Source organism: Mesorhizobium sp. L-2-11, assembly GCF_016756595.1.
Classification (GTDB): Bacteria; Pseudomonadota; Alphaproteobacteria; order Rhizobiales; family Rhizobiaceae; genus Mesorhizobium.
In genome coordinates this window covers 1-461373 of sequence record NZ_AP023257.1, presented here as the reverse complement: position 1 = coordinate 461373, position 461373 = coordinate 1, and the positions used below count along the sequence as shown (strand labels likewise).

Below are 461373 nucleotides of genomic sequence, written 5' to 3'. Positions count from 1 at the left end.
AAGAGGCTCCGCATACTCGGCCGCGACGCCGCGCAGCGGCTGCGTGATCTGGACCACTCCACTGCGAAACGGAGGGCCGGCGCGCTGGCGCAGCGTTCCGCAGCCGTCTGGTCGCGGCTGGTGCGCCCGCGCGCGCCCATGCCCGAGATAAGATCCGCGGAAGGTAACAAACGGCGCCGGCGGAAGCTCGTCCTGCGAAGTCTTGCGGCAACAGGTGCAGCATCCCTGATTTTTTTCGTTGGCGTCTTTGCCTGGGCGCTAGGCGATGTGCCGTGGGACGAAATCGCGGAAGGCACGCTCAGACCGGTGGTGGTGCTCGAGACCTCCGATGGAAAGCCATTGGTGAGGCAGGGGCCGATCCAAGGACCCTACGCGACACACGAGGATTTTCCGCGCCATTTGATCGACGCGGTGCTCACTGCCGAGGATCGGCGCTTCTACGACCATTCGGGCATCGACCTGCGGGGTATTTCTCGGGCTCTGTACCGCAACGTGGGAGCCGGCGAGGTCGTTCAGGGCGGCAGCACCATCACCCAGCAGCTGATCAAGATCCTCTATCTGGAGCGGGACCGCACCTGGAAGCGGAAAATTCAAGAAGCGGTGATCGCTTTCTGGCTGGAGCGGAAACTCGGCAAGGACGAAGTCCTGACGCGATATCTCAACAACATCTACCTCGGGGCGGGTGCAACCGGCGTTCCCGCGGCCGCTCGCATCTATTTCGACAAAGAGGTGCGCGAACTGGATCTCGGCGAATCCGCGATGCTTGCCGGCATCATCCGTGCGCCTTCGCAACTCAACCCGGTGACGAACCCGGAGCGCGCCCGCCGACAGGCAGAAATCGTGCTCGACGCCATGCTGAAAGGCGGCAGGATCACCGCTGGGCAAGCGAAGTCCGCGACCGCCGAGTTCGCCGATCTCCGCCCGACGAGCCCGGCGGCGCGTTCCGGCAGCTGGTTCGCCGACTGGGTGATGCAGGAGGCGCGCGAGCTTGCCGGACCTTACCGTGGCACGATCAAGGTCAAGACCACGATGGTGCCGCAGCTGCAGGCGATCGCCGAGAAGGTCGTGGCCGAAGCGCTCGACCGCGAAGGCCGGCAGGCGGGCGCATCGCAGGCCGCGCTCGTGGCGATGGCGCCGGACGGCGCCGTGGTCGCCATGGTCGGCGGGCGCGACTACGGCAAGAGCACGTTCAACCGCGCCGCGATGGCCATGCGCCAGCCCGGCTCGGCGTTCAAGCTGTTTGTCTACTATGCGGCGATGAAGGCAGGCGTCACACCATTCGACCGGATCGAGGATGCGCCGATCGAAATCAATGGCTGGTCCCCGGAAAACTATGGCGGCGGCTATAGCGGCCGGGTCAGCATAGCCGAGGCGTTTGCGCGGTCATTGAACGCGGCGACCGTGGCACTAGCCATGGAAATCGGGATCGACAAGGTTATCGCCGCAGCGCGGGAACTGGGTATCAACGCACCATTGGCTGAAACACCCAGCCTGGCGCTCGGCACGTTTGAGGTGACCCTGCTCGACCTTACCGGCGCCTATGCCTCGGTCCGGGCAGGCGTCGCGCCGATTGAGCCATGGGGGATCGTTTCCTTCCATGCCGACGGTCAGCCGCGCGCCTTCCGCGTTGGACCGTCCGGACAGCCCACATCCGATCTGCGCCACCATCAGCGGGACTTGGTCGGCCTACTGAGGTTGGTCGTCGAGAAGGGGACGGGCCGAGAAGCCGATTTCGGAGCCTTCGCGGCGGGCAAGACCGGCACTAGTCAAAACCATCGCGACGCCTGGTTTGTCGGCTTCACCGAGCCGTTGGTAGTGGGGGTCTGGGTCGGCAACGATGACGAGACGCCGATGTCGCAGGTGACGGGCGGCAAGCTGCCGGCGCGGATCTGGCGGAATTTCATGAGCGCTGCTCTTGCCGCACCCGAAGACAGTGCACCTGGTCCCGACGCGGTCGCGGCTAGCTCGGCCGCGGACGGGGAAGCTCCCGCCTGCAATTTCCGGGCATGCGCGCGCACCTATCGCTCGTTCCGCGCGACCGATTGCACGTTTCAGCCTTACAGCGGCCCACGCAGGCTATGCGAGAAGTAGGCTTGGCCGTATCCCGGTTATCCCGAGCGCTGCTGCGGTGCAGGACCTTTGATCGTGGAGGGACAGAGGGGGGCGCGAAGGATCGCTTACAGAGCGCTTTTATTCTGGGCCGCCGCATTCTTCGGCGGATGCCGCGGCCCCAATGGATCTCGATGGGACTGCATTGCCTCAACCCGAGAAGCGGAGCGCATCGACGAGCAGGGCGAAAGCCGGCGACGCTTGACGGCGGCTTGGATAGTAGAGGTGATATCCCGGCCAGGGCGGTGACCACTCATCCAGCACCCGCATCAGGCGGCCGCTTTCCAGATGATGCTCCGCGACATCCTCCGGCACATAGGCGAGGCCGCAACCAGCCAGCGCGGCCTCAAGAATCTCGAGGGTGCCATTGAGGACGATCTGGCCGTCCACCCGCACCTTCAGTTCGCGACCGTCGCGCTCGAAATCCCAGGCCCAAAGCCCGCCATTGATGGAAAAGCGCTGGTTGATGCAAACGTGGCCGGTCAGATCCTGCGGCGTCGTTGGCGGCGGCCGCTTGGCGAAATACGACTTTGTCCCGACGACGGCGAAGCGGATGTCCGGTCCGACGCGCACCGCGATCATGTCTTTTGCAACACGCTCTCCCATGCGCACACCCGCGTCGAACCGTTCGGCAGCAATATCCGTCAGTGCGTTGTCGAGGAAGACCTCGACGGTGACGTCGGGATAGTCCGGCAGGAGCTTCGCCAGTTTCGGCCAGATGACGGCGTTGAACGCGTGATCGCTTGCCGTGAGCCGAATGGTGCCGGCGGGCTTCTCCCGCAATTCGCTCAAGGCTTCGACTTCGGCCTCGATCTCCTCAAAGCGCGGACCGATATTGCGCAGCAGCCGCTCGCCGGCTTCTGTAGGTGAAACGCTGCGGGTCGTTCTCGTCAGCAGCCGAATGCCCAGGCGCTCTTCCAGATCGCGGATCGTGTGGCTGAGCGTGGACTGCGAAATTCCGAGCTGCGCAGCGGCGCGCGTGAAGCTGCCCTCGCGCGCAACCACCAGAAAGGCCAGAAGCATATCGAGTCGTCCGCGCTGCATTTATAGCTCCCTCCCATAAGTTTGTGCGGATTATACGGAATGATCGAGCGAACAGCACACGCTCAATCGATCGTGATTGCCGAGAGCAGCGCAAATTTCCCGAACGGCGGCGCGAATCCGGCTGAGCAATAACGAAGGAAGAACCGGCGGCAGTTCATTCGCGTCGCTGCCATTCATGGCCCCGACCGATAGGTCCTATCGGGGAGCGGGCGCTAATCAAGGCGCCTCAAGCGCCCTAAGCTTTAGCGTCGCACGCACGCAGTGTGCCTTCGGGTCGGGGGGGCATCCATATCTTGGGCCGCGAATTGGCGGATCATCACGAAAGCGACAATCGACATGTCTGATAGCCAAGGAACTTCGACAGCCAGTTCAGACATAACGCGCCGGGAGCTCATGCAAGCGGCTGCTGTGATTGGCGGTGCTGTTTTGGGAGAACAACTCGTGCCCGGAGCTATATCGCCGGCGCTGGCACAGGCTGCCGGCGCCGCGACGGCGCCGCTCGATGTATCGCTGCGCATCAACGGGACGGAGCACCGGCTTTCGCTCGATCCGCGCACGACGCTGCTGGATGCGCTGCGCGAGCACCTGCATCTGACAGGCTCGAAGAAGGGCTGCGGCCTCGGCCAGTGCGGCGCCTGCACGGTGTTGATGGATGGCATGCGCGTGAAGGCGTGCCTCTCGCTCGCAGCGCTCGCTCAGGGCCGCGACATCAAAACCATCGAAGGACTGGCGCAGGGCGAGGAGCTCCACCCGCTGCAGGCGTCCTTCATCGAGCGCGATGCCTTCCAGTGCGGCTATTGCACGTCGGGGCAGATCATGGCCGGCGTCGCCTGCATCAGCGAAGGCCATGCCGGGTCGCCGCAGGAGATCCGCGAATGGATGAGCGGCAATCTCTGCCGCTGCGGCGCCTACGACCATATCGTCGCGGCCATCCAGGACGCGGCTGCCGTGTCCAGCTCGACGCAGGAGGGCTGAGCCATGCATCCCTTTGTGCTCGAACGTCCGCGTGATCTCTCCGCCGCACTTAGCTTTGGCGCCCAGGCCGGCCGCAATGATGCGCCGGTCGAATACATCGCCGGCGGCACCGACATGGTGCAGCTTCTGCAGGAGTATGTCCGCCGACCGGATCGGCTTGTGAGCCTGGCGGGAGTTCTCGACGACGGCATCGAGATCGGTCCGCAAGGCCTGAGGCTTGGCGCCGCCGCCACGATGGCGGAGGTGGCCGCCCATCAAGCTGTGGTCGAGCATTTCCCTCTCATATCCCAGGCGCTGCTGAATTCGGCGAGCCCGCAGGTCCGCAACCAGGCGACGATGGGCGGCAATCTGCTTCAGCGCACACGCTGTCCCTACTTTCGCGATGTCGGCTACGAGGCATGCAACAAGCGCGTGCCTGGCTCCGGTTGCGCCGCCCTGGATGGCGAGAACCGCTGGCACGCAGTGCTCGGCACGAGCGACGACTGTATCGCCGTTCACCCGTCGGACCTCGCGGTTGCCCTGGTGGCGCTCGATGCATCGGTCGAGCTGCGAGGAACTGGCGGTGATCGTTCCGTGCCGCTCTCCGATCTCCATCGCCTTCCCCGCGATACGCCGCACCTCGAAGCCGTCCTCGAGCCGGGCGAAGTGATCACCGCGATCACGGTCCCGGCCACTGCGGCAGGACTGCGATCTCACTATCTCAAGGTACGCGATCGCGCCTCCTTCGAGTTCGCCGTCGTCTCGGCCGCGGTCGCAATCGAGACGGACGGCGCTCGCATCCGGCAGGCCCGGGTAGCGCTCGGTGGCGTTGGGACGAAACCCTGGCGCCTGCCGAACGTCGAGACCGCTCTCGCGGGCGCCGACTTCGAGCCAGCGGTGCTCCGCCAGGCGGCGGCGCTCGCAGCAGAAGGCACACGGGGTCGCGGCCACAACGACTTCAAGATCGAACTCATGCAACGCGCCATCGTGCGTGCGGTCGAAATCGCGGGAGCACGCGCATGACTGCTGCCTTGATCGGAAAATCCGTCAGCCGCGTCGATGGCCGCCTGAAAGTTACCGGCGCTGCGACCTATGCCGCCGAGTTCGAGGTGGCGAACCTCGCTTATGCCGCCGTCGTCAGGAGCATTGTCGCGAACGGCCGCATTGCTATCGACACGGCGGAGGCCGAACGCGCGCCCGGCGTAATCGCAGTTGTGACACACCGAAACGCGCCCAGGCTCGCCTACCAGCCGCATAAAGGCCTCCCCGACGCAGCCGTTGGCGAGCGCCTGCATGTGCTGCAGGACGACGGGGTGAATCACCAGGGCCAGCCGATCGCGCTGGTGGTCGCCGACACACTTGAACAGGCGGTTCACGCGGCCGAGGTCGTGCGGGTTACTTACCGGAATGAAGCGGCGGCCACCGACATGGAAAGCGTCGATCCAGTTCTGCCTTCCGGGAAACCGGCCGAGTGGGAGATACGGCGAGGCGAACCCGACAGCGCATTCGAACAAGCGGAATTCCGGGTCGACCAGACCTATGTGATCCCGCGCGAGAACCACAATCCGATCGAGATGTTCGCCACCATTGCCGCATGGGAGGGCAACAGCCTGACACTGTGGGACAAGACACAGTGGGTGCACAACGTTGCCGAGGAGATCGCCGCCGTGTTCGACATCGCTGCCGAGAACGTGCGTGTCATCTCGCCCTTCGTCGGCGGCGCGTTCGGCTCGGGGCTGCGTTGCTGGCCGCATGTCACGCTGGCGGCACTGGGCGCCCGTGTGGCTGGCCGGCCAGTCAAGCTGGTGCTGTCACGGCGGGAAATGTATTATGGCGTCGGCTACCGTCCGCACACGGTGCAGCGGACCGCGCTTGGCGCCTCCCGTGACGGCCAGCTCCAGGCCATCCGGCACGAGGGCTACCAGGAGACGTCGACCTACGAGGAGTTCACCGAGGCGCTGCTCAGCGCGACCCGGTTCCTGCACTCCTGCCCGAACGTCCACACGCGCCATCGCATCGCGCCGATGAACGTCCACACGCCGACCTACATGCGCGCGCCCGGCGAGGCGAGCGGCATGTATGCGCTCGAATCGGCCATGGACGAGTTGGCGGTCGCGCTGCGCATGGATCCCGTCGAACTGCGGCTGCGCAACGAGCCGGACCGGGACGAATTCAAGGACCTCCCGTTCTCGAGCCGATCGACCAGGGAATGCTACCGGGCCGCCGCCGAGCGGTTCGGGTGGAGCCAAAGAACGGCTGAGCCACGCTCCATGCGCGACGGGCGGATGCTGATCGGCTGGGGCATGGCGAGCGCCACCTATCCGATGAACTATGCACCCGCCTCGGCCCTGGCCCGACTCTTGCCGGACGGCACTGCCGAAGTGATGAGCGCGGCGAGCGACATGGGACCCGGCACATGGACATCGATGACGCAGGTCGCGGCGGACACGCTGGGCATGCCGATCGAGCGGGTCAAGTTCACGCTTGGCGACACCCGCCTGCCGCGCGCGCCTATCCACGGCGGTTCCATGACCATGGCGAGCGTCGGCAGTGCGGTGCAGGCGGCTTGCCGCAAGGCGCGCGCCGACGCGCTGGCACGCGCCGGCGCCAACGATATTGAAGACGCCATGAAGCGTCTCGGCCAAGTCATCGAGGCAACGGCTGACGTCGCTCCCGGAGATGGGTCAAAGCGGTTTTCCATGCACGCCTTTGGCGCCGTGTTCGTGGAGGTTGCCGTCGATCCCGATCTCGGCGAGACGCGCGTGCGGCGCATCGTCGGCGCCTATGGCGCCGGCCGCGTCGTCAACCCGAAGATCGCGCGCAGCCAGTGCATCGGCGGCATGATCGGCGGCATCGGCATGGCTCTCATGGAGCACTCGGTTGTCGACCCCCGCAACGGACGCGTCACCAATGCCAATCTCGCCGAATACGCCGTGCCGGTGCACGCCGACGCGCCGCCTGTCATGGACGTGATCTTCGTCGACGAGCACGACCCGCACGTGAACCCGCTCGGCGTGAAAGGCCTCGGCGAGATCGCGCTGGTCGGCGTCGCGCCAGCGATCGCCAATGCCATTTTCCACGCTACCGGAAAGCGCGTCCGCGAGCTGCCCATCACGCCGGACAAGCTGCTCTGACCGTCGAAAGCAAAGGGGCTTGAGACATGATCCTCACCCGCAGAGACGTCCTTGCCGCGACAAGTGGTTTCGCTGCTTTGGCTGCAGCAGGCCAGGTTGGCGCAGCTTCTGTTCAAGGAAGGAATGAGACAATGAAGATCACTCGAGTTGGGTCGCAGCCGTCCGGCCCCGGGCCGGCCGATTACTTTACCGGAGCCGTGCGCATCGATCCGCTCTTCCAGGCGCCCGAGCCGGCCCGCGTCGGTGGCGCCAGTGTCACGTTCGAGCCTGGCGCCCGCACCGCCTGGCACACGCACCCACTCGGCCAGACACTGATCGTCACGGCCGGTCTCGGCCGGGTCCAGCGCGAAGGCGCGCCAGTCGAAGAAATCCGGCCGGGTGACGTCGTCTGGATTCCGCCTGGCGTGAAGCATTGGCACGGCGCGTCCGCGACAACGGCGATGACGCATCTCGCTGTCCAGGAATCCCTTGATGGCAAGCCGGTCGAATGGCTGGAGAAAGTCAGCGAAGAAGAATACCGCAGCTGAACCTTGCCGGCCCCGGCGTCTCGTTGATGGCAGGGTCTCGCTTCTGGTATCCAGAACATCAAGAAGATCGCACTGGCGCCAAGTCGCTTGCCAAGCCCGCCTGAGGCCCAGCACCTCCTGACAAACATCCCTGACGCCCGACAACCAAAACGCCGCCGTCGGATAAGAAAAACCCGCCGAAAATCGACGGGGTTTGTCAGCGATCTGAGGCGGGGCCGAAAGGGGCGCCGCCTGCCTGTATCATCCGCTGTTGCGGCTGGCCGGCATCAGCGTGCAGCGGCCGCAGCGCCTTGCGCGGCCTGATCGATGACGTCGGCCACCACCTTCGGCTGGGTCATGAAGACAGCATGGCTGGCCTCGACTTCCGTGATCGTCGCGCCGATGCGCTCCGCCATGCTGAACAGCATCTTCTGGTCGAACGCCTTGTCCTTCGTGGCGATGACCGCCCAGCTCGGCCTGGTCCGCCAGGCGGCGTTACTGAGCTTGGTCGCAAACACGGACATGTTGATCGGCACCTGCGAGTCGCGCAGGAACGCTGCATCCGCGTCGCTGGCGTCCGCCGCGAAGCCCGCCTTGAACTTCTCGAGATTCAGGAAGCCGAAACCGTCCTCCTGCGTGTCGATGACGAACTCCGGAGGCGTGGTGAACCCGTCATACTGTTGAGCCGTCGTCTCGCCGGCGTCGGGCGACAGCGCTGAGACATAAACGAGGCCAGCCACCTTGGGGTGGACGCCTGCCTCGGTAATGACGGTGCCGCCCCAGGAATGACCGACGAGGATGCTCGGACCGTCCTGGCGATCCAGGGCCCGCCTGGTTGCTGCGGCGTCGTCCGCAAGCGTGGTGAGGGGATTCTGGGCGATGGTGACGCGATAGCCGCGCGCGGTGAGCTGATCATAGACCCCGCGCCATCCCGAGCCGTCGGCGAAGGCGCCGTGCACCAGCACGACGTTCCTGATGGGCTGGGTGTCGGGAATCCGGTTGGCGGAATGCGCGAGCGTGGTGGCGGCAATGCCTGCCGCGGCGGCCGTTATGGCCAGGATGTTTCTCGTCTTGGTGTTCATGTGCCATCCTTGTTCAGCGCGACGTTAATTATCGCGATAATTGTTATTACGATAACAACTGAATGTTGTCCAGCGTAATTTTTATCGCGATATTTATTTTCGCGATGGAAGCGGCTATATGAAACGCAAGGAGCCCAATGACCGACGAAAAGACAAGCAGTCCCGTGCCGCTGGACGACCAGCTTTGCTACGCCGTCTACTCGGCGGGCATCGCCATCCAACGGCTCTACAAGCCCTTGCTTGATGCGCTGGGCCTGACCTACCCGCAATATCTCGTGCTCAACGTGCTCTGGAGCGGTGATCAGCAGACGGTGGGCGGCATCGCCGAAAGGCTGGCGCTAGACTCGAGTACGCTGACGCCCGTGCTCAAGCGGCTGGAAGCCGCCGGGCTGGTGCGCCGCACGCGGAATCCGGACAATGAACGACAGGTCGTGGTCGCCCTGACCGACCAGGGGCGCGCCATCAGATCTCGGGCCGGATGCCTTGGCGATGCGCTCCTCTCCGCATCCGGCCAGACCCCGGCGCATCTGGGCGAACTCAACCGCAACGTCAGGGGACTTCGCGACATGATCTATTCCCATGTCGGCGGCTGGAACTCGCCGGCCTGAACCGTCGTACGTCCGAAAGGGTATAGGACCCGGCTGGTGGAGCCAGGCGACGCTCGACAAGGAACTTCGGCGCATGCCCGGGAGCGGCGGTGCCGTCCAAACAGACACTCGAGCCGCCTGCTTCCCAGGGGCAGCCGAGAAGCCGGCACTGTCGAAATAGTCGCGCCAATATGCGCCACCTGTTCCGCAGCTTCTAGTTCCCCGATCTGAAATGCCATCTGGAAGTCGTGCGTGGCCGCCGGGATCGCGGCTGCGCCTGCCGTGCGGCGTGCATATGGTCGGCATCGATCCACGCAATGAATGCTTGACCTCAAGTTAACTTGAGCTTGTAGCTTTGGCTTGCAAGGATCGAAGGAGCATCGGAAATGCTGACCAATATAGATTTTCACGGACTTCGCGTAGCGGTCACGGGTGGCACGTCCGGCCTTGGACTGGCGCTTGTGCGGCAGCTCGCCGCGCAGGGTGCGAGCGTCGCCTTCGTCGCACGCACTGCCGCAAACGTCGAGCGCATCGCTGACGAGACGGGCGCACACGGCATTGTCGGCGACCTCGGCAAAAAGCATGACATCTACCCGATCGCGTTGCAGGTCACCGCGAGGCTCGGCGGGCTCGACGTTCTGGTCAACAATGCATCTAGCCTCGGGCCGGTGCCGCCTGCGCTGCTTGCCGACACCGAGTGCGAGGATCTGGAGACAGCGCTTGCGGTCAATCTCGTCGGCGCGTTTCGGCTGACCAAAGCGCTGTTCGGTGCGCTTGCCACGTCGGCGCGCGAGGGCCGTGGCGCGCTGGTGATCAACATCTCCAGCGACGCGGCGGTGAACGCCTATCCCGGCTGGGGCGCGTATGGTGCGAGCAAGGCCGCTCTTGCCCATCTGACGGCGATCTGGGACGAGGAGGCGAAAGACGATGGCATAAGGTTCCTCGCGCTCGACCCCGGCGATATGGACACCCCGTTGCACGCGCTGGCGCTTCCTGATGCCGATCCGGCCACCTTGAAGCATCCCGATCTGGCAGCTGCCGAGATCATCGAAAAGCTGCTTGACGCGTTGCCGGCCGGCGCAGCACTTCGCGCTGGGGCACCTGGATGATCGCCGCCGACCGTCCGGATCGGCGCCCCGCCAGGCTGTTGGTGGTCATGGCGGACGGCGCGATGACCGACCTGCCGCGCGCTGACCTTGCGAAGCTGTTCGGGCCCGGCGACCTGGTCGTCGCCAATGACGCCGCGACCTTGCCTGCCAGCTTGCACGGCACGCATGTCCCCAGCAGTGAAGCGATCGAGATCCGCCTGGCGGGCTGGCTGTCACTTGCCGATCCAAGGCGTTTCGTGGCGATTGCCTTCGGTGCGGGCGATCACCGCACGCGCACCGAAGATCGGCTGCATCCGCCGCCACTGTCACCGGGCAATCGCCTCCGGCTCGGCCCGCTTGAAGCCGTTGTGGATCGCCTTCTCGACCATCCTCGCCTTCTCGAGCTGCGCTTCTTAGGCAACCGCGCAACTGTGCTTGCAGGACTGGCGCAGCACGGCCGGCCGATCCAATACGCGCATGTTCCCGAGCCGTTGGCACTTTGGGATGTTTGGACGAAGATTGCCGCCCGGCCGGTCGCGTTCGAGGCGCCATCGGCAGGCTTTGCGCTCGACTGGCGCACGCTTCAAAGCTGGCGCCGGCACGACGTCGGCTTCGCGACACTCACGCATGCCACCGGCATTTCCTCGACCGGGGATCGCGCGCTCGACTCGCGCCTTCCCTTCGACGAGCCATACCGCATCCCCGAGCACACCGCGGCTGAGGTCGCGCGGGCGAAGCTGCGCGGCAGCCGCATCATCGCGGTCGGCACGAGCGTGGTGCGCGCGCTTGAGGCGGCCGCCAATCCCGATGGCAGCGTGCGTGCAGGAAATAGCATTGCCACGGGCCGCGTCGCGCGGGACACACCGCTTCGCGTGGTCGATGCGATTCTCACAGGCGTCCACCAGCCGGGCGAAAGCCATTTCGAGCTCCTGCGCGCCTTTGCCGACGATGCTCTGCTCGTCAGGGCCTCCGCGGCCTTAGCCGCGCACCGATACCGCACGCATGAATTCGGCGATTCCATGCTGCTCAATCGGCAACCGCTGGATCGATCTGCCGTCGCAACGCCCGGCGATGTCCGATGGAATCCACCATTTGCTCAGCTTACCCGCAAAGCGAGCTTGCCGACGTAGTGGGTGGCAAGCGCTCGGTGCGCGTCAATAACCCTGTCGAACGGGAATGTCCGGGCGACATGGACGTCGAACGGGCCAGAGTCGATCAGGCGGTTAAGCTTGTCGGTCGCGGCCTGGCTGCGGGCGCCGTTGTAGCGAATGAGCTCCACGCCGGGCCGGACAGTTGGATCGGGCATCACGCCGTGCGGGCAGGCGACCCGACCGCCGTCGCGCACTGACGTCAGCGCGCGGTCGGCCGCCTCACCGCTTGCGGTGACAAGGGCAGCGTCGAGGCCGCCGGCGGCGAATTCACGAGCGGCCGCCAGCACGTCCTCTTTGCGCCCGTTGACGATGGCGTCGGCGCCCAGCCGCTGCGATAGCGCCACGCCGTCATCGCCCGAAGCCACCGCCAATACGCGGGCGCCCAATCGTTTTGCGAGTTGGATGGCCATGTGCCCGATACCGCCGCTGGCGCCGAAGATCATTATCGTATCGCCCTGCTTCAGGCCGACCTCTTCCAGGCCGCTGAGCGCGGTCAACGCATCCCAGCCCATGACGCCCGCTTGCTCGACCGTGAGCTTGGCGGGGATGAGCGACACGTTGTCCGCATCCGTTACTGCGTAGGTGGCGTAGGTTCCACCCTTGGGAAGTGGCATGGATGCAGCGTACACCCGGTCGCCTTCCTTGAAGCGGCTAACTTCGCCGCCAACGGCGACGACTGCGCCCGCGCAGTCCCAGCCGAGCACATAGGGGAATCTCGACGGCATTCCGAAAGCCCCGTCGTAGCGACCCTCACGCTCGAGCGCGTCCCACGAGGCCACGCCCGCCACTTCGACCCGGATTAGGACATCGTTCGGCCCGACCTCGGGCACGGGCACGGCTCGCAGGGTAACCAACTCGGCTCCACCGAACCGGTCGATGGCGGCGGCCTGCATTGTATCCGGTTTTGCATTCGTCATGCTTTTTCTCCTAGGAATATGTTGGTGATGAAACGGCCGCCGCTTCTAACGGTCGTGAATCGAGCCTCGCCGACGTGATTTCTTGTTTCGCGCCGGCGAAGCAGGAGTTCGCTTTTCGTAGGCATTCCATGATTGGTTGATGATGATGAAGGTTTGGATCGCCTCCTGGCTCTTTTGCTGTCCTGTCGCAGACGGTCGTGCGATATCCTGCTTGAAGCAGCGCGCGAGCGAGCGCCGATCCATAAGTGGAGTCTCCAGGGCACTGATTGTTCCGACACCCCATATTTGATTTGCGCAACGCTCGGCTCGCTTGCTGTCCGAGGGAGAGCTATGATCTGGGAAGCGCGACGCCAATACGCACGGATGCGTAAGTGGTTACCTGCCGGTAAGGAGGGCAAGGTGCACAGACCCACCGAAAATGGTTTTGCAACCGCGATAAAGATGGTCTCCGGCAAGTGGAAATTAGACATCATCTGCGAACTCGGCGCGTCACCACGCAGGTTCGGCCGGCTGCGGCAGTCAATTCCGGCGATCAGCGAAAAGATGCTGACGCAGCAGTTGCGAGAACTAGAGGCAGACGGGCTTGTGAACCGAAAAGTCCATCCGGGTTCTCCCGCGAAGGTCGTCTATTCGTTGACGGAAAGCGGATCGACGCTCTGTGCTGGGGCAGAGGGCTTATGCCGCTGGGGTGAACAGTTCCGTTGCTCGGGTCAGCCGGCATGATCTTCCCCTTGACGCGTGACCCCGGGTAGGTCCGATTTTGGCTGTTCGGCCGAGGGGGCAAGGGCAGTTTTTGGGCCGCAAGGCGGATCTTCGCTTCGAGCGGTGATCTCAGATAGGAGCACAACGAGTTCCCAGGTTCATCCTGTCCGGCGCGCCAAGCCACACTTTGGGCTAGACTGCAGTGCACGCTCGGCATGCCCAGCCGTTGCTTGTGAGTCGACTTGGCTTTGAGCTGCGCTATCTAGCCCAAAATGGAGGCAGCCGTGCGTATGACGTTCCTACTGGTGACATCAGCGACAATGATGGCGACAGTCGTTGCCCACGCCGACAGTCAGTCCTCGAACAGAAGCTCGAATAGCTCGTCGAACAACGGCGTTGTGCGTGAGCGGATTGTCGAGACCTACTGTGAGGACGACTATTGTGAGACCTACGTCAAACGCAGGGTTTACCAGGACGATCGATCCTCCCGTCGTTACCAGGACTATGATCGTCGCCGCTATCGCGACCGCTACACGGATGATGACGACGACGACTAAGGAAAAGCCGGGCGCTGACGCACGCCAAGGCCCGTTTTGGGATCGGATCGGCGGCCAGCTTCTCGCATCTTGGACGCCTTTTGGCGCCACCAAGGGCGGCGATGACGCTAACGGCTTCACGACCCTTGCGGCGACGAGGATTATTTTCGCCAGAAGGGCTTGGCGATCTCGGCCTCGACCTGCCGTTTCGTCAGGCCGATGTCGTCGATCAAATGGGGATTGTCCTTCGCCATCTGCTCGAGCTCCCAGCGAAAGCGTTTGCGCTCGTCCCAGGCCGCGACAATGCTGCGCAGGGTCGCCAGGCTGTAGTGCCGACGCGACGTTCCCGCCGGCCGCACGTGCGTTCCCCGCGGCGCGGCCGGATGCGGGGCCGCTGCAAGAGTATCGTTCATAGCAACCTCCATCGGTTTGAAGGTCCAGGGACCCTCGACCTGAAAGAGGCTGAATTCTGCAGGATACGAACAGCGTCGTAATTAAGCTCTGCCAAATAGTTCTCAAAACTTCCAAACGGGCTATAGATTCGCTGCATGCAGGGATCGCGCTTTGCCTTTGGTCCGTTCGTCCTTGATTCCGGTGCGGGTACGCTGCTTCGCAACGATGTCCCCGTTGCCGTTGGCTACCGCGGGATAAAGCTGCTTGCGGCGCTCGTTGGACGAGCCGGCGAAATCCTTGGCAAGGCCGAGTTGATGGACGCGGCGTGGCCGGGCACGGCTGTCGAGGAAGGCAACCTCACCGTGCAGATCGCGCTGCTGCGAAGCTGCTTGGCCCGGCTGCAGATGGCGGCGAATGGATCGCCACGGTTCCGCGCGTCGGCTACCGCTTCACGGGGGCCGTCGAACAGCTCGGCGCGAAGCGAAAACCTTTACCGCTGCCCGGCAAGCCATCGATAGCGGTGCTGCCCTTCGTCGATGTCAGCAACGATCCCGAGCAGGAATCCTTCGCGGATGGGTTGACCGAGGACCTGATTACCGACCTGTCGAGGATCTCCGGACTGTTCGTCATCGCGCGCAACTCGGCCTTTGCCTACAAAGGAAAGACGATGGACGTGCGCGACATCGCGCAGGACCTCGGCGTGCGCTACCTGCTGGAGGGGAGCGCACGGCGCGCCGCGGGGCGCGTGCGCATCAACGCCCAGCTGGTCGACGCAGTGAGCGGCGACCATCTATGGGCAGAGCGCTTCGATCGCAGCCTGGAAGACATTTTTGCCGTTCAGGACGAGGTCACCGGCAAGATCGTCGAGGCGTTGCTCGGCAGGCTGCGCGAACCGCCGCCGCGCAATCGGCCCAAAAGTCTCGAGGCTTACGATCTCTGCGTGCGGGCACGCAAGCTGATGGATGACACGCCGCAGGCGGCGCGCGAAGCGCATCTGATGCTCACCCGCGCGGTTTCGCTCGATCCGGAATATGCCGAGGCCTATCGCTGGCTTGCCATGAATCACTGGATGGGATGGGTGCATTCTGGCGGACCTACCGAAACGTCCCGTAGCGTTGCGTTGGAGCTGGCGCGCAAAGCCGTGGCGATCGATCCGAACGATGCCGGCTGTCGCTGGGTTCTGGCTTACCTGCTTGCCTATGAGCGCAGCTTCGCCGAGGCGGATGCGGAATTCGCCAGGGCGATCGAGCTCGATCCGAACGAGGCCGATGCCTGGGCGGCATTATCCGACATTGCGGTGTTGGCCGGACGGGTCGACGAGGGCCTCGAGCACATTCGCAAGGCGTTCCGGCTGAACCCGTTTCCGGCAAGTTGGTACTATCTGACGCTCGGCCAGGCGCAATATGCGGCCGGCGAATACGAAGCCGCTGTCGAGACACTGCGCAGGGACGAGACCTATCGTACAAGCTCACGCCGCTTTCTGGCGGCAAGCCTTGCCCAACTGGGCCGGGTCGACGAGGCGCGCGCAGAGGCCGAACTGTTCCTCGTCGGCAACCCGCATTTCACAACCCGCCATTGGGCCGCGACGGAGCCATTCCGCGACGCCGCGACGCTCGAGCATTTCGTCGACGGCTTCCGCAAGGCCGGCCTTCCGGAGTGACGTTGCCGGCGTGACCTGCCAAACGCCTTCGCACCGTTCGTGCGATCTACGCCTCGAAGCGACTCGTGGCGTCACGATCGCGCTCGTACCGTCTGGTGAGCGGAAACGGCGGCAACCAGGACTCGCGACGGATGATCCAGCTTTCGTAGGTTGGCATCAGTTGGTCAGGGGCGTCGAGGGATCCCAGGTTCACTTCGATTTCGTCTGCGGTGCGTCCGAAAATTGTCGAGCCGCAACGGGGACAAAAAAACCGCCCGGCGTAGTCGCGCGTCTCGCCTTCGATCGTCACCGCATCCTGGGGGAACACCGCGGAAGCGTGAAAAAGGGCGCCATGGTGCTTGCGGCAGTCGAGACAATGACAAATGCCGACCCGGTATGGGAGTCCCGACGCCACAATCCGGACGTTGCCGCACAGGCAACCGCCAGTGAATCGGTCCACGCTGCGTCTCCTTCAAATCAAGCGGTCGCAATGGCTACAACGAACGGCGCTGCCATTGCAATTGCCGATTCGGGCGGGACGCGTCGACTCCATAGTGGGCGATAGCTAGGTCGCTTGCTGCAGCACCCGTGCCATCTGGAAAGTTCGGCCTGTGGGACGAAGCGGTCCTTTCGCTCTTGACAACTACACTCGTCAACGGGCATTGACAGGAAAACTTGTCAATGTGAGGGCTGCATGCTTGATATCGAAGTCATAGATCGGCCGAGCGCGGCCGCCGCCGCATTGGAGCCGGTTCGGAGCCAGCTCCTCTCAGAACTGCGGGAGCCTGCCTCGGCCGCTACCCTCGCCGCACGCCTCGGCCTCAAACGGCAGAAGATCAATTACCACCTGCATGCTCTGGAGGAGCACGGGCTTGTCCAGGTTGCAGACACGCGCAAGTGGGGTGGCCTGACGGAGCGGCTGATGGTGGCGAGCGCCACAAGTTATGTCGTCTCGACGAGCGCGCTGGGTCCGGTCGGCGCCGATCCGAACCGCACCCCGGACCGCCTGTCGGCAAGCTACCTCATCGCGCTCGGTGCCCGGCTGGTGCGGGAGATCGGGGCTCTCCAGCGCGCCGCCACCGATGCCGGCAAGCGCCTGGCGACCTTGGCGATCGACACCGAAATCCGCTTCCGCTCCGCCGCCGACCGCGCATCGTTCACGCGTGAATTGACCGAGGCCATCACCACGCTGGCGGCACGCTATCACGACGAAACCGCGCCGCAGGGACGATCGCACCGCCTTGTCGTGACGGCGCATCCCTCACCAGCCAATCCGCAGGGAAAGGACGATCAATGCCAGTAAGAAAAGATGCGGCCGGCAATCGCTCGGTCGAGGCGCAAGTGGATGTCCCCGGTACGCCGCAGGACGTCTGGAACGCGATCGCAACGGGACCTGGAATATCTCAATGGTTCGTGCCGAGCGAACTCGAAGGCCGCATCGGAGGAACCGCCGTTTCGCATTTCGCTTCCGATGGAAGCATGGATGCCATCGCCACCATTACAGCTTGGGAGCCGCCCAGGCGGTTTGTCGCAGAAGCACCGGGCGGGCCGGGAACTGTAGCGACGGAATGGATTGTCGAGGCAAAGTCCGGCGGGCTATGCAGCGTTCGCGTTGTCCATCGCTGGTTCTCGACTTCCGATGATTGGGATGATCAGTTCGACGCCCACAGCTATGGATGGATTTCCTTCTTTCGCCTGCTCCGCCTCTACCTCACGCATTTTCCCGGGCAGCACGGCTCGGCTTTTCAGCTCTTGGTCCCGTCCTCTGAACCTTTAGCCGATGCATGGCGAAAGCTGGTTGAACCCTTGGGCCTGGCGAATGCGACTGAACAACAGCCCGTCGTCACCCCTTCCGACACGCAGGCATTCGAAGGCGTCGTCGAGCGAACAGGGCCGCAGGACCATCCCGAGTTGGCGGTCCGACTGGACCAGCCCGCGCCGGGCTTCGCGCACTTCCTCGCCTTGCCGATGGGCGCGATGACATACCTGTCCATGCGGTTTTTCCTTTTTGGCGACGATGCAGCGCGCATTGCAAAACGGGAGGAGCCAAAGTGGCGAACCTGGCTTGAAAAGCATTTCCCATCGCCCGCGGAGTAGAACCGCCAGCGTGGATGAAACTGACAATTGCGTTTCCCCCGCAGCGCCGACGATGCTTTCCGAGCTATGATTGCCGTCTTCGTGCGGGCAGGCCGCTGTGGTGCGCAGTCTGCTCCACTCCTGCAAGCAGATCGAAGAGCCATGCCACGCCAGAATCCATCATCGCGACCTTGGGAGCGACGGCGTTGAGCCGGAAGCCGGGCAACGGCAACGGGGCATCGAGGCTCAGCACGCCGAAACGCGCCGCATGCATGGCAACGAACCGCCGCGGCAGGGCCGAGATCAGGTCGGTCTCGGCGATGACCGCGAGCGCGAACATGAAGTTCGGAACCGTCAACGCGACCCGTCGCGCCCGGCCTTGCTTGGCCAGTTGTTCATCCACGAAGCCGTAGGGATCGCCGCTGTCCGAGACCACCAGATGCTGCATGCTGCAGTATCGCTCCAAGGTCGGATCACGCGCGAACGGATGTCCAAGGCGCATGGCAATGACAAAGTCTTCTTCGTAGATGCAGCGCTTTTCGAAGCGAGACGGGATGTCATCGGACGGAATGATCGCGATATCGATTGCGTGCGCCTCGAGATCGACAATCGCGCTCCGCCAGACGCGCGCTGGCGAGGGCAGGATCTGACGCACGCTGACGTCGATGCGTGGCGCAATCCGGGTGAGTTCGGCGAGAAGCGGGCGCAGGATCACGGCTGAGGCACCGTCCGGTGCGCCGATTGCGAACCGGCGCATGGCCGTGGCGGGATCGAAGGGCGCGGCAGTCGCCATCACGCTGCGCACGCGCGCCAGAACGTCGGCGATCGGCGCGGCCAATTCCGTTGCACGGGCCGTCGGCACCACGCCCTTGGGCGTTCTTAGGAACAGCGGATCGTTGAGGAGCCGGCGCAATCGGCCGAGCCCGTGACTGACGGCCGATGGCGTCAGGTTAAGCCGGTCCGCCGCCCGGCCCACGTGGCCCTCTCCGAGCACGGCCTCGAAGAGGACGAGGAGATTGAGATCGGTGCGCGAAAGATCAATTTCGTTCAGCATATTCCTGAAACAATATCATTGGCTTCATCAACATCAACATGCAATTTTACCGGTTGAGCGGTGCATCGCTCTCATGAACGCGAATGGCGGCTTGCGCACCGGCTTGCAGACCCGCATCAGCCTGGAGCAGGCGGCCGCGCTGGCCCGCCGCTGCCGCCTGTGCCGGCATCAACGACGAAATTGCCGCTCTGACCTCCCAAGGTTCAGCGTCGCTGCCGTCCTTGCCGGTCGCCAAGGTGATTGCCGCCGACTGATCATCGGCTGCACGGCAACGAGGTGATGCGAACGAGGTGATGCGAGAGACGGTCTGGTTGGCGCATGATCCCTGAAAATCGCAATCGATTTTCGGAAAGGATCATGCGCCAGATCAAAGTGCCGCTACCCAAAAGATGGCCGCGTCTTTCGTTGTGTCACAACGCCTGTTGCGCCGGCGGCTCCTTCGCCACTGCGGCTTCCTCATGGCTGAGGGCGCCCGGCCGGAGCTTGAACAGGATCAGCAGTGGCCCGGCGACGAAGATGGAGGAATAGGTGCCGGCGAGGATGCCGAAGATCATTGCGACCGTGAAGGACTGGATCACCTCGCCGCCCCAGATCGAAAGCGCCGCCAGCGCAAACAGCGTGGTCACTCCGGTCAGGACCGTTCGCGCCAGAGTCTGGTTCATCGACAGGTCGAGCAGCTCGGCGATCGGCATCCTTTTATAGCGGCGCAGATTCTCGCGGACCCGGTCATAGACGACAACCGTATCGTTGATGGAATAGCCGACAATAGTCAGGATCGCGGCAATCGAGGTCAGATTGAACTCGATGCCGGCGACGACGTAGAAGCCGACCATCAGGATCACGTCGTGGAAAGTCGAAATGATGGCGCCGAGCCCGAACTGCCACTCGAACCTGATCCAGATGTAGACGAGCATCGCCAGCAGCGAGGCGAGCACGCCCATTGTGCCGTTGAACGCGAGTTCGGAGGACACTGTCGGACCGACGACCTCGATGCGGCGGAACTCGTAGTCGGTTTCCAGCGCGCTTCTTACCTTCTCGACGGCGGACTGTTCGGCAACGTCGCCGCCCCCCTGGGTGCCGATGCGGATCAGCACATCCCGGGCCGAGCCGAACTCCTGCACCTGCACCTCACCCAGTTCGAGACCGGTCAGCCGCTCACGGATGTCGCCGATGTCGGCCTGCTGGCCCTTTGCCTGCACTTCGATGCTCGAACCACCGCGGAAGTCGATGCCGTAGTTCATGCCGACGGTGAAGAACAGCACCGCCGAAGCGATCGACAACAGCACGGACAGCGTGAAGGCGTATTTTCGGAATGCCATGAATGGCACGCGCGTGTCGTCGGGCACCAGCCGCATGACACCGGCAGGCATGGTTTTCGGCCGCTGCCGGCGAAGCCAGAACGCGACCAGCCAGCGCGTCAGCGTGAAAGCCGTGAACACGGTGGTGACGATGCCGATGGCGAGGGTGACGGCAAACCCCTTGATCGGCCCCGAGCCGAGAAAGAACAGGATGACGGCGGCAATCAGCGTCGTCACATTGGCGTCGACGACGGTCGCCAGCGCCTGTCTGAACCCGGAATCCATCGACTGCACCATCGAGCGCCCTTGGCGGTTCTCTTCGCGGACGCGCTCGAAGATGATGACGTTGGAATCGACCGCCATGCCCATCGTCAGCACGATGCCGGCGATGCCAGGCAGCGTCAGCGTCGCCCCGAGCACCGACAGGATGGCGATGATCAGTGCGACGTTGGCCAGCAGCGCGATATTAGCGATCAGCCCCAGTCGCCCATAGGCGAACAGCATGAAGCCGACGACCAGAACCCCGGCGATGATTGACGCGAACTGGCCCGCCTCGATCGAATCGCTGCCGAGGCTCGGACCGACGGTGCGCTCCTCGACGATAGTGAGGTCGGCAGGCAGCGCGCCAGCGCGCAGCAGGACGGCAAGATCGTTCGCGCTCTCCACCGTGAAACTGCCGGATATCTGTCCGGTGCCGCCGAGGATAGGTTCGCGGATCTGAGGCGCGGAGATCACCTCGTTGTCGAGGATGATCGCGAACAGGCGCCCGACATTGGCCTGGGTAGCCTGACCGAAGCGGGTGGCGCCGCGGCTGTCGAAGCGAAACGAGACCACCGGCTCGTTGGTGCGCTGGTCGAAGGTCGCCTGCGCATCGACGAGGTTTTCGCCGGAAACGATGATCCGGTTCTCGATCAGATAGGGGACCCGCGGCTCTTCCGTAGAATACAACACCGTCGAGCCCGCCGGTGGACGGCCGGAGATCGCTTCCTCGACCGGCACCGACTGGTCGACCATCTGGAAGGTCAGCTTGGCCGTCTGTCCGAGGATATCCTTCAGCCGCTGCGGATCCTGCAGGCCCGGCACCTGGACCATGATGCGGTCCGATCCCTGGCGCTGGATGATCGGCTCGGTCGTGCCGAGTTCATTGACGCGCCGGCTCACCACCTCGATCGATTGAGTCAGCGCCGCGGCGATTCGGTAGTCGATCCCGGCTTCGGTCAGCGTGAAGCGCAGCAGGCCCGGTTCCGGCTCGGCCATCTCCATCTCGGTCACCGAGCCGCTCATGAAAAGCCCCGTCGAGATCGGCTGCGTCAATCTTTCGAGCGCGCTCTTCGCCGCTTCGATCTGGCCTTGGTCGCGAATGCGGACCTGGATGGAATTGGCGGTGCCGGCAAGCCCGGTATAGCCGATCTGGGCATCGCGCAGCGAAGTGCGGACCTCGTCGCGTGCCGATTCGAGGCGTTCGTTGGCGAGGTCCTGCCGATCGATCTGGAGCAGGATGTGCGAGCCGCCCTGCAGGTCGAGCCCCATCGTCAGCTGCTGCTTTGGCAGCCAATTCGGCAGCGATGCCAGAGTGGAGGCGGGAACCAGATTGGGAGCTGCGTAGAGGATGCCGGCCAGAACCGTCAGCCAGATGAGAATGGTCTTCCAGCGCGAAAAATGCAGCATGTTCTTGTCCGTTCAGCCCATATCGGGCGCAAACCGCCTCCGACAAGAGCTTTGTCGTTCCGACCGGCGAGCAACTCGACGAACGGAACGCGATGTGAAAGTTTTGGGAGTCTAGAGCCGCGGTCGCGCGGCCAGGTTCACGCCGTGAGAAGCGGAGGCGCGCGCGCATCAAAGGCGCGGATCGGCGACAGTTCCGGCCGGTCTTCAGTCCATATGCCAAATGGCGCGGCTGACGCGGTTTCGGGCGGCAGCCGCAAAACCGCGATAATGCAAAACGGTTTGCCGTCTCTCGCAATGACAGGTGTCTTGAAACGGGAAGTCTCAGCGCCGACGTGGCGCGCAATGCTGCGGGCAAGGACAGTCGGGTATGTGACTGGCTCGGTCGCGCCGATTTGGCTCTTGGCAAGGTCGTGCGCGACCCGGTCGGCCGTTGCCGCAGGAATGGTCCAGATCAGAAAGAGCAGCGAAGCCAGCAGCCGCAGACCAGCACCCAGGCTGAGCATAACGCCGGCCCGTCCTCGGCCGCCTCGTCTCATCCCATCACTACGGCTTTCGTACACTGCGACCAATACGCTTTCGCCTTCATTGCCTCTGTAAGCGGCGAGCCGCGTCCTTGGTCTAACTATAGCACTTATGCTGCGAATTGAAGCGCAGCTTTCACGGGACGAGAAGGGTTGGCTGCAGAACCTGTTCTCAGATCCGAACCGGATATTCGTATACTCGTATACCAGTATCCGCGAGGCTGCCTCCGCGGGGAGCCTTGTCTGCATAGCTTTGGCCACCATCGTCCGGGACGTTTGCGTTGCAGGGCAACGCTCCACAAATCACGAAATATCAGACAAATCGGACTATTTACGAGCAGCCAATGAGTCTTTAGAGTTCAGATCGCGGCTGGGATGGCGCCGTTCTTTCGCTGCCAGCACCCTTGAGGAGGAGGGCGTTCAAGCTGCATTCGACAAAGTCCAGATCAGCGAAAATGAAATCAATTGGGAGGTTGAACATGAAATCTGCGATACGAATTGCGTCCGTCGCCGCAGCGGCCCTGGCTCTCGGCCTGTCCTTCACGGCGATTGCCCGTGCCCAGGACAAGCCGACGCTGGCCTTCGTCGTCAACGGCGCTTCCGATTTCTGGAAGGCCGCCGAAGCCGGCGTCAAGAAGGCCCAGGCCGAATTGCCCAACTACAATCTCGAGCTCAAATATCCGGAACAGTCGTCGGTCGCCATCCAGCAGCGGCTGATGGACGATCTGGTGACGGCCGGCGTCAAGGCGATCATGGTTTCGGCAGTCGACCCCAAGACCTCGACCGACGGGCTCAACAAGATCGCCTCGGAGACGGCGCTGTTCACCACCGACAGCGACGCGCCGCAGACCAAGCGTATCGCCTATATCGGCTCGTCCAACATCGATGCCGGCAAGCAGGCGGCCGAGATCGCCAAGAAGGCGATGCCCGACGGCGGTAAATGCCTCGGCTTCGTCGGCCTGCTCGGCGCCGACAATGCCAAAGAGCGCATCCAAGGCATGAAGGAAGGGCTCGCCGGCACCAAGATCGAGCTGATCGACGTGCGTGGCGACGACATCGACCAGGCCCGCGCCAAGAAGAACGTCGAGGACGCGCTGGTCGCCAGCCCCGACGTCACCTGCATGGTCGGCTTCTATTCCTACAACACGCCGCGCATCTATGAAGCGCTGCGTGACGCCGGCAAGCTCGGCCAGATCACCGTCGTCGGCTTCGACGACGATCCAATCACGCTGGGCGGCGTCAAGGAAGGCACCGTTGCCGCCACCGTCGTGCAGCAGCCCTTCGAATGGGCCTACCAGGGCATGAAGCTGATGGGGGCCTATCTCGAGGGCGACAAGTCGGGCATTCCGGAGAACGGCCTGATCATCATCCCGACCAAGATCATCGGCAAGGACGACGTCAACGCCTATGCCGCCAATCTGAAGGCTATGTCCGGCAACTGATGGAGGCAGGCCGCAACCGCTTGTCGGCGTTTGCGCTGCCCCTCATCCGCCTGCCGGCACCTTCTCCCCATTATCGCGGGGAGAAGGGACTTGGCCGCAGCGCTGGCGACCCCCTCTCCCCGTTTTTAACGGGGAGAGGGTAAGGGTGAGGGGCAGCGCCAAACCTTCAGCGGATTGTCCTGTTTATCGTTGACGTGCCCGCGCAGGCCCGTCAGTTTTCAGCCCGCCAACTGCTGTCAGGCATTATGAACTATTCCGACGCATCTATCGGCGCATCCACGATTGCCCCGTTCCTCAGCCTCGAGGACGTACGCAAGACCTATCCCGGCGTGGTCGCGCTGGACGGGTTTTCGCTGGAGGTCAGGCCTGGCGAGGTTATCGGCCTCGTCGGCGAAAACGGCGCTGGCAAGTCGACGCTGATGAAGATCCTCGGCGGCGTGACCACACCCGACACCGGCACGATCACGGTCGACGGCGTCGCCCATGACGGGCTGACCGTCGAGGCCAGCATCGGTTCCGGCATCGCCTTCGTCCACCAGGAACTCAACCTGTTCGAAAACCTCGACGTTGCCGCCAACATCTTTTTCGGCCGCGAGCCGTTGCGTGCCGGTCCGCTCAGGCTTGTCGACCGCACCAGACTGCGCACGCTGGCGGCGCCGCTGCTCAAACGCGTGGGCGCCAATTTCTCGGCCGACACCCCGGTATCGGCGCTGTCGCTTGCCCAGCAGCAGATGGTCGAAATCGCCAAGGCGCTGTCGATCGAGGCGCGGCTGGTCATCCTCGACGAGCCGACGTCGAGCCTGCCCCTTGCCGAAACCGACAAGCTGCTCGATGTCATCAAGGCGCTGAAGGCCGACGGCATCAGCGTCATCTTCATCTCGCATCGCCTTCACGAGGTCGAGCGGGTTGCCGATCGCGTCGTCGTGCTGAGGGACGGCATGCTTGCCGGCACGCTGCCGAAGAACGCCATCAACCACGACTCTATGGTCAAGCTGATGATCGGCCGCATGCTGAAGGAGCGGGAGAAGGCCGCAGAATCGGCCCGCCCGCCTGGCGCCGTCGCCCTGTCGGCCAAGGCCGTTCGCACCAGCGCCTATCCCGACCGGCCGGTCGATCTCGGCGTCAGGCGCGGCGAAATCCTTGGCCTGGCGGGTCTTGTCGGCTCGGGCCGCACCGAACTGGCGCGCGTGCTTTTCGGTATCGAGACGAGCCTTGGCGGCGCGCTCCAGCTTGATGGAAAAGATCTGGTACTTGGTTCGGCGGCCGACGCTGTGGCCAACGGGATCTTCCTCGTCCCCGAGGATCGCAAGCTGACCGGCATCCTGCTCGACCTGTCGATTGCCCAGAATATCTCGCTCCCCAATCTGCCGGCGCATGCCCGGCGATCCCTGGTCTCTGCCCGCGCCGAAGCTGTCACCGCCGAGACGCAGAAACGCAATCTCGGCATCAAGGCGCCTTCGGTGACGACGCGCACCGGCACGCTGTCAGGCGGCAACCAGCAAAAGGTGGTGCTGGCCAAGTGGCTGGCCATGAGCCCGAAGGTGATGATCCTCGATGAGCCAACGCGCGGCATCGACATCGGCGCCAAGGCCGAAATCTATGGGCTGATGCGGGCGCTGGCCGATGCCGGCGTCGCAGTCCTGATGATATCGAGCGACATGGAGGAGGTGATCGGCGTCTCCGACCGCATCGCCGTCATGCATGAGGGCCAGATCTCAGGCATTCTCGACAAGGAACAGTTCAGCCAGGAAAACGTGCTGCTGCTGGCCGTCGGCAAACAGCCGAGATAGTTTTTGTTTTTGACGCACGTTCTGCTCGCAAATAGCGGACACTGTGCGGAGCCTGCCTAGGCAGGCATTGGGGAGAAGACGATGAGCAAGAAAGATCTCGGCCTGCTGATCCTGATCCTTGTGGTGGGAGCGGTGGTGGCGATCATCAACCCGCGCTTCCTGCTGCCGATCAACCTCGCCAACACATCGAACCTGATCGGGCTGTTCGGCATCCTGGCGATCGGCCAGGCCTTCGTCATCATCACCGGCGGCATCGAATTGTCGGTCGGCTCGGTGGTCGCGCTGCTCGGTGTCCTGTTCATCGATTTCATCGCCACGCGCGGCATGGCATGGCCGGTCGCGCTGCCGCTGATCCTCGTGCTCGGCGGCATCATCGGGCTGGCACATGGCTGGCTGATCACGCGGCTCAAATTGCAGCCTTTTGTGGTGACACTGTGCGGCCTGTTGATCTATCGCGGCGTGGCGCGGTTCTACACGGCCGACGGCACGGCGGGCTTTGCCTTCGGACAGAACTTTCCGGAGCTCGAATTCCTGACCGCGGGGCGTTCCTATGGCGTGCCGAACAGTTTCATCGCGTTGATCGTCATCGCCATCGTGATGTGGGTAGTGCTGCACCGTTCGGTGTTCGGCCGCTACCTCTACGCCATCGGCAAGAATGAGGAGGCGGCGAAATATTCGGGCATCCGCACCGGCCGCGTCGTCATGGCGGCCTACGTCATCTGCGGTGTGCTGACGGCGCTGTCGGCGATCTATTTCGCCATGTACACGCGCTCGATCTCACCGGCCAGCCACGGCCAGTTCTACGAACTCTACGCCATTGCTGCAGCCGTGCTCGGCGGCTTCTCGCTGCGTGGCGGCGAAGGCTCGCTGATCGGCGTGATCCTGGGCACGGTTCTGCTGCAGGAACTGCAAAACCTCGTCAACCTGCTCGGCATCCCGTCCTCGCTCAATTTCGCCGTGATGGGCGGGGTGATTTTGATCGGCGTGCTGGTCGACCAGCAATGGGGCGTGTACCGGGAGCGGCGGCTGATGCTGGAGGCAACCCGCAAGGGCGCGGCTGGCGCAGCCGCGGAGTAGCGGCTCCGCCTCTTCCTTCTCCCCTTGTGGGAGAAGGTGGCCGAGCGAAGCTCGGCCGGATGAGACACATCGCCCGGCACCGGGCGCCATCGCAGATGAAAGGTGCGCGGGCCGCTTTCTCTGGTATGTCGGCTCTAAAATCGAGTCCTTGGCCCAAGCCGCTATCTCTTTGAAATGAAACAGGGTTTGAAATTACTTTCATGGCAGGGGTGTTCCAGAGAACGCCGACGCCTCATTTCTCCCAACACCCCTCAACCGTCTCGGCGCTGCGCGCCGATCCACCTTCTCCCACAAGGGGAGAAGGCAAAAGGCGGCTCGGATTACGCCCCGTCGGAGAACGTCATCGCCCTGCGCAGCACTTCGACAAAACGCTCGCCAGCCGCCTCGCGCTGTCCGCTATTGTCGATCGAGGTGACATCTGGCCCGGACAGCGCCACATTGGCGCTGCGCGCCAGCCGCGCCAGCACCTCGCCACGCGACTCGCGGCCGCGCATCGCCAGTCGCTCGGCCAGGATCTGCGGCGACGCGGAGATCTCGACGACAGCCAGATTGGCATAGCGATCACGCAGCGCCGGGATAATGGCGCGGGAGACATTGGCGATGGCGACGCGGCCATTGGCGACCGACCGGTCGACTTCAGCCGGGATGCCGTAGCGCAAGCCATGCGCCTCCCAGGAGATGGCGAAGGCGCCGTCCGCTTCGGCCCCGACGAAAGCCGCATCGGCCAGCGTGTCGTGATCCTCGCTCGTCGTGTCGCTCGGCCGGGTGATGACCCGGCGCACGAACTCCAGCCGGCTTTCGTCGGCAAACAGCACCCGGGCATAGCCGATCACCGTGTCCTTGCCGGCGCCGCTCGGCCCGACGACGGCGACGAACACGCCGTCGCGGATCGGAAACGCCGCGGCGGACAATTCACGCTCGATCGACGCCGACACCATCACGCGACCCGACGTCCCTGCCGCCAGACGGTGCGGACAACCGGGACATGATCGTCAAGACGGACGCGAACCAGATCGGCGCGCCGGCCCTGCTCGATGACACCACGGTCGGCGAGGCCGACTGCCTCGGCCGGGTTCTTCGAAACCATCGCCACCGCCTGCGGCAGGGAGATGCCGTCGACAACGTCGCCAAGGAAAAAGGCCGACTGGATCAGGCTGAAGGGGATGTAGTCGGACGACAATATGTCGAGCAAGCCTTCGCCGGCGAGTGTCCGGGCCGAAACGTTGCCCGAATGCGAGGCGCCGCGCATGACGTTAGGGGCGCCCATCAGCACCCCGAGCCCTGCCGCTTTCGAAGCTTTTGCGGCCTCTTTGGTGGTCGGGAATTCGGCGACGCGGACGCCTTGTTCGATCGCCTCGTCGACATGGCCGGTCGTGGCGTCGTCATGGCTGGCCAGCACGATGCCGCGCTGATGGCAGGCAGCAGCGATGAAGGCGCGGTTCGACCCCGAATTCGTCGCCGACTCCGCCATCCGCTTCTCACAGAATTGCTGGAATTCGCGATCCGTCAGCTTCAGCTTGCGCTGGTAGTAATAGGCATAGGTTTGCAAATCGACGAACTGGCGCTGTCCCGGCGCATGGTCCATCAGTGACGCCAGCTTGATCCTGTCGTCGCCGTCGAAATGCGCGAAGGCGGCGAGGCAATCCGGCGCCGAAACCTCGCAGCGCAGATGGATGAAATGGTCGGCCCGCAGCCGGTCCTGCTGGACGCTGTCCTCGATCGCGTCGGCCAGCTTGCGCATGTCGGCCGAATTCATGTCGGCGTCGTCGTCCATGCCGACGCGCAAGGCATCGAGCACGGTGGTGATGCCGGCGGTCGCCACCTGCGCGTCGTGGGCGAGAACGGCGGCGATCGGGTTCCAGCGCACTTTCGGCCGCGGCGCGTAGTGACCCTCCAGGTGGTCGGTATGAAGCTCGACCAGCCCGGGAATGATGAAATCGCCGGCCATGTCCTCGCCCTTCCGGCCGGCGCCGGCATCGATCCCGGCGATCAAGCCGTCGCGCAGCACGATCGAGCCTTCGACGATCTCGTCGGCAAGCACGATGCGGGCATTGTTGAGAACGGTCTCGACGGTCATTTCAGGCAGTCCTTGGAACTTTTGCAGCCAATTGAATCACCGATTGGGATGAGTTGGCGTCGCACAAAAGCGGTTAAACAAATAGTTTCTCAGGCAGTTTTTCTCGCCGGGCGGCGCCCAAGCGCATGATGGGAAAGCACCATGAACGGGGCGCCAGGTTCGGTTTCGACAAACAGGGTCACTGCGTCCACCGTCACCGGCCGTTGCAGGACCTGCGCAAACAGGCTGTCGATTGCTGCGCGAAGACGAGGGCTTTCCTGTGACGAGACACGGCCGGACAGCGTCATGTGGAATCGAAAGGTCTCGAAGACATAGGGGTAACCCCACTGGCAGAGATTGCGGAATTCAGCCGGCTTCAGCGAGTCAGGGCTGCGCCGTTCGATCTCAGCCTCGCTCAGCGGCGCGCGAAAACGGTCGAAGTCGCGCACAACGTCGTCGGCGAAGCGGTTGAGCGCCGGCAGCGGTCCTTCCGGCACCAGGGCGAAGAAGCCGTCGATCTGGCTGACGACCAGCCGCGGGATCGTCACCACCGGCGTCGTCTCGGCGAAATCGTCCAGTGCCGCGCGAAGCGCGGCTTCCGTTTCGTTCGAAGCCAGCCGGAAGGGCGCTTTCAGTGTCGCATGAAAGCCGTAGCGGCGTGCCGAAGCGGTGTGGAAGGCGACTTCCGCCGCCGACAGCTCGCCCACGGCCTCTACCGGCCGCGTGGCGGCGCCGAACGGGTCGCGGGCAAGCCAATTGGCGGCGATCCGCGCCAGCGGTTCGTCCTGCCGGGGGGTGAAATAGATAGCGTAGCGCATCGAGAGTCCTCGTCAACTCCCGCTGCCATAGGCGATTTGCATGACGAAATGACGAAGCTGATGATCGCTCCTGATAACAAACTTGTTCAGGCGGGTCATTAGCCGACGATTTTTCGCTTTGGGCCAGTTTGCCAACCCGGACGGGCGGCGCCTCAGGCCTTCATCAGCCATTCGTGCTCGGGCGCGTTGTGGAATTTCCACGTCCGCTTCGGCCCGGCCATGACGTTGAGGTAGTAGAGATCGTAGCCATGGCACGCGGCGCAAGGGTGATAACCCTTGGGCACGAGCACGACGTCGCCGTCCTCGATCGCCATCGCCTCGTCGACCGAACGAGCGCCATTCCGGTCGGCATCGGTGTAGACGCGCTGGAAAGCAAAGCCCTGCGGCGGATTGAGGCGGTGGTAATAGGTCTCCTCGAGATAGGATTCGGCCGGCAGATTGTCCTGGTCGTGCTTGTGCGGCGGATAGCTCGACGTGTGGCCGCCAGGCGTGATGACCTCGACCACCAGCAATGAATCGGCCGGCTTGCCTTCCGGCAGGATGTTGGTGACATAGCGCGTGTTGGTGCCCTTGCCGCGAACCTCCTGGCCGAGATCCTTCGGCGCAATGACCCGGACCGGCAGGCCGCCGCCAAGCCCCGGCGCCGAGCAGACCGCGAGTTCGAGATCGGTGTCGGCAGTCACCGACCAGTCAGAGCCCTGCGGCACATAGACCGACCACGGCTTGCCTTCGAAGGGCGACATCCGTTCGCCGAGCAGGCCAAGATCGTTGCTGCCGGCCGTGGCCTTGCCCTTGCCGGTGACGAACACCAGGCAGACTTCACGGCTCGCGGTTTGTCCGGAGACGGTCTCGCCGGGCCGCAATCGATGCAGATCGAAACCGACATAGGTCCAGCCGGCATTTTGCGGCGTCACATGGGCGACGCGGCCATGGCCCTTATCGGCTTTAACGAGCAGTTTCGACATCGCGATTCATTCCTTTGGTTCGGTGTCGGCCGAACCCTTGCTGCCGTCGGCCGGCTTGTAGAGATAGAAGAACTGCCAGACGGCATAGAAGGCGAAGCCGAGCGCGATCGTGCCCCAGAACGGCGCGCCGGTGGCAAACTCGACCACGGACCAGACCAGACAGACGGCGACGATGGCAACGCGCCGCCACAGAGGCCGGAAGAACGGATGCTCGGAGTCCTTCATCGGATCAGCCCGTCGCCCAAAATACTGCGTTCATGCATTGGGGAAGCCCTGCGTTTCAACCGTGTAGCCGACAGCCGTCATCACCCGCATCAATTCCTTGTAACCGACTTGCGCCATCCTGAGCGGCGGATTCTTCTTGGGATCCTGTTCGGCCTCGACCACGAACCAGCCTTCATAGCCATAGTTTGCCAGTCTTTCCACAATGGCACCAAAATCCAGCGAGCCATCTCCCGGCACCGTGAAGGCGCCGAGCGCCACGGCATCGAGGAAGGATTGCTTCTGGCGATCGAGTTTTTCGATCACCTCCATGCGCACGTCCTTCACATGGACATGATTGATGCGCCGGTGATGATTGTCGATGGCGCGCAGCACGTCACCGCCAGCAAAAGCCAGATGGCCGGCATCGAGCAGCAGTGGAATGCCTTCTCCAGAATGGCGCATGAAGGCATCGAGCTCCGGCTCGGTCTCGACGACCGCCGCCATATGATGGTGGTAGGAGAGCGGCATGCCTTGCTCGGCGCACCATTCGCCGAACTGCGTGAGGCGCCTCGCATAGGTCTTCATCTCGTCTTCCGAAAGCCTCGGCTTGGTGGCGAGCGGCTTTGAGCGGTCACCCTGGATGGAGCGGCCGACCTCGCCATAGACGATGCAGGGCGCGTCCACCGCCTTGAACAGATCGATCATCGGCTGGATGCGATCCTTATTCCTGGCCATGTCTTCGTCGACCAGTGTGCCGGAGAACCAGCCGCCGCAGAGCGTCACGTCGGCCTCCTTCAGGATCGGCAGCATGATTCTCGGATCACTGGGAAAACGGCGGCCCATTTCCATGCCGGTGAAGCCCGCCGAGCGCGATTGCGCCAGGCATTCCTCCAGCGACACGTCATCGCTGAGTTCCGCAAGATCGTCGTTCCACCATGCAATGGGGGACATGCCCAGTTTGGCTTTCACGTCGTCACTCCAATGTCAGATCGTTCAATTTTCATTCGCCGACATCAATCACCAACACTCTGCGTCCGCCGCTTTTCTTCATAGGCTTTGCGTGCGGCGTTGACCTGCGGCCGTGAAGAAACTTCCGGCACGGCGACATCCCACCAATGGCCGCCGACATCGGTCGACACCAGCGGGTCGGTGTCGATGACCAGTACCGTCGTCTTGCTATTGTCTTTCGCCTTTGCCAGCGCCGTTTCCAACCCGGCGATCGACGAAACCTTCTCGGCGATGGCGCCGAGGCTTGCCGCATGCGCGGCGAAGTCGATGTCGGGCAAAATCTCGTGGCGGGCGTCCTTCAGCAGATTGTTGAAGTTGGCGCCGCCGGTTGCCATCTGCAGCCTATTGATGCAGCCATAGCCTCTGTTGTCGAGCAGCACGATGATCAGCTTGAGGCCGAGCATGACCGAGGTTGCGATCTCGGAATTGAGCATCAGATAGGAACCGTCGCCGATCATGACGACGACCTCTTCGTCGGGCTTGGCCATCTTGACGCCAAGCCCGCCAGCGATCTCGTAGCCCATGGTCGAGAAGCCGTATTCGGCGTGGTAGGAGCCGGGCGCGCCCGCCTGCCAGAGCTTGTGCAACTCGCCGGGCAGGCCACCGGCAGCATGAAGCAATATCACGTCGGAGCCCATGGCGCGCTGCACGGCGCCGATCACCTGCGCGTCGGACGGGTAGGCGGCATTGGTCGAGGCCGTCACCTTGCCGGCTTCGGCCTGCCATTCTTTCTTGCCCCTGGCCGCATTGTCGGTCCACGCGGCCGGCGCCTGCCAGCCGTCCAGCGCCGCGCCGAGCTCGGCGAGCCCTTCCGCAGCATCGGCGACCAGCGGCAGCGCCTGGTGCTTGCCCGCATCGAAAGGCTGGACGTTCAGCCCGATGATGGTCTTGCCGGAATTCTTGAACAGCGCCCACGAGCCGGTGGTGAAATCCTGCAGCCTGGTGCCGACGGCGAGCACGACGTCGGCTTCTTCTGCCAGCCGGTTGGCCGCCGAAGTGCCGGTGACGCCGACCGCCGCCATGTTGAGCGGATGATCGTCCGGCAGCGAGGATTTGCCGCCCTGCGTCTCGCAGACCGGGATGCCGGCGCCTTGCACCAGCTTCGCCAGTTCACTGGTCGCCTGCGAATAGAGCACGCCGCCGCCGGCGATCACCAAGGGCTTCTTCGCGTCCTTCAGTGCTGCCACCGCGGTCGCGAGCTCCTGGCGGTCCGGACGCGGCCGGCGCTGATGCCAGACCCGTTCGGCAAAGAAGCTCTCAGGGTAATCAAAGGCCTCGGCCTGCACGTCCTGGCAGAGCGCCAAGGTCACTGGTCCGCATTCGGCCGGATCGGTCAGCACCTGCATGGCACGGTTGAGCGCCGGGATGATCTGCTCGGGCCGGGTGATGCGGTCGAAATAGCGCGACACGGCCTTAAAGCAGTCGTTGACCGTCGTCGTACCGTCGGAAAAGTCCTCGGCCTGCTGCAGCACGGGATCGGGGATACGATTGGCGAAGACGTCGCCGGGGAGAAACAGGACGGGCAACCGGTTTACATGCGCAAGTGCCGCCGCCGTCACCATGTTGAGCGCGCCGGGGCCGATCGAGCTGGTTGCCGCCATGAACCGGCGTCGGAAATTGGCCTTGGCATAGGCGATCGCCGCATGCGCCATCGCCTGTTCGTTGTGGGCGCGGAAGGTCGGCAATTCGTCGCGCACCTGATAAAGCGCCTCGCCGATGCCGGCGACATTGCCATGGCCGAATATCGCCCAGACGCCGCCGAAGATCGGCATTTTTGTGCCGTCGATCTCGGTCATTTGGCAGCCGAGAAAGCGGGTCAGCGCCTGCGCCATCGTCAGGCGGACTGTCTTGGTCATGTTGTTTTCCTCCGCAGTGCTTATGCCGCGCCTTGTTATGCTGCTTTGCGGCCGCGCGCGGCAAGCCACGCCTCGGTCAGTTTTTCGAAGCGCGACGCCATGTCGGCCACTGCCTCGTCGTCCGACATCTTGCCGGAAAGCCATTGTTCGGCCGCGTTGATGAAGATGGTGCGGCCGACGGCGAAGCCCTTGACGATGGGTGCCTTGGCGGTGGCGGCAAAGGCCGCTTCCAGTTCGTCCTGTGGCGCTTCGAGGCCGAGCAGCACAACGCCGCGGCACCACGGATCGTTCTTCAGGATAACCGCTTCGATCTTTGCCCAGGCCCCGGCCGAGGCCTGCGGTTCAAGCTTCCACCAGTCGGGCTTGATATCGAGCGCATAGAGTTCCTCCAGCGCCCGCGGGATGGTGGTATCGTCGAGCGTACCGTGCTTGCCGGCGATGATCTCGATGAGAAGTTCCCTGCCTACTTTCCGCGCGGCCTCGAACAGGCTTTTGAGCTTCTGCTGCTGCTCGGTCTTCAGCGCCTCCGGGTCGTCGGGGTGGTAGAAGCACAGGCATTTGATGCAATGGTCGACCGGCCACTCGATCAGTTGCGAGCCGATATCCTGCGAGAATTCGAAACGAAGCGGCCGCGATCCCGGCAGTTCGACCGGCCGGCCAAGCCAGGCGAAAGGATGGCGGGCGAATTCGAACATCGCCTCGCGGCCGTATTTTTCGTCGAGCAGCATGCCGTAACCGGCACGGCCGGCGGCAACCTTTGCCGCCGCCTTGACCGTCAGCACCTTGAAATCATGGATGCGCGACGGGTCGGCGCCGGCTTTCGCGGCGACATCATCCAGCTGGATGCGATGATCGCAGGCCAGCGCCATCAGCGAGGGAATATCGCGCCGGCGCGTCGTCGCCCAATGGATATGATTGATCGCCTCGTCCTTGCGCAGCGCCAGATGCTTGCTGCCGTTCTTCAGGAAGAACTGCAATTCCTCGAAGGTCGGGTATTCCGGCGCGCAGAGCAGCCGTGACACGGCGAAGGCGCCGCAGGCATTGGCCCAGGTCGCCGCCGTCTCCAGGCTTTCGCCGCCGAGCCAGCCGCGCAGGAACCCGGACATGAAGGCATCGCCGGCGCCGAGCACATTGTAGACCTCGATCGGAAAGCCCCTGCCGACAATGCCGTCCTCGAGGTCGTCGCTGATCGGCCCGTCATAGACGATGCAGCCCATGGCGCCGCGCTTCAAGACGATGGTGGCCTTGGACAGCGAGCGGATCGTCTTCAACGCGCTGAGGCAATCGTCGGTGCCGGAGGCGATCATGATCTCTTCTTCGGTGCCGACGATCAGGTCGCAATCAGGCAGTACCGACTTCAGCTGGGCGGAGACCCGGTCGGATTTCACGTAGCGTTCGAAGCCTTCGGCATGGCCGGCAAGACCCCAGAGATTGGGGCGGTAGTCGATGTCGAACACCACCTTGCCGCCCTTGGCCTTGATAGTGCGGATCGCCTTGCGCTGCGCGGCGTCGCTGTTGGGCCGCGAAAAATGCGTTCCGGTAACGACGATGGCGCGTGCCGAAGCGATGAACGCTTCGTCGATATCGTCTTCCGAAAGCGCCATGTCAGCGCAGTCGGAGCGGTAGAAGATCATCGGCGAGACGCCTTCGTCCTCGACCGACAGCAGCACCAGCGCGGTCAGCCGGTCCGGGTCCGTCCTGAGGCCAGCGACGGAGACGCCCTCGCGTGTCAGCTGCTCGCGGATGAAGCGACCCATCTGCTCGTTGCCGACGCGGGTGAGCAGAGCCGAGCGCAGACCGAGCCTCGCCGTACCGACCGAAATGTTGGCCGGACAGCCGCCGACCGACTTGGCAAAGGAGGTGATGTCCTCCAGGCGCGAGCCGATCTGCTGGCCGTAGAGATCGACCGAGGCGCGGCCGATGGTGATAACGTCGAGCGGCGCATGTTTCGCGTCCACAGCTTCGCTCATTCGAACCTCCCATCAGCCTTGTTGTCTTGGTAACACATTGTTTTGGGTAACACGCACGAGCGGCACCGTGGCCGGCAATATGAAATAATAATTCCAATCGTTAGTCAATATGGAACGTGCGTTCCTTTGCCGAAAAGGTGCCTGTCAGGCCCTGCGCTTGCCGGCGGTGTCACGCCGCTTTTCGCCAACCGCAACGGTCAGCGCCATGGCCAGCGCCATCGTCGCTGACAGCGAGCGGAAGCCGGCGAAATCGGCCTCGGCGACCTCGAACCAGACTTTGGCGAACTGGGCGAGCGGGGAAAAGGAACTGTCGGTGATCGCCACGATCGGAACGCCTTGCTCCGAGATGAGGCGCGCCTCCTCGATGCTCGCTGGAGCATAAGGCGAGAAACTGATGGCGATGACGGCATCCCTGGGCGAGGCAAAGCTGATCATCTCGGCGTTGAGGCCGGCAGCCGATTCGATCAGCTGGTTGCGGATCTTGAGCTTGCCCAGCGCATAAGCGATGTAGGAGGCGACCGGATAGGAGCGGCGCTTGGCCAGCACATAAATGGTCTCCGCCTTCGCCAGCAAGGCGATTGCAGCTTCGAAATGGTCTTCGTTCAACCTGCCTGAAATATCGTTGAGCGAGGTGCTCGCCGCGGCGACGAAGCCGTCGAAAATTGCTCGGTGACCGGCGCCTTCCTCGGCCTTGGCGCGCAATGCCGCCAGCCTTTCATCATAGGACGAATTGCGCTCGCGCAGGCGTTCGCGAAACACCAGCTGCAGGCTGGTGAAGCCGTCGAAGCCGAGCTGCTGGGCGAAACGGATCAAGGTCGAAGGCTGGACGCCGGCGGAGGCGGCGATGCTGGCGGCGGTGCCGAAGGCAATATCGTCGGGATTGTCGAGCGCATAGGCGGCGATCTGCGCGATGCGCTTGGGCAGGCTCTGGCGCCGTTCCAGGATCGTCGTACGCAGCGTCTCGAAATCGCGGGGCACCCGTTCGTCCATAGTCGCTCCGCCCAGGTTCATCAGTCGATGCCGTGTGATGCCCCATCATAGCGAGCCTGTGCAAGAAGACCATAAAAAATGAGCCATGCGTTCCATTTCTGGCAAAAATGGACTAATTCATCCACACAACCTTTCTGGCAGCGGAGACAAGGAAATGGTCGGAGTCGGTCTTATCGGCACGGGGTTCATGGGCAAGTGCCACGCCATCGCCTGGAACGCGGTCGGCACCGTCTTTCCCGACGTGGCCAAGCCAAGGCTGGTCCATCTTGGCGAGGTCGATGACGACCTCGCCAAGCGCCGGGCGACCGAGTTCGGCTTCGCCAAGGGCTCCGGCGACTGGCGCGCCATCGTCGACGATCCGGACGTCGATATCGTATCGCTGACCACGCCGAACCAGTTCCACCCGGAAATGGCCGTCGCCATCCTCGAAGCCGGCAAGCATCTGTGGTGCGAAAAGCCGATGGCGCCGAGCTTTGCCGAGGCGCAGGCCATGGCGGCGGCGGCCAAGAAATCTGGCAGGGTGGCGGCGCTCGGCTACAACTATATTCAGAATCCGGCGATCCGCCATATCGGTGCCCTGCTCGACGAGAAGATCATCGGCGACGTCAATCATCTGCGCATCGAGATGGACGAGGATTTCATGGCCGACCCGGAGGCGCTGTTCTTCTGGAAACACGAGGCGGCGTCCGGTTACGGCGCGCTCGACGATTTCGCCGTGCATCCGCTGTCGCTGCTCTCTGTGCTGTTCGGCCGCGTCGCTCGCGTCATGTGCGACATGACAAAACCCTATTCCGATCGCCGCGTCGCATCGGGCGGGCGTCGCGCGGTCGAGACCTACGACATCGCCAGCGTGCTGATGCATCTCGAAAACGGCATTGCCGGTACTCTCCTAGTCAACCGTTCGGCCTGGGGCCGCAAGGGCCGGATCGCCATTCAGATCTTCGGCTCGAAGGGCTCGATCCTGTACGACCAGGAGCGGATGAACGAGTTCCAGCTCTACCTGACATCCGACCGTCCGACCGAGCAAGGCTTTCGCACCATCCTGGTGGCGCCGCACCACAAGCCCTACGACGCCTTCCTGCCGGCGCCCGGCCACGGTCTCGGCTTCAACGACCTCAAGATCATCGAATGCCGCGAGCTTTTGATCCGGCTGGCCGGCAAGCCGGCGCGCATCATCGATTTCGACGAAGGCCTTGAGATCGAGCGCACCGTGCATGCGATGGCGCGTTCCTTCGAGGAGCAGCGCTGGGTGGATGTGAGGTGACGCCGGCGTTGGCTCCCCTTCTCCCCCTGTGGGAGAAGGTGGCCGAGCGAAGCTCGGTCGGATGAGGGGTGTTGGCCGGATCGCTGCCTTGAAGTCATAAGAGCTTAAAATCATTCGACATTTTAAACGCAGTGTTCCGTTCAGCACCCCTCATCCGTCTCGGCGCTACGCGCCGATCCACCTTCTCCCACAAGGGGAGAAGGGGGCAACGCGCCAGCTGTCTCAGGCGGCTCCCGGACGGCTGGCGATCAGGGCGCGTCGCGCTGACCGGCGTTGCTCGACGGCGTCGGCAAGGCCGTGCAGCACCGTTTCGGTGGTTGTCCAGTCGATGCAGCCATCAGTGATGCTTTGGCCATAGGCGAGCGGCTTGCCAGGCATGACCTCCTGCCGGCCAGCGACGAGGTTGCTCTCGATCATGACGCCGATGATGCGTTTTTCGCCTGCCGCGACCTGGCCTGCGACGTCGGCCGCCACCATCGGCTGGTTCTCCGGCTTCTTGTTGCTGTTGGCGTGGCTGACGTCGATCATCAGCCGTGGTGCTATGCCGATCCGGCCGAGTTCCGCGCAGGCGGCAGCGATGCTCGCTGCGTCATAGTTCGGCACAATGCCGCCGCGCAGGATGACGTGGCAATCCTCGTTGCCGGTGGTCGTTGCGATTGCGCTGCGCCCGCCCTTTGTCACCGCCATGAAATGATGCGGCTGGGCGGCGGATTTCACCGCCTCGGCGGCGATCCGCAAATTGCCGTCGGTGCCGTTCTTGAAGCCGACCGGGCAGGACAGGCCGGATGCAAGTTCGCGATGAATCTGGCTTTCTGTCGTGCGCGCGCCGATCGCGCCCCAGGCGACGAGGTCGGCAATGTATTGCGGGGTTGCCATGTCGAGGAATTCGGTCGCCGCCGGAAGGCCAAGGTTGTTGACCGCGGAGAGCACGTTGCGAGCCATCCGCAGACCCTTGTCGATGTTGAAGCTGCCATCCAGGTCGGGATCGTTGATCAGGCCCTTCCAGCCAACCGTCGTGCGCGGCTTCTCGAAATACACGCGCATCACGATCTCCAGCCGGTCCGACAGGCTCTCGCGCAGCGCCACCAGCCGGCTGGCATAGTCGACGGCAGCGATCGGGTCGTGGATCGAACAGGGTCCGACGACGACGACCAGCCGATCGTCGGCGCCGGTCAGCACGGCGTGGATAGCGTTGCGTGACGCGGCAACGGTGCGCGTCGCCGTCAGCGTGCGCGGTATCTCCCGCATCACGTCGTCCGGCGTACTCAGCTCTCGGATTTCCTTGACCCGAAGATCATCTGTGGTGGTCAACACGGCTTTCTGCTCCTGGTTGGGAGACCTGCCGGCTGAAACAAAAAAGCCGCCAGGTCTGGCGGCTGTTCGGATGTTGTTGCTGCAATCTTCAGATCGAGCGCAATCCTCCCGCCGCCAGCGAGCTGCCGTAGCTAAAATACCAGAACGAGGCGGTCAGGTGGATCATGCCAGCCCTATAGCCGAAGCCGAGGCGCTTGTCACGTCTCTGATGAAGCTGCGTAGTAGCGCTGCGCAGGCAATCTGAGGGGTTAGAGGCCTGTTGTCCAGCCAATTCGGGATTCCCCACCTTCGTCATCCCAGGGCGAAGCAGGAGCGAAGCTCCGTCGCGAAGACCCTGGGATCCATGTCGTGGCCTTGGCCGAGGAGTGCAGCGGAGCAGAATTCTGCACCGGAGCAATGCTCTGAAATCGCGGCATGGATACTGCGCCGCGTCGCTTCGCTCCTTGCTCCGCCCCAGCATGACGAAGCGATGGGCGTTCCGCTAGGCTACTCGGCTGAACTTATTCCGGCGAGGACCCTGCAATGGTCTGGTCGTAGTCGACCAGCGAGCCGGTCATGACGCCCGACTGCGGGCTGATCATATAGCTGATCAGCCGGGCAAGCTGTGCCGGCTTCACCAACTGGCCCATCGGTTGCGCGGCCTCGGCCTTTTCCAGCCAGTCGTCTGGCGCGTCGTGCCATTTCTTCTGCACGATCGCCTCGCCCTCGGTGTCCATCCAGCCGGGCAGCACGGCGTTGCAGCGAATGCGATTGCCGCGATAGGCATTGGCGACATTCTTGGTTAGCGTCGCCAGTGCGCCCTTGCTCGACGAATAGGGCGCCAGGAATGACTGGCCGCAATGCGCCGACATCGACAGCACGTTGACGATCGAGCCGGGCGCCTTGCGGTCGAGCAGATGCGCCACCACACCCTGCATCAGGAAGAAGGGGCCGCGCACATTGGTCTGGAAGATCTGGTCAAAAAGATCCTCGGAGGTCTCGACCAGTGAGCCGCGGGCCGAGGTGGCGGCGGCGTTGACCAGCGCATTGACGGTGCCGAAATGAGCGATCGCGGTTTCGACGACCCGCTTGCAGTCGGCCACCACTGAGACGTCGGCGCTGATGAAGATGGCGTCGACGCCGTTTTTCGCAAGAGCGGCGACCGCCTTGTCGCCCTTCTCCCTGGAACGGCCGACCAGCGCCAGGGCGCGGCAGCCCTCGTCGGCCAGCGTCTCGGCGACGGCGAAGCCGATGCCTTGCGCGCCGCCGGTGACGATGGCGCGTGTCTCTGAATTGCGACCGGCGGAACCGTTCATCGCCTTGCTCCTGTGATTGATGTTGCTCAGTTGTCGAGGCGGACGGTCTTGCCTTCTCTGGCCGATTTCAGCGCCGCGTCCGCCAGCCTCAGCGCGACGAGCCCGTCTTTGCCGCTGGGCGCCGCCTTCTCGCCCGACGTCGCCGCCGCGATGAAGGCGGCGATCTCGTTGGCATAGGCGTCGAGGTAGCGGGTCATGAAGAAGTCGTGCAGCGGCGGGCGCGTATAGCCTTTCTCATTGGCCAGTTCGATCGACACCGGCCGCTGGTTCTCGGCCGCAACCATGCCTTTCGAGCCATGCACCTCGATCCGCTGGTCGTAGCCATAAGTGGCGCGCCGCGAATTGGAGATGACGCACTGCTTGCCGGAGGCGGTTTCGAGGATGACGCTGACGCTGTCGAAGTCGCCGGCCTCGCCGATCTTTTTGTCGACCAGCACCGAGGCATGGGCGCTGACCGCCACCGGCTCCTCGCCGAGCAGGAAGCGCGCCATATCGAAATCATGGATGGTCATGTCGCGGAAGATGCCGCCCGAGCGGCCGATATAGTCGAGCGGCGGCGGGCCGGGATCGCGCGACGTGATGGTCACCATCTCGACGGTGCCGATGGCGCCGTCGTCGATCGCCTTGCGCACGGCGGCGAAATGCGGATCGAAGCGGCGGTTGAAGCCGACCATCAAAGTGGCGCCGGCCTTGTCGACCACGGCCAGGCATTCTTCCACTCGGCCGGCGTCGAGATCGATCGGCTTCTCGCAGAAGATCGCCTTGCCTGCCTTGGCGAACCGCTCGATCAGATCGGCATGGGTGTCGGTCGGCGTGCAGATGATGACCGCGTCGATATCCCCGGCTTTTTCGATGGCCTCGATGCTGCGTACTTCCGCGCCGTAGGCCGACGCCAGATCGGTCGCCGCCTTCTCGAATGCATCGGCAACTGCCACCAGCCTGGCCTGTGGATTGGAGCCGACGGCACGGGCGTGGACCTTGCCGATGCGGCCGGCACCGAGAAGAGCGAAGCGGAGAGGCATGGGAATTTCCTTTGAGGATTGTTTGAAATGGTAGTGCGTCTTTACTGCACCGTTGAGGGCGAGGCGCAGTAGATTTTATTATCGCGGCTGATCGGCGACGGGCCGATGACCCGCCGCGCATCCGCCCTAAGCTGCAAGTTCCGCCTCCCCGGTCTTGGCGCCGGTGATGTATGAGACGATGTCGTTGCCGTCGGTGTCCTGCTTGCGCAAATTGGCGACGATGCGGCCGCGCCGGAAGACGACGATGCGGTCGCAAAGATCGAACACCTGGCGCATGTTGTGACTGATCAGGATCAGCGGCTCGCCATTGGCCTTCAGCGTGCGGATGATGTTTTCGACCTGCGTCGTCTCCTGCACACCAAGTGCTGCCGTCGGCTCATCCATGATGATGAGCTTGGACGCGAAAGTCGCGGTTCTGGCGATTGCCACGCACTGGCGCTGGCCGCCCGACATGTGGCGGATGGTGTTGGAAAGATTGGGAATCTTCACGGCCGTGCGGATCAACGCTGCCTCGGTCGCCTTGCGCATGAACTTGCGATCGAGGATCGAGAAAGGCCCGAGATTGAACAGCACCTTTTCGCGGCCGAGAAACAGGTTCGACGGCACGTCGAGATCGTCGGCGAGCGCCAGGTTCTGGAACACCGTCTCGATGCCCGCCTCGCGCGCCGCGATCGGGCCGGCGAAGTTGACTTCCTTGCCGTCGAACCAGATCTTGCCGCTGGTGCGCTGCTCGACGGCGGTGATCTGGCGCACGAAGGTCGATTTGCCGGCGCCGTTGTCGCCCATGATGGCGACATGCTCGCCCTTGCGCAGTTCGAAATTCGCGCCTTCGAGCGCATGCACGCCGCCATAGTATTTGGTCAGGTTTTCGGTCTTCAGGACGATGTCTGACATGGTCAAGCCCTCATTGCCCGCAGGCGTTGGCGCCACTGGTCGAGTACGACTGCGCCGATGATGATCACGCCCTTGACCATCTCCTGGTAATAGGCGTCGAGGCGCAGGAAGGTGAAGCCGGAGATGATGACGCCGAAGATCAGCGCACCGATCACCGTGCCGACGATCGAGCCGCGGCCGCCCGACAGCGAGACGCCGCCGATGACCGCCATGGCGATCGCGTCCAGTTCGTACATCACGCCCATGCCGGCCTGAGCAGTGAGGTTCTTGGAGCTCAGCACCACGGCCGCCAGCGAAGCGAGGACGCCGGCAATGACGAAGACGAGGACCTTGTGGCCCTTGATATTTATGCCGGACATACGCGCGGCGTCCTCGTTGGAGCCGATGGCATAACAGTGCTTGCCGTACCTGGTGTATGACAGGATCAGCTGGAACAGAATCGCCAGCGATATGAAGATGATGACCGGCATCAGCCCCTTGCCGATGGCGGCGAAACTTTCGGTGGGAAACGAGATCGGCTGCCCTTTTGACCACCATTTGGCGACGCCGCGTGCGGTGACCATCATGCCGAGCGTGGCGATGAACGGCGGAATGCGGGTATAGGCGACCAGCGTGCCGTTGATCAGGCCCGCCAGCAGGCCGCAGCCGATCGCGACGAGCACCGGCACGATCACCGGCAGGTCGGTCCAGCCCTGCTCGATGAACATCGCCTTGGGGTTCGGGTTGCCGTTGACCGTCGCCACCTGGGCGAAGCTCATGGCGATCATCGCCGTGGCGCCGACGACCGAACCGGAGGAAAGGTCGATGCCGCCGGAAATGATGACCTGCGTCACGCCGATGGCGATGATGCCGACGATCGACACCTGCAGGATGATGATCTGCAGGCGCGCTTCGTTGAAGATCGTATCGACATTTGCGCGGGTGTTGAACAGGAAGCTGTCGCCAAGAAAGACCCGGCCGATCAGCTCAAAGGCGCCGACGAGGATGATGAGCGCCAGGAAAACGTTGAATTCGGCAGGCCATGTCCGCTTTTTCGCATCATAGCTCAGTCCGCCGACGCCATGGGTTGTCTGTGTCAACTCTTGCTTCCTCCATCAGCCGCAGTCGCCCTCTCGCCGGCTGTCCGCGGCGATGAGGGAAAAAGGGAGCGGCGCTGTTTTTTTGTTCTTAAAACATCGGATTCCAAAACCGGTCCGATGCACTGCCGCGCCGCTCCTATCGAAAACGCTCCTCTGCCTCAGTTCTTCTGCAGGAACTTGTCCATGTTTGCCGGCGTGACCAGCTGGAACGGGATGTAGACCTTCTGCTCGACTGCCTCGCCCTTGGAAAGCTTGAGCGCCGCGTCCAGCGCCCCGGCGCCTTGGCCGGCCGCGTCCTGGAACACGGTCACGTCGAGATCGCCCGCCTGCATCGCGGCAAGCGCGTCCTGGGTGGCGTCCACGCCACCGACGACAACCGACTTCATGTCGATGTTGGCAGCCTTCATGGCCTGGATCGCACCGATGGCGCTTTCGTCATTGTTGGCGATCACGCCATCGAATGGCGCGCCGGTCGAAAGCCAGTTGGTCATCAGGTTCTGTGCTTCCTCGCGTTTCCAGTTCGACGTCTGCTTGTCGATGATCTTGATGAAGCTGCATTCGGGAGTGGCGATCACATCCTCGATGTCCTTGGTGCGCTGCACCGCGGCCTGGTTCGACAGTTCGCCCATGATCACGTAGACATTGGCCTCGGTCTTGCCGGCTTCCTTGAACAGGCGGCAGACTTCCTGGGTCTCGAGAGTGCCTGACTCAACCTCGTTCGAGGCAACGAAAGCCTGGTTGTCCGGCAGCGTGTCGACATTGACCGGCTCGCGGTTGACATAGACCAGCGGAACGTTGGCCGCAGCCGCGGCATCCGACATCGCCTGGGTGGCCGAGGTGTCGACTGGATTGACGATAATCGCATCGACACCCGAGGCGACGAAGTTCTTGATCTGGTCGAGCTGCTTGGCCACGTCGTTCTGCGCGTCCTCGACCTGCAGTTCCACGCCTTCCATGCCTTTGGCCTGCTCGATCATGCCGTTGCGCAGCACGGTGAGAAAATTGTCGTCGAACAGCGCCATCGAGACGCCGATTTTGGCAGCGAGGGCGGACGAGCTCATCAGCGCCAGGAATGCGGCGCCCAACAGCAGTTTTTTCATTCTATTTCTCCTCCACAGAATTGGTGTCCGGCTGCACCGATCTACCCGGAATCCCCGATCTCCCAGGGAATCTCTCCCGATTGCTTCTCCGTTTCCGATGGCGATTTCCGCGTTGGCTGGAACGCCAAGTCCTCCGTTGAAACAGATGTTCCGGAACGAAAGAACCAAAATACCTAGTTAGTGAAATATTTATTCCATTCTACGGGCGGACGTCAAGGAGATTCCGAAAGCGGCTGCCATATTTTTCGGACAACGCGGCTGAGGGTCGGCAAATCTTTTGCAAGAAACTATCAGGCTGATGGTTCACATCATTGCCGACGCCCCGATCTAATCAGGATGTTGGCTGAGCCCAGATGTTCTGCCCGAACCTAGATGTTTTCCGGCAGATAGATGTCGAACGGCAGGAAGGTCTGGCCCGGCGCATTGGCAGCGCCTGCCTCGATGGCATGCGCCATCAGCCCGACAAGCTCGCGGCATAGTGCTGCCAGCGGCGTCGAAATCACCATGGTCAGGATGTTGTCGGCGAGCGCCGCGCGCGATTCGGCGTTGATCTCGTTGCAGACGACCACCGGCATGTTTGCCGGCCTGGCCGCCCGCAGCGCGGAAACGGCGCCTTCCATGCCGCCGCCAGCGACGTAGCAGCCGGCCAGATCCGGGTACCGCGCCAGAAGATCGATCATTGCATCATGGGTCACCTGGTTGGCTTCCAGGTTGACCAGCGTCTCCATCACCGTGAATTCCGGCGCATGCTCGCGGAAAAACGATCTGAAGCCGATCTCGCGCAGCTCATGGCCATGGAAGCGATGGCTGCCGACGAAAAGGGCGACCTTGCCGGGCTTCCTCGCCGCTCTGGCGATCATCCAGGCCGCGGTGCGGCCGACCTTGCGGTTGTCGAGGCCGACATAGCCCTCGCGGATGCCGGCTGCAAAGTCGGATAGCAGGGAGAAGACGGGTTGGCCCCTCGCCTTCAGGGTCTCGACGGCTGCCGTCAGCGTTGGATGGTCCGGACCGACAACGGCGACTGCCCTGGATTTCGCCGCCAGCTTGCGCATCTGGGCGGCGATCTCGTCGGGGGCCAGCGAACTGGCGAAATCGATGGTTGCGACGCCGCGGAAGCGCTGCGATTGCGAAACAGCCAGTTCGATCTCGCGGGCGAAATCGCTGTAGAAAACATCATTGCCCCTCAGCAGCAGAAAGCCGAGCCGGTATTCCGGCAGTTCCTGGCGCATCCGCTGCTTGATCAGCCCGGCGGCGTGATAGCCGATGCTGGTGGCGGCCTCATAGACGCGTCGCGCGGTTTCCTCGCGCACCGGCAGGCGATTGTTCAGCACCCGATCGACGGTGGCGACGCTGACCCCCGAAATACGCGCCAGATCGGTGATAGTTGGCCGTTTTGCCATACGCTTCCTGCCTGATTGCCCGCATAGGCTATACATCATTCTGATGGGAAATGATAGAAACTTTCTTCGTGATGTTGAGCCTATCACGGCTTGGCGTTATTTTAGGGCATAAGCACCTGTGGCAGAGGCGCCGTTCCGACGGATGCCGACGGAGGCAGCCTCAATGGAAGCGACACTATCTGCAATGCCGTCCCGGCGAGACTACAGCCTGCTCGGCCGCGACGCGAAACGCGCCGTCGAGACCGGGCTGGCGGCGGCCGAATGGTATCATACCGACGTGCCCCGCAAGCAGATGAAGGAGCTGATGCAGCGCTCCGACGGGCCGGCGATGCGCGACACCATCCTCTGGCTCTCCGCCCTGATCCTGAGCGGCGCCGGCGGCGCCTGGTTCTGGGGCACATGGTGGTGCGTGCCGTTCTTCTTCGTCTATGGCGTGCTCTACGGCTCTTCCACCGATTCACGCTGGCACGAATGCGGCCACGGCACCGCCTTCAGGACGCAGTGGATGAATGATGTGGTCTATCAGATCGCCTGCTTCATGATCATGCGCAACCCGGTGACCTGGCGCTGGAGCCATACGCGGCATCACACTGACACGATCATCGTCGGCCGCGATCCGGAGATCGCGGTGATGCGCCCGCCAGACCTGTTGCGCGTCGTGCTCAATTTCTTCGGCATTGTCGATGCCTGGCATGCCATGAGCGACATGGTGCGCAATGCGGCCGGGATTATCAGCCCGGCGGAAAAGACCTTCATTCCCGAGCAGGAGCAGCCAAAGGCGATCCGCATTGCCCGCATCTGGACCGCGATCTATGCCGCGACCATCGCGCTGGCGCTCTACAGCGGCTCGTTCCTGCCCTTGATGCTGGTCGGTCTGCCCAGGCTTTACGGCGCCTGGCATCACGTCATGACCGGCCTGCTGCAGCATGGCGGCCTTGCCGAAAATGTCATCGACCATCGCCTCAACAGCCGCACGGTCTACATGAACCCGATCAGCCGCTTCATCTACTGGAACATGAACTATCATGTCGAGCATCACATGTTCCCGATGGTGCCATATCACGCGCTGCCGAGGCTGCATGAGCTGATCAAGCACGATCTGCCGGCGCCGACGCCATCGATCCTGGCCGGCTATCGCGAGATGGTGCCTGCCTTCCTGCGCCAGCTGCGCAATGAAGACTATTTCCTCAAGCGCGAACTGCCGCCGACTGCCAAGCCTTATCGCGACGAATTCCACAACGTTAATGCTGCCGTCGCGACAGCAGCCGAATGATATGCGCCCGTGCCGGGCACGTTGACCAAGCATAATTCTGCCGGGAGGACCAATGAGCGACTGGGTCGAGGCCTGTGGTGCCGATGACATCGACGAGGAGGACGTGATGCGGTTCGACCATGACGGCCGCACCTTCGCCATCTATCGCAGTCCAGACGACGAATATTTCGCGACGGACGGCCTTTGCACGCATGAGAAGGTGCATCTGGCCGACGGGCTGGTGATGGACGACATCATCGAATGCCCGAAGCACAATGGCCGCTTCAACTACAAGACCGGTGCAGCCAGGGGCGCACCGGTCTGCGTCAATCTCCGGACCTATCCGGTCAAGCTCGACGCCGGCAAAATCCTCATTCGGATCGGCTGACGGTGATGGCGAAAGGAATGCTCATCATCGGCGCCGGCGAATGCGGCGGGCGGGCTGCTTTGGCGCTGCGCGATCTCGGCCATGATGGCCCGGTGACGCTGGTCGGCGACGAGCCGCATCTGCCTTACGAGCGGCCGCCGCTGTCGAAGGACGCGATGACCGGTGATGCGCCGGTGATCAAGGCGATCGCCAGCGATGCGATCCTGACCGAGAGATCGATCCGGCATATCCATTCGGTTCAGGCGGTGGCGATCGACCGCGCTGCGCGTGTCGTACGCCTGTCGGACGGCTCGATCCTGCCTTACGACAAGCTGTTGCTGGCAACTGGATCGGTGCCGCGCAGACTGCCAATACCGGGCCTCGGGCCGCGTTGTGCTTATCTCCGGACCTTCAGCGACGCGCTGGCCATTCGCGCTCATCTCCGCCCCGCAAACCGCATCGCCATCGTTGGCGGCGGCTTCATCGGTCTTGAGCTCGCCGCCGCGGCACGCAGACTGGGCGCAGTGGTCACCGTCATCGAGGCGCAGCCGCGCATCCTGATGCGCGGCGTGCCGGCCGAGATCGCCAAAATTATCCACGAGGCGCATGAAGCCGAAGGCGTCAAAATCCTGTGCGGCGATGCCATCGCGGCGATCGCGGACGACGGCGCCGAAGTGCGCATCGCGCTTGCCGGCGGGCAGGACATCGTCGCCGACCTGGCGGTGATCGGCATCGGCGCTTTGCCGGTGACCGGACTTGCCGCGGAAGCGGGGCTGACGATCGACAACGGCATAGCCGTCGATGCCGAGCTTCGCACCAGCGATCGGGACATCTTTGCCGCCGGCGATTGCTGCTCGTTTCCGCTTGCCGTCTATGGCGGCCGGCGCGTTCGGCTGGAGGCCTGGCGCAACGCGCAGGAGCACGGCGCGCTTGCGGCCAGCAACATGCTTGGCGCCGGCGAGGCCCACGCGGCGGTGCCCTGGTTCTGGTCGGATCAGTACGGCCTGACGTTGCAGATCGCTGGGCTGTCGGACGAGGGCAGCAAGATCGTGCGCCGCGATCTCGACGACGGCGCCTTGATCCTGTTTCATCTAGCCGAAGACGGCAGGCTGGTTGCGGCGAGCGGCATTGGTCCAGGCAATTCGGTCGCCCGCGACATCAGGCTGGCCGAGATGCTGATCGCCAGGCGCGCAAAACCGGCGCCTGAGGCGCTCGGTTCGCAAACGGTCAAGCTGAAGTCGTTGCTGGCGGCATGAGCTGAAGGCGCGGCTGTCGTGGAGATCCAGTGACGGCGGTGCTTTCAACCTGTCAGCTATCGCCCTCGTAAAAGATGGCCTCGATGTCGCGGGCGCCATGCAAGATTCGCTCGATGCGTATGGCAGAGCCTTCAACAGTGTAGAAAATCACATAACGCTGGAAGGCAACGGAGCGCAGACCGGACCACAGGGCAGGGCGGGGAACGCCGCCGTGCGGTGCGTCGACAATCCGGCGACAGCGCGCCCTGAGAGCCGTTACAAAGCGCATCGCGGCTGCGGGGTTTTCAGCGTGAATATAGTCGCCAATTTCCTCAATGTCCTGCGCGGCAGCAGGGGCGAATAGAACCGCCATTATTTGCGGGTTCCGTCGCTGTACTTGGCTTCCAACCTGTCAAAAATCTCGTCGGCTGGAATGCCGGGGCCGCTCTCAATACCGGCTCGGATATCATCACGAAGCGCGGCAAGCTTGGCTTTCCGCTGCGCCTCGCGTTCCTCGAGCAGGCGCAAGCTATCGCGCAGAACTTCGCTGGCGCTGGCATAGCGGCCGCTCCCCACCAGTTCGCGCACCAGCGTCTCATAGCGAGCGCCAATATTGTAACTTGAAGGCATAGGTCAGACCCTTTCGATTATCGGATCTTATCAATTTTTGATAAATTCACCAAGCCAAATCTGCCGGTTGGCATGGGTACCATACCCAGTTTCTCGGCGACGGATTGCAAGTGGCAATGCATCACAGCCGCGGGCGGAGCGGCGCGAACTCGGAAAGGCTCGTAGCGTTTCTAAAACAGCGCCTTCAGCTCCGGCAATTTGTCGTTGACCAGCCAGCCATAGTAGTTTTCCTCGGGCAGCTTCTCCGGTTCGCCCGCGGCGCGGCGCCTGTCGTTTTCGGCCTTCAGCGCATGCGCGCGCTGTTGCGGATTGCCGACATTGTAGAGCGTCGATGTGATGCCGGGATTGCCCGATATGTCGAAGCCGGCAATGCTCTGATAGGCATCGATCGATTTCCGGATCGTTGCCGCGACATAATCCAAGGTCAGGTCCGGATCCATGATGGTCTTGTAGACCGCGTTCGGGTCGCCAACGTCGAGCTTTGGCAGGCCGGACACCTGGTGCACGAGATCGCTCATCTGCAAGGCGGTCAGCGGATTGAGCTGGCCCAGGCCAAAAGTCTGGCCGGCATAAAAGGGCTGGAAGAAAGTCGCGCCGAAGCGGTCGTCGGGGAAACTCTCACCGCCGACAGTCTTGCCGCGAAAGGAAAGGTTCCACACCTGCTCGCGACATTCCCAGAGCTCGTAACTATCCGATTTGCCGACGCATTCCCGGAATTGCGGCCGTTGCACGAAATCGGTGATGTCCTCACCTTCATAGGCGAAGGACAGCTTGCTCGACAGATAGGAGATCGCCTTGACGTAGTAGGTCTGCAGCCGGTCGTAGGCGTCGACATTGTAGGTGTGCTCGCCGACGATGGCGCCGACGATATGCATAGGATCGATGCCATAGGTCGCTGCTGCCTGCTCGATCTTGCCGCGAAGACCGGCGTCGTGCTGCAGCAGCGCATAGATCTTGCGGTATTTCGCCTGGAAGGTGCTGTTGGTGGCCTGGGTGCGCCGGCTCGAGGCGCCCGGTATGTTGGGCTGCTCGACATGACTGTTGCCCGGCGGCACCATCGTCGCCGCTTCGGCGGCGAACATGGCTGTCGCAAGCGTCAGCCCGAGAGTGACGAGGATCGTTTTTGTCATGCGCCGCCGCCTGCAACTGCGCATGACCCCGGAATGACTTTCGGGGGTCTTGCGCAGAACCAACTGTTAAAGCGCCCTTTGCACGTCCAACGGATGCGCGGCGCTGATGTTGCCGGCAAACTAGGTAAAGCTGCAAGGAGAGTCGAGAGCTCCCTGGCCCGGCAAGACAAAATCTGGCCGGATGCTTCCATTTGGCCACACGTCTCAGAACCTGCCGGCTCGCCGGCCTTGAAGGGTGGATCGCCTGCTACAGGATGAATCGCGACAGATCCGTGTTTCTCGACAGGTCGCCGACATGCTTCTCCACATAGGCGGCGTCGACTGTCACCGACGTGCCGTGGCGGTCCGGCGCGTCATAGGAGATCTCGTCCAGCACCCGCTCCATCACCGTCTGCAGCCGCCTGGCGCCGATGTTCTCGACGCTGGCGTTGAGATCGACGGCGATGCCGGCCAGTGAATCGATGGCGTCGTCGGTGAAGACGAGATCGACGCCCTCGGTCTTCATCAGCGCGATGTACTGCTTGATCAGGCTGGCCTCGGTCTCGGTCAGGATGCGGACGAAATCGTCCTTCTCCAGCGCACGCAGCTCGACGCGGATCGGCAGACGGCCCTGCAATTCCGGCAGCAGATCGGATGGCTTGGCAACGTGGAACGCGCCCGATGCGATGAACAGGATGTGATCCGTCTTCACCGGTCCGTATTTGGTCGCGACCGTGGTGCCTTCGACAAGCGGCAGCAGGTCGCGCTGCACGCCTTCGCGGGAAACACCGGCGCCCATGCCGCCTTCGCGCGAGGCGATCTTGTCGATCTCGTCGAGGAAGACAATGCCGTCGTTCTCGGTCGATTCGAGCGCCCTGCGCACCACCTCATCCTGGTCGAGCAGCTTGTCGGATTCGTCGCCGACCAGCACCGCGTAGGATTCCTTCACCGTCGTCTTGCGCGTCTTGGTCTTCTGGCCGCCCATCGCTTTCGTCAGCATGTCGTTGATGTTCAACACGCCGATATTGGCGCCCGGCATGCCGGGGATCTCGAAGCCCGGCATGCCGCCGGTGCCGGTGTCGCTCACTTCGATCTCGATCTCCTTGTCGTCGAGCTCGCCGTCACGCAGCTTCTTGCGGAAACTGTCGCGCGTCGCCGGGCTCGCCGTCTTGCCGACGAGCGCTTCCAGAACGCGTTCCTCGGCATTGATATGGGCGCGCGCCTTGACATCCTCGCGCATCTTCTCGCGCACCAGGCCGATGGCGATCTCGACCAGGTCGCGGATGATCTGCTCGACGTCGCGGCCGACATAGCCGACCTCGGTGAACTTGGTCGCCTCGACCTTGACGAACGGCGCACCGGCAAGGCGTGCCAGGCGGCGCGAGATCTCGGTCTTGCCAACGCCGGTCGGGCCGATCATCAGGATGTTCTTCGGCATTACCTCTTCGCGCATCTGGCCTTCGAGCTGCTGGCGGCGCCAGCGGTTGCGCAAGGCGATGGCCACGGCGCGCTTGGCGTCCTTCTGGCCGATGATGAAGCGATCGAGTTCCGAAACGATTTCGCGGGGCGAGAATGTGGTCATATCGCTAAATTCCACTTTGCCACTGCCGGATGGACTCGAACGGATGCAGCAGCATGATCACGTTGAGTGTCAGATTGTCCCTGATGATGTAGCCGACACCGAATTCGAATATCAGGGCGAGGGTCACGATCACCCATATAGGAAGCCTGCGCGCCATCACAAATCCCAGCACCATCGCCAGCGTGTCGGCCACCGAATTGATGATGCTGTCGCCGTAGTAATCCAGGGAAATTGTGCCGGCGCGGTAGCGCTCGATGATCAACGGGCTGTTCTCGAGAAGCTCCCAGCCGCCCTCGATGACGACGGCAAATGCCAGCCTGAGCCCGATCGGCGAGCGCGGGAACAGAGCCCACGCCAGCGCATAGAACAGAAAGCCGTGGATGATGTGCGAGAATGTGTACCAGTCGGAAATATGCTGGGAATTCTCCGAGCTCTGCACGATGCCGTGCCACAGCTTGACATAGCCGCATTCGCAGATCGGCGTTCGGCCCATGCCGTAAAGGGCTCCAGCCTGGAATATGATCAGGCCGAGGACGAGCAGAAGTCCCATCCGCCAGCTGTCTTCATAGGCCGAGACGGTCTTGTCGGCGCCGCTTGTGCTCATGCTGTTACTGCCCCTCTTCGGCGTCGCCCTATCCGGCGTCACCCTCTTTGACATCGCCCTCTTCGGCGTCAATTGCCATCAGCACGGCGTCGCCATATTCCGATTGCCTGCGATCGATAGCTCTGAATCCGGCCTTTTGATAGGCGCGGATCGCTCGTCCGTTGGATGGATCCGGGTCGATGATGACACGCGGTGCCCCTTCTTCGAACAGCTGTTCCACGAACTGCCGGACAATTGCCGAGCCGTGGCCGCGTCCGACAAGCTCGGGCCTGCCGATCGACAGATCGATGCCGAGCGTGCCGAACGGCTGGTCGCTGTAGGGGTGGCCGTCCTCCAGATGCGGGTCGTAGCTCTGCATGTAGCCGATCGGCTCGCCGTCGAGCTCGATGATCAGCGGTTCGACGGAAATGCTGTCGATGTGTTCACGGATCTGGGCGATCTCCGTCTCGGGATCGTCCCACCACTCGGCGACATGCGGCTCGGCCAGCCATGCCGCGATCATCGGCAGGTCCGCCTCCGTCACCGGTCGAAAATCATATCTATTTTTTTGGTTGGCCATGATCTCCTGCAAACCGAAGGTCGGCGAAGCAAAAACCGGTTCCCACTTTTCGGGATGATGGCCAGCGGCCGGCTCAGCCGGCATCGAGAGTTTCGATGACAAAATTGTTGTTGGTGTAGACGCAAATGTCGGATGCGATCTGCATCGCCTTGCGGGCGATTTCTTCGGCATCCTTGTCGGTGTCCATCAGCGCGCGCGCCGCGGCCAGCGCAAAATTGCCGCCCGAACCGATCGCCATGACGCCATGTTCGGGTTCGAGCACGTCGCCGGTGCCGGTCAGCGCCAGCGAGACCGACTTGTCGGCGACCAGCATCATCGCTTCCAGCCGGCGCAGATAGCGGTCGGTGCGCCAGTCCTTGGCGAGTTCCACGCAGGCCCGCGTCAATTGCTCCGGATATTGTTCGAGCTTGGCCTCCAGCCGCTCCAGAAGCGTGAAGGCGTCAGCGGTGGCGCCGGCGAAGCCGGCAATGACATTGCCGCTTTTGCCGATTCGGCGCACCTTCTTGGCATTGCCTTTCATGATCGTCTGGCCAAGGCTGACCTGGCCATCACCGGCGATCACCACCTTGCCGCCCCTGCGCACGGTCAGGATCGTCGTGGCGTGCATGGTCAGTTCGTTCGACATCTCTGCTCCGATCAGCACCGGTCCCGACAAGGCGATTGGCGCATTACGAGTGACTATTATCGACCCTATGTATGCATAGGTCCGATGATTGCCAACCGGTCATCGGCCAGGCTCGATACTGCTTGGCACGGCAACTGGCAATCACCGGATCATGCTGCTAGAAGGCTCTCATTTTCAAGCATGTGGATGCTTTCAAGCATGTGGACGCTTGGAACGCCTGAACTTTGGACAAGGATGAGCATGCCGCCCCGTTCCGCCAACGCAAGCCGCAAGACCAAGGAAACCGACATCTCCGTATCGGTCCAGGTCGACGGCTCGGGAAAATCCGATATTTCGACGGGCGTCGGCTTCTTCGATCACATGCTGGACCAGTTGTCGCGCCATTCGCTGATCGACATGACGGTCAAGGCCAAGGGCGACCTGCATATAGACGACCACCACACGGTCGAGGACACCGGCATCGCGCTCGGTCAGGCGCTGGCCAAGGCACTGGGCGAGCGGCGCGGCATCATGCGCTATGCCTCGATCGATCTCGCCATGGACGAGACGCTGACGCGCGCGGCGATCGACGTTTCCGGCCGTCCTTTCCTTGTCTGGAACGTTGTGTTCTCGTCGCCGAAGATCGGCTCGTTCGACACCGAACTGGTGCGCGAATTCTTCCAGGCCCTGGCGCAAAATGCCGGCATCACGCTGCATGTCACCAACCACTATGGCGCCAACAATCACCACATCGCCGAGACCTGCTTCAAGGCGGTGGCGCGTGCGCTGCGTTTCGCGCTTGAAAGCGACCCGCGCCAGCCTGACGCGGTTCCTTCCACCAAGGGATCTCTGAAGGGATAGGCCATGGCCGTCTATGTCGTGATGGAACCGCCGGGCCGCGGCGAAAAGCCTGACAGAACGGCCTTTGTCCGTGATGGGTTTTCCTGGCTTGGCTTCCTGGTGCCGCCACTATGGCTGCTCTGGCACCGGTTGTGGATCGAGGCAGCACTGGCGTTTGTCGGCATGGCTCTGCTTTCGATGCTCGCCGAAGGGCTGAGCCTTGGGCTGGCCGGCCCGCTGCTGTCGCTGCTGGTATCGCTCTTTGTCGGGCTGGAAGGGCAGGCCTTGCGGATCGCCGCACTGCGCCGTCGCGGCTGGCACGAATGGGGCGTCGTCGAGGCCGACAGGCTCGACGACGCCGATACGCGCTATGTGCTGGAAGCCGAAGCGCATACGGATGAGCAAGCGCCAGTGCCGCGCATCGTTCCGGACGCTGCCCATGCCCGGCCGGCGGAGACAGGAATGGTGCTTGGACTGACGCACACGCCGGGAAGACCCTGACATGCGGGTCGCGATCATTGATTATGGCTCGGGCAACCTGCGCTCGGCCACCAAGGCCTTCGAGCGCGCCGCGCACGAGGCCGGCATCGCCGCCGCCATCGAGCTGACCGCCGATGCCGAGCGTGTCAGAACCGCCGACCGCATCGTCCTGCCCGGCGTCGGCGCCTATGCCGATTGCGCGGCCGGGCTGCGCGCTGTGGCCGGCATGTGGGAGGCGGTCGAGGAGGTCGCGATCGTCAAGCGGCGGCCGTTCCTCGGCATCTGCGTCGGCATGCAGCTGATGTCGGAGCGGGGCCTGGAAAAGACTGTTACGACAGGCTTTGGCTGGATCGCCGGCGACGTCAAGGAGATCACCCCGGCCGATCCTGCGCTAAAAATCCCGCAGATCGGCTGGAACACGATCGAGCTCACGCGCAAGCATCCGCTGTTTTCCGGCATTCCGACCGGCAGCAAGGGGCTGCACGCCTATTTCGTTCATTCCTACCATCTCGACGCGCAGAAGCCGGACGAGGTGCTGGCAATTGCCGACTATGGTGGTCCGGTTACAGCTGCTGTTATCAGCGACAATCTCGCCGGCACGCAGTTTCATCCCGAAAAGAGCCAGGCGCTTGGCCTGGCGCTGATCACCAATTTCCTGCGCTGGAGGCCCTAGGAACATGAGCAAGAAAGGCTACTGGATGGCGATGGTCGATGTCCGCGATCCCGAGGGCTACAAGCAGTATATCGAGGCGAACGCGGCGGCTTTTGCGAAATATGGCGCGAAGTTTCCCGTGCGGGCGGGGCGTTATGCGAACCCGGAAGGGCCGACAGGCAACCGCCACGTCCTGGTTGAGTTCGAGTCCTACGACAAGGCGATAGAATGCTACGAATCGCCTGAATACCGGGAGGCATTGAAGTACAGGCTTGCCGCCTCGACCGGTCATTTCGTCATTGTTGAAGGCGCCTGAACGGTGATCCTGTTCCCGGCCATCGACCTCAAGGACGGCAAGTGCGTGCGCCTGAAGCACGGCGATATGGCGACCGCGACGATTTACAATGACGACCCGGCAGCGCAGGCCAGGGCTTTCGAGCAACAAGGCTTTGAATGGCTGCATGTCGTCGACCTCAACGGCGCCTTCAAGGGCCAGAGCGTCAACGGCGCGGCGGTCGGCGCCATTCTCAAGGCAACGAAAAACCCGGTGCAGCTCGGCGGCGGCATTCGCACCCTGGCGCAGGTCGAGGACTGGCTCGATCGCGGGCTGGCCCGCATCATTCTCGGCACGGTGGCCGTGCGCGATCCGGATCTGGTCAGGCAGGCCTGCAAGGCATTCCCGGGCAAGATCGCCGTCGGCATCGACGCCAAGGGCGGCAAGGTGGCGGTCGAGGGCTGGGCCGAGGCCTCTAGTCTCGGCGTCATCGAACTGGCCAAGAAGTTTGAGGGCGCCGGCGTTGCCGCCATCATCTACACCGACATCGACCGCGACGGTGTGCTGACCGGCATCAACTGGGACGCCACCATCGATCTTGCCGACGCCGTGTCGATCCCGGTCATCGCCTCCGGCGGGCTGGCCTCGATCGCCGACATCGTGCGCATGACGATGCCCGATGCGCAAAAGCTCGAAGGCGCCATCTCAGGGCGTGCGCTGTATGACGGGCGTATCGACCCGGCCGAGGCATTGGCGATCCTGGCGGCCGGACCGCAGAAGGCGAGGGCGCGATGAAACTCTCGATCATCCTCGCACCCTATGACAGCGGCCTTTACCACGCCGGCTTTGGCCAGGGTCCCGACGCCATCATTGCCGGCGGCCTTGTCGATGAACTTGCCTTGCGCGGCCATGATGTAATCGTCGAGGACATCGGCGAGGTCGGTGATGCCCAAAGACGCGAAATCGCGACAGGTTTCGCGGTTTGTCGGGCAGTCGCCACCAAGGTCGACATGGCGCGCGACGATGAGCGTTTTCCCATCGTGCTCGCCGGAAACTGCCTGACCGCCGCCGGTGCGGTGGCTGGCGACGCCGCGGATTCGATCATCTGGATCGATCAGCATGGCGATCTCAACACGCCCGAGACTTCGGCCCATGGCTTTCTCGACGGCATGGCGCTGGCGACGACGCTGGGGCTCTGCTGGCGGCCGATGACGTCAGCCATTCCCGGCTTCCGGGCGATCGACCCGTCGCGCTGCATGCTGGTCGACGCGCGCGACCTCGATCCAGATGAAAGGCGGCTTCTGGAGACGTTGCCGATCATTCGCGCCCAGTGGACCGATGCACTCGACAATGTCGGAAAGCTCAAGGCGGCCGGCGCCGCCCAAGCGCATTTGCATCTTGATCTGGATGTTCACGATCCGGATGTGCTGCAAGTGAACCGCTATGCGCTGCCGGGAGGTCCAAATCCGGAACAGCTGCGGCAACTGGTTTGCGGGCTGGCCAAGTCGATCCCGATCGTCGGCATCACCCTGTCCGCCTACGATCCTGCCTTTGACGCCAAAGGCGAGGTTCCGCCTGTCGTTGGGCAATTGCTTGGCGATTTTCTTGCCGCGCATGCGAGGATCTGATGCTGAAGGCCCGCGTCATCCCCTGTCTCGACGTCAAGAACGGCCGCGTCGTCAAAGGCGTCAATTTCGTCGACCTGATCGATGCCGGCGATCCGGTCGAAGCGGCCAAGGCCTATGATGCGGCCGGCGCCGACGAGCTCTGCTTCCTCGACATCACCGCCTCGTCCGAAAATCGCGAGACCATCTTCGATATCGTCGCCCGCACCGCCGAGCAATGCTTCATGCCGCTGACCGTCGGCGGCGGGGTGCGCCAGGTCGCCGATATAAGAAAGCTGCTTTTGGCCGGCGCCGACAAAGTGTCGATCAACACGGCGGCGGTGAGGAATCCCGATTTCATCGCCGAGGCGGCCGACAAGTTCGGCAACCAGTGCATTGTCGTCGCCATCGATGCCAAGATGGTGTCAGGCGAAGACGAGGCCGACCGCTGGGAGATTTTCACCCATGGCGGCCGCGAGAAGACCGGCATCGACGCGGTCGAATTCGCTCAGCAGATGGTCGATCGCGGCGCCGGCGAGATCCTGCTGACGTCGATGGACCGCGACGGCACCAAGGCCGGCTACGACATCGCGCTCACCCGCGCGGTCGCCGACGCCGTGCGGGCGCCGGTCATCGCCTCCGGCGGCGTCGGCACGCTCGATCACCTGGTCGAGGGCATTCGCGACGGCCATGCCGGCGCGGTGCTGGCGGCATCGATTTTCCATTTCGGCACGTACAGCATTGCCAAAGCCAAGTCGCACATGGCCCGCGCCGGCCTGCCGATGCGACTGGACTCGTCAGGGGATCGGCTCTAAAGCATGATCCCGAACCGAAGGTCCGCGCCAGCCAAAAGAGGGAACCGGGTTCGGAAAAGATCATGCTTAAACAAGCAGATAGATGGCGCCATGGCTGAGTTTTCGCTCTCCGATCTGGAGACAATCATCAGGGAACGCGCGCATTCCGGCGATCCGGATTCGTGGACGGCAAAGCTGTTCGCGCGCGGCATCGACAAGGCGGCGCAGAAGCTCGGCGAAGAGGCGGTCGAAACGGTGATCGCGGCCGTTGGCGGTGACAGACAAGCGCTCGTTTCGGAAAGCGCCGATCTCATTTATCATTGGCTCGTCGTTCTTGGCGTCGCCGGCGTCCCGCTTGCCGATGTCCTGACCGAACTCGAGCGCCGCACCGGTCGTTCGGGCATCGCCGAAAAGGCGTCTCGGCAGGACCGGGGCTGATCGCTGCGGAGGGCAGGAAACTCGATGGACCAGCTCGCCCCCACCGAGAAATATTCGCCCTTCCGTTTTTTTTCGGCGGAGCAATGGTCGCAGTTCCGCGCCGATACGCCGATGACGCTCGGCGCGGACGAGATCCGTCGCCTGCGTTCGCTCAACGACCCGGTCGACCTCGAAGAGGTCAAGCGCATTTATCTTTCGCTATCGCGGCTGTTGTCGGCCCATGTCGAGGCCAGCCAACTGCTGTTCAGGCAGCGCCAGGCCTTCTTCAACGCGGGAGATGTCGTCAAGACGCCCTTCATCATCGGCATTGCCGGCTCCGTCGCGGTCGGCAAATCGACCACGGCGCGCGTCCTCAAGGAATTGCTGGCGCGCTGGCCGTCGAGCCCGAAGGTCGATCTGATCACCACCGACGGCTTCCTGCTTCCCAACGAAATCCTGCGCCGCAACAATTTGATGGAGCGCAAGGGCTTTCCCGACAGCTACGATGTCGGCGCCCTGCTGCGTTTCCTGTCGGGCATCAAATCGGGGCAGCGCAATGTCCGCGCGCCAGTCTATTCGCACCTGACCTACGACGTCGTTCCCGGCGAGTTCCAGACCATCGACCGGCCGGACATATTGATCTTCGAAGGCATCAACGTGCTGCAGCCGGGCAAGCTGCCAAAGGACGGCAAGATCGTGCCTTTCCTGTCGGATTTCTTCGACTTCGCCATCTATATCGATGCCGAAGAGGAGCTGATCCATCAATGGTACATCGCCCGCTTCATGCGGCTGCGCGAGACCGCCTTCCGCGATCCGGACTCCTTCTTCCACCGCTATTCGCAACTTTCGCTGGCAGCGGCCCGCGCCATCGCCGAAGGCCTGTGGGCCAACATCAACCTGAAGAATCTGCGCGAAAACATCCTGCCGACGAGAGCCCGCGCCGATCTCATCCTGCGCAAGGGCGCCAATCACCTGGTCGAGGAAGTGGCGCTCAGGAAGCTGTAACGAATGGGTTAACGGCGCTTTAGGCAGTGCCCGCTATCGTTCGATTGCAAAATCCAGAGCATTTGTCGGGAGCAGCCGGTGATCAATATGCCTGCATTGCGTCGGCCCGACATTTCCGCCTGGCGCGGAACGCTTGCTGCGCGCCGGCTTATCAAATTCGCCTCGGTGGGAATTGCGGCCACAGTCCTTTATGCGCTTTGTGCCTGCCTCTTCAGCAGTGCCGGGTCGCGATACCTGTCGCCCGCCACAGCCTCCGTCGCCGCCTATGCGGTCGCGGCGATATTCTCCTATCTCGGCCACAAGTTCTTCACCTTCATGTCCGCCGGCTCGCATCAATTTGAAGCGCCGCGTTTCGCCGCTCTCACCGGTTCCGGTCTTGCCGCCGCCTATCTCCTGCCGCTGCTCCTTGTCGGGCAGCTCGGCCTGCCGGTTGCAATTCCGATCCTGCTCACTTGTATTCTCATTCCCGTCGTCAACTTTGTCGTTCTCGAACGCTGGATCTTTTCCGGTCGTGCAGTGGCGAGCCTGGCCCATGACACGAAGCGGGTGCCGGTTTTGGGAAAGTCCGACGCTTGAATAAAGTGATAGAGCGGCGATACGGCCCGACTTGAAAGTCCGCCGCTTTGCGCGACATGCATTAGCCAGGACAGGTCACCCGCCGCAGCGTCAGATTGATCCGCCCGCCATTCCTGAGCAGTGCCGAGGTCGACGGATAGATACGATCGACGCCGTGGAAACAGAGGCGGCCTTCGCCGCCAAGCACGACGACGTCGCCGCTTTTCAGCCTGAACGATTTGGTGCCGCCTTCGCGCGTGCTCTGGCCGACCCTGAACAGGCAATCGTCGCCCAGTGAAACGGAGACGACCGGCGCGGAGAAATCGATCTCGTCGCGGTCCTGATGAAGGCCCATCTTCGCGTCGGGCGAATAGAAATTGACCAGGCAAGCCTCCGGCGGATGGGGATAAGCCGACACCTCGCACCACAGCTCCAGCAGCACGTCCGGGATCGGTGGCCAGGGCGTTCCGGTTACCGGGTGCGTCGGCTGGTAGCGATAGCCGTGCTCCCTGTCGGTGACCCAGCCAAGCGGACCGCAATTGGTCATGCGGACGCTCATCTCCTTGCCGGTGCGCGGCATCGCCGGCACGAACAGCGGCGCTTCCTGCACGACCTGCCTCACCTCCTCGACCAGCGCTTCCTGCACGGCGCGGGACAGATAGCCGGGCATGTGGCGGACGCCTATGGGCAGGACGAGCATTAGCTTGATCCGTTGGTCTGCAAACAAGCAGAATGCCACCATCGAATGAAAACGGCGACCCGAAAGCCGCCGTTCTTGTCCGTGGATGGCAATCGCCAGCTTGAGGTGGTGAGGTTCAGGACAGGTCCGGGATGCGCAGAACCTGCCCGGATAGATCTTGTCCGGGTCGGTCAGCATCGGCTTGTTGGCCTCGAAAATGATCGTGTGCTTCGCACCCTTGCCTTTGCCATAGCTCTTTTCGGCGATCTTCCAGAGGTTGTCGCCTTTCTTGACCGTGTAGAAGGTCGGTTGCTTGGCCGGGGCTGCGGGCGTGCCGGCCTCGGGTGCGGCGACCTGCAATTCATCCGCCTGCACCTTGGACACGCCGAGTGTGTTGCCGACGGCAATGACCGCCTTTTCGAAGATCGACTGGTCCTTGACCACGCCTTTCAGCACAGCCGTATCGCCCTTGACGTCGACTTCCACCTTGTCGGTGCCGAGCCCGTGCGAATCGAGTTCCTTCTTCAGCGTATCGGCGGTCGGCTCCGGCTCATCGTCGCCGAAGCCGAGCTTCTTGCCGACGCCCTTGACGAAATCAAACATGCCCATTTGCGGTCTCCTTGCTGTGACGAACACCGAACTTGCCACCTGCAACCTCGAATTGGAAGCGGTCTCGACCGCGGTCGACGTCGCGCCTCCCGCATCGGCCCAAAACTCGGGATGTATTTTTCGAAAAGTGCCAGAGCGCAGCTGTGCGTCCAGCTGGACGCGCGTCAATCGTCGTCCACCCGTCCGCGCAGCTTCTTGATCGTGCCGCGCCCAGCCTTGGTCTTCAGCCGCCTTTCGACCGCGCCTTTCGACGGCCTCGTCTTCTTGCGCGGCGGCGGCGGCGGTTCGGCGGCCCTGGCGACCAGTTCGGCAAGCCGCGCCCGGGCGTCCGCCCGGTTCTGCTCTTGCGTGCGGAAGCGTCCGGCCTCGATGACGATGACGCCGTCCTTGGTGGCGCGCTGGCCGGCCAGCTTTATGGTTCGCTCGCGGACGCGCTCCGACAGGCCCGGCGCATTCGCCGCATCGAAGCGCAATTGCACCGCCGTCGCCACCTTGTTGACGTTCTGGCCGCCGGGGCCGGACGAGCGGATGAAGTCCTCGTGCAGGTCATCCGGATGGATCACCGCATCGTCGGCTATGATGATCTTGTCGTCGGCGTTCATGCCGCAGTCATGGCGTGGCGGACGAAAAAAGAAAAGGCCCGATCCCCCGGGGTCGGGTTTTCCCGATCCCGGTCCGGGCCTCGAGACGCAGCGGCGACTATTCCGCGGCTTCGCGCATGCGCGGCGCGGCGCCGAGCACGATGGCGTCGACATGAGGTTCGAATTTTTCGAAATTGACGGCGAACATGCCGACCAGCCTCGCCGCCTGCAGGTCATAGGCTGAGGTATCGGCCCAAGTCGATCTTGGATCGAGAATGGCACGGTCGACGCCCGCGACCGCCACCGGCACCTCGAAACCAAAATTGGCGTCGGTCCGGTAATCGGCCCCTTTCAGCGAGCCGTCGAGCGCCGCGGCGAGCAGCGCCCGCGTCGCCTTGATCGGCATCCGCTTGCCGGTGCCGTAGGCGCCGCCGGTCCAACCGGTGTTGACCAGCCAGCAATCGACACAGTGATGGGCGATCAGCTCGCGTAGCAGATTGCCGTATTCCGACGGATGGCGCGGCATGAACGGTGCGCCGAAACAGGTCGAAAACGTCGCTTCGGGTTCGGTGACGCCCTTTTCGGTCCCCGCCACCTTGGCGGTGTAGCCGGAGAGGAAATGATACATCGCCTGCGCCGGGGTCAGCCGGGCGATCGGCGGCATCACGCCGAATGCGTCGGCGGTCAGCATGATGATGTTTTTCGGGTGACCGGCGCGGCCTGTCTTGCTGGCGTTGGGGATGAAGTGGAGCGGATAGGCGCAGCGCGTGTTTTCCGTGAGATTGCCGTCGTTGAAATCCGGCACGCGGCCGGCGTCGAGCACCACATTCTCCAGCACCGTGCCGAAGCGCTGGGTGGTGGCGAAGATCTCCGGCTCGGCTTCGGCCGAGAGCTTTATCGTCTTGGCATAGCAGCCGCCTTCGAAGTTGAAGATACCATGCGGACCCCAGCCGTGCTCGTCGTCGCCGACCAGCGTGCGCGACGGATCGGCCGACAGCGTCGTCTTGCCGGTTCCCGAGAGGCCGAAGAAGATGGCCGCGTCTCCGCCGGCGCCTTCATTGGCCGAGCAATGCATCGGCATCACGCCCTTCGCCGGCAACAGATAGTTGAGCACGGTGAACACCGATTTCTTCATTTCGCCGGCATAGGAGGTGCCGCCGATCAGCACGATCATGCGCGTCAGATCGACGGCGATCACCGTTCCGGTCCGGGTACCGTGGCGGACGGGATCGGCACGGAACGACGGCAGGTCGATGATCGTCAAGTCGGGCAAAAAATGCTCGAGCTCGGCGGCTTCCGGACGAATGAGCAGATTGCGGATGAACAAGGAGTGCCAGGCGAACTCCGTGACGACCCGGGTCGTCAGCTTCAAGTCCTTATCGGCGCCGCCGACCAGGTCCTGCACATAAAGATCCTTGTCCGCCGCATGGGCGCGAAAATCGGCGAGCAGCGTGTCGAACTGGGCCGGCGAAATCGACTTGTTGTTGTCCCACCATACATGCGGCCCGGTGGTCTCGTCGCGCACGACGAATTTGTCCTTGGGCGAGCGGCCGGTGTGCTGTCCGGTCTCGGCGACCAGCGCGCCATGCGCGGTAAGCCGGGCCTCGCCGCGGCGGATCGCTTCCTCGTAAAGGACGGCCTCGCCGAAATTATAGCGCACCGCGCCGGTGGTTTTCAGGCCGATCCGGTCGATCGGCCATGCGGGATTGCGTTTGCCGGCTTCCGACATGAGGGGTTCCTTCTTCGATTGCAGCATCCTGGCCGGCGAACTTCCGGAGCCCCCAACGATGGAGACTGTAACGGTCAGAACCAGAAAAGCCAAATGATATCAAATATTTAATCGATTTAAATATTTTGAAAGTTGTTTAAATCGTTTATATGTGCGAAAAATCAGGCGGGTGCCCAAAGGATTGGCGGTCTGTATCGGTCAATCCATGTTGAGGTGAGATTGTGGCCGCCGGCATGCCGCTCGTGACAGCGGACGAAGCCTGTGCCACATTTTGTACCTAATTTGTCCTGCAAAAGCCCCTTCTCGACCAAAGAAGGGACAGCTCATGAGGGAGCCACTTGAAATGGCAACAATCGCGCTTGTCGACGACGACCGCAACATTCTGACTTCGGTGTCGATCGCCCTCGAATCGGAGGGATATCGCGTCGAAACCTATACGGATGGGGCGTCGGCGCTGGAAGGTCTGGCGGCGCGCCCGCCGAATCTCGCCATCCTCGACATCAAGATGCCGCGCATGGACGGCATGGAGCTGCTGCGCCGGATGCGCCAGAAATCCGACCTGCCGGTGATCTTCCTGACGTCCAAGGACGACGAGATCGATGAGCTTTTCGGCCTCAAGATGGGTGCCGACGACTTTATCCGTAAGCCCTTCTCGCAGCGTCTTCTGGTCGAGCGGGTTCGGGCCGTGCTGCGCCGTGCCAGCGCCCGCGAGGCGTCGGCCAAGACGCCCAACCAGCAGGCCCGTTCGCTTGAGCGCGGCCAGCTTGTCATGGACCAGGAGCGCCACACCTGCACCTGGAAGGGCGAGCCGGTGACGCTTACCGTCACCGAATTCCTGATCCTGCATTCTCTGGCCCAACGCCCCGGTGTGGTAAAAAGCCGTGATGCGCTGATGGATTCGGCCTATGATGAGCAGGTCTATGTCGATGACCGCACCATCGACAGTCACATCAAGCGGCTTCGCAAGAAGTTCAAGGCCGTCGATGATGACTTCGAGATGATCGAAACCCTTTACGGAGTCGGATATCGGTTCCGCGAAGCATGAATAGGCAGTAGGCAGTAGGGAATAGTCGGTAGTCAGTTTTGAATGGTGCGAGCGGCCTCATGCATCGCCGCGATCTCCGCCAACCATTTCTCTATTCCCTACTGCCTACTCACTAATCACTGATGACCGGGGGCTGCTATTCGATGGCAGTGGACGTAGAGCGAGTGAGACGGACGGGCGCCCGGCGCCCGTCGCGGATTCTGCCCGCATTCCTGTCGAGGATCACGGTGCCGATGCGCCGCTTCCTCGGCCACCATATCTTTTCCAGCCTGACGCGGCGCATTCTCTTCCTCAACCTCGCCGGCCTGGCCGTCCTGGTCACCGGCATCCTCTACCTCAACACGTTTCGCGACGGACTGATCGATGCCCGCGTCGAGAGCCTGATGACCCAGGGCGAGATCATCGCCGGCGCGATCGCGGCGTCGGCGACGGTCGAGACCGATTCGATCAGCATCGATCCGGAAAAGCTGCTTGAACTGCAGGCCGGCGAAAGCCTGGGCCCCGGCTCCGATCAGCTCGACAATCTGGACTTTCCGATCAATCCGGAGCGCGTCGCGCCGGTGCTCAGGCGCTTGATCTCGCCGACGCGGACGCGCGCCCGGATCTATGACCGCGACGCCAATCTGCTGCTCGATTCGCGCCACCTCTATTCGCGCGGCCAGATCCTTCGCTACGATCTGCCGCCGACCGACAAGGAAGAGCCCGATCTTCTCGAGCGAATCCAGAAATTCGTCTTCGACTTCTTCCGCAACACCGCGCTGCCGGTCTACCATGAGCAGCCGGGCGGCAACGGCGCTGCATTTCCGGAGGTGGTCAAGGCGCTTACCGGCAGCCCGTCGACCATCGTGCGGATCTCCGAACAGGGCGAGCAGATTGTTTCGGTCGCCGTGCCGATCCAGCGCTTCCGCGCCGTCCTCGGCGTGCTGATGCTGTCGACGGAAGGCGGCGACATCGACAAGATCGTCGCGGCCGAGCGCAAGGCGATCCTGCGCGTCTTCGGCATCGCCGCCCTTGTCACCGCCATCCTGTCGATGCTGCTCGCTTCGACCATCGCCAACCCGCTGCGCCGGCTGTCGGCGGCGGCGGTCAGGGTCCGGCGCGGCGTCAAGAATCGCGAGGAAATCCCAGACTTCTCCGATCGGCAGGACGAGATCGGCAATCTGTCGATCGCCGTGCGCGACATGACCAATGCGCTCTACGCCCGCATCGAGGCGATCGAGAGTTTCGCGGCTGACGTCTCGCACGAATTGAAGAACCCGCTGACCTCGCTGCGCAGCGCGGTAGAGACCCTGCCTCTGGCTAAGAACGAGGCGTCGCGCGCCCGGTTGATGGAGATCATCCAGCACGACGTCAGGCGGCTGGACCGTCTCATCACCGACATTTCCGATGCCTCCCGTCTTGACGCCGAGCTCGCGCGCGAAGACGCAGGAACCGTGGATCTCAAGAAATTCATCACGGATCTGGTCGACGTTTCGCGCACAGCCACGCGCAACAAGAAGACGGTCGAAATCGAGTTCAAGGTCGCCAAACTGCCGCAGGGCGTCAAAGGCTACTTCGTCGCCGGCCATGATCTGAGGATCGGCCAGGTCATCACCAACCTGATCGAGAATGCCCGCTCCTTCGTTCCTGAGGAGCGCGGCCACATCGCCATATCGCTGGCGCGTGCCGGCAAGGTCAACATCATCACCGTCGACGACAATGGTCCCGGTATAAGGGCCGACAACATCGACCGCATCTTCGAACGCTTCTACACCGACCGGCCGGCCGGCGAGGCGTTCGGCCAGAACTCGGGTCTTGGCCTGTCGATCAGCAGGCAGATCGTCGAAGCTCATGGCGGCACCCTGACTGCCGAGAATATCCCGGGCACCAAGCCCGGCGAGATCAAGGGCGCGCGCTTCGTCGTGACACTGCCGGCGGAAGGCTGACGCATGATCCCGAACCGAAGGTCCGCGCAGCGAAAAGTGGGAACCGGTTTTCGGACGAGATCATGCGTAAACCAAAAAGCATGATCCCGAACCGAAGGTCCGCGCAGCGAAAAGTGGGAACCGGTTTTCGGACGAGATCATGCGTAAACCAAAAAGCATGATCCCGAACCGAAGGTCCGCGCAGCGAAAAGTGGGAAGCGGTTTTTTCGGGCACGACAATGCCTGATCCGACTGTGCAGGCCGAGAACATTCACGGCACGGCGATCTTGATCGGCGAGCGTGGTGTCCTCATCACGGGACCGTCCGGCTCGGGCAAGACGACGCTGGCGCTCGCCCTCATCGATCATTGCCGTCAACGCGGATTGTTTTCGCGGCTGATCGGTGACGACAGGCTCCTCGCCGCCGATCACGCGGGGCGGCTGGTCTGCCGGGTGCCCGCTCCCATCGCCGGCCTCGTCGAGGTGCCCGGATTCGGCCCGCGGCCATTGTCGTTCGAGCCCGGCGGCGTGATCGACCTTTGCGTCCGGCTGGTCCCGGCAAGCGAGATGGCCCGCTTCCAGGAAGATGCCAGCGAACCCATCGCGGGCTGCCCGCTGCCGCGTATCGATCTTGCCGAACGCAATGTTCCGGCGGCCTTGCCGGCCGTGATGGCGCGGCTGGCAATTGCGCCTTTCGTATAATGCGATTTCGAATTGTTGCTGCAATGCGTCAAAATGGCCTGTGCCTCTGCAATTTTGGGCTTGTCAACGCGCCTCGCGTCGACAAGATAGCGCTCCCGCCGCCTGAAAAGGCCGGCGAGCATGAAACGCCTATGAAGCGGCGATGACGGGAGCCACCAAAGAATGATCGGACTCGTGCTTGTAACGCACGGTCAACTGGCCGCCGAATTCCGCCATGCCGTGGAACATGTCGTCGGGCCACAAGACAGTTTCGAGACCGTGGCGATCGGCGCCGACGACGATATGGAGCAGCGCCGCAGCGACATCATCGACGCCGTTGCCCGTGTCGACACGGGGGCGGGCGTCATCGTCTTGACAGACATGTTCGGCGGCACGCCTTCCAATCTTGCCATTTCGGTGATGGAATCCGGTCGTACCGAGGTCATTGCCGGCATGAACCTGCCGATGCTGATCAAGCTGTCCAGCATTCGCAAGGGCGACAATATGAGCGTAGCGCTGGACGAGGCGCAGGCGGCCGGCCGCAAATACATCAATGTCGCCAGCCAGCTTCTGAGCAGCAAATGAGTGCGCTGTCGGCCAACAAGGGTGACATCGTCCGGGAATTTCCAATCGTCAACCAGCGTGGCCTGCATGCCCGCGCCTCGGCCAAGTTCGTTCAGGTCGCCAGCGGCTTCGACGCCTCCGTCCAGGTCGAGAAGGACGGCGTCACGGTTGGCGGCACCTCGATCATGGGCCTCATGATGCTGGCGGCAAGCCCCGGCTATTCGATCCGCGTCACCGCCAGCGGCCCGGAGGCCGAGCAGGTGATCGACGCGCTGGAGCAGCTGGTCGCCTCCCGCTTCGGCGAAGAGTCCTGACGCCTGGAGCGCCTCGCGGCTGAACCCGATTTCGCGCCGGTGCGTCTGCGAAGACATGCACGGATAAAGATTTCTTTATATCCCATTGTCGTCCGACCGACGATCTGCTAGTCAGGCCGGCAATTCGCGCCCTTCGACACGCCTTCCGGCGCGGGCGCATCCCGAAGACAATTCTTGATCGGAGCACTGCCATGACGGGTAGCAATGACTATGTGGTCGCCGACATCTCGCTTGCCGGCTGGGGCCGCAAGGAGATCGAGATCGCCGAAACCGAAATGCCGGGCCTGATGGCCTGCCGCGAAGAATTCGGCAAGGCGCAGCCGCTCAAGGGCGCGCGCATCACCGGCTCGCTGCACATGACCATCCAGACGGCGGTGCTGATCGAAACGCTGAAGGCGCTCGGCGCCGAGATCCGCTGGGCCTCCTGCAACATCTTCTCGACCCAGGACCATGCGGCCGCGGCCATCGCCGAGGCCGGCATTCCGGTCTTCGCCGTCAAGGGCGAGTCGCTCGAGGACTACTGGGTCTACACCGACAAGATATTCCAGTGGGCCGATGGCGGCACCTCCAACATGATCCTCGACGATGGCGGCGACGCCACCATGTACATCCTGATCGGCGCGCGCGCCGAAGCCGGCGAGGATGTGCTCTCCGATCCGGGCAGCGAGGAGGAAGAAATCCTGTTTGCCCAGATCAAGAAGCGGATGGCGGCATCGCCCGGTTTCTTCACCAAGCAGAAGGAAGCGATCCGCGGCGTCACCGAAGAGACCACCACCGGCGTCAACCGGCTCTATCAGTTGCAGAAGAAGGGGCTGCTGCCGTTCCCGGCGATCAACGTCAACGACAGCGTGACCAAGTCGAAATTCGACAATAAGTATGGCTGCAAGGAATCGCTGGTCGACGGCATTCGCCGCGGCACCGACACGATGATGGCCGGCAAGGTTGCGGTCGTCTGCGGCTATGGCGACGTCGGCAAGGGCTCTTCGGCGTCGCTCAAGGGCGCCGGCGCCCGTGTCAAGGTCACCGAGGTCGATCCGATCTGCGCCTTGCAGGCGGCGATGGACGGCTTCGAAGTCGTCACCCTCGAAGATGCCGCCCCGACCGCCGACATCATCATCACCACCACCGGCAACAAGGATGTCGTCACCATCGACCACATGCGGGCGATGAAGGACATGGTGATCGTCGGCAATATCGGCCACTTCGACAACGAGATCCAGGTGGCGTCGCTGCGCAATCTGAAGTGGACCAACATCAAGCCGCAGGTCGACATGATCACCTTCCCGGACGGCAAGCGGATGATCCTTTTGTCGGAAGGCCGCCTGCTCAATCTCGGCAACGCCACCGGCCACCCGAGCTTTGTCATGTCGGCGTCCTTCACCAACCAGGTGCTGGCCCAGATCGAGTTGTACACCAAGCCTGGCCAGTATCAGAACCAGGTCTATGTCCTGCCGAAGCATCTCGATGAAAAAGTCGCGCGCCTGCATCTCGACAAGCTCGGCGCCCGGCTCACCGAATTGTCCAGCGAACAGGCAGCTTATATCGGCGTGACCCCGCAGGGACCGTTCAAGCCGGAACACTACCGCTATTAACCATAGCTGAGATTACCACTAGATATTGAGGCCGGGCGATTGACTTTTCGCCCGGCTTTATTTTTGCGCTGATTGATTCTTCACGCCGATTCGCGCAAGCGCTATGGTGCTGATTCGCGGGGTTCGGGGACGAGGGCCGACATCCGCATCAGGGCGGTCTTGCATTCAGGCGGCGAAGAGGACCAGGACATGCCGGGGGATTACCCGCCTTGCGCGGGACAGGCCGTTTCCGGCGGCCACAACGATTCGGTGGGTTCCGCTGCCAGAGGCGGAAGCCTCTTATGGCGCGCCGGCGCCCGCGTCGGAAAATTGCTTGCCTCTTCCGCGCTCGCCGGTCCGTTGCTTGGTCTATCGGCACATGCTGGACCCGCTGCTGCGTCCCCCGCGGCCGCCTCCAAAGCCGGGCTCTCGGTCAGCACCGTCGAGGTCATGCAACTCGCCGTGTTTGTCGGCGTCATGGGCGCGGCACTTGTCTCGGCCATTTTCCTGATCCGCGAACGGGCGCGGACCTCGGCGCAGAATGGCGAACTCAGAGCCCGCTTGGCCGACGTCAGCGCTGCGCTGCAACGCTCCGAGGCGCTGCTCAACCTGCGCGACCAGCGTGTCGTCGTATGGGCCGCGGAAAACAAGAAGCCCGAGCTCGTAGGGACATTGCCAGTTGAAAGCGGCGCTCCGGAAGACCGGGCCGCCTTCCTCGCCTTCGGCCGTTGGCTGATGCCGCGCTCGGCGGCGGCGCTCGAGAATGCCGTGGCGGGACTGCGGGAAAAGGCGAAGCCGTTCGACCTCGTCATCGAATCGCAGGCCGGTGCGCCGCTCGAAGTGCACGGCCGCAAGAGCGCAGCACACGTGCTCGTCCGCTTCGTCTCGCTTTCTGAAACGCAGCGAAGCGAGGCTAGGCTAAAAATCGAGAACCAGCGCCTTGCCGCCGACTATGACACCATGCTCGGTCTTTTCAACGCACTCAGCATGCCAGCCTGGCTACGCTCGGCGGACGGGCGGCTGAAATGGGTCAACCGCGCCTATGCCAGGGCGGTCGAGGCGGAAAATGCCGAAGCCGCGGTTCGCGACGCGAAGGAATTCCTGGGCGGCCAGGCGCGCGAAGCAATCGCTGCGCAGCACAAGTCGCATCCCGTTTTCGAGCAGGCGCTTTCCACCGTGATCGAGGGCGACCGCCGCATGTTCGCCGTGACCGACTTCGCCGGCGCGGACGGCTCGGCGGGTCTCGCCTGCGACACCAGCGCCATCGAAACGATCCGTAGCGAATATGAGCGGACCGTGCGCAGCCATGCCGACACGCTCGACCAGCTCAACACCGCCGTGGCGATTTTCGATACCGACGAAAAACTGCGGTTTTTCAACCAGGCGTTCCAGAAACTATGGGGCCTCGACAGCGGCTTCCTGCACAGCGCTCCGGACAACGCCTTGTTGCTCGACCGGCTGCGCAGCGAAGGCAAGATCGCCGAGCAGCCCGAATGGCGGCGCTGGAAGGAAAGCCTGCTTGGCGCCTATCGCGCGGTCGAGTCGCAGGAACATTGGTGGCATTTGCCGGATGGCAAGACTATCCGCGTCGTCGCCAATCCGCAGCCCAAAGGTGGCGTCACCTGGGTGTTCGAGAACCTGACCGAGAAGATGGACCTTGAAAGCCGCTACCAGACCGCGGTGCGGGTCCAGGGCGAGACGCTCGACAATCTTGCCGAAGGCGTGGCCGTGTTCGGCCCCGACGGCAGGCTCAGATTTTCGAACCCTGCATTCGCAGCTCTTTGGGGGCTCGACACCGACGTCGCCAAGCCCAACGTTCACGTCTCCACGATCCGCGATCTGTGCGACCGGCGCGCCGCCGACAGTCCCTGGCGCTGGTTCGTCGCCGCCGTCACCGGTTTCGACGACGAGCGCCGCGACCGCCACGGCCAGACCGAGCTGAACAACGGCACCGTCCTGCGCTACGCGATGATCCCGCTGCCCAACGGTCAGGTGATGATGACCTTCGTCGACGTCACCGACAGCGTCAATGTCGAGCGGGCGCTGAAGGACAAGAACGAGGCGCTGGAAAAATCCGACCAGCTCAAGAACGAGTTTGTGCAGCACGTCTCCTACGAGCTGCGCTCGCCGCTGACCAACATCATCGGCTTCACTGAGCTGCTTTCGCTGCCCTCGACCGGGCCATTGAACCAGAAGCAGCGCGAATATGTCGAGCATGTCAGCTCGTCTTCCTCGGTCCTGCTCACCATCGTCAACGACATCCTCGACCTGGCGACCGTGGATGCCGGCATCATGGAACTCGATATCTCCGAAGTTCACGTCGACCGGACCATCGCTGCCGCTGCCGAGCTTGTGGCCGACCGGCTGGAGGAGCATGCGATCAGGCTGAAGATTGATGCGGCCACTGCGCCAAAGACGTTCCACGGCGACGAAACCCGCATCCGCCAGATCCTCTATAACCTGCTGAGCAATGCCGCGAACTACGCTCCGGAGGCAAGCACCGTCACGCTCGCCTGCCGCTCGCTTGCCGAGGGCGTGGAATTCTCCGTTCACGACGATGGTCCCGGCATGCCGCCGGACCTGCTCGATTCGGTGTTCCGCCGTTTCGAACCGCGCACCAATAGCGGCCGCCGGCGCGGCCCCGGCCTCGGCCTGTCGATCGTCAAGAGCTTTGTCGAGCTGCATGGCGGCAGTGTCCGCATCGAAACCGGCAAGGGCATCGGCACCACCGTCATTTGTGCCTTTCCCGACACGCCGTCCGGCATCCGCGCGGCGGCCGAGTAGCGCGTTCGATGGCAGGCATGGTGCTGGAGCGCTTTCTCGCCGACGAGGCTGCGACCGCAAGGCTGGGCGAGGATCTGGCCATGTCGCTGCGCCCCGGCGACGTGCTGGCTCTCAGAGGCGATCTCGGCGCCGGCAAGTCGAGTTTGGCGCGGGCGCTGATAAGGGCAATGACCGACGATGCCGGTCTCGACGTGCCGAGCCCGACCTTCACGCTGGTCCAGAGCTATGAGGCGCGCGTCCCAATCCATCATTTCGACCTCTATCGCCTGTCCGCGGCGTCCGAACTGGACGAGCTCGGTTTCGACGAGGCGCTGGCGCAAGGCGCTGCCCTGGTCGAATGGCCGGAGCGGGCAGAGGCCTTTTTGCCAAAGACTTCGGTGCTGATCGAACTCGTCCATCTAGACGACGGACGCCTGGCGAGATTGTCGGGACAAGGCGCTGCCTTCGAGCGCGCGGCGCGCTCGCTGGCCTTGCGCGATTTTCTGGAAAGAGCCGGCTGGGGTGAAGCGCAGAGACGCTATTTTACCGGCGACGCCTCGGCCCGCTCCTATGAGGTCGTCTCGCTGGCCGGCCTGCCGCCGCGCGTGTTGATGAACTCGCCGCGGCTGGTGCTCGGGCCGCCGGTCCGCGATGGCAAGCCCTATGCGGTGATCGCCCACACCGCACAATCCGTCGCTGCCTTCGTTGCCATCGATCGGGCATTGCGGGCCGGCGGTGTCAGCGCGCCGGAAATCCACGCACAGGACCTGGATCAGGGCTTTCTTCTCATGGAGCATCTCGGCTCGGAGGGATTTCTCGGCCAGCACGGTCAGCCGCTGGCGGAACGTTACGCGGCGGCGGCCGAACTGCTTGCCATGATGCACGGCAAGACGTGGCCCGATCGCATCGAGGCCGCGCCCGGCGCCTTTCACGACGTGCCGCCTTTCGACCGCGACGCCATGATGATCGAAGCCGAATTGCTGCTCGACTGGTATGTGCCAGCGATCACAGGGAGCCCGGCAAGCGATGCCTTGCGCACCGGCTATAGCAAGGAATGGAACGCGGCCCTCGACCGGCTGGAAGGACGCGAATACACGCTCATGCTGCGCGACTTTCATTCGCCCAACATCATCTGGCGCGGCGAGCGTTCCGGTCACGATCGCCTCGGCATCGTCGATTTCCAGGACGCGCTGATCGGCCCTTCCGCCTATGATCTCGCCTCGCTCGCCATGGATGCGCGCGTCACGCTTTCGCCTGAGATCGAGCGGCGGACGCTCGACGCCTACATCGCTGCGCGCCATAAGGCCGGCGCTTTTGACGAAGACGAATTCGTCGAGACCTATGCGATCATGGCGGCGCAGCGCAATTCGAAGATCCTTGGCATTTTCGTCCGGCTCGAAAAGCGGGACAGCAAGCCCTATTATCTGAAACACCTGCCGCGCATTCGCGATTATCTCCGGCGGGCGCTGGCGCATTCGGCACTGGCCGGCCTGCGGGATTTCTATACAGCCCACGGGCTGCTGGACGAGCGGCCGCTGTGACGACACGCCCCAAAACCGCAATGGTGCTTGCCGCCGGGCTGGGAAAGCGCATGCGGCCAATCACCGACACAATGCCGAAACCACTGGTCAGGATATCCGGCAAGACGTTGCTCGACTGGAGCCTGGACAGCCTGGCTCGTGCCGGCGTCGACAAGGTCATCGTCAACGTCCATTACTTTCCCGAGCAGATCGTCGCCCACGTCGCCGCGCGCCGCGCGCCGCGGGTCGTTATTTCCGACGAAAGCGAAACACTGCTCGATTCCGCCGGCGGTATCGTCCATGCCTTGCCGGAACTGGGAGGGGCTCCCTTTTACATCGTCAACGCCGACACTTTCTGGATCGACAGCGGCGTGCCCAACCTTGCCCGTCTCGCCCTTGCGTGGGACGCGGCGAAAATGGATATTCTGCTGATGCTCGCGGATCCCCAGTCAGCAACCGGACACAGCGGCGGCACGGATTTCCTGATGGCGCCGGACGGCGCTTTGCGGCGTTCGAAAGGCGACCCGAAAGGCCTGATCTATGCCGGCGCGGCGATAGTCCACCCCAGGCTTTTCAAGAATGCGCCGGCCGGGCCGCATTCGCTCAACGCCTATTTCGATGCGGCCATCGCTGCCGGTCGCCTGTTCGGCATGCCGATGCACGGCCGCTGGATCACCGTCGGCACGCCCGACGCCATTCCGCTTGCGGAAGCGGCCGTCGCTGCTGCTCTTGCTGCGTCGCCCGGCGCTCTTGCCGAGTTGACCAGCTCCTTCACCGAGTTCAAATGAGCGGCTCCCGCCGCGTTTTCTCGATCCCGCCCGGAGCGCCATTTCTGCCGACGCTGGCCGAGGCCTTACTGTCAGGGCGGCTCGTTCCTGGTTTCCGCTTCGACGGCGACCCGCTGGCGCTGGCCGACGTCACCATTTACGTGCCGACCCGCCGCGCCGCGCGTGCGCTGCGCGGCGTCTTAGTCGACCGTCTGGGTGGCCGCGCGGCGATACTGCCGGTCATCCGCCCGCTCGGCGAGTTCGACGAGGACGAAGCCGTGTTCGAGGCCGACGCATCGGCCGCCATCGAGCTCGCGCCGCCGATCGCCGCAATCGAGCGCCTGCTGCTGCTGGCGCCGCTGGTGCGCGCCTGGAAACGCCGCCTGCCGGCGCATGTCGCGGCACTTTTCGACGAGGAGATCGTCGTGCCGGCGTCGGCCGCCGATGCCATTTGGCTGGCGCGCGACCTTGCCCGGCTGATGGACGAGATCGAGACGGAAGGCACGGACTGGACCAGGCTTGCCGATCTGGTGACCGGCAACCTCGCCGGCTGGTGGCAAGTGACGCTCGACTTCCTCAGCATCGTCACCGAAAACTGGCCGAATCTCCTCGAGGAACGCAATCGCTCCAACCCGGCCGCGCATCGCAATGCGCTGATAAGGCTGGAAGCGGCGCGGCTGAAGCGCAATCCGCCGACCGGACCGGTGATCGCCGCCGGCTCCACCGGCTCCATTCCCGCCACCGCCGAATTGCTTGCGGTGATCGCCGGCCTGCCCAGCGGCGCGGTCGTGCTGCCCGGCCTCGACCTGATGCTGGATGAGCCGTCATTCCAGGCAATCGCGGTGCCTGGCGCACGGCCGGCCTTGCTTGGCCACCCGCAATACGGCCTGACAAATCTGATCGGCAAGATCGGTGTGCTGCGCGGCGATGTCGAGGAGATCGCCGTTGCCGAAAGGCCGCTCGCGCTGCGCGCCGCACTTGTCGGCGAGGCGCTGCGGCCGGCGGAAACCACCGAGCTGTGGGTCGAGACGCGCGCCCGCTTTACATCAGGCGATATCACCGAGGCCTTCGCCGATGTGACGCTACTCGAAGCCGCCGGCGAGCGCGACGAAGCAGTGGCGATCGCCATCGCGCTCAAACGCGCAGTCGAACAGTCCGGCCAACGCGCCGCGCTCGTCACCGGTGACCGCGCCCTGGCGCGGCGCGTTTCGGTCGAGCTGTTGCGGTTTGGTGTCGTCGCCGACGATTCGGGCGGCACACCGCTCATCAACACGCCAGCCGCCGGCCTGCTCAGACTGGCGCTTCAGGCGGCGTTCCGCCCCGGCGATCCCGTGGCCCTGCTGTCGCTGCTCAAGCACCCGCTGCTTGGCCTCGGTCTGGAACGCACAAGCGTCCGTCACGCGGCGGAGATCGTCGAACTGGTGGCGCTGCGCGGCGGCACCGGCCGCCCTGACATCGCATTGCTGCCGGACCTCTTCGAGGCCCGCCTCACCGGTGTGGGCAACAGCACCCGGCCGCCGTTCTGGTTTTCCCGCCTGACCGTGCGAAACATCGAGGGCGCCCGCGAATTGCTCGTCCGCGTTGCCGCCGCGCTGGCCCCGCTGATTGCCTTTCGCAGTCAAGCCGAAGCCGATTTTGCCGAATTGACCCGGGCCAGCGTCGTCGCGCTCGAAGGTCTCGGCCGCGCCGCGGATGGCAGTCTGAGCGAACTCTATGCCGGCGACGCCGGTGAAAAGCTCGCCGAGCTCTTGCGCGGGCTGGTCGCTGCCTCGGCGTCGTTCTCCTTCGCGGCCGACGAATGGCCCGAAATCATGGAGGCGCTGATCGCACCCGAGACGGTCAAGCCGGCACAAGGCACCGACAGGAACATCGCCATCTGGGGTGCTCTGGAAGCGCGGTTGCAGAACGTCGACACGCTGGTCGTCGGCGGTCTCAACGAAGGCGTGTGGCCGCGCAAGCCGGAAAGCGACCGCTTCATGTCCCGGCTGATGAAGACCGGCATCGACCTCGAGCCGCCCGAACGGCGGATCGGCCTGGCCGCCCATGATTTCCAGATGGCGATGGGGGCGAAGAAAGTGGTGCTGGCGCGCTCCGCCCGCTCCGGCGACGCGCCGGCGGTGCCGTCGCGCTGGCTGCAGCGCCTCCTGACCTTCATCGGCAAGGACCATGCGGCGGTGCTTCGCCGGCGTGGTGATGAATTCCTGTCCTGGGCCCGTGCGCTCGATGCCGGCGAAAGAAGAGACTTCGCGCCGCGGCCGCAGCCGAAGCCGCCGCTGGCTGTGCGGCCGCAACATTTCTCGGTCACCGAGATCGAGACGCTGCGCCGCGACCCTTACGCGATCTATGCCAGAAGAATCCTCCGCCTGATGCCGCTCGACCCGGTCATCCGCGACCCGGGCGCTGCCGAACGCGGCACGCTGTTTCACGCCATCCTGCATCTTTTTTCGCGGACCGTGGCCGATCCGCTTGTGCCGGAGGCGCTGGACGGCCTCATTGCCGCCGGCCGCGCATGCTTTGCCGAGGCGGCCCTTCCCCCCGATGTCGAGGCGGTGTGGTGGCCGCGCTTCGAAAAGCTCGCCGCCGGCATCATCGAATGGGAGCGCGGCCGCGCCTTCGCCGTGACAATGCGGCATGCCGAGGAGCACGCCGAGAAAACCGGCGTCGGCCAGTCCGGCGTGACGCTGTCCGGCTATGCTGATCGTGTCGATCTCCTGGCCGGCGGCATGGCCGACATCCTGGATTACAAGACCGGCTCCTCGCCGTCGAAGGCGCAGGCCCATACGCTGCTTTCGCCGCAACTGGCGCTCGAGGGTGCGCTGCTCAGGCGCGGCGCCTTCAAGGGGCTTGGCGCGCGCGAGCCGTCGCAGCTGGCCTTCATCAGGCTGAAGCCGAATGGCGAGGTGTTCGAGGAATCCATCCTCGAATACAACCGCAAGCCGCGAACGGCCGCAGACCTCGCCGAGGAGGCCTGGGCGCGGCTCGAAAAACTGCTGATCCACTATGCCAACCCGACGACCGGCTATTTGTCGCGCGCGTTGCCGTTCCGCGAGGGCGAGACCGACGGTGACTACGACCATCTCGCCCGCGTGCTCGAATGGTCCGCCGGTGGCGACGGCGACGACGAGGGAGGGGAGGCGTGAAGAAGGCCTATCCTATCCCGACCGACACCGCCGTCAGCCAGGCAAGCGCGTCTGACCCGCAGAATTCCGCCTGGGTGTCGGCCAATGCCGGATCGGGCAAAACCCATGTGCTGGCCCAGCGCGTCATCCGGCTTTTGCTGCGCGGCACCGATCCATCGAAGATCCTGTGCCTGACCTACACCCGCGCCGCCGCCGCCAACATGTCGAACCGGGTGTTTTCGACGCTGTCGGAATGGACAGCGCTTGGCGACGTCGAACTGGCGACAAGGATAGAGGCGCTGGACGGCCGCCAGCCCGATCGCGAAGCCATGCGCCGCGCCCGCCGGCTGTTCGCCGAGGCGCTGGAGACGCCCGGCGGGCTGAAGATCCAGACCATCCATGCCTTCTGCGAATCGGTGCTGCACCAGTTCCCGCTGGAGGCCAACATACCGGCCCATTTCGAAATGCTCGATCCACAGATGGAGGCGTCGCTCTTCGCCGCCGCCCGCCGCGACATGATCTCGGGCACGGCCGCCGGCAATGCGGGGCTGACTGATGCTTTCGCCACCATTCTGGAGCGCGGCGGCGAGCATGGGCTTGACGCTTTGCTGGCCGAGACCGTGCGCAAGCGCGACGGTCTGCGTGCCTTCATAAGCTCGGCTGGCGGCGATGGTTTCCGGGCGCTGTTCGACGAGTTCAGGTTTCGCGCCGGCCAGACCGCCGAAGGCCTGGCCGCCTCCGTCTGGCCGCTGCCGGGCTTCCTGCCGGACTATCTCATCACCTTTGCCCGCGCTGCTGAAGCCGCCGACGCCCGTCTCGTGCTGAACAATTTGCTGCCCTACGCCCATCTTGCCTTCGCCGAGAATGATCCGGTTCGCCGGCTGCATCTGCTGGCAAAAGCCTTCCTGCGAGCCGATGGCGAGCCTTATGAGCCGGCAAAGACGTTCAAGAAGGCCTTGCTCGACCGGCTGCCGGATCTTGCCGAGCGCTATCAGGTCGCGGTCGATGCCATCCTCGAAATCTCCGATCGATTGGCCTTGTTCAGGATGCTGGAGGGCACACGTGCGGCGCTGACCATCGCGGACTGGCTGATCGCTCGCTACGAGCACCTGAAGCGCGCCCGCGGCTTTCTCGATTTCAACGACCTCATCACTCGAACGGTCAATCTTCTGGCGCGGCCCGACGCCGGCCCCTGGGTGCAATACAAGCTCGACCAGGGTATTGATCACATCCTGCTCGACGAGGCGCAGGACACCAGTCCCGACCAGTGGGAGGTGGTGAAGCGGCTGGCGGAAGAGTTCTTTGCCGGGCTCGGCGCGCGTGACATGGTTCACCGCACGGTGTTTGCCGTCGGCGACGAAAAACAGTCAATCTATTCCTTTCAAGGAGCAGCGCCCGACTCCTTCGCCGACTCAAGGCTGCTGTTTGCCGGAAAGGTGCGCGACGCCAACGCCGCTTTCGCCGACCTCAAGCTGACCTGGTCGTTCCGCTCGACCGAGGACGTGCTTGCGGCGGTCGACCGTGTCTTTGCCGACCCAGTCGTGCGACGTGGCATCAGCCACGATCCCGACCCGCTGACCCACAAGGCGATCCGCAGCGATGCGCCGGGCTATGTCGAGGTCTGGCCGTCGATCGGCGCCGAAATCGTCGACGAGCCCGACGATTGGACGCAAGCCGTCGACCACGCCCATGCGCCGGCGGTGCGTGTTGCCGAAAACGTGGCGGCAACAATTGCCGGCTGGATCGGCACCGGCGAGGTCATCGAAGGCCGCGGCAAGAAACTTCGGCCCGGCGATATCCTGGTGCTGGTGCGCAAGCGCGATCGTTTCGTCCATGCGCTGACACGCGCGCTGAAGCGCCGCGACATACCGGTCGCCGGCGCCGACCGGCTCAGCCTGCCCGGCCATATCGCGGTAAAGGACCTGATCGCGCTCGGCCACTTTCTTGTCCAGCCCGAAGACGATCTGTCGCTTGCCGCCGTGCTGCGCAGTCCGATTTTCGATGTTGCGGAAGAGATGCTTTTCGCGCTTGCCGGCGAGCGACAACCCGGCCTCTCGTTGATCGCATCGCTCAGGCAGCGTGCCGGCGAAAGCGCTGCCTTGGCCGCAATCGCTGCCCAGCTCGACACATGGTCTGTCGAAGCCGCATTCAAGCCGGTGTTCGAATTCTATGCCGGAGCTCTCGCGCGGGACGGCTTGCGCGAGAAGATGATCGCGCGGCTCGGGCCGGAAGCCGGCGACATCCTCGACGAATTCCTGAGCTTCTGCCTGGCCGAGGAGCGGACCGGCCTGCCGGGGCTGGAATCCTTCCTGTCGACGCTGGAAAATGCCGGCCCCGAGATCAAGCGCGAAATGGACCAGACCCGCGACGAGGTTCGCGTCATGACCGTGCATGCCGCCAAGGGCCTGGAGGCGCCTGTCGTGTTTCTGGTCGATGGCGGTTCCGCCCCGTTCAGCGATCAGCATCTGCCGCGACTGATGCCGTTCGATGGCTCGGGCGACCATTGGGACGGCAAGGGTTACCTCTGGCGCTCGGCCAGCGATGTCGCCAATGGATTTTCGCGGGCCGCTTCGGTCCGCGCCCGCGAATTGGCCGACGACGAATACCGTCGGCTGCTCTATGTCGGCATGACCCGCGCCGAGGACCGGCTGATCGTTTGCGGCTATCACGGCAAGCGGGCGCCGAATACCGGGACCTGGCATTCGATCGTCAGCCGCGCGCTGGTCGGCGCTCCCGAAAGTATCGAGCGGCAGCACCCCGCCACCGGCGAAACCGTGCATCGCTTTCACGTGACGAAATTGCCGCCGGTCGCGCAAGTGGCCACCGAAGAGGCGCGGCAGGCGCAACAGTTCGAGCCGTTGCCAAAGACCCTGTTCCAGCCCTTGCCGCCGTTCGAGGACCTGCCGCGGCCGCTGTCGCCGTCCGGCGCCTCGGCGCTGATCGACGAGGCCAAGCAGGCTGTGATCGACACCGGTTCGCCGGTGCTGGACGCTGAGAAGGAGCCCGGCTTTGCGGTGATGCGGGGGCTGGCGCTGCACAAATTGCTGCAGATGCTGCCCGGCATTGCCGAGGCTGAACGCCGCGATGCCGCGGAACGCTACCTGAAGCGCGCCGGCGCGCAATGGCCTGAAGCCGAACGCGACAAGGCCTTGGCCTCGGTGGCGGCGATCCTTGCCGACAGCCGCTTCGATCAGCTGTTTGCGCCGAATTCACGCGCTGAGGTCGCGGTCATGGGCAGCCTGGAGGTGAAGGGCAAGCTGCGCTCGATCTCCGGCAAGATCGACCGGCTGGCGGCCACATCAGGCAGGGTGTCGATCGTCGACTACAAGACCAACCGGCCGGCGCCTGCGACCCTGTCGGACGTTCCACCGGCCTATGTCCTGCAGCTCGCGCTCTATCGCGCGCTGCTCCAGCCGCTTTATCCCGGGCATGAGATCTCGGCGGCGCTGCTGTTCACTGAAGCGCCACGCTTGATCGAGCTGCCGCCGGCGGCGATGGACGACGCCCTTGCCCGACTCACGGGAGCGTGACACAACAGCTGCTTGAAGAACGGCGCGATCACCACCACTTTTGGTGCGACAATAACTCTCGAAAGGATGTTCGCATGGCCACCGTCAAGGTCGACAAGAGCAATTTCCAGACCGATGTGCTTGACGCCAAGGAGCCGGTCGTCGTCGATTTCTGGGCGGAATGGTGCGGCCCTTGCAAGATGATCGCGCCGGCGCTGGAAGACATCGCCATCGAACTCGGCAGCAAGGTCAAGATCGCCAAGCTCAACATCGACGAGAATCCCGAGCTGGCCGCGCAGTTCGGCGTGCGCTCGATCCCGACGCTGATGATCTTCAAGGGCGGCGAAATGGCCGACATGAAGGTCGGCGCCGCGCCGAAGACGGCGCTGTCGCACTGGATCAACGGCAATCTCGCCTGATCCGGCGGAAATCCGCAGACAAGCCCGGCATCGCGCCGGGCTTTTTGTTGGCGTCACCGATCTGCCGATCTGGCACTCGCCACTTGCCGGCCCATGTTCTTGTTTGGCTTAAAGCAGGAGAACGACATGACCGGATCCGCCAGGGCCACCGTCTTCATCGACAATGAGCGTGTCATCGTCACCGAATATCGCTTCGCCCCGGGCGACAACACCGGCTGGCACCGTCATGGCCATGATTATGTCATCGTGCCGCTGATGGACGGCACGCTCAAGCTCCTGACCAAGGACGGCGAATCCTTCGCCGAAATGAAGAAGGGGGTGCCCTATTTCCGCAAGGAGGGCGTCGAGCATGACGTCATCAATGCCAATGAGGGCGAGTATGCCTTCATCGAGATCGAGCTGAAGTAGTCCACCGAGGCCGTCTCCGCCGTAGGCGTGAGGCGCGATCACCAATCCGCGATACGATCGCCTCCGACGAACTGCGCACTTTTCTCAGTGTATTCAAACAGTTCTATCTTCACGTCGTTAGGATCGCGAATCCACGCCTGGTAGGTATCATCGCACGCGTGCTTCTTTGACGTGACGTCAACACCTTTCGCTCTTACGTGGGCGATCGCGGCGTCAATGTCTTCCACTTCGAGGCAGAAGTGGTTGATCTGGTTCAAGTCGCTATAGCTGGCCCCGTCTTTCTGGAACACCTCGACGTGGCTGCGGCTGCCGCAATTGAGGTAGAAACCGAAAATCTTGCCGTCGCGCAGGAAGTTGAACTGGGTGTCCATTCCGAGGACGTCCCGATAGAAGCTTCGCGTCACTTCGAGATCATCCGCGAAGATGCAAACGTGAGCGAGCTGCTTTACCTTGATCATGACTGGCTCCTGGTGATTTGGCGAAGTCCGTCATCATGGCCTGGTGAACCAGCGCCTCAAACCGGCGGCGTGCCGTTTTCGGCCAGGACCGCGCCGGCCAGATAGAGCGAGCCGCTGATCAGGATGCGCGGCGGCGGTCCGTCCCAGGTGTCGCGCAGCAGCATCAGCGCATTGGCGACGGAACTCACCGGTTCGGCCGACAGGCCGGCTTCGACGGCGCGGACCGCCAGTTCGTCATTCGGCACGCTGGCCTCGCTGAGGCTCACCGGTACCGTGTAGACATGCCGCGCCAAACCCTTGAAGGCGCGAAAATAACCGCTCTGGTCCTTGGTGTTGATCATGCCGCAAATCAGGAACAGCGGCCGAGGGTTCTTTTCCTCCTGCTCGGCCAGCGCTTCGGCGACGACCACGCCGGCGCCCGGATTGTGGCCGCCGTCCAGCCAGATGTCGGCGCCCTTCGGCGCCAGTTCCGTCAGCCTGCCTTGCGGCAATTTCTGCATCCGCCCCGGCCAGGTGACGTTGGCCATCGCCTTGTCGGCTACGCGATGGCTGATCTCGAAGCCTGCCGCCTTGACCGCCGCAATCGCCGCCGCCGCATTGGCGAACTGGTGGCGCCCGGGCAGCCGCGGTGGCGACAGGTCCATCAGCCCGTCTTCGTCCTGATAGACCATCCGGCCGTTTTCCTCGAAGGCGAGGAAATCCTGGCCATAGACGAAGGCGGGACAATCGAGCCGCTCGGCGGTATCGACAAGAACCTGAAGCGCCGTCTCGCTCTCTTGCGCGGCGATGACCACCGGGCAACCGCTCTTGATGATGCCGGCCTTTTCGGCTGCGATCAGTTCGACACGGTCGCCGAGAAAGGATTCGTGGTCGAGCGAGACCGGCATGATCACCGACACTGCCGGTTCTTTGATGACATTGGTGGCATCAAAGCGGCCGCCAAGGCCGACCTCGATGATGACGGCATCTGCCGGATGTTCGGAAAACAGCAGGAAGGTGACGGCGGTGAGAATCTCGAAGACGGTGATCTTCTGGCCTTCATTGGCCTTGGCGACGCGGGCGATGGCTTCGGCGAAGACCTCGTCCTCGACCAGCCTGCCGCCGCCGTCGGCGGCCAGCCGATAGCGCTCATGCCAGTTCACCAGATGTGGCGATGTGTGGACATGGACGCGGTGGCCGGCAGCTTCGAGGAGCGCCCGCGAAAACGCGGCGCAGGAGCCCTTGCCGTTGGTGCCGGCGATGTGGATGACCGGCGGCAGATGGTCCTGCGGATTGCCAAGCCGCTCCAGCAGCCGCGAAATGCGGTCGAGCGAAAGATCGAAGCCCTTCGGATGAAGCGACATCAGGCTTTCGATTTCGCGGTTGGCGGCAAGCGTGTTCATGGCAGAATCCTAGCGCATGACCCCGAAAATCGAAAATTCGCAAAGGAATCATGCGTGAAATCAAGATGCTACAGCGCCACGGATGGCGCGCAATTCGCGGTTCGCGACGACGGATGTCGCGTCAGGCTTGCGGGCGCGCTTCCGCCGGGAGCGCCAACGGCGGCAGGATTTCCGGTTCCAGCGGCTTTTCCTCTTCCGGCAGCTTGAGCAGCATTTTCAGGAGTCTGGCGATGGTCTGGCGCATCTCCAGCCGCGACACCACCATGTCGACCATGCCGTGCTCCATCAGATACTCGGCCCGCTGAAAGCCGTCGGGCAGCTTTTCCCTGATCGTCTGCTCGATGACGCGCGGCCCGGCAAAGCCGATCAGCGCGCCAGGCTCGGCGATGTGCACGTCGCCCAGCATGGCGTAGGAGGCAGTGACGCCGCCGGTGGTCGGGTTGGTCAGAACGACGATATAGGGAAGACCGGCTTCCTTCAGCCGATCGACGCCGACCGTGGTTCTCGGCAATTGCATGAGCGACAGGATGCCTTCCTGCATGCGGGCGCCGCCGGAGGCCGCGAACAGGATCAGCGGCCGCTTGCGTTGCACTGCGACCTCGAAGCCACGAACGATGGCGTCGCCGGCGGCCATGCCGAGCGAGCCGCCCATGAAGGCGAAGTCCTGTACGGTCACCACCACCGGCAGGCCTTCGACGGTGCCCAGCGCATTGATGATCGCGTCCTCCAGCCCGGTCTTGGCCTTGGCGTCCTTCAGCCGGTCGGTGTAGCGCTTCTCGTCACGGAATTTCAGCGGATCCTGCACCACCTTGGGGTTTTCGAGCATCTCGTACTTGCCGTCGTCGAAGAAGAATCTCAGCCGCTCCTTGGCCGAGATCTTCATATGATGGCCGGAGGACGGGATGACGAACTGGTTCTGCTCCAGATCCTTGTGGAAGACCATCTCGCCGGTCTCCGGATCCTTGATCCAGAGATTTTCAGGCATGTCGGTGCGCCGGCCGAGCATCGAATTGATCTTCGGTCGAACGTAGTTGGTGATCCAGTTCATCGCTTCGGCTCCTGTCCTGACGAAGAGGTAGGACTGCTATTCGGCGGCAGCAAGGCGGGCAGCGCGCACGCCTTGCGAAAGCCCGCTGACCAGCGTGGCGACCGCCTCGGCCGGGTCGGCGGTCTTTTCACCCTTCGGCCCCAGAACATTGGCGACCGCATTGACGATCGCAGTGCCGACGACGACGCCGTCGGCCGACGCTCCGATGATGCGCGCCTGCTCGGCGGTCTTGACGCCGAAGCCGACGCAGACCGGCAGGTCGGTATGGCCCTTGATGCGCCCGACCGCCGCCGCCACCTTGCCGGTGTCGGCAAGTGCTGAGCCGGTGATACCGGTCATCGACACGTAATAGACGAAGCCGGAGGTGTTCTGCAGCACCTTGGGCAGGCGCTTGTCGTCGGTGGTCGGCGTCGCCAGCCGGATGAAATTGATGCCGGCCCTCAGCGCCGGAATGCACAGCTCCTCATCCATTTCCGGCGGCAGGTCGACGACGATCAGCCCGTCTATGCCGCTGGCCAGCGCGTCGCTGAGGAAGCGGTCGACGCCGTGGATGTAGATCGGATTGTAGTAGCCCATCAAAACGATCGGGGTTTCATTGTCGCCAGCGCGGAATTCCGACGCCATCTGCAGCGTCTTGACCAGCGTCTGGCCGCCTTTCAGCGCGCGCAGGCCGGCCGCCTGGATCGCCGGGCCGTCGGCCATCGGATCGGAAAACGGCATGCCCATTTCGATGATGTCGGCGCCTGCCTTGGGTAGCGCCTTCATGATCGACAAAGCGGTGTCGTAGTCCGGGTCGCCGCTCATGAAATAGGTGACGAGTGCCGGGCGGCCCTCGGCCTTCAGCTTGGCCATGCGACGGTCGATGCGGGTGGTCATGATCAGATCTCCATGCCCAGCATATTGGCCACCGTATGCACGTCCTTGTCGCCGCGACCGGACAGGTTGACGATGACGATCTGGTCCTTGTCCATGGCCGGCACGATTTTCACCGCATGCGCGATAGCATGGGCAGATTCGAGCGCCGGAATGATGCCTTCGACGCGTGTCGTCAACTGGAACGCCTCCAGCGCCTCGTCGTCGAGAATAGGCACATAGTCGACGCGGCCACTGTCGCGCAGCCAGGAATGCTCCGGCCCGACGCCGGGATAGTCGAGGCCGGCCGAGATCGAATGCCCGTCCATGATCTGCCCGTCGGCATTCTGCAGGAGATAGGTGCGGTTGCCGTGCAGCACGCCGGGCGCGCCGGCGTTCATCGAGGCGCAATGCTCGATGCCGTCGAGGCCGCGGCCACCGGCCTCGATGCCGATGATCTTTACGCTGCGGTCGTCGAGGAACGGGTGAAAAAGGCCGATGGCGTTGGAGCCGCCGCCGACGGCGGCGATGATCGTGTCCGGCAGCCGGCCTTCCTGCTCGAGGATCTGGGCGCGCGCCTCGATGCCGATCACCGACTGGAAGTCGCGCACCAGCTCCGGATAGGGGTGCGGGCCGGCGGCCGTGCCGATCAGGTAATAGGTATCCTCGACATTGGTCACCCAATCCCGAAGAGCTTCGTTCATGGCGTCCTTCAACGTGCCGTGGCCGGCGGTCACCGGCCGCACCTCGGCGCCGAGCAGCTTCATGCGGAAGACGTTCGGGCTTTGCCGGGCGACGTCGGTGGCGCCCATATAGACGACGCAGGGAAAGCCGAAACGCGCCGCCACGGTGGCCGACGCCACGCCGTGCTGGCCGGCGCCGGTCTCGGCGATGATGCGCTTCTTGCCCATGCGCTTGGCCAGCAGGATCTGGCCGAGGCAGTTGTTGATCTTGTGCGAGCCGGTGTGGTTCAAATCCTCGCGCTTGAAATAGACCTTCGCGCCGCCCCCGAGGCCCTTGGCCGAGGAAATTTCGCGAAGATGCCTGGTCAGGCCTTCGGCGAAATAAAGCTTCGACGGCCGCCCGGCATAGTGGGTCGAAAGGTCAGTCAGTTCGGCCTTGAAATCCGGATCGTCCTTGACCTCGTTCCAGTGCCGCTCGAGGTCGAGGATCAGCGGCATCAGTGTTTCGGCAACGAAACGACCGCCGAAGATGCCGAACATGCCCTGCTCGTCGGGTCCGGTGCGGAAGGAATTGGGTATCGCCGGCTTGTTCATCGCCGATCTCCTAGCTTGTGGTTTGAAGCACGGTCAGGCGGCGCGGCTGTCGCGCGCTGCCTTGACGGCCCGGAAAAACTGTTCGATCAGCGCCGGATCCTTGACACCCGGCGCGCTTTCCACGCCTGAGGAAACGTCTAATCCGGGCGGGTTGGCAAGCCGAAAGGCATCGCCGATATTGGCGGCGTTGAGCCCACCGGAAAGCATGTAATCGACGCCTGCGTCAAGGCCGGCCAGAACGCGCCAGTCGAAAGCAATGCCGTTGCCGCCCGGCAGCTCCGAACCCTTCGGCGGCTTGGCGTCGAACAGGAAACGGTCGGCAATGCCGACGAAGGGTCTTGTCAGCTCCAGATCGGCAACCTCGCTGACCGGCAGCGCCTTCATCACCGGCAGGCCATAGCGGGCCTTGATCTCGGCGACCCGCTCGGGCGTTTCCGAACCATGCAGCTGCAGCATGTCAGGCAGCATTTTTTCGACGATTTCGTCCAGCAACGCGTCGCCGGCGTCGACGGTAACCGCAACCGCCCTGGCCTTGCCAGTCGCCGCTTCGCGCAAGCGGCCGGCTTCCGCCGGCTCGACATAGCGCGGGCTTTTGGCAAAGAAAATGAAGCCGACATGGCTGGCGCCGCCGGCCAATGCCGCGGCCAACGCCTTGTCGGTTTTCAATCCGCATATCTTGATGTCGAGCGCCATGGCGCGGGGATTGGCACGAAACGGCAAAAGAGTCGAGAAAAAGCATCCTGTTTGCCGGCGTTGGGAATAGCCCTAGTTTCTATGGATGGATGAAGGCGGGAGCAAACCATGACGGACAAGACGGTTGCAGAACTCAGGCAGAAGGTCGCGCAAGCCCGCGAGGTCATCGCTCATCTGATGGATAAGGCCGCCTTTAACGGCGCCGAGGCACACCGCGCGCTCGACTATTTCAGCAACGACGCATTCAAGAAGGACTTCCTGCCATGGCCGCGCCAAACCGACGAAGGCTTGCGGCCGGAGGAGTTGAACGCGGCGAATGACGATTGAGTGAATAGTGAAATAGTGAAATAGTGAAATAGTGAAATAGTGGACGGTGGTGCTCTCACTACTCACTATCTTACTCGAACATGATCGCTTGCAGCGCGCCGCCATTGCGCTTGAGCCAGTCCTTGCAGCGCTCGGTGTCGGGGCAGAGTTGCTCGCACAGTTTCCAGAATTTCGGGCCGTGGTTCATCTCCTTGAGATGTGCCACCTCATGCGCGACGAGGTAGTTTATGACCGGTCGCGGCGCCATCAGGATGCGCCAGGAGAACGACAGGTTGCCGTCCGACGTGCATGAGCCCCAGCGGCTCGACGTATCCTTGAAGCGGATTGCCTTGGCGCGCTTGCCGACCGCCCCGGTATGCTTGACCACCAGCGCCTCGATCTCACGCTTGGCTTCGCGCTTGAGGAAATCGGCGATGCGGCGCGGCAGGTGCACGCGATCGCCATGCACGATCATCAGCGGACCGCGCTCGTCGCGCGACAGCGTGACCGTCCCGCGTTTCGAAGGCTCATGAACGATGCGATGCGGCACGCCGCGCACCGGTATCTTGATGCCGGGCCGCACCTGCGGCCGGTTGGGCACCTTGGCCAGCCGCTGCTCCAGCCAGTCCTGATGGCGGTCAAGGAATTTTTCCACCTCGCCTCGCCGCAGGCCCGGTGGCACGGTGATGCGCAGGCCCCGGCCGCCGGAATCGATGCGCAGCGTCAATCGCCGCGCCCGGTCGCTCTCGACGATCTTGAGCGGCAGCGTGCGGCCGGCAACACAATGCTCCCGCTCCACGACGGGGGCGGGCCTGGGTTTGGTCAGGTTGCGGAAGAAGCCGAATGACATGGCCGGGACGATACGTGATTCGAGGAAAACGAATAGAACAAAAAAGAAACGGCGCCGCTGACGCGACGCCGTTTTGATTATCTATGTCACGGCAAGCGCCTTACTCGTCAAGCAGGCCTGGCGTGGAATTGCTACCTCCAGTTGTGTGACCGCCGGTTGTGGGCGACGTCGACTTGTTGCGGTTCGCCATGAAGCGGTCGAACTCTTCCTGGTCCTTGGCGCGACGCAATTCCCTGGCGTATTCGTCGAACTCGCTCAGCATCTCGTCGAGCTTGCGGCGCTCTTCATTGAGCCGCTCGAGTTCTTTTTCGCGCCAGTCGTCGAAAGCGACGTTGCCAGTGCGGGCGGAGCCGTGGCCCCAGCGCGCCGCTTTGTCGGAACCGCGGCGGCAGCCGGCGAAGATGCCGTCGGTCGCGCGGTTGACGTCGCGCTTGAAGCCGTCAAGCCGGTCGCCCCAGATGATGTAGGCGAGCATGGCGAGGCCGAGCGGCCAGAACACCATGAAGCCGATCACCATCAGAGCGATGGTCGCCGGCGTCCAGGCCGGACGGATCAATGCAGATGTGTTCATTTTCTCCCAATCCTTCAGTTGGAGACAGCCAATCCCGGCTGCGTGGAATCGAAATGGGATGAGAAAAACGGCGATTCAAGACAGTGTCGGCCAAAACCGGACAAGCGTTTGAAATGATTATCGCTTTTTGAGCGTTTCGAGGAAAAGTACGACCAGGCCAGCAATCAGCCCCCAGAACGCCGCACCGACGCCGAACAGCGTCAGCCCCGAAGCGGTGACGGCAAAGGTGACGGTAGCGGCCATGCGTTCGCCGTCTTCCTTCAAGGCGATCGACAGCGCGTTGGCGAGCGGCGCCATCAGCGCCAGTCCGGCGACCAGCACGATCAGGCTTTGCGGCAGCACGGCAAAGATCGCCACCAGCGAGGCGCCGAAAATGGCGAAGACGAGATAGGCAAGCGCGTAGAAGGGACCGGTCTTCCAGCGCTCGCCCGGATCGGGATGCACGTCGGGGCCGGTGCAGATCGCCGCCGAGATCGCCGCCAGATTGGTGGTCGAGGCCCCGAATGGCGCCGACATCAGCGAAAGCAGACCGGTGACGCCGATCAGCGGGCCGGGTTCCGGGTGGTAGCCCGCCGCCCTCAGCACGGCGAGGCCGGACAGGTTCTGCGACGCCATAGTGACGAGATAAAGCGGTAGCGCCAGGCCGACGATCGCCGTGACGGTGAACTGCGGCGCAATCAGCGTCAATGTCGAAAGTTCCGGGGTCGGCAGACCACCGACCCGGCCGGTTAGGAAGGCGGCAGCGCCGCCGCCGATCAGCACCGCCAGCACCGAGAGCGCCGGATTGAACAGGCGGATGACAAAGAAGGCGGCGATCAGCGGCAGGATCAGCCACGGGTCGACGGGAATGGCCTTCACCGCATTGATGGCGAAGGTGACGACGATGCCGGCGAGCATGCCCGACGCGACCGAGGCCGGTATCCTGGCGATCAGCTTGGTCAAGGGCCTGAACAGGCCGGTGGCAATCAGCAAAGTCCCGGTGACGATGAAGGCGCCGACGGCCTCGTTGATCGAAAAGCCGCTCGATGCCGCGATCAGCGCCACCCCCGGCGTCGACCATGCGGCGATGACCGGCATCCTGGTGCGCCACGACAGCCACAGGCTCTCGATCGCCATGGCGAGGCAGATCGCGGTCACCCAACTTGCGGTTTCGACCTGCGTCGCGCCGACCGCCTTGGCGGCGGCGATGACGATGGCCAACGTGCCGCCGAAGCCGACGATCGCTGCGACGAAGGCGGATACCGGAATGGAAATGCGCATGTCCTAGCCTGCCTGCCGCACCATGGCGTCGACCGCCCGCACCAGCATGTCGAGGTCCTGAAGCCGCGACAGGCGGTGGTCGCCGTCGGGGATCAGCGACAGCGTAACGTCGTCGGCCGGCAGCAGGCCGACCAGTTTCAGCGCATGGCTCGGCGGCACGTCGGCATCGGCCAGCCCCTGCAATATGTGGACCGGGCAGTGGGTGTCGATCGGGCCGGTCAGCACCCGGTTGTTGCGACCGTCCTCGATCAGCGCTCGGGTGTAGATGTAAGGCTCGGCCGAATACTCCGACGGCTCCTCGAAAAAGCCTTTTTTGGCAAGATCGCGCTTCTGCGCTTTGGTCAGCGCCGGCTCGACCAACTCGGCGGTGAAATCCGGCGCCGGCGCCAGAAGCACCAGCCCGGCGATGCGGTTCTCGCCTGGGTTGTGCAATTCCTGGCGCAATTCCTGGACCATGCGCAGCGCGATCCATGCGCCCATCGAGGAGCCGACCAGGATTTGCCTGCCTTGGGTGAAATGGCGGAAGACGGCGAGGCTTTGCGAAAGCCAGTTCGAGACCGTGCCGTCGGCAAAGGCGCCGCCTGATTCGCCATGACCGGAATAGTCGTGGCGCAGGAAAGCCCGGCCTTGCCCGCTCGCCCATTCCGCCAGCTTCTCGGCCTTGGTGCCCAGCATGTCCGACTTGTAGCCGCCGAGCCAGACAATGCCTGGCGCGGCACCCGCAGCGCACCTGACAGCGATGCTGGTTCCGTCGACGTCGAGAAAAACCGGTGCGGTCATGGCTCACTCCTCACACAGGTCTTTTGACACAGCGGACGGTTCAACGAAAAGTGCTCGGCAACTTTCTTCGTTTGGTGCAGGCAGAAGTCGCAGGCAGAAGTCAGGGAACAGGTGATTTCCTGTGAGCGCTGTGCTATTGACTCCGGCCGCGCGCTAACCACATTGGCGCGTTCGCAATTCTAAATTGAAAACCCCGAACGAAACGGCTCAAGGAGACCACGACCATTCGCAGACCTTTCAAAGCAACGGCGCCCACCAAGGAGGGCCCGCGCTCCAACCGTGACATCCGGGTTCCCCGGGTCCAGCTTATCGACGCCGAAGGCCACAACCACGGCGATGTCTCCATCAACGACGCATTGCTGCTCGCCGAAGAGGCTGGGCTCGATCTGGTCGAGATATCGCCCAACGCAGTGCCGCCCGTCGTAAAAATTCTCGATCTCGGCAAGCTGAAATACGCCAACCAGAAGAAGGCGGCCGAGGCGCGCAAGAACCAGAAGGTCATCGAGATCAAAGAGATCAAGATGCGCCCGAACATCGACAGCCATGACTATGAGACCAAGATGAAAGCGGTCCGGCGGTTTTTCGAGGAAGGTGACAAGGTCAAGCTGACATTGCGCTTTCGCGGCCGCGAGATGGCGCATATGGAACTCGGCATGCAGCTTCTGAACAAGGTTCGCGAGGAAGTTGCACCCATCGCCAAAGTCGAAGCTGAACCGAAGCTCGAAGGCCGCCAGATGATGATGGTGCTGGCGCCCCGCTAAAGCGATTCCGCTAAAGCGGTCCCGTCAAAGCAAAGGCCGCTTCGGCGGCCTTTTGTTTGTTTTGTCTTCGCCATGATTTCTCCGCAAGTTGCATCGACAAGGTTGCCGGTTGCCGGTCCTCGCGGCGAAAGGATTGTCCATGGCCGCTGCGGCACGTTCTCCGATTGAAAGATCGTTCGACGAAATGGGCCGCTATCAGCGGCGCCGGCGCGTCCTGCTGGCGCTGCTGATCGGTGCTTTTTGCGCTTTGCTGATCTTCGGCGGCTCCACGCACGATGAACTGGGCCACGAACGCATAGAGGGGCAGTACGGCATCGCCCTGATACTGATCGGGATCGGCGGCCGGCTCTGGTCGATCCTCTATATCGGCGGCCGCAAATCGGCCGAACTGGTTGCTACCGGCCCATATTCGGTGATGCGCAACCCGCTGTATTTTTTCTCCACCGTAGCGGCCGGCGGCATCGGCGCCCAGACCGGCAGCGTGATCGTCTCGGTGGCGTCGGCGGTCTTGTGCGCGGCCGCGTTCCACATCGTCACGTTGCGCGAGGAACGGCATTTGACGACCGTGCTCGGGGCGCCGTACCAGGACTACATTGCCCGGGTGCCGCGGTTTTTTCCCAATCCCCGGCTTTATCGCGATCAGGCCGAAGTCACCTTCACGCCGCGCATTTTCAATCACACGCTGCGCGACGGCTTGATGTTCGTGGCTTCCATACCGTTTTTCGAACTCATCGAGTCCGGACAGGAACACGGTGTAATTCCCATCCTTTTCTGGCTGTATTGAGCTGCGGATGCCGGCAAAGAGGCGACATGCATTAAATACGCCTCAATCAACTTGCAGAGGCGTCCCGGCGACCGGCGGGCCTGATTTCTTGGCCAGACGCTGCGGTCGCTGGCAAGTTCCTCGACAATCGGATTCCCGAAATGCTCAATGAAGTTAAATCGGCGCGGGCCGAACAAGCGCAGGCCAGGCGTGCGCTGGGCAGATATCAGCACGCGCGCAGGATGGTGCTTGCCGCCCTCGTGGTCGTCATGTTCGCAGCGCTGCTGTTTGGCCAGTCTGCTTTTCCTCCCGAAAGCGTGCCGCACGAAACAATCGAAATGGTCGGCGTCCTGCTGATCTTTCTCGGCATTGTCGGGCGCTTGTGGTCGACGCTCTATATCGGCGGACGCAAATCCTCCGAGGTGGTTACCGGCGGACCCTATTCGATCACCCGCAATCCGCTCTATCTCTTCTCCTCGATAGCTGCCGCCGGCGTCGGCGCGCAGATGGGCTCGATCACTGCGGCGATCGGCTTCGCGGTGATTTGCGCCGCCGCCTTTCATGTCGTCATCCTGCGCGAAGAGACGTTCCTGAAGGAGGCCTTCGGAACGCCATTCCAGGCCTATATGGCGCGAGTGCCGCGCTTCTTCCCGAAGCTTTCGCTGTATCAGGAAGGCGACACCGGCAGCTTCAAGCCGCGCCTGCTGTGGACGACCCTGCTGGACGGACTGGTGTTCCTCGTCGCTATGCCGTTTTTCGAATCGATCGACGGCGCCCAGCAATCGGGCCTACTGCCGGTGCTGTTCCGTTTCCCATAGGCACAAGATGTTGCTGAGCACTGGGTGTTGCGCGCCGCCCCGCTTTGACGTATAGCACCGCCGTTCCCAAAAACCGCCCGGCAGGGCATGCCGTGGCGGTTTCATTTGCTTTTCGGGCTTTGGTCGGCCTGAAGCGAACAAAAAGCGCGATGATGCGCACATAAACGGAGTAGCAAAATGCCCAAGATGAAGACCAAGTCAGCCGCCAAGAAGCGGTTCAAGATCACAGGTACGGGTAAAGTCCTGTCGGCTGCGGCCGGCAAGCGTCACGGCATGATCAAGCGTTCCAACAAGTTCATTCGAAATGCCCGCGGCACGATGGTTCTGGCTGAACCGGATGGCAAGAAGGTCATCAAGAATTTTCTGCCGAACGGCCTCTAAGGCATTCGGTCTGGACACGCATTTGTTTTACGCAATTCCGAACGGAAAACCGCTGAGCACTTTTCCTGGAATTGCTTTTAAGGAGATCATGACATGGCACGCGTAAAAAGAGGCGTCACCTCGCACGCCAAGCACAAAAAGGTCCTGAAAGCCGCCAAGGGTTTCTACGGCCGCCGCAAGAACACCATTCGCATCGCCAAGCAGGCGGTGGAAAAGTCGCTGCAGTATGCCTACCGCGACCGCAAGAACCGCAAGCGTTCGTTCCGCGCTCTATGGATCCAGCGCATCAATGCCGCGACCCACGAGCATGGCCTGACCTATGGCCGGTTCATCGACGGTCTTAACAAGGCCGGCATCGAGATCGATCGCAAGGTCCTGTCGGACATGGCCATCCACGAGCCGCAGGCATTTGCCGCCCTTGTGGCCAAGGCCAAGGTCGCGCTCGAGTACCTCAAGAACACCACGCCGAACGCTTTTGAAAGCGCTGTAGCCTAACCAGCGCCTTCCCAAGCACATCGACACTTGATTTGGGAAACCCGCGCTGGCACGGCTGGCGCGGGTTTTTCTTTGCCTTCAATCGAGTCTGAAACATGAGTGACATGGAAACTCTCGAAAATTCCCTGATGAGCGACATTGCGTCGGCCGCCGACGAGCAGGCGATCGAAGCCGTGCGCGTTTCAGCGCTCGGCAAGAAGGGCTCGGTCTCCGAAATGCTGAAGATGCTCGGCTCGATGAGTGCAGAAGAGCGCCAGATAAAAGGCCCGGCGATCAACGGTCTCAAGAACCGCATCACCGAGGCGCTTACCGCGCGCCGGGCCGAGCTCAAGGACGCAGCGATCGCGGCACGGCTCGCGGCGGAAAAGGTCGACGTCACGCTGCCGGTGCGGCAATCGCCGGCTGAGCGCGGCCGCATCCATCCGATCAGCCAGGTCAGCGACGAGATTGCCGCGATCTTCGGCGACCTCGGCTTTGCCATCGCCGAAGGTCCTGATATCGAGACCGATTACTACAATTTCACCGCGCTGAACTTCCCGGAAGGCCATCCGGCGCGCGAGATGCATGACACCTTCTTTTTCCAGCCGGACGAGAAGGGCGAGCGCAAGCTTTTGCGCACCCACACCTCGCCGGTGCAGATCCGCACCATGGAGGTGCAGAAGCCGCCGATCCGCATCGTCATTCCCGGAAAAACCTACCGCCAGGATTCCGATGCCACGCACTCGCCGATGTTCCATCAGGTCGAAGGGCTGGTGATCGACAGATCAGCCAACGTCGCCAACATGAAATGGGTGCTGGAGGAGTTCTGCAAGGCCTTCTTCGAGGTACGCCAAGTCAAGATGCGCTTCCGGCCGAGCTTCTTCCCGTTCACCGAACCCAGCATGGAGGTCGACATCCAGTGCGACCGTTCGCGGCCGGGCGAGGTGCGCTTCGGCGAAGGCTCCGACTGGATGGAGATCCTCGGCTGCGGCATGGTCCACCCCAATGTGCTGAGATATGGCGGGCTCGATCCCGACGAATGCCAGGGCTTTGCCTGGGGCATGGGCATAGATCGCATCGCCATGCTGAAATACGGCATGCCGGATCTGCGCGCCTTCTTCGACGCCGATGTGCGCTGGCTGTCGCATTACGGTTTCCGGCCGCTCGACATGCCTACGCTGTTCGCAGGCTTGAGCGCATGACAGCGGCCCATACCGGCGGCTGCCGCTGCGGCGCCGTGCGGTTCGAGGCTTCGGCCGAACCGCACCATATCAGCTATTGCCATTGCGGCGATTGCCGGCGGGCCAGCGGCGCGCCGGTATCGGCATTCGTCGGCTTCATCACCGAGCAGGTCGCCTTCACCGGCAAGGCGCTGAAAATGTTCCAGAACGGGCCGGTGACGCGCTCCTTTTGCGGCATCTGCGGCTCGCCGATCGCCTATGTCGACGAGCGGCTGGCCGACCACATCTATATCATGCTCGGCGCCATGGACATGCCGGCCTATTTCAAGCCGACGCACCACGCCCATGTGCGCGAGCAACTGCCCTTCCTGCACATGCCGGACGACTTGCCACGCCATTTGAAGACCAGCGTGCCCAGACCATCAGACGGAACACAGTCATGAAATTCACCCTCTCCTGGCTCAAGGACCACCTCGAGACCGACGCCTCGCTCAACGAGATCGTCGAGCGGCTGACCTCGATCGGCCTCGAAGTCGAGCATGTCGACGACAGATCGAGCCTAAAACCCTTCGTCATCGCCAGGGTGCTGACGGCGGAGCAGCATCCCGATGCCGACCGGCTGCGCGTGCTGACGGTCGATACCGGCGACGGCAAGGCCCCCGTGCAGGTAGTATGTGGAGCGCCGAACGCCCGCGCGGGCCTGGTCGGCGCCTTTGCAGCACCCGGCACTTATATTCCGGGCATCGATGTGACGCTGACGGTCGGCAAGATCAGGGGCGTCGAAAGCCTCGGCATGATGTGCTCCGAACGCGAGCTCGAGCTTTCCGAAGAGCATGACGGCATAATCGATCTGCCGGCCGATGCCCCGGTCGGCACCAGCTTCGCCGCTTACGCCCATCTCGACGATCCGGTCATAGAGATCAATTTGACGCCGAACCGTCCGGACGCGACCAGCGTCTACGGCATTGCCCGCGATCTGGCGGCGAGCGGGCTCGGCCGCCTCGTCGGCGGCGCGATCATGCCGCATGCCGGCAGTGGCATGTGCCCGGTGAAGGTGACGATCGAAGCCCCTGAGCTCTGCCCCGGCTTCGCCCTGAGACTGGTGAAAGGCGTGAACAACGGGCCATCGCCGAAATGGCTGCAGCAGCGGCTGATCGCCATTGGGCTTCGGCCGATCAGCGCGCTGGTCGACATCACCAATTTCGTCACCTTCGATCGCGGCCGCCCCTTGCATGTGTTCGATGCGAACAAGGTCGCCGGCAACCTTACCGTGCGCCGGGCGCGCGACGGTGAAAAGGTGCTGGCGCTTGACGGCCGCGAATACACGCTGACGCCTGACATGTGCGTGATAGCAGACCAGGACGGCGTCGAATCGATCGCCGGCATCATGGGCGGCGAGCATTCGGGCTGCGACGAGAACACCACCGACGTGCTGATCGAATCCGCGCTGTGGGATCCGATCACCACTGCCCGCACCGGCAGGACGCTCGGCATCATCAGTGATGCGCGCTACCGCTTCGAGCGCGGCGTCGATCCTGAATTCATGGTGCCCGGCGTGGAACTGGCGACCAAGCTGGTGCTGGATTTCTGCGGCGGCACGCCGACCGAAACCGAAGTCGTCGGCTATGCCGGTCACACGCCGAAGATCGTTTCCTTCCCGCTGTCGGAAGTGAGGCGGCTGATCGGCATCGAGGTGCCCAGGGACGAGAGTCTCGCCATTCTTGTCCGTCTCGGCTTCAAGCCGGAAGGCGCGGGCGATGTCGTCAATGTGGCGGTTCCGTCCTGGCGGCCGGATGTCGACGGCAAGGCCGATCTGGTCGAGGAGGTCATGCGCATCCATGGCGTCGACAACATCGCCCCGCAGCCGCTCGGCGCGCATGATGCCGTCAACGCCAAGATCCTGACTGTGCTGCAGGTCCGCACCCGCGCCGCCAAACGGGCGCTGGCGGTGCGCGGCATGATGGAGGCAGTCACCTGGTCGTTCATTCCGGCAAAACATGCCGAACTGTTCGGCGGCGGCCGGACCGCACTCAAGCTCGCCAATCCGATCGCCGCCGACATGTCCGACATGCGGCCGTCGCTGCTGCCGGGCCTGATCGCCGCCGCGCAGCGCAATGCCGACAAGGGCATCGGCGATGTCGCGCTGTTCGAAGTGTCCGGCACCTACGAGGGCGATGCGGCCGACCAGCAGCGGCGCGTCGCCGCCGGCGTGCGGCGCGGCACGGCCAAGCTCGAAGGCTCCGGCCGCCACTGGGGCGGCAATGCCGGTCCGGTCGGCGTGTTCGACGCCAAGGCCGATGCGATCGCAGCACTTGAAGCCTGCGGCGCGCCGGTCGAGCGGCTGCAGATCGAGGCCGGCGGCCCGGCCTGGTATCATCCCGGCCGCTCCGGCACGATCAAGCTCGGGCCGAAGGTCGTTCTCGGCACGTTCGGCGAATTCCATCCGAAGACGCTGGAGGAACTGGACGTCTCCGGGCCGCTCTGCGGCTTCGAAGTGTTCATCGATGCCGTGCCCGAGCCGAAGGCAAAGCCGACGCGGACAAAACCGAGACTGGAACTGTCCGCCTTCCAGGCGGTCAAGCGCGATTTTGCCTTCGTCGTCGACAAGACGGTCGAAGCTGGCACGCTGACCCGCGCAGCCCTTGCCGCCGACAGGAAGCTGATCACCAACGTCTCGGTATTCGATGTGTTCGAAGGGGCTGCGCTGGGTGCTGCCAAGAAATCGATCGCCATCGAAGTGTCGATCCAGCCGGTCGAAAAGACGCTGACCGACGAAGATTTCGAGGCGCTGGCAAAGCGCATCGTCGAGAATGTGCATAAGCAGACCGGTGGTGTGCTGAGAGCGTAAGGGGTTGCGGGCACTTGGCGATCACTGTTGTGCCGTGTGAACTGAATGTTCTCCGCAGAAGTTGGCGGGACAGCGCCCCCCTCTGTCCTGCCGGACATCTCCCCCTCAAGGGGGGAGATCGGCTCTCCTCCACCTTCGACCACTAAAAGTCCTGCGACTGAGCACAACTATGGAGCTGCCAATCTCCCCACTTGAGGGGGAGATGTCCGGCAGGACAGAGGGGGGCGTTTCGCGCCAACGTCTCGTAATCATTCTGCATTGCTGCGCTTGAAAGGGGTAGCGCCCCTTTTCAACTGTTTCTTAGCCCGCTGTTATCCATTGACCAGCGCCAGCAGCTCTTCAGTGTAGCGCTTGACGATCACCTTGTCCGGCGCTGCGAGCCTTTATCGATTTCTTCAAGACGGCGGGATAGACTGTCGGCAGTGGAAGAAAGCCGGGGCCGCGATCGTTTGCTGGCCATGCCCGTATTGATCACAAACGACTCGACCCGCTATGGCTGGGCGGCAATCGTCCTTCATTGGCTGATCGCCGCGATCTTCATTGGCCAGTTCGTGCTCGGCTTCGTCATGGTGCGGCTGTCCAGCCAGCGCACCGCCTTCGAACTGATCCAGCTGCACAAATCCTTCGGCTTTCTGCTGCTCGGGCTGGTGATCCTGCGCATCGCCTGGCGTCTCGGCAACGCAGCGCCGGCGCTGCCGCGCTCGGTCGGGCCTTTAGAGCGCCGCGTGGCGCCGCTCGTCCATTTTGCGCTCTACGTGTTTCAGCTTGCGCTGCCTCTGTCGGGCTGGGCGCTGGTGTCGGTGTCGATGCTGGAGATCCCGAGCGTGCCGTTCAACCTGTTCGTCATGCCGGACCTGCCACTCGCGGAATCGGACCCGGCGGAAAGCTTCTGGACCTCGGCGCATTGGTATCTTGCCTATGCCGGCATTGGGCTTGTCGCCTTGCATTTCGCCGCGGCGCTGCGCCATCATTTCTGGCTGAAGGACGCGGTGCTGACGCGCATGATCACGCCTTCGTCGGATCACAAAGCGGAATAGAGCAGGCGGCTCGTTCGTTGATGGGGTGAGGGCGCTAATAAAGCGTTGCCTCCAACAAGGGTCACACCCATGGTTGCACGCATCTTCGGATTTGTGGCGGTCGTCGCTTGCCTTGCCATGCCTGCTTTCGCGGCGATAGCGCTCAGCGACGCCGCCGGCAGCTACACGATCAGCCCGGCCGGCTCCAGCATCCGTTTCTCCGTCGGCAAGGCCGGCGGCGGCGGGCTCGCCGGCGCCTTCGCCCGCTTCAAGGGCAGCATCCGCATCGACAACAGCAATGTCGGGCGCTCCCAGGTCAATATAACCATCTTTCCCGAAAGCGTCGGCACCGGCCAGGGTCGCGTCGACGCCTTCCTTCGCTCCGACGCGGTGTTCGACGCCGCCAACAACCCGGAAATCCAGTTCCGCTCGACCAGCGTGAGACGCATCGGCGAGACGTCAGCCGTCGTCACCGGTCGGCTGACTGCGCGCGGCAAGACTTTTTCGGAAAAGTTCACGGCTGAGCTCGCCGGCCTCAAGGCGGGCACGATCAGATTCCATGTCACCGGCAAGGTGCTGCGGTCGCGCTACGGCATGGATGTTGGCACGCCGATCTATTCGAACGTCGTCGACTTCGACATGACGCTTACAGGTAGAAGGGGCTAGCCTTTGCAGGACCTGGGTTCCTCGCCCCCGCAAAGCGGGGGAGAGGGTGGCCCGGCGAAGCCGGGACGGAGAGGGGGACGACGGTCGCCAAGCCAGAATCCTGCAAGGGCAGGGCGCGAGACTGATCGTAATGCAAACTCAAAAGGCGCGCTCAAACAGCGAATTCCAGCCGTCGCGAAGGCCCCTCTCCGTCCCGGCTTCGCCGGGCCACCTCTCCCCACTTCGTGGGGCGAGGAACCCAGGTTCCGCAGGGGCAGCGCCGGCGTCCCGACAAACCCCAGTTGATCGCCTTGTTCACCGCCACGCTCCCGCATTGGCTTTTTCGCCGATTTCGGGCAAACCTCCATTCCTGCAATCGTGAGGGAGAAGCCTGATGTTCCGATGGGGTGTTTTGTCGACGGCCAAGATCGGCCGCGAGCATCTTTTGCCTGCAATGGTCGAGGCGGAGAACGGCGTGTTGTCGGCGATCGCCAGCCGCGACCTGTCGAAAGCCCGTGCCCTGGCCGATCGTTTCGGCGCCCCCCATGCCTTCGGATCCTACGACGAGCTGCTTGCATCCCGGGACGTCGACGGCGTCTACATCCCGCTGCCGACGGCGCAGCATGTCGAATGGACCGCCAAGGCGATCGAGGCTGGCAAGCATGTTCTGGTCGAAAAGCCGCTGGCGCTCGACGCCAGGAACATTCCGCCGCTGATCAAGCTGCGCGACGCCAAAAACGTGCTGGTCTGCGAAGCCTTCATGGTCGTCTACCACCCGCAATGGATCAAGGTGCGCGAGTTGATCGCCAACGGCGCCATCGGCCGGCTGCGCCATGTCCAGGGCGCGTTCTCCTACTACAATGTCGACCCCAAGAACATGCGCAACCAGCTCGACCTCGGCGGCGGCGCGCTGCCCGACATCGGCGTCTATCCGACGGTGTCGACGCGCTTTTCGACCAGCAAGGAGCCGCTGCGCGTCCAGGCGACGATCGAGCGCGACAAGAAATTTGGCACCGACATCTACTCCTCGATCCGCGCCGATTTCGGCGACTTCGAATTGTCGTTCTATCTGTCGACGCAGATGGCGGCGCGGCAAGTGATGGTGTTCCACGGCGAGAAGGGCTTCATCGAGGTGCTTTCGCCGTTCAACGCCGGGATCTACGACCACCATCGCATCGAGCTGCACAACCAGAACCACTCAGAGGCGCAAGTGTTCCGCTTCCCCGGCATGCAGCAGTACCGGCTGGAGGTCGAGGCCTTCGCGCGGGCGGCACAGGGCGGCACCGACCGCGTCTTCACGCTGGAAGAGTCCGTGCTCAACCAGAAGGTCATCGACGCCATCTTCCGCGCCGGCGAGAAGGAAGGCTGGGAGACGGTCTGACAAGTCGTGGAGCCGGCGGGAGGGGCCGGGGGGAGAGAATGGCTGATAATGCGGATGTGATCATTGTCGGCGCCGGCCTTGCCGGGCTCGTCGCCGCGGCCGAACTGGCCGAGGCCGGCAAGAAGACCATCCTTGTCGACCAGGAGCCTGAACAGTCGCTCGGCGGCCAGGCGTTCTGGTCGCTTGACGGCATCTTCCTCGTCGATTCGCCCGAACAGCGGCGCATGCGCATCCGCGATTCGTACGACCTGGCGCTCGAGGACTGGCTGGGCACCGCCGCCTTCGACCGTGCGGAAGATTTTTGGCCGCGCCGCTGGGCCGAAGCCTATGTCGGTTTCGCCGCCGGCGAGAAGCGCTCCTGGCTGATGCAGCGCGGCCTAAAGTTCTTTCCCGTGGTCGGCTGGGCCGAGCGCGGCGGCGGTAACGCCGTCGGCCACGGCAATTCGGTGCCGCGCTTTCACGTCACCTGGGGCACCGGGCCGGGCGTGCTCGACCCATTCGTACGGCGCGTGCGCGAGGCCGAGAATAGCGGGCTGATCCGCTTCAAATTCCGCCACCGGGTCAACGAGTTGACGCGGACAGGCGCCGTCGTGAATGGCGTGCGCGGCGACATGCTTGAGCCGAGCGATGTCGAGCGCGGCCGCAGGAGTTCGCGTGACATCGCCGGCGACTTCGAACTCAAGGCGCAAGCGGTCATCGTCGCCTCCGGCGGCATCGGCGGCAATCCCGAGCTTGTCCGCAAAAACTGGCCGCAGCGGCTCGGCACGCCGCCCAGGCGCATGATCACCGGCGTTCCCGATCATGTCGACGGCCGCATGCTGGCGATCACCGAACAGGCCGGCGGCAGCATCATCAACCGTGACCGCATGTGGCACTATGTCGAAGGCATCAGGAACTGGGCGCCGCTCTGGACCGACCATGCAATCCGCATCCTGCCCGGCCCGTCGTCGCTGTGGCTCGATGCCCGCGGCAAGCGCCTGCCCGTGCCGCTCTATCCCGGCTTCGACACGCTAGGCACGCTCAGCCACATCATGAGCACCGGCTTCGACTATTCCTGGTTCGTCTTGACCAAAAAGATCATCCAGAAGGAGTTCGCGTTGTCGGGCTCCGAGCAGAACCCCGACCTCACCGGAAAAAGCTGGCGCCAGGTGCTTGGCCGCGCCACATCGGGCGTTCCCGGTCCGGTGAAGGCGTTCATGGAGAAGGGCGAGGATTTCATCGTCGAACCTGATCTGCCGGCGTTGGTCGCCCGCATGAACGCGCTTGTCGGCGGCGAGCCGCTGCTCGAACTGGGGCAGGTCGAGCGCGAGATCCGCGCCCGCGACCGGCAGCTCGACAATCCGTTCTCCAAGGATATGCAGATCACCGCCTTGCGCGGCGCCCGCGCCTATCTCGGCGACCGGCTGATCCGCACGGCTAAGCCGCACAAGATGCTCGATCCTGCCAATGGGCCGCTGATCGCGGTCAGGCTCAACATCCTGACCCGCAAGACGCTGGGCGGCTTGCAGACCGATCTCGACAGCCGCGTCCTGGGTACCAATGGCCAGCCGGTTGAGGGATTGTACGCGGTCGGCGAAGCCGCCGGTTTCGGCGGCGGCGGCATGCATGGCTATGCGGCGCTGGAAGGGACGTTTCTTGGCGGCTGCATTTTTTCAGGCCGCAGCGCCGGCCGGGCGGCGTCGCGGGCAGTGGGGTAGGACCCTCACCAGATCCATTCGCCCCGCCCCAGAGCCGACACCGCATCGACAATCCGGGTAAAGCTCGAGCGCGCACGACCGACCGTGTGCCGGGCTCTGAGATAACCATGCACCAACCCCGGCTCTTCGAACCAGTAGGCGTGGCCGTCTGCCGCGACGACGCGGTCGCGATAGGCCTCGCCGTCCGACGACAGCGGGTCGCATTGGGCGGTGATCAGCACCGTCGGCGGCAGATTGGCAAAATCGGCATCGGCCAGCGGCGACAGCGTGAGATCGCCGGTGCGGTCTTCGCCACCGGTCCTGATATTCGTGTAGAAATCGAGGTCGCGGACCGTCAGCATCGGCGCCTCGGCATGGGTCACATAAGAGCCTTGCGAGCGGTCGCCGCCGAGGCCGGGATAGATCAGCACCTGGCCGATCGGCCTTCGTGCATGGCCGCGCGTCGCATGGCTGACCGCGGCGGCAAGATTGCCGCCGGCGCTGTCGCCGCAAAGCAGGATCGGGCGCTTGTAGGTCGTCGCCGCCCATTCGAAGGCGCTGATGGCATCGTCGAATCCGGCCGGATGCAGATGTTCCGGCGCAAGCCGGTAGTCGACCGAAACCACCTCATAGCCGGTGCGGCTGCAAAGCTCGGCACAAAGGTCGTCATGGCTGTCGAGCCCGCCGAGGATAAAACCGCCGCCATGGAAATAAAGCACCATCGCCGCAGCTTCCGGCGCGGGTGTGCGGTAGATGCGAATCGGGATTGGGTGCGAAGGCGTGGCAATGGCGGTGGTTTCCGCCGTAACGTTGTCTGGGTGGCCGGCAGAGAACTCACGGCACATGCGGTCGTAGATGTCGCGCTGCTGGTCGATCGTGTAGTGGATCGCATCAGGCGGATAGTAGGAATTGGTCCGTTCGATGAAGGCCCAGGTCTCGGCGTCGATGAGTTTTTTGTAGTCGGTCATGGGCGCTGGATGGGCTGCCAAGGTTGAGCCTGAGCACCCCCCTCTGTCCTGCCGGACATCTCCCCCGCAAGGGGGGAGATCGGATGTCGCTTCGGTTTTCGCCAATCTTCAACGCTGCAAGATGGGCTGCAAGGCCGAAGCTGCCAATCTCCCCCCTTGCGGGGGAGATGCCCGGCAGGGCAGAGGGGGGTGGGCCGGATCGCCATCATCTCCACAGTATCACTTCCCCTTCCACACCGGGTCGCGCTTTTCGGCAAAGGCGCGAAAGCCCTCGAGATTGTCCTCCGAGCCGTACAGAGCGTCAACTGTCGCCAATTGGCGGCGCGTCACCCGGTTCATCGCGTCCTGGAAGGTGAGCGCTTCGGCGACCCGCGCCGTCTCCTTGATCGCGGCAAAGACCAGCGGTGGGCCGCTGGCCAGCAGCCGGGCGATCTCCCAGACGCGGTCCTCGAGCTTCTCCTTGGGCAGCACCTCGTTGACCAGGCCCCAGCGATGCGCCTCGGCGACATCCATCCAGCGGCCGGTGAGCAAAAGGTCCATGGCGACATGATAGGGAATGCGCTTCGGCAGCTTGATCGTCGCTGCGTCGGCCAGCGTGCCGGCGCGGATTTCCGGCAGCGCAAAGGAGGAGTGATCCGACGCGTAGATGAGGTCGCAGGACAGCGCCAGCTCGAAGCCGCCGCCGACCGCCATGCCGTTGACGCAGGCGATGACCGGCTTGTTGAGATCGCGCAGTTCCTGCAGCCCGCCGAAACCGCCGACGCCGTAGTCGCCGTCGACCGCATCGCCGTCGGCCGCGGCCTTCAGGTCCCAGCCGGCGCAGAAGAACTTGTCGCCGGCGGTCTTGACGATGGCGACTCGCAGATCCGGATCGTCGCGGAACGCCTTGAACGTCTCGCCCATCAGCCGCGACGTTGTCAGGTCGATGGCATTGGCCTTGGGCCGATCGAGCACGACTTCGAGGATCGTGCCCTCGCGGCGGGTGGTGATGACGTCAGACATTCTTGTTTTCTCCAAGCACCAGCAGCGCGTCGGCGATCCAGGCGCCTTTGCCTTGCGCGCAGACGATCAGCGGATTGATGTCGAGCTCCTCGATCTCGCCGGCATTTTGCTGCACGAAGGCGGCGATGCCTGATATCGCGTCGATGGCCGCCGCGAGATCGGCCTTGGGCCGGCCACGATAGCCTTCGAGCAGCGGGAACAGTTTGAGCCCGCGCAATGCCGCCTCGATGTCGTCGCGGGTCGCCGGCAGCATCAGCGTGACGCTGTCGCGCAGCAGCTCGACCAGCACGCCGCCGGTGCCCAGCGTCATCACCGCGCCGAACATCGGATCACGGGTGAAGCCGACGAGCAGTTCGGCGACACCGTCGCGCACCATGCGCTCGACATAGAGGCCGGTGCCGAGCGCCTCGAGATCATGGGCGGCGGTGCTGACGGATTCGGCATCCCTGAGGTTGAGCCGCACCGCGCCGAGCTCGGATTTGTGGGTGACTCCCAGAGCCTTCAGCGCCACCGGAAAACCGAGCGCCATCGAGGAGATCACCGCCTCGACAGCATTGCCGGCGCTTTCGCCCCTCGGCACGGGGAGCCCGGCCTCGATCAGCCGCGCTTTCGCTTCGGCCTCATCAGGCGTGAAATGACCGCCGGCCGGCGCCCCGGAAGCGGAGGTGTCGATCGGCTGCGCCTGCGGCTCGCGCCATGCCCAGCCGATGAAGGCGGCCGCCTGGGCGGCGTCCATGGCCTCGGCAATGCCGAACAACGGCACCATGCCGCGTGCCATCAGCCCGGCGGTGTATTCCTCGGGCAGGTTCTCCGGCAGCGAGGAGACGATCGCGCCCTGCGCGTTGTTGGTCTTCAGCGCCGATTCGAAGGCGCGCAGCGTCGTCCACCAGTCGGTGTCGGAGCAGCGGTCGGGGCGCGGGAAATCGAGCACCAGCATGTTGAGGTCGAAGCCGCCCGACACCATGGCGGTGAAGGTGGCGGTCATCGCCGGCTCGTTGTTCCAGATGAAGGTGTGGTAGTCGAGCGGGTTGGCCACCGCGACCAGCGGCCCGAGCGTCGATTTGACGTGGGCGCGGTGGGTGTCGGTCAGCGCCGGGAAATTGACCCAGCGGCCTTCGGCGCTGTCGGCCATGACAGACGCTTCGCCGCCCGAACAGCTCATCGACGACAGCCGATAGCCGGGCAGGGGACCGGTCACGTGCAGCAGCTTGAGCGCCTCGATGAAGGCAGGGATGGAATCGACGCGGGCGATGCCGAGCCGCTTCAGGAAGGCGCCAGAGGCAGCGTCCGAGCCGGCCAGCGACGCGGTATGCGACACCGTCGCTTGCCGCGCCTGCTCGGAGCGGCCAACCTTCATGGCGATGATCGGTTTCTTCAGTTCTCGCGCCCGGGCGGCCAGCCTTTCGAAGCCGGCTACCGAATCGAAGGCCTCGATATGCAGGCCGAGCGAAGTGACCCGATCGTCTTCGATCAGGCCGAGTGCCATTTCGGAAAGGCCGGTCTGTGCCTGGTTGCCGGCAGTCATCAGAAAGGCGATCGGCAGGCCGCGCTTCTGCATGGTCATGTTGATGGCGATGTTCGACGACTGCGTGATGATGGCGACGCCGCGGCCACCCTCGGCCAGCCTGATGCCGCCATGCTGGTCGGGCCATAAAAGCGCGCCGTCGGCATAATTGATCAGGCCGTAGCAGTTCGGCCCGATGATCGGCATCTGGCCCGCCGCGGCGACCAGTTCCGCCTGCAATCGCTCGCCATGCTCGTCATAAGCCTCGGTCTCGAGAAAGCCGGCGGCAAAGCAGACGGCACCGCCAGCGCCGCGTTCGGCCAGCGCCCTGACCACTTCTATGGTCAAATGCCGGTTGACGCCGACAAAGGCAGCGTCCGGCGCTGCAGGCAGGTCGGCCACCGAGCGATAGGCCTTGCGGCCGGCGACCTCCTCCTTGGTCGGGTGCACCGGCCAGATCTCGCCGGCAAAGCCCATCTTGATCGACTGCGCGACGACGGCAGCCGCCTGCGCGCCGCCGAAGACGGCGATCGATTTCGGGCGCAGAAGACGTTCAAGCCTGTGCATTATCATCTTTTCGTTTGAGCATGATCTTTACCCGAAAACCGGATTCCACTTTTCGGGATCATGCTCTAGCCTCCGAACGAGCGCAGCAGCGCCCGTGAAATAATGTGGCGCTGGATTTCCGACGTGCCTTCCCAGATGCGCTCGACGCGGGCGTCGCGCCAGATGCGCTCCAGCGGCAGATCGTCCATCAGCCCCATGCCGCCATGGATCTGGATCGCCTCGTCGGCGACGAAGGCAAGCATTTCGGTGGCCTTCAACTTGGCCATGGCCATGTCCTGGTCGGTGACGGTGCCCTGATCGTACTTCCAGCCGGCTTCGAACACCATCAGGTCGGCCGCCTTCAGTTCGGTCGCCATATCGGCAAGCTTGAATGAAACGCCCTGGAACTTGCCGATCTGCTGGCCGAACTGCTGACGCTGCGCGGCGTATTCGACGGCATGGCCAAGCGCCCGCTCGGCCCGGCCGAGACAGGTGGCGCCGACCTGCAGGCGGGTTGCGCCAAGCCATGAATTGGCGACCTCGAAACCCTTGTGGACCTCGCCGAGAACCTGGGCTCCGGGCAGCCGGCAATCGTCGAATTCGAGGATGGCATTGGTGTAGCCGCGGTGCGAGACGTTGCGGTAGCCGTCACGCACCGTAAAACCCTTGGTGCCCTTGTCGACGAAGAAGGCGGTGATCTTCTTGCGTTTTCCACGCGAAGTCTCTTCCTCTCCCGAGGCCATGAAGACGATGGCGAAATCGGCGAGGTCAGCATGGCTGATGAAGTGCTTGGTGCCGTTCAGCACCCAGTCGTCGCCGTCCTGCACTGCGGTCGCCTTCATGCCCCGCAGATCGGAGCCGGCACCAGGCTCGGTCATCGCCAGGCAATCCCACTTCTCGCCGCGAATGCAGGGATAAAGATATTTTTCGCGCTGCTCCGGGGTGCCGGCCAAGAGGATGTTGGAAGGCCGCGCCACGCAGGTCCAGTGCAGCGCGTAATTGGCGCGGCCGAGCTCTTTCTCGTAAAGCAGCCAGGTCACCGTATCGAGCCCGGCGCCGCCGACTTCCGCAGGCATGTTGGCGGCATAGAGCCCGGCTTCGATCGCCTTGGCCTTGATCTCCTCGATCAGTTCGCGGCGCAGCACGCCGGTGCGCTCGACCTCGCGCTCATGCGGGTAAAGCTCGTTCTCGACGAAGGCGCGCGTCGTCTCGACGATCAGTTTCTGTTCCTCGGAGAGGCCAAAATCCATGGTCTCAGCCTTTCTTCTTTTTCTTCGGCTTTTCGGCCTTGGCCTTCTCGGCCGCCTTGGAGGCGGTGGGCTTCTTCGCCGCAAGCCTGGCGAGCTGTTTGGTATAGTCCTTGTGCAAGGCTCCGGCGCCCCAGCCCTTGCCTTTGTTCTGCTTCGACAGTGCATCCATGATGGCGACCAGATTGTCGTCGCGGATCTTTTCGAGCTCGCGGATCGACAAGCCATCCGCCTGGTCGTCCGACTGCGTGGCGATCAGGTCGACCAGTTCGTCGTTGAACTCCGGCACATCCATCAGCTTGGTCCACGGCCATTTCAGGCACGGCCCGAACTGCGCCATGAAATGGCGCATGCCGGCCTCGCCGCCGGCGACGCGGTAGACCTGGAACATGCCCATCTGCGCCCAGCGCAGGCCGAAGCCATAGCGCATGATGTCGTCGAGTTCCTCGACCGTGCAGATGCCGTCCTTGATCAGCCACAGCGCCTCGCGCCATGCCGCTTCCAGCAGGCGGTCGCCGACGAACGCCTCAATCTCCTTGCGGATGACCACCGGCTTCATGCCGATCGAGGCGTACATCTCCTTGGCGACCTCGATCGCCTCGGGAAAGGTCTGCTCGCCGCCGACGATCTCGACCAGCGGCAGCAAATAGACCGGGTTGAACGGATGGCCGACGACCAGCCGCTCCGGATGCTTCTTCATCGCCACCTGCATGTCGGTCGGCTTGATGCCGGAGGTCGAGGAGCCGACGATGGCATTGGCCGGGGCATAGAGGTCGATCTCGGCCAGCACGCGGTGTTTCAGGTCGAGCCGTTCCGGCACGCTTTCCTGGATGAAATCGGCCTCGGCGACGGCGTCGGCAATGGTCTTGGCAAAGGTCAATTTGCCTTCTTTTGGCAGGCCGTCGGGCAGCATCTGCTTGTAGGCGCGGCGCGCGCCTTTCATCACTTCGCCGACCTTGCGCGCGGCTTCGGGGTCGGGATCGAAAATCGACACGTCGATGCCGTTCAAGAGCAGCCGCGCCACCCAGCCGGCGCCGATGACGCCGCCGCCGATTGCAGCTGCCTTGGTGATGATGCTCATGCGGAGGCTCCGGTTCTTGTCCTGGCTGTTGCTGGGTCGGTGACGTAATTGTCGCGTTCGCCGTCCTTCATTGCGGTGAATTTCACGGTCTTCATCGGCGGCTCCCCCCTGCCGAACCCCTTGTCAAAGCGGCGCGCGCTTCGTCAAATTGAGCTTCTTGCGCACTTCATCGGGGCCGATGACCCTAGCGCCCATGTTCGAAACGATGCTGACCGCCCGCTCGACCAGCTGCGCATTGGTTGCCAGCACGCCCTTGTCGAGCCAGAGATTGTCCTCGAGCCCGACGCGGACATTGCCGCCGGCCAGCACCGCGGCGGCGGCGTAGGCCATCTGGTTGCGGCCGATAGAAAACGCCGACCAATTCCAGCTCGACGGCACGTTGTTGACCATCGCCATGAAAGTGTTGAGATCGTCCGGCGCGCCCCATGGCACGCCCATGCACAATTGCACGAGAGCATCCGGGTCCAGCACCTTTTCCTCGACCAGTTGCTTGGCAAACCAGAGATGGCCGGTGTCGAAGGCCTCGATCTCCGGCTTGACGCCAAGCGCCGTCATCATGCCGCCCATGGCGCGCAGCATGCCCGGCGTGTTGGTCATGACATAGTCGGCTTCGGCGAAATTCATGGTGCCGCAGTCGAGCGTGCATATCTCCGGCAGGCACTGGCGCACATGCTCCACGCGGTTGCTGGCGCCACCCATATCGGTGGCTTTCTCGTTCAGCGGCAGCGGGTTTTCCGGCGAGCCGAACACCATGTCGCCGCCCATGCCGGCGGTCAGGTTCAGCACCACATCGACGTCTGCCGCGCGGATGCGCTCGGTCACTTCGCGATAAAGCTGCACGTCGCGGCGCGGCTTGCCGGTTTCGGGGTCGCGCACATGGCAGTGGACGATCGCCGCACCCGCCTTTGCCGCGTCGATGGCCGAATCGGCGATCTGCTTGGGCGAACGCGGCACATGCGGGCTGCGGTCTTGCGAACTGCCGGACCCGGTTATGGCACAGGTAATGAAAACCTCACGGTTCATCGCAAGCGGCATCGGCTCTCTCCCAATCAGCACAGACGGTCCCGATCAAACAAACATAAGGCCAATCAAACATGGGCCAAATCGACCAGACGGCTACAATGCCTGACTTGCCGGAAACTGTTTTGCACTTTACGAAGCGCGTATGATGAAAAACGAAAAGCCGTCGATCTTTCGCGCCGAACGATTGCCGCTCAAGGTGACGCTGCTGGTGTTTTCCGGGTCGTCGATCATGTGTGTGGCCTCGGCCGTCGATCCGCTGCGCGCCGCCAACCGTATTGCCGGCGAGACGCTGTTCGATTTCAGGCTGGTTTCGGTGACCGGCGAAGCGCCGGTCACCACATGCGGCCTGCCGGTTGCTGTCAGCGGCCGCTTCGATGCGGCGGATACGACAGATGTGCTTGTCGTCGTCGCCGGTTTCGGCACGCAGAACTATGCCACATCGGCCCTGCTTGCCGGCCTGCGCCGCGCGGCGCGCGCTGCACGCGCCTGCGGCGGTGTCGAAGCCGGCACATGGCTGGTTGCCCGCGCCGGCTTGCTGGAAGGGCGCAGCGCCACCACCCATTGGGAGGACATGGAGGATTTTTCGTCGGCCTTTCCCGGCGTCGATGTCCGCCCCGACCGCTACGTCATCGACGGGCCGGTCTTCACGTCCGGTGGCGCTTCGCCGACCTTCGACCTGATGCTGCATCTGATCCGCACGCGGCTCGGCATGGCCGTCGCGCTCGATGTGGCAAGCGTCTTCATCTACGACCAGACACGCGCCGCGACCGACGCGCAGCCTTTGGTCTCGCTTGGCCGCCTCGACGGCTACGATCCGCGGCTGGCGCAAGCCATCCGGCTGATGGAAACCCATGTCGACCAGCCCTTGACCATTGCCGCGGTGGCAAAGCGCGCCGGGGTGACGGCACGAACGCTGGAAAGCATCTTTCGCAAGTCGATCGGCGAGACGCCGGGCGCCTATTATCTCAGGCTGCGGCTGGGTGCCGCGCGCCGGCTGGTGGTCGACACGCGCGTGGCCATGGCCGATATCGCCGGGCGAACGGGGTTCTCGTCCGCCGCGGCATTTTCCAGGGCCTTTTCAAGAGCGTTCGGCGAAGCGCCGGTCAGGCTGCGCAGGAGATAATGCATGTCGCCCAAAAGTGCGTAGCGGTTTTGGGGTAACGACATGCATGGACCAAGGTGGTTCAGGCAGCGTCCCGGCGGTCGCTTTTGCCGTCGATCTGCGAGCGCATCTGTCTCGCAAGGTGGGTCTCGAAGCGGCTGGCGACCGCGCGATCCCATTCATTTGCACTGCGCGCGCCATCCTTCGGATGCGGCAGCGCCATAAGCCGGTCGATGATCGATCCGGCCTCGCCAGATGAGAGCAGGGCGTCGATTTCGCGTTCGTGCTGCATATCGTTTCGCCTCCTTCTTTCTGTTTCCGCCACAAAACACATATACGAGATTCGTGACGGCTGTTTGAAGGCAAGAGCGAGGCGATTGAGGGGCGGTGCGAGGCAAAACCTTGTCGTCGGTTCCGCCCTCGCGCAAAGCTGTTCCGGGCCGGCGGGTCGGTCAACAGACCCGCCGGTGCGGCACCTCAGACATACCGGTTGACGATATTCTCGAGCAGTTCCTGGCGGCCGGATCTCGGCTGCGGCTCGATCTTCTCCTTGACGACGCGCTCGGTGATCTCCTCCAGCGTACGCTTGCCGGCAAGCATCGCCTTGGCCTCGGCCGAATTCCAGCCGGCATAGCGCTCGGCCAGCGGTTCCGACAACGCCTTGTCCTCCACCATTTTGGCGGCGGCCTTGAGGCCGCGCGCGCAGCAATCCATGCCGCCGATATGGCCAATCAAAAGGTCCTGCGGATCGAGCGACTGGCGCCTAAGCTTGGCGTCGAAATTGGTGCCGCCGGACTTGAAGCCACCGGCCTGCAGCACCTGATAGTAGGCCAGCGCCATCTCCGGCACATTGTTGGGGAACTGGTCGGTGTCCCAGCCCGACTGGTAGTCGTTGCGGTTCATGTCGATCGAGCCGAAAATGCCGAGCGCATTGGCCAGCGCCAGTTCATGCTCGAAGGAATGGCCGGCCAGGATCGCGTGGCCCTGCTCGATGTTGAGCTTGACCTCCTTCTCCAGCCCAAAGCGTTTCAGGAAGCCGTACACGGTGGCGACGTCATAGTCGTACTGGTGCTTGGTCGGCTCCTGCGGCTTCGGCTCGATCAGGATGGTGCCCGTGAAGCCAATCCGGTGCTTGTAGTCGACGACCAGGCTGAGGAAACGGCCGGCCTGTTCCTGTTCGCGGGCAAGGTCGGTGTTGAGCAGCGTCTCGTAGCCCTCGCGGCCGCCCCACAGCACATAGTTCTCGCCGTTCAGCCGCTTGGTGACGTCGATGCAGTGCTTCACCGTCGCCGCCGCATAGGCAAAGACATCCGGGTCGGGATTGGTGGCGGCTCCCGCCATGAAGCGGCGATTGGAGAACAGGTTGGCCGTGCCCCAAAGCAGCTTGACGCCGGTCTGCTTCATCTTCGCCGCAAAATAATCTGATATCTCGTCGAGGCGCGCTGCACTTTCGGAAAAATCTTTTCCTTCCGGCCGCACATCGGCATCGTGGAAGCAGAAGTAGGGTGCGCCGAGCAGCGCAAACATGTCGAAGGCGACATCGGCCTTGAGCTTGGCCAGTGCCATCGTGTCGACCCCGCCAGCCTTGGCAAACCACGGCCGCTCGAAAGTCTGGCCGCCGAACGGATCGCCGCCCGGCCAGGCGAACGAATGCCAGTAGGCGACGGCAAAGCGCAGATGGTCTTCCAGCCGCTTGCCGGCAACAATTTCATCGGGATTGTAGAACCGGTAGGCCAGCGGATTGGTCGAATCCGGCCCCTCATATTTGATCTTCTGGATGTCGCCGAAAAATCCGCTGGTCATGATTGTCTCTCCTCTCGCATGGATCGGTCCTGATTACCTCAGGCGTAATTGGTTTCGCGCTGGCGCTGGATGAAAAGGGTCATGTCAAAGCCAATCAACAACGGAGACAGACCATGACCGACCTCAACACGATCGCCGAAAACTACATCACCGCCTGGAACGAAAGCGACGCCGCGCGCCGGCAAGCCTTGCTCAAGGCGGCGTTCACCGAGGATGTCAGCTACCGCGATCCGATCATGCAGGGCGACGGCCATGACGGCGTCGCCGCGCTCATCGATGGTGTCCAAAAACGTTTTGCCGGCTTCCGGTTCTCGCTGAAGGGCAAGCCGGACGGGTTTGGCGACACGATCCGCTTCTCGTGGAATCTCGGGCCGGACGGCACTGATTCTGTCATCGAAGGCACCGACATCGGCGTCATCGAGAATGGCCGCCTGAAAAGCGTCATCGGCTTTCTTGACAAAGTCCCGGCACAGTGAGGAAACATCGGCAGAGTGGGAGCCAAGCACCCCCCTCTGCCCTGCCGGGCATCTCCCCCTCAAGGGGGGAGATTGGCTGGCTTTACCGCCTTCGCCAATCACCACCCCTGCAAGATCGGCATAGCCGTCGACGCTGCCGATCTCCTCCTTTGCGGGGGAGATGCCAAGTTTTGGCCAAGAGGGCAGGCCAGAGGGGGGTAAGCCTTGGCTCATGCGGTCGCCGCCTTGATAGCCGGGTATAGCAAGCGGTAGCGCTGATAGGCATCCGCATAGGCGTCGCTTAGCGCGGCGACCGGTTCGATGGTGGCATCGGTGGCCGGCGCCGTGCACACCCTGAGCGGATCGGCACCCGTCGCCGCGATCAGGCCAAGTCTGGCTGCACCGAAGGCGGCGCCGAAATCGCCGTCGGCGGGAATGTCGACGGGCAGGCCGAGCGCGGTGGCGATTGCCTTCAGCCAGTAATGCGAGCGCGAGCCGCCGCCGATCGCCGTCGCCCGCGTCAGCGTCGTGCCGGCCTTGGCCAGGGCTTCGAGACCGTCACGGAAGGCGAAAGCCACGCCCTCCAGCACTGCCTGGGTCAACACGGCGCGGCTCGATTCATGCGCAAGCCCGGTAAACGAGCCGCGAATGGCCGAATCATTGTGCGGCGTGCGCTCGCCGGAGAGATAGGGCAGGAACGACACGCCGGTCGGCGCCTTCAGCGTATCGCCGAGTTCGGCGGTCAGCTCGCCGGCGCCTTTCCCAGAAATCTCCGACAGCCAGTTGAGCGAATCGGTTGCCGACAGGATGACGCCCATCTGGTGCCAGGTGTCGGGCAGCGCGTGGCAGAATGTGTGCACCGCACTTTCCGGGTTGGGCAGATAGGACGCATTGGCGGCAAACAGCACGCCTGACGTGCCAAGCGAGACAAAGGCCTGGCCGGCGGCAACGGTGCCCATGCCGCAAGCCGATGCCGCATTGTCGCCGGCGCCACCGGCGATCGGGATGCCCGCCTGCATCCCCCATTTCGAGGCCAGTTCGCTGCGCAAGGCGCCGGCCTTCTCGGTTCCTTCGACCAGTGACGGCATCTGCCCTTCATCGAGCGACGTCGCGGAAAGCAGGTCGTTTGACCAGTCTCGCTTGCCGACATCCAGCCACGACGTGCCTGCCGAGTCCGACATCTCAGAAATATGCTCGCCGGAAAGCCAGAGCCGCAGGAAATCCTTCGGCAGCAGGACTTTTGCCACCTTGGCGAAAATATCCGGCTCGTTGTTTTTCACCCAGACGAGTTTTGGCGCGGTGAAACCGGGGAAGACGATGTTGCCGGTCAGCTTGCGAAAACGCGGATCGGCGTCGAGCTTGGCCGCTTCGGCATGGCTGCGCGTGTCGTTCCACAGGATGCAGGGGCGTAGCACCTGGTCGCCGGCATCGAGCAATGTAGCGCCATGCATCTGGCCGGAGAGGCCGATGCCTTTGACGGCGGCGAGCTGTTCTGGATGAGAACCCTTGAGCTCGGCGATCGCTTCCTCGCAGGCGCGGATCCAGTCGGCGGGGTTCTGCTCCGACCAGCCGGGGTGCGGCCGCGACACGTCGAGTGACGCGTGGCCGGAGCCGATGATGCTCTGCCCAGCATCGATCAACAGCGCCTTGACGCCCGACGTGCCCAGATCGAGGCCGAGATACATGGTGTCCTCCCATTGCCATTAATTTTTTCGGATCTCGAAAAAATATGATTTGGCAGTTTTTAAGACAAGATCCGTCTTCGGTCAATTCTCCGACAAATCGGCAGCCCGCCGCGAGTTACCGTGGCAATTACGAGATAGACAGCGTGGCTCGAGTCCCATTGCTACGCCGCCGACATCCTCAATTGCCCGAGCGCATCGCTACCGTGGCGATGCCGGCGCCGACCAGCAGCGTGCCGCCGGTGCGGTTGAAGATGCGGATCGCCTTCGGGTTGCGAACGACGTTGCTTGCCCTTGCGGCGATCAGCGCGTAACCGAAGGCATTGGCGAAGGCGAGCGCCAGGAAGGTCACCTCGAAGATCAGCATCTGCGTCCAGAAATCGGCGTGCCGGTCGAGGAACTGCGGCAGGAAGGCGACGAAGAAGGTGATGCTTTTCGGGTTGAGCGCGGTGACCAGCCAGGCATGCGCCATCATCTTGGCTGAGGACACGGCGTCTAGGCGCGGCTCGGCCTTGAGCGTGCCGCCGGCGCGAAACAGCTTTATGCCGAGATAGATCAAATAGCCGGCGCCGATCACCTTCAGCACCGAGAACACGGTGGCCGACGCCGCCAGCAGCGCGCCGATGCCCAGCATCGACAGCGTCATCGCCGTAAAATCGCCAAACGCCACGCCGACCGCCATTGGCAGCGCCGTGCGCCAGCCCTGGCCGAGCGCATAGGACACGACCAGAAGGATTGTCGGGCCGGGAATGACAAGAAGGATCGTCGAGGCGGCGGCAAAAGCGGCCCAGTTTTCGAAGGACATGTTCGTCTCCTTGAGCTCAAAGAAGAGGATAAATCCTTGGGCTCGCAAAGATGTAAAGGGGCAAAAATCGAAAATGCCCCTGGTTAACATTGGGCAACGGTTCTTCACGCTTTTTCAACCATGATTGGTGAAAATGCGCTCTATCCGGCCGGACCGTGTTTCCCGCCGACAGCGTAGGGTTTGGGTAGATGCGTGAGTTGCCGCAAGGTCTGACGCCGCCGTGCGACGGCGACGAAATCGAAATTTCCGAAATCCAGCTTTCCCGCCGCACGGTGTTGTCCGGCGCCGGTGCGCTGGCGCTGCTCGGCGTCGCCGGCTGCAGCCAGACGCTCGACCTGTCGGCGCTGCAACTCGACGGGGTCACAACCGGCGCGATCACACCTGTCCGCCCGAGCATCAGCGTCGACAAGAACATCACCAGCCCTGGCGTGATGTATGCCTCCGTTACCGACGGCGGCTTCACGCTGCCGGAAGTGCCCTACCTCAAGATCAAGCCGGAGTTCCGCCGCCAGATCGTCGTCGACCCGACCGGCGAGCAGCCGGGCACCATCGTCGTCCATTCGCAGGAGCGGCTGCTCTACCTGGTGCAGCCCGGCGGTGACGCGATCCGCTACGGCGTCGGCATCGGCAAGGAGGGCTTCCGCTGGTCCGGCCGCGCCAACATCCAGTACGGCAAGGAATGGCCGACGTGGAGGCCGCCGGCCGAGATGATCGCCCGCAAGCCGGAACTGGTGAAATGGCAGGCCGGGCAGCCCGGCGGCCTCGACAACCCGCTCGGCGCGCGTGCGCTGTACATCTACCAGAACGGCCAGGACACCGGCTACCGCATCCACGGTTCGCCCGAATGGTGGAGCATCGGCCAGGCGATGTCGTCGGGCTGCGTTCGCCTGATCAATCAGGACATCATCGACCTCTACAGCCGCGTCTCCAGGAAGAACCCGGTCGTCGTCGTCTGACCCTCCCGGTCATCGTCTGATCTCGAGGCGGTTGGCGCGGCCGCTCGACTCTTCCGTTGCGCGATCTCGCAAGACAGGCGAATGTGCCTTGCAAAGCCACTGCTCGGGAGACGTGAAGCATGTCCGGAACTTTTGTCATCGCGCAAGGCGGCGGTCCGACCGCCGTCATCAACCAGACGGTGGTCGGCGCCACGCTCGAGATCCGCAGGCGGCATCCCGGCGCCAAGGTTTTGGGCTCCATCCATGGCGTGCGCGGCATCCGCGACGGCAACTATGTCGATCTTTCGGCTATCCCCGAGGACCGGTTGCGGTTGATTGCGGCGACGCCGAGCGCCGCGCTTGGCTCGACGCGCGACAAGCCGGACGAGGCCTATTGCGAGGTCATCCTCAACGGACTTAAGAAGGCGAGCGCCGATGCCTTCATCTACATCGGCGGCAACGACACGTCCGGCACGCAGCAGATCCTGACCGACGCCGCCGGTGGCAAGATGGCTTTCGTCCATGCGCCGAAAACCATCGACAACGATCTCGAGGAGAACGACCACACGCCGGGCTTCATTTCGGCAGCCGAGTTCGTCGCCGGCGCCTTTCTCTCGGTCGACCTCGACTTCCGTGCTCTGCCGGGCATCTATGTCGGTATCGTCATGGGCCGGCACGCCGGTTTCCTCACCGCCGCCGCCGCCGCATGGCAGCTTGATCCCGACAGCGGCCCGCATCTCCTCTATGTGCCGGAGCGTCCGTTCTCGGCTGCGGCCTTCATCGACGACGTGCGCGCCAGGCTCGATCGTCACAAGCGCTGCATCGTCGCAGTCTCCGAAGGCGTCAGCACCGCCGACGGCAAGGCGCTGGTCGAAAGTCTCGTGCCGCCGGACAAGCTGGAGCGCGATGCGCATGGCAACGTCAAGCTGTCGGGCAGCGACCTGCCGGCCGCCCTCGAACGCGCGCTGGCCGAAGGATTGCCGGGCAAGCGGGCGCGGGTCGACGCGCTCGGCTACATGCCGCGCGGTTATGTCGGCGCCATCAACCCCGTCGATGCGCAGGAAGCTTTCGATGCCGGCGTCTTTGCGGTCGCTGTCGCCGAACAAGGCGGCGGCTCGGTGGCGCTGCAATATGACGGTGAGAAAACCGTGCTGAACAAGGTGCCGCTGAAAAACGTCGCAGGCAAGACCCGCCACATGCCCGACGATTTCATGCTGCCGGATGCCAACCAGCTCTCCGACGCAGGAATGGCCTATCTGAAGCGGCTGGTTCCCGAAAAGTACAAGGTCGGAAAGCCGTTCGTCTGAGCCGGCTTTCTGGCGGTGCTTGGTTGGTTCAGCAAAACTGCGGTCGACGGTGAGATTAGTCAAAGTTGCAAGATGATCGCTTCAGGTCGGCGTCGCCCTGCCGGGCACTTCTCCCCGTATAGGGACCGTACCTATACGGGGAGAAGGTGCCGGCAGGCGGATGAGGGGCAGCGTCGGCATCGACAATTGGCCAGTTGACCGATTGGCGCGCACGAAATCAGCACGAACGGCTCGGTCAGCATCGTCCTTGACAGGTGATATCTGGGCGGCCGCCACCCTCTCTGAACTGAATCTTCGTAAGCTTCCCCAACGCTCCCTCGTCTTGTGGACTCTGCGGTTGCCAAGATTCTGGTTGCCCGCGCGGGCGTCTTCGAGAAAACTGACAACGGTCGATTGGACCTTTGCTCAAAACGGATTGTCCCGATGGTCACCCGCGGCTTCTCCGGGCGAAAGCCCCCCACCGACACGGATGCGCGTATCCCGCCGGGGCAGTATCTCGAGCAAGGGTTTCCGGTGCTGTCGGCCGGGCCGACGCCGCGTGTGCGCACCGAGGACTGGTCGTTCACGCTCAAGCACGGACCGCGGCCGATCAAGACGTGGAACTGGACAGAGTTCAACGCGCTGCCTTTGACCAAGATGACGCGCGACATCCATTGTGTCACCGCGTGGACCAAGTTCGACACGGCGTGGCAAGGTGTGCTGGTCGACGATATTCTGGCGGATGCCGGCATCGAGCCACCGACGGCCTTCACACTTGCGCTGTCCTTCGACGGCTATACCACCAACGTGCCGACGCAGGATCTCACTGCCGGCAAGGCGATGGTGGCGCTGCTTTACGAGGGCAAGCCGATCACGCCGGACCATGGCGGCCCGGCGCGGCTGCTGGTTCCGCATCTCTATTTTTGGAAGTCGGCCAAATGGCTGAATGGGCTGCAGTTCACCGAGCGCGACGAGCCGGGCTTCTGGGAACTGCGCGGCTATCACATCTATGGCGACCCGTGGCGCGAGCAGCGCTATACGGGCGATCCATGAGCGACGGGCCGGCGGCGCAGTCGCCCTGGCAGACGGTGACCATCGCCCGCATCGAAAAGCGCACGCCGCGCGTCACCAGCTTTTTCCTCCAGCCGTCGCGGCCCTTCGCCTATCGTGCCGGGCAGCATGTCGATGTCAGGCTGACGGCGCCGGACGGCTATCAGGCGCGCCGCTCCTACTCAATCGCCTCGGCGCCGGAAGCCGGCGAGACGATCGAACTGGCAATCGAAAGGCTCGATGACGGCGAGGTCTCACCGTTCTTTCACGATATCGCGGCGGTTGGCGACGAGGTCGAGTTGCGCGGACCGCTTGGCGGCCACTTCGTCTGGTCCGACAGCGACGGCGGCCCGCTTCTGCTGGTCGGCGGCGGGTCCGGCGTGGTGCCGCTGATGGCGATGATCCGCCATCGTGCCGCGCGCAGATCGGCGGTGCCCGCGGCACTGGTGTTTTCCGCGCGGGTCTGGGACGAGGTGATCTTTCGCGACGAGCTGATCGACCTCCACAATCGCCGGGACGGCTTCGATCTGGTGTTGGCGCTGACCCGCGAGCCGGCCCGGCGCCCGGCGGACTATTCGCGGCGGGTCGATGCCGCGATGATGGAGCAATCGATGTTGCGGCTGCCCGCGCCGCCAAGGTTCGCCTTTGTCTGCGGCTCGAATGCCTTCGTGTCGGCCGCCGCCCAGGCGCTGATCGATGCCGGCGTTCCGGCAGGCCTCATCCGCACCGAACGTTACGGGGTTTAAGCGCCCCCACCTGTCAGACCTCAATTTCGAGCGCCGACAGCGGCCTTGAACAGCAGGCGAGAATAAAACCGTCGTCGATCTCGTGATCGAGGATGCCGCCATTGTGGCTCATCTCGACTGTGCCCGAGATCTTTTTCACCTTGCAGGTTCCGCACAGGCCGAACTCGCAGGCTGCAGGAATTCGTACGCCCGAAGCGCGCGCCGTCTGCAGCACGGTCTGGCCGGCAACGCAGTCGGCATCGACATCCGAAAGCGAAAAGCGGATCGGCGTTGCGGCCTCGACAGGTACCTCGATCCCGCCCCCTGCCGGCCCACCTTCTGCCGGCGAACCGAACGGGGCCGGTATTTCCTCCACCCTTGGGGCCGCAAAGCTTTCCTGATGATAGTTGGCCATGTCGAAGCCGGCCCCCTCCAGCATCTGCCGCACGGCGCGCATGAACGGGTCGGGGCCGCAGCAGAAAATTTCGCGCTCGCGAAAATCGGGTGCCAGCAGCGGCAGCCGTATCGCGTCGATCCGGCCCATATGGCCGAACCAGCCCTCACGGCTGGACCGCTCCTCGATCATGAAACCGAGCGTCAGGCCAGGCATGCGGCTGCCGAGCAGCTCGAGCTCCTTGCGGAAGATGATCTCCTCGGGCTTTCGTGCACAGTTGACGAAGCCGACATCGGTCCATGGCGCGCAGTCGTTTAGCCAGCGCAGCATCGACATCATCGGCGTCACGCCGGAACCGGCCGAAATGAACAGATACTTGGCGGCGGGATGGCTGTGCAGCGAAAAGTCGCCCGCCGGCCCATAGGCCTTCACGTGAACGCCGGGCTTCAGATTGTCGAACATCCAGCGTGTGCCGAAGCTGCCGGCCTGCGCTTTCACCGTCACCGCGATCGAGAACGGCCGCGACGGTGAGGACGACAGCGTATAGGTCCGCATCAACGGGCCATCGGTGGTCGGCAGTTCCAGCGTCACGAACTGCCCCGGTCTGTAACGGAACCATGTCTGGTTGTCAGAGCGGAAGGTGAAGGTCTTCACCTCAGGCGCCTCGTCGCTGACGCCGATGACTTCCAGCACCTGGAGCCTGTCGTTCCAGGGCGCCATGTCGTCGAGATGTCGGTAGAGCCCAAGGTCCGTCATCGCATTCATCCCGTTGATCCCGCTCAGGCGACGCTGCGCAACGCCGGACGGCCGTCCTCGGCAAGGCGCGGCCCGATGAAGGAGGCGTACCATTCGACGAACTGGATGACGCCGCCCTCATGCAGTTCCGAATAGGGGCCGGGCTCGTAGGCCGGCGACAGTATGCCGAAGGCGTTTTCCTCGACGATGCGACGGTCCTGGTCGTTGGTCTCGGTCCAGACATGGGTAAGCTCGGCGAGGTCGTAATCGACGCCCTCGACCGCGTCCTTGTGGACGAGCCATTTGGTGGTGACGGCCGTTTCCGTGGCGCTGATCGGCAGCACGCGGAAGGTGACGGCATGATCGCCGAGGACATGGTTCCAGGTCGTCGGATAGTGATAGAGCAGCAGCGAGCCGATACGGTCGGTCGAAACGCTGTCGGAAAGGTGCTTCTTCACCGCGCGTCTTCCCGTCATCGTATAGCTGACGGCGTCGCGCAGCAGCGGTGCGCGGGTGGCGCGATACTGCCCGGCCGGATCGATGCGGAACTTGCTCGGCAGGCCTGCCGCCTCGCATTTCGCCCAGTGCGCGAGCATTTCCGGATCGCTGTCGGCACCCTGCACCCCGGTCACGGTCGGCGCTTCCGGGAATGTCTTGCAGAGTTCCGGATGGTTGCCGGCGCAATGGTAGCACTCGCGGTTGTTCTCCCAGACGAGCTTCCAGTTGCCCTTCTCGACGATGGTCGATTCGAAGGCGATTTTTGCCTCGCGCAGCCGGTGGGGCAGGAGGTAAGGCTCGATCATGGCGCGCATTGGCGCGAAGTCCGCCGGCTCGTTGGCCAGGCAGATGAAGATATAGCCGCCGACGCTTTCGCAAGCCACCGGCTTCAGACTGAACTGGCTCTTGTCGAAGCCGTCTGCCATCTGGCGAGCAAACAAGAGACGGCCGTCCAGCTCGTAGGTCCACTGGTGATACGGGCAGACGAGCTTCGCCGCAGTGCCCTTGTCGGCATTGCAGACACGGCTGCCGCGATGCCGGCAGGAATTGTGGAAGGCATTGACCTTGCCTTGCTGGTCGCGGACCAGCACGAGCGGATAGTCGCCGATCTGGGCGGTGATGTAGCTGCCAGGTTTCGGCAACTCGCAATCGTGGCCGATGAACAGCCAGTCGCGATACCAGATCAGCTCCATGTCGAGCTTGAAGAAATCTGGATCGGTGTAGAAGGGCTGCTCAAGCGAATAGCCTTGCCTGCGGCCGTGCAAGAGCCTCAGCATGTCGTTGCGCGCGTCCATGTCCTGTCCTCGTGTAAGGACTGAACTGGTGGTGATGGAGGGAGGACCGCTTGCACGCCGGCGACAGGGCCGGACATGCATCATCCACCTCTTGACCGCCCACCGCGATCAGTCGAGTCTAAAAATCTCGGGCTGGTTTCCGGGCTCTGGAGTGTCCTTGCGGACCCATCGCGACACCTTCCCAGGCTTGTGGCCCAGTGGTCTCCCGTTGCGACTTGAACTCCACCACCGTTGCGGGGGCAGCGCCGGGTTCTGACCGGCTTCCCAATTCTCCGCTTCGTCGTCACCAAGCGGCACCTGAGATGGCGCGATCTAATCATGCCGGCCGGCTGACTGTCGGCATGAAAGCGACATCGTATCCATGCGGCGCGACACCGCCGGCGAAACCTACAGGTTTATACCTGCAGGGCTGAAACCTCACTTTTGTCGGCAGCCATTGTCGGCTGCCGTGACATCCAATCCGAGCCGCGGCGGAAACCAGGAAGGTTAACAGTTTATAAAAGTGACTGTTAGCCGCTTCTAAAATCGAACCGAACGGTTCGTTTCTGTTGACAATGCGTGCAGCACGCCGTGAACGCAGGTCCGCCAATCCGTCAAATCATGAACGGCTAATTTGGCATAAGCGATTGAAAATAAGATATAAAATCAATTCGGGGATGTCTCTGGTACAATTTCAAGGTGTAGATTCTTGGTCCACACGGAACAACTTCGTGATTGGAATCCGCCGAATGGCCTTCCCACGTTGGGGCTGTCCGAACAACGCGCGTCCTCCCAAGACACGCCGCTAGACGGACGGAAAACTAAGATACTGGAGTACCAAAAAATGAAAAAGATCGCTCTCGCTGCCGTCGCCGCTCTGGCCATCACCGGCAGCGCCTTTGCCGGCAGCGACCATTATGGGTCAGACGGCCTCAACCAGCCGGCCGCTGCGGTCGACAGCGACTCGTATACGGCTTCGACTCGGAATTCGGCTTCGGCGCAGAACCCGGTTCCGGCTGACGAGAAGCCCGTTCACGGCAGCGACCGTAACCTGTTCGGCAACAACTAACAGTTCGTCCAGGCAATGATCCCGAAAATGGAACGCGGTTTTCGAACAAAGAGCATGGTCAAACAAACAGCTGCGGCGGCATTTGCCCGCCGCGCTGGTGGAATCAAGAAAATCCAGGAGTTTTGAAATGAAGAAGATCGTTCTTGTCGCCGCCGCTTTTTTGATTGCTGCCGGCAGCGCCTATGCCCGCAACGACAACGTTGGCGGAACCGACATCAACAAGCAGGCGACCGTCAACGTCGACAACACGCAGACGTCTTCGGTGCGCAATACCGGCTCGCCGGTCTACAAGCTGCTCAACTCGTCGGGCGACGTACAGAAGTCCGCCCCGCAGGGCGGCGACCGGAACCTGTTCGGCCGCTGACAGCGACCGGAACGAACAAGAGCGGCGGGCTTGCCCGCTGCTCTTGTTTGAGGGCTCGCCAAAAAAACTTTCATCAGTTCGGCCGCCGCTCTCAGGCTGCCTTTGCTTCCGCTTTGTGGAGCGTGAATGAATGTCCGTCGGCGTCGAAAATATGCAGGTCGCCGGCATCGGCATTCAACCGCAGCGCGGCACCCCGCTTGACCTCGACATTGCCTGGCAGCTTGGTCACCAGCGGCAGGTCGGCGCGGCCGATGTCGACATAGACGAGCTGGACCTCGCCGAGCTGCTCGACATAGTCCACCGTTCCCTCGAAAAGATAATCTGCGCCGGTGGCGATCATCAGATCCTCCGGCCGCACGCCGAAGCTCACCGAAGCGCCCGTCGCCGAGGCTGGCGTGGCGATCGGCACCGTCGCCTTGCGGCCGCCGACATGGCTGACGATGGTCGGGTCGCCTGATTTGTCGATCGTCGCCGGCAGGATGTTCATGGCCGGCGAGCCGATGAATTGGGCGACGAACAGATTGCCGGGTCTCTTGTAGAGCTCCATCGGCGTGCCGACCTGCTCGATATGGCCCTCCTTGAGCACCACGATGCGGTCGGCCAGCGTCATCGCCTCGACCTGGTCGTGGGTGACGTAGATCATCGTCGTAGCAGGCATCGATTCCTTGAGCTTGGCGATCTCGATGCGGGTGGCGACGCGCAGGGCCGCGTCGAGATTCGACAGCGGCTCGTCGAACAGGAAAACTTTCGGGTTGCGTACGATTGCGCGGCCGATGGCGACGCGCTGGCGCTGGCCGCCCGACATCGCCTTGGGCAGGCGGTCGAGATATTTGGTCAGCTGCAGGATTTCCGCCGCCTGGCGCACCCGCTTGTCGATCTCGGCCTTGCTCTCCTTGCCGATTTTCATCGAGAAAGCCATGTTGTCGTAGACGGTCATGTGAGGATAGAGCGCATAGGACTGGAACACCATGGCGATGCCGCGCTTCGACGGCGGCACGTCGTTGACCACCTCGCCATCGATCTTGAGCTCGCCGGAGGTGATTTCCTCAAGCCCGGCGATCGACCGCAGCAAGGTCGACTTGCCACAGCCAGAAGGGCCGACGAAGACGATGAACTCGCCCGACTTTATGTCGAGGTCGATGCCGTGGAGAATGTTGAGATTGCCGTATGATTTCTTCACTTGCCTTAGCGTGACATCGGCCATGGGTTCCCTCCAGTGAATTGCCAATTCAATCGATACGACCGAACCAGGCGCCGTAGCCGCCGAGGCGGATAGAGCCGGCGTCAGTCTGTCCCGAAAACCCGTGCCCCGGCAAGGGCTGCAGCGAGCGTCCGCCGAGATTGACTTTGGCCGGTCGGCTGCCGAGATTGAAGGCGCAGACGATCTGCTCATTGCCCTCGCGGCGCGTGAAGGCGACCGTATCGCCCTGGCTTTCGATGAACTCGATGTCGCCCTTGGCCAGCGCCGGATGCAGACGGCGGAAAGCGAGAAAGCGCCGGTAGTGTTCGAGCAGCGAGCTGTCGTCGCCCTGCTGCACATCGACCGCCTGCGAAAGGTGCTTGGCGGGCACGGGAAGCCAGGGCTTTGCCGTGGAGAAGCCGCCATTGCTGTCGGCGCCATTCCAGACCATCGGCGTGCGGCAGCCGTCGCGGCCCTTGAATTCCGGCCAGAACCGGATGCCGTAGGGGTCCTGCAGGTCCTCGAATTGCAATTCCGCTTCGCCAAGACCGAGCTCCTCGCCCTGATAGATGCAGACCGAGCCGCGCAGCGACATCAGCAGCGCCGAGATCACCTTGAGATAAGCGGTCTGGTCGGCCTCGCCGGCTGCCCAGCGCGAGGCAGTGCGCATCACGTCGTGGTTGCAGAAGGCCCAGCACGACCAGCCGTCGCTGGCGACCTCGCCAAAGGCTTCCAGCACCGAACGCACCTTTGCCGCGCTGATCTTTTCGGGCGCCAGGAAGTCGAATGAATAGCACATGTGGACGCGCTTGCTGCCGGCGGTATAGGCCGCCACCACCTCCAGTCCGCGCTGCGAATCGCCGACTTCGCCGACCGCCGCCGTCGCCGGATATTCGTCGAGCAGAGCGCGGAAGCGTTCGAGGAAGCCGAGGTTCTCGGGGCGGCTCTTGTCGTAGAGATGGTCCTGGTAGTTGTAGGGGTTGACGGAAGGAGCGGTCTGGTCGTTGCGCTGTTCGGGCGGCAGCGGCGGATTGTCCTCGAGGCCCTGGCTGTGGAAGTAGAAATTGATGGTGTCGAGGCGGAAACCGTCGACGCCGCGCTCCAGCCAGAAGCGGGTGACATCGAGCAGCGCGTCCTGGACCGCGCGGCTATGGAAGTTGAGATCGGGCTGCTCGGCCAGGAAATTATGCAGGTAATATTGCTGGCGGCTGGTGTCCCACTGCCAGGCCGAGCCGCCGAAGATCGACAGCCAGTTGTTGGGCGGCGTGCCGTCGGGCTTGGCGTCGGCCCAGACATACCAGTCCGACTTGGGATTGGTGCGGCTCGAGCGGCTTTCCCTGAACCACGGATGGACATCGGCGGTATGCGACAGCACCTCGTCGATCATCACCTTGAGCCCGAGCCTGTGCGCCTCGGCGGTCAGGGCGTCGAAATCGGCAAGCGTCCCGAACATCGGATCGACGTCGCAATAGTCGGACACGTCGTAGCCGAAATCCTTCATCGGCGACTTGAAGAACGGCGAGATCCAGATGGCATCGACCCCGAGCGCCGCGATATAGGGCAGCCTGCCGATGATGCCCCTGAGGTCGCCGATGCCGTCGCCATCCGAGTCCTGATAGCTGCGCGGATAGATCTGGTAGATCACGGCACCTCGCCACCAGTCGCGGTTGACGGCGGTGTCGGGGCTCAACGTCGCTTTCACAGCGGATTGCATGATCTCAACCTCCCTTCACCGAGCCGGCGAGCAGCCCGCGGACGAAATAGCGCTGCAGCGAGAAGAACACGATCAGCGGCACGACAATGGTGATGAAGGCCGATGTCGTCAGGATCTCCCAGTCGCCGCCGCGCGAGCCGAGCAGCGCGTTGAGCTTGGCGGTCAGCACGATCTGGTCGCCCTCGGTGCCGAGGAAAACCATCGCGACCAAAAGGTCGTTCCACACCCACAGGAACTGGAAGATGGCGAAGGAGGCAAGCACCGGGAACGACAGCGGCAGCACGATCTTGACGAAGATCTCGAAATCGCTGGCGCCGTCGATGCGCGCCGATTCCATGATTTCGCGCGGCAGGCCGGCAATGTAGCTTCTCAGCAGATAGATGGCGAAGGGCAGGCCGAAGCCGGTATGTGCCAGCCAGATGCCGAGATAGGTTTTCGACGGCACGCCGAAGAAGCTGCCGACGCCGTTGTAGAGTTTCAGCAGCGGGATCAGCGACATCTGCAGCGGCACGACCAAGAGCCCGATGATCACCGCGATGAGCAACGCCCGGCCGGGAAAGCGCATCCAGGCCAGCGCATAGGCGGCGAACGCCGCGATCAGGATCGGGATGACCGTCGCCGGAATGGTGACGGTCAGCGAATTCATGAAGGAGCGGCCGATGCCCTCCGAAAACAGCACCGTATTGTAATTGTCCGTGGTGAATTTCGGTGGTGCCGACGAGGCGTAGTAGACGCGCTGCCCACGCTCGCCCTCGAACGGCTTGGTCGAGGTCATGATGAAGCTGCCATCGGCGTTGAGCTGCAAGGTTTCGCCGTCGCCGAGATCGGCCGTCGTGCCGGCGGGGTATTGCGTCGGCGCCGACGACTTGACGCCAAAGGCGCTGATGTCGCGGGCCGGATCGTCGCCGAAGATGTTGCCCTCGAGGACGAACTTACCGTCCTTCTCGACTTGCGCCGAGGCGGGTGGCAGCCGGCCCGCTTCCGTCTGGGTGGAACTGGCGAACGAGTTCCACCAGCCCGAGGCGATGATCTGGTCCTTGTCGCGCAGCGACGAGACGAGAATGCCGAGCGTCGGGATCGTCCAGATCGCGACGAAGATGAAGACCGCGATATGGACGCCGAAACGGCTGGCAAAGGACTTTCCGGTCGCCACAGCCATCTCAATGTCCTCCCGTCTCTTTGTTGGCCTGGCGGATGTTCCAGATCATGATCGGAATGACCGCGATCATGATGATGATGGCGATGGTGGCGCCGCGGCCAAAATCGCCGCCGCCGCGGAACATCCAGTCGAACATCAGATTGGCCAGCACCTGGCTGTTCCATTGGCCGTTGGTCATCGTCAGCACGATGTCGAACACCTTCAGCACCAGGATGGTGATGGTGGTCCAGACGACGGCAATCGTGCCCCAGATCTGCGGCACCATGATCTTCCAGAAGATCTGGAACGGATTGGCGCCGTCGATGACGGCCGCCTCTAACGTCTCCTCGGGAATACCTCGCAAGGCAGAGGACAGGATGACCATGGCAAAGCCGGTCTGGATCCAGATCAGGATGATCATCAGGAAGAAATTGTTCCAGAACGGCAGCGATATCCAGACCTGCGGCTGGCCGCCGAAATACTGGATGATGGCGTTGAGCAGGCCGATCTGCGTCTGGCCGGCGCCCCGATACTCGTAGATGAATTTCCAGATGACGCTGGCGCCGACGAAGGAGATGGCCAGCGGCAGGAAGATCAGGCTCTTGGCGATGGTGCCCCACCAGATCTTGTCGGTGAGGACGGCGATGATCAGCCCGAGGAATGTGCAAGCGGCCGGCACCACCGCCAGCCAGATGATGTTGTTGAAGATGGCGTTGCGGAACTCGCGATCACCGAACGCCCATTCATAGTTGGCGAGGCCGACGAAATTGTTGCCGCCGCGATCGAGGAACGACAGCCTGAGCGTCTCCACCACCGGGTAGATCAGGTAGATGGTGAGGATGATCATGGCCGGGCCGACGAACAGCCACGGCCGGATCATCCCCTGCCGGCGCAGATTGTCGATGGCCGCAGCACCAGCGACGCCGCGCGACGGAAAGATGATGTCCACCAGTTTGTTGGCGCCCCAGAAATAGGCGACGCAGCCGCCGACGCCGACGACGATGACAAATATGGCCGAGAAAATTTGAGCCGCCACGGGTCCCTCCCTCTGCGCATGTTTCTCCCGTCGAGCATGCTTTTGGCGACGCGAACATGGGCCGATTCAGTTATTTGGAACGCGACCGGATGCAGGGCAGGGTTTGCTCTTGCTGGTCGCGCGTCATGCCGGAATGTGCTCATAAAAAATTGCTGCGGCGTGGGCCACCGGTCGGATCCGGGCCTGGAATCCCATCCCGGTAGAGTCGGGATGGGATTCCATTTTCTTGTTTGACCATGATCTTTTCCGAAAACCGGTCTCCACTTTTCGGGATCATGGTCCAAGTTCCGGATCCATGCAGGATCGGACGTTCGTCGGGACGCCTACTTGATCGCGTCCCAGCTCTTCTGGATGTCGGTGGCGACATCCTGGGCGGACTTGCCGCCGACGAGATCGATCATGCCGGTCCAGAAGGCGCCGGCGCCGATCTTGCCCGGCATCAGGTCTGACCCGTCGAAGCGGAAGGTCGAGGCTTCGGCAAGGATTTCGCCCTGCTTCTTCAGCGCGTCGCTGGCATAGGCGTCCTTGTTGACCGACTTGAACGGCGTCACGAAGCCGCCCTGGGCCATCCAGATCTCATGGGCGAGTGGCATCTTCAGGAATTCGATGAACGCGCGGGCACTCTTGCTATCCTTGGTGATCATGGCCAGCGTGCCGGCGCCGAGCACCGGGGTGCCGAGGTCGGGCTTGGCAGCGTAAGGTGGGTAGTAGAAGAAGTCGGCGTCCTGGCCGATCTCGGTGCCTTCCGGGAAGAAGGTCGGGATGAACGACGCCTGGTGGTGCAAATAGCATTTCGGCGGCACCGAGAACAGGCCCTTCGGGCTATCGCGAAAATCGGTCGCCGCCACCGCCTTGGCACCGCCGTCGACCATCTTGTCATCGGTCGCGATCTTGCCGAAAATGTCGATGGCGTTGACCACCGCGGGGTCGTTGAACGGAATCTCGTTCTTCACCCATTTGTCGTAGGTCTCGGGCGTCTGGGTGCGCAGCATGATGTCCTCGACCCAGTCGGTCGCCGGCCAGCCGGTGGCGCCGCCCGAACCGAGCCCGATGCACCATGGCGTGCCGCCGTCGGCGATGATCTGCTTTTCGAGCTCGGCGAGCTCTTCCTGCGTCTTCGGCACTTCGTAGTCGGCTTCTTCGAAATTGTCCGGCGAGTACCAGACCAGCGATTTCACGTCGGCCTTGTAGGGGAAGGCGAAGAAGCCCGGCTTGCCGTCCTTGTCGTTGAAGGTGCCGAGATCGACCCACGACTGGCCGGCGCCGTAGTTGTCCTTGATCCAGTTGGCGGTGTCGTCGCCGAGCGGCGTCAGCAGGCCCTTGGACGCCAGATCCTGGATCAGGCCCGGCTGCGGCAGCACGGCGATATTGGGCGGGCTGCCGGCTTGCGTATCGATGACGATCTGCTGTTCGTAATTTTCCGACGATGAGTATTTGACCTCGGCGCCGGTGGCTTCCGAGAAATAGTCGAGAACGGTGCGGATGAGGCCCTCGTCCTCGCCGCGCCATGGCCCGAAGATCGACAGCGTCTCGCCCTTGAGGTCGACTTTTTTGAGCTCTTCGTAGTTCGCCCAGTTGAAGCGGGGGTCTTCGCCCGGCTTGAACTTCAGTTCGGCCTGCGCCGGTGCGCCCAAGGCGAGCGCGACAGAAGTGGCGCCCAGCAGAAGCATTTTCCTCATCGGTATTCCCTCCCAGTGGTGACAAACATGGGACGGAACCTCCATTCCGTCCGCCGACGCCGCAGGACTGTGACTCACTCGGAAAGGAACCGCAACCTTTCGAAGAGTCTTCCAAAGCGCTTTGGAGGACTCGATCACGCCATCGAATCGATCGCAAGTCAAGAGGGTGGAGGATCAATCGATTTAATGCGCTGACACAGAGAGCGAGAAACTGCGCTGCAGCATGCTTTTTTGGGCTGCAGCAGCATATTTTTCTTCAAACTGCTCGGAAACGGTGCTTATGGTCTTTGTCTTGACGAGTGCTGCCGGTTGCGGGCCGGGTCACCCGTAGTTAAAGCGCTTTGAGGCTTGGAGGCCTCCGGTGAACCTCAAACAGCTTTCCCACATGCTGGCGCTTTCGCAGACGACGGTAAGCCGCGCTCTGAACGGCTACCCGGAAGTCAACGAGGAAACGCGCCGGCGGGTGATCGACGCCGCCAAGCGCCACGGCTATCGCCCCAACCCGAGCGCGCGTCGGCTGGCTACCGGCAAGACCGGGATGATCGGTTATGTCTTGCCGACCGGGGCGGCCGCCGACATCGACCCGCATTTCGTCGAATTCCTGTCCGGTCTCGGCGACTATGCCCGTTCGCACGAACTCGACCTGGTGCTGTCCCCCGCCGATGCCGACGACCAGGAGACGACCTACCGGCGTATCGTCGCCAACCGGCAGGTCGACGCCGTCTATATCTCGTCGCCGAGGCCGGCCGACCGGCGGGTGGCGCTGGTCAGCAAGCTCGGCATTCCCTTTATCGTTCATGGCCGCAGCGAAGGGCTCGATTTCGACTACCCTTTCACCGACATCGACAATGAGGGCGCCTTCCACGAGGCGGCACGGCTGCTCGTCCAGCTCGGTCACCGGCGGCTGGCGCTGATCAACGGCGACGGCCGCGAGACCTTCGCCATCCACCGCGAGCGCGGCGTGCGCCGGGCGCTGGCGGCGAGCGGCCTGGTGCTTGACGATGGCGATGTCTGTTCGCTCGCCATGACCGAGGAGAACGGCTACCGCGCCGCCAGACGGCTGCTCGAGCGCAGCGATGCGCCGACCGCGATCGCCTGCTCCAGCCTGATCATGGCGCTCGGCGTCGTGCGCGCGGTGCGCGATCTCGGCCTGACCATTCCGGGCGACCTGTCGCTGATCGCCCACGACGACGTTTTTCCATGGCTGAAGCCGGAGAATTTTTCGGTGCCGTTGTCGACGACGCGTTCGTCGATCCGCCTGGCCGGCGCGCGCATCGCCGAGCGGCTGGCAGCGCGGATTTCCGGATTGGAAGAGGGCGCCCGCGGCGAGGTCTGGCCGGTCGACCTGGTGGTCAGGGGATCGGTCGCCGGAGCGCCTGCGTAAGGCTTGGCGGGTACTGGGAAATGCGTCGTCGCGGTTCGCCCCCGTGACTTATTCCTTCGCCGTCGCGGCCGCCTTGATGTTGAGCAGCCCATAGCCGAAATCACTGTCCCTGCCCTTGGGGCCAAGATCCCTTGCCGTGGCGGCCAGCACCTTCTCGACCCAGTCGGCGGAGCGGTCGGGCGCCGCATTCAGCAGATTGGCGATCGCGCCGGTGACGATCGCTGCGGCAAACGAGGTGCCGGTGACGACATCCGAACCGGCGCCGCTCGGCGCTACCATCTCGACGCCGGGTGCGGAGAGGAAGACGTAGGCGCCGCGATTGGCCTGCTGCATCAGCCCGTCCCTGGCATCGGTGGCGGTCACCGCGATGACGCCGTCGAAGGCGGCCGGGTAGCCGTAGGGCGCCTTCGGCCCGTTGTTGCCGGCGGCGGCGACCAGCACGATGCCCAAAGCCCGAGCATTGCGGCAGGCGACGCCGAGCAGGTCGTTCTTCGGGCCGACGAAGCTCATATTGATGATGCGGACATCCTGCTCCGCCGCCCAGTCGAGCGCCGCCAGGATGACGTCCATGGTCGACTTGCCGCCCTCGAAGGCGCGGGCGTGGTAGATCCTGGCGCCCGGCGCCATGCCTTTGAGCGCGCCGACGCCGGCGATCAGGCCGTCGATCGAGGTGCCGTGATCGCGCGCCTCGATCGGCACGTCGGGCATGGCGTTGAACTGATCGGCGATGACGCCGGAGAGTGCCGGATTGGTGTCGTCGATGGCAGTGTCGACGACGGCGATGCGCACGTTCTCGCCGCTCGCCTCTTTCGCATCGAGCGCGATGCGCTCGAAGGCATAGTTGACGATGGTGGCTGCCTGCTGCAGCGAGTAGATATGGTTGGCCTCGCGCCGCAAAGTGCGGCCGTCGGCGGCAAGCTGCGCCAGCACGACGCCGACCGGGCGGCCGTCGGGAATGCCGAAGCGCACCAGTGTCGAGCCGAGCAACTGAGACTGGCGCTGCGAGCGCACCGCGAGGCCAAAGGAGGCGGCGATCTGCTGGACGGCGCCGCCCTCCACCGTCACCAGTACCTCGTCCGGCACGAAATCACCGACGATGGCGCGCGGCGGCTCGGCCGCGACGAGATCGCTGGGCGAAACGATCGGGCCGCCCGCCGCAGCGGCCTGTATCGCTGCCGCACCGGCAGGCGGTACCGGCGGCGGCAACGCACCGCTGGCCGGATCGCGGCGCGGATCGGGCGTCGGCAGCGGCGCCTGGCCGCCGCCGACAGGATTAGGGAACAGGTCGACGATCAGCGCGGGAAGAAACACCGCATTTGTCACGGCAGGGCCTGCGCCGGGCTTTTCGCCGTTGTTATCCCCTGGCCTTTCGCCGCTGGCATCCTGTGTGTCGTCCTCGAAGCAGTCGGCCGCCGTCGCTCCTCGGTTGAGGCAGTCGATTTCCGACTGCGTAAGGTTCGGATCATTGGTCTGCGCCAAGGCCGGCGCAGCAGTGATCATCATCGCCGCTACAAGCAGCGCCGCAAAGCGGATGACCGCCCTAGCCGCCATCGACCGGTTTCCTTCCCTCGACCACAGCCTCGGCAAACGGCTGGGCGGCAATCAGGCCGAGCAGTTTGTCATAGTCGGCTGCGGTCGTCGCCGGAATGCCAAGGCGGAAGACGCCGTCGGCGGTCGGGCCGCCGGCAATCTTCAGCTGGTGTTCGCCAAGAAAAGCGACAATGTCGGCCATCTTTGCGTCCGGCTTGAACGTGACCAGCGCGAACGGCATTTTCGCCAGATCGCCTTGCTCGCCGGCAATTTCGAAATCGCTGTCCATGCCGCCGGGCTGCTCAAACGACTGTACGACCACAAGCGCCAGCAGAGCCGCGGCCGCAGCCCAGGCGACGCCGGCAGGCACCGCCGTGAAGCGGCCCCACGCTTGCGCCAGCCAGGACGACGCCGCCGGCGCGCGCGCTGGACCGGCCTCGGCGTCGAGCGCCCGGGCGAAGCGGCTGAGCGCGTCGGCCGGCGGACGGATCGCTTCGTTGGATGCAGCGGTGCTGGAGAATTCGGCTTCGGCCTCGCCGAGTGCGGCAAGCGCTGCCGGGTCTGTCGCCAGCCATTCCTCGACGGCTTCGAGCTCCGCGCCTTCCAGCGAGCCATTCAGATAGAACGGCAGCAGCGTTTCCATTTCATCGCGGCGCGACATCTTTTCAGCGGCGCTCATGGCCACCCCCTGTCGTAACCGGCGGCCTTGAGAGCCTCGCCGAGTTTCTTGCGGGCGTAGAACATTCGGGTCTTGACGGTGGCGACCGGGATGCCGAGCACCTCGCCGATCTCGGTCACCGACTGTCCGTGGTAGTAGGCTAGGTCGATCACCGTTCGGTGTTCTTCCGGCAAGGCATCGACGAAGCGTCGCAATGCTGCGCCCTTGTCTTCCTTCATGGTGACGACTTCCGGAGAGTCGGCGCCGTCGGCGACCTGGGCCGCGTCATCGTCGTCGATCCAGTCTTCCCTTTTCTTGCGCAGCGACGACAGCGCCTTGAAGCGGGCGATGCCGAGCAGCCACGTCAAGACTTCCGAGCGCCCCTCGAAGCCGGGCGCCTGGCGCCAGAGTTCGAGAAACACCTCGTTGGCGATATCGTCGGCCATCATTTCCGATCCCGTCTGGCGCACCACGAAGCGGTAGACTCGAGCGTGGTGGCGCATGAACAGGAGCCGCACGGCGGCACGGTCGCCTTTGGCGACCCGGCCGACAAGCGCGCGATCGGTTTCCGTGGCCGCCATCATGGCCGGTCGAGCCGCCTGGCTCCTGTCTGCTCTGTCGCTGATCGGCCCAAAAAGGTTCACCGCTATCCGCCCGGAATTCTCTGAAAGCTAGCCGAAGAGCGACGGTGTTGCCAGAGATCTCCTTCTCCCTGTCCCTATACGGGAAGAAGGTCCGGGCAGCGGGATGAGGGGCGGCGCCAGCGCTCGCTGTTCACGCCGAGCGTTCGCGCTGCCCTCGGCAAGCCGAGGCGCCACCGGGGTGTCTAATTGCCGGCGCTGGCCATGCGCCGTCCCTTGATCGCCTTTTCCAGCCAGCCGATCTCCATTTCGGGGACCGAGGACAAGAGAAGGTCGGTATAGGCATCGAACGGCGGCGCCAGCACCTGGCTCTTGGCGCCGTAGCGCACCACCTCGCCGCGATACATCACCGCGATCGAATCGGCGATCGACTTCACCGTCGCGAGGTCGTGGGTGATGAACAGATAGGCGACGTTCTCCTCCTTCTGCAGCTCGAGCAGCAGCTTCAGGATGCCGTTGGCCACCAGCGGGTCGAGCGCCGAGGTAACCTCGTCGCAGATGATCAGCTTCGGCTTGGCGGCAAGCGAACGGGCGATGCAGACGCGCTGCTTCTGGCCCCCGGAAAGCTCGGCCGGGTAGCGGTCGACAAAGCCCTTGCCCATTTCGATCTTGTCGAGCAACTCGGCGACGCGCCTGTCGCGCTCGCGGCCGCGCAGACCAAAATAGAATTCGAGCGGCCGGCCGACGATGGTGCCGACGGTCTGGCGCGGGTTCATCGCCACGTCGGCCATCTGGTAGATCATCTGCAACTGGCGCAGATCCTCCTTGGGCCGGTCGGCAAGCCGGTTGGCGAGCGGCCGCCCGTCGAAGGTGACTGTGCCTTGTTCGGGCGGCAACAGGCCGGTGATGGCGCGGGCCAGCGTCGACTTGCCCGAGCCGGACTCGCCGACCACCGCCAGCGTCTGGCCCGGATAGATGTCGACCGAGACGTTCTTCAGCACCTTGATATGGCTGCGGCCATAGGCGGCGGTGATGTTCTTGACCGACAGGAACGGCGTCGTGCCAGGCTTCTGCTCCTGGTGCTCGATCTCATGCACCGAGACCAGCGCATTGGTGTATTCCTGGCGCGGTTCCTTGATGATCTGGCGGGTGCCGCCCCATTCGACCAGCCGGCCGTGGCGCAGCACCATGATTTCGTCCGACACCTGGGCGACGACGGCAAGGTCGTGCGTGATGTACAGCGCCGCGACATGCGTGTCGCGGATGGCGTCCTTGATCGCCGCCAGCACGTCGATCTGCGTCGTCACGTCGAGTGCCGTGGTCGGCTCGTCGAAGACGATCAGGTCGGGCTCGGAGCACAGCGCCATTGCCGTCATCACACGCTGCAGCTGGCCGCCTGACACTTGGTGCGGAAAGCGCTCGCCGATGCTTTCGGGGTTCGGCAGGCTGAGCTTCTTGAACAGCGCGATGGCGCGTTTTTCGGCCGCACCCCGTGTCGCCGTCCCATGCAGCAGCGTCGCCTCGACCACTTGGTCCATCAGCCTGTGCGCCGGGTTGAAGGCGGCGGCAGCCGATTGCGCGACATAGCAGACCTCGCGGCCACGCAGCTTGCGAAAGCCCTCCTTGCCGCCCTTCAGGATGTCGCGGCCGTTGAGGATGACTTCGCCGCCGGTGATGCGCACGCCGCCGCGGCCATAGCCCATCGACGCCAGGCCGATGGTCGACTTGCCGGCGCCGGACTCGCCGATCAGGCCGAGCACTTTGCCTTTCTCGAGCGTCAGCGAGACGTCGTGGACCAGCACGATGTTTTTCGGCGCCTCGCCCGGCGGAAACACTGTCGCCTCGATGCGCAGATTACGGATATCGAGCAGCACCGACTTTGCTCGCTGGTCAGCCATCACCCGCGCCCTCCCTTCAGGCTTGTCGTGCGGTTGAGCACCCAGTCGGCGACAAGGTTGACGGAAATCGCCAGCATGGCTATCGCCGCCGCGGGGATGAGCGCCGCCGCGATGCCGAAGACGATGCCGTCCTTGTTTTCCTTGACCATGCCGCCCCAGTCGGCGCTAGGCGGCTGCACGCCGAGACCAAGGAACGACAGCGTCGACAGGAACAGCACGGCATAGATGAAGCGCAGGCCGAGTTCCGAAACCAGCGGCGACAATGCATTGGGCAGGATCTCGCGGAAGATGATCCACACGCTGCCTTCGCCGCGCAGCTTGGCCGCCTCGACGAAATCCATGACGTTGATGTCGACGGCGACCGCTCGCGACAGGCGGTAGACGCGGGTCGAGTCGAGGATGCCCATGACCAGGATCAGCGTCACCAGATTGGTCGGCAGCACCGAGAGCACGACGAGGCCCATGATCAGCGTCGGGATCGACATCAGGAGGTCGACGAGACGTGACAGCAGCGTGTCGAACCAGCCGCCGAAGACCGCCGCCGAGAAGCCGAGGATGGCGCCGAGCGAGAACGACAGCGCGGTGGCCAGCACGGCGATGAACAGCGTGACGCGGGCGCCGTAAATCATCCGCGAAAGAAGGTCGCGGCCGAGATTATCGGTGCCCAGCCAATGTGTCGCCGACATCGGTCCCCAGACATCGCCGACGATCTCCCCATTGCCGTACGGCGCGATCCAGGGCGCGAAGATCGCTGCCAGCACGAACAGCGCCGTCAGCAGCAGGCCGATCAGCGCAGGGATGGGGATGCGTTTTATGTCGAGCATGCCCGCTCCCCTATTTCGGATGTCTGAGACGCGGATTGGCGACGATCGCCGCTATGTCCGCAATGATGTTCAAGCTGATGTAGACGGCGGCGAAGATCAGGCCGACCGCCTGCACCACCGGCACGTCGCGCTTGGTGACGTGGTCGACGAGATATTGGCCCATGCCCGGATAGACGAAGATCACTTCGACCACGACGACGCCGACGATGAGATAGGCGAGGTTGAGCATGACGACGTTGATGATCGGCGCAATCGCATTGGGAAAGGCATGCCTGCGGATGACGGCGAATGCCGAAAGCCCCTTGAGCTCGGCGGTTTCCACATACGCCGATTGCATAACATTGAGGATCGCGGCGCGCGTCATCCGCATCATGTGGGCGAGCACCACCAGCGTCAGTGCCGCCGCCGGCAGCATGATCGCCTGCACGCGCTCGCCGAAAGGCATTCCGTCATAGACTGTCGAGATGCCGGGGAAGATCTGGTATTTCACGGCGAAGAAATAGACCAGAACGTAGCCGATGAAGAATTCGGGAAACGAGGTCGAGGCAAGCGCCAGTCCGGAGATCAGCTTGTCGACCCAGCCATTGCGGTAACGCACTGCGATCAGGCCGAGGACGATCGCCAGCGGCACGGCCACGACCGCCGCCCAGAAAGCGAGGAACAGCGTGTTCCACAACCGCCCCTTGATCGACGCCGCAATATCCTGCCCGCTCGACATGGCGGTGCCGAGATCGCCGGTCACGACGCCGCCGAGCCAGCGGAAATAGCGGATAAAGGCCGGATCGTTGAGGCCGAGCTGCTCGCGCAGATTGGCGAGCGACTCCGGTGTCGCCGACTGCCCGAGAATAGCTTGGGCGACGTCGCCGGGCAGAATCTGGGTGCCGGCGAAGATCAGGACCGATACGGCCAACAGCAGGAGGATGCCCAGCGCAATGCGCTGGGCCACCAGTTTCATGATGGGTGAGGACATATCCGCAAGGCCAGGCTCAGGCTTCGAGCCAGCACTTTGCCAGAGCGTACCCGTTCATCAGTTCCTGATGCGGATCGTCGACCCAGCCGGCGACCTTGGCGCCCGTCGCGTCGATGAACTGGTTGAACATCGGCAGGATCAGGCCGCCCTCGTCGCGCACAAGGACAGCCATGTCGTGGTACATCGCCTTGCGCTTGGTCTCGTCGAGCTCGGCGCGGGCCGCCAGCACCATCTTGTCGAAATCCGGACGCTTGAAACGCGTGTCGTTCCAGTCGGCGCTCGACAGGTAAGCGGTCGAATACATCTGGTCCTGGGTCGAGCGGCCACCCCAGTAGGAGGCGCAGAAGGGCTGCTTGTTCCAGACTTCGTTCCAGTAGCCGTCGCCCGGTTCACGCTTGAGCTCGATCTGAATACCGGCCTTGGCGGCGCTCTGCTGGAAGAGCTGGGAGGCGTCGACGGCGCCGGGGAAGGCAACGTCCGAGGTCCTGAGCAGGACGGCGCCGTCGTGGCCCGACTTCTTGTAATGGAACTTGGCCTTGTCGGGATCATACTTGCGCTGTTCGATCTCAGTGAACAGCGGATAGGACGCATTGATCGGGAAGTCGTTGCCGAGCGAACCATAGCCTCTGAGAACCTTGTCGAGCATCTCCTCGCGGTCGATCGCCAGCTTCAGCGCCATCCTGAGATCGTTGTTGTCGAACGGCGCCGTGTTGCAGTGCATGATGAAGACGTAGTGGCCAGGGCCGGCATGGTTGCGGATGGTGACGCCGGGCAGACGCTTGATCAGGTCGACGATCTTCGGCTCGACGCGGTTGATCATGTTGACCTGACCGCCTTGCAGGGCCGAGGTGCGCGCCGTGGCGTCGTTGATGACAATGATCTCGATCTGGTCGGCATGGCCCATCTTGTCGCCCTGCCAGTAATTGGCGAAGCGCTCGCCGCCATGGCGCACGCCGGGCTCGTTGGTGGTGACCTTGTAGGGCCCGGCGCCGATGCCGGCATCGGCCTTGTCCTTGCCGCCGTTCGGCTGGACGATCAGATGGTAGTCGCTGAGCAGATAGGGCAGGTCGGCATTGGCCTCCTTCAGCGTCAGCACGACTTCCTTGCCGCTGGCCTTGATGCTCTCGATGCCCTTCATGTAGCCGAGCGCGCCCGACTTCGACTTCTCGTCCGAATGCCGTTCGAGGGTGGCAGCCACGTCCTCGGCGGTCACCGTCTTGCCATTGTGGAATTCGACGCCGTCGCGGATCTTCAGCGTCCACACCTTGGCGTCGTCCGACGAGCCGATCTCCTCGGCGATGCGGTTCTCGAGGGTGCCTTCCGGCGAAAGCTCGACGATCAGTTCGCCCCACATCTTGCCGAAGGCGAACGGCACCTGGGTCATGAACAGGGCCGGATCGAGGCTGTTGGTGGACTCGCCGCCGACCAGGCCGGCCTTCAGCGTGCCGCCCTTGACCGGACCCGCGGCGCGCGTCGCGCTTGAAAGCAGCGAGTTGGCGAAGGTCGCGGTGACACCGAGCGCTGCCGCCCGGCCGAGAAAATCACGACGGCTCAGTTTGCCGGATGCGACGCGCCGGCTAAGAAATTCCAGTTCGTTCGACATGTTGAGTTCCTCACTCTGTTGGTTCGACCTTGTGGTCGTTTTTTATGGTTTCTTGTGAGGAGAATAATGACCGCAAGGGAACCCCGTAAGCAAGACCGAATGCGACATGCCGTGGCGTAAATCGTACGTCGCAATTGGACCAATCCGAATAAGCGCTCAAAGCAGATTGCGCGGAATGCTCTCCTCGAAATTACGCTCGAAAACCAGTTTCTCGCCTTCATAGGCTTCGATTCTGGCGTGGACCATGAAGCTTTGCGCGTCGGACCGCATTTCGGCTGACGATTCGGTGCGCACCGACCATCCATTTCGCGACAGCGTCTGGGTCCAATGCGTCTTGCCCGAGGCCGATAACGGATCGTCGGGGTGGATCGTCCATGTCTCTCGCGCGATGCTGCCATTGGCGAGGCCATGCTCCAGATCACGCACCTCGCCGAAATCGTCGACAATGGAAAGCGTGATCATTCCGGTCTTTTCATCGCAATTGACATGACGCTCGGAATTGGCGGCGCGGATCGTCTCCGTCGCCCACGGCGCGGCTGCCTCCGGCCTGGGGAATGTGACTTCGTCAGCTTGCGCCAGCGGCCGCAGCGGCAGCTTCAGCGTTGCCGCCGACAGGTCGAGCCGGACCGGCTCAGGCGAGGGCCAGATCATCGGCCAGTAGGCGTTCGAAACGGCAATACGCAGCCGGTGGCCTGATGGTACGCGATAGGCACATTGGTCGAGCACGACCCGGGCGTTGACGGCTTCACCCGGCACCAGCGCTTCGGGAAATTCGTGCGAATTGCGGTGCGTCAGGTTGAGCACGCCGTAGGAGATCAACTCGGACGCTCCGTCGGGATGCACGTCGCACAGCCGGATGGCAATGTTCGCTTGCGGCCGGTCCGACGAAACCCTGACCGACACCTCCGGTGCACCGACAATGTCGATCGCCTCGGTCAGCACCGGCTGGTCGAAGCAAACCGACAGCGCATCGTCGGGGCGCTGGTCGCCGGGCAATTCCGGTCCGAAGGTGAAGGGAAAATATTCGCCACCGGCAAGGCCGCAGCTTTGCGGCGAAGCGACCATAGCAGGCTTGCTGCCTTCTGCGATCAGTTCGACTTCCTGTGTCTTGATATCAGGCGATGGCCACACCGGTTCGGCGACCCAGCGGCCCGGCCGTTCGGAATGCCAGCGCGCGGGGCGCACGCTGTCCATGACATAGGCGCGGTAGGCGGGGTCGGCCTCGACGCCGGTGTCGACGCCCTTCAGCCAGCGGTCCCACCAGCGCAACGCCTCCTGCAGGAAGCCGACGCGCGGTTCGGGTGCGGCATAGTGCGGGTATTTGTGGATCCACGGGCCGACGATGCCTTTGACCGGCGCCTCGATATTGGCGACGAGATGGGAAATGGTGTTGCGATAGCCGTCATGCCAGCCGCCGATCGACAGCACGGCGGCTTGGATGGCGGAATAGTTCTCGCAGATCGAGCCGCGTTTCCAATAGGCATCGCGGTGCTGATGCTTCAGCCACAGCGGCGCCAGGAAGGGCTGGTTCTCCAGCCGGGTCAGCCACAGGTCGCGCCATCTGTTGTCGCCGGCCAGCAGCGGATCCGGCGGCCGCGACGAATAGGACAGCATGGTCGAAGCCCAGCCGAAATTCTCGATAAGCAGGCAGCCGCCCTTGTAGTGAATGTCGTCGGCATAGCGGTCGACGGTCGAGCACAGGCTGATCACCGCCTTCAGCGCCGGCGGCCGCTTGGATGCTGTCTGCAGGCAGTTGAAGCCGCCCCAGGAGATGCCCATCATGCCGACATTGCCGTTGCACCAGGGCTGGTCAGCCGCCCAGGCGATCACGTCGCAAGCGTCCTGCAGTTCCTGCTCGGAATATTCGTCGTCCATCAGCCCTTCGGAATCGCCATTGCCGCGCATGTCGACGCGGATCGAGGCGTAGCCGTGACCGGCGAAATAGGGATGCGTCAGCTGGTCGCGAAAGATGGTGCCGTCGCGCTTGCGGTAGGGTAGATGCTCGAGGATCGCCGGCACTGGATCGTCGGCAGCATCAGCCGGCATCCATACCCGCGCCGACAGCCGGCAGCCATCCGGCATGACGATCCCCATGTCCGGAAATTCGATGACTTTGCGGGGAAATTCAGTGATGGTCTTCATGCGGCCACATGATGGAGCCGCTGCCGATGCGTCATGGGCCAGCCACCGAAATCGGCTGGTCAATCCGCGTCAGCTCAGCGGAATGTCGTTTTCGTCCTTGCTCGACTGATAGGCGCTGGACAATTCGTCATAGCGTGCGGCGATCTCGCCGATCCGCGTTTCCAGTCGCAGGCGCTCGGTCTCGGCCAGCGACGATACCAGTCTGCGGATCGAAAAACTCTTCCAGTAGGCGTTCTCGGCATTGTAGCCGCCGGGGTCGAGGGCGAAAACCTCTTTCAGGATCTTCAGATCGTGCGGGATGGCAAAGCTGTCGCGCGAATCCTCGTGGCTGAACAAATAGTAGAAATTGTCGAAGCCGGTCCAGGTGATCGCCGACAGGCAGAGCGAGCAGGGTTCATGCGTGGCGAGAAAAATCGCGTCCTTGGTGTCGACGCGCTCAGCCTTCGGCATTTCATAAAACCGCTTCAGGCAGTGCACTTCACCATGCCAGAGTGGATTTTCCGTCTCGTTGTTGGTTTCGGCGAGCACCAGCGAGCGGTCTTCCTTCCGCAGGATCGCTGCGCCGAACAGCTTGTTGCCGTGGGCGACGCCTTCGGCCGTCTTCGGCACGATGTCGTGCTCAATGACGTCGAGCAGGCGGTCGATCAGCGAGACGTCGGCCATCATGCGGTCCCATCGGGGAGATAGATCTCGTAAGCGTGCGAGAAATGGCACTCTTCGAGGTTGGCGCCGTCGCCACCGCGGTCGACGACGAGGAAATCCTGGGCCTCGCCGATCGGCGTTAGCACACCGTGCCAGCGATTGCGCGGATAGTTGACGCCCTGCCCGGGCGCGGTGAGGAAGGCGTGCGGCTCGCCCGGGCCGTCGTCGCCATCATGGCAGACGACGACCAGGAATGGCCGTGGCGACAGCGGGATGAAAGCCTGGCTGCCGAACGGATGACGCTCGACCATGGTCAGCTTCAGCGGAAAATCGTAAGGCGTGCCGCGTACCATGGAGATCAGCACACGCGCATTCGGTCCCAGCGCTTGCGCCGAGGCGAGGTCGTGATAGCGCTCGGCCTTGCCGCCATTGATCGGGTAGTGATTGTCGCCGCCCATATCGATGACGTCGCCGAACTCGGCAAAATTTTCGCGGGTCAGCGGCCGTGCCACGATGCGGGTCATGGCGCGCGCCTCGCAACGCCGGCGCCACCAAGCTTGGCGTGCCGGTTGACATCCTTGTAGAGCAGGTAGCGGAATTTTCCGGGACCGCCGGCATAGCAGGCCTGGGGGCAGAAGGCGCGCAGCCACATATAGTCGCCGGCCTCGACCTCGACCCAGTCCTGGTTGAGGCGGTAGACCGCCTTGCCCTCCAGCACATAGAGGCCGTGCTCCATGACATGCGTCTCGGCGAAGGGGATGACCGCGCCCGGTTCGAGCGTGACGATGGTGACATGCATGTCGTGGCGCATGTCTTCAGGGTCGACGAAGCGCGTCGTCGCCCAACGGCCCTCGGTGCCGGGCATCGGCGTCGGCGCAATGTCCTGTTCGTTGGCAAAGAAGGCTTGCGGGACATCAATGCCTTCGACGGCCTCGTAAGTCTTGCGGATCCAGTGGAAGCGGACAGCAGCGCCGCTCTCGTTGAGAACGCTCCATCCGCTGGCCGGCGGCAGGAAAGCAAAGCCGCCCGGCTGCAGGACATGCTTCTCGCCAGCCAGCAAAACGCTCAGCTCGCCATCGACGACGAACAGGGCGCCCTCGGCGCCGGCATCCGGTTCCGGCCGGTTGCTGCCGCCGCCGGGCGCGACCTCGACGATGTATTGCGAAAACGTCTCGGCAAAACCCGACAGCGGGCGCGACAGCACCCAGACGCGGGTCTTGTCCCAGAACGGCAGGGCGCTGGTGACGATGTCCTGCATCACCCCCCTTGGAATGACGGCGTAGGCCTCGGTGAAGACGGCGCGGCCGGTCAGCAGCTCGCTCTGGCCGGGGTGGCCGCCACGCGGGGCATAATAGGTTCGGTCGGCCATTTTCACATCCATCGGTTCAGAGCCTATTGCGGAGCCAAAGCGTATTGCGCCAAAGTGTATTGCCGAGCCAAGGCCTGTCGCGGAAGCCAAGCCTATCGCGGAAGCATGTCCTTGAGGCGGAGCAGCGCGATGCGCTCGACCTGTTTGCAGGCGGTTTCGAACTCAGCGGCGCGGCTGTTGCCGATGCGCGCCTCGAACTCCGCCAGGATTTCCTGCCTGGTCTTGCCTTTCACCGCGATGATGAACGGGAAGCCGAAACGGGTGACGTAGGCGGCATTGAGCTTTGAGAACAGCTCGCGCTCTTTGTCGGTCAACGCGTCGAGCCCGGCGGAAGCCTGTTCCCTGGCCGATTCCGTCGTCAGCCGCTTGGCCTGCGCCAGTTTGCCGGCAAGGTCGGGATGGGCATTGAGCACGGAGAGCCGCTCGGTCTCGCTGGCGCCGCGATAGACTCGGCACAGCGCATTGTGCAGGCCGCCGGCACTATCATGCGCCGGGCCGAGTTCCAGTTGGTAGGCGCGCTCGGCGATCCACGCCGAATGCTCGAATACGCCGCCGAAAGCCTGAACGAAGGCCTCGAATTCCATTTTCGACGGGCGCAGCGCCGGCGGCCGGAACTGGTGGGTTGTTTGCCAGTGCCTCGCAATGTCGATGCGCCGCGCCAGCCAGACCCTGTCGTGCGATTTGACGTAGTCGACAAAGCGCTTCAACGCCGCGACCCGGCCGGGCCGGCCGACGAGGCGGCAGTGCAGGCCGATATTCATCATGCGCGGTCGTCCCGCCTTGCCCTCGGCGTAGAGCGTGTCGAATCCGTCCCTGAGGTAGGCGAAGAACTGGTCGCCCGAGTTGAAGCCCTGCGGCGTGGCGAAACGCATATCGTTGGCATCGAGCGTATAGGGGATGATGAGCTGCGGCTTTGTCGACCCGTCCGGCCCATCATGCTCGAACCAGTAGGGCAGTTCGTCGTCATAAGTGTCCGACACATAGTCGAAGCCGCCCTCTTCCGCCGCCAGCCGCACGCTGTTGATCGATGTGCGGCCGGTGCACCAGCCGGTCGGCCGTGCCCCGGTCACCTCGTAGTGCAACTGAATCGCCTCTTCCATGTCGCGGCGCTCGTCCTCCGGCGCATGGTCGCGATAGTCAATCCATTTCAGCCCGTGCGAGGCGATTTCCCAGCCGGCCTCCTGCATCGCTGCGACCTGGTCGGGCGAGCGCGCCAGCGCTGTGGCGACGCCGTAGCAGGTGACCGGCACCTCAGCCTCGGTGAACAGGCGCAGCAATCGCCAGAAGCCGGCGCGCGCGCCATATTCGTAGATCGATTCCATGTTCCGGTGGCGCTGCCCGAGCCAGGGTGCAGCGCCGACGATCTCGGACAGGAAGGCTTCCGAAGCCTTGTCGCCATGCAGGACGCAGTTCTCGCCGCCTTCCTCGTAGTTGACGACGAACTGCACCGCGACATGCGCCCCGCCAGGCCATTTCGGATCCGGCGGATTGGCGCCGTAGCCGCGCATGTCTCGTTCGTAACGCATCGTCGCTCCTGCCGGATGATGGTATCAGGATAGTCGAAAGCGCCGCTTGCGCATTCCCCCGAAAATTTTGAAAGTGTTTTTGCAGCGCTTCACTCGACCGGGACTTATGCATCGCCTTTAATTGGCGCACAATTCGTCAAATATGTTCGATTGTACCGGGCATGTTCGATTTTGCCGGAAATGGGAGCAGCCAGTGGCGGAAACGTCGAAAGCCGAAGGCGGACGTCTGACGACCCATGTCCTCGACACCGCGACCGGCAGGCCTGCGGCAGGTCTGTCGATCGAGCTTTACCGTATCAACGACGACATGCGGACGCATCTGAAGACGGCGGTCACCAATGCCGACGGCCGCTGTGACGCGCCGCTGCTTGCCGACGCGGAATTCCGCACCGGCGAATACGAACTGGTCTTCGCGGCCGGCGACTATCTGCGCCGGCAGGGATTGAGGCTGCCGGAACCGGCTTTCCTCGACAGCGTGCCGATCCGCTTCGGCATGGCAGAGCCGGTGCACTATCATGTGCCGCTGCTCATATCGCCCTACGGCTATTCGACCTATCGCGGGAGCTGACACATGACCGGGCTCAACATACGCAGCGAGATACGCTTCATCCTCAATGGCGAGAACGTTGCGTTGACCAGGGTTGCGCCCGACGCGACCTTGCTCGACTGGCTGCGGCTCGAGCGCTCGCTGCGCGGCACCAAGGAAGGCTGCGCCGAGGGCGATTGTGGCGCCTGCACCGTGCTGGTCGGAAGGCTGTCAGGCGGCCGGCTGGTCTATGAAAGCGTCAATGCCTGCATCCGCTTTCTCGGTTCGCTCGATGGCACGCATGTGGTGACTGTCGAGCATTTGCGCGGCGACGGCGAAAAACTGCATCCGGTGCAGCAGGCGATGGTCGATTTCCATGGCTCGCAATGCGGCTTCTGCACGCCGGGCTTCGTCATGGCGCTTTATGCCCTGTGGATGCGGTCGCCTGAGCCTTCGGATGCAGCCATCGAAAAGGCGCTGCAGGGCAATCTCTGCCGCTGCACCGGCTATGAGGCGATCGTCCGCGCCGCGCGTGCCATCTCCAGCTATGGTAAGGCGGCAAAGGACCCGCTGGCGACGGAGCGCGAGGCCGTCACGGCCAGGCTTGCGGCTATTAAAGACGGTTCGCGCATCGAGATCGGCGCCGGCAAGCAGCGCCTGGTCGTGCCGGCCGATGCCGACGACCTCGCGGCCGTGCTCGATGCGGAGCCGGGCGCCACCATCGTTGCCGGTTCGACCGATGTCGGCCTTTGGGTGACGAAGCACATGCGCGATATTGCGCCGGCGATTTTCATCGGCAATCTCGACGGGCTCTGCGGGATTTCCGAAGACAAGGGCGTCATCTCGATCGGCGCAGGGGTCACCTACACCGAGGCTTTCTCGACGCTGGCGAAGCGCATACCGGCGCTCGGGCCGCTGTTCGATCGCATCGGCGGCGACCAGGTGCGCAATATGGGCACGATCGGCGGCAACATCGCCAACGGCTCGCCGATCGGCGACACGCCGCCGCCATTGATTGCACTCGATGCGAGGCTGACGCTGCGCCGCGGCAACAAGCGGCGGACGATCCCGCTCGAAGACTTCTTCATCGCCTATGGCAAGCAGGACCGGCAGCCGGGCGAATTCGTCGAGGCCGTGCATGTCCCGGTACCCGCGAAAGGCACGAAGTTTGCCGTCTACAAGATCACCAAGCGTCGCGACGAGGACATCACCGCAGCACTTGGCGCATTCCTGCTGACCCTGGCCAAGGACGGCACGGTGGTGGAGGTGCGCATCGCATATGGCGGCATGGCGGCAACGCCGCAGCGGGCTCTTGGCGTGGAAAAGGCGCTGCTCGGCAAGCCCTGGACAGAGGCGACGGTCGAGACCGCCATGGCCGAGTACGCCAAAGACTTTACCCCGCTGACCGATATGCGGGCGAGCGCCGAATACCGGGCGCTGGCGGCGAAGAACCTGCTGCTGCGTTTCTTCGCCGAGACCAGCGGCACCAAGGCGCCGATCCAGGTTTCAAGATACGAGGCGGCGTGATGTATACCAACGCCAGTGAACAAACAGCCGAACGGTCGCGAATAGCGTCCTTCTCCCCGTTCACGGGAAGACGATGCCGGCAGGCAGATGAGGGGCGGCCCCGTCGTCGATCGATGTTCGCAAGCTCATCAACGTCAACGCTGCCCCTCATCCGGCCCTTCGGGCCACCTTCTCCCCGTGAACGGGGAGAAGGGAGGAGAGGCGCGCCATGACCACGCACGCTCCCAACCTCAGGGCACAGAAAATCGCTGGTGGCGTTGCCACCGACCAGCGCCATGATTCCGCGCACAAGCATGTCCGCGGCACCGCCGTCTATATCGATGACATGCCGGAGCCATCCGGCACGCTGCATGGCTGCCTCGGGCTTTCGACGGCCACGCATGCCACCATCACCAGCATGGATCTGTCGGCGGTGCGCGCAGCACCCGGCGTGGTCGACGTTCTGACGGCGAGCGACGTGCCGGGCGAAAACGACATTTCGCCGACCGGCCGTCACGACGAACCGGTGCTGGCCGACGGCAAGGTGCAGTTCTTCGGCCAGCCGATCTTCTGCGTCATCGCCGAAACCCGCGAGCAGGCCCGCCGCGCCACAAGGCTGGCCAAGGTCGAATACAAGGAATTGCCTTTCGTCACCGATATCGGCGCGCTCGATCCCCGCAAGGACAAGCTGGTCACGCCGCCGCTGATTCTGAGGCGCGGCGATGCAGTGGCTGCGATCAAGGCGGCGCCGCGCCGGTTGAAGGGAAAAATGCGCATCGGCGGCCAGGACCATTTTTATCTCGAAGGCCAGATCGCCATGGCCATTCCCGGCGAGGATCAGGACGTCACGATTTATGCCTCGACCCAGCATCCGAGCGAAATCCAGCACATGGTCAGCCATGCGCTCGGCGTGCCGAGCCATGCCGTCACGGTCGAGATCCGCCGGATGGGCGGCGCTTTCGGCGGCAAGGAAACGCAGGGCAACCAGTTTGCCGCGCTCGCGGCGATTGCTGCGAAAAAACACCATCTCGCCGTTAAAATCCGGCCCGACCGTGACGACGACATGATCGCCACCGGCAAGCGCCACGACTTTCTGGTCGATTACGAGGTCGGCTTTGACGACGAGGGCAATATTCTTGGCGTCGATTTCATGTTCGCCGCGCGCTGCGGTTTCTCGGCGGACCTCTCAGGCCCAGTGACCGATCGCGCGCTGTTCCACTGCGACAACACCTATTTCTGGCCGGCGGTCCATGCGCAATCGGCGCCGCTCTACACCAACACCGTGTCGAACACCGCCTTCCGCGGCTTCGGCGGGCCGCAAGGCATGGTCGGGGCCGAGCGCGTCATCGAGGAGGTCGCCTTTGCCGTCGGCAAGGATCCGCTCGAAATCCGTAAGAAGAACTTTTATGGCACCAGCGACCGCAACGTCACGCCTTATCATCAGACGGTCGGAGACAACATCATCCACCGCATCGTCGCCGAGCTGGAGGCGAGTTGCGACTATGCGAGGCGCCGCCGCACCATCGAAGCCTTCAACGCCAACAGTCGCTTCATCAAGCGTGGATTGGCGCTGACGCCGGTCAAGTTCGGCATCTCGTTCACCGCCACCCACTACAACCAGGCCGGCGCGCTGGTGCATGTCTATACCGACGGTTCGGTGCATCTGAACCATGGCGGCACCGAAATGGGGCAGGGCCTCTACGTCAAGGTTGCGCAGGTGGTGGCGGAAGAGTTCCAGATCGACCTCGACCAGGTAAAGATCACCGCGACGACGACCGGCAAGGTCCCGAACACCTCGGCGACCGCCGCATCGTCCGGTTCCGACCTCAATGGTATGGCGGCGCAGAACGCGGCCCGCCAGATCAAGGAGCGGTTGACCAATTTCGCCGCCGAAAAATACCAGGTGCCGCGCGATCAGGTGGTGTTCCTGCCCAACCGGGTGCGCATCGGCAACCAGGAGATCGCCTTCGCCGATCTCGTCAGGCAGGCTTATATGGCGCGCATCCAGCTTTCGGCGGCGGGCTTTTACAAGACGCCGAAAATCCATTGGGATCGCGACAAGGGCGAGGGCCGTCCCTTCTACTATTTCGCCTATGGCGCCGCGTGCTCGGAAGTGTCGATCGACACGCTGACCGGCGAATATGTCGTCGAGCGCACCGACATCCTGCACGAGACCGGACGCTCGCTGAACCGCGCCATCGACCTAGGCCAGGTCGAAGGCGGCTTCATCCAGGGTATGGGATGGCTGACGACGGAGGAGCTTTGGTGGGACGAAAAGGGTCGGCTGCGAACCCATGCGCCATCGACCTACAAGATTCCTCTCGCCTCGGACCGACCGAAGATCCTCAACGTGACGCTGGCCGATTGGCCGGAAGCGAGCGAGCCGACGGTGCACCGCTCCAAGGCGGTCGGCGAGCCGCCGCTGCCGCTCGGCATCTCGGTGCTGCATGCGCTGTCGGATGCGGTGGCAAGCGTTGCCGACCACCGGATCTGCCCGCGCCTCGACCCACCGGCGACGCCGGAGCGGGTGCTGATGGCGATCGAACGGCTGAAGGAGGAGGCCAGGACCGGTGCTTGAACTCGGTCCCGGGTTCGTACAAGGCGTGCAATCCGGGCCAAAAAAACCTATGTTTCCCGATAGGGAAAGCAAAAACATGACCTCGAAAGTGCAAAGCCTGAAAGCATTTCTTGGCGGCGCCGGCCGGGTTGCCCTGGTCGAGGTGGCCGAGACCAAAGGCTCGACGCCGCGCGAGAAGGGCGCCTTCATGCTCGTCTCGGGCGCGGCGATTTTTGGCACGATCGGCGGCGGCCAGCTCGAATATATGGCGATCGACAAAGCCCGGCAGCTGCTTATCTCCCCCCTTGAGCGGGAGATGGCCGCGGAGCGGCCAGAGGGGGTCGTCTCAGAAGGCACCGCCAGAGCGTCGAGCACGGCCGCGGCGACCCCACCCGACGGCTTCGCCGCCACCCTCACCCCAAGGGGGAGGGATGTCAGCGCCACGCTCGACATCCCGCTCGGGCCCGAGATCGGCCAGTGCTGCGGCGGCAGGGTCGAGGTGCTGATCCGGCTGATCGACGCAGCGCTGGCACAGGAACTGGTCGCGGCGGCGGATGCCGAGGAAGCGCAGCTGCCGCATGTCTACATCTTCGGCGGCGGACATGTCGGGCGGGCGCTGGCCTCGGCGGTGGCCTTGCTGCCGGTGCGTGTTGTCATTGTCGAGACGCGGGCCGAGGCGCTGGAGGGCATGCCGGATGCTGTCGAAACAAGCCTGACGCCGATGCCAGAGGCGATGGTCCGCGAGGCCCCGGCCGGAGCTGCCTTTGTCGTCCTCACCCACGACCACGCGCTGGATTTCCTGATCGTCGCCGAGGCGCTGAAACGCCGCGATGCCGCCTATGTCGGCATGATCGGCTCGAAGACCAAGAAGGCGACGTTCAGGAACTGGTTCCTGAAGTCGGCGGACGGTAGCGAGGCGGAATTTGCCCGCCTCGTCTCGCCGATCGGCGGCGATGCGGTCGAGGACAAGCGTCCGCAAGTGATCGCAGCCTTGGCGGCGGCCGAGATCATGACGGCGCTGGCCGCCCATGCTGGCGCACGAGCCGCGCCGCACCCCGTCTCTCGTGGCAAGGCAATCGCCGGCTGACGGCCAGAATTCGGGCCACGCTCATTTGCCGGCCAGAATATCCTTGATCAGCCGCTGGCAGCGCTCGGCCATAAAATCGAGCAGCAGCCGCACCTTCGGGTCCTGCAGCTTCTTGTGCGGGTAGACGGCGGCGAACTGGACCGGCGTCGGTGGCGTGTCGGGCAGGATCACCTTCAGCCGGCGGTCGCGGATGAACGGCTCGACCTCGAAGCGCGGCTTGTTGATGATGCCGCGGCCCGACAGCGCCCAGCCGGTCAGCACGTCGCCATCGTCGGTATCATAGGGTCCGTGCACTTCGAATTTCCGCGGACCGTCGGCCATCTGCAGCGTCCAGACATATTCGCGTGCGCCGGAATAGCGCAGCATCAGGCAGTCGTGCTTCTTTTCGATCAGTTCCTGCGGCTCGGTCGGTTCGCCGCGCGTTTCCAGATATTTCGGCGCTGCCACCAGCACCCGCTCGCACTCCATGATACCGCGCATTCTCAGGCTGGAATCCTCTATGATGCCCAGTCTGAACGCGACGTCGATGCCTTCCTTCATGATGTCGACATTGTGGTCGGAAAGTCTCAGCCGCACCTCGATGTCAGGATACTTGTCGTGGAAGTCGGGGATTCCCGACGCTACCAGCCGCCGGCCAAGTCCGAGCGGCGCTGTCACCTTGATGGTGCCGCGCGGCTGGCCGGACAATGCGGTGACAGCGGCTTCGGCCTCGGTGATCGCCTCCAGTACCTGCTTGGCGCCGGAGTAGAACACGGTGCCGTGCTCGGTCGGCATCAGCTGCCGCGTGGTGCGATTGAACAGCCTGACACCAAGATGTTTCTCGAGCTCCTTGATGCGGTTGGAAGCGACCGCCGGCGAGATGCGCATGTCGCGGCCCGCCGCCGACAGATTGCCGAGCTCGACGACGCGAACGAAGACGGCGATGTTGTCGAGATAGGCCATGCGGATTCGTGGCTCTCATGTGATCAGCCTAGTGCATGACCACGAAAAATCGGAATCGATTTTCGTAAGGATCATTCACCAGATAAAAGTTCTACAGCGTCCTTTGTGCGTCCAAGCGACGCGCTGCGCTGTAGTATTTTCCATTTTTTTTTGAAAGTCATCGTGCAGCTCAGCCCTTTCCGTTTGCGCTGCAGTCCGTAAAGTCGCCCGATCGGCAGGGACGACTTTTCAATGTTGGATTTCGCGATTTTCTGGGACTGGCTGAGTTTCGCCGTGCGCTGGCTGCATGTCGTCACCAGCATAGCCTGGATCGGTTCGTCCTTCTATTTCGTCGCGCTCGATCTCGGCTTGCGCCAGCGCCCGGGCATGCCCGCCGGCGCCTTCGGCGAGGAATGGCAGGTGCATGGTGGCGGCTTCTACCACATCCAGAAATATCTGGTGGCGCCGGCGGAAATGCCTGAGCACCTGACCTGGTTCAAATGGGAATCCTACGCTACCTGGCTGTCGGGCTTTGCCATGCTGTGCGTCGTTTACTATGCCGGCGCGGACCTCTTCCTGATCGATCCCAACGTGCTGGCCATGTCGGCGCCTACAGGCATCTTGCTGTCACTGGCGACAATCGGCGTCGGCTGGGTCGTTTATGATCTCTTATGCCGTTCGCCGCTTGGCAGGAGCGATACCGGCCTGATGCTTGTGCTCTATGCCGTGTTGGTGTTCATCGCCTGGGGTCTTACCCATCTGTTCACCGGCCGCGCCGCTTTCCTACATCTCGGCGCCATCACCGCGACGATCATGTCGGCCAATGTCTTCATGGTCATCATCCCGAACCAGAAGATCGTCGTCGCCGACCTGATCGCCGGCAGGAAGCCAGATCCGAAATACGGCAAGATCGCCAAGCAGCGCTCGCTGCACAACAATTACCTGACGCTGCCCGTTCTGTTCCTGATGCTGTCGAACCACTATCCGCTGGCGTTTGCTACCCAGTTCAACTGGGTGATCGCCTCGCTAATGTTCATCATCGGCGTTTTGATCCGGCACTATTTCAACACCAGGCACGCGCGCAAGGGCAACCCGAGCTGGACCTGGCTGGCGGCCGCCGTCCTGTTCGTCGTCATCATCTGGTTGTCGACGGCGCCGAAAGTGCTGACCGGCGACGTCAAGGCGTCCTCGGCGGCACAGATTTATGTCGCTTCGGCGCATTTTCCCGCAGTGCGCGACACGGTGCTTGGCCGTTGCTCGATGTGCCACGCGCAAGAGCCGTCCTACGAGGGTATCTATCACGCGCCGAAAGGTGTGATGCTTGACACGGACGCCGGTATCGCCGCGCAGGCCCGCGAGATCTACCTGCAGGCCGGCCGCAGCCACGCGATGCCGCCGGGCAATGTCACCCATATCACCGACAAGGAACGGGCGCTGCTGGTGGCATGGTTCGAGGAGGCAGGGAAATAGGCATGACCAGCACGCTCCTGCGCGGCCGCACGCTGTCCTTCCGGCGCTGGCCCGAGACCGTCGACGACCATTCCGCCTGGCGCTACGAGGAGGACGGCGGCCTGTTGCTCCGCGACGGCAGGATCGTTGCCGCAGGCGCCTATGCCGACGTCGAGAAAAAGGCTGATGAAGGCGCAAAAAAGATCGACCACCGCCCGCATTTGCTGCTGCCTGGCTTCATCGACGCGCATGCGCATTTTCCGCAGATGCAGGTCATCGCTTCCTACGGCGCCGAGCTACTCGACTGGTTGAACACCTACACTTTCCCCGTGGAAACAAAATTCCACAACGCGCAGCATGGCCGCCGCATCGCCAGGTTATTCCTCGACGAGATGCTGCGTCATGGCACGACGACCGTTGCCGCTTATTGCTCGGTCCACAAGGGATCTGCCGAGGCGTTCTTCGCCGAGTCCCATGACCGCAACATGCTCAACATCGCCGGCAAGGTGATGATGGATCGCAACGCGCCGGAGGGTGTGCTCGACACGCCGCAATCGGCCTATGACGACAGCAAGGCGCTGATCGCAGAGTGGCACGGCAAGGGGCGCCAGCATTATGCCATCACACCGCGCTTCGCCATCACCTCCTCACCCGAGCAATTGGAGATGGCGGGCGCGCTGTGCCGCGAACATCCTGATTTGCACATGCAGACGCATCTGTCGGAAAACCACGCCGAGATCGCCTTTACGCTGCAACTTTATCCAAAGGCCAGCGACTATACCGCTGTCTACGAGCACCATGGGCTGCTCGGGCGCAAAAGCCTGTTCGGCCACTGCATCCATCTGTCGGAACGCGAGGCGGACGCGCTATCGGAGACGGGCTCGGTCGCGGTGTTCTGTCCGACCTCGAACCTGTTCCTCGGATCGGGCCTGTTCGACTATCAGCGTTACCGCCGCCGCGAAAAACCACTCCGCATCGCAACCGCCACCGATGTCGGCGGCGGTACCAATTACTCGATGCTGCGCACCATGGACGAGGGATACAAGGTGATCGCGCTGAACGGCGAGAAGCTCAATCCGTTCCAGTCGTTCTGGCAGCTCACCCGCGGCAATGCCGAGGCGCTGTCGATCGTGGAAAAAGTCGGCACGCTCGACCAAGGCAGCGATGCCGACATCGTCGTCCTCGACGCGCGCGCTACGCCGGCGATGCGGCTGCGGATGGAGACGGTGGACACGCTGGCGGAGGAGCTGTTTCTGCTGCAGACGCTGGGCGATGATCGCGCCGTGCGCGAGGTCTATGTCGCCGGACGGGCGGTCAAGACGGATATGGCGGTTTAGCTATCCCACACGTCCCGCTTGACCCGGCGGCAGCCATCGGTCAAAGCGTGCCGCGACGTTTGATAGGGGAACGACATGGCCGTTGCGGATGATATCGCTCTGATCCAGAAACAGGAAACTACCCTTGTCTTCACGGTCTTCGACGAGGCTGTCGCCTTCAAGATCGGCTCGGCGATCCGCGACCGGGCACTGGCCCAAGGCTTGCCGATCATCGTCGACATCAGGACCTTCGATCGGCCGCTGTTCTACGCGGCAATGCCGGGCTCGAACGCCTCCAATCCGGATTGGGCGCGGCGCAAGATCAATGTGGTGCAGCGGTTCCTGAAAAGCACTTACCGCATGGTGCTGGAGCAGCAGCGTCCCGACCGCAGCTTCAAGCCAGGCGAGGGGCTCGAAATATCAGACTATGTGCTGGCCGGCGGCGGCTTTCCCATAACGGTCAAAGGTGCCGGGGTGATCGGTGTGATCGCGGTCTCGGGCCTGCCGGAGCGTGAGGATCACGGCGTCGTCGTCGATGCGCTCTGCGGCCATCTCGGCGTCGACGGGCGCGAACTGGCACTGCCGCCGGAAGCAAAATGACAGAGATCGATCCCAAGACCTTCCTCGCCACCATCTTCAATGCTGCCGTTGCCGCCGCCGATCCCCTGAGGACGATCAGCGAGCATCTGCCGGCAAGGCCGAAGGGGCGCACCATCGTCATTGGTGCAGGAAAAGGCTCGGCGCAGATGGCGGCGGCTTTCGAAAAAGTGTGGGACGGTCCGATCGAAGGCCTGGTCGTCACCCGTTACGGTTATGGCGCGACCTGTCAGCGCATCGAGATCGTCGAGGCGGCGCATCCGGTGCCGGATTCCGCCGGTCTCGAAGCCTCGCGCCGGCTGCTCGAAAAGGTGCAGGGGTTGACCGCGGACGATCTGGTCGTGGCGCTCATCTCAGGCGGCGGCTCGGCGCTGCTGCCGGCGCCTGCCGAAGGTCTGACGCTGGCCGACGAGATCGCCGTCAACGAGGCGCTGCTCGCCTCCGGCGCGCCGATCGCCGCCATGAACACCGTCCGCAAGCATGTTTCCACCATCAAGGGCGGCAGGCTGGCGGCAGCTGCCTATCCGGCAAAGGTGGTGTCGCTGGTCGTCTCCGACATTCCCGGCGACAATCCGGCGCTTGTCGCTTCCGGCCCGACCGTTCCCGATTCCGGCAACCGCCAGGAGGCGCTGGCATCGATCGCCGCCTATGGCATGATCCTGCCGGCCTCTGTCATGGCGCATATCAATTCGCCGGCCGCAGATGCGCCGCGCGCCGACGATCCGCGTTTTTCGCGCAACAAGGTGCATCTGATCGCCTCGGCCGGCGTATCGCTGGAAGAGACCGCAGCCGAAGCCAGGCGCCATGGCATCGAGGCGGTCATCCTCTCCGATTGCATCGAGGGCGAGGCGCGTGAGGTCGGCGGTGTCCATGCGGCAATCGCCCGTGAAGTCGCCACGCGCAACCGGCCGTTCACGAAGCCCGTGCTGATCCTGTCAGGCGGCGAGACGACGGTGACCGTGCGGGCGAAGGGCAAGGGCGGTCGTAACACCGAGTTTCTGCTTGCCTTCGCCATCGGCATCAGCGGTATTGAGGGCGTCCATGCACTGGCCGCCGACACCGACGGCATCGACGGTTCGGAGGACAATGCCGGCGCCTTTGCTGACGGCTCGACGGTGTCGCGGATGCGGGCCGTGGGCGTCGATGCCAAGGCAATGCTTGCCGGCAACAATGCCTGGACGGCATTCAACGCCGTCGGCGATCTCTTCGTGCCTGGCCCGACCGGAACGAACGTCAATGATTTGAGAGCGATCCTGATCAGATAGGCTCAGGCGGCCATCAGCTTTTTCACCGCCTTCATGTCCTGCAGGAACCGCTCGCGTTCGGCCTGTTTGTCCGCCGGCTCACGAATGCGCAGGATGAAGGATGGGTGGATGGTGACGAACACAGGCAAGCCATCGTCCCGATCCACGATCGTGCCGCGTATCTTCATGATCGGTACGACCTTGCCGAGCAGCGCCTGCGCCGCCGTTGCGCCGAGCGCCACCGCCAGATTGGGCTTGATCAGATCGAGCTCCTTGTCGAGCCACCAGCGGCAGGCCTGCACCTCGCCGGCATTCGGCTTCGAGTGGATGCGCCGCTTGCCGCGCGGCTCGAACTTGAAATGCTTGACCGCATTGGTGACATAGACTTTCAGCCGGTCGACACCGGCATCGTCCAGAATGGCGTCGAAGACCTTTCCCGCCGGACCGACGAAAGGTTTACCGGCCAAATCCTCCTGGTCGCCTGGCTGTTCACCGACGAAAACCACCTTGGCCCTGTCAGGCCCTTCGCCGAACACGGTCTGCGTTGCGTTGCGCCACAGCGGGCAGCGGCGACAGGCCTTCGCCACTTCGCTGAGTTCGGGAATGGTGCTTGCGCCGTCGTCTTCCGCCGTCTCAGGCAATTCAGGCTTGGGCCAGCGTCTTGCCTGCACCTTGGCGTGGCGTGTAGAATTTGTCTGCATCCTGGCGATCATGGCTGATGCGGCCTTGTCCGCTGCTGCGATCAGATGCGGAATGAGCGAAGTCCCGGAAAGGTTCCTTCAAATAGCCCGGACCAGCTTTCGCCGGGCGAATGACAGAGCGATGCGATCGCCTCACACCTCGTGCAGATAGAGGTGATAATCCAGTTCGCTGACCGTGCGCGCCACCCGCAGATATTCGGATTGCTTGATCGCCACGAAGGTCCGGTGCAGGTCTTCCCCCAGCGCCCCTTTGAGGAATGTCGAGGCCCTTGCCGCCTCGATCGCGGCGCGCCAGTCCACCGGCATGGTGGTGCGCGTGATTGCTGATTCGTAGCCATTGCCGGTGGTTTCGGGGCCTGGATCGAGGCCCTCATCGAGACCTTTGACGATGCCGGCCAGCACGGTTGCCGCCACCAGATAAGGGTTGGCGTCGACGCCCGACGGCCGATGCTCGATGCGCCGGTTTTTCGCATCGCCTGCCGGCACGCGCAATGCCACCGAGCGGTTGTTGACACCCCAGGTCGGCGCCACCGGCGCATAGGATTGCGAAACAAAACGCCGCCATGAATTGGCGTGCGGTGCAAACACCAGCATCGATTCGGCCATGGTCTGGATCAGGCCGCCCAATCCGCGCAGCAGCGGCAAGGACCAGGTCTCGCCGCTGGCTTCGGCAAAGACGTTGTCGCCGGCCTTGTCCTGCAGCGAGACATGGAAATGCATGCCGGAGCCGGCGTATTTCTCGATTGGCTTGGCCATGAAGCAGGCAGTGACGCCGTGGCGGCGCGCCTGCGCCCGCACCAGCCGCTTCAGCATGACGAGGTCATCGGCCGCCCGCATCACGTCCTTGCGATAGTTCAGCGTCAGTTCGTACTGGCCGGGCGCATATTCGGAAATGACCGTCTCGGCCGGGATGCCTTGCACCTTGGCCGCAGCATAGATGTCGGAAAACAGCGGCTCCATGCCGTGCAGATGGTCGACTGAATAGACCTCTGTCTTGGCCGAGCGTCGGCCGTCGAGCACCGCGTGCGCCGGCTGCACCTTGCCGTCGGCGTCGCGCTCGTTGGCGAGCAGGAAGAATTCGAGCTCGAAGGCGCCGGCCGGATGCAGGCCCTTTGCCGCCAGTATCTCCACCTGCCGGCCCAATGCCAGGCGCGGATCGGAGGACATGGGCTGACCATCGAGATGGTACATCGCCATCAGCACCTGGCCGCGCGGCGGCTGTGTGCCGAACAGCGGCACCAGCGTGCCGGGGATCGGCCAAGCCCGCAGGTCGCCGTCGCCGGTCGTCCAGATCAGTCCGGTTTCGTGCACGTCCTCGCCGGTGATGTCGAGGCCGAGGATCGAGATCGGCATATGCCTGCCGCCCTCGAAGATGCTCATCAACTCGTGCCGGCGCACGATCTTGCCACGCCCGACTCCATTGGCGTCGGTCAGCACGATGTCGAACGCTTCGATCTCGGGATGGGCGTCGAGAAAGGTTTGCGCCTCGGCGGGCGTCGAGCCCGAAGGCGAGGCGATAATGGCGTTCAAAGTTTGCTTGTGCGCTTCTCTCATGTGCAAGCTTGTCTCATGCCGCGAGCCTTGCCGCAACCGCGCCGAAGGCGGTGATCAGGCGGTTCACCTGGGCAGCGCTGGTCGCCGGCGAGATCAGCATCATGTTGTGGAACGGCGCGATCAGCACGCCGCGATTGACCAGCGCGATATGGATAGCCGCTTCGAGCGCCGGTGCGTGCGCTGTTTCCGCCTCGCCGCCATTCCTCAGCCGGCCGGGTGCGCAGATGAACTCGACGCGGGCGCCGACTCGGGCAACATGCCAAGGGAGGCGGTAACGGTCGATGACGGCGGTCAGCCCGGCGTCGAGCCGCCGCGCCAGATGGTCCATATGGCTATAGTTCTCGTCGGTCATCACCTCTTCGAGCGTGGCGCGCATCGCCGCGAATTGCAGCGGATTGGCTGACAGCGTCGTGCCCATGCCGGAATAGCCTGGTTCCTTGGTCCTGACATAGTCGGCATAGCGGGTGGCGACGCCGTCGCTCATTCCCCAGACGCTGGCCGGCACGCCGCCGGCGATCGGCTTGCCGAGCACGAACAGGTCCGGCTCCAGGCCGTGTTTCCTGGTGTAGCCGCCGGGATCGGTCGAGATCGTGTGCGTCTCGTCGATCAAAAGCAGGGTGCCGGCGGCGCGGGTGAGACGCCGCAGCGCGTCGTGGAAGCCGGGATCGGGCAGCACCATACAGGAATTGGTCAGCACCGGCTCGGTGACGACACAGGCGATTTGCTGGTCCCGCAGTGCTGTCTCAAGCGCCGGCACATCGTTGAACTCGACGACGTCGGTCGCCCGGGTCAGGTCGCGGAATTCGCCGGCCAGTCCCGGCCGGTTGGCCGGTCTGCCGTCGACCAGCCGCACCATCGTCTCGTCGACCGAGCCGTGATAGCAGCCGTTGAAGACCAGGATCTTTTCCCGGCCGGTGATGGCGCGGGCGACGCGCAGCGCAAAGCGGTTGGCATCGGTCGCCGTCGTCGCGATTTGCCAGAACGGCAGGCCGAAGCGCTGTTGTAGCAGCGGGCCGATGGCGAGTGCTTCTTCCGAAGGCAGCATGTAAGTCAGGCCGCGTCCGGCCTGCCGACGGATGGCGCGGGCGACCGGCGGCGGCGAGTGGCCGAACATCGAGCCGGTGTCGCCGAGGCAGAAATCGTCGAGCCGATTGCCGTCGATGTCGGTGATGGTGGCACCTCTGGCGCTGTCGACCAGGATCGGGAACGGCGTCGGCCAGTCGTTCATCCAGTGCATCGGCACGCCGCCGAAGAAGCCCGGCAGGCCATTGCTGATCTTGGCTGCCGATCTCGGTCGCGCCTTGCGGAATGCTTCGGCCTCGGTCTCGCGCAGATCGGCAATCCGAGCCGTGCTGATGCCACCGATGGCAGTCTTTGAATGGTCGATTGGATGCATGAAGAACCCTCGAATAGGGGGAATGGGGAATAGCTGCCTTACTGCCCTACTCCCCTAGGCCGAAATATCGATGACGCCGCAGTCGCCGGCGGCGCTGCCGAAGGCGACACGGCGTTCTTGCCTGTCCCACATCATCGAGGTGATGGCGCCCTTGCCCGGCCGGCGCAGAAGCACCTCCTTGGCGTCGGCGAAACGCACCGCCATCACCATGCCGTCGTCATAGCCGACGGCGACGACATCCTGGCTTGGGTGGCAGGCGACCGAAGTCACCATGGCGTTGCCGCGCGTGCCGAGTTCCAGCGGCGCCTTGCCCATCGGCCCGTCCTTGCCCGAAAACGGCCAGACGATCGCCGCCGGCGCACCGGAACTGGCCAGCCATTTTCCCTTGGGCGCCCAAGACAGGCTTTTGACTTTGCCGGGATAGCCGCTCATCCGCATGTGCTTGCCATCGGCGAGCTTCCAGCCATGCAGGGCGTTCTCCTGCATGGTGGTGACGAGGAAGGCGCCATCGGGCGAGAAGGTGATACCGGTATGCGCGCCGGCCCATTCCAGTTCGACCGGCTTGCCGTTCGTCGCCGGGAAATGCAGCGTCGCGCCATTGTAGCGGGCGACGCCGAAGCGCATGCCCTTGGGCGAGAACGCCAGCCCCTCGACCGAACGCGGATGCAAGAATTCCTTGGTCTTGCCGTCGGCAAAACGCACAAAGGCGATCTTGCCCGCGGCATAGGCGACGACGCCTTGTGGTCCGGCCGCGACGCTGGTGATCCATTTTTTTCCCGCACTTGCCAGTTCTGCCGCATTGCCGCCGGCGGTAACGGAAAAAATCTTGCCGTCCTCGCCGCCGGTGATCAGCCGGTCGTTGGCCGCATCGTGGAAGGCGGCGAGCAGCCCGTCATTGGCCTGCGCCGACTTGTGGCCATGGTCCAGCCGATGGATTGTGCCGTCGGCCAGCGCGAAATGCGGCACGTCGCCAAGGAAAACGGCGGCGATGCAATGTCCCTGGAGATCAAGCGGGGCGACTGTCGGCATGGCTATCGTGGTTCACAGCTGGGCGAGATTGCAGGGGCGGCTCAGGCGGCTTACTCGACGTTCGCAGTTCCGGCAACCATCAGGGTTTGCATCTCACCACAATTGGCGACAGGCGATCGTCAAAGCAGTCCCTTGGCCCGCAGACCAGTTGCGAAGGTCGCCAATGGCATCGCCAGGGTCAAAACCTGGCCTTGGAGGCTCTCGGCTCCATAGCTGGCATACCACCGTGCTGCCCGCTCGTTCTTGGCGTCGATGATGAGCAGAATGCCGCCGCCCTCACCTGCAAGCCGCAGGCACCGCAACGCTGCGGCGGCTAGCAGCTGACCTCCGAGCCCTTGCCCGGCGACGGCGCGGTCGGTCGCAAGACGGGCAAGCTTGTAGCCGGAAACCTCGTGTCGCGCCAAGCCTCTCGTCATGGCGTCGGGCACTGTTTCATGAGCTACAGCGGAAGGGGCGATTGTATAGAAACCGAGCACCCGATCCGAAGCCGCGTTGTCGATTGCACAGAAGGTCTTGGCCGCGTTCTGATCGTGGGCCTGCCGTGCGAACCGCCGCAGAAAATCGTTCATCTGAGCATCACCGCAATCGAAAGAAGCCCTATCGTGCCGTTTCGCAATCGACTCCTCGTGCCAGAACGGAAGCGTCACAGACTATCGGGCAAGGCAGCGATCGCCGCTCGCAGCCTGGCATTGGGTTTCGGCGGGTTCTCAAGGAGTTCAAGGATGCGTGCGAAGTCGCGGTTGGACACCCTCATCACCTCGGCAGATTCGATCACGGCCTGCGCTTCGGGTACGATCTTGTCGAGGATGAAGTCGGCCATGTCCTTATGCGACAGCGCCGCTGCACGGGCGATCATCGCCTTCTGCGCCGGCGGAATGCGTATCTGATAACGTTCGGTTTTATTGTCGGCGGATCTGGACATAGCCTGTCCTCTTTATGTGTCTTTTGTACACATGATATGTGTACAAAAGACAAGAATCAACCCCTGTCCAGCCCGTTACGCCTGGCAGGCATCAAAACTCTTCTTCAGCCGCTCGGCATCGAGCTCGCGGCCGATGAACACCAGCCGGCTCTCGTGCTTCTCGCCGTCCTTCCAGGCGCGCTGGTGGTCGCCCTCAATGATCATGTGCACGCCCTGAATGACGTAGCGCTCGTCATCGCCTTTAAGCGCAATGATGCCTTTCAGTCGCAGGATGTTCGGGCCTTCCATCTGGGTGATCTTCTCGATCCACGGGAAGAATTTCTTCGGGTCCATCTCGCCGCCCCGCAGAGACACCGACTGCACCGTCACGTCATGTATATCGGACGGGTGCGAATGATGGTGGTCATGCCCGTCATGGTGATGATGCCCGTCATGATCGTGATGATCATGGTCATGATGGTCATGATGGTCGTGGTCGTCACGCGCCTCGAGGAAATGCGGATCGTTCTCCAGCGCTCGGGAAAGGTCGAATGCGCCGCGGTCGAGCACCTCGGACAGCGCCAAGCCGGCGCGCGTGGTGCGATGGATCCGCGCCGCCGGGTTGATCGCGCGGATCGTCGCCTCGACATTGCTCAGTTCCTCCGGCGTGACGAGATCGGTCTTGTTGAGCACGACGACATCGGCAAAGGCGATCTGGTCCTCGGCTTCGCGGGAATCCTTCAGCCGCAGCGGCAGGTGCTTGGCGTCGACCAGCGCCACCACCGCGTCGAGCCTGGTCTTGGAGCGCACGTCGTCGTCCATGAAGAAGGTCTGCGCCACCGGCACCGGATCGGCGAGGCCGGTCGTCTCGATCACGATGGCGTCGAAGCGGCCTGGCCGGCGCATCAAGCCTTCGACGACGCGGATCAGGTCGCCGCGCACCGTGCAGCAGACGCAGCCATTGTTCATCTCGTAGATTTCCTCGTCCGATTCCACGATCAGCTCGTTGTCGATGCCGATCTCGCCGAACTCATTGACGATGACGGCGTAGCGCTTGCCGTGGTTTTCCGAAAGGATGCGGTTTAGCAGCGTCGTCTTGCCGGCGCCGAGATAGCCGGTGAGAACGGTTACGGGAATCTGCGTCGTCTGTGCATCGCTCATGTTGGGCCTCGAAAAGGATTGTTGGCCCCATATAGGATGTGCGCCGTGCTTTTGCACGTGGCAACCGATGGGCCAAACAGGTCGCCAGCAATGCCCGGCATTCCCGGCTTTTCATTGGCCTTGGCTGGTCTCACTGACTAGATAAGCCAAAGCCAGATTACTCGAAACCAAAAAGAGGCGCCGGATGTCCGATAAACCGTCCTCCTTGCCATTGAGCCGGCGCCAGGCGCTGGGCCTCATTGCCGTCAGCGCGGGCGGGCGGTGTCTTCCTGCCGGGCATCGCGCTGGCGCAGCAGGCCTCGCCTTATGCCGGGCTTGCCCTGTTCGATAGCGGCGCCGGCGTCTGCGCGATCACACCGGAAGCGACCGAGGGCCCGTTCTATTTCGATCCGAAGCTGGAACGCGCCGATATCACCGAAGGCAAAGCGGGCATTGCCCTCAATGTGCGGCTGCAGGTCGTCGACGCAGGCTGCCGGCCGCTTGCCGGCGCGCGGGTCGATATCTGGCATTGTGACGCGCAAGGCCATTATTCGGGCTATCCCGGACAAGGCGACGGCCAGGATGTCGACACCTCAGGCCAGAGTTTTCTGCGCGGTTGGCAAAAGACCGATGACAGCGGCATCGTCTCGTTCGCCACCATCTATCCCGGCTGGTATCGCGGCCGCACCCCCCACATCCATTTCAAAGTCTTCCCCAACGACAACTCGGCGATGACCGGCCAGCTGTTTTTCCCCGACAGCCTGAGCGAACAGATATTCACCACTGCCGCGCCCTACACCGACCGGTCCGGCAAGCGGGACACTTCGAACGCCAGGGATGGTATCGCGCGGCGCGCCGGGCCGCTGTCGCAGGCGGCGCTGCGCGAGGTGGCGGACGCCTACCAGGCCTTGATGATCGTCGCGGTGAAAGCTGATTGAGTCCCGCATCCTCCTGCCGAACGCATCCACCTGCGCTGAAAAGTCGTTTGTCATCTAACTGAAATAATCATCTGGCATTAGCCACGGCGGACACTGCATTGCTTGCCGGCAAAGCTGTTTTGCAAAGCCGGATCTTTTGATCGTCGATTGCCAACCGGGCGGCTGCCGCTATGCTGTCTACACCGGTTCGGCCGAAGAGGGATAGCCATGGCCAAGGCGGACAAGACTGCGACAATGAGCCGGCTGCATTCGGCGGCGCGGCTGGCGCGTACGGCACTCGCCGCGCGGCTTTTGGCGCACGGCTTCTATGCCGGCCAGGACCAGATCATGCTGGCGCTCGACCGTGAGGATGGGCAGACGCCCGGCAATCTTGCCGGTCGCCTCGGTGTTCGGCCGCCGACCATCACCAAGACGATCAACCGGCTGCAGGCGCAGGGCTTTCTGGAAAAACGCGCTTCTTCCGCCGATGCCCGCCAAGCGCATATCTTTTTGACAGACACCGGCCGCGAAATCATCCACGCTATCGAGAAATCGGTGAAGAAGACCGAGAAACAGGCGCTGAAGGGGCTCGATAAAAAGGACCAGAAGGCGCTGTTCAAGCTGCTCGCTCGCGTTGAGGCGAACCTCTCGAACGGAGAGATGGTGCTCGTCGATGATGAAATCGACGCCGACGAATGATCCGCGGCTGACGCCATCAGGCAGCGGCTGCTGACGATGCATTGACCAAGGCCGACCAGCGGCCCGGCGTGACGCCGAACGCCTTCTTGAACTGCCTGCTGAAATGACTTTGGTCGCTGAAACCGGCCGCTATTGCGATCTCAGCCAATGGCTCGCTCGCCTCTATCATGCGGCGTGCTCGTTGAAGCCGGCGCATCAACAGGAAGCGGTGCGGACTGGTGGAGAAAGCGGCACGGAAATGCCGCGATAGGGCGTAGCGATCGAGCCCGGTGATCGCCTCCAGCTCCTCGGAACGGACGGTACGGAAGACATTTCCTTCGAGATAGTCGCGTGCCAGGCCGGCAGCCCGCCAAGCTGTTCTTGGGATCGGTTTCGCCGGCAGGTCCGCATGCCGTGCCAGGCTTTGCATCAATTGCGCAACGAAGTCGGCGACAAACAGATCGTCCAGCTTCTGGTCCAACGGCCCGAGCGCCGAAAGCAGCCGCGTGCGGAAAACAGGATCCGTCACCACGGCATTCCTGACGAAAGGCAGCGACGCGCCTGTCTGATCAAGGCAGTCCAGCACGATGGACGGCTCCAGATAAAGCATCCTGTAACGCAAACCGTCTTCAGTGCCGGCGCCGCCATCGTGCAATTCGTCGGGATGGAGCACGATAATCTGGCCGGGCAGGCTGTGATGCGTCGCGCCGCGATACCGGAAGGTCTGTACGCCATGCAGCGTCACGCCAATGGCGTAGGTATCGTGACGATGGAGATCGAAGGCGCTGCCGTGGAGCCGGGCCTCGATACGCTCCATTCCGACGCAATCGGGCGCCGGGATGACGCAGTTCTCAGCCCTGTCGACGCACAAACGTCCAAGACCCTGAAAGGCCTCGCCATCTAGACCATGTGACATTCGCTTCATTCACAAACCTCGAATGGAAATGTCTCATGTTCGACACGAAATTTGCAATCGTGCTGCAGGACGACCTTCCCGTCTGGCAAAAGCTCAACGTCACCGCGTTCCTGACCAGCGGCATCGTCGCGCAGTATAGCGACATCATCGGCGAACCCTATCGCGACCGCGCCGGCAATATCTACAATCCGCTCTCGATCCAGCCGATCATCGTGCTTTCGGCCGATCGCTCGACGCTCAGTGCGATCCACCGACGGGCGCTGGAGCGCGGTGTGACGACCTCGCTCTACATCGACGAAATGTTTTCGACCGGTCACGACGCGGCGAACCGCGCCGTCTTTGCCGAATTCGCACCCGACGATGCCAAGGTCGTCGGCATCGCGCTGCGCGCCGAAAAGAAGCTTGTCGACAAGATCACCAAGGGTGCCCGCATGCATCCCTGATGCATATCGACACCGGTTCATCCTGTTGATGCTGGGTGTCATCGGCGCTGCCGTCATCGTCGCCAGCGGCTTTTGTATCGTTCATCGCGAGCACCGGCTTCGCGTGCGCAGCCGCGCTGCCTTCGACGTCGAGGTGGAGGCACTTGGCAAAAAAACTTTGATTTGTTTCGGAAGGGTGGCATAAGGCCGCGTTTAAACTGTTTAGACCATGATCCCGAATACGGGCATCCGGTTTTCGCTGGAGATCATGGATCAGCTCTAGATCGTCGGGGGAGCGCAAGGCGCTGGCACAGAAGATCAAGCTTTCGACGATCGCGGATGCGCTCGGTGTGTCCACGGCCACGGTCTCGCTGGCCCTGCGCGACAGCCCGCTGGTTGCTGGAATCACCCGCGACCGCATCAAGGAACATGCCCGCGCCATCGGCTATATCTACAATCGCCGCGCCGCCAGCCTGCGCACCTCGCGTTCGGGCATCGTCGGCGTCGTCGTCCACGACATCATGAATCCCTTCTTCGCCGAGATCCTGCGCTCGATCGAAAGCGAGCTCGACCGCAGCCGGCAGACCTTCATCCTGTCGAACCATTACGATCAGCTGGAAAAGCAGCGCACCTTCATAGACACGCTTCTGCAGCTTGGCGCCGACGGCGTCATCATGTCGCCGGCCATCGGCACGCCGCCCGAAGACATCTTCATGGCCGAGGAAAACGGCCTGCCGGCGGTGCTGATCGCACGCACCGTCGAAGGCGCCGACGTGCCGGTGTTTCGCGGCGACGATGCCTATGGCACCGGGCTAGCCACCAACCATCTGATCTCGCTCGGCCACAAACGCATCGCTATGATCGGCGGCACCGACCAGACCTCCACCGGCCGCGACCGCTACCAGGGCTATCTCAACGCCATGGAGGCGGCAGGGCTGGAGGTCAGGCCGTCGTGGCGCATCCCCGGCCCGCGCACCAAACAGGCTGGCTTCGAGGCCGCCGGACAGTTCCTGGCGCTGAAGGACAAGCCGACCGCCGCCTGCTGCTGGAACGACCTCGTCGCTATCGGCCTGATGAACGGCATTGCACGCGCCGGGCTGGTGCCAGGCATTGACATATCCGTGACCGGCTATGACGATCTCGAGGAAGCAGCGATCGCGACGCCGGCGCTGACCACCGTGTGGAATGGCCAGCGTGAAGTCGGCCGCCGCGCCGCCAGCGCGCTGCTCGACAAGCTCAATGGGCAAATGGTGCGGCCGTCGCAGGAACTGATCAAGCCGGAACTGCATGTGCGGCAGTCGACCGGCAAACCAGTGGAACGTGCATGACAAAAGCCGAACAGCAGCAAGCAGTCGCCATTCTGGTGCCTGGCCAGTTCAACGACCACGCGGTCGGCCGCATCGACCGGACGTTCAGCCGCGTCTGGATCGAACGGCCTGATGCGTCGCTGGTCACCGACGAGATGCGCCGGACGGTGCGCGGCATTGCCGCCTTTGGCGGGATCAACGCAGCCCTCATCGACGCGCTGCCGAATCTCGAGATCATCGCCAATTTCGGCGTCGGTTATGATTCGGTCGATGCCCGTCACGCAGCACAGCGCGGCGTCATGGTCACCAACACGCCGGATGTGCTGACCGAGGAGGTCGCCGATACGGCGATCGGGCTTTTGATCAACACCGTCCGCGAGTTGCCGCGCGCCGAGACCTGGCTGCGCGACGGTAGTTGGGCACGCAACGGCAACTATCCGCTAAGCCGGCTGACCTTGCGCGGCCGTCGTGCCGGCATTTTCGGCATGGGCCGCATCGGCCTTGCCATTGCGCGCCGGCTGGAGGCCTTCGGGCTGCCGATCGCCTATCACAACCGGCGCCAGGTCGAAGGCTTGCCCTACGATTACCACGGCACGCTGAAAGGCCTTGCCGAGGCGGTCGATACGCTGATCTCGGTGGCGCCCGGCGGCGCCTCGACGGAAAAGGCGGTCAACGCCGAGATCCTGTCGGCGCTCGGCCCGAATGGCGTCTTCGTCAACATCGGCCGCGGCAGCACGGTCGACGAGGCAGCACTTGCCGCGGCGCTTGCCGGCGGCACCATCGCCGCTGCCGGGCTCGATGTCTTCGCCGACGAGCCGAACGTGCCGCGGGCGCTGCTCGGCGCCCCCAACACCTCACTTTTGCCGCATGTCGGCTCGGCTTCGGAACATACCCGCCGCGCCATGGCCGATCTGTGCGTCGACAATCTGATTTCCTGGTTTTCGCAAGGGAGGGCGCTGACGCCGGTGCCGGAAACGGAAAAGGTCAAGGCGCGCAGCTGAGCGGCATGCTTTCCTATTTGTTAACGATTAACGACGGCTTAACACTTTGACATCATTCTTCATCTATCGCCAAACATGCGGAGAAAGCAGATGAAAGCACTTGCTGCATTGATAGCGGTGGCCGCGCTGCTCGGCAGCGTTCAGCTGTTTCACAGCGGCGGAGGCGAAGGCCGCACAGCCGATGAGTCAGCGCAGTCGCCCGGCGACTACCGCCTGGTAGCCAATGGCGACGAGGCGTCCTGCGCGGTCAAGCGCGGCACTGAGGTTGCGCATGGCCTGTCGCTGTTGACGGTCACTGCGAATTGCCACCGGGTGTTGCCCGGCATCGAGCGCGCGAAATTCTGGCGTGAGCAGGATGACGGCACGGTCACCTTCAGCGCGAACGGCATCGACCCGATCGTCACTTTCGGCGTCGCCGACGGCCACGGTTATGAATCCTACGAACCAGCCCTGCCGCTGCTGTCGCTGGCGGCCAGCAGCGATTGACGTCGACGTCCGACGGCTGAACTATTCCGCGGCGGCCCGTGCGCCGGATTTCGCCACGGCGTGCAGGCGCACCGCGTCGCCAAAGGCGCGGAATATCCTTGCTGAGACGCTGTCCGACTTGACCCAGTATTCGGGATGCCACTGGACGCCGACGGCGAACGCGCGGGCGTCGCGCACCGAAACCGCCTCGACCGTGCCGTCAGTGGCGACCGCCTCTATCTGCAGCTTCGGGCCGGGCCGGTCGATGGCCTGGCGGTGCACCGAATTGACCATGATGTCGCCTGCCCCGAACTCGCCGGCGAGGCAGCTTCCGGGCTTGATCGAAATGGTCTGGCGGATGGCGAAGCGTTCGTCCTGATTGTCGCTCGCCGGTGCGCGATGGTCCAGCGACCCATCGCGCTCCTGGATTTCTGTGGCCAGCGTCCCGCCCAGCGCCACATTCATCTCCTGGATGCCGCGGCAGATGGCAAGCAGCGGCACGCCGCGCTCCACTGCCTTGCGGATCAGTGGCAGCGTCGTGGCGTCGCGGGCCGGATCGTAGGGGCCGTTGGCCTCGCTGGCATCGCCGCCATAGAGCGAGGGATGCACATTGGACTTCGAGCCGGTGATCATGACGCCGTCGACCGATGACAGGAGTTCATCGAAATCGAGCCGGTCGCCGAAGGATGGCACCAGCACCGGGAACACGCCAGCGGCCGAAAGCGCCGCCTCCAGATATTGCTGCGGAGCGGCATGCCAGGTGTAGTTGTCGAACTGGCGGACGTCGGTCGATATGGCGACTAGCGGCTGCTGCATTTTTGATCCGGGTCCATTCAGAGCAAGGGTTGTTCTGCCTTTAAAATAGGCGATCCGACGACGCTTTGCCATGACAAGTTCGGCATGTCGCATGGGCCACGGAAGGGGCGTTAGACTTAAGTTGCAGGAGGTGCGTTCGCGCCGCGTATTTCGCCAAAACGCCGCCGGCAAAACCGGCTCGCATGGCTGGACTCGACTTCTTGCCCGTGTATTGTTTGCCGCGAAGCCGATCCGGGGCACAAAGCATCTCCCGAACGTCGGTCTGTTGATCCAATAGGGAGGACTTCATGGATCGTCGATCATTCATCCGCAAGGCCGGTGTGACCGGTGTCGGCGCTGCGGCGGCTACGGCGGCGCTTGCCGCGCCGGCTATCGCCCAGGCCAATCCGAAAGTGACATGGCGCCTGGCGTCGTCCTTCCCGAAATCCCTCGACACTATCTACGGCGGCGCCGAGGTCTTTTCCAAGATGCTCTCGGAGGCAACCGACGGCAACTTCCAGGTCCAGGTCTTCGCCGCCGGTGAACTCGTGCCCGGCCTGCAGGCCGCGGACGCCACCACCGCCGGCACCGTCGAGGCCTGCCATACGGTGGCATATTATTATTGGGGCAAGGACCCGACATGGGCGCTGGGTGCCGCGGTTCCGTTCTCGCTCAACGCGCGCGGCATCAATGCCTGGCATTACCACGGCGGCGGCATCGACCTGTTCAACGAGTTTCTTGCCACGCAGGGCCTATTTGGCTTGCCGGGTGGCAATACCGGCGTGCAGATGGGCGGCTGGTTCCGCAAGGAGATCAACACCGTCGCCGACCTTTCGGGCCTCAAGATGCGCATCGGTGGCTTTGCCGGCAAAGTGGTGGAAAGGCTCGGCGTCGTGCCGCAGCAGATCGCCGGCGGCGATATCTATCCAGCGCTGGAAAAAGGCACCATCGACGCCGCCGAATGGGTCGGCCCTTATGACGATGAGAAGCTCGGCTTCTACAAGGTCGCGCCCAACTATTATTATCCCGGCTGGTGGGAAGGCGGGCCGACCGTCCATCTGATGTTCAACAAGGCGAAATACGAGGAGCTTTCGCCGGCCTACAAGGCGCTGGTGCACACCGCTGCGCAGGCTGCCGACGCCAACATGCTGCAGAAATACGACTTTCTGAATCCGGCGGCCGTGAGGCGGCTGGTGTCCGCGGGCGCCAAATTGCGACCGTTTAGCCAGGAAATCCTGGCAGCCTGCTCCGAGAAGGCAAACGAGGTCTATGGCGAGATGGAAGCCTCGAACGCGCCGTTCAAGAAGATATGGGACTCGATCAAGGCGTTCCGCAAGGAGCACTATCTCTGGGCGCAGGTGGCCGAGTACAATTACGACACCTTCATGATGGTCCAGCAGCGCTCCGGCAAACTCTGACAACAGTTTTAGCGCCACGCGTTCTTCGGACGCGTGGCGCCGAAGCGCTTCGATTGCCGATCAGCCCGGTACGACCAGCACCTTGACCTCGCCTGGCGCAGGCGGATTGGCGATCACCGCAGCCGCCTCCTCAAGCGTCACCTGCCGGGAGATGAGCTTGTCGATCTCGATCGCACCGAGGCGATGAGATCGGCAGCCCGGCGATGCGTAAACGGATTGAGGAACGAGCCCAGCACCCTCAATTCCCGGAACAACAGGTCGAAAGGCTCGAATTCGGCCTTCATGCCTTGAGGCATCACGCCGACGGCGATAACTACGCCACCGGCCCTGGCGAGCCGCATCGATTGCTCGACCGTCTCTCTTACGCCAGCACATTCGAACACCACATCGACGCCGCCTGGCATGAGGCCCGACGGACCGACGACCGTGTCGATGATATCGCAAGCGGTTGGGTCGACCGTTGCCGTCGCGCCCAGTTCTTTGGCAAGGGCACGCCGCGAGGCCTGGCGCGTCGACAGGATGATTGTCGTCGCGCCGGCAAGCCTCGCCAGTTGCACCGTGAGCAGGCCGATCACGCCGCCGCCAAGCACGGCGACCGCGGAGCCGGGTCGGATCTGCGCCAGGTCGACGCCATGCAGGCAGCAGCCAAGCGGCTCGCAGAACGCGCCATGCTTCGGCTTCAGGTCTTTCGGGAGGAGAATGGCCTGCTTGTTAGGCAGCACGACATATTCGGCGAAGCCGCCGTCGCGGCGGATGCCGATGGCAACCAGATTATGGCAAAGATTGACGCGACCGGCGTGGCAGTGCGGACAGCGCCCGCAGGCGATGTTGGGGTCGCCGGTGACGCGATCGCCGTCCGAAAAGCCGGACACGGCGGTTCCAATCGCCTCGACGATCCCGGAGAATTCATGTCCGAGCGTCACCGGCGGCGTACAGGGAAATTCACCATGGAAAAGATGCCGGTCGGTGCCGCAGACCCCGCATGCCTCGATCCGCACCAGGAGATCGTCCGGCCCGGCCACGGGCTTGTCGACCTCCCGAAGAATGATGCTGCCGACGCCCTCCAGCCGCACCGCTTTCATGTCTGTGGAGCCTCCGACGTCAATTGAAAGTTGGTGGTTGGGACAGATCGGGCGCTGGCGCTGCCGGCTTGGCAGCCGGCGTTTCACCGAAATTCGGCGGCTGCGACAGATCTGGTGCAGGCGCAGTCGGCGCCGTACCGCCATCCGCTGGCGGAACGCCGAGCGGCGACAGGCTCGGCGTTTCCGGCACCTGGTAGTCGATCGTGCCCGGGTCCGCTGCCGTGCCCTTGTAGTGCATCACCATTTGCGGGAAGGCGATGGTCAAGCCGATCATGATGACCTGGATGCAAACGAATGGCACCGCCCCCCAATAGATCTGGCCGGTGGTTACCGGCGCGATCTTTTTGCCGGTGAGGCGATCGAGATAGGGTACGCGGGCGGCGACCGAACGCAGGTAGAACAGCGCGAAGCCGAAGGGTGGATGCATGAAGCTGGTCTGCATGTTGACGCCGAGCAGCACGCCGAACCAGATCAGGTCGATACCGAGCTTGTCGGCGGCCGGCGCCAAAAGCGGCACGATGATGAAGGCGAGTTCGAAGAAATCGAGGAAGAAGGCGAGCAGGAAGACGAGGATGTTGACGCCGATCAGGAAGCCGATCTCGCCGCCCGGCAGCGATGTCAGGAGGTGCTCGACCCAGACATGGCCGTTGACGCCGTAGAAAGTGAGCGAGAACACTCGCGCGCCGATCAGGATGAACAGCACGAACGACGATAGCCGCGTCGTCGACGCCAGCGCCTGCTTGATCACGTCCAGCGACAGCCGCCCCTTCATCGCCGCCATGATCAGTGCGCCGACAGCGCCCATGGCGCCGCCTTCGGTCGGCGTGGCGATGCCGAGGAAGATGGTGCCCAGCACCAGGAAGATCAGCGCCAGTGGCGGGATCAGCACGATGATCACCTGCTGCGCCAGCCGCGACATCATGTTGATCTTCAGGCGCTGGTCGGCGATCGCCACAACGTATATGGAGATCACGCCGATGGTGGCGCCGAGGATGTCGGCGTTCTGGCCCTGCGAGGACGCAAGATAGCGATAGGCCGCGTAGGAAACCACCATCGCCGCCAGCACCGCGACCAGCAGTGACAGGACACCGTGGCCGAGGGTGCGGGCCTCCAGCGGCAGGGCCGGCATCGAGTTCGGCCTGACGATCGACATGATCACGATATACATCGTGTAAAGGCTGGTCAGAACCAGCCCCGGGATCAGCGCACCCGCATACATGTCGCCAACCGAGCGACCGAGCTGGTCGGCCAGAACGATCAGCACCAGCGACGGCGGGATGATCTGGGCGAGCGTGCCCGATGCGGCAATGACGCCGGATGCCACACGGCGGTCATAGCCGTAGCGCAGCATGATCGGCAGCGAGATCAGCCCCATGGCGATGACGGAAGCAGCCACCACGCCCGTGGTTGCGGCAAGCAGCGCGCCGACGAAGATCACGGCATAGGCGAGGCCGCCGCGGATCGGCCCGAACAATTGGCCGATCGTGTCGAGCAGGTCCTCGGCCATGCCCGATCGCTCGAGCACGATGCCCATGAAGGTGAAGAACGGGATGGCCAGCAGCGTGTCGTTTGACATTACCCGGCTGCCGTAGAAATTGTCCGGCAGCGCATGCAGCAGCGGCCAGGCGAGATTGATCGATCCGCCCGAATAGGGTGACAGCACAACACCGATGAAGAAGAACAGCAGGCCGTTGGCGGCGAGCGAGAAGGCGACCGGGTAGCCGATCAGCAGGAAGATGACCAGCGAGGCGAACATGATCGGCGCCATGTTCTGGGCGATGAACTCGATCACGAGCGCACCTCTTCGGCAAGCGCCTTCGCTTCGAGCTCGGCCTGTTCATGCACCGATATGAACGGGGTGGGATCGTCCATGTCGCCGCGCATGATGGCGATCTTCTTGATGATCTCGGAGATGCCCTGGAGCGCGAGCAGGAAAAAGCCGGCCAGCAGGATCGCCTTTGCCGGCCAGATGATCAGCCCGCCGGAATTGTTCGACATTTCGCCGCTGCGAAACGACAGCGACACATAGGGGACGAAATAGATCACCATCAGCGTCACGAATGGCATCAGGAAAAAGAGATGGCCGAAAAGGTCGATCCAGTGCTGCACGCGGCGCGAGAACATGCCGTAGACGACGTCGATGCGGATATGGTCGTTCTGCTTGAGCGTGTAGGCGGCGGCCAGCATGAAGGCTGCGCCGAACAAATACCACTGCAGTTCCAGCCATGCGTTCGACGACATGTCGAACGTCTTGCGGATGACCGCATTGGCGGCACTGACCAGGATTGCCAGCAGGATCAGCCACGACACCCATTTGCCGATGAACTCGTTCACACGGTCAATGGTTCTGGATAAAGTGAGAAGTCCTGCCATACATTCCTCCCTTTACGCATCGGCCCGAAAATCGGTGTCGATTTTCGGAAAGCACGGTGCGTGACTCAAAGAGTTAGCGGCGCGCCGATTCCCGCTTGTTTTCCGCCGCTGCGATGTGGCCCAACGGTATGCCGTGCGTGGCCCGGCGGGTCAACACAGGGCAGACCGAGTAAAACAATCTTGTGGGATGGGGAAGGGGCGAAACAGCCGCGGAAGTGATCATGCGCAAAAATCAAAGTGACGTCTGCAGCCAACGCTGCCGAGGTTGGCGCCCTCAGACGATCTTGCTTTGGTCTCGCCCGGCGCCGATCAGCACCAGCATAGCGACGAGGAACAGATACATCCAGGCATCGCGCCATTCGACCGGGAAGTAGCCGGCCCACAGCGATTCGGCCATGCCGAAAGCGGCAGCGCCAAGTGCTGCCCGCAACGGCGAGAGATAGCCGCCCACCGCCGTCACGAACAGGATTTTCAGCCCGTAGACCAGGCCGGAGCCGAAGCTGATGTTGCCATAGTAAAGGCCGGCGAGGACACCGGCCAGCGCCGCGCAAAGACCTCCGGCGAGCACCGCGTGCCGAAACACCGCGCGCACATCGACGCCGCACATGGCGGCGGCTTTGGCGTCGTCGGACACGGCGCGCCAGCGCCGGCCGAAACTCGAGCGGGCGAACGCCCAGGAGGCGAGCGCAATGATTGCCACGACGATCCCGCAGTCGAGCAACTGGATAAGCGTCAGCGTGGCATTGAAATTTGCCCCCTTCGCAAAAATGATGGGCTGGGCCAGCATTGGCGGCAGCCACAGATCATGGGTGTCGGCGGCGATGCGGCTTGCCTCCGACAGCAGCAACAATATGCCCAGCGTCGTCACCACGATTGCATTGGGCGTGCGGTCGGCCAGCGGCTCGAAGATGCTGCGCGACAGGACATGGCTGATCAGCCCCGCATACAGGAACGCCGCGACGATGCCGAGCGCGACGGCCGCAAACAGGGTCAGCCACAGGGCCTGATAGCCGAAGGCCGCGGTGAGGATCATCGTTTGTCCGCAAAAGGCGAACAGCGCGCCATAGGCGAGGTTCGTCCGGTGCAGGATGCCGTTGGTCAGCACATAGCCGAAGGCGAGCAGGGCATAGAGCGCGCCGGAATGCAGCCCGTTCAGGACCTGCTGGAAGAAATAAAGCATGCGATGTCCTTGGATCGCGGAGAACCGCGTCCGTGCGGAGCAGAGTTGCATCGGCAATCTAACTTGTCAAATGCGACTTATCGGTTAGAAATGGCGACCATGACGGTTTCCTGGACCCCGCACCGCTTCACCGGCGGCCTTCTTGCACTCGACACGGCGAACACCGTCGTGCTGCGCGGCGATCCCCAGAAAATCTTCGACCGGTTCAAAGATCCGGCGGAGATCGCCCGTTTCGCCGACGCGGCAAGCGTCTTTCGCGCCGCCGAGCTTGGCGGCAGGCGGCTCGAAGCGCCGTTCCCGGACAAAATCGCGCCGGTCGTGCTGGCGATCCGCGAGACGACCGACCGGCTGTTTCGTCGTGCGGTGTCGAAGGGCGCGGTTACCACAGGCGATCTGCCTGGCTTCCTGAAGGCCTGCGCCGAGGGTCTCGCGGACAGCCGCACCGAGATCGGTGCGCCGGGACGGCCGTTCGGCGATCCGGCGACGCCCATCGCGTTCGAGGCGGCACTGGCGGTTTCCGCACTGTCGCTGCTGCAGGCTGACACAGTCGCAAGGCTGAGGATCTGCCCCAATTGCAGTTGGTTGTTTCTCGACCGAAGCCGCAATTCCAGCCGTCGTTGGTGCGACATGGCGGTGTGCGGCAACCGCCAGAAGGCAAGTCGCCATTATCGCCGCCGAACGGCAGCCAGAGGGACCGCCAATGTCTAGGAAAATCTTGCGCCTGGCCGTTGTCGGCGCCATGCTCGTGGCCGCGGCAACGCTCGGCGCCTGCCGCGATACCGGCAACGACGGCGAAGGCAGATTGTTTGAGATTTCCGGCAAGCTGGTCGTCTTCAATTATCGGCTCGCAAGGGCGACCTTTGTCGTCACGCTGAAACCGCTGCAGCCGATGGAGGAAGGACAGGTTGCGGTCGCCAGCTTCCAGAATCCGGCAGGCGGCGAGCCGCTGATCGTCGAACAGAAGGTCTGGCCAAAGCTCGGCAAGGTGTCACTGGAGAGTCCGGCGCTTTCCTGCATCGCCAGGGACAGGCCCTATGCGATATCGATCAGCATCACGGATACTCACGGTGCAATCCTCCAGAAGATCGACACCACGGTGATGTCGACGCAGGACCAATCGGTCCTGCCCGACCGGCCGCTGGTCATCGATCAACTCTATACGCCCAATCCAGAGCTTGCCGGCCATCCGGACGGCAAGCTGCCGGGCGCGCCCAAGCCCGACTGCTCGAACGCCGGCTGACGCAACATCGCCGGTATCGATCGCGGCCGGAATTTTCCTGGCGCCGAATTTTCTTGGCGCTGACGGACCAATTGGTGAGCGTTTCTTACAGCATCGGGCGTGGAACGGATCGTTTGTTGCGCTTCGCCTGGCATCTTCGATTTTGTTTGACCTGCCCGGCAAGGGGAGAAACACTGCAGCTTCCAACTCCGACGTTGGCTGCGCTCGAACTGCGGCCTCCGCAGAGGAAATGCCTGATGACGCTGCATGATGTCGCGCTCGACGACAAGTTCGATCTGGGAAAGGAGCGCATCTTCCTTTCCGGCGCGCAGGCGGTCATCCGCATGCTTTTAATGCAGCGCGAGCGCGACCGCCGGGCCGGCCTGAACACCGCCGGCTTCGTCTCCGGCTATCGCGGCTCGCCGCTCGGCGGCCTCGACATGCAGCTCTGGAAGGCCAGGAAGCAGCTCGCCCAGTCGGACATCATCTTCCAGCCCGGCCTCAACGAGGAACTCGCAGCCACCGCCTGCTGGGGATCGCAGCAGGCCGAATTGCTGGGTGAGGGAACGCATGACGGCGTCTTTTCGATCTGGTACGGCAAGGGACCGGGCGTCGACCGCTCCGGCGACGTCTTCCGCCATGCCAATCTCGCCGGCTCGTCAAGACATGGCGGCGTGCTCGCCCTGATGGGCGACGACCACATGGCCGAATCCTCGACCAACGCGCACGCGACCGAGTTCCTGTTTGTCGATACCATGGTGCCGATCCTCAATCCGGCCGGGGTCCAGGAGATCATCGACTATGGGCTCTACGGCTTTGCCATGTCGCGCTTTGCCGGCACCTGGGCGGCGATCAAATGCGTCAAGGACAACATCGAATCGACGGCTTCGGTCGATGCCGCGCTCGAACGGCTTGATATCGTCAACCCGGACTTCGACATGCCGCCCGGCGGCCTCAACATCCGCAACGAGATCGACATGCTCGGCCAGGAGGAGCGACTGCATGAATACAAACGCGCCGCCGCATCGGCGTTTATCCACGCCAACGGCCTGAACCGGATTGTCTATTCCGGCGGCAGTGGCCCGAAGCTTGGCATCGTCACCATCGGCAAGAGCTACCTCGACGTCCGCCAGGCGCTGGAAGATATCGGTGTCGACGAGGCCGCCGCCAACCGCATCGGGATCAGGCTGTTCAAAGTCGGCTGCCCGTGGCCGCTCGACCTGCAGCACATCGCCGACTTCGCTCGCGGCCTCGACACCATTGTCGTCGTCGAGGAGAAACGCTCGCTGATCGAGGTGCAGCTGCGCGAAAATCTCTATGGCACGGCCATGCAGCCGGTTATCGTCGGCAAGAGGGACGAGCGCGGCGATGGGCTGTTCCCGGCCAAGGGCGCGCTCGATCCTAACGACATCGCCATAGCACTCGGCGAGAGAATCTTGCGAACGATCGGTCCGTCGGACGAGATCGGCGCGCGGGTGGCGAAACTTCGCCAGTTCCAGGCGATGCTCGCCGACACAACAGACATCGCCTCGCGCACGCCCTTCTTCTGCTCCGGCTGCCCGCACAATTCCTCGACCAAGGTGCCCGACGGCTCGCTCGCCGCCGCTGGCATCGGCTGCCATTTCATGGCGCTGTGGATGGATCGCAACACCGTTGGTTTCACCGCCATGGGCGGCGAGGGCGCGCAATGGGTCGGCCAGGCGCCGTTCTCGAAACGCGACCACATCTTCCAGAATCTCGGCGACGGCACCTACAACCACTCCGGCGCGCTGGCGATCCGCTTCGCGCTGTCGACCGACGCCAACATCACCTACAAGATCCTCTACAACGACGCCGTCGCGATGACCGGCGGCCAGCCGCACGAGGGGGGCCTGACCGTGGACATGATCGCCAGGCAGGTGCGGGCCGAGGGCGTCGGGCGGATCGCCATCGTCACCGACGAACCGGCCAAATATACCGGCAAGGTCGAATTCCCCGCCGGCGCCACCATCCATCACCGCGACGACCTTGACCTCGTGCAGCGCGAATTGCGCGCGGTCAGGGGCACATCCGTGCTGATCTACGACCAGACCTGCGCCGCCGAAAAGCGCCGCCGCCGCAAGCGCGGCACCTTCCCCGATCCCGACAGGCGCGTCTTCATCAACGAACTGGTCTGCGAAGGCTGCGGCGATTGTGGGGTGCAGTCGAATTGTGTGTCGATCCAGCCGGTCGAGACCGAATTCGGCCGCAAGCGCAGGATCGATCAGTCGAGCTGCAACAAAGATTTCTCCTGCATCAACGGCTTCTGTCCGTCCTTCGTCACCGTGCATGGCGCCAGGATCAGGAAGGCCGAGGGTATGGCCGGCACCACCGATCCGCTCGACGGCGTGCCCGCGCCCGCGGAATTTCCGCTCGGCGACCAAGGCTGGGCGGCGATCATCGACGGCGTCGGCGGCACCGGCGTCGTCACCATCGGCGCGGTGCTTGGCATGGCGGCTCATCTTGAAGACAAGGGCTGCGGCATGATCGACATGGCCGGCCTTGCCCAGAAGGGCGGCTCGGTGTTTACCCATGTCCGCATCGCACGCAGCCCGGCCGATATCCATGCCATCCGCGTTTCGGCCGGCAAGGCAGACCTTGTGCTTGGCTGCGACCTCGTCGTGTCGGGCGCCCAAAAGGTGCTCGCCGCGGTGCGCGAAGGCCACACGATTTTCCTCGCCAACACCGCCGAGATCATGCCCGGCGAGTTTACCCGGTCGGCGGATTTCTCACTGCCCGTCGAGCGGCTGAAAAAGGCGATCCGCATTGCCGCCGGCGACGACAAGGCGCATTTTTTCGACGCCACCCGCACCGCCACGGCGCTGTTCGGCAGTTCGCTCGGCGCCAACATGTTCATGCTCGGCTTCGCCTTTCAGCATGGCGGCCTGCCGCTGTCTGCCGAGGCAGTCGAAAAGGCGATCGAGCTCAACGGTCAGTCGGTGGCGATGAACGTCTCAGCCTTCCGCTGGGGCCGCCGCGCCGCCCACCAGCCGGATTTCGTGCGCGGCCTCGTCGTCCAGCCGGGCACGGCTGCACAGAACAGCGCTATCGCTGAAACGCTCGATGACCTCATCGCCCGCCGCGTCGCCTTCCTCACTGCTTATCAGAACGCCGCCTATGGCAAGCGCTATGCCGACAGAGTGGCCGCGCTGCGCAAGGCCGAAGCCAGCGCGGTGCCCGGTTCGACTGATGTGACCGAGGCCGCTGCGAGGAACCTGTTCAAGCTGATGGCGATCAAGGACGAATATGAGGTGGCGAGGCTCTATACCGACGGCTCCTTCGCCACCGAGCTGGGCAAGCAGTTCCAGAGCTACGACAAACTCGAATTCCATCTCGCGCCGCCGATGATGGGCAGGCGCGGCAAGGACGGCAAGCCGAGGAAGTCGAGCTTCGGTCCGTGGATGATGAAGGGGTTCCGCCTGCTGGCAGCGATGAAAGGCTTGCGCGGCACGGTATTCGATGTGTTCGGCCACAGCTCCGAAAGGCGTATGGAACGGCAGCTTCTTGCCCAGTACGAGGCCGATCTGGAGCTTGTCGCCCGCGCGCTGGCGCCAGGCAAGATCGAGGCCGCGGCAGCGCTTGCCTCGGTGCCGGCGCTCATTCGCGGCTATGGTCACGTCAGGCAGGCCAGCGCCGAAAAGGCGGCTGGCGAGCGCCTGAGGCTGCTCGATCGCCTGACGAAGACACCTGCCCGGCCGGAACTCCAGGCCGCCGAGTGATCGACATGTCTTGTTTACCTGAAGGGTGGCTTCCCCTGGCGTCAGCCGACCTGACGGTGAGGCCTGGAACCGCCTCTCTAAATCTTTCTTAAGCCTGATGTGACACAGCTTGGCTCCCCAGGGTGGGACTCAGGCGTGAATCTGAAAAGAAAAAACGACATCCCGGTCGACGTCTATATTCCGTTCGTGGAAACTCTGTTCCGCGACAGCCTGACGCTTTCGATCGGATTCTTTGCCCAAACCCTGCTGGTCGTGCTCGTCTACTGGAAGACCAGGGATCCGATCTACATTGCGGTGGCCGCCGGATTTCTGATCGTCGCATTTCTGCGCCTGCGCAACATCAGAAAATACCGCCACGCCCCGTCACCCAAGAATTGGGAGGAGGCGCGCCGCCGCGAAAATGACTACATTTTCTACGGCTCCATGCATGGTTTCATGCTGGGCGCCTTCTGTTTCGCCGGCATCTACTTGGCGCATGACAACTATGCCGAAATAGCCGCTGTCTGCGTTACGCTGGCGTCCGCCACGGCGATCGCGGGCCGCAATTACGGCTCTCCGAGGATGGTCATGATCTTCATCATGACCATGACGTGGTCGATCTCGCTGGGCTTTATCCTGCGTGGCGATGTCTACCACGTGATACTTGGTCTGATGTCGGCTCCCTTTCTATTCGCGATCAAACGCTTCGCCGATGTGGTTAGGGAGGTGCTTTTCGCCGCTTTGTCCGAAGAGAAGAAGGCGAACCGCCTCGCCGAGCGCTTCAATCGGGCGCTAAACACCATGTCGCACGGGCTTGTCATGCTCGGCCCTGACGGCTTGGTGGCGGTGGCCAATGCCGAAGCCGCGCATCTGATGTCGCTCAAGTCGCCCGACGCGTTGCTCGGGCGATCGATCCACGGCCTGCTGATGCGTGGCGTTGCCGGCGGCATGCTGGCGCCGAAGGACTGCCGCTACATCGAAGCCCAGCTTACGCGCGCCCTGCGCGAAGGCCGCGACCGCAAGATTCTCGTCTCGCTCGCGAACGGGCAGCACTATGAGTTCTCTGCGCGTGAGGGCAGCCAGGACCTGGGCGTCATCACCTTCGAGGATGTGACGGCCCGCGTCGAGGCAGAAGGCAAGATCCGCTTCATGGCGCGCTACGACAGCCTCACCGGCCTGCCCAACCGCGCCTATTTCCACGAGCTGATCGGAGAGGCCATGGCATCCGGTGACCTCGAGCGCCTCTGCGGGCTCGCCGTGCTCGACCTCGACGACTTCAAGAGCGTTAACGACACGCTTGGCCACCCGGTCGGCGACGGATTGATCTACGCCGTCGCGGAGCGGCTGGCAGCGATCGCCGGACCAGGTGTCACCATCAGCCGTTTCGGCGGCGACGAGTTCATGATCTTCTTCGACCGCGTTGAGGACGAGAGCCATCTGACCAGCCAAATCGACGGGATTTTCATCGAACTGCAGGGCGAGGTCGACGTCGCCGGCCACGGACTGCGCATCCAGGCCAGCGGTGGCGCGGTGCTGTCGCGGGTCAGGGATACCGATGTGGACGCCATGATCGTCAAGGCGGACCTGGCGCTATACAAGGCCAAGGAACTCGGCAAGAATACCTGGCGGTTGTTCGAGTCATCGATGGATGCCGCTTTCCGCAACCGTCTGCTGATGAAGGCGGATCTGCGCACTGCGGTGGAAAGCACGGGGCTGCGGGTGGTCTACCAGCCGATCGTGGCGATGAGCACGATGCGCATAGCCAGCTGCGAGGCACTGTGCCGTTGGGACCACCCCGATCTCGGACCGATCTCGCCCAGCATCTTCATTCCGCTGGCGGAAGAAATGGGCATCATTTCCGAAATCAGCACCTTCGTCCTGCATGCGGCGTGCACCGAATGCGCCAAATGGCCCGCACAGACCAGTGTCTCGGTCAATCTCTCGGCCAAGGATTTTCGCAACCGCGACGTTGTGCAAAAGGTTCGCGATGCGCTCGCCAGCTCCGGCCTCGCCGCCGGCCGCCTGGAGATCGAGGTCACCGAGACGGCGCTGCTCGACGACAAATCGCTGACGCGCCAGTATATCGAGGAATTGAAACGGCTTGGCGTGCGCATCGCGCTCGACGATTTCGGCACCGGCTATTCGAGCCTGAGCTATCTCCACAAACTGCCGCTCGACAAGATCAAGATCGACCGTTCGTTCCTGATGGACGTCACCCAGGACAGCCGTTCGCTCGAATTGCTCAAGGGCATCGTCAATCTGTCACGGCCGCTGGGGCTTTCAGTGACCGTCGAGGGCGTCGAGACTTTCGAGCAGCTCAAGATCCTGGCTTTGCAGGTCAAGCCGGACCTGGTCCAGGGATTCCTGTTCGGCTCGGCGCTCAGCGCATCCGGCATCGAGACGATGTCAAGCACGGTCTGGCCCTTCGCCAGGGACATCAAGACGGCCAGCAAGGCGACGCATCGGTGATTTCGCCGGAAGACCTGGTACTTTAATACAATTCTGCCGATTATTAACCTTAATAGCCGGTAAACGATTTCTATCTTGTTTTCATCTTTACATCATAAGGCTCTGCCGTAGTGTTGATCGCGGCGGCAGTTGCGGGGAACGAGTATATGATTGTCGAGTTGAATTCGCCTCGCCAATCGGCGGGTGCGAACGCGACTAATGCGTCTGACGATATGTCAGGCTTTGCCAGGAATGTCTCGGCGATGCTCGAGCGGACGGAATATCGCCGCTGCGACAAGGGCGAAGATCTCGAAGACATTTACAGGTTGCGCTACAAATCTTACCGTCTGAGCGATATGGTCCCGAAGAATCCCGACCATATTGTGCACGACGAGCTCGACGAAGCGGCCAATTGCTCCAAGTTCGGAATCTATATCGACGGCGTTCTAGTCAGCACGCTGCGTATTCACCATGCCTGCAGCGCCACGCCGCAGTCGCCTTCCACGACGGTTTACGGCGACATATTGCGCCCCATGCTGGCGTCTGGTGTGCATTTTGCCGATCCCAGCCGCTTTGCCGCCGATCCGGACTGGTCGCGGGTCTATCCGCAAATTCCGTACCTGACGCTGCGCCTCGCTGGCATGGCATGCTTCTACTTTGACGCGCCTTATTGTCTCTCCACCATCCGCCCCGAACATGCAGGCTTCTATCGTCGCATTTACTGTTCCGAGCAAATCGGCGAGTTGCGCAATTATCCGGGCCTGAATTACAAGGTCGTGCTCTACCGCGCCGACGTCAGTGCCATTCGCGAACGGTCTTTCTCCCGTTTCCCATTCTTTCGGTCGACGCCAATGGAGCAGCGCATGCTGTTTGAGGCACCTGGTGCCGGCGAACTCGCGCCACTGACCATCCTGCCGACCGCCAAATACTACCGCGAAGCCGCCTGAGATCGGCAAATTCAGAGCGCGGCTGGAGCTTTCAGGCCGCTTCGGCGTTCTGGGAGGCGCGCCGATGGCGCGCGGACGGTGTCAATCTGCATCGCTTCGGCGGAAATTCTATCGAGAGGAACCCGACATGACCATTTCCACGCTCGCACTCACTCCACTGATCTCGCTGATTGCCGGCGTGTTGATCCTGGTGATGCCGCGACTGCTCAACTACATCGTCGCGCTCTATCTGATCGTCGTCGGCCTGCTTGGGCTGTTTCCGCAGCTCGCCAGCTGAAGTGCGGGCAGGCGCGGCGCGTTAGCCGGCAGGCAGGCACGAGGCGGCAGTCGCGAGCGCCTCCGAAATGTCGTCCTGCATCTGGTGGCTCCAATTTTCCTTTAAGGCTGTTGTCTCCAGCGATGCGGCAATAGCGCCATTGCTCTCGGCCTGGCTTTTCGCTATGTGCCTGAAAGATGTCTTCGAAGGGGTATTCCTATGGCTGATCACTCGCCGACCGGTCCTGTCGAACTAGGCGCGAAGATGGACTATGCCGAGCACGACCGCACCTATGCCGGCTTTGTCATGCTCGCCAAATACGGATCGCTGTTTTGCGCCGCCGTGCTTCTGGCGATGGCTTTCGGTTTCTTTGCGGGCGGCTTCTTCTCGGCGTTTGTCCTGTTCGTTCTGATCCTCGCCCTCGGCGCTTTCATTCTCCGGTAAATTCTTCAAAACCCTTGCCCGCGACATCGCCGGAAATCCGGCCGGCGTCCTGCGCAGACAGGTTCCAGCCGAAAGGATTGTGCGGTGGGACAGACGGTTTTCATCCCTCGTGAGCTCGAAGCGAACGAGTCTCGCGTTGCTGCTTCGCCCGACACCGTTAAGCGGCTGGCGGGGCTGGGATTTGAGGTCATCGTCGAAAGCGGCGCCGGCACGGCATCGCGCATTCCCGACGAGGAGTTCGCCAAGGCCGGCGCTGCGGTCGGCAAGGCCGGCGATGTCGCCAAAGCCGATGTGGTGCTGAAGGTGCGCCGGCCTGATCAGATGGAACTGAAGGCCTATCGCCCAGGCACCGCCGTCATCGCCATCATGGAGCCCTATGGCAACGATGCTGCCGTCGATGCTCTGGCAAGGGCCGGCGTCACCGCCTTCTCGATGGAGTTCATGCCGCGCATCACGCGCGCCCAATCGATGGATGTCCTGTCCAGCCAGGCCAACCTCGCCGGCTACCAGGCGGTGATCGACGCGGCTGCCGAATATGACCGGGCGCTGCCGATGATGATGACGGCGGCCGGCACGGTGCCGGCGGCGAAAGCTTTCGTCATGGGCGTCGGCGTCGCCGGCCTGCAGGCGATCGCTACTGCGCGTCGTCTCGGCGCCGTCGTCACCGCCACCGACGTGCGTCCCGCCGCCAAGGAACAGGTTGCCTCGCTGGGGGCAAAGTTCCTGGCGGTCGAGGATGAGGAGTTCAAGGCGGCCGAGACGGCTGGCGGCTACGCCAAGGAAATGTCTAGCGAATACCAGGCCAAGCAAGCGGCGCTGACTGCCGAGCACATCGCCAAGCAGGACATCGTCATCACCACGGCGCTGATTCCCGGCCGCCCGGCGCCGAAGCTGGTCTCGGCCGCGATGGTCGCCTCGATGAAGCCGGGCTCGGTGATCGTCGATCTCGCGGTCGAGCGCGGCGGCAATGTCGAGGGCGCTGTGCCGGGGCAGGTGGTGACCACGGCCAACGGGGTGAAAATCGTCGGCCATCTCAATGTGCCGGGCCGCGTCGCGGCCTCCGCCTCGCTGCTCTATGCCAGGAACCTCTTTGCGTTCATCGAGACGCTGGTCGACAAGACAACCAAGACGCTTGCCATCAACCGCGACGACGAACTGGTCAAGGCGACGATGCTGACCGATGGTGGCCAGGTCGTTCATCCGGCCTTCGCCGGCAAGCCGGCGGTGATGATCGCCTCGGCTGAGCCTGCGAAGCCCGCCGCTGCAGAAAAACTGGCCGCGCCAAAGAAAGCTGCCGCATCCAGGAAACCTGCCGCACCCAAATCGCCCGCCAACAAGTCGAAAGGGATCGCGTGATGGACCAGACCCTGCAAAAAGCCCTCGACCAGCTCGACCAGGCGACCGCTGCCGTCCGGCTCGCGGTGCAGGATCTGGCCACCGCTCCAGGCGGCACCGATGCGGCAGCCGACGCCGCGCACGCGCTGTCCGGCGGGGCGATCGATCCGTTCGTCTTCCGCTTCGCTATTTTCGTGCTGGCGATCTTTGTCGGCTATTACGTCGTCTGGTCGGTCACACCGGCTCTGCACACGCCGCTGATGGCCGTCACCAACGCCATTTCCTCGGTCATCGTCGTCGGCGCGCTGCTTGCCGTCGGCATCTCGGCGTCCGGCATCGCCACCGGCTTCGGTTTCGTTGCGCTGATGCTGGTCTCGGTCAACATCTTCGGCGGCTTTCTCGTCACCCAGCGCATGCTGGCGATGTACAAGAAGAAGGACAAGTAGAGCGCCATGAACGCCAACTTCGCCTCCTTCCTCTATCTGGTCTCCGGCATCCTGTTCATCCTGGCATTGCGCGGCCTGTCGCACCCGACCACCAGCCGTCAGGGCAACATGTACGGCATGATCGGCATGGGCATCGCCATTGTCACTACGCTGGCGCTGGCGACCCCTTCGGCCGGAGGCTTCGGCCTCATCGTGCTCGGTCTTTTGATCGGCGGCTCGGTCGGCGCGGTCACTGCACGGCGCATCGCCATGACCTCGATGCCGCAGCTGGTCGCCGCCTTCCATTCGCTGGTTGGCCTTGCCGCCGTCATGGTGGCGGCTGCCGCCGTCTATGCGCCGGAAAGTTTTGGCATCGGCACGGTCGCCGACATCCACGCCCAGGCGCTGATCGAGATGAGCCTCGGCGTCGCCATCGGCGCCATCACCTTCACCGGCTCGGTCATCGCCTTTCTCAAACTCGACGGCCGCATGTCGGGCAAGCCGATCATGATCGGCGGCCGCCATTTCATCAACGCCGCCCTCGGCATCGGGCTGATCGTGCTGATCGTGCTGCTGGTCACCACCGAGTCCAAACTGGTGTTCTGGCTGATCGTGGCGGCATCGCTTGTCCTTGGCGTCCTCCTCATCATCCCGATCGGCGGCGCCGACATGCCGGTGGTCGTCTCGATGCTGAATTCCTATTCGGGCTGGGCGGCTGCGGCACTCGGCTTCACGCTCGGCAATCTGGCGCTGATCATCACCGGCGCACTGGTCGGCTCGTCCGGCGCGATCCTGTCCTACATCATGTGCAAGGGCATGAACCGGTCGTTCATCTCGGTCATCCTCGGCGGCTTCGGCGGCGAGACTTCCGCCACTGCCGACGACGGCATCGAGCGGACGGTCAAGCAGGGTTCGGCCGACGATGCCGCCTATCTGATGATGAACGCGCAGAAGGTCATCATCGTGCCTGGTTACGGCATGGCGGTCGCCCAGGCGCAGCATGCGCTGCGCGAGATGGCCGACAAGCTCAAGGCCAATGGCGTCGACGTGAAGTACGCCATTCATCCGGTCGCCGGCCGCATGCCCGGCCATATGAACGTGCTGCTGGCCGAAGCCAACGTGCCTTACGACGAAGTGTTCGAACTCGAGGATATCAACTCCGAATTCGCGCAGGCCGACGTCGCCTATGTCATCGGCGCCAACGACGTCACCAACCCGTCCGCCCGCGACGACAAGTCGTCGCCGATCTACGGCATGCCGATCCTCGACGTCGACAAGGCCCGCACCTGTCTGTTCGTCAAGCGCTCGCTCGGCTCCGGCTATGCCGGCATCGACAACACGCTGTTCTACAAGGATGGCACCATGATGCTCTTGGGCGACGCCAAGAAGATGACCGAAGAGATCGTCAAGGCCATGGATCACTGATCCCCGATACATCGCTAGTTGCTCGAAACAGAAACCCGGTTCCGCGCAAGAGGCCGAAGCTTTCCGAGCGGCAACAAAGGAACTCCGCCGCAGGTACGATGCCGGCGAGCATTCGATCAGCGATCTTGCAGAGCTGTTTTCGATTTCACGCCCGACCGTCTACCGACCGGCAGGCGGCCAAAGCCGTCGGGCAGACGGTGTGAGCTTCCGGAATTGTCTCGCTGCGAGGCTTTCAGCGGAGTGCCACCGTTCCATAGCCTGAAGCGGCAATTGAACTGCAAAGGTCAAACCACTCGCACCCGCCGCAAGCACCCCGGGTGCGGCCCGAAGAGAACGCATCGCGCATAGTTCGTAGAAGCGAGGGATGGAGCTGAAGTTCCATGTCCTCGGCAATCGAGTACCCCAGAAGCGTACCAACACTGGCCGCCGCCTGACGATCGCGCTCCGTCACGCTGTCGCGAAGGCAGTGCGGCTCCGCCTCACCAAGCAGAGGCGCGCAAATATCGTCAGGCCCGGAGACGATCAGGATGTGTTCGCCTGCGGAGAGCCGGGCCGCGATCGCGTCGTAATTGGCGACGAACGCAGCACTGTAACCTTTGCCTGCGTAAGTCAGCAGGCAAAGGAGATGGTGCGGCCGCAGCCGGACGGTCATTTTTGCGCGCGTGTCATGAGCTTGAGCGTGGTCGCGGCCAATGCCGACTTGAGCGCCCCGCCGATCAGGAACGGCGTGACTCCGTGGACAATAGCCTGTTCGATGCCAATGGCGACGGAAAGCCATGCTGCGCCCAGCACGAGGCAAAGCGCGTTGCCCAGGAGCATGGAGACGAACGCCAGCCAGGGGCGGTTGCCGTTCCAGCCGCGCTCCGCCAGCCATCCCGTGAGCGCGCCGACCACGGGGAAGGCAAAGAGGTATCCGGCGGTCGGGCCGACAAAGTGATGCGCACCGGCAGCACCCCCAGCTAGAACCGGCAACCCGATCGCGCCTTCGACCAACCACGCAACGATGGTGGCCGCGCCGAGTCTCCAGCCATAGACCGCGCCGATCAGGGTGACCGCAAAGGTCTGCATGGTCACCGGCACCGGAACCATAGGCACTTCGATGTAAGACGCCAGCGCCAGAAATACGGTTCCCAGGACGACCGCCCCGATCTGCCAGGACAGCGACCAGTCGCGGATGCGCGGCGCGCTTGAAGCCGCGTGGCTGACCGGGTTGGGGTTATGAGGCATATGTGTTCTCTTTCGTACTGGCTGTGAAGCAGGCGCTATGCCTGAGCTGCGGGATTGAACGACGTGCCGCCCGAAAGGACGGAGTAGCGGATCAGGCGGCTGTCGGCAACGGCGGCTTGCCGATGCTTCATGGCGGCGCGATAAACGGGTCGCGCAGCATTTCGGCAAAAGCTGCCGGGCTGGGATATTCCGCGATGAAACTGATGTCCCAGTGCTCGGCCTGCGTGGATTCAGCACTACGATGGGCAAGTTCTGTTCCGACGGACGGGATTTGTCACAAATGGAGGCACTGTGTCCGGCCCTCATCCTGTCGCTTCGCCGACCAAGACCAGCTCGCCCGCGACGGCCAGCCTGCCGGCCCCCGGAAAGGCGTCGCGCAAGCTCAGCCAGGCAGTGGTCATCGTGCATGGCATGGGCGAACAACGGCCGATGGACACGCTGCGGGGATTTGTTCAGGCTGTTTGGAGTCACGATCCCGCCCGCGCGCCGTTTTATGCCCAGGTCGCCGATCCGGCCAACCCCGGCGGCGAGAAGATCAACCGGAGCTGGATCACGCCTGACAGCCGGACGAATTCGCACGAGCTTCGCCGGATCACCACCCCTTACGATGTCGATGGCCGCCGCACTGATTTCTACGAGCTTTACTGGGCCGACATCACGCAAGGCACGACGCGGGGCCGGCTTGCGGCCTGGGTGACAAATCTGCTCTGGCGCAAGCCCGCCGACATTCCGCGCGACGCCCGCGGGCTCTATGTTGTCACGCTTCTGGCCGTCATAGCAGTCTTGGGCGCGGCGTTCGTGCTCGCGACGTCGGCCATGCAAGGGCATATTTCCTGGACCACGGGCATGCTCGTCACGATCCTGGCCTCGTTCGTCGTCTGGTCGGTGGACCGCTTCGGTCTTCCTTATTTCGGTGATGTGGCCGCCTATGTGCGGGCTGAAGCGGCAACGGTCGAGAAGCGCGCGCTTGTCCGCGACCGTGGCCTGACGCTGTTGAGGCGCCTCATGATGGACGATGGCTACGACCGCATCGTGCTGGTCTCGCACAGCCTGGGATCGATTATCGCCTATGATCTGCTGCAGATATTGTGGGCCGATTTCAGGCCCCGAAATCTGGAAGCCCTCCGCGACAAGGCGAGACTGAAAGCGATCCGCGCCATCGACAAGGCTACGCTCAAGTCAGATGGTTCTGCGTGGCCCGACAAATTGGATGATTTTTCCGGATTCCGGCGCGCCCAATGGGAGCTCTACCGCCACCTCCGCGCCAGCCACGCCGATCATCCATTGCCTTGGAAGATCAGCGATTTCGTCACGCTCGGCAGTCCGCTGACCCACAGCGAATTTCTGGTGACCTACGATCTCGCCGAATTCAGGCGCGGCATTGCTGAGCGGCTGTTCTCGGCATGTCCGCCGATCGCCGACACGGCGGCCGGTGGGACCGTCCTCTATCAGGAAGGGCGCGGCCGTTCGGGCAAGCCGCAGCGGGCGGTGCATCACGGTGCGGTGTTTGCCGCGACGCGCTGGACCAACATCTTCGACAGGGGCAATGGCTGGCTGACCGGGGACCCGATCTCAGGACCGGTGGCGGAAAATTTCGGCCCAGGTGTGGAGAACATTCAGGTCGAGCTGCGCGGTTCGCTTGGCCGCATCTTCACCCACAGGCTCTACTGGTCGCTGAAGGCGACCGGCGTCGAGGTCGCGGCAACCGCCGGCACGCCGCGCTCGCATATCGGCGTGCTGCGTGACGCCGTCGATCTCGGCCGCAAACTGGAGCCAAGCCAGGCGGCGCCGACGACTCCTGCCAGAAGATAGGGCCTGCTCGTTCGGCGAACCGGCGTGCAGTCCATGGCGATTACGGCGTCGAAACAACCGGTCGATGCCGGGGCGGCATCGATAGAACCCCTCAAGCACCGATTCAACGGTTGGTTAGGAAGACCTCCTCCTCGTCGTCGCGCTGCCTGCCGCCAAGCGCTGCCGCGGCGCTTGCAATGAAAGCGCCGACCACCAGCGACAGCGCGCCAAGCAGCGCGAAGGTGGCACCGGCTTTCCTGGCGGTATCGGCGGCCTGCTGGGCCTGGACCTTCGCCTCTTCGACCCTGGCAAGCACGGCATCGACACGGGCCCTGGCATCGGGTTCTGACAGTCCGGTGCGGGCGGCTACCAACTGCGACAGGTAGGTCCTGTCGTCGCCTGAGACTTCGCCTGCTGCTGCGCTCGCGATCAAAATGCGCGAGGCCTGCGCCGTCGCCGCCGCATCGTTCTCCGGGCTGGCGGCAGCAACCCTGGCCGCATCGGCCGGGCGGAACAATGCATCGACGAAGTACGACGTTGCGTTGTCGGTCGCGGCGCCTCCGGCGTTTGCAGTAGCACCTGCCGAAGCGCCCATTGCCGCGCCCGACGCGATTGTCGAAGCGGCCTGGACGCCGGTTCCGACAGCTGCCGAAAGCGCCGAGCCGAGCACACCGGCGACGAGCAACGTTGCAAGCGCCCAGGCGAGGAAGCCGTGTGCGGTATCGCGGAAAAAGACCTCATCGGTGTGGACGCCGACCCATTTGGTGCGTAGGCGCCCGGCAAGATAACCGCCGACGCCCGACGACAGCCACTGCACGATGATCAGCCACGCAGCCGTGGAGGCCGCGAAAGTTGTGACTGAGGTGCTCAAGCCAGACCACGGCGAAACCATCGTCAGCCCGAGCCCGGAGCCGAGCAGCATCAGGATCAATGTTAGCGTCGAGGCAGCAAAGGCGCCGGCCACGATTGGCCCCCAGCTGACAGCGGTAGAGGAGGATTCCGTGGGTGCGGAAACGTCGACAGCCGTTAGGGTTGACTTCATGTCAGCCCCCTAACGTGCGAAAAGCATGATGAGAATAATGATCGGAATCGGGACTCCGAGAAGCCAGAGCAAAATGCCACGTCCCATGAGTGCCTCCTGCGGCGATTGTGATCGGTTACAATGCCTTGGATGCTCTTCCGTTCCGACCGGCCCTTATGATCCTTTTGTTGCGACGCAGCAGGGATCGTTGGTGGGCCTGGGCCTACCAATATCTTAAGTGTCCGAAGCTGAGCAGCTGCTTGGGCTCTAGATGTCCAGATTGGCCACCGACAGCGCATTGTCCTGGATGAACTCGCGCCTGGGCTCGACCTCGTCGCCCATCAGCCGCGAGAACAGACTGTCCGCATCGGTGGCGTCAGTGACCTTGACCTGCAGCAGCGAGCGCACATTCGGGTCGAGCGTGGTCTCCCAGAGTTGCTCGGCATTCATCTCGCCGAGGCCCTTGTAGCGCTGCATGGTCAGGCCCTTGCGGCCGGTGGCAAACACGGCATTGAGCAGCGCCAGTGGTCCCGAGATGGTTTCGGATACATCCCTGCGGCGCAGCACCGGCGGCTCGCCATAGACTTCTGCGAGACGCGGCGCATAGCGGTCGAGTTGGCGGGCGTCGGCCGAATTGATCAGCGCGAGATCGAGATGCGCGAACTCCTTGACGCTGCGCACCGTGCGCTCGAACACATAGCCGCCGACCCCTTCGTTTGAGGTCGACATGCGGCCGGTCCAGCCGCGTTCGGTGTCCTCGGCGATGATGTCGAGGCGCCGGGCGACACGCTCGGCCATGGCGTTGGCCCGGCCGAGATCGGCGAAGACGTCCGGATTGAGCGCGCCGGCGATCGCCGCCTGCTCGACCACGCCTCTGTTATAGCGGGTGTGCAGCCCGTTGATGAGCTGGCGCACCGCCAGCGCATCGTCGATGGCGCTGCGCAGGTCCTGTCCGGCCCGCACCTCGCCGGTGCTGAGCGCAAGCGACGCCTCTTCCAGCCCTGAGCCGATCAGGAATTCCTCGAAGGCGCTTTCGTCCTTGATGTATTGCGAGCTCTTGCCGCGCGTCACTTTGTAGAGCGGCGGCTGGGCGATGTAGAGATGGCCGCGTTCGATCAGCTCCGGCATCTGCCGGAAGAAGAAGGTCAGCAGCAAGGTGCGGATGTGGGCGCCGTCGACGTCGGCGTCGGTCATCAGGATAATCTTGTGGTAGCGCAATTTATCTGCGTTGAACTCGTCCTTGCCGATCGAGGTGCCGAGCGCGGTGATCAGCGTGCCGATCATGTCGGAGCCGAGCATACGGTCGAACCGGGCCCGCTCGACATTCAGGATCTTGCCGCGCAGCGGAAGAATGGCCTGGTTCTGGCGCGAACGGCCGCCCTTGGCCGATCCGCCGGCGCTGTCGCCCTCGACGATGAAGATTTCGGACTTCGCCGGGTCGCGCTCCTGGCAGTCGGCCAGCTTGCCGGGCAGCGAAGTGACGCCGAGCGAGCTCTTGCGGGTGATGTCGCGCGCCTTGCGCGCGGCTTCGCGCGCCGCTGCCGCCTGGATGACCTTGTCGATGACCACCTTGCCCTCGGTCGGGTGCTCTTCGAGCCAGGTGCCGAGCGCCTCGTTGACGAGCCCTTCCACAACCGGGCGGACTTCGGACGAGACCAGTTTGTCCTTGGTCTGCGAGGAGAATTTCGGGTCGGGAACCTTGACCGAAAGCACCGCCGTCAGCCCTTCGCGGCAATCGTCGCCGATCAGCGCCACCTTCTCCTTTTTGGTCAGGCCGGTGGATTCGCCATAGCCGGTGATCTGGCGCGTCAGCGCGCCGCGGAAGCCGGCAAGATGCGTGCCGCCGTCGCGCTGCGGAATGTTGTTGGTGAAGGCCAGCACATTCTCGTGGTAGCTGTCGTTCCACCACATGGCGACTTCGACGGTGATACCGTCGCGCTCGGCCTTGATGGCAATCGGCTTGTCGATCAGCGGCTTCTTGACGCGGTCGAGATATCTGACGAACTCCTCGAGCCCGCCATCATAGTGCAGCTCATGGCGCACGACGTCGGCATGGCGGGCATCGGTCAAAATGATGCGCACGCCGGAATTCAGGAAGGCGAGTTCGCGCAGCCGGTGCTCCAGCGTGCCGAAGTCGAACTCGACCATGGTGAAGGTCTCGGTCGACGGAAAGAAAGTGATCTCGCTGCCGCTGCGCCCCTCATAGGTGCCGGCAACCTTGCGCTGCTCATAGCTGCCGGTGACCCTCAGCGGTCCGTCGGCATTGCCGTGCGAGAAGCTCATCTCGTAGATCTGGCCGTTGCGGCGGATCTTCAGCTTCAGCCAGGCCGACAGCGCGTTGACCACCGAGACGCCGACGCCGTGCAGGCCGCCGGACACCTTGTAGGAGTTCTGGTCGAATTTGCCGCCGGCATGCAGCTGCGTCATGATCACTTCGGCCGCCGAAATGCCTTCGCCGGTGTGGATATCGGTCGGAATGCCGCGGCCATTGTCGATGACCGTCACCGAACCGTCGGGATTGAGCGTCACCGTGACGAGGTCGGCGTGTCCGGCCAGCGCCTCGTCGATAGCGTTGTCGACGACCTCATAGACCATGTGATGCAGGCCCGAGCCGTCGTCGGTATCGCCGATATACATGCCGGGCCGCTTGCGGACGGCATCCAAGCCCTTCAAAACCTTGATGGAATCGGCGCCGTACTCGGCCTCAGCGCCGTTGGCGTTGTCGATCTGATCGCTCATGAAAACCTGTCTGATTGATGCCGCACATCCAGCGCAAAAAATCGGCTCCGAATCGCGCGTCCTTGATGTTCAAGATATAGGCGCAAAAGGCGGTTTTTCCAAGGTTTGCAAGCATTTCCGAATGGAAGAAGAGCACGCTCGGCCGGCCAGAACGTCGGACCCAAATGTGGGCCCCGGTTTGAGAACTGAGTGGCGGCTACAAGAGCAGGCCGGCCTGCTTCGACGATCATCTACTCTCCGCTGCCTCGGTCACAGTTCCGCAGAGCGGGCGCTTCGCCCTTGCCGTTCGGCGACATGGACGCTTGGCTTGCCAGCCACTACATTGGGATGACCAGCGGAGCACGCCATGGACAGTCAGCCCGCCCCCTTTGTCCCGCCGGCGCCGAAGCCGCGCACGTCGCCGCCTTCGACGCTGGAGATGATCCGCATCGTCTATCGCAATCCGCTCGAACTGTGGGGCGAGCCGACTTATAACGAGCCCTGGATTTCGGTCACCGGCATCGGCGGGCCTCTGGTCATCGCCAACGACCCCGGCCTCATTCGCCATGTGCTGGTCGACAATGCCAAAAACTACAAGATGGCGACGGTGCGCCAGATGATCCTGCGGCCGATCCTGCGCGACGGCCTGCTGACCGCTGAGGGTGAGGTCTGGCGGCGTTCACGCAAGGCGATGGCGCCGGTGTTCACGCCGCGCCACATCTTCGGTTTTGCCGAGCCGATGCTGAGGCGTACGCGGGAGTTCGTCACCCGCTACGAGGGCGGCGGCACGTCGGACGTCGCCCACGACATGACGCTGCTTACCTTTGACATCCTGGCCGAGACACTGTTTTCCGGTGAGATATCAGGTGAGCCGGGCAGTTTCGCCAAGGAGATCGACCGGCTGTTCGAGACCATGGGCCGCGTCGATCCGCTCGATCTGTTGCGGGCGCCAGACTGGCTGCCGCGCCTGACCCGCATCCGCGGCCGCAAGACCATGGCCTACTTCCGCAAGATCGTCACCGACACCGTCAAGATGCGCGAAGAGCGGCTCAAGCACGATCCGGACAACGTGCCACAGGATTTCCTCACGCTTTTGCTCAAGGCGGAGGGACCGGACGGGCTGACGCGCGCCGAGGTCGAGGACAACATCATCACCTTCATCGGCGCCGGCCATGAAACCACGGCGCGTGCGCTTGGCTGGACGCTCTATTGCCTGGCCGAAGCGCCTTGGGAGCGCGACAAGGTCGAGCGCGAGATCGACGCCGTGCTGGCGCGCGAGCCCGACCCGACAAAATGGCTCGACGCCATGCCGTTCACCCGCGCCGCCTTCGAGGAGGGGCTCAGGCTCTACCCGCCGGCGCCGTCGACCAACCGCGAGCCGATCGAGCCCGAGACCTGGAACGGCCTCTACATACCGAGGCGTGCTGCGGTGCTGGTCATGCCCTGGGTGGTCCACCGCCATCGCAAGCTGTGGGACCGGCCCGACGCCTTCATGCCCGAACGCTTCCATCCGGGAAATCGCGAGAAGATCGACCGTTTTCAGTATTTGCCGTTCGGCGCCGGTCCTCGCGTCTGCATCGGCGCCGGCTTTGCCATGCAGGAGGCGATCATCGCTCTGGCGATCATGCTGTCGCGCTTCCGCTTCGATACCACCGCCGAGACCAAACCGTGGCCGGTGCAGAAACTGACGACGCAACCGCAGGGCGGCCTGCCGATGCAGGTCACGCGGCGGCTTTAGTGCATGTCGCGCAAAAGCATGCCCTCGGGCCCTGACCCGAGGGTGTTCAGCGGTTTTGCGATAACGACATGCATAAACAACCAGCTAAAGCGCGTCGCATGAGGCCGGTCAAACGCGACGCGCGCTTTAGCAAGCTGCTTGATTGGCTATTCCGCTGTCTTGCGCTGGAACTGGCCGGCGGGCCGGTAGCGCCAGAGATAGCTCGGCAGGATGCTGCCGATCGACTGTGGCTGGATATTGAGGCCGGCGAGCGTCCGGTTTTCCCTGATTGCCGCGTCCGACACGATGTTGTCCTCGCGCAACTGCAGGACCTGATCCTTGGTCAGCAGCGGATTGGGCAAAAGCCCGAGGATCGATGCCTGCATGTTCGCCACCCACCACGGCACCGACACCAGGAACCGCTTGCGGTCGATCATCGCAAGCATTTCCTGCATGCATTGCTTGAAGGTGAGCACCTGAGGGCCACCAAGCTCGTAGATCCGGCCGCCTTGGACCTTTCCGTCAACCGAGCGCGCCACCGCTTCGGCGACATCGCCGACATAGACCGGCTGGAATTTGGTCCGCCCGCCGCCGATCAGTGGCAGGACCGGCGAATAGCGTGCCATGCTGGAGAAGCGGTTGAAGAAACTGTCCTCGGGGCCGAAATTGATCGAGGGCCGCAAGATGACCGCATTCTCGATCGTTTCCAGGACCGCTTTTTCACCGAGCGCCTTGGTGCGCGCATACTCGGATTGCGCGTTCAGATCGGTGCCCAGCGCCGAGATATGGGTGAGCCCGGCGCCGACGGCGCGCGCCGCTTCGGCGACCGCGCGTGCGCCGAACTCATGGACGGGCGTGAACTTCTGCCGACCGCTCTCATGCAGGATGGCTACCAAATTGACGACATGGTCGGCGCCCTGCACGGCGCGGTCCACCGACCAGCGCACGCGAACATTGGCCTGCACCGGCTGGATCTGGCCGACATTGCCGAGCGGCTGCAGATGGCCGGCGAGATCGGGCCGGCGGCAGGCGACCCTGATGCGGTAGCCGCGCCTGGCCAGCGCCCGCACCACATGGCGGCCGACAAAGCCGGAGCCGCCGAACACGACGACGAGCTTTGGGGTCTGCAGGATTTCGGTCATTGCTGGCTCCGGCGCGCTTTCCAGATTTACTGGGCTTGGCTGAAGCCGTTCATAATCGGTTTCGCGCCGAAGGCAAAGGGCGATCCTTTGTCGCCGTTTGCCGCGCTGTCGGCTGGTTCAGAACGCCTTGCCGATCCGCGCGTCGACCGATTGGCGGTTGCCGCCGCGAATGACGAAGAAGAACAGGATCGCCGCCCATAGCAGCGATTTTTCAGCGCCCGAAAACCCCTCGCCCATGGTGACCCAGTGGAACCACACGGTGACCAGAAGCACGAACATTCCGGCGAAGGCGGCCGGGCGGGTCAAGAGACCGATGGCGATGAAGATGCCGCCGAAGAACTCGGTGCAGGCCAGCAGCACCGTAAGCGGTCAGCCGATAACGTCAGGCCTAAAGTTCCAAGGCATGAGCATTTCGATTTCGGATGCCGGCCAGCCTTGAGCGATGCGGGTCAAGGTCTGCGAGAGCCAGTCGAGCGGATCGACGCTGTTCATTTTGCAGGTTTGCAGCAAGGTGGCTACCGTCGCCCAGGTTCGTCCACCGCCGTGGCTGCCGGCGAATAGACTATTCTTTCGCGTGATCGTCTGGGGCCTGATTGCACGCTCGACGATATTGGAGTCGATTTCGATGCGACCGTCCATCAGAAAGCGTTCCAGCGCCTCCCGCCGGGTGAGCGCGTAGCGGATCGCCTCGGCGGTCTTGGATTTTCCGGAGACCTTGCCCAGTTCCGCTTCCCATAGATCGAAGAGGCTCGCGACAATGGCCACGGACTTTTCCTGACGTAGCGCGGCGCGGCTTCCGGCATCCTTGCCGCGGACCTCGTCCTCGACCTTCCACAATTCGGTCATGGCGATGATCGAATCCGTCGCGGCCTGCGAGACCCCGCTGATGTGCAGGTCGTAGAATTTGCGCCGCAGGTGAGCCCAGCACCCGGCGAGCCGGATTGTTTCATTGCTGCCGGCTTTGGCCCGTGCCTTGACCAGGTTGGTATAGGCCGAGTAGCCATCCACTTGCAGGATACCGCTGAATCCGGCGAGGTGGCGCGCCACGCAATCCGCACCTCTGCTGTCTTCAAAACGATAGGCAACCATTGGCGGACTGGTTCCGCCATAGGGTCGGTCATCCCGTGCGTAGGCCCACAACCAGGCTTTCGTGGTTTTCCCGGAACCAGGGGCAAGGGTGGGCAAGGTCGTCTCGTCGGCGAAGACCCTTTCGCCCTCCTTGATGCGCTCCAGTATGTAATCAGCAAGCATCTGCAGCTCGAAGCCCAGATGCCCCATCCACTGCGCCATCAACGACCGGCTGATCTCGACGCCGTCGCGCAGATAGATCGCCTCCTGCCGATAAAGCGGGAGGCCGTCGGCGTATTTGGAGACGGCGATATAGGCGAGCAGCCGCTCCGTCGGCAGCCCGCTTTCGATGATGTGCGCCGGCGCCAGAGCCTGGACCACGCCGTCACGGCCCCGGAAGGCGTATTTGGGACGGCGCGTGACGATGACCTGGAACTTCGGCGGCACGACGTCCAGCCGCTCGGATCGATCCTCGCCGATCAGAACCTTTTCAAGCCCCTCGCAGTCGGCCGGGATTTCCGGCTCGACGACCTCCTCGATGCGTTCGAGGTGGGCAGCAAAGCCCTTGCGCGGACGCGGGGCGCGCTTCGGCTTGTTCCCGACCGCGCGGTCGAGTTCGCTCCGGATTTCCGAAAGGCCGGTCTCGACCTCTTCGAAGGCAAAGGAGGCCTGCTCGTCGTCGATGGCCAGGCGTAGCCGCTCGGAACGCGTGCCATGTTGCGTGCGCTGTAAAACTTTCAGGATTGACGTGAGATTGGCGATCCGCTCGCTGGCGCTTTTCTCGACAGCTTTCAGCCGGGCGACCTCCGCCTCAGATGCTGCGATCCGAGCGTCGGCGACTGCGATCCGGGCCTCGCTTGCAGCCTGCTCGCGAGCCATGGAAAGGATCATCGCCTTCAGCGCATCAACGTCGTCGGGAAGGGCAAGACCCGGTAGAACCATGGCAAGCAACAGAGCACAAAAACAGCCGCTTTCCCAACCGTTCCAGCCGCATGATTCATCTTGCCGCAGGCCGGTTTCAGCCCGTCGATAACGGCCGCCTGACCCTGGCCGGACGAATCTTTTTCCAGTCCAGTCCGGCCAGAAGCGCCATCAACTGGGCGTGGTCGAGACGCATGCGCGCGGCCGATATCCCCGGCCAGCAGAAGCTGTGATCTTCCAGAGTCTTCGAATAAAGACAAACCCCGCTGCCGTCCCACCACACGATGCGAACCCGGTCCGCACGCTTCGAACGGAATACGTGAAGTGCCCCCGAGAATGGGTCCAGGCCGCCATCCCTGACCAGCGCCATCAAAGATGCCGCGCCCTTGCGGAAGTCGACCGGCTGGCACGACACGTAAACCACCACACCGGAAGCGATCATGCCTTACGAACCGCGCGGATGATCCTCGCCAGGCGATCGGGATCGACATCGCCGCCGGCGCGCACCACTGCGTCGCCAATGACGATTTCCACCGTGTCGCTGCCCACCGCTTCAAAGCGCGTGAACTTCGCCGGCTTGCTCGCTCCCTCCGTCAGTGGCGCAACCATGCCCGACGAAAGCGCCTTGCGGCGCCACGCATAGAGCTGCGAGGGGTCCAGCCCCTCGGAACGCGCAACCGCCGAGCGCGGCTTGCGTCGGGACGGCACAGGCTCCGCCGTCAAAATCTCGAATGTTCGATGATGGCTCATACTGTCGCTCATAGGATTCTCCGCATGATTCATGCTGAAAATGAGCGATCAACCGCCTGCACGCTACGTGGGGACGCCTACGCGCTTACGCAGCACCGACCAGAACGCGCCAGGATAGAAGCCGAGACCTTCGACCATCGCGGCGGCGCCGAGCGGGTCGATGATCTTGCCAGAGCCATGGATGGTGAGGAAGATGCCGGCCACGGCACGCAGGATAGTTTCAGAGGTGGTGTGCAGCGCCGCATAGAGGCTGCCAAGGGCGGGGACGAAAAGGCTTCTGCTGGAATTGTCGGTGCTTGCGGACATCTGGGCTCCTCTTTTGCTGCTTCGCGCAAACAGCCGCCACCCCAGTCAAAGTCAAATGAACAAAAGTTGTGTGCGTCAAGTTCTGCAAAAATGGCGTGGCATTCAGCGGTGACGTTGGCGTGTCCGCCGCGCAGCCCCCGTGTTTAGCGGAGCGGCGGACATGGCGGCCGCGTCAGGCGGCCAGTGCCCTCAGGTTCTCCTTCTTGTGCTCGCGCAGATGATCCATGTTGAGGTAGCGGGTCGCCTCGAGCCAGTTCTCGTGGATCTCCACCGCCAATGCCCGAACCAGCCGCAAACAGCTCTGCGGGTTGGGGAAGATGCGAACGACCAGGGTGCGCCGCTTGATCTCCTGGTTCAGCCGCTCCAGCATGTTCGTCGACTTCATGTGCTTGTGATGCGGCAGCGGCAGCCGATAGAAGCTCAGCGTCTCCTCGATGTTGTTCTCCACCCAATCCACCAGCTTCGGGTATTTGGCCTGCCATTTGGCGATCCACTGCGCCAGGTCGCGCTTGACCTCGGCGAGGTCGCGCCGGTCATAGAACCATCTGAGCTCCATCAGGCAGTCGTCATCGACCTTGCGCGGCACATAATCGAGCGCGTTTCTGAGGAAGTGCACGTAACAGCGCTGCCAGACTGCCTCGGGCAGGACTTCGCGGATCGCTGCCCTGAGCCCCGGATGGTCGTCGGAGACGACAAACTCGACGCCGGCGAGCCCGCGCTGCTTGAGCCCTGCCACGAACGCGCGCCAGCTCGAATGGCTTTCACGGTTGGCCAGCTCGACACCGAGCACCTGGCGCCGGCCTTCCCAGTCGACGCCGATCGCCACCAAGACGGCCTGGCTGGCGATCACGCCGGCCTCGCGCGCCCGCTCGTAGCGCGCGTCCAGAATGAGGTACGGGTAAGGTTCGGCAAGCCGCTGCTCAAAGAACGCCTTCAGCGCCTCATCCAGCCGCGCCGTCGCCTGGCTTACCGTCGAGGCCGAGAAGGAATGGCCGCACAGATCCTCGGTGATCGCCTTCACCTTGCGCGTCGACACGCCTTGCACGTACATCTCGACCAGCGCCGATACCAGTGCCTTCTCCGAGCGCTGGTAACGCTCAAACAACTCCGTCGAGAACCGGCCGGCCCGATCTTGCGGAACCCGAAGTTCCAGCACGCCAACCCGCGTCACAAGCTTGCGTTCGTAATAGCCGGACCGGTAACCAACCCGCTCCGTCGTCCGCTCGCCTTTCTCGGCCCCGATCGCCTCCGTCATCTCGGCTTCCAAAGCCTCCTGCACCACAGTCTGCAAAACTCTGCGGAAGCCGTCCTCATCCGACAACAGCAACGCTTTCAACTCGCCTCTGCTCAGTCTAACCTCTCGCTTGGTCATGGCACTTACCCTTCCACGGGAATCGGTGATCGCAACGTCACCAGCGTGCCATGGCCGCCCCTCGCCTCAGAGTAAGGGCTGTTCTCTCTCCAGAGCTTTTTGCAGAACCTTCAGAACACTATCGGAACAAAAGTTGACCGGGAAATGCATGTTACTGGTCAGATGCGGGAGAGCCCGGAAAACCAGCCGACGCGAGGGTTATCTGGGTGACCTCTGTTTCCGGAACCTGGTTCGACGAGGCCGCCTGGGCGTAACGGCAAGTACGCCCATAGTCGCGCGATCAGCTATCCGACAGGTGTGGACGTCTTCTGTCTGTTTCGTTCGACGAGTGCGTAACGGCAAGTACGCCCGCTGTCGCGCGATCAGTATCCGACAGGTGTGGACGTCTTCAGGAAGAATACCGAGCGGCGAATTCGGAGATCCGCTGCACCACGGCTTTCGGAGCACTTATGCCCCGTGCCGCTGCCTTCTCCGCCGCTTCGGCCCGGGCACGGCCGGGCACATGCACGCCGTAGCGGCGGCGCAACCGGTCGAGTTGATCCTTCATCCGCTTCTCGAAATTCGGATCGAGCAGCTTGGGCTCGACGGCCAGCACGAAGAGGCCGGTTCCGGGACTGTCCGGGCCGTCGGTGAACCATGGCGCATCGAGCGACCAGTTGGCGCCCGACAGGCCCGCCGCCAGCACTTCGACCATAAGTGCGATGTTGGCGCCGCGCTGGCCGCCGAAGGCTAGCATCGCGCCTTTCATGGCGGCGGCAGGATCGGTGGTCGGGTTGCCGCTCGCGTCCAGTGCCCAGCCTTCTGGAATTCTCTTGCCGTCCTCGGCCGCCTTGCGGATGTTCACAAAGGCGGTGGCGCTCGACGACTGGTCGATCACCAGCGGCGCTCCGTCGGCGGCGGGCGCGGCGAAGGACATCGGGTTGGTGCAATAGACCGGCTTGACCGAGCCGGAGCCGGCAAGCACGGCCGGTCCATTGGTCGCGGCGAAGGACACCAGCCCCTGCGCGGCCAGCCGTCCGGTGAAATAGCCGAGCGCGCCGCATGTATAGGCGTTTTTCTGCGAAAAGATGGCGACGCCGAACAGGCGCGCAGCCTTGGCAAGATCGTCGATGGTGCGATCGAAGCCGGTATGCGCCAGACCGCCGCGTGCGTCGGAGAGATAGATCGCCAAAGCCGGCCTGGTGATGACCGGCTCGGCCTTGCCGTCGATGCGGCCGGCCTCCAGCGCTTCGAGATAGTCGATGAAATGCGACAGTCCGACCGTCGACAGACCTTCCGCCTCGGCCGCTACGATGGAGGCTGCAAGCGACTGCGCCGCTTCCTCATTGGCGCCGGCGCCGAGCGCCGCCATCCGGCACAGCCCTGTCGCCTGGTCGAGACTAAGTTGCATTTCGTAAGTCCTGAATTCGTGAAACTGTCTCGATGTCAGCCGAGCCGGTTCGGAATCCGCGCCTCGAGCCGGCGGAAGCCGAAGACCAGGATACCCGTGATGGCCATATAGACCAACGCCAGAAGCAGCAAGGGTTCGTAGGTGACGAACAGATCCTGGCGCACCCTCGAGGCTACGGCATAGATGTCGACCATGGTTATGGTTGCCACCAGTGGTGTTGCCTTCAGCTGTAGAACGGTTTCGCCGGCCAGCGTCGGCAGCGCCCGGTGGATCGCCTGCGGAAGCCATACTCGCCTGAACATTTTCCAACGGCTCATGCCGAAAGCTCGGGCCGCCTCGAGTTGACCTTTTGGTACGGCTGCGAAGGCGCCACGCATTATTTCGCCTTCGTAGCCAGCATAGGAAATCGTCAGCGAAAGAACCGCGTAAGGCCATGCCTGCCTAAGAATGGGCCAGAGGAACGACTCGCGGATCCACGGAAATTGTGGGAACAGCGAACCGAGCCCGAAGTAGAGCAGCCAGAGTTGGAGCAGCAGCGGCGTACCACGAATAACCGTGCAGAACACCTTGGCCGGAACACTCAGAATCGGCGGGCCGATCACCTGCGCGAGGCCGAGGGGGATAGCGAGGGTGATGCCCAGAGCCGACGTCACCACCAGCAGCCATATGGTCCGCCATATGCCCTGCAAAGCCAGCGGCAGGTAGGTGGGCAGCCAATCCCAGCGCATGAGGAAAATCGACGCCAATATGACAACCAGCGCGATCAGGATCAGCGCTATCCGATGTGGGCGCATCCAGAGCGAAGCTCGGGCGGCGGCGTTAATGACCGGGGTTTGGGCAGCCGCCATCAGTGAGTTCCCACGATCGAAGGCATGCCGCGTCGCGCCCAGCGCTCAACACGCCCGATGACGACGTTGGAGACGAGGGTGAGAACGAGATAGAGCGCGCCCGCCGCCATGAAGAAGGTGAAATAAGCCTTCGTCGCGCCGGCTGCCGTCCGTGTGGTTTGCGTCAGTTCATTGACGCCGACTATCGCGAGAAGCGCGGTGTCCTTGGTGGCGATCAGCCACAGATTTGCTAGCCCTGGGATGGCGAAGGGCAGCATCGCAGGTAGCGTGATACGCCTCAGAAGCAGGCCGGGGGGCATTCCAAACGCCCGCGCGGCTTCGATCTGGCCTTGCGGAATGCCGAGAATCGCGCCGCGCAAGACTTCGGTAGAGTAGGCGCCCTGCACGACCCCGAGCACGCCTATCCCGGCGACAACACCGTTGATATCAATTGCGGCATGGCCGAGCGCGGTGAGCAACTGGTTGATGAGGTCGGTACCAGCGAAATAAAGCAGCAGGATCAGCACCAGTTCGGGCACGGCTCGGACCACAGTGGTATAGACTTCCAACAGGTCACGGACCACTGGCCCGCCATAGAGCTTGCCATAAGCGCCGCCGACGCCGATCACGAGGCCGATTCCAAAGGAGCCGAAAGCAATTCCGACGGAGTTTGCCAACCCTTGTAGAAGGCTGAGACCCCTGCCGTTCGGCGGCTGGAAGGAGAGCAATTCCAGCGAACTGGCTCCGAAGATGGTGGCGAGAACGTCGCTCAGCTTATGTCCCCTGGACTTCCGGGTTGAGGCGCCGATGATGTATCAAGCCGGACGTGCCATCGCGACGATGGCGGCTAGGCATGCCCGGCTTGATGCCGCTGCCGTCAGTTGGACTGAGACTCTTCGCCGTAGATGTCGAAGTCGAAGTACTTCTTGGTGATTTCGGCATACTTGCCATTGGCGCGGATGGCCTTGATTGCGGCATTGAGCTTGTCCTTGAGCTCGGTGTCGCCTTGGCGTACGCCGGCGCCGACGCCAGGCCCGAGCACTTCAAGGTCCGGTGCGACATAACCTTTGAGGTCGCAGCACGCTTTGCCTTGATCCGACTTCAAAAATGCGTCGAGCGCGATCGAATCGGCCTGAGTGGCATCGATCCGGCCGGCGGCGAGATCCTGATTTGCCTCGTCCTGCGTCTGGTATTCTTTGATCTCGGCAGCATCGGTGAAGTGCTTCTTGGCGTAAGCAGCGTGCACCGTGGACGCCTGAACGCCGACTATCTTGGCGTTCAGCCCCTCTGGCGTCGCATCGAATTTCTGATCCTTGGCGCCGATCACCGCAGTCGGCGTATTGTAGTATTTCTCCGAAAAATCGATTTCCTTCTTGCGTTCGTCGGTAATGGACATCGAATTCATGATCGCGTCGATCTTCTTGGTTTTAAGCGACGGGATAAGGCCGTCCCACGGGATTGGCGTCAATACGCAATCCAGCTTGGCTTCGCTGCAGATGGCGTTGACGATGTCCACTTCCCAGCCACCCCAGTTGCCGGAAGCATCCTGCGAGTAAAACGGGGGATAGGCTTCAGGCGAAAAACCCACCTTAATCTGTTCGGCGCTTGCCGAAAATGCGCCCGACAACGCGATCAGCGTGGCCGCGAGCGCTGTTTTGAGAAAAGGTTTCATTTATTCAGTTCTCCCGTTTTCTTGGTTTTGACGTTCCCGTCTGCTTTCTCGCAAGTCATCCAACATTGCGCAGAAACTGCTTCAGCCTTTCGGATTTCGGCGCGCCGAAGATCTGCTCCGGCGGCCCTTCCTCCTCGACCTGTCCGTTGTAGAGGTAGACGACATGCGTCGCGACCTCGCGGGCGAACTTCATCTCGTGGGTGACCAGCACCATGGTGCGGCCCTCGCGCGCCAGATCGCCGATCACCTTCAGCACCTCGCCGATCAGTTCCGGGTCGAGCGCTGAGGTCGGCTCGTCGAACAGCATGACCCGCGGATTGATGGCCAGCGCCCGGGCGATGGCCGCACGCTGCTGCTGGCCGCCCGACAGATAGGCTGGATAGACGTCGCGCTTTTCGGCCAGGCCGACGCGGGCGAGCAGCTTTTCCGCCTCGGCGATGGCCACGTCGCGCCTGACGCCCAGAACATGCACCGGAACCTCGATGACGTTCTCGATCAGCGTCATGTGGCTCCACAAATTGAAATTCTGAAAGACCATGCCGAGCCTGGAGCGGATGCGCTCGATCTGCTTGCGGTCGGCGGGAACGGTGTGGCCGTGACTGTCGGCCTTCATCCGGATCTCCTCGCCATTGACGCGAACGATCCCGCTGGTCGGGTTCTCCAGGCAATTGATGCAGCGCAGCAGCGTCGACTTGCCCGAGCCGCTGCCGCCGATGATGGCGATGACCTCGCCGTCACGCGCCGACAGCGAAACGCCTTTCAGCACATGCAGTTCGCCGAATCTTTTATGCAGGTTCTCGACATGGATGGCTTCGGCGGCGTCGTTCTGCGCCGTGTAGTTCAGGGCGGGGGCCGTGCCTTGCGCGATCACCTTTGCGGTGCCTCACGAAGTGGCTGGAGCCGTCGCTGCTGGAATTTTTTACCCATTACCATCACTGGACAGATTTTTCATTCTCAAGATGGACCGTTCCGCTTGTCTCCGTCAACCATGCTTTTTGGACCATTGATCGCGGCTCGCCGAGTGGCTATTGGCTGGATGGGATGTAAAGGGAGCACTTGGTGGGTAAAGCATACGGGTCGCAGTCCATGGCCGGGCCCCTGCAGCGTGTGCTGATGCGGTCCGCCGCAAGCGCCATGGCCCGCGCCAAAGCATCGGAATGGCACTACGGTGCGGGCTTCGATCCGCAAAAGGCCGCCGCCCAGCATGAGGCGCTGACGACGCTGGTTCTGGCATCCGGCGCCGCGATCGAATGGCTGACCGACGCCGATGACGGGCTCGCCGATTCGGTCTTCACGCATGATCCTTCGTTGATGACCGACCACGGCGCCGTCATCCTTGCCATGGGCAAGGCGTTGCGCCGGGCCGAGCCCGGCCTGCACGAGGCGGCCTACAAGCGCATGGGCGTGCCTATCCTCGGCCGCATCGAGCCTCCCGGACAGGTCGAGGGCGGCGATTGCGTCTGGGTGGATTTACGGACCCTGGCCGTCGGCCGCGGCGTGCGCACCAACCAGGACGGCATCCAGCAACTCGCCAACCTGCTCACCCCAAAGGGTATCCAGGTCTATGGCTACGACCTGCCGCTCTGGCATGGCGAGGACGCCTGCCTGCATCTGATGTCGGTGATCAGTCCGCTCGCCGACGATCTGGCGCTGGTCTATGCACCGCTTTTGCCGGCTGCCTTCTACCAGATGCTGCGGGCGCGAGGCATTCGCCTGGTCGAAGGCGACGCCGGGGAGTTCTTCGCCTCCAACGGCCTCAGCCTCAATGTGCTGCCGACCGCGCCGCGCGAGGTGATCGCCGTTGCCGGCTTCCCGAAGACGGCGGCGGCCATGGCGGCAGCCGGCTGCAGGGTTTCAGCCTTCGAGGCGGACGCGCTGTGCATCGCCTGCGAGGGCGGACCTACCTGCCTCACACGTCCGGTGCTCAGACAATGACGACAGTCGGCGAAGCGCTCATCACTTTGCTCGAAGCCCATGATGTCGACACGGTTTTCGGCATTCCGGGGGTGCATACGGTCGAACTCTATCGCGGCTTGGCGCGCTCGAAGATCCGCCACGTCACCCCGCGTCACGAGCAGGGCGCCGGGTTCATGGCCGACGGCTATGCGCGCGCCGGCGGCAGGCCCGGCGTCGCCTTCGTCATCACCGGACCGGGGCTGACCAACACCATCACCGCCATGGGCCAGGCCCGTGCCGATTCGGTTCCGATGCTGGTGATCTCGGGCGTCAACGCCACGCCGACACTGGGCAAGGGACTTGGCCATCTGCACGAACTGCCCGACCAGCGCGGTATGATGGAGAAGGTCGCGCTGTTTTCGCACCGTGTCACCGACGCCGACCAACTGCCGGGCGTTCTTGCCCGCGCCTTCGCCCTGTTTTCGTCGTCGCGTCCGGGTCCGGTCCATATCGAGATCCCGACCGATATCATGGTCAAGCCGGCCGACAGCATCGCTGCTTTGCTGACGAATGTCGCGCCGCCCGCGCCGGATCCGGCGGCGATAGCAGAGACGGCAAAACTTTGCGCGGCTGCCGGCCGCCCTCTGATCCTTGCCGGCGGCGGCGCCAAGAGAGCCGAAGCGCCGTTGCAGCGCCTTGCCGAAAGGCTGGGAGCGCCGGTTGTCCAGACGGCCAATGCCCGCGGCCTGCTGCATCGCCATCCGCTCGGCGTGCCGGCCAGCCCCAGTCTCAAGGCGGTGCGTGCATTGATGGCCGACGCCGATCTGGTCATTGCCGCCGGCACCGAATTCGGTCCGACCGACTACGACGGATACAGTGACGGCGGCTTTGTCCTGCCGTCCAATCTGATCCGCATCGACATTGGCGCCGACCAGCTTGCCCGCCGGCCCGCCCGGATTTCGATCCATGCCGATTGCGGCGCAGCACTCGAGGCGCTGCTTGTCGAGATTGGTACGGACCAGCCGCCATCGGGCGACGGTCCGGCTCGCGCCGCTGCGACAAGGCAAGCGGCCTTTGCCGAAATGGCCCCGGCCCTCCAGGCGCAAACCCGCGCCGTCGAGATGATCCGTGATGCATTGCCGGGCTCGATCATCGTCGGCGATTCGACCCAGCCGGTCTACGCCGCCAACCTCTATTACGATCACGACCGTCCGGGCGGCTGGTTCAACGCCGCAACCGGCTTCGGCGCGCTGGGCTATGGTGCGCCGGCGGCGATCGGCGCGGCGCTTGCCGTGCCTGATGCGCCGGTCGTTTGTCTCACCGGCGACGGTGGTTTCCAGTTCACGCTGCCGGAGCTTGGCGCCGCGCTCGACGCTGCGGCACCGGTGATCTTCGTCGTCTGGAACAATCTCGGCTATCGCGAAATCGAAACCTCGATGCTCGATGTCGGCGTCGAGCCGGTCGGCGTCTCGCCGGCGCCGCCTGATTTCTGCAAGCTGGCCGAGGCCTATGGCATCGCCGCCGAGCGGCTCGCCGGCATCGGTCATCTGGCAGACGCACTCAAGCGCGCGCGGGCGACCGGACTGCCGTATGTCATCGAGATCACTGTCGATTGAGTGCTGTGGCAGCGTCTGCCTGGGGATGGATCCGCGTCGGATGGCCGCCGGCTTGACGAGCGCAAACGACGCTGCGTTATCGAGATTTCGGTTGAGTGATCGCGCGAAAGGCGCGACCTTCGGCGGCGGCGAGCAGCGGCATATGAGTGACTGGAGCGGTCGAAGATGACGGATACACTGGACGGCAGGCATGTTGTGGTGACCGGCGGCACCGGGGCGCTCGGTGGCGCGGTTGTCGGCAAACTGCTGGAGCAGGGCGCGATCTGCCATGTGCCCAATGCCCATGCCGCCGCGCCCGCGCATTTTCCCTTCCCGGCACATGAGCGCGTCAGACTGGCGCACAATGTTGATCTCGCCGACCCCGCCAAGGTCGATGCGTTCTACGCCAGTGTAACGGATTTGTGGGCATCCATCCATCTGGCCGGCGGCTTCACCGCCGCGCCGGTCGAGAAGATCGAGCCCGCGTCCTTTGCCGAAATGATGGACACCAACGCCCGCACCACTTTCCTGTGCTGCCGCGCGGCGATCCGCTCGATGCTGGGATCTTCCGTGTCGGGCCGCATCGTCAATGTCACGGCGCGCGCCGGGCTCGATCTGCGGCGCGGTTCCGGCATAGTCGCCTATGCCGCCAGCAAGGCGGCGGTCGCGGCAATGACGGTGGCGATGGCGGAAGAACTCAAGGGCAAGGGCATCCTGGTCAACGCGGTCGCGCCCTCGATCCTCGACACGCCGGCCACCCGGGCGGACATGCCGGATGCCGATTTCAGCAAATGGGTCAGCCTCGAAGCGGCGGCGGAGGCCATTGCCTACCTCGCTTCGCCGGCCAATCTGGCGATGAGCGGCACTCTGGTGCCGCTTTACGGCAGAGCCTGATCTCTCTTTTTGTTGAACTCGGATTTCCCAAAATCGGCTTTGCCACGCTTTGTCCGATGCTCTGACCATGGTCAAACAAAAAACCCCGCCGGATCGCTCCGGCGGGGTTTGTTTACAGGCCGCGCGAGGCGCGGCGTTTGCAGATTTAGCTGCCCTGCTTCTTCAGCGCGGCACCCAGGATGTCGCCCAGCGAAGCGCCGGAGTCGGTCGAGCCGTACTGGGCGACCGCTTCCTTCTCTTCGGCGATTTCCAGCGCCTTGATCGAGACCTGCAGCTTGCGGGTCTTCTTGTCGAAGGCGATGACGCGGGCGTCGACCTTCTGGCCGACCGTGAAGCGCTCGGGGCGCTGCTCGTCGCGGTCACGGCTGAGGTCGGAGCGCTTGATGAAGGTCTCGATGCCGCTGTCGACCAGCCGAACTTCCAGACCGCCATCCTTGACGCCGGTGACCTCGCAGGTGACGACCGCGTTCTTGCGCAGTTCGCCTGATGTCGCCGCCTCGCCGGCCGTGTCCCTGGCCAGCTGCTTGATGCCGAGCGAGATGCGCTCCTTGTCGATGTCGACGTCGAGCACCTGCGCCTTGACGATGTCGCCGCGATTGTACTCCTCGATCACCTGCTCGCCCGGACGGGTCCAGTCGAGGTCGGAAAGATGGACCATGCCGTCGACATCGCCTTCGAGGCCGATGAACAGGCCGAACTCGGTCTTGTTCTTGACCTCGCCCTCGACCTGGCTGCCGACCGGATGGCTGCTGGCGAAAGCCTGCCACGGGTTCTCGAGCGTCTGCTTGAGGCCGAGCGAGATGCGGCGCTTGGCCGGATCGACCTCGAGCACCACCACGTCGACTTCCTGCGTCGTCGACAGGATCTTGCCGGGATGCACGTTCTTCTTCGTCCACGACATTTCCGAAACGTGGATGAGGCCCTCGATGCCCGGCTCCAGCTCGACGAACGCGCCGTAGTCGGTGATGTTGGTGACGGTGCCCTTGATCTTCTTGCCGATCGGGAATTTCGTTCCGATCTCGGACCACGGATCGCTCTCGAGCTGCTTCATGCCGAGCGAGATGCGGTGGGTTTCCTGGTTGATGCGGATGATCTGCACCTTGACCGTCTGGCCGATGTTGAGGATTTCGGTCGGATGGTTGACGCGGCGCCATGCCATGTCGGTGACATGCAGCAGGCCGTCGATGCCGCCGAGGTCGACGAACGCACCATAGTCGGTGATGTTCTTGACGACGCCTTCGACCACCTGGCCCTCTTCGAGGTTCTGCACGATTTCCGAACGCTGTTCGGCACGGCTTTCTTCGAGCACGGTGCGGCGCGACACCACGATGTTGCCGCGACGGCGATCCATCTTGAGGATCTCGAAAGGCTGCGGATTGTGCATCAGCGGCGAGACGTCGCGGATCGGGCGGATGTCGACCTGGCTGCGCGGCAGGAAGGCAACGGCGCCGTCGAGATCGACGGTGAAGCCGCCCTTGACCTGGTTGAAGATGACACCTTCGACGCGCTCGCCCTTGGTGAACTTCTCTTCGAGACGGACCCAGCTCTCTTCGCGGCGGGCCTTCTCACGCGACAGCATCGCTTCGCCAAGCGCGTTCTCGATGCGCTCGACATAGACTTCGACGGTGTCGCCGACCTTGAGCGTCGAATCCTTGCCCTTGACGCCGAATTCCTTCAGCGGCACGCGACCTTCGACCTTGAGGCCGACGTCGATGATTGCCATGTCCTTTTCGATCGCAGTAATCGTGCCCTTGACGACTTGGCCTTCGCCGGAATGGCCGGCGGAAAAAGATTCTTCGAGCAGGCTCGCGAAATCATCGCGAGTGGGATTTGCAACTGACATAGTTTCTCCTGGAATGCCCCGCATCTCAAGCGGGGGCGGGCGCCGTGGGTTAGCGTTGCGTTGGCCTGCCGGCGTTCCGGGCTTCAAAAAAGCCCTTGGCCGCCTAAGCGGCAATTCCGGCGCATGAAGAATGCTGGCAGGCTGGTTCGTGCCCGATATGGGTATCTTTTCGCCGCCGGCAATCGGCAACGGCAGGAAACCCGGCTCAGGCCTTGTTTCTCTTGGCCAGAACGTCGTCGATGATCGCCTTGGCCGCCAGGAACGCGGCTTCTATAGCCATTTCCGACGTGTCGAGCAAGTGCGCGTCGGCGGCCGGCTTCAGCGGCGAGTCGGCGCGACCCATGTCGCGCTCGTCGCGGCGCAGGATATCGGCGAGGATATCGTTGAAATCGGCGGTGCCGCCGATGCTGTCGATCTCGGCCAGCCTGCGTTGTGCCCGCACCTCGGCGCTCGCCGTCACATAGAGTTTTATGTCCGCGTCGGGACAGACGACGGTGCCGATGTCGCGGCCGTCGAGCACGGCGCCCGGCGGCGCCTTGGCGAATTCGCGCTGCTTTTCGACCAGTATGCGCCGCACCGACGGGATGACAGCCACTTTCGAAGCCGCTTCGCCGACCGCATGCGCCGACAGCACCGACCGGTCGAGCTTGGCCAGGTCGACCTGGCGGGCAGCGGTTTCGGCAGCCGAGACATTGTCGAGCGGCAGGCCGAGCCGAAGCAGCGCATGCGCCACCGCGCGATAGGTGAGGCCGGTGTCGAGCAGGTTCAGCCGGTAGTGGTCGGCCAGTCGGCGCGCCAGGGTACCTTTGCCCGCGCCGGCGGGACCGTCGATTGCGATGGTGAAGGTCGAAATCATTCGTCGCCCACCGTAACCGAAAATTGCAATGATCCAGACAGGCGTGGTGATCCTTCGCGCCCCCCTCTGTCCTGCCGGACATCTCCCCCACTTGGGGGGAGATCCGCTGTCATCGCGGCTTTCGCCAATTGTCTAAGTTGCAGGATTGAGCGGAGCGGCCAAGCCGCCGATCTCCCCCCTAGTGGGGGAGATGCCAAGTTTTGGCATAGAGGGCAGGACAGAGGGGGGCGCTGTCCCGCCGGCGCTCCAATTTGGTCCCAATCTCCAAGGTTTGCGACTGCCATGTCACTCGATCTCCGCCCCCAGCCCCTTCATAAGTCCCATGAACTCCGGAAAGCTGGTCGCGATCATCGCCTGGTCGTCGATGGTGACCGGCTTTTCCGTTGCCAGTCCCATGACCAGAAAGCTCATGGCAATGCGGTGGTCGAGTTGGGTCTGGACGACTGTGTTGGGTCCATTGGGGTGCTGGCCGAGCCCCTTGCCGCCTGGTTTTCCACGCACCGCCAGCGAGGCCTCGCCCTCAGTGCAGTCGACGCCGTTGAGCTTCAGCCCTTCGGCCACTGCCGACAGGCGATCGGATTCCTTCACCCGCAGCTCTTCCAGCCCCTCCATCAGCGTCTCGCCCTCGGCAAAGCTGGCGGCGACGGCAAGCACCGGGTATTCGTCGATCATCGTCGGCGCCCGCTCGGGCGGCACGGCGACGCCCTTCAGCTCGGAGTAGCGCACCCGCAGATCGGCGACGTCTTCGCCGCCTTCATTGCGCGGGTCGACAATGTCGATCCTGGCGCCCATTTCCTGCAGCGTCAAAAGAAGACCGGTGCGGGTCGGGTTCATCAGCACGTTTTCGATTGTAATGTCCGAGCCCGGCACGATCAGCGCCGCCACCAGCGGGAAGCCGGCCGAGGACGGGTCGCCCGGCACAGCGATCGTCTGGCCGGTGAGCTTGCCCTGGCCCTCGATGAAGATGTGACGCACGCCGCGCTCGTCGGACTCGACCGACAGATTGGCGCCGAATCCCTTCAGCATCTTTTCGGTGTGGTCGCGCGTCATCACCGGCTCAATGACGGTGGTGATGCCGGGCGTGTTCAGCCCGGCGAGCAGCACCGCCGACTTCACCTGGGCCGAGGCCATCGGCACGCGGTAGGTGATGGGCGCGGCGTGTTTGGAGCCGCGCAGCGTGATCGGCATGCGGTCACCCGGCGTCGCTTTCAGCACCTGCACGCCCATCTGGCGTAGCGGCTCCAGCACGCGGCCCATCGGCCGGCCGGACAGCGAAGCGTCGCCGATAAAGGTCGTCTCCATGTCGTAGGTGCCGACCAGGCCCATGGTGAGGCGCGAGCCGGTGCCGGCGTTGCCGAAATCGAGCGGGCCTTCCGGCTGCAGCAGCGCACCGTTGCCGGTGCCGCGGATCACCCATTCAGTGCCGCGCTTCTCTATATGCGCGCCCATCGCCTTCATCGCGGCGCCCGTCCGCATCACGTCCTCGCCCTCCAGCAGGCCGGTGATGCGGGTTTCGCCGGAGGCGAGGCCGCCGAACATGAACGAGCGGTGCGAGATCGATTTGTCGCCGGGCACCCGTGCTGTGCCTGAAAGCGCGGGCGATTTGCGGGCGGTGGCCGGTTTCGGGGCGGCAGGATGCGACATGGATTTTCCTTGGGTGAAAAACGCCGGTGGGCGGCCTTTTTCTTGTGGTTTGCGCGGTCTCGTATCACGGCGGACGGAAATGGTCATCCCCTTGCAAGAGGTCGCTCAACGCGCGGATTTGTGACCTTGGCTTTAGGCTTTGACAGCGCCGTAAACTCTGGTTATGGGGACCAAACTTTCATCGACGAGGCTTGCTGTGGCAAAACCCGAACTTGGCACCAAACGCATCGACCCCGAGACGGGTCAAAAATTCTACGACCTGAACAAGGATCCGATCGTCTCTCCCTATACCGGCAAGAGCTATCCCCGCACTTATTTCGAGGAAGGCAAGATTGCCGCCCTTGAGGAGGAAGAGGAAGTTGCCGAGAAGGAAGTCGACGCCGAGGAGGAAGAGGGCGTCGAGGTCGTCTCGCTCGAAGAGGCGGACGAGGATGCGAAGCCCGACGATCTTCCCGATCTCGGCGATGACGAGGACGATGTGGACCTCGGCGACGACGACGATACCTTCCTTGCCGACGAAGAAGAAGAGGACGACGATGTCGCCGACATGATCGGCGTCGGCGACGACGACGACGAAGTCTGATCCGGCCCCTCACACAGTGCCCGCCGACTTTCGCGGGGTCTTGAATAAAAAGCGGCTCTTAAAGGCTTGATATTGACGGAAGGCGGGGTTAGAAGCCGCCTGCACTAACGGCGCGGTCTCAACCCGCGCCGGATCTCTTCGCCGGCAACGGCGCCGGTAGACTGCCGGAGTGGGGCCATAGCTCAGTTGGGAGAGCGCTTGAATGGCATTCAAGAGGTCGTCGGTTCGATTCCGATTGGCTCCACCAGTTTTCTCCTAGGAAATCAGTCGTGATAGGCCTGCCGGTCACTGGCAGGCCTTACAAAACCAGTTGGGGCAGCCCGCGAAAATGAGTTCCGCTGTATTTCTGCCAGTCGGCACCTTGCGGCAACGCCCGTCGCGAGAGTCCTAGCCATCGCCGGAAACTGAAAACCCGGCAACCACCGGGTTTTCAGCACACTAACTGCTAATAATACCAGGCCCAGACCCAAACACGCCTGCGAAAGCACCGTCTGCGCAGACGGCCATATCGCCAGGCACGACGACAGACCCTTCTCCAAGCCCGCCGCCGGCGCCGCCGCCTGCGGTGCCAGCGCCGATGTCGGATCGGCTCCGCCTGAGTATCTTCATCTTCGAAGGGCTCTGTCTCCAGCGCGTCGAGTTCATCGAGGATGCCACTTCTGGCGCTCGGGACGCCGGCCACCGCGTTGATTGGCCGAACTGCGCTCGCAAGGGCTGCTGCCCCAGCAACGCCAAACACTCCTGTCAAAAATAATCGCCGATCCATGGAAACCTCCAATTTCAAGCCAGCGAGACAAGGTCGCAATTGGAAAATAGCGCGGCGGATACAAAAGCAAAGTCAGCCCTTACGAGCAGGATTTAAGTTAAACGGTAGGCTCCGCGAGCATGTGACAAGTCCGCGAAGCGAATGACTGCGTCAATTCTCACTATGCCGCATTGCACAATCACGCTGTGTGCGCAAAATGCAGCATGATCCGGAAATCCCTCACTGTCCTGGTGATCGATGAAAACCACATCCGCGCCTCCATCATCGAGGCGGGATTGCGGGAGGCCGGGCATGAGCAGGTCACGGTCGTTCACGATGTTGCGGGAATAGCGCGGCGCATTGCCGAGATCGAACCGGACGTAATCGTCATCGATCTCGAAAATCCCAACCGCGATATGCTTGAAAACATGTTCCAGCTTTCGCGCGTGGTGAAGCGGCCGATCGCCATGTTCGTGGACCGGTCGGATCAGGCTTCAATCGAAGCTGCGGTGGAAGCGGGGGTCTCTGCCTATGTCGTCGACGGGCTGCGCCAGGAGCGCGTCAAGCCGATCCTCGACATGGCGATCAGTCGCTTCAACGCGTTCTCGCGGATGGCGCGCGAACTGGAGGAGGCCCGCAGTGAATTGGAGGACCGCAAGGTCATCGATCGCGCCAAGGGCATCCTGATGCGATCACGCGGCCTGTCGGAGGACGCGGCCTATGCGCTTTTGCGCAAGACCGCCATGAACCAGAACCGCAAGATAAGCGAAATCGCGCAGAGCCTGGTGACGGCGGCAGGCCTTCTGGATCCCGGAGAGAGTTGAGCATGGCGGCCGAACACCAGATCAATGCCGGTTTCATGCCGCTCTTCGATAGTGCCGTCCTTGTCGCAGCGAAGGAGATCGGCTTTGCCGCGCGCGAAGGCGTCGACCTGACGCTCAGTCGCGAAACCTCTTGGGCCAACATCCGCGACCGCATCGCGATCGGACATTTCGACCTGGCGCATATGCTGGGGCCGATGCCGATCGCCTGCAATCTGGGGCTCACCCCACTCGCCTCCGACACGATCGTGCCGTTCTCGCTGGGGCTGGGCGGCAACTGCGTAACGGTTTCGAACACGCTCTGGGCAGGCATGGCCGCGCACGGCGCCTTGCCCGATCTCAATCCGGCGCGGGCCGGCAAGGCCTTGGGAGCGCTGATCCGTGAACGGGCAAATGCCGGTCGCGACCCACTGCGCTTTGCGGTCGTGCATCCGCACTCCGGACACAATTACGAACTGCGCTACTGGCTCGCCGCCTGCGGCATCGATCCGTCGCGCGAAATAGAAATCGTCATCGTGCCGCCGCCGTTCATGGCCGACGCACTCGCCGCCGGCAGGATCGACGGCTACTGCGCCGGCGAACCGTGGAACAGCGCCTCGGTCGTCGCCGGCACCGGCCATATCGCCACGGTCAAGGCCACCATCTGGAAGACCAGCCCGGAGAAAGTCGTCGGCGTACGCAACGCCTGGGCCGAAAGGCACCCGGAAGCCCTTTCGGCGCTGCTGCGCGCGCTCCATCACGCCGCGCGCTGGTGCCAGGATCCGGCAAACCGCGGCGAACTGGCCGCCCTGATGGCGCAGCCTTCCTTCCTCGGCCTTTCGCCGGCGCTGCAGATGCCGATCCTGAGCGGACATCTCCAACTCGGCGGTGGCGCGGAACGAACGGTCGAGGATTTCTTCCTGCCCTTCGACAAGGCCGCCAACTTTCCCTGGAAGAGCCATGCGCTGTGGTTCTACACGCAGATGGTGCGCTGGGGACATGTGGCGCACACGCCGGAGAATCTGGCCATCGCCCTCGACTGCTACCGCCCCGATCTTTACCGGTCGGCGCTGAAGCCGCTCGGTGTCGCACTTCCCGGCGCCAATTCTAAGGTGGAGGGCGCGCTGGCGTCTGCCACACCTGTCGGCTCCGCCGGCGCCAGTCTGGTGCTCGGCCCCGATGGTTTCTTCGATGGCCAGATATTCGATCCCGACGAGGTCGACGCCTACATTGCCATGCAGAAATTGGCGCGCGCCGAAGCCTGATCATTTTCACGCCATTCTTGTGCATTGCACAAAAATTATGCATGCAACTGCGCTAATGAACAATCTTTGGCTTGCTCGCCCAGCAGGCCAGCGCGCCGATGATTGTGGCATGCCGTTGATCTCATTGATGTTTGTCGTCCATTCCGAAACTGGCACGGTTCCTGCTTCGCCATAAGAAGACTCTTCTTGGGGTCACGGAACAGGCGTCCAATGGCGGGCGCTACAGGCAAAGCTGCCGCTCAGGTCAACACGCGATCCCCGGATGGACGGACGCGCGCGGCCTGGCCGGCGGCTTTTTTGTTTTGACCGAGCACGGCAATCGACGGCGCTGATCCCAAGCAGTGCCCAACGGGAGACGACAATGACGAAACGCATCAAGACTGAAGCCCCTTTCCAGGGCATGACCCGCCGCAATTTTCTGATGGCAAGTGCTGCTACCGCGGCAACGCTGGCGGCGGCGCGCGCGCTGCTGCCGTCCGGCGCCTATGCGGCGACGGCAACTCCGGAAGTCACTGGCGCCAAGCTCGGCTTCATCGCGCTGACCGATGCAGCGCCGCTGATGATCGCCAAGGAGAAGGGCCTGTTCGAAAAATTCGGCATGCCCGATGTCGAGGTGCTCAAGCAGGCCTCCTGGGGCGCGACACGCGACAATCTGATGCTCGGCGGCGAAGCCAACGGCATCGACGGCGCCCATATCCTGACGCCGATGCCTTACCTGATGCACACCGGCAAGGTGACGCAGAACAACCAGCCGATGCCGATGGCTATTGTGGCGCGGCTCAACTACGACTGCCAGGCGATTTCCGTGGCGCAGGAATATGCCGGCACCGGCGTCGGCCTCGATGCCTCCAAGCTGAAGGACGCGTTTGCGGCCAGGAAGGCAGAAGGCAAGGAGGTGAAAGCCGCCATGACCTTCCCGGGCGGCACCCATGATCTCTGGTTGCGCTACTGGCTGGCTGCCGGCGGCATCGATCCCGACAAGGATGTCTCGACCATCGTTGTGCCGCCGCCGCAGATGGTCGCCAACATGAAGGTCGGCAACATGGACGTGTTCTGCGTCGGCGAGCCATGGAACGAGCAACTCGTCCATCAGGGCGTCGGCTTCACCGCCGCCACAACGGGCGAGTTGTGGAAAGGCCATCCGGAAAAGGCGCTCGGCCTGCGCGCCGCTTTCATCGACAAGAACCCGAACGCCACCAAGGCAATCCTGATGGCCGTCATGGAAGCCCAGCAATGGTGCGAAGCCATGGAAAACAAGGACGAGATGGCGGCCATTATCGGCAAGCGGCAATGGATGAACGTGCCGACCGCCGACATCATCGGCCGCCTCAAGGGCGACATCAATTACGGCAACGACCGCGTCGCCGCCGGCACCGACCTCTACATGAAGTTCTGGAAGGGCGGTGTGTCCTATCCGTTCAAGAGCCACGACAGCTGGTTCCTCGCCGAAAACATCCGCTGGGGCAAATTCGCGGCGACCACCGACATCAAGGCGCTGGTCGATCAGGTCAACCGCGAGGATCTGTGGCGCGAGGCGGCGAAGGATCTCGGCGTCGCGGCAGCCGACATCCCGGCGTCTTCATCGCGCGGCGTCGAGACCTTCTTCGACGGCAAGATCTTCGATCCGGCCAATCCGTCCGCCTATCTCGACAGCCTGAAGATCAAGGCATCGGCCTGACGTCGCCGGCAAGCGGTGCCAGTGGCGCCGCCTATCACGCCAATGCTCAAGGAGCTTTTTGCGAAAAATGTCTATCCAAGCCATCGAGGACACCAAGGTCAAGGCGTTCCCCACGCCTGCCAAGCCCGCAGAGGTCATAGCTTTCACCGCCAAGGTGAGACGCCGCTTCGATCCCGCCGCGATCGCCGGCAAGCTGGCGAGCACGCTGGTGCCGCCGGCAATCGTCATCGTCGTCATGCTCGTCATCTGGCAGATCGCCTGCTCGTCGCCCAACGCCAGCTTGCCGCCACCTAGCCAGGTATGGAACGAGGCCTACGATCTGATCGCCCATCCGTTCTTCGACTATGGTCCGCAGGATATCGGATTGGCCTGGCGGGTGCTGATCTCGCTGCAGCGCGTCGCCATCGGCTTCGGCCTGGCTGCCATCGTTGGCGTCGCGCTCGGCGCACTGGTCGGCCAGTCGATCTGGGCGATGCGCGGCCTCGATCCTGTGTTCCAGATTCTGCGCACCGTGCCGCCGCTCGCCTGGCTGCCGCTGTCGCTGGCTGCCTTCCGCGATTCCAGCCCGTCGGCGATCTTCGTCATCTTCATCACCTCGATCTGGCCGGTGATCATCAACACCGCCGTCGGCGTCCGCAACATTCCAGAGGACTACCGGAACGTCTCCCGCATCCTCCGGCTCAACCAGCTCGAATTCTTCGTGAAGATCATGGTGCCGGCCGCGGCACCTTACATCTTTACCGGCCTGCGCATCGGAATCGGCCTGTCCTGGCTCGCGATCGTCGCCGCCGAAATGCTGACAGGCGGCGTCGGCATCGGCTTCTTCATCTGGGACGCCTGGAACTCGTCGCGGCTGCCCGACATCATCGTTGCGCTCGCCTATATCGGCGTCACCGGCTTCTGCCTCGACCGCCTGGTCGCGGCGGTCGGCGCCTTCGTCACCCGCGGCACAACGGCAAAGTGAGGAGAGGGGCGATGACGGCCTACCTGAAACTCGACCATATCGACAAATCCTTTGCCCGCGGCGGCCAGGTCAGCGAGGTGCTGAAAGACATCCGGCTGACCATCGACAAAGGCGAATTCGTCTCCATCATCGGCCATTCCGGCTGCGGCAAGTCGACCTTGCTCAACCTGATCGCCGGACTGACGAAAGTGACCGCCGGCGCGGTCCTGCTCGAAAACAAGGAGGTCGACAGCCCCGGACCCGAGCGCGCCGTGGTGTTCCAGAACCACAGCCTTTTGCCGTGGCTCACCGTCTACGAGAACATCAATCTGGCGGTGTCGAAGGTGTTCGGTTCGACCAGGACCAAGGCCGAGCGGCATGACTGGATCATGCGCAATCTCGACCTCGTACAGATGGCGCATGCCAGGGACAAGCGGCCCGCCGAGATATCGGGCGGCATGAAGCAGCGCGTCGGCATCGCCCGCGCGCTGGCGATGGAGCCGAAGATCCTGCTGCTCGACGAGCCCTTCGGTGCGCTCGACGCGCTGACGCGCGCCCATCTGCAGGATGCGGTGATGGATATCCATTCGAGGCTTGGCTCGACGACGATCATGATCACGCACGATGTCGACGAGGCGGTGCTGTTGTCCGATCGCATCGTCATGATGACCAACGGTCCAGCGGCGACCATCGGCGAGGTGCTTGCCGTGCCGCTGGCCCGGCCGCGCCGGCGCATCGAGCTTTCCTCCGACCGGACCTTCCTGCGCTGCCGTGAGGCAGTGCTGAAGTTCCTCTACGAACGCCACCGCTTCGTCGAAGCCGCGGAGTAAGGCCATGACCGAAAAGCGTCATCATCTACAATTGGCAATCTGCATCGGCAATGGGCAATCTACCGCATTGCACAAATATTATGCTGCTGTGCAAGGCATTCTGACTAATCTTTGATCCGCCGCCGGGCTTGGTCAAAAATCGCGCGGCTGCGGTTCACATTGATTTCATTCGATAATCTGAAGCGCTGTCGAATTGGCACGCTTCCTGCTTTTCAGAATGTAGGTCCGCAAGGGCCAAGTGACACGGTGTCCAATGGCGGGCGCCACAGGCAAAGCTGCCGCTCAGGTCAATACGCGATCCCCGATGGACGGACGCGCAAAGACCTGACCGGCGGCTTTTTTTGTTTTTACGCGATCGACGGCGCTGGTCCCAAGCGGCGCCCAACCGGAGACGAAGATGATGAAACGGATCGGAACTGGCGCGTCCCTCGCGGACTTCACGCGCCGCGATTTTCTGGCCAGCAACGCGCTGACGGCGGCGCTGTTCACCGCCGCGCTCCTGCTGTTTCCCGTCGGCGCCAAGACGGAAAGCAAGGACCTGACCGTGGCGAGCGCGGTCTCGTTGCTCGCACCGATGCCGCGCCGCTGATCATTCACCCACAAACATCCGCGGTGCCTCCCACGCCGCAAACCGGAGCCAGACGTTGACCGCAAATCTCCCAGCCGCGCCCAGCCAGGACAATGCTCCCCGGCAGGCGCTTGTGATGTCCACCATCGCCTTCACCGTCTGCTTCGCGGTGTGGACGATATTTTCAATCATCGGCGTGCGCATAAAGCAGGACCTTGGGCTGAACGAGACGGAGTTCGGCCTGCTGGTCGGCACGCCGATCCTCACCGGTTCGCTCGTGCGCATGGTGCTCGGTGTCTGGACCGACCGTTTTGGCGGACGGCTGGTATACACCGCGACCATGCTTGCGGCGGCGGTCGCGACCTTCCTGCTCGCTTTTGCGCAAACCTACGGACAGATGCTGGTCGCCGCGTTAGGCGTTGGGCTCGCCGGTGGTTCCTTCGCCGTCGGTGTCGCCTATGTCTCGCGCTTCTTCCCGGCCGGCAAGCAGGGCACGGCGCTTGGCATTTTCGGTGTCGGCAATGTCGGCGCCGCGGTCACCAAGTTCCTGGCACCGTTCATGCTTCTCTCCTGGGGCTGGCAGTCGGTCGCGCTGATCTGGGCGGCAGCACTCGTCGTCATGGCCGCCGTCTTCTGGTTCACGACCGACGACGATCCGGTCATTCGCGAGCGCCGCGCCGGCAAGGCAGCGCCCGCGAGAAGCTTCTTGCAGGAATTCGCCCCGCTTAAGAACCTGCAGGTCTGGCGCTTCGCCTTCTATTATTTCTTCGCCTTCGGTGCATTCGTGGCGCTATCGCTGTGGTTGCCGCGCTACCTGATCGGCGTCTACGGCTTCGGCATCGCGACCGCTGGCATGATCGGCGCGGCCTATTCGATCCCTGCAAGCATCTTCCGCGCCTATGGCGGCGTGCTTTCCGACCGGATCGGCGCCCGCACCGTGCTCTACTGGACCTTCGCGGTCAGTGCCGTTGCTACTCTCGTTCTGTCTCTCCCTTCGGCAGACTTCGTCGTGCGCGGCATCAGCGGGCCGATCGCCTTCCATTTCGAGATCGGCCCGGTCGCCTTCATAGCCGTTGCCTGCGTGCTCGGCTTCTTCATGAGCCTTGGCAAGGCCGCCGTCTACAAGCACATCCCGGCTTACTACCCGCAGAGTGTCGGCGCGGTCGGCGGCGTTGTCGGCATGATTGGCGGGCTCGGCGGCTTTATCCTGCCAATCGCCTTCGGCGCACTCAACGACCTCACCGGCGTCTGGTCGAGCTGCTTCATGCTGCTCTTCGTCATCGTCGCCACCTGCTTTGCCTGGATGCACTTCAGCATCCGGCGGATGGAGCGCGCGGCCGCCGCCGAAGCTTCAGGCCTTTCCTTCGCGGCTGAGTGAGACCGGAGTGGATCAGCACATGACCGAAAAACTCGTCATCATCGGCAACGGCATGGCCCCCGGGCGCATGCTGGAGCACCTGCTGGAAAAGGCGCCGGACCTCTACCAGGTCACCATCTTCAACGCCGAGCCGCGCGTGAACTACGACCGCATCATGCTGTCGCCGGTTCTGTCAGGCGAAAAGGATTATGAGGAGATCATCATCCATGGCGATGGCTGGTACATCAAGCACGGGATCACCCTCTACAAGGGCCACAAGATCGTCGCCATCGACCGGCAGGCAAAGACCGTCACCTCCGACCACGGCGTCACCGAGCCCTACGACAAGCTCGTCATCGCCACCGGCTCGGTGCCGTTCATCATCCCGGTGCCCGGCCATGATCTGCCCGGCGTGCTGACCTATCGCGATCTCGACGACGTTCGGGCGATGATGCTGGCAGCGCAGTCACGGGCCAAGGCCGTGGTTATCGGCGGCGGCCTGCTAGGGCTGGAGGCGGCTGCGGGCCTGAACGCGCAGGGCATGGACGTCACCGTGCTGCATGTCATGCCGACGCTGATGGAACGACAGCTCGATCCGGCCGCTGGCTATCTGCTGCAGCGCGCGGTCGAACAGCGCGGCATCAAGGTCATCACCAAGGCCAACACCCAGGCGATCACCGGCAAGGGTAAGGTCGAGCAGGTGGAACTCGCCGACGGAACCATCATCCCGGCGACGCTGGTGGTGATGGCGGTCGGCATAAGGCCGAATGCGACGCTGGCGAAAGACGCCGGCATTGCCGTCAATCGCGGCATCGTCGTCGATGCCGGCATGCGCAGCAACGACCCCGACATCTTCGCGCTCGGCGAGTGCGCCGAGGTCAACGGCATGGTCTACGGCCTGGTCGCACCGCTCTATGAGATGGCGCGTGTCGCTGCCAGCCAGTTGGCCGGCGACGAGGCCGCCGCCTTCGTCCATTCGGACACGCCGACCAAGCTCAAAGTTACCGGCATCGAGCTGTTCTCGCTCGGCGACTTTGCCGAGGGCGAGGACCGCCAGGAGATCGTGCTGCGCGATGCCGCTGCCGGCGTCTACAAACGGCTGGTGCTCAGGGATGACCGCATCATCGGCACCGTGCTTTACGGCGAGACGGCGGACGGCGCCTGGTTCAACGACCTCAAGAAGAAGCAGACCGACATATCGGAAATGCGCGACACGCTTATCTTCGGCCAGTCATACCAGGGGGGCGCCTCCCTGGACCCTATGGCGGCCGTTGCAGCCTTGCCGGATGATGCGGAAATCTGCGGCTGCAACGGCGTTTGCAAGGGAAAGATCACTGGCGCGATCACGGCCAAAAGCCTGACCTCGCTCGATGACGTGCGCGCACACACCAAGGCGTCCGCCTCCTGCGGCTCCTGCACCGGGCTGGTCGAAAAGCTGATGGTGCTGACCATCGGCGACAAATACAATCCCGCGGCGGTGCAACCGATGTGCGGCTGCACCACGCTCGGCCATGATGAGGTCCGCCGGCTGATCAGGGCCAAGGGTCTGAAGACCATTCCCGCCGTCATGCAGGAGCTGGAATGGACCACCTCCTGCGGCTGCGCCAAATGCCGGCCGGCGCTCAATTACTATCTCGTCTGCGACTGGCCGGACGAGTATGCCGACGACTACCAGTCGCGCTTCATCAACGAGCGCGTCCACGCCAACATCCAGAAGGACGGCACCTATTCGGTGGTGCCGCGCATGTGGGGCGGCGTCACCAATGCCGCCGAACTGCGCGCCATTGCCGATGTCGTCGACAAATTCGAAATCCCAATGGTCAAGGTCACCGGTGGCCAGCGCATCGACATGCTCGGCATCCGCAAGGAGGATCTGCCGGCGGTGTGGGCCGATCTCGGCCAGGCCGGCTTCGTCTCCGGCCACGCCTATGCCAAGGGACTGCGCACGGTGAAAACCTGCGTCGGTTCGGACTGGTGCCGCTTCGGCACGCAGGATTCGACGGGGTTCGGCGTCCGCATCGAGAAATTCATGTGGGGTTCGTGGACGCCGGCCAAGGTCAAGATGGCGGTGTCGGGCTGCCCGAGGAACTGCGCCGAGGCAACCTGCAAGGATGTCGGCGTGATCTGCGTCGATTCAGGCTACGAGATCCATTTCGCCGGGGCAGCCGGCCTCGACATCAAGGGAACCGAGGTGCTCGGCCTGGTCAAGACCGAGGACGAGGCACTGGAGCATATCGTGGCGCTGACGCAAATGTATCGCGAGCAGGGCCGCTATCTCGAGCGCATCTACAAATGGGCCAAGCGCATCGGCATCGCCGAGATCAAGCGCCAGATCATGGACGATGGCGAGAAGCGCAAGGCCTATTTCGACCGCTTCGTCTTTTCGCAGAAATTCGCCCAGGTCGACCCGTGGTCGGAACGCGTTTCCGGCAAGGACAAACACGAATTCCGGCCGATGGCTTCGGTCGGTTTCGCGCAGGCGGCGGAGTGATGATGATGAATTGGATTGCTGTCGGCACGCTCTCGGACATCCCGCGCCGCGGCGCGCGCTGCGTCGCCACGCCTCAAGGCAAGATCGCCGTCTTCCGCACGGCAGAGGACCAGGTATTTGCCATCGAGGACCATTGCCCGCACAAGGGCGGACCGCTCTCGCAGGGCATCGTCCATGGCGCAGCGGTGACCTGTCCCCTGCACAATTGGGTGATCTCGCTGGAAACCGGCAAGGCGCTTGGCGCCGACGACGGTGCGGTGCGCACCATCCCGGTGCGGATCGAGGGCGAGCGTCTATTCATTGCGCTGGAAGCGCTGGCCAGTCGCGCGGCTTGAGCATGGAGATCGACGAAGCGCGCGAGGTGAGGACCACCTGCCCCTATTGTGGGGTGGGCTGCGGCGTGCTGGCGAAGGTCGCCGCGAACGGTGAGATAACCGTTCGCGGCGACCCTGACCATCCGGCGAATTTCGGCCGGCTCTGTTCCAAGGGCTCGGCGCTGGCCGAGACGATCGACCTCGACGGACGGCTGCTCTATCCGCAGATCCACGGTCGCCGCACCGACTGGGACGAAGCACTCGACCTCGTCGCCTCGACCTTCTCGCGGACCATCGCCGAGCACGGTCCCGACGCGGTCGCCTTCTACGTCTCCGGTCAATTGCTGACCGAGGACTATTATGTCGCCAACAAGCTGATGAAAGGCTTCATCGGCTCGGCCAATATCGACACCAATTCGCGCCTGTGCATGGCCTCGTCGGTTGCCGGCCACCGCCGCGCTTTCGGCTCTGACACGGTGCCGGGCAGCTACGAGGATCTGGAACTCGCCGACCTGATCGTGCTGGTCGGCTCCAATCTCGCCTGGTGCCATCCGGTGCTCTACCAGCGCATTGCCGCTGCCCGGGAAAAACGGCCCGAAATGAAGGTGGTGCTGGTCGACCCACGCCGCACGATGACATCAGATATTGCCGACATGCATCTGGCGATCGCGCCGGATGGTGACGTCGCGCTGTTCACAGGGCTGCTCGCCTATCTCGGCCAGCACAACACGCTGGACCGCACCTATATCACGGCGCACACAACCGGCTTCGGGCAAGCCTTTTTTGCCGCCTCCGCGCTCGATCTTGCCGGCGTTGCCGCGGCCACGGGCCTCGGCGAGGACGAGCTTGTCCGCTTCTACAGCCTGTTCGCCGCGACGGCGAAGACGGTGACCGTCTACAGCCAGGGCGTGAACCAGTCTTCCTCGGGCACCGACAAGGTCAACGCCATCATCAACTGTCACCTCGCCACCGGCCGCATCGGCAAGCCCGGCGCCGGCCCGTTTTCAGTGACCGGCCAGCCCAACGCCATGGGCGGTCGGGAGGTTGGCGGCCTGGCCAACATGCTGGCCGCCCATATGGAGATCGAAAACCCCGAGCACCGCGACCGCGTGCAGCGTTTCTGGAGTGCGCCTGATATCCCCGAAGAGCCCGGCCTAAAGGCGGTCGAGATGTTTCAGGCGGTAGCCGACGGGCGCATCAAGGCGCTGTGGATCGTGGCGACCAACCCGGTCGACTCGATGCCGGACGCCGATGCCGTCGAGGCGGCGATCAAGGCCTGCCCGTTTGTCGTGGTGTCGGACATATTGGCCAAGACCGACACGGTCCGCCACGCCCATGTCCGCCTGCCCGCCGCCGCATGGGGCGAGAAGGACGGCACCGTCACCAATTCGGAGCGCCGCATCTCGCGCCAGCGCGCTTTTTTGGCCACGCCCGGCGAGGCAAGGGCCGACTGGTGGATCATCGCCGAAGTCGCCAAGCGGATGGGTTTTGGCGAAGCGTTTTCGCATCCGTCGCCAGCCGATATCTTCGCCGAGCACGCCGCGCTGTCGGCATTCGAGAATGACGGCGCCCGCGACTTCGACATCGGTGCGTATGGCGGGGTCGATGCGGAGGGATATGATGCGCTGGCGCCATTCCAATGGCCAGCGCCGAGCCCAGGCACCCCCCTCTGGCCTGCCGGCCATCTCCCCCTCAAGGGGGGAGATCGGATGTCACCGTCGTTTTCGCCAATCGCTACCATTGCAGAAGAGGCAACGTCGGCAAAACTGCCAATCTCCCCCTTTGAGGGGGAGATGGCCGGCAGGCTAGAGGGGGGTGCCTGGCGCCGACCGGAGGTTAGAAGCACCCGCTTCTTCGCCAACGGCGGCTTCTACACGCCCGACCGCAAGGCGCGCTTCATCCCGATCCGTCCAGTTCCCCAAACCCGCACGAACGAAAAATTCCCGCTGGTGCTCAACACCGGGCGCGTTCGCGACCACTGGCACACTATGACGCGGACGGGAAAAAGCCCACGGCTGTCGCAGCACCTGGCCGAGCCGTTCGCCGAAATCCACCCGGCGGACGCGCAGCACTTCGGCATCGGCGATGCCGACATCTTGCGCGTCTCGACCGAGCATGGCGAGGTGCTGCTTCGTGCGCTGGTGACGGTGCGGCAGCGGCCAGGCTCGGTCTTCGTGCCGATGCATTGGACGGACCAGTTTTCCGCGCGGGCTCGTGTCGATGCGCTGGTGGCCCCCATCACCGATCCGATTTCAGGGCAGCCGGCCTCGAAGAATGTTGCCGCCCGGGTGGAACGCTTCGCTGCCGTCGCGTTCGGCTTCGCGGTGCTTGCCGAACGGCCAGCCTCGATTGACGCCGACTATTGGAGCCTCGCCCGCTGCGCTGCCGGCTGGCGTCTCGAGCTTGCGCTGGAAGCCGACCGGGACTGGCCGGATTTCGCGGCTTCGCTTTTCGGGGCGGACGCGCCAGGCGAGACACTCGCCTATCATGATGTCGCCGGCGGGCACTATCGCTTCGCCCGCTTTACCGGCAGTCGGCTGACTGGCGCGCTCTATCTTGCCCCCAGGCCGGTCGCGGTGTCGCGCGGCTGGGCGGTCGAGCAGTTGAGCGCTGACCATGCCGATCGGCGCGGGCGACTGGCGATCGTGGCGGGGCGACCGGGCGGCAACAGCGTCGATCGTGGCGCCGTTGTCTGCTCATGTTTCGGGGTCGGCGCCAATCAGATCGCCGAAGCGGTGCGCGGAGGCTGCGTTAGCGTCGAAGCGATCGGCGCCACCTTGCATGCCGGCACCAATTGCGGCTCCTGCCGTGCCGAGATCAGGACCATCATCGAGGCGCGACGCCTTCACGCGGCGGAGTGAGGGCGTCTAAAGCGCGTTGCGTTTGACCGGCCTCATGCGACGCGCTTTGGGTCACGCCGGGCCTCGGCGCTTACCAGCAATTTACAATCCCTGGGCTACCAACGTCCTTATTCGATTCGTTCCGAGCAGGACCCTTATGAGCAAAGCCCTTACTTCATTCGCATTGGTGGCCATATTGACGGCCTTGCTGATGGCTCTCAGCCTGGCGGTGGCCAGGCATGGCTATCCCTTTGGTGCGATCGGCGCAGAACGCCTGGACGACGTCGCCGATGCCGGGACGTTCATCCCGCTCGCGGCCGTGTACTTCTTCAGCGCGCTGCTGATGATGATCCTGCCGATCAGGGTCGCCGGCATCGTCCTGACACATGCTGCGGATGCGATCTTCTGGACAGTCATCGTGTTGTTCGCGGCCATCGTTGGCGGCCTCGCCGCCAGATGGGCTTTCGATCGAAGCAATGTCCTGCCGGCACTGCTGAATTGGCGGTTCCTGTTTGTCGTAGCCGTCGTCGGCTGCCATCTCGTCATGAACGAGTTGCGTCGCAATATCCTGCTGAGAAGCCTGTTCTTTGTCGTCTTCGCCGCAGCGACGCTCGCCTGCCTGTTCTGGTCGTTCACCATCTGAGAAACGTCGCAGCCGCTGCACCTGACGGCTCAGTTCTTGTCGACCGGCTTCGAGCGCATGCGCGAAACGGTCTCGCGTTCGGCGCGCTTCGAACGCATTGGCGGCAGGCCGCGGTCGATCAGGTCCATGTCTTCCAGCACCATGTCGCCCATGCGCTTGAAAGCGATGTCGAGCGCGCCGGCCCGGTGGGCGGAGCGCAGGAAGCCGGGCAGCGTGCGGACAGGATGGTCCTGCGCCAGCGGCTCTTGCGGGAACACATCGCTGGCGGCGACGATGTGGCCGCTGCGAACTGCATCCATCAGCGCCGGAAAATCGACCACGCCGGCGCGGCTGAGCAGGATGAAGGCGGCTCCTTTGCGCATCCTGGCATAGGCCTCGGCGCCGAGAAAACCCTGGTTTTCGCTGGTCACCGAAGCGACGACGAAGACGAAATCGCTGCTCGACAAAACCGTGTCGAGGGAAGCCGGCTCGACGCCGTTCTCGATCAGGATCGATGGCGGCAGCCACGGATCGAAGACCTTGGTCCGCGTGCGAAAGCCCGACAGCAGCCGGTTGAGCGCACGGCCGAGATCGCCGAAGCCGATGATCCCGACATCGGCGCCGGAGAGAAGCCGCGCCGCCTGGTTGCCCTCGCCACCCCACAGCTCCTTGCCCTGACGAAACGCAAGATCGGCGTCGACGATGTCGCGAGCGAGGTTGAGCGCCATAGCAAGACCGAGCTCGGCCACCGGCTCGGCAAACACCATGCCCGTGGTGACGACATGGATGCCGCGCGAAAACAGCGTTTCATACGGCATGTTGTTGATGAGGTTGCTCTCGACATTGAAGACACAGCGCAGCGCCGTCATCCTTTCCAGCGTCTCCGGCGCGATCGGCGGCTGCCCTACGATGTAGCGCGTCTCGGCGAGCACATCGTGTGGCAGGCCCGCGACGCCTTCTGGCGACGTTTCGACGATACGGTATCTGGCGCGGAATCTCGCCAGTGCCTCGGGCGTGAAAATCAGGTCGAGCGTGCGTGGCTCGGGCGCGCTGATCACCAGCGGCAACGCGCGGTCGGACATGGCAGCTTCCTCCTGGCGCGATCCGCGTCGCACCGCACTAGAATCATGGTTTACCACCTCGACACCCAAGCAGGCTTGCACGGCCTCGCCTGCTGGGTTTTTGTTTGTCGCAGGTTTTTATCGGAAAACCATCGAACACTTTTCCGAAACCTGCTTAGCACATGCCTGTCGAGGAGCAGAACTTTGCCGCCGGCGGCCTTGCGGTGTAGCGGCCAGTGGTCCAGATAGACGGCAATCGAAGGACAAGGAAGACAGCGACATGATCCCGTTTCGAAAGAACCTCATCGATGGCGAGTGGGTGGGCGATGCCGGCTCCCGCAACATCAACCCTTCCAATCTCGACGACGTGGTCGGCGAATATGCGTCGGGCGACGCCGAGCAGGCGCGGCAAGCCATCGCGGCGGCGAAAGCGGCATTTCCGGCGTGGTCCCGATCGGGCTTGCTTGCACGCCATGCGGTGCTGAGGAAGGCGTCGGACGAGATCTCCGCGCGGAAAGATGAAATCGGCCGGGCGTTGGCGCGCGAGGAGGGCAAGACGCTGGTCGAGGGTATTGGCGAAACCGTGCGGGCCGCCCAGATCTTCGATTTCTTTGCTGGTGAGACGCTGCGCCTGTCGGGCGAGCTGGTTCCAAGCGTGCGGCCCGGCGTCGGTGTCGAGATCACACGCGAAGCGGTCGGCGTCGTCGGCATCATCACACCCTGGAATTTCCCGATCGCCATCCCGGCGTGGAAGATCGCTCCTGCCCTGGCCTACGGCAACACCATCGTCTTCAAGCCGGCCGAGCTGGTTCCGGAGTGCGCCTGGACCATTGTCGACATATTGCACCGTGCCGGCCTGCCTAAGGGTGTGCTCAATCTCGTCATGGGCAAGGGTTCGGTAGTCGGTCAGGCCATGCTCGACAGCCCTGACCTCAATGCCATCACCTTCACCGGCTCGGTCGGCACTGGCAAGCGCGTGGCTGCCGCCAGCGTCGAGCACATGCGCAAGTACCAGCTCGAGATGGGCGGCAAGAACCCGCTGGTCGTGCTCGACGATGCAGATCTAGCCGTCGCCGTCGACTGCGCGATCAATGGCGCATACTTCTCGACCGGCCAGCGCTGTACGGCGTCGTCCCGCCTTGTCGTGACCGACGGCATCCATGACCGCTTCGTCGATGCGATGAAAGATCGCCTCGCCAAGCTGGTCGTCGGCGACGCCCTCGATGCGAAAACCCAGATCGGACCCGTCGTCGACCAGAGCCAGCTGAAGCAGGACGAAGACTATATCGCCATCGGTCGCCAGGAAGGCGCCGATCTCGCCTTCGGCGGCGAGCGGCTCGATCGCGAAACCCGCGGCTTCTACCTGCAACCGGCGCTGTTCACGCAAGCCACCAACGCCATGCGCATTTCACGCGAGGAGATTTTTGGGCCGGTCGCCAACGTCATCCGCGTCAAGGACTATGACGAGGCGCTGGCGGTAGCCAACGACACGCCGTTCGGACTGACGTCGGGCATCTGCACCTCGAGCCTCAAGCACGCCACGCATTTCAAGCGCAACTCGGAGGCCGGCATGGTGATGGTCAATCTGCCGACGGCGGGCGTCGACTTCCACGTGCCTTTCGGCGGACGCAAGGGATCGAGCTATGGCCCGCGCGAGCAAGGCCGCTACGCAGCGGAATTCTACACTACGGTGAAGACCGCCTACACGTTCGCCGGCTAAGTAACTCAGGCCAGGCGAAATCGAACGGCCTTCCCAGCAATCACGAGTTGCTGGGAAGGGCGAACGTCTTCGTGCCCGAGACGACAGCGACAGCTGTCATTCAGCAGCCCTCCTCGCGAAGAGGGCTCGCCGGCTGCGACAGCCAGCCGCCGCTGAACCCGGCCTTGCACAGGCCGCGACGGATATGCGGGCTCGACCGCATTAGGTCCCAGATCAGGCGCGAGCGGTGGTTTTCGATCATCAGCACGACGATGCCCTGGTCCAGTCCATAATGCGCATCCGATATCCAGCCGTTCGGCCCGAACTTCCGCCGGTTCGCCAGCGTCGGGTTGAAGCCGCTCGGCATCCTGAAACCGTCGACCACCTCAGGGTGGCGTTCTCTGAGGTGGCGCAGCGCCGGCAGGCAGATTTCAGGCGCGAACGGCAGCGATGCGAGATACGACCACGGCGCGATCGTTCCGTCATCTGGGCCGAACGGTGCGCCGCGCGCCGCATAGCCGGAAAATTTGCGCGGCCGCCGCTCGATCCGCGCGCGGAATTTGCCGGGTCCGTCACCCGCCGAAAGTCCCCAAAGTGCTTCGCCGTAGCCGTCATAGCCAGAGGGATTGTGCCGCGCATAGTCCCGGTGAAGGTAGGTCGCGCGGCGGCTGTTTTCGAAATAGTCCGAGTTCTTCTCCCGCATGAACGCATCCCGGATGCCGTCGAAGTCGATCCAGGCATGCGAGAATTGGTGCATGAACAGCGGGCCGCCATAGAGCACGTCGTAGCCGTAGATGTTTTCCCACCGATATGTCGCCGTCCAGCCGGCATAGCTGTCGTCCGAGGCTGGCTTGTCGGGGGCGGCCATTGCCAGGACGTAAAGGATCGCCGCTTCGTTGTAGCCTTCCCAACCATAACGCAGAAAGCCGCTCTTCGGCTTCCAGCCCTGTCGCAAGGTCGGTCTGCTGCCTTGCATCCATCGCCAGTCGACGCGCCGGTAAAGCATTTCCGCCAAGTCGCGGATTTCGGTTTCGTCCTCAGTGTCGCCGGTGAAATAGGCGCCAGCCGCGAGCACCCCGGCCATCAGCAGCGCCGTGTCAACCACCGACAACTCGCATCGCCAGGCGCGCAGGCCGGTCCGCATGTCGAGGAAATGGTAGTAAAAGCCGTTGTGGCCGGTGACGTCGTCGCCATTGCCTTGCCGGCTGTTCCAGAAGAAGCGCAGTGCGGCAAGCGTCAGCTTCACGGCTGCGTCGCGCGTCACCCAGCCGCGCTCGACCCCGACCGGATAGCAGGACAGGGCGAAGCCGACGACCGCGATGCTTGCCGGCCAATTTGGCCGCGACGTGTCGGCGACCAGCCCGTTTTCCGGATTCACGGTTTCCAGAAAATAGCCGAAGGCGGCGCGCTGGAAGCGGTCGAGCAGTTCTTCGTCGGACAGTGGAGGTTCGACCCTAAGCAAACGACGGGAGCTCCAGTCTGGCGGCCCTGGCGGTAAATTGCCCGACTTGCTTCAATAGGTCGCCCGGCCGCCGGAAACGTCGAAGACTGCGGCCGTCGTGAAGGAGCATTCCTCGGAAGCGATCCACGAGATCAGCGCCGCCACCTCCTCGACCTCGCCGAACCGCGCCATTGGTATCTTCGACAGCATGAAATCGATATGCTGCTGGCTCATCTGCTGGAAGATCGCGGTGCGCACCGCCGCCGGGGTGACGCAGTTCACCGTCACCTTGGTCTTGGCCAGTTCCTTGCCCAGCGACTTGGTCAGGCCGATCACCGCCGCCTTGGAGGTGCTGTAGGCCGAGGCATTCGGGTTTCCCTCCTTGCCGGCGATCGAAGCGATGTTGACGATCCTGCCGTAATTGCGCTCGAGCATGTGCGGAACCAGCGCCTTGTTGCAGTAGAAGACGCCGTTGATGTTGATGTCGATGACCCGGTGCCAATCCTCCACCGAATAATCCCAGGTCGTCATGTTCGGTCCGGTGACGGCCGCGCTGGTGACCAGGATATCGACCGCGCCAAGGGTTTTGATCGTCTGCCGGGCGGCCTGTGCGACCGCTACGGGATCGGCGACGTCGACGGTCACGCCGTGCAAGTCGGCGATGACAGCCTTGGCCTGCTCGATCTGGGTCGAGTCGCGATCCCAGACGCAAACGCGCCCGCCCTCTTCAACGATTCTTTGCGCGACGGCCAGGCCGATGCCTGAGGCACCACCGGTGATCACGGCCGACCGCCCGGCAAACCGTCCCGCAAAACGCATCGTCATGTGCTCGTCCTCCCAATCGGCGGCGAATGTGAAGTCTATGGCGGACAAGTTCAAGCGGGGGACTGGAGCCTCGGACAGCTTCGTGGTGGGCCAGCAGCAGGCGGTTAGGCCCTCTTGGCTACGATCTGTCCATTCGATGATGGGCCGCCGGAGATTGGCGAAAGCCCGGGATGATGGTCGATCTCCCCGCGAGAGTTCGCGAGGGCGGCCGCGACGCTTGATCCTTGCCGCACACGAGCCCTCGTGTCTTTATCGCTCTCCTCAGGCCGCCCAAGGCTGTTTTTGCCTCATTTGGGTGACAGGCTGCGGGGGATGGGTTATATTGCACTGCACAATGAGAGCATTCGCGCATGGCGGCGCGGCAGCGAATCGGCATTGAACTGCGTGGACGGGAATTCGCTACCGAGATGAAGATCCCAAAATCTCTGTTGGTCGACCCGGAGAAGAGCACGGTCTACGGCAGCTTTGCAGTTGCCATCTCCGTTTGGGCGTTCTCCTATTCCTCGGTTTTCGGCCCGATCCTGATCCTGGCCTATTATGCGGTCTGGCTTCCCTTGATCCTGGTAGACTACCGGCGGCTGTTGCGACATGCCTCCAGCGCGTGGCTGCCGCTGGCGTTTGCATTCTATGTCTGCCTATCGGTGTTCTGGTCGGATGCCCCCGGCATCACGTTGAGGACGGCAATCCAGTATTGCTCCCATATTGCCTGCGCCTACATCGCCGCGCGCACCGTCAGCGTCCGGACGTTGACGATTGGCTCGCTGATCGGGATTTTTGTCGTCCTGCTTTATTCGCTCAAGGTCGGGGGTTATTCCTATGATATGCTCGACGGCACGTACAATTTCGTCGGCGCATTCAGCTCCAAGAACCAGATCGGCTTTGTCGCCTCCCTTGGCATTTATTTTTGCATCGTCTTCCTGGTCTTTCTCAGGCGCGGCCGGATAAGCTTTATCCTGACGGCGCCCATCTTGGTCCTATCGGCCTATCTTCTGATGATGGCGCATTCGGCCACCTCGACGGCTTCGATACCGGCAGTTCTCGCTCTGGTGGCTCTGCTTGCCATGGCCAAGAAGCTTCCACTCCGCTACCGACGGGTGATTTTCGTGGTTGGCGCAGGCGGGCTGGTCGTGGTCACCGCGGTTGCCTTTGCAGGACTTCTGGATTTCGTCCTTGGCACCTTCGGAAAGGATTCCACGCTCACTGGACGGACTTATCTCTGGGAGCAGGGCTGGGAAGCGGCGCAGCAGGCGCCGATCCTCGGCGTCGGCTACGCGGCCTATTGGGTGCAGGGGTTCGCCGAGGCCGAGCGGCTTTGGAACGAATTCTACATCACCACCCGAAGCGGTTTCCACTTCCACAACACCTATATCGAAGCCCTCGTCGAGCTAGGTTATGTCGGGGCGACGCTGATATCGCTGATCATCGTGCGCGCGCTATGGGGCCATATATCGGCCCTGATATTCAGGACATGGCAAGCCGAGTCGGTGATTCTTGGCGGCGTGATGGTGCTTCTGCTCATCCGGTCCTTCGTTGAGATCGACACCTTCAACCCCTACATCATGGGCTCCTTCCTCCTGTATTATAGCTACTTCAAGCTGGTCAGGGTGCATGTCGCCCGTCCCCGATGGACCGCGGCCGACTTCGCGGAACCAGAAACTGCGGGGCGCTAAGCAAAGGGCTAAAATATTACCTTGATTTTTGGTGGCGCGCACAAAAACGCCGCCTGACAGCGCCAAGGCCAAGCAATCATTTCATCGCACAGGCAGCAGGCGAGCCTTTGCTGCCTATTGATCAGGCCCTAAGGGTCAGGAGCGCATACCATGCGAACCGCTTCACAAAGGGAAGCGTCAAAACCACTGAATCGACAGCTTTGCCAACTGTGTAGACGGTCTCCGAGATGGTTCGCGGCATCAGCGCGCTTCCTACGGAGCACAGGCCGAAATAGTCCACCTGGACATTGCTGAAATAGCGGCGGGCCAAAGCGAAGTCCGAAACTAGCAAGGGATGTTCATCAGCGGCGCGGATGAGGGGTGTCCGCTTTCTGTAGGCATTCAGGAGCGGATTGTGTCCCATCGGCTCGTAGAAGGACGCCACGCCGTTCGGCTTCAGGACACGGACGACGTCGGAAAAACATCGGTCCAGGTCCAGATGGTGGATGATCCCGCGTCCATACACCAGGTCGAACTTGTTGTCCTCGAACGACATGGCTTCCGCATTCATCGCCAGGAATGTCGCGTTCGTGCTTCCAAGCGCGCTCGCGCGTTCGTTCGCCTTGTTTACTGCTACATCCGAAATGTCGATCCCCGTCAGAGATCGGCAATGATCGGGCAGGTGCAAGGAATGCAGGGACCACCCGCCATCGGAGCAGCCGTACTCGAGCACGTCTGCGTTTTTCGAAAGCCGTTTTATCTGTTCGTCTTGACGTTCAGCGCCGTGACGAATTGTTCGATACCACTTGTCCAGGCTTCCCCTTGGATCCTCCTCCTGACTAAATCTGAGATTGTGAAATTCTCTTTCACGACTGACGATTTCGTCCCTTTCACTGTGCACGACGACGTCCTCCTCGGATTTAACTAGCAACTAAAGCACAACATCTCCTTGCGCTGTAATTACTCACGTCCCGAGTTGGCGGTAGGCTGGCCTGTCGGGCAGCGAGCACAGTGTCGACGAGTTCAAGGTCGAACTCGTCCGGGTGGAACTCTTTGCCGATCGAATCTGTTCGGCGTGATCGGATCGGCCGATCGCTCGAAGGCCTATTGGCTAGCCATCGGTGCCAGCTTTACCTTGATCACGTCCCCGGGCAGTACGGGCGTGTCTTCGCTGGCAGCGATTTCGCTGGTCTTGCCGTCGACCATCCGGACCAGGCCAAACGTCATTGTTGGTTCTTCGCCGTCGCGATAGCGTTGTAGCGCCGGGTTCCCCGACATGGCTTCGGCCATCAGGCCGGTGTGCATGTTCATCTTGAGCATTGTTTCGGCCAGATCGGCTTCTGCCTGTTGCCGGCCGGTGGCGAGGTCGGCATTCTGGGTGTTCTCCAGGTCGATGGCGTCCTGGTTGGCCTTGCTGATCGACTGCTTGGCGGTGAGGATAGCCGTTTCGTAATCCAGGATCTGTCCTTCCAGATCGGCGATCGTTTGCTGCGAATTCAGAACCCGAGTGTTGACCACAAGGCCCTTTTGCGCCAGCGAACCGATGCCGCTGAGCTGTTCCTTTGCCAGGTCGACCTGCCGCTGCTGGTTGACGATCTTTTTCTGCAGCGAATCGATCTCGCTCTGCAGCAACTTCTTCAAATCGTCGAGCGCCTGAAGGCGCAGTTTGAGATTCTTTTGATCGGCCGTCAGGATCGCCATCTCGTCGGCAACGATGCTTGCCAGCTTCGGATCATCGGCCACCTCCTTCGGCACGTCGAATGTCGGCTTGTCGGCGATCTGCGCTTCGATGCGCGCGCGCCGAACGATCAGGCGGACCCGTTGGTCCTGGAGAACGTCAAACTCGCCCTTGGCATTGATCATGTCGCGGGCGTACCGCTGTCCATCGGCCCGCCGGACGCCGCCGGCGATGCTCATCGCCCGCAGGACGGTCAGGTCCGGCACGTAGGGGTACTGGCCAGGCGTCTGGACCTCCCCGGAAATGTAGAACGGCCTGTACTGCGCCATTTCGACGGAGGCTTCCGGCCGGTCCGCCAGAGCGAGCTTGCGCTGGAGCGCCTGGCTGATCGCTGCCGCGATCTCGGATGTGGTCTTGCCGGATGCCGGCATTTCTCCGACGAACGGCACCGACAACGTTCCAGACGGGCCAACCGTGTATTCTCCGTTGACGGCCGTCCAGTCGCGGAACGTGCCTTCAACGGTCTGCCATTCGGCCACGCGGATGGTCAGCTTGTCCTGCGATCCAAGCCGGTACTCGTCGGCCGCGGCGAGTTGGGGAACGGCGAGCGCCAGCGCGAGGCAAGTGGTCATAAGCCGCATCCGTCGCATGCGGTTGCTAACCGTGCCGGCCCAGGAGATTTCGAAGATGTCTGTTTTCAACTGTACGTTTTCCGATTCGCTTTAGCCCGGTCCGATGAAGCTTGCTGCAGAATGCCTGGCGTCGGGACAGTCACTGCTGCGCATAACCGGCTCCCGGCCGGTCAATAGCAGCCCCGCGACATCCAGACGGCAGGCACGGTCTTGATGATGATGCGAATGTCCTCGAACAGCGACCAGTTCTCGACATAGTGGCGATCGAATGCGACGCGGCTGTCATAGGAAACGTCATTGCGGCCGCTGACCTGCCAGAGTCCGGTCAGGCCAGGGCGCGATTTCAGGTAATAGACGGCCGAACTGCCATAGATTTCGAGTTCGTCGCGCACCACCGGGCGAGGACCGACAAGGCTCATGTCACCCTGAAGGATGTTGATGATCTGCGGCAGTTCATCAAGGCTGAGCTTCCTCAGCACGGCCCCGACACGCGTGACGCGTGGATCGTTCTTGAGCTTGCGGGTAGCTATCCATTCGGCCTTGGCGTCCGGGTTGGCGGCAAGGTATGCCGCCAGCACCTGTTCGCCATTCTGTACCATAGTGCGAAACTTGAGGCACGGGAAAATCCGTCCTCCCCGCCCGATCCGGCTGTGACCGTAGAAAATCGGCCCGCCGTCGGAAAACTTGACAAGCAGCGCGACCATCACAAACAGCGGACTGAGAGCAACCAGGCCAATCAGTGAACCGGCGATATCGAAGCTGCGTTTAAGCAGGCCGCCGATTGGTGGAAAGTCGATACCGGCGTGCGGAAAATCCGCGTCGGCCGGCTTGGCTACGTCCCTCATGCGTAAACTCCATACGTTGAACGGATGGTTTGCCGCACGATATCAAAAAAATGCTGCATCGCAACACACAATTCCTTGAGCGCCTGAAATAATCACGTCATGCATTGATTAAATAATAAACCGATCCTGCGCAAATTTTGGCCTTTTATGGCGCATTCGTGACAAATTATGGGCAACCTTGAAAAATGTAGTGCCATTTTGAGGCTGATTTTGGGCGTATCGCTCTTTGTGCCGCGTGGTTGAGAAATATCGTGCTGCAGCGTTGTAAAATGTAGAGCGCGCTTGAAGTAAAATACTGGTTAATATTTTGGCTCTTACTGAAGTGAGTCCATACCGGGTGATTGGTTGTGATGCGGAAATGTGCAACGCAACATGGCAGAGTCGATCCCCCGAACTTAGCCAAAATAATTTGCAGTTGGCCTTGCCCGCTATTGCACACCTTAATAGAGTTGCAAATTGTTTCTGTCAGAGTATGGACAGCGTGGGAAGGCCGGAAGCAACCGGCCAAGAAGCGGGTAGCCTCAACAAGCTCGCATGGCGAAGGGAGGCTCGGGGTGAATCATTCATCGATTCTTGCCTGAGCAGGTTGACGGGCTGTCGGGTATGTCGCTACCAAAATTCATTGTTGGCATGATTTTCGCGGTGGCGATCGTGGTCGCCTGGTCTTATCTCGACGGCGCTTCGCTAGGCACAACGCTTTTTCGCGCTATAGCCTGCGCCATTGTCATTCAACTGGGCTACTTCCTGCTCGTCTTCGCCATGGTTGCCAGTAATACCCCGACGTCGGCCGACAAGATTCGCGAAGCCGAACGAAAGCTGAGTTCGACCGAAGCGGCCGCTGGCGAGAAGTTCAGCGCCAGGAGAAGCCTCCACTGACCTGACGGCGGCTGGCGTTCGGACGGGTCCCTGGCGGACTGCCCGCCCGACAGCATCCTGGGCAACTGACTTGCGGATTTCCCCTTCAGCCTCGGATCCTCTGACTCAGCCACCACTGCCTAAACTCTGTCGATCGACCTGGTGATCAGCGATTCGAATGCGCTGACGCCCCATCCAGAATGCGCAGGGACGGTGTGCGAAGCGGCCCGCCTATCCGCTGGCATTTCACCGCCCATCGATCTGCGCCATGACGACACCGAAAGGAAAGACTGGACGCAGCGGATGATTTTAACGATGCTTTGCTTCGCAATTGCAGCATAAACGCCGGCTGATGTTTTCGTACAGCCGGGCAGTCAGTGAGACGAGAGCTGCATTGGACATCAAAGGGGGAAATTCGGAGCTACCTGTGCAGTCGAGAGGCGAATTGATGACAGAACCGGAAGTCTGCGTGATCATCGCCGCCCGCAACGCGGCGCGGACAATTGCGGTTGCCATCGCATCGGCCTTGCGCGAGCCGGAGGTGGCCGAAGTCGTCGTCGTTGATGACGCCTCCACTGACGATACCGCGAAAGTCGCTCGGGCGGCCGACGATGGCAGCGGCAGGCTTTCCGTCATCCGGCTCGACGTCAACGGCGGTCCTTCCTTCGCCCGCAACGTCGCGATCGCCAGCTCCAAATCGCCGTTCATCAGCATTCTGGACGCCGACGATTTTTTTCTCGTGGGCAGATTTCGCGAGTTGTTCGCCAACGCTGATTGGGATTTCGCTGCCGACAACATCATGATGATCAGGGACGATGCGGCGACCGACGTTTCAAAAATCACCGCTCCGCGGTTTTCGGCCGACCCGGAATTTCTCGATTTCGAGCGCTTCATCGAAGGCAACATTTCCAGTCGTCGTGTGCAGAGAGGGGAGTTGGGTTTCCTCAAGCCGGTGATTAGCCGCGCTTTTCTGGACCGGCATGGGCTGCGCTATGACGAAAACCTGCGGCTGGGCGAAGACTATGAACTTTACGCGCGCGCGGTTGCCTGCGGGGCGCGTTTCAAGGTCATCAGGTCCTGCGGTTACGGCGCAATCGTTCGCGCGGATTCGCTGAGCGGCCAGCACAAGACGCAGGATCTCAAGCGTCTGGCCGACGCCGATCTGGCGCTGCTGGCGATCGACAGTCTGCCGGAAGGCTCCAAGGCCGTGCTCAGAAAGCACGAACGGCAGGTGCGCGACAAATATCGGTTGCGAAACTTCCTCGACCTGAAGAACGAGAAAGGGCTGACAGCGGCTGCGGCCTACGCCCTGGCCAGCCAATCCAATCTCATCCCCATCGTTCGCGGCGTGGCCGCCGACAAGCTGGATGCGCTGTTTCGCCGCGCCGGCTTTGGCTCGAATCAGCCTGTGCCGCCGCGGCGCTTTCTCATGGCCGCAACCAGCCCGGTCGGCGAGGCTTGAGCTGGTCCGCCGGCGCCATGCCGATCATGTCAACAGGTCCTTAACCTGCCTCAAAGCGATGCGAATTTCCGATTCGCCGCACTAGATGGTTGCCTACTCGCTTCGGGAATGGCATGTATGTTGCGGTGCAGCAATTTTCATTGCTGTTTGAATCGGCCGAAAATGTCCGCCTGTCAGAGGAGCTGGACGATGCGACAAGAACTTTTTTGGCCCGTTCGGGCTTAGGCCGGCTATGACAGGAAACTGAGCGCATGGCCCCGATATTTGGCTTCAGATCAAGGGATCCGGCTCGAGACAGGCAGACCGATGTCTCGCGCCTTGACCGCCTGGCAAAGCTGCTTGACCAGATCGCAGCCGAGATCGAGGCGGAGAAAAACGGGCTTGAGAATCGCTACCGGACAAAGGCCACCAACGCAGCCTTCCTGGTCGAGGCGATGGAAAATGGCGCGGCCTCCTCCAGCAGATCCTCCGAGGTCAGCGAACTGACCAAGTCGATCCTGAATTACGAGCGGCGCATCGCGGCGCTCGCGCGCCAGAACGAATTGATGAAGGGTCTGCGGCATTCGCTGGATGCTATCTTCGACGAAGGCGCCCATCGTAGCTCGCCCACCAAGGCTGATTTCGCCAATCCGGCCGCCGGCGCGGGGTGAAATTTCAAAGATCTTGGGTGGCGCCACTGGCAACAACCAGGCCACCGGGGAAGCTACCGGCAGAAGGTCAAAGATCAGCTCGTTTCGTCATGGTTTTGAACATCGACTTTGGGTTGGGGGGGCGCACAGCACAAGGTGAGTTTGGTATGAACGCGGATTCGAAAAGCACGTCCACCCCAGCAACCGGCGACCGGCCGTTCACGCACTTGATGAGGCAAGGGAAACTGCGGCAGCTATGTTCGGGCGGCGCGTTTGTGCTGGTCGCACTCGGCAGCCTGCTTGCGGGCCCGACCCCTTCCCGTTCGCAGGACATCCCGACTGCGCCATCGTTCGTCGATGATTTCACCAGCTTCGACCGGGCGCGTTGGTACATTGCCGACGGCTGGGCGAACGGCAAGTATCAGAACTGCATCTGGTCCAAAAAACAGGTCAAGCTTTCCAATGGCATGCTGACGCTCGGTTTCGAAAAGCAGAAGGTGAAGGATCGCGACTTTGCCTGCGGCGAGATCCAATCCAAGCAGCGCTTCGGCTATGGCACCTATGAGGCGCGGATGAAAACCGATTCGGGCTCTGGCATCAACGCCTCCTTCTTCACCTACATCGGCCCCCGAGATAAGCAGCCGTGGGATGAAATCGACTTCGAGGTGCTGACCAAGGACACCTCCAAAGTGCAGGTCAACGCCTACATATCTGGCAAGGGCAATAATGAGAAAGTGGTGGATGTTGCTGGCGGCACCGACAAGGCTTTCAACGATTACGCCTTCGTCTGGGAGAAGGACCGGCTGCGCTGGTACGTCAATGGCGATCTGGTGAACACGATCACCGATCCGGCAAAGCTGCCCAGCCATGCGCAAAAGATATTTTTTAGCCTTTGGGGCAGCGACACGATGAGAGAATGGCTGGGGCCGTTTTCGGATCCGGGTCGCAAGCTTACCTTGCAAGTGGATCGCGTCGCATTCACGGCGCTCGGCCAGCCATGCCAGTTTCCGGAATCGCTGGCATGCAGCATTAAGCAAAGACCAATCTGAACCGGCCGGGCCGAAAGCGCTCCGAAGCCTTGAACAGGAATGAAATCACATGAATTTGACGGTCTTTGGAATCGGCTATGTCGGTCTGGTGCAGGCGGCGGTGCTTGCCGAAGTCGGCCATCAGGTAGTATGCGTCGACATCGACGCGAAAAAGGTGGAGCGGCTCAATCAGGGCCTCATCCCGATTTTCGAGCCCGGGCTCGAAAACCTAGTCAAGGAGAACCATGCGGCCGGCCGCATCAAGTTCACCACCGACGCCGCGGCCGCCGTCAAGCATGGCCAGATCCAGATGATCGCAGTCGGCACCCCTCCGGGCGAGGATGGTTCGGCCGACCTCAAATATGTGCTGGCCGTTGCCGAGGCCATCGGCCGGGAGATGGCCGGGCCCAAGATCGTCGTCGGCAAGTCGACCGTGCCGGTCGGCACCTGCGAAAAGATAAAGGCCAGGATCGCTGCGACGCTGAAGGCGCGGGGCCGCGAGGATCTTACTTTCGACGTCGCCTCCAATCCGGAATTCCTCAAGGAAGGCTCCGCGGTGGCCGACTGCATGAAGCCCGACCGCATTATCGTCGGCACCGGCAGCGAGGACACCGAGGCGGTGATGCGTGAGCTTTACGCTCCATTCAACCGCAACCACGAGAAGATGATCGTGATGGATGTGCGCAGCGCCGAGTTCACCAAATACGCGGCCAATTGCATGCTGGCGACCAAGATCAGCTTCATGAACGAAATGGCCAATTTGGCCGAGGAACTCGGCGCCGACATCGAGGAGGTCCGCAAGGGCATCGGCAGCGATCCGCGCATCGGCTACCACTTCATCTATCCGGGCCTCGGTTATGGCGGCTCGTGCTTCCCCAAGGATGTGCGCGCCCTGATCAAGACCGCCGAAGGCGTCAAATTCGACGCCAAGCTGCTGCGCGCCGTCGAGGAACGCAACAACGAACAGAAATCGGTCCTGTTCGATAAGGTGAACCGCTATTTCAAGGGGAATCTGAAGGGCAAGACTTTTGCGCTGTGGGGCCTGGCCTTCAAGCCCAATACCGACGATATGCGCGAGGCGCCGGCTCGGGTTCTCATGGAAGCGCTCTGGAAGGCCGGCGCCAAAGTGCAGGCTTACGATCCTGAGGCGATGCAGGAATGCCAGGCCATCTACGGACTGCGCGAGGATCTGCTCTTGTGCGGGACCAAGGAGGCGGCACTGCGTGGCGCCGATGCGCTCATGATCGCCACCGACTGGAAGACCTTCCAGGCGCCGTCGTTCGACGCGATCAAGGATGCGCTGTCCACGCCGATCATCTTCGACGGCCGAAACCTCTACGATCCCAAGATCATCACTCGCTACGGCATCGAATACCACTCGATCGGCAGGATGGCGGCGTGAGACCATGCGGTACAGGCCGGCCGGCTAGGACATCAAGGATGGTCGCGAAGGCTTCCATGAACGCGCCCGTGTCAACAAGGGGTCTTCTCTGATGGTGCTGGGCATCAGGCCGGAACAGATCGCCAACGAGCATTTCGATCTTGTCGCCGTCGGTTCCGGTTTCGGCTCGGCCTTCTTCCTGCATGCGTTCGCCAAGCAGAGAAAGGCACGCATTCTGGTTCTGGAATGGGGCCGGCACAACACGCATGATTGGCAGCTCGAGCAGAACGTCAACACCGACATCGAGGACGAGACCACCTACAAGACCAACTCAGACAAGCCGTGGAACTATACCATCGGATTGGGTGGCGGAACGAACTGCTGGTTCGCGCAGACGCCGCGCTTTCATCCGAACGACTTCAGGCTGAAAAGCCTCTACGGCGTCGGTAACGATTGGCCGATCAGCTATGACGAGCTCGAGCCGTTCTACTGCGATGCAGAGGATGTCATGTCGATTTCAGGCGACCCCGACATGGCGGCGATGATGCCGCGTTCCAGGCCATTTCCCCAGCCACCGCATCACATGTCGACGCCGGACCGGATGATGAAAGCGGCGCAGCCGGACCAGCATTTTGTCATGCCGACAGCCCGGGCGCGCGTGCCGACCGCGCAGCGGTCTTCGTGCTGCGCCAATTTGCGATGCGGATTATGCCCGGTCGATGCCAAATTCACCGCCAACAATGGCCTGATGCACGTCTTCGAGCATCCTGACGTTTCGGTCTGCCTTGGCGCTGAAGTGCGCCGGCTCGACCATGTCGGCGGTTCGGTCCGTTCGGTCGCATTCGTGCATGAGGGCAAGGAATATTCGGTCAGCGGCGATCTTTTCATTCTGGGTGCCAATGCCATCCAGAGCCCGGCGATCATGTTGCGGTCCGGCCTGTCGGGCGAATTCGTCGGGCGCGGCCTGCACGAATCCTACGGATGGAATTTCGAAGCCTATCTCGACGGTGTCGACAATTTCGACGGAAGCACCATCACCACCGGCTTGAATTTCGGCCTTTATGACGGCGCTCACAGATCAGACCATGCGGCGGCGCTGGTCTATTTCGAAAACCGCTGGCAGCACGGGATGCGCCCCGAAAAGGGACGTGTCCGTCAGACGCTTCCCCTCATCATTGTTACCGAAGACCTGCTCGACCCGGAAAATCTCGTGATTCTCGACGAGGATGAAAACGCCTTCGTCAGTTTCGCGGGAGCATCCGACTATGCCGTCAAGGGCATGGCGCAGGCAAAGCAGAAATTGGCAGCGCTTCTGGCGCCGCTGCCGGTCGAAGAGATCTTCGATCGCGGCATCCGGCGCACCGAGTCGCATGTCCAGGGGACGTTGCGGATGGGCTCGAGCCCGGCGGATTCGGTCGTTGATCGCGACATGATCCACCATCAGCTCAGGAACCTGGTTATCGTCGGCTCGAGCACATATCCAAGCTGTTCCTGCGCCAACCCGAGCCTGACGGCGGCGGCCCTCTCCCTGCGGGCGGCGAGCCGGATAGCAGGAAAGGAAATGGCCGGATGATCAAGGTTTCGCGACGCGCGGCACTAGCCATCATGGCTGGCGGAGTTGCTTCGACCGGCATCGCCTACGCCACAGTTTCCTCGCTTTCGGACGAGGACCTGGTGCGTGTCACGCTCGAAAGATATTTCGGCAGGCTGAACATGCGCATCGAGCATTTGCAGCAGTTCGTCCTGGAATTCCAGAAGCGGAACCCCTGGATATTTCCAAACACAAAGCTGGGCGATGCTGTCACTCTGCTTGAGGCGCTGAAATTGGGCGCCGCCCGCCGGTTGTTGCCCGAACAGAAAAAACAGGATCTGAGACATTTCGACCGCTGGGTCATTGCCGAGTTCCATATGCTGACCGACTACGCCCGGCGCAGTTCGCCAGCCGACCCGGTCCGGTTCACCGGATGGCAGCCATGCACCAATCCGTTCGCCAATTTAGAGACGCAGCAGGATGCGTGAAGCGGGTCGCAAGCCAGCATCCGTAAATAAGCCGTGCGTCATTGCCAGTAAACTTGAGAATGCGACAAGGAGCCGAAACCATGAAAGTGCTTTTTGCAGGCGGTAACGGTTACACGCCCCAGTTCAGCGGCGGTGTCCAGTCCAGCACCCATCATCTTGCCGAACAGCTGCTCGAGCGCGGGCATGAGGCTTCGGTGCTCGCCGCCCTGTTCGGCCAGGGCGTCTTCGGTTACAAGGCGCGCGCCAAGATGAAGCTTTTGAGGCAGCGCGCTGTCATCGACAGCTTTCCGGGCTATCCGGTCGTGCGCGCCTGGTTTCCCTGGGAGGCGGCGGGTTTTGCCGTCGAAAAGCTGAGGCCGGATGTCGCCGTGGTCCAGTGCCACAAGTCGGTCCCGATCGGCAAGGCGCTGCAGGCCGAAGGCGTGCCGCTGGTCGTCTATCTCAGGAATGTCGAGTTCCACGAATTGGGCGGCGATCTGCGCGAGCTGCATTCGGCGCTCTACATCGCCAATTCCGAGTTCACGGCGCGCACCTACAAGGCAAAATTCGATATCGATTCGACGGTTATACCGCCGACCATCAATCCCGCGCTCTACCGCACGCCGACGACAGGCGAGTTTGTCACGCTGATCAACCCCTATGAGGAAAAAGGTTTCGAGCTTGCGGTGCGCATCGCCGCCGCCTGCTCTGAAATCCCATTCCTGTTCGTCGAAAGCTGGAAGCTTGATGATGATCATCGGGCCCGGATCGAGCAGACGATCGCGCCGCTCGGCAACGTCACGCTGGAGAGCCGGACCAACGACATGAAAACGGTCTACGGCCGCACGAAAATCTTGCTGGCTCCCAGCAAATGGGAAGAGGCTTGGGGCCGGGTGGCATCGGAAGCCCATTGCAGCGGCATTCCAGTCGTCGGCTCGCGTCGTGGCGGCCTGCCCGAAGCGATCGGCTCCGGTGGCGTGGTGCTGGATTACGATGCGCCACTCGCCGACTGGGTGGCGGTGGTCAGGCGACTATGGACCGACAGCCAGGAATATGGGCGGCTTTCAGCGGCGGCGCGAGCATTCTCCGAGCGCCCGGAACTCGATCCGGCGGGTCAGTTCGCGACCTTCTTCTCGATGCTGGAGAGGGCGACACGGCAGCCTTCGCGGCAAGCCGCCTAAACGCATGTCGCCCAAAAGCATGCCCTCGGGCCTGACCCGAGGGTGCGCAGCGGTTTTGCGACAACGACTGCATAAAACAAAACTTTAAAGCGCGCGTCGCGTGACGCGCTTTAAGTCGTCGTCCGTGAAAAACTCGGAATGCTTTGATTCCGTTTAACAATTTCCCCTGATTTCGGTTTTCAGATTGCCGAATTTCGTGGCTTTGGGCTGCGGTTTCCGGCAAATTGGATGCGCTTGTTCTGCGTGATTCGAGACGATGACGAAGCAGCGAGGGAAGCGAGCGATGCGACCGAAGGAACGGCGCGAGAGCGGCCAGACGGACCTGTTGCGATCCCGGCTCGACCACATTCTCAATATGGATCATGCGCTGGTGAAGCTGGCCAAGACGATCGACTGGCGTTTCCTCGAAGAACGGCTGGGCGAGGTCTATGACGACGATCCTGGCCGGCCGCCTTTGCCGACCCGGCTGATGGCGGGATTGGCCATCCTCAAGTCGATGCACAACCTGTCCGACGAAAGCCTGTGCGAACGCTGGCTGGAGAACCCCTACTACCAGCTGTTCTGCGGCGAGGAGTTCTTCCAGCACCGCTTGCCCTTCGACCGCACGTCATTGACGCGCTGGCGCCTGCGCATGGGCGAAGAACGGCTCACGGCTCTGCTCCAGGAGAGCCTTGCGGCGGCGACCAGGTTGGGGGCGGCCAAGCCGTCGGACTTCCGCGCGGTAATCGTCGACACTACCGTGCAGGAAAAGGCCATCACCTTCCCGACCGACGCCAAGCTGATGCATCGCGCCCGCGAGCGGCTGGTCAAGCTGGCCAGGAAGCATGGCATTGCCCTGCGCCAGTCCTATGCGCGGGTCGGCAAGATCGCGCTGATCAAGCATCAGCGCTATGCCCATGCCAAGCAATTCAAGCGGGCCAACCGGCAACTCAAGCGCCTGCGCACCATGCTGGGAGCGGTGATCCGCGACATCGTCCGCAAGCTCGCCATGCGGCCAGAGCTGATGCAGGTCTTTGCCCTGCCGCTGTCGCTGGCCCGGCGCGTCAGGGACCAGCGCCAGCGCGAGCGGGGCAAGAAGGTGTATTCCCTGCACGCTCCGGAGATCGAGTGCATTGGCAAGGGCAAGGCCCACAAGCCCTACGAGTTCGGCGTCAAGGTCTCCGTCGCCACCCCGCTGCAGCGCAGCCGCGGCGGCCAGTTCGTCGCCCATGTCAAGGCGCTGCCCGGCAATCCGTATGACGGCCACACGCTGGCGACCATCATCCCGGCGATCGAGGACACCATCGGCGTCAGCCTCGGCAAGATCGTCACCGATGCCGGCTACCGCGGCCACAACGCGCCGAAGGACAAGATGTTCAAGGTCCATGTCGCCGGCTACAAGCGCGGCCTCACCCAGGCCGTCAAACGGGCGCTGCGACGCCGGGCCGCCGTAGAACCCGTCATCGGCCATCTCAAGAACGACCACCGCATGGGCCGCAACTTCCTGGCCTTCTCCGAGGGCGATGCCAACAACGCTGTCCTTGCAGCCGTCGGCTATAACTTCAGCCTCCTGCTCAACTGGCTGAGGCTTTTGTGTGCCTTCTTCCTGGTACTGCTCACGTCCGCTGCAGTGCCACCAATCCGGCCGCGATCAGCCTGACGCCATATCAGCTCTGATATGGCGGGTGGGAATGCTCCCGCTTCGCCTCCGATCCCGAAATCAACCTTCTTCACAGACGACTAAGTCCCGAAGCCAGGGTTCAAGCCAGTCGTTTGACCCGGCTTTTCAGCGTCTCGTAACCGCGTTCGCCAAGCAGCGTGCGCGCGACGGTCTTGATTGCCGTCTTGCGCCCGTCAGGCGAACTGATCTGCCTTAACCTGCCCGGAAGGTTGCGCGCCGCCTGTCCAAGTGCCGGAAGTGACAGCGTGTCGGGATAAATCACCAGATGCGTTTCCACGCACAGCACCGGCTTGCCGGAAAGCTCGGCGATCTTAAGGGCCTGCTGGTGCTCGCTTTCGATGAACAGGATGGCACCGGATTTGCGGTAGAAATCGGCTTTGAAACTGCCATGCACGCCAAGCCGTTGCCGTTCTGCCTTGCTCGGCAGGTCAAGCATGATCAGCTGGTCGTATTCTATGCCGTGCTTTGCCAGCCATGCTTCGGTAAGCGAGCGGTATTTCTCGAGCCGGCTGGTGACGAGCCAGCCGATCTTGCGGGTCGGGCCAAACAGAGGCAGCGCTTCGCCCAGGAATTTCTCATAGGCGGGGCCGTCGTCGTTCTCTGCCTCGGTTGGGTCCAGGCAAAGCACGCCGTCAATGTCGACGCAGCATTGGGCGAGGAATTTGTGGTGCATGAAGTTCCACTGGAACATCCTTGGATGCGGCACCACCTCGAGGACGATGTCGGTTTCCTCGTGTTGGGGCAGCAGGCCGAACACCGCGGCAAAGGTGAAGTCCGCCTCGATGCCTGCGGCCTCTACCCGGCTGCGCGCCTCTCTCATGGCAGCGCCGCCGCTGACGCTGTCGTCAATCACCAGGACCTTGCGCATATCGGTCGCCTGGCGGTCGAGCGCGGCGCGGCGTTTGGTGACGCCCGAAGTATAGATCTTTCCGGCCAGGAAACTGTCCAGGTCGGTCATCGGAATGTTAGCCGTCAGGCTGAGCAGGGTGGCGGCGAGAATGCCGCTTCGCGGGACCCCGACCACCAGGTCGATGTCGCGCGGCAACCGGTGAAGGTTCCTGACAATCGCATCATTCATGTCGGAGATCGATCGGTAGTGCATGGGGTCAGACCTGGTCCTCGTATGGATGTCCGCGCAAGTTACTTCGCCTCGCTTGGTGCTGTCTTAGGCGCCCGTGCCGGCAGCAGTCTTAGGGCCTGCCGCAACGTCTCACGGCCGGAAGCAAACGCCAGCGCGGTCATGATCGTGATCATGTAGGACAGCACCACCGCGCTCGCCATCCCGACGATGTGCTGTTGCGGCAGCACCGGCTTGGCGAACCAGATCGCAGCAAGCGCCAGATGCGCGCCAAGCACGAAGGGCGTTGCCGCGCGAAGTATATGGCTTGCCCGCAGCGGCCCGGTCTTGCCGATATACAGCCACAGAAAAGGCGTTCTGAGATACTCGCTGACCGCATAGGCGATCGCCACGCCCAGCGCGCCATAGGGCAGGCCGACCAGGAAGGCCAGCACCGACGTCAAGGCTGTGATGATGCCCCAGCGCATGAAATCACCCGAGCGGCCCTGGCTGATGAAAAGCCATCCCGCCGGGTTGTTGAGCGGCTGCAGCAGCCCGGCAAAACCGAGCGCCAGGAAGATGCTGGAACTCTGCCGCCACTGCTCGCCGAGCACGAACGGTATCAGCACGTCGGCCATGGCGATGGCGAAGGCGACACCTGGAAGTGCGACCAGCAATATCAGCGGCATCACGCGAAGATAGGCGCTGCGGTAGCGATCCGGCTCGTCCTTCAGCCTGGAAAGAGCCGGCACCATGACCTTCGACAGCGGATTGGTGATCTGGCTCAACGGAAAAAGAAGCAGCTTGTAGGCACGGTCATAGAGTCCAAGCTGCGCTTCGCCCCAGTATTTTCCGATCAGCACATTGTCGAGGTTTCGGGCAAAGAAGTTGGCGAAGTTGAACCCGGTGATGCCGGCGCCGAAATTGATCAGCTCGCTAATGCCGTTGACCTTGCGCGGCAGGCTGGGGCGCCATCGTGAGTTTGCCCAGTAGCAAAGCGTGGGCAGTACGGCCGCTGTCAAGGTGCCGGCAAAAAGTGCCCAATAGGAACGGTCGATGAAGGTCCAGGCGATAGATACGGCAAGGCCGGCAATGGCACTTGCGACGTCGATGATGGCCAGGCGGGCAAACTGCATTCGGCGTGTCAGCAGCGCCAGATGCTGGGCGCCCAGCCCATAGGCTATGATCTGCAGCCCGAGTGCCGCCACCAGGCCTGACACCCGCGGTTCGCCGTAGAAGGCGGCGACCAGAGGCGCCGCGCCGGCAAGCACGCAGGCGAGCAATGCGCTAACCGCGACATTGACCCAGAAGAGGTAATTGACCTCCTCATGCTTGATTCCGCTTTTCTGAACCGTCGCCTGGGTCAGGCCGAAATCCTGGAACAGCGCGATGAAAGCCAGCACAGGCGCGCACATCGCCACGACGCCGAAATCCTGCGGCGAGAGCAGGCGCGACAGCACGATGACGGAGACAATCTGCGTCGCAACCCGCACCGATTGCGCCAAAGCCGTAATGATAGCGCCACGTCCGACCGATGTGCGGAGAGAGCCCTCTGGCGGGTCGAATGCATTGGCTTGCAAATTCAGGGTCCCTGATTCTCGTGCCGGTCCCGGAGTCCCGACCCATGCCCGATGCCACCATCAAACTACGGCAATAATATTGCAGCGCAACAAAAAACATTGATTTTTTGCTACGTTGCACCAAAAATGTTGCGATGCAGCACGAGCTGTACTAGGATTCTTTTGGGTGGGCCAACAGCGGTCGAGTTTTCATGCTGCATGTCTTGTACTTGGTGCACGACGTCTCCGACCCGGCCGTGCGCCGGCGGATTATAATGCTCAAGGCAGGCGGCGCCCAGGTCACACTGGCAGGCTTTCGCCGGTCAGCAAGCCCGATCGCCGAGGTCGAGGGCTTGCGTCCGATCGATCTTGGCGCAACGCGCGATGGGCGATTCGCCCAGCGGCTGGCAGCGGTTACCAAGGCGGCGGCCTCGATCGGGTCGAAACTCGGTTCGATGCCCAGACCCGACCTCATCGTCGCGCGCAATCTGGAAATGCTGGCGCTTGCCCGGCGTGCCAGATCGGCGTTCCAGGCAACGGTGCCGATCGTCTATGAGTGTCTCGACATCCATCGTCTGATGCTGCGCGACGATTTTCTGGGCAAGGCGATGCGCGGCGCGGAGCGCTATCTGGCCAGGGATGTGAAGCTGCTAGTCACCAGTTCGCCGGCCTTCATCGCCAACTATTTCAAGCCGTTCGGGCAGATTGCTGCGCCGGTCGAACTGCTCGAAAACAAATATTTCGAGCCTGCCGCGGTTTCGCTGAATGATTGCACGGCGGCGGAGCCCGTCACTTCACCTTGGCGGATCGGCTGGTTCGGCGCGCTCCGATGCCGCCGCTCCCTGGAGCTGCTGGCCGAATTTTCCCGACGACTCGAGGGCCGCTTCGAAATCATCCTGAGGGGCCGTCCGGCGCTTTCCGAATTTCCGGATTTCCACGGTTTCGTCGAATCTGAGCCCTGGCTCTCGTTTGGCGGGCCCTATCGGAATCCCGAAGATATGGCGACGATCTACCGTGAGGTTCATTTTTCGTGGGCGATCGATTTTTTCGAGCAAGGGCTGAATTCTGAATGGCTGCTGCCCAACCGCCTCTACGAGGGCTGCCGCTTCGGCGCCGTGCCGATTTCGATGGGCCACACCGAAACCGGCCGGTTCCTCGACCAGCACGGAATCGGTGTTCTCTTGCCGCAAGCGACTCCCGAGGCACTCGAGGCCGCCTTGGGCGAGTTGGACGAGCATCGTTTCGGGAAATTGCGGGCGCGTGTTCTTGCCCGCAATCCGCGAACTTGGAGCCACGATCGCGGCGATTGCCGGGCGCTCGTCGAGAAGCTTCGCGGGTCGACGGTCGCGCCCGGCTCATATGCCGAGGCACTGGCTTAGGATGGCTAGCGAAGGACATGGGCCGATGATGCAGACCGAAATGCCGTCCAACCTGATCGTGATTCCGTGCCTGAACGAAGCGGCTCACATCGGTGCGCTTGTTCATGAGCTTCGACCGGCCGCCGAGAGGCTCGGCGCCCGGATCATCGTTGCCGATGGCGGTAGCACGGACGGAACCAGGGCGATCGTCAAGGAGATCGCCCGAAAGGATCCGAAGGTCATCCTTCTTAACAATGAAAAGCGCCTCCAGAGCGCGGCGATCAATCTCGCCATCGCCAGGTACGGCGATGGGGCGGAATATTTCATTCGCATCGACGCGCATGGCGGCTACCCACCGGATTATTGCGACCGGCTGATCGAAGAGGCGCTGGCCACCGGCGCCGATTCGGTCGTCGTCTCGATGCTGACCAGTGGCAGCGGCACAGTGCAGAACGCGGTGGCGGCAGCACAGAATTCCAAGCTCGGCACGGGCGGCTCCAAGCACCGGCATCTCTCGGCGGGAGAGTGGGTCGACCACGGTCACCATGCGCTGATGCGGATATCGGCGTTCAAGGCGGTGGGTGGCTATGACGAGACGTTCAGCCACAACGAGGATGCGGAGCTCGACTACCGGCTACGCAAGGCCGGCTACCGGATCTGGATGAGCGGCAAGACGCAAATGATCTATTACCCGCGCTCGTCGCTCGCCGGCCTCTATTTCCAGTATCTCGGCTATGGCCGCGGCCGGGCAAAGAACGTCCTCAAGCACCGCATGATACCGAAGGTCCGGCAGATGGTGCCGCTCCTGGTGTTCCCTGTCGTCCTTCTCTCTGCCTTTTTCTTCGTGCATTGGCTGGCAGTCATGCCGATTCTGGTGTGGGCGTCGGTTTGTCTCGGCTATGGCGTGTGGATGGCCATCAGCCAGCGCAATCCGGACAGCGCCCTTGCCGGGATTTCGGCAATGGTCATGCATTTCGGCTGGTCCGTCGGTTTCTGGCTGCAACTGCTTGGACCGCGATCGCAGAGTAGGAGGGCGGCATAGTGGGTGTGGCCGAAAAAAACCGCAGCGTCGACGTCTGCGTCTGCACGTTTCGGCGGCCGGAGCTTGCCGACACGCTTCGCTCGGTAGCCGCCCTGGACGTGCCTTCGGGATTCGACATCCGCGTCATCGTCGCCGACAATGATGACGGGCCGACGGCCGAACTGCTGGTGACGACACTGGCGGAGACGCTGAAGCTGCCGATCAGCTATCGTCATTGCCCGGCACGCAACATCTCGATCGCCCGCAATGCCTGCCTCGACGCCAGCACTGCGGATTTCGTCGCCTTCCTCGACGATGACGAAACGGCATCATCCAGATGGCTCGTCGAACTGGTTGCGACGGCGGACTTGAGTGGCGCTGCCGCCGTGCTCGGGCCAGTGCGGGCGCGCTATCGGCCGGATGCGCCCAACTGGATGCGCCGCGGCGATTTTCACTCAACCTTGCCCGTCTGGGTTGGCGGCGAGATCCGCACCGGCTACACCTGCAACGTCCTGCTCAGGATGGGCGCCGACAGCCTCCGCGGCCGGCGATTCAGCCTGGCGCGTGGCCAGACCGGCGGCGAGGACACCGAATTCTTCGACCATATGGTCAAGGCCGGCGGTCGCATCGCCTTTTCGCCGCAGGCCTGGGTCGATGAAGTGGTGCCGCGCGCCAGGGCGGCTTTCGACTGGCTCCGTCGCCGCCGGTTCCGCGTCGGGCAGACGCATGGACACCTGCTGGGGCGCGACGCGCATGGCCTCGCGCTGGTCAGGCAAGTCGGCCTCGCCTCGGCAAAGGCGGTTTTTTGTTTCGCATCGGCAATCCCGGTCGCCATCAGTCCCGTGCGCAGGAACCGCAGCGTGCTTCGCGGCATCATGCATGTCGGCGTCGTGAGCGGTCTTGTCGGCGTGCGTGAAATCCGCCAATACGGCCTGCCCTCGCCGCAGGAAGGGGGCAAGCGTGCAGCCTGACGTCACCTTTGTCATTGCCGCCTACAATTCGGAGCTGACCATCGAGCGGGCGATCGCCAGCGCCATCGCCCAGCGCGATGTCAGCGTGGAGGTGATCGTCGTCGACGACCAGTCGCGCGACCGGACGCTCGATCTGGCGCGATCCTACCCCGAAGACATCGTGCGCGTCGTCGCACTTGAGCAAAACCGCGGTCCAGGCGGCGCCAGGAATGTCGGCCTTGAGCTTGCCCGCGGCAGGTGGGTGGCGGTCCTCGATTCCGACGACGCAGTCTATCCCGGGCGGATCTGCGCCATGATTGACCGCGCCGAGAAAGCGGGCGCCGCGATCGCAGTCGACAATCTCCAGGTCGTTCGCGAGGACGGTGTTGCCGAAGAGACGATGTTCCCGGCCGACTATCTCGAGGGTTTGAGTGAAATCTCGCTGGCGGACTATATTGCTGGCAATGTGCTCTTCGAATCCAGGTTCAATCTCGGCTATCTCAAACCGATCTTCCAGCGCCGGTTTCTGAACGAAAACGGGCTTCGCTATGACGAAAGCCTGATCATCGGCGAGGACTACATCCTGCTGGCCAGTGCTCTGGCCAACGGCGGCAAGTGCGTGGTCGAGCCGACGACCGGCTATGTCTACCATATCCGGACCGGCTCCATTTCCCGCGTGCTCGAACTTCATCACGTCGAGGCGATGCGTAAGGCCGACCTCGTTTTCGCCAGAACCCATTCGATGGACGCAAAGGCCGAGGCCGCCTTCGCAAGGCGCACGCGCAGCCTGCGTAAGGCGGCGTCGTTCCTTTCTTTGGTCCAGCACATCAAGGCGCGATCTCCACTCAAGGCGGTGTGGACGGCGCTCAGCGATCCGGCGGCGGTTTGGCATATGGGCATGCCGATCGCCGTTCGGCTGCGAAGGGTGGCGGCGCAATTTGCCGTGGGTGCGGGGGAGGTGAAGGGTGCAGGCAGCTGAAAGATAGTTTTCGCGGCCTGCGACAGGTTGAAGTCGATCTCCTCAGAAGGAATATGCAATGAAGAAAGTCAGGAAGGCAGTCATACCGGTAGCGGGGCTTGGAACGCGATTCCTGCCGGCGACCAAGTCGATGCCGAAGGAAATGCTGCCGGTCGTCGACAGGCCTGTCGTGCAATATGCGGTGGACGAGGCGTTCGAAGCCGGCATCGAGCACATTGTCTTCGTGACGGGCCGCAACAAGGCGGTCATCGAGGATTATTTCGACCTGCATCCAGAATTGATCGGAACTTTGGAGCAGACCGGCAAGACGGCGCAGCTTCAGGCGCTGGAAAGCCTGCTTCCCGTGGCTGGTGCGACGAGCTTCATCCGGCAGCAGTCGCCGCAAGGTCTCGGCCATGCGGTATGGTGCGCCCGGGAAGTCATCGGCGATGAGCCCTTCGCATTGCTGTTACCGGACATGGTTTCCTTTGGCGGCCGCGGATGTCTCGCTGAAATTGCGGACCTCTATGCGCAGACCGGCGGAAACGTCATCGCCGTCGAGCGCTGCGACCCGACTGAGACCAGCAAATACGGCATCGTCGGTTGCGGCGCCGATGTCGGCTCGGGCTTCGAGGTCACCGCCATGGTCGAAAAGCCGGCTCCGGCGAATGCGCCGTCGAACTACTACATCAACGGCCGCTATATCCTGCAGCCCGAGATATTCGGGCTGCTCGGCAATCAGCAGCGCGGCGCCGGCAATGAGATCCAACTGACCGACGCCATGGTCCGCCTTGCGCAAAGCCAGGCTTTCTTCGCCCAGCCGTTCAACGGCCGGATGTTCGATTGTGGCTCGAAAGAAGGGTTCATCCAGGCCAATGTCGCCTTCGCGCTGGCGCGCGACGACATGAAGGGACCGATCTTCGAGATGCTTCAGGAGTTCGTCCGGTTGCATGAGCGCCGGGTGGAAGCCGCATAAAGCCCATTTTTGGGAGCAAGCATATGAATGGTGACGCAAGACATGCCGATATGTTTGGCTGCCTGGGTTCCGCGGTGGCTGGCATGAAGCTTGCTTTGGGCATATGCTGATGCTCCCGATCTGCTTTAGCGCCTGCAAACGAGAGCAGCGGACCCGAGTGGAGACAGGGTTTGGGAAAATCCGAGGCTCAAACAAAGATAGAGCGGCGGCGCGTTCGACTTGAGAGACCGCCGCTCTAAATGCAAACTTGAATTGGACCGAAGATGAATTATGCCAATTTTCCTCTCGATAAGAGGAAACCATTGCCGAGTTCGGACCCAGTCAGCGCCGACGATTTCATCGATGTCGAGCGCCTGCTCGGCATGGCAGCAAGGCAGGCAAAGGTGGTTGCGGCATGCGCTGCCATCGGTCTTTTTCTGGGCGTGCTCTATTTGCAGACCACGCCTCCCACCTACATGGCCACGAGCCGTGTGCTGATCGACGAAGGATTGAACAAGGTCGTTGACGAGGTCTCGGCGGCGTCGGTCAGCATGCAGACCGACTCCGCCATCCTGAGCCAGATCGAAATACTCCACTCGGCGAGACTGGCTACGGTGGTCGTCGACAAGCAGAAGCTCGATCAAAATGACGCTTTCATGGACCCTCCGACGTCGGCTGTGTCGAAGGCTGCCGGTTTTGTGCGCGGCGTGGTCCGGTATTTCCGTCCCAATCCTGCCGTGGGTACGGCCGACGTTACTCAGCTTGATCCGGCGACGCGTGACGCGATGATTGCCTCGTCACGCCGCGATTACGCAATCCTCAAACTGCAGGACGAGGTGCAAGCCGAGCGCATCGGTCGAAGCTATGTGATCTCCATCGCCTACCAGGCGACGGACCCCGCACTTGCGACCGCGGTCACCAAAGCCTATGCCGACGCCTATCTCGCCGATCAGCTCGATGCGAGCTTCGATGCGACCGAGCGAGCGGCGGTCTGGCTGCAAGGCAGGCTGACGGAGCTTCGCGAAAGTTCCCAGGCAGCGGCGCTCGCCGTCGAGAAGTTCAGGGCCGAACATGGGCTGGCCGTCGATGACGGCCAGTTGATCAGTGACAAGCAACTGTCGGACCTCAATGGCCAGCTCATTGAGGCGCAGGCCGACACCGCCCGCGCCAGCGCCCGCTACCAGCAATACAAGTCGATCGTCGAAAGCGGTTCGGACAACGCATTCAGGGACGCCGCAATATCCGCCGACCAGCCGAGCAACTCGATCATTTCAACACTCAAGACCCGCTATCTCACTGTCGCCAAGCGGCAGCAGGATATCGAAGCCAATTTCGGGGCTGAGCATCCCCAGGCGGTCGCACTTGCCAAGGAAAAGGCCGACATATCGGCGCAGATATTTGGCGAGCTGAAGCAATTGACCGAAAGCTACCGCAACGAATACGAAGTCGCTCTCGCGCGCGAGACGGCGCTCCGCGCAAATGTCGCGTTAGCGGCTGGCAAGAGTTCCATCGACAACCAGTCGCAGGTCAAGCTGCGCGAACTGGAGCAGAAGGCAACGGCGCTCTCGACGCTCTATCAAACGTTCCTTGGGCGCTACGAGGAAGCCTCCCAGCAGCAATCCTTCCCGGTCGGCAAGATCCGCGTCATCTCGGACGCGACGCTGCCGAAGTCCGCGGCAACCCCGCGCACGTCCATAGTGCTGGGACTTTCGCTCGTGCTTGGCGTGATGTTGGGAGCCGGAGTTGGTGGCCTGAATGAGTTCAGGGAGCGGTTCTTCAGGACCGGCGAAGACGTTCGCGATCGCGTCGGCCTCAAATTTCTCGGCTACCTGCCGATCATTGGCAGCAAGGTCGCCAAGGATGATAAGCGCGATGACGGTCAGGCGGATATCAAGTCCGCCCAATCGCCGTCGGCGGCTGAAAGACGCGCGCGCATGCGGGTGAGCATCGACGCCCCGGCATCGATGTTTTCCGAGACTCTGCGCAGCGCCAAGATTGCCTTCGACGTGGTGATGGAAGGGCAAGGCAGCCGGGTCATTGGCGTGATCTCGGTCCTTCCCGGCGAGGGCAAGTCGACCGTGGCGGCGAATCTGGCCGGATTGCTTGCCGCCAACGGGTCGAAAACGCTGCTGGTGGACGGCGACCTGCGTAACCCCGGCCTCAGCCGCAGCCTTGGCATGGAGGCCGAGCAAGGCCTGATGGAAGCGGTAGTGAGCGGGCAGGCCTGGCAATCCGTCGGCAAGATTGACCGGCAGACCAAGCTGGCGATCGTCCCCGCCGTGCCGCGCGGTCATTTCTCGCACACAAGCGAGCTTCTGTCGTCGGCCGGGATGCGACGTTTCATCGACAATGCCAAGGAGACCTTCCAGTACATCATCGTCGATCTGCCGCCGCTCGGCCCCGTGGTCGATGCCAAGGCCTTTGCTCCGCTTGCCGATGGCTTCGTGCTCGTGACCGAGTGGGGGCGCACGCCGCGTGCGATGGTGCAGTCCATATTGAGTTCGGAATCCTATATCGCCAACAAGATCGTCGGCGTGGTCCTCAACAAGGTCGATTTGAAGAAGCTGGCGAAGTATGGATCGATCGGCGGCTCGGAAAAATTCTTCGATAGATATTCGTCATACTATCTGGAGAAGTCGGCAGCGCGGACCAAGGTGAACAGCTGAGGCCGGTCTGTCGGACCGATATTGAGCAGATCGTTGTCTTCCGCCGCCAGGCCGATACCGGGCCCGAGGCCGTCGTGAGCGAAGACCAATGCCCCTCGAACAGACCATGACCGGCAGCCTGTGCACGAGCCGGTAGGGTCGGTGAGGAAAGACGTTCCTTAGTCGTCTGTGAAGAAGGTTGATTTCGGGATCGGAGGCGAAGCGGGAGCATTCCCACCCGCCATATCAGAGCTGATATGGCGTCAGGCTGATCGCGGCCGGATTGGTGGCACTGCAGCGGACGTGAGCAGTACCAGGAAGAAGGCACACAAAAGCCTCAGCCAGTTGAGCAGGAGGCTGAAGTTATAGCCGACGGCTGCAAGGACAGCGTTGTTGGCATCGCCCTCGGAGAAGGCCAGGAAGTTGCGGCCCATGCGGTGGTCGTTCTTGAGATGGCCGATGACGGGTTCTACGGCGGCCCGGCGTCGCAGCGCCCGTTTGACGGCCTGGGTGAGGCCGCGCTTGTAGCCGGCGACATGGACCTTGAACATCTTGTCCTTCGGCGCGTTGTGGCCGCGGTAGCCGGCATCGGTGACGATCTTGCCGAGGCTGACGCCGATGGTGTCCTCGATCGCCGGGATGATGGTCGCCAGCGTGTGGCCGTCATACGGATTGCCGGGCAGCGCCTTGACATGGGCGACGAACTGGCCGCCGCGGCTGCGCTGCAGCGGGGTGGCGACGGAGACCTTGACGCCGAACTCGTAGGGCTTGTGGGCCTTGCCCTTGCCAATGCACTCGATCTCCGGAGCGTGCAGGGAATACACCTTCTTGCCCCGCTCGCGCTGGCGCTGGTCCCTGACGCGCCGGGCCAGCGACAGCGGCAGGGCAAAGACCTGCATCAGCTCTGGCCGCATGGCGAGCTTGCGGACGATGTCGCGGATCACCGCTCCCAGCATGGTGCGCAGGCGCTTGAGTTGCCGGTTGGCCCGCTTGAATTGCTTGGCATGGGCATAGCGCTGATGCTTGATCAGCGCGATCTTGCCGACCCGCGCATAGGACTGGCGCAGGGCAATGCCATGCTTCCTGGCCAGCTTGACCAGCCGCTCGCGGGCGCGATGCATCAGCTTGGCGTCGGTCGGGAAGGTGATGGCCTTTTCCTGCACGGTAGTGTCGACGATTACCGCGCGGAAGTCCGACGGCTTGGCCGCCCCCAACCTGGTCGCCGCCGCAAGGCTCTCCTGGAGCAGAGCCGTGAGCCGTTCTTCGCCCATGCGCAGGCGCCAGCGCGTCAATGACGTGCGGTCGAAGGGCAAGCGGTGCTGGAAGAACTCCTCGCCGCAGAACAGCTGGTAGTAGGGGTTCTCCAGCCAGCGTTCGCACAGGCTTTCGTCGGACAGGTTGTGCATCGACTTGAGGATGGCCAATCCCGCCATCAGCCGGGTCGGCAAAGGCGGCCGGCCAGGATCGTCGTCATAGACCTCGCCCAGCCGTTCTTCGAGGAAACGCCAGTCGATCGTCTTGGCCAGCTTCACCAGCGCATGATCCATATTGAGAATGTGGTCGAGCCGGGATCGCAACAGGTCCGTCTGGCCGCTCTCGCGCCGTTCCTTCGGTCGCATCGCTCGCTTCCCTCGCTGCTTCGTCATCGTCTCGAATCACGCAGAACAAGCGCATCCAATTTGCCGGAAACCGCAGCCCAAAGCCACGAAATTCGGCAATCTGAAAACCGAAATCAGGGGAAATTGTTAAACGGAATCAAAGCATTCCGAGTTTTTCACGGACGACTCCTTAGTGCATGTCGCGCAAAAGCACGCCCTCGGGCCTGACCCGAGGGTGTGCAGCGGTTTGGCGATAACGACATGCATAAAACAACAACCTAAAGCGCGTCGCGTGAGGTCGGCCAAACGCGACGCGTTGGGGGTGCCGGTCGATTTCCTCGCTTGATCAGCAGAGGTCGCCGAGCCGCGACGGGTCGCGCAAAAGCGTGCGTACCCTGCTTTGTGCCGGACTTTCCACCATAGACGTTTTCAGCCTGGAACCGGCGTGACAACGCCGGCGCGTTACGCCGCCTTGAGACGGTAGCGGAAGATGGTGTGGTCGAGCAGAAGCCGGATGCGCGGTTCGGCCTCGATCGCAATTAGCCAGCTCGCAGCGATCATGGTCGCCCCGACGATGACCACCGATAGCACGTATGGCACTCCCGCACGCATCAACGCGCCGATAATGGCTGCGCCGACGACATCATGGATCAGATAGAGAGGGTAGGTCATCAGGCCGATCCGGCGCCAGCCGCGCCAGGTCAGATCGAGCCGCAATGACCACGCCATCAGCGCCATGGCAGCGAGGAACAGGATGATCGGCGGCCCGTAGGGCATCGCGGATTCGACCTTGATGCTGCGGACGTCGACAGCACTTATGATCTGCAGCACGCTGCCGGCCAGGAACAAGGCGCAGAAGGCAAGGCGGGCAGGCGTCACCGCCTTGAAACGCATCAGCCAGAACAGCACGCCTGTCGCGAAAAAACATCCGTGATGCACCAGGAGCAGGTCGAGCCAGCGCGCCTCGGCAAGGTCCGACCAGTCGAATGGATAGTACAGGCACCAGAAAAGCGTGCTGATTGCGCCGAGCGAAACTGCCACCGCTTCAATCAGATCGAAGCGGCCGAGCCTCAGCAGGATCCAGACGACGGCATAAAAGGCGATCTCGATGCCGAGCGTCCAATAGACGCTGTCGACCCAAGGGTTGAACGGAACGAACAGGGCGGTGCGTATGAGCCTGCTGACGGCGTCCGTCGGCCAACTGAGATCGACGAGAAGCAGCACCATCGCGGTGACCGGCGCACAGATCCAGACGGCCGGCGCCAATCGTTTCACCCTTGCCTCGAAAAACCGCAGTGGTGTCGAATGCTCGGCGCTGAAGGCGATGACGAAGCCGCTGATGACGAAGAATATCTGGACGCCGACCCATCCGAATTGGACCAGTCCGCCTATTTCCGGATGCGGCGGGATGCCGCCAGTCGCGCGCGCCGAAACGCCCTCGGGGAACGCCCACACCCAGAAGCCGTAGTGGTAGAACATCACGAGGACAGCGGCGACAAAACGCAGGATGTCGACGCCGCCGAATGTGGTTTTTTGCTGAGCCATGCCGTGCCTTCGGAATGGCCCCCCACGCAGAGGTTTTAAGGGCTATTGCTGCATTGCACAACAGGCGATTGCAGTGCAGGATGAATTCGTGGATTCGTCCACAGCCGCGATCCGCCTGCCGCGCTCCGAAAGCAACTAAAGCCCGATTCCGCGTCCCTTCAGCGCCGCGGTGATTTCGTCGAGAATGACCGGGTCGTCGATGGTCGCCGGCATTGTCCAGTCTTCCTTGTCGGCGATCTTCTGCATAGTGCCGCGCAGGATTTTGCCGGAGCGCGTCTTGGGCAGGCGCTTGATCGTCACCACCGTCTTGAAGGCGGCGACCGGGCCGATCCGCTCGCGCACCAGCGTGACCACCTCGTTCTCAATAGTGCCGCTGTCGCGCGTGACACCGGCATTCAGCACGACGAAGCCGAGCGGCACCTGGCCCTTCATCGCATCTGCGATGCCGACGACGGCGCATTCGGCAACGTCGGGATGCGCGGCCAGCACCTCCTCCATGGCGCCGGTCGACAGCCGGTGGCCGGCGACATTGATGATGTCGTCGGTCCGGGCCATCACGAACAAATAGCCGTCCTCGTCCATCATGCCGGCATCCGCCGTCTTGTAGAACCCGGGGAATTCCTCGAGATAGGCTTGGCGAAACCGGTCATCGGCATTCCATAGCGTCGGCAGGCAGCCGGCCGGCAGCGGCAGTTTGACCACGACATTGCCCAACGTGCCGCGCGGCACTTCGTGGCCGGCATCGTCGAGCACACGGATGTCGTAGCCGGGCATCGGCACCCCGGGCGAGCCGTATTTCACCGGCAGTAACCCTAATCCGGCTGGGTTGATCGTCATCGGCGAGCCGGTCTCGGTCTGCCACCAATGGTCGATTACCGGCACGTTCAATTTCTGCTCCGCCCATTTGATGGTTTCCGGATCGGCGCGCTCGCCGGCGAGGAACAGCGTGCGGAATTTCGACAGGTCGTATTTCGGGACGAATTCGCCCTTTGGGTCCTGTCCCTTGATGGCGCGGAATGCGGTCGGCGCGGTGAACAGCGCGACGACGCCATGCTCTGATATCACCCGCCAGTAGGTTCCGGCGTTGGGCGTGCCGACCGGCTTGCCCTCGAACAGGACGGTCGTGCAGCCATGCAGCAGCGGGCCGTATACGATGTAGGAATGGCCGACCACTCAGCCGACGTCGGAGGCCGCCCAGAATACCTCGCCCGGCTTGACGCCGAACTCGTTCTCCATCGACCATTTCAGTGCAACCATGTGGCCGCCATTGTCGCGCACGATGCCCTTGGGCTGGCCGGTCGTTCCGGACGTGTAAATGATGTAGACCGGGTCGGTGGCGAGCACCGGAACGCAGTCGACATTGGCGCCCGCGGCCCGCTCGCGGGCGACGGCGTCGGCATAGTCGATGTCGTGGTTCTCCTTCAGCTCGCAGCGCAGCTGATCGCGCTGCAGGATGAGGCAGGCTTCGGGCTTGTGCCGCGACATCTGGATCGCCTTGTCGAGCAGTGGCTTGTAGGCGACGAGGCGCCCGGGCTCCAGGCCGCAAGAGGCGGAAATGATCAGCTTCGGCCTGGCGTCGTCGATGCGCGTGGCGAGCTCGTGCGAGGCAAAGCCGCCGAAGACGACCGAATGCACGGCGCCGATCCGGGCGCAGGCAAGCATGGCAAACGCAGCTTCCGGCACCATCGGCATGTAGATGATGACCCGATCGCCTTTTTGGACGCCGCGGTTCTTCAGCACCGAGGTCAGCGCCACCACCTCGCGTTTCAATTCGGCATAGGTGAATTTCCTGATCGTGCCGGAAATCGCGCTGTCATGGATCAGCGCGATCTGATCGGCGCGGCCACCCGCCACGTGGCGATCGACGGCGTTGAAGCAGGTGTTGCAGGAGGCGCCGCCAAACCAGCGTCCATAGACGCCGGCATTCGGATCGAAGACCGTGTCGAACGGCGAGAACCAGTCGATGGCCTTGGCCGCATCCGCCCAAAATTCCTCCGGATCGCGTTTCCAGCCGTCATAGACCTCGTGGTAGCGTGACGCCATCCAGCTTACTCCCAAGAATGTTTCTGCCCTTGGAAATAGCGTATGCTGTTTTTGCAAGCACGTGCAAATTCGTCCTGGCGACCTCGCTTTTGTCGAAATGGACGAGATCGCCGCTTTATCGCCGCAACCGGCCAGGTGCGTATAAAGCGCCTACATCCCCCAACGCAGGGCAGCCGTATGCACCGGTGCGTCCCACAATGCGGTCGTCTCGTCGTCGAGCATGGTCAGCGTGATCGAGCAGCCGGCCATGTCGAGCGATGTCACATAGGACCCGACCAGTGAGCGAGTGACCGTCACGCCGTTTTTCCCGAAGATTTTCCGGGCGCTGTTGTACATCAGGTAGAGCTCCATCAGCGGCGTGCCGCCGAAGCCGTTGACGAAAAGCAGCGCCGGACCTTTTGCCTGGTCACCCAGATCGCCCGATATAGCCGCGCAAATCTCCTCGGCGATGGCGTCGGCGCTCTTCAATGTGTCGCGGCGGCGCCCGGGTTCGCCGTGGATGCCGACGCCGAACTCCATCTCCCCGTCGCCGATATCGAAAGTTGGCTTGCCGGCGGCCGGTACGGTGCAACTGGTCAGCGCAACGCCCATAGAACGCGTCGCGCCATTGACGCGCTCGCCGAGCGCCTTCAACGCCTTCAATGCCATGCCTTGCTGGGCTGCAGCACCGAGGATCTTCTCGACCACCAGCGTGCCGGCAACACCGCGTCTGCCCGTGGTGTAGGAGGAGTTCTCGACTGCGACGTCGTCATTGGTCACCACTTGCATCACGCCCTCCGACATTTCGGCAGCCATGTCGAAATTCATCACGTCGCCCTCGTAGTTCTTGACGATGAACAGGCAGCCGGCACCGGTGTTGACCGCCTCCGCGGCCGCCATCATCTGGTCCGGCGTCGGCGAGGTGAACACCTGGCCGGGGCAGGCGGCATCCAGCATGCCATGCCCGACCAGCCCGCCATGCAACGGCTCGTGGCCAGAGCCGCCCCCGGAAATCAGCGCCACCTTGCCGGGCTTGAGTGTCCTGCGGCGCACGAATTTATGCTCGTCGCCAAGCACAAGGATGTCGGCATGGGCGGCAACGAAGCCGTCGAGGCTTTCGCTCAGCACCGTGTCCACAGAATTCAGAAACTTCTTCATGGCCGTCTCTCCCGAAATAGCTGAAATTGGCGCGACTATGTCCCGCCCTTGCCGGCGATGCTGGTGATCTTCTGGATGAAATCGTTGACCGCCCTGTCGAGCGCCGCGTTCTGTTTGTCGTCGCCGAAATCGGGAACGATGAGCGAAACATGCCGCGTCTTGCGCATGCCGGATGCCAGCGACATTTTTCCCGGATGCGCCTGATGGTAGGCGGCAAGAAAATGGTCGCGTTCGGCCGGGCTGAAATGGCAGACGGCGAAAATAGCCGGCAAATGTTTTGACGGGATCGGGATCGAATAGGCCGGGCTGGAAATCTGGGTGACGAAACTGCGATGCTTGCCCAACGCGTCGGCGAGGCGCTGGCGCATGCCGGACGGGCGCTGGTCGAGGACCTGCGACAGGATCGTCTTATAGGCGCGGATTGCCTCTTCGGAGCCGGCTTCCGGTGTCTTATCGGCCATGCCGGTGCCTAGATCGAGACGTCCGCAATGGCCGCCTTGGCCATTGCGAGCTGGGCGGGAACCACGGAAAGGTCGCGCAGGCCGGCTTCAATCAGCGCCGGGATCGCCGCCGGATCGCCGCCGGCGTCACCGCACAGGCTAACCGGAATCTTTTGCGCGCGGCCGAACGCCGCAACCGAGGCGATCAGCCGAAGCACGGCGGGATGCTTGATTGAATTGAGATGCGCAACCGACGCGTTGTCGCGCGCCGCCGCCATCACATACTGGGTCAGGTCGTTCGAGCCGATCGAGAAGAAGGCGACCTCGGAAAATGCCTCCGGTGCGATCGCCACCGACGGCACCTCGACCATGATGCCGAGCGGCGGCATTTTTTGCGCGACGCCGCGCGCGGCAAGCGCGGCCTGCTCTTCGGCGAAGAGCACGGCGGCCCGCTGATACTCGTCCCACACGGCGATCATCGGGAACATCACCTTGAGATTGCCATGCAAGGCGGCACGCAGCAGCGCCCTGATTTGCACCCGAAAAACCGCCGGCCTCGCCAGCGATAGCCTGATGCCGCGCAGGCCGAGAAACGGATTGCCGTCCTCGACGGTGAAGCCCGGCACCGGCTTGTCGCCGCCGGCATCCACGGTGCGAATGGTCACCGGTTTGTCCCCGGCCCATTCCAGCACCTTGCGGTAGGCGCGATACTGCGTTTCCTCGTCCGGCAGCGTCTTGCCAAACAGAAATTCGGTTCGCATCAGCCCGACGCCGTCGCAGGTCGAGACATCGATACCGTCGACATCGGATGGATCGGCGATGTTGACCTGCACCCGCACCGCGGTGCCGGCTTTCGTCACCGCCGGCCGGGCCAAGAAAGTTTCCGCCCTGTCGCGACGCGCCGCGAACGACGACGACGATTGCCGGAACGCCTCGATCTCTGCCCTTGTTGGCCCCAACACGATGCCGCCATGCTCGGCATCGAGCAGGGCGACGCCGGCAAGATGAGCCGGCGAAGCCCCAAGCCCAACTGGCCCAAGCCCCACGATCATGGGCACGCCGCGCGAGCGCGCTAGCATGGCGACGTGGCTGGCGGCGCTGCCCGCCTTCAGCGCAATGCCGCCGCCGGCGCTCCAGTCGGTTTCGAGAAAGCGCGTCGGCGCGATGTCCTCGCCGTAGAAGATGGCGCCTGCCGGCGCGGCAGCCGCGCAGTCGTCGGTCAGCGCGCGCAGCACCTGGTCTCTGATGTCGCGCATGTCGACGGCGCGCGCCCGGAAATAATCCTGATCTGACGTTTCGTAGCCGACAATTTCGGCGTCGAGCGCCTGCCGCCATGCCGCATCGGCCGGCTGGCCGGCGGCAATCGCTGCAAAGGCCGGGCCGGTGAGCGCATCGTCCTCCAGCATGGCGAGCTGGAATTCGAGAATGTCGGCGGCATCGCCCTCGGTCGCCTGGATCAGCTTGGCAAGCCGGCCTGTCGCTGTGCCGATTGCCGTTTGGAGCGCGAGCCTCTCGTCAACTGCGGTCGCTTTACGTCTATAGCGCGCGACAACCGGGTCGAGGTTGAACAGCGGCCCTTCGGCATAGCCGGCCGAAGCCGGGATTCCCTTCAGCTTAAGCGGTTCGGGCATGGTCCACGCCCTCGTCGAAGTCGCGCCGCACCAGCTCGACGAGCGCGCCGACCGCCTCGCCGGCACTGTCGCCCTTGGCTCTGATATGCAGCACCGTGCCTTTCGGCGCCTTGGCCGCCATCACCTTGACGATGCTCTTGGCGTCGAACCAAGGCCCGTTGGCGGCGAGCGCCACTTCGACTTCGGCCGAAAACGTCTTGGCAAGCTTGGTGAATTTCACTGAAGGGCGCGCATGCAGGCCGACCTCATGGGTGATCAGAACGGTGGCTTCTGCGGATGCGGACATTGAGTCAAAATTCCTGTTCATTCACGATGGCGACAATTCGTGTGCCGTCGCCACCACTTCCCTGAGCGAAGCGCCGCCGGACGCCTCTGTCGCCGCCATCACCGCACCCTCGACGATCGGCGCATTGCAGACGATGATCTTGTGCGCGCGCGGCTCGCCGATCATCTCGACCGCCATCTCGCTGTTGGTTTCGGCGCCGCCAAGATCGACAAGTATGGCGACGCCTGCCTCCGACCAGGCCTTGTCGATCGCTGCCATGATCGCTTCGACATTGGTTCCCAGCCCGCCATGGCCGTTTCCGCCGCACCATGCAAGCGGCACTTCGTCGCCGACCATCTGGCGCACCATGTCGGCCGTGCCTTCGGCGACCAGCGGTGAGTGCGATACGATGACGATGCCGACATTGCTCATGCTTGCCCCTCGATGGTCTCAGTGACAGCCCGCACCAGAAGCGCGGTCGAGCGTGCCCCGGCATCCATGTGGCCGATGGAGCGGTCGCCGAGAAACGAGGCGCGCCCGCGCAAGGCCTTCATCGGCACGGTGGCATCGGCAGCACTGTCCGCGGCGTCAGTGATTTCCGATCCGGTTTTTCCCTGCAGCAGGGCGTCATGCACCGGCTGCAGCACGTCGAGCATGGTCTTCTGCCCGACCTGCGACTTGCCCCTGGCTGCCACCGCCTCGATCGCCTTGCCGAACGCTGCCATCAGATTGGCGCGATCCGGCTCTGCGGAAATTTCCTTGCCGAGCGCCATGAACAGCGTCCCGAACAAGGGGCCCGAAGCCCCGCCGACAGTCATCACCAGCTTGGTGCCGATCGCCTTCAGAGCGTCCGGCAGCGGCTTTGCCGCGAACGTGTCGGCCTCGGCGCGCACCGCCTCGAAGCCGCGCTTCATGTTGAGCCCATGGTCGCCGTCGCCGATCGCCTGGTCGAGTGCGGTCAGCTCTTCGGCGTGAGCGGCAATCGTGTCGGCGGCGACTGATATCAGCGTCTTCAGGTCGAGCTTGTCCATCGTCCCGATCTTGTCCAGTGTCCCAATCTTGTCCAGTGTCCCAATCTTTTCCGGTGACCCAAGGCTCATCGGTTTGCAATCCTGTTTCCGGCCTGGTCGAAGAACAGCGGCGCCCGGTAGCGGATAATCACCCTGTCGCCCTTTTCCAATTGGGTGTCGGGGTCGGTCAGCGTCACCAGCTTTGTGCTTCCCACCGTCACATGCAGGTGGTTCTGGTCACCCAGATGTTCGACCCAGTTGACAACGCCGTCAGCCGGTCCACTCGATGCCTTGCCGATCGACAGATGTTCTGTGCGCGCGCCGATCGTTTTGGTTTCCGCCGGCATGTCGCCATCCGGCAGCAGGCCAGTCGGCAGCAGATTGATCGCCGGCTGGCCGAGCCTTGCGGCGACATGAAGGTTTGCCGGCTCCGAGTAGATGGTGCGTGGCGTGCCGATCTGCACCAGCGCGCCGTCGGCGAGAATGCCGATGCGATCGGCCATCGTCATCGCTTCGATCTGGTCGTGCGTGACATAAAGCATGGTGGCGCCGACCTCGGCCTGGATGCGCTTCAGCTCGAGCCGGAGGTCGGCGCGCAGCTTGGCATCGAGCGACGAAAGCGGCTCGTCCATCAGGTAGATCGAAGGCTTGCGCACCAAAGCGCGACCGATGGCTACGCGCTGCATCTCGCCGCCGGAAAGTTTGGTGGAGCGGTTGTTCAGCTTGTGATGGATGCGCACCATCCTGGCGACATCCTCGACGCGGCGGCGCACCGCGTCCTCGCTCAGCCGCCGCGCCGGCGAGCGCAGCGGAAAGGCCAAATTGTCGTAGACCGACAGATGCGGATAGAGCGAATATTGCTGGAAGACGAAGGCGGTGTCGCGCTCGGCCGGCGACAGCGTCGTCGCATCGCGGCCGCCGATATGGATCGAGCCCGTGTCGGGCCGTTCCAATCCGGCGATCAGCCGCAGCGTCGTCGTCTTGCCGGCGCCAGTCGGGCCGAGCAGCACGACGAATTCGCCGTCGGCGACGTGCAGATCGAGAGTGTCCACCGCGACATGCTCGCCAAAGCTCTTGGTCACCCCTTTGATGTGCACGTCAGCCATGGCGGACCTCCGTGGTTGCGTCATGGATTGCGGTTCGCACGGCGCGGCCGGAGCCCTTCTCGAACAGCGACAGCCGCGTGCTGCTCAGCGCAAGGCCGACCTGGTCGCCCGGATTGAGCCGGATTTCGGCCGGCACCCGCGCCTTGATGATGCCGCCGGACGTCTCCACCGCGACGATCTGCGTGGTGCCGAGATATTCGGTGCCATAGATGGAGCCGCGCAGCTTCGAGCCGTCGTCGAAGCGGATGTGCTCGGGCCGGATGCCGAGCGCCATGTCGGCCGGTGCGATATCCTCGCGCACCTCCGGCACCGCCACCTTGGCGCCCTGCACCAAAATCTCGCTGGCGCCCTTTGAAAGCCCGCCGCCAAAGCTGAGAAAATTCATCGGCGGCGAGCCAATGAAATCGGCGACGAACATGGTCGCCGGCCGGTCGTAGATTTCGCGTGGGGTACCGAACTGCTCGATGATGCCGTGGTTCATCACCGCGATCTTGTCGGCCATCGACATCGCTTCCATCTGGTCATGCGTAACGTAGACCGTGGTGGCGTGGATGCGGTTGTGCAGTTCACGCAGCTCATGGACCATGAGATCGCGGAATTCGGTGTCGAGCGTGCCGAGCGGCTCGTCCATCAGGAAGCATTTTGGCCGCCGCACGATGGCGCGGCCGAGCGCCACACGCTGGCGATCGCCGCCGGCAAGACCGGAGACCGATTTGTTGAGCAGATGGTCGATGCGCAACAGCTTCGCCGTCTCTTCGACGCGCCGGCGGATTTCGATGCCTGGCGTGCCTTGCGCCAGCAGCGGGAAGCCGATGTTCTTGCGCACATTCATATGCGGATAGAGCGCGAACAGCTGGAAGACGAAGGCGATGTCGCGCTCGCGGGCACGCCGCATGGTGACGTCCTCGCCACCAAGCAGGATCTTGCCGCCTGTCGGCAATTCCAGGCCGGCGATCATGCGCAGCGTCGTCGTCTTGCCGCAACCCGACGGCCCCAGCATGACGAAGAACTCACCGTCTCTAACGACAAAGTTGGAATCCTGCACGGCGACGAAATCGCCGAATGCCTTCCTCAGATGCTCGACCCTGATCTCCGCCATCGTCTACTCCGGAAACTTCGAGACGATGATGAACATCGCCGTGCCGGCCAGCATGGTGATGAAGGAATAGGTGTAGAGCGGCAGCGCGAACGGCTGGAACAGCATCAGGAAGCCAATGGCAATGATCGCTGTGGCGACGTTCTCCATCAGGCCGCGCCGGAGCGCACGCGGCCAGCGCGACTTGCGTTTTGCGGGTTGGGTCAGGCTCATTTGCGCACCGCGCCGAAGGTGATGCCACGCAGCAACTGCTTGCGAAGCAGGATGGTGAACACCAGGATCGGCACCAGGAAGATCGTCGTTCCTGCGGCGACCGCAGGCCAGTCCTGGCCGCCTTCGCCGATGATGGTCGGGATGAAGGGCGGTGCGGTCTGCGCGGTGCCCGAGGTCAAAAGGGCGGCGAAGGCATATTCGTTCCAGGCGAAGATCAGGCAGAAGATGGCGGTCGCGGCAATGCCGGTGGTCGCCTGCGGCAGAACGGTCCGCCAGAAGGCCTGCAGCCGCGTATATCCGTCGATCATCGCTGCTTCTTCGTACTCGCGCGGGATCTCGTCGATGAAGCCCTTCAGCAGCCACACGGCGAGCGACACATTGACCGCCGTATAGAGCAGGATCATGCCGAGCGCGGTGTCCGACAGGCCAAGCTCGCGATACATCAGGTAGATGGGAATTGCGACCGCGATCGGCGGCATCATCCGCGTCGACAGGATGAAGAACAAAAGGTCGTCGGCCAGCGGCACCTTGAAGCGCGAGAAGCCATAGGCCGACAATGTGCCGAGGAACACCGCGCAAAAGGTCGAGCCGAAGGCGATGATCAGCGAATTGACGAAGCGCGGCATGAAATTGGACGCGCCGGCGATCACCATGTTGCGCTTGCGCACTGTCTCATCGCAGATGCCCGTCGCCGGTCCCAGCGCGTTGATGTATTCCGGTGTCTGCCTTGTGCGGGTCGAGAACAGATTGCAGTAGCCCTCGAGGCTCGGCTGGAACAGGATCTTGGGCGGATAGGCAATCGAATCCGGCGGCGTCTTGAAGCTGGTGGCGAAGATCCACAACAGCGGCACGATCGAGATCAGCGCGTAAAGCACGATGATCGTGCCGGCGACGCGTTTCGACGTGACCGAGGGTGCGACGACAGAATGGGCTGACGTCAGGCTCATCTCTGCTTCACCTTGTTGAGCGCCTTGACATAGATGTTGGCCAGCCCGAACACCGCAACGAATAGGATGATGGCGAAGGCCGAGGAATAGCCGGTCCGCCAGCTTTCGAAGGCCTGCCGCTTCAGCGTGATCGAAGCGACCTCGGTGGTCGATCCCGGTCCGCCGCCGGTCAGCAGGTTGACCATGTCGAACATCTTAAAATTCTCGATGCCGCGGAACAGCACCGCCAGCATGATGAACGGCAGCGCCATCGGCAGCGTGATCGACCAGAACTGCCGCCAATTGGAGGCGCGGTCGACCTCGGCTGCCTCGTAGATGTATTCGGGGATCGAGCGCAGGCCGGCGAGACAGATCAGCATCACGTAAGGCGTCCACATCCAGGTGTCGACGATGACGATCGACCACGGCGCCAGCGACACGTTGGAGAGCATGCCGATCTGCGTTGCCGGGATGCCGGTGACGAACGAGATGGCGTAGGCGAACAGCCCGATCTGTGGCTCGTAGAGGAAGCGCCAGAAATTGCCAACCACTGCCGGCGACAGCATCATCGGCACCAGAATGATGGTCGTCCAGAAGGCGTGGCCGCGAAATTTTCGGTCGATCAGCCAGGCCAGCGTGAAGCCGATCAGGGTCTGCAGCAGGATGGTCCAGAACACGAAATGCGCCGTCGTCTGCATGGCGATCCAGATGTCCTGGTCGCCGAGGATGCGCTTGTAATTGGCCAGGCCGACATTCCTGACCACCTCGTTGGGACGATTGGCGCGGTAGTTGGTGAAGGACAGATAGATCGCCCAGAACAGCGGGAAGATGTTGATGGCGAGCAGCAACAGGATCGTCGGTGAGATGAACAGCCAGGCGAGGCCCTTGTCGCTGATGCCTCGGACCTTGCGGGCCAACGGCTCAGGCGTAGCCCGGGCAACGCTGTCCGCAGTCCGATTGAGCATGGTCAGTCCCGCTTCGGTCACTTGGGTGTCTCGACAATGGAATTTATCTGAGCTGTGTCCCGTGCCAAGGGTGGCACGGGACACGCGGTCGTGGCTCGGGAGGAGCCGGTTAGGTCTTGCCCCAATTACATCTTGCCATCGTCCTGGAACACCTCGGTCCAGTCCTTGACCAGGCCATCAAGTGCATCCTTGGCCGACCCCTGGCCGGCGACAACATAGTCATGGAAGCGCTTCTGCGACGCCTGCAGCAGCGGCGCATAGCTGGGCTCTGCCCAAAAATCCTTCACGATGGCCATGGAGTCGAGGAAGGTCTGCGCGTAAGGCTGGCTGGCCGGGAAGCCTGGATCCTTGACGACCGCGTTGAGGCAGGAAAAGCCGCCGAGCGACCACCATTTGGCCTGCACGTCCTTGTTGGCGAACCATTTTATGTATTTGAGCGCGGCCTCCTGCTTGTCCGAATAGGAGACCACCGAGATGCCCTGGCCGCCAAGCTGGGCGAACTGATTGCCGTCAGGACCCTTGGGATTGGCGAAATAACCAATCCTGTCGCCACCGACATTTTCGTCCTTCTGCAGGCCTGGCCAGGTAAAGGCGAAGTTCATGTGCATCGCCACCTGGCCGGATTTGAAGGCATCGACGCCTTCGCCCATGTAGCTGTTCGAAGCCCCGGGAGGCGTGCAGCAGTCATAGAGCGCCTTATAGAACTCCAGGCCGTTCGCCGATTTGTCGGAGTTGACGAAGCCGTCCATCTCGTAGGGCTTGTCGGGATTTTCATAATTGAAGCCGAAGCTGTAGAGCACGTCCATGGCGCCCATGGTGATGCCTTCGGAGCCGCGCTCGGTGTAGATCGACGCGCCATAGACTGTCTTGCCGTCGACCTCGCGCTTCTGGAAGAACTCGGCGATCTGCTTCAACTGGTCGAAGGTCGTCGGCGCTGCGAGATCCCAGCCGTACTTTTCCTTGAACTCCTTCTGCAGTTCCGGCTTGGAGAACCAGTCCTTGCGATAGGTCCAGCCGACGACATCGCCCATGGCCGGCAACGCCCAGTAATTCGGCGAGTTCTTCGGCCATTCGGAGTAGCCGACGACGGTCGCCGGCACGAAGTCGTCCATGCTGATCTTCTCCTTGTCGAAGAAGTCGTTCAGCTTGACGTAGTGGCCGTTCTCGGCCGAGCCGCCGATCCACTGGCTGTCACCGATGATCAGGTCGCACAGCTTGCCCTTGGAATTAAGTTCGTTGAGGAAACGATCAGCATAATTGGTCCACGGCACGAATTCGAATTTCATGCCGATGCCGGTTTCCTTGGTAAAATCCTTGGACAATTCGACGAGCGCGTTGGCCGGGTCCCAAGCTGCCCAGCAAAGCGTCAGATCTTCCGCCTGCGCGACGTTCGAAACGGCGGTCGACGCAAACATCGCCGAGGTCAGTCCCAACGTCAGTTTCAAGGTCGATTTCATGCCTTCCTCCCATTTGCGAAACGCGCCCGGATGACGGTTCCAAAAACCTCAACCCCCTCCTCAGGGGTCTAAACATGACGACGCGCGGTAGAGCGTCCGATGTTTAGTAATTTGTTTAGTGATGCAATTTTTACTAAACAACGCAAGCGAATTCGTCGCTGCGCTGCAGCATAATTTGCATGCATCTGAGCGGTGGTCCCGGCCGCGCCGTTCTCTCAGGAAATATCCAGACCTCCTGTCGCTCCTTGGCCGCGCCATCGTCGGTGGCTCCCGCCTTTGACTATGGCGAGGAGGTGGCCCCGCCTTGAGTTGTGCCGTTGATGTTGCGCGGCGACCGCCGCCGCTGATATGCGGGGCGCGACCGACCTGCCGCGATTGGATGGATACATCCCTGAAACAATGACCAGAAAATCCTTGCCAGAGCTTCCGGTCTCCGCCGTGCTGCCGGCGCTCGCTGAAGCGCTCGGCCATGGCAACAGTGCCGTGCTGGTGGCGCCGCCCGGCGCCGGCAAGACGACGCTGGTGCCGCTGGCGTTGCTCGATGCAGCATGGCTCGGCAAGGGGAAGATTATTGTGCTCGAGCCGCGCCGGCTCGCTGCCCGCGCTGCCGCCCGCCGCATGGCTGAACTGCTCGGCGAGCAGCCCGGCGAAACGGTCGGCTATGCCATGCGGATGGAGAACCGCACTTCTGCGAGGACCAGGATCCTCGTCGTCACCGAAGGCGTGCTGTCGCGGATGATCCTCGACGATCCGGAGTTGCACGATGTCTCGGCGGTCTTCTTCGACGAGTTCCACGAGCGCTCGCTCGACGGCGATTTTGGTCTGGCGCTGGCGCTCGATGTGCAAGGTGCGCTGAGGCCCGATCTGCGATTGCTGGTCATGTCGGCGACGCTCGACGGCGCGCGCGTCGCGCGGCTGCTTTCCAGCGCCCCCGTGGTCGAGAGCGAGGGCCGCGCCTTTCCTGTCGACATCCGCTACGACGAGCGGCCGGCCGGCATCGCCATCGAGGACGCCATGGCCAAGGCGATCCGCGCGGCCCTTGCCGAGGAGAGCGGCAGCGTGCTCGCCTTCCTGCCCGGCCAACGCGAGATCGAACGCACTGCCGAGCGGCTGCAAGGCCGCGTCAGCGCCGACACCGACATCGTGCCGCTCTATGGCATGCTCGATAACAAGGCGCAGGACGCCGCCATCAAGCCGGCGCCGTCCGGCCGCCGCAAGGTGGTGCTGGCGACCTCGATCGCCGAGACCTCGATTACCATCGACGGCGTGCGCGTCGTCATCGATTCCGGCTTGTCGCGCCTGCCGCGCTACGAGCCGGCCAGCGGCCTGACGCGGCTGGAGACGGTGCGGGTCAGCAAAGCCTCCGCCGACCAGCGCGCCGGCCGCGCTGGCCGCACGCAGCCGGGCGTCGCCGTCCGGCTGTGGCGGGCCGAGCAGACTGCGGCACTTCCCGCCTTCACGCCGCCGGAAATCCTCGAGGCTGACCTTTCCGGACTTCTGCTCGATTGCGCCGCCTTCGGTGTCGCCGACCCGTCGAGCCTCTCCTTTCTCGACCCGCCGCCGGCCCCGGCACTCAGTGAGGCAAGGGCGCTGCTTCGTGCGCTCGACGCCATTGACGAGGCAGGGCGCCTGACGCAATCGGGTGCTGCGATGCGCTGGCTGGCACTGCCGGTACGGCTGGCTCACATGGTCGCCGAGGCGGCAAGCACCGGCCAGGCGTTCGAGGCGGCCATGCTTGCCGTGCTGCTCACCGAGCGTGGCCTGGGCGGCGAAGGCGCCGACCTCGAACGGCGGCTGATGCGGTTCCGATCCGAAAGATCGCCGCGCGCCACCGCCGCGCGGCAACTCGCCGAACGGCTGGCCTTACCCTCCCCCTCGAGGGGAGGGTCGGCGAGCGAGCCGAGCGCAGCGAAGCGAGGGAGACGGGGTGGGGTCGCCGATGGCGTGCCCGACATGACCCCACCCCGCTCCGCTTCGCGGATGGACGTGCCGGGGCGAGCCACGGGTCTCGCCCGTCCTTCGGACCCCCTCAAGGGGGAGGGTAGCGCCGCCGGCGCTCTCCTCATTCATGCCTGGCCGGACCGCGTCGCCAAGGCGCGCGGCGAGCGCGGCCGTTTCGTGCTGGCCAACGGTTCGGGCGCCATACTCGACGCCGCCGACCCGTTGGCGGGCCAAACCTGGCTCGTCGTCGCCGATCTGCAGGGCAAGGCGCAGAACGCCCGCATTACCGCAGCGGCGGCGATAGACGAGGCCGACATTCGCGCTTCGCTTGCGCAAAAAATCGAGACAAACCGCGAAACCAGTTTCGACCGCGACCGGCGCGCGGTGCGCGTGCGTGAAACCGTTCGCCTCGGCGCCATCACCCTGTCCGAACGCATGCTGCCGGCGCCGGCCGGCGCCGCCGCCGATCGCGCCATCCTCGACGCCTTGCGCCAACACGGGCTGTCGCTGTTGCCATGGGGCAAAGAGGCGGAAACGCTGCGCCAACGGCTCGGCTGGCTGTATCGCGGTCTTGGCGTGCCCTGGCCAGATGTTTCCGACGCGGCGCTCATCGACCGCCTCGACGACTGGCTGCTGCCCTTCCTTTCCGGCGCGGCGTCCTTTGCCGCGATCGATCCGGGCGTGCTTTCGACGGGCCTGATGGCATTGGTGCCGCACGATCTGCAGCGCCGGATCGAGGCGCTGGCGCCGACCCATTTCGACGCTCCGTCCGGCAGCCGGGTGCCGATCCGCTATGACGGTGAATGGCCGGTGCTGGCGATCCGCGTCCAGGAGCTGTTCGGTCTCGACCGGCATCCGGCAATCGCCAACGGCAGCGTGCCGCTGACGCTCGAGCTATTGTCGCCGGCGCACCGGCCGATCCAGACGACGCGTGACCTGCCCGGTTTCTGGCGCGGCTCCTGGGCCGATGTGCGGGCCGAGATGCGTGGTCGCTATCCCCGGCATGTCTGGCCGGAGAACCCGCTTCTCGCCACCGCCACCAGCCGCGCCAAACCGCGGGGGAGCTAGCCTTTATCCTTTTCCGGCTATAATCCTTGGCCATGATAAACATCCTGCGGGCGCCCGACTTCCAGCAAAGCCAGCGGCTGCGCCTCAACACGCTGATCAGGCTGCGCTGGCTTGCCATTGTCGGCCAGAGCCTGGCGGTTCTTGTCGTTGCCTACGGGCTGAAATTCCCGCTGCCGGTGAGTCTCTGTTTCGCGCTGATCGCCTGTTCGGCCTGGATGAACCTGTTGCTGACCTTCCGGTATCCGGCGGCGCATCGGCTGACCCCGTTGCAGGCTTTCGCCATCCTGACCATCGACAGCCTGCAGCTTGCCGGTCTGCTCTACCTGACCGGCGGCCTCACCAACCCATTTTCGGTGCTGGTCACCGTGCCCGTGGTCATCTCGGCGACGTCGCTGCCGCTGCGCCTGACCGCCATCCTCGGCGCGCTGGTGATGGTGGCGGCGAGCCTGCTGGTGTTCTTCCATCTGCCGCTGCCCTGGTACGAGGGCGCGCCGCTGGAGATGCCGTTCATTTACGTCGCCGGCATGTGGATGGCGGTGTTTTCCTCGGTCGCCTTCACCGCGATCTACGCCTTCCGCGTCGCCGAGGAAGCCCGGCTGCTCGCCAACGCGCTTGCCGCCACCGAACTGGTGCTGCAGCGCGAGCAGCATTTGTCGGCGCTGGACGGCCTTGCCGCCGCCGCCGCGCATGAGCTCGGCACGCCGCTCGCCACCATCACGCTGGTTGCCAAGGAGATGGAGAAGGCGCTCCGCAACGATCCGAAATACGGCGAGGACGTGACGCTGCTACGCTCGCAGAGCGAGCGTTGCCGCGAGATCCTCAAACGCCTCACCAGCCTGTCCTCCGAGGGCGAGGCGCATCTCTCCCGCCTGCCGCTGACCTCGCTGGTCGAGGAGATGACGGCCCCGCACCGTGATTTCGGCATCTCGATCAAGCTTCGCCCCGGCGAGCGCATCGGCCCCGAGCCGGTGGGACGGCGCAATCCCGGCGTCATCTACGGCCTCGGCAATCTGGTCGAGAACGCCGTCGATTTTGCCCGCAAGAGCGTCACCGTGCGCTGGAGCTGGAACGAGGCCACGGTCACCTTCTCGATCACCGACGATGGGCCGGGCTTTCCTCCCGAGATCATCGATCGCATCGGCGAGCCCTATATGTCGACGCGCCAGGGCACCGAGGCCGGCGGCGGGCTGGGACTGGGGCTGTTCATCGCCAAAACCCTGCTTGAGCGCTCGGGCGCCACGCTCGATTTCCGCAATTCAAACGAGCCGGGCGAGGGCGCCGTCGTGCGGATATCGTGGCCGCGCAGCGTCTTCCTCAATCCTGAATCGGCTTCGGCCACCATGTTTGACACGGCTTGAATTGGACAATAGCGCTGCCAAACTATATCTGCGTAAAAATCGGGCAGCAGGAATTTAGAAGACGATGAACGGCGACGAAACGATTGGCGCAATGGTTGAGGGCGAGGACACCTCGCTGCTGATCGTCGACGACGACAGGCCGTTCCTCACGCGCCTTGCCCGCGCCATGGAAAGCAGGGGTTTCGTGGTCGAGACGGCCGAGAGTGTCGAGGAGGCGGTAGCCAAGGCGCGCGCCAATCCGCCAGCCTACGCGGTGGTCGACATGCGGCTCGCCGACGGCAACGGCCTCGACGTCGTCGCCGCCATCCGCGAGAAGCGCGACGACGCCCGCGCCGTCATCCTCACCGGCTATGGCAACATCGCCACCGCGGTTACGGCGGTGAAGCTGGGAGCCATCGACTATCTGTCGAAACCGGCCGATGCCGACGAGGTTTTCGCGGCTCTTACCCGCACTGCGGGCGAACGCGCCGCACCGCCTGAAAACCCGATGTCGGCCGACCGCGTGCGCTGGGAACACATCCAGCGCGTCTACGAAATGTGCGACCGCAACGTCTCCGAGACGGCGCGCCGGCTCAACATGCATCGCCGCACGCTGCAGCGGATACTCGCCAAACGCGCGCCGCGCTAACACCTGACCGAACCGAAGGGTCGCGTCGGCGAATAGCGGGCATCACGCGCAAATCAAGGTGCTACAGCGTCCTTTGCGCGCCCAAAAGATACGCCGCGCTGTAGAGGCTTGCCCTGCCATCGGCGGTTGCGCATCATCGCACGATGCGACACCGGCCCTTTCGGCCGACACGACGGAGACGACATGCAGGACCAGAAGCCGCGGCCGATCTCCATTTTTCGCGAATTCGTCGCCAGCGAGGCGGCAGGCGGCATCGTCCTGATGGCAGCCGCGGCATTGGCGCTGGTCGTCGCCAATTCGCCGCTGGCCGAAACCTATTTCGACGCCCTTCACGCCTATCTGGGACCGCTCAGCGTATCGCACTGGATCAATGACGGCCTGATGGCCGTGTTCTTCCTGCTGGTCGGCCTCGAGATCAAGCGCGAGATGCTGGACGGCCAGCTCTCGACCTGGCCCCGCCGCGCCCTGCCCGGCATCGCCGCTGCCGGCGGCATGCTGGTGCCGGCGCTTGTCTATGTCGCCATCAACCGCGACAATCCAGCCGCCCTGTCCGGTTGGGCGATCCCGACCGCCACCGACATCGCCTTTGCGCTTGGCGTGCTGTCACTGCTCGGCAGCCGCGTGCCGGGGTCGCTGAAGGTCTTCCTCACCGCGCTCGCCATCATCGACGACCTTGGCGCCGTCATCATCATTGCGGTGTTCTACACGAGCGGCCTGTCGCTCGCCTATCTCGGCGCTGCCTTCGCGGTCATCGCTCTGCTAATCGGGCTCAACCGCATGAAGGTGCTGACGCTGCTGCCCTATCTCCTGCTTGGTGTCGTCCTATGGGTCCTGGTGCTGAAATCGGGCGTCCATGCCACGCTCGCCGGCGTGGCGCTGGCCCTGACCATACCTTTGAAAATCACCCCGGGCATCAGCCGGGATTCAGAGGATTCCCCGCTGCACCAGCTCGAGCACGGCTTGCACAGAATAGTGGCCTTCGTCGTCGTCCCGATCTTCGGCTTTGCCAATGCCGGCGTCCCGTTCGCCGGCCTCAGCGCAGCCACCCTGGTCGAGCCGCTGACACTGGGCGTCGCCGCCGGCCTCGTCGCCGGCAAGCTGGTCGGCGTGTTCGGTTCTTCCGCGCTGGCCATCCGGCTCGGCCTCGCCGATCTGCCCGTCAATGCCGGCTGGCTGCATATGGTCGGCATTTCGCTGCTCTGCGGCATCGGTTTCACCATGAGCCTGTTCATCGGCCTGCTCGCCTTCGCCAGCAATGTCGAGCTGCAGGACGCTGTGAAAGTCGGCATCCTCGCCGGCTCCTTCATCGCCGCCATCCTCGGCGCCGCCGTGCTGCTGATGGCGCCGGCGGCGAATGGGGCGGACGAGGACGAAGAGTAGCCGAACGTCGCGCGCCCCTCATTGCCCTGCCCGTTCTCCGCAGCAGCTGCGGAGGGTCATTTCTCCCCGTATTGAGACGGGGAGAAAGACGCCTTCGCAAAGGATTTCGCCAATCTCCAGCGTTGCAGAACGGGTGCCGAGGTCGCGGCCAGCGTCCCTTCTCCCCGTTCACGGGGAGAAGATGCCGGCAGGCAGATGAGGGGCAGCGCAAACGTTACAGGGGAATCCGAAACCCTCTATTCGCTCTCGCCCTCCAGCGCCGGCACCGCCACACCGGCGAGTTCAGCCGCCAGCAGCCGCGCTGCGCCGGCCCGTGCGATCCTCAGCATCAGCGCCTTGCGCGTCGCCGCCGCCATGCGGTGCTCGGGCGCATCGCGCAGGATTTCGGCACCGTAGCCGTCGGAAAGGATAAAACCGCATTCCTGCGGAAAAATTTCCGAGGGTACGCCGGGATGAGTGGCAAAGAAGAACCGGTCGGAGTGCAGGCGATAATCCGGCCATTTGCGGTCGATCCTGAAATCCTCGATCGAGGACTTGATCTCGATGATCCAGATGTCGCCCTGGCGGGTCAGCGCGACGAGGTCGGCGCGGCGCCCGGTCGCCAGTGACAGTTCCGGCAGCACATGCGCGCCCATCTCCCTGAGCAGCCGCTGCACGCCGCGCCTGACCAGCATGGCGCGCTCAGACTGGCGGCCGTCGATCAGCGGATTGAGAGGAATCGGTGAGATGATTGGCATGGCGGCATCATGCCAGACTTTGTTCACGGTTTGAACCCGTTTTCTGGGAGGCACCCAAGCGCGCTGAAATGTGGTTTTTACGTGAAATCTTGCTACTCAAATGGACACCGCAAGTTCCACACATTAGCAATATGAGATACGGTGCGAATGCGGGTGGCTCTAGGGAGTGTGGATGATGAACGCGGAGGAGATGCAGGCGGTAGCCGACACCCTGATGCGGGTCGTGACGCCTGACATGGCACCCAAGCAATTGATCAAAGCGGCCAGGAAGGAACACCCGAATGCGTCAAAGAAGGACATCGCACGTGCGGCGTTCTTCTCGATTATCGCCAACGCCGAAGCAGACCACGGCAAGGCAAGGAACCTGCAGGCATTCGCTATAGCCGAGCGTGTCGACGGTACCTCTTGATCGCCGGAAAACCCAACGTGCAAAACGGCTAGCGCTAGCCGCGCAACCTTCACATCTGTGCGGGAACGACTTCATCACCTGGCGAGGACGCCCCTGCAATATCGTCAAGGATCGGGCAGTCCGGCCTGTCGTCACCGTGGCAGGCATGGATCAGCTTCTGCAGGGTCGAGCGCATCGACTGTAATTCGCGCACCTTCTCCTCGATTGCCGTCACATGCGCGGCGGCGATCTCGCGCACGTCATGGCTGGCGCGGCTGCGATCCTGGTACAGCGCCATCAACTGGCGGCAGTCGTCGATGGAAAAGCCGAGATTGCGCGCGCGGCGCAGAAAAGTCAGCCGGTGGATATCGTCGCCCGAATAGTCGCGGTAGCCATTGCCGGCGCGTGCGGGACGGATCAGGCCGATCTCCTCATAGTAGCGAATGGTCTTGGCCGGCAGGCCGGAACGCTGAGCGGCATCTCCGACATTCATGATTGGTTCCCTAACTTCCGGCGGCTTGGCGGACCGCCCCATTGAATTTCCTACATAATCTTATGAGAGCCGTTGCCGAAAAGCCACAGTTACCGACCTACCGGCATGTAAGCCCCTCCATATAGGCATCGCCCGCTTGGCAAGCAAAGCAAATGCCAGCATGAATGATGGCGACAAGGCGGCCGTCTCGTGCCGCTATCTTTTCGGGCGGGGCATCGGACCTTTTCATGCGCATGAAGTCATTCGCAATCGTCGCCGCACTAGCGCTGTCGACGGCAATTGCTGGTTGCAGCACCATCGGCTCGCAGATCTTCACCAACAACTATGGCCCGATGACCGATGCAGGTTATAAACTGCCGCGCATTCCGATCGAAAAGGTGCCATTCAAGTACCGCCGGCAGGTGGTGAGCTACGACACCGGTGAAAAGCCGGGCACCATCGTCGTCGATACCCAGAACAAGTTTCTCTACTACGTCATGGGCGGCGGCGAGGCGATGCGTTACGGCATCGGCGTCGGTCGCGAGGGTTTTGAATGGCGCGGCACCGCCCGCATCGCGGCGAAGCGCGAATGGCCGACCTGGACGCCGCCTTCGGCGATGATCAAGCGCCAGCCGGAACTCGCCAAATTTGCTGGCGGAATGGATCCCGGATTGACCAACCCACTCGGCGCGCGCGCCCTGTATCTGTTCAACAAGGGCGGCGATTCAGGCTACCGCCTGCATGGCAGCCCGGAGTGGAACTCGATCGGCAAGGCGATGTCGTCGGGCTGCATCCGGCTGATGAACCAGGACATCATCGACCTTTACGACCGCACCTCCGTCGGCGCCAAGGTCATCGTTCTCTAAAGCTCATACGCGGACCGTCTAGGCAACAACTGACGTCCCAAAACAGAAAACCGGGCAATTTGGCCCGGTTTTTTGTTTTTGCTCGAGTGCGGATTGTTCCTGGACGTTTGTCTCTCAAGAGACCTGTTCGACCTGTTGCACCTCGGGCACAAAATGCCGGAGCAGGTTCTGGATGCCGTGCTTCAACGTCGCCGTCGATGACGGGCAGCCAGCGCAGGCGCCCTTCATGTGCAGGAACACGGTGCCGTTCTCGAAGCCGCGGAAGGTGATGTCGCCACCGTCCTGGGCGACGGCCGGGCGCACCCGTGTGTCGAGCAGTTCCTTGATGGTGATGACCAGTTCCTCGTCGGCCTTGTCGTAGAATTCGCCGGTCTGGCTGGTTTCGGCGGCGGGGCCGGCCCTGGCCATGACAGGAGCGCCGGACATGAAATGTTCCATGATGGCGCCGAGGATCGCCGGCTTCAGATGCTGCCAGTCGGGGCCGTCCTTGGTCACGGTGACGAAATCATAGCCGAAGAAGACGCCGGTGACGCCGGGGATCTCGAACAGCCGGCCGGCCAGCGGCGAAGCCGCGGCAGCGCTGTCGGCATCGCGGAAATCGGCAGTGCCTTCTACGAGCACTTCCTTGCCGGGCAGGAACTTCAATGTCGCCGGATTTGGCGTCGATTCGGTCTGGATGAACATGGACGTCTCCGAGCCCGTTCGGGCAGATAGTTTGGAATAATTCTAAATAGGCCCTATCGGCAGGACATTCAAGCGAAACGCAGCGCCGGAACTGCCACCCGAGAGAATGTTTTTTCTTCTACCGCGCCGCACCGGAAGCGCAGGAAGCCGCCGTTCGCAGGCCGGCCTCACTCGAATATCAGCACACCTCAGGCCAGGCTGTCGATTTCTTCGTCCGACAGGTTCTGCGGCACCACTGTCACCGGGATCGGGAAGGCGGCGCCCTTGCCGGCGACCGCGCCGACCAGCGGCCCCGGCCCCTCCTTGCCGGCGCCGGCGGCCAGCACGAGGATGGCGATATCCTGGTCCTCCTCGATCAATTTGTGGATCTCTTCCGTCGGCTTGCCTTCGCGCACCACGAGTTCCGGCTCGATGCCGAGCTTCTGGCGCACCTTGTTGGCATAGCTGTCCAGTGCGGCGCGCGCGGTGGCGGTAGCCTCCTCGCGCATGATCTTCTCGACACCCAGCCAATGCTGGAAATCGTCCGGCTCGATCACATAGAGCAGCACCAGCACGCCACTGGTGCTCTGCGCGCGCTTCGAGGCGTAGACGACGGCCCGTTCGCATTCGGGCGTGTCGTCGATGATCGCCAAAAACTTGCGGCGATGGCCGGCTTCGCGGCTGAGGCGTTTGGAGACCATTTTCTACCTTCGATGGTTTCGGTCGCAATCTGCCACCGCCACAGCCCGGCCGCAAGCGACCGGCGGATGTAGCAATATTGGCTGCAGATTAATCCTGCAGCAGGCCGATGATGTCGCGCACGGTCTTCATCGTCGCCTCGGCCAGCAGGCCGGCCCGCTCGCCGCCGTCGCTCAGCACTGCATCGACATAGGCGCGATCGCCGGAAATGCGGCGCATTTCGCCGGCGACCGGCGCCAGCTTTTCCACGGCAAGGTCGGCCAGCGCCGGCTTGAACACCGAAAACTGCTGGCCGCCGAACTCCTTCAGCACCGCCTCTTTCGAGATCTCGGCGAGACCCGCATAGATACCGACCAGGTTTTCGGCTTCCGGCCGGCCGGCCAGGCCGTCCAATTCGCCAGGCAAAGCCTCCGGGTCGGTCTTGGCCTTGCGGATTTTCTTCGAGATGCTGTCGGCATCGTCGGTCAGATTGATGCGCGACAGGTCCGACGGATCCGACTTCGACATCTTCTTCGAGCCGTCGCGCAGCGACATGATGCGCGCCGCGGGTCCGCCGATGATCGGTTCGGTAAGCGGGAAAAAGCCGTTCACCGTCTCCTCGCCGACCTTCATTTCGACGCCGACGCCAAGGCCGGCGATGCGGTCGGAAAAGTCGTTGTTGAATTTTTGCGCAATGTCGCGTGTCAGCTCCAGATGCTGCTTCTGGTCGTCGCCGACCGGCACATGGGTGGCGCGGTAGACGAGGATGTCGGCCGCCATCAGGCTCGGATAGGCAAGCAGCCCGAGCGAGGCGTTCTCGCGATCCTTGCCGGCCTTGTCCTTGAACTGCGTCATCCGGTTCATCCAGCCGATGCGGGCCACGCAGTTGAAGATCCAGGCAAGCTCGGCGTGCTGCATGACCCGCGACTGGTTGAAGACGATGTGCTTCTTCGGGTCGATGCCGGAGGCGAGAAACGCCGCGGTGATCGCACGCGTCTGGTCCTTGAGATCCTCATGGACAAGCTGCGCGGTCAGCGAATGCAGGTCGACGACGCAATAGATGCAGTCGGAGGTGTCCTGCAGGGCGACGAATTTCTTGATGGCGCCGAGATAGTTGCCGAGGTGCAGATTGCCGGTCGGCTGGACGCCGGAAAAGACGAGTGGCTTGAAAGCGGGCTGATTGGCGTCAGTCATGGTGTTCCCTGGCTTGTGGAGGGCCGTTTCGCGCGCGGCGAAAGTCTTGCGACGGCGCGCTTATGGACGAGAGCGAGGAGACGATCAAGGGGCCGACAGCGATCGCGGCGCTTCATGTCGGATTGCTTGTTCAATATTGTTCGGGGCATCGCACTTTCGTTTGGCTCGACAGGCCGATGCCGCCCCTCATTGTCCTGCCGGACATTTCTCCCCGTATAGAGACGGGGAGAAAACGCCGTCATCACCGGTTTCGCCAATCGCCAACTTGCAGGAGGGGCGCCGACATTGCGGCCAGCTACTTTCTCCCCGTTTACGGGGAGAAATGCCCGGCAGGGCAATGAGGGGCGGCGCCGACATCGATATGCGTGATAGGGTGGACCATATTCTTCAAACGACCTGATGAGAAATGGATGACCATCACCAACGAGAAAGCTTTGGAGCGCCGACATGGCCGCGAGACGCCACTGGAGACAGCGGCACGGCTCCGGGCCGAGTTCGGTATTGAGCTGAGCGAGCAGGCCCGCAACCCGCTGCCGCGCTCGGTCTACGACGAATTGTCCGGCGAAGACTGATGCTCGTCGACGGGTTCGCTACGGTCAGGTTTACGGATCTGGAGTCTATTCCCTAGTCGGCGCAGGCCCCTTCCGCCTGATACTGCGCCGGATCATGCCGAAATCCGCCCCCCCGGTGACGAAGGCGGTAACGAAATAAAGCAGCGCCCCGCCGGCGACGAGCCCAAGCAGCGTTGCAGTCTTGACCACCAGCGGCGAGCCGGAAGCCAGTTGGGCGGCAAACCAGTGCTCGGCAAAATACAGCGCCGCCGCCATCACCGCCGCCGACAGCACCAGCCGTGGGATGCGTCTCATGAGCTGTACGTCGCGGCCCCAATGGCCGCGCCGGATCAGCACGCCGAGCAGCATCAGCGCATTGACCCAGCCGGCGACGGCCGAGGCGACGGCGATACCCGGCGCGCCCATCTGCGGAAACAGCGTCAGCGCGGTGGTGATGTTCACCGCCACCGAGATGGCGGCGAAGATCATCGGCGTGCGCGTGTCCTCGCGGGCGAAATAGCCGGGGGTGAACGCCTTGATCAGCACGAAGCCCGGCAGCCCCAAGCCGAAGATCGCCAGGATCGCCGCCACGATCGGCGTCGAGTTGTTGGCGGCAAACGCGCCGCGTTCGTAGACCAGCCCGACGATCGGCTCCGCCATGACCAGCAGTGCCGCCGCCGCCGGCAAGGTCAGGAACAGCGTGAACTCCACCGACCGGTTCTGCAGATTGGCCGCCTCGATCAGGTTGCCTGACTTCAGCGCTCGCGACAGTTCGGGCAGAAGCACGATGGCGACGGCGATGCCGACGACGCCGAGCGGCAGCTGGTAGATGCGATCGGCATAGGCGAGCGACGACACCGCGCTGTCCTGCGCCGAGGCGATTGCGGTGCCGATCAACTGGTTGATCTGGGTGATGCCGCCGGTGATCGCCGCCGGCAGCGCCAGGATCAGCAGCCGCTTGACATTGGGCGTCATCCTAGGCCGGCGAAAGCCGATCGAGATGCCGGCATGTCGCACCGCGACCCAGACGATCGCCAGTTGCACCAGCCCCGCGGCCAGCACCCCCCAGGCCAGTGCGAAGCCAACGCTGCGCGCGTCCGATCCCTTGTGCCAGGCATAGGCGAGCACGCCGATCAGGATAATGTTGAGGAACACCGGCGCCACAGCGGCGGCGAAATAGCGGCGCAGCGAATTCAGCATGCCGGCCATCATGGCGCCGAGCGACATGCAGATCAGATAGGGAAACATGATGGTCGCAAGCCCGACCGTCATCTCGAACTTTCCCGGCGAATCGGCAAAGCCCGGCGCCACCAGGTAGCGCACGATCAGCGGCATCGCCAGTTCCATGGCGATGGTCAGCGCCAGCAGCGCCGTGAACAGCACGCCGAACACCTCTTCGGAAAAGCGCTTGGCGCCATCGGTGCCGTGGGTCTCGATCTCCTTGGCGAAGAGCGGCACGAAGGCGGCGTTGAAGGCGCCTTCGGCAAACAGCCGGCGGAAGGTGTTGGGAAACTGGAAGGCGGCGTTGAAGGCGTCGGCGATCGGCCCGGTGCCGAGCGCGGCCGCCATCAGCATCTCGCGGCCGAAGCCGAGAGCACGGCTCATCAGCGTGCCGGAAGCGACCGTCGCGAACTTTTTGACAAGGCTCATGCGTCTGGAGACTGCCTGCAGGATTGGGACAAATGAATGGTGGCTGTCACTCGGCGGCGGCCTTGGCCTTGCCGCCGCGCTCGGGCACGGTGCCTTCGAGGACCACAATCAGCCTGTTTTGGATGGTAGCCATGCGCGTCGGGCTGTCGATCTTCTGGCCGGTGAGATCGGTGACATAGAAGGTGTCGATGACCTTTTCGCCGAAGGTGGTGATGTGGGCCGAGGCGATGTCGAGCGACAGGTCGGACAACGCCCCGGTGATCTCGGACAGCAGGCCCGGCCGATCCAGCCCCTCGACCTCGATCACCGAGAACCGGTTCGACAGCGTGTTGCGGATTTCGGCCCGCGGCTGGATGCGGAAGACCTTGGCGCCGCGCCGCGGCTTGGTGCGCTTCTCGATCATCTCCGGCAGCCAGCTCTTGCCCGACAGCACGTCCTCGATCAGACGGCCGACGCGTTCGGCGCGTCGGCGTTCGTCCTCGTCGCGGTCGAATTCCCTCGAGATCAGGATGGTGTCCAGCGCGCGGCCGTCGGAGGTGGTGAAGATCTGCGCGTCGACAATGTTGCCGCCGGCTGCCACACAGGCGCCGGCAATCACCGACAGCAGGCGGGGATGGTCCTGCGCCAGCACGGTGATCTCGGTCACCGCCTCGAACTGATGGGTCTTGATCATGGTGGCGAGCTTCTTGCCCGCCGCATCCGCCTCGCGGATGAATTCGGCGTGGCGAATCTGGTCGGCGAGATCGACCGCCAGCAGATAATTCTCATAGTGCTTGGCGACATAGCGCTTGCGGGCCTTTTCCGGCCAATCGGCGAGCGCCTCGGCCAGATTTTCGCGGGCGGCTGCGGTGCGCATCGCACGCGACACCTCCGAAAACCCGCCGGTCAACAGCAATTCGGTTTCGTAGTAGAGCGTGCGCAGCAACTGCCCTTTCCAGCCGTTCCAGACGCCAGGCCCGACGCCTCTGATATCGCAGACGGTTAGCACTAGCAGCAGCTTCAACCGTTCGACCGACTGCACGATCGCGGAAAAGTCCTCGATCGTCTTGCGGTCGTTGAGGTCGCGGGTCTGCGCCGTCATCGACATGGCCAGATGGTTCTCGACCAGCCAGGCAACCGTTTCGGTGTCGGCCGCCGACAGCCCCATATGCGGGCAGATGCGCCGCGCGATCCGGGCGCCCGCTTCGGAATGGTCCTCCGGCCGGCCCTTGGCGATATCGTGCAGCAGCACTGCGACATAGAGCGCCTCGCGGCTTTTCTTCAGCCCAGGCATCAGCGAGTGGGCAAGCGGGTGGATCTTTTCACCGTCGCCACGCTCGATCTCGGCCAGCACGCCGATACAGCGGATCAGGTGCTCGTCCACCGTATAGTGGTGGTACATCGAGAACTGCATCATGGCGACGATCTTGCCGAAATCCGGGATCAGCTTTGCCAGCAGTCCCGCCTCGTTCATGCGCCTGAGATTGAGTTCGGCATTGCGGTCCGACGTCAGTATGTCGAGGAACAGCCGGTTGGCTTCCTCGTCGCGCCTGAGCGCCTTGCCGACGAGGCCGAGCGATCGGGTCAGCAGCTTCAGCGCATCGGGGTGAAATTCCAGCCCGTGCCTGTCGGCGAACCAGAACAGCCGCAAGAGATTGACCGGATCGCGCTCGAACACCAGGTCGTCGGCGATGTTGATGCGATGGTTGTCGACAATGAAATCTGACGTGCCGGCAAGCTTGCGCTTGCGGCGCGAGAAGGTGAGGAAGATGCGGTTGAAGCCCGGCACATGCTTGGCCTGCTCTTCCTCGAGCGCCGCGCAGAAGATGCGGGTCAGATCGCCGACGTCCTTGGCGACGAGGAAGTAATGCTTCATGAAGCGTTCGACCGCCGACAGGCCCGGATGTGTGGTGTAGCCCAGCCGCTCGGCGATCTCGCGCTGGATGTCGAAATGCAGCCGTTCTTCGGCCTTGCCGGTGAGGAAATGCATGTGGCAGCGCACCGCCCACAGGAAGTCCTCGGCCTTCTGGAATTCCCGGTATTCGGTGCCGGTGAAGACGCCCTTGTCGACCAGTTGCTCGCCGGTGCGGACCCGGTAGAAATACTTGCCGATCCAGAACAGCGTCTGCAGGTCGCGCAGGCCGCCCTTGCCGTCCTTGACGTTGGGTTCGACCAGATAGCGGCTTTCGCCGGCCTTGGCATGACGCTCGTCGCGTTCGGCAAGCTTGGCCTGGACATATTCAGGTCCGGTCGTGCGCACCACCTCGCGGTCGAAGCGCTGCAAGAGCTCGTCATAGAGCTTCTGCTCGCCCCACAGGAAACGCGCCTCCAGGATCGAGGTGCGGATGGTGATGTCGGTGCGCGACTGCCGCAGGCATTCATCGATGTTGCGGGTGGCGTGGCCGACCTTCAGTCCCAGGTCCCACAGCACGTAGAGCATGTATTCGACGATCTGCTCGCCCCATGGCGTCTGCTTGTAGGGCAGCAGGAAGAGCAGATCGATATCGGATCCCGGCGCCAGCGTGCCGCGGCCATAGCCGCCGACCGCGACGACGGCCATGCGTTCGGCCGATGACGGATTTTTGACGCGATAGACGTGGGTGGCGGCGAACTCGTAGAGCGCGCGGATGGTTTCGTCCATGAGATGCGACAGCCGGGCGGCGCAGGCAGTGCCGCTGCCGTCGTCCATCAGCATGCGTTCGGCGATGCTGCGGCCGGCGGCTAGCCTGCCCTTGAGAAGCTGGAGAACACCGGCACGCGCTGCCTTGCCGGAGCCGTCGCCTGCCGTAGCCGCTGTCAGCGCGCTCATCTCGCGGCGCAAGGCTTCGCCGTCGATCAGTTCATCGAGCTTAAGAGAGATTCTTGCCATAAGTGCCGTTCGGCCTCGCCGTTTTGGCGGCGTCTATAGCGCGTTTTCGTGGCGCTGGGTATGGGGCGGACGGACACGCTCTTCCCGGGAGTCGAAACCGTATCATCGTCTCCTGCCGCAGCTGATAGATGGTCTTGCTGGACGAGGTTGCCAAGCCCAAGAGCGGTTTGGTTGCGGGATTTTCCGCCCTGGCCGTGCGGCATGCGCCACAGCCCAATATGCCGAAATTGGGCCTTGACCTTCCAGTCACTGGAAGCACTACCTCCGTTGCAAGTTCGAGACAGAGAGGCCTTTTCCGCATGACCCATCCCGGCCACGACCATCACCCGCATAGCGGCTGCTGTGCGCCGAAAGCGGCTCCATCCGTCGCCGACGCTGTGATTCGCGATCCGGTCTGCGGCATGACCGTCGATCCGGCCGCCGGCAAGCCGACAGCCGAGCATGGCGGCCATCGCTATCATTTCTGCAGCGAGCGCTGCCGTTCGAAATTCACCGCCGAGCCGGAAAACTATATCGCCGCCACCGACCCGGTCTGCGGCATGCGTGTCGAGCGTGCCGCCGCGAAGCACTTTTCCCGGCATCAAGGCCAGGGCTTCTATTTCTGCTCGGCCGGTTGCAAGGTGAAATTCGAGGCGGAGCCGGCAAAGTATCTTGGCGACAGGCCGGAGCCGCAGGCGATGCCGAAAGGCACGCAATACACTTGCCCGATGCACCCCGAAATCGTCCGCGACAAGCCAGGCGCCTGCCCGATTTGCGGCATGGCGCTGGAGCCGATGGGCGTGCCGACCGGCGACGAGGGCCCGAACCCGGAACTGGTCGATTTCACCAGGCGCTTTTGGGTGAGCGCCGCGCTGTCGGTGCCATTGCTGATCTTCGCCATGGCGCCGATGCTCGGCCTGACGTTTAGCGCCTTCATCGACGATTCCACCAAGATCTTGGTGGAATTGGCGCTGGCCAGCCCGGTTGTATTGTGGGCGGCTTTTCCTTTCTTCCATCGCGGCTGGGATTCGGTTCTCAACCGCAGCCCCAACATGTGGACGCTGATTTCGCTCGGCGTTGGTGCCGCCTATCTCTACAGCGTCGCCGCCGCGCTATTCCCGGATCTGTTTCCGCACCAGTTCCGCGGTCATGGGGGCACGGTCCCGGTCTATTTCGAGGCGGCCGCCGTCATCGTGGCGCTGGTTTTCCTCGGCCAGGTGCTGGAATTGCGCGCCCGTGAAAAAACCGGCTCGGCGATCCGCGCGCTGCTCGACCTCGCGCCGAAGACCGCGCGGCTGATCGGCGAGGACGGTTCCGAAAACGACGTGCCGCTCGACACGGTCAAGGCCGGCGACCGCCTGCGCATCCGCCCAGGTGACGCCGTGCCGGTCGACGGCATCGTGCTGGAAGGCCGCTCTTCGATCGACGAATCGATGCTGTCAGGCGAGCCGCTGCCGGTCGAAAAGACGCAAGGCGATTCCGTTACCGGCGGCACGCTCAACAAGAACGGCTCGCTGATCATGCGCGCCGAGAGGATCGGCGCTGAAACCACGCTGGCGCGGATCGTCGCGCTTGTCGCCAAGGCGCAGCGTTCGCGCGCGCCGATTCAGGGTCTGGCCGACCGCGTCTCCTTCTATTTCGTCCCCGCCGTCGTCGTGGTTGCGATCGTTGCGTTCATCGCCTGGGCGATCTTCGGGCCGCAACCCAGCCTGATCTTTGCCATCGTCTCGGCGGTCTCGGTGCTGATCATCGCCTGTCCTTGCGCACTGGGGCTTGCCACGCCGATGTCGATCATGACCGCCACAGGGCGCGGCGCGCATGCCGGCGTGCTGATCAAGGACGCCGAGGCGATCGAGCGCTTTGCCTCGGTCGACACGCTGATCGTCGACAAGACCGGCACTTTGACAGAAGGCCGGCCGAGATTGACCGACGTCGTCGCTGCCGAGGGTATGGCGGACGATGATCTGCTGGCCCTTGTCGCCGGCCTCGAAAAAGGCTCCGAGCATTCGCTGGCCGAGGCGATAGTCGAAGGCGCCCGGGAACGCGGGGTAAAGATTCCCGACGCCGGCGGTTTCGAAGCGGTCACCGGCAAGGGCGTTTCCGGCACGGTCTCGGGACAGAAGGTGGCGCTCGGCAACGCCGCGATGATGGCCGCTCTCGGCATCGATATCGCAGCCATCTCGACCAGCGCCGAAGCGTTGCAGGCAGAGGGCAAGACCGCGATGTTCGTCGCCGTCGGCAACAAGCTGGCCGGCATCGTCGCCGTCGCCGACCCGATCAAGACGACGACATCGGAGGCGATCAAAGCGCTGCACGAGCGCGGCCTGAAGATCATCATGGCGACCGGCGACAACGAACGCACGGCGAAAGCCATCGCCAGCAAACTCGGCATCGACGAGGTGCGTGCCGGCCTGCTGCCGGAACAGAAGAGCGCGCTGGTCGAGGAGTTGCGCGCCAAAGGTGCCGGCGTCGCCATGGCCGGCGATGGCGTCAACGACGCGCCGGCGCTGGCCGCCGCCGATGTCGGCATCGCCATGGGAACCGGCGCCGATGTCGCGGTCGAAAGCGCCGGGATCACGCTGGTCAAGGGCGATCTCAACGGCATCGTCCGCGCCCACACGCTCGCCCAGGCGACGATCCGCAACATCCGCCAGAACCTGTTCTTCGCCTTCCTCTACAATTTGCTTGGTGTGCCGGTCGCCGCCGGCGTGCTCTATCCGCTCACCGGCACGCTGTTGTCGCCGATGATTGCGGCAGCGGCGATGAGCCTGTCCTCGGTTTCGGTGATCACCAACGCGTTGCGGCTCAGGACGTTGAAACTCTGAGCCAAGTCCCCAGATAGGAATTCGTTTAAAAGGAGAATCATGAATGACGCTGGCCAAGAAGATCGTGCTGCTGCTGATGGCGGCGGGAATGCTGCTTGCCGTTTTCCTCGAAAGCATTCCGTCGCAAGCCCAGGAGACGAAACACGACATGGGGGCGCACGACATGGGGGCGCACGACATGGGTGCGATGGGCGCGCAGGGTGCTTCGACCGATAGCTACAAGGCGGCGATGGACAAGATGCATAGCGCGATGATGGCGATCGGATATTCCGGCAATGCCGATGTCGATTTCGCCCGCGGCATGATCCCGCATCACCAGGCGGCTATCGACATGGCCAAGGTTGAGCTTGCCAATGGCAAGGATCCGGAAATGCGCAAGCTGGCCGAAGCGGTGATCGCGGCGCAGGAAGCCGAGATCAAGCAGATGCAGGATTGGCTGGCCGCTCATCCGGTGAAGTAGCATCAGGCAGCTCGCGGGACGGACTTTGATCTGGATTTCTCCGCGGGGGTGTGCTGCCATCGGGCCTCGACTGGAGCGCGCCATGCCGTCAACGATAAGAACCACAACACTGCCCTCGGGCGAAGCCGTTCCCGTGCTTGGTCAGGGCACCTGGAGAATGGGCGAGGACGCATGCAGCCATGCCGAAGATGTCAACGCGCTGAAGCTCGGGCTTGATCTCGGCATGACGCTGATCGACACCGCCGAAATGTATGCCAGCGGCGGCGCCGAGGAAGTGGTGGCCGACGCCATTGCCGGGCGCCGCGACGAGGTGTTCCTGGTCTCCAAGGTGCTGCCATCCAACGCCTCGCGCACCGGCGTGCCGGCGGCCTGCGAGGCAAGCCTCAGGCATCTGCGCACCGACCGCATCGATCTCTATTTGCTGCACTGGCCCGGCAGCGTGCCGCTGGCGGAAACGGTCGAGGCCTTCGAAGCGTTGAAAAAAGCCGGCAAGATCCGCCACTGGGGCGTCAGCAATTTCGACACCCATGAAATGGAGGAACTGGTCAGTCTGCCGGCCGGCGACGGCGTCCAGACCAACCAGATCCTCTACAATCTGTCCCAGCGTGGCCCCGAATTCGACCTTGCGCCCTGGAGCCGGCAACGCGGCATTCCGCTGATGGCCTATTCGCCGGTCGACCAGGGCGTATTGGCGCGCAACGCCAGCCTCGAAGCCATCGCCGCCCGCCACGATGTGACAGCGGCGCAAATCGCACTTGCCTGGGTGATGGCACAGGACGGGGTAATCGCCATTCCAAAGGCCAGCAAACAGGAGCATATCCGCCAGAATGCTGCGGCGCTCGACATCGAGCTTACGCGTGAAGATTTCGCCGACATCGACCGCGCCTTCCCGCCGCCGAGGCGCAAGTCGGGCTTGGCGATGATTTGAGGGATTGAGAGCGGGGAAATGAAACTAAGGCCGCGTTCCTTCGCGCCCCCATGAAGCTGCCAATCTCCCCCCTCGTGGCAGGGCTGTCCGGGGAAAGTTATTCATAAATGAAGGCCATCTGATTGGGAGAGGCTCGGTCCCTTGGTCGGCTTGGATTGACCGGTGGCGGCTTATCGATGGTGTGCAGTTTCCGCCGCCCGAACAAGTATTGAGCGACCAGTTCTGTGAACCTCAAGATAGGAATAGTGACGCGGCGGGTGCGCGCGACAATGCGCAGCAGCGCAAAGGCGATCATTGCGGCAAAGAGTTGCAGGCGGATTGCATTGCCGTTGTTGCCGAGGAACTTGCGGATCTTGAGGTGCTGCTTGATCCATCGGAACAGAAGCTCGATGTGCCAGCGGCCTTTGTAAAGCCGTCCAATCTCGACGGCAGAGCGCTCCAGATCGTTGGTCAAAAGCGTGATGGTGTCGCCCGTTTCGCGCTGAACGCGCAGGCGACGCAGCCGCATCGGCAGCTTGCAAGCAGCCTTGCTGACCAAGCTTACCTCACTGTCTTCCACAACCAGGAAGCCGTCGCCCTGCGGCTCGGCTATAGGGCGATCACGCAGCAGCGCCAGCCTCATGTTGGATTTGGGCCGCGTCACGAAGATCGATCCGGCTTCGGCGATCGCCGTCCACCAGCCATAATGGCAGTAGCCCTTGTCGAACACGTAGGTCGCTCCAGCTTCGATCGTGATCTGGCGACCGACCTGGGCGTCGTTGACGTTGGCGTCGGTGATGTCGAGGACGCGCGGACAGTCGGTCTTCGGGTCATAGACGACATGCACCTTCATGCCGCGAATGCGCCCGTTCGACTTGGCCCAATCGCACAGTTTGCCGAGCGGAATGGGGGTCGAGTCGATCAGCCGCAGCATTGCTTCGCCCTCGCGCCGCATTTGCCTGTCGAGCAGGTTCGCCACCAGACCGAACGCCTCGGCAAAGATGGCGACCGGACGCCGTCTGTTGGCATCCGACAAGGTCGAACGCATCAACGGACCGCTGCCCAGGTGATAATGATGCTGGCTGTTGGCGTTCCAGCCGGCTTCCAGGCCACGCAAGCTGCTGCTGCCGCAGAACTGGGCATAGATCAGCGCCACCAGATGATCCCAGCTTCTGAACGATTTGTCGTACGCATCCCCGTCGTGGCGATCCACAATTGCTTGGAATTGACGCCGATCGATGGGTTCAAGAAGCTGCCCGAAGATGCTAGGTGCAAAGCGCATGCCCCGTTCCTTTTCTGAGTCTCGACAACCAGAGAAAAGACGGACAAACCCCGTTTTACGGGGCATGCACATGTGGCATTTCGATTCACTCAAAACTTTCCCCGGACAGCCCTGCCCTCGTGGGGGAGATGTCCGGCAGGACAGAGGGGGGCGCCGTAGAGCGCTATCTTACAAAGGCTGACTACTTCCCCGCCATCCCCTTCAATCTGTACAGCGCCTCCAGCGCCTCCCGCGGCGTCATCTCGTCGGGATTGATCTCCGCCAGCGCCGCGCTCAGCCCATCGCTCTTCACCGGCTTTGGCGCTTCCCGCCTCATTGCCACCGAAAACAGCGGCAGATCGTCGACCAGCCGGTTGGCCTTGCCCGAAACCTCGCCCGCTTCCAGCTGGTGCAGCACTTCCCTGGCCCGCCCGACCACCGCTTCCGGCAGCCCGGCCAGGCGCGCCACCTGCACGCCGTAGGAGCGGTCGGCGGCACCCTTGCCGACCTCGTGCAGGAAGACCACGTCGCCTTCCCATTCCTTGACCCGCATAGTGACATTGTGCAGTCGAGCGAGCTTGCTGGCCAACGCAGTCATTTCGTGGAAATGGGTGGCGAAGATCGCCCGGCAGCGGTTCTTCTCGTGCAGATACTCGACCGCTGCCCAGGCGATCGACAGTCCGTCGAAGGTGGCGGTGCCGCGGCCGATCTCGTCGAGGATCACCAGCGCGCGCTCGCCGGCCTGGTTGAGGATCGCCGCCGTTTCGACCATCTCGACCATGAAGGTCGAGCGGCCGCGCGCCAGATCGTCCGAGGCGCCGACACGTGAAAACAGCCGGTCGACAACGCCGATATGGGCTGATGTCGCCGGCACGAAGGAGCCGGTCTGGGCGAGGATGGCGATCAGCGCGTTCTGCCTGAGGAAGGTCGATTTGCCGCCCATATTAGGGCCGGTCAGCAGCCAGATCGCGCCGTTTTTGGCATCGCCTTCCGGCGACAGATCGCAATCATTGGCGACGAACGGTCCTTCGCCCGACCGCCGCAGCGACTGTTCCACCACCGGATGCCGCCCGCCCGAAATGGCGAAGGCGAGGCTCGCGTCCACGATGGGTCGGCACCAGGCCTCGCTTTCGCAAAGCAGCGCCAGTGCCGTCGACACGTCGAGCACGGCGAGTGCTTCGGCGCCGGCGCGGATCTTGTCCGCCTCGCCGACCGCTTCCGCCGTCAGCCTGTCGAAGGCGGCCAACTCGATCGCCAGCGCCCGGTCGGCGGCATTGGCGATCTTCGATTCCAAGTCCGCCAGTTCGGTCGTGGTGAAGCGCATGGCGTTGGCCATGGTCTGGCGATGGATGAAGCGCGCCTTCGCCCCGTCGCTGCTGGTCAAGATCGCATGGTGGTTGGCGGTGACTTCGATGTAGTAGCCAAGCACATTGTTGTGCCGGATTTTCAGCGAGCGGATGCCGGTTTCATCGATCAGCGAGCGTTCCAGCCCGGCGATCACTTTTCGTGATTCATCCCGGAGCGCCCGCATCTCGTCGAGATCAGCGTTGTAGCTGGAACGGACGAAGCCGCCGTCGCGCTTGAGCAGCGGCAGTTCGTCGGCGAGCGCCTGCGTCAGATGCTCGGCCAGCGGGCGCGGCAGCGCCTCGATCGCCGCCAGCGCCGCCGCCAATTCTGGTGGAAGGGCGGTCGCCGCAAACAGTTCGGCAATAGCGCCGGCGGCCTCGAACCCGGCACGCAGGGCGCCGAGATCGCGCGGGCCACCGCGGTTGAGCGCCAGCCGCGACAGGGCGCGTGGCATGTCGGCGACGCTCTTCAGGCTCGCCCGCACCGCCTGGCACAGTTGTGTCTCGGACCGGAAGAACGACACCGAATCCAGCCTTGCGCCTATAGCCGCCGGATCGGTTAGGGGCGCCATCAGCCGGTCGGCGAGCAGCCGCGCCCCGCCACCGGTCACCGTGCGGTCGATCGCCTTGAACAGCGAACCCTCGCGGCTGCCGGACAGCGTGCGCAGCAGTTCCAGATTGGCGCGTGTCGCCGGATCGATGAACAGCGTCGAACCCTGCTCCTCGCGCTCGGGCCGCGACAGCGGCGGCCGCTCGGCCTTCTGCGTCTTCTCGACATAGGCGATGGCGCCTGAGATCGCCGACAGTTCGGCGCGGGAAAACGTGCCGAAACTGTCCGGCGTCGCCACCTCGAAGAAACGGGCGATGCGCCCGGCGGCCGACGCCGAGTCGAACAGGCTCGGCGGCTGCGGATTGGCGACGCGGCCGAGCACTTCGAACACCGGTTTCAGCTCCGGATCGTAAAACACCGGCTCGGCGACGATCAACTCGCGTGGGTCGACTCGAAAGACATCGGCGAGCAGCCGGTCGGCGGTTGTCTCGGCAACACGGAAGGCGCCGGTCGAGATCTCGATCCAGGCCAGCGCAAAACTTCCTTGGTTCCCTGTCGCGCTGCCGCGCTCCCCGCCTCTTGGCTCGGCCCCGCCCTTGACCCGGCCGAGCGCCATCAAAAAACTCGATTCCGACGGCGCCAGCAACTTGTCCTCGGTGATGGTGCCGGGCGTCACCAGCCGCACCACGTCGCGGCGCACCACCGATTTGCCGCCGCGTTTCTTCGCCTCTGCCGGATCCTCGATCTGCTCGCAGACGGCGACGCGGAACCCCTGTCCAATCAGCTTCTGCAGATAATCGTCGGCGGCATGCACCGGCACGCCGCACATCGGGATGTCTAGGCCCTGGTGCTTGCCACGCTTGGTCAGGACGATGCCGAGCGCCCGGCTGGCCTTCTCGGCGTCGTCGAAGAACAGTTCGTAGAAATCGCCCATGCGGTAGAACAGCAGCGAATCCGGATTCGCCGCCTTGATCTCGATATACTGCTCCATCATCGGCGTTGCCGGCGCAACGGCCGGCGTAGCGCTGTCGCTGCGAATGGGCGTTTCGTCGTTCAAGAAATTGCTTCCAAAGTTTCCCAAGCCATCTGCTTGGCGGTTTACAGCGGCGAAGTGTAGCCTTAATCCCGAACGTTCCACAAAAGAAAGCACCGCGCCCGTCTCAACGAGGTGCTGCACGGGTGAGGAAATCGAAAGCATCATGGCCAAGAAAACCGAAAGCAACGGCCCCTCCGTCAGTGCGCAGGAGGCGCTGGAATTTCACGCCATGGGCCGCCCGGGCAAGCTGGAGATCGTCGCCACCAAGCCGATGGCCACCCAGCGCGACCTCAGCCTCGCCTATTCGCCGGGCGTCGCGGTTCCGGTTCTTGCCATTGCCGAGGATCCCAGCCGCGCCTTCGACTACACGGCGCGCGGCAACATGGTCGCCGTCATCTCCAACGGCACCGCCATCCTCGGCCTCGGCAATCTCGGCGCGCTGGCCGCCAAGCCGGTGATGGAAGGCAAGGCGGTGCTGTTCAAGCGCTTCGCCGATGTCGATTCTATCGATCTCGAGGTCGATACCGAGGATGCCGAAGAGTTCATCAATTGCGTGCGTTTCCTCGGGCCGTCTTTCGGCGGTATCAATCTGGAAGACATCAAGGCGCCGGAATGCTTCATCATCGAGCAGCGGCTGCGCGAACTTATGGACATACCGGTCTTTCATGACGATCAGCACGGTACCGCCATCATTTCGGCGGCCGGCCTGATCAACGCGCTGGAAATCACCGGCCGCGACATGAAGACCACAAGAATGGTCTGCAACGGCGCCGGTGCCGCCGGCGTCGCCTGCATCGAGCTGATGAAGGCGATGGGCTTTGCGCCCGAAAACATCATCCTGTGCGACACCAAAGGCGTCGTCTTCCAGGGCCGCACCGAAGGCATGAACCAATGGAAGTCGGCGCATGCCGTCAAGACCGACGCGCGCTCGCTGGCCGAGGCGCTCGACGGTGCCGACGTGTTCCTCGGCCTCTCAGCCAAGGGCGCGCTGACCACCAAGATGGTGCAGTCGATGGCCGAGAAGCCGATTATCTTCGCCATGGCCAACCCCGATCCCGAGATCACGCCGGAGGAAGTCGCCGAAATCCGCGCCGATGCCATCATGGCCACCGGCCGTTCGGACTATCCGAACCAGGTCAACAACGTGCTCGGCTTCCCTTACATCTTCCGCGGCGCGCTCGACGTGCGGGCGACCACCATCAATGACGACATGAAGATCGCCGCGGCGCGGGCGCTCGCCGAACTGGCGCGCCAGGATGTGCCCGACGACGTCGCCGCCGCCTACCAGGGTATGCGGCCCAAATTCGGCCCCAACTACATCATCCCGGTGCCGTTCGACCCGCGCCTGATCTCGGCCATTCCGATCGCGGTTGCCAAGGCCGCGATGGAATCCGGCGTCGCGCGCAAGCCGATCCTCGACCTCGACCGCTACGCGCAGGAGCTTTCCGCCCGCCGCGATCCGATCGCCTCGACCCTGCAGCGCATCTACGACCGCGTGCGTCGCCAGCCCAAGCGCATCGTCTTCGCCGAAGGCGAGGAGGAGCAGGTGATGCGCGCCGCCGTCTCCTATGTGAACCAGCGGCTCGGCACCGCCATCCTGCTCGGCCGCGACGATATCATCAAGGAGAACGCCAGGAACGCCGGCATCGAACTGAACAAGCAAGGCATCGAGATCATCAATGCCCGGCTGTCGCGCCGCAATGGCGTCTACACCGACTATCTGTACGAGCGCATGCAGCGCAAGGGTTTCCTGTTTCGCGACTGCCAGCGCCTGATCAACAACGACCGCAACCACTTCGCCGCCTGCATGGTGGCGCTTGGCGATGCCGATGGCATCGTCACCGGCGTCACCCGCAACTACTCGACGGCACTCGACGACATCCGCCGCATCATCGACGCCAAGCCCGGCCACCGCGTCATCGGCGCCTCGATCGTGCTGGCGCGGGGCCGAACCGTGATTGTCGCCGACACCGCCGTGCATGACATGCCGAATGCCGAACAGATCGCCGACATCGCCGAGGAGGCCGCCGGCTTTGCCCGCCGCATGGGTTATGAGCCACGGCTGGCCATGCTTGCCTATTCCACCTTCGGCCATCCGCAGGGCGAACGCTCCGAACGCATCCAGGAAGCGGTGCGCATCCTCGACAAGCGGCGCGTCGATTTCGAGTATGACGGCGAGATGGCCGCCGACGTGGCGCTCAGCGCACGCGCCATGGCGCAATACCCGTTCATCCGGCTGGCCGGTCCGGCCAATGTGCTGATCATGCCGGCCTTCCACTCGGCCTCGATCTCGACCAAGATGCTGCAGGAGCTCGGCGGCTCGACCGTCATCGGTCCGCTGCTGGTCGGCTTGGACAAGCCGGTTCAGATCGTCTCGCTCAACGCCAAGGACTCAGACATCGTCAACATGGCGGCGATTGCCGCATATACGGCGGGGGCGTGAGGAGCGGGGCAGCAGCGAGCGCCTCTTCCTTCTCCCACAAGGGGAGAAGGAAAAAAGAGGCGCCGCCTCCTAAATCAGCCCTGCCTGCTCAGCCTCGTGGCGCAAATTCTGCCGCGGCCTTGGGCCGATCTGCTGGATCACCAGTCCGGCCGCCAGCGAGCCGAGATCGCCGCAATGCTTCAGGCTGCGCCCTTGCGTGTAGCCGTAGAGGAAACCGGCGGCATAGAGGTCGCCGGCGCCGGTGGTGTCGACCAGCTCGCGGATTTTCGTCGCATTGATGGTGACCGTCTCGTCGCCACGCACGATGACCGAGCCCTTTTCGGAGCGGGTGACGGCGGCGATCTTGCAATCCTTGCGGATCTGGGCCAGCGCCTCGTCGAAGGAGGCGGTCTGGTAGAGCGATTTGATCTCGTGGCTGTTGGCAAAGACGATGTCGACGGTGCCCGAGCGCATCAGCTCCAGAAATTCGTCGCGGTAGCGGTCGACGCAGAACGAATCCGACAATGTCATCGACACTTCGCGCCCGGCGGCATGGGCGAGCTTCGCCGTCTGCCGGAACGCTTCCTTGGCGCGCGGCGGGTCCCAAAGATAGCCCTCGAAATAGGTGACGGCGGCGCCTGACGCCTTGTCCGCCTCGACATCCTCCGGACCGAGCTCGACGCAAGCGCCGAGATAAGTGTTCATCGAGCGCTCGCCGTCCGGCGTGACGAAGATCATCGAGCGCGCCGTCGGCGGTTCGCCATTGAGCGGCCTGGTGTCGAAGGCGACGCCCTGCGCGTGCATGTCATGGGCGTAGATTTCGCCGAGCGTGTCGTTCGAGACCTTGCCGAAGAAGGCGGCGCGACCGCCGAAGCTGGCGACGCCCGCCGCCGTGTTGCCGGCGCTGCCGCCGGAGGCTTCGATGGCCGGGCCCATCCGGCTGTAAAGCAGCTCGGCGCGCCTCGTGTCGATCAGGTTCATCGCGCCCTTGATGATGCCATTGGTTTGCAGAAATGCCTCGTCGCAGTGGGCGATGATGTCGACGATGGCATTACCGATACAAAGCACGTCATAGTTCGGCATCAATGATGTCTCCGCGAGAAACCACCGGCTTTCTGGCATGCCGGCCGCGGGCGGGTCTAGCGATTTGATGCGGCTTTGCCTAGGCCGTGATTTTTAAATGGCGTGACGCCGCACGTGGTTGCGCCCTTGGTTGCGCTTGTGACTTGTCGTGTCTCCGCCTATTTCGCAGGATGTTCAACATGGAATTGGAAACGCCGTGATCCCTAGCGCCGCCCGCGCCGCCGCCAGCCAGCTGTTCTCGCCCGAATTCCGCTCGGTGTTCGTAAAAACGCTTGGCCTGACCTTGCTGGCGCTGGTGGCCTTGTGGTTCGGGTTGACGAGCCTTGTCGAGTGGCTGGCCTTGCCATGGTTGGAGTCCCTGATACCCGGCCTGCCGTCCTGGGCCGGCTGGTTGGGCGGGATCATCGCCGCTATCGCTCTTGCCTTCGGGATGGCGCTGCTTATCGCGCCGGTGACGGCGATCATTGCCGGCCTGTTTCTCGACGATGTCGCGGAAGTGGTCGAACGCACCGACTATCCCAATGACCCGCCCGGCCGCGCCGTGCCGGCACTGCGCTCTATGGTGCTGGCGATAAAATTCTTCGGCGTCGTCGTCCTCGGCAACATCGTGGCTTTGCTGCTTCTGCTTGTGCCGGGCATCAACATAGCCGCTTTCTTCATCGTCAACGGCTATCTGCTCGGACGCGAATTCTTCGAATTCGCCGCGATGCGCTTTCGCCCGGAGGCCGAGGCTCGGGCGTTGCGCAAGAAACATGCCGTCGCGGTGTTCCTCGCCGGGCTGGTCGTCGCTGCCTTCCTCGCCGTGCCGCTGCTCAACCTTCTGACGCCTCTGTTCGCCGCCGCCATGATGGTGCACCTGCACAAGGCGATCTCGGCGCGGGAAGCGGCGTAGGAGTGCTGATGCTAAGGTGACGCCGGCTTGCGAATGCCGATGTTCTGCGCTTCCGGGGCGTACCCGACGTTACGCTTGGTTCCGTTTCCTTGGGCCGGCGCTAGCGTAAAAGAAAACCGCGTCCCAGTTCGTCCTCGGGTTCGACGATGAATTCGGCCCGCCCGCAATAGAAGGCTCGGCCGCCGACGCGGGCGACGATGGCGTCATGCGGACCGGCTTTCGCGGTCCTCGCCACGCTGCCGGAAAAGCGCGAGCCGGCGATACTCTCGAACAGCCGCGTCTGGCCGGCGATTTCGCCCTTGGCATGCATTGCCGCCAGCCGCGCGGCGACGCCCGATCCGGTTGGCGAGCGGTCGACCTGGGCCTCGGCGAAGACGCAGATGTTCTTGGTCGGGCTATCGGAATATACGTCCTGTCCGTCGGTCAGGATGGTGCCGTAGAGAAAGGCAAGGTCGGCATGGTCGGGATGCGACAGCGGGAATTGCTTCTTCAGCTTCTCCGTCAGCGCCGTCGCCGCATCGACGAAATCGCGCACGCGGTTTTTGCCGAACTCCAGCCCGAACTGCCGGCAATCGGCGAGCGCATAGAAGGCTCCGCCATAGGCGATGTCGAATCCGATCGCACCGAAGCCCGGCAATTCGATCTGCTGATCGCGGGCGAACAGAAAGGCCGGCACGCTTTCGAACGACACCGCACCGGCCTTGCCGTCCTGCACCTCGACCGAGGCGACGATCAGCCCGCACGGCGCTTCGATGTTGACCGTCGTCACCGGCTCCCGCCGCGCCACCAGCCCTTCGTCGACCGCGTAGCGGCCGAGCGCGACGATGGCGTGGCCGCACATTGTCGAATAGCCCTCATTGTGCATGAACAGCACGGCGAGGTCGGCGCCGGGCAGGTCGGGTTCCACCAGCAGCGCGCCGTACATGTCGTAGTGGCCGCGCGGCTCGAACATCAGGATCTTCCTGAGGTGGTCGAGGCGATCGCGCACATAGGCGCGTTTTTCCAGGATCGTGCCCGCAGGAATCCCGGGGTAGCCGCCGGTGACGATCCGCAGCGGCTCGCCGCCGGTGTGCATGTCGACGACGGTGAGGGTCATGCGTTGGGTTCGGCAAACAACGCCTGCAGCTTGCCGAACGGCATGGCGGTGTGGGTGAAGCCGAAGGTGCCGTCCTGCTGGATCTCACGCGCCGCCGTTTCCAGCATGCCGAAGGCGTAATTGGCCAGCCAGGGCCCGAGCGAAATGCGCTTGACCCCTGCCAGGGCAAGATCGGCGATGGTGAAGCCGGGCCTGACCATGACGTTGACCGGCTTGGTCAGCGCCGAGCAGACGGTTCGCACCGTCTCGATATCGCCGAGGCCTGGCGCATAGAGCACGTCGGCGCCGGCCTCCTCGAAGGCTTGCAGCCGCTTGATCGTGTCGTCGATATCTAGCTTGCCCCACAGAAAATTCTCGGCCCGCGCGGTGAAGACGAAATCGTGCTTCAGCGCCCGTGCCGCCTCCGCTGCAGCGGCGACGCGCTCGACGGCATGCGAAAAATCATAGATCGGCTTGTCGGGCTCGCCGGTGTGGTCCTCGATCGAGCAGCCGGCGAGGCCTGCCGCTTCGGCTGCGAAGATGGTTTCGGCGGCACTTGTCGCGCTGTCGCCCTTGCCCTTCTCGAGATCGGCCGAGACCGGCAGGCCGGTCGCCGCGGTCACGTCGCGGCAGTGGTGGATCATCGCCTCGAAGGTCACCGCGCCGTCGGGCAGGCCGCGCGAAAAGGCAAAGCCGGCGCTGGTCGTCGCCAGCGCCTTGAAACCGAACGAGGCCAGCAGTTTCGTCGTGCCGACGTCCCAGGGGTTGGGCATGACGAAGATCGAGCTGTGCAGGTCGCGAAATATTTTGCCCTTGTCCATGGATGCTCCCCAGAGTGCGAAGCGCATTTTATCCCGCCACTGCCCGCCGGGCAAACGAATGCGATTGGCTCAGAAGCGATCGGCGTTTTCTCCTGCCAGTCGAGCCTTCTCGAGCTAGCACGGACGACCGAGGCGTACAGCCGGATAACAAGCCTGAAAGTTAGATCAGTGGATCGGCACCAGTCCGGCCAGTTCGCGCATGTCGTCGAACAGGATGCCGCCGGCCTCGGTCAGGCCGTCGCGATCGGAATGCGGGTCGCCGTGGTAGGAAAATACGCGCATGCCGGCGGCAATGCCGGCTAATGTCCCGGCGACGCTGTCCTCGATGACGATGCATTCGGCGGGCGCGAAGCCCATCGTGCTTGAGGCATGCAGGAACAGGTCAGGAAACGGCTTGCCGCGCGAGACCATGGTCGAGCTGAACAGCGCTTGCTCGAACAGCGGCAGCAGCCCGGTCTGGCCGAGCGTGATGTGCATCTTAGACACCCGTGCCGATGAAGCGACGCAAGTTGCTATGCCGGCCGCGTTAACGGCTTCAATGAACTCCCTGACATAGGGGATGGCTTCGACGCCATGCGCGAACAGGTCCGGCAGACCGGCGTTCCAACGGTCGACGAAATCGGCGCCGAGGCTGACGCCGGTCGCCTCGACTTCCTTCTGAACCGAGATCATGGCGCGGCCGGAGAAATTCTTGCGGCAATATTCGAAGCTTGCCGGGTAGCCGGCGGCGCTGAGCCAATCGGCAAGGCGCCGATTGGCCAGGTTCTAGGTGTCGACCAGAACCCCGTCGCAATCGAAAATGACGAGTTTGGGTAGGGACATCAGGCCGTGCCGGTCGATCCGAAGCCGCCGGGGCCGCGCGTCGTGCCGCCGGCCAAGCTGCGCTCCTCTACCGTCGCCTGCGTCACCGGGGCGAAGACGATCTGGGCGATCCGCATGCCGCGCGTCACCGCGAAATCCTCGTCGCCGAGATTGATCAGCAGCACCTTGACCTCGCCGCGATAGTCGCTGTCGATGGTGCCCGGCGTGTTGAGGCAGGTAAGCCCGTGCTTGAAGGCGAGGCCCGAGCGCGGCCGGACCTGGCCTTCGACGCCCTCCGGAATCTCCAGGATCAGTCCGGTCGGCACCAGCGCGCGTTTTCCCGGCAGGATCAGCAGCGGCCGGTCGTCTGGCACCGCGGCGCGCAGATCCATGCCGGCGGCGCCCGCGCTTTCATAAGCGGGAAGTGGCAGGCCTTCGCCATGCGGCAGCCTGACGAAGCCGACGGCCGGACCGATGACGGAGGAAGTGTAGAGGGCTGCGCGCATGAGGCTGATCCTATCGCTATCAACGCCGATTCAGTCAACTCGGCGCCCAGGCTATCAACGGCTTTCTTTCAGTGCAGTTCCGCTTCAGCGCAGTTCTACGGGAACGATCGTCGTCTCCTTGATCTCCTCCATGACGAAGGACGCCGAAACGTCCGACAGCGCCACCTTGGCGATCAGCCGCTGATACAGCCGATCATAGGCCTTCACGTCGGCGACCCGGGCGCGCAAGACATAATCGAGGTCGCCGGACATGCGGTAGACTCCGGTGATCTCGGGAAAGCCGCTCACTGCCGCCCGGAATTTTTGCAGCCAGTCCGGATCGTGATTGGAGGTCCGGACCAGGATGAAAACCGAAAGGCCAAGGCCAAGCTTGTCGGCATCGACCAGCGCCACCCGGCCGGTGATGACGCCGTCTTCTTCCAGCCGCTTCACCCGGCGCCAGCAGGCATTGCGCGACAGCGACACTCTTTCCGACAATTGGTCGACCGACAGCGTGCCGTCGCGCTGCAGTTCGGCCAGCAATCTTCGGTCGATTTCATCGATTTCCAGAGACATGTGGGATATTTGTCCCAATAACTTGCCAAACACAAGGATGATTTGGGACCGATGAACCTAAAGCTCGTGGCAGAATACTCAGCATCGGGGGCTAACCTAGGCAGGAGGATCACCATGACGACGCGGCTTGCAAGGCTCTTTACCTCTCACCCGGCCAAGGTGGGCGAGACCTATTTCAGCCATATGGCCTTCGCGGCGTGGTTCTGCTCGCGCCTGTTCATGGCAGCGTTCGCCGCGCTCATTCACGCTTTCTTGCCGTTTCTGTTTGAGACTACGGCCAGCCGAATCGTTCGCGAGCTCTATGAGCGCACGCACAACAGAGGCACACACGCAATCAAGGAGCCTGCGGCTCTCATGGATCGCGCCTGAGGGGGATTACGCGATGTGCCGGTGGGCGGCCTACCTGGGGGAAGCGGTTTTCCTCGAAGACATCGTCACGGCGCCCTGCCATTCGCTGATCGCCCAGAGTCATTGCGCCCAGGAAGCCAAGTCGCCGACCAATGGCGATGGCTTTGGTCTCGCCTGGTACGGCGACCGGCCCGAACCGGGCCTGTATCGCGACATCCTGCCAGCCTGGTCCGATCCCAATCTGAAGAGCCTGTGCCGGCAGATCAGGTCCAGCCTGTTCCTTGCCCATGTGCGCGCCTCGACCGGCGGCGCCACCAGCCGCATGAACTGTCATCCCTTCACTGCCGGCCGCTGGTCGTTCATGCACAACGGCCAGATCGGCGGCTTCGAAAAAATCCGCCGCGCGCTGGAAAACGCGCTCTCCGACGATGTCTTCGATCGGCGCGAGGGCACCACCGATTCCGAACTCTTCTTTCTCCTGATGATCGACGAGGGTCTGGCGGGCGATCCGCGAGGCGCGGTATCGCGCGCTACGGCGCGGGTGATCGACGCCTCGCGCCGCGCCGGCTTCGAACCGGCGCTGAGACTTACCGCCGCCTTGTCGGACGGCGAATCGCTCCATGCGGTGCGCTATGCGACCGATGCCCACGCGCCGACGCTCTACACCTCCGTCTTCCGCAATGGCGGCGGACGATGCCTTATGTCGGAGCCTTTCGACCGTGATGGCGGCGACTGGCAGCCGATCCCGCCCTCTAGCTTCGTCACCATCACCAGAGACGGCATGACCATTCGTCCGTTTGCGCCGGAGCCGGCAAGACTGGCGCTGGCCGTGTAGATCCCTCGCTATCGCGGCAATATCGCGGGACGGCGCCGACCTCAGCAGACCCTCGCAGCGCAATTCCAATCAAGCACCGCCAGTCCTCGAAATGCTGAATTCGGCTTGAAGACGCGCCGTAGTCCGCCATTTGGTGAGGCTGGCGCCGCTAGCAAGCCGGAGCATTGGTCATGGACCTCGTCTTTTCCTCCGCCAGAGAATTGGCTGCCGCGATCCGCGACCGCAAGATTTCCGCCGTGGAAGCGCTGGACGCGCATTTGGCTGAGATCGACAGGCATAATGAGGCGGTCAACGCGGTCGTCACGCTCGACAGGGAAGGGGCTCGCGCTCGCGCGAAGAAGGCCGACGAAGCGCAGGCGCGCGGCGACGCTCTCGGGCCGCTGCACGGCGTGCCGTTCACGCTGAAGGACACCCACGAAACACTGGGGATGAAGACGACGGTAGGCTTCCCGCCTTTTGCCGACTATGTGGCGAGAAAAGACAGCCCGGTCGTCCTCAGGTTGAAGGCTGCCGGCGGCGTGCTGGTCGGCAAGACAAATGTCGCAACGATGCTCGGCGACTGGCAGTCGAACAACCCGCTGTTCGGCCGCACCAGTAATCCATGGGATCTCTCGCGCACCGCCGGCGGTTCCAGCGGGGGTGCGGCGGCAGCACTTTGCGCGGGCATGACACCATTCGAGATCGGCACCGACATGCAGGATTCGATCCGCATGCCTGCAGCCTTTTGCGGCGTCTACGGCCTCAAGCCGACCGAGCATCGCGTCTCGCTGGCTGGCGCCTTTCCCGACCCCGGTGGCGTACCGCGCGGCGTACGGCTGATGTCCTGTGTCGGTCCGCTGGCCCGCAACGTCGAAGATCTGGCGCTGATCCTGAGGATCATTGCAGGACCGGATGGCAGCGACACCGACCTTGCCCCGGTGCTGGTCGAGGACATGCCTGAGGTCAATCTCAAGTCCCTGCGGATCGCTTTCGCGCCGGCCTTTCCGGGTTTTCCAGTGGCCGGCGAGATCAGGGCCGCGGTCGAAAGTCTGGTCGAGCAACTCAAGTCTGCGGGGGTAGCCGTCGAGGAAGCAAGACTGCCGACGCTCGACCTGCATGACGATCTGACGCGAGGCGGCGCGCTGATCGGCATGATGCTGGAGGCTGCGCAGCCGGAGCCGCCAGAAGAACCGACACCGGTCTCGCGCTGGTTCGAGGCGCTCGCCCGCCGCGACCGGTCTATCCTTGCCTGGGACCGGTTTTTCGAAGGTTGCGATGTCTTGCTCTGCCCCGTCGCCATGACAACGGCCTTTCCGCATTGCGAGCCGGGAACACCAATCAAGGTCGATGACAGAGAGCAGAGCTACTGGCTGCTGCCGGCCTATGGCGCGGTGTTCAACTATAGCGGCCACCCCGCACTTTCGCTGCCCTGCGGACAGGACCGCGACGGGCTGCCCATCGGCCTGCAGCTGGCGGCCGTCGCTGGTCCGAATCGCGGCTGCTTGGCATCGGTAGGGCGATAGCGCCGCTGAGCGGCGGTTTTCGCCGTCCGCCCGGCTATTGAGCAAACCGCGTCAGCCCATAAGGATCAAGCAGCGGATCGCGCGCGGCGTCGAGGATTTCCCGGGCGGCGAACAGGCCGACCGCAGGCGCCAGCGTGATGCCCGAATGCATGACCGCGACATAGAGGCCGCTCACGCCTTGGGCCCGTCCGATGATCGGAAAGCCGTCGACGGGCGTCGGCCGATAGCCGACGGTGTGGAAATCCGGCTCCAGCCGGTCGGCACCGCGCAACATGCTCTTCATCGCCGCAAACAACTCGCGAGCGGTGGCTTCGGCATCCATGCCCGGATCGGCGCCGCCGAAATCCGAGCCGGCGATGATACGGCCCTCGGCAGTCTGGCGCATATGCAGCCGCTCGCCGATCACCACGCCGTTGAGCAGCTTTTCGTAGGGGCATGAATGGACGATCAGGCCGGGCGGCGTCTCGATCGGCAGTTTTAACCCGGCCGTCGCCGCAACTGCCGGAGAGCCGGCGCCGGCCGCGATCACCACCTCGTCGGCGACAATCCGTCCGCTTGACGTATCGACGCCGGTAATCCTGCCATTGGTCTGTATCAGCGCGATGACTGTCGTGTCGGTCATCACCCGCGCGCCAAGCCGCTCGGCGTCGGCCAGCAGTGCTTGCGTAGTGGCGACCGGCTCGGCGATGCCTTCCTCCGCGACATGCAACGCGAAATCGGGAAGCACGGTCAAATTGGGCTCTATACCTGCGGCTCCCACGCGGTCGACGCGCTCGATGCCGTAACCCCAGGCAGAATGCTCGACAGCATAGGCTTCCAACTCGGCCGGCGGCAGGTCCCAGCACAGGCCGCCGCACCATTCCAACGGAATGCCGGGCACGTCATGCGCCAGCCGCGTCCATTCGGCCATCGAACGGGTGCGCAGCCGGAAATACGGCTCTGGATTGCCCCAGCTGGCATTGATCCAGGCAAAGGAATTCGGCGTGGCAACGCCACCGGCGCCGCTGTCGGCAACGATCGTCACCTTCGCGCCAGCCTTCGCCAGATGCCAGGCGATGGACGCACCGATGATGCCGGCGCCGACGACGATGACGTGCTTGCCTGCGCTCATCGATGGACCTTTATCGAACCGCCTCTGTTGATGCCATTGCGACGGACCTATCTCAAGGCCGGGCAACCGCCCAAAATTGTTCGACAGGCTGCAAAAGCGCTGCTAGAAGCCCGCGCACCACATGGGATTCCATAAATTGGCTGAAGACATCACGAACGCGGTGGCGCGCCGCCGCACTTTCGCGATCATCGCGCATCCGGACGCCGGCAAGACGACGCTGACCGAAAAGCTGCTTTTGTTCGGCGGCGCCATCCAGCTTGCCGGCGAGGTCAAGGCTAAGAAGGATCGCATCCAGACCCGGTCGGACTGGATGAAGATCGAGCGCGAGCGAGGCATTTCGGTCGTCACCTCGGTGATGACCTTCGAGTATGAGGACAACGTTTTCAACCTGCTCGATACGCCGGGTCACGAGGATTTCGCCGACGATACCTATCGCACGCTGTCGGCAGTCGATGCGGCTGTCATGGTCATCGACGCCGCCAAGGGTATCGAGCCGCGCACGCTGAAACTGTTCGAGGTCTGCCGGCTGCGTGACATCCCGATCATCACCTTCGTCAACAAGATGGACCGCGAAAGCCGCGACCCGTTCGAGATCCTCGACGAGATCGAGCAGAAGCTGGCGCTCGACACCGCGCCGATCACCTGGCCGATCGGCCGCGGCAAGACCTTTTCCGGCACCTATCATCTGGCACTGAACGCGGTGCGCAAGGGCGACGCGGAGAAGGAGCGCACGCCGGTCAACGGTCCCGATTCCAACCGCGTCGCCGGCCTGTTGCCGGAGAACGAGCGCGAGGCCTTCATCGAAGAACTGGAACTGGCGCGTGAAGCCTGCCGTCCGCTCGACATCGACGCGTTTCGCGAGGGCCATCTGACGCCGGTCTATTTCGGGTCGGCGTTGCGCAACTACGGCGTGCGCGATCTGATCGAGGCGCTTGGCGCCTACGGGCCGCCGCCGCGCGCGCAGGACGCCGACACCCGAAAAGTCGAGGCGACCGAGGACAAGATGACCTCCTTCGTCTTCAAGATCCAGGCCAACATGGATCCCAACCACCGCGACCGCATCGCCTTCGTCCGCGTCTGCTCGGGCAAGCTCGAGCGCGGCATGAAGGCCAAGCTGGTGCGCACCGGAAAACCGATGAGCCTGTCGGCGCCGCAATTCTTCTTCGCCCGCACCCGCGTCACCGCCGACGAAGCCTTTGCCGGCGACGTCGTCGGCATCCCCAACCACGGCACGCTGCGCATCGGCGACACGCTGACCGAGGGCGAGGAGATCCTGTTCCGCGGCGTGCCGAATTTCGCGCCGGAAATCCTGCGCCGCGTCCGTCTCGGCGACGCGATGAAGGCCAAGAAGCTGAAGGAGGCGCTGCACCAGATGGCCGAGGAAGGCGTCGTGCAATTGTTTTCGCCGGAGGACGGTTCGCCGGCCATCGTCGGCGTCGTCGGTGCACTGCAGCTCGACGTGCTGAAGGAGCGGCTGAATATCGAATACACGCTACCGGTCGATTTCGAGATGTCGCGCTTTTCCGTCTGCCGCTGGATATCGGCCGACGACAAGGCCGAGCTGCATCGCTTCATCGAGGCGCATCGCGGCGACATCGCCCGCGATCTCGACAATGATCCGGTGTTCCTGGCCCAGCACGCCTTTTCGCTCAACTACGAGGCCGAGCGCTGGAAGGCGATCCGCTTCGCCGCGGTCAAGGATTACCAGGTCCGCGACAAGGCGGCTTGAGCATTGCCGCATGGCCGCCAAGATCACTCTCGCGTGTTTGCGCTGCCCCTCATCCGCCTGCCGGCACCTTCTCCCCGTATAGTGACGGGGAGAAGGGGGCTGGCCGCAACACCAACGCCTTTCCTGCAACGTGAGTGATTGGCGAAATCTTGAATGAGAGCGCCCCTCTCCCCGTCACTATACGGGGAGAGGATGCCGGCAGGCAGGTGAGGGGCGGCGCCGACTTTGGCGGTGATATTTCCAAATCGAGCAAAGATCGCTAGTCGGAGCGTCTCCCTCACCCCCTGGCTGCCTCCTCGATCTTGGCGATATCGATCTTGGTCATTTGCATCATCGCCTGCATGACGCGGCCGGCCTTTTCCGTGTCGGGGTCCTGCAGCAGTCTCGGCAATTGCTCAGGCACGACCTGCCAGGAGACGCCGAATTTGTCCTTCAGCCAGCTGCACTGGCTGGGCTCGCCGCCGCCCTCGATGAGCCTGTCCCAGAAATAGTCGACCTCCTCCTGCGTCTTGCAGTCGATGGACAGCGAGACTGCCTCGGTGAACTTGAATTGCGGCCCGCCGTTGAGCGCCTGGAACTGCACGCCGTCGAGCTCGAAATAGGTCACCAGCACCTTGCCCTCATTATCGCCGCTGCCCTTGGGCCAGCGCATCACGCTCAGCACCTTCGAGTTCTTGAAGATGGAGATGTAATGGTTCATGGCCTCCTCGGCCTGGTCGTCGAACCACAGGCAGGGGGTGATCTTTTGCATTTTCTTGCTCCTCGGGCTGTTTTGGCTTTGTTTTCACGCGTAGCACGGCCGGCTGGCGACTGATGCCGGTCGCGCCGTCTGCCCAAGGACGCTCGGACAAAACACGATCCGACAGCACCTCCGACTTTTTTACGGCTTGGTCCGGCGGCCGGCTTTGGCTCGAGACCATCGCCGCTGGCTCCACAATCTGGCGCATCGCAAAACCGTGGCCAGACCCGAACGCGGCGTATATAACGCCGCTCAATTCCGGTTTTCCGCGCCTGTCCGGGCGCGACGCAGACAGCAAGGGACAGCCTATGCCCGCCTATCGTTCCCGCACCACCACCCATGGCCGCAACATGGCCGGCGCCCGCGGCCTGTGGCGCGCCACCGGCATGAAGGATTCCGACTTCGGCAAGCCGATCATCGCCGTCGTCAATTCCTTCACCCAGTTCGTGCCAGGCCACGTTCATCTCAAGGATCTCGGCCAGCTGGTCGCCCGCGAGATCGAAAAAGCCGGCGGCGTTGCGAAAGAATTCAACACCATCGCCGTCGACGACGGCATCGCCATGGGCCATGACGGCATGCTCTATTCGCTGCCGTCGCGCGAGCTGATCGCCGACTCGGTCGAATACATGGTCAACGCCCACTGCGCCGACGCCATGGTCTGCATCTCCAATTGCGACAAGATCACGCCGGGCATGCTGATGGCGTCGCTGCGTCTCAACATCCCGACCGTTTTCGTCTCCGGCGGGCCGATGGAGGCCGGCAAGGTGGTGTTTGCCGGCAAGACGCAGGCGCTTGACCTGGTCGACGCCATGGTCGCTGCCGCCGACGACAAGGTCTCCGACGAGGACGTCAAGACCATCGAGCGCTCGGCCTGCCCGACCTGCGGCTCCTGCTCGGGCATGTTCACCGCCAATTCGATGAATTGCCTGACCGAGGCGCTCGGCCTTTCGCTGCCCGGCAACGGTTCGACGCTGGCGACGCACGCCGACCGCAGGCGGCTGTTCGTCGAGGCCGGCCACCTGATCGTCGATCTCGCCCAGCGCTACTACGAGCAGGACGACGACACCGCGCTGCCGCGCAGCATCGCCTCCAAAGGCGCCTTCGAAAACGCCATGACGCTCGACATCGCCATGGGCGGCTCGACCAACACCGTGTTGCACATCCTGGCTGCCGCGCATGAGGGTGAGATCGATTTCGATCAGGACGACATTGACGCGCTGTCACGCAGGGTGCCGGTGCTATGCAAGGTTGCCCCCGCCAAGGCGGATGTGCACATGGAAGACGTCCACCGCGCCGGCGGCATCATGGCGATCCTCGGTCAGCTCGATAACGCCGGACTGATCAACCGCGACCTGCCGACCGTGCACACCGCAACTCTCGGTGAGGCGCTCGACCATTGGGATATTTCGCGTACGTCGAGCCAGAATGTCCGCGACTTCTTTCTGGCGGCCCCGGGCGGCGTGCCGACGCAGGTCGCCTTCAGCCAGGATCGCCGCTGGGACGAGCTCGATCTCGACCGGGAGAAGGGTGTCGTCCGCTCGGCCCAATATCCTTTTTCCAAGGACGGTGGCCTTGCCGTGCTGAAAGGCAACCTGGCGCTCGACGGCTGCATCGTCAAGACCGCGGGCGTCGATGAATCGATCCTGAAATTCACCGGCCCGGCCAGGGTGTTCGAAAGCCAGGACGCCAGCGTCAAGGCGATCCTGTCCAACGAGATCAAGGCCGGCGATGTCGTCGTCATCCGCTACGAAGGGCCGCGCGGCGGCCCCGGCATGCAGGAGATGCTCTACCCGACCAGCTATTTGAAGTCGAAGGGCCTCGGCAAGGCCTGCGCGCTGGTCACCGATGGCCGCTTCTCCGGCGGCACCTCCGGCCTGTCGATCGGCCATGCCTCTCCCGAGGCGGCGGAAGGCGGGCTGATCGGACTGGTGCATGAGGGCGATACGATCGAGATCGATATCCCGAACCGCACCATCCGGCTTGCCGTCGACGATGCCGAACTGGCCACCCGCCGCGCCGCGATGGAGGCCAAGGGAGCCGCCGCCTGGAAGCCCGAGGAAAAGCGCAAGCGCAAGGTGACGACGGCCTTGCGCGCCTATGCCTCGATGGCGACCAGCGCCGCCAAGGGCGCGGTAAGGCATGTGCCGGAATAGGTCTGCTTCTCAGAGGGATGACGACAGATGGATTTCGACCTTATCGTCCGCGGCGGCATGCTGCCCGACGGCACGATCGCCGATATCGGCATCATCGGCGAGACGATCGCGGCCATCGAGTCCGAGCTGAGCGTAACCGCGGGTACGGCGATCGACGCCCATGGCAATCTGATCTCGCCGCCTTTCGTCGATCCGCATTTTCACATGGACGCCACGCTCTCCCTGGGCATCCCGCGTATCAACGTGTCGGGCACGCTGCTCGAAGGCATCTCGCTGTGGGGCGAACTGAAGCCGCTGTTGACGCACGAAGCGGTGCGCGACCGCGCGCTCGCCTATTGCGACTGGGCGGTGTCCATGGGCCTGCTCGCCATCCGCAGCCATGTCGATGTCTGCGATGCCAGGCTGCTGGCGGTCGAAGCCCTGCTCGATGTGAAGAAGACCGTCGCGCCCTATATCGACCTGCAACTGGTCGCCTTCCCGCAGGATGGGTTTTATCGCTCGCCGACGGCGCGCGATAACACCATCCGCGCGCTCGACATGGGTGTCGACATCGTCGGCGGCATTCCGCATTTCGAGCGCATCATGGCCGACGGCACGCGTTCGGTGACGGAACTGTGCGAGATCGCGGCAGAACGCGGCCTGATGGTCGACCTGCATTGCGACGAGACCGATGATCCGCTGTCGCGCCATATCGAACAACTGGCCTATGAGACGCAACGCCTCGGCCTGCAGGGCAGGGTCGCCGCCTCGCATCTCACTTCGATGCACTCGATGGACAATTATTATGTTTCAAAACTGTTGCCGCTGATATCAGAGGCAGGCGTCTCGGCAATCCCCAATCCGCTGATCAACATCATGCTGCAGGGCCGCCACGACACTTTCCCCAAACGCCGCGGCCTGACGCGGGTCAAGGAAATGCTTGCCCACGGCATCCGCGTCGGCTGGGGCCAGGATTGCGTGCTCGACCCCTGGTATTCGCTGGGCACCGCCGACATGCTCGACGTCGCCTTCATGGGCCTGCACGTCGCCCAGATGTCGAGCCCGGCCGACATGGCGCGCTGCTTCGACATGGTCACCAACGTCAACGCCGCCATCATGGGCCTCGACCACCTCGGCCTGGAGGTCGGCAAGCGGGCCAGCCTCGTCGTCCTCGATGCCGGTAATCCGGTCGAGGCCTTGCGCCTGCGTCCCGAGCGACTCTGCGTCATCGCCAGGGGCAAAGTGGTGGCCGAGCGGGCCAGGCAGGAAACACGGCTCTCGATCGCCGGACGGCCGGCAACGGTGAACCGCAGGCATCGCCCGTCCCAAAACTCCATCGATCCGATTGATAGGTCCTGACCGCAAGTCTACGATCAACCTCCAGTTTTATGCCGAGGAGGACAGCATGTGGTACAAGGCGGCAATGGTGGTCGTGTTGGCGGCGACCTGTGCCGGCTGCATGACGGCCGAAGAGCGTCGTGCCGCGGACGAGGCGAAATGCCGTTCCTACGGCTTCGTCAGGAAGAATGATGCCTTCGCCGAATGTCTGCAGCGCATCGATCTGGCGCGCCGCGCCGAGCTCAGAAGTGCGTCGGTCTTCGATCCCTGGGATCGGCCGGTGATCTATCGTCCGGTCATTATTCGGCCACGGCCAGAGTAGGCCGCCCCGAACCGTACAGGCCCAGCCGATTTCCGATCCCTGGTCTGGCCGGCTTCCCGATTTGCGCTCGTCAAAGCGGCTGCTTGCGTCTACGACGCTGCTCACCGGGCTTTCATGCGGGAGGAAGCGACATCGGCATGGCACAACCACCAGCCCAGAATGCGACGATAAGGAACGTGCTGCTCGCTGGCATTCTGCTGATGCTGGCCGGCGATTTCCTGTTTGCGTTGAACGATGCGATGGGCAAATGGCTGGTCGCCAGCTTTTCCGTCGGCCAGGTCGTGCTGATCCGTTCCATCGGCGCCTTTTTCGTGCTTGGTCCGATGATCGCCCGTCAAGGCGCGGCCAAGCTGTTCCGCATGGAGCGCCTGGAACTGCAGGTCTTGCGCGTCGTCATGACGACGCTTGACACGGCGCTGTTCTACGCCGCCGTCGTCTATCTGCCGCTCGCCGACGTCATGAGCTTCTACATGGCCGGACCTATCTATGTGGCGGCGCTGTCCCACCTGTTGCTTGGTGAAAAGGTCGGCTGGCGCCGCTGGATGGCGATCCTGGTCGGGTTCTGCGGCGTGCTGATCATGCTCAAACCGTCCTCGGCCGCGTTTTCGCTGTCGTCGACCTTCGCGCTGGCCGGGAGCATTTCATTCGCATTCGCCATCATTCTCAACCGGAGGTTGCGCGGCACGAGCGACACCTCGCTCGTAACCTGGCAAACCATCGGCACGCTGCTGGTCGGCGGGTTTCTCACCATCGGCAACTGGCAGACGCCGTCCTCGCTCGATTTCGGCGCCATGCTGCTTCTTGGCATCGTCTCCTGCGGCGCGCACCTGATGATCACCAGGGCGCTGAAGCTGGCGCCGGCGTCGACGCTGGCGCCGCTGCATTACAGCCTGCTGCTGTGGGCCGTCATCTTCGGGCTGGCCTTCTTCGGCGACATGCCCGGCCCGCGCATCCTGATCGGCTCGGGCATCATCGTGCTGGCCGGCCTGTTCATCTTCCATCGCCAGAAGGTGGTCGACACGGTGCCGCCGGAAAACGTGCCGAAAGGTGTCAACTAGGGTCAAGGTTTCTGGTACTTTAACGTTCAGATTTTTGGTACTTAACCCGCGCGCACTGCCGCCAGATGCCTTGAGAAGTCGGCCGTCTCCATCAGCGCCCTGCAGCGTGAAAAACGACCGTCGGCATAGGCGCGGAAATCGTCGGCCGGATTGCTGTTGGCAAGCTGGATCAGCCCCCACAGCGTCCACAACAGATCGCACATCGCCTTGTAAGTGACGATGCGGCCGCGCTCCGCCGAGGTTGGCTCGCCACCGAAATAGGCGCCCATCATCTCTTCCTCCTGCGCCGTATCAAATTGTCCCTCGACGCTGAGGTCGCCGAGATCCCAAAGCGGGTCGTTCATGCCGGAATACTCCCAGTCGACGATCCACATCCTGTCGCCCGCATCGAGGAAATTTTCGCACAGCGGGTCACAGTGGCAGGCGACAAGAGGCAGGGGATGCGCGGCAAGCGCCGAGCGCACGGTTTCCGCCTCGATAACGACATCGTGGTAACCGGCAGGCAGGGCGACGTCCTTGGTCGACAACACCTTCAGGTAGTCGTCGATCATCGCAAACAGCTCGAAGCGGAAGGGAAACACCGCGCCGGATGTATGCAATCTGCGGAAGGCCTTGCCGGCACGCGCCGGACTGCCCGCCCGGGTCCTGAATTTTTCCGGCGACATCGTCTCGGCGCCAGCGATGAAGCGCGTCACCATCACGCCTGTCTCGCCGTCGACATGCAGAAGCTCAGGGCTGACGCCGGCCATCGCTGCCGCCCGCGCCGCCACCGCCTCGTTGGCGCGGTTGATATACTCCTGCGTGCCCTTGCCGGGAATCCGCAGGCAGGCATCTCCAGCCCTGAAGACGAGGTTGGTGAGGCCGCCGAGCCGCTCCAGCGGTCCTTCGTAGCCGGCCAGCGCCGGAATGGTTGCAAGCGCCGCGCGTGCTTCCTCGTTCCCCATCGCTTCTGCCCTCTTTTCGCGTCTATTTGTGGTGACGACGGTTCCACAAATTTCGCCGTTTGGCTATCATTGCCGGCATGCGATTCACTTCTGCGCCGTGCGTTCCCGTAGGACGCGCTAGGGGCGTTGCGGCGCTTTGGCTTTTGCGGACAGGACTGCGATGGCGGACAGGAAAAATAAGGGCGCGCTCGCCGCAGCCTATGCGGCGAAGCGGCCAGAGGAGGTGGCGGCGCTCTACGACAGCTGGTCGGACACCTACGACGCCGACATGTCGGCGGCCGGTTATCGCCACCCGACCATCTGCCTCGCTTTGCTTGCCCGCCATTTGCCGCGCGGCGCGGCACCGCTCCTCGATGCCGGCGCCGGCACCGGGCTCATCGGCGAGTGGCTGAAGATCGCGGGCTATCCGCAGGTCGAGGCGCTCGACATTTCGGAAGGCATGCTGGCCCAGGCAGCGCGAAAGGGCGTCTATTCGGCGCTTCACTGCCTGGCGCTCGGCGGGCCGCTGCCTTTCGCGGATGATGCCTATGCCGGCATCATATCGGCCGGCGTCTTCACCTCGGGCCATGTCGGCGCCGAGGGGCTGGACGAACTGATCCGCATCTGCCGGCCGGGCGGGATAATCGTGCTGACGGTCAAGAACACGCTGTGGGACGCCGGGTTTGCCGCGCGGATCGCCGATCTCGAGGCGAAGGGCGTCGTCACGCGCGCCGAGGAGACGTCGCCCTATGTCTCCATGCCGGGCGAGGCCGACATCGTGCCCAGCCGCGGGGTGGTTCTGCGCGTGAATTGATCCAGGGTGATCGCTTTAGATTCTGTCGATGTCTGCGCCGGGGCGGCGCAAGCCTGACGCGATTGCCCGCGCTAGGCTCTGACCCTTTCCCCGGCCGGGTCGTAAAGCGGCTCGAGATGGATTTTTGCCGGCGTCCGCTGCATAGCGACCACCAGCTCGTAGTCGCCGCAGGTGAGGAAATCGTCGCTGACGCCGTCGGCGTTGCGCACATAGCCGTAGCCGATGTTCTTGCCGACGGTGTAGCCATAGCCGCCGCTGGTCAGGTAGCCGACCGGCTCGCTGTTGCGCAGGATCGTCTCGCGCCCGAGCAGCACGATCTCGCAATCATCGACGGTGAAGCCGGCAAAGCGTTTTTTCAACGCTGCGCCGCCGATCTCTTCCAGCGCCCGCCGCCCGAGAAAATCGGTATTCTTGCGAAGCTTCACCGACCAGCCGAGGCCGGCCTCCTGCGGCGTGTCGTTGGGCGTTATGTCGGAGCCCCAGGCGCGGTAGCCTTTTTCCAGCCGCAACGATTCCAGCGCCCGGTAGCCGACCGGGCGGATGCTGTATTTCTCGCCCGCCGCCATCAGCGCGTCGAAGATTTCGCCCGTCGCCGCGATCGGCACATGCAGCTCCCAGCCGAGCTCGCCGACATAGGTGACGCGCAGCGCTCGAACTGTGTGGCCGGCGATGGAGATTTCCCGCACATGTCCGAACGGGAAAGCGGTGTTCGACACGTCCGCATCGGTCACCGCAGCCAGCACGTCGCGGGCGCGCGGCCCCATCAGCGACAGCGTGCCGAAATCCTCGGTGACATCGGTGAGCGTCACGTCGAGCTCGTTGCCGACATGGTCGCCGATCCACGAGAAGTCATGCGTCCTAAAGCCGGTGCCGGTGACGACGTAGAATCGGTCTTCGCCGAGCCGCGCCACGGTCAGGTCGGCCTCGATGCCGCCGCGCGTGTTGAGAAGCTGCGTGTAGGTCAGCCGGCCGACCGGCTTGGCGACGTCGTTGGCGCAGATCCAGTCGAGCGCCTTCAGCGCGTCCGCGCCGGTCATTTCATATTTGGCGAAGGACGACTGGTCGAAGATGCCGACGTGTTCGCGCACATGCCGGTGCTCGTCGCCGACCGGCGCGAACCAGTTCTGCCGGCCCATCGAATAGATGTCCTTCGGCTCGACACCTCCGGGCGCAAACCAGTTCGGCCGCTCCCAACCGAGTTTGCAGCCGAACACGGCGCGGTGCTTTTGCAGCCGTTCATAGAGCGGCGACACGATCCGTGGCCGAACCGTGACATACTCCTCATGCGGGAAGCCGATCGTGTAGTGCTTGCCATAGGCTTCCAGCGTGCGGTCGCGGACCCATTGCCGGTCGCGGTGGAGGTCGGAAAAGCGCCTGATATCGACCACCCACAGGTCGAGCGGCGCCTCGCCGTCGACCGCCCATTGCGCCAGAGCCCAGCCGGCGCCGCCGCCTGCCGCGATGCCGAAGGCGTTGAAGCCGGCGCCGACGAACATGTTGGCGCATTCGGGCGCCACGCCGAGAATGAAATTGCCGTCCGGCGTGAAGCTCTCCGGCCCGTTGATCATCTGCTTGATGCCGACGGTTTCGAGCGCCGGAACCCGCGTGATCGCCTGGTTCATATGCTGCTCGAAATGATCGTAATCGTCGTCGAACAGCCGGAACTGCCAGTCATCAGGAACATCGCCGCCGGGAAGGTCGGTCGACCAGGCTTGCGGGTTCGGCTCATAGCCGCCCATCACCAGCCCGCCGACCTCCTCCTTGAAATAGATGCGGCGGTCGGGGTCGCGGATCGTCGGCGCATCGGTCGCCAACCCGTCGATTCTCTCGGTGACGATGTACTGGTGCTTCACCGGCTGCAGCGGCACGTTGATGCCGGCCTGCGCCCCCACCTGGCGCGCCCATTGCCCGGCACAGTTCACCACCTTGTCGCAGGCGATATCGCCCCTGTTGGTCTTTACCGCAGTGATGCGGCCCTCGTTCATGTCGAAGCCGGTGACGCGGACATCCTCGAATAGTCTGGCGCCATGCATGCGCGCGCCTTTGGCCAGCGACTGCGTGATGTCGGAAGGGCTTGCCTGGCCGTCGGTCGGCAGCCAACTGGCGCCGACGAGATCGCCGGTTTCCAGCAGCGGCCACATTGCCTTGACCTCGGCCGGTGACAGCAACTGCATATCCATGCCGAAGCTCTTCGCCGTCGTCGCCAGCCTCTTATACTCGATCCAGCGGTCGGCATTGGTGGCGAGCCTGAGGCATCCGGTCATCTTCCAGCCGGTGGCGAGCCCGGTTTCGGCTTCCAGCCCCTTATAGAGATCGACCGAATATTTGAGCAGGCGGGTGATCGAGGCCGAAGACCGCAATTGACCGACCAGCCCCGCGGCATGCCATGTCGAGCCCGAAGTCAGTTTGCCCTGTTCCAGGAGCACGACATCGGCCTTGTGGTCACGCGCCAGATGATAAGCCGTCGAACAGCCGATTATGCCGCCGCCGATGACGACGATCTCGGCGTGGGCGGGCAATGTCATGATTTCTGTCCGTATTTTGTTCTGTAGTTTTCCAGCGCGGCATCGAGCCGCGTCAGGTTTTCGCAGGTATAGGCGACGTAGTCGATGCCGGGCGCGTCGAGATAAAGTTCGGAAACCATGCTCCACATCGCCTCGCGCAGCAGCGATGCACATTGCATGGCCGCATGCGAGCGGCGGATCGCCTCGTCCGGCTCCTTCATGAAATAGGAGGTCAGGAAGGTGAAGGACTCCTCGTCGTTCATGCTGGCGTTCGAGGCGACGCCGGCGAGATCGAACATCGCCGTGTTGAAGCCGGCATATTCAAAATCGATAAGCCACAGCCGGTGCCCGTCATCGAGAATGTTAGCCGGCAGAAGGTCATTATGACCGAAGACGATCGGCAGCAATTTCTGCGCCCGTTCGAGCTCGTCTGCAAGCGTCAGCAGCCGCGGCAACTCGCTTCGCATGCGGCTGTCGGCTTCTTCCAGCGTTCGCGCATAGTCGCGGATGACATGGAACACCCAGAACATGAAGCCGGCGCCGGAGACATGATTGGGCATCTCGCGATGGAAGCCGCGCATCAGGGCGGCGACGCGGTCGATATTGGCGCGGACGTCTTCGGCGACATAGGTCTTGGCGCCGAGAAATTCCGTCACCAGGATGCCGGGCTCGGAATGGTGGACTGCCGGCGCGAAGCCGGCGGCATGCGCCGCGCGCGCGGTCATCACCTCGCGCTCGCGGAAGACGTGATGGAATGGAAAGTCCTGGCCAAAGCGCACGACATGCCGCCCGGCGGCGTCCTTGACCAGATAGTTGGCGTTGCTCAGGCCGCCCGGCAGCGGCGCGATCTCGACGCTGCCGGTCCAGCAGGGCAGGGCGCGGATGCGGTCCTCGGCGGTCACGGGTCCATCTCTCATTGCGCGGGGGTCAAGGCGCCACGGGCGACACAAAGCTGGCGGCCGGCAGGAGGGATCAATGCGAAGTTCTCGTCGGTGCGGGATCCCGGGATCGGTATCCCGCACCGCACCGACGAGCCCCAGTGCCGGGTTCGTTGACTCCGGCATCCGCCCCCGCGGATTCAAAAAAGTCCTTTTCCCTTACGTCAGACGATTTCCCGGACGTTCGGGCAGGCGAATTTTGGTGCGGCTCTGCCATCGTTCTCCCGTGGCAGTTCCGAAGCCTGTCACAAGCCAGTGTCACGCCATGTGATCTGGCTTGTCAACGAAAACTTGTGGCTTTTTGCCCGAAATCACAAGGATTTCTTGAAAACTGTGGCCGATTTGCCTTAGAAGCGGTCAGTAGCGCAACAAACCGATTGGGTGAAACCGATGCCCTCGAAGCGGCATGGCGAAATCCTGCGTCTCCTCCATGAGGAAGGCACCGTCACCATCGCCAGCCTGGCCGACCGGCTGGGCGTCTCGCTGGAGACCGTGCGCCGCGACGTCAAGCCGCTGACCAGTGACGGTTCGATCCTGAAGATGCATGGCGCCGTCGGCCTGCCGTCGATGGCCGGCGAGGCGCCGTTCGAGCGGCGCATGCGCGAGAATGCCGATGCCAAGCGCGCCATCGCCCGCATGGTTGCCGCGACCATCCGCGACGGCGAAGCGATCATGCTCGACACCGGCACCACGACCTCGTTCCTGGCCCGCGAACTGCTCGGCCACCGGCGGTTGACGGTAGTCACCAACTCCTCGGACATCGCCCGCACGCTGGCCACCGTCAACGGCAACAAGGTCTATATGGCCGGCGGCGAACTGCGCAGCGATTCGGGCGCCGCCTTCGGCGTCTCGGCCATTGCATTCGTCAGCCGCTTTTCCGTCAGCCACGCTGTGATCTCCACCGGCGCGGTCGATGCCGTCACCGGCGTGATGGACTATGATCTGGACGAGGCGGAGTTCGCCCGCATGGTGCTGTCGCGCGGCCAGCGCTCGCTCGTCATCACCGACCACACCAAGTTCGGCCGCCAGGGGCTGGTCCAGGTCTGCGGCCTCGACGGCTTTTCCGAACTCGTCACCGATCGGCCGCCGCCGCGCGCCATCGCTGCAGCCCTTGAGCAAGCTGGCGCACGGCTCAGCATTGCCGCTGACGAAAGCGGCACCTAATCGAAAACCAGTGATTGGTGGGCGCATATCCCCGCAAAGGCGCCACCTGATACGGCGAAGGCGATGTTGTGCATCGATCGTGCCGCATCTCCCGCGGCATAGACACCCTGCACGCTCGTCTGCTGTCGGTCATCGACGGTGATCACCGGGCCGAGGAGGCCCTCCGTCAAGGTGCAGCCAAGCTGTTCGGCCAGCACACTGGCCATGGTGTTGCGCGGTGCGGTGAACAGCGCCTTTACGCCAGTCCTTCGGCCGTCTTCGAGCCTGACGATCAGCCCGCCGGAACCATTTTTTTCCAGTTCGGCCACGCCGGCCGGCTCGAACCGCACGTCCCGCTTTTCCAGCGCAAGCATCTGTTCCGCGTCAGGCTCTAACGTACCGTTGGCGAACAGAGTGACGTCACCCCAGTCGGCGATCAATTGCGCTTGATGGACCGCCATCGGGCCGGTTGCCAGCACGCCAAGCGGCCCGCCGGCGACCTCGTAGCCATGGCAATAAGGACAATGCAGCACGCTCTTTCCCCAATGCTCGGCAAGCCCGGGGACATCCGGCAGGATATCGCGCACGCCGGTGGCAAGAACCAGCCGCGCTGCGCCGAATGTCTCGCCGCGATCCGTCGTGATCTCGAAGCCGGAACCGGCGGCAGCGGCCTTGTCAGCCAATCCGGCGAGGACCCTGGCTGTCGGATAGGCCAGCAGCTGCCGTCTTGCGTCATCCAGGATTGCGCCAGGCGCGCGCCCGTCCTGTCCCAGGAACCCGTGTGAATGCTCGGCAAAACGATTGCGCGGCTGGCCTGCGTCGATCACCAGGACGTTGCGCCCGGCCCGTGCCGCCTGGAGGGCGGCAGACAGGCCGGCAAAGCTGCCGCCGACGACAATCAGATCATACTGCATGGCTGGTCACTCCAATCAACGTGTAACGGCGGTGGAAATCGGCGGCGAGATCGGCAAGCGTGATGCGGCTGAGTTTTTCCGCCAGCAGCCTCTCGGCCTCGACGCGAAAGTCGTCGAGCGCGGCTATCACCGCTTGTTCAACAAGGCAGCCAGGGCTTTCCGGCTCGGTGCTGAACGGCAGCAGCGTTTCTCCGAGCGCGGCGCTGATCTCGGCCAGCGAAATTTTCTCGGGCGCACGGCCAAGCTGCCAGCCGCCGCCATGTCCGCGCGACGAGGTGACGATGCCGGCGTCGCGCAAGCCGGCAATGGTCCGACGGACGACGACAGGGTTGGTGTGGATGAATGTGGCGAGCTGCTCAGAGGTCAGCGCGTGCTCCTGCGCCTCGGCCATGTGGACCAGAATGTGCAGGGTCGACGACAGTCTGCTGTTTCGCTTCATGTAACTTATTTAGTTACGAGATTTTCGGCCGTCAAGTGTTGTAGGTCACCCACTTCCCAGCGCCGCCTCGGCCGTGTTTAGTCCGGCGATGGCCTTCACCATCCGCCAATTGCAGTTCTTCATCGCCGTCGCCGAGCAAGGCACAGTGTCAGGCGCCGCCCAAAACCTGTCGATCTCGCAATCGTCGGTCACCGAGGCGATCAAGGAACTCGAAGGCGATCTCGGCGTCGAACTGTTCGAGCGCCATCCGCGCGGCCTCAACATCACCCACAAGGGCCACCAGTTCCTGCGCCACGCGACAAAGATCCTTGCCGATGTTTCCGATGCGCGCCGCGCCTTCTCCGGCGAGCAAGCGGCGGCTGGCGGCCGGCTGCAACTCGGCGTCACCTCGCTGGTCGCCGGCTATGTGCTGTCCGACCTCCTCGCCCGCTATCGCCGCGCCTATCCGGGCGTCGAGATCTCGGCCATCGAGGACAATGGCGACTACCTCGAACATCTGCTGATCGGCGGCAAGCTCGACATCGCCGTCATGGTCACCTCGAACCTGCGCGACCGCACCGCCCTGCAATCGGAAATTCTCGAAGTCTCACCCTATCGGCTATGGCTGCCGCTTGGCCATCCGCTGGCCGGCGCCGACATCATCGGTATTGGCGATATCGCCTCTGAGCCGCTGATCATGCTGACCGTCGACGAGATCGAAGAGAATACCGGAAAACTGCTGGCGGCGATCGCCGCAAAGCCGCATGTCGCCTTCCGCACCCGCTCGGTCGAAGCGGTGCGCAGCCTCGTCGCCACCGGCGCCGGCGTGGCGCTGCTGCCGGACCTCGTCTACCGGCCATGGTCGCTGGAAGGCGACCGCATCGAATCGCGCGATATTTCGGGCTCGTTGCCGGTTGTCCAGGTCGGCACGGTCTGGCGGCGCGGCTCCGGCCTGCCGCAGGCCGCGCGCGACTTCATCGGGCTTGCCCAGTCGCAGCGCATGGTTCGTCAGCGGCCGGACAAGAACGGCCGCTGATCTATCGGAAAAACCGATATCGCCTTTCTGACAAATGGATTTGCGAAACCGGAAATTTCACAGCACTTTGACAATCAGGGACCAAAGCCGCCGCGAGAGTGCGGCCCCTCAGATGGGAGATCGACGATGAACTCATTCCTGAAGTCGTGCACTGCATTGACGGTCGCGCTGGCCTTCTCCGGCCAGGCGATCGCCCAGGTTAAGGAACTCGGCAAGGGCGAAGGCCAGGTCAACATTGTCGCCTGGCCCGGCTACATCGAACGCGGCGAAACCGACAAGAACTATGATTGGGTCACGTCTTTCGAGAAGAACACAGGCTGCAAGGTCAATATCAAGACCGCCAACACCTCCGACGAGATGGTCGCGCTGATGAACGAGGGCGGCTTCGACCTCGTTACCGCCTCGGGCGACGCTTCGCTGCGCCTCGTCGCCGGCAAGCGGGTCCAGCCGATCAACACCGATCTCATCCCGAGCTGGAACACGGTCGACGACCGGCTCAGGGATGCGCCGTGGTTCACGGTCGGCGGCGTCCACTATGGCGTTCCCTACCAGTGGGGACCGAATGTGCTGATGTACAACACCGAGGTGTTCAAGGAAGCGCCGAAGAGCTGGAACGTCGTCTTCGAGGAGATGTCCTTGCCCGACGGCAAGTCGAACAAGGGCCGCGTCCAGGCTTATGACGGGCCGATCCACATCGCCGATGCTGCCAACTATCTGATGTCTCACAAGCCGGAGCTCGGCATCAAGGATCCCTACGAGCTAACCGAAGATCAGTACAAGGCCGCCCTCGATCTGCTGCGCGTCCAGCGCACGCTGGTCGGACGCTACTGGCATGACGCCGCCATCCAGGTCGACGATTTCCAGAACGAAGGCGTCGTTGCCTCCGGTTCATGGCCCTATCAGGTCAACACGCTGGTTGCCGCCAAGAAGCCGGTCGCTTCGACCATTCCCCAGGAAGGCGTCACCGGCTGGGCCGACACGACCATGCTGGCAGCCGACGCAGCCCACCCGAACTGCGCCTATATGTGGATGGAGCACTCGCTGTCGCCGAAAGTGCAGGGCGATGTCTCCGCCTGGTTCGGTTCGCTGCCGGTGGTGCCGGCTGCCTGCAAGGGCAACGAATTGCTCGGCGACGAAGGCTGCAAGACCAACGGCTACGACAATTTCGAAAAGATCAAGTTCTGGAAGACGCCGGTGTCGAAATGCGCCACCCAGGACCAGTGCGTGCCTTACTATCGCTGGGTGTCGGACTATATCGGCGTCATCGGCGGACGGTGAGTTCCCTTACCCTCCCCCTTGTGGGGAGGGTCGACGCGCAGCGTCGGGGTGGGAGGTACTCGGCAGTTCCTGCCAAATGACCCCACCCGCGGCTTCGCCGCGACCTCCCCACAAGGGGGAGGTAGGGCGCCACGCAGGCCGCTGGCCCCGCCCGCTATCCGTGGCGGTGCCGGCGATGTCACCACATCGAACCGGCAACAAGACTGACAGCCCATGACATCAGCCGTTTCCTTCCAAAAAGTCTCGCGCCATTTCGGCAGCGTGCGCGCCGTCGACATGGTCGATCTCGAGATCGTGCCGGGCGAGTTCTTCGCCATGCTTGGACCTTCGGGTTCCGGCAAGACGACCTGCCTGCGGCTGATCGCCGGCTTCGAGCAGCCGACATCGGGCTCGATCTCCATTTTCGGCGAACGCGCCGAAGGCGTTCCGCCCTATCGCCGCAACGTCAACACCGTGTTTCAGGACTACGCGCTGTTTCCGCATCTCAACGTGATCGACAACGTCGCCTACGGGCTGATGGTCAAGGGCGTCGGCAAGCTGGAGCGGCGGAAGGCGGCGGAGGAAGCATTGTCGCTGGTCCGGCTTCCCGGCTACGGCGCCCGCCGCCCGAGCCAGCTTTCCGGCGGCCAGCGCCAGCGCGTCGCGCTCGCCCGCGCGCTGGTCAACCAGCCGAAGGTGCTTCTGCTCGACGAGCCGCTTGGCGCGCTCGACCTCAAGCTGCGCGAGAACATACAGGAGGAGCTCAAGTCGCTGCAGAAGGCGCTCGGCATCACCTTCGTCTTCGTCACCCACGACCAGGGCGAGGCCCTTTCGATGGCCGACCGCGTCGCCGTCTTCAACGACGGCAAGGTCATGCAGATCGGCACGCCGGAGGACATCTACCAGCGGCCGAAGACGCGCTTCGTCGCCGATTTCGTCGGCTCGTCCAATGTGCTGCCGCCGGATTTTGTCCAGCGCTATTCCGGCCAGCATCGCTGGGGCAGCCTGCGCCCTGAGTCCATTCGCATCGGCCGTGCCGCCAAGGGCGACGGCGTTGCCGCTCGTCTCGTCTCGACCAATTATCTCGGCGCCACGACCAGACTGGCGCTCGATGCCGACGGGTTGAGATTGCATGCGATCGTGCCGGCCGGTGCGACATTGCCCAGGGAAGGCGAGGCGCTCGTGCTCACCTTCAACCGCGAGCATTTGCATCTGATGGACGAGCCGGGATGATGAAGGTTTGCGCGGTGCACCCCCCTCTGTCCTGCCGGACATCTCCCCCTCAAGGGGGGAGATTGGCAGTTTCTCGGTCTCGTCAACTCTGCCACGCTGAAGATTGGCGAAACCGGAAGGGACAGCCAATCTCCCCCCTAGAGGGGGAGATGTCCGGCAGGACAGAGGGGGGCGCGAAGGATCGCGGCCTCTCATATATCCTCGGCCAAGACAGAGCGGCGTCATGACACTCGCCTCACTCGACTCCAATCCCGCCCCAGCCGTGCTCCCCGGCACCGGAGGCATGCTTGGCGCCCTCTCCGATCTGTTCTGGCGCAAGCCAAAACTGCTGCTGCTGTTGATGCTGCTGCCGCCGGTGCTGTGGCTCGGCATCGTCTATGTCGGCTCGCTGTTCGCGCTGCTCCTGCAGAGTTTTTTCTCGATCGACGAATTCTCCGGCCTCATCAACCGGCAGTTCACGTTGAAGACCTATGGCGACCTGCTGCAGGCCGCCAATCTCGACATCATCCTGCGCACGGTGACGATGGCGGCCCTGGTCACGTTCGCCTCGGCGATCATCGCCTTTCCCATCGCCTATTACGCGGCGCGCTATGCGCGCGGTCGCTGGAAGGCGCTGTTCTATCTCGGCGTGATGCTGCCGCTGTGGTCGAGCTATCTGGTCAAGATCTACGCCTGGAAGCTCATTCTCGCCAAGGAAGGCATTCTCACCTGGCTGCTCGCCAAGCTGCATCTGCTATGGCTGCTCGATGGCTGGCTGTCACTGCCGGTCGTCGGCGGCAACTCGCTCTCGGTATCGTCCACCGGCACCTTCATCGTCTTCGTCTACGTCTGGCTGCCGTTCATGATCCTGCCGGTGCAGGCGGCGCTCGAGCGCGTGCCGGGCAATCTGGTCGAGGCCTCGTCCGATCTCGGCGCCTCGCCCGGCCAGACCTTCCGCAACGTGCTGTTCCCGCTGGCGCTGCCGGGCATCGTCGCCGGCTCGATCTTCACCTTCTCGCTGACGCTCGGCGACTACATCATCCCGCAGATCATTGGCACCTCGCGGCTGTTCATCGGCCAGGCCGTCTATTCGCAGCAGGGCACCGCCGGCAACATCCCGCTCGCCGCCGCCTTCACCGTGGTGCCGATCGTCATCATGGGTTTCTACCTCTGGGGCGCCAAGCGCATGGGGGCCTTCGATGCGCTCTGATGGTTCACCGTCCGCTCCTCTCGGCCTGAAGATCGCCGCCGCTGGCGGCCTGCTGTTCCTGCATCTGCCGATCTTCCTGATCTTCATCTATGCCTTTACGACCGAGGAAAGGAGCTTCGTCTGGCCGCCGCCGGGGCTGACCACGCAATGGTTCGCCGTCACCTGGAACCGCCCGGACGTGTGGCAAGCGCTGTCGCTGTCGGTCCGCGTCGCCGCTATCTCAACACTCGTCGCCCTGGTCCTCGGCACGCTCTGCGCGGCCGCCGTTTCGCGAACCCGGTTCTTTGGCCGCGAAACCATCTCGCTGCTGGTCATCCTGCCGATCGCGCTGCCCGGCATCATCACCGGCATCGCGCTGCGTTCGGCCTTTTCGCTGGCCGAGATTCCGTTCTCGTTCTGGACGATCGTGCTCGGCCACGCCACCTTCTGCGTCGTCGTCGTCTACAACAACGCCGTCGCCCGCTTTCGCCGCACCTCCGGCTCGATGATCGAGGCGTCGATGGACCTCGGCGCCGACGGCTTCCAGACGTTTCGCCATGTCGTGCTGCCCAACATCGCCACCGCGCTGCTTGCCGGCGGCATGCTCGCTTTCGCGCTGTCGTTCGACGAGGTCATCGTCACCACCTTCACCGCCGGCCAGCAGCAGACGCTGCCGATCTGGATGCTGGAAGAGCTGATCCGTCCGCGCCAGCGCCCGGTCACCAACGTCGTGGCCATGGTCGTCGTGCTGCTGACGCTGCTGCCCATCCTCGTCGCCTATTACCTGACCCGCGACGGCGACCAGATCGCCGGTTCGGGCAAATGACGTCAAGAATCCATAAGGGAGAGACTGCCATGGACACAAAGATGCTGATCGGCTCTAAATTCGAGAAGGGCACCGAGACCGAGGAGCCGATCCTCAATCCAAAGACCGGGGCGACTATCCTCAACCTGCCTGAAGCCAGCCAGGCGCAGATCGAGGCCGCGGTGCTGGCGGCGGAGAACGCCTTCGTCACCTGGTCGCGTACCACGCCGGCGCAGCGCTCCGTCTATCTCCTGAAGATCGCCGATCGCATCGAGGCCGCGGCACAAGATTTCGCTGCCCTTGAGGCACTCAATTGCGGCAAGCCGATCAATGCCGTGCTCAACGACGAAATCCCGGCGATCGTCGACTGCTACCGTTTCTTTGCCGGCGCTGTCCGCTCGATGCCCGGCCAGGTCGCCGGTGAATACATCCCCGGCCACACTTCGATGGTCCGCCGCGATGCCATCGGCGTCGTCGCCTCGATCGCGCCGTGGAACTATCCGCTGATGATGATGGCCTGGAAGCTGGCGCCAGCGATTGCCGGCGGCAATACGGTCGTCTTCAAGCCGTCCGAGCAGACGCCGCTGACGGCGCTGAAGCTGGCAAAAATCCTTGCCGAGATCCTGCCCGAGGGCGTCGTCAACGTCGTGCTCGGCAAAGGCGACAGTGTCGGCAACACGCTGATCAACCACCCGAAAATCAACATGATCTCTATCACCGGCGATGTCGCCACCGGCAAGAAGGTGCTGCAGGCCGCTGCCAAGTCGGTCAAGCGCACGCATCTGGAGCTCGGCGGCAAGGCTCCGGTCATCGTCTTCGACGACGCCGATCTCGGCGCGGTGGTCAACGGCCTGCGCGCCTTCGGCTATTACAATGCCGGCCAGGACTGCACCGCCGCCTGCCGCATCTATGCCGGCAGGAAGATTTACGACAAGCTCGTCGCCGATCTTTCCTCTGCCGTCTCGACCATCAAGTACAACCGCCCCGACGACACCGAAAACGAGATCGGGCCGTTGATCTCACGCCGCCAGCGCGACCGCGTCTCGAGCTTCGTCGAGCGCGCCTCGGAGCTGAAGCATATCGAGATCACCACCGGCGGCAAGCCAGGCGAGGGCTCCGGCTTCTTCTACCAGCCGACCGTCGTCGCCGGCGCGCTGCAGGAAGACGAGATCGTGCGCCGCGAAGTGTTCGGGCCGGTAGTCTCCGTCACCCGCTTTTCCGAGGTCGACGAGGCGGTGAACTGGGCCAATGACAGCGACTATGGCCTTGCGTCCTCGGTGTGGACAAAGGATGTCTCGCGTGCCATGGCGACGGCCGCGCGGCTTCAGTACGGCTGCACCTGGATCAATACCCACTTCATGCTGACCAACGAGATGCCGCATGGCGGGCTGAAGCAGTCCGGCTACGGAAAGGACATGTCGCTCTATGCGCTGGAGGATTATACCGCGGTCCGCCATGTGATGGTGGCGCACGGGTAGCGCCTTCTGCGGGGCCTACTTCTGCGAAGCGGCGATCCCGGCATTCGATTCACTGGCTCCAGCGCCTTTGCCGCCTGGAGCGACGCGCCCGGCATCGGCGCCGAAGCCCGCTGCTTCCGCTGCGGCCGGTCGCTTGATCCTGGGCGCGGCTGCGATAACAAGCTCGTTGAAGCCTTCGCCACCTTTGTCCAGCATTTCGAACAACTGTCGCCGCATCCTCGGCTCCCAGAATTTGTTGATGTGCTCGGCGACGCCGGCAATGCCTTCCTGGCGCGGCTTGGAGTGAAAAAAGGCGGCAATCTGGTTGGCCATGCGGACCAGCTTTTCGCTGGTGCTCATGATGTGGCCTTCGTCATGTGACATGCTTGGCAACTCCGCAAGCCACCCGCTCTGGGTGGGTGAAAATATCGAAATCATCGCCGCGCACCAAAGCCACCAGCGTCATGCCGGCATCCCCGGCGGTGCGGATGGCAAGTGCCGTCGGCGCCGAAACGGCAATGATGAACGCAGCACCGATCGCCGCCGTCTTCTGCACCATTTCGACCGAGACGCGCGACGTCACCACGACGGCTCCCGAGGTGCCATCGATGCCGGCTTTGGCGAGCCCCCCGGCCAGCTTGTCGAGCGCATTGTGGCGGCCGACATCCTCGCGCGCCATGACGACGCCCTTGCCTGGGATATAAAAACCGGCGGCATGGACCGCACCGGTCTCGGCATGCAGCGGCTGCGCTTTCGACAAAAGCCTGACCGAACTGACGATGTCGTCGGTGTCAAGCGTAAGTCTTGACGAACCGACCGCCTCGACCGAGCGCATCGCCTCCTCGATCGACTCGATGCCGCACAGCCCGCAGCCGACCGGACCGGCCAGCCGTCGGCGCCGCGCCGCGAAGCGCGTATTGGCCTGGTCCTTCAGCCTGATCTGGATGTCGATGCCGGCGCCGTGATCCTCAACCTCGATCGTCTCGATTTCCCGGCCGTCGGCGACAATTCCTTCGGTCAGCGAGAAGCCGAGCGCAAAATCCTCGAAATCGGCCGGACTTGCCATCATCACTGCGTGAGTGGTGCCGGCGAAGGAGAACGCCACCGGCGTCTCTTCCGGCACCATCCGGTTGGCGGCCGCACTGCCGCCGGCGCGGTGGGCGAGGCGGGAGATCTGGGTGGTACCGCAACGTTTGGGCATCACGCGGCACCCCCCTCTGGCCTGCCGGCCATTTTACTTAGGAAGCGTCGAAGGTTTCTTGCTCCAATTGGCAGTTGCTCCCCCAGGCCATCCCCCACTCCGTCGCTGCTTCGCAGCGCCACCTCTCCCCCCTCCGGAGGGAGAGGAAGGGAGCCTGGAGTTCGCGCGCTTTCCTCTCCCCCGTCGATCGGGGGAGAGGTGTCGAACGAAGCTCGACGGAGTGGGGGTCGACCAACCGTCAAGATTGAAGCGCTTTCGGTCGAATGCCTCGGCACGGTTACTCCGCTGCTTCCAAGGTCGCGATGCGACGGCTGTTGCGGGCCTGCTCGTCATAGTCGCGCTGCCATTCCGATGGCCCGTTGGACGCGCCGACCTGCACCGCCGTCACCTTGTATTCCGGACAGTTGGTCGCCCAGTCGGAGAAGTCGGTGGTGATGACGTTGGCCTGGGTGTCGGGGTGGTGGAACGTCGTATAGACCACGCCAGGCGACACCTTGTCGGTGATCAGCGCGCGCAGCGTCGTCTCGCCGGAGCGGCTGGTCAGGCGGACCCAGTCGCCGTCGCGCAGACCGCGGTTTTCGGCGTCATGCGGGTGGATCTCGAGCCGATCCTCGCTGTGCCACATGACATTGTCGGTGCGCCTGGTCTGCGCGCCGACGTTGTACTGCGACAGGATGCGGCCGGTTGTCAGCAGCAGCGGGAAGCGCGGTCCCGTCCTCTCGTCGGTCGCCACATATTCGGTGCGGATGAACTTGCCCTTGCCGCGCACGAAGCCGCTGGTATGCATGATCGGGGTGCCTTCCGGCGCCTGCTCGTTGCACGGCCACTGCACCGAGCCCATCTTTTCCAGATAATCGTAGGAGACCTTGGCGAAGCTCGGCGTCGTCCTGGCGATCTCATCCATGATTTCGGACGGATGCTGGTAATTCCAGGCAAGCCCCATCGCCTGCGCGAGCTTCTGCGTCACTTCCCAGTCGGCCAGCCCGTTCTTCGGCGCCATCACCTTGCGCACGCGGTTGATGCGGCGTTCGGCATTGGTGAAGGTGCCGTCCTTCTCGAGGAAAGACGAGCCGGGCAGGAAGACATGTGCGTAGTTGGCGGTCTCGTTGAGGAAGAGATCGTGCACGACGACGCATTCCATCGCCGCAAGGCCTGCGGCGACATGCTTGGTATCGGGATCGGACTGCAAAATGTCCTCGCCTTGCACATAGAGGCCCTTGAACGAGCCGTCGACAGCGGCGTCCAGCATGTTGGGGATGCGCAGGCCGGGCTCGTCGTCGAGCTTGACGCCCCACAGGCTCTCATAGATGTCGCGCACCGCATCGCCGGAGACGTGGCGATAGCCGGGCAGCTCGTGCGGGAACGAGCCCATGTCGCAGGAGCCCTGGACATTGTTCTGGCCGCGCAGCGGGTTCACGCCGACGCCCGGCCGGCCGATATTGCCGGTCGCCATGGCGAGATTGGCGATGGCGATGACGGTCGTCGAGCCCTGGCTGTGCTCGGTCACGCCGAGGCCGTAATAGATCGCGCCATTGCCGCCGGTGGCAAACAGCCGTGCGGCGCTGCGGATCGCTTCAGGATCGACATTGGCAAGCTGGCCGACCACCTCAGGGCTGTTTTCCGGCAGCGCCACGAATGACGCCCAATCCTGGAACTCGTCCCAGTCGCAGCGCTCGCGGATGAAGGCTTCGTCGAACAGGCGTTCGGTGACGATGACATGGGCAAGCGCGGTGACCACGGCGACATTGGTGCCCGGCTTCAGCGGCAGATGATGCTGCGCCTCGATGTGTGCCGAGCGCACGATGTCGGTGCGGCGCGGGTCGAGCACGATCAGCCTGGCGCCCTTGCGCAACCGCTTCTTCATGCGCGACGCAAACACCGGATGTGCGTCGGTCGGATTGGCGCCGATGATCATCACCACGTCGGTCTGCTCGATCGAATCGAAATCCTGCGTGCCGGCCGAAGTGCCGAAAGTCTGGCCAAGCCCATAGCCGGTCGGCGAATGACAGACGCGGGCGCAGGTATCGACATTGTTGTTGCGGAAACCCTGGCGGATCAGCTTCTGCACCAGATAGGTTTCCTCATTCGTGCAGCGCGACGAGGTGATTCCGCCGATCGAAGTGCGGCCATACTGGTACTGGATTCGGCGGAACTCGTTGGCGGTGTAGGTCAGCGCTTCTTCCCACGACACCTCGCGCCATGGATCGGTGACCTTTTCACGGATCATCGGATTGAGGATGCGCTCCTTGTGGGTCGAGTAGCCGTAGGCAAAACGGCCCTTGACGCAGCTATGGCCACGGTTGGCCTTGCCGTCCTTGTAGGGCACCATGCGCACCAGCTCGTCGCCGCGCATTTCGGCCTTGAACGAGCAGCCGACGCCGCAATAGGCGCAGGTGGTGACGACCGAATGCTCCGGTTGGCCGATCTTGATCACCGATTTCTCGGAGAGCGTCGCCGTCGGGCAAGCCTGCACGCAGGCGCCGCAGGACACGCACTCGCTGTCGATGAAGAGCTGGTGCATGCCGGGCGACACGCGGCTTTCGAAGCCGCGGCCCTCGATGGTCAGCGCGAAAGTGCCTTGCACCTCCTCGCAGGCGCGCACGCAGCGCGAGCAGACGATGCACTTCGACGGATCATAGGTGAAGTACGGGTTGGACTCGTCCTTCGCCATCCATTTGAAGTTTTCTGCGCCGTCGTTCTTCTTGAAAACGTGGTTGTCGCCCTCATAACCGTAGCGCACATCGCGCAGGCCAACGACGCCCGCCTGCGTCTGCAATTCGCAGTCGCCATTGGCCGCACAGGTCAGGCAGTCGAGCGGATGGTCGGAAATGTAGAGCTCCATCACGCCGCGGCGAATGTCCTTCAGCCGACCGGTCTGGGTGTGCACTACCATGCCCGGCGCCACCGGCGTCGTGCAGGAGGAGGGCGTGCCGCTGCGGCCGTCGATCTCGACCAGGCAGAGCCGGCAGGAGCCGAAGGCGTCGACCATGTCGGTGGCGCAGAGTTTTGGAATGGCAATGCCCGCCTCCATCGAGGCGCGCATGATCGATGTGCCTTCCGGCACGGTGACGGTGAAGCCATCGACCGTCAGCGTCACCTGCTTCTCGGATGTCGAGGCCGGCGTGCCGTAGTCGATTTCCTTAACGAGACCCATGACGAGACTCCTATTCTGCTGCTTCGGCGACTGGCGCCGGCTTGAAATCTTCGCGGAAGTGGTTGATTGCGCTCATCACCGGATAGGGTGTGAAGCCACCCAGCGCGCAGAGCGAACCGAACTTCATCGTATTGCAGAGGTCTGTCACCAGCTCGATCTGCTTTTCCGGCTCTATACCCCTGGCGATCTTGTCGATGGTCTCGACGCCGCGTGTCGAGCCGATGCGGCAGGGCGTGCACTTGCCGCAGCTCTCGACGGCGCAAAACTCCATGGCAAAGCGTGCCTGCTTCAACATGTCGGCGGTGTCGTCGAACACGGTGATGCCGGCATGGCCGATCAGCCCGTCCTTGGCGGCGAAGGCTTCGTAGTCGAACCGCGTGTCGAACAGGCTGCGCGGAAAATAAGCGCCGAGCGGCCCGCCGACCTGCACCGCCTTGACCGGCCGCCCAGTCGCCGTGCCGCCGCCGATGTCGTCGACGATCTCGCCAAGCGTCATGCCGAACGCGGCCTCGAACAGGCCGCCATGTCTGACATTGCCGGCGATCTGGATCGGAATGGTGCCGCGCGAGCGGCCCATGCCGAAATCCTTGTAGAAGGCAGCACCCTTGTCCATGATGATGGGCACCGAGGCCAGCGAAATGACGTTGTTGATCACCGTCGGCTTGCCGAACAGGCCCTGGATGGCCGGCAGTGGCGGCTTGGCGCGAACGACGCCGCGCTTGCCTTCGAGGCTGTTGAGCAGCGAGGTTTCCTCGCCGCAGACATAGGCGCCGGCGCCGACGCGGATCTCCATGTCGAAGGCATTGGGCGAGCCCAGCACGTTGAGACCGAGCAGGCCGGCCTTGCGGGCGATCTCGACCGCCTTTTGCATCATTGCCACCGCATACGGATATTCCGAGCGGATATAGACAAAGCCCTTGCGTGCGCCGGTGGCGATGCCGGCGATCGCCATGCCTTCGATCAGCACGAAGGGGTCGCCCTCCATGATCATGCGGTCGGCAAAGGTGGCGCTGTCGCCCTCGTCGGCATTGCAGACGATGTACTTTTTGTCGGCGGTCGTATCGAGCACCGTCTTCCATTTGATGCCGGTCGGGAAGCCGGCGCCACCGCGACCGCGCAGGCCGGACTCGGTCACCTGCTTGACGATGTCGGCCGGCGCCATAGCCACGGCGTTCTGCAGGCCCTTCAGCCCGCCATGCGCTCTGTAATGATCGAGCGACAGCGGATTGATGACGCCACAGCGCGCGAAGGTCAGCCTCGTCTGCCTGGCCAGGAACGGGATCTTGTCGGGCGCGCCCAGCCAGCGTTTGTGGTGACCGCCGGTAAGGAAGCCGCAGTCGAACAGGCTTTTGACCTCGGACGGCTTCACCGGCCCATAGGCGACGCGGCCATTGTCTGTCGCTACCTCGACCATCGGCTCGAGGAAATAGGCGCCGCGCGAACCGTTGCGCACGATCTTGGCCTCGATGCCGCGATCGGCCAGTTCCTTCTCAATCGCCTTGGCGACCTTTTCCGCGCCGAGCGCCAGCGCGCCGGAATCGCCGGGAATGTAAATGCGCGGGGTCATGAGCGCACCTCGGCAACGATCTCGTCGAGCTTTTCGTCATCGAGCCGGCCGATCACCTCGCCATCCAGCATCGCCGATGGCGCGCAGGCGCAAAGGCCGAGGCAATAGACCGGCTCCAGCGTCACCGAACCGTCGCGGGCCGTCTCATGGAAGCCGATGCCAAGCAATTGCTTGAGCTTGGCGGCAATCGCCTCCGAGCCCATCGACTGGCAGGCTTCAGCCTGGCAGAGCTTCAGCACATGCCGGCCGGCCGGGCGGCTGCGGTAATCGTGGTAGAAGGTGACGACGCCGTGCACCTCTGCCTTGGAGATGTTCAACGCCTCGGCGATGACAGGCAGCGCGTCGTGCGGCACATGGCCGAACTCTTCCTGGATGCCGTGCAGGATCGGCAACAGCGGGCCTTCGAGGCCCTTCAGCTCCTGGACGATCGCCGCCGTGCGCGACGCGATCTCGGTACTTGCAGGCTGCATGATCATGCAGCGCCCTCCCTGGTCGTAGTAATCCGCTAAGTGTTTAGGAAATCGAAGGAAACCCGCTAAATCAATAAAGCTGATCCGTTGCTCGATAGAAATCTTCTATCGATGCCGTCCAGCCTGCAATCTCTAGCTCAGTGGCGCGCGCGGAAATCGTCTGCCAGCGCCATCGCCTCGTCCAGCAGCGCCGAGACCAGCGGGGTGTGCGGCTCGCGCAGCGTCGCCACCAGCCCGACGGTGTGGCTGGCGTCCGGCTCGACGATCGGAATGGCCCGGATCGGCTCTGAAAAGCCGAATGTTTCCGAGAGGTTGAGCGGCATGATCGACGACCATTTGCCGGTGCGGATATGCGAGAACAGCACGATCATCGAATTGGATTCGAGTGTCGGCCGCACCTGCGTGCCGGCTTCGGCCAAATGCTGGTCGATGATGCGGCGGTTCTGCATGTCCGGCGTCAACAGGCAGAGCGGCAGCTGGCTGAGCTCCGCCCATGTCACTTTGTCGCGGTCGGAATAGGGGTTTCCGATCGCGGTGATCAGTTGATAGCGCTCGTCATAGAGCGGCACGCTGGTCACCCGCCCCAGCGGCTCGTTGTCGAGATAGGTGATGCCGGCGTCGATGTCGAAATTGCCGAGCAGCGACAGCACCTCGATCGAGGTGCGCGACAGCACCGAGAAGGTGACGCCGGGATGTCTTGCCCGGAAAGGTGTCGTCAGCCGCGCCACCATGGCCAGCGCCGTCGGGATGGCGGCGATGCGGATGCGCCCCGAAAGGCCGTGACGCGCCGCCCGCATCTCCTCGCGCATGGTGCGGGTATCGCCGACGATGCGGCGCGCCCACGCCAGCACCTGTTCTCCCTCCGGCGTCAGCCCCTGGAAGCGCGAGCCGCGCAGAACCAGCATCACGCCGAGCTGGCCCTCCAGCTGCTTGATGCCGGCCGAAAGCGTCGGCTGGGTGACGCCGCACACCTCCGCCGCCCGGCCGAAATGCTCCTCCCTGGCCAGCGCGATGAAGAATTCCAGCTTGTCGATCATGGGTAGACGCTATCCGCCCAAGTGAGGCTGCGCCAGATGCATGCTGTTTTTGCTTTGGCGAATCCTCATGCGGCCGAAAGCATCGCCGCCTTCCAGGCCTACCTGTCCACCAGGTTCAGGATATTGCCGTCGGGATCCTTGAACCATGCGACCTTCATGCCGTGACCGACATGGATGTCGCCTTCCAGCGTCAGGCCCGGCATATCGTAATGTTCGAAGACGACGCCCTTCGATTTCAGCGCCTTGACGGTGTTATCGATCTCATCGCCGACCATCCAGGTCACCGCCGTCGCCTTGTTGGTTCCGGCGAACTCCGAGCGATACACGTTGATGCTGGTGGCGCCGCATTTGTAGACGATCAGTTCGCCACCCTCATTGTGCACCTCTTTCAAGCCGAGCGTCCGTTCGTAGAAAGCCTTGGCCCTGGCCAGGTCCCTCACTGCGAGATTGGCCGTTGCGTTGCTGTTTGCGAGCATGATTGGTCTCCTTGCTTGCTGGCGAGCACGTCCGAAACCTGCAAAGATAGGGCTGCTTCGTCTTCCGGCGACCGCAGCTTGCGCTATCGGCGTGCCCTCTTCCCCAAGGACGTTTCGATCCCCGCAAATCCCTACGGCCAGACGCGAGTTTTTATGCCATGCCACCATGCCTGTGGCGCCGCCGCTTGGTTCTGTTCGGGAACTGCATTATCTCAAGCGCAAAAGCAGAGGAAAAGCAGATGTCCGCCGGCCAGGAAAACGTCACCAAGGAAATCGTCATCGAGCGCCTGAAGACGGTCAACGGACCGGACTTCACCGGCAACATCGTCGACCTCGGCATGGTCTCCGAGATTTTCATTGCCGATGCCAAGGTGTTCTTTTCGATCACGGTGCCGGCTGCCCGGGCCCAGGAGATGGAGCCGCTGCGTGCCGCCGCCGAGCGTGTCGTCAAGGCGATCCCGGGTGTCGCCGGCGCCGTGGTCGCGCTGACGGCGGAAAAGAAGGGTGGCGGCATGGAGGCTCCGGTCCCGCAAAGGCCTGCGCCCAGGCCCGCCCCAAGGCCCACACCCGCGGCCGCACCCGCTGCGGCGCCGCGTCCGGCCCCGCATGCTCCAGCCTCGCACGGTCAGGGCAAGCGCGGCGTGCCCGGCATCGAGGCGATCATCGCCGTCGCTTCCGGCAAGGGCGGCGTCGGCAAGTCGACCACTGCCGTCAACATCGCGCTTGGCCTCGCCGCCAATGGCTTGAGGGTCGGCGTGCTCGACGCCGACATCTACGGCCCGTCGATGCCGCGGCTGCTCAACATCCATGGCCGGCCGCAGACCGTCGACGGCAAGGTCCTGAAGCCGATGGAGAATTACGGCCTGAAGGTCATGTCGATGGGCTTCCTCGTCGATGAGGAGACGCCAATGATCTGGCGCGGGCCGATGGTGATGTCGGCGTTGACGCAAATGTTGCGCGAGGTCGAGTGGGGTCCGCTCGACGTGCTCGTCGTCGACATGCCGCCCGGCACCGGCGACGCGCAGCTGACCATGGCCCAGCAGGTGCCCCTGGCCGGCGCCGTCATCGTCTCGACGCCGCAGGATCTGGCCCTGATCGATGCGCGAAAAGGCCTCAACATGTTCAGGAAGGTCGACGTGCCGGTGTTGGGCATCGTCGAGAATATGAGCTATTTCCTCGCCCCCGACACCGGCAAGCGCTACGACATCTTCGGCCATGGCGGCGCGCGCCGCGAGGCCGAGCGTCTTGGCGTCTCCTTCCTCGGCGAAGTGCCGCTCGAAATCGGCATCCGCGAAAGCTCGGATGCCGGCACGCCGGTGGTGGTCTCGAAGCCCGACAGCGCCGAGGCCAAGATCTACCGCGATATCGCGGCGAACGTCTGGGGCAGGGTCAAAGAAGAACGCGGCGCGGCCGAAGCCGCCGTGCCGAGCATCGTGTTCGAGTGATCCCTCCCCCTTGAGGGGAGGGTGCAGCGCGAAGCGCGGCGGGAGGGGTCGTCTGAACCGCCTCGACCTCGACTTAAGACGGAGCGCGTCGCCACCGACCCCACCCGGCCCTTCGGGCCACCCTCCCCTCAAGGGGGAGGGGAACCGACCTTCTCGCCAAAACTCGAAAAAAACTGTCCGGCCAGTTTCTTCGATGTCGATTCGATCAGCCGACTGCCGAGCTGGGCGATCTTGCCGCCGACATCGGCCTTGGCCGCATATCTGAGGATCGTCGCCTCCGGGCCATCGGCGGTCAGCGTCACATCGGCGCCGCCTTTGGCGAAGCCGGCGATGCCGCCCTTGCCCTCGCCCTGGATGGTGTAGGAATGCGGCGGGTTGAGGTTAGTCAGCGTCACCTCGCCGTTGAACGTCGCCTTGATCGGGCCGATCTTGACCACCACGGTCGCCGCCATCTCGGTGTCCGACTTCTTTTCGAGGTTTTGGCAGCCCGGAATGGTCTGCCTCAGAACGTCCGGGTCGTTCAGCGCTTCCCACACTTTTTGCAGGGGTGCGGCGATGCGTTCCTCGCCTTCGATCACCAAAGCCATCAAAATCTCCCGGATACGAATTGACAAACCCCGATCCGGTCTAGCGTGGGGGTAAACGCATGTCTATCGCACCAAAGTCCGGATTCGGATGGCGCGTGCCTCTTGCCTGCTCTCGCGCGTTGTCATATCGATTTGTCATACAAATACGGAGACCATGATGGCCGGCGCCCCCACGCAGAAAAAGAAATTTCGCTCGCAGGAGTGGTTCGACAATCCCGACAATCCGGGGATGACGGCGCTTTACCTCGAGCGCTACCTGAATTACGGGCTGACGCGTGCCGAACTGATGTCGGGCAAGCCGCTGATCGGCATCGCCCAGACCGGCTCGGATCTGTCGCCCTGCAACCGCCATCATCTCGAGCTGGCCAAGCGCGTGCGCGAGGGCATCGTCTCGATGGGCGGCATCCCTTTCGAGTTCCCGTGCCACCCGATCCAGGAGACGGGCAAACGCCCGACCGCCGCACTCGACCGCAACCTCGCCTATCTCGGCCTGGTCGAGGTGCTCTATGGCTATCCGCTCGACGGCGTCGTGCTCACCATCGGCTGCGACAAGACGACGCCGGCCCTGCTGATGGCCGCCGCCACCGTCAACATTCCGGCTATCGCGCTGTCGGTCGGCCCGATGCTCAACGGCTGGCACAAGGGCAAGCGCACCGGCTCCGGCACCATCGTCTGGGAATCGCGCCAGCGTCTGTCGGCCGGCGAGATCGGCTATGACGAGTTCATGGACATCGTCGCCTCTTCGGCGCCGTCCACCGGCTATTGCAACACGATGGGTACCGCAACCACCATGAACTCATTGGCCGAGGCGCTCGGCATGCAGCTGCCGGGCTCGGCCGCCATTCCGGCGCCCTACCGCGAGCGCGGCCAGATCGCCTATGAGACGGGAAAACGCATCGTCGACATGGTGCACGAGGATCTAAAACCCTCCGACGTCATGACCCGGCAGGCCTTCGAGAATGCCATCGTAGTTAACTCGGCCATCGGCGGCTCGACCAACGCGCCGATCCACCTCAACGCCATCGCCCGCCATCTCGGCGTGCCGCTCGACAATGACGACTGGCAGACGGTCGGCCTCAAGATACCGCTCATCGTCAACCTTCAGCCGTCTGGCGAATATCTCGGCGAGGATTATCATCATGCCGGTGGCGTGCCGGCGGTGGTCGCCGAACTGATGAAGGCCGGGCTGCTGCCCCATCCCGACGCCATGACGGTCAACGGCAAGACGATCGGCGCCAATTGCAGCGCGGCCGTCAACGAGAATCTCGATGTCATCCGCACCGTCGCCGAGCCGCTTAAAGCCAATGCCGGCTTCATCAATCTTAGGGGTAATCTGTTCGATTCGGCGATCATGAAGACCAGCGGCATCTCGCCCGAATTCCGCGAACGCTATCTGTCGAACCCGAACGACCCCGAGGCCTTCGAGGGCAACGCCATGGTCTTCGACGGGCCCGAAGACTACCACGCCCGCATCGACGATCCGGCGCAAGGCATCGACGAGCACACCATCCTGTTCATGCGCGGCGCCGGTCCGATCGGTTATCCCGGCGGCGCCGAAGTCGTCAACATGCAGCCGCCGGCCCATCTCATCAAGAAGGGCATCCATGCGCTGGCCTGCATCGGCGACGGCCGCCAGTCGGGCACGTCGGGCTCGCCGTCGATCCTCAACGCCTCGCCCGAAGCCGCCATAGGCGGCGGGCTGGCGCTGTTGAAGACCGGCGACCGCGTCCGCATCGACCTGCGCAAGGGCACCGCCGACATTCTCGTCACCGACGACGAGATCACGCGCCGGCGCGCCGAGCTGCAGAACGATGGCGGCTATCACTACCCCAGGCACCAGACGCCATGGCAGGAGATCCAGCGCGGCATGGTCGACCAGTTCTCCGAAGGAATGGTGCTGAAGCCGGCGGTGAAATACCTGGATGTGGCGCACACCCGCGGCGTGCCTCGGGACAATCACTAATGCATGTCTTCGTTGGAGACGACCAATTATCGAAGTCGGCGCTGCCCCTCATCGCCCTGCCGGGCACTTCTCCCCGTATAGTGACGGGGAGAAGGAACTGGCCGCAATACCGGCGCCCTTCTTGCGACGCCGGTGATTGGCGAAACCGGAGACGAGCGCCCCTCTCCCCGTCACTATACGGGGAGAGGATGCCGGCAGGCAGGTGAGGGGCAGCGCAAACGCCCGTAAGGTGACGGGCGATCCAACCCTGAAGCGATTGCCCTGATATGTATGACGGCGCGCAACTCTGACTTGCACAGCCGCCGTTCAGAGATAGCTGGTGATCTCCGGCGCCTGGTCCTGCCTGTCTCGCTTGCCGTCCTCGTAGACGATCGGTGCTGCGGCAAGTTCCTCTTCGGTGACGTCGTCGAGGCAGGCGACGTTCACCGCCCAGAAATTCCCGCCCATGAAATCCAGATAGCCGCGCGAGAGAAAATTCGCGCCGCAGTTCGGGCACATATAGTGGTTGATGTCGCCTTCCGGCCAGTTCGACGGCGTCGCCTTGTACTCCCGCATCCGGTCGCGGCCATCCGTCACCCGCACGGCCTCATAGGCGGCGAAGGATTTCCGGTAGCCGAGTTTCCAGCAGAAGCTGCAATTGCATTTGCGGATGCCCTCAGTGAGGTCGATTTCGGCTTCGAAACGCACCGCGCCGCAATGGCAGCTGGCGTGATAGGTCTTTTTCATGGTTTTCCTCCCAGACATGTCCTGGCTCCGCCAAACAGGCCGTCGGAGCCAGAGCATCCTCTGCTCCAGGCATGGCGCTTGACAAGCGGGCGCGACAAATCCACGATCATGGCAAGGGGTGCATCGCGACGACCCCGTGAGGCGTCAGCCCAACGTTCGCGTCCAAGCTTCTCTCTCAAGGAGGTGGACGCCATGCCGTCGACGTCAGCTATCACCGTACCGCAACTGTCCCGTCTGATTGGTCTGCCGGGCGCGCCCGCGATCATCGATGTTCGCATCGAAGAGGATTACAACGCCGATCCGCGCCTGCTGCCGGCCTCGAGCCGGCGTGATTTCAAAACCGTCTCGACCTGGGCATCCGAATTCGCCGGCAGCCGAGTGGCGGTCGTTTGCCAAAGAGGACAAAAGCTCTCGCAAGGCGTTGCCGCATGGCTGCGGCATGAGGGCGTCAGCGCCGAAACCCTCGAAGGCGGGTTCGCGGCATGGCGCGATGCCAAGGGGCCTTTGATCCATGCCGGCAAGATTCCGCCCCGCGATGAAAAAGGCCGCACCGTATGGGTGACGCGGACCCGCCCGAAGGTCGATCGCATCGCCTGCCCCTGGCTGATCAGGCGCTTCATCGATCCGGGCGCGGTCTTCCTCTTTGTCGAGGCGGCCGAGGTGTCGGCCGTTGCGGATCGCTTTCAGGCCGTGCCTTTCGACATCGACAATGTGTTCTGGACTCACCGGGGCGAACGCTGCACCTTCGACACGATGATCGAAGAGTTCGGGCTCGAATCCGAGGCGCTCGACCGCCTGGCCATGATCGTGCGCGCAGCCGATACCGCGCGCCTCGACCTGGTCCCCCAGGCAGCTGGATTCCTGGCCGCCTCGCTTGGCCTGTCGCGGATGTTTCGCGACGATCTGGAACAGCTGGAGGCAGGCATGCTGCTCTATGACGCGTTTTTCCGATGGTGCCGCGACGCCACCAAAGAGACGCACAACTGGCCAGGCAAGCCATGAGCGAAACCGGGACTTCTCACGAAACCGGGGCTTCGGGAAAAACGGATGAGACCGTCGAAGCGGCGGCTGCGCCAACCTTCCGCGAAGGCGTAAAACTCTGGGCGAAAATCGGCCTGCTCAGCTTCGGCGGGCCGGCCGGGCAGATCGCGCTCATGCACAGGGAGCTGGTCGAGGAACGGCGTTGGATCGGCGAGCAACGTTTCCTGCATGCGTTGAACTACTGCATGCTGCTGCCCGGCCCTGAAGCCCAGCAGCTCGCCATCTATATTGGCTGGCTGCTGCACCGGACGATCGGCGGCCTGGTCGCCGGCATCCTGTTCGTCATGCCGGGCGCACTTGTGATGCTCACCTTGAGCATCCTCTATGCGCTGTATGGCGACGCTCCGCTCGTCGAGGCACTGTTTTTCGGGGTGAAAGCGGCCGTGCTCGCCATCGTGATCGAGGCGATGATCCGGATCGGACGACGCGCCCTGAAGAACCGGGTCATGGTTTCGATCGCGCTCGCCGCCTTCATCGCCATCTATGCATTGAACATGCCGTTTCCGCTCATCATCCTGCTTGCCGGCCTGGCGGGCTGGATTGGCAATCGTGTTGCGCCAGCCCTTTTTTCCGGCGCGGCGCACGGCAAAGACGCGGTTCCCGACATCAAGGGCGCGGTCGACCTGATGTTCGAGCGCGGTGAACTGGCTCACACCAGGCCGACGCGATGGCATGCGCCGCGCGCCGTCGCGATCTGGTTGCCGATCTGGCTCGGGCCCGTGCTTCTGATCTGGGCGTTCACCGGATCCGCCAGTGTGTGGACTGAGATCGGTGGGTTCTTCAGCGTCATGGCGGTCGTCACCTTCGGCGGCGCTTACGCGGTCCTTGCCTATGTCGCGCAGGCAGCGGTCGAGTCCTTCGGCTGGCTCGCACCCGGTGAAATGGTCGATGGCCTCGGGCTTGCCGAAACCACGCCGGGTCCACTCATTCTGGTCCTGCAGTTCGTCGGCTTTCTGGCCGCGTTCCGCCAATCCGGATCGCTGAGCCCGCTGCTTGCCGGATCGCTTGGGGCGATGCTTACCCTGTGGGCGACGTTCACGCCTTGCTTCTTCTGGATATTCCTCGGCGCGCCCTACATCGAGTCCCTGCGCGGCAACAAGGCGCTGTCGGCGGCGCTGGGCGCGATCACCGCCGCCGTCGTCGGCGTCATCATGAATCTCGCTCTGTGGTTCGGCCTGCACGTCATCTTCGGCGAGGTGCGCAACGTCGGGCTTGGGATGGACGTGCCGGCGTTTTCATCAATCGACTGGCGCGCGGCACTGCTGTCGGGTGCTGCCATGATCGCTATCCTGAAGCTGAAGATCGGCATGCTGCCGACGCTTGCGGGATCGGCCCTCGCTGGCGTTTTGTTGCTGGCAGCGAGCGGTTAGCTGCTGCGTGCGCCCTGGCGCTTCGCTGCGGTTTCGGGCATTCGGATAGGAACATCATGGCGAGACGACGCTCTTCTCTTGGCTTCCTCGGGATGTTCGGCCGCTCAGGCGACCTCAGGCAACTCGACGCTGCGTTACGCGACGTCGACCTTCATCCCGCCCTTGTGCCGGAGGGAGCAAAGCTCACCATCGTCAATCTGATGAAGGATCACTGGCCCGACGAGCCGCCACCACAAGCCTATTCACCGGTGGCGCAGCTGCTTGGCTATTGTATTGCCGGGCCGGAAGCATTCGAGCAATCCAACGGCCTTCGACATCGGCTGGATGCGGAGCGCCGGCTCGAGGCGGCACTCGAGGCCGGCGACAGCTTCGATGCGCAAATCATACTGATGACGCTGCATGCCAGGTTGATCAGTGGCGAGGTCGTCGAGCGCTACGGGTTGAGGGCCGGCTGACCGGTTTGACGAAAGACGTTCTCAGCCGCCCATGCCGCTGCGCGGCAGATGGATCAGATTGCCGAAGCGGGCGCGCAACTTGTCGTCGACCGGCCTGGGCACGTGGCGCGGGAAGCGCTCGGCGAGGATGCGTTTCTTCTCGATGATCGCCCGCTGCAGGATGTCGGGCCTGCCTTTCTCGTTCCATTCCTTCGGCGAAAAGCGGTCGCCGACCGCCGGATAGAAATATTCCGTCTGCATCAGCCGCAGCGTCTGCTCGTGGCCGAGATAGTGACCCGGGCCCTTCAGGCAAACGTCGGCGATGGTGTCTATCGACAGCGACTCATCGGTCACCTCGATGCCGCGCACGCAGCGCAGGCAATGGCCGAGCATGTCGTTGTCGATGATCAGGCTTTCCAGGCAGAAGCCGAGCAGCGAGGCGTGCATGCCGGCCGATTCATAGACAAGGTTGAGGCCGGCAAGGCCGGCCATCACGTCGGTGATGCCCTTTTCGTAACCGGACTGAATGTCGGGCAGTTTCGAATCCGTCATGCCGGCGGCCGAACCGCCAGGCAGGTCGTAGAATTGCGCCATCTGGGCGCAGGCCGCGGTCAGCACCGCCTGCTCGGCCGAGCCGCCGGACATGGCGCCGGTCCTGAGGTCGGAGACGAACGGCCAGGTGCCGAAGATCGCCGGATGGCCGGGTTTGATGGCGTTGACGTAGACGAGGCCGGCGAGCACCTCGGCCACTGCTTGCACCACCGCCCCGGCGATCGCCGCCGGCGCCGTGGCGCCCGCCTGGCCGGCCGACAGCAGCAGGATCGGAATGCCGCCTTCGACGCAGGCCTCGAGCACGCCGCAGGCATCCTCGGCGAATTTCATCGGCGGCACGACAAAACAGTTCGAATTGGAGACGAAAGGCCGGGCGCGAAAATTCTCTTCGCCGCCGGCAATCGCATAGAGCATGTCGAGCGCCGGCTTGACGTTCTCGCGTACCGTGAAGGAAGTGCCGACATGCTTCGACGTGCCCATCACGCAGGCGTAAAGCGTGTTGAAATCCATATCGAGCGGATCGGGAATGTCGCGCGGCACCATCGGCCGCTGGAAGAAATGGATGTTGTCGAGCCCTTCGACGATGCGGGCGGCGTCATAGATGTCCTGCAGCAGCGACTCGCGATAACAGCGTTTCTCGACGTCGACCAGATGCACAGCGGCGCCCGCCGTGCCGTAATGCACGCGCTTGCCCTGGATCAGCATGTCGTGCCTGGGATCCTGGCCGTGCAGGGTGAAGTGGCGTGCGGCCTTCTTGATGGTGTCGAGGACGAGCCCGCGCGGAAAACGAATGCGGTCGTCCTCGCCGAGCGTGGCGCCGGCCTTGGTCAGCGCCTCGATGCAGGATGGGATGGCGTTGGCGAAGCCGACCGTTTCAAGCAGCGTCAGCACCGCTTCGTGAATGCGCTCGCGATCGTTTTCGCTGAGCGGACCGTAGCTTCCGCCTTCGAGGCCGGCGCGCACCGGCCTGATATCGTCGGCAAGGGGTGCCGCCCGCATGGCGCGACGCGCTTCGCGCCCGCCGGAACGCCGCGAACGCTGGTCCGTGGGCGTATCCGGCTTCTCGACAGCCACTGACATGGGAGGCACTCCACCTTTAGCTGCGAAGCGGGCGGCGGTGGTTGGTCCACCAGGTGGTTGGTCCACCATCGGCCCGCTTCGTCCCCTTATGCTCCGAACTATGCCGTCGGCATTGGCACAGCCTATGAGCCAGAGGACCCCGTCGCATATGCCAGAGCGCTAAACAACGGTGGCCGGTCGCGGCCCGGCCTGGACATCAAGCCGCCGCCGGCCTGCGCCCGGCCGCCGTCGCCAGTTCGCGGATGCCGGGCTCGATGTGCTGCAGCGCAATCGAGGAAATGCCCAGCCGCATGAAGCGCGACGGCTTTTCGGTGCGGTCGAAGAAGCGGTCGCCGGGCTCGATGATGACGCTGCGCGAGGCGGCGGCCTCGGCCAGCCCGCGCGAATCGGTGCCGCGCGGCCCTTCGAGCCAGAGCGACGCGCCACCGGCGGAATCGGTCGAGCGCCACTCCGGCAGGAAGGCGGAAATCGCATGGATCAGACGCTTGCGCCGTTCGTCGAAGGCGCTCGACAGCCGCCGCACCAGCGCCTCGTGATGGCCAAGCGACAGGAACAGCGCGACCGCGCGCTGGTTGTTGGCCGGCGGGTGACGCAGCATGAAGCGACGCAGCGCGCGAAGCTCGGAGATCAGCCCGGCCGAGGCGACGATGTAGCCGAGCCTAAGGCCCGGAGCCAGCGTCTTCGACATCGAGCCGACATAGATGACGCGGCCGGAACGGTCGAGACTCTTCAGCGCCTGCTGCGGCGCCTCGTCCAGAAGCTGGCTGTCATAGCCGTCCTCGATGATGATCTGGTTGTGGCGGTTGGCGCGCGCCAGCAAATCCTGCCGGCGCTCCGCCGACAGCGGCACCATAGTCGGGCAATGGTGGCTGGGGGTCACGAAGACGAAGCCGGAATCGCTGGGAATAGAAGCGGTTACGATGCCGGAATGGTCGACCGGGATCGGCGCGACGTCGGCGCCCGCCAGCCGGAAGATCGAGCGTGCGTCGGGATAGCCGGGGTCTTCCATGGCCACCTTGGAGCCCTTGGTCATCAGCAGCGTCGCCAGCATGTAGAGCGCGTTCTGCGCGCCGAGCGTGACGATGATCTCGTCGGGATTGGCGAAGATGCCGCGCCGCGGCAACAGCCGCGCCTGGATCTGCTCGATCAACAGCGGATCGTCGCGATCGACCATGTCGGACGCCCAATTGCGGATCTCGAGCACAGCCAGCGCCATGCGGTTGCACTCGCGCCACTCGGCGGTCGGGAACAGCGCCGGATCGAACTGACCATAGACGAAGGGGTAGGACGACTTGATCCAGTTGTCGTGCTTGGCCGGCGGCGGCATGTCGCTGGCCGCGATCTGCCGGCGGGCCTTCCAGTCGATCTCGTTGGCCTGGTCCGGCGCCTTCTGGTGCGGTTTGGCAGGCGTCGCCAGCACCTCCGGATTGACGAAATGGCCGCGCCGTTCGCGCGCCACCAAAAACCCCTGGTCGACGAGCTGCTGGAAGGCCAGCACCACGGTGCCGCGCGCCACGCCGAGTTTCTCGGCCAGGATCCGGCAGGACGGAAGCGGCATCGAAGCGGCGATTTGCCGGTCGAGAATGGCGGCGACGATCGCTTGACGGATCTGCGCCTGCAGGGTTTGGCCGGATTCCGCCGAAATCCGGAACAGGCCGGACCATATGGCCGTGTCGTTTCGCTGTGGCATGGGAGATGTTCCTCGATGGCCAGCCTTTTTCATCTGGCTGGACCAGTCGAATGTACCGGTGGCACAAGGAGTTGCGCCAATCAATTTTTCTGATCGCTGGGATTTACGCCAGTGATCCATCCCCCGCGTGACGCTTGCGTCATCGCGGCGTGACGCCGGGGTGACGCAAAGCGTCATCCCCCGCGTCATCCCGGGGTGACGTCCTTCGCGTCATCCCCCACGCGACGCAACGCGTGGCCAGCCCAACGCAACGCGTCATCCCAGGGTGACGCTTCGCGTCATCCCAGCGTGACGCTTCGCGTCATCGCCGCCTGACGCCCAGCTGTGGCGCAGTGCGTCATCCCCGCGCATTGAATCCAGTCGATTTCGGCTAGATAGTTCGGACGCGACGACACGCGCCGGAAACACCCGGTCTGTTATGTTGGCAATTCAAGGCTCGGAGTGAGGCAGTGGATCAATCGTCATTTCAAAAACTCGTCGACGCCCTGCGCGATCACCGTGCGGCCAGATCGGGCAGCATGCGCGAGGCCTTCGCCGCCGATCCGCAGCGCTTCGAAAAATTCTCCGCCAGCGACGGCGACCTGCTGCTCGACTGGTCGAAATGCGCGGTCGATGCGCAGACGATGGATCTGCTCGAGAAGTTGGCGGCAGCCGCGGATCTCGAAGGCCGGCGCGCCGCGATGTTCTCGGGCGAGAAGATCAACGTCACCGAAGGCCGCGCCGTGCTGCACACCGCGCTGCGCAACCTGGGCGGCAAGGGCATCGTGCTCGACGGTCAGGACGTGAAGGCGGAGGTTATCGCGGTGCTCGATGCGATGGGCGCCTTCGCCGATGCCGTGCGCTCCGGCAAGGCGGCTGGCGCCACCGGCAAGAAAATCACCGACATCGTCAACATCGGCATCGGTGGGTCCGACCTTGGCCCGGCCATGGCGACGCTGGCGCTGACGCCCTATCACGACGGGCCGCGCACGCATTACGTGTCCAACATCGACGGCGCCCATATCCACGACACGCTGAAAAACCTCTCCGCCGAAACCACTCTGTTCATCGTTGCTTCCAAGACTTTTACCACCATCGAGACGATGACCAATGCCGAGACGGCGCGCAAATGGGTGCAGAAGGCGCTCGGCAAGGAAGCGGTCGGCAAGCATTTCGCCGCCGTCTCGACGGCGCTCGATCTGGTGGCCAAATTCGGCATTGCGCCCGACCGCGTCTTCGGTTTCTGGGACTGGGTCGGCGGACGCTATTCGGTGTGGGGCGCGATCGGCCTGCCGGTGATGATCGCCGTCGGCCCGAAGAATTTTCGCGCCTTTCTCGATGGCGCGCATGCGATGGACGAACATTTCCAGACCGCGCCGCTGGCCAGCAACTTGCCGGCGCTGATGGGGCTGATCGGCTGGTGGCATCGGGTGATCTGCCAATACCCCGCCCGCGCCGTCATTCCCTACGACCAGCGCCTGTCCAGGCTGCCGGCCTATCTGCAGCAACTCGACATGGAATCGAACGGCAAGAGCGTCACCCTCGACGGCGGCGCTGTCAGCACGCCGACCGGCCCGCTGGTCTGGGGCGAGCCCGGCACCAACGGCCAGCACGCCTTCTTCCAGCTGCTGCACCAGGGCACCGATTTCATTCCGGTCGAATTCCTCGCCGCAGCCATCGGCCATGAGCCGGATCTCAAGCATCACCACGACCTGCTGCTCGCCAACTGCCTGGCGCAGTCGGAGGCGTTCATGAAGGGCCGCACGCTGGAGGAAGCGCGCGCGCAGATGCTGGCAAAAGGCATGGCGCCCGCCGAGGTCGACAGGATCGCCCCGCATCGCGTCTTCTCCGGCAACCGGCCCTCGGTGACGATCCTCTACAGACAACTCGACCCGCATACGTTCGGACGGCTGATCGCGCTCTATGAGCACCGCGTCTTCGTCGAGGGCACGCTCTTCAACATCAATTCCTTCGACCAATGGGGCGTCGAGCTCGGCAAAGAACTGGCGACCGGGCTGCTGCCTGTCGTGGAAGGCAAGGAGAATGCCGCAAAGCGGGACGCTTCGACCGCTGGACTGGTGGGACACATCCATCGATTGCGCGGATCGGAGTAGGCGGCTTGGCCGAGATCAAGGGAATATTGTTCGACAAGGACGGCACCCTTGTCGACTTCAACGCGACGTGGCTCGGCGTTGCCGACTTCATGGCCATGGATGCGGCGGAGGGCGACCGCTGGAAGGCCGACAGGCTGCTTGCCGCGGCGGGCTACGATTTCGCCACCAAACGATTCAAGCCCGATTCCATCTTTGCCTCCGGCACCAACATGGATGTCGTCGAGCTTTGGTTTCCGCGGCTGTCGGATGATGAGCAGATGCTTGCCGTCGCCCGCTTCAACGAGATCACCTCGGTGCAGGGTTCTGCGATGGCGGTGGCGCTGCCGGGCATCGTCGAGACGCTTGGCGTTCTTCACAGGAAATCCTACCGGCTCGGCGTCGCCACCAACGATTCGACCACTGGCGCGGAGAAGACATTGCTGACGCTGGGTGTCGCGCAGCTGTTCGACGCCGCCTATGGCTACGACGCCGTGGCCAATCCGAAACCGGCGCCCGATACGATCCTCGCCTTCTCGGACCTGACCGGCCTGAGGCCTGCGGCGATCGCCGTGGTCGGCGACAATCGCCACGATCTGGAGATGGCGCGGGCCGGCGGCTGCGGTCTGGCGATCGGCGTGCTTTCCGGCACCGGCACGCGGGAATCGCTGTCGCAGATCGCCGATGTCATTCTGGATTCGGTTGCCGACCTGCCCGACCTTCTTTCGGCAAGGGTCAAGGAGACGATCTGAACTCGCAGGGCTGCTCCGGCTCGAACGAGAAGACGCCGCTCGGCTTCGTCGCCGCGCCTTGGCCGACATCCGGCACCTGGTATTCGGCCAGAAGGCAAAGCCGCGAGCGCGGCAAGTAGGCGCGGCCGGGGTCGCCGATCAGCACATTGATGCCGGCGGCCAGGCAACGGTCGAGGAAGGGGATGACACGGTCGGCGAGATCTTGCCGGTAAAACAGGTCGCCGGCTGCCACGACGTCCACCGGCGGCGGCGGCCCAGCGGTGATATCCTCGCCGACGACCGCGATTGCGACGCCATTCGCCGCCGCATTGAGACCAAGCGCGGCAACGCCGTTGCGGTCGATCTCGGATGCAATCACTTGGCTGGCGCCGGCCTTTGCCGCGGCGATACCGACGAGGCCGGACCCGGCGCCGAGATCGAGCACGCGAAGCCCGGCCACGGTCTCCGGCCGATCGAGGATGTAGCGGGCAAGCACCGCGCCGCCGGCCCAGGCATAGGCCCAGTAAGGAGGCTGCGGCTCGGGCCCGTCCTCGTCGGCTTCGTTTGCTTCTCCTTCCGGCTCGGCTGCTCGTCCTTGTGGACGCGTCAGCCGCCACAGGCCGCTTGCCGGATGGGCTCTATAAAGCCGGATTTCGGGGAGCGCGGCAACAGCGGCGATACGCATGTTCGCCCTGATGAATGTTAGCGGATCGGGACGGGAAAGCTTATCCGCCGCGTCATCGACAGTAAGGCTATCGGCCAAAATTATTCCTATTCCCGCAATGCCCGGCGCAGGATCTTGCCGACCGGTGTTTTCGGCAGTTCGGTCCGAAACTCGATGTATTTTGGCCGCTTGTAACCGGTCAGGTTGTCGCGGCAATACACAGTCAGCACCTCTGCGGTGAGCAGCGGGTCCTTCTTGACGACGAACAGCTTCGGCACTTCGCCTGAATGCTCGTCCGGCACGCCGATTGCGGCCACTTCGAGCACGCCCGGATGCATGGCCACCACTTCCTCGAGTTCGTTCGGATAGACGTTGAAGCCGGACACAAGGATCATGTCTTTCTTGCGGTCGACGATCTTGGTGTAGCCGCGCTCGTCCATGAAGCCCATGTCGCCCGACTTGAAGAAACCGTCCTTGGTCATCACCTTGGCGGTCTCGTCCGGCCGGTTCCAGTAACCGGCCATCACCTGCGGTCCGCGGATGCAGATCTCGCCGACCTCGCCTGGCGGCAAATCATTGCCGTCTTCGTCGCGGATGGCGATCTCGGTCGAGGGCAGCGGCAGGCCGATCGTGCCGGTGAAGCTGCCATCGCTGAACGTGTTGGCGGTGGCCACCGGCGAGGTTTCCGAAAGCCCATAGCCCTCGGTGACCGGGCAGCCGGTCAACGCCTTCCAGCGTTCGGCGACACCCTTCTGCACCGCCATGCCGCCACCCAGCGTCAGGATCAGCGGCCTGAAGTCGAGCTTGCGGAAATCCTCATTGTTGAGCAGCGCGTTGAACAGCGTGTTGAGGCCTGGAAAGATGTGGATCGGGTATTTGCCGAGTTGCTTGACGAAGCCGGGAATGTCGCGCGGATTGGGAATGAGTATGTTCTGGCCACCCAACTGCATGCCCATCAGCGCGTTCACCGTCAGCGCGAAGATATGATAGAGCGGCAGCGCGCAGACGAAGTTGAGATGCGCCGGCTTCGGCTTGACCGTGAAGGCGTCCTCGATCCACAGCGCGTTCTGCGCGACGTTGGCCAGCACGTTGCTGTGCAGCAGCACCGCGCCCTTCGAGATGCCGGTGGTGCCGCCGGTATATTGCAGGAACGCGACGTCATCGGCAGCGACCTTCACCGGCTTGAAACTCATGCCGGCGCCTGCCTTCAGCGCGTCGTTGAACTTGACATGGCCGGGCAGCGACCAGGCCGGCACCATCTTCTTCACGCGGCGCACGACGAGATTGACGATCGTCCCCTTCAGGCCGCCAAGCATGTCGCCCATCGCCGCGACCACGACATGCTTGACCGCCGTTTTAGCGATCACCGCCTGCAAGGTGCTGGCGAAATTCTCGAGAATGACGATGGCTTGCGCGCCGGAATCCTTGAGCTGATGTTCCAACTCGCGCGGCGTGTAGAGCGGGTTGACGTTGACCACGACATAGCCGGCGCGCAGCACTGCCATCATCGCCACCGGATATTGCAGCACGTTCGGCATCATCAGCGCCACGCGTGCGCCTTTCGGCAGTCCCGTCGATTGCAGATAGGCGCCGAAGGCGGCCGATTGCCGCTCGACTTCCGCGTAGCTGATGGTCTTGCCCATGCAGGTAAAGGCGGGCCGGCTGGCGTACCGCTTGCAGACGTCGGCGAGCAGATCGCCGATGGAGCCGAAGGGCAGAGCGCCGATCTCGGCCGGAACGACTTTCGGATAGCTTTTGAGCCAGGGTTTTTCCGGCAATCCGGCGGCAGCCGCCTTCGGTGTCGCCTTCGCCGCTGGTTTGGCGGCGGCGGGCTTTGCGCCATCCTTCGCGGATACATTGGCCTTCGCGGAGGCATTGGTGTTTGCGGACACAGCGGCCGCCTTCGGCCTGGCTTTGGCCGTCGGCGCATTTGGCTTGGCTTCGGCCCTCGGTGTCGTTGGCTTGGCTTCGGCCGTCGGCGCCGTTGGCTCGTCGGGGCTGGCCGGTTTCGCAGCAGTTTTGGCCTTGGCTGTCGCTGGTGCCGTCGTCCTTGGTGTTTTTGCCACTCGTCCCTCCCATTGTTCTTATTGTCTTTGCCTGCCCGCCGTGTCGCCTCCGAATGACAGAGACGGCCTCCGCTGCTGCCGGCATCCAGGAAATCCAGCCTGTCATCTATGTATTGCGACAATCGGCAGCCGTGCAAGTCTGCCCCTGCGGCAAGCTGGAAAGAAATCGACCGCGCCGACGACAAGTCCAAGGCGGCGGTTGCTCACCGTCGGATGCGCTGAAGATGATAAAAAAATGCAGTCGTTAACAATATCGTGATCGATGAGTTTTGACATTTCATTCTCTCTTTGGGCGAGGCCGAAGAAAGAAATTCTGCTTCCCATGGGGTAGGCAAACCAGGTGTTCCAAAGCCGGAAAAACGGTGCTTATATGCGCGCTTCGCGAGCCTGATAGAGGGGCTTGGAAGAACATCAGGGAGTCCTCCATGAAAAAGAAACTGACTTTTGCGGCCGCTTTGCTGGCCGCAAGCGTCCTCGGCGGCATGGCCAATGCGAAACAGCTGGTCTACTGCTCGGAGGCGTCGCCGGCCGGCTTCGACCCGTCGCCGTGGAGCGGTGGCAACGACTTCGACGCCTCGTCGCGCACCATCTATTCGCGCCTGGTCGAGTTCGAGCACGGCAAAACCACCATCACACCCGGCCTCGCCGAGAGCTGGACGGTTTCCGACGACGGTCTCGAATACACGTTCAAGCTTCGGCCGGGCGTGAAGTTCCAGACCACCGACTATTTCACGCCGACACGCGATCTCAACGCCGACGACGTGATCTTCTCCTTCGAACGCCAGTGGAAGAAGGACAACCCGTGGTACGACTATCTGGCAGGCACCGGCTGGGAATATTTTGCCGGCATGGGCTTCCCGGATCTGCTCAAGGAGATCGTCAAGGTCGACGACCTGACGGTGAAATTCGTGCTGAACAAGCCTGAGGTCGCTTTCCTGCCGGACCTCGGCATGGATTTCGCTTCGATCGTCTCCAAGGAATATGCCGACCAGCTCGACAAGGCTGGCACCAGGCAGCAATTCACCCAGAAGCCGATCGGCACCGGTCCGTTCCAGTTCGTCGACTACCAGGTCGACGCGGTCATCCGCTATGCGGCATGGGACGGCTACTATGGCGGCCGCCAGAAGATCGACGATCTGATCTTTGCCATCACCACCGATCCGGCCGTGCGCGCGCAGAAGCTGAAGGCGGGCGAGTGCGATATCATGTCGTACCCGGCGCCGGCCGACATTGCCGGCCTGAAAGCCGACCCGAACCTCAAGGTCGACGAGCAGGAAGGCCTCAACATCGGCTATATGGCCTACAATACGACGCAGGCGCCCTTCGACAAGGTCGAGGTCCGCAAGGCCCTCAACATGGCCGTCAACAAGCAGGCCATTCTCGATGCCGTCTATCAGGGCGCTGGCCAGGCGGCGATCAACCCGATCCCGCCGACCATGTGGTCCTACAACAAGGAGGTCAAGGACGATCCGTACGATCCGGACGCGGCCAAGAAGATGCTGACGGATGCCGGCGTCACCGATCTGTCGATGAAGATCTGGGCAATGCCGGTCAGCCGCCCGTACAATCCGAACGCCCAACGGGTCGCGGAGCTGATCCAGGCCGACTACGCCAAGATCGGCGTGAAGGCCGAGATCGTCAGCTACGAATGGACCGAGTATCGCGAACGCGGCAAGCAGAAGGACCGTGACGGCGCCTTCCAGCTCGGCTGGACCGGCGACAATGGCGACCCGGACAACTTCCTGTTCCTGCTCGGCTGCGATGCCATCGGCCAGTCCAACTATGCGATCTGGTGCAACCAGGAGTTCGAGGCCCTGTTGCAGAAGGGCAAGGCGACCACTGACGTCGCCGAGCGCACCAAGATCTATGAGGAAGCTCAGGTCGTGTTCAAGCGTGAGGCGCCGTGGCTGACCATCGCCCATTCCAAGGTCTTCATGCCGATGAACAAGAAGGTTACCGGCTTCGTCATGGATCCGCTCGGCATTCATCGGTTTGACGGCGTCGACGTCACCGAATAACCCCTGAGAGATTGGACGGCGGCGCTGGACTTCTGGCGCCGCCGTTCTATGAAGCAAGATGCTCCGCTATCTCCTCCACAAGCTCGCCTTGATCATCCCGACCGTGTTCGGCATATCGCTGGCGGCGTTCGCTTTCGTCCGGCTTCTGCCGGGCGACCCGATCACGGCGCTCGCCGGCGAGCGCGGCGTCAGCCCGGAACGCTACGCCGAGCTTGTCGAGCGGTTTGGCTACAACAGGCCTTATGTCGTCCAGTATCTGGAATATATCGGCAGGGTCCTGTCTGGCGACTTCGGCATATCGCTCGCCACCAAGCGGCCTGTGCTCGGTGAATTCCAGGCGCTGTTTCCGGCGACGCTGGAACTGGCGACGATCGCGCTGATCATCGCCGTGCTCATCGGCATTTCCGCCGGCATCTTCGCCGCGGTCAAGCGCGGATCATGGTTCGACCAGGCGACGATGGGCGTGGCGCTGACCGGCTATTCGATGCCGATCTTCTGGTGGGGGCTGCTGCTCATCATCTTTTTCTCCGGCTATCTCGGCTGGACCCCGGTTTCCGGCCGCATCGGCCTTCAATATTTCTTCAAGCCGACGACAGGGTTCATGCTGATCGACAGCCTGATCTCCGGCAGGAGCGGCGCTTTCAGGTCCGCCGCCAGTCATCTGGTCCTGCCGGCGATCGTGCTGGCGACGATCCCGCTCGCCGTCATAGCGCGCCAGACGCGGTCGGCGATGCTGGAGGTGCTGGGCGAAGACTACGTCCGCACCGCCCGCGCCAAGGGCCTGGCGCCGCGTCGCGTCATCGGGCTCCACGCTTTTCGCAATGCGCTGATCCCTGTCGTTACCACCATCGGCCTGCAGGTCGGCACGCTGATGGCGGGCGCCATCCTGACCGAAACGATCTTTTCCTGGCCCGGCATCGGCAAGTGGATGATCGACGCGATCGCCAAGCGCGACTATGTTGTCGTCCAGAGCGGCTTGCTGATCATCGCGCTGATCGTCATGGCGGTGAACCTGATCGTCGACGTGCTCTACGCCGTCATCAACCCACGTATCCGGGTGCAGTGAGATGACCGACCAAACCACGGCAGAAGCCACCGCCGCCGCCATTCCGACCGGCGGCCGGCAACGCGCCTTCACCGAGTTCTGGCATTACTACTCGATGAACACCGGCGCCGTCATCGGCCTGGTTGTGTTCACTGCCCTGGTGCTGGTGGCGATCTTCGCGCCGCTGGTGGCGCCGCATTCGCCGGACGAACAGTTTCGCGATGCGCTGCTGGCGCCGCCGGCCTGGCAGGAGGGCGGCAGATCGATGTTCCTGCTCGGCACCGACGCCGTCGGCCGCGACATCCTTTCGCGGCTGATTTTCGGGGCGCGGTTCTCGCTGTTCATCGGACTGGTCGTCGTCGTTTTCTCGCTGACCAGCGGCATCGTCCTCGGCGTGCTCGCCGGCTATTTCCGCGGCTGGGTCGATACGCTGATCATGCGCGTCATGGATGTCATTCTGGCCTTCCCGTCGCTGCTGCTTGCCCTGGTTCTGGTGGCGATCCTCGGACCCGGCCTGTTCAACGCCATGCTGGCGATCGCGCTGGTGCTGCAGCCGCATTTCGCGCGGCTCACCCGTGCGGCGGTGATGGCCGAAAAGAACCGCGAATATGTGATCTCCGCCAAGGTGGCCGGTGCCAGTCATCTCAGGCTGATGGTGAAGACCATCTTGCCGAACTGCATGGCGCCGCTGATCGTGCAGGCGACGCTGTCCTTCTCCAACGCCATTCTCGAGGCCGCGGCTCTCGGCTTCCTTGGCGTCGGCGCGCAGCCGCCAACGCCGGAATGGGGCACCATGCTTGCCACGGCGCGCGAGTTCATCCTGCGCGCGCCATGGGTGGTGACCTTTCCCGGCCTTGCCATCCTGATCACCGTGCTCGCCATCAACCTGATCGGCGATGGACTGCGCGATGCCTTCGATCCCAAGCTGAAGAGGTCGTGACCATGCCTCTTCTCGAGATCAAGAACCTTACCGTGTCGTTCGATACCGCCGCCGGACCGTTCATGGCCGTGCAAGGCATCGACCTGTCGATCGAGCCGCGCGAGGTGCTGGCGATCGTCGGCGAATCCGGCTCCGGCAAATCGGTGGCGATGCTGGCGGTGATGGGGCTTTTGCCGAACACGGCGACGGTGAAGGCCGACCGCATGGCCTTCGACGGCGTCGACCTGCTTGAACTCGGTCCGTCCGAACGCCGCAAGATCGTCGGCAAGGACATCTCGATGATCTTCCAGGAGCCGATTGCCAGTCTCAATCCGTGCTTCACCGCGGGTTTCCAGATCGAGGAGGTGCTGCGCTTCCATTTGGGCATGGATCGCGCCCAGCGCCGGGCCCGCGCTATCGAGTTGATGAAGCTGGTCGGCATCGCCGATCCGGAAGAGCGGCTGAACTCGTTCCCGCACCAGATGTCGGGCGGCCAGTGCCAGCGCGTCATGATCGCCATCGCCATCGCCTGCAATCCGAAGCTGTTGATCGCCGACGAGCCGACGACCGCGCTCGACGTCACCATCCAGAAGCAGATTCTTGATCTGTTGGTCGGCCTGCAGGCCAAATACGGCATGGGGCTGATCATGATCACCCACAATATGGGCGTCGTGGCCGAGACAGCCGACCGCGTCATCGTCCAGTACAAGGGCCGCAAGATGGAAGAGGCCGACGTTCTGTCGCTGTTCGAGCAGCCGAAGAGCAACTACACGCGGGCGCTGCTGTCGGCGCTGCCGGAGAACGCCGTCGGCGACCGGCTGCCGACCATTTCCGACATGCTGTTCGAACCGGCCCCCTCTGCTGCGGCAACCCAGTCGGCAACGGGAGCCGCGCCATGAGCGTGACGGTTCTCGAAGGCAAGAATATCGTGCGCGACTATCATGTCGGCGGCGGCCTGTTTCGCCCCTCGCGCACGGTGCATGCGGTCAAGGGCGTTTCGTTCAGCGTCGACAAGGGCAAGACGCTGGCCATCGTCGGCGAAAGCGGCTGCGGCAAGTCGACGCTCGCCCGCATCATCACTCTGATCGATCCGCCGACAGCAGGCGAGCTCTTCATCGACGGCAACAAGGTCGACATCGCCAGGGACGGGCTGTCGAAGGAGATGCGCCGAAAAGTGCAGATCGTCTTCCAGAACCCCTATGGGTCGCTCAATCCGCGCCAGAAGATCGGCGACGTGCTGGGCGAGCCGCTGCTCATCAACACCGACACGCCGGCCGACGAACGGCGCGATCTCGCCATGAAGATGCTGAACAAGGTCGGCCTCGGACCCGAGCATTACAACCGCTACCCGCACATGTTCTCGGGCGGCCAGCGCCAGCGCATCGCCATTGCCCGCGCGCTGATGCTCAATCCGAGCCTTTTGGTGCTCGACGAGCCGGTCTCGGCGCTAGATCTGTCGGTGCAGGCGCAGGTGCTCAACCTGCTCGCCGACCTGCAGGACGAGTTCGAGCTGACCTATGTCTTCATCAGCCACGACCTGTCGGTGGTGCGCTACATCGCCGACGAGGTGATGGTCATGTATTATGGCGAGGCCGTCGAATACGGCTCGCGCGACGAGGTCTTTGCCGACCCCAGGCACAGCTACACCAAGACGCTGTTCGCGGCGACGCCGCGCGCCGACGTCGCCAGCATCAAGGCGCGGCTGGCGAAGAAGAAGGCCGCCTGACGGCACCGACAGCCATCCCAAGGGCGGCGCCGATTGTCTCGTCGCCCCGATTGTCGTCGCATTGTTGCAATCAATCGTCGAGACGAGCCGTTTACTGGGTGGACTCCACCTTGGCGACAACGAGCTTGCCTTGGGCGCGCGAGATTTCGAGTGCCTGGCCGGCCTCCGCCAATTCGCCCGGGACCGAGATCACCAACGCCTGGCCCTCGCTGAGGGTCGCGACGAAGCGTACTGGCAAACTCTCTTCGCCCGCCGCCATCGTGGTGACCACCCGATAGCCGTCATCCGCCTCCGTGTAGTAGACGACGCCGTGAAAATTGCCGAGATCGACGGTCCCACCCTGACGGGCCGTGAGTTCGCCGGCAGAAGCGGAGCTTGCCACGACGCAAAGCGCCGCAAGTGCGGTGTATCTGAACATGGTGTTTCTCTCCATTTTTGGAATGATTAGAATTGTCGTTCGGTGGATGCTCGCCTGCGGCTGCATCCCAAAAATTACGCTGCGAGCTGATCCTCACGGGCAGCCGCGATCATCACGCTGGCGAGCAGCCCGTAGGCCGCCTCCCAAGCCTCGCGGACAGCCGGCGTAAAAGCCGTGCCGAGGCCGGCCGCCAGCGTCTCGATCAGCGCTTGCCCAACGATCGGGTAATGACGCTCCTCGACGCCGTAGGTCACGTGACGTTTGGCGAGCAGGCGCACCGTCGGCAGGATGGTGTCGGCACGATCCAGTCCATGTACGACGAAGCCGAGGCTCGCCATCAGCTTGGCGCCTTGCCTGGTCATGTCGGTCACCGGAAACAGCGCTCGAACATCCGCGTCGATCGCGAACAGGCGCTCGTAGAACAGCGCGGCGGCGGCCACGCGGATCGGCACGATCTCGCGAAAACTGTCCTGGACAAGTCTTATCTGGTCGGGTGTCATCGGCGACGCTCCTGCGTTCCTGGTCTCGCGGCGACCATCGCGCCAAAGCGTTTCGCATGCATGTCGCCTGCGCCTGGACGTGTTTCAGTTGTGTCTCAATTGGTTTTCAGTTCGCGCTCTTTTGTCTTTTTTTGCGTAGAGACGTGCCGAGAGTGCCAGGCGCCGGACTCTCGTCGACCCACCGTCGACCCGGACCTACCTGGCTATAGCTGAAAACCTGGACACGCGCGCCAGCTTGGAACTGCATCGGCAGTCGGTCATTATATCGGGGAGCCGGCGGCTCCTCCCCTATGCCTCCGTTCGGATGGAGAAATCATGCTGCGGATACTCATTGCTTCGTCTTTTCTTCTTGCCGGTGGGCTCTCGATCACGCTCGCGCAGGACAGCATCGAGAGCGAAACAGGCCGCGTTGCGGTCGAGACCTTTGCCGAAGGGCTCGAGCATCCCTGGGGCGCGACCTACCTGCCCGATGGCGCGCTGCTGGTCACCGAACGTCCAGGGCGGCTGCGGCTCGTCTCGACCGACGGCGCCGTTTCCGACCCGATCGGCGGTGTGCCGGACGTCCTTGCCAGCGGGCAAGGCGGCCTGCTTGATGTGGCGCTCGATCCGGACTTTGCCAACAACCGGACGGTTTATCTCTCCTATTCGGAGGAACGCGGCGGCGGCGCGGCCACCTCCGTTGGCCGTGGACGCCTGGACGAGAACGGCAGCGCGCTCTCGAACTTCGAAGTGATCTTCCGGCAGGAACCAGCCGTATCCAGCCGGCTGCACTACGGCTCCCGCCTGGTATTCGCGCCGGATGGCAAGCTGTTCGTCACGCTCGGTGAGCGCGGCAAGATGCGAGAGGCGCAGGACCCGAACAATCATCTCGGCACGATCGTCCGCATCAACCCCGATGGTTCCGTGCCTGACGACAATCCCTTCGTCGGCAAGGACGGCGCCGACGAGATCTGGTCCTACGGCCATCGCAATGTGCAAAGTGCTGCGCTCCATCCCCAAACCGGCGTGCTCTGGACGGCGGAAATGGGACCGCTCGGCGGCGATGAGCTGAACATTCCGCAAGCCGGCAGGAATCACGGCTGGCCCGTGGTCAGCTGGGGCCGGCACTATTCGGGCGAACCTATCCCCGATCCGTCGACGCGGCCGGAGTTTGCCGACGCCATCCATAGCTGGACGCCCGTCATCTCGCCTTCCGGCATGACCTTCTACAGCGGCGACATGTTTGCCGATTGGCGAGGCGACCTCTTGATCGGCGGACTGTCGGCGGAAGGCATCGTTCGGGTCAGGATCGACGGAAAGCAGGTCGCCGGCGAGGAAGTCCTCGCGCTCGGCAGGCGTATCCGGGACGTGGTCCAGGCTCCCGACGGCACGGTCATGGCGTTGACCGACGAACCAGCGGGAAAGATTTTGCGACTGACGCCGGCAGCGTCGCAGTGATGCCGCGCGGCGCGACAGGCCGAGGAGTATGAAATGTGCGGTGCCCCCCGCCGCAGCGACAGCCTTCGCTATTCCTTCTTGTCGACCAGCGCCCGTAGTGCCGAGACGTCATGCAGCAATAACCTGCTGCCGCGCTTTTCGATCAGGCCTCTCTTGGCGAGGTCGCTCATTTCGCGCGAGACCGCTTCCCTGTGCGTGCTCATCGTTGCCGCCAGCTCGGAATGCGTCGGTGCCGGGCTTATGGACACCTCGCCGTCCACGAGTGCGGCTTTCTCCGCCCGATGCAGGAGCTCGACGATCAGCCGTTTTCGCACGACCAGAGTGCTGTATTCGAATACCCGCTCGGTCATGCGCCGGAGCTGGGCAGACAGATGCTCAAGCAGCATCCAGGCAAAAGTCGGGTGGGTCATCACGATATCCCGGAATGCTGTGCCGGGCAGCCGTGCAGCGCGGGTTGCCTCCAGCGCGACTACGCTGGCAGAGCGTGCAATCCCGTCAATGCCTCCGAGCTCCCCGAAAATGTCACCCGGTTCGACATCGCGATACGCTATCTCCCTGCCGTCCGCTGAAACCAGTGTCACGCGAGCCCGTCCTTCCAGGAGGAAGAAGACATCGCGACCCGTGTCGCCGTGGGAAATGATTAGCTCGTTGTGTCGATAGCTGCGCTCGTGCCACCGTTTGGTCAGCGCGGCGAGGTCGGCATCGCAAAGTCTTGAGATGAAGGCCAGGGAGCCTGTCACAACGGTCTCTTGTTCAATCAAGTGTACTTCACCTTACTCCCTATCCAAGGAAATTTGATGGCCGCAGGCCCCGCTTTCCGGGATGCAAACTGGGAGCGGATTTCGCCAATGTTTTCCCCGGTGTGGGAATTCCCACAGCCGAGCCTGGTTCGACTGTCATATTCTTGTTGCAACGTCAGGCCCGGCGGCTCGTGTGCAAGCCGGCGAAGGGAAAGGGAACGGTCATGAAATTCTTGGATCCCGTCACAAAACTTGCTGCGGGGTTTCGCAAATTCGTCGCGCCGCGCTACCGCCCGGAGCTTTATTACATGCGTGGCCCGGGGCCAGCCACCGCCCGCCGTATGGGCACGCCGCGGCAAAACCAATCCATCGACCACTACGCCTAACTTGCCTCGCGGACGGCTGACGCTCTCGCCCGGAGTGCCGTTCGCGCCGTTCCGTACCGGTCAATTCAGATCAATGAAGGGACGATCTGATCATGGTTATAATTCATGCTGCCGCCATTGGTTCATTTCGCAGGTGGTTACGCCTCCGCGCCGAGCGAAAGCCTCTCTTGTCGGCAACGGACCAGTTGAGCCGTTTACCCGATGACGTTCTTGGCGACATCGGCATCTCACGTGACGAAATCATGTGCGCTTTGCGAAGCCGCGCCATCCGTCATGCGGAGGCAGGCGCGGCAGGCACGACGATCGAGCGCACCAGGATCGCTTCGGCCTCGATCCCGAAACGGTTGGCCGCCGGCAGTGGCCACGCCTCGGCCGAGATTCCCTTTGGCTGGTCCACGAGCGCGCGATCGAGCCTTACATCGCGGCTTCGACAAGCAGCGGCGCGCGGACGGGAACGTTCCGCCCCGCTTTAGCACAGCCGGGTTGGCATCTTAATTGCTTATTGAGACTCGCCAGAGTGTGGCCACAGCGCTTGCAAAGGGGATGGAAAATGGGTTTAGCGATAGACTTGTCTGATGTTGCCCTCACATTTCATTGTCCGGATTGCTCGCATCCGGCGGTAAGGAAGGGCTCTGCGTTAAGAACGATCGCGCACTTCAGATGCGACGGGTGCAACGCCAAGGTGCGGATCACTTACCCGCAGAAGCTAGCAATCTTCGAAAAGCACCGGCTATCGGCCGCGCAAAGGGCTTTGCGATTGGCTGTCTAATCGTGAAAGTTTGGCATGGGCTTGCAGGTGCGACGCGGCCCTGCGATCGACCACTTCGAACCATGTTTGCGGTAAAAGGCCATTGCCCGGTCGTTTCCCTCGAGCACTTCGAGTGCGATGCTCGGGATGCCGGAACGGGCGGCAAAGACAGCGTGCAATATATTAGCGGCTAGCCCGGTGCCGTACTCGCTTTGATCGATGTGGAGCCGGTCAAGCATGACGTCGCCGGCTTCATTCATCCTAGCCATCGCGTAGCCGGCAATCGAGCCGTCTGGCCGTTCTGCCACGAACGACAATTTGTTGGTGTCTGTCAGTTCCGCCGCAATCCGCTGCAGCGTGTGATCTTCATCCGCAATCCGGGCCGCGGTCTCGGTACCCCATGATTGGCAAGTACGTCCTGCGCCAAGACTCTCCAATGAGCAGCGATACCGACGGCACGTCCTGCTCAGTCATGGCTCTGATTTGCGTCATCGATAACGTCCCTGCCGGTCAATTATAGCGTTGCCGGACGGGCCGCTCAAATTCGGAGCGGCGGCCTACCGCCGCTTCATCGTAAGCGGTCAGCCGATAACGTCAGGCCTAAAGTTCCAAGGCATGAGCATTTCGATTTCGGATGCCGGCCAGCCTTGAGCGATGCGGGTCAAGGTCTGCGAGAGCCAGTCGAGCGGATCGACGCTGTTCATTTTGCAGGTTTGCAGCAAGGTGGCTACCGTCGCCCAGGTTCGTCCACCGCCGTGGCTGCCGGCGAATAGACTATTCTTTCGCGTGATCGTCTGGGGCCTGATTGCACGCTCGACGATATTGGAGTCGATTTCGATGCGACCGTCCATCAGAAAGCGTTCCAGCGCCTCCCGCCGGGTGAGCGCGTAGCGGATCGCCTCGGCGGTCTTGGATTTTCCGGAGACCTTGCCCAGTTCCGCTTCCCATAGATCGAAGAGGCTCGCGACAATGGCCACGGACTTTTCCTGACGTAGCGCGGCGCGGCTTCCGGCATCCTTGCCGCGGACCTCGTCCTCGACCTTCCACAATTCGGTCATGGCGATGATCGAATCCGTCGCGGCCTGCGAGACCCCGCTGATGTGCAGGTCGTAGAATTTGCGCCGCAGGTGAGCCCAGCACCCGGCGAGCCGGATTGTTTCATTGCTGCCGGCTTTGGCCCGTGCCTTGACCAGGTTGGTATAGGCCGAGTAGCCATCCACTTGCAGGATACCGCTGAATCCGGCGAGGTGGCGCGCCACGCAATCCGCACCTCTGCTGTCTTCAAAACGATAGGCAACCATTGGCGGACTGGTTCCGCCATAGGGTCGGTCATCCCGTGCGTAGGCCCACAACCAGGCTTTCGTGGTTTTCCCGGAACCAGGGGCAAGGGTGGGCAAGGTCGTCTCGTCGGCGAAGACCCTTTCGCCCTCCTTGATGCGCTCCAGTATGTAATCAGCAAGCATCTGCAGCTCGAAGCCCAGATGCCCCATCCACTGCGCCATCAACGACCGGCTGATCTCGACGCCGTCGCGCAGATAGATCGCCTCCTGCCGATAAAGCGGGAGGCCGTCGGCGTATTTGGAGACGGCGATATAGGCGAGCAGCCGCTCCGTCGGCAGCCCGCTTTCGATGATGTGCGCCGGCGCCAGAGCCTGGACCACGCCGTCACGGCCCCGGAAGGCGTATTTGGGACGGCGCGTGACGATGACCTGGAACTTCGGCGGCACGACGTCCAGCCGCTCGGATCGATCCTCGCCGATCAGAACCTTTTCAAGCCCCTCGCAGTCGGCCGGGATTTCCGGCTCGACGACCTCCTCGATGCGTTCGAGGTGGGCAGCAAAGCCCTTGCGCGGACGCGGGGCGCGCTTCGGCTTGTTCCCGACCGCGCGGTCGAGTTCGCTCCGGATTTCCGAAAGGCCGGTCTCGACCTCTTCGAAGGCAAAGGAGGCCTGCTCGTCGTCGATGGCCAGGCGTAGCCGCTCGGAACGCGTGCCATGTTGCGTGCGCTGTAAAACTTTCAGGATTGACGTGAGATTGGCGATCCGCTCGCTGGCGCTTTTCTCGACAGCTTTCAGCCGGGCGACCTCCGCCTCAGATGCTGCGATCCGAGCGTCGGCGACTGCGATCCGGGCCTCGCTTGCAGCCTGCTCGCGAGCCATGGAAAGGATCATCGCCTTCAGCGCATCAACGTCGTCGGGAAGGGCAAGACCCGGTAGAACCATGGCAAGCAACAGAGCACAAAAACAGCCGCTTTCCCAACCGTTCCAGCCGCATGATTCATCTTGCCGCAGGCCGGTTTCAGCCCGTCGATAACGGCCGCCTGACCCTGGCCGGACGAATCTTTTTCCAGTCCAGTCCGGCCAGAAGCGCCATCAACTGGGCGTGGTCGAGACGCATGCGCGCGGCCGATATCCCCGGCCAGCAGAAGCTGTGATCTTCCAGAGTCTTCGAATAAAGACAAACCCCGCTGCCGTCCCACCACACGATGCGAACCCGGTCCGCACGCTTCGAACGGAATACGTGAAGTGCCCCCGAGAATGGGTCCAGGCCGCCATCCCTGACCAGCGCCATCAAAGATGCCGCGCCCTTGCGGAAGTCGACCGGCTGGCACGACACGTAAACCACCACACCGGAAGCGATCATGCCTTACGAACCGCGCGGATGATCCTCGCCAGGCGATCGGGATCGACATCGCCGCCGGCGCGCACCACTGCGTCGCCAATGACGATTTCCACCGTGTCGCTGCCCACCGCTTCAAAGCGCGTGAACTTCGCCGGCTTGCTCGCTCCCTCCGTCAGTGGCGCAACCATGCCCGACGAAAGCGCCTTGCGGCGCCACGCATAGAGCTGCGAGGGGTCCAGCCCCTCGGAACGCGCAACCGCCGAGACATTGCCCCCTGGCGAGAACGCTTCGGCGACAAGCCGTGCCTTCTCTTCGTCCGACCGATGGCGCGGCTTGCGTCGGGACGGCACAGGCTCCGCCGTCAAAATCTCGAATGTTCGATGATGGCTCATACTGTCGCTCATAGGATTCTCCGCATGATTCATGCTGAAAATGAGCGATCAACCGCCTGCACGCTACGTGGGGACGCCTACGCGCTTACGCTTCATCGCATGGGGGTCACGACGTTCCCTTACACCTACCATCAGGCATGGTCCGCAGGTCGACTCCTACCGATGAGCTAATGTCCGCTCTGGAGAAGCACGTGACAGGCTGAAAAACTAGATAAGCTCTTGAAAAGATTGGTGCCGCTTAGGTGACTCGAACACCTGACCCCATCATTACGAATGATGTGCTCTACCAACTGAGCTAAAGCGGCCCGGGAAGCCAGGGCTTCCAAGATGCGCTGGGTGATAGACGCAACCCGCCACAAATTCAAGATGGGACTTGGCAATTCGTGTCGCCTCGTCGCGGGCCTATAGGCGACCGCCCACCGATCTCGCCAAGAGGTCGCGCGAAGCTCAACGTCAGGTTGTGCTCTGTCGCGTTGGCACTACATCGGGAAATCGGCGAAAAATGTTGATTCCTTTACCGAAAACAGCCGAAATCGACCTTGGATGCATCGCCAGGGCAGAATGCGGGCGCTGGGCCGTTGATTGATCGGTCGCCTGCGGCTAACGATCATGACGATGTGACCGTACGTGCAGAGGGGTCCCCGTTGGACGCGATCGAAAAAGCGATCCGGAATGCCTTCGAGAAAGGCAATGCCGAAGACCGCGCGTTTCGCGAGCGGGTCTACCGGTCGGCCTTCGCCGCACTTGATCGTGCCCTGCAGGCCAACCCGAACGTGACGGTGGAAGTCGCCATCAAGCGCCGCAAGGCGGTGCAGGCCAAGATAACCGAAATCGAATCCGAATTCCTGCCGGCGGTTCCCGCTGTCGGCCGGCCGACCGATGACGACGCTGTAGAGCAGCCGGCTGGCAGCGAAGCCGATGCCGAACCCAAGGCCGATGCCGAACCGGATGCCGGCGCCGACGCGGAACCGGCGCCGCCGCCCGAGGTCGTTGTCGACGCTCCGGCGGAGCCTCATGCGCGCCCCACTTCCGACGCATCCCCAGCTTCCGATGCGCCGCGCTCGCGCGTCCTGCCGGTCGTTCCCGATATCATGCCCGAACCGGTTTTTCCCGACGGGCCGGAGATCGACATGTCGTCCCCTCCATCGACCGGAAGCGGCGACGCAGAGGTAATGCCCGACCGCGACGACCGACGGGTGAGGGGTCCCCGCCTGCCTCTCACCGCGATCTTCCTCGGCGTGACGCTGCTCGCAGCCGCCGGCATCGGCCTCTATTTCGCTGCCCAGACCGGCGTCTTCAAGTCGGCGGCCGAACTCGACACCGCCCCACCGCAAACGCCACCAACGGTGGAAGACGATGATTTCACGCCAAGCGACACCGCCCCGCCGCTGAACTCGGGCGAGGCGGAGCGCGACTGGATCAATGTGTTTTCACCAAGCGACCCGACGCTTGTCAGCGCGCCCTCGGATGCCAAGGCCGAAGTCATGCAGGACGACAGCGGTTCCTTCCTGCGCATCCGGTCGGGCGCCTCCGGTTCGGCGATCAGCTTCGACGTCGAGCAAGGCGTCCTGGAGAAACTCGCCGGCAAGCACGCCACGTTCGACATCATCGCCCGCTCGGAGGAGGGCCAGGAGACGCAGATCTCCGTCGACTGCAATTTCGGCGAACTCGGCGACTGCGGCCGCAAGCGCTACGCGGTCGGCCACGAGCGCAACGAATACCTCTTCGACGTGCGGTTTCCCGACAAGCGTCCGGGCGCTGCCGGCGCCATCGCCATCAATTCCGACTTCGACAAGCAGGGCAAGTCGGTCGACATCTACGAGATCCGCGTCGCGATTGTTCCTTGAGCCTCAGGTATCGAGCAGCGCCTGCAGCGTCTCGATGCGGTCGGCTTCGGCCGCCGGCTTATCCCAGCGCAGCCGTGAAATGCGCGGAAAGCGCATGGCGACGCCGGATTTGTGCCGTGTCGAGCGGTTAAGCCCTTCGAACGCCACCTCCAGCACCAGGCCTTGTCTGCGGTCGGCCCGCACCGAGCGGACCGGGCCGAAGCGCTCGATCGTGTTGTCGCGGACATATTTGTCGATCTGCCTCAGTTCCTCGTCGGTGAAGCCGAAATAGGCTTTCCCCACCGGCACCAGTTCCTCCGATCCTTCCGGGCCGGACCACACGCCGAACGTGTAGTCGGAATAGAAACTCGAACGCTTGCCGTGGCCGCGCTGGGCATACATCAGCACGGCGTCGATTGTGTGCGGATCGCGCTTCCATTTGAACCATGGGCCTTTCGGCCGGCCGGTGAGATAGGGCGAATCCCAGCGCTTCAGCATCACGCCTTCGATGACCGGATGCAGCGGCTTGCGGCGTAATTCCTCCAGCGCCTGCCAGTCGGTGAATTCGACCAGCGGCGACAGATCGAAGCGGCTCGGATCGAGCGTCTGCACGAAGGCGTCGAGGCGGCCGCGCCGCTCGCGGAAGGGGAGCGTGCGCAAGTCCTCGTCGCCGATCTGAAGCACGTCGTAACAACGCATGAACGCTGGATATTGCTGCTGGATCTTCGGCGTCACGCTCTTGCGGTTCAGCCGCTGCTGCAGGTCCGAGAACGTGCCGGTCGCCTGGCGGGGATCGCCGACCAGAAGCTCGCCGTCGAGGGTAGCGGAGAAATCCATCGCCTCTGCCAGGTCAGGAAAAGCCCCCGAAACATCGTCGCCGGTGCGCGAATAGAGCCGGCGAACGCCGCCTTCCGAAACCGCCTGGACGCGGATGCCGTCCCACTTCCACTCGGCGGCGTAGTCGGCCGGGTCGAGCTTTTCGAGATCGCCGTCACCGATCGGGTTGGACAGCATCACCGGCCGGAACAGCGCCAGCGCTGTCCTTTTGGGTTTGTCTGCCTTGCCTTCCAGCCAGGCGAACAGCTCGGCGTAGGGCGGCGTCAGCCCATGCCAGAGTTCTTCGATCTCGGCGACGTCGACCTTGCCGAGATCGGCCAGCGCCTGCTTGGCCAATCGCGCCGAAACGCCGATGCGCAGACCGCCGGTGACCAGCTTGATGATGGCGAAGCGCGCCGAGATGCTGGCGCTGTCGAGCAGCCGGGCCAGCACCTGCGGCCCGTCGGAACGGCTCGCCGCCTGCAATTTCGCGACGACTTCGGCGAGCGTCGGCTCGTGTTTGGCGACATCCGCCGGCGATTGCGGCCAGACCAGCGACACGGTCTCGGCCAAGTCGCCGACATAGTCGTAGGAATAGCCGAACAGCACCGGGTCCACGCGCTCCATGACCAGCGCGCGCAGCATCGCCGGCTTGACCGCCGCGATGGTCAGGTCGCCGGTGATGGCAGCCAGCGCCAGGCCGCGATCCGGATCCTCGACGCTGCGGAAATAATCGCTCAGCAGCGTCAGCTTGCCGTTGCGCGACGGCGTCAGCACGAGGCGGTCGAGGAGTTCGGCGAAGCGGTTCATGAGAGTGAGAACCATGGGCGAGCGTCACGCTCTACGATGCCCCCCTCTGTCCTGCCGGACATCTCCCCCTCAAGGGGGGAGATTTGCTGTCGCGACTGATTTCGCCAATTTCCAACGTTGCAGGAATGAGTGCGGTGCCGAAGCTGCCAATCTCCCCCCTTGAGGGGGAGATGGCCGGCAGGCCAGAGGGGGGCGCCGTAGAGAGCTACATCGGCCATGAGCACCATCAATCGCCCTCGTCCTCATAACCGACGAGATGCAGCGGCCGCGCGGCGATGCCTTCGAGTTCGCACCAGCGCACCAGGGCCTCCTCGCGGCCATGCGTCACCCAGATTTCCCCGGCGCCGGTCTGCCTTATCGTGGCGGTTAGCTCGTCCCAGTCGGCATGGTCGGAAACGATCAGCGGCAGTTCGACGCCGCCCTGCTTGGCGCGCTGGCGGATGCGCATCCAGCCGGACGCAAAGCACGAGATCGGATCGGGAAAGCGCCGCGCCCAGCGGTCGGCGAAGGCCGATGGCGGACCGACGACGATGGCCCCGGTGAAATCCTGCTTGCCACTGCTTTCGACGGTCGCCGGCTCCAGCGTCCCAAGCTCGATGCCCTGGCTCTGATAGTAGTCACTGAGCTTGGCCAGAGCGCCATGGATGTAGATCGGCCTGTCATAGCCGGTGTCGCGCAGCAAGCGCATGACGCGCTGCGCCTTGCCGAGCGCATAGGCGCCGACCAGATGCGCGCGTTCGGGAAACTGCGCCGTCGATTTCAGCAGGCGAGCGATCTCTTCGGTATCGGGCGGATGACGGAACACCGGCAGGCCGAAGGTCGCCTCGGTGATGAACACGTCGCACTTGACCGGTTCGAACGGCGCGCAAGTCGCGTCCCTCTGGCGCTTGTAGTCGCCCGAAGCGACGATGCACGAGCCCTGATGCACGACCTCGATCTGCGCCGAGCCCAGCACATGGCCGGCCGGATGGAAGGTTACGCTGACGCCGTTCAGCGCAATCGCCTCGCCGAGTGCTGCCGCTTGCGTCGTCCCGGCGAAACCCTCGCCGTAGCGCAGCCGCATGATGTCCAGCGTCTGTTGGGTGGCCAGCACCGAGCGGTGGCCGGAACGGGCATGGTCGGAATGGCCGTGCGTGATCAGCGCCCGGCCGACCGGCCGCACCGGATCGATGAAGAAATCGCCGGGCGGGCAATAGAGGCCCTCGGGCCGGGGGTGAAGCAGGTCGCTGGCGCGCATGGCTCCAAGATAGTTGCTAATTCCGGCGCGGGAAGCCTGTTGCAAGTGACTGCTGACTTGGCATACAGGCAACTGCCGGCGGGATCTCCATCACGAAATCGCATCAGCCCTTGTCCGGCGACCCTTTTCGTTCACCTGCGCCACGCATGGCGGCGGCTGCGAAAAAGTCCGACTCGCATGCCCGAAAGGGCAGGACACCGACACGGAGGACGTTGCATGCGCTGGAACTTGGTGGTCTTGGCATCTTGCCTGGCGATAGCCGGCTGCGTTGGCACCTCGATTGCCGAGCGACAGGACGCGAATGTCCAGTCCTCGCTGCAGTATGACAGCGTGCCTTGCGATCGATTGCTGGCGCAACGAAACCGGCTGGCGCAGCAATACCGGCTGCCGCAGGACGCCAAGCCGTCCTTCTCCGGTCCGGGTGTGGGCCTCGGCCCGTTCACGCCGGACACCCGCTCCAAGGCCCAGCGACGAGGTCGAACAGGCAAGCGGCCGGATCGACGCCATGAACCGGTCGATCGCCCGCCGCGAATGTGGCAAGCCGGGTAGCGCATGACCCCGGAAATCGGAATCGATTTCCGGAAAGGATCATGCGCCGATTCAAAGAGTGTTAGAGCGTCCTTTGCGCGTCCAATTGGACGCGCGGCGCTCTAATACCCTGCCTTGCGATCCACCACATTCTCGAGCTTCTCGCCGCGCTCGAAGGCGGCCATCTGGCGCAGCATGATCGGCACCAGATGCACGGGATCGGAGGTCGCCGCCGCATGCGGCGTCACGAACACCTTCGGGTGGCTCCACAGCCGGCTGGTCTTCGGCAGCGGCTCGACCTCGAACACGTCGAGGCTTGCCTCCTTGAGTGTGCCGTCCTCCAGCGCACGCAGAATGTCGGCGTCCTTCTGCAACTTGCCGCGCCCGGCATTGATCAGCACCGAGCCGCCGAGGCCGTTGCGTTTCCTCAACTCCTTCAGCACGCCGTAATTGATGATGCCATGCGTCTGCGGCGTAAGCGGCAACAGCACCACCAGAATGTCGGTGGCGTTGAGGAAGGGGATCAATCCGGCCTCACCCGCATAGGTTGCAACGCCATCCATCGGCCGCTCGCTGCGCGACCAGCCATTGACCGCAAAGCCGAGCGACAAAAGCACCGACGCTGCCGCGCGGCCAAGCGTGCCGAGCCCCATGATGCCGACGGAGATGTCGCCGGCCGGCCGCTGCGGCGACTCGTGCCAGATCTTCTTTTGCTGCTGCGCCCTGTAGAGCATGCCTTGACGGTGATGATCGAGCACCCGCCAGACGACATATTCGGTCATGTATTGGGTCAAATTGTCGGCCACGACCTTGACGACCGGCACGTCGGGCAAAGTGGGATCGGCGAAGATGTGGTCGACGCCGGCGCCGATCGAAAAGACAGCGCGCAGATTGGGCAGGGACGACAGAAGGTTAGGCCGCTGCTTCCAAACCACCGCATAGGTGATCGAAGGATCGCTGGCGCCTTCCGGCTCGAGCACCACCTCACGTTCGGCCGCCAAGAGTTCGCGCCAACGGCCTGGATGGATACCGGTGAGGGCAAGCAGGACACGGCCTTTTTCCATGGCGAGTTCTTTTTCCTTTGTGCGGGTACAGCCTATTCGCTGACGATGCCGACCGGCGCCGTTTCGATCCTGAATGCGGCCGAGATCAGCGCCTTGGTATAGTCGGTCTGCGGCCGTTCGAAAATCTGTTCGGATGGGCCGGCTTCGACGATCCTGCCATTGCGCATGACGATGACGTCGTTGGCAAGCGCGCGGATGACCTTCAGGTCGTGGCTGATGAACAGATAGGCGAGGTCGTGCTTCGCCTGCAGGCTGCGCAGAAGATCGACCACCTGCGCCTGCACGCTCATGTCGAGCGCCGAGGTCGGTTCGTCCAGCATGACGAAGCGCGGGTTGAGCACCATGGCGCGGGCGATGGCGATGCGCTGGCGCTGGCCGCCGGAAAACTCGTGCGGATAGCGGTTGCGCGTGGCGGGATCGAGCCCGACTTCCCCGAGCACATCGACGATGCGCTTGTCGCGCTCATCGGGCGACAGCTTCGGCTCGTGGATCTTCAGCCCCTCCTCGATAATCTCGGAGACCGACATGCGCGGGCTCAACGACCCGAACGGATCCTGGAAGACGATCTGCAGCTCGCGCCGCAGCGGCCGCATGGCGTTGAATGACAGCTCGTTGATGTCGCGCCCGTTGAACCGGATGGTTCCGGTCGACGAGATCATCCGGGCCAGCGCCAGGCCGAGCGTCGTCTTGCCCGAGCCGGATTCGCCGACGACGCCGAGCGTCTGGCCGGCGCGCACGGTGACGTCGATGCCGTCGACCGCTTTCACATTGTCGACGGTGCGCCGGAAAAAGCCTTTCTTGATTGGAAACCAGACTTTGATGTCCTGGCCGGTCATCACTGGGCTGGCGGCTGCGTTGGCGGCGGGCGGCTTGCCCTTCGGTTCGGCGGCCAAAAGGTGCCGCGTATAGCTGTGCTGCGGGCTGGCGAAGATTTCCTTCGTCGGGCCGGTTTCGACGATCTTGCCCTTGGTCATCACGCAGACCCGGTCGGCGATCTTTCTGACGATGCCGAGATCGTGGGTGATGAACAGCATCGACATGCCCTTGCGGCTCTTCAGCTCCGCGAGCAGTTCGAGGATCTGCGCCTGCACGGTAACGTCGAGTGCGGTCGTCGGCTCGTCGGCGATCAGCAGTTCCGGCTCGTTGGCCAGCGCCATGGCGATCATGACGCGCTGGCGCTGGCCGCCGGAAAGCTGGTGCGGATAAGCGTCGAGCCGCTTCTCCGGCTCGCGGATGCCGACCTCGTTGAGCAGCTCCAGCGTGCGCGCCTTGGCTTGGCGGTCACGCAGGCCCTGGTGCAGCGTCAGCACCTCGACGATCTGCTGCTCGATCGTGTGCAGCGGGTTGAGCGAGGTCATCGGTTCCTGGAAGATCATGGTGATCTTGTTGCCGCGCACGCGGCGCAATGCCTTCTCGTCGGCAGCGAGCAGATCGGCGCCCTGGAACAGGATCTTTCCCGACGGATGGCTGGCGGCCGGATAGGGCAGCAGCCTCAGCACCGACAGCGCCGAGACAGACTTGCCGGAGCCGGATTCGCCGACCAGCGCCACCGTCTCGCCCTTGGCGATGTCGAAGGAGATGTGGTCGACGGCCATCGACTGGCGGCCTTCCTGCGCGAAGGCGACGCTGAGGTCGCGCACGGAAAGAAGAGGAACTTCGCTCATCTGAACGTCTTGCGCGGATCGAAGGCGTCGCGGGTCGCTTCGCCGACGAAGACCAGCAGCGACAGCATCAGCGAGATGACGACGAAGCCGGAGATGCCCAGCCATGGCGCGTTGAGGTTGCGCTGCGCCTGTTTGAGTAGCTCGCCCAGCGAGGCCGAGCCGGGCGGCAGGCCGAAGCCGAGATAGTCGAGCGAGGTCAGCGTCGAGATCGAGCCGCTGAGCAGGAAGGGCAGGAAGGTCAGCGTCGCCACCATGGCGTTGGGCAGCAGATGCCGGAACATGATAGTACCGTTGGGTACGCCCAGCGCGCGCGCGGCGTTGACATATTCGAAGTTGCGGGCGCGCAGGAACTCGGCCCGCACCACGCCGACCAGCGCCACCCAGGAGAACAGCAGCATCAGCCCGAGCAGGATGAAGAAGCCGGGCGGCAGGATGGCGGCGACGATGAGCAGGAGATAAAGCACCGGGATCGCCGACCAGATTTCTATGAAGCGCTGGAACAGAAGGTCGGTCCAGCCGCCGAAATAACCCTGCAATGCGCCGGCCGTCACGCCGATCACCGCCGAGCCGGCGGTGAGGATCAGGCCGAACAGGACCGAGACCCTGAAACCGTAGATGACGCGCGCCAGCACGTCGCGGGCCTGGTCGTCGGTGCCCAGCCAGTTCCAGTTGCCGACGACGCAATTGGGGTCGGCCGCACCTTGCGGATACTGGTTGCAACGTGTCTTGACGTCATAGAGCCAGGACGGCTTGGTCGGTGCGGCCTCGGGGATGGCGTTGTTGACGGTCCGGTAGGAGTAGCGGACCGGCGGCCAGATCATCCAGCCATGAGCATTGATCTCGTCCTGGATGACCGGGTCGCGATAGTCGGTGACCGCATAAAAGCCGCCGAACTTCTCCTCGGGATAGGCGACCACGACCGGAAACAGGATCTCGCCCTTGTAGGAGACGAGGACCGGCTTGTCGTTGGCGATCCATTCGGAAAACAGCGACAGCACGAAAAGCACGAGGAAGATCCACAACGACCAGTAGCCGCGCCGGTTGGCCCTGAAATTCTGCAGCCGCCGCTGGTTTAGCGGCGACAGCCAGGGCCGTGCGATCCGCTCCGGCGCCGTTTCGGCTGCGGCCCCGGCCATCAGACGTCCCTCCGCTCGAAGTCGATGCGCGGGTCGACCCAGGTATAGATCAGGTCGGACAGCAGCCCGACGATCAGGCCAAGCAGCGAGAAGATGTAGAGATTGGCGAACACCACCGGATAGTCGCGCTCGACCACCGACCTGAAACCGAGCAGGCCGAGGCCGTCGAGCGAAAAGATGTTCTCGATCAGCAGCGAGCCGGTGAAGAAGGCCGAGATGAAAGCGCCGGGAAAGCCGGCGACGACAATCAGCATGGCGTTGCGGAAAACGTGGCCGTAGAGAACCTGCCGCTCCGACAGGCCCTTGGCGCGCGCGGTCACCACATACTGCTTGCGGATTTCCTCGAGGAACGAATTCTTGGTCAGCAGCGTCGTGGTGGCGAAGGCCGACAGCACCAGCGCCGTCAGCGGCAAGGTCATGTGCCAGAGATAGTCGACGATTTTCGCCGGCCACGACAACTGGTCCCAATTGTCGGAGGTGATGCCGCGCAGCGGGAACCAGTCGTAGAACGATCCGCCGGCAAACAGCACCATCAGCAGGATGCCGAACAGGAAGCCCGGAATGGCGTAGCCGACGATGACGACGCCGCTGGTCCATACGTCGAATGCCGAGCCGTCCTTGACTGCCTTGCGGATGCCGAGCGGGATCGAGATCAGGTAGGACAGCAGCGTGATCCATAGCCCGATCGAGATCGACACCGGCATCTTTTCCAGGATCAGATCGATCACCGAGATGTCACGGAAATAGCTGTCGCCGAAATCGAACCGGATGTAGTTCCACAGCATCATGCCGAAGCGCTCGAGCGGCGGCTTGTCGAAGCCGAACTGCTTTTCCAGCTTGGCGATGAATTCTGGGTCGAGCCCTTGGGCGCCGCGATATCTCGAACCGGCATCGCCGGCCACGTCGAAATTGCTGGCGCCGGCGTCACCGCCGCCGCCGCCAAGGCGATCGCTGCCGCCCTGGTTGGTCAGCCGGGCGATGACCTGCTCGACCGGCCCGCCCGGCGCGAACTGGATGACGGCGAAAGACACCGCCATGATGCCGAACAGGGTCGGGATCATCAGCAGGATGCGGCGCAGGATATAGGCGCCCATCAGTTTTTAACCTCCTCAAGGAGGACCACTGTGGCTTGAGGTGCCCTCGAGGCAATCGCCTCCGACCACTTTTCGATATTGGCGCCGCCCCTCATTGTCCTGCCGGACATTTCACCCCGTATAGTGACGGGGAGAAAGGGGCTGGCCGCAATCTCGGCGCCTTTATTGCGACGCTTGTGAATGGCGAAACCCTCGATGAAAGCGCCCCTCTCCCCGTCGCTATACGGGGAGAGGATGCCGGCAGGCAGGTGAGGGGCGGCGCCAACCGCAAGATATTCACCCTTTGCCAATCTTTGCCGCCTTGTCCTTGTCGAACCACCACAGCGCCTCGACCGGAAAGCCGAAATCGGGCTTCTGCTCAGGAAAGCCGAACATGTCCCAATAGGCGACTCGGTGATTCGCGAGATAATATGTTGGAATCCAGTCTAGCCGCGCGCGCAAGACCCGGTCGAGTGCTTTGAGCGCCGTGACCAGTTCGACCCGGCTCTGCGCCTTGCCGGCTGCCTCGATCAGCGCATCGATGGCCTTGCTTTCGGTGCCGGGATAGTTGCGCGTTCCCGGTGTTTTCGCCATCCGGGAGTGATAGAGGTTTTCCAGGCCATCAACAGTCGGCGTCGCCCCGATCGACGATCTGAACAGGTTGAAATCGAAATCGAAATTGCTCTGCCGCGCTTCGTATTGCGTCGAGTCGACCTGCCGGATCGAAGCGTCGATGCCGATCGCCTTCATATTCTCGGACCACGGCGAGAAGAGCCGAACGATGCCATCGTCCTCGGCCAGCATTTCCACCCGCAGTCGCTCGCCCTTTTCATTGACGACGAAATTGCCAGCTCGCTTCCAGCCGGCCTCGGCAAGCAGTCTCGAAGCCGCGCGCAGCAGCTTGCGATCGTGGCCCGAACCGTCGGAGACAGGCTGCATCACCGCTTCGCCGAAGGTCTCCGGCGGCAACTCGGCTCGAAACGGCTCCAGCAGGGCCAATTCCTCGGGCGAGGGCAGACCCTCGGCCTTGTAATCCGACGGTTCGAAGTTCGATTGCGAGCGCTCGTAAGAGCCGTAAAACAGAACCCGCTTGCTCCATTCGAAATCGAAGCAATTGGCGATAGCCCGTCTGACGCGCACATCGCGGAATTGCGGACGACGCTGGTTCAGCGCGACAGCCTGCATGTCCGGCGCTTTCTCGCCGGGAAATTCACGTTTGACGACCCTGCCGTCCTGCAGCGCCGGGAAGTCGTAGCCAGTCGCCCACACCCGCGAGGTAAATTCCTCGCGAAAATGCGTGTCGCCCTTTTTCAGGGCTTCAAACGCTGCCTGGCGATTGATGTAAAAATCAATACGGATGCGGTTGAAATTATAGAGGCCGCGGTTCACCGCCAGATCGCTGCCCCAATAGTCGGCGACGCGCTCATATTCGACGGTCTGTCCGGCCGCCACGCGCCCTATTTTGTAGGGTCCGGAGCCGAGCGGCGGTGTCATCGTCGACGCATCGAATTCGTTGGCCGTATAGAAGGCTTTGGACACGATCGGCATTGCGACGATCGCAAGGATGTTCTGCGCCGACTGCTTGCCGTTGAAGGTGAGATCGACGGTAACCGGGTCGACCGCGACCGCGTCCGTCATATGCCGTAATGCCTGGGAAAGGTTCGGATGGCCCTTGTCCTTGTAAAGCTTCAATGCGAAGGCGACGTCCTCGGCGGTCAGTGGCGTGCCGTCATGGAAGCGCGCTTGCGGTCGCAGATTGAAGCGGAAGCCATTGCGGTCTTCAGACAGGGTAACGGACTCGGCAAGCAGCCCATAGAACGCATCCGGCTCATCGAGTGCGCTTGCCATCAACGAATCGAAACAGAGTTCGGTGCGCGGCGGCGAATCCCCCCTCAACACCAGGGAATTCAGCGTGTTGAACGTCAGGAAGCTCTGGTTGAAGGTGGCGTTCGGCGGTGCGAAATTCATCTGGCCGCCCTTGGGCGCGTCCGGATTGACGTAATCGAAATGCCTGAAATCTTGGGGATATTTGAGGTCGCCGAAGGCCGACAGGCCGTGCAGCTTGACGCCTGTCGGGATGGCGGCGAAAGCCCGGCCAGGCAACAAAGCTGCCGCCGTGGCCGCCGCGCCCAGGGCCAGAAAGTCACGGCGGGCCAGAGCGGCGCGGCAGGGGAGCGCCGCCATCAATTGCCACTCTTGTATTTTGCCGCCAGCGCCTTTTCCTTGTCCGGGTCGATCCACCAGGAATTCTGGTCGACGCCGCTATAGGTCGGTTGCTTCTCGGGGATGCCGAACTTGTTCCAATAGGCTATCCAGACCACCGACCGATGGTGTTGCGGCACGACATAGTAATTCCAAAGCAGCACCCGGTCGAGCGCACGGGTGGCGGCAACCAGATCGTCGCGGTCGGTGGCAAAGATGACGCGGTCGACCAGCGCATCGATGACCGGGTTCTTGATGCCGGCATAGTTGCGCGATCCAGGCGTGTCGGCGGCCTTGGAGCTCCAGAAGTCGCGCTGCTCGTTGCCGGGCGAATCCGACTGCCCCAGCTGCGATATGGTGACGTCGAAATCGAAATTGTTGATGCGGTTGATGTATTGGGTCTGGTCGATCAGTCGCAGCGTGGCGTCGACGCCGATCTTGCGCAGATTGGCGATGTAGGGACTGGACAGGACCTGGTCGGTATCGTTCCAGCCGAGGATTTCGAACTTGAAAGGCTCGCCCGTCTTGGCATTGACCATCTTGCCGCCCTTGATCACCCAGCCCGCCTTGGCGAAGAGATCGACCGCAGTCTTGAGGTATTTGCGTTCCGCCTGTGGCGAATCATAGACCGGCAGCTTGAATTCCTGGGTGAAGACTTCGGGCGGTAGCTTGTCGCGATATGGCTCCAGGATCTCCAGTTCCTTGCCTTGCGGCAGGCCGCTCGATGCCAGTTCGGTGCCTTGGAAGTAACTGCTGGTACGGGTATTGGAACCGAAGAACAAGGTACGATTCATGGTTTCGAAGTCGAACGGGTAAGTCAGCGCGGCGCGCACCAGACGATCCCCAAACAGCGGACGCCTTGTGTTGAGCATGAACGCCTGCATCGGTTCGGGTGAGGCAGTCTTGAATTCCTGTTTGATGACGTCGCCGGCCTGGACTGCCGGGAAATTATAGGCCGTGTTCCAGCGCCTCGAACTGTTTTCCGGCCTGATGTCATGCAATCCGCCCTTGGTGAAGGCTTGCCAGGCCGCATTGTCGTCGAGAAAATAGCTGAAACGCTGCCTGTCGAAATTCTCTCGCCCGATCTTCACCGGCAGTTTGGCTGCCCAGTAGTCGGGCACGCGCTGCCAGACGATTTCGGTGCCCGGCTTGAAACTGGCGATCTTGTAGGCGGCGGACCCCAGCGGCGGCTCCTGTGTCGGCCTGGTGATGTCGCGCTTCTTGCCGTTGGCGTCGGTGCCTTCCCACCAATGCTTTGGCAGCACAACGAGATCGCCGAGGATTTTCGGCAACTCCCGGTTGCCCTTCTGGTTGAAATGGAATTCGACTTCGCGATCAGAGATTGCAACCGCATCGGTGACGTTCTCGAAATAGCGGCTGTACATCGGGCTGTTGGCCTTCAGCACCTGAAACGACCAGATTACATCGTCGGTGATGATCGGCTTGCCGTCATGCCACCTGGCCCGTGGATCAAGACGGTAGGTCGCAGAGGAATAGTCGTCCGGATGCTTGTAGGCGTCGGCGATCAGCGGATGGCTGACGCTGCCTTCGTCGCTCGCCTGCTCCATCAGCGTGTCGTAGAGCAAGCCGCCGCCGAATTGTGCAAAACCGGCTGCCGGCGAACCCTGGACGATATAGGGATTGAAGCTGTCGAACGTGCCGAGCACCGCCGAATTCAGCGTGCCGCCCTTCGGCGCGTCCGGATTGACGTAATCATAGTGCTGGAAGTTGTCGCCATATTTGGATTCGCCGATCAGCGACGAGGTGGTGCGCCATTCCTGGGCGAACACTGCCTGCAGGCCGCCGGCAAAAGCCGCAACAACCAGCATCGATCTGAGAAACGTACGGCCAACCGTCATGCCTTCTCCTCTGCGCGATAGCTGTTAGCGGACAATCTAGTTCATTTGACGCTCATGAAAACCGCGACACGCCGGCTTTGTCGCCGCACCTGCGCTTTTCCCATTGAAAAAGCCGGGCTGAACCCGGCTTTTTCAAGAATTCGTCCATGACAATTGCGTTATTGCGCCGGAGCTGGTGCGGGAACAGCAGGGGCCGGCGCCGGTGCGGCCGGCGCCGCACCCTCGGCCGGCTTGGCCGGTGCAGCACCCTCGGCCGGCGCCGCGCCTTCAGCGGGCGCGGCTGCTGACGCGCCAGCTGTCGGCAGCGGCTTCGGATTGTCCGAGAGCGTGCGCAGATAGGCGATGACGTTGGCGCGGTCCTCGTCCTTCGGCAGGCCTGCAAAGCCCATCGCCGTGCCCTTCACCAGTTTCTTCGGCGAGAGCAGGAAATGGTTGAGGTTGTCGTAGGTCCACTTTTCGGCGCCGCCTTTGGAAAACTCTTTCAGGCCGGCCGAATAGGCGAAGCCGCCATGCTCGGCGATGGGACGGTCGACGATATCCCACAGATCAGGGCCAACCTTGTTCGGTCCGCCCTTTTCGCCGGTGTGGCAGGCCTGGCACTTCTTGAACACGGACGCACCCGCCTCGACATTGGCGTTGGCCAGGAGGTCGGCGATCGGTTTGGCTTCTGCGGCGGGGGCTGCCGGGCCGCCCTCGGCAGGCTCCTCGGTCGCCTCGATGGCGTAGCCGGGTTTTTCCGGTGCGGGGGAGGCGAACAGCGCGTCGGATATGATGCCGACCGAGAAGACGACGAACACGGTTCCGAGCAGGCCGCCGATCAGCTTGTTGATTTCGAAAGAGTCCATACGCCCCAGGCTCCCTTTTCCGGCGGACCGATCCGTCCACTCCGTCCGTCGGTAATCGTGAACCACCCCGCGAGGCGGTCAAATCGGGCGGAAACTAGGTCTTTTGCTCTGGCGTTGCAACACCTATAAGGGCGCTTCCAGTGAGACCTTTTGCCACTTTTCCCTTGCTCTTTTTCGGATGCTTCATCACCCGATGTCCACTCTCATCCTCATCCCGGCCCGCATGGCCTCGACCCGCCTGCCGGGCAAGCCGCTGGCCGACATCGCCGGCGTTCCGATGATCGTCCATGTCGCCCGCCGCGCCGCCGAGGCCGGGCTCGGCCGGGTGGTGGTCGCCACCGATACCGACAGCGTGGCGGACGCGGTGCGCAGGCACGGTTTCGAGGCGGTGATGACGCGCGTCGGCCACGAATCCGGCTCAGACCGCATCTTCGAGGCGCTGGTCACGCTGGATCCCGGGCGCGAGGTCGAAACGATCGTCAATGTGCAGGGCGACCTGCCGACCATCGATCCCGACATCATCAAGGCTGCACTGAAGCCCTTCGAGGATGCGACGGTCGACATCGCCACGCTCGGAATCGAGATCGTCCGCGACGAGGAAAAGACCAATCCGAATGTCGTCAAGATCGTCGGCTCGCCGCTGTCGGAGACACGGCTGCGGGCGCTCTATTTCACCCGCGCCACCGCACCCTGGGGCGAGGGGCCGCTCTATCATCACATCGGGCTATATGCCTATCGCCGCTCAGCGCTCGAGCGCTTTGTCGCGCTGCAACCGTCGCCGCTGGAACGGCGCGAGAAGCTCGAGCAGTTGCGGGCGCTGGAGGCCGGCATGCGCATCGATGCCGAGATCGTGCAGTCGGCGCCGTTCGGCGTCGACACGCCGGACGATCTCGAACGCGCCAGAACCGTCCTTTCAACCTGAGACATCTGGACACCTGAGACATTTGGCATGCCTGAAAAAACCAACAGAATAGCCTTCCAGGGCGAGCCGGGCGCGAATTCCGACACCGCCTGCCGCAACATGTTCCCTGATATGGAGCCGTTGCCGTGCCCGACCTTCGAGGATGCTTTCAATGCGGTCGAGACCGGCAGGGCCGACCTCGCCATGATCCCGATCGAGAACACGATTGCCGGGCGCGTCGCCGACATCCATCATCTCCTGCCGGAATCGAAGCTGCACATCGTCGGCGAGTATTTCCTGCCGATCCATTTCCAGCTGATGGTCCTGCCCGGCGTCAGGCGCGACGAGATCAGGACCGTGCATAGTCACATCCATGCGCTCGGCCAGTGCCGCAAATACATCCGCAAGAACGGCTGGAAGCCGGTGGTCGCCGGCGACACGGCGGGCGCCGCCAAGCTGGTCGCCGCGCTGAAGGACCGCACCATGGCGGCGCTGGCGCCGGCGCTGGCGTCGACGCTGTACGGGCTCGACATCATCGAGGAGAATGTCGAGGACACCGACAGCAACGTCACCCGCTTCGTCGTGCTGACCAGGAACAGGCAGTGGGCAGAACGCCCTTCCGCAGACGCCAGGATGATGACGACGTTCATCTTCCGCGTCCGCAACGTGCCGGCCGCGCTCTACAAGGCGATGGGCGGCTTCGCCACCAACGGCATCAACATGACCAAGCTCGAGAGCTACCAGCTCGGCGCGTTCACCGCGACCTTGTTCTATGCCGACATCGAGGGCCACCCCGACGATCCGCTGGTAAAACTGGCGCTCGACGAACTGGCCTTCTTCTCGCGCGAAATGCGGATTCTCGGCGTCTACCCGGCCAGCCAGTCGCGCGAGCAATGGAAGGTGGCGGACTAGCGCAGCGCCTTGCCAGGTGACGGGCGCCGGGCGACATTGCTGCGATGTGGCTCCTGAAACTGACGCTCGCGGTCGCAGCATTCTATGCGGTGATTGTCGCCGTCGTGTATGTGCTCCAGTCCTGGCTGATTTTTCCGGCCGGCCTTGCGGCTTTCGGACCCGATCTGCCGGCCGGGGCTCGCCATGTCGAGCTGGCGACGGAGGGCGGCGAGCGCATCGTCCTGGTCCGCCTGCCAGCGAGGCAGGCGGCGGCCGAGCCACGCCCGCTGCTGCTCGGATTCGCCGGCAATGCCTGGAATGCCGACGCACTTGCCCTGATGCTGCACCAGCTATTTCCCGAACATCAGGTCGCTGCGCTGCACTATCGCGGCTATGCGCCGAGCAGCGGCAGCCCGTCGGCCGCCTCCCTGTTCGAGGACGCCCGACGCGCCCATGACCACCTGGCCGCCGATGCCAAAGCCGGCATCGTCGCCATCGGCCTTAGCATCGGCGCTGCGGTTGCGGCCGATCTGGCGACGGCCCGGCAGTTGCGCGGCATCGCCATGGTGACGCCCTTCGATTCGCTGAGAGAACTCGCCGCTCACCACTATCCCTGGTTGCCGGTGCGCTTCTTGCTGCGGCACCGCATGGAAGCGGCGGAAGCTCTGCGCGACCTCGACGTGCCCACGGCCGTCATCACCGCCGAGAACGACACCATCGTACCTGCGGCGCGTTCGGCGCCTCTGCGTGCGGCTGCGCGCGACCTGCGCAGCCACATCGTCATAGCGGCCGGCCACAACGACCTCTATGACCATCCCGACTTCGCCAGCGCGCTACGCGCCTCCGTCGCGGCGGTCATGCGCGATTGAAAAACAGTTCCCGGATGTCGGAATTGCGGCGCGACATTCGTCCTTTGCATGCCACAATCGAAGAAAACACGACGAGATGAGGCCTGCCAATGACCCCCACCATCACCGCCTTTGAACGGTCGCCCGATCGCGGCAGGGGACTGGCGCGGGACATGCGCGTTCGCTGGGCGCTTGAAGAAGTCGGCCAGCCTTACCAAGTTCGTCTCGTTTCGTTCAAAGCGATGAACGAACCTGCGCATCTCGCGCTTCACCCTTTCGGGCAGATTCCGACCTATGAAGAAGGCGATCTCGCGCTGTTCGAGTCGGGGGCGATCGTGCTCCATATCGCCGAGCGCCATGCTGGCCTGCTGCCAGACGATGCGAATGCCCGGGCGCGCGCAATCTCGTGGATGTTTGCCGCGCTCAACACCGTGGAGCCGCCGATCCTTGACGCCAAACAGCCGTGCTCCTGGAGCGCGACGAGACCTGGCACGAACAGCGCCTGCCTATGGTCGATGATCGCATCCGTGACCGGCTGGGCGAACTTTCCGATCGCCTGGGCGATGCCGACTGGCTCGATGGTGCGTTCAGCGCCGGCGATCTGATGATGGTGCACGTGCTGCTAAGGTTGAGCGGGTCGGGTATACTGGAAGAATATCCGAACCTCTCCGCCTATGTCGCCCGTGGCGAAGCCCGGCCCGCCTACAAGCGTGCTTTCGCCGCTCAACTGGCAGCTTTCACAGGCAAGTCACCAACTTAGCTCAGCGGCGCGTAGTCGATCTCCAAAAACGCCGCGACCTCCGGGATCCAGCGGTCGCGGACGAAGGCGACGTGGTCGGGATGGTCGTTGTAACCGGAATAGGCAGCCTGGTCGGCGAACTCCATCGAGAAGCCGAAGCGAAAGTCGTTCTTCGGGCTCACCTGCCGCAGCTGCTCGAACTTTTCGACGCCCGGTATCGCTGCCAGTATTTTGGCGTCTGCGAGGAATTTTGCCTCCTCGGCCGAGCTCTCCTTGTGCTTCAGCCTGAACACCACTGTATGACGGATCATTTTTGCTTCCCCTGCGAGGCTACGCGCTGTCGGCCCAGGCGCGGATGAGGTTATGGGCGATCGCCCCCTTTGGCGGCGTGACCAGGCCGCCCGGATGCTCGCGGGCCAGCATCAAGAGCACCTCGTCGCGAAAGAACCAGCGGCAGTCTTCCAGCTCGCTGAGGTCGGCCTGGATGTCGTCGTTGAGCGGCTCGCCGAAGCAGCCGATCATCAGCGAATACGGAAACGGCCAGGGCTGGCTGGCATGATAGACGACGCGGCCAAGCCGGATACCGGCTTCCTCCAGCGTTTCGCGGCGCACCGCCGCCTCGATCGTCTCGCCAGGCTCGATGAAGCCGGCAAGCGCCGAATACATGCCGGGCGCGAAATGCCGGCCGCGGCCGAGCAGGCATTTTTCACGCGTCGCCGTCAGCATGATCGCCACCGGGTCGGTTCGCGGAAAATGCTCGGTGGCGCAGGCCGGGCAAAGCCGCTTGTAGCCGCCGGCCCGCATCGCGGCTTCAGCGCCGCATTTGCTGCAGAAGCGGTGGCTGGCATGCCAGGCGAGCAGCGCTGCTCCTTGCGCCATCGCGCCGGCCGCCGCCTCGTCGATCAGCCCCTGCATATAGACCGAGCGATAGTCGATGGCCTTGATGGTATCGGGCAGCTGTTCGGGATCGATGCCGGCCGGCACCGCGAGCACCGGACCGCTGTCGGACAAACCGAGCAGGACGCCATGGTCGAGCGACACCCGGAGCGGCCGGCTTTCCTCGGCGCTGAACCAGGGGTCGAAGCCGCCACCGCTGAGCTTCAGATAGAGCCGCCCGCCATGCATCAGCAAAAGCCTGGCTGAAAGATCGGCGAGCGCCTTTTCGACGCAATCGTCGGCGCGGTTTTCCGATTGCCGGTCGATCACATTGCCGGCGAAACCGACGAACTGGCTCGGCTCGCGCAAGGGCGCGTCAAACAGGCGGAAGCTCATCGGAGACTCGATGTTCAGGATAGACACGGGACAGTCTTATAGCGCCGCCTTTATCTTCTGCGCAAACCGGCGCAGGTCGGAGCGCTCATAGGGCTCGCGCATGCCGTGCCCCCACACCGGGCCGGGCCAGCCGGGATCGCCTTCCGAGCGCGCGACGACATGGACATGCAGCTGCCGCACGATGTTGCCGAGTGCGCCGCTGTTGATTTTGGTGCAGCCGGTCACGCTTTTCAGCGCCTGCGCCACCATGTTGGTCTCGAAGGTCAGCATCGCTTGGTCGAGCGGCGTCAAATCATGGATTTCCTCCGCGCCCGGCCGCTGCGGCACCAGAAGCAGCCATGGCCAGCGGCGGTCGTTCATCACCCGCAACTCGCACAGGCCGAGCCACATCAACTGCTCGCTGTCGGCCTCCAGACGAGCATCCAGCGTGAATCCGGCCTCGAGGCCCGGCGACATCGGCGTTTTCCTTCACTTTTGTAGTATTTTTTTACGTCATCGACGCTAGAGCGGCTGCCGTTGGCCCGCAAGAGGGCGGCAAACGAATCAAGTTCTATCGTGGCGATGGTGGTCCGGCGAAGAGCTTGGGGTGTGGCCTGCCAAGGCCTGGGCTGGAAGGAAGCCGCCGTCACTGCGCGCTTGCATTTCACTGCGCCCTTGCATTTCATTGCCGGATTGCCGATATGGAAAGCGGGAGGTTGGTGGTGGACGGTCCACTCGCCAACCGGGTCAGGTCCGGAAGGAAGCAGCCCTAACGAGCCCGGAACGGGTCATTGTTCCAGCCTCCCACCTCTTCGCCTTCTCCCGCGACATTGACGGCGCCAAGCCCTGCGGGCGAAACTATGCGCAGGAATCGGCCGCCTTGAGCCGCGGCCCTTGGAGCTTTACGGGCGAATGAGCGAAGCCGGAAATTCGGGAACGGAAAAGGCCGCCGCCTATCGCGTTCTGGCGCGCAAATACCGTCCTGCCAATTTTTCCGAACTGATCGGCCAGGAGCCGATGGTCCGCACCCTCACCAACGCCTTTGCCACCGGCCGCATCGCCCAGGCCTGGATGCTGACCGGCGTGCGCGGTGTCGGCAAGACGACGACGGCGCGCATACTGGCGCGGGCCCTGAACTACAAAACATCGACCGTCGACCAGCCTTCGGTCGATCTTGCCGTGCCGGGCGAGCACTGCCAGGCGATCATGGAAGGCCGCCATGTCGACGTCATCGAGATGGACGCCGCCTCGCACACAGGCATTGACGATATCAGGGACATCATCGAGCGCGTGCGCTACGCGCCGGTGTCGGCGCGCTACAAGGTCTACATCATCGACGAAGTGCACATGCTCTCGACGCAGGCCTTCAACGGCCTGCTGAAGACGCTGGAAGAGCCGCCGCCGCACGTCAAATTCATCTTCGCCACCACCGAGATCAGAAAAGTTCCGATCACCGTCCTGTCGCGCTGCCAGCGCTTCGATCTCAGGCGTATCGATGCCGGCACGTTGGTCGCGCACCTCTCCTCGATCGCCGTAAAAGAAGGCATCTCGGTCGATGATGACGCGCTGGCGATGATCGCCCGGGCGGCCGAGGGCTCGGCGCGCGATTCGCTGTCCATTCTCGACCAGGCGATCGCCCATGGCAGCGGCGCAGTCAGCGCCGAAGCGGTGCGCGCCATGCTCGGGCTGGCCGACCGCGCCCGGATCGTCGACCTGTTCGAACATGTGATGAAGGGCGATGTGGCGGCCGCACTGGCCGAATTCCGCAACCAGTACGACACCGGCGCCGATCCGGCCGCTGTGCTGACCGACTTGGCCGAGTTCAACCATCTCGTCACCCGGCTGCGCTTCGTACCGACAGCTCTCGACGACGCCTCGCTGTCAGAGGACGAGCGCCGGCGCGGCGCCGATTTCGCCAAGGCGCTGTCGGTCAGGGTGCTGTCGCGGACCTGGCAGATGCTGTTGAAAGGCATTCCCGAGGTGCAGTCCTCCAACCGGCCGGTCAGTGCCGCCGAAATGGTGCTGATCCGGCTGGCGCACGCCGCCGACCTGCCGACGCTGGACGAGGCATTGAAATCGCTGGAGGGCGCAGCGTCGGCGCCGGGTGCTGTGCCACGCTCGAATGGCGCGTCCGCAAGCTCTCGCACCGCCAATTCTGGCCCCGCAAATCCCGATAATGGCGGCGCCGGCGCCGTGGCACAGACGCGGATGCCGACGGTCAATGGCGGCGCCCAGACGATGCGGCTGGTCGAACCCGAGCCGATGCCTGCGCCTTTCGTTCCGGCGCCGGATCCGGTCGCCGATGCGCCGCCGGTGCCGGTGAAATCGCTGGCCGACATCGTCGCCCTTGCCGACGCCCAGCGCGACATGGCCTTCAAGGTGCTGGTCAAGCGCTGCGTGCGCCTGGTGCGGATCGAACCGGGCCGCATCGACGTCAGCCTGACCGATGACGCGCCGAAGATGCTGCTCAATGATTTGACCGCCAAATTGCGCGCCTGGACCGGCCGCAGCTGGCTGGTGTCGCTGTCGAAGGAAGCGGGCGGCCAGACGCTGGCCGAGATGGAATCGACCAAACGCGAAAACGCCCTCCTCGATGCCAAGAGCGACCCGACCGTCGCCGCCATCCTGGCGCGTTTTCCCGGCGCCAGGATCATCGACGTGCGCATTCCCGACGCGCCGGAAGCCGATGCGGTGGAGGCCGAGGTTCCGATCGAGCCGCCCGCTGACGAAGACGAAACCTGATATCAATTGTGTAAAGGACCACGCGATGAAAGATCTTCTCGGCCTGATGGGCAAAGCGAAGGAAATGCAGGCCAAGTTCCAGGCCATGCAGGATGAGATCGCCACGCTGGAAGCCACCGGGCAGGCCGGCGGCGGCCTGGTCAGCGTGACGCTGACCGGCACGTTTGAGATGAAGGCGCTGAAGATCGACCCGTCACTGTTCAAGGAGGACGAGGTCGAGATTCTGGAGGATCTGCTCCTCGCCGCCCACAATGACGCCAGGGCCAAAGTCGAGCAGATGATGCAGGAAAAGACCCAGGCACTGACCGCCGGGCTGCCGATACCGCCGGGAATGAAGCTGCCGTTCTAAGGTGCGTCGATAGTTATGCCGGTCGAGCGAGTCGATGGCTTGGCCCGGCAAGCCCACTCTGCGAAGGCCGCGACGAAGGTCACGGCATGGTCCTAGCATCCGTGCCGTTACCGTGGCCGAAGAGCGCAGCGATCAACGCCCGCCTGCCGGCCAGCTGTGTCCATCCGGCAACTCCGCAGACTTAATAACGCTTTAGCCATCTTTTTGCCCGAAAGTGTCTCATTCTTGCCGCAACCAGAGGCGGGCTGGCGACAGAATGAGGGGATATCTTTGATCGCGACCCTATGGAAGACGCCGTTGCTGCTCGGCGTCATCACCTCTCCGCTTTTTTTGGCCGCCTGCAGTCAGACCACCTCGCACGGCCTGTCCGTGGCCGATACCGTCAGGTCGCGGCCCTACAGCCACACAGCGAAGGACAAGGAGTGCCTCCAGCGCGCGATGTTCTTCGAATCCAACCGGTCGAGCCGTGACGGCATGATTGCCGTCGGCACGGTGGTGATGAACCGGCTGCGCTCCGGCAAGCACGGCAACACCATCTGCCAGGTGGTCGGCGAACGCGGCCAGTTCGCGCCGGGCGTGATGACACGGCCGATGAATTCGAAGGCGATGCCCGATGTCGAGGAGGCCGCTGAGGCGGTGCTCAAGGGCGAGCGCAAGGCCAAGCTGAAGAACTCGATGTTCTTTCACACCGCCGGCCTGCGTTTCCCCTACAAGAACATGCACTACACCCTGGTCGCCGGCGGCAACGCCTTCTATGAAAAGCGCGGCCGGAACTGGAAACCGTTGCCGGACGAGCCCACCGTCGCGGTGGCGCAGGCGACGCCGCGCGGGTCGCGCGCCGCACCGGTGACGCTCATGGCCTCTGCGGCGCCGGCTGCCAAGGCGGAATTCGCCAAGGCAACCCCCACCAACGCAACCTATGTGACCGCGGTCGCATCGCAACCGGCAAAGGCTACTCCATGGAAGGCAACGCCAGAGAAGGTGACCTTTGTGGCGATGCAGGAGCCGGACGCCGCCCGTTTCGGCGGCAGCGCTGGTGCGCAACCGGTGACGTCATTCCCGGCGGCATCGGCCGAGCCGACGATGTCGTTTGAATCGACACCTGAGAACACTGACGCCATCGGCGCGATGATCGCTGGCCAGGGCAGGCCGCTGGAATCCTACTGAGGCGATCGACTGTCGACGTCGGCAGCGCAAACCTCAGCGATCGTTCGCAGCAGCCGCGCCGCAGCAGTGTTCCAAAGCGCGCGGAAAAATCCTAAACCGATGCGATGTCGAAGCGAATCGCCGGTCCCGAGATCGAACGCCTGATCCAGCTCCTGGCCAAGGTGCCGGGGCTCGGGCCGCGTTCGGCCAGGCGGGCAGCGCTTCACCTCATCAAGAAGAAGGAGCAGTTGCTGTCGCCGCTCGCCGCCGCCATGAACGAGGCGGTCGACAAGGTACGCATCTGCTCGACCTGCGGCAATGTCGATACGTCCGACCCCTGCATGATCTGCACCGATCCGCGCCGCGACGCCGGCACGCTGATCGTCGTCGAGGACGTCGCCGACCTGTGGGCGCTGGAGCGGGCGGCGGCCATGAATGTCCGCTACCACGTGCTCGGCGGCTCGCTGTCGCCGCTCGACGGCATCGGCCCCGAGCAGCTCAACATCCGCTCGCTGGTCGACCGCGTCGCCGGCGGCGAGGTCAAGGAGGTGATCCTTGCCGTCAACGCCACCGTCGAGGGCCAGACCACCGCGCATTATCTCACCGACCAGTTGTCAGGCTTCGACATCAAGGTGACGCGGCTGGCGCATGGCGTGCCGGTCGGCGGCGAACTCGACTATCTCGACGAAGGCACGCTAGCCGCCGCGCTGCGCTCGCGGACGGCGTTTTGAGGCTTGGGGGGAAGTGCGGATGATGGCTGCTACGCGTCCTGCAAAGCCGGCACTCCGTCCCACCCCCCTCTGTCCTGCCGGACTGTCCGGCAGGACAGAGGGGGGTGGGAAGGATCGCTGCTTTTACAAAATAGCCGTCGCGTTTCTTTTCGCCGCACTGACTGCAATCCTCCTCGCCACCCCCGCCTCTGCCACCAAACTCGACACCCAGTTCCACGCCTGGCTGCAAGCCGACCTCTGGCCCGAGGCCAGCGCCAAGGGCATCTCGAGAAAAACCTTCGACGCCGCCTTCGATGGCATCAAACCGAACCTCAAACTGCCCGACCTGGTGATGCCGGGCAAAAAGGCGACGACGCCGCAGAAGCAGCATCAGGCCGAGTTCGGTTCGCCCGGCGCCTATTTCGCCGAAAAGACGGTTCGCGCCGTCACCGCTGGTGGCCGCACTCGCAAGGCGGCCAATGCCAGGACCATCGCCGCGATCGAGAAGCGCTACGGCGTGCCGGGCGAGGTGCTGCTGGCGATCTGGGGTCGCGAGAGCGGCTTTGGCGCGGCGAAGATGCCTTACGACGCTTTCGAAGTGCTGGGCACCAAGGCATTCATGGCGACCAGGAAGGACTTCTTCCGCACCGAGCTTGTGGCGGCGCTCGAGATCGTCGAGCGCGGGCTGGCCCCGGTCGGCGCGATGAAATCGTCCTGGGCCGGCGCACTCGGCCAACCGCAGTTCATGCCGACTTCGTTCCTCGGACACGCCGTCGATTTCGATGGCGACGGCCGGGTCGACATTTGGAATTCGGTGCCGGACACGCTGGCCTCGATCGCCAACTATCTCGTCCACTATGGCTGGGTAAAAGGCCGCGGCTGGGGTTTTGAAGTGACGGTGCCGGAAGCGGTCTCCTGCTCGCTCGAAGGTCCGGACCAGGGGAAGAGGATTTCCCAGTGGGCCAATATGGGCATCAAGCGTGTCGCGGCAAGGCCGTTTCCGGCGCGCGAATTGAAGGCCGAAGGCTTTCTTCTGATGCCGGCCGGGCGCAGCGGTCCAGCCTTCATCGTCACGCCCAATTTCTACGTCTTGAAGCAATACAACACCAGTGATCTCTACGCCCTGTTCATCGGCCACGGCGCCGACCGCATCGCCAATGGCGACAGCAATTTTTCGGGGCGCTGGGGTGCGGTCGGCGGGCTCCACAGGTCTGATATCGCCACCTTGCAGCGGGCGCTGGAGGCCGAGGGCCACGATGTCGGCAGCGCCGACGGTTTGCCCGGTTTCAAGACACGCCGGTCGATTGGCAAATGGCAGGCGAAGAACGGTCGCGCCGCCACCTGTTTTCCAGACGCAGACCTGGTCACCGCGTTGAAATAGCTGCACTGCGGGTGTCGCTTTCGGCGGTGGCGGCTGGCTGATCCTGGCCCAACAAACAGCTTTGCAAATGCTCGTTGCCGCGCCTGAAACCGCCGGATATGGTGAGGCGAAACTGGATAAAAATCACCAAAGACGACCGGTTCAGGGTCACCGTTCGATTTGACAGGTGAATGCCAAGACCCTGAGCCGGGAACTCAGGTCAACAAAAACAGGGAACAGTTAAAAATGATGATGGAAAAGTTTGCTCTACGCTCCCGCGTCCTGCTCGCCGGCGCGGCCATGTCGGCGCTGCTTCTGGCCGCGCCTGCCCTTGCTGTCACGCCGGCCGACACGCTGGTCGAGGGTTTCGCCATCGACGACATCATCTCCATGGATCCGGGCGAGGCGTTCGAGCTGTCGACCGCCGAGGTCACCGGCAACACCTACGACCTGCTTGTCCGCCTCGACTTGAGCGACACCTCCAAGGTCAAGGGCGATCTCGCCGAAAGCTGGACTGTGTCCGACGACGGATTGACCTACACTTTCAAGCTCAAGCCCGGCCTGAAATTTGCCTCGGGCAATCCGATCACGGCGGCTGATGTCGCCTATTCGTTCGAGCGCGCCATCAAGCTCGACAAGAGCCCGGCCTTCATCATCGGGCAGTTTGGCATCGATGGCGACAACGTCACCGAGAAGGCCAAGGCCGTCGATGACACGACGTTCCAGTTCACCGTCGACAAGGCCTATGCGCCGAGCTTCGTCCTGAACTGTCTGTCGGCAACCGTCGCCTCGGTCGTCGACGCCAAGCTGGTCAAGGAGCATGTCGCCGCAGTGACGCCCAGTGCCGACTACAAATACGACAACGACTTCGGCAACGCCTGGCTGAAGACCGGCTATGCCGGCTCCGGCGCCTTCAAGCTGCGCGAATGGCGGGCCAACGAGGTCGTCGTCATGGAGCGCAACGACAATTATCACGGCGAAAAGGCCAAGCTTGCCCGCGTCATCTACCGCAACATGAAGGAAAGCTCGGGCCAGCGCCTGGCGCTGGAGGCTGGCGACATCGACGTTGCCCGCAATCTCGAGCCGAACGACCTCGACGCCATCGCCAAGAACGCCGATCTCACCACCACCAGCGCGCCGAAGGGCACGGTGTTTTACATCAGCCTCAATCAGAAGAACCCGAACCTGGCCAAATCAGAGGTTCGCCAGGCCTTCAAATATCTCGTCGACTACGATGCCTTGAGCTCGACCATCCTCAAGGGCATCGGCGAGATCCACCAGACCTTCCTGCCAAAAGGCGTGCTCGGCGAGCTGAATGAAAATCCGTTCAAATTCGACCTCGCCAAGGCCAAGGAACTGCTCGCCAAGGCCGGCCTGGCCGACGGCTTCAGCGTCACCATGGACGTACGCAACACCCAGCCGGTGACCGGCATGGCGGAATCGTTCCAGCAGACGCTCGGCCAGGCCGGCGTCAAGCTGGAGATCATTCCCGGCGACGGCAAGCAGACGCTGACCAAATACCGCGCCCGCAACCACGACATCTATATCGGCCAGTGGGGCCAGGATTATTTCGATCCGAACTCCAACGCCCAGACTTTTGCTTCGAACCCCGACAATTCGGATGAAGGCAAGGTCAAGACGCTGGCCTGGCGCAACGCCTGGGACATTCCGGAATTGACCAAGCAGACCGAAGCGGCCCTGCTCGAGAAGGATCCGGCCAAGCGCGCCGCAATGTACCAGGATCTGCAGAGGAAGATTCTCGAAACCAGTCCTTTCATCATCGTCCACCAGCAGCTGGAAGTGGCTGGCCTGCGCAAGAACCTTAGGGGTTTTGCGCTCGGCCCGAGCTTCGACACCAATTTCGTCGGCCAGATCTCCAAGGAGTGACGCCGGCGGACGCGCGCCGCATGAGTACTGTTGAAAGCGAAGCGACGGCAGGGCGGCGCGGCAGCGCCCGTGCTGTCGCTGTCGCGTCGTCGATCGCCCGTTTCCTGGTCATCGCGATAACCACCTATCTCGGTCTTCTCGCGGTGACCTTCTTCATCGGCCGGGTGATCCCGATCGACCCGGTGCTGGCGGTGCTTGGCGACCGGGCGCCGGCCAATGTCGTCGAGCGCACCCGCCGCGAGATGGGTCTCGACCTGCCGCTGATCGAGCAGTTCTACATCTATGTGAAAAATGCCCTGAACGGCAATTTCGGCACCTCGGTGCTGACCACCAATCCTGTCATGACCGACATTCGCCGCGCCTTCCCGGCGACGATCGAGCTGGCGACGCTGGGAACGCTGATCGGTGCTTTGCTTGGTGTGCCGCTCGGCGTGCTGGCCGCGGTCCGGCGCGGCAGCATCATCGACCAGATCGTGCGGATCATCGGCCTGGTCGGCTATTCCGTGCCGATCTTCTGGCTGGGACTGCTGGCGCTTGTGCTGTTCTATGCCAGGCTGCAATGGGTGGCTTTTCCCGGCCGCCTCGATATCGTCTACGAATACACATTCACGCCGATCACCGGCTTTTATCTGCTGGATGCGCTGTGGCAGCGACAGTGGGATGTGTTTCGCGATGCCTTCCGCCACATCATCCTGCCGGCCTCGCTGCTTGGCTATTTTTCGCTCGCCTATATCAGCCGCATGACGCGATCGTTCATGCTGAACGAGCTTGCCCAGGAATATATCGTCGCGGCGCGCGCCAAGGGCCTGTCGGAAACACGCATCATCTGGGGCCACGCGCTGCGCAACGCCGCCGTGCCGATGGTCACGGTGATCGCGCTTTCCTATGCCGGTCTGCTCGAAGGCTCGGTGCTGACCGAGACCGTGTTTTCATGGCCTGGCATCGGCCTTTACATCACCAATTCCCTGCAGAACGCCGACATGAACGCCGTGCTCGGCGGCACCATCATCATCGGCTCGGTTTTCATCGGCATCAATCTCCTGTCCGACCTGCTCTACCGGGTGCTCGACCCAAGGACCAAGGTACGATGAGCGCAGAAGCGATACAAAGCCGTCGCGACTGGCTGCTCAGCGAGCGGCCGGCTTCGCGCATGCAGGCAAGGCTCGGCCGTGCCTATGTGGCGTGGCGGCGCTTTTCCGCCAACCGGCTGGCGTTTCTCGGCCTGCTCATCATCATCGCTTTGCTGGTGGTCTCCGCCTTTGCCGACGTGCTGGCGCCCTATTCGCCGACATTCGGCGACCTGAAGGGCTCGCGGCTGCTGGCGCCGAGCGCCGAGCACTGGTTCGGCACCGACGACCTCGGCCGCGACATCCTTTCGCGCGTAATCTTCGGCTCGCGATGGACGCTTTACGTCGTCATTCTCGTCGCTATCATCGCCGCTCCTATCGGCCTCTTGGTCGGCACCGTCGCCGGCTATGCCGGCGGCTGGATCGATGCGATCCTGATGCGCATCACCGACATCTTTCTGGCCTTTCCGAAGCTGATCCTGGCGCTGGCCTTCGTCGCCGCACTTGGCCCTGGCATCGAGAATGCGGTGCTCGCCATCGCCATCACCTCATGGCCGCCCTACGCCCGTATTGCGCGTGCCGAAACGCTCACCGTGCGCAATTCGGATTACATCAAGGCGGTGCAATTGATGGGCGCCTCGCCGTTCCGCATCGTGCTGCGCCACATCATGCCGCTCTGCATCTCCTCGCTGATCGTCAGGGTGACGCTCGACATGGCCGGCATCATCCTGACAGCCGCCGGTCTCGGCTTCCTCGGCCTCGGCGCACAACCGCCGCTGCCGGAATGGGGCGCTATGATCGCGTCGGGCCGCCGCTTCGTGCTCGACCAATGGTGGGTGGCCGGCGCACCGGGCTTTGCCATCCTCATCGTCAGCCTCGGCTTCAACCTGCTCGGAGACGGCCTGCGCGATGCGCTGGATCCGCGCAGTGGTGACCAATGAGCACGCTTCTCGAGGTCGACGATCTGCGCGTCACCTTTCCGACGCGCACCGGCCGGATCGAGGCGGTGCGCGGCGTCTCGTTCTCGCTCGGCCGCGAGCGGCTCGGCATCGTCGGCGAGAGCGGTTCCGGCAAGTCGCAGACCGGTCGCGCCATCATGGGCCTGACCCAGCCACAGGCCGAGGTCACGGCCAGGAAACTTGCCTTCGACGGCATCGACCTGCTCGCCGCCTCGCCCCGCGACCGCCGGGCGCTGCGGGGAAAACGCATCGCCATGATCCTGCAGGACCCGAAATACTCGCTCGATCCGGTTATGAGCATCGGCCGCCAGATCGTCGAGACGCTGCGCACGCATGAGAAGGTCGGCAAGGCCGAAGCCCGCGAGCGGGCGCTTGCCATGCTGGAGGCGGTGCAGATCCGAGATCCCGCCCGTGTCTTCGACCTGCATCCGCACGAGGTGTCGGGCGGCATGGGCCAGCGCGCGATGATCGCCATGATGCTGATTGCCGGGCCGGAGATGATGATCGCCGACGAGCCGACCTCGGCGCTCGACGTCACCGTGCAGCTCGACGTGCTCGGCATCCTCGACCGGCTGGTCAGCGAGCGCGGCATGGGACTGATCTTCATCTCGCACGATCTGCGCCTGGTCTCGTCCTTCTGCGACCGGGTGATCGTCATGTATGCCGGCAAGGTGGTCGAGCAGCTCAAGGCGTCGGAACTCGGCCGCGCCCAGCATCCCTACACCCGCGGCCTGCTCAACTGCATGCCCAAGATCGGCGCCGACCGCCACCCGCTGCCGGTGCTCGACCGCAAGCCGGAGTGGGCGGCATGACGGCAGCAGTTTCCGTCGACAGGCTGGAGGTGGTCTTTGATCGTTTTCGCGCGCTGAAGGGTGTCAGCCTCGAAGTGCTTTCAGGCGAATCCTTCGGACTGGTCGGCGAATCCGGCTCCGGCAAATCGACGCTGCTGCGGGCGATTGCCGGCCTCGCGCCGGCCGCTTCGGGCAGCATCACCGTCAACGGAAAAAAACTCGGCAAGCGCCGCGACAAGGCCTTCTATCGCGAGGTGCAGATGGTCTTCCAGGACCCCTACGGCTCGCTGCATCCGCGCCAGACCGTCGACCGCCTGCTGCAGGAGCCGCTCGCCATCCACGGCTTTGCCGATGGCGAGAAACGCATCCAGCGGGCGCTGGACGAGGTCGGGCTCGGCACCGGCTTTCGCTTCCGCTATTCGCATCAATTGTCGGGCGGCCAGCGCCAGCGCGTGGCGATCGCGCGGGCGCTCATCCTCGAACCGGCGATCCTGCTGCTCGACGAGCCGACCTCGGCGCTCGACGCTTCCGTGCAGGCCGAGGTGCTCAACCTCCTGGAAGAGATCCGGCGGCGGCGCAAGCTGACCTTCCTGATGGTCAGCCACGACCTTGCCATCATCACCCATATGTGCGAGCGGCTGATGGTGATGCAGAACGGCGAGGCGGTCGAGCACCTCAGCGCAGGCGACCTCGTCGAGCGCCGCGTCAGCAAGGATTACACGCGCAATTTGCTCAGGGCGAGCGAGGGGTTTGTCAGGACGGCGTGAGTCAGATTCAGCTGTCCGCGTCGCGTTCCTTCGCGCCCCCCTCTGGCCTGCCCTCTTTGCCAAAACTTGGCATCTCCCCCACGGGTGGGGAGATTGGCTGTCATTGATGGTTTCGCCAATCGCGAACGTTGCAGAAGGAGCGCTGCCGGCGGAGCTACCGATCTCCCCCCAAGTGGGGGGAGAAGGAAGATCGCCGACCTCGGAGATGCCCGGCAGGGCGGAGGGAGTGTGGATCGCGGCCTCTCCAGCTTGGGTTCCTCGAGTTGTGTGCGTCAAGTTCTGCAAAAATGGCGTGGCATTCAGCGGTGACGTTGGCGTGTCCGCCGCGCAGCCCCCGTGTTTAGCGGAGCGGCGGACATGGCGGCCGCGTCAGGCGGCCAGTGCCCTCAGGTTCTCCTTCTTGTGCTCGCGCAGATGATCCATGTTGAGGTAGCGGGTCGCCTCGAGCCAGTTCTCGTGGATCTCCACCGCCAATGCCCGAACCAGCCGCAAACAGCTCTGCGGGTTGGGGAAGATGCGAACGACCAGGGTGCGCCGCTTGATCTCCTGGTTCAGCCGCTCCAGCATGTTCGTCGACTTCATGTGCTTGTGATGCGGCAGCGGCAGCCGATAGAAGCTCAGCGTCTCCTCGATGTTGTTCTCCACCCAATCCACCAGCTTCGGGTATTTGGCCTGCCATTTGGCGATCCACTGCGCCAGGTCGCGCTTGACCTCGGCGAGGTCGCGCCGGTCATAGAACCATCTGAGCTCCATCAGGCAGTCGTCATCGACCTTGCGCGGCACATAATCGAGCGCGTTTCTGAGGAAGTGCACGTAACAGCGCTGCCAGACTGCCTCGGGCAGGACTTCGCGGATCGCTGCCCTGAGCCCCGGATGGTCGTCGGAGACGACAAACTCGACGCCGGCGAGCCCGCGCTGCTTGAGCCCTGCCACGAACGCGCGCCAGCTCGAATGGCTTTCACGGTTGGCCAGCTCGACACCGAGCACCTGGCGCCGGCCTTCCCAGTCGACGCCGATCGCCACCAAGACGGCCTGGCTGGCGATCACGCCGGCCTCGCGCGCCCGCTCGTAGCGCGCGTCCAGAATGAGGTACGGGTAAGGTTCGGCAAGCCGCTGCTCAAAGAACGCCTTCAGCGCCTCATCCAGCCGCGCCGTCGCCTGGCTTACCGTCGAGGCCGAGAAGGAATGGCCGCACAGATCCTCGGTGATCGCCTTCACCTTGCGCGTCGACACGCCTTGCACGTACATCTCGACCAGCGCCGATACCAGTGCCTTCTCCGAGCGCTGGTAACGCTCAAACAACTCCGTCGAGAACCGGCCGGCCCGATCTTGCGGAACCCGAAGTTCCAGCACGCCAACCCGCGTCACAAGCTTGCGTTCGTAATAGCCGGACCGGTAACCAACCCGCTCCGTCGTCCGCTCGCCTTTCTCGGCCCCGATCGCCTCCGTCATCTCGGCTTCCAAAGCCTCCTGCACCACAGTCTGCAAAACTCTGCGGAAGCCGTCCTCATCCGACAACAGCAACGCTTTCAACTCGCCTCTGCTCAGTCTAACCTCTCGCTTGGTCATGGCACTTACCCTTCCACGGGAATCGGTGATCGCAACGTCACCAGCGTGCCATGGCCGCCCCTCGCCTCAGAGTAAGGGCTGTTCTCTCTCCAGAGCTTTTTGCAGAACCTTCAGAACACTATCGTTCCTCGCCCCCACGAAAGTGGGGGAGAGGTGGCTCGGCGAAGCCGAGACGGAGAGGGGGACTGCGCCCTACGAAAGCCCCCTCTCCGGCCGCGGAGCCTGTCCTCGGGCTTGCCAAAGGCAAGACCCGTGGGCGGCCACCTCTCCCCCGCTTCGCGGGGCGAGGAACCCAAGTCTGGAGAGGTCGAGCGACAGCCCCTCTCTCCTCAACCCACGCAAAGGCCCCCACCCGTGGGGGAGATGGGCGGCAGGCCAGAGGGGGCGCGAAGGATCGCGACACCAATGGCAGGCCCAATCGCCTGCCGCCAGTGCCAACTTGAGGAAAACGTGAAATAAGGTCAGAACAATTCCCGGCAGTCATCCAAACGAGAACGGGCGCCGGCCCGGCGAGGGACATCATGAAGAATTCAGCCATTTCCGAACGCAAGAACCAGTCGATCTCGCGCGGCGTCGGCATGACCACGCAGATCTATGCCGACCGCGCCGAGAACTCGGAAATCTGGGATGTCGAAGGCCGCCGCTACATCGATTTCTCGTCCGGCATCGCCGTCGTCAACACCGGCCACCGCCATCCCAAGGTGATCGAGGCGGTCAAGGCGCAGCTCGACCGCTTCACCCACACCTGCCACCAGGTGGTGCCCTATGAGAGCTATGTCAGGCTGGCCGAACGGCTGAACGGCATGCTGCCGGGCAAATTCGACAAGAAGACGATTTTCGTCACCACCGGCGCCGAAGCTGTGGAGAACGCCATCAAGATCGCCCGCAACGCCACCGGCCGGCCGGCGGTCATCGCCTTTGCCGGCGGTTTCCATGGCCGCACCTTCATGGGCATGGCGCTTACCGGCAAGGTCGTGCCCTACAAGGTCGGCTTCGGCGCCATGCCGGCCGACGTTTTCCACGCGCCGTTCCCGGTGGCGCTGCACGGCATCTCGGTCGCCGACTCGCTGGCCGCGCTCGACCGCCTGTTCAAGGCCGATGTCGATCCGGCCCGCGTCGCCGCCATCATCGTCGAGCCGGTGCAGGGCGAGGGCGGCTTCTACGAGGCGCCGCGCGAGTTCATGACCGCGCTGCGCAAGATCTGCGACCAGCACGGCATGCTGTTGATCGCCGACGAGGTGCAGACCGGCTTTGCCCGCACCGGAAAGATGTTCGCCATGGATCATCACGAAGTGGCGCCCGGCATCACCACCATGGCGAAAAGCCTGGCCGGCGGCTTCCCGCTGGCGGCGGTCACCGGCTGCGCCGAGATCATGGATGCGCCCAACCCCGGCGGGCTCGGCGGCACCTATGGCGGCAGCCCGATCGGCGTTGCCGCGGCGCATGCCGTGCTCGACGTGATCGAAGAGGAAAAGCTGTGCGACCGCGCCAACACGCTGGGCAACCGGCTGAAGCAGCGGCTGCAATCGATCCGCGACGACACGCCGGAGATCGTCGATATCAGAGGCCCGGGCTTCATGAACGCGGTCGAGTTCAACGATGTGAACAAGGGCCTGCCGTCGGCCGAGATCGCCAATGCGGTCCGGCTGAAGGCGCTCGACAAGGGCCTGATCCTGCTCACCTGCGGCGTCTACGGCAACGTCATCCGTTTTCTGGCGCCAATCACCATCCAGGACGGCGTCATGAACGAAGCGCTCGATATCCTGGAAAGCTCGATCCGCGAGGCCCGCGCCGGCTGAGCGGATCTTTCTTCCCTTCTCCCTTGTGGGGCCCGAAGGGCGGGCGAGGCCCGGGCGGTGGATCGGCGCGTAGCGCCGAGACGGAAGAGGGGTGTTGGACGGAGTGCTGTCGGAGCCAAGCTGGAGCACCCCTCATCCGACCTCGCTTCGCGAGGCCACCTTCTCCCACAAGGGGAGAAGGCGAGGGCGGCTCCTTACTCAGCGGCGCGAACGGGCTCTACCTGCTGGAAGGCGGCGAGCGCTGCCTTCAGTCCGTCCTGTCCGGTCGCGACGGTCTGCGGCGTCGGCGAGAAGCCGGCGCCGAGCATCTTGCGGCCAAGCATGTGGTCGCCAGGCCGGTTGACCGATTCGATGCCGAGCAGACGATTTCCAGCATAGTGGTAGATGGAGAACCGGTTCTCGTTGACGTCGCCGAGCACGACATGGCTGTCGCCGCCCGAAATCAGGCCGACTATCTGCAGCTTGATGTCGCCGATATCGGACCAGAACCATGGCACCGCCGCAAAGGCGTCGGCGTGACCGAGGATGGTGCGCGCGGCGAGACGCGCCTGGTCGGTGGCATTCTGCACCGATTCCAGCCGCACTTCGCCGCCGGTGAGCCAGTGCCGGTAGGATGCGGCGTCGCCGATGGCGAGGATTTCGGGCACCGACGTCCGCATCTGCTGGTCGACGCGGATGCCGTTGGCGATGGTGATGCCGGCGGCCTGCGCCAGTTCGACATTCGGCACGACGCCGATGCCGATGATGACCATCTGCGCCGGCAGCCGCTCGCCGGAGGCGGTGATTGCCGCCGAGACATGGCCGTTCTCGCCTTCGAGACGCGCAATCGTGGTGCCGCTGAGGATGCGCACGCCGGTCGCTTCCAGCCGCTGCCGCACGTGGCGCGCGATGATCGGCGCCACCGCCCGGCCGAGCAGCCGGTCGATCGCCTCGACCACGGTGACCTTGCGGCCGGCCGCAGTGAGCGTCGCGGCGATCTCCAGCCCGATGAAGCCGCCACCGAGGATGACGACATCCTCGCTCTGCGCGCTCAATTCGCGGATCAGCCGCGCGTCGGCGAGCGAGCGCAGCGACACCACGCCCGAAAGCTCCGAGCCCGGCAGCGACAGCATGCGCGGCCGCGAACCGGTCGCCAGGATCAGCCGGTCGAACGGCAGTGTGCCGCCCCCTGAGATCTCCAGCCTGCGGCCGGCGGCATCGATGCGATCGATGCGGCCGCCCGGCCGGTAATCGATCGCACTGCCGGTATAAAACGCCTCGCCGCGCAGCGGCTGCGGTTTGGCCTGCTGATCCTTGATGAAGGTCTTCGACAGCGGCGGCTTGTGGTAGGGCAGTTCGTGCTCGTCACTGATGAGGATCACGGGTTCGTCGTAGCCGTCTTCGCGCAGGCTGGCGGCCGCTTGCACGCCCGCATGACCCGCACCGACAATGACCACACCGTTTTTCATCGCAGCCACAATTCCTCATCTCTCCAATGCGTCTCAAAGTCTAGGACGTCTCGCCAAGTGGCGATTGTCTGACGCCGCCGCAAGACCACCTTCGCGGGTCGCACCCGGAATGGGGGTCTGTCAATCGTCTCGTTCGACCGCGGCGCGGCAAATGCGGCTAAAGTTGAGACTTGCAGTTTAGAATAATTCTAAACTGTTGTTTCAATTGGCTTTTCTCTCTGAAATTGGTTGACTTCCGACACCTTCATCGCTTTATGGAAGCGTGCGCGTCAAGCGCATCCCTTTGATGTCTGGGCCTTGAACCCTTTCGATTGGAGGCATTTCGATGTCTTTCTTCCGCAAACCGCGCTATGTCGCGGCCTTATCACGCCCGATGGCAGGGATCTGCCTTGGCGCCGATTGCCTGCCGACGCGCTTCTGGCGCCGGCATTTTCACTGAATTCCCGAGGGAGATGACAATCATGAGAGCGATGATCACTGCGCAATATGGCGGCAAGCTTGCAGCGATCGGCGCCACGGCGGCATTGACGGCGGCGATATTCGTGCTGCCGGCCAAGGCGGAAACCGATGCCAAGGCGGTCATCAAGACGTATTCCGACATTGCGCTCGCAAAATATGAGGATTCGCTGACCACGGCTCAGGCGCTCGACAAGGCCGTCGACGCGCTGCTCGCCAAGCCTTCGGTGGAAACGCTGACGGCCGCCCGCGAGGCCTGGAAAGCATCGCGTATTCCCTACCAGCAGACCGAAGTCTATCGCTTCGGCAACGCCATCGTCGACGACTGGGAAGGCAAGGTGAATGCCTGGCCGCTGGACGAAGGCCTGATCGACTATGTCGCCGAGAACTACGGCACCGAGTCGGACGCGAATGCGCTGTACACCGCCAATGTGATCGCCAACAAGTCGATCGAGATCGACGGCAAGAAGATCGACGCCGCCAATCTTACTCCCGAGGTCCTCTCCGGCACGCTGCAGGAAGCCGGCGGTATCGAGGCCAATGTGGCGACCGGCTATCACGCCATCGAATTCCTGCTGTGGGGCCAGGACCTGCACGGCACCGGCCCGGGCGCCGGCGAACGGCCCTATACCGACTACGACCTCGCCAACTGCACCGGCGGCAATTGCGATCGTCGCGCGCAGTATTTGAAGTCGGCGAGCGAGCTTCTGGTTTCCGATCTGCAGGACATGGTCGACAACTGGAAGGAAGGCGGCGCCGCCCGCAAGAACCTTGTCGGTGGCGAGCCGAAAGCCGGCATCTCGACCATCCTCACCGGCATGGGCTCGCTGTCCTACGGCGAACTGGCCGGCGAGCGCATGAAGCTCGGCCTGCTGCTGCACGATCCGGAAGAAGAGCATGACTGCTTCTCCGACAACACCTACGATTCCCATCTCTACGATGCCGTCGGCATTCGCGCCGCCTATAAGGGCAGCTACACCCGCCTCGACGGCAGCGTCGTCGACGGACCCTCGGTATCCGACATGGTCAAGGAGGCCGACCCGGCGGTCGACAAGGAACTGTCGGACAAGCTTGATGCCACCGTCGCCAAGATGGAAGCCATCAAGGCGCGGGCGCTTGCTGGCGAGGCCTATGACCAGCAGATCGGCGAGGGCAATACGCAAGGAAACGCCACCGTGCAGGCGGCGATCGACGCGCTGGTCGACCAGACCAAGTCGATCGAACGCGCCGTCGGCACCCTGAAACTCAACGCCATCGCCTTCGAGGGCTCGGACAGCCTCGATGCGCCGGACAAGGTGTTTCAGTAGGGCCTCCGGAGGCCGCAGCACGATCCCGAACCGACGTCCGCGTAAAAGAAAAGTGGACCCGCTTCGGCTCGATTGAGAAAATAAGCCACACGACGCCGAGCACGCGCCGTCAGCCACACAGAGCAAATAATGCTGATCTGCCATTGCAACATCATCACCGAGAAGGAGATTGAGCAGACGATCGTCGGGCTGCTGGATCAGGATCCCTGGCAGCTTATCGTGCCGGCGAAGATCTATCATGCCATGCACAAGCGTGGTCGCTGTTGCGGCTGCTTCCCAAATGTGGTCGAAACGATCATTCGGGTAACCGAGAATTACCACGCCCGCTCGGAGGCGAGCGGCGTGGATGTCGTTTCACACCTGGATCGCGTCAGAGGCCTGCGCGTCCAATACGGGAGCAGAACCCATGAAAGGCGAACAACAGATCATAGAGCGGCTTAACGAAGCTCTATTTCTGGAACTTGGAGCGGTCAATCAGTACTGGGTGCATTTCCGGCTGCTGGAAGACTGGGGATACGCCAAGCTGGCAAAGAAGGAACGCGCCGAATCGATCGAGGAGATGCACCATGCCGACCGGCTCGTGGCCCGCATCATCTTCCTTGAAGGCCATCCGAACCTGCAGTCGGTAGCGCCGCTGCGCATCGGTCAGAATGTCAAGGAAGTGCTCGAATCGGATCTTGCCGGCGAATATGACGCGCGCACTGCCTACAAACGGTCGCGCGAGATTTGTAACGAAGCGGGTGACTACGTGACGATGAAGCTGTTCGAGGATCTGTTGTCCGACGAGGAAGGTCACATCGACTTCCTCGAGACGCAACTCGACCTGCTCGCCTCGATCGGCGAGGAAAAATACGGTCAGCTCAACGCCGCATCGGCCGACGAGGCGGATTAGGGACATGCGGGAATGCGGCGCCGCTTAGATGACCTGCGCCGCTTGCGGCGGGCCGAGGATTACGGCCTGTCGCCCCAGCAAAAGCCGCCTTGCAACTGGGCTGGCGGGTTTTCGCTTGCCGTAGTGGTCGCGCTGACCGCCTCGGCGCTGGCCGGCGCGCCCGAACCGGCGGGTCTCGCCACCACCCGTGCCGATCTGACGCCGAAGGATCTTTCTCGCGTCATTGCCATCACCAGGCCGACCAAGGATTTTTCCAGGCCCGAGCAGTTCGAGCCGATGCAGGGCGGCGCCGGCACGTCGCGCAAAGGCGCCAGCAAGGACGCTTTCTCGCAATCTTCCGCCAATATCACATTCGAGGAAGAAGGCACCTTCAAGCTCGGCAATGCTCTTTTCCGCAAGAACTGGGTGTCGTCGCCCTCGTCGACGCAGGCATCGGACGGGCTTGGTCCGCTGTTCAACGAGCGGGCGTGCCAGAATTGCCATCTGAAGGACGGCCGCGGTCGTCCGCCGGAAGCCGACAGCGGCACCACCTCGATGTTCCTGCGGCTGGCGCGGCAGGCGAGCACCGAGGAGGAGAAAGCAGCGCTCGCCGCCCGCAAGGTGCTCAACTTCCCCGATCCGGTCTACGGCTCGCAATTGCAGGAACTGGCCGTTCCGGGTCTTCGCGGCGAAGGCAGAATGCGTGTCGTCTATCAGGAGCAAAAAGTCTCGCTGCCGGACGGCGCCGTGGTTTGGCTGCGCAGGCCGAGCTATTCGGTCGACGATCTTGCCAACGGGCCGCTCGATCAGCACACCACGCTTTCGCCACGCTTGACGCCGCCGATGATCGGCCTCGGCCTGGTCGAGCAAATCGCGCCGGCCGACATTCTCGCCAGTGCCGATCCGGACGATCGCAACGGTGACGGCATCTCCGGCAAGCCTAACATCGTGCGCGACGGCCAGAGCGGCGAGCCGACGCTCGGCCGCTTCGGCTGGAAGGCGCAGACCCCTTCGATCCGCCAGCAAGCGGCGGACGCGTTCGCCGGCGACATCGGCATTTCGACGCCGGGAGTGCCGAACCACTGGGGCGATTGCACCGCGGCCGAAAAGAACTGCCTTGCCTTGCCCAACGGCGTCCAGGAGCGCCTCGGCCTGGTCGAGGCGCCGCCGCCGGTCCTGGACCTGGTCACTTTCTATTCGCAAAACCTCGCCGTGCCGGCGCGGCGCGATCTCGACAAGCCCGATGTGCTGGCCGGCAAGAAGCTGTTCTACGACATGGGCTGCATCTCCTGTCATACGCCGAAATTCGTCACCCGCCGCGGCACGCCCAACAAGGCGCAGGCCTTCCAGCTGATCTGGCCCTATTCCGATTTTCTGCTGCACGACATGGGGCCGGGTCTCGCCGACGGGCAAGCGGTGGGCGATGCTACCGGCAGCGAATGGCGCACGCCGCCGCTGTGGGGCATCGGTCTTACCCGGACGGTCAACGGCAACAATTTCTTCCTGCACGACGGGCGGGCGCGCACGCTGACCGAGGCGATCCTGTGGCATGGCGGCGAGGGGCAGAAGGCGCGCGACCGCTTTGCCGCCGCCGATGCGGCCGATCGCGACGCACTGGTCAAATTCCTGGAGTCGTTGTGATGTCCCCGGAGTCGCTATGATGTCGAAGCGTCCGGCGTTTGTCCTAGCTCTCTCGCTGATCCTCCCGGGCGCATTGCCGGCGTCCGCAGCGGTGAAGGCTTCCGAAGTGATCCAGCGAGCGGTCGACGGCTTTGTCCGCCCCGCCTATGCGCGCCTGCATGACCATGCGGACAGCCTAAGCAACTCAATGCGCACGCTGTGCGACGCGCCTTCGCAGGACCATCTCGACGCGGCGCGCGCCGAATTCTCCGGCACCGTGGATGCCTGGTCTGTCGTCGAGATCATCCGCATCGGACCGATCACGCAGGACAACCGGCTGGAGCGCATGCTGTTCTGGCCGGATCGCAAGAGCATCGGCCTGAGGCAGGTGCAGGCGGCGCTGGCCAGTAAAGACCGGACCGCCGCCGATCCGGCCCAACTGGCGACAAAGAGCGTCGCCATGCAAGGGCTTGGCGCGCTGGAATTCGTGCTTTACGGCGATGGCGCCGAGCGGCTCGCCGGCAAGGACGATCCCTATCGCTGCGCTTACGGAGAGGCCATCGCCGGCAACATCGAAACGATCGCCGCCGAGGTCAGCGACGCCTGGAACAAGCCCGACGGCTTTGCAGCACTTTGGGCCAATCCGGGGCCGCAAAACCCACTCTACCGCGACGGCACGGAAGCGGTGACCGAACTGGTCGCCGTCTTCATCAACGAACTGGAGATGGTCCGTGACGTGCGCCTGAAAGGTTTTCTGGGGAGTAGCCCGGAGGCCGACAAGCCGAAACAGGCGATCTACTGGCGTTCACAAAACACCGCGCGTTCGCTGACCGGAAACCTTTCGGGCATGGACGCTCTGTTCCAGGCTTCGCAGCTTGGCGACGCGCTGTCGCCCGATGCGCGCTGGATGGCGGAATCGATCCACATCCAGCTCGTCAACGGGGCCGCCGACGCCACCGCCATCAGAGGCCCGATCGACAAGGCGCTTGCCGATCCGGCGCTGCGCCAGAAGCTCGACCACTTCTCGCTGGTGACATCCAGCCTGTCGACCCTGATCGGCACCAGGCTGACCGCCGAATTCGGCCTGACCGCCGGGTTCTCGTCGCTGGATGGGGATTGACCCTGCGCACGCCCCTGATCGATCGTCGTGATTTCCTCAGGGCCGCAGGCATTGGCTTTGCTGCCGCGATGGCGCCATCGGCATGGGCGAAGACGCTTGGCACGGACGCCGTCTTCGCCACCGCTTTCGTCAAGCGCGACGGCAGCTATGGCGCGGCGATCCTGTCCGAGGCCGGCAGGGTGCTGCATGCCATCGACCTGCCCGCCCGCGGTCACGACGTCACCTTCGATGCGGTTTCGAAGCGCTCCGTAGTCTTTGCCAGGCAGCCCGGCACGTTCGCGGTTGTGTTCGACCACACCGGCCGCGACGAGCCGCTGACCATTGCCAGCATCAGTGGCCGCCATTTCTTCGGCCACGGCGTGTTTTCGGCCGACGGTGCGTTGCTCTACGCCACCGAGAACGATTTCGACAATGCCGCCGGCGTGGTCGGCGTCTATGACGCGCGTGCGAAATTCAAGCGGGTTGGCGAGTTCCCGACCTTTGGCATGGGTCCGCACGAGCTTCTGCTGCTCGGCGACGGCAGGACGATTGCCGTCGCCAATGGCGGCATCGAGACGCATCCGGATTATGGCCGCGCCGAACTCAACATCGCGACGATGAAGCCATCCTATGTGCTGGTCGACCGCCTGACCGGCGACCTTGTCGAAAAGCACGAATTGCCGCCGGCGCTGCACCAGCTTTCGATCCGGCACATGGATACCGACAAATCCGGCGCGGTCTGGTTCGGCTGCCAGTACAGGGGGCCGGGCAGCGATCGTCCGCTGCTGGTCGGCCGCGCCGCCCGCGGCAAGGATCTGCAACTACTCGACATGCCGCAGGACGTGCTGTCCGGCTTCAGGAACTACATCGGCGCGGTCGCCGCCAACCCTGCCGCCGGCACCGTCGCCGTGACCTCGCCGGGAGGCAACTCGCTTGCGGTGATCGATGCGGCCAGCGGCCGCATCGTCGCCACCAGCGCACTGGCCGAGGTCTGCGGCGTGGCGCCCGAAGGGGCGGCCTTCATGGCGACGACGGGCACCGGCCAAATTGTCGAAACCGGCGGCGCGACACGGTCCGAGCCGGACTATGTCTGGGACAATCACATGCTGCGCATCGAGCAGGGCGGATAGTGCGGCACTGGTTCGTTGACGGTTTTGGTCGCCGAAAGTTGCCTCTTTTTGGGCGAGGTCGAAGCGAAGCCGCCAAACGATTTATGCATTATGCCCTTGCAGGGATGAGCCATGGCAGGCACAGGGAAATTGTCTTTCGAACCCCCTGTGCCCCAAGCGGGTGCTCCCAACCGGCCGCCTCATGAAGTTGCTTGCCATCGATTGTGCCGCCAATCTCTGCGCCGCCTGTGTCTACGACGCGGCGGCCGGGAAGGAACTCGGCCGTTCGGTGCTCGATCTGGGAAAAGGCCATGCCGAGCATTTGATGGCGGTGATCGAGCAGGCGTTGAGGGCTGCCGGAACCGATTATACCGGCCTTGGCGCCATCGCCGTCGCCACCGGCCCGGGCTCCTTCACAGGACTGCGCGTCGGTGTCTCGGCGGCGCGGGGCCTGGCGCTGGCGCTGAAAATCCCGGCAATCGGGGTGACGACGCTGGAAGCGCTGGCGGCGCAAGCGAAAGCGACATTTCCTGGCCGCGCCGTGCTGGCCGCGCTCGACGCCGGGCGCGAGGAGATCCATGCAGCGCTTTACGACGAAGCATCCGTCTTGATTTACGGTCCCGCGGTGGCCACGCTTCCGCAAGCCGCCGCCATGGCGGTCGACAGTTCTCCGGTTCTGGCCGGCACGGCGGCCAAGCAAATTGCGGCTTCGGCCGGGCGCGCCTTCGAAGTCGGCCCGACAAGTGCCACGGCCGACATCGCCGTTTATGCTCGGCTGGCTGCCGTCAAAGGTGAAGGCGAAAAGCCGAAACCGCTTTATTTGCGCGGGGCGGACGCCAAGCCGCAGGCCGGGTTTATCCTGTCCAGGAAGAAAGCCGGGAAGAAAAACTGATGCGCATCCCTTTCCTCCAGCCGCGCCGCAGGGACTTTGCGCTCGAGCGGCTGACGATCGCTGATAGCGCGGCTCTGTCGGTGCTGCATCGCGAGGATTTCGTCCGGCCGTGGAGCGATGACGAATTCGCCGCGCTGATCGAGCAGGACACGGTGTTCGGCTATGCCGCCCGCGAGACCGGCCAGGGTGCCAAGCCGCCGGTCGGTTTTGTGCTGGCGCGCCTGGCAGCCGGCGAAGGCGAGATCCTGACTGTCGCGGTGGCGCGCTCCCATCGCCGCCAGGGGCTCGGCTGGCAATTGATGGATGCGGTGCTGCGCGAACTGCATGCGCAACGCGCAGAGGCGCTTTTCCTCGAGGTCGACGAGACCAACGTCGCCGCGATCGCGCTCTACCGGCGGCTGGGATTCCGCGAGGTCGGCAAACGTGCCAACTATTACAGATCGCCCGAGCACGGCCCGACCGGAGCGCTTGTCATGCGCCGCGATCTTCGCTAGCGATCGGCCCGCAAATCGGAACCGATTTTCGGAAAGCACGATCCGTTGATTCATATGCGCAGATTAAAAAGCGCTGGAGCGTGCTTTAGGCGCGCTAGTCAGAACTCGGGACAGGGCCAAGAGCGGATGATCGGAAAAATCAGGATTTTCCTGGCGCTGAGCCTCGTTGTCGCAGGCTCGTTGGTTCTCGTGCCGTTGCAGATCCTGTCGATGAAGACCGGCCTCTGGCGCGAGACGTTCATCCTGAAGATCTGGCACCGGCTCATCATCCGGGCGCTCGGCATGCGCATCCATATCAAGGGGACCTTGTCCAGCCAGCGCCCGTTATTGGTTGCGTCGAACCACGTCTCCTGGACCGACATCATGGTGCTGGGGTCGATGGCCGATGTGACGTTCATCGCCAGGGCCGACATGGCCGGCTGGCCATTGATCGGCATGTTGTCGAAGCTGCAGCGCACCGTTTTCATCGAGCGTGAGCGCAAACGTTCGTCGGGCGACCAGGCGAGCGAGATCGCCAGCCGCATGGCCAAGGGCGACGCCATGGTGCTGTTTGCCGAAGGGTCGACCAGCGACGGCAACATGATCCTGCCGTTCAAAAGCACGCTGTTCGGCGCTGCCTCGATGGCGATTTCGGGAGGGGCGGCCGAAACGGTCTTCATCCAGCCGGTGGCGATCGTCTATACGCGCCTGCACGGCGTGCCGCTCGGCCGCAGGCACCGGCCGATTGCCGCCTGGATCGGCGACGAGGACTTGATGCCTCATCTCAAGGTGCTGATGGCGGAGGGCGGGCTCGATGTCGAAGTGCATTTCGGCGAGCCGGTCGCCTTCTCCAAGGGCTCCAGCCGCAAGGAAACGGCCAGGCTGATGGAAAGTCAGGTGCGTGACATGGTGCAGGCGGCGCTCGCCGATCCGCGCCCGAGCCGGTAAGCCGGAAAAGCCCCATCGCTTTGCGCGTCCAAAGGCGGCGCGGCGCTGTAAGCCAGAATCGTCTGTTTTTTGTTGGCGAAAGGCGTTAGAAGCCGCCAGATGGAATTGAACACGATAGAACGCGACGACATCGATATCGCGGCCGAAACTGCGGTCGCGCCGCCGGCCGCGAGCCGGAAGGTCTTCGTCAAGACCTATGGCTGCCAGATGAACGTCTACGATTCGCAGCGCATGACCGACGCGCTGGCCGCCGACGGCTATACTGCTACGGATACGATCGGCGAGGCCGATCTGGTGCTGCTCAACACCTGCCATATCCGGGAGAAAGCCGCCGAAAAGGTCTATTCCGAACTCGGCCGCATTCGTGAGATGAAGGCCGAGCGGGCTCGGGCCGGCGGCGTGATGCTGGTCGGCGTCGCCGGCTGCGTGGCGCAGGCCGAGGGCGCCGAGATCATCCGCCGCTCGCCTTCTGTCGATCTGGTCATCGGCCCGCAGACCTATCACCGGCTGCCGCATGTGCTGGCACGGGTGCGCGGCGGCGAAAAGATCGTTGAGACCGACTACGCCATCGAGGACAAGTTCGAGCATCTGCCGCAGCCGAAGCGCGCCGAGATCATCAGGCGCGGCGTCACCGCGTTCCTGACCGTCCAGGAAGGTTGTGACAAGTTTTGCACCTTCTGCGTCGTGCCCTATACCAGAGGCTCGGAAGTGTCGCGGCCGGTGGCGCAGATCGTCGCCGAGGCCGAGCGGCTGGCGCAAGCCGGCGTGCGCGAGGTGACGCTGCTTGGCCAGAACGTCAATGCCTGGCACGGCGAAGGCGAAAACGCCGAGGAATGGGGTCTTGGCCGCCTGCTGTTCCGGCTGGCCGAGATTCCCGGGCTGGCGCGGCTGCGCTACACCACCAGCCACCCGCGCGACATGGACGACGAATTGATCGCCGCCCACCGTGACTTGCCGGCGCTGATGCCCTATCTGCATTTGCCTGTGCAATCCGGCTCCGACCGCATCCTCAAGGCGATGAACCGCAGGCATACGGCAAAAGACTATCTGACGCTGCTCGACCGGATCCGCGCCGCACGCAGCGATATCGCGCTTTCGGGCGACTTCATTGTCGGCTTTCCCGGCGAGACGGATGCGGATTTCGAGTCGACGATGGACCTTGTCCGCCAGGTGAACTATGCCTCGGCCTTCTCGTTCAAATATTCGCCGCGCCCCGGCACGCCGGGCGCGGAATTGGCCGGTCATGTGCCGGAAGCGGTCAAGGACGAGCGCCTGCAGCGGCTGCAGGCGCTGCTGCTGAGCCAGCAGCAGGAGTTCGGCGCCAGCCTGGTCGGCAGCACCATCGAGACGCTGATCGAGAAGCCGGGCCGCCAGGCCGGCCAGAAGGTCGGCCGCTCGCCGTGGCTGCAGCCGGTTATTGTTGATGAAAAGTCCGGCGAAATCGGTGAGATTGTCCAAGTACGAATCACGAAGACGGGTTACAACAGCCTGTTCGCCGAATTGGCCTGAAGGTCTCGGCAGATGAGGAGAGACGATTGAGCGCTGCGGAAGTGAAGAACCTGCCCCAGAACCTACCATCGGGGGCTTCGGATATGGCGCACATCGTTCTGACTTTCGACAATAACAAGCTTGCCAGCGCCCTCTATGGCCAGTTCGATGAGAATCTGGCCAGGCTCGAGCAGAAGCTTGGCGTCGATATCCGCTCGCGCGGCAACCAGCTGACCATCAAGGGCTCCGCCTCGGCCGCCGAGCAGGCGCGCCGCGCCCTGGACAATCTCTACGGCATTCTCCAGAAAGGCGCTGACATCGGCCAGTCGGACGTTGACGGCGCCGTGCGCATGGCGATCGCCGCCGACGACCAGCTGACACTGCCGACGCTGGAGCGCAAGGGCAAGGTGTCCGCCGCCCAGATATCGACGCGCAAGAAGACGATCTATGCCCGCTCGCTCAACCAGGACGCCTATATGCGCGCGCTGGAGCGGTCCGAACTCGTCTTCGGCATCGGCCCGGCTGGCACCGGAAAAACCTTCCTGGCGGTGGCGCATGCGGCCATGCTGCTCGAACGTGGCATGGTCGAGCGCATCGTGCTGTCGCGGCCGGCCGTCGAGGCCGGCGAGCGGCTCGGCTTCCTGCCCGGCGACATGAAGGAGAAGGTCGATCCCTATCTGCGGCCGCTCTATGACGCGCTTTACGAGATGATGCCGGCCGACAAGGTCGAGCGGGCCATTGCCGCCGAGGTGATCGAGATCGCGCCGCTGGCCTTCATGCGCGGCCGCACACTGGCGCACTCCGCCGTCATCCTCGACGAGGCGCAGAACACCACGCCGATGCAGATGAAAATGTTCCTGACCCGTCTCGGCGAGAATTCGCGCATGATCGTCACCGGCGATCCGACCCAGATAGACCTGCCGCAAAACACCAAATCGGGTCTGGTCGAGGCGCTCAGGATCCTCGACGGCGTCACCGGCATGGTGACGGTGCGGTTCAACGAAGGCGACGTCGTCAGGCATCCGCTGGTCGCCGAGATCGTCAAGGCCTACGACCGCGATGGCAAGCTGGCCCGGGGCCTGGGCGCCGAAGGCTAGAGCATCGGACCCAAAAGTGGGAACCGGTTTTGGGAAAATCCGATGCTCAAACAAAAAATAGCATCGGACCCAAAAGTGGGAACCGGTTTTGCGAAAATCCGATGCTCAAACAAGAAAACACGATGATGCAGCCTTATGGCTGAGGACAAAAAATCTGTAGGGGGGATCTTCCGGTTCCCATCGACATCGATATAGCAGTCGAAGCGGGCGACTGGCCCGATGAGGCCGCGCTGACGCGGCTGGTCTATGGCGCCGTTGCCGCCGCGTTTGCCGAAACCGGTGCGGCCGGCAGTTCCGAGCTCAGCATCGTTTTTTCTGACGACGCCCATATACGCAGTCTCAATGCGGGATGGCGTGGCAAGGACAAACCGACCAACGTCCTGTCTTTCCCGGCTTTTCCGCTCGCCAAGGGGGGTCCGCTGCCGCCCATGCTGGGCGACATTGTGCTGGCCGCCGAGACGGTTGTGCGGGAAGCCGCACTGGAAGACAAGCCTGTCGACGACCATATCATCCATCTCGTCATCCACGGCCTGCTGCATTTGCTGGGCTACGATCACGAGACCGACGCCGAGGCCGAAGAAATGGAAGCCGTCGAACGCGCAGCACTTGCAAGGCTTGCCATTCCCGATCCCTACGCGTAACTAAAAAGATCAAATGACCGGACGACGATGAACGACAAACCAGAGACTGCCGCCCGCCCAGACGCCGGCAGTGCGACCAAGCCATCCGAACAGACGGAAGAGGACTCTAGTCCGAGTACCACGACCGGCAGCTTCGCCAGCGAGCCATCGCCTGCCGGTCCTTCCCTGTTCGATCGCGTGCTCGGCCTGTTCAGGCAGCGCAACGGCACCAGCCTGCGCGAGGAGATCGCCGACGCGCTTGCCGAAACGGCGAGCGATGCCGGCGCCTTTTCGCCCGGCGAACGGGCCATGCTCAACAACATTCTGCGCCTGCGCGAGGTTCGCGTCGAGGATGTCATGGTGCCGCGCGCCGACATCGAGGCGGTCGAGATCACGACGAACCTTGGCGATCTTCTGGGACTGTTCGAGCAGTCCGGCCATTCCCGCATGCCGGTCTATTCGGAGACGCTCGACGACCCGCGCGGCATGGTCCACATCCGCGACGTGCTCGCTCACATCACCAAGCTCGCCCGCGTCAGAAAGGGCAGGACGACCAGGAAAGCTGCCCCTGCCACGCTTCTCGATCTCGCCAAGGTCGATCTCACCCGCACCATCGGCGACCTGACCCTGATCCGCCCGGTGCTTTTCGTGCCCCCGTCGATGCTCGCCTCCGATCTGATGGGGCGGATGCAGGCGATGCGCACCCAGATGGCGCTGGTCATCGACGAATATGGCGGCACCGATGGTCTGGTCTCGCTCGAGGATATCGTCGAGATGGTGGTCGGCGACATCGAGGACGAGCACGACGAGGACGAGCCGATGATCACCCAGACCGGCGAGGGCGTGTTCGTCGTCGACGGCAAGGCCGAGATCGACGAGGTCGCCAAGATGATAGGCGAGGATTTCGCTGCCGGCGAGCATGGCGAATATGTCGACACGATCGGCGGCATGATCTTCAACACGCTTGGCCGGGTCCCGGCCCGCGGCGAAGTGGTGCAGGCCATCCCCGGCTTCGAATTCCATGTGCTCGACGCCGATCCACGCCGCGTCAAACGCGTGCGCATCGTGGAGACCCAGAAAGGCGAGCGCCGGCGGCGCGCCGTCCGCGCCGAGCAGGCTTGAAAGACGCCGCTCGCCCGACGACGGTCGACGATCCGTTCAAGCGCTCAGCCTTTGGCGCAGTCCTATTCTGCAAGGGCCCGCGCGCCGCATTGATCTGGCTTGAAAAGGCTTTTGGCTTCGAGCCCAGCATGGTCCACGCGAGGAGGCTGAGCGGCTGGGCGATCTACGGATCGAAGGCTGGCACCGACAGCGTCATCGGTCTGAATTTCAGCAAAGGGTGCGGTTTCGAACTATATGGTTTGCGAACCAATTCGTCTGGACGCTGTCATGAGTACCAGGAGAATGTCTGATGTCGTGGAAACTCGATGAGACCGTGGAAACATCCGCGGGCGCTGTCGCAGCGGGGCAATCTGGCACTGGGCCCGCGCTCGTGTTGGCTCATGGCTGGCCGTGGTCTTCATTCTCATGGCATCGGATTATTCCAGACCTTGCAAGGCGGTATCGTGTCCACTGGTACGATATGCCCGGCTACGGGCGATCCGACAAAGGCGCGGAGCAGCGCACCTCACTCGACGTGCAAGGAGAAGTATTCGCCGAGATGCTGGCGCATTGGGACCTTGAGCAGCCCATGGTCGTTGCCCATGATTTCGGCGGAGCGACGACGCTACGGGCGCATTTGCTCCATGGCTGCGACTTCGAGCGGTATGTCCTGATGAATGTCGTCGCCATGCGCCCTTGGGGATCGGAGTTCTTCGATCATGTCGGTCGCCATGTGGATGCCTTTCTGGGCCTGCCGCCGCATATCCACAGAGCGGTCGTGGAGGCTTATATCAAGGGGGCGATCGTAAATGACATCGCGCCCGGAGATTTCGAGAAACTTGTCGAGCCGTGGCTTGCCGAGGAGGGACGAGGAAGCTTCTATCGGCAATTCGCGCAAGCCGACGAAAAATATACCGCCGAAGTCGAGCCGGCGTTCGGGGATGTCAGGTGTCCGGTAAAGATAATTTGGGGCAAGGACGATCCATGGATCCCGCTGGAGCGAGGCAAAGCGCTTCATGCGCTGATCCCGCAGGCATCGTTCGAAACATTACCTGGCGTCGGTCACTTGCCTCAGCTCGAAGCCCCGGATCTCGTCCTGGAGCGGCTGAACGCTTTTCTATCGCGCGACGGCGAAGACTGATGAAGGGATCGAACCTTTGGAACGGCGAAACAATTTCCCTCGCCTGCGAGAATTGATCGGTGCGCGATTCCCAACAATCAATGGGTACAAACAATCGTGGCGTGATCCCACCCTCGATATTGAAGATAAACGTGTCCACAAAGTGATCGCGCTTCGCGAGAGACATTCGAGATAGCATGTCGCAAGTTCCGATCCGCTCGATCTGGGTGTTTCACGCAGCTGCCCGCGCCGGTAGCATTTCGCGGGCCGCCGAAGAGCTGAACGTCACACCGTCCGCCGTCACTCAGCAGGTCCAGGCGCTTGAGACACAACTAGGTGTCACGTTGCTTACCAAGGTCGGTCGTGGCATCCTGCTGACGGAGGCCGGCGAGCGGTTTTTCGCCTCGATCAACGATGGCGCGGAGCAGATTGCAGAGGCAACCAATGCAATCCGTGGCTATCGTTCGATCACCGCACTCACCGTGCGCGCGACGCCAACTCTGTCGAACAAATGGCTACTGCCGCGCCTCGGCGCGTTCCTGACTGCAAATCCCGATCTCGAGGTGCGGCTGGATGGCACCAATGAACCGACCGATTTCAACCGCGAAGCCGTGGATCTGGAAATCAGACACGGCGACGGCAAGTGGCCCGGCCTGTTCGTTGAGGGCCTCATCGAAGAGAGCTTTGTTCCGGTTTGCGCGCCGTCGATCGCCAAGCCCGCCAGTCTCGCGGCACAAGAAGTGCTGCAGTTTCGCCTGATTCACTCGGTCAAGTCTCAGGCACAATGGACCCGATGGCTGGCGCTTGCGGGCGTCGAATCCAATGAGAGGTGGCGACGCGTTCTATTCGACCGCAGCCACATGGCGATTGATGCGGCTGCCGGTGGGCTTGGTATAGCTCTGGAGAGCACTTTGATGATGCAGCGCGAGCTATCCGAAGGCAGCCTGATCTGCCCGGTTCGCGACGCACCCGAAATCCATATCGTGACGCAGTGGATCGCGTGCCCGCGCGATCATCTTCGCCACAAGAAGGTCCGCGTGTTTCTCGACTGGCTGCGTGGCGAGGCGCTATCCGCCGCGCCCAAATGTTGATCAGCCCAATGCGGCCGCGGCCTTCTCCACGATGCTCTGCGGGCTCCACGCAATCGGCAGCGCCAAAAAGCGCTCGTCGGGCATCGGGAGTTCCAGCGTCGCGAGTTGGCTGGATAGCAATGAGAATCCAGCGAAATGGTTCTTGCGGCTGCCAAGGCGCTGCAGGATCAGTTCCTCCGATCCATCGAGGAAAGCGAAGCCGACCTGGCCAAGTCGTTCCCGCAGAAAATCGCGATAGCTGCGCTTGAGGGCCGAACAGGCGACGACCGCCGGACGCGAGGGCAGCGCCAGCGCCGCTTCCGCCACCGCAGCCAGCCACGGCCAACGCATTTCGTCCGTCAACCCATCACCGCGTCGCATGCGCTCCACATTCGCCGCGCTGTGATAGGTATCAGCCTCGATCCAATCGACGCCGAGACGGTTTGCTAGGCCTCGGGCGATCTCCGTCTTGCCGGTGCCGGAGACGCCCATGACGATGATGAAATCGGGTCGCGCCATCGTCGATCGACTCAATATAGCCCGAGCAGGCGGATCGGTCCGGTGGTGAGAACCGGGAACAGCACCAGCGCAAGGATCGCCAGGACCAGGATCGACATCGGTGCGAGCGACCCCTTGATCACATCCTCAATCGACATCCTGGCAACCTGCGCCGCCGCGAATAGGCAGACACCGACCGGTGGCGTCACCAGCCCCAGCGTCAGCGTAACGACTGTCACGATGAGGAAATGCATCGGATCGACGCCCAATGACACCGCCGGCGGCAGCAGAACCGGGATCAGGATGAACATGGCGGCGATAGCGTCCATGAACATGCCGACCACGATCAGGAACAGGAAGACGAGGATGAGCACCATCGTCGGGCCTGTGCTGATCGCGCCGAGCAGGGTCGCTACCTGTTGCGGTAGGCCGTCATAAGTGAAGACCCAGGCCGCAAGCTTGGCGGTCGCAGCGATGAACAATATCGTTCCGGAGGTGCGCGCTGTGTCGACGATGATACCCGGAAGTTCCGCCAGCGAAATCGTCCTGTAGAGGATCACCGCCAGGAACAGCGTATAGAGCGCGGCAAGGGCTGCCGCCTCGGTAGGCGTGAAATAGCCGTCCACGATACCGACCAGCAAGATGACGGGCGTCAGCATCGGCAGGATCGCGTTCACGCCGGTGATCGCGATTTTGCGGAAGTTCATCGGCGACGGCGGATTGTAGCCGTGCCTGACCGCATAGACATGGTTGAACACCATGAAGGCGAAGGCGATGAAAAGGCCAGGGATAAGGCCCGCTACCAGCAGCGTGCCGATTGAGACGTTGGCGATCGAACCGGCGATGACGATCAGGATCGACGGCGGAATGATCGACGACAGAGTCGAGGTGCAGAGCGTCATGCCGACCGCATAGCCGCGTGGAAAGCCGTGCCGCTCCATCGCATTTATCTCGATCGCACCGATCGAGGCGATGTCGGCAACGGAAGAGCCCGAAACGCCCCCGAAGATAACGGAAGATACGACATTTACATGGCCCATACCGCCCGGCATCCAGCCGACGCAGGCCTCGGCAAAATCGAACAGCTTCTCGGCGACGCGCCCCCGTTCCATCAGAACGCCAACGAAAATAAAGAGCGGCACAGCCACCAGCAGGAAGGAATTCATCGCGGAGAACATGCTCTGCGACAGGAGGCCGATCGGCGTGGAGGTGAACACGTAGATCACGGCGACCGACGCAAGGCCGAGTGCCACGGCCAGAGGAACGCCGAGCGCGCTCATTAGCAGAAAAAGGACGAGCAGCGCGATGCTCATGGCTTCTGCTCCGGATCTGGAACTGCGATGTCCGCTTCCACCGCTTGGCCGGGCGGCAGCCCAAGATCGGGAAGCTCGATGTAGCGGCGGCGCGTTCGCAGGGATTCGAAGATGGCCAGGATGGCGAGAATGGCGGCGATGGGCATGATCGTTCCGATGATCCACATCGGAATCACGAGTGTCGCAGCAGTTTCGTTCATCATGTACTGCTGCTTCGCCAGCATCCAACCCGTCCAGGCGGTCAAGGCAAAGAAGAGCACGGACGACACGACATAGATCGGCACGGACAGCCGGCGCATGAGTTCCGGCATCATGTCGATGAAGACAGTCACGCGCGCCGTTTCGACCGTGCGAAAGCCGGCGGCTACCCCGAAAAAGATCATCCACACAAACAGATAACGCGTCGCTTCCTCGGTCCAGGATACGGGTCTTCCGAGCAGGCGGCTTGCTACCTGCAGCAACACCACGATCATAATGCCGGTCATCGCGATGCCTGCTATGCCGTCCAGCAGGATTCGCAGGATGGCGTCGAAGCGGGTCTGTGGCTTGCCCATGGTCTCCTCCCAAATGGGCGGCGAGGGATCGCCTCGCCGCCAAGCCGGTATTAGAGCTTACTTCTTTCCGACAAAGGCAACACTCTTGTCGAAGAAGGCCTGGTCCTTCACCAGACCGGCAAAGACCGGGAACAACTCCTTCGAAACCGCCACGAAAGCGGCCTGCTGCTCCGGCGTCAGATGGTTGACCTTCATGCCGTGGCCCTCCAGTTCCTTGAGGATCGTCTCGGCCTGCGCCGCATCGTTCTCGGCCTTCCAGGCCTCGGCTTCCTTGGCCGCCTCAGTGACCGCCGCCTTCTCGGCATCGGACAGTGCGTCGAACTTGGCTGGATTGATGCCGAGCACCCAGCCGTCAGCCATGTGATTGGTGATTGAGACGAAGCTCTGTACCTCGTAGAACTTGGCAGCGAGCGGCACGCTGATCGGGTTCTCTTGCCCGTCGACGACCTTCAACTGCAGTGCGTTGTAGACTTCGGCGAAAGCCATCGGGGTCGGCGCAGCGCCCATTTTTTTGAAGAACTCGACCCAAAGCGGGTTGTTTGGGACGCGGAACTTCAGTCCGGCCAGATCCGCCGGTTTCTCGATCGGCAGCTTGGAGTTGGTCATCTGGCGGAACGGGCGGGTCCACAAGCTCAGGCCCTTGATGCCGATGGTGTTTAGATCGGCAATCAGCTCCTGACCCTGCTCGCCGGAGAGATAGGCGCGCAGCTGCTTCTCGTCGTCAAAGAGGTAAGGGATCGAAATGGCCGAGAATTTCGGATTGAAGTTGGCGTAGAGCGAGGTGGCCAACACCAGCATGTCCAGCGACCCGCCCGCAAGCTGCTTGACCGCGCCCGATGGGTCGCCGCCGTAGAGCGTGCCATTCGGGAAAACCTTGATGGTCACTTCGCCGTTGGTCTTGGCGGCCACCAGTTCAGCAAACTTGTTGGCAGCGACAGTGATTTCCGCACCATCCGGATCGGGCGTGGACAGGGTCAGGGTCGTTGCGGCCTGCGCGGCGGTTGCGACGAGCATGGCCGCACCGGCAAGCAGGCTGCGGATCGAGAAAGCGTTCATGGTATCCTCCACTCTCGGTTGTTGGGCGAACTTGTGCCCGGTTGATTCATATTCTTCAGGGTTAGAAAGACGGCGCTGTGATCGAGATCGCCGCCGCCTTCATCAACGAGGCGGCGAAACAGGCTGTCGACCTGTTCGGCGATGGGCAGTTGGAGCTCCTGCGCACGCGCCAGGGCCAGCGCGGTGCCTGTATCCTTGACCTGGTATTTTGCAGGACCGCCCGGTACGAAATTGCCTTCTACCATCCGGAGGCCATGCTGACGGAACACGGTCGAATCCGCGAAGCCGCCGAGCAGCGCCTCGCGAACCCGGGCAGGATCGGCGCCGCCACGCTCGGCCAGCAAAAGCGCTTCGGCCACCGCACAGATGTTCGATGCCACGATCAACTGATTGGCGAGCTTGGCCAATTGTCCCGAACCGACCGGCCCGACATGCGTGACGTGGCCCATCGGCGCAAAGACCGCAAGGAGGCCTTCGACCTGCGCCACCTCGCCGCCCGCCATGATGGCAAGCGTGCCTTCCCGCGCGCCCTTCTCGCCGCCTGACACCGGAGCGTCGATATAGTTGAGGCCGCCTGCGGTCGCCCTTTCCGACTGCCCCCTGGCCGTTTCGACCGGGATCGAACTCATCACGACAAGCGTCGAGCCGCGTCGCATCGCACCGACAACTCCCCCTCGGAGAGCAACACCTCATCGCAGACAGGACCCGAGCTCAGCATGCAGATGACGGCATCGGCGTCGATGGCGGCGTCAGCGGCGCTCACGGCAATCTCGACGCCGTCAGTTGCCAGAGCCACGGCCTTATCGGGCGTTCGATTCCAGGCCTTCACCCGGAACCCGGCCTCTGCCAGGCGGCGGGCCATATGCCCGCCCATAATGCCGGTTCCCACGAAACCAATACTTGTCAGAGCTTTACCCATCCCTGTGCCTCCCAACACTCGAGCGTCCTACTCGCTCACGAGGCTCAAAAAGCGCACGATGGTCTCATCGACGTCTAGCGTCTTCATGGACGCCTGAAAGCGCTTCAAATGCGGCGCGGTAAGATGCGTCTCGAAAGCGGCGCGATCGTCATACACCTCGTAGAACACAACTGTATCGTCGGTGCCTTCCGGGCGGACGACATCGAACTGGTGACACCCGGCCTCGTCCGCAACCGAATGGCGCGCATCGTCCAAGGCAGCGTCGAGGAACGCCACCATCAGCTCGGGCTTCACGCGAAACTCCGGGATCACCACGAAGCGAGGCTTTTGGGTGCGGTCGATCACGCATCGTCCCTCGACCATCAGGCCGCCACGCTGGGGTTTGAACGGAACGTGTCTTCCATCTCGCGCCGCACCTTCAGGACATCCAGGTCGTTGACCAATTCGACATCGTCGAAGCTGACGATCTGGTCCTTCTTGATCGCGCGCTTGAGCTTGACGTTATGGGCCAGGCCGATCGGCAAGGCCCTGTGCGCCAGGCTGCGCGTCGCTGGAATGGCGTTGGCCCAGACGGCGAAGCCGCCCTCGCCATCGAGCAGTTCGCCCGGCTGCATGTCCTTCTTGGCGGTAGCCACAGCGTCGCCGCGAAACTCTTTCGAACAGCCGGTCGCCTCGCCGCGCAACACGGCCGAAAGCACGCTGACCGAAGTTTCCAAGCCGATGATGTGGAACGGACGCCACATAGACGCGTACCATCCCGACGGATCGGTCAGCAGGCCATACTGATTGAAGCAGGCCTTCGAGTACTCGTTGTGGGCCTTGAAGGTGACGAACACGCCATAGCGGATATTGTTGAACACCTCGCGGCCATCGGGTTCCTGGCTGGCTGCGATGTCGACAAGGCCGCTGCGATCCATGCGGCCGCCATCGGCTGCCGGCCGGAATACCTTCGCAAGGTCGTGCAGCCCGGCGGGCGGGAAAGCCAGGCCATTGTCTGGACAATCGAGTCCGGCGCCGTTGGCCACCGCCGCCATCTCGATCGCAGCTTTGGTGCCGTCCGTGAAGGAGTTGTACATTTTTGGGTTGAAGTCGCCCTTGGCGACATACTCTTCCGACCAACCGAAGAAACCCCAGACCGTATCCGGCGTCGAATAGCGATAGCGCGGCTCAAAGTTCATCCCCTTGCCAGCCGCCGTGACTTCAAAGCCGGTGGCGCGTGCCCAATCTACAAGCTCACAGATCAGCGCCGGCTGGTCGCCATAGGCCATCGAATAGACCACGCCCTTCGCCGCGGCCTTCTTGGCCAGGATTGGGCCGACCATGACGTCGGCCTCGACATTGACCATGACGATATTCTTGCCCGCCTCGATCGCAGCCAGCGCATGGCGTGTGCCGGCGATCGGATGGCCGGTCGCCTCAATGACGCATTCGATATCGTCGCAGGCCAGCAGCGCCGCGACATCATCGGTGACGAAGGTCGTGCCATTCTTGACGGCATCGGCAGCGCTCGTGGCGGAATACCTCTCCTTCGGCCAGCCGACGCGGTCCAGCGATTCCCGCGCCTTTCCGACATTGAGGTCCGCCACGGCGACCATGTGATAGCCGGCAATGCGCTGCGCTTGGGCGAGCACCATCGAGCCAAACTTGCCCGCGCCGATAAGGCCGACGCGAACGGGCTTGCCCTCGGCGGCGCGAGCGGCGAGTAGAGAGGAAAGATTCATTGTCTCAGGTTCCCTGGGTGAGGACGATAGGTCGTTTAGGCTGCATCCAGTCCCCGGCGATTTCACGCCTGGGCCAGCGACGAACCAATGCTTCGCAACCGTCCGGAAGGACTGCTTCCGGACCGATGATTTTCTGTTGGGGTGGAGGTTCCTCCCTCCGGCCGAGGCTTTGTCGCCTTGGTAAATGCACTTCGACAAAACGGACTGTATTCTGCCAGCTTGTTTAGCTCAATTTAGAAAGATGTGAACTTCGTTTAGTTGACCTAACAATACCGCATGGAGCAACGCCTTTCGTCCAACAATCCGAACACCACCGACAATGTGCTCTCATCGCGGAATTGTCTGGGCCGGAAGGCCTGGCGATTTTCCGACACTTAGGTTGGGGTCAAACAAATGGTGCAATAAAGGCCGCTTACGAGCTCCAAAGAAGGCTTACCAAGGGCCGCTTTGGGTACAGCCTGCGACCGTTCGTTTTATGGCCGCCCAATGGCGGCTCAGGGTCATGGGTGTCAGTTCAACCAGGGCGAGCGAACGTCCGCTGCGGGGGCGCGAGCCGAATCCAATCCGGCACGCTGGCGAAGCGATGGCCGTTTGGAGGGTGGACCATGGCCTGATAAATCTTCTGCCGTGATTCGCACGACTCGGAAGGATCGATGAAGCGCCTGGCCGGCCGGATAATTCTGCTGTGGGGCTGGCGCCGCGCGCTTGTGGCGTTTCTTGCCGGTGCGCTGGCGGTTCTTGCCCAGGCGCCTTACGATTTCTTCGCCGTCTGTTTCGTTTCGTTTCCGCTGCTGGTCTGGCTCCTCGACGGCGCAACCGGAGAAGCCTCCGATGGCTGGTTCCGGCATTTGCGGCCGGCCTTCGCCGTCGGCTGGTGGTTCGGCTTCGGCTATTTTCTCGCCGGCCTGTGGTGGATCGGCTCAGCACTTCTGGTCGAGGCCGACAGTTTCGCCTGGGCGCTTCCCTTCGCAGTGGTCGGAATTCCGCTGGCGCTCGCCTTTTTCTATGGCTTCGCGACGGCGGTTGCCCGGCTGCTGTGGAGCAACGACATCGGCCGCATCGCCGCCCTTGCCTTCGGCTTCGGCCTGGCAGAATGGCTGCGCGACTTTCTGTTCACCGGCTTTCCCTGGAATGCCGTCGGCTACGCGGCGATGCCGGTGCCCTTGCTTATGCAGAGCGTGTCGGTGACCGGCATGGTCGGCATCAACGCGCTGGCGGTTTTCGTCTTTGCATTGCCGGCCCTGCTTGCGGCGCGCCGGCATGTCCGCCTGGGGGGTGCGCTGGCTGCCGTTCTCGTCGCGGCCCATCTCGGCTTCGGCTATGTCAGGCTAGCTGCCGAGATCGAGCCCGCGACCCGCGCAATCGACGTCCGCATCGTGCAGCCGGCCGTCGACCTCAGCGAAAAGTGGGACCCTTCAGTGCCCGACCGGATCTTCGCTACGCTGATGGGGCTTTCGGCCAAGGCGCCAGAGGCCGGCCCAGGGACTGGCCCAGAGACTGGTCATGCCAAGCCGCAATTGATCCTGTGGCCGGAAACTTCTGTGCCGTTTTTTTTCGCCGAACGTCCCGATGCGCTGACCGCGCTGGGAGAGATGCTTGGCGACGGCCAGACGCTGATCGCCGGCGTCGTCCGGGAGGAAGGCGGGTCGGCGGAAGATGCCGACAGGCGGTACTACAATTCGGTGGTGGCGATCGATGACAAGGGTCAAATCGCCGATGCAGTCGACAAGGTTCATCTGGTGCCCTTTGGCGAATATCTGCCTTTTGCCGACCTGCTTGGCCGCCTGGGGCTCAAACAACTCGTCGCCGGGCCGACAACCTACGCGGCGGGCAATGAGCGGCACCCGATCGAATTGCCCGGCGGCATCCGCGTGCTTCCGTTCATTTGCTACGAAGTCATCTTTCCCGATCTGGTGGCGGTTGACGCAACGTCAGCTGAGCTTATTGTGAATGTCACGAACGACGCGTGGTTCGGTGACACGCCGGGTCCGTACCAGCATTTCAGGCAGGCGCAGATTCGTGCGGTAGAGAACGGGGTGCCATTGTTGCGTGCAGCCAATAACGGCATCTCCGCTGTCGTCGATCCGCGCGGACGCATCCTCGACGCGCTGGCGATCGACGCCCGCGGAGCCATCGATGTCCAGGTGCCGATTTCCAATCAAGCCATCGTTTCTTCCAGCCAAAGACGCATTAATGGACTGATGATCATGTTGCTGTTCGCTCTCGCTGCTTTCACAATGAATGTAAGGCAACGGCTACGGGCGAATTGACAGTCGACACATTAGAAACTCATACTGTAACCGCCTGAAATTTCTCGAAGTCAGCACGTCGGTTCTGTTGGGGCACTGGCCGCCGGCTTCGTTTTTGGGCAGAAAAAACACAAAAAGCCGGAAAAATTCGGCGAGGAAAAAATGGCAGAAGAAAACAAGAAGAAGCCGAATCCTATCGATATCCATGTCGGAAGTCGCATCAGGCTTCGTCGTAATATGTTGGGAATGAGCCAAGAAAAGCTGGGCGAGAACCTCGGCATAACGTTTCAGCAGATACAGAAATACGAAAAGGGGACCAATCGCGTTGGCGCCAGCCGTTTGCAGGCAATCGCTTCGATACTGGGCGTGCCTGTCGCTTTCTTTTTCGAGGACGCGCCGGGCCAGGAGGCCGTGGGCAACCGCGGATTTGCGGAGGATGCATCAATGGCTTCTGCCGTCGAATTCTGCGGCAGTCCTGAAGGTCTTCAACTCAACCGGGCCTTCGTCAAGATCACCGACGTGAAGATACGCCGCAAGGTTATCGAGCTTGTGAAAGCCCTTTCGGCCGACGAAGTCGATTGATTGCGCAGATTGGTCTGGGTCGATTGATTGGGCAGCCGTTGAAAAGTCGAACATAGCGAAGCCGTCATTGCGGGCAGGCAATTTCTTGCGATCTCGCGCATCGTGGAATTTACATCCCGCAGGCATGCGGGAGAGCGGATCGATTTTGCTCGACAGCCATGCTCAAAGTCTTTCTCATCAACGTGTTGAAGCTAAAGCACGTGCTGGAGCCAAGCAGGCTGGCGGCAGGCTGCCGGCGGTCAAAGTGGTACAAGATAATGGCGCCCACCGCTTGACGAGCGCTGCTCGGCACAGCTAACACGTGGCGCGCCAATCGGCAGCGTGCCGATGATTTTTCAAGAGGGGACACCCGTGACGCGGCAAAACTATCTATTCACCTCGGAATCCGTTGCCGAGGGTCATCCCGACAAGGTCTGCGACCGTATCTCCGACGAGATCGTCGATCTGGTCTATCGTGAGGCCAGAAAGACCGGCATGGACCCCTGGAAGGTCCGCGTCGCCTGCGAAACGCTGGCGACGACGAATCGCGTCGTCATCGCCGGCGAGGTGCGCGTCCCCGAGACGCTGCTCAAAAAGGACAAGGCCGGCAACATCCTGATGGATGCCGCCGGTCATCCGCTGGTCAATCCGGCGAAGTTCAAGTCGGCCGCGCGCAAGGCGATCCGCGAAATCGGCTATGAACAGGCCGGTTTCCACTGGAAGACGGCAAAGATCGAGGTTCTGCTGCACGGCCAGTCGCCGGATATCGGCCAGGGCGTCGACAATGCCTCCGACCGGCAAGGCGAAGAAGGGGCCGGCGACCAGGGCATCATGTTCGGCTATGCCTGCCGCGAGACCCCGGATCTGATGCCGGCGCCGATCTACTACAGCCACAAGATCCTCGAATTGCTGGCCGCCGCGCGCCATGCGGGCGACGGCGATGCCGGGCGGCTCGGGCCGGACGCCAAGAGCCAGGTCACCGTCCGCTACATCGACGGCAAGGCGGCGGAAGTGACGCAAATCGTGCTGTCCACCCAGCACCTCGACGCCAGCTGGGATTCGAAGAAGGTCCGCAACGTCGTCGAACCCTATATTCGTGAGGCGCTGGGCGACCTGAGGATCGCCGACAGCTGCAACTGGTACATCAACCCGACGGGCAAGTTCGTCATCGGCGGGCCCGACGGCGACGCCGGCCTGACCGGGCGCAAGATCATCGTCGACACTTACGGCGGTGCCGCGCCTCATGGCGGCGGGGCTTTTTCCGGCAAGGACACCACCAAGGTCGACCGTTCCGCGGCCTATGCGGCCCGCTACCTCGCCAAGAATGTGGTGGCGGCGAAGCTCGCCGATCGCTGCACCATCCAGCTTTCCTATGCCATTGGCGTCGCCCAACCGCTGTCGGTCTATGTCGACCTGCACGGCACCGGCAAGGTCGATGAGGCAAAGCTCGAGCAGGCGCTGCGCACCGTGATGGACCTGTCACCGTCCGGCATCCGCCGCCATCTCGATCTCAACAGGCCGATTTACGCGAAGACGTCATCCTATGGCCATTTCGGCCGCAAGGCCGGCCGCGACGGGTCCTTCTCCTGGGAAAAGACCGACCTCGCCAAGGCACTCAAGGACGCACTCGCCGAAGCGCCTGCCGAAGCAGTCGCGGCCTAGCCGCGGCGTCTATAGATTCGGAAGATATGGATCCGAAAGACATGGATCCGAAAGGCCGGCCAAGCCGTGCGACCGAGGCATTTTTCGGTCGCCGGCGCGGCAAGACCATCCGTCCGCAGCAGGCGGCGGCACTGGAAAGCGGCTTCAGCACCTATCGGCTCGATCTGGCGGCCGCACCGCCGGCCGACTTGCGCAGCCTGTTCGAAGCCGACGTCGGCGCCATTCATCTCGAAATTGGCTTCGGCGGCGGCGAGCACCTGCTGCATCGGGCGACGGCGGCTCCTGAGAGCGGTTTTGTCGGCGTCGAGCCTTTCGTCAACGGCATGGCCAAGATGATGATGGCGGTCCGGGAACGGCCGCTTGCCAATCTTCGGGTCTATGACGACGACGCCACGCGCCTGCTCGACTGGCTCCCGCAAGCCTCGCTCGACGGCATCGACCTTCTCTATCCCGATCCCTGGCCGAAAAAGAAACACTGGAAGCGCCGCTTCGTCAGTCCGGTCAATCTCGACCGTTTCGCGCGCGTCCTGAAGTCAGGCGGAACATTCCGCTTTGCGTCCGATATCGATAGCTATGTGAACTGGACGCTGCTGCACTGCCGGGCACATGATGCGTTTGCGTGGCAGGCTGAAGAGGCAGCCGACTGGCAGCGGCCCTATGCGGGCTGGCCGGGTACCCGCTACGAGGCTAAGGCCATTCGCGAAGGCCGCCGGCCGGCCTATCTCACCTTCGTCCGAAGATAGTCCTATTCAAAGCGCGCCTAGCGCGCTTGCCGTCGACGAGGACCAGAGATGTCCTCGCCCCCGCGTTGCCGGTCTTAGAAGCGGCCGATCTTGTTGAAGGCAGCCGGATCCATGCCGAGATTGCGCAGATCGCGTGCGCGCGGCGTGCGGCCGGCTTCGACGGCGTGCGAAGCGGCGACGGCGCTGCCGAATACGGTGAAGAAATCGCCGATGGCCGAGAAGACCTTGCGGTTGGTCATGATTATGCCCTTTCGCCTGTTGCAATGCGTGATTGATTTTGTGCAACGCAACATAGATAGGCGCGTACTGCCTGATATCACAGGGACGTTGGCGCATGGCCGCCATGCACCCTGTGCAACGCTGCCGCCCCCGACAGTTTCGCCCCACCTGCATACGGGCAACTCATCTGCTTGCCACACGGACCGCATGCGGACTTGAAACGACGGCCGCGATCGTCTATATCAGGCTCAAATTCTTGGTCGGTATGGCGAAGAGTGGGTCCACCCGGTCCCGCTCTTTTTTGTTACCTTCCGGCCGCCGATGAAGCGACAGGAATAGAATGACGGCAACGGTACCCGACAGCGACGACCGCATCATCCGCGAAAGCGGCATCGATGCGCGCATCGCGCTGATCGTGCAGCCGGTGCTGCGTGCCATCGGCTTCCGCCTTGTCAGGGTGCATCTGACGGGCCAGAACGGGCTGACGCTGCAGATCATGGCCGAACGCGAGGACGGCACCATGACCGTCGAGGATTGCGAAGAGGTCAGCCGGGCGGTGTCGCCGGCGCTCGATGTCGATGATCCGATCGAAAAGGCGTATCATCTCGAAGTGTCGTCGCCGGGAATCGACCGGCCGCTGGTCCGCAAGTCGGATTTCGCGACCTGGACGGGTCATCTGGTGAAGATGGAAACCTCGGTCCTCGTCGCCGACCGCAAGCGCTTCAAGGGCAAGATCGCCGAGATCGACGCGGACGGCGTGCTGATTGAGCGCGACAAGGCGGCCTATGGCGAACAGCCGACGGTGCGTGTGCCCTACGATGCGATTGCCGAAGCACGGCTGATCCTGACCGACGACCTTATCCGCGACGCGCTGTCGAAGGACAACAGGGCGCGCAAGGAAGCCAAGAAGCGCCGCGGCGAGCCCGAAGACGCGCCAGAGGGCGTTGAAGCGGGCGTAGAAGCGGGCGCGGAAGATGAAACCGAACAAGAAATGTGATTGGGCTGCCGGGCGCAAAGGCTCGGCAACAAGCTCGGGAGAAAAAAGATGGTTGTAAGCGCAAACAGGCTGGAACTGCTGCAGATCGCCGATGCGGTCGCGCGTGAGAAGTCGATCGACAAGTCGATCGTCATCGCCGCCATGGCCGATGCGATCCAGAAGGCGGCGCGCTCGCGCTATGGCCAGGAAACCAACATCCGTGCCGACATCAATCCGAATACCGGCGAGATGAAGCTGCAGCGGCTGATGGAAGTGGTCGAGAAGGTCGATGACTATGCGACGCAGATCGCCATATCCTCGGCGCGCGAGCGCAATCCCGACGCGCAGCTCGGCGACTTCATTGCCGAACAGCTGCCGCCGATGGATTTCGGCCGCATCGCCGCCCAGTCGGCCAAGCAGGTCATCGTGCAGAAGGTGCGCGAGGCCGAGCGTGACCGCCAATACGACGAGTACAAGGACCGCATCGGCGAGATCGTCAACGGTACTGTCAAACGCGTCGAATATGGCAATGTCATTGTCGATCTCGGCCGCGGTGAGGCGATCATCCGTCGCGACGAGCTGATCCCGCGCGAAAATTACAAATATGGCGATCGCGTCCGCGCCTATGTCTATGACGTGCGCCGCGAGCAGCGCGGTCCGCAGATATTCCTGTCGCGCACCCATCCGCAGTTCATGGCCAAGCTGTTCACCATGGAAGTGCCGGAAATCTACGACGGCATTATCGAGATCAAGTCGGTCGCCCGCGATCCAGGTTCGCGCGCCAAGATCGCCGTCATCTCGCGTGACAGTTCCATCGATCCGGTCGGCGCCTGCGTAGGCATGCGCGGCAGCCGCGTTCAGGCGGTGGTCGGCGAATTGCAGGGCGAGAAGATCGACATCATTCCGTGGTCGCCTTCGGCCGCTTCCTTCATCGTCAACGCGCTGCAGCCGGCGGAAGTCGCCAAGGTCGTGCTCGACGAGGACGCCGAGCGCATCGAGGTCGTGGTGCCGGACGACCAGCTGTCGCTGGCCATCGGCCGCCGCGGCCAGAACGTCCGGCTCGCCTCGCAGCTCACCGGCTGGGATATCGACATCCTGACCGAGCAGGAAGAGAGCGAGCGCCGCCAGAAGGAGTTCGTCGAACGCTCGGCTCTGTTCATGGATGCGCTCAACGTCGACGAGATGGTCGGCCAGGTGCTCGCCTCCGAAGGCTTCACCAGTGTCGAGGAAGTCGCCTATGTCGATGCTGACGAGATCGCGTCGATCGACGGCTTCGACGAGGACACCGCCTCGGAAATCCAGGCCCGTGCCCGCGAATATCTGGAGAAGATCGAAGCCGAGCATGACGAGAAGCGCAAGGCGCTGGGCGTCAAGGACGAGTTGCGTGAGATTCCAGGCGTGACCACCGCCATGATGGTGACGCTCGGCGAGGACGGCGTGAAGACGATCGAGGATTTCGCCGGCTATGCGGCCGATGATCTGACCGGCTGGAAGGAACGCAAGGACGGCGAGACGAAGGTATTCCCGGGGGTGCTCGCCAATCACGGCGTGTCGCGGGCCGATGCCGAGCAGATGGTTCTGGCTGCCCGCCTCAAGGCCGGCTGGATCACCGAAGACGAGCTTGCAGCCGAAGACGTGCCGGCTGACGAAGCCGTTGGTGCGTGAGGTGAAACCGCATCGCACACAAGCCGCCCTTGGACGAGATGAACGATCGCACTTGCATCGTCACGCGCAAACAGGCCGAACCGGATGAACTGATCCGTTTTGTCGTCGGTCCGGATTCCGCCGTCGTTCCGGATATCAGGAAAAACCTGCCCGGACGCGGTTGCTGGGTGACTGCCGACCGCCTACATATCGACAAGGCGGCAGCGAAAAATCTGTTCGCTCGCGCTTTCAAGGCGCAAGTGACCGTGCCGACCGATCTCGGCGGCATGGTCGACGGGCTGCTTTCCAGATACGCTCTGGGCATGCTCGGTCTTGCCCGCAAGGCAGGCGCGATCGCGCTCGGCGCCACCAAGGTCGAGAGCGCGGTGCGTGGTGGGTTGGCGCTTTTCGTGTTGCATGCGACCGAGGCGTCAGATGACGGCGTCCGCAAGATCAGCCAGGCGCGACGGGCAACCGTCCACCTCGGCGGCCCCGCTATCCCTGCCTACAAACTTTTCTCCGAGGCCGAGTTGAGCTTGGCATTGGGGGGTACAAATGTGATACATGCTGCCGTTCTCGCGGGAGACGCGGGCAGGGCGGTCCAGAAGCGCGTGGTTGCGCTCGACCGGTATCGGGGCGGTTCCCCGGACGATCTGGCAATGCTTGCGGCTGTTGCTGACGAAGATGATGCCGCAGAGGATATGGAATGAGCGATACGAAATCGGGCGACGACAAGACGCTGAGTGTTACGCCGAAGAAGACCTTGACGCTGAAGCGCCCCGGTACGGAACAGGGCACTGTGCGCCAGAGCTTCTCGCATGGCCGCACCAAGGCGGTCGTGGTCGAGACCAAGAAGCGCAAGTTCTCGCTGCCCGGTGACAAGCCGGAGCCGGCCGCGGCTCCTGTGTCCGTCTTCACGCCGAAGCAGCCGGTCGCGGCAGCGCCGGTTGTGCAGGAAGCGCCCAAGGCGCCGCCGCCTTCGCCGCCGGTAGAACGCGGCGGCATGGTGCTGAACGAATTGTCGCGCAATGAGATGGAAGCGCGCCGCCGGGCTCTTGAGGGTTCGAAGGTGCGCGATGTCGAAGATCGCCAGCGCGCCATCGAAGAGGCCAAGCGCCGCGCCGAGGATGAAGAGCGCCGCCGCCGCGAGCGCGAAGAATCCGCGCGCCGCCAGGCCGAGGAAGAAGCCCGGCTGCAGGCCGAGGCCGAGTCCCGCCGGCGTGCCGAGGAAGAAGCGCGCCGCCGCGCGCCGCTGGCCGCCGAACTGGCGACAGTCGAGGACGAGGACGTCAAGCCAAAGCGGACCGGTGCCGGAGCGCCGGTGCGCCGCCCGGTCACGCCCGAAGTGGCGCGTCCGGCCAAGCCGACCAAGGGCGAGGAAGATCGCCGCCGTGGCAAGCTGACGCTGAATACCGCGCTTTCCGATGAGGATGCGCGGGCGCGTTCGCTGTCGTCGATGCGTCGGCGCCAGGAGAAATTCAAGCGCGCGCTGCATAACGAACCGCGCGAGAAAGTCATGCGCGAAGTGATATTGCCCGAAACCATCACCATCCAGGAACTGGCGCAGCGCATGTCCGAGCGCGCGGTCGACGTGGTCAAGTTCTTCATGAAACAGGGCCAGATCCTGAAGCCGGGCGACGTCATCGACGCCGACACGGCCGAACTGGTCGCTACCGAATTCGGCCACACGGTTCGCCGCGTCGCTGAGTCCGACATCGAGGAAGGCCTCTTCAACATCGCCGATCGCCCCGAAGATCTCGAGCCGCGTCCGCCGGTGGTGACCATCATGGGCCATGTCGACCATGGCAAGACGTCGCTGCTCGACGCCATCCGCAATGCCAATGTCGTATCCGGCGAAGCCGGCGGCATCACCCAGCATATCGGCGCCTATCAGGTCGAGAAGAACGGTCACAAGATCACCTTCATCGACACGCCCGGTCACGCCGCCTTCACGGCGATGCGCGCCCGTGGCGCTCAGGCGACCGACATCGCTATCCTCGTAGTGGCGGCCGACGACAGCGTGATGCCGCAGACGATCGAATCGATCAGCCATGCCAAGGCGGCCGGCGTTCCGATCATTGTGGCGATCAACAAGATCGACAAGCATGACGCCGACCCGCAGAAGGTGCGCTCGGAACTGCTGCGCCACGAAGTCTTCGTCGAGTCGATGGGCGGCGAGGTGCTGGACGTCGAAGTTTCGGCGACCAAGGGCACCAATCTCGACAAGCTGCTCGAAGCGATCCTGCTGCAGGCCGAAATCCTCGACCTGAAGGCCAATCCGGACCGCACCGCCGAGGGCGTCGTCATCGAAGCCCAGCTCGACAAGGGCCGCGGCCCCGTCGCCACGGTGCTGGTCCAGACCGGCACGCTGATGCCTGGCGACATCCTCGTTGCCGGCAACGAATGGGGCCGCGTGCGCGCGCTGGTCAACGACCGCGGCGGGCAGATCAAGGAAGCGCCGCCGGCTATGCCGGTGGAAGTGCTCGGTCTGCAGGGAACCCCGCAGGCCGGCGACCGCTTCGCCGTCGTCAACAACGAGGCCCGCGCCCGCGAGATCACCGAATATCGCCAGCGTCTTGCGCGTGAGAAGGCGGTGGCCAAGCATGCCGGCCAGCGTGGTTCGCTCGAACAGATGATGTCGCAACTGCAGACGAGCGGGCTGAAGGAATTCCCGCTGGTCATCAAGGGCGACGTGCAGGGTTCGATCGAGGCGATCAGCGCGGCGCTAGACAAACTCGGCACTGACGAGGTGCGTGCGCGCATCGTTCATGCGGGCGCCGGCGGCATCACCGAAAGCGATGTGTCGCTGGCGGAAACCTCGGGTGCCGCAATCATCGGCTTCAACGTTCGCGCCAATGTGCAGGCGCGTGCGGCGGCCGCGGCTGCAGGCATCGAGATCCGCTACTACTCGATCATCTACAACCTGGTGGATGACGTGAAGGCGGCGCTGTCCGGCCTGCTGTCGCCGGAACGTCGCGAGACCTTCATCGGCAATGCCGAGATCCTCGAGATCTTCGACATCACAAAGGTCGGCAAGATCGCCGGCTGCCGTGTCACCGAAGGCAAGGTCGAACGCGGTGCGGGCGTTCGCCTGATCCGCGACAACGTCGTCATCCACGAAGGCACGCTGAAGACGCTGAAGCGCTTCAAGGACGAAGTTGCGGAGGTTCCGGGTGGTCAGGAATGCGGCATGGCCTTCCAGAATTACGAAGACATGCGCGTCGGCGACGTCATCGAGTGCTTCCGCGTCGAGATGGTGACCAGGACGCTCTGAGTTTCGAGCAACTTGAGTTCGAGCATCTACTGAGAGCGGGCGGTGGTCGAAAGGCTGCCGCCTAAACCATGATCCCGAAAAGGGTATCCGGTTTCGGAGAAGATCATGGTCAAACAAAAAGATAGAGCCTGATCCATTCCCGATTCTTATCGGGATGGCTCAGGCTCTAAAGCATATGAGACGTGCGGCGCGGTCCCATCCCGTGCCTCACGATTCAGGATAGAGAAAAATGCCCCGTTCAACAACGTCAGGTCCATCCCAGCGCATGCTTCGCGTCGGCGAGCAGGTGCGTCATGCGCTGTCGGAAACCTTGCAACGCGGCGAGATCCTCGATCCGTTGATCGAGAATTCGGTGGTTTCGGTCTCGGAGGTGCGCATGTCGCCCGATCTGAAGATCGCCACTGCCTTCGTCTCGCCGCTTGGCGCCAGCGATGCCGATGCGGTGGTCGAGGCGCTCAACAAGCATGCGAAATTCGTGCGCGGCCGCGTTTCCGGCGCGCTCCGGCAGATGAAGTACATGCCGGAATTCCGCTTCCGGCTCGACACCAGCTACGACAATTTCCAGAAGATCAACGAATTGTTGCACTCGCCCGAAGTGGCGCGCGATCTCGGCCCAGACGCCCAGATTGGCGACCAGAACAAAGACAACGACAGGGACAAAAAATAGTGGCGCGTCGCGGCAAGAAGAAGGGTCGGCCGATCTCCGGCTGGCTGGTGCTGGACAAACCCGTCGGCATGGGCTCGACCGAGGCTGTCTCCAAGATCAAATGGCTGTTCCAGGCTGAAAAGGCCGGCCATGCCGGCACGCTCGACCCGCTCGCTTCCGGCATGCTGCCGATCGCGCTCGGGGAAGCGACCAAGACCGTCCCCTATGTCCAGGATGGCGCCAAGGTCTACCGCTTCACAGTCGCCTGGGGTGAGGAGCGTTCGACCGATGACCTCGAAGGGCCGGTGTCGAAAAGCTCCGACCAGCGTCCGGCTGAAGCCGATGTGCTTTTGCTGATGCCGAAATATACCGGCGTCATCATGCAGACGCCGCCGCAATTTTCGGCCATCAAGATCGCAGGCGAGCGCGCCTATGATCTTGCTCGCGACGGCGCGACGGTCGACATTCCGGCGCGGGAAGTCGAGATCGGCCGCCTCGACCTGATTGAGCACAGTGCTGACAGGACCATTTTCGAGGTCGAATGCGGCAAGGGCACCTATGTCCGCTCGCTGGCCCGCGACATGGGCCGCGATCTCGGCTGTTTCGGTCACATCGCCGAACTGCGCCGGATCGAGGTCGAGCCGTTCACGCAGGATGACTTGGTCACCATCGCCGAGCTGGAAGCCGCTCGCTTCGGCGAACAGGGCGATGAAGGTTCGGATTCAGCAGCGGACACGGCGCCGGTCGATTTCGATGCCATCGACGCGTTTCTGGTCGACACGTCAGCCGCGCTCGACTGCCTGCCGCAGATCGCGATCAGCGACGACGCGGCAACAAAAATCCGCCTCGGCAACCCGGTCATCATCCGTGGTCGCGACGCGCCGGTGGAAGCCGAGGAAGCCTGCGCCACGGCGCGCGGCAAGCTGGTCGCCATCGGCGCCATCGAGCAAGGCATGTTCAAGCCGAAGCGGGTCTTTGCCGGCTGAGCCCCCTCGTCTAATCTCGATCAGTGGTACATTCGAGGGGCACATGGCAAAGGCCGAGACGATCAGGAGGCGGGCGCCGGTGACAGCACGGCGGCCGCCGGTCGGCGCATCACCGGGGACACTGATCGCCGACCCGGCGGCGCGGCGCAGCGAACTGCGACTGACACTGATGTCGCCCGACAAATTCGAGACAATCGAAAATGCCAGCATCGACTACCTGAATACTCATTGCAAAGCATGGCCGGTCATCTGGCTCGATTGCACCGGCCTCGCCAACATCCCGCTGATCGCAGGGCTGTCCGGGGAAAGTTATTCATAAATGAAGGCCATCTGATTGGGAGAGGCTCGGTCCCTTGGTCGGCTTGGATTGACCGGTGGCGGCTTATCGATGGTGTGCAGTTTCCGCCGCCCGAACAAGTATTGAGCGACCAGTTCTGTGAACCTCAAGATAGGAATAGTGACGCGGCGGGTGCGCGCGACAATGCGCAGCAGCGCAAAGGCGATCATTGCGGCAAAGAGTTGCAGGCGGATTGCATTGCCGTTGTTGCCGAGGAACTTGCGGATCTTGAGGTGCTGCTTGATCCATCGGAACAGAAGCTCGATGTGCCAGCGGCCTTTGTAAAGCCGTCCAATCTCGACGGCAGAGCGCTCCAGATCGTTGGTCAAAAGCGTGATGGTGTCGCCCGTTTCGCGCTGAACGCGCAGGCGACGCAGCCGCATCGGCAGCTTGCAAGCAGCCTTGCTGACCAAGCTTACCTCACTGTCTTCCACAACCAGGAAGCCGTCGCCCTGCGGCTCGGCTATAGGGCGATCACGCAGCAGCGCCAGCCTCATGTTGGATTTGGGCCGCGTCACGAAGATCGATCCGGCTTCGGCGATCGCCGTCCACCAGCCATAATGGCAGTAGCCCTTGTCGAACACGTAGGTCGCTCCAGCTTCGATCGTGATCTGGCGACCGACCTGGGCGTCGTTGACGTTGGCGTCGGTGATGTCGAGGACGCGCGGACAGTCGGTCTTCGGGTCATAGACGACATGCACCTTCATGCCGCGAATGCGCCCGTTCGACTTGGCCCAATCGCACAGTTTGCCGAGCGGAATGGGGGTCGAGTCGATCAGCCGCAGCATTGCTTCGCCCTCGCGCCGCATTTGCCTGTCGAGCAGGTTCGCCACCAGACCGAACGCCTCGGCAAAGATGGCGACCGGACGCCGTCTGTTGGCATCCGACAAGGTCGAACGCATCAACGGACCGCTGCCCAGGTGATAATGATGCTGGCTGTTGGCGTTCCAGCCGGCTTCCAGGCCACGCAAGCTGCTGCTGCCGCAGAACTGGGCATAGATCAGCGCCACCAGATGATCCCAGCTTCTGAACGATTTGTCGTACGCATCCCCGTCGTGGCGATCCACAATTGCTTGGAATTGACGCCGATCGATGGGTTCAAGAAGCTGCCCGAAGATGCTAGGTGCAAAGCGCATGCCCCGTTCCTTTTCTGAGTCTCGACAACCAGAGAAAAGACGGACAAACCCCGTTTTACGGGGCATGCACATGTGGCATTTCGATTCACTCAAAACTTTCCCCGGACAGCCCTGCGCTGATCGAGGAGATCGGCCGGATTTTCGGCCTGCATCCGCTGGCGCTGGAAGACGTCGTCAACACCGGCCAGCGGCCAAAGGTGGATTTCTTCGAGGACCATGCCTTCGTCGTCGTCAGGATGATCGACGACGTCACCGCGCATCGTTACGAGCAGATCGCGGTCTTCTTCGGCAGGAACTTCGTCGTCACTTTCCAGGAGCGGGAAGGCGATCCGTTCGACCCCGTACGCAAGCGCATCGAAAGCTCGATGCCCAACCGGCTGCGCTCACGCGGCGCCGACTACCTCGCCTATGCGCTGATCGACGCCATAGTCGACAGTTACTTCCCGCCGATCGAGACTGCCGGCGAATTGGTCGACGGCATCGAGGACCAGATGCTGCGCGCGGCGGACAAGCACCAGATGCGGCGGCTTCACGAGTTGCGGCGCGACGCCAATGTGCTGAAGGGGGTGCTTTGGCCGATGCGCGACGCACTGGCGACGCTGATCCGCAACGATGTGCCCTATGTGAAGCCCGAGACCAAGATCTTCCTGAACGACACGCTCGATCACTCGCTTCGGCTTATCGAACTGGTCGAAACCCAGCGCGACATGCTGACCGGTCTGATCGAAATGCATCTGTCGCTGAGCCAGGCACGCACCAGCGACGTCATCAGCTATCTGACCATCGTCTCGGTGATCTTCATCCCGCTTACCTTTCTCGCTGGCGTGTGGGGCATGAACTTCGATCCCGAAGCCTCGCCATGGAACATGCCGGAGCTGAAGGCCCAATACGGCTATCCGGCAGCGCTGGTGTTCATGGCCGTTGTCGCGCTCGGGCTTGTCGCCTTCTTCCGATGGAAGAAGTGGCTTTAGCCGAACCGAAATCGTCGTTTGTGCAGCAAAAAGCCGGCTTGTGAATTGGGCTGGTGTTTTTGCCTGAATTGCACTATATGCGCCGCAGCATCGTGCAATGCCACGTTGCTTGTACCGGCCCCTGCTGGACGACATCCCGGCCGAGGGCGTCCCGTTTCCTCAAACAGATAAGGAAAAACACGATGTCGATTACTGCCGAGCGCAAGAAGGAATTGATGGGTGAATTCGCAACCGCCAAGGGCGATACCGGGTCTCCGGAAGTCCAGGTGGCCATCCTTTCCGAGCGCATCAAGAACCTGACCGACCATTTCAAGGACCACAAGAAGGATAACCATTCCCGCCGTGGTCTGCTCGCTCTCGTCTCCCAGCGCCGCAGCCTGCTTGATTATCTCAAGCGCAAGGACGACGCGCGCTATCAGACGCTGATCGAGAAGCTCGGTCTGCGCCGTTGACGAATTGACCGGCGGGTTCTTTCGAGAGCCCGCCGGTCGCGCATTGGAGCAGTCCGTTGCTCCAATGAAGGAAGTAGAGCGCCGCGCTTCGATTGGGACGCGCATATAGGACGCTCTGAAACTTTGAATTTGCGCAAGGCATTTCCGAGAGCCGCGGTTTTCGGGTCATGCGCAAGGCCAGTCGGATCGATTGGCCAGACCCGGTTTCGAGATAGCACAGGGCCATTCGAAACCGCCCATGGACGGTCATGGGGCAGGATTGCAGGATGCTCGCGCGGCACCGCGCCGATTTACCCGAGCTTCCCGTTGTCTTGCCCGTGGCTGCCCGAGAAACGAAGCCAGGGGAAAGGGGCACTCGCGCACGGTGAAACGGCGCGGCCTCTTCCGCATATGAAGGACAAGACATGTTCAATCACCACAAAGTGGAAATCGAATGGGGCGGCCGTCCGCTCATCCTCGAAACCGGCAAGATTGCGCGCCAGGCTGATGGCGCCGTGCTCGCCACCTACGGCGAAACCAAGGTTCTCGCCACCGTCGTTTCGATGAAGGAACTGAAGCCCGGCCTCGATTTCTTCCCGCTGACCGTCAACTATCAGGAAAAGACCTATGCCGCCGGCAAGATCCCGGGCGGCTATTTCAAGCGCGAGGGCCGTCCGAGCGAAAAGGAAACGCTGGTTTCCCGTCTCATCGACCGTCCGATCCGCCCGCTCTTCGCTGACGGTTACAAGAACGACACGCAGATCGTTGTCACCGTCGTCCAGCATGATCTCGAAAACGACCCGGACATCCTGTCGATCGTCGCCACCTCGGCGGCCTTGACGCTGTCCGGCGTTCCCTTCATGGGCCCGATCGGCGGCGCCCGCGTCGGCTACATCAACGGCGAATATGTGCTCAATCCGCATGTCGACGAGATGCAGGAATCCAAGCTTGACCTGATCGTCGCCGGCACCTCCGACGCCGTGCTGATGGTCGAGTCCGAAGCCAAGGAGCTCGGCGAGGATCTGATGCTCGGCGCCGTCATGTTCGGCCATCGCGGCTTCCAGCCGGTGATCGACGCCATCATCAAGCTGGCAGAAGTCGCCGCCAAGGACCCGCGTGACTTCACCGCGCCGGATTATTCGGCGCTTGAAGCCGAGATGCTGAAGATCGTCGAAGGCGAGCTTCGCGATGCCTACAAGATCACCGACAAGCAGAAGCGCTATGCCGCCGTCGACGCCGTCAAGGCGAAGGTCAAGGCTGCGTTCGCGCCCGCAGAAGGCGAAGAAGCCAAGTATACGTCCGAGCAGATCGGCACCGTGTTCAAGGAACTCCAGGCCAAGGTCGTGCGCTGGAACATCCTCGACACCGGTTCGCGCATCGACGGCCGCGACCTGAAGACGGTTCGCAAGATCGTCTCCGAAGTCGGCGTCCTGCCGCGCACCCACGGCTCGGCGCTGTTCACCCGCGGCGAGACCCAGGCGCTGGTCGTCGCCACGCTCGGCACCGGCGAGGACGAGCAGTATGTCGATTCGCTGACCGGCATGTACAAGGAGAAGTTCCTTCTTCACTACAACTTCCCTCCCTATTCGGTCGGTGAAACCGGTCGCATGGGGTCGCCCGGCCGCCGCGAAATCGGCCATGGCAAGCTGGCCTGGCGCGCGATCCGCCCGATGCTGCCGACATCGGACCAGTTCCCCTACACGCTGCGCGTCGTTTCGGAGATCACCGAGTCCAACGGCTCGTCGTCGATGGCCACCGTCTGCGGCACCTCGCTGGCGCTGATGGATGCCGGCGTGCCGCTGGCCAAGCCGGTCGCCGGCATCGCCATGGGTCTGATCAAGGAAGGCGAGCGCTTCGCCGTGCTCTCCGACATCCTCGGCGACGAGGACCATCTCGGCGACATGGACTTCAAGGTTGCCGGCACCGCCAACGGCATCACTTCGCTGCAGATGGACATCAAGATCGAGGGCATCACCGAGGAGATCATGAAGATCGCGCTGGACCAGGCCAAGGACGGCCGCCAGCATATCCTCGGCGAAATGGGCCATGCGCTGTCCGGCGCGCGCTCCGAACTCGGCGAATTCGCGCCGCGCATCGAGGTCATGCACATCCCGACCGACAAGATCCGCGACGTGATCGGCTCGGGCGGCAAGGTGATCCGTGAGATCGTCGAAAAGACCGGCGCCAAGATCAACATCGAGGACGACGGCACGGTCAAGATCGCTTCGTCCAACGCCAAGGAGATCGAGGCGGCGAAGAAGTGGATCCACACCATCGTCGCCGAGCCGGAAGTCGGCGAAATCTACGAGGGCACGGTCGTCAAGACCGCCGACTTCGGCGCTTTCGTCAACTTCTTCGGTCCGCGTGATGGCCTCGTCCACATCTCGCAGCTCGCCAATGATCGCGTCGCCAAGACCTCCGACGTCGTCAAGGAAGGCGACAAGGTCTGGGTCAAGCTGATGGGCTTCGATGAGCGTGGCAAGGTCCGCCTGTCGATGAAGGTCGTCGACCAGGCCACCGGCAAGGAAATCGCCCGCGACAAGAAGGCCGACGGCGAAGAAGACGCCGCCTGAGCGATTTGGAGCTTTAATGTCCGCATCATGCTTTCCGAGCTGATGCGAAGCAGCACAGTTGAAACGGGCGCGCCGGAAGGTCGCGCCCGTTTCGTTTCAAAAGCAAGCCAGCTGCATTTCGAGATCGAAAAATGTCCGCCGCGCCGCTGAAGACACTGTTCCATCCGTTCGAGGCCGAGGCTGTTTCCTTGCCGCGCAAGGGCGAGCGTGTCCTCTTTCTCGGCGCTGAGCCGGGTTTTCACCCGCCCGAAGGCTTCGATGCAGATCTGCATCTGGTGCAAGGCTTCCGGCCGCATTTTCGCGCGCTGCAGGCTGCGGGCTTCACCGTCACGCCGCGTCCGGAGGGTGAAGGTTTCGATTTGGCATTGGTGCTTGCCGGCCGTCATCGCGGGCAAAACGAATGGCGCATCGCCAAGGCGATTGAGTGTGTGAGGCCGGGCGGATCGATTGTCGTTGCCGGCGCCAAAGACGATGGCATTGCCAGCCTGCGTAAGCGCATCGACGACCTTGTGCCGCTCGACGGCCATTTGCCGAAACATCACGGCATCGCCTTCTGGTTGCATCGACCGGCCGATGTTGCGGCCGCAGCGGCACTTCGCGCCGCCAATCCAGCGCTTCTGGTCGAGAAAAAGTTCCGCACCGCGCCAGGTATGTTCTCTTTCGACAAGATCGACGCGGGTTCGAGATTGCTGGTCGACAACCTGCCCACCGACCTCAGTGGCAGCGTTGCCGATTTCTGCGCCGGCTGGGGCTATGTGGCGGCCGAGGTCGCCGCCCGCTCACCTGGCATATCGGCGCTCGATCTCTACGAGGCCGATTTCGATGCGCTTGAGGCGGCGAAAGGCAATCTCGGCAATGCAGCGGCGGAACCCGGTTTCTTCTGGATCGATCTTTTGAGCGAGCCGGTCGAGCGCCGCTATGACGCCATCGTCATGAATCCGCCCTTCCATCGCAGTCGGGCGGCCGAGCCGGAGATCGGCGCCGGCATGATCCGCACAGCAGTGAAGGCGCTGAAGCCGGGCGGGCGGCTGTTCATGGTGGCGAACCGCCAGCTTCCCTACGAGCCGGTGCTGGCGGCCGCCTTCTCCAGCCATGCCGAGATCGCTCGCGACGGCATGTTCAAGGTTTTCGCGGCGCGCCGCTGAAGGCGGGTTCACCGGGACCGAGGCATCTTCTGCGGGCGGATTAATCGCGTCCGCTGTCGGTCCGCTTCAGCTCGTCGAGCGTCGGCATCGAGACGATGTGGTAGCCGGAATCGACATAGTGGATTTCGCCGGTGACGCCCGACGACAGATCGGACAGCAGATAGAGCGCCGAGCCACCGACTTCGTCGATGGTCACCGTGCGGCGCAGCGGCGAGTTGCGCTGCTGGTAGGAAAACATGTGGCGTGCGTCGGAAATCCCGGCGCCGGCCAGTGTCCGCACCGGTCCGGCCGATATGCCGTTCACCCTGATGCCGCGCGGGCCGTAGTCGTTGGCGAGATAGCGGACGCTGGCTTCAAGCCCGGCCTTGGCGACGCCCATGACGTTGTAGTTCGGCATGACGCGGACCGAACCGGCATAGGTCAGCGTGATCATCGAGCCGCCGTCTTTCATCAACGCTGCGGCATGACGGGCGACCTCGGTGAAGGAATAGCAGGAGATGACCATGGTGCGGACGAAATTGTCGCGGCTGGTGTCGGCGTAAAGGCCTTTCAGCTCGTTCTTGTCGGAAAAGCCGATGGCGTGAACGACGAAGTCCAGCCCGCCCCAGGCCTCGCCCAAGGTCTCGAAGGTAGCGGCAACCGATGCGCTGTCCTCGACGTCGCAAGGGACGACCAGCGAGGAGCCGAGCTTGTCGGCGAGCGGCTTGACCCGGCGCCCAAAAGCTTCGCCCTGATAGGTGAAGGCGAGTTCCGCCCCATGCTCGGACAGTTTCCGGGCGATGCCCCAGGCGATCGAATGGTCGTTGGCGACACCCATGACAAGCCCGCGCTTGCCCTTCATCAATCCGTCCATGATTGGCAGTCCTTATGCAGAATAGCGCTGGAAAATCAGCGTTGCGTTGGTGCCGCCGAAACCGAACGAGTTGGACAAGACAGTGTCGATCCTGGCATCGTCGATGCGTTCGCGCACGATCGGCATACCCTCGAATTCCGGGTCGAGCTGCTCGATGTGGGCGCTCTCGCCAATGAAGCCGCCTTGCATCATCAGGATCGAATAGATCGATTCCTGCACGCCGGCCGCACCCAGCGAATGGCCGGTCAGTGATTTCGTCGAGGTGATGAACGGCATTTTTTCGCCGAACACCTCGCGGATCGCGCCCATTTCCCTGGAGTCGCCGACCGGCGTCGAGGTGCCGTGCGTGTTGATGTAGTCGACCGGCGAAGAGACGGTAGCCAGCGCCTGCCGCATGCAGCGCACCGCGCCTTCGCCCGAGGGCGCCACCATGTCGTAGCCATCGGAGGTCGCGCCATAGCCGACGACCTCGGCGTAGATCTTGGCGCCGCGCGCCTTGGCGTGCTCGAGCTCTTCCAGCACCAGCACGCCGGCGCCGCCGGCAATGACGAAGCCGTCGCGATCGACGTCATAGGCGCGCGAGGCAGCCGATGCCCGGTCGTTGAACTTGGAGGACATGGCGCCCATCGCGTCGAACAGGTCCGACATCGTCCAGTCGAGATCCTCATGGCCGCCGGCGAAGACCATGTCCTGCTTGCCCCACTGGATCAGTTCGTAGCCATTGCCGATGCAATGCGCCGAGGTCGAGCAGGCCGAAGAGATCGAATAATTGACGCCGTGGATCTTGAACCAGGTGGCGAGCGTCGCCGAAGCGGTCGACGACATCGCCTTCGGCACGGCGAACGGGCCGATGCGCTTGGGGCTGCCGTTCTTGAGCGTGGTTTCGGCGGCTTCGACGATGGTTCTGGTCGATGGTCCGCCCGATCCCATGACGATGCCGGTGCGCTCATTGGTGATGTCGTTCTCGCCAAGTCCAGCGTCGACGATCGCCTGGTCCATGGCGACATGGTTCCAGGCCGCGCCTTGCGACAGGAAGCGCATGGCGCGGCGATCGATCAGCGCCGAGGGGTCGAGCGTCGGCGCTCCCCAGACCTGGCAGCGGAAGCCGTGTTCGGCGAAGGAATCGGAGTGGCTGATCCCGGATCTGGCATCATGCAGCGAGGCCTGGACCTCGTTGGCATTGTTGCCGATCGACGACACGATGCCGAGGCCTGTCACTACGACCCGTCTCATTCGCAACTCCTTCCAGCGCATGAACGCGAAACCTGCCGGACCGAAACCTGCCGGACAAGGATGCGCAAATTAAGTTCTACAGCTCCTTTGCGCCTCCCGCGGACTCGGCCGCGCTGCGCAGGCGCCGGTCAGGCGGCGGCCGATTGCTTGGACAGACCCACCTTGAGATCCGTTGCTGCGTATATGGGTTCGCCATCCGCCTTCAGCCAGCCATCGGCGATACCCAGCACCAGCCGGCCGCGCATCACGCGCTTGAAATCCACGCCATATTCTACCTTCTTGACCGACGGCGTCACCATGCCTTTGAATTTCACTTCGCCGGTCGACAGCGCCATGCCCTTGCCCGGCTCACCGAGCCAGCCGAGGTAGAATCCGGTCAATTGCCACATGGCGTCGAGGCCCAGGCACCCCGGCATGATCGGGTTGCCGATAAAGTGGCAGGCGAAAAACCACAGGTCCGGCTTGATGTCGAATTCTGCGCGGATGAAGCCCTTGTCGAAGGCGCCGCCCGTCTCACTGATTTCGGTGATGCGGTCGAACATCAGCATCGGCGGATAGGGGAGCTGGGCGTTTCCAGGTCCGAACAGCTCGCCGCGGGCGCAGGCAAGCAGTTCCTCGTAATCGTAGCTGGATTTCGAAACCGCCATCAATCTCGTCCCCGTAATCGTTCGGGCGGTAGCGCGCCCTTGTCGTTGGTTTCCTAACACAACCTGTTTCCGGCCGGAAACCGGCGTTTGCGCTTAACCTGCCCGCCTGCCAGGGTCAATGCGCGCTATTGATCGTATTCGGCCGACAGAATATATGTCGGGGGATGTCCAGTATCGGTCGATGTTCGTTTTTTGCCATTCTGGGCAGCTCTTGAGGCGAAACTTGTGCTTGGACAGATAGATGGATCTGGGCTGCCGGAAGGAAAATGTCGCTGTGGACAAGCGGGTTCGCGAAGCTGGCCTGAGGCCGACGCGTCAGCGCATTGCGCTGGCCGATCTGCTTTTCGCCAAAGGCGACCGCCACCTGTCGGCCGAGGAACTGCACGAGGAGGCAATCGCCGCCGGCGTGCCGGTATCGCTCGCCACCGTCTACAACGCCCTTCATCAATTCACCCAGGCGGGCCTTCTGCGCATCCTGGCCGTCGAGGGGTCGAAGACCTATTTCGACACCAACACCTCCGACCACCATCATTTCTACATTGAGGGCGAAAACAGGATTTTTGACATCGCCAGCGGTCCTGTCACGGTTTCCAACCTGCCGGAGCCGCCGGAGGGCATGGAGATCGCCAATGTCGATATCGTGGTGAGGCTGCGCCCCAAACGCTCCGATTGATCCGCTCTTGATCAGGCCGCGAGATACCGTCTCGTCTGATCGGCATCTCTGGACCATCATCCCGAACCGGCAAGAAGAGGTCAGTTCTTGACCCGTTCGCCCGGATAGGCGCCCCAGACCAGCGACTGGGCGAGCCAGCCGGTGTGGCCATTGAAGGTCATTTCGCACCACTGGCCGTCACAGGACTTGATCGTGCCCATGGCGCCCGGCTCGATGATTGCGACGATGCCGGCATCCTTTTGCGGGTCGTCGAGTAGGTTGATTCGGGCCTCTTTGCCGCGTTGCCAGGGTGCCACGATCGCCGTGCGGCGACCTGAAAGCAGCGACTGGTTGATCCAGCCTTCCGAGCCGTCGGCATCGCGCACACGACGCCAGGTGTCGAATTCCTGGATGATCTCCATCGGCAGGCCGGGCTTCATATACATCCAGTCGACGGAATAGTTGACGCCTGGCCCGACGCGGGAGTTGACGCGGCCGGCTTTCAGGCTGACGAAGCGCGGCAGCGGCAGGCCGCTCGGCCCGAGCGTGACGCTCTGGGTTGGTGCTGCCGCATTCTGTGCCGCCACATGCGGGGAATAAAGCAGAGCGCCGAGAAATGCTGCGCTGAGAGCCAGGCGGAGCGACGCGAAACCAGACACTTTCGTTCCCTTTCGGCGCCGGCTCATCGGCCTTGGCGCCCCTTTTTCTTTGTCTTCGGCGGAACCTCTTGTTACATGGAGAACTGGCACCGCGACCGGCCTGCAGTTTCGCCTGTCTTGGTTAAAGAGGTCTCAACGAGGTCGGGTTCGAGGAAACAATGGTAGGCAGAAAAAGGCCCCTCGTCGTCATCACGCGCAAGCTGCCCGACCCGGTCGAGACCCGCATGCGTGAGCTGTTCGACGCCCGGCTGAATGTCGAAGACCGGCCGATGACGCAGCCGGAACTGGTCGCGGCGGTCAAGGAAGCCGACGTGCTGGTGCCGACCATAACCGACCATGTCGACGCGGCGCTGATCGCCCAGGCCGGCGACAACCTCAAGCTGATCGCCAATTTCGGCAACGGCGTCGACAAGATCGACGTGTCAGCAGCAGCGAAGAAGGGCATTACCGTCACCAATACGCCGAACGTGCTGACCGAAGATACCGCCGACATGACTATGGCGCTGATGCTGGCGGTGCCGCGGCGGCTGGCGGAAGGCGCCAATGTGCTGACCGGCGACAAGAAATGGGCCGGCTGGTCCCCGACCTGGATGCTCGGCCGGCGTATCTGGGGCAAACGCCTCGGCATTGTCGGCATGGGCCGCATCGGCACCGCCGTCGCCCGACGGGCCAAGGCCTTTGGCCTGTCGATCCACTATCACAACCGCCATCGCGTGCTGGCCGCGGTCGAGGATGAACTGGAGGCGACTTATTGGGAAAGCCTCGACCAGATGCTTGCCCGCATGGACATCATATCGGTCAATTGTCCGTCGACGCCGGCGACATTCCATCTGCTTTCGGCGCGGCGGCTGGCGCTTCTGCAACCGTCCGCTTACATCGTCAACACGGCGCGCGGCGACATCATCGACGAGGATTCTTTGGTCAAGCTGATCCAGGACGGCAAGATTGCCGGCGCCGGGCTCGACGTCTACGAGCATGAGCCGGCGCTGAACAGCAAATTGCTGAAACTCGCCGCCAAGGGCAAGGTCGTGCTGTTGCCGCATATGGGGTCGGCGACGCTCGAAGGCCGCATCGACATGGGCGAGAAGGTGATCATCAACATCCGCGCCTTCTTCGATGGCCATCGACCGCCGGATCGCGTGCTGCCGCTGCGGACGTGACCGGCTGCCATTATCTCTGACGCTAGCCACAGGCCACCATCCCTTCGGATGGCGGAGCGAGGCGCCCCCCTCTGTCCTGCCGGACATCTCCCCCACAAGGGGGGAGATTGGCCGTCACCACCGCCTTCGCCAATCTCCGACGTCGCAAGGAGGGCGCCCACAGTGACATTGCCAATCTCCCCCCTTGTGGGGGAGATGTCCGGCAGGACAGAGGGGGGCGCTGTCCCGCCAGCATCAAAAATTCGATCGCCGCGACGCCCCGAATTAGCTGCTCTTGTAGCGGATTGTGTCGAAGCGCGCGGCCAATGCATCGTAAAGCAGCAGCCGGCCGACCAGCGGCTCGCCGATGCCGGCGATCAGCTTGATCGCCTCCATCGCCTGCAGCGTGCCGACGACGCCGGTCAGCACGCCGAGCACGCCGGCCACTGCGCAGGATGGCACCAGGCCGGCCGGCGGTGGTTCCGGAAAAAGATCGCGGTAACTCGGATTCGGCCTGCCGTCGGTGCCGGTCTCGAACGGTTTCAGCACGGTCACCGAGCCGTCGAAGCGGCCGACGGCGGCATGGACCAGCGGCCGCCTTGCCGCGGCGCAGGCGTCGGCCACCGCATAACGGGTTTCGAAATTGTCGGAGCCGTCGACGATGATGTCATAACTGGCGACAAGGGCAGCGGCGTTGTCCGCCGTCAGCCTGAGATTGTGCAGTTCCACGGCGACGTTGGGGTTGATGCGGGCGATCGCCGCCTTGGCGCTGTCGGTCTTCGCCATGCCGACAGCGCCGGTGCCGTGGATCACCTGTCTTTGCAGGTTCGACAGCGAGACGCTGTCGTCGTCGACGATGCCGAGTGTGCCGACGCCGGCTGCGGCAAGATATTCAAGCACCGGCGCTCCCAGCCCGCCGGCGCCGATGACCAGGACCCGAGCCCGCTTCAGTCGCTGCTGGCCGGCGCCACCGATCTCGGGCAGCACGATGTGGCGGGCGTAGCGTTCGAGTTCTTCGTCGGTGAGCGCGGTGGTGATCATTGCCAGACCATATAGCCTGCTATCGAGCTTGGCCATCGGGGTGCGCAGCAGTCGAATAGTGAATAGCGAGTAGTGAATAGCGAGTAGGGAGTAGCGAGTAGTGAGTAGTGGGTAGTGGGTAGTGGGTAGTGAGTAGCGAGTAGCGAGTAGTGAGTAGTGAGTAGTGAGTAGTGAGTAGTGCGTGGTGCGTGGTGCGTGATGAGTGGTGGGTGGTGAGAGCCCCTTATTTCACTATTCCCTATTCCCTACTCGCTATTCCTTACTCGCTACTCGCTATGGTCGTCGCAACCGTGCCATGATCCACGGTCAAAAACTGCGCGCGTCCGTTGAGGCTGGAAAACAGCGCCGCATCGGTTCCGGTCATGAAAGCCTGGCAGTTCAGCTCTTCGAGGATCGAGAACAGCGCGGCGCGTCGGCCCGCGTCGAGATGGGCGGCGATCTCGTCGAGCAGCAGGATCGGCGTCATGCCCGACATCTCGCCGGTCAGCCGGGCGTGCGACAGGACCATGCCGACCAGCAGCGCCTTCTGCTCGCCCGTCGAGCAGAGTTCGGCCGGCATTGCCTTTGGCCGGTGCCGCACCACGAGATCCGATCGGTGCGGGCCGTCGAGCGTGCGCCCGGCGGCGCGGTCGCGATCGCGGCCTTCGGCAAGAGTGCGGCGGAACCGCTCCTCGACATCGACAGCCGCGCTGGTTGCGACCTCGCTTTCCAGCGCGCCGGACAGGCCGATGTCGGCTTGCGGAAACGGACCGGAGCTTGGCAGCCGGTCGATCATGGCGGCGAGCAGGCGCACCAGTTCGGCGCGCGCCGCGGCAATCGCCACACCGGTTTCGGCCATTTGCGTCTCGATCGCATCGAACCAGACGCCATCGCGCGAGCCTTCGGCGAGCAGCCGATTGCGGCCGCGCATCGCTTTTTCGTAGTCGAGCGCGCGCTGGCCGTGACCCGGATCGATCGCCAGCACCTGCCGGTCGAGAAAGCGCCGGCGATCTGCCGCCGGCCCGGTGAACAATGCATCCATCGCCGGTGTCAGCCAGACGACGCGCAACCATTCCAGCATGTCCTCCACCGAGCGCGCCGCCGCGCCATTGATCCGCACCCGCCGGCCGCCTTCGGCGGCGTCGCCGCCTGCGATGCCGGTGCCGATCTCGACCGGGCCGTGCGGCCCATCAAGGCGGGCATGGATGGCAAAGCCGCCGTCGCCGCCTTCGCGCGCCACGTCGGCATAAGGCGCACGGCGCAGGCCGCGCCCCGGCGTCAACAGGGAAATCGCCTCCAGCAGGTTGGTTTTGCCGGCGCCATTGTCACCGGAAAAAACCACGGCGCCGGGATCGAGATCGATCGACAACGTTGCGTAATTGCGGAAATTGGTAAGCGACAGCTTACTTATATGAGTCTGCTGGTCGCGCTCAGGCTGCTTCGCAACTCCGGTCATGACAGCAAAGATGGCCTCGTTCCGGCTAAAGCGCGCCGCGTTTGACCGGCCTCATGCGACGCGCTTTAGGTTGTTGTTTATGCCTGTCGTTACCGCAAAACCGCTGCACACCCTCGGGTCAGGCCCGAGGGCATGCTTTTGCGCGACATGCATCAGACCCGCATCGGCATCAGCACGTAGAGCGTGGTTTCGTCGGCCATGTCGTGGATCAGCGTTGGCGAGCCGGCATCCGCCAGCATGAATTTTGCCTCAGTGCCGGTCAACTGGGCGGCGACGTCGAGCAGATATTTGGCGTTGAAGCCGATTTCGATCGCGTCGGACGAATAATCCGCGGCCAGTTCCTCGGTGGCGCTGCCCGAATCCGGATTGTTGACTGCAAGCGTGACCTGGCCTTCTCCAATCGAAAGCTTCACCGCCCGGCCGCGTTCGGACGAAATGGTCGAGACGCGGTCGACGGCGGCGGCGAAACTCTGGCGGTCGATGATCAGCTTCTTGTCGTTGCCGGTCGGGATCACCCGCTGGTAGTCCGGGAAGGTGCCGTCGATCAGCTTCGAGGTCAAAACGACGCTGCCGATGGTGAAGCGGATCTTGGTGTCGGACAATTCGGTGGTCACGGCGATATCAGGGTCGTCGACAAGCTTTTGCAGTTCGCTGACCGTCTTGCGCGGAATGATGATGCCCGGCATGCCTTCCGATCCTGCCGGCGCGTCGATCTCGGCGCGCGCCAGCCGATGGCCGTCCGTCGCTACCGAGCGCAGCTTCAGCTTGCCGTCGGCGTCGTGCGTGTGCAGGTAGATGCCGTTCAGGTAATAGCGGGTCTCTTCGGTGGAGATGGCGAATTGGGTTTTTTCGATCAGGCCCTTGAGCGCAACCGAATCGAGCCGGAAGATATGCGAGAACGATCCGGCCGAAAGCTCCGGGAAATCGGATTGCGGCAGGCATTGGAGGCGGAAGCTCGAGCGGCCCGAGGTCACCGTCATGGCGTTGCCGTCCTCGTCGGTCTTCAGCATGACCTCCGCGCCGTCGGCGAGCTTGCGCACGATGTCGTAGAGCAGATGCGCCGGAACCGTCGTCGCGCCGCCGCGCTCGACCTTGGCAGGCGTGGCTTCGGTCACCTCCAGATCGAGGTCGGTCGCCTTCATTTCAAGGGTGGCGCCTTCGGCGCTCAGCAGCACGTTCGACAGGATCGGTATGGTGTTGCGCCGCTCGACCACGCGATGAACATGGTTGAGCGACTTCAGGAGATTTGACCGTTCCAGGATAACACGCATGACGAAACAGGCTCGCTTGAATGAATGAGCGGGTCTCCGGCAAGCGGCAACCCGCGAAAGCTCTGAACAGGGTCAGAATCTGCACAAACTGACAGGAAAAAACCCGTGAACGCAAGCCCGCGCTACCGCTTCCGGCCGGTTACACGGGCTTTCCTAGGATAAAACTGGGCAAGCCCGCAAGCCATGCCTGTCGCCCAAAAGCATGCCCTCGGGTCAGACCCGGGTCAGGCCCGAGGGTGCGCAGAGGCTCTGCGGCAACGACGTGCATAAAGACAAAGATTTCAAGCGCGTCGCAGCCATCCAGACGCGACACGCTTTTGTTCTTTTCGGGCCGGTCAGGCCTGATCGTTGATCAGTCTTCTCAGCAATTCGAGTTCCTGCGCCAGAGTGTTGTCGACGCCTGAAAGGTCCTCGATCTTGCGCACGGCATGCAGCACCGTCGTGTGGTCGCGGCCACCGAAACGCCGCCCGATCTCCGGCAAGGAGCGCGGTGTCATCACCTTCGACAGGTACATCGCGACCTGCCGCGGCTTGACGATGGTGCGGGTGCGCCGGTTGGACAGAAGTTCCGTCTTCGACACATTGTAGTGGCGCGCGACGATGCGCTGGATGTCCTCGATGCGCACCCGCTTCGGCTCGCCCGAACGATAGATGTGGCCGAGGATCTCGTCGATGCGGTCGATGGTGATCTGCGGTTCGAACGACTGGCGGAACAGAAGCTGGTTGAACGCACCTTCGAGTTCGCGCCCGCTGCCGGTCACCGTGCGAGCGACATGGTTGAGGATCTCCTCCGAGATGTCGAGCGATGCATCGTCGGCCTTGGCGGTGGCAAGGCGCAGCTTGAGCATGCCGATCCGCATGGCGAAATCCGGCGCCGACATTTCGAGCGCGACGCCGCCGTTGAGGCGCGAGCGGACGCGTGGCTCCAGTGATTCCAGTTCCGACGGCGGCCGGTCGGCGGCGACCACCACCTGCTTGGCGCTGTCGAGCAGCATGTTGATCAGATGGCAGAATTCATGCTGGATCGACTTGCCTTGCAGGAACTGCATATCGTCGATGATGAGCAGGTCGATGTCGCGCAACTGTTCCTTCAGCGTCAGCGCGTTGTTGTCGCGGATTGCGGTGGCAAACCGCCACATGAAATATTCGGCCGTGAGATAGACGACGCGCGACTTCGGATTCTGCTTCAGCGATTCCGCCGCGATCGCCTGCAGCAGGTGCGTCTTGCCCAGCCCCACCGTCGCGTGCAGAAACAGCGGATTGAAGCGCACCGCGCTCGACTGCGATTCCGCCACCGCCTTGGCGGCGGCGAAGGCCACTCGGTTCGACGGTCCCTCGATGAAGGAGCCGAACGTGTAGCGCGGGTCAAGCGGCGAACCGAGCACATTGTGCCGGAACTCGGTCTCGGCAGGCATTCCCGGGCGAGGTGCCGGTACTCGCTCCACCCTGCCGGGGCCTGCTGTTCCCGCGGCCAGCGCCGTTTGCGCTTGCCTGGTCATCTTGCGCGCCGGCGCCACTTCGGGTTCGACGCCGCTGCGCCCCGGACGGGTAGCGGTGCGCACGACGATCTCGATCTTGAGGATTTCAGGATCCTCGTGTTTCCACAGCTCGGCGATGAGGTCTAGGTAGTGGCCGTTGATCCACGAGCGCAGGAAGGCGGTGGGCACAGAGATGCGGACAATGCCCCGGGACGCCTCGGCGACCTTCATGCGCCCGAACCAGCTCGAATAGACTTCGGTTCCCAGGCGCGCCTTCAACTGGGCCTTGACCCGGTCGAACTTTTGTTCCGCGTCGATGGAAGCCGACATAGCGTCCCCTCCGGTTAAGGTCCCAGGGAATGGGAGGTCGCCCGTAAGCTCCCTTTCGATGCCGCTCTGCATGATCGAGTTCCTTGTCCTTTTGTATCTT

415 protein-coding genes, 2 tRNA genes, 1 other RNA gene, 9 pseudogenes and 1 riboswitch (1 of these 428 only partly in view) are annotated in these 461373 nt (G+C 63.2%); of the genes and pseudogenes, 218 read left to right on the top strand and 209 right to left on the bottom strand.

The window, feature by feature from the left end; translation table 11 throughout:
• Window positions 1-2091, top strand: partial view of a PBP1A family penicillin-binding protein gene (locus JG739_RS02125; protein ID WP_202365040.1) — the 3' portion only. Its footprint begins 204 nt before the window's first position; 2091 of the gene's 2295 nt are visible here — the last part of the coding sequence; the start codon falls outside the window, past its left edge; the stop codon is at window positions 2089-2091.
• A 168-nt stretch (window positions 2092-2259) separates the two neighbouring features.
• On the opposite strand, the gene JG739_RS02120 is transcribed toward JG739_RS02125, so the two are convergent.
• Window positions 2260-3153: a LysR family transcriptional regulator gene (locus tag JG739_RS02120; RefSeq protein ID WP_202365039.1), complete on the bottom strand. Its 894-nt coding sequence runs from the start codon at window positions 3151-3153 to the stop codon at window positions 2260-2262.
• 336 nt (window positions 3154-3489) lie between these two features.
• On the opposite strand from JG739_RS02120, the gene JG739_RS02115 reads away from it, so the two are divergent.
• The 4 genes from JG739_RS02115 to JG739_RS02100 all read left to right on the top strand — a co-directional run bounded on the left by JG739_RS02115 (window position 3490) and on the right by JG739_RS02100 (window position 7768).
• Entirely contained in the window at window positions 3490-4128 is a 639-nt protein-coding gene (locus JG739_RS02115; protein WP_202365038.1) for a (2Fe-2S)-binding protein, read from the top strand.
• Between the two features lie 3 nt (window positions 4129-4131).
• Window positions 4132-5130, top strand: a complete 999-nt coding sequence (locus JG739_RS02110; protein ID WP_202365037.1) for an FAD binding domain-containing protein — start codon at window positions 4132-4134, stop codon at window positions 5128-5130.
• Window positions 5127-7241 (top strand): xanthine dehydrogenase family protein molybdopterin-binding subunit, encoded by a 2115-nt coding sequence (locus tag JG739_RS02105; RefSeq protein WP_202365036.1) that lies wholly within the window; start codon window positions 5127-5129, stop codon window positions 7239-7241. Before JG739_RS02110 ends, JG739_RS02105 begins: the two co-directional genes overlap by 4 nt.
• A gap of 131 nt (window positions 7242-7372) precedes the next feature.
• Complete coding sequence (locus JG739_RS02100) at window positions 7373-7768, top strand: (R)-mandelonitrile lyase (RefSeq protein WP_202365035.1); 396 nt, start codon at window positions 7373-7375, stop codon at window positions 7766-7768.
• 266 nt (window positions 7769-8034) lie between these two features.
• Here JG739_RS02100 and JG739_RS02095 read toward each other — a convergent pair whose 3' ends face one another.
• Window positions 8035-8829 carry an alpha/beta fold hydrolase gene (locus tag JG739_RS02095; RefSeq protein WP_202365034.1) on the bottom strand — a complete coding sequence of 265 codons (795 nt, stop codon included), beginning with the start codon at window positions 8827-8829 and terminating at the stop codon, window positions 8035-8037.
• Between the two features lie 137 nt (window positions 8830-8966).
• Here JG739_RS02095 and JG739_RS02090 point away from each other — a divergent pair, with 137 nt between their 5' ends.
• The 3 genes from JG739_RS02090 (at window position 8967) to JG739_RS02080 (ending at window position 11634) form a co-directional block, all read left to right on the top strand.
• Window positions 8967-9437 (top strand): MarR family winged helix-turn-helix transcriptional regulator, encoded by a 471-nt coding sequence (locus tag JG739_RS02090; protein ID WP_202365033.1) that lies wholly within the window; start codon window positions 8967-8969, stop codon window positions 9435-9437.
• Between the two features lie 365 nt (window positions 9438-9802).
• Window positions 9803-10525 carry an SDR family NAD(P)-dependent oxidoreductase gene (locus tag JG739_RS02085; protein WP_202365032.1) on the top strand — a complete coding sequence of 241 codons (723 nt, stop codon included), beginning with the start codon at window positions 9803-9805 and terminating at the stop codon, window positions 10523-10525.
• On the top strand, window positions 10522-11634 hold the full coding sequence (locus JG739_RS02080; protein WP_202365031.1) for an S-adenosylmethionine:tRNA ribosyltransferase-isomerase: 1113 nt from the start codon (window positions 10522-10524) through the stop codon (window positions 11632-11634). Before JG739_RS02085 ends, JG739_RS02080 begins: the two co-directional genes overlap by 4 nt.
• Here JG739_RS02080 and JG739_RS02075 read toward each other — a convergent pair.
• Window positions 11601-12572 carry a quinone oxidoreductase family protein gene (locus tag JG739_RS02075; RefSeq protein ID WP_202365030.1) on the bottom strand — a complete coding sequence of 324 codons (972 nt, stop codon included), beginning with the start codon at window positions 12570-12572 and terminating at the stop codon, window positions 11601-11603. The two genes, JG739_RS02080 and JG739_RS02075, sit on opposite strands and share 34 nt — an antisense overlap.
• 330 nt (window positions 12573-12902) lie before the next feature.
• On the opposite strand from JG739_RS02075, the gene JG739_RS02070 reads away from it, so the two are divergent.
• Both JG739_RS02070 and JG739_RS02065 read left to right on the top strand, forming a co-directional pair.
• Complete coding sequence (locus JG739_RS02070) at window positions 12903-13295, top strand: winged helix-turn-helix transcriptional regulator (protein ID WP_244749667.1); 393 nt, start codon at window positions 12903-12905, stop codon at window positions 13293-13295.
• Between the two features lie 263 nt (window positions 13296-13558).
• Window positions 13559-13831 (top strand): hypothetical protein, encoded by a 273-nt coding sequence (locus JG739_RS02065; RefSeq protein ID WP_446720529.1) that lies wholly within the window; start codon window positions 13559-13561, stop codon window positions 13829-13831.
• Window positions 13832-13971: 140 nt separating this feature from the next.
• On the opposite strand, the gene JG739_RS02060 is transcribed toward JG739_RS02065, so the two are convergent.
• Window positions 13972-14223, bottom strand: coding sequence for a DUF1127 domain-containing protein (locus JG739_RS02060; RefSeq protein ID WP_244749666.1), 252 nt, complete (start codon window positions 14221-14223; stop codon window positions 13972-13974).
• 135 nt (window positions 14224-14358) lie between these two features.
• Between JG739_RS02060 and JG739_RS02055 the strand changes: the two are divergent.
• Window positions 14359-15863 (top strand): annotated as a pseudogene (locus JG739_RS02055) (winged helix-turn-helix domain-containing tetratricopeptide repeat protein).
• A gap of 46 nt (window positions 15864-15909) precedes the next feature.
• Here the strand turns inward: JG739_RS02055 and JG739_RS02050 are convergent.
• The gene (locus JG739_RS02050) at window positions 15910-16302 is read right to left on the bottom strand and encodes a GFA family protein (RefSeq protein ID WP_202365029.1); all 393 of its coding nucleotides are present in this window, start codon (window positions 16300-16302) and stop codon (window positions 15910-15912) included.
• Window positions 16303-16536: 234 nt separating this feature from the next.
• Here JG739_RS02050 and JG739_RS02045 point away from each other — a divergent pair, with 234 nt between their 5' ends.
• Together JG739_RS02045 and JG739_RS02040 are read left to right on the top strand one after the other, a co-directional pair.
• Complete coding sequence (locus tag JG739_RS02045; protein ID WP_202365028.1) at window positions 16537-17145, top strand: ArsR/SmtB family transcription factor; 609 nt, start codon at window positions 16537-16539, stop codon at window positions 17143-17145.
• Complete coding sequence (locus JG739_RS02040) at window positions 17136-17939, top strand: SRPBCC family protein (protein WP_202365027.1); 804 nt, start codon at window positions 17136-17138, stop codon at window positions 17937-17939. Before JG739_RS02045 ends, JG739_RS02040 begins: the two co-directional genes overlap by 10 nt.
• A gap of 64 nt (window positions 17940-18003) precedes the next feature.
• Here the strand turns inward: JG739_RS02040 and JG739_RS02035 are convergent, their stop codons facing one another.
• The 4 genes from JG739_RS02035 to JG739_RS02020 all read right to left on the bottom strand — a co-directional run bounded on the left by JG739_RS02035 (window position 18004) and on the right by JG739_RS02020 (window position 22441).
• Window positions 18004-18972, bottom strand: coding sequence for a LysR family transcriptional regulator (locus JG739_RS02035; protein WP_202365026.1), 969 nt, complete (start codon window positions 18970-18972; stop codon window positions 18004-18006).
• A gap of 46 nt (window positions 18973-19018) precedes the next feature.
• Window positions 19019-19207 (bottom strand): hypothetical protein, encoded by a 189-nt coding sequence (locus JG739_RS02030; RefSeq protein WP_202365025.1) that lies wholly within the window; start codon window positions 19205-19207, stop codon window positions 19019-19021.
• 175 nt (window positions 19208-19382) lie between these two features.
• Window positions 19383-21938 carry a protein translocase subunit SecDF gene (gene secDF / locus JG739_RS02025; RefSeq protein ID WP_202365024.1) on the bottom strand — a complete coding sequence of 852 codons (2556 nt, stop codon included), beginning with the start codon at window positions 21936-21938 and terminating at the stop codon, window positions 19383-19385.
• 137 nt (window positions 21939-22075) lie between these two features.
• A complete protein-coding gene (locus JG739_RS02020) occupies window positions 22076-22441 on the bottom strand; it encodes a hypothetical protein (RefSeq protein WP_202365023.1) in 366 nt (121 codons plus the stop codon).
• Between the two features lie 497 nt (window positions 22442-22938).
• Here JG739_RS02020 and JG739_RS02015 point away from each other — a divergent pair, with 497 nt between their 5' ends.
• From JG739_RS02015 to JG739_RS02005, 3 genes are all read left to right on the top strand, one after another.
• Window positions 22939-23901 (top strand): sugar-binding protein, encoded by a 963-nt coding sequence (locus tag JG739_RS02015; RefSeq protein ID WP_202365022.1) that lies wholly within the window; start codon window positions 22939-22941, stop codon window positions 23899-23901.
• 245 nt (window positions 23902-24146) lie between these two features.
• Window positions 24147-25691 carry a sugar ABC transporter ATP-binding protein gene (locus tag JG739_RS02010; RefSeq protein ID WP_202365021.1) on the top strand — a complete coding sequence of 515 codons (1545 nt, stop codon included), beginning with the start codon at window positions 24147-24149 and terminating at the stop codon, window positions 25689-25691.
• Window positions 25692-25772: 81 nt separating this feature from the next.
• On the top strand, window positions 25773-26768 hold the full coding sequence (locus JG739_RS02005) for an ABC transporter permease (protein WP_202365020.1): 996 nt from the start codon (window positions 25773-25775) through the stop codon (window positions 26766-26768).
• A 320-nt stretch (window positions 26769-27088) separates the two neighbouring features.
• Here JG739_RS02005 and phnN read toward each other — a convergent pair whose 3' ends face one another.
• From phnN to JG739_RS01960, 9 genes are all read right to left on the bottom strand, one after another.
• Window positions 27089-27709, bottom strand: coding sequence for a phosphonate metabolism protein/1,5-bisphosphokinase (PRPP-forming) PhnN (gene phnN, locus JG739_RS02000; RefSeq protein ID WP_202365019.1), 621 nt, complete (start codon window positions 27707-27709; stop codon window positions 27089-27091).
• The gene (locus JG739_RS01995) at window positions 27706-28845 is read right to left on the bottom strand and encodes an alpha-D-ribose 1-methylphosphonate 5-triphosphate diphosphatase (protein WP_202365018.1); all 1140 of its coding nucleotides are present in this window, start codon (window positions 28843-28845) and stop codon (window positions 27706-27708) included. Before JG739_RS01995 ends, phnN begins: the two co-directional genes overlap by 4 nt.
• 89 nt (window positions 28846-28934) lie before the next feature.
• Window positions 28935-29642 carry a DUF1045 domain-containing protein gene (locus tag JG739_RS01990; RefSeq protein WP_202365017.1) on the bottom strand — a complete coding sequence of 236 codons (708 nt, stop codon included), beginning with the start codon at window positions 29640-29642 and terminating at the stop codon, window positions 28935-28937.
• 152 nt (window positions 29643-29794) lie between these two features.
• Entirely contained in the window at window positions 29795-30607 is an 813-nt protein-coding gene (gene iolB / locus JG739_RS01985; protein WP_202365016.1) for a 5-deoxy-glucuronate isomerase, read from the bottom strand.
• A gap of 6 nt (window positions 30608-30613) precedes the next feature.
• Window positions 30614-30832, bottom strand: a complete 219-nt coding sequence (locus JG739_RS01980; protein ID WP_202365015.1) for a DUF3329 domain-containing protein — start codon at window positions 30830-30832, stop codon at window positions 30614-30616.
• Between the two features lie 30 nt (window positions 30833-30862).
• Window positions 30863-31780 carry a myo-inosose-2 dehydratase gene (gene iolE, locus JG739_RS01975; protein WP_202365014.1) on the bottom strand — a complete coding sequence of 306 codons (918 nt, stop codon included), beginning with the start codon at window positions 31778-31780 and terminating at the stop codon, window positions 30863-30865.
• Between the two features lie 44 nt (window positions 31781-31824).
• Entirely contained in the window at window positions 31825-33675 is a 1851-nt protein-coding gene (gene iolD, locus JG739_RS01970) for a 3D-(3,5/4)-trihydroxycyclohexane-1,2-dione acylhydrolase (decyclizing) (protein WP_202365013.1), read from the bottom strand.
• Between the two features lie 35 nt (window positions 33676-33710).
• A complete protein-coding gene (locus JG739_RS01965) occupies window positions 33711-35645 on the bottom strand; it encodes a bifunctional 5-dehydro-2-deoxygluconokinase/5-dehydro-2-deoxyphosphogluconate aldolase (protein WP_202365012.1) in 1935 nt (644 codons plus the stop codon).
• A gap of 144 nt (window positions 35646-35789) precedes the next feature.
• The gene (locus JG739_RS01960) at window positions 35790-36635 is read right to left on the bottom strand and encodes a MurR/RpiR family transcriptional regulator (RefSeq protein WP_202365011.1); all 846 of its coding nucleotides are present in this window, start codon (window positions 36633-36635) and stop codon (window positions 35790-35792) included.
• 154 nt (window positions 36636-36789) lie between these two features.
• Between JG739_RS01960 and JG739_RS01955 the strand changes: the two genes are divergently transcribed.
• Window positions 36790-37899, top strand: coding sequence for a Gfo/Idh/MocA family protein (locus JG739_RS01955; RefSeq protein ID WP_202365010.1), 1110 nt, complete (start codon window positions 36790-36792; stop codon window positions 37897-37899).
• A gap of 222 nt (window positions 37900-38121) precedes the next feature.
• Here JG739_RS01955 and JG739_RS01950 read toward each other — a convergent pair whose 3' ends face one another.
• The 7 genes from JG739_RS01950 to JG739_RS01920 form a co-directional block, all read right to left on the bottom strand.
• The gene (locus tag JG739_RS01950) at window positions 38122-39213 is read right to left on the bottom strand and encodes a 3-deoxy-7-phosphoheptulonate synthase (RefSeq protein ID WP_202365009.1); all 1092 of its coding nucleotides are present in this window, start codon (window positions 39211-39213) and stop codon (window positions 38122-38124) included.
• A 500-nt stretch (window positions 39214-39713) separates the two neighbouring features.
• On the bottom strand, window positions 39714-40508 hold the full coding sequence (locus tag JG739_RS01945; RefSeq protein WP_202365008.1) for an SDR family oxidoreductase: 795 nt from the start codon (window positions 40506-40508) through the stop codon (window positions 39714-39716).
• Between the two features lie 26 nt (window positions 40509-40534).
• The gene (iolG, locus tag JG739_RS01940; RefSeq protein WP_202365007.1) at window positions 40535-41530 is read right to left on the bottom strand and encodes an inositol 2-dehydrogenase; all 996 of its coding nucleotides are present in this window, start codon (window positions 41528-41530) and stop codon (window positions 40535-40537) included.
• A 126-nt stretch (window positions 41531-41656) separates the two neighbouring features.
• A complete protein-coding gene (locus JG739_RS01935; RefSeq protein WP_202365006.1) occupies window positions 41657-42424 on the bottom strand; it encodes an ATP-binding cassette domain-containing protein in 768 nt (255 codons plus the stop codon).
• A 2-nt stretch (window positions 42425-42426) separates the two neighbouring features.
• Window positions 42427-43503 (bottom strand): ABC transporter permease, encoded by a 1077-nt coding sequence (locus JG739_RS01930; protein ID WP_202365005.1) that lies wholly within the window; start codon window positions 43501-43503, stop codon window positions 42427-42429.
• Window positions 43504-43661: 158 nt separating this feature from the next.
• Window positions 43662-44603, bottom strand: coding sequence for a sugar ABC transporter substrate-binding protein (locus JG739_RS01925; RefSeq protein ID WP_202365004.1), 942 nt, complete (start codon window positions 44601-44603; stop codon window positions 43662-43664).
• Between the two features lie 368 nt (window positions 44604-44971).
• Complete coding sequence (locus JG739_RS01920; RefSeq protein WP_202365003.1) at window positions 44972-46003, bottom strand: LacI family DNA-binding transcriptional regulator; 1032 nt, start codon at window positions 46001-46003, stop codon at window positions 44972-44974.
• 163 nt (window positions 46004-46166) lie between these two features.
• Here JG739_RS01920 and JG739_RS01915 point away from each other — a divergent pair, with 163 nt between their 5' ends.
• From JG739_RS01915 to JG739_RS01905, 3 genes are read left to right on the top strand one after another with little or no spacing between them, the layout of a single operon-like run.
• A complete protein-coding gene (locus JG739_RS01915; RefSeq protein ID WP_202365002.1) occupies window positions 46167-47276 on the top strand; it encodes a fatty acid desaturase family protein in 1110 nt (369 codons plus the stop codon).
• Window positions 47277-47328: 52 nt separating this feature from the next.
• The gene (locus tag JG739_RS01910; protein WP_202365001.1) at window positions 47329-47643 is read left to right on the top strand and encodes a MocE family 2Fe-2S type ferredoxin; all 315 of its coding nucleotides are present in this window, start codon (window positions 47329-47331) and stop codon (window positions 47641-47643) included.
• 5 nt (window positions 47644-47648) lie between these two features.
• Window positions 47649-48878, top strand: coding sequence for an NAD(P)/FAD-dependent oxidoreductase (locus tag JG739_RS01905; protein WP_202365000.1), 1230 nt, complete (start codon window positions 47649-47651; stop codon window positions 48876-48878).
• 52 nt (window positions 48879-48930) lie between these two features.
• Here the strand turns inward: JG739_RS01905 and JG739_RS01900 are convergent, their stop codons facing one another.
• The 7 genes from JG739_RS01900 to hslV form a co-directional block, all read right to left on the bottom strand.
• On the bottom strand, window positions 48931-49230 hold the full coding sequence (locus JG739_RS01900; RefSeq protein WP_202364999.1) for a type II toxin-antitoxin system RelE/ParE family toxin: 300 nt from the start codon (window positions 49228-49230) through the stop codon (window positions 48931-48933).
• The gene (locus JG739_RS01895; RefSeq protein ID WP_202364998.1) at window positions 49230-49487 is read right to left on the bottom strand and encodes a type II toxin-antitoxin system ParD family antitoxin; all 258 of its coding nucleotides are present in this window, start codon (window positions 49485-49487) and stop codon (window positions 49230-49232) included. The genes JG739_RS01900 and JG739_RS01895 overlap by 1 nt, the downstream gene beginning before the upstream one ends.
• A 170-nt stretch (window positions 49488-49657) precedes the next feature.
• A complete protein-coding gene (locus JG739_RS01890; protein ID WP_202364997.1) occupies window positions 49658-50617 on the bottom strand; it encodes a DUF1402 family protein in 960 nt (319 codons plus the stop codon).
• Window positions 50618-50864: 247 nt separating this feature from the next.
• On the bottom strand, window positions 50865-52178 hold the full coding sequence (gene hslU, locus JG739_RS01885) for an ATP-dependent protease ATPase subunit HslU (RefSeq protein ID WP_202364996.1): 1314 nt from the start codon (window positions 52176-52178) through the stop codon (window positions 50865-50867).
• Between the two features lie 4 nt (window positions 52179-52182).
• Window positions 52183-52782, bottom strand: a complete 600-nt coding sequence (locus tag JG739_RS01880) for a DUF2585 domain-containing protein (RefSeq protein ID WP_202364995.1) — start codon at window positions 52780-52782, stop codon at window positions 52183-52185.
• 28 nt (window positions 52783-52810) lie between these two features.
• On the bottom strand, window positions 52811-53341 hold the full coding sequence (locus tag JG739_RS01875) for a GNAT family N-acetyltransferase (RefSeq protein ID WP_202364994.1): 531 nt from the start codon (window positions 53339-53341) through the stop codon (window positions 52811-52813).
• A 73-nt stretch (window positions 53342-53414) separates the two neighbouring features.
• Window positions 53415-53966 (bottom strand): ATP-dependent protease subunit HslV, encoded by a 552-nt coding sequence (gene hslV / locus JG739_RS01870; protein WP_202364993.1) that lies wholly within the window; start codon window positions 53964-53966, stop codon window positions 53415-53417.
• A gap of 240 nt (window positions 53967-54206) precedes the next feature.
• Here hslV and hisB point away from each other — a divergent pair, with 240 nt between their 5' ends.
• The 10 genes from hisB to JG739_RS01820 all read left to right on the top strand — a co-directional run bounded on the left by hisB (window position 54207) and on the right by JG739_RS01820 (window position 60587).
• Window positions 54207-54806 carry an imidazoleglycerol-phosphate dehydratase HisB gene (hisB, locus tag JG739_RS01865; RefSeq protein ID WP_202364992.1) on the top strand — a complete coding sequence of 200 codons (600 nt, stop codon included), beginning with the start codon at window positions 54207-54209 and terminating at the stop codon, window positions 54804-54806.
• A gap of 3 nt (window positions 54807-54809) precedes the next feature.
• Window positions 54810-55286, top strand: a complete 477-nt coding sequence (locus JG739_RS01860; RefSeq protein ID WP_202364991.1) for a DUF2628 domain-containing protein — start codon at window positions 54810-54812, stop codon at window positions 55284-55286.
• 1 nt (window position 55287) lies between these two features.
• Window positions 55288-55938: an imidazole glycerol phosphate synthase subunit HisH gene (gene hisH / locus JG739_RS01855; protein ID WP_202364990.1), complete on the top strand. Its 651-nt coding sequence runs from the start codon at window positions 55288-55290 to the stop codon at window positions 55936-55938.
• Between the two features lie 4 nt (window positions 55939-55942).
• Window positions 55943-56233, top strand: coding sequence for a DUF1330 domain-containing protein (locus JG739_RS01850; protein ID WP_023796919.1), 291 nt, complete (start codon window positions 55943-55945; stop codon window positions 56231-56233).
• Between the two features lie 3 nt (window positions 56234-56236).
• A complete protein-coding gene (hisA, locus tag JG739_RS01845; RefSeq protein WP_202364989.1) occupies window positions 56237-56986 on the top strand; it encodes a 1-(5-phosphoribosyl)-5-[(5-phosphoribosylamino)methylideneamino]imidazole-4-carboxamide isomerase in 750 nt (249 codons plus the stop codon).
• On the top strand, window positions 56983-57819 hold the full coding sequence (locus JG739_RS01840) for an arginase family protein (protein ID WP_202364988.1): 837 nt from the start codon (window positions 56983-56985) through the stop codon (window positions 57817-57819). Before hisA ends, JG739_RS01840 begins: the two co-directional genes overlap by 4 nt.
• The gene (gene hisF, locus JG739_RS01835) at window positions 57816-58610 is read left to right on the top strand and encodes an imidazole glycerol phosphate synthase subunit HisF (protein ID WP_202367300.1); all 795 of its coding nucleotides are present in this window, start codon (window positions 57816-57818) and stop codon (window positions 58608-58610) included. The genes JG739_RS01840 and hisF overlap by 4 nt, the downstream gene beginning before the upstream one ends.
• Window positions 58611-58700: 90 nt before the next feature.
• Window positions 58701-59027, top strand: coding sequence for a phosphoribosyl-ATP diphosphatase (locus JG739_RS01830; protein ID WP_023796915.1), 327 nt, complete (start codon window positions 58701-58703; stop codon window positions 59025-59027).
• Between the two features lie 24 nt (window positions 59028-59051).
• On the top strand, window positions 59052-60011 hold the full coding sequence (gene coaA, locus JG739_RS01825; protein ID WP_202364987.1) for a type I pantothenate kinase: 960 nt from the start codon (window positions 59052-59054) through the stop codon (window positions 60009-60011).
• A gap of 87 nt (window positions 60012-60098) precedes the next feature.
• Window positions 60099-60587 (top strand): GtrA family protein, encoded by a 489-nt coding sequence (locus JG739_RS01820; protein WP_202367299.1) that lies wholly within the window; start codon window positions 60099-60101, stop codon window positions 60585-60587.
• Between the two features lie 61 nt (window positions 60588-60648).
• Here JG739_RS01820 and JG739_RS35180 read toward each other — a convergent pair whose 3' ends face one another.
• The 4 genes and pseudogenes from JG739_RS35180 to JG739_RS01805 all read right to left on the bottom strand — a co-directional run bounded on the left by JG739_RS35180 (window position 60649) and on the right by JG739_RS01805 (window position 64164).
• Entirely contained in the window at window positions 60649-61266 is a 618-nt protein-coding gene (locus JG739_RS35180; RefSeq protein ID WP_244749916.1) for an alpha-ketoglutarate-dependent dioxygenase AlkB, read from the bottom strand.
• Between the two features lie 201 nt (window positions 61267-61467).
• Window positions 61468-61848 (bottom strand): annotated as a pseudogene (locus tag JG739_RS35175) (BON domain-containing protein); the annotation flags it as partial.
• 170 nt (window positions 61849-62018) lie between these two features.
• Window positions 62019-62456 carry an alternative ribosome rescue aminoacyl-tRNA hydrolase ArfB gene (gene arfB, locus JG739_RS01810; RefSeq protein WP_027152041.1) on the bottom strand — a complete coding sequence of 146 codons (438 nt, stop codon included), beginning with the start codon at window positions 62454-62456 and terminating at the stop codon, window positions 62019-62021.
• A gap of 97 nt (window positions 62457-62553) precedes the next feature.
• Window positions 62554-64164 (bottom strand): phosphoenolpyruvate carboxykinase, encoded by a 1611-nt coding sequence (locus tag JG739_RS01805; RefSeq protein ID WP_202364985.1) that lies wholly within the window; start codon window positions 64162-64164, stop codon window positions 62554-62556.
• Between the two features lie 343 nt (window positions 64165-64507).
• Between JG739_RS01805 and JG739_RS01800 the strand changes: the two genes are divergently transcribed.
• The 13 genes from JG739_RS01800 to JG739_RS01740 all read left to right on the top strand — a co-directional run bounded on the left by JG739_RS01800 (window position 64508) and on the right by JG739_RS01740 (window position 82747).
• Entirely contained in the window at window positions 64508-65209 is a 702-nt protein-coding gene (locus JG739_RS01800; RefSeq protein WP_023796909.1) for a response regulator transcription factor, read from the top strand.
• Between the two features lie 143 nt (window positions 65210-65352).
• Window positions 65353-67134, top strand: coding sequence for a sensor histidine kinase (locus tag JG739_RS01795; RefSeq protein ID WP_202364984.1), 1782 nt, complete (start codon window positions 65353-65355; stop codon window positions 67132-67134).
• Window positions 67135-67352: 218 nt separating this feature from the next.
• Entirely contained in the window at window positions 67353-67814 is a 462-nt protein-coding gene (locus JG739_RS01790; protein ID WP_202364983.1) for an HPr kinase/phosphorylase, read from the top strand.
• A 162-nt stretch (window positions 67815-67976) separates the two neighbouring features.
• Complete coding sequence (locus tag JG739_RS01785; RefSeq protein WP_202364982.1) at window positions 67977-68378, top strand: PTS sugar transporter subunit IIA; 402 nt, start codon at window positions 67977-67979, stop codon at window positions 68376-68378.
• On the top strand, window positions 68375-68671 hold the full coding sequence (locus tag JG739_RS01780; RefSeq protein WP_023796904.1) for an HPr family phosphocarrier protein: 297 nt from the start codon (window positions 68375-68377) through the stop codon (window positions 68669-68671). Before JG739_RS01785 ends, JG739_RS01780 begins: the two co-directional genes overlap by 4 nt.
• A 191-nt stretch (window positions 68672-68862) precedes the next feature.
• The gene (gene ahcY / locus JG739_RS01775) at window positions 68863-70263 is read left to right on the top strand and encodes an adenosylhomocysteinase (RefSeq protein ID WP_202364981.1); all 1401 of its coding nucleotides are present in this window, start codon (window positions 68863-68865) and stop codon (window positions 70261-70263) included.
• Between the two features lie 189 nt (window positions 70264-70452).
• Window positions 70453-73026 (top strand): sensor histidine kinase, encoded by a 2574-nt coding sequence (locus JG739_RS01770; protein WP_202364980.1) that lies wholly within the window; start codon window positions 70453-70455, stop codon window positions 73024-73026.
• 8 nt (window positions 73027-73034) lie between these two features.
• Window positions 73035-74546: a tRNA (adenosine(37)-N6)-threonylcarbamoyltransferase complex ATPase subunit type 1 TsaE gene (tsaE, locus tag JG739_RS01765; protein WP_202364979.1), complete on the top strand. Its 1512-nt coding sequence runs from the start codon at window positions 73035-73037 to the stop codon at window positions 74544-74546.
• On the top strand, window positions 74543-75313 hold the full coding sequence (locus JG739_RS01760; protein WP_244749665.1) for a nucleotidyltransferase family protein: 771 nt from the start codon (window positions 74543-74545) through the stop codon (window positions 75311-75313). Before tsaE ends, JG739_RS01760 begins: the two co-directional genes overlap by 4 nt.
• The gene (gene addB, locus JG739_RS01755; protein ID WP_202364978.1) at window positions 75310-78432 is read left to right on the top strand and encodes a double-strand break repair protein AddB; all 3123 of its coding nucleotides are present in this window, start codon (window positions 75310-75312) and stop codon (window positions 78430-78432) included. The genes JG739_RS01760 and addB overlap by 4 nt, the downstream gene beginning before the upstream one ends.
• Window positions 78429-81941: a double-strand break repair helicase AddA gene (gene addA / locus JG739_RS01750; RefSeq protein WP_202364977.1), complete on the top strand. Its 3513-nt coding sequence runs from the start codon at window positions 78429-78431 to the stop codon at window positions 81939-81941. Before addB ends, addA begins: the two co-directional genes overlap by 4 nt.
• 74 nt (window positions 81942-82015) lie before the next feature.
• Window positions 82016-82339, top strand: coding sequence for a thioredoxin (gene trxA, locus JG739_RS01745; protein ID WP_027152031.1), 324 nt, complete (start codon window positions 82016-82018; stop codon window positions 82337-82339).
• Window positions 82340-82465: 126 nt separating this feature from the next.
• Window positions 82466-82747 carry a cupin domain-containing protein gene (locus tag JG739_RS01740; protein WP_202364976.1) on the top strand — a complete coding sequence of 94 codons (282 nt, stop codon included), beginning with the start codon at window positions 82466-82468 and terminating at the stop codon, window positions 82745-82747.
• Window positions 82748-82785: 38 nt separating this feature from the next.
• On the opposite strand, the gene JG739_RS01735 is transcribed toward JG739_RS01740, so the two are convergent.
• The 6 genes from JG739_RS01735 to JG739_RS01710 all read right to left on the bottom strand — a co-directional run bounded on the left by JG739_RS01735 (window position 82786) and on the right by JG739_RS01710 (window position 88457).
• Entirely contained in the window at window positions 82786-83205 is a 420-nt protein-coding gene (locus tag JG739_RS01735) for a VOC family protein (RefSeq protein WP_202364975.1), read from the bottom strand.
• A 56-nt stretch (window positions 83206-83261) separates the two neighbouring features.
• Window positions 83262-84587 (bottom strand): bifunctional folylpolyglutamate synthase/dihydrofolate synthase, encoded by a 1326-nt coding sequence (locus JG739_RS01730; RefSeq protein WP_202364974.1) that lies wholly within the window; start codon window positions 84585-84587, stop codon window positions 83262-83264.
• A 121-nt stretch (window positions 84588-84708) separates the two neighbouring features.
• Window positions 84709-85635, bottom strand: coding sequence for an acetyl-CoA carboxylase, carboxyltransferase subunit beta (accD, locus tag JG739_RS01725; RefSeq protein ID WP_202364973.1), 927 nt, complete (start codon window positions 85633-85635; stop codon window positions 84709-84711).
• Window positions 85636-85671: 36 nt separating this feature from the next.
• Window positions 85672-86511: a tryptophan synthase subunit alpha gene (trpA, locus tag JG739_RS01720; protein WP_202364972.1), complete on the bottom strand. Its 840-nt coding sequence runs from the start codon at window positions 86509-86511 to the stop codon at window positions 85672-85674.
• 2 nt (window positions 86512-86513) lie between these two features.
• On the bottom strand, window positions 86514-87764 hold the full coding sequence (trpB, locus tag JG739_RS01715; RefSeq protein WP_202364971.1) for a tryptophan synthase subunit beta: 1251 nt from the start codon (window positions 87762-87764) through the stop codon (window positions 86514-86516).
• Between the two features lie 33 nt (window positions 87765-87797).
• Window positions 87798-88457, bottom strand: coding sequence for a phosphoribosylanthranilate isomerase (locus tag JG739_RS01710; RefSeq protein ID WP_202364970.1), 660 nt, complete (start codon window positions 88455-88457; stop codon window positions 87798-87800).
• Between the two features lie 108 nt (window positions 88458-88565).
• Between JG739_RS01710 and JG739_RS01705 the strand changes: the two genes are divergently transcribed.
• The gene (locus JG739_RS01705) at window positions 88566-88784 is read left to right on the top strand and encodes a hypothetical protein (RefSeq protein WP_202364969.1); all 219 of its coding nucleotides are present in this window, start codon (window positions 88566-88568) and stop codon (window positions 88782-88784) included.
• Between the two features lie 70 nt (window positions 88785-88854).
• On the opposite strand, the gene JG739_RS01700 is transcribed toward JG739_RS01705, so the two are convergent.
• The 4 genes from JG739_RS01700 to JG739_RS01685 all read right to left on the bottom strand — a co-directional run bounded on the left by JG739_RS01700 (window position 88855) and on the right by JG739_RS01685 (window position 92224).
• Window positions 88855-89613, bottom strand: a complete 759-nt coding sequence (locus tag JG739_RS01700) for a M48 family metallopeptidase (protein ID WP_202364968.1) — start codon at window positions 89611-89613, stop codon at window positions 88855-88857.
• Between the two features lie 100 nt (window positions 89614-89713).
• On the bottom strand, window positions 89714-90184 hold the full coding sequence (locus JG739_RS01695; RefSeq protein ID WP_202364967.1) for a DUF2852 domain-containing protein: 471 nt from the start codon (window positions 90182-90184) through the stop codon (window positions 89714-89716).
• 117 nt (window positions 90185-90301) lie between these two features.
• Window positions 90302-91444: a benzoate/H(+) symporter BenE family transporter gene (locus JG739_RS01690; RefSeq protein WP_202364966.1), complete on the bottom strand. Its 1143-nt coding sequence runs from the start codon at window positions 91442-91444 to the stop codon at window positions 90302-90304.
• Between the two features lie 3 nt (window positions 91445-91447).
• Entirely contained in the window at window positions 91448-92224 is a 777-nt protein-coding gene (locus JG739_RS01685) for an alpha/beta hydrolase (protein WP_202364965.1), read from the bottom strand.
• 224 nt (window positions 92225-92448) lie between these two features.
• Here JG739_RS01685 and infC point away from each other — a divergent pair, with 224 nt between their 5' ends.
• The 12 genes from infC (at window position 92449) to JG739_RS01625 (ending at window position 104189) form a co-directional block, all read left to right on the top strand.
• Window positions 92449-92985: a translation initiation factor IF-3 gene (infC, locus tag JG739_RS01680; RefSeq protein WP_077374810.1), complete on the top strand. Its 537-nt coding sequence runs from the start codon at window positions 92449-92451 to the stop codon at window positions 92983-92985.
• Window positions 92986-93124: 139 nt separating this feature from the next.
• Entirely contained in the window at window positions 93125-93769 is a 645-nt protein-coding gene (locus JG739_RS01675) for a methyltransferase family protein (RefSeq protein WP_202364964.1), read from the top strand.
• A 140-nt stretch (window positions 93770-93909) separates the two neighbouring features.
• Window positions 93910-94566 carry a methyltransferase family protein gene (locus JG739_RS01670; protein WP_202364963.1) on the top strand — a complete coding sequence of 219 codons (657 nt, stop codon included), beginning with the start codon at window positions 93910-93912 and terminating at the stop codon, window positions 94564-94566.
• Window positions 94567-94743: 177 nt separating this feature from the next.
• Window positions 94744-94947, top strand: coding sequence for a 50S ribosomal protein L35 (gene rpmI / locus JG739_RS01665; protein WP_006201248.1), 204 nt, complete (start codon window positions 94744-94746; stop codon window positions 94945-94947).
• A 93-nt stretch (window positions 94948-95040) separates the two neighbouring features.
• Window positions 95041-95442: a 50S ribosomal protein L20 gene (rplT, locus tag JG739_RS01660; RefSeq protein ID WP_023796882.1), complete on the top strand. Its 402-nt coding sequence runs from the start codon at window positions 95041-95043 to the stop codon at window positions 95440-95442.
• 95 nt (window positions 95443-95537) lie between these two features.
• A complete protein-coding gene (gene pheS / locus JG739_RS01655; protein ID WP_202364962.1) occupies window positions 95538-96623 on the top strand; it encodes a phenylalanine--tRNA ligase subunit alpha in 1086 nt (361 codons plus the stop codon).
• Window positions 96620-97045 (top strand): GFA family protein, encoded by a 426-nt coding sequence (locus JG739_RS01650; protein ID WP_202364961.1) that lies wholly within the window; start codon window positions 96620-96622, stop codon window positions 97043-97045. Before pheS ends, JG739_RS01650 begins: the two co-directional genes overlap by 4 nt.
• The gene (gene pheT / locus JG739_RS01645; RefSeq protein ID WP_202364960.1) at window positions 97042-99450 is read left to right on the top strand and encodes a phenylalanine--tRNA ligase subunit beta; all 2409 of its coding nucleotides are present in this window, start codon (window positions 97042-97044) and stop codon (window positions 99448-99450) included. Before JG739_RS01650 ends, pheT begins: the two co-directional genes overlap by 4 nt.
• 458 nt (window positions 99451-99908) lie before the next feature.
• Window positions 99909-100487 (top strand): cytochrome b, encoded by a 579-nt coding sequence (locus JG739_RS01640; protein WP_202364959.1) that lies wholly within the window; start codon window positions 99909-99911, stop codon window positions 100485-100487.
• Between the two features lie 69 nt (window positions 100488-100556).
• Window positions 100557-101132, top strand: a complete 576-nt coding sequence (locus JG739_RS01635; RefSeq protein ID WP_202364958.1) for a YceI family protein — start codon at window positions 100557-100559, stop codon at window positions 101130-101132.
• A gap of 373 nt (window positions 101133-101505) precedes the next feature.
• Entirely contained in the window at window positions 101506-102492 is a 987-nt protein-coding gene (locus JG739_RS01630; RefSeq protein WP_202364957.1) for a Gfo/Idh/MocA family protein, read from the top strand.
• Between the two features lie 38 nt (window positions 102493-102530).
• Window positions 102531-104189, top strand: a complete 1659-nt coding sequence (locus JG739_RS01625; protein ID WP_202364956.1) for an FAD-binding dehydrogenase — start codon at window positions 102531-102533, stop codon at window positions 104187-104189.
• Between the two features lie 5 nt (window positions 104190-104194).
• On the opposite strand, the gene JG739_RS01620 is transcribed toward JG739_RS01625, so the two are convergent.
• From JG739_RS01620 to JG739_RS01595, 6 genes are all read right to left on the bottom strand, one after another.
• A complete protein-coding gene (locus JG739_RS01620) occupies window positions 104195-105136 on the bottom strand; it encodes an alpha/beta hydrolase (RefSeq protein WP_202364955.1) in 942 nt (313 codons plus the stop codon).
• Between the two features lie 219 nt (window positions 105137-105355).
• Window positions 105356-106138: a carnitinyl-CoA dehydratase gene (locus JG739_RS01615; protein ID WP_202364954.1), complete on the bottom strand. Its 783-nt coding sequence runs from the start codon at window positions 106136-106138 to the stop codon at window positions 105356-105358.
• Window positions 106131-108209: an acetate--CoA ligase family protein gene (locus JG739_RS01610; protein ID WP_202364953.1), complete on the bottom strand. Its 2079-nt coding sequence runs from the start codon at window positions 108207-108209 to the stop codon at window positions 106131-106133. The genes JG739_RS01615 and JG739_RS01610 overlap by 8 nt, the downstream gene beginning before the upstream one ends.
• 65 nt (window positions 108210-108274) lie before the next feature.
• Window positions 108275-109438: an acyl-CoA dehydrogenase family protein gene (locus JG739_RS01605; RefSeq protein ID WP_202364952.1), complete on the bottom strand. Its 1164-nt coding sequence runs from the start codon at window positions 109436-109438 to the stop codon at window positions 108275-108277.
• Between the two features lie 4 nt (window positions 109439-109442).
• The gene (locus tag JG739_RS01600; RefSeq protein WP_202364951.1) at window positions 109443-110516 is read right to left on the bottom strand and encodes a 3-hydroxyacyl-CoA dehydrogenase NAD-binding domain-containing protein; all 1074 of its coding nucleotides are present in this window, start codon (window positions 110514-110516) and stop codon (window positions 109443-109445) included.
• 123 nt (window positions 110517-110639) lie between these two features.
• Entirely contained in the window at window positions 110640-111551 is a 912-nt protein-coding gene (locus JG739_RS01595) for a 3-keto-5-aminohexanoate cleavage protein (protein ID WP_202364950.1), read from the bottom strand.
• A 130-nt stretch (window positions 111552-111681) separates the two neighbouring features.
• Between JG739_RS01595 and JG739_RS01590 the strand changes: the two genes are divergently transcribed.
• Entirely contained in the window at window positions 111682-112662 is a 981-nt protein-coding gene (locus tag JG739_RS01590; RefSeq protein ID WP_202364949.1) for a GlxA family transcriptional regulator, read from the top strand.
• Between the two features lie 61 nt (window positions 112663-112723).
• Here JG739_RS01590 and JG739_RS01585 read toward each other — a convergent pair whose 3' ends face one another.
• Complete coding sequence (locus JG739_RS01585) at window positions 112724-112933, bottom strand: hypothetical protein (RefSeq protein WP_202364948.1); 210 nt, start codon at window positions 112931-112933, stop codon at window positions 112724-112726.
• Between the two features lie 185 nt (window positions 112934-113118).
• Window positions 113119-114444 (bottom strand): xylose isomerase, encoded by a 1326-nt coding sequence (xylA, locus tag JG739_RS01580; protein ID WP_202364947.1) that lies wholly within the window; start codon window positions 114442-114444, stop codon window positions 113119-113121.
• 113 nt (window positions 114445-114557) lie between these two features.
• Between xylA and JG739_RS01575 the strand changes: the two genes are divergently transcribed.
• Window positions 114558-114920 carry a nuclear transport factor 2 family protein gene (locus tag JG739_RS01575; protein WP_202364946.1) on the top strand — a complete coding sequence of 121 codons (363 nt, stop codon included), beginning with the start codon at window positions 114558-114560 and terminating at the stop codon, window positions 114918-114920.
• 209 nt (window positions 114921-115129) lie between these two features.
• Here JG739_RS01575 and xylB read toward each other — a convergent pair whose 3' ends face one another.
• Both xylB and JG739_RS01565 read right to left on the bottom strand, forming a co-directional pair.
• On the bottom strand, window positions 115130-116584 hold the full coding sequence (gene xylB, locus JG739_RS01570; RefSeq protein ID WP_202364945.1) for a xylulokinase: 1455 nt from the start codon (window positions 116582-116584) through the stop codon (window positions 115130-115132).
• A gap of 178 nt (window positions 116585-116762) precedes the next feature.
• A complete protein-coding gene (locus JG739_RS01565) occupies window positions 116763-117386 on the bottom strand; it encodes a LysE family translocator (protein ID WP_202364944.1) in 624 nt (207 codons plus the stop codon).
• A gap of 188 nt (window positions 117387-117574) precedes the next feature.
• Here JG739_RS01565 and JG739_RS01560 point away from each other — a divergent pair, with 188 nt between their 5' ends.
• The 4 genes from JG739_RS01560 (at window position 117575) to JG739_RS01545 (ending at window position 121403) form a co-directional block, all read left to right on the top strand.
• Window positions 117575-118342: a L,D-transpeptidase gene (locus tag JG739_RS01560; protein WP_202364943.1), complete on the top strand. Its 768-nt coding sequence runs from the start codon at window positions 117575-117577 to the stop codon at window positions 118340-118342.
• A 119-nt stretch (window positions 118343-118461) separates the two neighbouring features.
• Window positions 118462-119628: a diphosphate--fructose-6-phosphate 1-phosphotransferase gene (locus tag JG739_RS01555; protein WP_202364942.1), complete on the top strand. Its 1167-nt coding sequence runs from the start codon at window positions 118462-118464 to the stop codon at window positions 119626-119628.
• A 423-nt stretch (window positions 119629-120051) separates the two neighbouring features.
• A complete protein-coding gene (locus JG739_RS01550; RefSeq protein ID WP_202364941.1) occupies window positions 120052-120660 on the top strand; it encodes a molybdopterin-dependent oxidoreductase in 609 nt (202 codons plus the stop codon).
• Window positions 120657-121403, top strand: coding sequence for an FAD-binding oxidoreductase (locus JG739_RS01545; RefSeq protein WP_202364940.1), 747 nt, complete (start codon window positions 120657-120659; stop codon window positions 121401-121403). The genes JG739_RS01550 and JG739_RS01545 overlap by 4 nt, the downstream gene beginning before the upstream one ends.
• A 13-nt stretch (window positions 121404-121416) precedes the next feature.
• Here JG739_RS01545 and JG739_RS01540 read toward each other — a convergent pair whose 3' ends face one another.
• Both JG739_RS01540 and JG739_RS01535 read right to left on the bottom strand, forming a co-directional pair.
• A complete protein-coding gene (locus tag JG739_RS01540; RefSeq protein WP_202367297.1) occupies window positions 121417-122532 on the bottom strand; it encodes a hybrid-cluster NAD(P)-dependent oxidoreductase in 1116 nt (371 codons plus the stop codon).
• Window positions 122533-122555: 23 nt separating this feature from the next.
• Window positions 122556-123803, bottom strand: coding sequence for an aromatic ring-hydroxylating oxygenase subunit alpha (locus JG739_RS01535; RefSeq protein ID WP_202364939.1), 1248 nt, complete (start codon window positions 123801-123803; stop codon window positions 122556-122558).
• Window positions 123804-123916: 113 nt separating this feature from the next.
• A riboswitch (cobalamin riboswitch) is annotated at window positions 123917-124119 on the bottom strand.
• 507 nt (window positions 124120-124626) lie between these two features.
• Between JG739_RS01535 and JG739_RS01530 the strand changes: the two genes are divergently transcribed.
• Together JG739_RS01530 and JG739_RS01525 are read left to right on the top strand one after the other, a co-directional pair.
• The gene (locus JG739_RS01530; RefSeq protein WP_202364938.1) at window positions 124627-124851 is read left to right on the top strand and encodes a DUF680 domain-containing protein; all 225 of its coding nucleotides are present in this window, start codon (window positions 124627-124629) and stop codon (window positions 124849-124851) included.
• 127 nt (window positions 124852-124978) lie between these two features.
• Window positions 124979-125215, top strand: coding sequence for a DUF680 domain-containing protein (locus JG739_RS01525; RefSeq protein ID WP_202364937.1), 237 nt, complete (start codon window positions 124979-124981; stop codon window positions 125213-125215).
• Window positions 125216-125306: 91 nt separating this feature from the next.
• On the opposite strand, the gene JG739_RS01520 is transcribed toward JG739_RS01525, so the two are convergent.
• The 5 genes from JG739_RS01520 to JG739_RS01500 form a co-directional block, all read right to left on the bottom strand.
• A complete protein-coding gene (locus tag JG739_RS01520; RefSeq protein ID WP_202364936.1) occupies window positions 125307-126419 on the bottom strand; it encodes an ABC transporter ATP-binding protein in 1113 nt (370 codons plus the stop codon).
• Between the two features lie 25 nt (window positions 126420-126444).
• Window positions 126445-128109 (bottom strand): beta-galactosidase BglA, encoded by a 1665-nt coding sequence (bglA, locus tag JG739_RS01515; protein WP_202364935.1) that lies wholly within the window; start codon window positions 128107-128109, stop codon window positions 126445-126447.
• Between the two features lie 4 nt (window positions 128110-128113).
• On the bottom strand, window positions 128114-129268 hold the full coding sequence (locus tag JG739_RS01510) for a carbohydrate ABC transporter permease (protein ID WP_202364934.1): 1155 nt from the start codon (window positions 129266-129268) through the stop codon (window positions 128114-128116).
• Window position 129269: 1 nt separating this feature from the next.
• On the bottom strand, window positions 129270-130283 hold the full coding sequence (locus JG739_RS01505; RefSeq protein ID WP_202364933.1) for a carbohydrate ABC transporter permease: 1014 nt from the start codon (window positions 130281-130283) through the stop codon (window positions 129270-129272).
• 323 nt (window positions 130284-130606) lie between these two features.
• Window positions 130607-131962 (bottom strand): ABC transporter substrate-binding protein, encoded by a 1356-nt coding sequence (locus tag JG739_RS01500; protein ID WP_202364932.1) that lies wholly within the window; start codon window positions 131960-131962, stop codon window positions 130607-130609.
• A 361-nt stretch (window positions 131963-132323) separates the two neighbouring features.
• Here JG739_RS01500 and JG739_RS01495 point away from each other — a divergent pair, with 361 nt between their 5' ends.
• A complete protein-coding gene (locus JG739_RS01495) occupies window positions 132324-133346 on the top strand; it encodes a substrate-binding domain-containing protein (protein WP_202364931.1) in 1023 nt (340 codons plus the stop codon).
• A gap of 48 nt (window positions 133347-133394) precedes the next feature.
• Here JG739_RS01495 and JG739_RS01490 read toward each other — a convergent pair whose 3' ends face one another.
• The 12 genes from JG739_RS01490 to puuE form a co-directional block, all read right to left on the bottom strand.
• Entirely contained in the window at window positions 133395-134897 is a 1503-nt protein-coding gene (locus JG739_RS01490; RefSeq protein ID WP_202364930.1) for a S8 family serine peptidase, read from the bottom strand.
• The gene (locus JG739_RS01485) at window positions 134887-135555 is read right to left on the bottom strand and encodes an anti-sigma factor (protein WP_202364929.1); all 669 of its coding nucleotides are present in this window, start codon (window positions 135553-135555) and stop codon (window positions 134887-134889) included. The genes JG739_RS01490 and JG739_RS01485 overlap by 11 nt, the downstream gene beginning before the upstream one ends.
• Window positions 135552-136118: a sigma-70 family RNA polymerase sigma factor gene (locus tag JG739_RS01480; protein ID WP_202364928.1), complete on the bottom strand. Its 567-nt coding sequence runs from the start codon at window positions 136116-136118 to the stop codon at window positions 135552-135554. Before JG739_RS01480 ends, JG739_RS01485 begins: the two co-directional genes overlap by 4 nt.
• A gap of 242 nt (window positions 136119-136360) precedes the next feature.
• A complete protein-coding gene (locus JG739_RS01475; protein WP_202364927.1) occupies window positions 136361-138013 on the bottom strand; it encodes an ABC transporter ATP-binding protein in 1653 nt (550 codons plus the stop codon).
• A complete protein-coding gene (locus JG739_RS01470) occupies window positions 138013-138837 on the bottom strand; it encodes an ABC transporter permease (RefSeq protein WP_202364926.1) in 825 nt (274 codons plus the stop codon). Before JG739_RS01470 ends, JG739_RS01475 begins: the two co-directional genes overlap by 1 nt.
• A 10-nt stretch (window positions 138838-138847) precedes the next feature.
• Window positions 138848-139807: an ABC transporter permease gene (locus JG739_RS01465; RefSeq protein ID WP_202364925.1), complete on the bottom strand. Its 960-nt coding sequence runs from the start codon at window positions 139805-139807 to the stop codon at window positions 138848-138850.
• Window positions 139808-139823: 16 nt separating this feature from the next.
• Entirely contained in the window at window positions 139824-141410 is a 1587-nt protein-coding gene (locus JG739_RS01460; protein WP_202364924.1) for an ABC transporter substrate-binding protein, read from the bottom strand.
• A gap of 156 nt (window positions 141411-141566) precedes the next feature.
• Window positions 141567-143552, bottom strand: a complete 1986-nt coding sequence (locus tag JG739_RS01455) for a CocE/NonD family hydrolase (RefSeq protein WP_202364923.1) — start codon at window positions 143550-143552, stop codon at window positions 141567-141569.
• A gap of 69 nt (window positions 143553-143621) precedes the next feature.
• On the bottom strand, window positions 143622-144215 hold the full coding sequence (locus JG739_RS01450; protein WP_202367296.1) for a nucleoside deaminase: 594 nt from the start codon (window positions 144213-144215) through the stop codon (window positions 143622-143624).
• Window positions 144215-144718 (bottom strand): ureidoglycolate lyase, encoded by a 504-nt coding sequence (locus tag JG739_RS01445; protein ID WP_202364922.1) that lies wholly within the window; start codon window positions 144716-144718, stop codon window positions 144215-144217. The genes JG739_RS01450 and JG739_RS01445 overlap by 1 nt, the downstream gene beginning before the upstream one ends.
• On the bottom strand, window positions 144715-145563 hold the full coding sequence (locus JG739_RS01440; protein WP_446720527.1) for a bifunctional allantoicase/(S)-ureidoglycine aminohydrolase: 849 nt from the start codon (window positions 145561-145563) through the stop codon (window positions 144715-144717). The genes JG739_RS01445 and JG739_RS01440 overlap by 4 nt, the downstream gene beginning before the upstream one ends.
• A 92-nt stretch (window positions 145564-145655) precedes the next feature.
• Entirely contained in the window at window positions 145656-147089 is a 1434-nt protein-coding gene (gene puuE, locus JG739_RS01435) for an allantoinase PuuE (protein ID WP_202364920.1), read from the bottom strand.
• Window positions 147090-147282: 193 nt separating this feature from the next.
• Here puuE and uraH point away from each other — a divergent pair, with 193 nt between their 5' ends.
• From uraH to xdhC, 4 genes are all read left to right on the top strand, one after another.
• Window positions 147283-147657, top strand: a complete 375-nt coding sequence (uraH, locus tag JG739_RS01430) for a hydroxyisourate hydrolase (protein WP_095493926.1) — start codon at window positions 147283-147285, stop codon at window positions 147655-147657.
• Window positions 147658-147660: 3 nt separating this feature from the next.
• On the top strand, window positions 147661-149142 hold the full coding sequence (gene xdhA / locus JG739_RS01425; RefSeq protein ID WP_202364919.1) for a xanthine dehydrogenase small subunit: 1482 nt from the start codon (window positions 147661-147663) through the stop codon (window positions 149140-149142).
• A 208-nt stretch (window positions 149143-149350) separates the two neighbouring features.
• Window positions 149351-151699, top strand: coding sequence for a xanthine dehydrogenase molybdopterin binding subunit (gene xdhB / locus JG739_RS01420; RefSeq protein ID WP_202364918.1), 2349 nt, complete (start codon window positions 149351-149353; stop codon window positions 151697-151699).
• A 76-nt stretch (window positions 151700-151775) separates the two neighbouring features.
• Entirely contained in the window at window positions 151776-152765 is a 990-nt protein-coding gene (gene xdhC, locus JG739_RS01415) for a xanthine dehydrogenase accessory protein XdhC (protein ID WP_202364917.1), read from the top strand.
• Between the two features lie 21 nt (window positions 152766-152786).
• Here xdhC and JG739_RS01410 read toward each other — a convergent pair whose 3' ends face one another.
• A complete protein-coding gene (locus tag JG739_RS01410) occupies window positions 152787-153707 on the bottom strand; it encodes a LysR family transcriptional regulator (RefSeq protein WP_202364916.1) in 921 nt (306 codons plus the stop codon).
• A 231-nt stretch (window positions 153708-153938) separates the two neighbouring features.
• On the opposite strand from JG739_RS01410, the gene JG739_RS01405 reads away from it, so the two are divergent.
• The 4 genes from JG739_RS01405 to JG739_RS01390 all read left to right on the top strand — a co-directional run bounded on the left by JG739_RS01405 (window position 153939) and on the right by JG739_RS01390 (window position 158313).
• The gene (locus JG739_RS01405) at window positions 153939-155156 is read left to right on the top strand and encodes a urate hydroxylase PuuD (RefSeq protein WP_202364915.1); all 1218 of its coding nucleotides are present in this window, start codon (window positions 153939-153941) and stop codon (window positions 155154-155156) included.
• Between the two features lie 2 nt (window positions 155157-155158).
• A complete protein-coding gene (guaD, locus tag JG739_RS01400) occupies window positions 155159-156472 on the top strand; it encodes a guanine deaminase (protein WP_202364914.1) in 1314 nt (437 codons plus the stop codon).
• A gap of 75 nt (window positions 156473-156547) precedes the next feature.
• Window positions 156548-157051, top strand: a complete 504-nt coding sequence (locus JG739_RS01395) for a heme-degrading domain-containing protein (RefSeq protein ID WP_202364913.1) — start codon at window positions 156548-156550, stop codon at window positions 157049-157051.
• Window positions 157048-158313 carry a glycerate kinase type-2 family protein gene (locus JG739_RS01390; RefSeq protein ID WP_202364912.1) on the top strand — a complete coding sequence of 422 codons (1266 nt, stop codon included), beginning with the start codon at window positions 157048-157050 and terminating at the stop codon, window positions 158311-158313. Before JG739_RS01395 ends, JG739_RS01390 begins: the two co-directional genes overlap by 4 nt.
• 2 nt (window positions 158314-158315) lie before the next feature.
• Here JG739_RS01390 and JG739_RS01385 read toward each other — a convergent pair whose 3' ends face one another.
• The 7 genes from JG739_RS01385 to JG739_RS01355 form a co-directional block, all read right to left on the bottom strand.
• The gene (locus JG739_RS01385) at window positions 158316-158993 is read right to left on the bottom strand and encodes a UdgX family uracil-DNA binding protein (protein WP_244749664.1); all 678 of its coding nucleotides are present in this window, start codon (window positions 158991-158993) and stop codon (window positions 158316-158318) included.
• A gap of 132 nt (window positions 158994-159125) precedes the next feature.
• Window positions 159126-160547 carry a glutamine synthetase family protein gene (locus tag JG739_RS01380; protein ID WP_202367295.1) on the bottom strand — a complete coding sequence of 474 codons (1422 nt, stop codon included), beginning with the start codon at window positions 160545-160547 and terminating at the stop codon, window positions 159126-159128.
• A gap of 13 nt (window positions 160548-160560) precedes the next feature.
• Entirely contained in the window at window positions 160561-161943 is a 1383-nt protein-coding gene (locus JG739_RS01375) for an aspartate aminotransferase family protein (RefSeq protein WP_202364910.1), read from the bottom strand.
• Between the two features lie 54 nt (window positions 161944-161997).
• Entirely contained in the window at window positions 161998-162972 is a 975-nt protein-coding gene (locus JG739_RS01370; RefSeq protein ID WP_202364909.1) for a WD40 repeat domain-containing protein, read from the bottom strand.
• Between the two features lie 119 nt (window positions 162973-163091).
• On the bottom strand, window positions 163092-163619 hold the full coding sequence (locus JG739_RS01365) for a GNAT family N-acetyltransferase (RefSeq protein ID WP_202364908.1): 528 nt from the start codon (window positions 163617-163619) through the stop codon (window positions 163092-163094).
• Window positions 163616-163894 (bottom strand): type II toxin-antitoxin system TacA family antitoxin, encoded by a 279-nt coding sequence (locus JG739_RS01360; protein ID WP_202364907.1) that lies wholly within the window; start codon window positions 163892-163894, stop codon window positions 163616-163618. Before JG739_RS01360 ends, JG739_RS01365 begins: the two co-directional genes overlap by 4 nt.
• A gap of 75 nt (window positions 163895-163969) precedes the next feature.
• Window positions 163970-165034 (bottom strand): CobW family GTP-binding protein, encoded by a 1065-nt coding sequence (locus tag JG739_RS01355; RefSeq protein WP_202364906.1) that lies wholly within the window; start codon window positions 165032-165034, stop codon window positions 163970-163972.
• A gap of 239 nt (window positions 165035-165273) precedes the next feature.
• Here JG739_RS01355 and JG739_RS01350 point away from each other — a divergent pair, with 239 nt between their 5' ends.
• Both JG739_RS01350 and JG739_RS01345 read left to right on the top strand, forming a co-directional pair.
• Window positions 165274-165951, top strand: coding sequence for an intradiol ring-cleavage dioxygenase (locus tag JG739_RS01350; RefSeq protein WP_446720526.1), 678 nt, complete (start codon window positions 165274-165276; stop codon window positions 165949-165951).
• A gap of 207 nt (window positions 165952-166158) precedes the next feature.
• Window positions 166159-166629 carry a MarR family winged helix-turn-helix transcriptional regulator gene (locus JG739_RS01345; protein WP_023796815.1) on the top strand — a complete coding sequence of 157 codons (471 nt, stop codon included), beginning with the start codon at window positions 166159-166161 and terminating at the stop codon, window positions 166627-166629.
• A 16-nt stretch (window positions 166630-166645) separates the two neighbouring features.
• Here the strand turns inward: JG739_RS01345 and JG739_RS01340 are convergent, their stop codons facing one another.
• Window positions 166646-167524: an AraC family transcriptional regulator gene (locus JG739_RS01340; RefSeq protein WP_202364905.1), complete on the bottom strand. Its 879-nt coding sequence runs from the start codon at window positions 167522-167524 to the stop codon at window positions 166646-166648.
• A 35-nt stretch (window positions 167525-167559) separates the two neighbouring features.
• Here JG739_RS01340 and JG739_RS01335 point away from each other — a divergent pair, with 35 nt between their 5' ends.
• A complete protein-coding gene (locus JG739_RS01335; protein ID WP_202364904.1) occupies window positions 167560-167967 on the top strand; it encodes a DUF2000 family protein in 408 nt (135 codons plus the stop codon).
• Here the strand turns inward: JG739_RS01335 and JG739_RS01330 are convergent.
• Window positions 167939-168304 (bottom strand): hypothetical protein, encoded by a 366-nt coding sequence (locus JG739_RS01330; protein WP_202364903.1) that lies wholly within the window; start codon window positions 168302-168304, stop codon window positions 167939-167941. The two genes, JG739_RS01335 and JG739_RS01330, sit on opposite strands and share 29 nt — an antisense overlap.
• On the opposite strand from JG739_RS01330, the gene JG739_RS01325 reads away from it, so the two are divergent.
• From JG739_RS01325 to JG739_RS01315, 3 genes are all read left to right on the top strand, one after another.
• Window positions 168252-169274 carry a LacI family DNA-binding transcriptional regulator gene (locus JG739_RS01325; RefSeq protein ID WP_077375012.1) on the top strand — a complete coding sequence of 341 codons (1023 nt, stop codon included), beginning with the start codon at window positions 168252-168254 and terminating at the stop codon, window positions 169272-169274. The two genes, JG739_RS01330 and JG739_RS01325, sit on opposite strands and share 53 nt — an antisense overlap.
• On the top strand, window positions 169271-170254 hold the full coding sequence (locus JG739_RS01320; protein WP_202364902.1) for a 2-hydroxyacid dehydrogenase: 984 nt from the start codon (window positions 169271-169273) through the stop codon (window positions 170252-170254). The genes JG739_RS01325 and JG739_RS01320 overlap by 4 nt, the downstream gene beginning before the upstream one ends.
• Before the next feature lie 90 nt (window positions 170255-170344).
• Window positions 170345-170740, top strand: a complete 396-nt coding sequence (locus JG739_RS01315; RefSeq protein ID WP_202364901.1) for a hypothetical protein — start codon at window positions 170345-170347, stop codon at window positions 170738-170740.
• A 21-nt stretch (window positions 170741-170761) separates the two neighbouring features.
• Here the strand turns inward: JG739_RS01315 and JG739_RS01310 are convergent, their stop codons facing one another.
• Window positions 170762-171535 carry a gamma-glutamyl-gamma-aminobutyrate hydrolase family protein gene (locus tag JG739_RS01310; RefSeq protein WP_202364900.1) on the bottom strand — a complete coding sequence of 258 codons (774 nt, stop codon included), beginning with the start codon at window positions 171533-171535 and terminating at the stop codon, window positions 170762-170764.
• A gap of 287 nt (window positions 171536-171822) precedes the next feature.
• Here JG739_RS01310 and JG739_RS01305 point away from each other — a divergent pair, with 287 nt between their 5' ends.
• Window positions 171823-172932, top strand: a complete 1110-nt coding sequence (locus JG739_RS01305; protein WP_202364899.1) for a TRAP transporter substrate-binding protein — start codon at window positions 171823-171825, stop codon at window positions 172930-172932.
• A gap of 60 nt (window positions 172933-172992) precedes the next feature.
• Here JG739_RS01305 and JG739_RS01300 read toward each other — a convergent pair.
• From JG739_RS01300 to JG739_RS01285, 4 genes and pseudogenes are all read right to left on the bottom strand, one after another.
• Window positions 172993-174014, bottom strand: a pseudogene (locus JG739_RS01300) (zinc-dependent alcohol dehydrogenase family protein).
• A gap of 19 nt (window positions 174015-174033) precedes the next feature.
• On the bottom strand, window positions 174034-175806 hold the full coding sequence (locus tag JG739_RS01295) for a TRAP transporter large permease (protein ID WP_202364898.1): 1773 nt from the start codon (window positions 175804-175806) through the stop codon (window positions 174034-174036).
• Window positions 175803-176387 (bottom strand): TRAP transporter small permease subunit, encoded by a 585-nt coding sequence (locus tag JG739_RS01290; RefSeq protein WP_202364897.1) that lies wholly within the window; start codon window positions 176385-176387, stop codon window positions 175803-175805. The genes JG739_RS01295 and JG739_RS01290 overlap by 4 nt, the downstream gene beginning before the upstream one ends.
• A 274-nt stretch (window positions 176388-176661) precedes the next feature.
• The gene (locus JG739_RS01285; RefSeq protein ID WP_202364896.1) at window positions 176662-177567 is read right to left on the bottom strand and encodes a branched-chain amino acid ABC transporter permease; all 906 of its coding nucleotides are present in this window, start codon (window positions 177565-177567) and stop codon (window positions 176662-176664) included.
• 99 nt (window positions 177568-177666) lie between these two features.
• Between JG739_RS01285 and JG739_RS01280 the strand changes: the two genes are divergently transcribed.
• From JG739_RS01280 to JG739_RS36170, 11 genes are all read left to right on the top strand, one after another.
• Window positions 177667-178275: a CGNR zinc finger domain-containing protein gene (locus JG739_RS01280; RefSeq protein ID WP_202364895.1), complete on the top strand. Its 609-nt coding sequence runs from the start codon at window positions 177667-177669 to the stop codon at window positions 178273-178275.
• A complete protein-coding gene (locus tag JG739_RS01275; RefSeq protein WP_202364894.1) occupies window positions 178268-178807 on the top strand; it encodes a hypothetical protein in 540 nt (179 codons plus the stop codon). Before JG739_RS01280 ends, JG739_RS01275 begins: the two co-directional genes overlap by 8 nt.
• Before the next feature lie 236 nt (window positions 178808-179043).
• Window positions 179044-182523: an indolepyruvate ferredoxin oxidoreductase family protein gene (locus JG739_RS01270; RefSeq protein ID WP_202364893.1), complete on the top strand. Its 3480-nt coding sequence runs from the start codon at window positions 179044-179046 to the stop codon at window positions 182521-182523.
• A 135-nt stretch (window positions 182524-182658) separates the two neighbouring features.
• Window positions 182659-184971: a putative bifunctional diguanylate cyclase/phosphodiesterase gene (locus JG739_RS01265; protein WP_202364892.1), complete on the top strand. Its 2313-nt coding sequence runs from the start codon at window positions 182659-182661 to the stop codon at window positions 184969-184971.
• Window positions 184972-185117: 146 nt separating this feature from the next.
• Entirely contained in the window at window positions 185118-185897 is a 780-nt protein-coding gene (locus JG739_RS01260) for an N-acyl amino acid synthase FeeM domain-containing protein (protein WP_202364891.1), read from the top strand.
• Window positions 185898-186024: 127 nt separating this feature from the next.
• Window positions 186025-186174 carry a DUF3096 domain-containing protein gene (locus tag JG739_RS01255; RefSeq protein ID WP_202364890.1) on the top strand — a complete coding sequence of 50 codons (150 nt, stop codon included), beginning with the start codon at window positions 186025-186027 and terminating at the stop codon, window positions 186172-186174.
• A 198-nt stretch (window positions 186175-186372) separates the two neighbouring features.
• On the top strand, window positions 186373-186597 hold the full coding sequence (locus tag JG739_RS01250) for an aa3-type cytochrome c oxidase subunit IV (RefSeq protein ID WP_029347610.1): 225 nt from the start codon (window positions 186373-186375) through the stop codon (window positions 186595-186597).
• 84 nt (window positions 186598-186681) lie between these two features.
• A complete protein-coding gene (locus JG739_RS01245; RefSeq protein ID WP_202364889.1) occupies window positions 186682-187953 on the top strand; it encodes a Re/Si-specific NAD(P)(+) transhydrogenase subunit alpha in 1272 nt (423 codons plus the stop codon).
• Window positions 187953-188378 carry a proton-translocating transhydrogenase family protein gene (locus JG739_RS01240; protein WP_077375054.1) on the top strand — a complete coding sequence of 142 codons (426 nt, stop codon included), beginning with the start codon at window positions 187953-187955 and terminating at the stop codon, window positions 188376-188378. The genes JG739_RS01245 and JG739_RS01240 overlap by 1 nt, the downstream gene beginning before the upstream one ends.
• Before the next feature lie 6 nt (window positions 188379-188384).
• A complete protein-coding gene (locus JG739_RS01235) occupies window positions 188385-189782 on the top strand; it encodes an NAD(P)(+) transhydrogenase (Re/Si-specific) subunit beta (protein ID WP_202364888.1) in 1398 nt (465 codons plus the stop codon).
• Window positions 189775-190044: a helix-turn-helix domain-containing protein gene (locus JG739_RS36170; RefSeq protein ID WP_202367294.1), complete on the top strand. Its 270-nt coding sequence runs from the start codon at window positions 189775-189777 to the stop codon at window positions 190042-190044. Before JG739_RS01235 ends, JG739_RS36170 begins: the two co-directional genes overlap by 8 nt.
• Here the strand turns inward: JG739_RS36170 and JG739_RS01225 are convergent.
• From JG739_RS01225 to JG739_RS35165, 3 genes and pseudogenes are all read right to left on the bottom strand, one after another.
• Window positions 190015-190434, bottom strand: coding sequence for a DUF1284 domain-containing protein (locus JG739_RS01225; RefSeq protein WP_202364887.1), 420 nt, complete (start codon window positions 190432-190434; stop codon window positions 190015-190017). The genes JG739_RS36170 and JG739_RS01225 overlap by 30 nt on opposite strands.
• Window positions 190431-191009, bottom strand: coding sequence for a biotin transporter BioY (locus tag JG739_RS01220; protein WP_202364886.1), 579 nt, complete (start codon window positions 191007-191009; stop codon window positions 190431-190433). The genes JG739_RS01225 and JG739_RS01220 overlap by 4 nt, the downstream gene beginning before the upstream one ends.
• A gap of 35 nt (window positions 191010-191044) precedes the next feature.
• Window positions 191045-191232: pseudogene (locus tag JG739_RS35165) on the bottom strand (DUF1330 domain-containing protein); the annotation flags it as partial.
• Window positions 191233-191300: 68 nt separating this feature from the next.
• Between JG739_RS35165 and JG739_RS01215 the strand changes: the two are divergent.
• Window positions 191301-192821 (top strand): hypothetical protein, encoded by a 1521-nt coding sequence (locus JG739_RS01215; RefSeq protein ID WP_202364885.1) that lies wholly within the window; start codon window positions 191301-191303, stop codon window positions 192819-192821.
• A 103-nt stretch (window positions 192822-192924) separates the two neighbouring features.
• Here the strand turns inward: JG739_RS01215 and JG739_RS01210 are convergent, their stop codons facing one another.
• Window positions 192925-193842, bottom strand: coding sequence for a hypothetical protein (locus tag JG739_RS01210; protein WP_202364884.1), 918 nt, complete (start codon window positions 193840-193842; stop codon window positions 192925-192927).
• A gap of 246 nt (window positions 193843-194088) precedes the next feature.
• A complete protein-coding gene (gene gyrB / locus JG739_RS01205; protein ID WP_202364883.1) occupies window positions 194089-196560 on the bottom strand; it encodes a DNA topoisomerase (ATP-hydrolyzing) subunit B in 2472 nt (823 codons plus the stop codon).
• A 346-nt stretch (window positions 196561-196906) separates the two neighbouring features.
• Here gyrB and JG739_RS01200 point away from each other — a divergent pair, with 346 nt between their 5' ends.
• Window positions 196907-198277, top strand: a complete 1371-nt coding sequence (locus tag JG739_RS01200) for a cytochrome P450 (RefSeq protein WP_202364882.1) — start codon at window positions 196907-196909, stop codon at window positions 198275-198277.
• A gap of 146 nt (window positions 198278-198423) precedes the next feature.
• Here JG739_RS01200 and JG739_RS01195 read toward each other — a convergent pair whose 3' ends face one another.
• The 12 genes and pseudogenes from JG739_RS01195 to JG739_RS01140 form a co-directional block, all read right to left on the bottom strand.
• Window positions 198424-199398: a complex I NDUFA9 subunit family protein gene (locus tag JG739_RS01195; RefSeq protein WP_202364881.1), complete on the bottom strand. Its 975-nt coding sequence runs from the start codon at window positions 199396-199398 to the stop codon at window positions 198424-198426.
• Window positions 199399-199515: 117 nt separating this feature from the next.
• Window positions 199516-199761: pseudogene (locus JG739_RS01190) on the bottom strand (DoxX family protein); the annotation flags it as partial.
• Between the two features lie 6 nt (window positions 199762-199767).
• Window positions 199768-201408, bottom strand: coding sequence for an IS66 family transposase (tnpC, locus tag JG739_RS01185; protein WP_183445373.1), 1641 nt, complete (start codon window positions 201406-201408; stop codon window positions 199768-199770).
• A 76-nt stretch (window positions 201409-201484) separates the two neighbouring features.
• Window positions 201485-201829 carry an IS66 family insertion sequence element accessory protein TnpB gene (gene tnpB / locus JG739_RS01180; protein ID WP_183445374.1) on the bottom strand — a complete coding sequence of 115 codons (345 nt, stop codon included), beginning with the start codon at window positions 201827-201829 and terminating at the stop codon, window positions 201485-201487.
• Window positions 201826-202149 (bottom strand): transposase, encoded by a 324-nt coding sequence (locus JG739_RS01175; protein WP_199202988.1) that lies wholly within the window; start codon window positions 202147-202149, stop codon window positions 201826-201828. The genes tnpB (JG739_RS01180) and JG739_RS01175 overlap by 4 nt, the downstream gene beginning before the upstream one ends.
• A 78-nt stretch (window positions 202150-202227) precedes the next feature.
• A pseudogene (locus JG739_RS01170) lies at window positions 202228-202443 on the bottom strand (DoxX family protein); the annotation flags it as partial.
• Window positions 202444-202615: 172 nt separating this feature from the next.
• Window positions 202616-203815, bottom strand: coding sequence for an IS256 family transposase (locus JG739_RS01165; RefSeq protein ID WP_202362577.1), 1200 nt, complete (start codon window positions 203813-203815; stop codon window positions 202616-202618).
• 388 nt (window positions 203816-204203) lie between these two features.
• Window positions 204204-205205, bottom strand: a complete 1002-nt coding sequence (locus tag JG739_RS01160) for an Ldh family oxidoreductase (RefSeq protein WP_202364880.1) — start codon at window positions 205203-205205, stop codon at window positions 204204-204206.
• 35 nt (window positions 205206-205240) lie between these two features.
• On the bottom strand, window positions 205241-206053 hold the full coding sequence (locus JG739_RS01155; protein ID WP_202364879.1) for an ABC transporter permease: 813 nt from the start codon (window positions 206051-206053) through the stop codon (window positions 205241-205243).
• Window positions 206053-206766, bottom strand: coding sequence for an ABC transporter permease (locus JG739_RS01150; protein WP_244749913.1), 714 nt, complete (start codon window positions 206764-206766; stop codon window positions 206053-206055). Before JG739_RS01150 ends, JG739_RS01155 begins: the two co-directional genes overlap by 1 nt.
• 143 nt (window positions 206767-206909) lie before the next feature.
• Window positions 206910-207704 carry a transporter substrate-binding domain-containing protein gene (locus tag JG739_RS01145; protein ID WP_202364878.1) on the bottom strand — a complete coding sequence of 265 codons (795 nt, stop codon included), beginning with the start codon at window positions 207702-207704 and terminating at the stop codon, window positions 206910-206912.
• 55 nt (window positions 207705-207759) lie between these two features.
• Window positions 207760-208572 carry an ABC transporter ATP-binding protein gene (locus tag JG739_RS01140; protein WP_274609459.1) on the bottom strand — a complete coding sequence of 271 codons (813 nt, stop codon included), beginning with the start codon at window positions 208570-208572 and terminating at the stop codon, window positions 207760-207762.
• A gap of 218 nt (window positions 208573-208790) precedes the next feature.
• On the opposite strand from JG739_RS01140, the gene JG739_RS01135 reads away from it, so the two are divergent.
• From JG739_RS01135 to JG739_RS01125, 3 genes are all read left to right on the top strand, one after another.
• Window positions 208791-209639, top strand: a complete 849-nt coding sequence (locus JG739_RS01135) for a dimethylarginine dimethylaminohydrolase family protein (RefSeq protein ID WP_202367291.1) — start codon at window positions 208791-208793, stop codon at window positions 209637-209639.
• Window positions 209636-211216, top strand: coding sequence for a 5-guanidino-2-oxopentanoate decarboxylase (locus JG739_RS01130; RefSeq protein WP_202364877.1), 1581 nt, complete (start codon window positions 209636-209638; stop codon window positions 211214-211216). Before JG739_RS01135 ends, JG739_RS01130 begins: the two co-directional genes overlap by 4 nt.
• A 165-nt stretch (window positions 211217-211381) precedes the next feature.
• Window positions 211382-212089: an SDR family NAD(P)-dependent oxidoreductase gene (locus JG739_RS01125; RefSeq protein ID WP_202364876.1), complete on the top strand. Its 708-nt coding sequence runs from the start codon at window positions 211382-211384 to the stop codon at window positions 212087-212089.
• Window positions 212090-212234: 145 nt separating this feature from the next.
• Here JG739_RS01125 and rpsA read toward each other — a convergent pair whose 3' ends face one another.
• The 3 genes from rpsA to aroA form a co-directional block, all read right to left on the bottom strand.
• Window positions 212235-213932 carry a 30S ribosomal protein S1 gene (rpsA, locus tag JG739_RS01120; RefSeq protein ID WP_202364875.1) on the bottom strand — a complete coding sequence of 566 codons (1698 nt, stop codon included), beginning with the start codon at window positions 213930-213932 and terminating at the stop codon, window positions 212235-212237.
• Between the two features lie 205 nt (window positions 213933-214137).
• Window positions 214138-214788, bottom strand: coding sequence for a (d)CMP kinase (gene cmk, locus JG739_RS01115; RefSeq protein ID WP_202364874.1), 651 nt, complete (start codon window positions 214786-214788; stop codon window positions 214138-214140).
• A 285-nt stretch (window positions 214789-215073) separates the two neighbouring features.
• Window positions 215074-216432 carry a 3-phosphoshikimate 1-carboxyvinyltransferase gene (gene aroA, locus JG739_RS01110; protein WP_202364873.1) on the bottom strand — a complete coding sequence of 453 codons (1359 nt, stop codon included), beginning with the start codon at window positions 216430-216432 and terminating at the stop codon, window positions 215074-215076.
• Between the two features lie 196 nt (window positions 216433-216628).
• Here aroA and JG739_RS01105 point away from each other — a divergent pair, with 196 nt between their 5' ends.
• The 13 genes from JG739_RS01105 to JG739_RS01045 all read left to right on the top strand — a co-directional run bounded on the left by JG739_RS01105 (window position 216629) and on the right by JG739_RS01045 (window position 231489).
• Window positions 216629-217015, top strand: a complete 387-nt coding sequence (locus JG739_RS01105; protein ID WP_202364872.1) for a TIGR02300 family protein — start codon at window positions 216629-216631, stop codon at window positions 217013-217015.
• Between the two features lie 171 nt (window positions 217016-217186).
• Window positions 217187-217262: transfer RNA gene (locus JG739_RS01100), tRNA-Ala, on the top strand.
• Window positions 217263-217984: 722 nt separating this feature from the next.
• Entirely contained in the window at window positions 217985-218584 is a 600-nt protein-coding gene (locus JG739_RS01095) for an ANTAR domain-containing response regulator (protein ID WP_095484340.1), read from the top strand.
• A gap of 2 nt (window positions 218585-218586) precedes the next feature.
• Window positions 218587-219825 (top strand): CmpA/NrtA family ABC transporter substrate-binding protein, encoded by a 1239-nt coding sequence (locus JG739_RS01090; protein ID WP_202364871.1) that lies wholly within the window; start codon window positions 218587-218589, stop codon window positions 219823-219825.
• Window positions 219826-220186: 361 nt separating this feature from the next.
• Window positions 220187-221503, top strand: a complete 1317-nt coding sequence (locus tag JG739_RS01085) for a CmpA/NrtA family ABC transporter substrate-binding protein (protein ID WP_202364870.1) — start codon at window positions 220187-220189, stop codon at window positions 221501-221503.
• 67 nt (window positions 221504-221570) lie between these two features.
• Window positions 221571-222467: a nitrate ABC transporter permease gene (ntrB, locus tag JG739_RS01080; RefSeq protein WP_202364869.1), complete on the top strand. Its 897-nt coding sequence runs from the start codon at window positions 221571-221573 to the stop codon at window positions 222465-222467.
• 11 nt (window positions 222468-222478) lie between these two features.
• Window positions 222479-223276: an ABC transporter ATP-binding protein gene (locus tag JG739_RS01075; protein ID WP_202364868.1), complete on the top strand. Its 798-nt coding sequence runs from the start codon at window positions 222479-222481 to the stop codon at window positions 223274-223276.
• Between the two features lie 397 nt (window positions 223277-223673).
• A complete protein-coding gene (locus tag JG739_RS01070; RefSeq protein ID WP_202364867.1) occupies window positions 223674-223865 on the top strand; it encodes a hypothetical protein in 192 nt (63 codons plus the stop codon).
• 115 nt (window positions 223866-223980) lie between these two features.
• On the top strand, window positions 223981-225222 hold the full coding sequence (locus tag JG739_RS01065; RefSeq protein WP_202367290.1) for an MFS transporter: 1242 nt from the start codon (window positions 223981-223983) through the stop codon (window positions 225220-225222).
• Window positions 225223-225241: 19 nt separating this feature from the next.
• Window positions 225242-227692: a nitrite reductase large subunit NirB gene (gene nirB, locus JG739_RS01060; protein ID WP_202364866.1), complete on the top strand. Its 2451-nt coding sequence runs from the start codon at window positions 225242-225244 to the stop codon at window positions 227690-227692.
• A complete protein-coding gene (gene nirD, locus JG739_RS01055) occupies window positions 227692-228027 on the top strand; it encodes a nitrite reductase small subunit NirD (RefSeq protein ID WP_202364865.1) in 336 nt (111 codons plus the stop codon). Before nirB ends, nirD begins: the two co-directional genes overlap by 1 nt.
• 2 nt (window positions 228028-228029) lie before the next feature.
• A complete protein-coding gene (locus JG739_RS01050; protein ID WP_202364864.1) occupies window positions 228030-230867 on the top strand; it encodes a nitrate reductase in 2838 nt (945 codons plus the stop codon).
• A 136-nt stretch (window positions 230868-231003) separates the two neighbouring features.
• Window positions 231004-231489 carry a hypothetical protein gene (locus tag JG739_RS01045; RefSeq protein WP_202364863.1) on the top strand — a complete coding sequence of 162 codons (486 nt, stop codon included), beginning with the start codon at window positions 231004-231006 and terminating at the stop codon, window positions 231487-231489.
• Between the two features lie 29 nt (window positions 231490-231518).
• On the opposite strand, the gene JG739_RS01040 is transcribed toward JG739_RS01045, so the two are convergent.
• On the bottom strand, window positions 231519-232550 hold the full coding sequence (locus JG739_RS01040) for a hydroxyacid dehydrogenase (RefSeq protein WP_202364862.1): 1032 nt from the start codon (window positions 232548-232550) through the stop codon (window positions 231519-231521).
• Between the two features lie 262 nt (window positions 232551-232812).
• On the opposite strand from JG739_RS01040, the gene JG739_RS01035 reads away from it, so the two are divergent.
• On the top strand, window positions 232813-234249 hold the full coding sequence (locus JG739_RS01035; protein WP_202367289.1) for an aldehyde dehydrogenase family protein: 1437 nt from the start codon (window positions 232813-232815) through the stop codon (window positions 234247-234249).
• A 100-nt stretch (window positions 234250-234349) separates the two neighbouring features.
• Here the strand turns inward: JG739_RS01035 and JG739_RS01030 are convergent, their stop codons facing one another.
• Window positions 234350-235690, bottom strand: coding sequence for a glucoamylase family protein (locus JG739_RS01030; protein ID WP_202364861.1), 1341 nt, complete (start codon window positions 235688-235690; stop codon window positions 234350-234352).
• Window positions 235691-235741: 51 nt separating this feature from the next.
• A complete protein-coding gene (locus JG739_RS01025; protein WP_202364860.1) occupies window positions 235742-236494 on the bottom strand; it encodes an SDR family NAD(P)-dependent oxidoreductase in 753 nt (250 codons plus the stop codon).
• Between the two features lie 407 nt (window positions 236495-236901).
• Here JG739_RS01025 and JG739_RS01020 point away from each other — a divergent pair, with 407 nt between their 5' ends.
• The gene (locus JG739_RS01020) at window positions 236902-238164 is read left to right on the top strand and encodes an O-antigen ligase family protein (RefSeq protein ID WP_202367288.1); all 1263 of its coding nucleotides are present in this window, start codon (window positions 236902-236904) and stop codon (window positions 238162-238164) included.
• Window positions 238165-238285: 121 nt separating this feature from the next.
• Here the strand turns inward: JG739_RS01020 and JG739_RS01015 are convergent, their stop codons facing one another.
• The 3 genes from JG739_RS01015 to JG739_RS01005 all read right to left on the bottom strand — a co-directional run bounded on the left by JG739_RS01015 (window position 238286) and on the right by JG739_RS01005 (window position 241298).
• Window positions 238286-239044: a class I SAM-dependent methyltransferase gene (locus JG739_RS01015; protein WP_202364859.1), complete on the bottom strand. Its 759-nt coding sequence runs from the start codon at window positions 239042-239044 to the stop codon at window positions 238286-238288.
• 203 nt (window positions 239045-239247) lie between these two features.
• Entirely contained in the window at window positions 239248-240453 is a 1206-nt protein-coding gene (locus tag JG739_RS01010; protein WP_202364858.1) for a polysaccharide biosynthesis/export family protein, read from the bottom strand.
• 170 nt (window positions 240454-240623) lie between these two features.
• Complete coding sequence (locus JG739_RS01005; RefSeq protein ID WP_202364857.1) at window positions 240624-241298, bottom strand: sugar transferase; 675 nt, start codon at window positions 241296-241298, stop codon at window positions 240624-240626.
• Between the two features lie 573 nt (window positions 241299-241871).
• On the opposite strand from JG739_RS01005, the gene JG739_RS01000 reads away from it, so the two are divergent.
• The 9 genes from JG739_RS01000 (at window position 241872) to JG739_RS00960 (ending at window position 251471) form a co-directional block, all read left to right on the top strand.
• On the top strand, window positions 241872-242174 hold the full coding sequence (locus tag JG739_RS01000) for an exopolysaccharide production repressor exox (RefSeq protein ID WP_370463391.1): 303 nt from the start codon (window positions 241872-241874) through the stop codon (window positions 242172-242174).
• 427 nt (window positions 242175-242601) lie between these two features.
• Window positions 242602-243615 (top strand): glycosyltransferase family 2 protein, encoded by a 1014-nt coding sequence (locus JG739_RS00995; protein ID WP_202364856.1) that lies wholly within the window; start codon window positions 242602-242604, stop codon window positions 243613-243615.
• A gap of 251 nt (window positions 243616-243866) precedes the next feature.
• Complete coding sequence (locus JG739_RS00990) at window positions 243867-244265, top strand: hypothetical protein (protein ID WP_202364855.1); 399 nt, start codon at window positions 243867-243869, stop codon at window positions 244263-244265.
• 146 nt (window positions 244266-244411) lie between these two features.
• Window positions 244412-245293 carry an endo-1,3-1,4-beta-glycanase ExoK gene (gene exoK / locus JG739_RS00985; protein ID WP_202364854.1) on the top strand — a complete coding sequence of 294 codons (882 nt, stop codon included), beginning with the start codon at window positions 244412-244414 and terminating at the stop codon, window positions 245291-245293.
• A gap of 49 nt (window positions 245294-245342) precedes the next feature.
• Window positions 245343-246674: a UDP-glucose dehydrogenase family protein gene (locus tag JG739_RS00980; protein ID WP_202364853.1), complete on the top strand. Its 1332-nt coding sequence runs from the start codon at window positions 245343-245345 to the stop codon at window positions 246672-246674.
• A gap of 91 nt (window positions 246675-246765) precedes the next feature.
• Window positions 246766-248226, top strand: coding sequence for a GMC oxidoreductase (locus tag JG739_RS00975; protein ID WP_202364852.1), 1461 nt, complete (start codon window positions 246766-246768; stop codon window positions 248224-248226).
• The gene (locus JG739_RS00970; RefSeq protein WP_202364851.1) at window positions 248223-248672 is read left to right on the top strand and encodes a hypothetical protein; all 450 of its coding nucleotides are present in this window, start codon (window positions 248223-248225) and stop codon (window positions 248670-248672) included. Before JG739_RS00975 ends, JG739_RS00970 begins: the two co-directional genes overlap by 4 nt.
• 80 nt (window positions 248673-248752) lie before the next feature.
• Window positions 248753-249832, top strand: coding sequence for a glycosyltransferase (locus JG739_RS00965; RefSeq protein WP_202364850.1), 1080 nt, complete (start codon window positions 248753-248755; stop codon window positions 249830-249832).
• A 283-nt stretch (window positions 249833-250115) separates the two neighbouring features.
• Window positions 250116-251471, top strand: coding sequence for an IS5 family transposase (locus tag JG739_RS00960; protein WP_199202942.1), 1356 nt, complete (start codon window positions 250116-250118; stop codon window positions 251469-251471).
• Window positions 251472-251571: 100 nt separating this feature from the next.
• On the opposite strand, the gene JG739_RS00955 is transcribed toward JG739_RS00960, so the two are convergent.
• Both JG739_RS00955 and JG739_RS00950 read right to left on the bottom strand, forming a co-directional pair.
• Window positions 251572-252594, bottom strand: coding sequence for a phosphoribosyltransferase family protein (locus JG739_RS00955; protein WP_202364849.1), 1023 nt, complete (start codon window positions 252592-252594; stop codon window positions 251572-251574).
• 38 nt (window positions 252595-252632) lie between these two features.
• A complete protein-coding gene (locus JG739_RS00950; protein ID WP_202364848.1) occupies window positions 252633-254129 on the bottom strand; it encodes a lipopolysaccharide biosynthesis protein in 1497 nt (498 codons plus the stop codon).
• A gap of 191 nt (window positions 254130-254320) precedes the next feature.
• On the opposite strand from JG739_RS00950, the gene JG739_RS00945 reads away from it, so the two are divergent.
• From JG739_RS00945 to JG739_RS00920, 6 genes are all read left to right on the top strand, one after another.
• Window positions 254321-255487 carry a glycosyltransferase gene (locus JG739_RS00945; protein ID WP_202364847.1) on the top strand — a complete coding sequence of 389 codons (1167 nt, stop codon included), beginning with the start codon at window positions 254321-254323 and terminating at the stop codon, window positions 255485-255487.
• Between the two features lie 25 nt (window positions 255488-255512).
• Window positions 255513-256508 (top strand): glycosyltransferase family 2 protein, encoded by a 996-nt coding sequence (locus tag JG739_RS00940; protein ID WP_370463390.1) that lies wholly within the window; start codon window positions 255513-255515, stop codon window positions 256506-256508.
• Window positions 256508-257458 (top strand): glycosyltransferase, encoded by a 951-nt coding sequence (locus tag JG739_RS00935; protein WP_202364846.1) that lies wholly within the window; start codon window positions 256508-256510, stop codon window positions 257456-257458. Before JG739_RS00940 ends, JG739_RS00935 begins: the two co-directional genes overlap by 1 nt.
• Window positions 257448-258416 (top strand): glycosyltransferase family 2 protein, encoded by a 969-nt coding sequence (locus JG739_RS00930; RefSeq protein WP_202364845.1) that lies wholly within the window; start codon window positions 257448-257450, stop codon window positions 258414-258416. The genes JG739_RS00935 and JG739_RS00930 overlap by 11 nt, the downstream gene beginning before the upstream one ends.
• Before the next feature lie 58 nt (window positions 258417-258474).
• Window positions 258475-259371, top strand: coding sequence for a UTP--glucose-1-phosphate uridylyltransferase (locus JG739_RS00925; RefSeq protein ID WP_023796734.1), 897 nt, complete (start codon window positions 258475-258477; stop codon window positions 259369-259371).
• Between the two features lie 263 nt (window positions 259372-259634).
• On the top strand, window positions 259635-262016 hold the full coding sequence (locus JG739_RS00920) for a polysaccharide biosynthesis tyrosine autokinase (RefSeq protein ID WP_202364844.1): 2382 nt from the start codon (window positions 259635-259637) through the stop codon (window positions 262014-262016).
• 242 nt (window positions 262017-262258) lie between these two features.
• On the opposite strand, the gene JG739_RS00915 is transcribed toward JG739_RS00920, so the two are convergent.
• The 15 genes and pseudogenes from JG739_RS00915 to JG739_RS00845 form a co-directional block, all read right to left on the bottom strand.
• Window positions 262259-263614, bottom strand: coding sequence for an IS5 family transposase (locus tag JG739_RS00915; RefSeq protein ID WP_199202942.1), 1356 nt, complete (start codon window positions 263612-263614; stop codon window positions 262259-262261).
• 441 nt (window positions 263615-264055) lie between these two features.
• Window positions 264056-265138 carry an acyltransferase family protein gene (locus JG739_RS00910; RefSeq protein ID WP_202364843.1) on the bottom strand — a complete coding sequence of 361 codons (1083 nt, stop codon included), beginning with the start codon at window positions 265136-265138 and terminating at the stop codon, window positions 264056-264058.
• 135 nt (window positions 265139-265273) lie between these two features.
• Window positions 265274-267181: pseudogene (locus JG739_RS00905) on the bottom strand (propionyl-CoA synthetase).
• Between the two features lie 150 nt (window positions 267182-267331).
• On the bottom strand, window positions 267332-268318 hold the full coding sequence (gene dhaK / locus JG739_RS00900) for a dihydroxyacetone kinase subunit DhaK (RefSeq protein WP_202364842.1): 987 nt from the start codon (window positions 268316-268318) through the stop codon (window positions 267332-267334).
• A 35-nt stretch (window positions 268319-268353) separates the two neighbouring features.
• On the bottom strand, window positions 268354-268779 hold the full coding sequence (locus tag JG739_RS00895) for a hypothetical protein (protein ID WP_202364841.1): 426 nt from the start codon (window positions 268777-268779) through the stop codon (window positions 268354-268356).
• Between the two features lie 8 nt (window positions 268780-268787).
• Entirely contained in the window at window positions 268788-270389 is a 1602-nt protein-coding gene (gene ptsP, locus JG739_RS00890; protein WP_202364840.1) for a phosphoenolpyruvate--protein phosphotransferase, read from the bottom strand.
• The gene (locus JG739_RS00885) at window positions 270373-270675 is read right to left on the bottom strand and encodes an HPr family phosphocarrier protein (RefSeq protein WP_202364839.1); all 303 of its coding nucleotides are present in this window, start codon (window positions 270673-270675) and stop codon (window positions 270373-270375) included. The genes ptsP and JG739_RS00885 overlap by 17 nt, the downstream gene beginning before the upstream one ends.
• 21 nt (window positions 270676-270696) lie before the next feature.
• Window positions 270697-271086, bottom strand: a complete 390-nt coding sequence (gene dhaM / locus JG739_RS00880) for a dihydroxyacetone kinase phosphoryl donor subunit DhaM (protein WP_202364838.1) — start codon at window positions 271084-271086, stop codon at window positions 270697-270699.
• Window positions 271083-271685 carry a dihydroxyacetone kinase subunit DhaL gene (gene dhaL, locus JG739_RS00875; protein WP_202367285.1) on the bottom strand — a complete coding sequence of 201 codons (603 nt, stop codon included), beginning with the start codon at window positions 271683-271685 and terminating at the stop codon, window positions 271083-271085. Before dhaL ends, dhaM begins: the two co-directional genes overlap by 4 nt.
• Before the next feature lie 65 nt (window positions 271686-271750).
• The gene (locus tag JG739_RS00870) at window positions 271751-272770 is read right to left on the bottom strand and encodes an ABC transporter ATP-binding protein (protein WP_202364837.1); all 1020 of its coding nucleotides are present in this window, start codon (window positions 272768-272770) and stop codon (window positions 271751-271753) included.
• Window positions 272763-273869 carry an ABC transporter ATP-binding protein gene (locus JG739_RS00865; protein ID WP_202364836.1) on the bottom strand — a complete coding sequence of 369 codons (1107 nt, stop codon included), beginning with the start codon at window positions 273867-273869 and terminating at the stop codon, window positions 272763-272765. The genes JG739_RS00870 and JG739_RS00865 overlap by 8 nt, the downstream gene beginning before the upstream one ends.
• Window positions 273870-273872: 3 nt before the next feature.
• The gene (locus JG739_RS00860; protein ID WP_202364835.1) at window positions 273873-274079 is read right to left on the bottom strand and encodes a hypothetical protein; all 207 of its coding nucleotides are present in this window, start codon (window positions 274077-274079) and stop codon (window positions 273873-273875) included.
• A complete protein-coding gene (locus JG739_RS00855) occupies window positions 274076-275026 on the bottom strand; it encodes a carbohydrate ABC transporter permease (protein ID WP_202364834.1) in 951 nt (316 codons plus the stop codon). Before JG739_RS00855 ends, JG739_RS00860 begins: the two co-directional genes overlap by 4 nt.
• Window positions 275023-275970 carry a carbohydrate ABC transporter permease gene (locus JG739_RS00850; protein ID WP_077377482.1) on the bottom strand — a complete coding sequence of 316 codons (948 nt, stop codon included), beginning with the start codon at window positions 275968-275970 and terminating at the stop codon, window positions 275023-275025. Before JG739_RS00850 ends, JG739_RS00855 begins: the two co-directional genes overlap by 4 nt.
• Window positions 275971-276095: 125 nt before the next feature.
• Window positions 276096-277427, bottom strand: coding sequence for an ABC transporter substrate-binding protein (locus tag JG739_RS00845; protein WP_202364833.1), 1332 nt, complete (start codon window positions 277425-277427; stop codon window positions 276096-276098).
• Window positions 277428-277826: 399 nt separating this feature from the next.
• Here JG739_RS00845 and hrpB point away from each other — a divergent pair, with 399 nt between their 5' ends.
• The 4 genes from hrpB to nhaA all read left to right on the top strand — a co-directional run bounded on the left by hrpB (window position 277827) and on the right by nhaA (window position 283802).
• The gene (gene hrpB / locus JG739_RS00840) at window positions 277827-280436 is read left to right on the top strand and encodes an ATP-dependent helicase HrpB (RefSeq protein ID WP_202364832.1); all 2610 of its coding nucleotides are present in this window, start codon (window positions 277827-277829) and stop codon (window positions 280434-280436) included.
• Window positions 280437-280468: 32 nt separating this feature from the next.
• Window positions 280469-281794: an ActS/PrrB/RegB family redox-sensitive histidine kinase gene (locus tag JG739_RS00835; protein ID WP_202367284.1), complete on the top strand. Its 1326-nt coding sequence runs from the start codon at window positions 280469-280471 to the stop codon at window positions 281792-281794.
• A gap of 64 nt (window positions 281795-281858) precedes the next feature.
• Complete coding sequence (locus tag JG739_RS00830) at window positions 281859-282422, top strand: ActR/PrrA/RegA family redox response regulator transcription factor (protein ID WP_202364831.1); 564 nt, start codon at window positions 281859-281861, stop codon at window positions 282420-282422.
• Between the two features lie 183 nt (window positions 282423-282605).
• Complete coding sequence (gene nhaA / locus JG739_RS00825) at window positions 282606-283802, top strand: Na+/H+ antiporter NhaA (RefSeq protein ID WP_202364830.1); 1197 nt, start codon at window positions 282606-282608, stop codon at window positions 283800-283802.
• Window positions 283803-284038: 236 nt separating this feature from the next.
• Here the strand turns inward: nhaA and JG739_RS00820 are convergent, their stop codons facing one another.
• A complete protein-coding gene (locus JG739_RS00820) occupies window positions 284039-284539 on the bottom strand; it encodes an MmcB family DNA repair protein (RefSeq protein WP_202364829.1) in 501 nt (166 codons plus the stop codon).
• Between the two features lie 175 nt (window positions 284540-284714).
• On the opposite strand from JG739_RS00820, the gene JG739_RS00815 reads away from it, so the two are divergent.
• Complete coding sequence (locus tag JG739_RS00815; protein WP_202367283.1) at window positions 284715-284948, top strand: hypothetical protein; 234 nt, start codon at window positions 284715-284717, stop codon at window positions 284946-284948.
• Between the two features lie 49 nt (window positions 284949-284997).
• Here the strand turns inward: JG739_RS00815 and cueR are convergent, their stop codons facing one another.
• Complete coding sequence (cueR, locus tag JG739_RS00810; protein WP_202364828.1) at window positions 284998-285420, bottom strand: Cu(I)-responsive transcriptional regulator; 423 nt, start codon at window positions 285418-285420, stop codon at window positions 284998-285000.
• 227 nt (window positions 285421-285647) lie between these two features.
• On the opposite strand from cueR, the gene JG739_RS00805 reads away from it, so the two are divergent.
• Entirely contained in the window at window positions 285648-286265 is a 618-nt protein-coding gene (locus tag JG739_RS00805; protein WP_202364827.1) for a L,D-transpeptidase, read from the top strand.
• Window positions 286266-286379: 114 nt separating this feature from the next.
• On the opposite strand, the gene JG739_RS00800 is transcribed toward JG739_RS00805, so the two are convergent.
• From JG739_RS00800 to trpS, 3 genes are all read right to left on the bottom strand, one after another.
• Entirely contained in the window at window positions 286380-286949 is a 570-nt protein-coding gene (locus JG739_RS00800) for a NifU family protein (RefSeq protein ID WP_023796710.1), read from the bottom strand.
• A gap of 188 nt (window positions 286950-287137) precedes the next feature.
• Window positions 287138-287629, bottom strand: coding sequence for a universal stress protein (locus JG739_RS00795; protein WP_023796709.1), 492 nt, complete (start codon window positions 287627-287629; stop codon window positions 287138-287140).
• An 88-nt stretch (window positions 287630-287717) separates the two neighbouring features.
• A complete protein-coding gene (gene trpS, locus JG739_RS00790; RefSeq protein ID WP_202364826.1) occupies window positions 287718-288800 on the bottom strand; it encodes a tryptophan--tRNA ligase in 1083 nt (360 codons plus the stop codon).
• 410 nt (window positions 288801-289210) lie between these two features.
• Between trpS and JG739_RS00785 the strand changes: the two genes are divergently transcribed.
• On the top strand, window positions 289211-289372 hold the full coding sequence (locus JG739_RS00785) for a hypothetical protein (RefSeq protein ID WP_202367728.1): 162 nt from the start codon (window positions 289211-289213) through the stop codon (window positions 289370-289372).
• Between the two features lie 45 nt (window positions 289373-289417).
• Here JG739_RS00785 and murJ read toward each other — a convergent pair whose 3' ends face one another.
• Both murJ and JG739_RS00775 read right to left on the bottom strand, forming a co-directional pair.
• Window positions 289418-291001: a murein biosynthesis integral membrane protein MurJ gene (gene murJ / locus JG739_RS00780; protein ID WP_202364825.1), complete on the bottom strand. Its 1584-nt coding sequence runs from the start codon at window positions 290999-291001 to the stop codon at window positions 289418-289420.
• A gap of 46 nt (window positions 291002-291047) precedes the next feature.
• On the bottom strand, window positions 291048-293849 hold the full coding sequence (locus tag JG739_RS00775) for a [protein-PII] uridylyltransferase (RefSeq protein ID WP_202364824.1): 2802 nt from the start codon (window positions 293847-293849) through the stop codon (window positions 291048-291050).
• 299 nt (window positions 293850-294148) lie between these two features.
• Between JG739_RS00775 and JG739_RS00770 the strand changes: the two genes are divergently transcribed.
• The 3 genes from JG739_RS00770 to JG739_RS00760 all read left to right on the top strand — a co-directional run bounded on the left by JG739_RS00770 (window position 294149) and on the right by JG739_RS00760 (window position 298041).
• Window positions 294149-296653, top strand: coding sequence for a heavy metal translocating P-type ATPase (locus tag JG739_RS00770; RefSeq protein ID WP_202364823.1), 2505 nt, complete (start codon window positions 294149-294151; stop codon window positions 296651-296653).
• A gap of 43 nt (window positions 296654-296696) precedes the next feature.
• On the top strand, window positions 296697-297113 hold the full coding sequence (gene copM, locus JG739_RS00765) for a CopM family metallochaperone (protein ID WP_202364822.1): 417 nt from the start codon (window positions 296697-296699) through the stop codon (window positions 297111-297113).
• An 82-nt stretch (window positions 297114-297195) separates the two neighbouring features.
• Window positions 297196-298041, top strand: coding sequence for an aldo/keto reductase (locus tag JG739_RS00760; protein WP_202364821.1), 846 nt, complete (start codon window positions 297196-297198; stop codon window positions 298039-298041).
• 97 nt (window positions 298042-298138) lie between these two features.
• On the opposite strand, the gene JG739_RS00755 is transcribed toward JG739_RS00760, so the two are convergent.
• Window positions 298139-299302 (bottom strand): IS4 family transposase, encoded by a 1164-nt coding sequence (locus JG739_RS00755; protein ID WP_199202850.1) that lies wholly within the window; start codon window positions 299300-299302, stop codon window positions 298139-298141.
• 181 nt (window positions 299303-299483) lie between these two features.
• The gene (gene mutS, locus JG739_RS00750) at window positions 299484-302171 is read right to left on the bottom strand and encodes a DNA mismatch repair protein MutS (protein ID WP_244749911.1); all 2688 of its coding nucleotides are present in this window, start codon (window positions 302169-302171) and stop codon (window positions 299484-299486) included.
• A 205-nt stretch (window positions 302172-302376) separates the two neighbouring features.
• On the opposite strand from mutS, the gene JG739_RS00745 reads away from it, so the two are divergent.
• Window positions 302377-304656, top strand: a complete 2280-nt coding sequence (locus JG739_RS00745; protein WP_202364819.1) for an NADP-dependent malic enzyme — start codon at window positions 302377-302379, stop codon at window positions 304654-304656.
• A gap of 69 nt (window positions 304657-304725) precedes the next feature.
• Here the strand turns inward: JG739_RS00745 and JG739_RS00740 are convergent, their stop codons facing one another.
• Window positions 304726-305718, bottom strand: a complete 993-nt coding sequence (locus tag JG739_RS00740; protein WP_202364818.1) for an adenosine kinase — start codon at window positions 305716-305718, stop codon at window positions 304726-304728.
• Between the two features lie 196 nt (window positions 305719-305914).
• Between JG739_RS00740 and JG739_RS00735 the strand changes: the two genes are divergently transcribed.
• A complete protein-coding gene (locus tag JG739_RS00735) occupies window positions 305915-306610 on the top strand; it encodes a sulfate transporter family protein (protein ID WP_202364817.1) in 696 nt (231 codons plus the stop codon).
• A 100-nt stretch (window positions 306611-306710) separates the two neighbouring features.
• Here JG739_RS00735 and JG739_RS00730 read toward each other — a convergent pair whose 3' ends face one another.
• The 5 genes from JG739_RS00730 to JG739_RS00710 all read right to left on the bottom strand — a co-directional run bounded on the left by JG739_RS00730 (window position 306711) and on the right by JG739_RS00710 (window position 310368).
• Entirely contained in the window at window positions 306711-307706 is a 996-nt protein-coding gene (locus tag JG739_RS00730) for a proline racemase family protein (protein ID WP_202364816.1), read from the bottom strand.
• Entirely contained in the window at window positions 307703-308506 is an 804-nt protein-coding gene (locus tag JG739_RS00725; protein WP_202364815.1) for an isocitrate lyase/PEP mutase family protein, read from the bottom strand. Before JG739_RS00725 ends, JG739_RS00730 begins: the two co-directional genes overlap by 4 nt.
• A 165-nt stretch (window positions 308507-308671) precedes the next feature.
• Window positions 308672-309268 carry an HAD family hydrolase gene (locus JG739_RS00720; protein ID WP_244749910.1) on the bottom strand — a complete coding sequence of 199 codons (597 nt, stop codon included), beginning with the start codon at window positions 309266-309268 and terminating at the stop codon, window positions 308672-308674.
• A 59-nt stretch (window positions 309269-309327) separates the two neighbouring features.
• A complete protein-coding gene (dut, locus tag JG739_RS00715) occupies window positions 309328-309813 on the bottom strand; it encodes a dUTP diphosphatase (RefSeq protein WP_202364814.1) in 486 nt (161 codons plus the stop codon).
• Between the two features lie 84 nt (window positions 309814-309897).
• Complete coding sequence (locus JG739_RS00710; RefSeq protein ID WP_202364813.1) at window positions 309898-310368, bottom strand: Lrp/AsnC family transcriptional regulator; 471 nt, start codon at window positions 310366-310368, stop codon at window positions 309898-309900.
• A gap of 114 nt (window positions 310369-310482) precedes the next feature.
• Here JG739_RS00710 and JG739_RS00705 point away from each other — a divergent pair, with 114 nt between their 5' ends.
• From JG739_RS00705 to JG739_RS00695, 3 genes are all read left to right on the top strand, one after another.
• Window positions 310483-310737 (top strand): DUF6356 family protein, encoded by a 255-nt coding sequence (locus JG739_RS00705; RefSeq protein WP_091592874.1) that lies wholly within the window; start codon window positions 310483-310485, stop codon window positions 310735-310737.
• A 13-nt stretch (window positions 310738-310750) separates the two neighbouring features.
• Window positions 310751-311551, top strand: a complete 801-nt coding sequence (locus JG739_RS00700; RefSeq protein WP_202364812.1) for a class II glutamine amidotransferase — start codon at window positions 310751-310753, stop codon at window positions 311549-311551.
• 170 nt (window positions 311552-311721) lie between these two features.
• Entirely contained in the window at window positions 311722-313053 is a 1332-nt protein-coding gene (locus tag JG739_RS00695) for an amidase (RefSeq protein WP_244749661.1), read from the top strand.
• 34 nt (window positions 313054-313087) lie between these two features.
• On the opposite strand, the gene JG739_RS00690 is transcribed toward JG739_RS00695, so the two are convergent.
• Entirely contained in the window at window positions 313088-314164 is a 1077-nt protein-coding gene (locus tag JG739_RS00690) for an NAD(P)/FAD-dependent oxidoreductase (protein ID WP_202364811.1), read from the bottom strand.
• A gap of 136 nt (window positions 314165-314300) precedes the next feature.
• Here JG739_RS00690 and JG739_RS00685 point away from each other — a divergent pair, with 136 nt between their 5' ends.
• The gene (locus tag JG739_RS00685; protein ID WP_202364810.1) at window positions 314301-315893 is read left to right on the top strand and encodes a peptide chain release factor 3; all 1593 of its coding nucleotides are present in this window, start codon (window positions 314301-314303) and stop codon (window positions 315891-315893) included.
• Window positions 315894-316170: 277 nt separating this feature from the next.
• Here the strand turns inward: JG739_RS00685 and JG739_RS00680 are convergent, their stop codons facing one another.
• Window positions 316171-316644, bottom strand: coding sequence for a VOC family protein (locus tag JG739_RS00680; RefSeq protein ID WP_077376998.1), 474 nt, complete (start codon window positions 316642-316644; stop codon window positions 316171-316173).
• Between the two features lie 296 nt (window positions 316645-316940).
• Between JG739_RS00680 and ilvD the strand changes: the two genes are divergently transcribed.
• The 4 genes from ilvD (at window position 316941) to JG739_RS00660 (ending at window position 321482) form a co-directional block, all read left to right on the top strand.
• A complete protein-coding gene (gene ilvD, locus JG739_RS00675) occupies window positions 316941-318785 on the top strand; it encodes a dihydroxy-acid dehydratase (RefSeq protein WP_202364809.1) in 1845 nt (614 codons plus the stop codon).
• A gap of 27 nt (window positions 318786-318812) precedes the next feature.
• Entirely contained in the window at window positions 318813-320123 is a 1311-nt protein-coding gene (locus JG739_RS00670; protein WP_202364808.1) for an amidohydrolase family protein, read from the top strand.
• Between the two features lie 46 nt (window positions 320124-320169).
• On the top strand, window positions 320170-320424 hold the full coding sequence (locus JG739_RS00665; RefSeq protein ID WP_202364807.1) for a hypothetical protein: 255 nt from the start codon (window positions 320170-320172) through the stop codon (window positions 320422-320424).
• Window positions 320425-320561: 137 nt separating this feature from the next.
• Window positions 320562-321482: a DMT family transporter gene (locus JG739_RS00660; protein WP_202364806.1), complete on the top strand. Its 921-nt coding sequence runs from the start codon at window positions 320562-320564 to the stop codon at window positions 321480-321482.
• Between the two features lie 41 nt (window positions 321483-321523).
• Here JG739_RS00660 and JG739_RS00655 read toward each other — a convergent pair whose 3' ends face one another.
• Entirely contained in the window at window positions 321524-322426 is a 903-nt protein-coding gene (locus JG739_RS00655) for a phosphotransferase family protein (RefSeq protein ID WP_202364805.1), read from the bottom strand.
• A 160-nt stretch (window positions 322427-322586) separates the two neighbouring features.
• On the opposite strand from JG739_RS00655, the gene JG739_RS00650 reads away from it, so the two are divergent.
• Window positions 322587-323219 carry a class I SAM-dependent DNA methyltransferase gene (locus JG739_RS00650; RefSeq protein ID WP_202364804.1) on the top strand — a complete coding sequence of 211 codons (633 nt, stop codon included), beginning with the start codon at window positions 322587-322589 and terminating at the stop codon, window positions 323217-323219.
• Window positions 323220-323290: 71 nt separating this feature from the next.
• Here the strand turns inward: JG739_RS00650 and JG739_RS00645 are convergent, their stop codons facing one another.
• Window positions 323291-325744, bottom strand: coding sequence for a GcvT family protein (locus tag JG739_RS00645; RefSeq protein WP_202364803.1), 2454 nt, complete (start codon window positions 325742-325744; stop codon window positions 323291-323293).
• Entirely contained in the window at window positions 325741-326625 is an 885-nt protein-coding gene (locus JG739_RS00640; protein ID WP_202364802.1) for a phosphotransferase family protein, read from the bottom strand. Before JG739_RS00640 ends, JG739_RS00645 begins: the two co-directional genes overlap by 4 nt.
• 426 nt (window positions 326626-327051) lie before the next feature.
• On the opposite strand from JG739_RS00640, the gene JG739_RS00635 reads away from it, so the two are divergent.
• Entirely contained in the window at window positions 327052-327825 is a 774-nt protein-coding gene (locus tag JG739_RS00635) for a DeoR/GlpR family DNA-binding transcription regulator (protein WP_202364801.1), read from the top strand.
• Here the strand turns inward: JG739_RS00635 and JG739_RS00630 are convergent.
• Together JG739_RS00630 and JG739_RS00625 are read right to left on the bottom strand one after the other, a co-directional pair.
• Window positions 327822-328718, bottom strand: a complete 897-nt coding sequence (locus tag JG739_RS00630; RefSeq protein ID WP_202364800.1) for an NAD(P)/FAD-dependent oxidoreductase — start codon at window positions 328716-328718, stop codon at window positions 327822-327824. The genes JG739_RS00635 and JG739_RS00630 overlap by 4 nt on opposite strands.
• Window positions 328708-329157, bottom strand: coding sequence for an RrF2 family transcriptional regulator (locus JG739_RS00625; protein ID WP_202364799.1), 450 nt, complete (start codon window positions 329155-329157; stop codon window positions 328708-328710). Before JG739_RS00625 ends, JG739_RS00630 begins: the two co-directional genes overlap by 11 nt.
• Window positions 329158-329245: 88 nt before the next feature.
• On the opposite strand from JG739_RS00625, the gene JG739_RS00620 reads away from it, so the two are divergent.
• The 6 genes from JG739_RS00620 (at window position 329246) to JG739_RS00595 (ending at window position 336113) form a co-directional block, all read left to right on the top strand.
• Window positions 329246-330172 carry a LysR substrate-binding domain-containing protein gene (locus JG739_RS00620; protein ID WP_202364798.1) on the top strand — a complete coding sequence of 309 codons (927 nt, stop codon included), beginning with the start codon at window positions 329246-329248 and terminating at the stop codon, window positions 330170-330172.
• Between the two features lie 126 nt (window positions 330173-330298).
• On the top strand, window positions 330299-331450 hold the full coding sequence (locus tag JG739_RS00615; protein ID WP_202364797.1) for an ABC transporter substrate-binding protein: 1152 nt from the start codon (window positions 330299-330301) through the stop codon (window positions 331448-331450).
• Window positions 331451-331663: 213 nt separating this feature from the next.
• On the top strand, window positions 331664-332662 hold the full coding sequence (locus JG739_RS00610; protein WP_202364796.1) for an ABC transporter ATP-binding protein: 999 nt from the start codon (window positions 331664-331666) through the stop codon (window positions 332660-332662).
• Window positions 332663-332885: 223 nt separating this feature from the next.
• On the top strand, window positions 332886-333851 hold the full coding sequence (locus tag JG739_RS00605; RefSeq protein ID WP_202364795.1) for an ABC transporter permease: 966 nt from the start codon (window positions 332886-332888) through the stop codon (window positions 333849-333851).
• Window positions 333841-334656 carry an ABC transporter permease gene (locus JG739_RS00600; RefSeq protein WP_202364794.1) on the top strand — a complete coding sequence of 272 codons (816 nt, stop codon included), beginning with the start codon at window positions 333841-333843 and terminating at the stop codon, window positions 334654-334656. The genes JG739_RS00605 and JG739_RS00600 overlap by 11 nt, the downstream gene beginning before the upstream one ends.
• 29 nt (window positions 334657-334685) lie before the next feature.
• Window positions 334686-336113, top strand: a complete 1428-nt coding sequence (locus JG739_RS00595; RefSeq protein WP_202364793.1) for a gamma-aminobutyraldehyde dehydrogenase — start codon at window positions 334686-334688, stop codon at window positions 336111-336113.
• A gap of 15 nt (window positions 336114-336128) precedes the next feature.
• Here JG739_RS00595 and JG739_RS00590 read toward each other — a convergent pair whose 3' ends face one another.
• The 7 genes from JG739_RS00590 to JG739_RS00560 form a co-directional block, all read right to left on the bottom strand.
• Entirely contained in the window at window positions 336129-336476 is a 348-nt protein-coding gene (locus tag JG739_RS00590) for a formate dehydrogenase subunit delta (RefSeq protein ID WP_202364792.1), read from the bottom strand.
• Window positions 336466-337293: a formate dehydrogenase accessory sulfurtransferase FdhD gene (fdhD, locus tag JG739_RS00585; RefSeq protein ID WP_202367282.1), complete on the bottom strand. Its 828-nt coding sequence runs from the start codon at window positions 337291-337293 to the stop codon at window positions 336466-336468. The genes JG739_RS00590 and fdhD overlap by 11 nt, the downstream gene beginning before the upstream one ends.
• Window positions 337294-337570: 277 nt before the next feature.
• Complete coding sequence (gene fdhF / locus JG739_RS00580; protein ID WP_202364791.1) at window positions 337571-340447, bottom strand: formate dehydrogenase subunit alpha; 2877 nt, start codon at window positions 340445-340447, stop codon at window positions 337571-337573.
• A 10-nt stretch (window positions 340448-340457) separates the two neighbouring features.
• Window positions 340458-342014 carry a formate dehydrogenase beta subunit gene (locus tag JG739_RS00575; protein WP_202364790.1) on the bottom strand — a complete coding sequence of 519 codons (1557 nt, stop codon included), beginning with the start codon at window positions 342012-342014 and terminating at the stop codon, window positions 340458-340460.
• Window positions 342011-342490 carry a formate dehydrogenase subunit gamma gene (locus JG739_RS00570; protein WP_202364789.1) on the bottom strand — a complete coding sequence of 160 codons (480 nt, stop codon included), beginning with the start codon at window positions 342488-342490 and terminating at the stop codon, window positions 342011-342013. Before JG739_RS00570 ends, JG739_RS00575 begins: the two co-directional genes overlap by 4 nt.
• Window positions 342491-342621: 131 nt before the next feature.
• Window positions 342622-343521, bottom strand: a complete 900-nt coding sequence (locus tag JG739_RS00565) for a LysR family transcriptional regulator (protein WP_202364788.1) — start codon at window positions 343519-343521, stop codon at window positions 342622-342624.
• Window positions 343522-343619: 98 nt separating this feature from the next.
• The gene (locus tag JG739_RS00560) at window positions 343620-343997 is read right to left on the bottom strand and encodes a VOC family protein (RefSeq protein WP_202364787.1); all 378 of its coding nucleotides are present in this window, start codon (window positions 343995-343997) and stop codon (window positions 343620-343622) included.
• Window positions 343998-344236: 239 nt separating this feature from the next.
• Between JG739_RS00560 and JG739_RS00555 the strand changes: the two genes are divergently transcribed.
• Complete coding sequence (locus JG739_RS00555; protein WP_202364786.1) at window positions 344237-345442, top strand: Mrp/NBP35 family ATP-binding protein; 1206 nt, start codon at window positions 344237-344239, stop codon at window positions 345440-345442.
• 128 nt (window positions 345443-345570) lie between these two features.
• Here the strand turns inward: JG739_RS00555 and JG739_RS00550 are convergent, their stop codons facing one another.
• Entirely contained in the window at window positions 345571-346029 is a 459-nt protein-coding gene (locus JG739_RS00550; RefSeq protein ID WP_202364785.1) for an SRPBCC family protein, read from the bottom strand.
• Between the two features lie 157 nt (window positions 346030-346186).
• Here JG739_RS00550 and JG739_RS00545 point away from each other — a divergent pair, with 157 nt between their 5' ends.
• A complete protein-coding gene (locus JG739_RS00545; protein ID WP_202364784.1) occupies window positions 346187-347992 on the top strand; it encodes an IlvD/Edd family dehydratase in 1806 nt (601 codons plus the stop codon).
• 306 nt (window positions 347993-348298) lie between these two features.
• Here JG739_RS00545 and JG739_RS00540 read toward each other — a convergent pair whose 3' ends face one another.
• Window positions 348299-348718 carry a GFA family protein gene (locus JG739_RS00540; protein WP_202364783.1) on the bottom strand — a complete coding sequence of 140 codons (420 nt, stop codon included), beginning with the start codon at window positions 348716-348718 and terminating at the stop codon, window positions 348299-348301.
• Window positions 348719-348910: 192 nt separating this feature from the next.
• On the opposite strand from JG739_RS00540, the gene JG739_RS00535 reads away from it, so the two are divergent.
• From JG739_RS00535 to JG739_RS00525, 3 genes are read left to right on the top strand one after another with little or no spacing between them, the layout of a single operon-like run.
• Window positions 348911-349720: a chromate resistance protein ChrB domain-containing protein gene (locus tag JG739_RS00535; protein ID WP_202364782.1), complete on the top strand. Its 810-nt coding sequence runs from the start codon at window positions 348911-348913 to the stop codon at window positions 349718-349720.
• Window positions 349717-351129, top strand: a complete 1413-nt coding sequence (chrA, locus tag JG739_RS00530; RefSeq protein ID WP_202364781.1) for a chromate efflux transporter — start codon at window positions 349717-349719, stop codon at window positions 351127-351129. The genes JG739_RS00535 and chrA overlap by 4 nt, the downstream gene beginning before the upstream one ends.
• A gap of 56 nt (window positions 351130-351185) precedes the next feature.
• The gene (locus JG739_RS00525) at window positions 351186-351584 is read left to right on the top strand and encodes a hypothetical protein (RefSeq protein ID WP_202364780.1); all 399 of its coding nucleotides are present in this window, start codon (window positions 351186-351188) and stop codon (window positions 351582-351584) included.
• 21 nt (window positions 351585-351605) lie between these two features.
• On the opposite strand, the gene JG739_RS00520 is transcribed toward JG739_RS00525, so the two are convergent.
• The gene (locus JG739_RS00520) at window positions 351606-353195 is read right to left on the bottom strand and encodes a trimethylamine methyltransferase family protein (RefSeq protein ID WP_202364779.1); all 1590 of its coding nucleotides are present in this window, start codon (window positions 353193-353195) and stop codon (window positions 351606-351608) included.
• Window positions 353196-353391: 196 nt separating this feature from the next.
• Window positions 353392-354885 carry a MocR-like pyridoxine biosynthesis transcription factor PdxR gene (gene pdxR / locus JG739_RS00515; RefSeq protein ID WP_202364778.1) on the bottom strand — a complete coding sequence of 498 codons (1494 nt, stop codon included), beginning with the start codon at window positions 354883-354885 and terminating at the stop codon, window positions 353392-353394.
• 449 nt (window positions 354886-355334) lie between these two features.
• Here pdxR and pgi point away from each other — a divergent pair, with 449 nt between their 5' ends.
• Both pgi and JG739_RS00505 read left to right on the top strand, forming a co-directional pair.
• The gene (pgi, locus tag JG739_RS00510; RefSeq protein ID WP_202364777.1) at window positions 355335-356978 is read left to right on the top strand and encodes a glucose-6-phosphate isomerase; all 1644 of its coding nucleotides are present in this window, start codon (window positions 355335-355337) and stop codon (window positions 356976-356978) included.
• Between the two features lie 5 nt (window positions 356979-356983).
• Window positions 356984-357706, top strand: coding sequence for an HAD family hydrolase (locus tag JG739_RS00505; RefSeq protein ID WP_202364776.1), 723 nt, complete (start codon window positions 356984-356986; stop codon window positions 357704-357706).
• Here JG739_RS00505 and JG739_RS00500 read toward each other — a convergent pair.
• The 3 genes from JG739_RS00500 to JG739_RS00490 all read right to left on the bottom strand — a co-directional run bounded on the left by JG739_RS00500 (window position 357690) and on the right by JG739_RS00490 (window position 360691).
• Complete coding sequence (locus JG739_RS00500) at window positions 357690-358448, bottom strand: class I SAM-dependent methyltransferase (protein WP_370463500.1); 759 nt, start codon at window positions 358446-358448, stop codon at window positions 357690-357692. The genes JG739_RS00505 and JG739_RS00500 overlap by 17 nt on opposite strands.
• A gap of 8 nt (window positions 358449-358456) precedes the next feature.
• Window positions 358457-360415 (bottom strand): long-chain fatty acid--CoA ligase, encoded by a 1959-nt coding sequence (locus JG739_RS00495; RefSeq protein ID WP_202364775.1) that lies wholly within the window; start codon window positions 360413-360415, stop codon window positions 358457-358459.
• Window positions 360416-360517: 102 nt separating this feature from the next.
• The gene (locus tag JG739_RS00490) at window positions 360518-360691 is read right to left on the bottom strand and encodes a hypothetical protein (protein WP_202364774.1); all 174 of its coding nucleotides are present in this window, start codon (window positions 360689-360691) and stop codon (window positions 360518-360520) included.
• Between the two features lie 149 nt (window positions 360692-360840).
• Here JG739_RS00490 and JG739_RS00485 point away from each other — a divergent pair, with 149 nt between their 5' ends.
• From JG739_RS00485 to JG739_RS00465, 5 genes are read left to right on the top strand one after another with little or no spacing between them, the layout of a single operon-like run.
• Window positions 360841-362433 carry an ABC transporter substrate-binding protein gene (locus tag JG739_RS00485; protein ID WP_202364773.1) on the top strand — a complete coding sequence of 531 codons (1593 nt, stop codon included), beginning with the start codon at window positions 360841-360843 and terminating at the stop codon, window positions 362431-362433.
• A 58-nt stretch (window positions 362434-362491) separates the two neighbouring features.
• Entirely contained in the window at window positions 362492-363499 is a 1008-nt protein-coding gene (locus tag JG739_RS00480; RefSeq protein ID WP_202364772.1) for an ABC transporter permease subunit, read from the top strand.
• Between the two features lies 1 nt (window position 363500).
• The gene (locus JG739_RS00475; protein ID WP_202364771.1) at window positions 363501-364418 is read left to right on the top strand and encodes an ABC transporter permease subunit; all 918 of its coding nucleotides are present in this window, start codon (window positions 363501-363503) and stop codon (window positions 364416-364418) included.
• A 2-nt stretch (window positions 364419-364420) separates the two neighbouring features.
• Complete coding sequence (locus JG739_RS00470) at window positions 364421-365296, top strand: ABC transporter ATP-binding protein (protein ID WP_202367280.1); 876 nt, start codon at window positions 364421-364423, stop codon at window positions 365294-365296.
• Entirely contained in the window at window positions 365293-366123 is an 831-nt protein-coding gene (locus JG739_RS00465; protein ID WP_202364770.1) for a dipeptide ABC transporter ATP-binding protein, read from the top strand. The genes JG739_RS00470 and JG739_RS00465 overlap by 4 nt, the downstream gene beginning before the upstream one ends.
• A 91-nt stretch (window positions 366124-366214) precedes the next feature.
• Here JG739_RS00465 and JG739_RS00460 read toward each other — a convergent pair whose 3' ends face one another.
• Entirely contained in the window at window positions 366215-366541 is a 327-nt protein-coding gene (locus tag JG739_RS00460) for a hypothetical protein (RefSeq protein WP_202364769.1), read from the bottom strand.
• Between the two features lie 74 nt (window positions 366542-366615).
• Entirely contained in the window at window positions 366616-367041 is a 426-nt protein-coding gene (locus JG739_RS00455; RefSeq protein WP_202364768.1) for a globin family protein, read from the bottom strand.
• A gap of 315 nt (window positions 367042-367356) precedes the next feature.
• Here JG739_RS00455 and JG739_RS00450 point away from each other — a divergent pair, with 315 nt between their 5' ends.
• Window positions 367357-368478: a PQQ-dependent sugar dehydrogenase gene (locus JG739_RS00450; protein WP_202364767.1), complete on the top strand. Its 1122-nt coding sequence runs from the start codon at window positions 367357-367359 to the stop codon at window positions 368476-368478.
• Window positions 368479-368546: 68 nt separating this feature from the next.
• On the opposite strand, the gene JG739_RS00445 is transcribed toward JG739_RS00450, so the two are convergent.
• Window positions 368547-369239, bottom strand: coding sequence for a Crp/Fnr family transcriptional regulator (locus JG739_RS00445; protein ID WP_244749660.1), 693 nt, complete (start codon window positions 369237-369239; stop codon window positions 368547-368549).
• A gap of 203 nt (window positions 369240-369442) precedes the next feature.
• Between JG739_RS00445 and JG739_RS00440 the strand changes: the two genes are divergently transcribed.
• Window positions 369443-369604: a hypothetical protein gene (locus tag JG739_RS00440; protein ID WP_202364766.1), complete on the top strand. Its 162-nt coding sequence runs from the start codon at window positions 369443-369445 to the stop codon at window positions 369602-369604.
• A gap of 271 nt (window positions 369605-369875) precedes the next feature.
• Here JG739_RS00440 and JG739_RS35975 read toward each other — a convergent pair whose 3' ends face one another.
• From JG739_RS35975 to JG739_RS00410, 6 genes are all read right to left on the bottom strand, one after another.
• On the bottom strand, window positions 369876-370001 hold the full coding sequence (locus JG739_RS35975) for a hypothetical protein (protein ID WP_274609418.1): 126 nt from the start codon (window positions 369999-370001) through the stop codon (window positions 369876-369878).
• A 368-nt stretch (window positions 370002-370369) separates the two neighbouring features.
• Window positions 370370-370669: a GNAT family N-acetyltransferase gene (locus tag JG739_RS00430; protein WP_342216430.1), complete on the bottom strand. Its 300-nt coding sequence runs from the start codon at window positions 370667-370669 to the stop codon at window positions 370370-370372.
• Window positions 370670-370933: 264 nt separating this feature from the next.
• Window positions 370934-372574: an IS66 family transposase gene (tnpC, locus tag JG739_RS00425; RefSeq protein WP_183445373.1), complete on the bottom strand. Its 1641-nt coding sequence runs from the start codon at window positions 372572-372574 to the stop codon at window positions 370934-370936.
• A gap of 76 nt (window positions 372575-372650) precedes the next feature.
• Window positions 372651-372995, bottom strand: coding sequence for an IS66 family insertion sequence element accessory protein TnpB (gene tnpB, locus JG739_RS00420; protein ID WP_183445374.1), 345 nt, complete (start codon window positions 372993-372995; stop codon window positions 372651-372653).
• Entirely contained in the window at window positions 372992-373378 is a 387-nt protein-coding gene (locus JG739_RS00415) for a transposase (RefSeq protein WP_183445375.1), read from the bottom strand. Before JG739_RS00415 ends, tnpB (JG739_RS00420) begins: the two co-directional genes overlap by 4 nt.
• 217 nt (window positions 373379-373595) lie before the next feature.
• Window positions 373596-373671: transfer RNA gene (locus JG739_RS00410), tRNA-Thr, on the bottom strand.
• Between the two features lie 339 nt (window positions 373672-374010).
• On the opposite strand from JG739_RS00410, the gene JG739_RS00405 reads away from it, so the two are divergent.
• The gene (locus JG739_RS00405; RefSeq protein WP_202364764.1) at window positions 374011-375213 is read left to right on the top strand and encodes a hypothetical protein; all 1203 of its coding nucleotides are present in this window, start codon (window positions 374011-374013) and stop codon (window positions 375211-375213) included.
• Window positions 375214-375216: 3 nt separating this feature from the next.
• On the opposite strand, the gene JG739_RS00400 is transcribed toward JG739_RS00405, so the two are convergent.
• Entirely contained in the window at window positions 375217-376818 is a 1602-nt protein-coding gene (locus JG739_RS00400; RefSeq protein WP_202367278.1) for a cisplatin damage response ATP-dependent DNA ligase, read from the bottom strand.
• A gap of 226 nt (window positions 376819-377044) precedes the next feature.
• Window positions 377045-378055 carry a ligase-associated DNA damage response exonuclease gene (locus JG739_RS00395; protein WP_202364763.1) on the bottom strand — a complete coding sequence of 337 codons (1011 nt, stop codon included), beginning with the start codon at window positions 378053-378055 and terminating at the stop codon, window positions 377045-377047.
• 216 nt (window positions 378056-378271) lie between these two features.
• Here JG739_RS00395 and JG739_RS00390 point away from each other — a divergent pair, with 216 nt between their 5' ends.
• On the top strand, window positions 378272-378604 hold the full coding sequence (locus JG739_RS00390; RefSeq protein ID WP_244749658.1) for a hypothetical protein: 333 nt from the start codon (window positions 378272-378274) through the stop codon (window positions 378602-378604).
• 101 nt (window positions 378605-378705) lie between these two features.
• Here the strand turns inward: JG739_RS00390 and JG739_RS00385 are convergent, their stop codons facing one another.
• The 7 genes from JG739_RS00385 to JG739_RS00355 all read right to left on the bottom strand — a co-directional run bounded on the left by JG739_RS00385 (window position 378706) and on the right by JG739_RS00355 (window position 388426).
• Window positions 378706-379647, bottom strand: a complete 942-nt coding sequence (locus tag JG739_RS00385) for a 2-hydroxyacid dehydrogenase (protein ID WP_202364762.1) — start codon at window positions 379645-379647, stop codon at window positions 378706-378708.
• 32 nt (window positions 379648-379679) lie between these two features.
• Complete coding sequence (locus JG739_RS00380) at window positions 379680-381311, bottom strand: ABC transporter ATP-binding protein (RefSeq protein ID WP_202364761.1); 1632 nt, start codon at window positions 381309-381311, stop codon at window positions 379680-379682.
• Window positions 381308-382447: an ABC transporter permease gene (locus JG739_RS00375; RefSeq protein WP_077377127.1), complete on the bottom strand. Its 1140-nt coding sequence runs from the start codon at window positions 382445-382447 to the stop codon at window positions 381308-381310. The genes JG739_RS00380 and JG739_RS00375 overlap by 4 nt, the downstream gene beginning before the upstream one ends.
• Window positions 382447-383541 (bottom strand): microcin C ABC transporter permease YejB, encoded by a 1095-nt coding sequence (locus JG739_RS00370; RefSeq protein WP_202364760.1) that lies wholly within the window; start codon window positions 383539-383541, stop codon window positions 382447-382449. The genes JG739_RS00375 and JG739_RS00370 overlap by 1 nt, the downstream gene beginning before the upstream one ends.
• Window positions 383542-383817: 276 nt before the next feature.
• On the bottom strand, window positions 383818-385704 hold the full coding sequence (locus tag JG739_RS00365) for an extracellular solute-binding protein (RefSeq protein ID WP_202364759.1): 1887 nt from the start codon (window positions 385702-385704) through the stop codon (window positions 383818-383820).
• Window positions 385704-387581 (bottom strand): extracellular solute-binding protein, encoded by a 1878-nt coding sequence (locus JG739_RS00360; RefSeq protein ID WP_202364758.1) that lies wholly within the window; start codon window positions 387579-387581, stop codon window positions 385704-385706. The genes JG739_RS00365 and JG739_RS00360 overlap by 1 nt, the downstream gene beginning before the upstream one ends.
• 158 nt (window positions 387582-387739) lie before the next feature.
• Entirely contained in the window at window positions 387740-388426 is a 687-nt protein-coding gene (locus tag JG739_RS00355) for a c-type cytochrome (RefSeq protein WP_202364757.1), read from the bottom strand.
• Window positions 388427-388619: 193 nt separating this feature from the next.
• Here JG739_RS00355 and JG739_RS00350 point away from each other — a divergent pair, with 193 nt between their 5' ends.
• The 4 genes and pseudogenes from JG739_RS00350 to JG739_RS00335 all read left to right on the top strand — a co-directional run bounded on the left by JG739_RS00350 (window position 388620) and on the right by JG739_RS00335 (window position 391826).
• Window positions 388620-389348, top strand: a complete 729-nt coding sequence (locus JG739_RS00350) for a 3-deoxy-manno-octulosonate cytidylyltransferase (protein WP_202364756.1) — start codon at window positions 388620-388622, stop codon at window positions 389346-389348.
• A 27-nt stretch (window positions 389349-389375) separates the two neighbouring features.
• Window positions 389376-390239, top strand: coding sequence for a prephenate dehydratase (locus JG739_RS00345; RefSeq protein ID WP_202364755.1), 864 nt, complete (start codon window positions 389376-389378; stop codon window positions 390237-390239).
• A gap of 44 nt (window positions 390240-390283) precedes the next feature.
• Window positions 390284-391087: an alpha/beta hydrolase gene (locus tag JG739_RS00340; protein WP_202364754.1), complete on the top strand. Its 804-nt coding sequence runs from the start codon at window positions 390284-390286 to the stop codon at window positions 391085-391087.
• Between the two features lie 89 nt (window positions 391088-391176).
• A pseudogene (locus tag JG739_RS00335) lies at window positions 391177-391826 on the top strand (glutathione S-transferase family protein).
• Here the strand turns inward: JG739_RS00335 and JG739_RS00330 are convergent.
• From JG739_RS00330 to JG739_RS00320, 3 genes are read right to left on the bottom strand one after another with little or no spacing between them, the layout of a single operon-like run.
• Window positions 391823-392116: a Dabb family protein gene (locus JG739_RS00330; protein WP_202364753.1), complete on the bottom strand. Its 294-nt coding sequence runs from the start codon at window positions 392114-392116 to the stop codon at window positions 391823-391825. The pseudogene JG739_RS00335 and the gene JG739_RS00330 overlap by 4 nt on opposite strands.
• 19 nt (window positions 392117-392135) lie before the next feature.
• Window positions 392136-393077 carry an NAD(+) diphosphatase gene (gene nudC, locus JG739_RS00325; protein ID WP_202364752.1) on the bottom strand — a complete coding sequence of 314 codons (942 nt, stop codon included), beginning with the start codon at window positions 393075-393077 and terminating at the stop codon, window positions 392136-392138.
• 36 nt (window positions 393078-393113) lie between these two features.
• Window positions 393114-393533, bottom strand: a complete 420-nt coding sequence (locus JG739_RS00320) for an HIT domain-containing protein (protein WP_027151663.1) — start codon at window positions 393531-393533, stop codon at window positions 393114-393116.
• A 234-nt stretch (window positions 393534-393767) separates the two neighbouring features.
• On the opposite strand from JG739_RS00320, the gene ffs reads away from it, so the two are divergent.
• The 11 genes from ffs to JG739_RS00265 all read left to right on the top strand — a co-directional run bounded on the left by ffs (window position 393768) and on the right by JG739_RS00265 (window position 404834).
• Window positions 393768-393864, top strand: an RNA gene (ffs, locus tag JG739_RS00315) — signal recognition particle sRNA small type.
• Between the two features lie 104 nt (window positions 393865-393968).
• Window positions 393969-395798 carry a DNA polymerase III subunit gamma/tau gene (locus JG739_RS00310; RefSeq protein ID WP_202364751.1) on the top strand — a complete coding sequence of 610 codons (1830 nt, stop codon included), beginning with the start codon at window positions 393969-393971 and terminating at the stop codon, window positions 395796-395798.
• Between the two features lie 25 nt (window positions 395799-395823).
• Window positions 395824-396147: a YbaB/EbfC family nucleoid-associated protein gene (locus JG739_RS00305; protein WP_202364750.1), complete on the top strand. Its 324-nt coding sequence runs from the start codon at window positions 395824-395826 to the stop codon at window positions 396145-396147.
• A gap of 270 nt (window positions 396148-396417) precedes the next feature.
• A complete protein-coding gene (locus JG739_RS00300; protein ID WP_202364749.1) occupies window positions 396418-397314 on the top strand; it encodes a cell wall hydrolase in 897 nt (298 codons plus the stop codon).
• 104 nt (window positions 397315-397418) lie between these two features.
• Window positions 397419-398024 (top strand): recombination mediator RecR, encoded by a 606-nt coding sequence (gene recR / locus JG739_RS00295; protein ID WP_202364748.1) that lies wholly within the window; start codon window positions 397419-397421, stop codon window positions 398022-398024.
• A gap of 22 nt (window positions 398025-398046) precedes the next feature.
• A complete protein-coding gene (locus tag JG739_RS00290; RefSeq protein ID WP_202367277.1) occupies window positions 398047-399384 on the top strand; it encodes a lytic murein transglycosylase in 1338 nt (445 codons plus the stop codon).
• 225 nt (window positions 399385-399609) lie between these two features.
• Entirely contained in the window at window positions 399610-401250 is a 1641-nt protein-coding gene (locus JG739_RS00285) for an ABC transporter substrate-binding protein (protein ID WP_202364747.1), read from the top strand.
• 20 nt (window positions 401251-401270) lie between these two features.
• Entirely contained in the window at window positions 401271-402341 is a 1071-nt protein-coding gene (locus JG739_RS00280; protein WP_202364746.1) for an ABC transporter permease, read from the top strand.
• On the top strand, window positions 402338-403258 hold the full coding sequence (gene nikC, locus JG739_RS00275; protein WP_202364745.1) for a nickel transporter permease: 921 nt from the start codon (window positions 402338-402340) through the stop codon (window positions 403256-403258). Before JG739_RS00280 ends, nikC begins: the two co-directional genes overlap by 4 nt.
• Window positions 403255-404088 carry an ABC transporter ATP-binding protein gene (locus tag JG739_RS00270; RefSeq protein WP_202364744.1) on the top strand — a complete coding sequence of 278 codons (834 nt, stop codon included), beginning with the start codon at window positions 403255-403257 and terminating at the stop codon, window positions 404086-404088. The genes nikC and JG739_RS00270 overlap by 4 nt, the downstream gene beginning before the upstream one ends.
• On the top strand, window positions 404085-404834 hold the full coding sequence (locus JG739_RS00265; protein WP_202364743.1) for an ABC transporter ATP-binding protein: 750 nt from the start codon (window positions 404085-404087) through the stop codon (window positions 404832-404834). The genes JG739_RS00270 and JG739_RS00265 overlap by 4 nt, the downstream gene beginning before the upstream one ends.
• 369 nt (window positions 404835-405203) lie before the next feature.
• Here JG739_RS00265 and JG739_RS00260 read toward each other — a convergent pair whose 3' ends face one another.
• Window positions 405204-406403 (bottom strand): IS256 family transposase, encoded by a 1200-nt coding sequence (locus tag JG739_RS00260; protein ID WP_202362577.1) that lies wholly within the window; start codon window positions 406401-406403, stop codon window positions 405204-405206.
• Between the two features lie 521 nt (window positions 406404-406924).
• Between JG739_RS00260 and JG739_RS00255 the strand changes: the two genes are divergently transcribed.
• Entirely contained in the window at window positions 406925-408202 is a 1278-nt protein-coding gene (locus JG739_RS00255; RefSeq protein WP_202364742.1) for a 4-aminobutyrate--2-oxoglutarate transaminase, read from the top strand.
• Between the two features lie 194 nt (window positions 408203-408396).
• Here the strand turns inward: JG739_RS00255 and JG739_RS00250 are convergent, their stop codons facing one another.
• Entirely contained in the window at window positions 408397-409650 is a 1254-nt protein-coding gene (locus JG739_RS00250; protein WP_202364741.1) for an NAD(P)/FAD-dependent oxidoreductase, read from the bottom strand.
• Between the two features lie 470 nt (window positions 409651-410120).
• Between JG739_RS00250 and JG739_RS00245 the strand changes: the two genes are divergently transcribed.
• The 15 genes from JG739_RS00245 to JG739_RS00175 all read left to right on the top strand — a co-directional run bounded on the left by JG739_RS00245 (window position 410121) and on the right by JG739_RS00175 (window position 424942).
• Window positions 410121-411413, top strand: a complete 1293-nt coding sequence (locus tag JG739_RS00245) for an imelysin family protein (RefSeq protein ID WP_202367276.1) — start codon at window positions 410121-410123, stop codon at window positions 411411-411413.
• A gap of 129 nt (window positions 411414-411542) precedes the next feature.
• Complete coding sequence (locus JG739_RS00240; RefSeq protein ID WP_202364740.1) at window positions 411543-411854, top strand: (2Fe-2S)-binding protein; 312 nt, start codon at window positions 411543-411545, stop codon at window positions 411852-411854.
• Window positions 411820-412305, top strand: a complete 486-nt coding sequence (bfr, locus tag JG739_RS00235; RefSeq protein WP_095493619.1) for a bacterioferritin — start codon at window positions 411820-411822, stop codon at window positions 412303-412305. Before JG739_RS00240 ends, bfr begins: the two co-directional genes overlap by 35 nt.
• Before the next feature lie 12 nt (window positions 412306-412317).
• Window positions 412318-413925, top strand: coding sequence for a di-heme oxidoreductase family protein (locus tag JG739_RS00230; RefSeq protein ID WP_202364739.1), 1608 nt, complete (start codon window positions 412318-412320; stop codon window positions 413923-413925).
• Between the two features lie 19 nt (window positions 413926-413944).
• On the top strand, window positions 413945-415024 hold the full coding sequence (locus JG739_RS00225) for an imelysin family protein (RefSeq protein ID WP_202367275.1): 1080 nt from the start codon (window positions 413945-413947) through the stop codon (window positions 415022-415024).
• Between the two features lie 2 nt (window positions 415025-415026).
• Window positions 415027-416133, top strand: coding sequence for a DUF1513 domain-containing protein (locus JG739_RS00220; protein WP_202367274.1), 1107 nt, complete (start codon window positions 415027-415029; stop codon window positions 416131-416133).
• 181 nt (window positions 416134-416314) lie between these two features.
• A complete protein-coding gene (gene tsaB / locus JG739_RS00215; RefSeq protein ID WP_202364738.1) occupies window positions 416315-417004 on the top strand; it encodes a tRNA (adenosine(37)-N6)-threonylcarbamoyltransferase complex dimerization subunit type 1 TsaB in 690 nt (229 codons plus the stop codon).
• Window positions 417004-417498: a ribosomal protein S18-alanine N-acetyltransferase gene (gene rimI / locus JG739_RS00210; protein WP_202364737.1), complete on the top strand. Its 495-nt coding sequence runs from the start codon at window positions 417004-417006 to the stop codon at window positions 417496-417498. Before tsaB ends, rimI begins: the two co-directional genes overlap by 1 nt.
• Before the next feature lie 126 nt (window positions 417499-417624).
• Window positions 417625-418425 (top strand): lysophospholipid acyltransferase family protein, encoded by an 801-nt coding sequence (locus JG739_RS00205; protein ID WP_202364736.1) that lies wholly within the window; start codon window positions 417625-417627, stop codon window positions 418423-418425.
• A 207-nt stretch (window positions 418426-418632) separates the two neighbouring features.
• Complete coding sequence (miaB, locus tag JG739_RS00200) at window positions 418633-419934, top strand: tRNA (N6-isopentenyl adenosine(37)-C2)-methylthiotransferase MiaB (RefSeq protein ID WP_446720580.1); 1302 nt, start codon at window positions 418633-418635, stop codon at window positions 419932-419934.
• Between the two features lie 83 nt (window positions 419935-420017).
• Window positions 420018-421010 (top strand): PhoH family protein, encoded by a 993-nt coding sequence (locus tag JG739_RS00195; protein ID WP_287305617.1) that lies wholly within the window; start codon window positions 420018-420020, stop codon window positions 421008-421010.
• Between the two features lie 152 nt (window positions 421011-421162).
• The gene (gene ybeY, locus JG739_RS00190) at window positions 421163-421651 is read left to right on the top strand and encodes an rRNA maturation RNase YbeY (protein WP_202367273.1); all 489 of its coding nucleotides are present in this window, start codon (window positions 421163-421165) and stop codon (window positions 421649-421651) included.
• Between the two features lie 27 nt (window positions 421652-421678).
• The gene (locus tag JG739_RS00185) at window positions 421679-422752 is read left to right on the top strand and encodes a hemolysin family protein (protein WP_202364734.1); all 1074 of its coding nucleotides are present in this window, start codon (window positions 421679-421681) and stop codon (window positions 422750-422752) included.
• A gap of 289 nt (window positions 422753-423041) precedes the next feature.
• On the top strand, window positions 423042-423872 hold the full coding sequence (locus JG739_RS00180) for an alpha/beta fold hydrolase (RefSeq protein WP_244749657.1): 831 nt from the start codon (window positions 423042-423044) through the stop codon (window positions 423870-423872).
• 176 nt (window positions 423873-424048) lie between these two features.
• A complete protein-coding gene (locus tag JG739_RS00175) occupies window positions 424049-424942 on the top strand; it encodes a LysR substrate-binding domain-containing protein (RefSeq protein WP_202364733.1) in 894 nt (297 codons plus the stop codon).
• On the opposite strand, the gene JG739_RS00170 is transcribed toward JG739_RS00175, so the two are convergent.
• The 7 genes and pseudogenes from JG739_RS00170 to JG739_RS00140 form a co-directional block, all read right to left on the bottom strand.
• Window positions 424943-425413 carry a gluconokinase gene (locus JG739_RS00170; protein ID WP_244749656.1) on the bottom strand — a complete coding sequence of 157 codons (471 nt, stop codon included), beginning with the start codon at window positions 425411-425413 and terminating at the stop codon, window positions 424943-424945. It abuts the gene before it with no gap.
• Window positions 425414-425451: 38 nt separating this feature from the next.
• Window positions 425452-426732 carry a TRAP transporter large permease gene (locus JG739_RS00165; RefSeq protein WP_202364731.1) on the bottom strand — a complete coding sequence of 427 codons (1281 nt, stop codon included), beginning with the start codon at window positions 426730-426732 and terminating at the stop codon, window positions 425452-425454.
• On the bottom strand, window positions 426729-427286 hold the full coding sequence (locus JG739_RS00160) for a TRAP transporter small permease (protein WP_202364730.1): 558 nt from the start codon (window positions 427284-427286) through the stop codon (window positions 426729-426731). The genes JG739_RS00165 and JG739_RS00160 overlap by 4 nt, the downstream gene beginning before the upstream one ends.
• A gap of 57 nt (window positions 427287-427343) precedes the next feature.
• On the bottom strand, window positions 427344-428342 hold the full coding sequence (locus tag JG739_RS00155; protein WP_202364729.1) for a DctP family TRAP transporter solute-binding subunit: 999 nt from the start codon (window positions 428340-428342) through the stop codon (window positions 427344-427346).
• Window positions 428339-429261, bottom strand: a pseudogene (locus tag JG739_RS00150) (NAD(P)-dependent oxidoreductase). Before JG739_RS00150 ends, JG739_RS00155 begins: the two are co-directional and overlap by 4 nt.
• Window positions 429262-429288: 27 nt before the next feature.
• Window positions 429289-429540, bottom strand: coding sequence for a putative quinol monooxygenase (locus JG739_RS00145; RefSeq protein ID WP_244750003.1), 252 nt, complete (start codon window positions 429538-429540; stop codon window positions 429289-429291).
• Between the two features lie 83 nt (window positions 429541-429623).
• Window positions 429624-430982: an NAD(P)H-dependent oxidoreductase gene (locus JG739_RS00140; protein WP_202364727.1), complete on the bottom strand. Its 1359-nt coding sequence runs from the start codon at window positions 430980-430982 to the stop codon at window positions 429624-429626.
• Between the two features lie 653 nt (window positions 430983-431635).
• On the opposite strand from JG739_RS00140, the gene lnt reads away from it, so the two are divergent.
• From lnt to trmB, 4 genes are all read left to right on the top strand, one after another.
• Window positions 431636-433252, top strand: a complete 1617-nt coding sequence (lnt, locus tag JG739_RS00135) for an apolipoprotein N-acyltransferase (protein ID WP_202364726.1) — start codon at window positions 431636-431638, stop codon at window positions 433250-433252.
• Between the two features lie 141 nt (window positions 433253-433393).
• Window positions 433394-433813 (top strand): helix-turn-helix domain-containing protein, encoded by a 420-nt coding sequence (locus JG739_RS00130; RefSeq protein WP_202364725.1) that lies wholly within the window; start codon window positions 433394-433396, stop codon window positions 433811-433813.
• 327 nt (window positions 433814-434140) lie between these two features.
• Window positions 434141-435454, top strand: a complete 1314-nt coding sequence (gene metK, locus JG739_RS00125) for a methionine adenosyltransferase (protein WP_244749655.1) — start codon at window positions 434141-434143, stop codon at window positions 435452-435454.
• Window positions 435455-435495: 41 nt separating this feature from the next.
• A complete protein-coding gene (gene trmB / locus JG739_RS00120; protein WP_202364723.1) occupies window positions 435496-436197 on the top strand; it encodes a tRNA (guanine(46)-N(7))-methyltransferase TrmB in 702 nt (233 codons plus the stop codon).
• Between the two features lie 74 nt (window positions 436198-436271).
• Here the strand turns inward: trmB and JG739_RS00115 are convergent, their stop codons facing one another.
• Window positions 436272-436436: a hypothetical protein gene (locus tag JG739_RS00115; protein ID WP_202364722.1), complete on the bottom strand. Its 165-nt coding sequence runs from the start codon at window positions 436434-436436 to the stop codon at window positions 436272-436274.
• 320 nt (window positions 436437-436756) lie between these two features.
• Between JG739_RS00115 and rimP the strand changes: the two genes are divergently transcribed.
• From rimP to JG739_RS00080, 7 genes are all read left to right on the top strand, one after another.
• Window positions 436757-437413: a ribosome maturation factor RimP gene (rimP, locus tag JG739_RS00110; RefSeq protein ID WP_202364721.1), complete on the top strand. Its 657-nt coding sequence runs from the start codon at window positions 436757-436759 to the stop codon at window positions 437411-437413.
• A 48-nt stretch (window positions 437414-437461) separates the two neighbouring features.
• Complete coding sequence (gene nusA / locus JG739_RS00105) at window positions 437462-439057, top strand: transcription termination factor NusA (RefSeq protein ID WP_023802116.1); 1596 nt, start codon at window positions 437462-437464, stop codon at window positions 439055-439057.
• A 38-nt stretch (window positions 439058-439095) separates the two neighbouring features.
• Entirely contained in the window at window positions 439096-439746 is a 651-nt protein-coding gene (locus JG739_RS00100) for an RNA-binding protein (protein ID WP_202364720.1), read from the top strand.
• The gene (gene infB, locus JG739_RS00095) at window positions 439743-442310 is read left to right on the top strand and encodes a translation initiation factor IF-2 (RefSeq protein WP_202364719.1); all 2568 of its coding nucleotides are present in this window, start codon (window positions 439743-439745) and stop codon (window positions 442308-442310) included. The genes JG739_RS00100 and infB overlap by 4 nt, the downstream gene beginning before the upstream one ends.
• A 229-nt stretch (window positions 442311-442539) precedes the next feature.
• Window positions 442540-442977, top strand: a complete 438-nt coding sequence (gene rbfA, locus JG739_RS00090; protein ID WP_202364718.1) for a 30S ribosome-binding factor RbfA — start codon at window positions 442540-442542, stop codon at window positions 442975-442977.
• On the top strand, window positions 442977-443942 hold the full coding sequence (truB, locus tag JG739_RS00085) for a tRNA pseudouridine(55) synthase TruB (protein ID WP_202364717.1): 966 nt from the start codon (window positions 442977-442979) through the stop codon (window positions 443940-443942). Before rbfA ends, truB begins: the two co-directional genes overlap by 1 nt.
• A 43-nt stretch (window positions 443943-443985) precedes the next feature.
• A complete protein-coding gene (locus tag JG739_RS00080) occupies window positions 443986-444261 on the top strand; it encodes a hypothetical protein (RefSeq protein ID WP_244749654.1) in 276 nt (91 codons plus the stop codon).
• On the opposite strand, the gene JG739_RS00075 is transcribed toward JG739_RS00080, so the two are convergent.
• On the bottom strand, window positions 444252-445415 hold the full coding sequence (locus JG739_RS00075; RefSeq protein WP_199202850.1) for an IS4 family transposase: 1164 nt from the start codon (window positions 445413-445415) through the stop codon (window positions 444252-444254). The two genes, JG739_RS00080 and JG739_RS00075, sit on opposite strands and share 10 nt — an antisense overlap.
• Here JG739_RS00075 and corA point away from each other — a divergent pair.
• The 4 genes from corA (at window position 445403) to JG739_RS00055 (ending at window position 450535) form a co-directional block, all read left to right on the top strand.
• Window positions 445403-446386, top strand: a complete 984-nt coding sequence (corA, locus tag JG739_RS00070) for a magnesium/cobalt transporter CorA (RefSeq protein WP_244749653.1) — start codon at window positions 445403-445405, stop codon at window positions 446384-446386. The two genes, JG739_RS00075 and corA, sit on opposite strands and share 13 nt — an antisense overlap.
• Before the next feature lie 77 nt (window positions 446387-446463).
• Entirely contained in the window at window positions 446464-446838 is a 375-nt protein-coding gene (rpsO, locus tag JG739_RS00065; protein WP_274609416.1) for a 30S ribosomal protein S15, read from the top strand.
• A gap of 404 nt (window positions 446839-447242) precedes the next feature.
• Window positions 447243-449390 carry a polyribonucleotide nucleotidyltransferase gene (pnp, locus tag JG739_RS00060; RefSeq protein ID WP_202364716.1) on the top strand — a complete coding sequence of 716 codons (2148 nt, stop codon included), beginning with the start codon at window positions 447243-447245 and terminating at the stop codon, window positions 449388-449390.
• Window positions 449391-449521: 131 nt separating this feature from the next.
• Window positions 449522-450535, top strand: a complete 1014-nt coding sequence (locus JG739_RS00055; protein WP_202364715.1) for a class I SAM-dependent methyltransferase — start codon at window positions 449522-449524, stop codon at window positions 450533-450535.
• Window positions 450536-450575: 40 nt separating this feature from the next.
• On the opposite strand, the gene fabI is transcribed toward JG739_RS00055, so the two are convergent.
• The 3 genes from fabI to fabA all read right to left on the bottom strand — a co-directional run bounded on the left by fabI (window position 450576) and on the right by fabA (window position 453268).
• Window positions 450576-451388: an enoyl-ACP reductase FabI gene (fabI, locus tag JG739_RS00050; protein WP_202364714.1), complete on the bottom strand. Its 813-nt coding sequence runs from the start codon at window positions 451386-451388 to the stop codon at window positions 450576-450578.
• Window positions 451389-451400: 12 nt separating this feature from the next.
• Window positions 451401-452621, bottom strand: coding sequence for a beta-ketoacyl-ACP synthase I (fabB, locus tag JG739_RS00045; protein WP_202364713.1), 1221 nt, complete (start codon window positions 452619-452621; stop codon window positions 451401-451403).
• Window positions 452622-452749: 128 nt separating this feature from the next.
• Window positions 452750-453268 carry a 3-hydroxyacyl-[acyl-carrier-protein] dehydratase FabA gene (fabA, locus tag JG739_RS00040; protein ID WP_023802127.1) on the bottom strand — a complete coding sequence of 173 codons (519 nt, stop codon included), beginning with the start codon at window positions 453266-453268 and terminating at the stop codon, window positions 452750-452752.
• Between the two features lie 241 nt (window positions 453269-453509).
• Here fabA and irrA point away from each other — a divergent pair, with 241 nt between their 5' ends.
• Window positions 453510-453941: an iron response transcriptional regulator IrrA gene (gene irrA, locus JG739_RS00035; RefSeq protein WP_027151698.1), complete on the top strand. Its 432-nt coding sequence runs from the start codon at window positions 453510-453512 to the stop codon at window positions 453939-453941.
• Window positions 453942-454021: 80 nt separating this feature from the next.
• Here the strand turns inward: irrA and JG739_RS00030 are convergent, their stop codons facing one another.
• Window positions 454022-454579 (bottom strand): SH3 domain-containing protein, encoded by a 558-nt coding sequence (locus JG739_RS00030; RefSeq protein ID WP_202364712.1) that lies wholly within the window; start codon window positions 454577-454579, stop codon window positions 454022-454024.
• A 158-nt stretch (window positions 454580-454737) separates the two neighbouring features.
• Here JG739_RS00030 and JG739_RS00025 point away from each other — a divergent pair, with 158 nt between their 5' ends.
• Window positions 454738-455739, top strand: a complete 1002-nt coding sequence (locus JG739_RS00025) for a 2-hydroxyacid dehydrogenase (RefSeq protein ID WP_202364711.1) — start codon at window positions 454738-454740, stop codon at window positions 455737-455739.
• 264 nt (window positions 455740-456003) lie between these two features.
• Here the strand turns inward: JG739_RS00025 and JG739_RS00020 are convergent, their stop codons facing one another.
• The 4 genes from JG739_RS00020 to dnaA form a co-directional block, all read right to left on the bottom strand.
• The gene (locus JG739_RS00020; protein WP_202367271.1) at window positions 456004-456759 is read right to left on the bottom strand and encodes a molybdopterin-synthase adenylyltransferase MoeB; all 756 of its coding nucleotides are present in this window, start codon (window positions 456757-456759) and stop codon (window positions 456004-456006) included.
• A gap of 259 nt (window positions 456760-457018) precedes the next feature.
• On the bottom strand, window positions 457019-458194 hold the full coding sequence (gene recF, locus JG739_RS00015) for a DNA replication/repair protein RecF (protein WP_202364710.1): 1176 nt from the start codon (window positions 458192-458194) through the stop codon (window positions 457019-457021).
• 152 nt (window positions 458195-458346) lie between these two features.
• Window positions 458347-459465, bottom strand: a complete 1119-nt coding sequence (dnaN, locus tag JG739_RS00010) for a DNA polymerase III subunit beta (protein ID WP_023802134.1) — start codon at window positions 459463-459465, stop codon at window positions 458347-458349.
• 335 nt (window positions 459466-459800) lie between these two features.
• A complete protein-coding gene (gene dnaA, locus JG739_RS00005) occupies window positions 459801-461345 on the bottom strand; it encodes a chromosomal replication initiator protein DnaA (protein WP_202364709.1) in 1545 nt (514 codons plus the stop codon).
• Window positions 461346-461373: the final 28 nt, after the last annotated feature.

Coding starts and splice junctions, on each gene's coding strand:
- JG739_RS01800 (WP_023796909.1), top strand. CDS start 64,508: ATGGCAACAATCGCGCTTGTCGACGACGACCGCAACATTCTGACTTCG.
- JG739_RS00915 (WP_199202942.1), bottom strand. CDS start 263,614: ATGCGACCGAAGGAACGGCGCGAGAGCGGCCAGACGGACCTGTTGCGA.
- JG739_RS01530 (WP_202364938.1), top strand. CDS start 124,627: ATGAAAAAGATCGCTCTCGCTGCCGTCGCCGCTCTGGCCATCACCGGC.
- gyrB (WP_202364883.1), bottom strand. CDS start 196,560: ATGAGCGATCAGATCGACAACGCCAACGGCGCTGAGGCCGAGTACGGC.
- nudC (WP_202364752.1), bottom strand. CDS start 393,077: ATGAGCTTCCGCCTGTTTGACGCGCCCTTGCGCGAGCCGAGCCAGTTC.
- xdhB (WP_202364918.1), top strand. CDS start 149,351: ATGACCACGCACGCTCCCAACCTCAGGGCACAGAAAATCGCTGGTGGC.
- JG739_RS01040 (WP_202364862.1), bottom strand. CDS start 232,550: ATGTCCGACCGCGCGTTGCCGCTGGTGATCAGCGCGCCCGAGCCACGC.
- JG739_RS00470 (WP_202367280.1), top strand. CDS start 364,421: ATGCCTCTTCTCGAGATCAAGAACCTTACCGTGTCGTTCGATACCGCC.
- xdhA (WP_202364919.1), top strand. CDS start 147,661: ATGACCGGGCTCAACATACGCAGCGAGATACGCTTCATCCTCAATGGC.
- tnpB (WP_183445374.1), bottom strand. CDS start 372,995: ATGATCGCTTCCGGTGTGGTGGTTTACGTGTCGTGCCAGCCGGTCGAC.
- JG739_RS00350 (WP_202364756.1), top strand. CDS start 388,620: ATGTCCACTCTCATCCTCATCCCGGCCCGCATGGCCTCGACCCGCCTG.
- JG739_RS00680 (WP_077376998.1), bottom strand. CDS start 316,644: ATGCAAAAGATCACCCCCTGCCTGTGGTTCGACGACCAGGCCGAGGAG.
- JG739_RS01920 (WP_202365003.1), bottom strand. CDS start 46,003: ATGGCAAAACGGCCAACTATCACCGATCTGGCGCGTATTTCGGGGGTC.
- JG739_RS01025 (WP_202364860.1), bottom strand. CDS start 236,494: ATGACGATGCGTTTTGCGGGACGGTTTGCCGGGCGGTCGGCCGTGATC.
- iolG (WP_202365007.1), bottom strand. CDS start 41,530: ATGCCTCTCCGCTTCGCTCTTCTCGGTGCCGGCCGCATCGGCAAGGTC.
- tnpB (WP_183445374.1), bottom strand. CDS start 201,829: ATGATCGCTTCCGGTGTGGTGGTTTACGTGTCGTGCCAGCCGGTCGAC.
- JG739_RS00820 (WP_202364829.1), bottom strand. CDS start 284,539: ATGCCAATCATCTCACCGATTCCTCTCAATCCGCTGATCGACGGCCGC.
- puuE (WP_202364920.1), bottom strand. CDS start 147,089: ATGCGTTACGAACGAGACATGCGCGGCTACGGCGCCAATCCGCCGGAT.
- JG739_RS01135 (WP_202367291.1), top strand. CDS start 208,791: ATGGCCGGGCCCCTGCAGCGTGTGCTGATGCGGTCCGCCGCAAGCGCC.
- JG739_RS01460 (WP_202364924.1), bottom strand. CDS start 141,410: ATGTCGAACGAACTGGAATTTCTTAGCCGGCGCGTCGCATCCGGCAAA.
- JG739_RS01965 (WP_202365012.1), bottom strand. CDS start 35,645: ATGAGCGAAGCTGTGGACGCGAAACATGCGCCGCTCGACGTTATCACC.
- JG739_RS00475 (WP_202364771.1), top strand. CDS start 363,501: ATGACCGACCAAACCACGGCAGAAGCCACCGCCGCCGCCATTCCGACC.
- xdhC (WP_202364917.1), top strand. CDS start 151,776: ATGACCTCGAAAGTGCAAAGCCTGAAAGCATTTCTTGGCGGCGCCGGC.
- JG739_RS00550 (WP_202364785.1), bottom strand. CDS start 346,029: ATGGCTTTGGTGATCGAAGGCGAGGAACGCATCGCCGCACCCCTGCAA.
- hslV (WP_202364993.1), bottom strand. CDS start 53,966: ATGTCGAACGAACTGACCATGCACGCCACGACGATCCTGACCGTGCGC.
- JG739_RS01700 (WP_202364968.1), bottom strand. CDS start 89,613: ATGTCATTCGGCTTCTTCCGCAACCTGACCAAACCCAGGCCCGCCCCC.
- JG739_RS00630 (WP_202364800.1), bottom strand. CDS start 328,718: ATGCAGTATGATCTGATTGTCGTCGGCGGCAGCTTTGCCGGCCTGTCT.
- JG739_RS00730 (WP_202364816.1), bottom strand. CDS start 307,706: ATGACCCTCACCGTCGTCGACATGCACACCGGCGGCGAGCCGCTGCGG.
- JG739_RS00815 (WP_202367283.1), top strand. CDS start 284,715: ATGAACGCGGAGGAGATGCAGGCGGTAGCCGACACCCTGATGCGGGTC.
- recF (WP_202364710.1), bottom strand. CDS start 458,194: ATGACCGGAGTTGCGAAGCAGCCTGAGCGCGACCAGCAGACTCATATA.
- JG739_RS01240 (WP_077375054.1), top strand. CDS start 187,953: ATGGACCAGACCCTGCAAAAAGCCCTCGACCAGCTCGACCAGGCGACC.
- JG739_RS01590 (WP_202364949.1), top strand. CDS start 111,682: ATGATGAAAAACGAAAAGCCGTCGATCTTTCGCGCCGAACGATTGCCG.
- JG739_RS00310 (WP_202364751.1), top strand. CDS start 393,969: ATGAGCGAAGCCGGAAATTCGGGAACGGAAAAGGCCGCCGCCTATCGC.
- JG739_RS01440 (WP_446720527.1), bottom strand. CDS start 145,563: ATGGCCGACCGAACCTATTATGCCCCGCGTGGCGGCCACCCCGGCCAG.
- JG739_RS01955 (WP_202365010.1), top strand. CDS start 36,790: ATGGTCGGAGTCGGTCTTATCGGCACGGGGTTCATGGGCAAGTGCCAC.
- JG739_RS02070 (WP_244749667.1), top strand. CDS start 12,903: ATGATCTGGGAAGCGCGACGCCAATACGCACGGATGCGTAAGTGGTTA.
- JG739_RS00670 (WP_202364808.1), top strand. CDS start 318,813: ATGGATTTCGACCTTATCGTCCGCGGCGGCATGCTGCCCGACGGCACG.
- JG739_RS01805 (WP_202364985.1), bottom strand. CDS start 64,164: ATGTCGGAAGCCGGCAAACGCAATCCCGCATGGCCGATCGACCGGATC.
- JG739_RS01945 (WP_202365008.1), bottom strand. CDS start 40,508: ATGAACGGTTCCGCCGGTCGCAATTCAGAGACACGCGCCATCGTCACC.
- iolD (WP_202365013.1), bottom strand. CDS start 33,675: ATGACCAAGACAGTCCGCCTGACGATGGCGCAGGCGCTGACCCGCTTT.
- JG739_RS01795 (WP_202364984.1), top strand. CDS start 65,353: ATGGCAGTGGACGTAGAGCGAGTGAGACGGACGGGCGCCCGGCGCCCG.
- JG739_RS00055 (WP_202364715.1), top strand. CDS start 449,522: ATGTCCGCCGCGCCGCTGAAGACACTGTTCCATCCGTTCGAGGCCGAG.
- iolB (WP_202365016.1), bottom strand. CDS start 30,607: ATGTCGAAACTGCTCGTTAAAGCCGATAAGGGCCATGGCCGCGTCGCC.
- JG739_RS01630 (WP_202364957.1), top strand. CDS start 101,506: ATGTTCCGATGGGGTGTTTTGTCGACGGCCAAGATCGGCCGCGAGCAT.
- JG739_RS01305 (WP_202364899.1), top strand. CDS start 171,823: ATGGATCGTCGATCATTCATCCGCAAGGCCGGTGTGACCGGTGTCGGC.
- JG739_RS01335 (WP_202364904.1), top strand. CDS start 167,560: ATGTTCGACACGAAATTTGCAATCGTGCTGCAGGACGACCTTCCCGTC.
- nusA (WP_023802116.1), top strand. CDS start 437,462: ATGGTTGTAAGCGCAAACAGGCTGGAACTGCTGCAGATCGCCGATGCG.
- JG739_RS01145 (WP_202364878.1), bottom strand. CDS start 207,704: ATGAAACCTTTTCTCAAAACAGCGCTCGCGGCCACGCTGATCGCGTTG.
- JG739_RS01225 (WP_202364887.1), bottom strand. CDS start 190,434: ATGACCGTCCGGCTGCGGCCGCACCATCTCCTTTGCCTGCTGACTTAC.
- JG739_RS01020 (WP_202367288.1), top strand. CDS start 236,902: ATGAAGATCCCAAAATCTCTGTTGGTCGACCCGGAGAAGAGCACGGTC.
- JG739_RS01075 (WP_202364868.1), top strand. CDS start 222,479: ATGACGGCCTACCTGAAACTCGACCATATCGACAAATCCTTTGCCCGC.
- JG739_RS01820 (WP_202367299.1), top strand. CDS start 60,099: ATGCCTGCATTGCGTCGGCCCGACATTTCCGCCTGGCGCGGAACGCTT.
- JG739_RS00535 (WP_202364782.1), top strand. CDS start 348,911: ATGCCGTCGACGTCAGCTATCACCGTACCGCAACTGTCCCGTCTGATT.
- JG739_RS00370 (WP_202364760.1), bottom strand. CDS start 383,541: ATGGGCGCCTATATCCTGCGCCGCATCCTGCTGATGATCCCGACCCTG.
- JG739_RS00945 (WP_202364847.1), top strand. CDS start 254,321: ATGCTGCATGTCTTGTACTTGGTGCACGACGTCTCCGACCCGGCCGTG.
- JG739_RS01610 (WP_202364953.1), bottom strand. CDS start 108,209: ATGCACAGGCTTGAACGTCTTCTGCGCCCGAAATCGATCGCCGTCTTC.
- JG739_RS00740 (WP_202364818.1), bottom strand. CDS start 305,718: ATGCCGAACTATGACGTGCTTTGTATCGGTAATGCCATCGTCGACATC.
- ptsP (WP_202364840.1), bottom strand. CDS start 270,389: ATGCCCGAACCGCTTAAGCTGAAGGGAATCCCGGCTTCGGCCGGCTAT.
- JG739_RS01250 (WP_029347610.1), top strand. CDS start 186,373: ATGGCTGATCACTCGCCGACCGGTCCTGTCGAACTAGGCGCGAAGATG.
- JG739_RS01220 (WP_202364886.1), bottom strand. CDS start 191,009: ATGCCTCATAACCCCAACCCGGTCAGCCACGCGGCTTCAAGCGCGCCG.
- JG739_RS00185 (WP_202364734.1), top strand. CDS start 421,679: ATGAACGACAAACCAGAGACTGCCGCCCGCCCAGACGCCGGCAGTGCG.
- JG739_RS00195 (WP_287305617.1), top strand. CDS start 420,018: ATGGCGCACATCGTTCTGACTTTCGACAATAACAAGCTTGCCAGCGCC.
- JG739_RS01405 (WP_202364915.1), top strand. CDS start 153,939: ATGTTGGATTTCGCGATTTTCTGGGACTGGCTGAGTTTCGCCGTGCGC.
- JG739_RS00170 (WP_244749656.1), bottom strand. CDS start 425,413: ATGGGCGTCTCCGGCACCGGCAAGACGGAGATCGCCCGAGGCCTAGCA.
- JG739_RS02020 (WP_202365023.1), bottom strand. CDS start 22,441: ATGCTCAGCCTGGGTGCTGGTCTGCGGCTGCTGGCTTCGCTGCTCTTT.
- JG739_RS01050 (WP_202364864.1), top strand. CDS start 228,030: ATGGAGATCGACGAAGCGCGCGAGGTGAGGACCACCTGCCCCTATTGT.
- JG739_RS01640 (WP_202364959.1), top strand. CDS start 99,909: ATGCCCGTATTGATCACAAACGACTCGACCCGCTATGGCTGGGCGGCA.
- JG739_RS01275 (WP_202364894.1), top strand. CDS start 178,268: ATGTCTAGGAAAATCTTGCGCCTGGCCGTTGTCGGCGCCATGCTCGTG.
- JG739_RS01915 (WP_202365002.1), top strand. CDS start 46,167: ATGGAAGCGACACTATCTGCAATGCCGTCCCGGCGAGACTACAGCCTG.
- JG739_RS02080 (WP_202365031.1), top strand. CDS start 10,522: ATGATCGCCGCCGACCGTCCGGATCGGCGCCCCGCCAGGCTGTTGGTG.
- hisH (WP_202364990.1), top strand. CDS start 55,288: ATGCGGGTCGCGATCATTGATTATGGCTCGGGCAACCTGCGCTCGGCC.
- JG739_RS01310 (WP_202364900.1), bottom strand. CDS start 171,535: ATGCAGCAGCCGCTAGTCGCCATATCGACCGACGTCCGCCAGTTCGAC.
- trpA (WP_202364972.1), bottom strand. CDS start 86,511: ATGACCACCCGCATCGACCGTCGCATGGCCAAGCTGAAGGCCGAGGGC.
- JG739_RS00520 (WP_202364779.1), bottom strand. CDS start 353,195: ATGTCAGTGGCTGTCGAGAAGCCGGATACGCCCACGGACCAGCGTTCG.
- JG739_RS00660 (WP_202364806.1), top strand. CDS start 320,562: ATGGCACAACCACCAGCCCAGAATGCGACGATAAGGAACGTGCTGCTC.
- nirD (WP_202364865.1), top strand. CDS start 227,692: ATGATGATGAATTGGATTGCTGTCGGCACGCTCTCGGACATCCCGCGC.
- JG739_RS02115 (WP_202365038.1), top strand. CDS start 3,490: ATGTCTGATAGCCAAGGAACTTCGACAGCCAGTTCAGACATAACGCGC.
- JG739_RS02040 (WP_202365027.1), top strand. CDS start 17,136: ATGCCAGTAAGAAAAGATGCGGCCGGCAATCGCTCGGTCGAGGCGCAA.
- JG739_RS01320 (WP_202364902.1), top strand. CDS start 169,271: ATGACAAAAGCCGAACAGCAGCAAGCAGTCGCCATTCTGGTGCCTGGC.
- JG739_RS00140 (WP_202364727.1), bottom strand. CDS start 430,982: ATGAATCTTTCCTCTCTACTCGCCGCTCGCGCCGCCGAGGGCAAGCCC.
- JG739_RS00865 (WP_202364836.1), bottom strand. CDS start 273,869: ATGGCGGAGATCAGGGTCGAGCATCTGAGGAAGGCATTCGGCGATTTC.
- JG739_RS01520 (WP_202364936.1), bottom strand. CDS start 126,419: ATGGCCGATGTCACGCTAAGGCAAGTGAAGAAATCATACGGCAATCTC.
- trxA (WP_027152031.1), top strand. CDS start 82,016: ATGGCCACCGTCAAGGTCGACAAGAGCAATTTCCAGACCGATGTGCTT.
- trpB (WP_202364971.1), bottom strand. CDS start 87,764: ATGAACAAGCCGGCGATACCCAATTCCTTCCGCACCGGACCCGACGAG.
- JG739_RS00940 (WP_370463390.1), top strand. CDS start 255,513: ATGATGCAGACCGAAATGCCGTCCAACCTGATCGTGATTCCGTGCCTG.
- JG739_RS00855 (WP_202364834.1), bottom strand. CDS start 275,026: ATGAGCCTGACGTCAGCCCATTCTGTCGTCGCACCCTCGGTCACGTCG.
- JG739_RS00975 (WP_202364852.1), top strand. CDS start 246,766: ATGGTGCTGGGCATCAGGCCGGAACAGATCGCCAACGAGCATTTCGAT.
- JG739_RS01840 (WP_202364988.1), top strand. CDS start 56,983: ATGAAACTCTCGATCATCCTCGCACCCTATGACAGCGGCCTTTACCAC.
- JG739_RS00770 (WP_202364823.1), top strand. CDS start 294,149: ATGACCCATCCCGGCCACGACCATCACCCGCATAGCGGCTGCTGTGCG.
- ntrB (WP_202364869.1), top strand. CDS start 221,571: ATGTCTATCCAAGCCATCGAGGACACCAAGGTCAAGGCGTTCCCCACG.
- trpS (WP_202364826.1), bottom strand. CDS start 288,800: ATGACTGACGCCAATCAGCCCGCTTTCAAGCCACTCGTCTTTTCCGGC.
- rplT (WP_023796882.1), top strand. CDS start 95,041: ATGGCACGCGTAAAAAGAGGCGTCACCTCGCACGCCAAGCACAAAAAG.
- JG739_RS00415 (WP_183445375.1), bottom strand. CDS start 373,378: ATGAGCGACAGTATGAGCCATCATCGAACATTCGAGATTTTGACGGCG.
- JG739_RS01560 (WP_202364943.1), top strand. CDS start 117,575: ATGCGTGAGTTGCCGCAAGGTCTGACGCCGCCGTGCGACGGCGACGAA.
- JG739_RS02120 (WP_202365039.1), bottom strand. CDS start 3,153: ATGCAGCGCGGACGACTCGATATGCTTCTGGCCTTTCTGGTGGTTGCG.
- JG739_RS02100 (WP_202365035.1), top strand. CDS start 7,373: ATGAAGATCACTCGAGTTGGGTCGCAGCCGTCCGGCCCCGGGCCGGCC.
- JG739_RS01875 (WP_202364994.1), bottom strand. CDS start 53,341: ATGGCCAACCAAAAAAATAGATATGATTTTCGACCGGTGACGGAGGCG.
- JG739_RS00575 (WP_202364790.1), bottom strand. CDS start 342,014: ATGACCCCGCGCATTTACATTCCCGGCGATTCCGGCGCGCTGGCGCTC.
- JG739_RS01960 (WP_202365011.1), bottom strand. CDS start 36,635: ATGGACGAACGGGTGCCCCGCGATTTCGAGACGCTGCGTACGACGATC.
- JG739_RS01770 (WP_202364980.1), top strand. CDS start 70,453: ATGCCGGGGGATTACCCGCCTTGCGCGGGACAGGCCGTTTCCGGCGGC.
- JG739_RS01890 (WP_202364997.1), bottom strand. CDS start 50,617: ATGACAAAAACGATCCTCGTCACTCTCGGGCTGACGCTTGCGACAGCC.
- JG739_RS02075 (WP_202365030.1), bottom strand. CDS start 12,572: ATGACGAATGCAAAACCGGATACAATGCAGGCCGCCGCCATCGACCGG.
- JG739_RS01315 (WP_202364901.1), top strand. CDS start 170,345: ATGAAAGCACTTGCTGCATTGATAGCGGTGGCCGCGCTGCTCGGCAGC.
- JG739_RS00130 (WP_202364725.1), top strand. CDS start 433,394: ATGGCAGAAGAAAACAAGAAGAAGCCGAATCCTATCGATATCCATGTC.
- JG739_RS00490 (WP_202364774.1), bottom strand. CDS start 360,691: ATGTCAAAACTCATCGATCACGATATTGTTAACGACTGCATTTTTTTA.
- JG739_RS00995 (WP_202364856.1), top strand. CDS start 242,602: ATGACAGAACCGGAAGTCTGCGTGATCATCGCCGCCCGCAACGCGGCG.
- JG739_RS01540 (WP_202367297.1), bottom strand. CDS start 122,532: ATGACGGACCTTGGGCTCTACCGACATCTCGACGACATGGCGCCCTGG.
- tnpC (WP_183445373.1), bottom strand. CDS start 372,574: ATGGTTCTACCGGGTCTTGCCCTTCCCGACGACGTTGATGCGCTGAAG.
- JG739_RS00560 (WP_202364787.1), bottom strand. CDS start 343,997: ATGCTCGCAAACAGCAACGCAACGGCCAATCTCGCAGTGAGGGACCTG.
- JG739_RS01990 (WP_202365017.1), bottom strand. CDS start 29,642: ATGCGCTACGCTATCTATTTCACCCCCCGGCAGGACGAACCGCTGGCG.
- JG739_RS01125 (WP_202364876.1), top strand. CDS start 211,382: ATGACGGATACACTGGACGGCAGGCATGTTGTGGTGACCGGCGGCACC.
- JG739_RS01695 (WP_202364967.1), bottom strand. CDS start 90,184: ATGAACACATCTGCATTGATCCGTCCGGCCTGGACGCCGGCGACCATC.
- JG739_RS01710 (WP_202364970.1), bottom strand. CDS start 88,457: ATGGCGCTCGACATCAAGATATGCGGATTGAAAACCGACAAGGCGTTG.
- JG739_RS02110 (WP_202365037.1), top strand. CDS start 4,132: ATGCATCCCTTTGTGCTCGAACGTCCGCGTGATCTCTCCGCCGCACTT.
- JG739_RS00330 (WP_202364753.1), bottom strand. CDS start 392,116: ATGATCCGTCATACAGTGGTGTTCAGGCTGAAGCACAAGGAGAGCTCG.
- JG739_RS01385 (WP_244749664.1), bottom strand. CDS start 158,993: ATGCAGACAAATTCTACACGCCACGCCAAGGTGCAGGCAAGACGCTGG.
- JG739_RS01165 (WP_202362577.1), bottom strand. CDS start 203,815: ATGACCAAGCGAGAGGTTAGACTGAGCAGAGGCGAGTTGAAAGCGTTG.
- JG739_RS01210 (WP_202364884.1), bottom strand. CDS start 193,842: ATGAAGTCAACCCTAACGGCTGTCGACGTTTCCGCACCCACGGAATCC.
- pheS (WP_202364962.1), top strand. CDS start 95,538: ATGAGTGACATGGAAACTCTCGAAAATTCCCTGATGAGCGACATTGCG.
- bglA (WP_202364935.1), bottom strand. CDS start 128,109: ATGCAATCCGCTGTGAAAGCGACGTTGAGCCCCGACACCGCCGTCAAC.
- JG739_RS00485 (WP_202364773.1), top strand. CDS start 360,841: ATGAAAAAGAAACTGACTTTTGCGGCCGCTTTGCTGGCCGCAAGCGTC.
- JG739_RS01625 (WP_202364956.1), top strand. CDS start 102,531: ATGGCTGATAATGCGGATGTGATCATTGTCGGCGCCGGCCTTGCCGGG.
- JG739_RS01635 (WP_202364958.1), top strand. CDS start 100,557: ATGGTTGCACGCATCTTCGGATTTGTGGCGGTCGTCGCTTGCCTTGCC.
- JG739_RS01790 (WP_202364983.1), top strand. CDS start 67,353: ATGCCTGATCCGACTGTGCAGGCCGAGAACATTCACGGCACGGCGATC.
- JG739_RS00305 (WP_202364750.1), top strand. CDS start 395,824: ATGAAAGATCTTCTCGGCCTGATGGGCAAAGCGAAGGAAATGCAGGCC.
- pdxR (WP_202364778.1), bottom strand. CDS start 354,885: ATGCCACAGCGAAACGACACGGCCATATGGTCCGGCCTGTTCCGGATT.
- JG739_RS00380 (WP_202364761.1), bottom strand. CDS start 381,311: ATGAGCGAAGTTCCTCTTCTTTCCGTGCGCGACCTCAGCGTCGCCTTC.
- JG739_RS00885 (WP_202364839.1), bottom strand. CDS start 270,675: ATGTCCGCATCCGCAGAAGCCACCGTTCTGATCACCCATGAGGTCGGC.
- JG739_RS00565 (WP_202364788.1), bottom strand. CDS start 343,521: ATGATCGACAAGCTGGAATTCTTCATCGCGCTGGCCAGGGAGGAGCAT.
- dnaA (WP_202364709.1), bottom strand. CDS start 461,345: ATGCAGAGCGGCATCGAAAGGGAGCTTACGGGCGACCTCCCATTCCCT.
- irrA (WP_027151698.1), top strand. CDS start 453,510: ATGGATCTGGGCTGCCGGAAGGAAAATGTCGCTGTGGACAAGCGGGTT.
- JG739_RS00355 (WP_202364757.1), bottom strand. CDS start 388,426: ATGGACTCTTTCGAAATCAACAAGCTGATCGGCGGCCTGCTCGGAACC.
- JG739_RS00345 (WP_202364755.1), top strand. CDS start 389,376: ATGCCTGAAAAAACCAACAGAATAGCCTTCCAGGGCGAGCCGGGCGCG.
- JG739_RS01065 (WP_202367290.1), top strand. CDS start 223,981: ATGTCCACCATCGCCTTCACCGTCTGCTTCGCGGTGTGGACGATATTT.
- tsaE (WP_202364979.1), top strand. CDS start 73,035: ATGGCAGGCATGGTGCTGGAGCGCTTTCTCGCCGACGAGGCTGCGACC.
- JG739_RS01290 (WP_202364897.1), bottom strand. CDS start 176,387: ATGGCAGGACTTCTCACTTTATCCAGAACCATTGACCGTGTGAACGAG.
- JG739_RS00385 (WP_202364762.1), bottom strand. CDS start 379,647: ATGGAAAAAGGCCGTGTCCTGCTTGCCCTCACCGGTATCCATCCAGGC.
- pnp (WP_202364716.1), top strand. CDS start 447,243: ATGTTCAATCACCACAAAGTGGAAATCGAATGGGGCGGCCGTCCGCTC.
- JG739_RS01900 (WP_202364999.1), bottom strand. CDS start 49,230: ATGGCGGTTCTATTCGCCCCTGCTGCCGCGCAGGACATTGAGGAAATT.
- JG739_RS01690 (WP_202364966.1), bottom strand. CDS start 91,444: ATGCGCATTTCCATTCCGGTATCCGCCTTCGTCGCAGCGATCGTCGGC.
- JG739_RS00615 (WP_202364797.1), top strand. CDS start 330,299: ATGAACTCATTCCTGAAGTCGTGCACTGCATTGACGGTCGCGCTGGCC.
- JG739_RS00910 (WP_202364843.1), bottom strand. CDS start 265,138: ATGGCTCAGCAAAAAACCACATTCGGCGGCGTCGACATCCTGCGTTTT.
- JG739_RS00280 (WP_202364746.1), top strand. CDS start 401,271: ATGAGTACTGTTGAAAGCGAAGCGACGGCAGGGCGGCGCGGCAGCGCC.
- JG739_RS01910 (WP_202365001.1), top strand. CDS start 47,329: ATGAGCGACTGGGTCGAGGCCTGTGGTGCCGATGACATCGACGAGGAG.
- JG739_RS01995 (WP_202365018.1), bottom strand. CDS start 28,845: ATGACCGTCGAGACCGTTCTCAACAATGCCCGCATCGTGCTTGCCGAC.
- JG739_RS00795 (WP_023796709.1), bottom strand. CDS start 287,629: ATGGTCTCCAAACGCCTCAGCCGCGAAGCCGGCCATCGCCGCAAGTTT.
- JG739_RS00255 (WP_202364742.1), top strand. CDS start 406,925: ATGAAGAATTCAGCCATTTCCGAACGCAAGAACCAGTCGATCTCGCGC.
- JG739_RS00610 (WP_202364796.1), top strand. CDS start 331,664: ATGACATCAGCCGTTTCCTTCCAAAAAGTCTCGCGCCATTTCGGCAGC.
- dut (WP_202364814.1), bottom strand. CDS start 309,813: ATGCGCGCAGCCCTCTACACTTCCTCCGTCATCGGTCCGGCCGTCGGC.
- accD (WP_202364973.1), bottom strand. CDS start 85,635: ATGAACTGGATCACCAACTACGTTCGACCGAAGATCAATTCGATGCTC.
- JG739_RS00020 (WP_202367271.1), bottom strand. CDS start 456,759: ATGATCACCACCGCGCTCACCGACGAAGAACTCGAACGCTACGCCCGC.
- JG739_RS00225 (WP_202367275.1), top strand. CDS start 413,945: ATGTCGAAGCGTCCGGCGTTTGTCCTAGCTCTCTCGCTGATCCTCCCG.
- JG739_RS00695 (WP_244749661.1), top strand. CDS start 311,722: ATGGACCTCGTCTTTTCCTCCGCCAGAGAATTGGCTGCCGCGATCCGC.
- JG739_RS01510 (WP_202364934.1), bottom strand. CDS start 129,268: ATGGCTGTGGCGACCGGAAAGTCCTTTGCCAGCCGTTTCGGCGTCCAT.
- JG739_RS01480 (WP_202364928.1), bottom strand. CDS start 136,118: ATGATGGCGGCCACGGAAACCGATCGCGCGCTTGTCGGCCGGGTCGCC.
- JG739_RS01380 (WP_202367295.1), bottom strand. CDS start 160,547: ATGAGAGAAGCGCACAAGCAAACTTTGAACGCCATTATCGCCTCGCCT.
- JG739_RS00320 (WP_027151663.1), bottom strand. CDS start 393,533: ATGTCGCCGGGCCTCGAGGCCGGATTCACGCTGGATGCTCGTCTGGAG.
- JG739_RS00775 (WP_202364824.1), bottom strand. CDS start 293,849: ATGGCAAGAATCTCTCTTAAGCTCGATGAACTGATCGACGGCGAAGCC.
- JG739_RS00100 (WP_202364720.1), top strand. CDS start 439,096: ATGAACGATCGCACTTGCATCGTCACGCGCAAACAGGCCGAACCGGAT.
- JG739_RS01095 (WP_095484340.1), top strand. CDS start 217,985: ATGATCCGGAAATCCCTCACTGTCCTGGTGATCGATGAAAACCACATC.
- JG739_RS00400 (WP_202367278.1), bottom strand. CDS start 376,818: ATGAACCGCTTCGCCGAACTCCTCGACCGCCTCGTGCTGACGCCGTCG.
- fdhD (WP_202367282.1), bottom strand. CDS start 337,293: ATGCCCAAACGTTGCGGTACCACCCAGATCTCCCGCCTCGCCCACCGC.
- JG739_RS00525 (WP_202364780.1), top strand. CDS start 351,186: ATGGCGAGACGACGCTCTTCTCTTGGCTTCCTCGGGATGTTCGGCCGC.
- nirB (WP_202364866.1), top strand. CDS start 225,242: ATGACCGAAAAACTCGTCATCATCGGCAACGGCATGGCCCCCGGGCGC.
- JG739_RS01705 (WP_202364969.1), top strand. CDS start 88,566: ATGACGGACAAGACGGTTGCAGAACTCAGGCAGAAGGTCGCGCAAGCC.
- JG739_RS01565 (WP_202364944.1), bottom strand. CDS start 117,386: ATGTCCTTCGAAAACTGGGCCGCTTTTGCCGCCGCCTCGACGATCCTT.
- JG739_RS35180 (WP_244749916.1), bottom strand. CDS start 61,266: ATGCTCGTCCTGCCCATAGGCGTCCGCCACATGCCCGGCTATCTGTCC.
- JG739_RS00760 (WP_202364821.1), top strand. CDS start 297,196: ATGCCGTCAACGATAAGAACCACAACACTGCCCTCGGGCGAAGCCGTT.
- fabI (WP_202364714.1), bottom strand. CDS start 451,388: ATGGACGGATTGATGAAGGGCAAGCGCGGGCTTGTCATGGGTGTCGCC.
- copM (WP_202364822.1), top strand. CDS start 296,697: ATGACGCTGGCCAAGAAGATCGTGCTGCTGCTGATGGCGGCGGGAATG.
- tnpC (WP_183445373.1), bottom strand. CDS start 201,408: ATGGTTCTACCGGGTCTTGCCCTTCCCGACGACGTTGATGCGCTGAAG.
- JG739_RS01780 (WP_023796904.1), top strand. CDS start 68,375: ATGAGTGCGCTGTCGGCCAACAAGGGTGACATCGTCCGGGAATTTCCA.
- ahcY (WP_202364981.1), top strand. CDS start 68,863: ATGACGGGTAGCAATGACTATGTGGTCGCCGACATCTCGCTTGCCGGC.
- JG739_RS00700 (WP_202364812.1), top strand. CDS start 310,751: ATGTGCCGGTGGGCGGCCTACCTGGGGGAAGCGGTTTTCCTCGAAGAC.
- JG739_RS02005 (WP_202365020.1), top strand. CDS start 25,773: ATGAGCAAGAAAGATCTCGGCCTGCTGATCCTGATCCTTGTGGTGGGA.
- mutS (WP_244749911.1), bottom strand. CDS start 302,171: ATGATGGAGCAGTATATCGAGATCAAGGCGGCGAATCCGGATTCGCTG.
- JG739_RS01675 (WP_202364964.1), top strand. CDS start 93,125: ATGGCCGCTGCGGCACGTTCTCCGATTGAAAGATCGTTCGACGAAATG.
- aroA (WP_202364873.1), bottom strand. CDS start 216,432: ATGTCGCATCCTGCCGCCCCGAAACCGGCCACCGCCCGCAAATCGCCC.
- JG739_RS01090 (WP_202364871.1), top strand. CDS start 218,587: ATGGCGGCCGAACACCAGATCAATGCCGGTTTCATGCCGCTCTTCGAT.
- lnt (WP_202364726.1), top strand. CDS start 431,636: ATGAAGCGCCTGGCCGGCCGGATAATTCTGCTGTGGGGCTGGCGCCGC.
- JG739_RS00850 (WP_077377482.1), bottom strand. CDS start 275,970: ATGCTCAATCGGACTGCGGACAGCGTTGCCCGGGCTACGCCTGAGCCG.
- JG739_RS00175 (WP_202364733.1), top strand. CDS start 424,049: ATGTCGCAAGTTCCGATCCGCTCGATCTGGGTGTTTCACGCAGCTGCC.
- JG739_RS01935 (WP_202365006.1), bottom strand. CDS start 42,424: ATGTCAGACATCGTCCTGAAGACCGAAAACCTGACCAAATACTATGGC.
- JG739_RS01370 (WP_202364909.1), bottom strand. CDS start 162,972: ATGCCGACAGTCGCCCCGCTTGATCTCCAGGGACATTGCATCGCCGCC.
- JG739_RS02105 (WP_202365036.1), top strand. CDS start 5,127: ATGACTGCTGCCTTGATCGGAAAATCCGTCAGCCGCGTCGATGGCCGC.
- JG739_RS00920 (WP_202364844.1), top strand. CDS start 259,635: ATGAATTATGCCAATTTTCCTCTCGATAAGAGGAAACCATTGCCGAGT.
- JG739_RS01850 (WP_023796919.1), top strand. CDS start 55,943: ATGAGCAAGAAAGGCTACTGGATGGCGATGGTCGATGTCCGCGATCCC.
- JG739_RS01685 (WP_202364965.1), bottom strand. CDS start 92,224: ATGACCGCACCGGTTTTTCTCGACGTCGACGGAACCAGCATCGCTGTC.
- JG739_RS01605 (WP_202364952.1), bottom strand. CDS start 109,438: ATGGATTTTGGCCTCTCCGAGGAACAGAAACTGATCGTCGAGACGACG.
- JG739_RS00665 (WP_202364807.1), top strand. CDS start 320,170: ATGTGGTACAAGGCGGCAATGGTGGTCGTGTTGGCGGCGACCTGTGCC.
- JG739_RS00590 (WP_202364792.1), bottom strand. CDS start 336,476: ATGTCACATGACGAAGGCCACATCATGAGCACCAGCGAAAAGCTGGTC.
- JG739_RS01650 (WP_202364961.1), top strand. CDS start 96,620: ATGACAGCGGCCCATACCGGCGGCTGCCGCTGCGGCGCCGTGCGGTTC.
- pheT (WP_202364960.1), top strand. CDS start 97,042: ATGAAATTCACCCTCTCCTGGCTCAAGGACCACCTCGAGACCGACGCC.
- JG739_RS00755 (WP_199202850.1), bottom strand. CDS start 299,302: ATGCGCTTTGCACCTAGCATCTTCGGGCAGCTTCTTGAACCCATCGAT.
- JG739_RS01925 (WP_202365004.1), bottom strand. CDS start 44,603: ATGAAAAAACTGCTGTTGGGCGCCGCATTCCTGGCGCTGATGAGCTCG.
- JG739_RS01860 (WP_202364991.1), top strand. CDS start 54,810: ATGGCCGTCTATGTCGTGATGGAACCGCCGGGCCGCGGCGAAAAGCCT.
- JG739_RS00455 (WP_202364768.1), bottom strand. CDS start 367,041: ATGACACCCGACCAGATAAGACTTGTCCAGGACAGTTTTCGCGAGATC.
- JG739_RS01670 (WP_202364963.1), top strand. CDS start 93,910: ATGCTCAATGAAGTTAAATCGGCGCGGGCCGAACAAGCGCAGGCCAGG.
- JG739_RS00375 (WP_077377127.1), bottom strand. CDS start 382,447: ATGGCCGGGGCCGCAGCCGAAACGGCGCCGGAGCGGATCGCACGGCCC.
- JG739_RS00465 (WP_202364770.1), top strand. CDS start 365,293: ATGAGCGTGACGGTTCTCGAAGGCAAGAATATCGTGCGCGACTATCAT.
- JG739_RS01595 (WP_202364950.1), bottom strand. CDS start 111,551: ATGCCGCTTGCGATGAACCGTGAGGTTTTCATTACCTGTGCCATAACC.
- trmB (WP_202364723.1), top strand. CDS start 435,496: ATGGATCCGAAAGGCCGGCCAAGCCGTGCGACCGAGGCATTTTTCGGT.
- fabA (WP_023802127.1), bottom strand. CDS start 453,268: ATGGCGGTTTCGAAATCCAGCTACGATTACGAGGAACTGCTTGCCTGC.
- dhaK (WP_202364842.1), bottom strand. CDS start 268,318: ATGAAGAAGTTTCTGAATTCTGTGGACACGGTGCTGAGCGAAAGCCTC.
- hrpB (WP_202364832.1), top strand. CDS start 277,827: ATGACCAGAAAATCCTTGCCAGAGCTTCCGGTCTCCGCCGTGCTGCCG.
- JG739_RS01880 (WP_202364995.1), bottom strand. CDS start 52,782: ATGAGCACAAGCGGCGCCGACAAGACCGTCTCGGCCTATGAAGACAGC.
- JG739_RS02015 (WP_202365022.1), top strand. CDS start 22,939: ATGAAATCTGCGATACGAATTGCGTCCGTCGCCGCAGCGGCCCTGGCT.
- JG739_RS02045 (WP_202365028.1), top strand. CDS start 16,537: ATGCTTGATATCGAAGTCATAGATCGGCCGAGCGCGGCCGCCGCCGCA.
- JG739_RS01255 (WP_202364890.1), top strand. CDS start 186,025: ATGACCATTTCCACGCTCGCACTCACTCCACTGATCTCGCTGATTGCC.
- murJ (WP_202364825.1), bottom strand. CDS start 291,001: ATGAGCCTTGTCAAAAAGTTCGCGACGGTCGCTTCCGGCACGCTGATG.
- JG739_RS00845 (WP_202364833.1), bottom strand. CDS start 277,427: ATGAAATCGACCTTGAAACTGACGTTGGGACTGACCTCGGCGATGTTT.
- JG739_RS00650 (WP_202364804.1), top strand. CDS start 322,587: ATGGCGGACAGGAAAAATAAGGGCGCGCTCGCCGCAGCCTATGCGGCG.
- JG739_RS00205 (WP_202364736.1), top strand. CDS start 417,625: ATGATCGGAAAAATCAGGATTTTCCTGGCGCTGAGCCTCGTTGTCGCA.
- recR (WP_202364748.1), top strand. CDS start 397,419: ATGTCGAAGCGAATCGCCGGTCCCGAGATCGAACGCCTGATCCAGCTC.
- hisB (WP_202364992.1), top strand. CDS start 54,207: ATGCCGCCCCGTTCCGCCAACGCAAGCCGCAAGACCAAGGAAACCGAC.
- JG739_RS00115 (WP_202364722.1), bottom strand. CDS start 436,436: ATGACCAACCGCAAGGTCTTCTCGGCCATCGGCGATTTCTTCACCGTA.
- JG739_RS01490 (WP_202364930.1), bottom strand. CDS start 134,897: ATGGCGGCTAGGGCGGTCATCCGCTTTGCGGCGCTGCTTGTAGCGGCG.
- rbfA (WP_202364718.1), top strand. CDS start 442,540: ATGCCCCGTTCAACAACGTCAGGTCCATCCCAGCGCATGCTTCGCGTC.
- JG739_RS01340 (WP_202364905.1), bottom strand. CDS start 167,524: ATGTCACATGGTCTAGATGGCGAGGCCTTTCAGGGTCTTGGACGTTTG.
- JG739_RS01155 (WP_202364879.1), bottom strand. CDS start 206,053: ATGGCGGCTGCCCAAACCCCGGTCATTAACGCCGCCGCCCGAGCTTCG.
- JG739_RS01395 (WP_202364913.1), top strand. CDS start 156,548: ATGGCCGTTGCGGATGATATCGCTCTGATCCAGAAACAGGAAACTACC.
- JG739_RS00145 (WP_244750003.1), bottom strand. CDS start 429,540: ATGGTGGCGTTCCTCGACGCTGCCTTGGACGATGCGCGCCATTCGGTT.
- JG739_RS00250 (WP_202364741.1), bottom strand. CDS start 409,650: ATGAAAAACGGTGTGGTCATTGTCGGTGCGGGTCATGCGGGCGTGCAA.
- JG739_RS00645 (WP_202364803.1), bottom strand. CDS start 325,744: ATGACATTGCCCGCCCACGCCGAGATCGTCGTCATCGGCGGCGGCATA.
- JG739_RS00180 (WP_244749657.1), top strand. CDS start 423,042: ATGTCGTGGAAACTCGATGAGACCGTGGAAACATCCGCGGGCGCTGTC.
- rimP (WP_202364721.1), top strand. CDS start 436,757: ATGACGGCAACGGTACCCGACAGCGACGACCGCATCATCCGCGAAAGC.
- JG739_RS00620 (WP_202364798.1), top strand. CDS start 329,246: ATGGCCTTCACCATCCGCCAATTGCAGTTCTTCATCGCCGTCGCCGAG.
- JG739_RS01270 (WP_202364893.1), top strand. CDS start 179,044: ATGACGCTGCATGATGTCGCGCTCGACGACAAGTTCGATCTGGGAAAG.
- JG739_RS00240 (WP_202364740.1), top strand. CDS start 411,543: ATGCTGATCTGCCATTGCAACATCATCACCGAGAAGGAGATTGAGCAG.
- JG739_RS00860 (WP_202364835.1), bottom strand. CDS start 274,079: ATGAGCCTGACCCAACCCGCAAAACGCAAGTCGCGCTGGCCGCGTGCG.
- JG739_RS01555 (WP_202364942.1), top strand. CDS start 118,462: ATGTCCGGAACTTTTGTCATCGCGCAAGGCGGCGGTCCGACCGCCGTC.
- JG739_RS00805 (WP_202364827.1), top strand. CDS start 285,648: ATGCGCATGAAGTCATTCGCAATCGTCGCCGCACTAGCGCTGTCGACG.
- bfr (WP_095493619.1), top strand. CDS start 411,820: ATGAAAGGCGAACAACAGATCATAGAGCGGCTTAACGAAGCTCTATTT.
- JG739_RS00870 (WP_202364837.1), bottom strand. CDS start 272,770: ATGGCTGACGTGCACATCAAAGGGGTGACCAAGAGCTTTGGCGAGCAT.
- JG739_RS00895 (WP_202364841.1), bottom strand. CDS start 268,779: ATGGCCGATAAGACACCGGAAGCCGGCTCCGAAGAGGCAATCCGCGCC.
- dhaM (WP_202364838.1), bottom strand. CDS start 271,086: ATGAGCAATGTCGGCATCGTCATCGTATCGCACTCACCGCTGGTCGCC.
- JG739_RS00165 (WP_202364731.1), bottom strand. CDS start 426,732: ATGAGCATCGCGCTGCTCGTCCTTTTTCTGCTAATGAGCGCGCTCGGC.
- JG739_RS02095 (WP_202365034.1), bottom strand. CDS start 8,829: ATGAACACCAAGACGAGAAACATCCTGGCCATAACGGCCGCCGCGGCA.
- JG739_RS00830 (WP_202364831.1), top strand. CDS start 281,859: ATGAACGGCGACGAAACGATTGGCGCAATGGTTGAGGGCGAGGACACC.
- JG739_RS01730 (WP_202364974.1), bottom strand. CDS start 84,587: ATGAACACGCTTGCCGCCAACCGCGAAATCGAAAGCCTGATGTCGCTT.
- exoK (WP_202364854.1), top strand. CDS start 244,412: ATGAACGCGGATTCGAAAAGCACGTCCACCCCAGCAACCGGCGACCGG.
- JG739_RS00460 (WP_202364769.1), bottom strand. CDS start 366,541: ATGTTCAGATACACCGCACTTGCGGCGCTTTGCGTCGTGGCAAGCTCC.
- JG739_RS01130 (WP_202364877.1), top strand. CDS start 209,636: ATGACGACAGTCGGCGAAGCGCTCATCACTTTGCTCGAAGCCCATGAT.
- JG739_RS01160 (WP_202364880.1), bottom strand. CDS start 205,205: ATGCAACTTAGTCTCGACCAGGCGACAGGGCTGTGCCGGATGGCGGCG.
- JG739_RS00800 (WP_023796710.1), bottom strand. CDS start 286,949: ATGTTCATCCAGACCGAATCGACGCCAAATCCGGCGACATTGAAGTTC.
- JG739_RS01550 (WP_202364941.1), top strand. CDS start 120,052: ATGGTCACCCGCGGCTTCTCCGGGCGAAAGCCCCCCACCGACACGGAT.
- JG739_RS01740 (WP_202364976.1), top strand. CDS start 82,466: ATGACCGGATCCGCCAGGGCCACCGTCTTCATCGACAATGAGCGTGTC.
- JG739_RS01085 (WP_202364870.1), top strand. CDS start 220,187: ATGACGAAACGCATCAAGACTGAAGCCCCTTTCCAGGGCATGACCCGC.
- JG739_RS00340 (WP_202364754.1), top strand. CDS start 390,284: ATGTGGCTCCTGAAACTGACGCTCGCGGTCGCAGCATTCTATGCGGTG.
- JG739_RS01470 (WP_202364926.1), bottom strand. CDS start 138,837: ATGCTCGACATAAAACGCATCCCCATCCCTGCGCTGATCGGCCTGCTG.
- JG739_RS01280 (WP_202364895.1), top strand. CDS start 177,667: ATGACGGTTTCCTGGACCCCGCACCGCTTCACCGGCGGCCTTCTTGCA.
- JG739_RS01375 (WP_202364910.1), bottom strand. CDS start 161,943: ATGCATCCAATCGACCATTCAAAGACTGCCATCGGTGGCATCAGCACG.
- JG739_RS00540 (WP_202364783.1), bottom strand. CDS start 348,718: ATGAAAAAGACCTATCACGCCAGCTGCCATTGCGGCGCGGTGCGTTTC.
- JG739_RS00970 (WP_202364851.1), top strand. CDS start 248,223: ATGATCAAGGTTTCGCGACGCGCGGCACTAGCCATCATGGCTGGCGGA.
- JG739_RS01260 (WP_202364891.1), top strand. CDS start 185,118: ATGATTGTCGAGTTGAATTCGCCTCGCCAATCGGCGGGTGCGAACGCG.
- JG739_RS01455 (WP_202364923.1), bottom strand. CDS start 143,552: ATGAAGACCATCACTGAATTTCCCCGCAAAGTCATCGAATTTCCGGAC.
- JG739_RS00395 (WP_202364763.1), bottom strand. CDS start 378,055: ATGCGCGCCAGCGACCTGCTTCACCCCCGGCCCGAGGGCCTCTATTGC.
- JG739_RS01345 (WP_023796815.1), top strand. CDS start 166,159: ATGGCCAAGGCGGACAAGACTGCGACAATGAGCCGGCTGCATTCGGCG.
- JG739_RS00710 (WP_202364813.1), bottom strand. CDS start 310,368: ATGTCTCTGGAAATCGATGAAATCGACCGAAGATTGCTGGCCGAACTG.
- fdhF (WP_202364791.1), bottom strand. CDS start 340,447: ATGGGTCTCGTTAAGGAAATCGACTACGGCACGCCGGCCTCGACATCC.
- JG739_RS00785 (WP_202367728.1), top strand. CDS start 289,211: ATGACCATCACCAACGAGAAAGCTTTGGAGCGCCGACATGGCCGCGAG.
- JG739_RS01355 (WP_202364906.1), bottom strand. CDS start 165,034: ATGAGCGATGCACAGACGACGCAGATTCCCGTAACCGTTCTCACCGGC.
- cmk (WP_202364874.1), bottom strand. CDS start 214,788: ATGATTTCGACCTTCACCATCGCAATCGACGGTCCCGCCGGCGCGGGC.
- JG739_RS00955 (WP_202364849.1), bottom strand. CDS start 252,594: ATGCACTACCGATCGATCTCCGACATGAATGATGCGATTGTCAGGAAC.
- JG739_RS00605 (WP_202364795.1), top strand. CDS start 332,886: ATGACACTCGCCTCACTCGACTCCAATCCCGCCCCAGCCGTGCTCCCC.
- JG739_RS02090 (WP_202365033.1), top strand. CDS start 8,967: ATGACCGACGAAAAGACAAGCAGTCCCGTGCCGCTGGACGACCAGCTT.
- JG739_RS00655 (WP_202364805.1), bottom strand. CDS start 322,426: ATGGGGAACGAGGAAGCACGCGCGGCGCTTGCAACCATTCCGGCGCTG.
- JG739_RS01980 (WP_202365015.1), bottom strand. CDS start 30,832: ATGAAGGACTCCGAGCATCCGTTCTTCCGGCCTCTGTGGCGGCGCGTT.
- JG739_RS01525 (WP_202364937.1), top strand. CDS start 124,979: ATGAAGAAGATCGTTCTTGTCGCCGCCGCTTTTTTGATTGCTGCCGGC.
- JG739_RS00965 (WP_202364850.1), top strand. CDS start 248,753: ATGAAAGTGCTTTTTGCAGGCGGTAACGGTTACACGCCCCAGTTCAGC.
- JG739_RS00390 (WP_244749658.1), top strand. CDS start 378,272: ATGCGCTGGAACTTGGTGGTCTTGGCATCTTGCCTGGCGATAGCCGGC.
- JG739_RS00285 (WP_202364747.1), top strand. CDS start 399,610: ATGATGATGGAAAAGTTTGCTCTACGCTCCCGCGTCCTGCTCGCCGGC.
- JG739_RS00980 (WP_202364853.1), top strand. CDS start 245,343: ATGAATTTGACGGTCTTTGGAATCGGCTATGTCGGTCTGGTGCAGGCG.
- JG739_RS02035 (WP_202365026.1), bottom strand. CDS start 18,972: ATGCTGAACGAAATTGATCTTTCGCGCACCGATCTCAATCTCCTCGTC.
- xylB (WP_202364945.1), bottom strand. CDS start 116,584: ATGTATCTCGGCCTCGATCTGGGCACGTCGGGCGTCAAGGCGCTGTTG.
- JG739_RS00595 (WP_202364793.1), top strand. CDS start 334,686: ATGGACACAAAGATGCTGATCGGCTCTAAATTCGAGAAGGGCACCGAG.
- nhaA (WP_202364830.1), top strand. CDS start 282,606: ATGCAGGACCAGAAGCCGCGGCCGATCTCCATTTTTCGCGAATTCGTC.
- JG739_RS01585 (WP_202364948.1), bottom strand. CDS start 112,933: ATGCAGCACGAACGCGAAATCGACGCCCTGCTCTCATCTGGCGAGGCC.
- infB (WP_202364719.1), top strand. CDS start 439,743: ATGAGCGATACGAAATCGGGCGACGACAAGACGCTGAGTGTTACGCCG.
- JG739_RS00265 (WP_202364743.1), top strand. CDS start 404,085: ATGACGGCAGCAGTTTCCGTCGACAGGCTGGAGGTGGTCTTTGATCGT.
- JG739_RS01575 (WP_202364946.1), top strand. CDS start 114,558: ATGACCGACCTCAACACGATCGCCGAAAACTACATCACCGCCTGGAAC.
- JG739_RS01010 (WP_202364858.1), bottom strand. CDS start 240,453: ATGACCACTTGCCTCGCGCTGGCGCTCGCCGTTCCCCAACTCGCCGCG.
- JG739_RS00075 (WP_199202850.1), bottom strand. CDS start 445,415: ATGCGCTTTGCACCTAGCATCTTCGGGCAGCTTCTTGAACCCATCGAT.
- JG739_RS01485 (WP_202364929.1), bottom strand. CDS start 135,555: ATGAGCGCCGCTGAAAAGATGTCGCGCCGCGATGAAATGGAAACGCTG.
- fabB (WP_202364713.1), bottom strand. CDS start 452,621: ATGAGACGGGTCGTAGTGACAGGCCTCGGCATCGTGTCGTCGATCGGC.
- JG739_RS00600 (WP_202364794.1), top strand. CDS start 333,841: ATGCGCTCTGATGGTTCACCGTCCGCTCCTCTCGGCCTGAAGATCGCC.
- arfB (WP_027152041.1), bottom strand. CDS start 62,456: ATGAACGCCGACGACAAGATCATCATAGCCGACGATGCGGTGATCCAT.
- ilvD (WP_202364809.1), top strand. CDS start 316,941: ATGCCCGCCTATCGTTCCCGCACCACCACCCATGGCCGCAACATGGCC.
- JG739_RS00555 (WP_202364786.1), top strand. CDS start 344,237: ATGTCCGCCGGCCAGGAAAACGTCACCAAGGAAATCGTCATCGAGCGC.
- JG739_RS00990 (WP_202364855.1), top strand. CDS start 243,867: ATGGCCCCGATATTTGGCTTCAGATCAAGGGATCCGGCTCGAGACAGG.
- miaB (WP_446720580.1), top strand. CDS start 418,633: ATGAACGTCTACGATTCGCAGCGCATGACCGACGCGCTGGCCGCCGAC.
- JG739_RS01410 (WP_202364916.1), bottom strand. CDS start 153,707: ATGGCCTATCTCGACAACATCGCCGTCTTCGTTCGCGTCGTCGAGCTC.
- JG739_RS00570 (WP_202364789.1), bottom strand. CDS start 342,490: ATGATCATGCAGCCTGCAAGTACCGAGATCGCGTCGCGCACGGCGGCG.
- JG739_RS01070 (WP_202364867.1), top strand. CDS start 223,674: ATGATGAAACGGATCGGAACTGGCGCGTCCCTCGCGGACTTCACGCGC.
- JG739_RS00925 (WP_023796734.1), top strand. CDS start 258,475: ATGAAGAAAGTCAGGAAGGCAGTCATACCGGTAGCGGGGCTTGGAACG.
- JG739_RS01360 (WP_202364907.1), bottom strand. CDS start 163,894: ATGTCCAGATCCGCCGACAATAAAACCGAACGTTATCAGATACGCATT.
- JG739_RS01615 (WP_202364954.1), bottom strand. CDS start 106,138: ATGTCTGACGTCATCACCACCCGCCGCGAGGGCACGATCCTCGAAGTC.
- JG739_RS00960 (WP_199202942.1), top strand. CDS start 250,116: ATGCGACCGAAGGAACGGCGCGAGAGCGGCCAGACGGACCTGTTGCGA.
- JG739_RS01620 (WP_202364955.1), bottom strand. CDS start 105,136: ATGACCGACTACAAAAAACTCATCGACGCCGAGACCTGGGCCTTCATC.
- rpmI (WP_006201248.1), top strand. CDS start 94,744: ATGCCCAAGATGAAGACCAAGTCAGCCGCCAAGAAGCGGTTCAAGATC.
- JG739_RS01005 (WP_202364857.1), bottom strand. CDS start 241,298: ATGAGGGACGTAGCCAAGCCGGCCGACGCGGATTTTCCGCACGCCGGT.
- addB (WP_202364978.1), top strand. CDS start 75,310: ATGAGCGGCTCCCGCCGCGTTTTCTCGATCCCGCCCGGAGCGCCATTT.
- JG739_RS01390 (WP_202364912.1), top strand. CDS start 157,048: ATGACAGAGATCGATCCCAAGACCTTCCTCGCCACCATCTTCAATGCT.
- JG739_RS02010 (WP_202365021.1), top strand. CDS start 24,147: ATGAACTATTCCGACGCATCTATCGGCGCATCCACGATTGCCCCGTTC.
- JG739_RS01235 (WP_202364888.1), top strand. CDS start 188,385: ATGAACGCCAACTTCGCCTCCTTCCTCTATCTGGTCTCCGGCATCCTG.
- metK (WP_244749655.1), top strand. CDS start 434,141: ATGATTTTTCAAGAGGGGACACCCGTGACGCGGCAAAACTATCTATTC.
- JG739_RS00270 (WP_202364744.1), top strand. CDS start 403,255: ATGAGCACGCTTCTCGAGGTCGACGATCTGCGCGTCACCTTTCCGACG.
- JG739_RS00260 (WP_202362577.1), bottom strand. CDS start 406,403: ATGACCAAGCGAGAGGTTAGACTGAGCAGAGGCGAGTTGAAAGCGTTG.
- JG739_RS00360 (WP_202364758.1), bottom strand. CDS start 387,581: ATGACGGTTGGCCGTACGTTTCTCAGATCGATGCTGGTTGTTGCGGCT.
- JG739_RS01445 (WP_202364922.1), bottom strand. CDS start 144,718: ATGACCCGCATCGTGGCACGGCCGCTGACCCGCGAAAATTTTGCCGAG.
- JG739_RS01905 (WP_202365000.1), top strand. CDS start 47,649: ATGGCGAAAGGAATGCTCATCATCGGCGCCGGCGAATGCGGCGGGCGG.
- rpsO (WP_274609416.1), top strand. CDS start 446,464: ATGCGCCGCAGCATCGTGCAATGCCACGTTGCTTGTACCGGCCCCTGC.
- JG739_RS00705 (WP_091592874.1), top strand. CDS start 310,483: ATGACGACGCGGCTTGCAAGGCTCTTTACCTCTCACCCGGCCAAGGTG.
- JG739_RS01895 (WP_202364998.1), bottom strand. CDS start 49,487: ATGCCTTCAAGTTACAATATTGGCGCTCGCTATGAGACGCTGGTGCGC.
- JG739_RS00365 (WP_202364759.1), bottom strand. CDS start 385,704: ATGGCGGCGCTCCCCTGCCGCGCCGCTCTGGCCCGCCGTGACTTTCTG.
- JG739_RS01195 (WP_202364881.1), bottom strand. CDS start 199,398: ATGACCGAAATCCTGCAGACCCCAAAGCTCGTCGTCGTGTTCGGCGGC.
- nikC (WP_202364745.1), top strand. CDS start 402,338: ATGAGCGCAGAAGCGATACAAAGCCGTCGCGACTGGCTGCTCAGCGAG.
- JG739_RS00440 (WP_202364766.1), top strand. CDS start 369,443: ATGAAATTCTTGGATCCCGTCACAAAACTTGCTGCGGGGTTTCGCAAA.
- JG739_RS00690 (WP_202364811.1), bottom strand. CDS start 314,164: ATGAGCGCAGGCAAGCACGTCATCGTCGTCGGCGCCGGCATCATCGGT.
- JG739_RS01175 (WP_199202988.1), bottom strand. CDS start 202,149: ATGAGCGACAGTATGAGCCATCATCGAACATTCGAGATTTTGACGGCG.
- JG739_RS01785 (WP_202364982.1), top strand. CDS start 67,977: ATGATCGGACTCGTGCTTGTAACGCACGGTCAACTGGCCGCCGAATTC.
- JG739_RS01600 (WP_202364951.1), bottom strand. CDS start 110,516: ATGAGCATCATCACCAAGGCAGCTGCAATCGGCGGCGGCGTCATCGGC.
- JG739_RS00155 (WP_202364729.1), bottom strand. CDS start 428,342: ATGAACGCTTTCTCGATCCGCAGCCTGCTTGCCGGTGCGGCCATGCTC.
- JG739_RS01535 (WP_202364939.1), bottom strand. CDS start 123,803: ATGGACGCGCGCAACGACATGCTGAGGCTCTTGCACGGCCGCAGGCAA.
- JG739_RS01465 (WP_202364925.1), bottom strand. CDS start 139,807: ATGTCCTCACCCATCATGAAACTGGTGGCCCAGCGCATTGCGCTGGGC.
- dnaN (WP_023802134.1), bottom strand. CDS start 459,465: ATGCGTGTTATCCTGGAACGGTCAAATCTCCTGAAGTCGCTCAACCAT.
- hslU (WP_202364996.1), bottom strand. CDS start 52,178: ATGACCACATTCTCGCCCCGCGAAATCGTTTCGGAACTCGATCGCTTC.
- JG739_RS00835 (WP_202367284.1), top strand. CDS start 280,469: ATGATAAACATCCTGCGGGCGCCCGACTTCCAGCAAAGCCAGCGGCTG.
- JG739_RS00745 (WP_202364819.1), top strand. CDS start 302,377: ATGGCCAAGAAAACCGAAAGCAACGGCCCCTCCGTCAGTGCGCAGGAG.
- tsaB (WP_202364738.1), top strand. CDS start 416,315: ATGAAGTTGCTTGCCATCGATTGTGCCGCCAATCTCTGCGCCGCCTGT.
- JG739_RS01200 (WP_202364882.1), top strand. CDS start 196,907: ATGGACAGTCAGCCCGCCCCCTTTGTCCCGCCGGCGCCGAAGCCGCGC.
- JG739_RS01285 (WP_202364896.1), bottom strand. CDS start 177,567: ATGCTTTATTTCTTCCAGCAGGTCCTGAACGGGCTGCATTCCGGCGCG.
- rpsA (WP_202364875.1), bottom strand. CDS start 213,932: ATGTCAGTTGCAAATCCCACTCGCGATGATTTCGCGAGCCTGCTCGAA.
- JG739_RS00025 (WP_202364711.1), top strand. CDS start 454,738: ATGGTAGGCAGAAAAAGGCCCCTCGTCGTCATCACGCGCAAGCTGCCC.
- xylA (WP_202364947.1), bottom strand. CDS start 114,444: ATGACCAGCGGATTTTTCGGCGACATCCAGAAGATCAAATATGAGGGG.
- JG739_RS00635 (WP_202364801.1), top strand. CDS start 327,052: ATGCCCTCGAAGCGGCATGGCGAAATCCTGCGTCTCCTCCATGAGGAA.
- coaA (WP_202364987.1), top strand. CDS start 59,052: ATGGACCAGCTCGCCCCCACCGAGAAATATTCGCCCTTCCGTTTTTTT.
- JG739_RS01735 (WP_202364975.1), bottom strand. CDS start 83,205: ATGATCAAGGTAAAGCAGCTCGCTCACGTTTGCATCTTCGCGGATGAT.
- dhaL (WP_202367285.1), bottom strand. CDS start 271,685: ATGGACAAGCTCGACCTGAAGACGCTGATATCAGTCGCCGCCGACACG.
- JG739_RS02085 (WP_202365032.1), top strand. CDS start 9,803: ATGCTGACCAATATAGATTTTCACGGACTTCGCGTAGCGGTCACGGGT.
- rimI (WP_202364737.1), top strand. CDS start 417,004: ATGCGCATCCCTTTCCTCCAGCCGCGCCGCAGGGACTTTGCGCTCGAG.
- JG739_RS00545 (WP_202364784.1), top strand. CDS start 346,187: ATGGCCGGCGCCCCCACGCAGAAAAAGAAATTTCGCTCGCAGGAGTGG.
- chrA (WP_202364781.1), top strand. CDS start 349,717: ATGAGCGAAACCGGGACTTCTCACGAAACCGGGGCTTCGGGAAAAACG.
- JG739_RS01500 (WP_202364932.1), bottom strand. CDS start 131,962: ATGAGGAAAATGCTTCTGCTGGGCGCCACTTCTGTCGCGCTCGCCTTG.
- secDF (WP_202365024.1), bottom strand. CDS start 21,938: ATGCTGCATTTTTCGCGCTGGAAGACCATTCTCATCTGGCTGACGGTT.
- JG739_RS01045 (WP_202364863.1), top strand. CDS start 231,004: ATGAGCAAAGCCCTTACTTCATTCGCATTGGTGGCCATATTGACGGCC.
- JG739_RS00290 (WP_202367277.1), top strand. CDS start 398,047: ATGGCTGCTACGCGTCCTGCAAAGCCGGCACTCCGTCCCACCCCCCTC.
- JG739_RS01830 (WP_023796915.1), top strand. CDS start 58,701: ATGGCTGAGTTTTCGCTCTCCGATCTGGAGACAATCATCAGGGAACGC.
- JG739_RS00480 (WP_202364772.1), top strand. CDS start 362,492: ATGCTCCGCTATCTCCTCCACAAGCTCGCCTTGATCATCCCGACCGTG.
- JG739_RS01475 (WP_202364927.1), bottom strand. CDS start 138,013: ATGGCTGACCAGCGAGCAAAGTCGGTGCTGCTCGATATCCGTAATCTG.
- JG739_RS00160 (WP_202364730.1), bottom strand. CDS start 427,286: ATGGGCAAGCCACAGACCCGCTTCGACGCCATCCTGCGAATCCTGCTG.
- JG739_RS00245 (WP_202367276.1), top strand. CDS start 410,121: ATGATCACTGCGCAATATGGCGGCAAGCTTGCAGCGATCGGCGCCACG.
- JG739_RS01450 (WP_202367296.1), bottom strand. CDS start 144,215: ATGGCCGACGTCTCGCTGATCGACCGCCTGCTCGACGTCATTGAGCAC.
- JG739_RS00450 (WP_202364767.1), top strand. CDS start 367,357: ATGCTGCGGATACTCATTGCTTCGTCTTTTCTTCTTGCCGGTGGGCTC.
- JG739_RS00625 (WP_202364799.1), bottom strand. CDS start 329,157: ATGAAGCGAAACAGCAGACTGTCGTCGACCCTGCACATTCTGGTCCAC.
- JG739_RS01545 (WP_202364940.1), top strand. CDS start 120,657: ATGAGCGACGGGCCGGCGGCGCAGTCGCCCTGGCAGACGGTGACCATC.
- JG739_RS00725 (WP_202364815.1), bottom strand. CDS start 308,506: ATGGACAAGGGCAAAATATTTCGCGACCTGCACAGCTCGATCTTCGTC.
- JG739_RS00080 (WP_244749654.1), top strand. CDS start 443,986: ATGGCAAAGGCCGAGACGATCAGGAGGCGGGCGCCGGTGACAGCACGG.
- cueR (WP_202364828.1), bottom strand. CDS start 285,420: ATGAATGTCGGAGATGCCGCTCAGCGTTCCGGCCTGCCGGCCAAGACC.
- guaD (WP_202364914.1), top strand. CDS start 155,159: ATGACCAGCACGCTCCTGCGCGGCCGCACGCTGTCCTTCCGGCGCTGG.
- JG739_RS00230 (WP_202364739.1), top strand. CDS start 412,318: ATGCGGCGCCGCTTAGATGACCTGCGCCGCTTGCGGCGGGCCGAGGAT.
- JG739_RS02060 (WP_244749666.1), bottom strand. CDS start 14,223: ATGAACGATACTCTTGCAGCGGCCCCGCATCCGGCCGCGCCGCGGGGA.